Origin of the sequence: Polaribacter atrinae (assembly GCF_038023995.1) — a bacterium.
Classification (GTDB): domain Bacteria; phylum Bacteroidota; class Bacteroidia; order Flavobacteriales; family Flavobacteriaceae; genus Polaribacter; species Polaribacter atrinae.
Map to the genome: position 1 here is coordinate 1,621,962 of NZ_CP150660.1, position 461,373 is coordinate 2,083,334.

General features: G+C 30.2%; 403 protein-coding genes, 5 tRNA genes, 3 pseudogenes and 2 riboswitches (2 of these 413 running past the window's edge). Of the genes and pseudogenes, 171 read left to right on the forward strand and 240 right to left on the reverse strand.

Going from position 1 to position 461,373, the window contains the following annotated elements:
• Together WG945_RS07115 and WG945_RS07120 are read left to right on the forward strand one after the other, a co-directional pair.
• Positions 1-1,032 carry the 3' portion of a GH3 auxin-responsive promoter family protein gene (locus WG945_RS07115; RefSeq protein WP_068448700.1) on the forward strand. 486 nt of this gene lie to the left of the window's left edge, so 1,032 of the gene's 1,518 nt are visible here — the last part of the coding sequence; its start codon lies off the left edge, out of view; it ends in the stop codon at positions 1,030-1,032.
• A 79-nt stretch (positions 1,033-1,111) separates the two neighbouring features.
• Positions 1,112-3,520, forward strand: a complete 2,409-nt coding sequence (locus WG945_RS07120; protein ID WP_068448701.1) for a TonB-dependent receptor — start codon at positions 1,112-1,114, stop codon at positions 3,518-3,520.
• Positions 3,521-3,542: 22 nt separating this feature from the next.
• Here the strand turns inward: WG945_RS07120 and WG945_RS07125 are convergent, their stop codons facing one another.
• From WG945_RS07125 to WG945_RS07145, 5 genes are all read right to left on the reverse strand, one after another.
• Positions 3,543-4,520, reverse strand: coding sequence for a polyprenyl synthetase family protein (locus WG945_RS07125; RefSeq protein WP_068448702.1), 978 nt, complete (start codon positions 4,518-4,520; stop codon positions 3,543-3,545).
• A 79-nt stretch (positions 4,521-4,599) separates the two neighbouring features.
• Positions 4,600-5,637: a 23S rRNA (adenine(2503)-C(2))-methyltransferase RlmN gene (gene rlmN / locus WG945_RS07130; RefSeq protein ID WP_068448703.1), complete on the reverse strand. Its 1,038-nt coding sequence runs from the start codon at positions 5,635-5,637 to the stop codon at positions 4,600-4,602.
• A 220-nt stretch (positions 5,638-5,857) separates the two neighbouring features.
• Positions 5,858-6,907, reverse strand: coding sequence for a tRNA preQ1(34) S-adenosylmethionine ribosyltransferase-isomerase QueA (gene queA / locus WG945_RS07135; protein ID WP_068448704.1), 1,050 nt, complete (start codon positions 6,905-6,907; stop codon positions 5,858-5,860).
• A gap of 72 nt (positions 6,908-6,979) precedes the next feature.
• Positions 6,980-8,209, reverse strand: coding sequence for a 3-phosphoshikimate 1-carboxyvinyltransferase (locus WG945_RS07140; RefSeq protein ID WP_068448705.1), 1,230 nt, complete (start codon positions 8,207-8,209; stop codon positions 6,980-6,982).
• 109 nt (positions 8,210-8,318) lie between these two features.
• Positions 8,319-9,020, reverse strand: coding sequence for a crotonase/enoyl-CoA hydratase family protein (locus tag WG945_RS07145; RefSeq protein WP_068448706.1), 702 nt, complete (start codon positions 9,018-9,020; stop codon positions 8,319-8,321).
• 392 nt (positions 9,021-9,412) lie between these two features.
• Between WG945_RS07145 and WG945_RS07150 the strand changes: the two genes are divergently transcribed.
• Complete coding sequence (locus WG945_RS07150; RefSeq protein ID WP_068448980.1) at positions 9,413-10,714, forward strand: voltage-gated chloride channel family protein; 1,302 nt, start codon at positions 9,413-9,415, stop codon at positions 10,712-10,714.
• 30 nt (positions 10,715-10,744) lie between these two features.
• On the opposite strand, the gene WG945_RS07155 is transcribed toward WG945_RS07150, so the two are convergent.
• Both WG945_RS07155 and WG945_RS07160 read right to left on the reverse strand, forming a co-directional pair.
• A complete protein-coding gene (locus WG945_RS07155) occupies positions 10,745-11,707 on the reverse strand; it encodes a BT_3928 family protein (protein ID WP_068448707.1) in 963 nt (320 codons plus the stop codon).
• Positions 11,708-11,825: 118 nt separating this feature from the next.
• Positions 11,826-12,359, reverse strand: coding sequence for a DUF1599 domain-containing protein (locus WG945_RS07160; protein ID WP_068448708.1), 534 nt, complete (start codon positions 12,357-12,359; stop codon positions 11,826-11,828).
• An 89-nt stretch (positions 12,360-12,448) separates the two neighbouring features.
• Here WG945_RS07160 and WG945_RS07165 point away from each other — a divergent pair, with 89 nt between their 5' ends.
• From WG945_RS07165 to cdaA, 4 genes are all read left to right on the forward strand, one after another.
• Positions 12,449-13,030: a TIGR00730 family Rossman fold protein gene (locus WG945_RS07165; RefSeq protein ID WP_068448709.1), complete on the forward strand. Its 582-nt coding sequence runs from the start codon at positions 12,449-12,451 to the stop codon at positions 13,028-13,030.
• Between the two features lies 1 nt (position 13,031).
• Positions 13,032-13,853: a dihydropteroate synthase gene (folP, locus tag WG945_RS07170; RefSeq protein ID WP_068448710.1), complete on the forward strand. Its 822-nt coding sequence runs from the start codon at positions 13,032-13,034 to the stop codon at positions 13,851-13,853.
• A gap of 447 nt (positions 13,854-14,300) precedes the next feature.
• Positions 14,301-14,906, forward strand: a complete 606-nt coding sequence (locus WG945_RS07175; protein WP_068448711.1) for an ExbD/TolR family protein — start codon at positions 14,301-14,303, stop codon at positions 14,904-14,906.
• Between the two features lie 52 nt (positions 14,907-14,958).
• Positions 14,959-15,735, forward strand: coding sequence for a diadenylate cyclase CdaA (gene cdaA / locus WG945_RS07180; protein WP_068448712.1), 777 nt, complete (start codon positions 14,959-14,961; stop codon positions 15,733-15,735).
• A gap of 77 nt (positions 15,736-15,812) precedes the next feature.
• Here cdaA and WG945_RS07185 read toward each other — a convergent pair whose 3' ends face one another.
• From WG945_RS07185 to truA, 3 genes are read right to left on the reverse strand one after another with little or no spacing between them, the layout of a single operon-like run.
• Positions 15,813-16,241, reverse strand: coding sequence for a hypothetical protein (locus tag WG945_RS07185; protein WP_068448713.1), 429 nt, complete (start codon positions 16,239-16,241; stop codon positions 15,813-15,815).
• 51 nt (positions 16,242-16,292) lie between these two features.
• Positions 16,293-18,059, reverse strand: a complete 1,767-nt coding sequence (locus WG945_RS07190; RefSeq protein ID WP_068448714.1) for an ABC transporter ATP-binding protein — start codon at positions 18,057-18,059, stop codon at positions 16,293-16,295.
• Between the two features lie 3 nt (positions 18,060-18,062).
• Positions 18,063-18,788, reverse strand: a complete 726-nt coding sequence (gene truA / locus WG945_RS07195; protein WP_068448715.1) for a tRNA pseudouridine(38-40) synthase TruA — start codon at positions 18,786-18,788, stop codon at positions 18,063-18,065.
• Between the two features lie 100 nt (positions 18,789-18,888).
• Between truA and WG945_RS07200 the strand changes: the two genes are divergently transcribed.
• Complete coding sequence (locus WG945_RS07200) at positions 18,889-19,386, forward strand: metallophosphoesterase family protein (protein ID WP_068448716.1); 498 nt, start codon at positions 18,889-18,891, stop codon at positions 19,384-19,386.
• On the opposite strand, the gene WG945_RS07205 is transcribed toward WG945_RS07200, so the two are convergent.
• The 4 genes from WG945_RS07205 to WG945_RS07220 all read right to left on the reverse strand — a co-directional run bounded on the left by WG945_RS07205 (position 19,373) and on the right by WG945_RS07220 (position 23,447).
• Positions 19,373-21,094 (reverse strand): sensor histidine kinase, encoded by a 1,722-nt coding sequence (locus WG945_RS07205; protein WP_082864197.1) that lies wholly within the window; start codon positions 21,092-21,094, stop codon positions 19,373-19,375. The two genes, WG945_RS07200 and WG945_RS07205, sit on opposite strands and share 14 nt — an antisense overlap.
• Before the next feature lie 113 nt (positions 21,095-21,207).
• Positions 21,208-21,888, reverse strand: coding sequence for a hypothetical protein (locus WG945_RS07210; protein ID WP_068448717.1), 681 nt, complete (start codon positions 21,886-21,888; stop codon positions 21,208-21,210).
• 171 nt (positions 21,889-22,059) lie between these two features.
• Positions 22,060-22,725 carry a response regulator gene (locus WG945_RS07215; RefSeq protein ID WP_068448718.1) on the reverse strand — a complete coding sequence of 222 codons (666 nt, stop codon included), beginning with the start codon at positions 22,723-22,725 and terminating at the stop codon, positions 22,060-22,062.
• Between the two features lie 290 nt (positions 22,726-23,015).
• Positions 23,016-23,447 (reverse strand): DUF4293 domain-containing protein, encoded by a 432-nt coding sequence (locus WG945_RS07220; RefSeq protein WP_068448719.1) that lies wholly within the window; start codon positions 23,445-23,447, stop codon positions 23,016-23,018.
• 196 nt (positions 23,448-23,643) lie between these two features.
• On the opposite strand from WG945_RS07220, the gene rho reads away from it, so the two are divergent.
• Positions 23,644-25,353, forward strand: coding sequence for a transcription termination factor Rho (gene rho, locus WG945_RS07225; protein WP_068448720.1), 1,710 nt, complete (start codon positions 23,644-23,646; stop codon positions 25,351-25,353).
• Between the two features lie 341 nt (positions 25,354-25,694).
• Here the strand turns inward: rho and WG945_RS07230 are convergent, their stop codons facing one another.
• The 7 genes from WG945_RS07230 to WG945_RS07260 form a co-directional block, all read right to left on the reverse strand.
• Entirely contained in the window at positions 25,695-27,785 is a 2,091-nt protein-coding gene (locus WG945_RS07230; protein ID WP_068448721.1) for a peptidylprolyl isomerase, read from the reverse strand.
• A gap of 122 nt (positions 27,786-27,907) precedes the next feature.
• Complete coding sequence (locus WG945_RS07235) at positions 27,908-29,173, reverse strand: hemolysin family protein (RefSeq protein WP_082864180.1); 1,266 nt, start codon at positions 29,171-29,173, stop codon at positions 27,908-27,910.
• A gap of 15 nt (positions 29,174-29,188) precedes the next feature.
• Positions 29,189-29,386 carry a hypothetical protein gene (locus tag WG945_RS07240; RefSeq protein WP_068448723.1) on the reverse strand — a complete coding sequence of 66 codons (198 nt, stop codon included), beginning with the start codon at positions 29,384-29,386 and terminating at the stop codon, positions 29,189-29,191.
• 1 nt (position 29,387) lies between these two features.
• Positions 29,388-29,951 (reverse strand): LPS export ABC transporter periplasmic protein LptC, encoded by a 564-nt coding sequence (gene lptC, locus WG945_RS07245; RefSeq protein WP_082864181.1) that lies wholly within the window; start codon positions 29,949-29,951, stop codon positions 29,388-29,390.
• Positions 29,952-29,955: 4 nt separating this feature from the next.
• A complete protein-coding gene (locus WG945_RS07250) occupies positions 29,956-31,278 on the reverse strand; it encodes a tetratricopeptide repeat protein (protein WP_068448725.1) in 1,323 nt (440 codons plus the stop codon).
• A 15-nt stretch (positions 31,279-31,293) separates the two neighbouring features.
• Positions 31,294-32,586, reverse strand: a complete 1,293-nt coding sequence (locus WG945_RS07255) for a hypothetical protein (RefSeq protein WP_068448726.1) — start codon at positions 32,584-32,586, stop codon at positions 31,294-31,296.
• Positions 32,583-33,311, reverse strand: coding sequence for a type III pantothenate kinase (locus tag WG945_RS07260; protein ID WP_068448727.1), 729 nt, complete (start codon positions 33,309-33,311; stop codon positions 32,583-32,585). The genes WG945_RS07255 and WG945_RS07260 overlap by 4 nt, the downstream gene beginning before the upstream one ends.
• 99 nt (positions 33,312-33,410) lie before the next feature.
• Between WG945_RS07260 and WG945_RS07265 the strand changes: the two genes are divergently transcribed.
• A tRNA-Phe gene (locus WG945_RS07265) sits at positions 33,411-33,483 on the forward strand.
• A gap of 169 nt (positions 33,484-33,652) precedes the next feature.
• Here WG945_RS07265 and WG945_RS07270 read toward each other — a convergent pair.
• From WG945_RS07270 to pdxA, 10 genes are all read right to left on the reverse strand, one after another.
• Entirely contained in the window at positions 33,653-34,360 is a 708-nt protein-coding gene (locus WG945_RS07270; RefSeq protein ID WP_068448728.1) for a LytR/AlgR family response regulator transcription factor, read from the reverse strand.
• A gap of 23 nt (positions 34,361-34,383) precedes the next feature.
• Entirely contained in the window at positions 34,384-34,692 is a 309-nt protein-coding gene (locus WG945_RS07275) for an Hpt domain-containing protein (protein WP_068448729.1), read from the reverse strand.
• A 33-nt stretch (positions 34,693-34,725) separates the two neighbouring features.
• Positions 34,726-35,133, reverse strand: coding sequence for a response regulator (locus WG945_RS07280; protein WP_068448730.1), 408 nt, complete (start codon positions 35,131-35,133; stop codon positions 34,726-34,728).
• Positions 35,134-35,257: 124 nt separating this feature from the next.
• Positions 35,258-35,707 carry an Lrp/AsnC family transcriptional regulator gene (locus tag WG945_RS07285; protein ID WP_068448731.1) on the reverse strand — a complete coding sequence of 150 codons (450 nt, stop codon included), beginning with the start codon at positions 35,705-35,707 and terminating at the stop codon, positions 35,258-35,260.
• 90 nt (positions 35,708-35,797) lie between these two features.
• A complete protein-coding gene (accC, locus tag WG945_RS07290; protein WP_068448732.1) occupies positions 35,798-37,135 on the reverse strand; it encodes an acetyl-CoA carboxylase biotin carboxylase subunit in 1,338 nt (445 codons plus the stop codon).
• Positions 37,136-37,217: 82 nt separating this feature from the next.
• On the reverse strand, positions 37,218-37,691 hold the full coding sequence (gene accB, locus WG945_RS07295; RefSeq protein WP_068448733.1) for an acetyl-CoA carboxylase biotin carboxyl carrier protein: 474 nt from the start codon (positions 37,689-37,691) through the stop codon (positions 37,218-37,220).
• A gap of 25 nt (positions 37,692-37,716) precedes the next feature.
• The gene (locus WG945_RS07300) at positions 37,717-38,712 is read right to left on the reverse strand and encodes a beta-ketoacyl-ACP synthase III (RefSeq protein WP_068448734.1); all 996 of its coding nucleotides are present in this window, start codon (positions 38,710-38,712) and stop codon (positions 37,717-37,719) included.
• A gap of 154 nt (positions 38,713-38,866) precedes the next feature.
• A complete protein-coding gene (gene rpmF / locus WG945_RS07305; RefSeq protein WP_068448735.1) occupies positions 38,867-39,064 on the reverse strand; it encodes a 50S ribosomal protein L32 in 198 nt (65 codons plus the stop codon).
• Between the two features lies 1 nt (position 39,065).
• On the reverse strand, positions 39,066-39,602 hold the full coding sequence (locus WG945_RS07310; RefSeq protein ID WP_068448736.1) for a YceD family protein: 537 nt from the start codon (positions 39,600-39,602) through the stop codon (positions 39,066-39,068).
• 71 nt (positions 39,603-39,673) lie between these two features.
• Positions 39,674-40,708: a 4-hydroxythreonine-4-phosphate dehydrogenase PdxA gene (gene pdxA / locus WG945_RS07315; RefSeq protein ID WP_068448737.1), complete on the reverse strand. Its 1,035-nt coding sequence runs from the start codon at positions 40,706-40,708 to the stop codon at positions 39,674-39,676.
• Between the two features lie 59 nt (positions 40,709-40,767).
• Between pdxA and WG945_RS07320 the strand changes: the two genes are divergently transcribed.
• On the forward strand, positions 40,768-41,352 hold the full coding sequence (locus WG945_RS07320) for a riboflavin synthase (RefSeq protein ID WP_068448738.1): 585 nt from the start codon (positions 40,768-40,770) through the stop codon (positions 41,350-41,352).
• On the opposite strand, the gene WG945_RS07325 is transcribed toward WG945_RS07320, so the two are convergent.
• The 3 genes from WG945_RS07325 to WG945_RS07335 all read right to left on the reverse strand — a co-directional run bounded on the left by WG945_RS07325 (position 41,342) and on the right by WG945_RS07335 (position 43,544).
• Positions 41,342-41,524, reverse strand: coding sequence for a PID-CTERM protein-sorting domain-containing protein (locus WG945_RS07325; protein WP_068448739.1), 183 nt, complete (start codon positions 41,522-41,524; stop codon positions 41,342-41,344). The genes WG945_RS07320 and WG945_RS07325 overlap by 11 nt on opposite strands.
• A 911-nt stretch (positions 41,525-42,435) precedes the next feature.
• Positions 42,436-42,509 (reverse strand) — tRNA-Ile (locus WG945_RS07330).
• 63 nt (positions 42,510-42,572) lie between these two features.
• On the reverse strand, positions 42,573-43,544 hold the full coding sequence (locus WG945_RS07335; RefSeq protein WP_082864182.1) for a polyprenyl synthetase family protein: 972 nt from the start codon (positions 43,542-43,544) through the stop codon (positions 42,573-42,575).
• A gap of 128 nt (positions 43,545-43,672) precedes the next feature.
• Here WG945_RS07335 and WG945_RS07340 point away from each other — a divergent pair, with 128 nt between their 5' ends.
• The 5 genes from WG945_RS07340 (at position 43,673) to WG945_RS07360 (ending at position 50,884) form a co-directional block, all read left to right on the forward strand.
• Complete coding sequence (locus WG945_RS07340) at positions 43,673-44,272, forward strand: TetR/AcrR family transcriptional regulator (RefSeq protein ID WP_068448741.1); 600 nt, start codon at positions 43,673-43,675, stop codon at positions 44,270-44,272.
• Between the two features lie 6 nt (positions 44,273-44,278).
• A complete protein-coding gene (locus WG945_RS07345; RefSeq protein ID WP_068448742.1) occupies positions 44,279-45,610 on the forward strand; it encodes a TolC family protein in 1,332 nt (443 codons plus the stop codon).
• Positions 45,611-45,619: 9 nt separating this feature from the next.
• Positions 45,620-46,792: an efflux RND transporter periplasmic adaptor subunit gene (locus WG945_RS07350; RefSeq protein ID WP_068448743.1), complete on the forward strand. Its 1,173-nt coding sequence runs from the start codon at positions 45,620-45,622 to the stop codon at positions 46,790-46,792.
• A gap of 11 nt (positions 46,793-46,803) precedes the next feature.
• Entirely contained in the window at positions 46,804-50,337 is a 3,534-nt protein-coding gene (locus WG945_RS07355; RefSeq protein ID WP_068448744.1) for an efflux RND transporter permease subunit, read from the forward strand.
• A 73-nt stretch (positions 50,338-50,410) separates the two neighbouring features.
• Positions 50,411-50,884: a regulatory protein RecX gene (locus WG945_RS07360; protein WP_231874580.1), complete on the forward strand. Its 474-nt coding sequence runs from the start codon at positions 50,411-50,413 to the stop codon at positions 50,882-50,884.
• 119 nt (positions 50,885-51,003) lie between these two features.
• Here the strand turns inward: WG945_RS07360 and WG945_RS07365 are convergent, their stop codons facing one another.
• Together WG945_RS07365 and WG945_RS07370 are read right to left on the reverse strand one after the other, a co-directional pair.
• Positions 51,004-51,525 (reverse strand): nuclear transport factor 2 family protein, encoded by a 522-nt coding sequence (locus WG945_RS07365; protein ID WP_068448746.1) that lies wholly within the window; start codon positions 51,523-51,525, stop codon positions 51,004-51,006.
• Positions 51,526-52,176, reverse strand: a complete 651-nt coding sequence (locus tag WG945_RS07370; RefSeq protein WP_068448747.1) for a hypothetical protein — start codon at positions 52,174-52,176, stop codon at positions 51,526-51,528.
• A gap of 214 nt (positions 52,177-52,390) precedes the next feature.
• On the opposite strand from WG945_RS07370, the gene WG945_RS07375 reads away from it, so the two are divergent.
• Entirely contained in the window at positions 52,391-53,002 is a 612-nt protein-coding gene (locus WG945_RS07375; protein WP_068448748.1) for a thioredoxin family protein, read from the forward strand.
• 90 nt (positions 53,003-53,092) lie between these two features.
• Positions 53,093-53,575 carry an ABC transporter ATPase gene (locus WG945_RS07380; RefSeq protein WP_068448749.1) on the forward strand — a complete coding sequence of 161 codons (483 nt, stop codon included), beginning with the start codon at positions 53,093-53,095 and terminating at the stop codon, positions 53,573-53,575.
• Positions 53,576-53,749: 174 nt separating this feature from the next.
• Here the strand turns inward: WG945_RS07380 and WG945_RS07385 are convergent, their stop codons facing one another.
• Positions 53,750-54,136 (reverse strand): nucleoside triphosphate pyrophosphohydrolase family protein, encoded by a 387-nt coding sequence (locus tag WG945_RS07385; protein WP_068448750.1) that lies wholly within the window; start codon positions 54,134-54,136, stop codon positions 53,750-53,752.
• 212 nt (positions 54,137-54,348) lie between these two features.
• Between WG945_RS07385 and WG945_RS07390 the strand changes: the two genes are divergently transcribed.
• From WG945_RS07390 to WG945_RS07405, 4 genes are all read left to right on the forward strand, one after another.
• Positions 54,349-54,555: a hypothetical protein gene (locus tag WG945_RS07390; protein WP_068448751.1), complete on the forward strand. Its 207-nt coding sequence runs from the start codon at positions 54,349-54,351 to the stop codon at positions 54,553-54,555.
• Between the two features lie 170 nt (positions 54,556-54,725).
• Positions 54,726-54,923, forward strand: a complete 198-nt coding sequence (locus WG945_RS07395) for a hypothetical protein (RefSeq protein ID WP_068448752.1) — start codon at positions 54,726-54,728, stop codon at positions 54,921-54,923.
• Positions 54,924-55,293: 370 nt separating this feature from the next.
• Entirely contained in the window at positions 55,294-60,003 is a 4,710-nt protein-coding gene (locus WG945_RS07400) for a cadherin-like domain-containing protein (RefSeq protein WP_068448753.1), read from the forward strand.
• A complete protein-coding gene (locus tag WG945_RS07405) occupies positions 60,000-60,956 on the forward strand; it encodes a PorP/SprF family type IX secretion system membrane protein (RefSeq protein ID WP_068448754.1) in 957 nt (318 codons plus the stop codon). The genes WG945_RS07400 and WG945_RS07405 overlap by 4 nt, the downstream gene beginning before the upstream one ends.
• A gap of 151 nt (positions 60,957-61,107) precedes the next feature.
• Here the strand turns inward: WG945_RS07405 and WG945_RS07410 are convergent, their stop codons facing one another.
• Genes WG945_RS07410 through WG945_RS07420 form a run of 3 tightly spaced genes read right to left on the reverse strand, consistent with a single transcriptional unit; the run spans position 61,108 to position 64,492 of the window.
• A complete protein-coding gene (locus tag WG945_RS07410) occupies positions 61,108-63,135 on the reverse strand; it encodes a dipeptidyl-peptidase 3 family protein (RefSeq protein WP_068448755.1) in 2,028 nt (675 codons plus the stop codon).
• A 38-nt stretch (positions 63,136-63,173) separates the two neighbouring features.
• The gene (locus tag WG945_RS07415; RefSeq protein WP_068448756.1) at positions 63,174-63,935 is read right to left on the reverse strand and encodes a hypothetical protein; all 762 of its coding nucleotides are present in this window, start codon (positions 63,933-63,935) and stop codon (positions 63,174-63,176) included.
• Positions 63,932-64,492, reverse strand: coding sequence for a DNA-3-methyladenine glycosylase I (locus WG945_RS07420; RefSeq protein ID WP_068448757.1), 561 nt, complete (start codon positions 64,490-64,492; stop codon positions 63,932-63,934). The genes WG945_RS07415 and WG945_RS07420 overlap by 4 nt, the downstream gene beginning before the upstream one ends.
• 99 nt (positions 64,493-64,591) lie before the next feature.
• Here WG945_RS07420 and WG945_RS07425 point away from each other — a divergent pair, with 99 nt between their 5' ends.
• Positions 64,592-65,023 carry a DUF6146 family protein gene (locus WG945_RS07425; RefSeq protein WP_068448758.1) on the forward strand — a complete coding sequence of 144 codons (432 nt, stop codon included), beginning with the start codon at positions 64,592-64,594 and terminating at the stop codon, positions 65,021-65,023.
• On the opposite strand, the gene WG945_RS07430 is transcribed toward WG945_RS07425, so the two are convergent.
• Complete coding sequence (locus WG945_RS07430) at positions 65,016-65,510, reverse strand: dihydrofolate reductase (RefSeq protein ID WP_068448759.1); 495 nt, start codon at positions 65,508-65,510, stop codon at positions 65,016-65,018. The two genes, WG945_RS07425 and WG945_RS07430, sit on opposite strands and share 8 nt — an antisense overlap.
• A gap of 302 nt (positions 65,511-65,812) precedes the next feature.
• Between WG945_RS07430 and WG945_RS07435 the strand changes: the two genes are divergently transcribed.
• Entirely contained in the window at positions 65,813-66,109 is a 297-nt protein-coding gene (locus WG945_RS07435; RefSeq protein ID WP_068448760.1) for an isoamylase early set domain-containing protein, read from the forward strand.
• 82 nt (positions 66,110-66,191) lie between these two features.
• Here the strand turns inward: WG945_RS07435 and WG945_RS07440 are convergent, their stop codons facing one another.
• From WG945_RS07440 to WG945_RS07460, 5 genes are all read right to left on the reverse strand, one after another.
• Positions 66,192-67,016, reverse strand: a complete 825-nt coding sequence (locus WG945_RS07440; protein WP_068448761.1) for a thymidylate synthase — start codon at positions 67,014-67,016, stop codon at positions 66,192-66,194.
• 95 nt (positions 67,017-67,111) lie between these two features.
• Positions 67,112-68,557 carry a NupC/NupG family nucleoside CNT transporter gene (locus WG945_RS07445; RefSeq protein WP_068448762.1) on the reverse strand — a complete coding sequence of 482 codons (1,446 nt, stop codon included), beginning with the start codon at positions 68,555-68,557 and terminating at the stop codon, positions 67,112-67,114.
• A gap of 17 nt (positions 68,558-68,574) precedes the next feature.
• Positions 68,575-69,186 (reverse strand): bifunctional nuclease family protein, encoded by a 612-nt coding sequence (locus tag WG945_RS07450; RefSeq protein WP_068448763.1) that lies wholly within the window; start codon positions 69,184-69,186, stop codon positions 68,575-68,577.
• Between the two features lie 389 nt (positions 69,187-69,575).
• Positions 69,576-70,532, reverse strand: coding sequence for an electron transfer flavoprotein subunit alpha/FixB family protein (locus WG945_RS07455; protein ID WP_068448764.1), 957 nt, complete (start codon positions 70,530-70,532; stop codon positions 69,576-69,578).
• A 104-nt stretch (positions 70,533-70,636) separates the two neighbouring features.
• Positions 70,637-71,383 (reverse strand): electron transfer flavoprotein subunit beta/FixA family protein, encoded by a 747-nt coding sequence (locus WG945_RS07460; protein WP_068448765.1) that lies wholly within the window; start codon positions 71,381-71,383, stop codon positions 70,637-70,639.
• A 169-nt stretch (positions 71,384-71,552) separates the two neighbouring features.
• Between WG945_RS07460 and WG945_RS07465 the strand changes: the two genes are divergently transcribed.
• The 6 genes from WG945_RS07465 (at position 71,553) to WG945_RS07490 (ending at position 81,231) form a co-directional block, all read left to right on the forward strand.
• Positions 71,553-72,587, forward strand: a complete 1,035-nt coding sequence (locus WG945_RS07465) for an acyltransferase family protein (RefSeq protein WP_068448766.1) — start codon at positions 71,553-71,555, stop codon at positions 72,585-72,587.
• The gene (locus WG945_RS07470) at positions 72,574-74,079 is read left to right on the forward strand and encodes a phosphoethanolamine transferase (RefSeq protein WP_068448767.1); all 1,506 of its coding nucleotides are present in this window, start codon (positions 72,574-72,576) and stop codon (positions 74,077-74,079) included. Before WG945_RS07465 ends, WG945_RS07470 begins: the two co-directional genes overlap by 14 nt.
• A gap of 118 nt (positions 74,080-74,197) precedes the next feature.
• Positions 74,198-75,178: a pyruvate dehydrogenase complex E1 component subunit beta gene (locus WG945_RS07475; protein WP_068448768.1), complete on the forward strand. Its 981-nt coding sequence runs from the start codon at positions 74,198-74,200 to the stop codon at positions 75,176-75,178.
• 246 nt (positions 75,179-75,424) lie between these two features.
• Positions 75,425-77,935, forward strand: coding sequence for a DUF5686 family protein (locus WG945_RS07480; RefSeq protein ID WP_068448769.1), 2,511 nt, complete (start codon positions 75,425-75,427; stop codon positions 77,933-77,935).
• Positions 77,936-78,075: 140 nt separating this feature from the next.
• Complete coding sequence (locus WG945_RS07485) at positions 78,076-78,609, forward strand: inorganic diphosphatase (RefSeq protein ID WP_068448985.1); 534 nt, start codon at positions 78,076-78,078, stop codon at positions 78,607-78,609.
• A gap of 297 nt (positions 78,610-78,906) precedes the next feature.
• Positions 78,907-81,231: a sodium-translocating pyrophosphatase gene (locus WG945_RS07490; RefSeq protein WP_068448770.1), complete on the forward strand. Its 2,325-nt coding sequence runs from the start codon at positions 78,907-78,909 to the stop codon at positions 81,229-81,231.
• Positions 81,232-81,364: 133 nt separating this feature from the next.
• Here WG945_RS07490 and WG945_RS07495 read toward each other — a convergent pair whose 3' ends face one another.
• Positions 81,365-81,526, reverse strand: coding sequence for a DUF1328 domain-containing protein (locus WG945_RS07495; RefSeq protein WP_082864183.1), 162 nt, complete (start codon positions 81,524-81,526; stop codon positions 81,365-81,367).
• 311 nt (positions 81,527-81,837) lie between these two features.
• Here WG945_RS07495 and WG945_RS07500 point away from each other — a divergent pair, with 311 nt between their 5' ends.
• Positions 81,838-82,863 carry a helix-turn-helix domain-containing protein gene (locus tag WG945_RS07500; RefSeq protein WP_068448771.1) on the forward strand — a complete coding sequence of 342 codons (1,026 nt, stop codon included), beginning with the start codon at positions 81,838-81,840 and terminating at the stop codon, positions 82,861-82,863.
• A gap of 36 nt (positions 82,864-82,899) precedes the next feature.
• Here WG945_RS07500 and WG945_RS07505 read toward each other — a convergent pair whose 3' ends face one another.
• The 5 genes from WG945_RS07505 to WG945_RS07525 all read right to left on the reverse strand — a co-directional run bounded on the left by WG945_RS07505 (position 82,900) and on the right by WG945_RS07525 (position 86,047).
• Positions 82,900-83,100, reverse strand: coding sequence for a DUF6327 family protein (locus WG945_RS07505; protein ID WP_068448772.1), 201 nt, complete (start codon positions 83,098-83,100; stop codon positions 82,900-82,902).
• Between the two features lie 25 nt (positions 83,101-83,125).
• Complete coding sequence (locus tag WG945_RS07510; RefSeq protein ID WP_068448773.1) at positions 83,126-83,473, reverse strand: hypothetical protein; 348 nt, start codon at positions 83,471-83,473, stop codon at positions 83,126-83,128.
• Positions 83,474-83,476: 3 nt separating this feature from the next.
• Positions 83,477-83,809 carry a YtxH domain-containing protein gene (locus WG945_RS07515; RefSeq protein WP_068448774.1) on the reverse strand — a complete coding sequence of 111 codons (333 nt, stop codon included), beginning with the start codon at positions 83,807-83,809 and terminating at the stop codon, positions 83,477-83,479.
• A gap of 155 nt (positions 83,810-83,964) precedes the next feature.
• The gene (gene pckA, locus WG945_RS07520) at positions 83,965-85,575 is read right to left on the reverse strand and encodes a phosphoenolpyruvate carboxykinase (ATP) (RefSeq protein WP_068448775.1); all 1,611 of its coding nucleotides are present in this window, start codon (positions 85,573-85,575) and stop codon (positions 83,965-83,967) included.
• A gap of 85 nt (positions 85,576-85,660) precedes the next feature.
• Positions 85,661-86,047, reverse strand: a complete 387-nt coding sequence (locus WG945_RS07525) for a DUF423 domain-containing protein (RefSeq protein ID WP_068448776.1) — start codon at positions 86,045-86,047, stop codon at positions 85,661-85,663.
• A gap of 70 nt (positions 86,048-86,117) precedes the next feature.
• Between WG945_RS07525 and WG945_RS07530 the strand changes: the two genes are divergently transcribed.
• Positions 86,118-87,488, forward strand: coding sequence for a saccharopine dehydrogenase family protein (locus WG945_RS07530; protein ID WP_068448777.1), 1,371 nt, complete (start codon positions 86,118-86,120; stop codon positions 87,486-87,488).
• A 78-nt stretch (positions 87,489-87,566) separates the two neighbouring features.
• On the opposite strand, the gene WG945_RS07535 is transcribed toward WG945_RS07530, so the two are convergent.
• The 4 genes from WG945_RS07535 to WG945_RS07550 form a co-directional block, all read right to left on the reverse strand.
• Entirely contained in the window at positions 87,567-88,289 is a 723-nt protein-coding gene (locus WG945_RS07535) for a tRNA1(Val) (adenine(37)-N6)-methyltransferase (protein WP_068448778.1), read from the reverse strand.
• A gap of 124 nt (positions 88,290-88,413) precedes the next feature.
• Positions 88,414-88,500, reverse strand: a tRNA-Ser gene (locus WG945_RS07540).
• Positions 88,501-88,552: 52 nt separating this feature from the next.
• Positions 88,553-89,077 (reverse strand): ribosome maturation factor RimM, encoded by a 525-nt coding sequence (gene rimM / locus WG945_RS07545; protein WP_068448779.1) that lies wholly within the window; start codon positions 89,075-89,077, stop codon positions 88,553-88,555.
• Positions 89,078-89,096: 19 nt separating this feature from the next.
• Complete coding sequence (locus tag WG945_RS07550; RefSeq protein ID WP_068448780.1) at positions 89,097-89,633, reverse strand: 30S ribosomal protein S16; 537 nt, start codon at positions 89,631-89,633, stop codon at positions 89,097-89,099.
• A 391-nt stretch (positions 89,634-90,024) separates the two neighbouring features.
• Between WG945_RS07550 and WG945_RS07555 the strand changes: the two genes are divergently transcribed.
• Entirely contained in the window at positions 90,025-90,474 is a 450-nt protein-coding gene (locus WG945_RS07555; protein ID WP_068448781.1) for a ferritin-like domain-containing protein, read from the forward strand.
• A gap of 247 nt (positions 90,475-90,721) precedes the next feature.
• A complete protein-coding gene (locus WG945_RS07560; protein WP_068448782.1) occupies positions 90,722-91,345 on the forward strand; it encodes a Crp/Fnr family transcriptional regulator in 624 nt (207 codons plus the stop codon).
• Positions 91,346-91,483: 138 nt separating this feature from the next.
• Here WG945_RS07560 and WG945_RS07565 read toward each other — a convergent pair whose 3' ends face one another.
• The 3 genes from WG945_RS07565 to WG945_RS07575 all read right to left on the reverse strand — a co-directional run bounded on the left by WG945_RS07565 (position 91,484) and on the right by WG945_RS07575 (position 96,775).
• Positions 91,484-92,518, reverse strand: coding sequence for an alkaline phosphatase D family protein (locus WG945_RS07565; protein WP_068448783.1), 1,035 nt, complete (start codon positions 92,516-92,518; stop codon positions 91,484-91,486).
• A gap of 12 nt (positions 92,519-92,530) precedes the next feature.
• Positions 92,531-93,532, reverse strand: coding sequence for an endonuclease/exonuclease/phosphatase family protein (locus tag WG945_RS07570; protein WP_231874581.1), 1,002 nt, complete (start codon positions 93,530-93,532; stop codon positions 92,531-92,533).
• Between the two features lie 69 nt (positions 93,533-93,601).
• The gene (locus tag WG945_RS07575) at positions 93,602-96,775 is read right to left on the reverse strand and encodes a TonB-dependent receptor (RefSeq protein WP_068448784.1); all 3,174 of its coding nucleotides are present in this window, start codon (positions 96,773-96,775) and stop codon (positions 93,602-93,604) included.
• Positions 96,776-97,101: 326 nt separating this feature from the next.
• On the opposite strand from WG945_RS07575, the gene dnaE reads away from it, so the two are divergent.
• The 4 genes from dnaE to WG945_RS07595 all read left to right on the forward strand — a co-directional run bounded on the left by dnaE (position 97,102) and on the right by WG945_RS07595 (position 103,980).
• Positions 97,102-101,442: a DNA polymerase III subunit alpha gene (gene dnaE, locus WG945_RS07580; protein WP_068448785.1), complete on the forward strand. Its 4,341-nt coding sequence runs from the start codon at positions 97,102-97,104 to the stop codon at positions 101,440-101,442.
• Position 101,443: 1 nt separating this feature from the next.
• Positions 101,444-101,923 (forward strand): hypothetical protein, encoded by a 480-nt coding sequence (locus WG945_RS07585; protein WP_068448786.1) that lies wholly within the window; start codon positions 101,444-101,446, stop codon positions 101,921-101,923.
• A 93-nt stretch (positions 101,924-102,016) separates the two neighbouring features.
• The gene (locus tag WG945_RS07590; RefSeq protein ID WP_068448787.1) at positions 102,017-103,330 is read left to right on the forward strand and encodes a D-arabinono-1,4-lactone oxidase; all 1,314 of its coding nucleotides are present in this window, start codon (positions 102,017-102,019) and stop codon (positions 103,328-103,330) included.
• Positions 103,330-103,980 carry an HAD family hydrolase gene (locus tag WG945_RS07595; protein ID WP_068448789.1) on the forward strand — a complete coding sequence of 217 codons (651 nt, stop codon included), beginning with the start codon at positions 103,330-103,332 and terminating at the stop codon, positions 103,978-103,980. Before WG945_RS07590 ends, WG945_RS07595 begins: the two co-directional genes overlap by 1 nt.
• A gap of 185 nt (positions 103,981-104,165) precedes the next feature.
• Here the strand turns inward: WG945_RS07595 and gldA are convergent, their stop codons facing one another.
• The 4 genes from gldA to WG945_RS07615 form a co-directional block, all read right to left on the reverse strand.
• Complete coding sequence (gene gldA / locus WG945_RS07600) at positions 104,166-105,059, reverse strand: gliding motility-associated ABC transporter ATP-binding subunit GldA (RefSeq protein WP_068448791.1); 894 nt, start codon at positions 105,057-105,059, stop codon at positions 104,166-104,168.
• A gap of 47 nt (positions 105,060-105,106) precedes the next feature.
• Complete coding sequence (locus WG945_RS07605) at positions 105,107-105,877, reverse strand: hypothetical protein (RefSeq protein WP_068448793.1); 771 nt, start codon at positions 105,875-105,877, stop codon at positions 105,107-105,109.
• A gap of 75 nt (positions 105,878-105,952) precedes the next feature.
• Positions 105,953-108,703 carry a TonB-dependent receptor gene (locus tag WG945_RS07610; protein ID WP_068448796.1) on the reverse strand — a complete coding sequence of 917 codons (2,751 nt, stop codon included), beginning with the start codon at positions 108,701-108,703 and terminating at the stop codon, positions 105,953-105,955.
• 33 nt (positions 108,704-108,736) lie between these two features.
• Complete coding sequence (locus tag WG945_RS07615; RefSeq protein WP_068448798.1) at positions 108,737-109,591, reverse strand: GLPGLI family protein; 855 nt, start codon at positions 109,589-109,591, stop codon at positions 108,737-108,739.
• A 228-nt stretch (positions 109,592-109,819) separates the two neighbouring features.
• On the opposite strand from WG945_RS07615, the gene WG945_RS07620 reads away from it, so the two are divergent.
• Entirely contained in the window at positions 109,820-110,434 is a 615-nt protein-coding gene (locus WG945_RS07620; RefSeq protein ID WP_068448800.1) for a deoxynucleoside kinase, read from the forward strand.
• A 113-nt stretch (positions 110,435-110,547) separates the two neighbouring features.
• Here WG945_RS07620 and WG945_RS07625 read toward each other — a convergent pair whose 3' ends face one another.
• From WG945_RS07625 to WG945_RS07635, 3 genes are read right to left on the reverse strand one after another with little or no spacing between them, the layout of a single operon-like run.
• Positions 110,548-111,384, reverse strand: coding sequence for a mechanosensitive ion channel family protein (locus tag WG945_RS07625; protein WP_082864185.1), 837 nt, complete (start codon positions 111,382-111,384; stop codon positions 110,548-110,550).
• 5 nt (positions 111,385-111,389) lie between these two features.
• Entirely contained in the window at positions 111,390-111,578 is a 189-nt protein-coding gene (locus WG945_RS07630; RefSeq protein WP_068448805.1) for a hypothetical protein, read from the reverse strand.
• Between the two features lie 2 nt (positions 111,579-111,580).
• The gene (locus WG945_RS07635) at positions 111,581-112,150 is read right to left on the reverse strand and encodes an RNA polymerase sigma factor (RefSeq protein ID WP_082864186.1); all 570 of its coding nucleotides are present in this window, start codon (positions 112,148-112,150) and stop codon (positions 111,581-111,583) included.
• Between the two features lie 201 nt (positions 112,151-112,351).
• Here WG945_RS07635 and WG945_RS07640 point away from each other — a divergent pair, with 201 nt between their 5' ends.
• The 3 genes from WG945_RS07640 (at position 112,352) to WG945_RS07650 (ending at position 116,128) form a co-directional block, all read left to right on the forward strand.
• Positions 112,352-113,215, forward strand: a complete 864-nt coding sequence (locus WG945_RS07640; protein WP_015482077.1) for a sigma-70 family RNA polymerase sigma factor — start codon at positions 112,352-112,354, stop codon at positions 113,213-113,215.
• A gap of 879 nt (positions 113,216-114,094) precedes the next feature.
• Positions 114,095-114,751, forward strand: a complete 657-nt coding sequence (gene rpe, locus WG945_RS07645; RefSeq protein WP_068448809.1) for a ribulose-phosphate 3-epimerase — start codon at positions 114,095-114,097, stop codon at positions 114,749-114,751.
• Positions 114,752-116,128, forward strand: coding sequence for an exonuclease domain-containing protein (locus tag WG945_RS07650; RefSeq protein ID WP_068448811.1), 1,377 nt, complete (start codon positions 114,752-114,754; stop codon positions 116,126-116,128).
• Positions 116,129-116,177: 49 nt separating this feature from the next.
• Here WG945_RS07650 and WG945_RS07655 read toward each other — a convergent pair whose 3' ends face one another.
• Together WG945_RS07655 and WG945_RS07660 are read right to left on the reverse strand one after the other, a co-directional pair.
• Entirely contained in the window at positions 116,178-117,308 is a 1,131-nt protein-coding gene (locus WG945_RS07655) for a PepSY-associated TM helix domain-containing protein (RefSeq protein ID WP_082864187.1), read from the reverse strand.
• Positions 117,309-117,522: 214 nt separating this feature from the next.
• Positions 117,523-117,939, reverse strand: coding sequence for a CBS domain-containing protein (locus WG945_RS07660; protein WP_025562381.1), 417 nt, complete (start codon positions 117,937-117,939; stop codon positions 117,523-117,525).
• Between the two features lie 586 nt (positions 117,940-118,525).
• Here WG945_RS07660 and WG945_RS07665 point away from each other — a divergent pair.
• The gene (locus WG945_RS07665) at positions 118,526-124,282 is read left to right on the forward strand and encodes an Ig-like domain-containing protein (RefSeq protein WP_068448812.1); all 5,757 of its coding nucleotides are present in this window, start codon (positions 118,526-118,528) and stop codon (positions 124,280-124,282) included.
• A 100-nt stretch (positions 124,283-124,382) separates the two neighbouring features.
• On the opposite strand, the gene WG945_RS07670 is transcribed toward WG945_RS07665, so the two are convergent.
• From WG945_RS07670 to WG945_RS07685, 4 genes are all read right to left on the reverse strand, one after another.
• Positions 124,383-124,456, reverse strand: a tRNA-Arg gene (locus WG945_RS07670).
• 14 nt (positions 124,457-124,470) lie between these two features.
• Positions 124,471-124,920: a GatB/YqeY domain-containing protein gene (locus WG945_RS07675; protein WP_068448814.1), complete on the reverse strand. Its 450-nt coding sequence runs from the start codon at positions 124,918-124,920 to the stop codon at positions 124,471-124,473.
• Between the two features lie 21 nt (positions 124,921-124,941).
• Positions 124,942-125,391, reverse strand: a complete 450-nt coding sequence (locus tag WG945_RS07680; RefSeq protein ID WP_068448815.1) for a retropepsin-like aspartic protease — start codon at positions 125,389-125,391, stop codon at positions 124,942-124,944.
• A gap of 52 nt (positions 125,392-125,443) precedes the next feature.
• Positions 125,444-126,235 carry an alpha/beta hydrolase gene (locus WG945_RS07685; RefSeq protein ID WP_231874582.1) on the reverse strand — a complete coding sequence of 264 codons (792 nt, stop codon included), beginning with the start codon at positions 126,233-126,235 and terminating at the stop codon, positions 125,444-125,446.
• Between the two features lie 229 nt (positions 126,236-126,464).
• On the opposite strand from WG945_RS07685, the gene WG945_RS07690 reads away from it, so the two are divergent.
• Positions 126,465-126,644, forward strand: a complete 180-nt coding sequence (locus WG945_RS07690; protein ID WP_157603559.1) for a hypothetical protein — start codon at positions 126,465-126,467, stop codon at positions 126,642-126,644.
• 101 nt (positions 126,645-126,745) lie between these two features.
• Here WG945_RS07690 and nqrF read toward each other — a convergent pair whose 3' ends face one another.
• The 6 genes from nqrF to WG945_RS07720 all read right to left on the reverse strand — a co-directional run bounded on the left by nqrF (position 126,746) and on the right by WG945_RS07720 (position 132,820).
• The gene (gene nqrF, locus WG945_RS07695) at positions 126,746-128,056 is read right to left on the reverse strand and encodes an NADH:ubiquinone reductase (Na(+)-transporting) subunit F (RefSeq protein ID WP_068448818.1); all 1,311 of its coding nucleotides are present in this window, start codon (positions 128,054-128,056) and stop codon (positions 126,746-126,748) included.
• Between the two features lie 2 nt (positions 128,057-128,058).
• The gene (gene nqrE / locus WG945_RS07700; protein ID WP_082864188.1) at positions 128,059-128,784 is read right to left on the reverse strand and encodes an NADH:ubiquinone reductase (Na(+)-transporting) subunit E; all 726 of its coding nucleotides are present in this window, start codon (positions 128,782-128,784) and stop codon (positions 128,059-128,061) included.
• 82 nt (positions 128,785-128,866) lie between these two features.
• Positions 128,867-129,514: an NADH:ubiquinone reductase (Na(+)-transporting) subunit D gene (locus tag WG945_RS07705; RefSeq protein ID WP_068448822.1), complete on the reverse strand. Its 648-nt coding sequence runs from the start codon at positions 129,512-129,514 to the stop codon at positions 128,867-128,869.
• A 3-nt stretch (positions 129,515-129,517) separates the two neighbouring features.
• Positions 129,518-130,264 carry a Na(+)-translocating NADH-quinone reductase subunit C gene (locus WG945_RS07710; RefSeq protein WP_068448825.1) on the reverse strand — a complete coding sequence of 249 codons (747 nt, stop codon included), beginning with the start codon at positions 130,262-130,264 and terminating at the stop codon, positions 129,518-129,520.
• A gap of 2 nt (positions 130,265-130,266) precedes the next feature.
• On the reverse strand, positions 130,267-131,466 hold the full coding sequence (locus WG945_RS07715) for an NADH:ubiquinone reductase (Na(+)-transporting) subunit B (RefSeq protein WP_068448827.1): 1,200 nt from the start codon (positions 131,464-131,466) through the stop codon (positions 130,267-130,269).
• 4 nt (positions 131,467-131,470) lie between these two features.
• Positions 131,471-132,820 carry a Na(+)-translocating NADH-quinone reductase subunit A gene (locus WG945_RS07720; RefSeq protein WP_068448830.1) on the reverse strand — a complete coding sequence of 450 codons (1,350 nt, stop codon included), beginning with the start codon at positions 132,818-132,820 and terminating at the stop codon, positions 131,471-131,473.
• Positions 132,821-133,024: 204 nt separating this feature from the next.
• On the opposite strand from WG945_RS07720, the gene WG945_RS07725 reads away from it, so the two are divergent.
• Together WG945_RS07725 and WG945_RS07730 are read left to right on the forward strand one after the other, a co-directional pair.
• Positions 133,025-134,242 (forward strand): DUF5103 domain-containing protein, encoded by a 1,218-nt coding sequence (locus tag WG945_RS07725; protein ID WP_068448832.1) that lies wholly within the window; start codon positions 133,025-133,027, stop codon positions 134,240-134,242.
• Between the two features lie 98 nt (positions 134,243-134,340).
• A complete protein-coding gene (locus WG945_RS07730; RefSeq protein WP_082864189.1) occupies positions 134,341-136,770 on the forward strand; it encodes an ATP-binding protein in 2,430 nt (809 codons plus the stop codon).
• On the opposite strand, the gene WG945_RS07735 is transcribed toward WG945_RS07730, so the two are convergent.
• The 6 genes from WG945_RS07735 to WG945_RS07760 all read right to left on the reverse strand — a co-directional run bounded on the left by WG945_RS07735 (position 136,763) and on the right by WG945_RS07760 (position 140,199).
• Entirely contained in the window at positions 136,763-138,112 is a 1,350-nt protein-coding gene (locus WG945_RS07735; RefSeq protein WP_068448836.1) for a sigma-54-dependent transcriptional regulator, read from the reverse strand. The two genes, WG945_RS07730 and WG945_RS07735, sit on opposite strands and share 8 nt — an antisense overlap.
• Positions 138,113-138,234: 122 nt before the next feature.
• Entirely contained in the window at positions 138,235-138,597 is a 363-nt protein-coding gene (locus WG945_RS07740; protein ID WP_068448838.1) for a hypothetical protein, read from the reverse strand.
• A gap of 71 nt (positions 138,598-138,668) precedes the next feature.
• Complete coding sequence (locus tag WG945_RS07745; protein WP_068448840.1) at positions 138,669-138,995, reverse strand: hypothetical protein; 327 nt, start codon at positions 138,993-138,995, stop codon at positions 138,669-138,671.
• A gap of 71 nt (positions 138,996-139,066) precedes the next feature.
• Positions 139,067-139,396, reverse strand: a complete 330-nt coding sequence (locus WG945_RS07750) for a hypothetical protein (protein WP_068448842.1) — start codon at positions 139,394-139,396, stop codon at positions 139,067-139,069.
• A gap of 91 nt (positions 139,397-139,487) precedes the next feature.
• Positions 139,488-139,808 carry a hypothetical protein gene (locus tag WG945_RS07755; RefSeq protein WP_068448843.1) on the reverse strand — a complete coding sequence of 107 codons (321 nt, stop codon included), beginning with the start codon at positions 139,806-139,808 and terminating at the stop codon, positions 139,488-139,490.
• A gap of 55 nt (positions 139,809-139,863) precedes the next feature.
• The gene (locus tag WG945_RS07760; RefSeq protein WP_068448845.1) at positions 139,864-140,199 is read right to left on the reverse strand and encodes a hypothetical protein; all 336 of its coding nucleotides are present in this window, start codon (positions 140,197-140,199) and stop codon (positions 139,864-139,866) included.
• A gap of 381 nt (positions 140,200-140,580) precedes the next feature.
• On the opposite strand from WG945_RS07760, the gene apaG reads away from it, so the two are divergent.
• The 3 genes and pseudogenes from apaG (at position 140,581) to WG945_RS07770 (ending at position 142,045) form a co-directional block, all read left to right on the forward strand.
• A complete protein-coding gene (gene apaG / locus WG945_RS07765) occupies positions 140,581-140,967 on the forward strand; it encodes a Co2+/Mg2+ efflux protein ApaG (protein ID WP_068448847.1) in 387 nt (128 codons plus the stop codon).
• A 151-nt stretch (positions 140,968-141,118) separates the two neighbouring features.
• Positions 141,119-141,274: pseudogene (locus WG945_RS17740) on the forward strand (DUF3667 domain-containing protein); the annotation flags it as partial.
• A gap of 243 nt (positions 141,275-141,517) precedes the next feature.
• The gene (locus WG945_RS07770; protein ID WP_068448849.1) at positions 141,518-142,045 is read left to right on the forward strand and encodes a hypothetical protein; all 528 of its coding nucleotides are present in this window, start codon (positions 141,518-141,520) and stop codon (positions 142,043-142,045) included.
• Here WG945_RS07770 and WG945_RS07775 read toward each other — a convergent pair.
• Positions 142,023-142,727 (reverse strand): NRDE family protein, encoded by a 705-nt coding sequence (locus tag WG945_RS07775; protein ID WP_068448851.1) that lies wholly within the window; start codon positions 142,725-142,727, stop codon positions 142,023-142,025. The two genes, WG945_RS07770 and WG945_RS07775, sit on opposite strands and share 23 nt — an antisense overlap.
• A 154-nt stretch (positions 142,728-142,881) precedes the next feature.
• On the opposite strand from WG945_RS07775, the gene pruA reads away from it, so the two are divergent.
• Both pruA and WG945_RS07785 read left to right on the forward strand, forming a co-directional pair.
• Positions 142,882-144,507: an L-glutamate gamma-semialdehyde dehydrogenase gene (gene pruA / locus WG945_RS07780; RefSeq protein ID WP_068448854.1), complete on the forward strand. Its 1,626-nt coding sequence runs from the start codon at positions 142,882-142,884 to the stop codon at positions 144,505-144,507.
• Positions 144,508-144,593: 86 nt separating this feature from the next.
• Positions 144,594-144,983, forward strand: coding sequence for a DUF2306 domain-containing protein (locus tag WG945_RS07785; protein ID WP_068448857.1), 390 nt, complete (start codon positions 144,594-144,596; stop codon positions 144,981-144,983).
• A 58-nt stretch (positions 144,984-145,041) separates the two neighbouring features.
• Here the strand turns inward: WG945_RS07785 and WG945_RS07790 are convergent, their stop codons facing one another.
• On the reverse strand, positions 145,042-148,275 hold the full coding sequence (locus WG945_RS07790; protein ID WP_340867134.1) for a reprolysin-like metallopeptidase: 3,234 nt from the start codon (positions 148,273-148,275) through the stop codon (positions 145,042-145,044).
• Between the two features lie 142 nt (positions 148,276-148,417).
• On the opposite strand from WG945_RS07790, the gene lipB reads away from it, so the two are divergent.
• Positions 148,418-149,119 carry a lipoyl(octanoyl) transferase LipB gene (lipB, locus tag WG945_RS07795; RefSeq protein ID WP_068448861.1) on the forward strand — a complete coding sequence of 234 codons (702 nt, stop codon included), beginning with the start codon at positions 148,418-148,420 and terminating at the stop codon, positions 149,117-149,119.
• A gap of 77 nt (positions 149,120-149,196) precedes the next feature.
• On the opposite strand, the gene WG945_RS07800 is transcribed toward lipB, so the two are convergent.
• Both WG945_RS07800 and WG945_RS07805 read right to left on the reverse strand, forming a co-directional pair.
• Positions 149,197-150,249, reverse strand: a complete 1,053-nt coding sequence (locus tag WG945_RS07800) for a nucleoid-associated protein (RefSeq protein ID WP_068448863.1) — start codon at positions 150,247-150,249, stop codon at positions 149,197-149,199.
• A 173-nt stretch (positions 150,250-150,422) separates the two neighbouring features.
• Positions 150,423-151,022, reverse strand: a complete 600-nt coding sequence (locus WG945_RS07805) for a ribonuclease HII (protein ID WP_068448865.1) — start codon at positions 151,020-151,022, stop codon at positions 150,423-150,425.
• 175 nt (positions 151,023-151,197) lie between these two features.
• Between WG945_RS07805 and WG945_RS07810 the strand changes: the two genes are divergently transcribed.
• Together WG945_RS07810 and WG945_RS07815 are read left to right on the forward strand one after the other, a co-directional pair.
• The gene (locus WG945_RS07810; protein ID WP_068448867.1) at positions 151,198-153,168 is read left to right on the forward strand and encodes a putative porin; all 1,971 of its coding nucleotides are present in this window, start codon (positions 151,198-151,200) and stop codon (positions 153,166-153,168) included.
• Between the two features lie 95 nt (positions 153,169-153,263).
• Positions 153,264-153,524, forward strand: a complete 261-nt coding sequence (locus WG945_RS07815) for a hypothetical protein (protein WP_068448868.1) — start codon at positions 153,264-153,266, stop codon at positions 153,522-153,524.
• Here WG945_RS07815 and WG945_RS07820 read toward each other — a convergent pair.
• The 7 genes from WG945_RS07820 to rsgA form a co-directional block, all read right to left on the reverse strand.
• Positions 153,475-153,927: a GNAT family N-acetyltransferase gene (locus tag WG945_RS07820; RefSeq protein WP_068448871.1), complete on the reverse strand. Its 453-nt coding sequence runs from the start codon at positions 153,925-153,927 to the stop codon at positions 153,475-153,477. The genes WG945_RS07815 and WG945_RS07820 overlap by 50 nt on opposite strands.
• A gap of 1 nt (position 153,928) precedes the next feature.
• Positions 153,929-155,413, reverse strand: coding sequence for a Na+/H+ antiporter NhaC (gene nhaC / locus WG945_RS07825; RefSeq protein WP_068448874.1), 1,485 nt, complete (start codon positions 155,411-155,413; stop codon positions 153,929-153,931).
• A gap of 328 nt (positions 155,414-155,741) precedes the next feature.
• Positions 155,742-157,760 carry a transglutaminase domain-containing protein gene (locus tag WG945_RS07830; RefSeq protein WP_068448875.1) on the reverse strand — a complete coding sequence of 673 codons (2,019 nt, stop codon included), beginning with the start codon at positions 157,758-157,760 and terminating at the stop codon, positions 155,742-155,744.
• A gap of 5 nt (positions 157,761-157,765) precedes the next feature.
• Positions 157,766-159,679: a DUF3857 domain-containing protein gene (locus WG945_RS07835; RefSeq protein WP_068448876.1), complete on the reverse strand. Its 1,914-nt coding sequence runs from the start codon at positions 159,677-159,679 to the stop codon at positions 157,766-157,768.
• A 95-nt stretch (positions 159,680-159,774) separates the two neighbouring features.
• Complete coding sequence (locus WG945_RS07840) at positions 159,775-160,416, reverse strand: YceI family protein (protein WP_068448877.1); 642 nt, start codon at positions 160,414-160,416, stop codon at positions 159,775-159,777.
• A 135-nt stretch (positions 160,417-160,551) separates the two neighbouring features.
• On the reverse strand, positions 160,552-161,004 hold the full coding sequence (gene dtd, locus WG945_RS07845) for a D-aminoacyl-tRNA deacylase (protein WP_068448879.1): 453 nt from the start codon (positions 161,002-161,004) through the stop codon (positions 160,552-160,554).
• A 3-nt stretch (positions 161,005-161,007) separates the two neighbouring features.
• Positions 161,008-161,973, reverse strand: a complete 966-nt coding sequence (gene rsgA / locus WG945_RS07850; RefSeq protein WP_068448881.1) for a ribosome small subunit-dependent GTPase A — start codon at positions 161,971-161,973, stop codon at positions 161,008-161,010.
• Between the two features lie 149 nt (positions 161,974-162,122).
• Between rsgA and WG945_RS07855 the strand changes: the two genes are divergently transcribed.
• The gene (locus tag WG945_RS07855; RefSeq protein WP_068448883.1) at positions 162,123-162,764 is read left to right on the forward strand and encodes a hypothetical protein; all 642 of its coding nucleotides are present in this window, start codon (positions 162,123-162,125) and stop codon (positions 162,762-162,764) included.
• Positions 162,765-163,064: 300 nt separating this feature from the next.
• On the opposite strand, the gene WG945_RS07860 is transcribed toward WG945_RS07855, so the two are convergent.
• The 4 genes from WG945_RS07860 to WG945_RS07875 form a co-directional block, all read right to left on the reverse strand.
• Positions 163,065-164,147, reverse strand: coding sequence for a bifunctional 3-deoxy-7-phosphoheptulonate synthase/chorismate mutase type II (locus WG945_RS07860; RefSeq protein WP_068448885.1), 1,083 nt, complete (start codon positions 164,145-164,147; stop codon positions 163,065-163,067).
• A 21-nt stretch (positions 164,148-164,168) separates the two neighbouring features.
• Positions 164,169-165,020 (reverse strand): prephenate dehydrogenase, encoded by an 852-nt coding sequence (locus tag WG945_RS07865; protein WP_068448887.1) that lies wholly within the window; start codon positions 165,018-165,020, stop codon positions 164,169-164,171.
• 128 nt (positions 165,021-165,148) lie between these two features.
• Complete coding sequence (locus tag WG945_RS07870; RefSeq protein WP_068448889.1) at positions 165,149-166,297, reverse strand: pyridoxal phosphate-dependent aminotransferase; 1,149 nt, start codon at positions 166,295-166,297, stop codon at positions 165,149-165,151.
• Between the two features lie 38 nt (positions 166,298-166,335).
• A complete protein-coding gene (locus tag WG945_RS07875; RefSeq protein ID WP_068448891.1) occupies positions 166,336-167,160 on the reverse strand; it encodes a prephenate dehydratase in 825 nt (274 codons plus the stop codon).
• Between the two features lie 781 nt (positions 167,161-167,941).
• Between WG945_RS07875 and WG945_RS07880 the strand changes: the two genes are divergently transcribed.
• The gene (locus WG945_RS07880) at positions 167,942-174,796 is read left to right on the forward strand and encodes a T9SS type A sorting domain-containing protein (protein WP_068448892.1); all 6,855 of its coding nucleotides are present in this window, start codon (positions 167,942-167,944) and stop codon (positions 174,794-174,796) included.
• A gap of 343 nt (positions 174,797-175,139) precedes the next feature.
• Here the strand turns inward: WG945_RS07880 and WG945_RS07885 are convergent, their stop codons facing one another.
• The 3 genes from WG945_RS07885 to WG945_RS07895 form a co-directional block, all read right to left on the reverse strand.
• On the reverse strand, positions 175,140-175,367 hold the full coding sequence (locus WG945_RS07885; protein WP_068448894.1) for a helix-turn-helix transcriptional regulator: 228 nt from the start codon (positions 175,365-175,367) through the stop codon (positions 175,140-175,142).
• A 185-nt stretch (positions 175,368-175,552) separates the two neighbouring features.
• Positions 175,553-176,272: a hypothetical protein gene (locus WG945_RS07890; RefSeq protein WP_157603561.1), complete on the reverse strand. Its 720-nt coding sequence runs from the start codon at positions 176,270-176,272 to the stop codon at positions 175,553-175,555.
• A 14-nt stretch (positions 176,273-176,286) separates the two neighbouring features.
• Complete coding sequence (locus tag WG945_RS07895) at positions 176,287-176,721, reverse strand: hypothetical protein (protein ID WP_068448900.1); 435 nt, start codon at positions 176,719-176,721, stop codon at positions 176,287-176,289.
• A gap of 1,164 nt (positions 176,722-177,885) precedes the next feature.
• On the opposite strand from WG945_RS07895, the gene WG945_RS07900 reads away from it, so the two are divergent.
• The 6 genes from WG945_RS07900 (at position 177,886) to WG945_RS07920 (ending at position 183,719) form a co-directional block, all read left to right on the forward strand.
• Positions 177,886-178,653 (forward strand): WD40/YVTN/BNR-like repeat-containing protein, encoded by a 768-nt coding sequence (locus WG945_RS07900; RefSeq protein WP_068448902.1) that lies wholly within the window; start codon positions 177,886-177,888, stop codon positions 178,651-178,653.
• Positions 178,654-178,695: 42 nt separating this feature from the next.
• Complete coding sequence (locus tag WG945_RS07905; RefSeq protein ID WP_068448905.1) at positions 178,696-181,092, forward strand: WD40/YVTN/BNR-like repeat-containing protein; 2,397 nt, start codon at positions 178,696-178,698, stop codon at positions 181,090-181,092.
• Between the two features lie 165 nt (positions 181,093-181,257).
• A complete protein-coding gene (locus WG945_RS17745) occupies positions 181,258-181,473 on the forward strand; it encodes a T9SS type A sorting domain-containing protein (RefSeq protein WP_394364772.1) in 216 nt (71 codons plus the stop codon).
• Between the two features lie 18 nt (positions 181,474-181,491).
• Positions 181,492-181,656 (forward strand): hypothetical protein, encoded by a 165-nt coding sequence (locus tag WG945_RS07910; protein ID WP_197482063.1) that lies wholly within the window; start codon positions 181,492-181,494, stop codon positions 181,654-181,656.
• Positions 181,657-181,837: 181 nt separating this feature from the next.
• Positions 181,838-182,722, forward strand: a complete 885-nt coding sequence (locus tag WG945_RS07915) for a LysR family transcriptional regulator (RefSeq protein ID WP_068448907.1) — start codon at positions 181,838-181,840, stop codon at positions 182,720-182,722.
• Between the two features lie 76 nt (positions 182,723-182,798).
• Positions 182,799-183,719, forward strand: a complete 921-nt coding sequence (locus WG945_RS07920) for a YeiH family protein (protein WP_157603563.1) — start codon at positions 182,799-182,801, stop codon at positions 183,717-183,719.
• A 194-nt stretch (positions 183,720-183,913) separates the two neighbouring features.
• Here the strand turns inward: WG945_RS07920 and WG945_RS07925 are convergent, their stop codons facing one another.
• The 4 genes from WG945_RS07925 to WG945_RS07940 all read right to left on the reverse strand — a co-directional run bounded on the left by WG945_RS07925 (position 183,914) and on the right by WG945_RS07940 (position 189,799).
• Positions 183,914-185,032 carry a PKD-like domain-containing protein gene (locus tag WG945_RS07925; protein ID WP_068448910.1) on the reverse strand — a complete coding sequence of 373 codons (1,119 nt, stop codon included), beginning with the start codon at positions 185,030-185,032 and terminating at the stop codon, positions 183,914-183,916.
• A 38-nt stretch (positions 185,033-185,070) separates the two neighbouring features.
• On the reverse strand, positions 185,071-186,210 hold the full coding sequence (locus WG945_RS07930) for a YncE family protein (protein WP_068448911.1): 1,140 nt from the start codon (positions 186,208-186,210) through the stop codon (positions 185,071-185,073).
• Entirely contained in the window at positions 186,207-188,216 is a 2,010-nt protein-coding gene (locus WG945_RS07935) for a TonB-dependent receptor (RefSeq protein WP_068448915.1), read from the reverse strand. Before WG945_RS07935 ends, WG945_RS07930 begins: the two co-directional genes overlap by 4 nt.
• A gap of 100 nt (positions 188,217-188,316) precedes the next feature.
• A riboswitch (cobalamin riboswitch) is annotated at positions 188,317-188,503 on the reverse strand.
• A gap of 627 nt (positions 188,504-189,130) precedes the next feature.
• A complete protein-coding gene (locus tag WG945_RS07940) occupies positions 189,131-189,799 on the reverse strand; it encodes a response regulator (RefSeq protein ID WP_068448918.1) in 669 nt (222 codons plus the stop codon).
• A gap of 179 nt (positions 189,800-189,978) precedes the next feature.
• Positions 189,979-190,073, forward strand: a riboswitch (SAM-I-IV-variant riboswitch).
• 43 nt (positions 190,074-190,116) lie between these two features.
• Here WG945_RS07940 and WG945_RS07945 point away from each other — a divergent pair.
• From WG945_RS07945 to WG945_RS07965, 5 genes are all read left to right on the forward strand, one after another.
• Positions 190,117-190,830 carry a hypothetical protein gene (locus WG945_RS07945; protein ID WP_068448921.1) on the forward strand — a complete coding sequence of 238 codons (714 nt, stop codon included), beginning with the start codon at positions 190,117-190,119 and terminating at the stop codon, positions 190,828-190,830.
• A gap of 266 nt (positions 190,831-191,096) precedes the next feature.
• Entirely contained in the window at positions 191,097-191,837 is a 741-nt protein-coding gene (locus tag WG945_RS07950; protein ID WP_068448923.1) for a DUF6796 family protein, read from the forward strand.
• On the forward strand, positions 191,764-192,828 hold the full coding sequence (locus WG945_RS07955) for an FG-GAP repeat domain-containing protein (RefSeq protein WP_197482064.1): 1,065 nt from the start codon (positions 191,764-191,766) through the stop codon (positions 192,826-192,828). Before WG945_RS07950 ends, WG945_RS07955 begins: the two co-directional genes overlap by 74 nt.
• A gap of 18 nt (positions 192,829-192,846) precedes the next feature.
• A complete protein-coding gene (locus WG945_RS07960) occupies positions 192,847-193,410 on the forward strand; it encodes an ASPIC/UnbV domain-containing protein (RefSeq protein WP_197482065.1) in 564 nt (187 codons plus the stop codon).
• The gene (locus tag WG945_RS07965) at positions 193,410-193,793 is read left to right on the forward strand and encodes a hypothetical protein (protein WP_157603567.1); all 384 of its coding nucleotides are present in this window, start codon (positions 193,410-193,412) and stop codon (positions 193,791-193,793) included. Before WG945_RS07960 ends, WG945_RS07965 begins: the two co-directional genes overlap by 1 nt.
• Before the next feature lie 73 nt (positions 193,794-193,866).
• Here WG945_RS07965 and WG945_RS07970 read toward each other — a convergent pair whose 3' ends face one another.
• The 3 genes from WG945_RS07970 to WG945_RS07980 form a co-directional block, all read right to left on the reverse strand.
• A complete protein-coding gene (locus WG945_RS07970; RefSeq protein WP_068448925.1) occupies positions 193,867-194,355 on the reverse strand; it encodes a hypothetical protein in 489 nt (162 codons plus the stop codon).
• An 11-nt stretch (positions 194,356-194,366) separates the two neighbouring features.
• Positions 194,367-194,627, reverse strand: coding sequence for a hypothetical protein (locus WG945_RS07975; RefSeq protein ID WP_068448927.1), 261 nt, complete (start codon positions 194,625-194,627; stop codon positions 194,367-194,369).
• A gap of 94 nt (positions 194,628-194,721) precedes the next feature.
• Positions 194,722-195,198 carry an Hsp20/alpha crystallin family protein gene (locus WG945_RS07980; RefSeq protein ID WP_068448928.1) on the reverse strand — a complete coding sequence of 159 codons (477 nt, stop codon included), beginning with the start codon at positions 195,196-195,198 and terminating at the stop codon, positions 194,722-194,724.
• Between the two features lie 1,584 nt (positions 195,199-196,782).
• Between WG945_RS07980 and WG945_RS17750 the strand changes: the two genes are divergently transcribed.
• The 3 genes and pseudogenes from WG945_RS17750 (at position 196,783) to WG945_RS07990 (ending at position 197,747) form a co-directional block, all read left to right on the forward strand.
• Positions 196,783-196,965, forward strand: a complete 183-nt coding sequence (locus tag WG945_RS17750) for a DUF4172 domain-containing protein (protein ID WP_394364773.1) — start codon at positions 196,783-196,785, stop codon at positions 196,963-196,965.
• A 176-nt stretch (positions 196,966-197,141) separates the two neighbouring features.
• Positions 197,142-197,303: pseudogene (locus WG945_RS07985) on the forward strand (Fic family protein); the annotation flags it as partial.
• A 147-nt stretch (positions 197,304-197,450) separates the two neighbouring features.
• Positions 197,451-197,747, forward strand: a complete 297-nt coding sequence (locus tag WG945_RS07990; protein ID WP_082864193.1) for a hypothetical protein — start codon at positions 197,451-197,453, stop codon at positions 197,745-197,747.
• Positions 197,748-197,828: 81 nt separating this feature from the next.
• Here the strand turns inward: WG945_RS07990 and WG945_RS07995 are convergent, their stop codons facing one another.
• From WG945_RS07995 to hsdR, 19 genes are all read right to left on the reverse strand, one after another.
• The gene (locus tag WG945_RS07995; RefSeq protein ID WP_068448934.1) at positions 197,829-198,638 is read right to left on the reverse strand and encodes a hypothetical protein; all 810 of its coding nucleotides are present in this window, start codon (positions 198,636-198,638) and stop codon (positions 197,829-197,831) included.
• Positions 198,639-199,238: 600 nt separating this feature from the next.
• Complete coding sequence (locus WG945_RS08000) at positions 199,239-199,784, reverse strand: CHAP domain-containing protein (RefSeq protein ID WP_068448936.1); 546 nt, start codon at positions 199,782-199,784, stop codon at positions 199,239-199,241.
• Positions 199,785-199,795: 11 nt separating this feature from the next.
• A complete protein-coding gene (locus tag WG945_RS08005) occupies positions 199,796-200,707 on the reverse strand; it encodes an endonuclease/exonuclease/phosphatase family protein (protein ID WP_068448938.1) in 912 nt (303 codons plus the stop codon).
• Complete coding sequence (locus tag WG945_RS08010) at positions 200,707-201,240, reverse strand: retropepsin-like aspartic protease family protein (protein ID WP_068448939.1); 534 nt, start codon at positions 201,238-201,240, stop codon at positions 200,707-200,709. Before WG945_RS08010 ends, WG945_RS08005 begins: the two co-directional genes overlap by 1 nt.
• On the reverse strand, positions 201,241-201,921 hold the full coding sequence (locus tag WG945_RS08015; RefSeq protein ID WP_068448941.1) for a flagellar motor protein MotB: 681 nt from the start codon (positions 201,919-201,921) through the stop codon (positions 201,241-201,243).
• The gene (locus WG945_RS08020; protein ID WP_068448943.1) at positions 201,922-203,742 is read right to left on the reverse strand and encodes a hypothetical protein; all 1,821 of its coding nucleotides are present in this window, start codon (positions 203,740-203,742) and stop codon (positions 201,922-201,924) included.
• A complete protein-coding gene (locus WG945_RS08025) occupies positions 203,735-205,012 on the reverse strand; it encodes a hypothetical protein (protein ID WP_157603569.1) in 1,278 nt (425 codons plus the stop codon). Before WG945_RS08025 ends, WG945_RS08020 begins: the two co-directional genes overlap by 8 nt.
• 4 nt (positions 205,013-205,016) lie before the next feature.
• Positions 205,017-208,427 (reverse strand): hypothetical protein, encoded by a 3,411-nt coding sequence (locus WG945_RS08030; protein WP_068448946.1) that lies wholly within the window; start codon positions 208,425-208,427, stop codon positions 205,017-205,019.
• Positions 208,428-208,429: 2 nt separating this feature from the next.
• A complete protein-coding gene (locus tag WG945_RS08035; protein WP_068448948.1) occupies positions 208,430-209,950 on the reverse strand; it encodes a hypothetical protein in 1,521 nt (506 codons plus the stop codon).
• 23 nt (positions 209,951-209,973) lie between these two features.
• A complete protein-coding gene (locus WG945_RS08040) occupies positions 209,974-210,396 on the reverse strand; it encodes a hypothetical protein (RefSeq protein WP_068448949.1) in 423 nt (140 codons plus the stop codon).
• A gap of 3 nt (positions 210,397-210,399) precedes the next feature.
• Entirely contained in the window at positions 210,400-211,935 is a 1,536-nt protein-coding gene (locus WG945_RS08045) for a hypothetical protein (RefSeq protein ID WP_157603571.1), read from the reverse strand.
• A 530-nt stretch (positions 211,936-212,465) separates the two neighbouring features.
• Positions 212,466-213,707, reverse strand: a complete 1,242-nt coding sequence (locus WG945_RS08050; protein WP_068448952.1) for an McrC family protein — start codon at positions 213,705-213,707, stop codon at positions 212,466-212,468.
• Positions 213,708-216,158, reverse strand: coding sequence for an AAA family ATPase (locus WG945_RS08055; protein WP_068448954.1), 2,451 nt, complete (start codon positions 216,156-216,158; stop codon positions 213,708-213,710). It abuts the gene before it with no gap.
• Between the two features lie 90 nt (positions 216,159-216,248).
• Positions 216,249-216,623, reverse strand: a complete 375-nt coding sequence (locus WG945_RS08060) for a DUF6979 family protein (RefSeq protein WP_068448956.1) — start codon at positions 216,621-216,623, stop codon at positions 216,249-216,251.
• Entirely contained in the window at positions 216,620-218,173 is a 1,554-nt protein-coding gene (locus WG945_RS08065; protein WP_068448958.1) for a reverse transcriptase/maturase family protein, read from the reverse strand. The genes WG945_RS08060 and WG945_RS08065 overlap by 4 nt, the downstream gene beginning before the upstream one ends.
• A gap of 357 nt (positions 218,174-218,530) precedes the next feature.
• On the reverse strand, positions 218,531-218,794 hold the full coding sequence (locus WG945_RS08070; RefSeq protein ID WP_068448960.1) for a hypothetical protein: 264 nt from the start codon (positions 218,792-218,794) through the stop codon (positions 218,531-218,533).
• Between the two features lie 11 nt (positions 218,795-218,805).
• On the reverse strand, positions 218,806-220,020 hold the full coding sequence (locus WG945_RS08075; protein WP_068448962.1) for a restriction endonuclease subunit S: 1,215 nt from the start codon (positions 220,018-220,020) through the stop codon (positions 218,806-218,808).
• Complete coding sequence (locus WG945_RS08080; protein WP_068448964.1) at positions 220,013-221,557, reverse strand: HsdM family class I SAM-dependent methyltransferase; 1,545 nt, start codon at positions 221,555-221,557, stop codon at positions 220,013-220,015. Before WG945_RS08080 ends, WG945_RS08075 begins: the two co-directional genes overlap by 8 nt.
• Before the next feature lie 103 nt (positions 221,558-221,660).
• Positions 221,661-223,967: an EcoAI/FtnUII family type I restriction enzme subunit R gene (hsdR, locus tag WG945_RS08085; RefSeq protein ID WP_068448966.1), complete on the reverse strand. Its 2,307-nt coding sequence runs from the start codon at positions 223,965-223,967 to the stop codon at positions 221,661-221,663.
• 479 nt (positions 223,968-224,446) lie between these two features.
• Here hsdR and WG945_RS08090 point away from each other — a divergent pair, with 479 nt between their 5' ends.
• Entirely contained in the window at positions 224,447-225,643 is a 1,197-nt protein-coding gene (locus WG945_RS08090) for an IS256 family transposase (RefSeq protein WP_038527458.1), read from the forward strand.
• A gap of 106 nt (positions 225,644-225,749) precedes the next feature.
• Here the strand turns inward: WG945_RS08090 and WG945_RS08095 are convergent, their stop codons facing one another.
• The 3 genes from WG945_RS08095 to WG945_RS08105 all read right to left on the reverse strand — a co-directional run bounded on the left by WG945_RS08095 (position 225,750) and on the right by WG945_RS08105 (position 228,150).
• A complete protein-coding gene (locus WG945_RS08095; RefSeq protein ID WP_068446854.1) occupies positions 225,750-226,400 on the reverse strand; it encodes a hypothetical protein in 651 nt (216 codons plus the stop codon).
• Positions 226,401-228,026 carry a tyrosine-type recombinase/integrase gene (locus WG945_RS08100; RefSeq protein ID WP_068446856.1) on the reverse strand — a complete coding sequence of 542 codons (1,626 nt, stop codon included), beginning with the start codon at positions 228,024-228,026 and terminating at the stop codon, positions 226,401-226,403.
• 51 nt (positions 228,027-228,077) lie between these two features.
• Positions 228,078-228,150: transfer RNA gene (locus WG945_RS08105), tRNA-Met, on the reverse strand.
• Between the two features lie 180 nt (positions 228,151-228,330).
• Here WG945_RS08105 and era point away from each other — a divergent pair.
• The gene (era, locus tag WG945_RS08110; RefSeq protein ID WP_068446858.1) at positions 228,331-229,215 is read left to right on the forward strand and encodes a GTPase Era; all 885 of its coding nucleotides are present in this window, start codon (positions 228,331-228,333) and stop codon (positions 229,213-229,215) included.
• Positions 229,216-229,307: 92 nt separating this feature from the next.
• Here the strand turns inward: era and WG945_RS08115 are convergent, their stop codons facing one another.
• A complete protein-coding gene (locus WG945_RS08115; RefSeq protein ID WP_068446860.1) occupies positions 229,308-229,817 on the reverse strand; it encodes a hypothetical protein in 510 nt (169 codons plus the stop codon).
• A gap of 164 nt (positions 229,818-229,981) precedes the next feature.
• On the opposite strand from WG945_RS08115, the gene der reads away from it, so the two are divergent.
• Together der and WG945_RS08125 are read left to right on the forward strand one after the other, a co-directional pair.
• Complete coding sequence (der, locus tag WG945_RS08120; protein ID WP_068446863.1) at positions 229,982-231,292, forward strand: ribosome biogenesis GTPase Der; 1,311 nt, start codon at positions 229,982-229,984, stop codon at positions 231,290-231,292.
• 70 nt (positions 231,293-231,362) lie between these two features.
• Positions 231,363-233,750 (forward strand): hypothetical protein, encoded by a 2,388-nt coding sequence (locus tag WG945_RS08125; RefSeq protein ID WP_068446864.1) that lies wholly within the window; start codon positions 231,363-231,365, stop codon positions 233,748-233,750.
• On the opposite strand, the gene WG945_RS08130 is transcribed toward WG945_RS08125, so the two are convergent.
• The gene (locus WG945_RS08130) at positions 233,747-234,949 is read right to left on the reverse strand and encodes a Pycsar system effector family protein (RefSeq protein ID WP_068446866.1); all 1,203 of its coding nucleotides are present in this window, start codon (positions 234,947-234,949) and stop codon (positions 233,747-233,749) included. The genes WG945_RS08125 and WG945_RS08130 overlap by 4 nt on opposite strands.
• A 190-nt stretch (positions 234,950-235,139) precedes the next feature.
• Here WG945_RS08130 and msrB point away from each other — a divergent pair, with 190 nt between their 5' ends.
• From msrB to WG945_RS08200, 14 genes are all read left to right on the forward strand, one after another.
• Positions 235,140-235,586 (forward strand): peptide-methionine (R)-S-oxide reductase MsrB, encoded by a 447-nt coding sequence (gene msrB, locus WG945_RS08135; RefSeq protein ID WP_068446869.1) that lies wholly within the window; start codon positions 235,140-235,142, stop codon positions 235,584-235,586.
• A 108-nt stretch (positions 235,587-235,694) separates the two neighbouring features.
• Positions 235,695-236,231, forward strand: a complete 537-nt coding sequence (gene msrA, locus WG945_RS08140) for a peptide-methionine (S)-S-oxide reductase MsrA (RefSeq protein WP_068446871.1) — start codon at positions 235,695-235,697, stop codon at positions 236,229-236,231.
• A 1-nt stretch (position 236,232) separates the two neighbouring features.
• Positions 236,233-236,469: a glutaredoxin family protein gene (locus tag WG945_RS08145; protein ID WP_068446873.1), complete on the forward strand. Its 237-nt coding sequence runs from the start codon at positions 236,233-236,235 to the stop codon at positions 236,467-236,469.
• On the forward strand, positions 236,469-238,025 hold the full coding sequence (locus tag WG945_RS08150) for a protein adenylyltransferase SelO (protein ID WP_068446875.1): 1,557 nt from the start codon (positions 236,469-236,471) through the stop codon (positions 238,023-238,025). Before WG945_RS08145 ends, WG945_RS08150 begins: the two co-directional genes overlap by 1 nt.
• Positions 238,026-238,091: 66 nt before the next feature.
• The gene (locus WG945_RS08155; protein ID WP_068446877.1) at positions 238,092-239,036 is read left to right on the forward strand and encodes an aldo/keto reductase; all 945 of its coding nucleotides are present in this window, start codon (positions 238,092-238,094) and stop codon (positions 239,034-239,036) included.
• Positions 239,027-239,545: a peptide-methionine (S)-S-oxide reductase gene (locus tag WG945_RS08160; protein WP_068446880.1), complete on the forward strand. Its 519-nt coding sequence runs from the start codon at positions 239,027-239,029 to the stop codon at positions 239,543-239,545. The genes WG945_RS08155 and WG945_RS08160 overlap by 10 nt, the downstream gene beginning before the upstream one ends.
• A gap of 15 nt (positions 239,546-239,560) precedes the next feature.
• Complete coding sequence (locus WG945_RS08165) at positions 239,561-240,778, forward strand: bifunctional alpha/beta hydrolase/OsmC family protein (RefSeq protein ID WP_068446882.1); 1,218 nt, start codon at positions 239,561-239,563, stop codon at positions 240,776-240,778.
• Between the two features lie 16 nt (positions 240,779-240,794).
• Complete coding sequence (locus WG945_RS08170; protein ID WP_068446884.1) at positions 240,795-241,067, forward strand: hypothetical protein; 273 nt, start codon at positions 240,795-240,797, stop codon at positions 241,065-241,067.
• Positions 241,068-241,197: 130 nt separating this feature from the next.
• Positions 241,198-246,237, forward strand: coding sequence for a translocation/assembly module TamB domain-containing protein (locus WG945_RS08175; RefSeq protein WP_231874431.1), 5,040 nt, complete (start codon positions 241,198-241,200; stop codon positions 246,235-246,237).
• 7 nt (positions 246,238-246,244) lie between these two features.
• Positions 246,245-248,539, forward strand: a complete 2,295-nt coding sequence (locus tag WG945_RS08180) for a BamA/TamA family outer membrane protein (RefSeq protein ID WP_068446888.1) — start codon at positions 246,245-246,247, stop codon at positions 248,537-248,539.
• A gap of 105 nt (positions 248,540-248,644) precedes the next feature.
• Positions 248,645-249,664, forward strand: coding sequence for an XdhC family protein (locus tag WG945_RS08185; RefSeq protein WP_068446891.1), 1,020 nt, complete (start codon positions 248,645-248,647; stop codon positions 249,662-249,664).
• 4 nt (positions 249,665-249,668) lie between these two features.
• Entirely contained in the window at positions 249,669-250,268 is a 600-nt protein-coding gene (locus WG945_RS08190) for a nucleotidyltransferase family protein (RefSeq protein ID WP_068446893.1), read from the forward strand.
• Positions 250,269-250,282: 14 nt separating this feature from the next.
• Positions 250,283-253,966 (forward strand): metallophosphoesterase, encoded by a 3,684-nt coding sequence (locus WG945_RS08195; protein ID WP_068446895.1) that lies wholly within the window; start codon positions 250,283-250,285, stop codon positions 253,964-253,966.
• Positions 253,967-253,971: 5 nt separating this feature from the next.
• On the forward strand, positions 253,972-254,346 hold the full coding sequence (locus WG945_RS08200; RefSeq protein ID WP_068446897.1) for a DUF423 domain-containing protein: 375 nt from the start codon (positions 253,972-253,974) through the stop codon (positions 254,344-254,346).
• Between the two features lie 183 nt (positions 254,347-254,529).
• On the opposite strand, the gene WG945_RS08205 is transcribed toward WG945_RS08200, so the two are convergent.
• The 6 genes from WG945_RS08205 to WG945_RS08230 all read right to left on the reverse strand — a co-directional run bounded on the left by WG945_RS08205 (position 254,530) and on the right by WG945_RS08230 (position 258,893).
• Positions 254,530-255,375, reverse strand: a complete 846-nt coding sequence (locus WG945_RS08205) for a hypothetical protein (protein ID WP_068446898.1) — start codon at positions 255,373-255,375, stop codon at positions 254,530-254,532.
• A 114-nt stretch (positions 255,376-255,489) separates the two neighbouring features.
• Positions 255,490-256,335 carry a TPM domain-containing protein gene (locus tag WG945_RS08210; RefSeq protein ID WP_068446899.1) on the reverse strand — a complete coding sequence of 282 codons (846 nt, stop codon included), beginning with the start codon at positions 256,333-256,335 and terminating at the stop codon, positions 255,490-255,492.
• Positions 256,332-256,769, reverse strand: coding sequence for a TPM domain-containing protein (locus tag WG945_RS08215; protein ID WP_068446901.1), 438 nt, complete (start codon positions 256,767-256,769; stop codon positions 256,332-256,334). Before WG945_RS08215 ends, WG945_RS08210 begins: the two co-directional genes overlap by 4 nt.
• A 1-nt stretch (position 256,770) precedes the next feature.
• Positions 256,771-257,382, reverse strand: a complete 612-nt coding sequence (locus WG945_RS08220; RefSeq protein WP_068446903.1) for a LemA family protein — start codon at positions 257,380-257,382, stop codon at positions 256,771-256,773.
• Positions 257,383-257,501: 119 nt separating this feature from the next.
• A complete protein-coding gene (locus tag WG945_RS08225) occupies positions 257,502-257,831 on the reverse strand; it encodes a MerR family transcriptional regulator (RefSeq protein ID WP_068447189.1) in 330 nt (109 codons plus the stop codon).
• Positions 257,832-257,924: 93 nt separating this feature from the next.
• Positions 257,925-258,893 (reverse strand): M23 family metallopeptidase, encoded by a 969-nt coding sequence (locus WG945_RS08230; RefSeq protein WP_068446907.1) that lies wholly within the window; start codon positions 258,891-258,893, stop codon positions 257,925-257,927.
• A 148-nt stretch (positions 258,894-259,041) separates the two neighbouring features.
• Here WG945_RS08230 and alaS point away from each other — a divergent pair, with 148 nt between their 5' ends.
• From alaS to WG945_RS08270, 8 genes are all read left to right on the forward strand, one after another.
• Entirely contained in the window at positions 259,042-261,660 is a 2,619-nt protein-coding gene (gene alaS, locus WG945_RS08235; protein ID WP_068447192.1) for an alanine--tRNA ligase, read from the forward strand.
• Positions 261,661-261,754: 94 nt separating this feature from the next.
• Positions 261,755-262,705 (forward strand): GSCFA domain-containing protein, encoded by a 951-nt coding sequence (locus WG945_RS08240; RefSeq protein WP_068446909.1) that lies wholly within the window; start codon positions 261,755-261,757, stop codon positions 262,703-262,705.
• A gap of 74 nt (positions 262,706-262,779) precedes the next feature.
• Positions 262,780-263,832: a hypothetical protein gene (locus WG945_RS08245; protein WP_068446910.1), complete on the forward strand. Its 1,053-nt coding sequence runs from the start codon at positions 262,780-262,782 to the stop codon at positions 263,830-263,832.
• 336 nt (positions 263,833-264,168) lie between these two features.
• Positions 264,169-264,357, forward strand: a complete 189-nt coding sequence (locus WG945_RS08250; protein WP_068446911.1) for a hypothetical protein — start codon at positions 264,169-264,171, stop codon at positions 264,355-264,357.
• Between the two features lie 326 nt (positions 264,358-264,683).
• The gene (locus WG945_RS08255) at positions 264,684-264,920 is read left to right on the forward strand and encodes a hypothetical protein (protein WP_068446913.1); all 237 of its coding nucleotides are present in this window, start codon (positions 264,684-264,686) and stop codon (positions 264,918-264,920) included.
• Positions 264,921-264,925: 5 nt separating this feature from the next.
• Positions 264,926-266,905 (forward strand): tetratricopeptide repeat-containing sensor histidine kinase, encoded by a 1,980-nt coding sequence (locus tag WG945_RS08260; protein ID WP_068446915.1) that lies wholly within the window; start codon positions 264,926-264,928, stop codon positions 266,903-266,905.
• Between the two features lie 40 nt (positions 266,906-266,945).
• Positions 266,946-267,599: a response regulator gene (locus tag WG945_RS08265; protein ID WP_068446917.1), complete on the forward strand. Its 654-nt coding sequence runs from the start codon at positions 266,946-266,948 to the stop codon at positions 267,597-267,599.
• Positions 267,600-267,651: 52 nt separating this feature from the next.
• Complete coding sequence (locus WG945_RS08270; RefSeq protein ID WP_068446919.1) at positions 267,652-268,038, forward strand: hypothetical protein; 387 nt, start codon at positions 267,652-267,654, stop codon at positions 268,036-268,038.
• A 106-nt stretch (positions 268,039-268,144) separates the two neighbouring features.
• Here the strand turns inward: WG945_RS08270 and WG945_RS08275 are convergent, their stop codons facing one another.
• Positions 268,145-268,423, reverse strand: a complete 279-nt coding sequence (locus tag WG945_RS08275) for a rhodanese-like domain-containing protein (protein ID WP_068447195.1) — start codon at positions 268,421-268,423, stop codon at positions 268,145-268,147.
• Between the two features lie 52 nt (positions 268,424-268,475).
• Positions 268,476-270,221, reverse strand: coding sequence for an aromatic amino acid hydroxylase (locus WG945_RS08280; RefSeq protein WP_068446920.1), 1,746 nt, complete (start codon positions 270,219-270,221; stop codon positions 268,476-268,478).
• A 169-nt stretch (positions 270,222-270,390) separates the two neighbouring features.
• Between WG945_RS08280 and WG945_RS08285 the strand changes: the two genes are divergently transcribed.
• Positions 270,391-270,663, forward strand: coding sequence for a hypothetical protein (locus WG945_RS08285; RefSeq protein WP_068446921.1), 273 nt, complete (start codon positions 270,391-270,393; stop codon positions 270,661-270,663).
• A gap of 67 nt (positions 270,664-270,730) precedes the next feature.
• Here WG945_RS08285 and WG945_RS08290 read toward each other — a convergent pair whose 3' ends face one another.
• Positions 270,731-271,117 (reverse strand): ankyrin repeat domain-containing protein, encoded by a 387-nt coding sequence (locus WG945_RS08290; RefSeq protein ID WP_068446922.1) that lies wholly within the window; start codon positions 271,115-271,117, stop codon positions 270,731-270,733.
• 273 nt (positions 271,118-271,390) lie between these two features.
• Between WG945_RS08290 and gpmI the strand changes: the two genes are divergently transcribed.
• Genes gpmI through WG945_RS08320 form a run of 6 tightly spaced genes read left to right on the forward strand, consistent with a single transcriptional unit; the run spans position 271,391 to position 275,967 of the window.
• Positions 271,391-272,908 (forward strand): 2,3-bisphosphoglycerate-independent phosphoglycerate mutase, encoded by a 1,518-nt coding sequence (gene gpmI / locus WG945_RS08295; protein WP_068446925.1) that lies wholly within the window; start codon positions 271,391-271,393, stop codon positions 272,906-272,908.
• Positions 272,909-272,924: 16 nt separating this feature from the next.
• A complete protein-coding gene (locus WG945_RS08300) occupies positions 272,925-273,467 on the forward strand; it encodes a thioredoxin family protein (protein WP_068446926.1) in 543 nt (180 codons plus the stop codon).
• Positions 273,467-273,868, forward strand: a complete 402-nt coding sequence (locus WG945_RS08305) for a BT0820 family HAD-type phosphatase (RefSeq protein WP_068446928.1) — start codon at positions 273,467-273,469, stop codon at positions 273,866-273,868. Before WG945_RS08300 ends, WG945_RS08305 begins: the two co-directional genes overlap by 1 nt.
• Positions 273,869-273,926: 58 nt before the next feature.
• Positions 273,927-274,730, forward strand: coding sequence for a type I methionyl aminopeptidase (gene map / locus WG945_RS08310; RefSeq protein WP_068446930.1), 804 nt, complete (start codon positions 273,927-273,929; stop codon positions 274,728-274,730).
• A 60-nt stretch (positions 274,731-274,790) separates the two neighbouring features.
• Positions 274,791-275,168, forward strand: a complete 378-nt coding sequence (locus WG945_RS08315; protein WP_262501899.1) for a GxxExxY protein — start codon at positions 274,791-274,793, stop codon at positions 275,166-275,168.
• A gap of 28 nt (positions 275,169-275,196) precedes the next feature.
• Complete coding sequence (locus WG945_RS08320; RefSeq protein WP_068446933.1) at positions 275,197-275,967, forward strand: class I SAM-dependent methyltransferase; 771 nt, start codon at positions 275,197-275,199, stop codon at positions 275,965-275,967.
• On the opposite strand, the gene WG945_RS08325 is transcribed toward WG945_RS08320, so the two are convergent.
• Together WG945_RS08325 and WG945_RS08330 are read right to left on the reverse strand one after the other, a co-directional pair.
• A complete protein-coding gene (locus WG945_RS08325) occupies positions 275,964-277,283 on the reverse strand; it encodes a hypothetical protein (protein WP_068446935.1) in 1,320 nt (439 codons plus the stop codon). The two genes, WG945_RS08320 and WG945_RS08325, sit on opposite strands and share 4 nt — an antisense overlap.
• A gap of 69 nt (positions 277,284-277,352) precedes the next feature.
• A complete protein-coding gene (locus tag WG945_RS08330; RefSeq protein ID WP_068446937.1) occupies positions 277,353-278,345 on the reverse strand; it encodes an FAD:protein FMN transferase in 993 nt (330 codons plus the stop codon).
• Between the two features lie 115 nt (positions 278,346-278,460).
• Here WG945_RS08330 and WG945_RS08335 point away from each other — a divergent pair, with 115 nt between their 5' ends.
• From WG945_RS08335 to WG945_RS08345, 3 genes are all read left to right on the forward strand, one after another.
• The gene (locus tag WG945_RS08335) at positions 278,461-279,300 is read left to right on the forward strand and encodes an OmpA/MotB family protein (RefSeq protein WP_068446939.1); all 840 of its coding nucleotides are present in this window, start codon (positions 278,461-278,463) and stop codon (positions 279,298-279,300) included.
• A gap of 85 nt (positions 279,301-279,385) precedes the next feature.
• Complete coding sequence (locus WG945_RS08340) at positions 279,386-280,105, forward strand: 3-ketoacyl-ACP reductase (protein WP_068446940.1); 720 nt, start codon at positions 279,386-279,388, stop codon at positions 280,103-280,105.
• Positions 280,106-280,250: 145 nt separating this feature from the next.
• Positions 280,251-282,128 (forward strand): mucoidy inhibitor MuiA family protein, encoded by a 1,878-nt coding sequence (locus WG945_RS08345; protein ID WP_082864123.1) that lies wholly within the window; start codon positions 280,251-280,253, stop codon positions 282,126-282,128.
• 189 nt (positions 282,129-282,317) lie between these two features.
• On the opposite strand, the gene WG945_RS08350 is transcribed toward WG945_RS08345, so the two are convergent.
• From WG945_RS08350 to WG945_RS08365, 4 genes are all read right to left on the reverse strand, one after another.
• A complete protein-coding gene (locus WG945_RS08350) occupies positions 282,318-282,704 on the reverse strand; it encodes a hypothetical protein (protein ID WP_068446945.1) in 387 nt (128 codons plus the stop codon).
• Positions 282,704-283,147: a hypothetical protein gene (locus WG945_RS08355; protein ID WP_068446947.1), complete on the reverse strand. Its 444-nt coding sequence runs from the start codon at positions 283,145-283,147 to the stop codon at positions 282,704-282,706. The genes WG945_RS08350 and WG945_RS08355 overlap by 1 nt, the downstream gene beginning before the upstream one ends.
• Before the next feature lie 160 nt (positions 283,148-283,307).
• The gene (locus tag WG945_RS08360) at positions 283,308-283,670 is read right to left on the reverse strand and encodes a Na(+)-translocating NADH-quinone reductase subunit F (RefSeq protein WP_068446949.1); all 363 of its coding nucleotides are present in this window, start codon (positions 283,668-283,670) and stop codon (positions 283,308-283,310) included.
• Entirely contained in the window at positions 283,670-285,028 is a 1,359-nt protein-coding gene (locus WG945_RS08365) for a DEAD/DEAH box helicase (RefSeq protein ID WP_068446952.1), read from the reverse strand. The genes WG945_RS08360 and WG945_RS08365 overlap by 1 nt, the downstream gene beginning before the upstream one ends.
• A 100-nt stretch (positions 285,029-285,128) precedes the next feature.
• Between WG945_RS08365 and WG945_RS08370 the strand changes: the two genes are divergently transcribed.
• The 7 genes from WG945_RS08370 to WG945_RS08400 all read left to right on the forward strand — a co-directional run bounded on the left by WG945_RS08370 (position 285,129) and on the right by WG945_RS08400 (position 291,717).
• A complete protein-coding gene (locus tag WG945_RS08370) occupies positions 285,129-285,893 on the forward strand; it encodes a TatD family hydrolase (RefSeq protein ID WP_068446954.1) in 765 nt (254 codons plus the stop codon).
• The gene (locus WG945_RS08375; RefSeq protein ID WP_068446956.1) at positions 285,893-286,603 is read left to right on the forward strand and encodes a hypothetical protein; all 711 of its coding nucleotides are present in this window, start codon (positions 285,893-285,895) and stop codon (positions 286,601-286,603) included. The genes WG945_RS08370 and WG945_RS08375 overlap by 1 nt, the downstream gene beginning before the upstream one ends.
• Positions 286,600-287,094, forward strand: coding sequence for a methylated-DNA--[protein]-cysteine S-methyltransferase (locus WG945_RS08380; RefSeq protein ID WP_068446958.1), 495 nt, complete (start codon positions 286,600-286,602; stop codon positions 287,092-287,094). The genes WG945_RS08375 and WG945_RS08380 overlap by 4 nt, the downstream gene beginning before the upstream one ends.
• Positions 287,095-287,150: 56 nt before the next feature.
• On the forward strand, positions 287,151-290,528 hold the full coding sequence (locus tag WG945_RS08385; protein ID WP_068446960.1) for a hypothetical protein: 3,378 nt from the start codon (positions 287,151-287,153) through the stop codon (positions 290,526-290,528).
• 53 nt (positions 290,529-290,581) lie between these two features.
• On the forward strand, positions 290,582-290,740 hold the full coding sequence (locus WG945_RS08390) for a hypothetical protein (RefSeq protein ID WP_231874452.1): 159 nt from the start codon (positions 290,582-290,584) through the stop codon (positions 290,738-290,740).
• 144 nt (positions 290,741-290,884) lie between these two features.
• Positions 290,885-291,151, forward strand: coding sequence for a hypothetical protein (locus tag WG945_RS08395; RefSeq protein WP_340867166.1), 267 nt, complete (start codon positions 290,885-290,887; stop codon positions 291,149-291,151).
• A 62-nt stretch (positions 291,152-291,213) separates the two neighbouring features.
• Entirely contained in the window at positions 291,214-291,717 is a 504-nt protein-coding gene (locus WG945_RS08400) for a DUF3575 domain-containing protein (protein WP_068446962.1), read from the forward strand.
• A gap of 263 nt (positions 291,718-291,980) precedes the next feature.
• Here WG945_RS08400 and WG945_RS08405 read toward each other — a convergent pair whose 3' ends face one another.
• Positions 291,981-293,969: a hypothetical protein gene (locus WG945_RS08405; protein ID WP_068446963.1), complete on the reverse strand. Its 1,989-nt coding sequence runs from the start codon at positions 293,967-293,969 to the stop codon at positions 291,981-291,983.
• A 215-nt stretch (positions 293,970-294,184) separates the two neighbouring features.
• A complete protein-coding gene (locus WG945_RS08410) occupies positions 294,185-296,938 on the reverse strand; it encodes a TonB-dependent receptor (protein WP_068446965.1) in 2,754 nt (917 codons plus the stop codon).
• 337 nt (positions 296,939-297,275) lie between these two features.
• On the opposite strand from WG945_RS08410, the gene WG945_RS08415 reads away from it, so the two are divergent.
• Positions 297,276-298,484 (forward strand): porin, encoded by a 1,209-nt coding sequence (locus tag WG945_RS08415; RefSeq protein WP_068446967.1) that lies wholly within the window; start codon positions 297,276-297,278, stop codon positions 298,482-298,484.
• A gap of 77 nt (positions 298,485-298,561) precedes the next feature.
• Positions 298,562-300,817 (forward strand): inorganic phosphate transporter, encoded by a 2,256-nt coding sequence (locus WG945_RS08420; protein WP_068446969.1) that lies wholly within the window; start codon positions 298,562-298,564, stop codon positions 300,815-300,817.
• 467 nt (positions 300,818-301,284) lie between these two features.
• On the opposite strand, the gene WG945_RS08425 is transcribed toward WG945_RS08420, so the two are convergent.
• Positions 301,285-303,486, reverse strand: a complete 2,202-nt coding sequence (locus WG945_RS08425; protein WP_068446971.1) for a patatin-like phospholipase family protein — start codon at positions 303,484-303,486, stop codon at positions 301,285-301,287.
• On the reverse strand, positions 303,483-305,279 hold the full coding sequence (gene uvrC, locus WG945_RS08430; RefSeq protein ID WP_068446973.1) for an excinuclease ABC subunit UvrC: 1,797 nt from the start codon (positions 305,277-305,279) through the stop codon (positions 303,483-303,485). The genes WG945_RS08425 and uvrC overlap by 4 nt, the downstream gene beginning before the upstream one ends.
• 180 nt (positions 305,280-305,459) lie before the next feature.
• On the opposite strand from uvrC, the gene WG945_RS08435 reads away from it, so the two are divergent.
• From WG945_RS08435 to WG945_RS08455, 6 genes and pseudogenes are all read left to right on the forward strand, one after another.
• A complete protein-coding gene (locus WG945_RS08435) occupies positions 305,460-305,822 on the forward strand; it encodes a hypothetical protein (protein WP_068446974.1) in 363 nt (120 codons plus the stop codon).
• Positions 305,823-306,563: 741 nt separating this feature from the next.
• On the forward strand, positions 306,564-307,355 hold the full coding sequence (locus WG945_RS08440) for a sensor histidine kinase (protein WP_068446976.1): 792 nt from the start codon (positions 306,564-306,566) through the stop codon (positions 307,353-307,355).
• Between the two features lie 9 nt (positions 307,356-307,364).
• Positions 307,365-308,045: a response regulator transcription factor gene (locus WG945_RS08445; protein WP_068446978.1), complete on the forward strand. Its 681-nt coding sequence runs from the start codon at positions 307,365-307,367 to the stop codon at positions 308,043-308,045.
• A gap of 102 nt (positions 308,046-308,147) precedes the next feature.
• Positions 308,148-308,555, forward strand: a complete 408-nt coding sequence (locus WG945_RS08450) for a hypothetical protein (RefSeq protein WP_068446981.1) — start codon at positions 308,148-308,150, stop codon at positions 308,553-308,555.
• A gap of 146 nt (positions 308,556-308,701) precedes the next feature.
• Positions 308,702-308,854: pseudogene (locus tag WG945_RS17755) on the forward strand (T9SS type A sorting domain-containing protein); the annotation flags it as partial.
• A gap of 27 nt (positions 308,855-308,881) precedes the next feature.
• Positions 308,882-309,040 carry a hypothetical protein gene (locus WG945_RS08455; protein WP_197482018.1) on the forward strand — a complete coding sequence of 53 codons (159 nt, stop codon included), beginning with the start codon at positions 308,882-308,884 and terminating at the stop codon, positions 309,038-309,040.
• A 2-nt stretch (positions 309,041-309,042) separates the two neighbouring features.
• Here the strand turns inward: WG945_RS08455 and WG945_RS08460 are convergent, their stop codons facing one another.
• From WG945_RS08460 to WG945_RS08485, 6 genes are all read right to left on the reverse strand, one after another.
• Positions 309,043-309,642, reverse strand: a complete 600-nt coding sequence (locus WG945_RS08460) for a DUF4230 domain-containing protein (protein WP_068446982.1) — start codon at positions 309,640-309,642, stop codon at positions 309,043-309,045.
• Between the two features lie 31 nt (positions 309,643-309,673).
• On the reverse strand, positions 309,674-310,294 hold the full coding sequence (locus WG945_RS08465) for a lipoprotein signal peptidase (protein WP_068446984.1): 621 nt from the start codon (positions 310,292-310,294) through the stop codon (positions 309,674-309,676).
• A 43-nt stretch (positions 310,295-310,337) separates the two neighbouring features.
• Positions 310,338-310,916 (reverse strand): hypothetical protein, encoded by a 579-nt coding sequence (locus WG945_RS08470; RefSeq protein ID WP_157603496.1) that lies wholly within the window; start codon positions 310,914-310,916, stop codon positions 310,338-310,340.
• A 144-nt stretch (positions 310,917-311,060) separates the two neighbouring features.
• Positions 311,061-311,438: a TraR/DksA family transcriptional regulator gene (locus WG945_RS08475; protein WP_068446987.1), complete on the reverse strand. Its 378-nt coding sequence runs from the start codon at positions 311,436-311,438 to the stop codon at positions 311,061-311,063.
• Between the two features lie 5 nt (positions 311,439-311,443).
• Positions 311,444-314,851 carry an isoleucine--tRNA ligase gene (ileS, locus tag WG945_RS08480; RefSeq protein ID WP_068446989.1) on the reverse strand — a complete coding sequence of 1,136 codons (3,408 nt, stop codon included), beginning with the start codon at positions 314,849-314,851 and terminating at the stop codon, positions 311,444-311,446.
• Between the two features lie 171 nt (positions 314,852-315,022).
• Complete coding sequence (locus WG945_RS08485; RefSeq protein ID WP_068446991.1) at positions 315,023-315,787, reverse strand: TerB family tellurite resistance protein; 765 nt, start codon at positions 315,785-315,787, stop codon at positions 315,023-315,025.
• Positions 315,788-316,202: 415 nt separating this feature from the next.
• On the opposite strand from WG945_RS08485, the gene WG945_RS08490 reads away from it, so the two are divergent.
• The 3 genes from WG945_RS08490 to WG945_RS08500 all read left to right on the forward strand — a co-directional run bounded on the left by WG945_RS08490 (position 316,203) and on the right by WG945_RS08500 (position 317,590).
• Positions 316,203-316,613 carry a BrxA/BrxB family bacilliredoxin gene (locus tag WG945_RS08490; protein ID WP_068446992.1) on the forward strand — a complete coding sequence of 137 codons (411 nt, stop codon included), beginning with the start codon at positions 316,203-316,205 and terminating at the stop codon, positions 316,611-316,613.
• 76 nt (positions 316,614-316,689) lie between these two features.
• Positions 316,690-316,929 (forward strand): hypothetical protein, encoded by a 240-nt coding sequence (locus WG945_RS08495; protein WP_068446993.1) that lies wholly within the window; start codon positions 316,690-316,692, stop codon positions 316,927-316,929.
• A gap of 1 nt (position 316,930) precedes the next feature.
• The gene (locus WG945_RS08500; protein ID WP_068446994.1) at positions 316,931-317,590 is read left to right on the forward strand and encodes an HD domain-containing protein; all 660 of its coding nucleotides are present in this window, start codon (positions 316,931-316,933) and stop codon (positions 317,588-317,590) included.
• Positions 317,591-317,601: 11 nt separating this feature from the next.
• Here WG945_RS08500 and WG945_RS08505 read toward each other — a convergent pair whose 3' ends face one another.
• A complete protein-coding gene (locus tag WG945_RS08505) occupies positions 317,602-318,474 on the reverse strand; it encodes an AraC family transcriptional regulator (RefSeq protein ID WP_068446995.1) in 873 nt (290 codons plus the stop codon).
• A gap of 210 nt (positions 318,475-318,684) precedes the next feature.
• On the opposite strand from WG945_RS08505, the gene WG945_RS08510 reads away from it, so the two are divergent.
• The 10 genes from WG945_RS08510 to WG945_RS08555 all read left to right on the forward strand — a co-directional run bounded on the left by WG945_RS08510 (position 318,685) and on the right by WG945_RS08555 (position 332,049).
• Entirely contained in the window at positions 318,685-319,251 is a 567-nt protein-coding gene (locus WG945_RS08510; protein ID WP_231874456.1) for a hypothetical protein, read from the forward strand.
• A gap of 255 nt (positions 319,252-319,506) precedes the next feature.
• Positions 319,507-320,091 (forward strand): hypothetical protein, encoded by a 585-nt coding sequence (locus tag WG945_RS08515; protein ID WP_068446999.1) that lies wholly within the window; start codon positions 319,507-319,509, stop codon positions 320,089-320,091.
• A gap of 257 nt (positions 320,092-320,348) precedes the next feature.
• On the forward strand, positions 320,349-320,933 hold the full coding sequence (locus tag WG945_RS08520) for a hypothetical protein (protein WP_068447001.1): 585 nt from the start codon (positions 320,349-320,351) through the stop codon (positions 320,931-320,933).
• 275 nt (positions 320,934-321,208) lie between these two features.
• Positions 321,209-321,817, forward strand: coding sequence for an RNA polymerase sigma-70 factor (locus WG945_RS08525; RefSeq protein ID WP_068447003.1), 609 nt, complete (start codon positions 321,209-321,211; stop codon positions 321,815-321,817).
• 190 nt (positions 321,818-322,007) lie between these two features.
• Positions 322,008-323,120 carry a FecR family protein gene (locus WG945_RS08530; RefSeq protein WP_068447005.1) on the forward strand — a complete coding sequence of 371 codons (1,113 nt, stop codon included), beginning with the start codon at positions 322,008-322,010 and terminating at the stop codon, positions 323,118-323,120.
• A gap of 1 nt (position 323,121) precedes the next feature.
• Positions 323,122-326,463 carry a SusC/RagA family TonB-linked outer membrane protein gene (locus tag WG945_RS08535; RefSeq protein ID WP_068447007.1) on the forward strand — a complete coding sequence of 1,114 codons (3,342 nt, stop codon included), beginning with the start codon at positions 323,122-323,124 and terminating at the stop codon, positions 326,461-326,463.
• Positions 326,464-326,467: 4 nt separating this feature from the next.
• Positions 326,468-327,949, forward strand: a complete 1,482-nt coding sequence (locus WG945_RS08540; RefSeq protein WP_340867175.1) for a RagB/SusD family nutrient uptake outer membrane protein — start codon at positions 326,468-326,470, stop codon at positions 327,947-327,949.
• Complete coding sequence (locus tag WG945_RS08545; RefSeq protein ID WP_068447012.1) at positions 327,936-329,411, forward strand: hypothetical protein; 1,476 nt, start codon at positions 327,936-327,938, stop codon at positions 329,409-329,411. The genes WG945_RS08540 and WG945_RS08545 overlap by 14 nt, the downstream gene beginning before the upstream one ends.
• Before the next feature lie 5 nt (positions 329,412-329,416).
• Complete coding sequence (locus WG945_RS08550) at positions 329,417-330,562, forward strand: cytochrome-c peroxidase (RefSeq protein WP_068447014.1); 1,146 nt, start codon at positions 329,417-329,419, stop codon at positions 330,560-330,562.
• Between the two features lie 41 nt (positions 330,563-330,603).
• A complete protein-coding gene (locus WG945_RS08555) occupies positions 330,604-332,049 on the forward strand; it encodes a T9SS type A sorting domain-containing protein (RefSeq protein ID WP_068447015.1) in 1,446 nt (481 codons plus the stop codon).
• A gap of 92 nt (positions 332,050-332,141) precedes the next feature.
• Here the strand turns inward: WG945_RS08555 and WG945_RS08560 are convergent, their stop codons facing one another.
• The 13 genes from WG945_RS08560 to rplU form a co-directional block, all read right to left on the reverse strand.
• Entirely contained in the window at positions 332,142-332,915 is a 774-nt protein-coding gene (locus tag WG945_RS08560; RefSeq protein ID WP_068447017.1) for an enoyl-CoA hydratase/isomerase family protein, read from the reverse strand.
• A gap of 52 nt (positions 332,916-332,967) precedes the next feature.
• On the reverse strand, positions 332,968-334,377 hold the full coding sequence (locus WG945_RS08565) for a sensor histidine kinase (protein WP_068447019.1): 1,410 nt from the start codon (positions 334,375-334,377) through the stop codon (positions 332,968-332,970).
• A gap of 50 nt (positions 334,378-334,427) precedes the next feature.
• Complete coding sequence (locus WG945_RS08570; RefSeq protein WP_068447021.1) at positions 334,428-334,892, reverse strand: hypothetical protein; 465 nt, start codon at positions 334,890-334,892, stop codon at positions 334,428-334,430.
• A gap of 43 nt (positions 334,893-334,935) precedes the next feature.
• Positions 334,936-336,039 carry an NTP transferase domain-containing protein gene (locus tag WG945_RS08575; RefSeq protein WP_068447026.1) on the reverse strand — a complete coding sequence of 368 codons (1,104 nt, stop codon included), beginning with the start codon at positions 336,037-336,039 and terminating at the stop codon, positions 334,936-334,938.
• 81 nt (positions 336,040-336,120) lie between these two features.
• Positions 336,121-336,594: a cyclic pyranopterin monophosphate synthase MoaC gene (gene moaC / locus WG945_RS08580; protein ID WP_068447027.1), complete on the reverse strand. Its 474-nt coding sequence runs from the start codon at positions 336,592-336,594 to the stop codon at positions 336,121-336,123.
• Between the two features lie 26 nt (positions 336,595-336,620).
• On the reverse strand, positions 336,621-336,929 hold the full coding sequence (locus WG945_RS08585) for a four helix bundle protein (protein ID WP_068447029.1): 309 nt from the start codon (positions 336,927-336,929) through the stop codon (positions 336,621-336,623).
• A 95-nt stretch (positions 336,930-337,024) separates the two neighbouring features.
• Positions 337,025-338,212: a molybdopterin molybdotransferase MoeA gene (locus WG945_RS08590; RefSeq protein ID WP_068447032.1), complete on the reverse strand. Its 1,188-nt coding sequence runs from the start codon at positions 338,210-338,212 to the stop codon at positions 337,025-337,027.
• An 89-nt stretch (positions 338,213-338,301) separates the two neighbouring features.
• Positions 338,302-339,294: a GTP 3',8-cyclase MoaA gene (gene moaA, locus WG945_RS08595; RefSeq protein ID WP_082864125.1), complete on the reverse strand. Its 993-nt coding sequence runs from the start codon at positions 339,292-339,294 to the stop codon at positions 338,302-338,304.
• A complete protein-coding gene (locus tag WG945_RS08600; RefSeq protein WP_068447034.1) occupies positions 339,295-339,708 on the reverse strand; it encodes a YeeE/YedE thiosulfate transporter family protein in 414 nt (137 codons plus the stop codon).
• 91 nt (positions 339,709-339,799) lie between these two features.
• Complete coding sequence (locus WG945_RS08605; protein WP_068447200.1) at positions 339,800-340,357, reverse strand: YeeE/YedE family protein; 558 nt, start codon at positions 340,355-340,357, stop codon at positions 339,800-339,802.
• A 65-nt stretch (positions 340,358-340,422) separates the two neighbouring features.
• Positions 340,423-341,655, reverse strand: a complete 1,233-nt coding sequence (locus WG945_RS08610; RefSeq protein WP_068447035.1) for a 3-deoxy-D-manno-octulosonic acid transferase — start codon at positions 341,653-341,655, stop codon at positions 340,423-340,425.
• 94 nt (positions 341,656-341,749) lie between these two features.
• Complete coding sequence (rpmA, locus tag WG945_RS08615) at positions 341,750-342,010, reverse strand: 50S ribosomal protein L27 (protein ID WP_036824185.1); 261 nt, start codon at positions 342,008-342,010, stop codon at positions 341,750-341,752.
• A 40-nt stretch (positions 342,011-342,050) separates the two neighbouring features.
• On the reverse strand, positions 342,051-342,674 hold the full coding sequence (gene rplU / locus WG945_RS08620) for a 50S ribosomal protein L21 (protein ID WP_068447037.1): 624 nt from the start codon (positions 342,672-342,674) through the stop codon (positions 342,051-342,053).
• A 265-nt stretch (positions 342,675-342,939) separates the two neighbouring features.
• Between rplU and WG945_RS08625 the strand changes: the two genes are divergently transcribed.
• The 3 genes from WG945_RS08625 (at position 342,940) to WG945_RS08635 (ending at position 346,947) form a co-directional block, all read left to right on the forward strand.
• Positions 342,940-344,250, forward strand: coding sequence for a M16 family metallopeptidase (locus WG945_RS08625; protein ID WP_068447038.1), 1,311 nt, complete (start codon positions 342,940-342,942; stop codon positions 344,248-344,250).
• Positions 344,251-344,269: 19 nt separating this feature from the next.
• A complete protein-coding gene (locus WG945_RS08630) occupies positions 344,270-346,318 on the forward strand; it encodes a M16 family metallopeptidase (protein ID WP_068447039.1) in 2,049 nt (682 codons plus the stop codon).
• Between the two features lie 140 nt (positions 346,319-346,458).
• The gene (locus WG945_RS08635; RefSeq protein WP_068447042.1) at positions 346,459-346,947 is read left to right on the forward strand and encodes a cation transporter; all 489 of its coding nucleotides are present in this window, start codon (positions 346,459-346,461) and stop codon (positions 346,945-346,947) included.
• A 71-nt stretch (positions 346,948-347,018) separates the two neighbouring features.
• On the opposite strand, the gene WG945_RS08640 is transcribed toward WG945_RS08635, so the two are convergent.
• Positions 347,019-348,560: a glycine--tRNA ligase gene (locus tag WG945_RS08640; protein WP_068447044.1), complete on the reverse strand. Its 1,542-nt coding sequence runs from the start codon at positions 348,558-348,560 to the stop codon at positions 347,019-347,021.
• Between the two features lie 70 nt (positions 348,561-348,630).
• On the opposite strand from WG945_RS08640, the gene WG945_RS08645 reads away from it, so the two are divergent.
• The gene (locus tag WG945_RS08645) at positions 348,631-351,147 is read left to right on the forward strand and encodes a DUF2569 family protein (RefSeq protein WP_068447046.1); all 2,517 of its coding nucleotides are present in this window, start codon (positions 348,631-348,633) and stop codon (positions 351,145-351,147) included.
• A gap of 4 nt (positions 351,148-351,151) precedes the next feature.
• Here WG945_RS08645 and WG945_RS08650 read toward each other — a convergent pair whose 3' ends face one another.
• Complete coding sequence (locus WG945_RS08650) at positions 351,152-351,715, reverse strand: class I SAM-dependent methyltransferase (RefSeq protein WP_068447047.1); 564 nt, start codon at positions 351,713-351,715, stop codon at positions 351,152-351,154.
• A gap of 51 nt (positions 351,716-351,766) precedes the next feature.
• Here WG945_RS08650 and WG945_RS08655 point away from each other — a divergent pair, with 51 nt between their 5' ends.
• Entirely contained in the window at positions 351,767-352,453 is a 687-nt protein-coding gene (locus tag WG945_RS08655; RefSeq protein ID WP_068447050.1) for a ComF family protein, read from the forward strand.
• 56 nt (positions 352,454-352,509) lie between these two features.
• Positions 352,510-354,132 (forward strand): Ig-like domain-containing protein, encoded by a 1,623-nt coding sequence (locus WG945_RS08660; protein WP_068447052.1) that lies wholly within the window; start codon positions 352,510-352,512, stop codon positions 354,130-354,132.
• Positions 354,133-354,245: 113 nt separating this feature from the next.
• Here the strand turns inward: WG945_RS08660 and WG945_RS08665 are convergent, their stop codons facing one another.
• The 3 genes from WG945_RS08665 to WG945_RS08675 all read right to left on the reverse strand — a co-directional run bounded on the left by WG945_RS08665 (position 354,246) and on the right by WG945_RS08675 (position 356,524).
• Positions 354,246-355,394, reverse strand: a complete 1,149-nt coding sequence (locus WG945_RS08665) for a cystathionine gamma-synthase (protein WP_068447054.1) — start codon at positions 355,392-355,394, stop codon at positions 354,246-354,248.
• A 111-nt stretch (positions 355,395-355,505) separates the two neighbouring features.
• A complete protein-coding gene (locus tag WG945_RS08670) occupies positions 355,506-355,904 on the reverse strand; it encodes an NUDIX hydrolase (RefSeq protein ID WP_068447056.1) in 399 nt (132 codons plus the stop codon).
• 164 nt (positions 355,905-356,068) lie between these two features.
• On the reverse strand, positions 356,069-356,524 hold the full coding sequence (locus tag WG945_RS08675) for a DinB family protein (RefSeq protein WP_068447058.1): 456 nt from the start codon (positions 356,522-356,524) through the stop codon (positions 356,069-356,071).
• 41 nt (positions 356,525-356,565) lie between these two features.
• On the opposite strand from WG945_RS08675, the gene WG945_RS08680 reads away from it, so the two are divergent.
• The gene (locus WG945_RS08680; protein ID WP_068447059.1) at positions 356,566-356,913 is read left to right on the forward strand and encodes an arsenate reductase family protein; all 348 of its coding nucleotides are present in this window, start codon (positions 356,566-356,568) and stop codon (positions 356,911-356,913) included.
• 22 nt (positions 356,914-356,935) lie between these two features.
• Here WG945_RS08680 and WG945_RS08685 read toward each other — a convergent pair whose 3' ends face one another.
• The 3 genes from WG945_RS08685 to WG945_RS08695 all read right to left on the reverse strand — a co-directional run bounded on the left by WG945_RS08685 (position 356,936) and on the right by WG945_RS08695 (position 359,443).
• On the reverse strand, positions 356,936-357,412 hold the full coding sequence (locus WG945_RS08685) for a DUF4252 domain-containing protein (RefSeq protein WP_068447060.1): 477 nt from the start codon (positions 357,410-357,412) through the stop codon (positions 356,936-356,938).
• Between the two features lie 78 nt (positions 357,413-357,490).
• Entirely contained in the window at positions 357,491-358,480 is a 990-nt protein-coding gene (locus WG945_RS08690; RefSeq protein ID WP_068447062.1) for a glycosyltransferase family 4 protein, read from the reverse strand.
• Between the two features lie 93 nt (positions 358,481-358,573).
• Positions 358,574-359,443, reverse strand: coding sequence for a hypothetical protein (locus WG945_RS08695; protein WP_068447064.1), 870 nt, complete (start codon positions 359,441-359,443; stop codon positions 358,574-358,576).
• Positions 359,444-359,543: 100 nt separating this feature from the next.
• On the opposite strand from WG945_RS08695, the gene WG945_RS08700 reads away from it, so the two are divergent.
• Genes WG945_RS08700 through mscL form a run of 3 tightly spaced genes read left to right on the forward strand, consistent with a single transcriptional unit; the run spans position 359,544 to position 361,724 of the window.
• The gene (locus tag WG945_RS08700; protein ID WP_068447069.1) at positions 359,544-360,164 is read left to right on the forward strand and encodes a thymidine kinase; all 621 of its coding nucleotides are present in this window, start codon (positions 359,544-359,546) and stop codon (positions 360,162-360,164) included.
• Positions 360,165-361,265 (forward strand): alanine racemase, encoded by a 1,101-nt coding sequence (alr, locus tag WG945_RS08705; RefSeq protein ID WP_068447071.1) that lies wholly within the window; start codon positions 360,165-360,167, stop codon positions 361,263-361,265. It begins immediately after the preceding gene.
• A 48-nt stretch (positions 361,266-361,313) separates the two neighbouring features.
• A complete protein-coding gene (gene mscL, locus WG945_RS08710) occupies positions 361,314-361,724 on the forward strand; it encodes a large conductance mechanosensitive channel protein MscL (protein ID WP_068447074.1) in 411 nt (136 codons plus the stop codon).
• A gap of 73 nt (positions 361,725-361,797) precedes the next feature.
• Here the strand turns inward: mscL and truB are convergent, their stop codons facing one another.
• The 7 genes from truB to WG945_RS08745 form a co-directional block, all read right to left on the reverse strand.
• Positions 361,798-362,502, reverse strand: a complete 705-nt coding sequence (gene truB, locus WG945_RS08715; protein ID WP_068447076.1) for a tRNA pseudouridine(55) synthase TruB — start codon at positions 362,500-362,502, stop codon at positions 361,798-361,800.
• Between the two features lie 138 nt (positions 362,503-362,640).
• Positions 362,641-363,435, reverse strand: coding sequence for an undecaprenyl-diphosphate phosphatase (locus WG945_RS08720; protein ID WP_068447078.1), 795 nt, complete (start codon positions 363,433-363,435; stop codon positions 362,641-362,643).
• 2 nt (positions 363,436-363,437) lie between these two features.
• Complete coding sequence (locus tag WG945_RS08725) at positions 363,438-363,680, reverse strand: DUF3098 domain-containing protein (protein ID WP_068447080.1); 243 nt, start codon at positions 363,678-363,680, stop codon at positions 363,438-363,440.
• Between the two features lie 4 nt (positions 363,681-363,684).
• Positions 363,685-364,563: a cell division protein FtsX gene (locus WG945_RS08730; protein ID WP_068447082.1), complete on the reverse strand. Its 879-nt coding sequence runs from the start codon at positions 364,561-364,563 to the stop codon at positions 363,685-363,687.
• A gap of 74 nt (positions 364,564-364,637) precedes the next feature.
• A complete protein-coding gene (gene mce, locus WG945_RS08735; RefSeq protein ID WP_068447202.1) occupies positions 364,638-365,039 on the reverse strand; it encodes a methylmalonyl-CoA epimerase in 402 nt (133 codons plus the stop codon).
• A 53-nt stretch (positions 365,040-365,092) separates the two neighbouring features.
• Positions 365,093-366,517 carry a DUF5689 domain-containing protein gene (locus tag WG945_RS08740; protein ID WP_068447083.1) on the reverse strand — a complete coding sequence of 475 codons (1,425 nt, stop codon included), beginning with the start codon at positions 366,515-366,517 and terminating at the stop codon, positions 365,093-365,095.
• 22 nt (positions 366,518-366,539) lie between these two features.
• Positions 366,540-369,296, reverse strand: a complete 2,757-nt coding sequence (locus WG945_RS08745) for a carboxypeptidase-like regulatory domain-containing protein (RefSeq protein WP_068447204.1) — start codon at positions 369,294-369,296, stop codon at positions 366,540-366,542.
• Between the two features lie 133 nt (positions 369,297-369,429).
• On the opposite strand from WG945_RS08745, the gene WG945_RS08750 reads away from it, so the two are divergent.
• Positions 369,430-370,485 (forward strand): endonuclease/exonuclease/phosphatase family protein, encoded by a 1,056-nt coding sequence (locus tag WG945_RS08750; RefSeq protein ID WP_068447084.1) that lies wholly within the window; start codon positions 369,430-369,432, stop codon positions 370,483-370,485.
• A 486-nt stretch (positions 370,486-370,971) separates the two neighbouring features.
• Here the strand turns inward: WG945_RS08750 and WG945_RS08755 are convergent, their stop codons facing one another.
• From WG945_RS08755 to WG945_RS08780, 6 genes are all read right to left on the reverse strand, one after another.
• Positions 370,972-372,495: an Rne/Rng family ribonuclease gene (locus WG945_RS08755; RefSeq protein WP_068447086.1), complete on the reverse strand. Its 1,524-nt coding sequence runs from the start codon at positions 372,493-372,495 to the stop codon at positions 370,972-370,974.
• Positions 372,496-372,788: 293 nt separating this feature from the next.
• Positions 372,789-373,079, reverse strand: coding sequence for an HU family DNA-binding protein (locus WG945_RS08760; protein WP_036824254.1), 291 nt, complete (start codon positions 373,077-373,079; stop codon positions 372,789-372,791).
• Between the two features lie 170 nt (positions 373,080-373,249).
• The gene (locus WG945_RS08765; protein ID WP_082864126.1) at positions 373,250-374,473 is read right to left on the reverse strand and encodes a DUF4302 domain-containing protein; all 1,224 of its coding nucleotides are present in this window, start codon (positions 374,471-374,473) and stop codon (positions 373,250-373,252) included.
• 8 nt (positions 374,474-374,481) lie between these two features.
• Positions 374,482-375,357: a zinc-binding metallopeptidase gene (locus WG945_RS08770; protein WP_068447090.1), complete on the reverse strand. Its 876-nt coding sequence runs from the start codon at positions 375,355-375,357 to the stop codon at positions 374,482-374,484.
• Positions 375,358-375,384: 27 nt separating this feature from the next.
• On the reverse strand, positions 375,385-376,938 hold the full coding sequence (locus WG945_RS08775; RefSeq protein WP_068447092.1) for a RagB/SusD family nutrient uptake outer membrane protein: 1,554 nt from the start codon (positions 376,936-376,938) through the stop codon (positions 375,385-375,387).
• 19 nt (positions 376,939-376,957) lie between these two features.
• A complete protein-coding gene (locus WG945_RS08780; protein ID WP_068447093.1) occupies positions 376,958-380,278 on the reverse strand; it encodes a SusC/RagA family TonB-linked outer membrane protein in 3,321 nt (1,106 codons plus the stop codon).
• 150 nt (positions 380,279-380,428) lie between these two features.
• On the opposite strand from WG945_RS08780, the gene mutY reads away from it, so the two are divergent.
• The 7 genes from mutY (at position 380,429) to WG945_RS08815 (ending at position 388,968) form a co-directional block, all read left to right on the forward strand.
• Positions 380,429-381,472, forward strand: coding sequence for an A/G-specific adenine glycosylase (gene mutY, locus WG945_RS08785; RefSeq protein ID WP_068447095.1), 1,044 nt, complete (start codon positions 380,429-380,431; stop codon positions 381,470-381,472).
• Between the two features lie 174 nt (positions 381,473-381,646).
• Complete coding sequence (locus tag WG945_RS08790) at positions 381,647-382,090, forward strand: single-stranded DNA-binding protein (RefSeq protein WP_068447097.1); 444 nt, start codon at positions 381,647-381,649, stop codon at positions 382,088-382,090.
• Between the two features lie 19 nt (positions 382,091-382,109).
• Positions 382,110-383,438 carry a gliding motility-associated protein GldE gene (locus WG945_RS08795; RefSeq protein ID WP_068447099.1) on the forward strand — a complete coding sequence of 443 codons (1,329 nt, stop codon included), beginning with the start codon at positions 382,110-382,112 and terminating at the stop codon, positions 383,436-383,438.
• Positions 383,431-383,982, forward strand: a complete 552-nt coding sequence (gldD, locus tag WG945_RS08800; protein ID WP_068447101.1) for a gliding motility lipoprotein GldD — start codon at positions 383,431-383,433, stop codon at positions 383,980-383,982. Before WG945_RS08795 ends, gldD begins: the two co-directional genes overlap by 8 nt.
• A 39-nt stretch (positions 383,983-384,021) precedes the next feature.
• The gene (locus WG945_RS08805; protein WP_068447103.1) at positions 384,022-384,876 is read left to right on the forward strand and encodes a DMT family transporter; all 855 of its coding nucleotides are present in this window, start codon (positions 384,022-384,024) and stop codon (positions 384,874-384,876) included.
• A 303-nt stretch (positions 384,877-385,179) separates the two neighbouring features.
• On the forward strand, positions 385,180-387,597 hold the full coding sequence (locus tag WG945_RS08810) for a TonB-dependent receptor (RefSeq protein WP_068447105.1): 2,418 nt from the start codon (positions 385,180-385,182) through the stop codon (positions 387,595-387,597).
• 12 nt (positions 387,598-387,609) lie between these two features.
• Complete coding sequence (locus WG945_RS08815; protein WP_068447107.1) at positions 387,610-388,968, forward strand: hypothetical protein; 1,359 nt, start codon at positions 387,610-387,612, stop codon at positions 388,966-388,968.
• Between the two features lie 214 nt (positions 388,969-389,182).
• Here WG945_RS08815 and WG945_RS08820 read toward each other — a convergent pair whose 3' ends face one another.
• On the reverse strand, positions 389,183-390,250 hold the full coding sequence (locus tag WG945_RS08820) for a hypothetical protein (RefSeq protein ID WP_068447205.1): 1,068 nt from the start codon (positions 390,248-390,250) through the stop codon (positions 389,183-389,185).
• A gap of 20 nt (positions 390,251-390,270) precedes the next feature.
• Complete coding sequence (gene dprA, locus WG945_RS08825) at positions 390,271-391,371, reverse strand: DNA-processing protein DprA (protein WP_068447110.1); 1,101 nt, start codon at positions 391,369-391,371, stop codon at positions 390,271-390,273.
• A 96-nt stretch (positions 391,372-391,467) separates the two neighbouring features.
• Here dprA and WG945_RS08830 point away from each other — a divergent pair, with 96 nt between their 5' ends.
• The 3 genes from WG945_RS08830 (at position 391,468) to WG945_RS08840 (ending at position 393,476) form a co-directional block, all read left to right on the forward strand.
• Entirely contained in the window at positions 391,468-392,379 is a 912-nt protein-coding gene (locus tag WG945_RS08830; RefSeq protein WP_068447112.1) for an SPOR domain-containing protein, read from the forward strand.
• A 75-nt stretch (positions 392,380-392,454) separates the two neighbouring features.
• A complete protein-coding gene (locus tag WG945_RS08835) occupies positions 392,455-392,964 on the forward strand; it encodes an acyl-CoA thioesterase (RefSeq protein ID WP_068447114.1) in 510 nt (169 codons plus the stop codon).
• 11 nt (positions 392,965-392,975) lie between these two features.
• On the forward strand, positions 392,976-393,476 hold the full coding sequence (locus tag WG945_RS08840) for a mechanosensitive ion channel domain-containing protein (RefSeq protein WP_068447116.1): 501 nt from the start codon (positions 392,976-392,978) through the stop codon (positions 393,474-393,476).
• Positions 393,477-393,596: 120 nt separating this feature from the next.
• On the opposite strand, the gene WG945_RS08845 is transcribed toward WG945_RS08840, so the two are convergent.
• The 5 genes from WG945_RS08845 to WG945_RS08865 all read right to left on the reverse strand — a co-directional run bounded on the left by WG945_RS08845 (position 393,597) and on the right by WG945_RS08865 (position 398,301).
• Complete coding sequence (locus tag WG945_RS08845; protein WP_068447118.1) at positions 393,597-394,157, reverse strand: type 1 glutamine amidotransferase domain-containing protein; 561 nt, start codon at positions 394,155-394,157, stop codon at positions 393,597-393,599.
• Between the two features lie 120 nt (positions 394,158-394,277).
• Entirely contained in the window at positions 394,278-395,525 is a 1,248-nt protein-coding gene (locus WG945_RS08850; RefSeq protein ID WP_082864128.1) for a murein hydrolase activator EnvC family protein, read from the reverse strand.
• Positions 395,525-396,295, reverse strand: a complete 771-nt coding sequence (locus WG945_RS08855) for a DUF4292 domain-containing protein (protein ID WP_068447121.1) — start codon at positions 396,293-396,295, stop codon at positions 395,525-395,527. Before WG945_RS08855 ends, WG945_RS08850 begins: the two co-directional genes overlap by 1 nt.
• Before the next feature lie 2 nt (positions 396,296-396,297).
• The gene (locus WG945_RS08860) at positions 396,298-397,284 is read right to left on the reverse strand and encodes a tetratricopeptide repeat protein (RefSeq protein ID WP_068447122.1); all 987 of its coding nucleotides are present in this window, start codon (positions 397,282-397,284) and stop codon (positions 396,298-396,300) included.
• Positions 397,285-398,301: a sugar phosphate nucleotidyltransferase gene (locus WG945_RS08865; RefSeq protein WP_068447124.1), complete on the reverse strand. Its 1,017-nt coding sequence runs from the start codon at positions 398,299-398,301 to the stop codon at positions 397,285-397,287.
• A 236-nt stretch (positions 398,302-398,537) separates the two neighbouring features.
• Here WG945_RS08865 and WG945_RS08870 point away from each other — a divergent pair, with 236 nt between their 5' ends.
• Positions 398,538-400,409, forward strand: a complete 1,872-nt coding sequence (locus WG945_RS08870; RefSeq protein ID WP_068447212.1) for an ABC-F family ATP-binding cassette domain-containing protein — start codon at positions 398,538-398,540, stop codon at positions 400,407-400,409.
• Between the two features lie 55 nt (positions 400,410-400,464).
• Here the strand turns inward: WG945_RS08870 and WG945_RS08875 are convergent, their stop codons facing one another.
• Both WG945_RS08875 and WG945_RS08880 read right to left on the reverse strand, forming a co-directional pair.
• Entirely contained in the window at positions 400,465-401,181 is a 717-nt protein-coding gene (locus WG945_RS08875) for a 3'-5' exonuclease (protein WP_068447126.1), read from the reverse strand.
• 96 nt (positions 401,182-401,277) lie between these two features.
• Complete coding sequence (locus WG945_RS08880) at positions 401,278-402,075, reverse strand: T9SS type A sorting domain-containing protein (RefSeq protein WP_068447128.1); 798 nt, start codon at positions 402,073-402,075, stop codon at positions 401,278-401,280.
• A 240-nt stretch (positions 402,076-402,315) separates the two neighbouring features.
• On the opposite strand from WG945_RS08880, the gene WG945_RS08885 reads away from it, so the two are divergent.
• Complete coding sequence (locus WG945_RS08885) at positions 402,316-403,014, forward strand: response regulator transcription factor (protein ID WP_068447130.1); 699 nt, start codon at positions 402,316-402,318, stop codon at positions 403,012-403,014.
• A 10-nt stretch (positions 403,015-403,024) separates the two neighbouring features.
• Entirely contained in the window at positions 403,025-404,065 is a 1,041-nt protein-coding gene (locus WG945_RS08890; RefSeq protein WP_068447132.1) for a sensor histidine kinase, read from the forward strand.
• Here the strand turns inward: WG945_RS08890 and WG945_RS08895 are convergent.
• The 20 genes from WG945_RS08895 to rnpA all read right to left on the reverse strand — a co-directional run bounded on the left by WG945_RS08895 (position 404,039) and on the right by rnpA (position 425,639).
• Entirely contained in the window at positions 404,039-405,088 is a 1,050-nt protein-coding gene (locus WG945_RS08895; RefSeq protein WP_068447134.1) for a glycosyltransferase, read from the reverse strand. The genes WG945_RS08890 and WG945_RS08895 overlap by 27 nt on opposite strands.
• Positions 405,089-405,257: 169 nt before the next feature.
• Entirely contained in the window at positions 405,258-406,532 is a 1,275-nt protein-coding gene (purD, locus tag WG945_RS08900) for a phosphoribosylamine--glycine ligase (RefSeq protein WP_068447136.1), read from the reverse strand.
• Between the two features lie 110 nt (positions 406,533-406,642).
• The gene (locus WG945_RS08905) at positions 406,643-407,413 is read right to left on the reverse strand and encodes a glycosyltransferase (protein ID WP_068447137.1); all 771 of its coding nucleotides are present in this window, start codon (positions 407,411-407,413) and stop codon (positions 406,643-406,645) included.
• A 4-nt stretch (positions 407,414-407,417) separates the two neighbouring features.
• Positions 407,418-408,779 (reverse strand): exopolysaccharide biosynthesis polyprenyl glycosylphosphotransferase, encoded by a 1,362-nt coding sequence (locus WG945_RS08910; RefSeq protein ID WP_068447140.1) that lies wholly within the window; start codon positions 408,777-408,779, stop codon positions 407,418-407,420.
• The gene (locus WG945_RS08915) at positions 408,779-410,002 is read right to left on the reverse strand and encodes a WcaI family glycosyltransferase (RefSeq protein WP_197482019.1); all 1,224 of its coding nucleotides are present in this window, start codon (positions 410,000-410,002) and stop codon (positions 408,779-408,781) included. Before WG945_RS08915 ends, WG945_RS08910 begins: the two co-directional genes overlap by 1 nt.
• Entirely contained in the window at positions 409,995-410,558 is a 564-nt protein-coding gene (locus WG945_RS08920; protein ID WP_068447144.1) for a putative colanic acid biosynthesis acetyltransferase, read from the reverse strand. Before WG945_RS08920 ends, WG945_RS08915 begins: the two co-directional genes overlap by 8 nt.
• On the reverse strand, positions 410,525-411,499 hold the full coding sequence (locus WG945_RS08925; RefSeq protein WP_068447145.1) for an NAD-dependent epimerase/dehydratase family protein: 975 nt from the start codon (positions 411,497-411,499) through the stop codon (positions 410,525-410,527). The genes WG945_RS08920 and WG945_RS08925 overlap by 34 nt, the downstream gene beginning before the upstream one ends.
• Positions 411,500-411,504: 5 nt before the next feature.
• Positions 411,505-412,728 carry an O-antigen ligase family protein gene (locus tag WG945_RS08930; RefSeq protein WP_068447147.1) on the reverse strand — a complete coding sequence of 408 codons (1,224 nt, stop codon included), beginning with the start codon at positions 412,726-412,728 and terminating at the stop codon, positions 411,505-411,507.
• Positions 412,728-413,816, reverse strand: a complete 1,089-nt coding sequence (locus tag WG945_RS08935; protein WP_068447148.1) for a glycosyltransferase — start codon at positions 413,814-413,816, stop codon at positions 412,728-412,730. The genes WG945_RS08930 and WG945_RS08935 overlap by 1 nt, the downstream gene beginning before the upstream one ends.
• Positions 413,791-414,819: an O-antigen ligase family protein gene (locus WG945_RS08940; RefSeq protein ID WP_157603498.1), complete on the reverse strand. Its 1,029-nt coding sequence runs from the start codon at positions 414,817-414,819 to the stop codon at positions 413,791-413,793. Before WG945_RS08940 ends, WG945_RS08935 begins: the two co-directional genes overlap by 26 nt.
• A gap of 145 nt (positions 414,820-414,964) precedes the next feature.
• Entirely contained in the window at positions 414,965-415,729 is a 765-nt protein-coding gene (locus WG945_RS08945; protein WP_068447152.1) for a glycosyltransferase family 2 protein, read from the reverse strand.
• Positions 415,730-415,836: 107 nt separating this feature from the next.
• The gene (locus WG945_RS08950) at positions 415,837-416,976 is read right to left on the reverse strand and encodes a glycosyltransferase family 4 protein (protein WP_068447153.1); all 1,140 of its coding nucleotides are present in this window, start codon (positions 416,974-416,976) and stop codon (positions 415,837-415,839) included.
• Positions 416,977-417,094: 118 nt separating this feature from the next.
• Positions 417,095-418,414 (reverse strand): flippase, encoded by a 1,320-nt coding sequence (locus tag WG945_RS08955; RefSeq protein WP_068447155.1) that lies wholly within the window; start codon positions 418,412-418,414, stop codon positions 417,095-417,097.
• Entirely contained in the window at positions 418,415-418,984 is a 570-nt protein-coding gene (gene rfbC / locus WG945_RS08960; RefSeq protein WP_068447157.1) for a dTDP-4-dehydrorhamnose 3,5-epimerase, read from the reverse strand.
• A complete protein-coding gene (gene rfbA, locus WG945_RS08965) occupies positions 418,984-419,838 on the reverse strand; it encodes a glucose-1-phosphate thymidylyltransferase RfbA (protein ID WP_068447159.1) in 855 nt (284 codons plus the stop codon). Before rfbA ends, rfbC begins: the two co-directional genes overlap by 1 nt.
• A gap of 2 nt (positions 419,839-419,840) precedes the next feature.
• Positions 419,841-420,848, reverse strand: a complete 1,008-nt coding sequence (rfbB, locus tag WG945_RS08970) for a dTDP-glucose 4,6-dehydratase (RefSeq protein WP_068447161.1) — start codon at positions 420,846-420,848, stop codon at positions 419,841-419,843.
• Positions 420,849-420,851: 3 nt separating this feature from the next.
• Entirely contained in the window at positions 420,852-421,889 is a 1,038-nt protein-coding gene (locus tag WG945_RS08975) for a hypothetical protein (RefSeq protein ID WP_068447163.1), read from the reverse strand.
• 32 nt (positions 421,890-421,921) lie between these two features.
• Complete coding sequence (locus WG945_RS08980) at positions 421,922-423,601, reverse strand: DUF6909 family protein (protein ID WP_068447164.1); 1,680 nt, start codon at positions 423,599-423,601, stop codon at positions 421,922-421,924.
• A 27-nt stretch (positions 423,602-423,628) separates the two neighbouring features.
• Positions 423,629-425,260 (reverse strand): S41 family peptidase, encoded by a 1,632-nt coding sequence (locus WG945_RS08985; protein WP_068447165.1) that lies wholly within the window; start codon positions 425,258-425,260, stop codon positions 423,629-423,631.
• Positions 425,247-425,639 (reverse strand): ribonuclease P protein component, encoded by a 393-nt coding sequence (rnpA, locus tag WG945_RS08990; RefSeq protein WP_068447167.1) that lies wholly within the window; start codon positions 425,637-425,639, stop codon positions 425,247-425,249. The genes WG945_RS08985 and rnpA overlap by 14 nt, the downstream gene beginning before the upstream one ends.
• A gap of 196 nt (positions 425,640-425,835) precedes the next feature.
• On the opposite strand from rnpA, the gene WG945_RS08995 reads away from it, so the two are divergent.
• The 7 genes from WG945_RS08995 to WG945_RS09025 all read left to right on the forward strand — a co-directional run bounded on the left by WG945_RS08995 (position 425,836) and on the right by WG945_RS09025 (position 434,789).
• Complete coding sequence (locus WG945_RS08995; protein WP_068447169.1) at positions 425,836-427,014, forward strand: acyl-CoA dehydrogenase family protein; 1,179 nt, start codon at positions 425,836-425,838, stop codon at positions 427,012-427,014.
• A gap of 155 nt (positions 427,015-427,169) precedes the next feature.
• Positions 427,170-427,697: a hypothetical protein gene (locus tag WG945_RS09000; RefSeq protein WP_197482021.1), complete on the forward strand. Its 528-nt coding sequence runs from the start codon at positions 427,170-427,172 to the stop codon at positions 427,695-427,697.
• Between the two features lie 44 nt (positions 427,698-427,741).
• Positions 427,742-428,137 carry a hypothetical protein gene (locus tag WG945_RS09005; RefSeq protein WP_197482022.1) on the forward strand — a complete coding sequence of 132 codons (396 nt, stop codon included), beginning with the start codon at positions 427,742-427,744 and terminating at the stop codon, positions 428,135-428,137.
• A complete protein-coding gene (locus WG945_RS09010; protein ID WP_197482023.1) occupies positions 428,047-430,296 on the forward strand; it encodes a hypothetical protein in 2,250 nt (749 codons plus the stop codon). The genes WG945_RS09005 and WG945_RS09010 overlap by 91 nt, the downstream gene beginning before the upstream one ends.
• Positions 430,277-430,432, forward strand: a complete 156-nt coding sequence (locus WG945_RS09015; RefSeq protein ID WP_197482024.1) for a hypothetical protein — start codon at positions 430,277-430,279, stop codon at positions 430,430-430,432. Before WG945_RS09010 ends, WG945_RS09015 begins: the two co-directional genes overlap by 20 nt.
• Positions 430,433-431,047: 615 nt before the next feature.
• On the forward strand, positions 431,048-433,789 hold the full coding sequence (locus tag WG945_RS09020) for an outer membrane beta-barrel protein (RefSeq protein ID WP_068447171.1): 2,742 nt from the start codon (positions 431,048-431,050) through the stop codon (positions 433,787-433,789).
• A 106-nt stretch (positions 433,790-433,895) separates the two neighbouring features.
• Positions 433,896-434,789, forward strand: coding sequence for a YihY/virulence factor BrkB family protein (locus WG945_RS09025; RefSeq protein WP_068447173.1), 894 nt, complete (start codon positions 433,896-433,898; stop codon positions 434,787-434,789).
• A gap of 81 nt (positions 434,790-434,870) precedes the next feature.
• Here WG945_RS09025 and WG945_RS09030 read toward each other — a convergent pair whose 3' ends face one another.
• The 6 genes from WG945_RS09030 to WG945_RS09055 form a co-directional block, all read right to left on the reverse strand.
• Entirely contained in the window at positions 434,871-435,272 is a 402-nt protein-coding gene (locus WG945_RS09030; RefSeq protein WP_068447175.1) for a VOC family protein, read from the reverse strand.
• A gap of 162 nt (positions 435,273-435,434) precedes the next feature.
• Entirely contained in the window at positions 435,435-435,620 is a 186-nt protein-coding gene (locus WG945_RS09035) for a YgaP family membrane protein (protein WP_068447177.1), read from the reverse strand.
• Between the two features lie 19 nt (positions 435,621-435,639).
• Complete coding sequence (locus WG945_RS09040) at positions 435,640-435,945, reverse strand: hypothetical protein (protein WP_068447178.1); 306 nt, start codon at positions 435,943-435,945, stop codon at positions 435,640-435,642.
• 87 nt (positions 435,946-436,032) lie between these two features.
• Positions 436,033-439,227, reverse strand: a complete 3,195-nt coding sequence (locus tag WG945_RS09045) for an efflux RND transporter permease subunit (protein WP_068447180.1) — start codon at positions 439,225-439,227, stop codon at positions 436,033-436,035.
• A 228-nt stretch (positions 439,228-439,455) separates the two neighbouring features.
• Entirely contained in the window at positions 439,456-440,535 is a 1,080-nt protein-coding gene (locus tag WG945_RS09050; RefSeq protein ID WP_068447181.1) for an efflux RND transporter periplasmic adaptor subunit, read from the reverse strand.
• A gap of 50 nt (positions 440,536-440,585) precedes the next feature.
• Positions 440,586-441,896 (reverse strand): TolC family protein, encoded by a 1,311-nt coding sequence (locus WG945_RS09055; RefSeq protein ID WP_068447182.1) that lies wholly within the window; start codon positions 441,894-441,896, stop codon positions 440,586-440,588.
• 243 nt (positions 441,897-442,139) lie between these two features.
• Between WG945_RS09055 and WG945_RS09060 the strand changes: the two genes are divergently transcribed.
• Positions 442,140-443,537, forward strand: coding sequence for a nicotinate phosphoribosyltransferase (locus WG945_RS09060; RefSeq protein WP_068447184.1), 1,398 nt, complete (start codon positions 442,140-442,142; stop codon positions 443,535-443,537).
• 66 nt (positions 443,538-443,603) lie between these two features.
• Positions 443,604-444,209 (forward strand): bifunctional nicotinamidase/pyrazinamidase, encoded by a 606-nt coding sequence (gene pncA, locus WG945_RS09065; RefSeq protein WP_068447186.1) that lies wholly within the window; start codon positions 443,604-443,606, stop codon positions 444,207-444,209.
• A gap of 218 nt (positions 444,210-444,427) precedes the next feature.
• Here the strand turns inward: pncA and WG945_RS09070 are convergent, their stop codons facing one another.
• Positions 444,428-445,474, reverse strand: a complete 1,047-nt coding sequence (locus WG945_RS09070; protein ID WP_068447214.1) for an alpha/beta hydrolase — start codon at positions 445,472-445,474, stop codon at positions 444,428-444,430.
• Between the two features lie 71 nt (positions 445,475-445,545).
• Positions 445,546-447,912 carry a TonB-dependent receptor gene (locus WG945_RS09075; RefSeq protein WP_068447216.1) on the reverse strand — a complete coding sequence of 789 codons (2,367 nt, stop codon included), beginning with the start codon at positions 447,910-447,912 and terminating at the stop codon, positions 445,546-445,548.
• Positions 447,913-448,093: 181 nt separating this feature from the next.
• On the opposite strand from WG945_RS09075, the gene WG945_RS09080 reads away from it, so the two are divergent.
• A complete protein-coding gene (locus WG945_RS09080) occupies positions 448,094-449,092 on the forward strand; it encodes an AraC family transcriptional regulator (protein ID WP_068447219.1) in 999 nt (332 codons plus the stop codon).
• 58 nt (positions 449,093-449,150) lie between these two features.
• Here WG945_RS09080 and WG945_RS09085 read toward each other — a convergent pair whose 3' ends face one another.
• The 4 genes from WG945_RS09085 to WG945_RS09100 form a co-directional block, all read right to left on the reverse strand.
• Entirely contained in the window at positions 449,151-451,334 is a 2,184-nt protein-coding gene (locus WG945_RS09085; RefSeq protein ID WP_068447220.1) for an amino acid permease, read from the reverse strand.
• A 268-nt stretch (positions 451,335-451,602) separates the two neighbouring features.
• The gene (locus WG945_RS09090) at positions 451,603-451,899 is read right to left on the reverse strand and encodes a hypothetical protein (protein WP_068447222.1); all 297 of its coding nucleotides are present in this window, start codon (positions 451,897-451,899) and stop codon (positions 451,603-451,605) included.
• A gap of 102 nt (positions 451,900-452,001) precedes the next feature.
• Positions 452,002-453,075 (reverse strand): cytochrome d ubiquinol oxidase subunit II, encoded by a 1,074-nt coding sequence (gene cydB / locus WG945_RS09095; RefSeq protein ID WP_068447224.1) that lies wholly within the window; start codon positions 453,073-453,075, stop codon positions 452,002-452,004.
• A gap of 3 nt (positions 453,076-453,078) precedes the next feature.
• Positions 453,079-454,410, reverse strand: coding sequence for a cytochrome ubiquinol oxidase subunit I (locus tag WG945_RS09100; protein WP_068447226.1), 1,332 nt, complete (start codon positions 454,408-454,410; stop codon positions 453,079-453,081).
• Between the two features lie 279 nt (positions 454,411-454,689).
• On the opposite strand from WG945_RS09100, the gene WG945_RS09105 reads away from it, so the two are divergent.
• Positions 454,690-455,295: a TlpA family protein disulfide reductase gene (locus WG945_RS09105; protein WP_068447228.1), complete on the forward strand. Its 606-nt coding sequence runs from the start codon at positions 454,690-454,692 to the stop codon at positions 455,293-455,295.
• 41 nt (positions 455,296-455,336) lie between these two features.
• Here WG945_RS09105 and WG945_RS09110 read toward each other — a convergent pair whose 3' ends face one another.
• On the reverse strand, positions 455,337-455,918 hold the full coding sequence (locus WG945_RS09110; protein WP_068447230.1) for a methyltransferase domain-containing protein: 582 nt from the start codon (positions 455,916-455,918) through the stop codon (positions 455,337-455,339).
• A gap of 104 nt (positions 455,919-456,022) precedes the next feature.
• On the opposite strand from WG945_RS09110, the gene nadA reads away from it, so the two are divergent.
• Positions 456,023-457,018, forward strand: coding sequence for a quinolinate synthase NadA (nadA, locus tag WG945_RS09115; protein ID WP_068447232.1), 996 nt, complete (start codon positions 456,023-456,025; stop codon positions 457,016-457,018).
• A 9-nt stretch (positions 457,019-457,027) separates the two neighbouring features.
• Entirely contained in the window at positions 457,028-458,617 is a 1,590-nt protein-coding gene (gene nadB / locus WG945_RS09120; protein ID WP_068447234.1) for an L-aspartate oxidase, read from the forward strand.
• 51 nt (positions 458,618-458,668) lie between these two features.
• Here the strand turns inward: nadB and trxA are convergent, their stop codons facing one another.
• The 5 genes from trxA to WG945_RS09145 all read right to left on the reverse strand — a co-directional run.
• Complete coding sequence (gene trxA / locus WG945_RS09125; RefSeq protein ID WP_068447236.1) at positions 458,669-458,968, reverse strand: thioredoxin; 300 nt, start codon at positions 458,966-458,968, stop codon at positions 458,669-458,671.
• Positions 458,969-458,985: 17 nt separating this feature from the next.
• Positions 458,986-459,969, reverse strand: a complete 984-nt coding sequence (locus WG945_RS09130; protein WP_068447238.1) for a c-type heme family protein — start codon at positions 459,967-459,969, stop codon at positions 458,986-458,988.
• Positions 459,970-460,021: 52 nt separating this feature from the next.
• Entirely contained in the window at positions 460,022-460,654 is a 633-nt protein-coding gene (locus WG945_RS09135; protein WP_068447240.1) for a Crp/Fnr family transcriptional regulator, read from the reverse strand.
• A gap of 126 nt (positions 460,655-460,780) precedes the next feature.
• Positions 460,781-460,912, reverse strand: a complete 132-nt coding sequence (locus tag WG945_RS09140; RefSeq protein ID WP_262501901.1) for a hypothetical protein — start codon at positions 460,910-460,912, stop codon at positions 460,781-460,783.
• A 66-nt stretch (positions 460,913-460,978) separates the two neighbouring features.
• On the reverse strand, positions 460,979-461,373 hold the 3' portion of the coding sequence (locus tag WG945_RS09145; protein WP_068447242.1) for a TolC family protein. 925 nt of this gene lie beyond the right edge of the window; the window shows 395 of its 1,320 coding nt (coding positions 926-1,320); its start codon lies off the right edge, out of view; its stop codon occupies positions 460,979-460,981.

The following is a 461,373-nucleotide window of genomic DNA, read 5'->3' on the forward strand; positions in this document are numbered from 1 at the left end:
TCTTATTTTGGAGATTTATCTGCTATCATTATAGAAAACATGCCTTTTTGGGCCGATTTTAGCTCTGCTCCTAGCCAAGAAGTAGCTTTAATGAGCGATTGGGAAACAAAAATGGATGCCATTATTGATGAAACTATCGATGAAGATATTACAAGTTTAGCAGGTGTACCAAGTTGGATGTTGGTATTGCTTAATCGTATTTTAGAAAGAACCGGAAAAGAACATATTTTAGAAGTTTGGCCTAATTTAGAAGTCTATTTTCATGGAGGCGTAAACTTTAACCCTTATAGAGAACAGTACAAAAAAATTATTCCGAAACAGCGTTTTAAGTATTACGAAATTTACAATGCTTCAGAAGGTTTCTTTGCCATTCAGGATAGAAACAACTCTAAAGAATTATTATTGATGTTAGATTACGGAATTTTCTATGAATTTATTCCAATGAGTGAATACAAAGGCGAAAATTCTGAAACGATTACACTTGCTGATGTAAAAAAAGACATCGATTACGCTTTAATCATTACTACAAACGGTGGTTTATGGCGTTATTTAATTGGCGATACAATTCGTTTTACCTCATTAGAACCCTACAGAATTAAAATTACAGGGCGTACAAAACACTACATAAATGTCTTTGGAGAAGAACTGAACATCGAAAACGTAGAAGATGCTTTAAAGTTAGCTTGCGAAAAAACTGAAGCCACCATTTCTGATTATACGGTTGGTCCTATTTTTATGAAAGGCAAAGAAAAAGGTGGTCATGAGTGGATTTTAGAGTTTAGTAAAAAACCAGCATCCATGGGCTATTTTTCTGAAGTATTAGACAATGCTTTAAAATCTATTAACTCAGACTACGAAGCAAAACGCTATTTAAACATGACATTAATGGCCCCAAAAGTACACCAAGCAGAAGAAGGTTTATTCTACAAATGGCTGAAACAAAAGAACAAATTAGGCGGGCAACATAAAGTACCAAGACTATCTAATTCTAGAGATTTTGTAGAAGAATTATTAGTGTTAATGAAATCTTAAATTTATTATCATTTTAACGTTATTAGGCATGATTATTGATAAATATTCTTAGAGATTTATCAACATCAAAAAACTTGAAATGATTAAAAAAATTACTTTTATTTTTTTCCTTTTACTCTTAAACTACACTACTAGTGCTCAAGTTCTTACAGTACTTAACAAAGAAACCAAAGAGCCTTTAGAGCAAGTAACTATCTTTAACAAACTAACCAATAATTATGTTACTACAAACGGAGAAGGACAAGCAGATATTAGTGATTTTAAATATGCCGAAACATTAGAAGTTCGATTTCTTGGTTTTAAGACAAAAATTAAAAGTTACGAAGCTTTTAAACAAAACAACTTTTTAGTACACTTAACTCCTACTATTTTAAGAATAGATGAAATTGTTATTTCTGCTACAAAATGGAAACAAAAAACGTCTGATTTAGCAACTAAAGTTAGTGTTATATCGCCACAAGCGGTAGGTTTAATGAATACACAAACAGCTGCAGACTTACTTACCGTTTCTGGTAAAGTTTTTATGCAGAAAAGTCAACAAGGAGGCGGAAGCCCTCTAATTAGAGGATTTGCAACCAACAGATTACTATATACCATAGATGGAGTTAGAATGAATAATGCCATTTTTAGAGCCGGTAATATTCAGAATGTAATTTCTTTAGATCCTTTTACTATAGAAGAAACCGAGATTATTTTTGGTCCTGGTTCTGTAATTTACGGTAGCGATGCTATTGGCGCAGTAATGAGTTTTAAAACCTTATCTCCTAGTTTGTCTTTAGATGATGAAACATTAATTACTGGAAATGCTTTTACACGATTCTCTTCTGCAAATGAAGAAAAAACCTATCATGCAGATTTTAATTTAGGCTATAAAAAATGGGCGTTTGTTACCAGTTTAAGCTATAATGATTATGGTGATTTAAGAATGGGAAGTAATGGTCCAGAAGAATATTTAAGAAATGTTTATGTTGAAAGACAGAACAATGAAGATATTGTAATTACCAATAAAAATCCAAAAATTCAGACCCCATCTGGTTATACACAAACCAACTTAATGCAAAAAGTACGATTTAAGCCAAATGAAAAGTGGAACTTTGAATACGGTTTCCACTTATCAGAAACTTCTAGTTATGCTAGATATGATAGACATTTAAGAACCAAAGACGGAAATCCTCGTTATGGAGAATGGAGCTACGGGCCACAAAAATGGATGATGAATAATTTTGAAATCAACAAAAAAGGAAGCAATTCTTTTTATGATGACGTAACTTTAAGGTTGACATATCAAAAATTTGATGAAAGTAGAATTAGTAGAGATTTTAATGATAACGAAAGAGAGACAAGAACAGAACGAGTAGACGCCTATTCTACCAACTTAGATTTCTCTAAAAGCTTAAGTGGAAAAAGTAAATTATTTTACGGAACGGAATATGTTTTTAATGATGTAAACTCTAAAGGAGTAAACACAGATGTAGATACCAATATTTCTCAAACAGGACCAAGCAGATACCCAGATTCTAATTGGTCTTCTTTAGGTATTTATGTTTCTAACCAATATAATTATTCGAAAAAATGGGTTTTACAATCTGGTTTGCGTTATAACTTTTACAGCTTAAACGCTACTTTCGATACTACTTTTTACCCTTTTCCTTTTACTGAAGCAAATTTAAATGACGGAGCTTTAACAGGTAGTTTAGGTTTGGTTTTTAGGCCGGAAGAAGATTGGTTGTTAAGTACCAATTTCTCTACCGCTTTTCGCTCACCTAATGTAGATGATGTTGGTAAAATTTTCGATTCAGAACCTGGTTCAGTAGTAGTTCCTAATCCTGATTTAAAAGCAGAATATGCTTACAATACAGATATTTCTATAGCAAAAACTTTTGGTGATTACTTAAAAATTGAGGTCACTGGTTTTTATACTAATTTAAAAGACGCCATGGTAATAAGAGATTTTACCTTAAATGGTGAAACTGAAATTATGTATGACGGAGAATTGAGCAACGTACAAGCAGTTCAAAATGCAGCAAATGCTAATGTGTATGGTTTTCAAACAGGTTTTGAAGCAGAACTAGGAAGCGGAATTGGTTTTTCATCTACACTAAGTTATCAAAAAGGAGAAGAAGAGTTAGACAATGGAGATATAAGTCCTTCTAGACACGCTGCTCCTTGGTTTGGCTCTACACGTCTTACCTACAACGCAAGCAAATTAAAAGCACAACTATATGCAGATTATAGTGGTTCTGTTGCTTATGAAGACATGCCTGAAAGTGAAATAGCTAAAGATTATATCTATGCAATTGATGCAAATGGAAATCCATATTCGCCATCTTATATTACGCTAAACTTAAAAACATCTTATCGATTTACAGATAATTTATTAATTTCTACTGGATTAGAAAACATTACAGACAAACGTTATAGACCTTATAGTTCTGGAATTGCTTCTCCAGGTAGAAACTTTGTAATTTCTTTAAAAGCGAATATTTAAAATAATTTTAAAGTCTGTTAACCTATATTTTACGTTCTACAACGTAATCTATCATGGTTAATAAAGAGTCTTTATATGGTGATGTAGGGAAATCTTCTAATATAGCTAAAGCTTTGTTTTTGTAATCATTCATCTTGGTGGTTGTATATTCTATACCACCTTTTTCTTTTACAAAAGCAATTACCTCTTTAACTCGTTTTTTGTTTTTGTTGTGTTTTTTAACAGAATTAATCAACCAAGATTTCTCCTTTTTAGAACAGTTATTTAAGGTATAGATTAAAGGCAAGGTCATCTTTTGCTCTTTAATATCGATACCTGTTGGCTTTCCAATATTAGCTTCTGTATAATCAAACAAATCATCTTTAATTTGAAAAGCGATACCAATATACTCACCAAATTTTCGCATTTTTCTAACGCAATCTTGATTTGCACCAACAGAAGCAGCTCCAATACCACAACAAGCAGCAATTAATGTTGCTGTCTTTTTTCTAATGATATCAAAATACACCTCTTCTGTAATGTCTAATTTTCTAGCTTTTTCTATTTGAAGTAATTCTCCTTCACTCATTTCTCGAACTGCAATAGAAATTAGTTTTAGCAAATCGAAATCTTCATTATCTATGGATAATAATAATCCTTTTGATAATAAAAAATCACCAACCAAAACTGCAATCTTATTTTTCCAAAGTGCATTTACAGAGAAAAAACCACGTCTTCTATTACTTTCATCTACAACGTCATCATGAACCAAGGTAGCGGTATGAATCAATTCTACAACAGAAGCTCCTCGATACGTTCTTTCATCGAAACCACCATTAGAAACCATTTTTGCCACTAAGAAAACAAACATTGGTCGCATTTGTTTTCCTTTTCTACGAACAATATAATAGGTTATTCTGTTTAAAAGCGGAACTTTTGACAACATAGAATCTTTGAACTTTTCTTCAAAGAGTTCCATTTCATTTTTAATGGGAAGTTTAATAAGTTCTACTGGCTTCATTTGTACTAGACGAGTTTTTAAAAGTCAAAAATAGGGAAATTAACGAGATACTAACACAAGTTAAGTATTACAGTTTTCTTTAAGATTTATTTGCCAATTGCCCACAAGCAGCATCAATATCTTTACCTCTACTTCTTCTTACATTTACAGTAATATCATTCATTTCTAAGTTAGAAATATAATTATTTATAGCAGACGGACTCGCTTGTTGAAACTCTCCATCATCAATTGGGTTGTATTCTATTAGGTTGATTTTACAAGGCACTGCTTTACAAAATTCTACTAATGCTTTTATATCTTCTTTTCTATCATTAATACCTCCCCAAACAATATATTCATACGTAATTGCTCTTCCTGTTTTTTCATACCAATATTCTAAAGATTCTTTTAAATCTTTTAAAGGAAAATTGACGTTAAAAGGCATTATTGAAGTTCTAACTTCATCTATTGCAGAATGTAAAGAAACCGCTAAATTGAATTTAGCTTCTTCATCTGCCATCATTTTTATCATTTTTGGTACTCCAGATGTAGAAACAGTAATCCTCTTAGAAGACATACCTAAACCTTCTGGTGAGGTAATCATCTCTATAGATTTCATTACGTTTTTATAGTTCATTAATGGTTCTCCCATTCCCATAAAAACAATGTTTGTTAGTTTCTTATCATAATACAATCTACTTTGTTTGTCTATCACAACAACTTGATCGTAAATTTCATCTGGGTTTAGATTACGCATTCTTTTTAATCGTGCAGTTGCACAGAATTTACAATCTAAACTACACCCTACTTGACTAGAAACACAGGCTGTTGTTCTTTTATCTGTAGGTATTAAAACGGACTCTACGATTAAACCATCGTGTAATCTAATTCCGTTTTTTATAGTACCATCTTTACTTTTTTGCATAGAATCTACTTTGATATGATTAATCACAAAGTTAGCTTCTAACATTTCTCTAGTTTCTTTAGAAATGTTTGTCATTGCACCAAAAGTATGTAAAGACTTGCTCCAAAGCCATTCATATACTTGATTTCCTCTAAAGGCTTTATCACCATTTTCTACAAAAAAGTCGCGTAGTTGTTCTTTGGTTAAGGCTCTTATGTCTTTCTTTTTAGTCAAGTTTTCTAGTTTTTAAAAATAGAGTTGCAAAAATACGCATATAATTTTAGCTTATTGCTATGGTTTGCTAATTGGCTGCGTTAGTGATTGAAGTGGCATCCTTTTTTGTGTTTTTATTAACAAAAAAGATACAACGGAAAGCGCGACCTTTTTAGGTAACGCAAAAAAAAACTGACAATTAAAATAACTGTCAGTTTTAGTTTTTAAATTCTTGAAAGAATTATATAATTAACATAGCATCTCCGTAAGTAGAGAATTTATATCCTTCTTTTATAGCTTCTTTGTAGGCTTCCATTACAAAATCATAACCTCCAAAAGCGGCTGCTTGCATTAATAATGTAGATTTTGGCGTATGGAAATTAGTAATCATTGCTGTAGCAATACTAAAATCGTGAGGAGGAAAAATAAATTTATTTGTCCAACCTGTATAACCATTTAACTCACCTTTAGAAGAAACAGAAGATTCTATAGCTCTCATTACCGTAGTACCTACAGCACAAACTCTTCTTTTTTCTTTTTTAGCTTTATTGATTTTTTCTGCAGTTGCATCTGAAATATCAATCTGCTCAGAATCCATTTTATGCTTAGATAAATCTTCTACTTCTACCGGGCTAAATGTACCTAAACCAACATGTAATGTAGTTTCTGCAAATTCAATTCCTTTAATTTCTAAACGTTTCATTAAATGCTTAGAGAAATGCAAACCTGCAGTTGGTGCTGCAACAGCTCCTTCATGCTTTGCATAAATAGTTTGGTAACGCTCATCATCTAAAGGCTCTACATCTCTACCAATTGCTTTAGGTAATGGAGTTTGACCTAATTCTAATAATTTTGCTCTAAACTCTTCATAAGAACCATCAAACAAAAAACGTAAAGTTCTACCTCTAGAGGTTGTGTTGTCTATTACTTCTGCAACTAAACTATCATCGTCTCCAAAAAATAATTTGTTACCAATTCTAATCTTTCTTGCTGGATCTACTAAAACATCCCACAATCTGTTTTCAGAATTTAGTTCTCTTAATAAAAACACCTCTATTCTAGCACCCGTTTTTTCTTTATTACCATACATTCTTGCAGGAAAAACTTTGGTATTATTCAACATCATAACATCACCTTCATCAAAGTAATCTATAACATCTTTAAAAACCTTATGTTCTATGGTTTGTTCTTTCCTGTTTAATACCATTAAGCGAGATTCATCTCTATGTTCAGCAGGATACGTTGCTAACAATTCTTCTGGCAAATCAAATTCAAAGTGCGATAATTTCATATATATATTTGCTTATAACGAGCGCAAATATACGATATCGGAATAGGCGTTGTCAAGTGTTTGAGCGTTTATTTATAGTTTATCTATTTTAATACCAATTTGTTGCATGTCATCCCAAAATTTTTGGTACGATTTTGTAACCACCTCAGCATCTAAAATTTTAATAGGAACTCTTAGTGCCAAAGGAGCAAATGCCATTGCCATTCTATGATCGTTATACGTTTTTATAGAAATATTTGAATTTATGGTAGTAGAAGTTTCTAAATGTAAACTTTTGTCTGTTACAGAAATAATGGCTCCTAAATTGGTTAACTCGTCATTTAAAGCAACTAATCTGTCTGTTTCTTTAATTTTTAACGTGTGTAAACCACTTAAATTACAGGCAATATTTTCTGCAAAACAAGTTACGGCAATGGTCTGTGCAATATCTGGTGCGTTTTTTAAGTCGATTTCTAAAGTTTCTTTCTTCGTTTCTTTTACTTTTTTAAGGGTGATAAAATTCTCACCAAAAATAGTTTCTACTCCAAAATGTAGATAAATTTCAGCCAAACAAGAATCTCCTTGTAAGCTTTCTTTTTTATATGCTGATAATTGAATTTCTGATCCAATATCTGATAATGCAATAATTGAATAAAAATAACTAGCAGAAGACCAGTCTGATTCTACAACAACAAGTTGTTTTTCTATTGATTTTTTAGGATTCACTTTAATGAAGTTTCCTTCAAAATTAGTTTCAATCCCTAATTGATTCAGCAAACTCAACGTCATTTTTATATAAGGTACCGAAGTAATTTTGCCCAACAACTCTATTTCTAATCCGTTTTCTAGTTTTGATGCGATCAATAATAAAGAAGAAATGTACTGGCTACTTACGTTTCCGTTAATCTGAACTTTATCTGTTGTAATTTTAGAACCTTTAATTCTGATTGGCGGATACCCAACTTTGTCTTCATAAGAAATAGTTGCTCCTAAATCTTTTAAAGCATTCACTAAAATTTCAATAGGTCTATTTTGCATTCTATCAGAACCTGTTAAAACCACTTCTCTACCCTCTTTTACGGCAAAATATGACGTTAAAAAACGCATTGCTGTACCTGCATGACCAATATCTACCGTTTCTTTATCTGTAGAAAGGGCATGTTGCATGTGTACAGAATCGTCTGAATCTGATAAGTTTTCTATAGAAATTTCTGGAAATAAATTCTGAAGAATTAACAATCTATTCGATTCACTCTTAGAACCAGAGATAGTTATTTTCTCATTAATCTTTTTATTACCTACAACATTTAATAATATATCCATTTCCTAAAATTCTATAAATTAGTTTTTCACTAAGCGTCAAAGTTACCATTCAAAAGAAATATAACAAAGTTTATTTCCTTTAAATAAGTGTAAAAATTCACCGCTTTTATTAAGAATTAATAGAGATATCGCTGTTTAAATCCAATTCAATTGCATTTTCTAAATCTTGTAAATGTTGTTTTCTAACTTTTAACTTTGTTTGGGCGTGTGCTTTCTTATTCAGTTTTGCAAACATACCCGCTACTTTTATAGCTGTTGGCAATAAGTGAGTATCCGGAACAATCATATCTAAAAAACCTGCTTTTACCGCATCTTTAGGATTATAAATTTCAGCATTATTTACACTTCTATTTAAATAGACTTCAGACAATCTAGATTTTGCAATCGCAATTCCTGCATTGTGCATCGTCATACCAATCATTACTTCATTTAAACCAATTTTAAAATCGCCTTCTGTACCAATTCTATAATCTGCAGAAAGTAGTAAAAAAGCTCCTTTAGCAATGGCATGCCCAGAACACGCAATAATAATTGGTTGCGAAAAAGACAACATTTTTAAGGATAATTGAGATCCTTTTGTAACCAATTCTTTAGCTGCTTCCGGAGATTTTGTCATCACTTTTAAATCGAATCCTCCAGATAATATACCTTTTTGACCAGTAATAATTACCACTTTATTTTCTGCTGCTGCTTTGTCTAAGCTTGCATTTAAACCCGCCACAACTTCATGCGAAATTGCATTTGCTTTTCCATTATTAATCGTAATTAAAGCGTAATTTTCTTCTGATGTATATGTAACAAACTCGTTCATTCTATATCTATTTTTTATCGACTTACAATATAATTTAAAAATACAACACCAACAATTCATGGTACATAATTCATTTTATTTGGGCGTTCCCTTATAGGTCGGGCTTTGCGCTACAATCTTTTTAAATTTGTCATTGTTAATAAAGCTTTTGCTGCTTTATGGATCAATCTCTTTTAGATAAATAGATTGCTTCGTTCCTCGCAATGATGCATTTCTAAAAACATTTAAAAAGGATTTCCACTGCAATCCCTAACGCAACTTACCTGCCAACAAACCTAAATTGAGTACTTATTAGGTATTAATTGTTTATTTTTGCCAATGAAATCAAAACATATATGGTTTTGAATACCATAAAATCTAACAATTTCTTTTTTTAAGTGGAAGTAAACGCTATGAATACCATTAAAAAATTCTTTCTTTCATTTGAACAAAGCTTTTCTTTACTCTTTCTTTTAAAATGGACTTTTATCTGCTTACTTATTGGAGTGCTAACAGGTAGTACTTCCGCAGTTTTCTTATGGTCTTTAGAATGGGCAACAAATTATAGAGAAGCAAACCTTTGGATTGTTGCGTTGTTACCTATTGCAGGTTTGATTATTGGTTTGTCTTATCATTATTATGGAGAAAGTGTTGTAAAAGGAAATAATTTACTGTTAGAAGAATATCATACTCCTAAAAAAGTAATTCCTTTTAAAATGGCTCCTTTGGTCTTTTTAGGAACCATCCTTACGCATTTATTTGGAGGTTCTGCAGGACGTGAGGGAACAGCTGTACAAGTTGGTGGTGCTATAGCAGATCAGTTTACCAAAGTTTTTAAGTTGTCTGATGCTAATAGAAAAATTGTTTTAATTGCAGGTATCAGTGCAGGTTTTGCTTCTGTTTTTGGAACGCCTTTAGCGGGTGCTATTTTCGCATTAGAAGTAATGGTTATTGGTCGTATTAAATTTGATGCTATTTTACCGAGTTTTTTAGCCGCTATTTTTGCCAACTATTTTTGTGATGTTTGGCAAATTTCTCATCATACACATTATAGTATTTCTACAGTTGTTGCGTTAACACCAGCAACGGTTTTATGGGCTGTATTAGCTGGAATTATTTTTGGTTTGGCAAGTCTATTGTTTTCTAAATCTACTCACTTTTGGGGAAATACGTTTAAGAAACTTATTAAATACCCTCCACTTCGTCCTGTAATTGGTGGTATTATTTTAGCAATTACATGGTACTTAATTGGAACAACAAAATACATGGGACTTGGTGTACCAACTATTGTAGATGCTTTTAATATTGATTTAAATTCTTACGATTTTATCCTGAAATTATTATTCACCTCTTTTACTTTAGGCGCTGGTTTTAAAGGTGGAGAAGTAACGCCTTTATTCTTTATAGGCGCAACTTTAGGAAACGTTTTAATCTGGTTTATTCCTTTACCAATGCCTTTATTAGCAGGTATGGGCTTTGTGGCTGTTTTTGCAGGTGCTACAAACACGCCAATTGCTTGTACTATTATGGGTATTGAATTATTCGGAATTGAATCTGGAATTTTTATCGCCTTGGCGTGTATAACTTCTTACTTATTTTCTGGGCATTCTGGTATTTATTCTGCTCAAATTATTGGGAGTCCGAAACATGTATTTTATAACAACGAAAAAGGACTAACTCTTACCGACGTAGATAACAAACGTAGTAAAAATTAGTCCTTAAGAACTTTATATAAGGTAATTGAGTTACAATTCTAACTCATCTACATCTATCCAATTTTTCTTTTGTACAACAACTCCTTTATCTAAAATTACAACTCCAGGGTTTGCTCTAATTATTGTTTTTAAAGTAGTTTCATCACAGAATAGAAACTCGAAAGGCAAATTATACTTTTCTTGAGCTAAAATTAAATCATCAGAAAAAGAAGCAGAAACTCCATAAACCGTATACCCTTTTTCCTTTGCTTTTGTTGTGATGTCTTTAATTGCCGGAAATCCGTTTTTATCAACTTTACCTAAATTATAGATAATAACCAACATTACTTTTTCTTTCTTTAATAATTCTGGTGCTAAATCTGCTTGCGCATCTTCTAGCATAAAATCATGAACAGGAGGAATACTTCCGTCTTCTGGGTATTCCATTCCTTTAGGAATACTCTTACCAATTGCATACGCTCTAAAATCTATAATTGGCAAATGCGTTAATACATGCTGAACAATAAATAAGAAAACACCTAATGATAAAAAGGTAATGATCTTTGGAATCTTTCCTCCAAAAATTGGTTTAATTAAGTTGGTTTTTAACAACAAGATAATAATTAACCCAATTAAAATAACGTTTTTATAGAAAGTGCCCCAAGTAGATAATTTTACAGCATCTCCAAAACATCCACAATCGGTTACTTTATTATAATAAGCAGAGTACCAAGTTAAAAACAAGAAAACAAGTGTTAATAAAAACAGACTCCAAACTGTTAGTTTAGATTTGTAACCAATTAAAACCATAACTCCCAACAATATTTCTGCAACGATTAATAGAATTGAAAAAGGCAATGCATACGGAATTAAAAACTCCATATTTAAAACACCTTCAGAAAAATATTCTTCAAACTTATATTGCGATCCTATGGGATCTACTAATTTTACAAAACCCGAAAATATAAATAAGGCTCCTACTATAATTCTTGCTAACTGTACTAATATTTTCATCTATTATATTTTTAACTGTTCTTTAAAAATTTACCGATATAAACTTTCTATACTTGTAAAGTAATTACTTATGCCTTTTGATATATACACCCCTCAAAAGGTACTCTTTACTGTGATTCTACCCCAAATGAATCATTGCAAAAATGGCATAATTAATCATGTCTTGGTAATTGGCATCAATTCCTTCCGAAACCAATGTTTTTCCCTTATTATCTTCAATTTGTTTTACGCGTAATAATTTCTGCAAAATTAAATCTGTTAAACTAGAAACACGCATATCTCTCCATGCTTCACCGTAATCATGGTTTTTATTCATCATTAATTCTTTGGTGATTTTTGCATGTTTATCATACAAAATGGTTGCTTCTTCTGTGTTTAAATCTGGGTTTGCTACAACTCCATTTTCTAACTGAATTAACGCCATTATAGAATAATTGATAATGCCGATAAACTCAGACTTCTCTCCTTCATCAACTTTTCTAACTTCGTTTTCTTGTAATTGACGAATTCTTTGCGCCTTAATAAAAATTTGATCCGTTAAAGATGGTAGTCGTAAAATTCGCCACGAAGAACCATAATCACTCATTTTTTTTATAAATAAACTTCTGCATTCTTCAATTACAGCATCATATTGTTTAGATGTATCTTGCATTCTATCTTGTTAAAAAGTATTTGTTCAAAAATACTAAATCCTATAGGCTTTTCATTTATTTTTACAAAAGAATTTTAAAACTCATAAAATTGAAAAAAGTTGTTGTTTTTTGTGGATCAAGCTTAGGTTTTAACCCTATTTATAAAGAAGCTGCTATAGAATTAGGAAACTATTTTGCCAACAACCAAATCGGTTTGGTTTATGGTGGTGGTAAAATAGGAATGATGGGCACAATTGCCGATACAATTCTAGCTCATAACGGAGAAATTATTGGTGTAATTCCTCAATTATTAGAAAAAGAAGAAGTTGTACATGCTGGTGTAGAAGAAATGATTGTGTGCAAAACAATGAGCGAGCGTAAAGTAATTATGAGCCAATTAGTAGATGGTTATATTACGCTTCCGGGTGGTTTTGGAACCTTAGATGAATTGTTTGAAGCCTTAACTTTAAGTCAACTATATATAGAACAAAAACCAGTAGGTATTTTAAACGTAAATGGTTTTTTCGACACTGTTTTACTACAATTAGACAAAATGATTGAAGAAGGTTTCTTAAAACAGACCAATAGAGATATGCTAATTGTTGGTACTTCTGTAGAAGATTTAATGCAAAAAATGAACGCCTATAAAGCTCCAAAAATTACAGGTGTAATTAATAAAGTAGTGAGTTAGCATGACCATAAATTGTAAAGGTACTTTAGTAGATTTAGCATCACCAAAAGTGATGGGTATTTTAAATATTACACCAGATTCTTTCTTTGACGGTGGTAAATATAAAAATGAAACAGATATTCTTTCTCAGGTAGAAAAAATGCTTTTAGATGGTGCCACTTTTATAGATGTTGGTGCGTATTCTTCTAGACCTGGCGCAAAACATATTTCCGAAGAAGAAGAACTGCAAAGAATTGTACCTGTTATCAATTTATTGACACAAAATTTCCCTGAAATTATTATTTCTGTAGATACTTTTAGAAGTAGAATTGCACAAGAAACCATAAACGCAGGTGCAGCAATTGTAAACGATATTTCTGGCGGAAAAATGGATGACAAGATGTTTACAACTGTTGCCAATTTGCAAGTTCCTTATATTTTAATGCACATGTTAGGTACGCCACAAAACATGCAGAAAAACCCTGTTTATAAAGACGTAACCAAAGAAATTATTTCTTTTTTCGCTGCACAAATACACAAATTACATCAACTTAAATTAAATGACATTATTATAGATGTTGGTTTCGGGTTTGGAAAAACCAACGCTCATAATTTTGAAATCTTAAAGAATTTATCACTTTTTAAAAGTTTAGACACACCCATTTTAGCCGGAATTTCTCGTAAATCTATGTTGTACAAAACCTTAGATATTTCTGCCCAAGAAGCCCTAAACGCCACTACTTCTGCAAACACCATTGCGTTGTTAAATGGCGCAAATATTTTACGTGTTCATGATGTAAAAGAAGCTGTAGAAGCTGTAAAAATTGTAAATCAGATTCGTTAATCGTCATTGCGAGGAATAAAGAAATATTTCATTAAACTAGCACTTCATAATTTTTAGAAGCTGTTTCCTGCTTTCAACTATATCTTTTTTCTTCTGTCATTGCGAAGTTTACTTTTTTGTAAACTGTAGCAATCTCATTATTAATTAACAGATTGCTTCGTTCCTCGCAATGACGTAGTTTTAAAAAAAAGGATGCCATTTCAATCAGGGCTAAAACTTGTCAATTAACTTTAATACTGTCATTTTAAAATGAGCACTTTTTAGCGATTGAGAAATCTCAGATTGCTTTGGTTATTCTTCCTTCGCAATGATGAGCATATAAATATTTGGCATTCTTTTTGTTAAATAAATGTTAACGCCAAAAATCTACCTAACCAAACTTTAATAAATCAATTCGAAATAATTCGGATAGACAACCCATTTATTAACTTTTAAAAACTAGAAATTATGAGTAGAAAAGAATCTCCAGAAATTAACGCTGGCTCTATGGCAGACATTGCGTTTTTGTTATTAATCTTCTTCTTAGTAACCACCACAATGAGTGTTGATGCAGGAATATCAAGAAAAATTCCTCAGAAACAAGAAAACCCCACAGATATTGACATCAATGAAAGAAATATCTTAGAAGTAAACATCAACAAAAACAATGAACTTTTTGTAGACGGAAAAACAATTCAATTAAACGAATTAAAACAAATTGCCATCAATTTTATAGACAATGGAGGCGGATTAGACATTAACAAACAAAACTGTGATTGGCGTAATGGTAATAAAATATCCTCCTCATCAGACCATCCTACAAAAGCAATTATAGCTATAAAAACAGATCGCTTAACTACTTATGAAACCTATATTTCTACTTTAGATATTTTAAACTCAGCCTACACACATTTACGAAATAAACTAGCTGTAAAATTATATAACCAAAATTATGTGAGTTTGGTAGATGCTTATAAAAAATCGAATCACCGTGATAAAAGCATTCAAGAAAAAATAAAATTAATCAGAGAAAAATACCCATTATTATTATCAGACACAGAAAATGGTAATTGATATTGCGGTCATCAAATTTATTAGTAATTTAGCGTAAACTCAGTCAATTTTCATGTTCGATTTTATTGAATTTTCTTTACTAGATGCATTAGATATTTTATTAGTGGCAACACTACTCTATTACATTTACAAACTATTAAAAGGTACCGTTGCTATTAATATTGTAATTGGTATTGCCTTTATTTTCTTAATTTGGAAAATAACCCAAGCCTTAAAAATGGAAATGCTAAGTGGTATTTTAGGCTATTTACTTTCTGGTGGTGTTATTGCATTAATCATTGTTTTTCAGCAAGAAATACGAAAATTCTTATTAATGATTGGTACCACAAACTTTACCAATAAACGAAGTTTTTTAAAACAACTTAAATTTCTACATACAGAAATAGGTACAGAAAATGATACAGAAACAATTTTAGATGCATGTAAAAACATGGCTAAAACTAAGACAGGTGCTTTAATTGTTATTGAACGTACCAATGCTCTAGATTTTTTAATAAACACTGGAGACAGTATGAATGCTTTGGTAAATGTTGCAATTTTAGAAAGTGTATTTTATAAAAATAGTCCGTTACATGACGGTGCTTTAATTATTAGAGACAATTATATTGTTGCAACAAGAGTTATTTTACCTGTTTCCGACAGTACAAAAATTCCTTCTAGATTCGGATTAAGACATAGGGCTGCAATTGGCGTTTCTGAAAAAACAGATGCAGTTTGTTTGTTGGTATCTGAAGAAACTGGAGAAATTTCTTATATAAAAGACGGTGGGTTTGAGCTATATTCTGATTATACTGAACTCGATGAAAAGCTAAAAAAAGATTTAATGTAACTCATTAAATCTAAAAAAACACATAAAAAAAGGTTCTCAAATTGAGAACCTTTTTTTTATTAATACTAAATATGTTTCTAGTTAGCTGCAGCCATTTTTTCTTGAATAGCAGATAATACACTTTTATATTTTGCTAATTCACCTTCATCTAAAGTAGACGTTAATTCTTTTCCTTTTTTCAATAAAGAAGCACCTTTAGAAGCCATACCTGTAATTTTAACAAAATCTCCATTAGCTTCTATATAATTTTTAGCATATTGTGCATATCCTAATAAATTCTGCGTTACTTCCTCATTAGAAAAATTAGGAATTGTGACTCCTTCTATAGCTGAAGTTAATGATTCACTAACTTCTTCCTCGATTTCTTCTTCATCGATTAACTCTAACTCTTCTTTATTTACAGTTTCGGTTTCTACAACCACTTCTTTCACTTCTTTTGTTTCAGATTTACAAGAAGAAAATACTAATGCTCCTAATACGAAAATTGATACTACGATTTTTTTCATCTTTTTTATTTTTAATGTTAGTACCACAAATGTAAATCAAAAAAAAGGATTCTAAGATGCTTTTTGTATGCTAAACTGTTTATCATATAAGTTTTTATAATACCCTTTCTCTCTATCTAACAACTCGTTATGAGTACCCTCTTCTACAATTAAACCTTTATCCATAACAATAATTTTATCTGCTTGTTTAATCGTTGCTAATCGATGTGCAATTACAATAGAAGTCCTACCTTTTGTAATTGTTTCTGTTGCATATTGAATCATTTGTTCTGCATGAGAGTCTACAGAAGAAGTAGCTTCATCTAAAATTAAAATACTTGGTTTGCTTACATAAGCACGTAAAAAAGCAATTAATTGTCTCTGTCCAGAAGATAACATCGCACCACGTTCTTTTACATTATATTGATACCCTCCTGGAAGTGTCATAATAAAATCATGAATTCCTATTTGTTTAGCAGCTTTTTCTACCTCTTCTAAAGTAATTTTATCATTTTTTAATGTAATATTATTCAAAATGGAATCTGAAAACAAGAAAACATCTTGTAAAACTACAGCAACTTGGTTTCTTAAACTCTCTAATGTATAGTTATCAATAGAAACATCATCAACACAAATAGTACCAGTATCTATTTCATAAAAACGGTTTATTAAGTTGATAATCGTAGATTTTCCTGCTCCTGTTGCACCAACAATAGCAACTGTTTGCCCACTTTTTACATCCAAAGAAATTCCCTTTAAAACTTCTTCTCCTTTTATATAGCTAAATCTAACATCTTTCAGATTGATGTTTCCTTTTAATTTCCCTGCTGTTATGGTTCCGTTTTTAACAATACTACTGTGGGTATCTAAAACCTTAAAAACACGTTCCCCAGAAACAATTCCCATTTGTAATTGGTTAAACTTATCTGCAATTTGACGTAAAGGTCTAAATAACATTTGCGCCATTTGCACAAAGGCCATTACAGTTCCAGGCCCTGGTACCGTACCTCCAATAATTTGTTTACTCCCAAACCAAACAATTAAACCAATACCAATAGATGATAAAATTTCTGCAATAGGAAAGAAAATAGAAAAATACCAAATGGTTTTTACATACGCTTCTTTATGTTTATTATTGATATCGTTAAAGTTCTTATACTCTATCTTTTCTCTATTAAAGAGTTGTACAATCTTCATTCCTGTAACTCGCTCTTGTACAAATCCATTTAAATTTGCTACTTGATTTCTTACTTCTTGAAAAGTAGCTTTAATGGCTTTCTGAAAAACGCTTGTGGCATAAATTAAAATAGGTAAAACTGCTAAAGCGATTAAGGCTAGTTTCCAATTAAAATAAAACATTAACGCAGCTACTGCAAACATTTGCAAGACATCACTTACTATTGTAAAAACACCACTACTAAAAAAAGCGGCAATGGTTTCTATATCAGAAACGACTCTGGTAACCAATTTACCAACGGAGTTTTTATCAAAATAAGACATTTTAAACTGTAAAATGTGCCTAAATGTTTTTGCTCTAATATCTCTAATGATATGTTGACCAACCCAATTTGCAAAATAAATAAAAGTAAAACGTAGCAACACTTCTACAAGCACAACCACAAACATTAATATGATATTATTTATAAGGCCTTGAGCATCTTTTTCTGTGATATATTTATCTACCGTTTCTTTTATTAAATAAGGGTTTAGTAGTGCTACCAACGATAATAAAATAGTGGAAAAAACAGCAATAAAAAAGTTTAACTTATAGCGTTTTGCAAAAGACATTAGTCTTAAGAAGATTTGTAAATCAAATGCATTTCCTGTTTTACCTGCCAAAATTTAGTATTTTATATTTGTTAAAAACAATCCTTTTGCAGGAACTGACAATCCTGCGTTGCTTCTATTTTTACTCTCAATAATTTTTCTAAAATCTTCTTTTGATATTTTTCCGAGACCAACATCAACCAAAGTACCAACAATGGCTCTCACCATGTTTCTTAAAAAACGATTTGCTGTTATATAAAACACCAATTCTTTTCCGTTTTGTTTCCAAACAGCTTCTGTAATATCACAGTTATAAGTATAAACATCTGTCTTTACTTTAGAAAAAGTTTGAAAATCTGTATACTCTAACAATAATTTTGCAGCCTCATTCATTAAATCTATATTCAAATCTTGAGAATGTATTTGCCACGAAAAATCTAATAAAAAAGGATTTCTACCCAACCATACTTTATATTCATAACTTCTGCTAAGTGCCCCAAAACGCGCGTGTTGCTCATCATCAACCTCAAACACGTTATACACTACAATGTCCATAGGAAGCAGTGAGTTTAACTTGTGCGGAATATCTCCTTTTAATGTTTTATCTATATCAAAATGAGCAAACATTTGCGAAGCATGTACTCCGGTATCTGTTCTACCTGCTCCAACAACTTCAATTTTTTCTTGAAAAATTGTACTAACCGCTTTGTTTAATTTTTCTTGCACAGAGATTACATCTGGCTGAATTTGCCAACCATGATAATTTTTTCCGTTATAAGAAAGTTCTATAAAATACCTCAAGAAAGTCTGTTTTTGTAGCCATCAAAATTACGGAATTTATTTTGTTATGATTACATTTGAAGCCAATAGAGACGTTAAATTTTTCTAACTATTTCTTTTTATGAAGAAAATCTTATTATTATCTGATACTCATAGTTTTATTGATGCTCAAATCTTAAAGTTTGTAAAGCAAGCAGATGAAGTTTGGCACGCTGGAGATATTGGTAATTTAGAAGTTACCGACACTATAAAAAAATTAAAACCTTTACGAGCTGTTTTTGGTAATATTGATGGAGCTGATGCTAGATCTGAATTTCTTCTAGACAACAAATTTGAAGTTGAAAATGTTGCTGTTTGGATAACACACATTGGTGGTTACCCTAATAGATATGATCAAAGAATTCGTGAAGAAATAAAAGTAAACCCTCCAAAAATATTTATTTCTGGGCATTCTCATATTTTAAAAGTACAATATGATAAAAAACTAAACTTATTGCATTTAAACCCAGGTGCAGCAGGAAACCATGGTTTTCATAAAGTAAGAACCATGTTGCGTTTTTCCTTAGACAATGGAGAAATAAAAGATATGGAAATTATAGAACTTGCTAAACGAGGTTAACTTGTTTTTTTTCTAAAATAGGTAAAACAACTTTAATAACCGTACCACTTTTAGGAGCTGTATCTATATTGAATTCCCCTTGCATCATTTGTATTCTAGCATCTATTTGATTTAAACCAAGTCCTTCTTTATTTACTACCTTATTTTTATCAAATCCAACACCATCATCAGAAATTCTTAGATATAATTTACCATCGGCTTCATCTATCTTAATCATTGCCTTTTCTGCCTTACTATGCTTTAAAATATTATTCACAAATTCTTGAATAATATTATATACTTTTATTTCAAAATTTTGTTCGTACCTCCTTGTTTCTCCTATTCTTGTATCAATCTTAATTTGAGAGTTAGAATATTTTTCTGCTATTTCTTTTATAGCATATTTTAAACCAAATTTTAACAATACAGAAGAAACTAAGGTGTGAGATAAATCTCTTATACTTTGAGATGCTTCTTTTATAATTTTTTGTGTTTTGTCTATTTCTACAGGTGTTTCTCCTTTAAAAAGACCTCTTGTAGCTTGTAAGTGCAAATTTGCAGATGATAAAAGCGCACTTATACTGTCATGTAACGTTTCTGCTATTTGTTTTCTCTCTGATTCTTTACCATCTATTGTAGCATTTAAAATCCTTACCTGAGAATCTGATTTTATTTTTTCTAAATTCTGACTCTGAACTAACTGTGTTTGAGATAGTTTTAAACTTAAATTTTTCTGTCTAAGTTTATAAAAAATTAATGCAAACAATAAGGTAATAATTATAATTACGCTTCCTATACCAAGTAACCAGAATGTCCTTTGATTTTTTAGTCGTTTGTTTTCTTCTTCTTTTAAAACTAATTTTTTAACTGTATTAACATCGTATTCAGCATTAATTTTTTTTACAATTCCTCTAATTTCAGTATCTCTTAATTCATCTTTTATACCATAAGATATTTCTTGAAATTCATACGCTTTGTAATCTTTTAACTTGTACATAGCCCAAGATAAATTAGCATATAAACTAGCTTTAAATCTTACTGCTTTTGAACTATTATCATTCTTTATTAAGTCTAAACCTTCTAAATAGATTTCTTTAGCTAAGTTAAAATCTTCTTTAATTAAATAAATACTCGCTAGATTACCTAAAGCAGCAGCTTGATTTATTTTATTATTATTTAATTTATGAATTTTTATAGATTTATTGGCATATTTAGTAGCTAAATCATATAAAGAATCATTAATATAAAAAGCAGATAAATTACTATATGCTTTTGCTTTAGTATCTAAATAAATTTTATTTAGATCGTTAAAATCTAAAATTTTTTTATAATAATATAATGTACTGTCTCTATAATTTTTAATTTGCTCTTTGTCTTTTACATTACTCCTCTCTTTAAGTTTGTGATAGGAACTTCCTAAACGCAGATAATTTTGAATTAATAATAATTTTGATTCTAAATTTTCATCTTTATTATCTAATAATAGAGAATCATTTAACATATTATCTACATTAACTCTAAAATATTTTATACCATCATTAAAGCTTAGTGTTTCGTAAAAAATATTTCCTATTAAATAGTTTGTTTTGTAAAAAACACTTCTATTTTTATTCTTAGAACTATCTAATAAAGTAAATGCATTTTTTAATGCTACATCAAATTTTTTCTCTTTATATAATTTATCAACATTTTTAAAACTTTTTATTAAAACACTATCATTTAATTGCATACAAAAAGAAGCTGTATGAAATACAACTTCTTTTCTATTTGAAAGTGCTTTAAAAAAAATAAGCAAAAACAAAAACAAAAATATTCTACTTAAGATTTTCAATTTTTATTTATTTAATCTATGATTACTTCTGGTCTTCTCTCTTTGAAATATGTATAACCTGTTGATTTTGCAGAAGTATTATTTTCTATAATATGATTTACAAAATCAATTTTTAAAGTTTGACCTTCTAATTTTTCAAAAACCTTAGAAAAAACTGTTTCTTCAGATTTTCCTTCTTGTAAATGAACTTCGTAAATGCTTAATTCTTCATTAAAAATAAAATCTACTTTCACTTTATTTTTTACACTAAAGTTTAGTGTATAAGTTCCATTTTCATTGCCAGAGATACTATACTCAGCTAACATTTCTTCTTTGTTTGCTTTAGCAAATGAAGCGTCTTCATCTTTAATACTAATTTGAGGTTGTTTACTAGTATTGGTATCTACAAATCCTATTTTAAGTTGATTTCCGTCTATTACAAAATCTTGAGTAACCTTACTATTCAGTTTATTTTCTGATGAATATAAATAAATATAATTAGTATTTGTAGTTTCATCAACAACGTTTTCCGTTTTTACATTTCCATTTAAATTAAAATCTAAAGAATAAGCTCCATCAACGTCTCTTTTAATGGTATACGCTTTTAATAAATCTAAATTTTGTTCTTCTGGCAATACTGTTTCGTTGAATGAGCAAGAAGTAAAAATAAATGTTAACGACGCTAATACTGCAAATAAGTTAATTTTTTTCATAAGGGGAGTTTTTAATACTATATTTAATTCTATAAGGAAAACTATTCATATTTATAGTAAGCTAGAATGCATGCACCAATTAGTGTTCTTAGAGTTAACTATTAAACCTTTTAGGGGAACGATTTATAAATAAATCAAAGCTTAATAATTATTTTTTTAGGGGTGTAAGAACTAAACTATATTGTTTTTAACTGCATACATTGCCAAGCCTACTGCATTTTTTACATTTAATTTTTTTAACAAACTTTTTCTATACGTTTCTATGGTGTTTCTACTAAGATGCATTAAATCTGCCATCTCTAGCGTACTATACTCTTTTGTAATTAATTTTAAAACATCCAATTCTCTTTCCGTTAAACTCTCTAACAAATATTTGTCTGGCATTTCTCCTTTAGGAACCTTTTGACCAGATAAAGATTGTAATAAAATTTTCTGGATATCACTACTAAAATATTGCTCGCCATTTGCAACTGCTTTAATAGCGTTTACAATGTGCTCTCCAGCATTATTTTTAGAGATGTAACCATTACAACCTAAAGATAAAACTTCTTGAACAATCTTAAGATCATCATAACTAGATAAAATAATAACTTTTTGGTCTATTTTTCTTTTTCTAAAGTGTTTTAATACTTCAAAACCATCTAAAACTGGCATTGTAATATCTAATATTAACACATCTGCCGAATTTTCTTTTTGATCAAACCAATCAATTACCTCTTGTCCTGTTAAAGAGTAACCTTTAATTTCAATTTCTTTATCAGTATTTATTACAGCGATGATGCCTTCTATTAATATTTTATGATCATCGGCTACGTGAACGTATATCTTTTCTTTCATTATTATATTACAAATTTAGAGTACAATTAAGAGACTTACAATACCCATTTTCGGTGAAATTTCGACCTCACTGTTTTCAGTGAGACACCTCACTGAAAACAGTGAGAAGATTAACATATATATTTAATTTACAATATGTTAGTTGTTATTAATTTTAAACTATTTTAGTTAATAAAAATACAAATTAAATATTCAAATTAGTTTTAAACTCTAGAAAGTTATAGAAAACAAAAAACCGAGAAATAAATTCTCGGTTTTTTTTTCGCACTAAATATACTAATATGATAGGTTTATCGCAATCTATCTACAGATTTCACAAGATCTTCATCCTTTTTAATAGCTTTATTTGCCAAAACAATAAGCAAAATAACTAAAATTGGTAAGAACATCCCAATACCTTTCTCCGAAATCGAAACTTCTCCAGGTAAAGTTAGAGATACATAAATCAATAATCCTAATAAAAAAAGATTGATCAAAATTACTAAACGGCCTACAACAAATTGTAACTTTCTATTTTTAAATAAAAAAATAGTTGCAAAAGATACAATCGCCGAAAGCAAATATAACAAAGGAATTACTTTTAAAAGCATAGAATCTCTAAAAAATAAATCCAAAGCAAAAATCTCCTCTTTAATACTACTCCAAATGTCAAATACAAATATTAAACCGCCAGAAACTGCAGTTGCTAATAATAAATATATACTCTGTATTCTTTGAATCATATTAAAAAATAGAAATACAAAAGTAGAACTTTCTTTTTTAAAAAGAAAACCTAAAACTTAAAAATTTTGCATATATTTGTAATATAATAACCACCCATTAAATATTGTATAGTACTATATACAATACATAAACTCTAAAAAAATTATAATTAATCTTATCTAAATAAGGTTTACAATTTAACTTAACACATAAAGAATGTTCGAAATCTCAGAACTAAAAGCAAAAACACTTGCTGATTTACAGGTAATTGCAAAATCTATTGGTCTATCGAAGACGAGTCAACTTAAAAAATTAGATTTAGTGTATCAAATACTAGATACACAAGCTGCAAACCCTGTAGATACTTCATCTTCTCTTGTTTCTGAAGTAAAACAAAAAACAGAGAAACCTAAAAGAAAAAGAGTTTCTAAAACTACTGACACAGTAAAGACAACAACAGAAGCTAAAACTGAGCAGCTTACATTAGAAACACCTGAAGTAAAGGTAAAACAAGAAAAAACAGTTCAACGTAAACCTAACCCTAGGAAACCTGTACAGAAAGAAACTGTACAAAAAGAAGTTGAAACAGTAGTAGAAACTAAACCAAAAGTAACCAAAGAAAGAGTTGCTAAAAAAGTAGAAAAACAGGAACAAAAACCTGCAAATACTCAAAACAAACCACAACCAAATAAGCCACAACCAAAAAATAATCTTCCAAAGAAAAACCCTAACCAAACTAGAGACAAAAACAACTCTAACAGAAGTAATGGTAATAAATCTGGTAATCGTTATAAAGATCCAGATTTTGAATTTGATGGAATTATTGAAAGTGAAGGTGTATTAGAAATTATGCCTGATGGTTATGGTTTTTTACGTTCTTCTGACTATAACTACTTATCATCACCAGATGATATTTATGTTTCTCAATCTCAAATTAAATTATTTGGTTTAAAAACAGGAGATACTGTAAGAGGAAATGTTCGTCCGCCAAAAGAAGGTGAAAAATATTTTCCATTAATCAGAGTATCTAAAATAAACGGATTAAATCCTAACTTAGTTAGAGATCGTGTTTCTTTTGAACACTTAACTCCTTTATTTCCTCAAGAAAAATTCAATTTAGCAGAAAAAGGAAGCTCTTTATCTACAAGAATTATCGATTTGTTTTCTCCATTAGGAAAAGGACAACGTGGTATGATTGTAGCACAACCAAAAACTGGTAAAACCATGTTATTAAAAGACGTGGCAAATGCAATTGCAGCAAATCACCCAGAAGTTTATCAAATTGTTTTATTGATTGATGAGCGTCCGGAAGAAGTTACAGACATGAAACGTAATGTTCGTGGAGAAGTAGTAGCTTCTACTTTTGATGAACCTGCAGACAAACACGTTAAAGTGGCAAACATAGTTTTAGAAAAAGCAAAACGTTTGGTAGAATGTGGGCATGATGTTGTAATTCTTTTAGATTCAATTACGCGTTTGGCTAGAGCATATAATACTGTTGCACCTGCATCTGGTAAAATACTTTCTGGTGGTATCGATGCAAATGCATTACACAAACCAAAACGTTTCTTTGGAGCAGCTAGAAACATAGAAAATGGTGGTTCTTTAACCATTATTGCTACTGCACTTACAGAAACAGGTTCTAAAATGGACGAAGTAATCTTCGAAGAATTTAAAGGAACAGGTAACATGGAGCTTCAATTAGACAGAAATATTTCTAACAGAAGAATTTACCCAGCTATCGATTTAATTAAGTCTTCTACAAGAAGAGACGATTTATTATTAGATGCTAAAACGGTACAAAGAATGTGGGTTTTACGTAAGTATCTTGCAGATATGAACCCAATAGAAGCAATGGAATTTATCAATGATAAAATTAAGTTCTCTAAGAATAATGATGAGTTTTTAATCTCTATGAATGGTTAGAATTAACCTTTCTATTTAATTTAGACAAAACCTTTTTGAGCAATCAAGAAGGTTTTTTTTTATTAGAAGCTATTTCCTGCTTTCCACTATATCTTTTTATGCAGATTATAATCTATAAACCAAATCATAAAACTACTAAGCAATTTACAAGCTATAACCAACACTATTGAATTAAAGCATAACAAGGATGTCGCTGCAATCAGGGCTAAGCACACTTGTAATTAAACTACTCTTAACAGCAACATATACGCCTTATCTAGCTAAACTCGTTAACTAAATTTAGAGCATAAAAAATCCGTTCAAAAAATTGAACGGATTTTTTATTTTAAATAAACTTGATCTTAGTTACTAGTATATAAGTTAGATCTGTAATCTTCTACATCAGAAGCATTTTTAATTGCTTCATATATTGCAAAAGTTTTTGTTTTTCTAGACTCTGCAATACTTTTTCTTACAGCTTCGTAATTAGGTAAAGCAGTTGGTAACTCTTTATTAGTTACAGTAAAAGCATATACACCTCTATTACCCTCTATGTTTTTGTAAACTTTATTAATTTCTGCATTATACATTGCCCCTACTACTTTAGGCTCTGAACCAGCACCAGATAATGTAGGACTTTTTAAATTAATTCCGCTTGCATTTCTAACATTCGTATTGTTGTCTTTAGCAATATCAGCTAAAGTAGTTCCATTAAATTTATCTGCAATTAATTTTGCTTTCTTTTGGTTTACTAAAATAGGTTTAACACTACTTGTTGCTTTAGCAGCAGACATTAATCCTTTTTCTGTTTTAGCCGTTACAAAAGCAACTACATGACTACCTTCTAAATCAAAACGTTTAAAATCTCCTGCCTTAGTATCATTACTAAAAGCCCAAGAAATAATTTGTCTTTGATTACCTAAACCAGGTACATTCTCATCTAATACTTTTAAACCAATAGCAGGTTTAGTAACATAGTTATTTTCTTTTGCTACTTCAAAAAACTTATTGTCTTTTGATGATGCTAATGCAAATTGTTCTGATTTTTGAAAAACAGCATTTTCAGTACTTTCAGAAGCTATTATTTGTCTACTAAAAGTAGCTAATTTTAAAGCTGTTTGTTTATTCTTTTGACCATCAATCTTAATAACATGAAAACCAAATGGAGTTTCAACAACGCCAATATCTCCTTTATTACCTTCAAAAACAAAATCTCTAAATTTAGGTGTCATTCTACTATAAGTAAACCAATCTAAATCTCCTCCTTTTGCTCCAGAACCAAGATCAGAAGACATTGTTTTAGCTAAATCTTCAAATTTATTTTTGTTTCTTTTTACAACTGTTAAAATACTATCTGCTAAAACCTTAGCTTCATCTTGTGTTCTTGTTACATCTGCAGCAACTCTTTGAGCTCCTAAAAATGGAATTAAAATATGACTTGCTCTTGCAGAGTCTGGCATACTAGTAACATCTGTAATTTTAGATATTTTAAAATACCCTTGTTCTTTATAAGGACCAAAAACATCGCCTTTAGCTCCTTTAAAAATTTCTGAAGCTACAGTTGCATTAACCTCTCTTTGAAATTTAAAACTATCATCGATACTTGTATCAGAATCATTTTCACTTAAAAACTCTCTTTCATTAGAAGTGCTTTTAAAATCTTCTATTAATTCAGAAACGCTCGCTTTAATAGCATTTTCATCTTCAGTAGTTGCAGCAATATTAAATTGCACATAAGAAATATCTCTAGACTCTTCTACTTTAAAATCGTTCGAATTTGCTTTTACATAAGATTCTATTTCTCCTTTAGAAACAGTAACTAAACTATCTGAAATTGAAGTGTAAGGAACAAATACAAATTGAGAAGTTAATTTTGTATTATCTGCAAAATATTGAGACTCTCCTTCTTTTAAAGAAGCACTAAGACCTGCAGTTACTAAATTATTGTAAGTATTTCTTTCTCCATTATCTCTAATTTGAGTCATGTAGTTAGACCAAGCTCCCCACATTTCTGGATTATTTAATTTTGTGTCTGCTAAAAATTGTTTGAATTTTACTTCGTCAAAAAAGCCAACTTCATTTTGAAATTGAGGATTGTCTTTAACAGAAGGTGCATTAATTACTTCATTCCAAACATCTGCTTCACCAACAGTAATTCCTGCTTCTGATAATTGATTTTGATAGATTTTTTTTCTAACAATATTATCCCAAACATTTTTAGAGGCTTGCATTTCAGTAACTCCATTACCTACTTGTTGCTTATATGCTTCTAATTCTGCTGTAAACTCTTGTAAAGAGATAGATTCTCCATTTACTTCACCTACTTGATTTACCTTACTTGAGTTGAAAAAATCACCTAAAGTAGATGGATCTAATACAAAAGCAAAAAGTGCTAAACCAATTATAATGATTAAGAACATTGAACGTTCTCTAATTTTTGATAAAATTGCCATATGAGTTTATTTAATTTTCAGTTTGCGAATATACGATTTGGGTTTTAATATTGCAACCGATTTTATACTTATTAGTGGTAACTAAATTGGACTATAAATAGCTGCAAAAACAAAGACACCTTTTAAGCATCTTCATCAACTATTTTTAAGCGTACTTCTTCTATTTTAGCACTGCTCATTTTTAAGATTTTAATTTCAAAATCTTCAATATCAACTACTTCATTTTCCATTGGAATACTTTCTGTTTGCTCTATAATAAACCCTCCTAAAGTTTCATAAGCTTCAGATTTTGGTATATTTAAACTGTACTCTTCATTCAAGTAATCTACTTCTAATCTTGCCGAAAAATTAAATTCTGTTTCAGATATTCTCTTCTCTAAAAACTCTTGAGTATCGTGTTCATCCTCAATTTCACCAAATAACTCTTCTACAATATCCTCTACGGTTATCATACCAGAAGTACCACCATACTCATCAACAACAACAGCTACGCTTTTGCGCTTTTTCATTAAATTGTTTAAAATATTGTTTATCATCATAGACTCTGGCACAATCTCTACCGGTAACAAAATAGATTTAATAGTTTTTGGCTTCTTAAACAATTCGAAAGCATTTATATAACCTATAACATCATCTAAAGATGATTTATAAACCAATACCTTAGACAAACCAGAATCTATAAATATATTTTTTAAGTTAGCTACTTTTTCATGTAATTCAACAGCAACAATTTCGGTTCTAGGAACCATAACCTCTCTTGCTTTTACATTATGAAAATCGAGTGCGTTTTGAAAAATTTGTATTTCAGAATCTACTTCATCATCATTATTACCTGTTTCTAATTGTTCTGTAATATAATACCCTAATTCTTCTTTACTAAATTCTGTTTGCTGCTCTTCTGCATTTGTTTTAAAAAATACTCGCAGAAAAAAATCTGAAATGAAAGTGATAATTTCAGAAAAAAAGTGGAATAAAACATAAAAGAAATAAGCAGGTACAGCAAACAATTTTAAGACCTCATTTGCATAGATTCTAAAGATTGCTTTAGGCAAAAACTCTGCCGTAATTAATATTACTATCGTAGAAATAATTGTCTGTAAAAGAAGCGTTGTAAACTCGTTAAAACTGTTTACTGGAAGAATCCTAATTAAGAATCCACCCATATAATAACTGTAAATTACCAAAGAAATATTATTACCAACTAACATTGTAGTAATAAACTTTGATGATTTTTGAGTAATTTTATTAAGAATACTAGGTATAAAGCCTTCTCTTTTTTTCTCTAACTCTATATGCAACTTATTGGCAGAAACAAATGCAATTTCCATTCCCGAAAAAAAAGCGGAAAGAATTATAGAGATAAATATTATGATAATTTCAATTTCCATTAAGAAATTTATAATCTATTTTTGGTTATTTCTTTTTTCTACTTTTTTTCTAAAATGTCTTTTAAAGAAAAAGACTAAGGTAATAAAAATAGAAGCACCAAGAAACATGTAAGCTTTTTCTCTCTCTTCACCCCACCTAACAATTCCTTCTACCAAACATATTAAAGCGACTACTAAATAGCCATACTGAAAAATTTTCCAAACTGTATTCATTTTATTCTCTTTCTGATGTAACTAACCTTCCTGTTGTTTTCTTTGCTAAATGCTTACTTAAATCCTCTTTACACTCAAACCCAACACCATAAATAGTATCTTTTAAAGTGGTTAAAGTAAATGCTTTTTCTGAGAAAAAATATTTGGTATTTTGATCCCAAAATAATTGTTCTGTTTCTAATTTAGAATTCTCTTTAGGATTTACAACTACCACATTTCCTCTGATTTCAGAAATTTCAGTTTTAGAATATGATAATGCATAATTTCCTGTAATCGTTACAGAATCTATTCCGTCAAAATTTATAATTTTAATCCCTTCTGGGAATTCATTATAAGGGTGTTGTTTCCTATTACTAAAATCGTAAAGTAGAGGAGTTATTAGTTTTGATGTAATTCTACCAGAATCTTTATATACATGAAATGCATTTTTAGCAATACCGATTGGTAAGTTTTTAGACACCAAAAAATCTCTCACTTCTTTTGTGTTATTAGAGCAAGAAAAAAGCATTACTGTAACAAATAGTACAGCAATGCTTTTATATAATATTTTGTTTATGTTTTTCAAAAAATTAATTTGAAGGTACTCTTACTGTTTCTCCAATCCAACATTTTATAGTATAATTACTACCAGGAGTAACACCTGCAGTAAACACAACTTTAGAACTTGGTACATTACCTCTATAACTTCTAATATAAGAACTAGCACTAGCTGAAATACTTGGATCTACAGATGCAGCTCTTTGTGCTTGGTTTAATGCAGCAACATATACCATTCTTTTTTCAAACTCATTTTCACCACAATTATTTACACTAGATTGATATAATCTTGCAATAAATAAATAAGCTTTACCATAGTTAGGGTTAAATTTTAAAGCCTCTCTAGCCAAACTTCTAGCTCTACTTAACTGACCTCTAGATCTAGCTGATTCTGCAAACTTTAATTTATATTTTGCTTTCTTTAATGGATCTGTTTCTAAATCAAAAGATTTTTCTCTCATCTCATTTGCTCCTGCAGTATCTCCATTATCTTCTAAAACACTAGCCAAAAATGAATATGCTTCTGGTGATGGTGACGCTTCTGCATAAGCTCTTACTAATTTTTGATATAAAGGATCTTCTTGACAGTCTTTATTAAACATTCTAGAAACTGATCTTTTTAACCAAACAGCATTAGATTTATTTTCTTCAAAATCTCTATTGTATATTGGTATTAATCTTTTACAAGTTGCTATTTCAGAAATAATATTATCTAAACCACCTTCTACAGTACCTAATGCTCTAGAGTTTGTAGAATAAGCATGTATCAATCTTTTATTAGCTACAGAATCTTTAGAAAGTTCTTTAAGTTTAGCTGCATACCCTTCTAATTTAGAACTTACAGATTCTACAACATCATCATAAGTATCAAACACTTTTTGTGGGTTTGTATCTTTATTTCTATCAGTTACACCTTGAAAATAAATATATAAGTTTTTTACACCCATTTTAGTTGGATCAATAGTATATCCTTTTTCTAAAATTGAAAAAACAACATCATCAGAAGCTAATTCATTATCTAACAAATAAGTTGCATAATCACTATGTAATTTTGCTGGGTTATCGTTTGGAAAGTATTGTAATCTTTGCTCGTAAACTCTTTTAGCTAAAACAGGATCCTTTCTAACATCTTCTGCTAAAGTAGAACCTAACTTGTAAATGTTTACAGATAAATCTTGACAATTATCCATTAAATATATCCAATTAGTATATGCTTCTTCATACTTTTTAGATTGGAAATCTCCTTTAAAAAGATTATACTTAATAGTACATTCTCTTTTTGCATCGTCTTGCGCATTTGTTTTTGCTGATGCCAATAAAAACATTGCAGCTAGTAAAAACGTAATTTTCTTCATTTTGTTAGTTTTTTGTTAATCTATTTTTCTTTTCTGAAACCAATTAGTGTCTGTCAAAGATAAACTTAATCTAAAATTAAAATAATTTTCTTTAATTAAATTATTAGCAGTTGTTCCTCTTTTACCAAATTCAAATCCCATATTAACAGAGGATAATTGTTTCAATGGTAAACCTAAACCAAAAGATATGCCAAAGTCATCTACAGCCGTATAATTTGTGTATGGATCTGAGCCATCTACCAACAAACCGGTCTTTTCTAAACGAACACCCACTCTATAAGTCACTCTTTCCCAATAACTTGAGATTGAATTAATTTTAGGAATATAAAAACCTCCTAAAGAAATTCTATTTGACTCACCATAAGCATATGCACTGTTAGTTGTATTTAAAAACCCAGTGGTTTCAATTGCATCTTGTTTTTCGTATTCTAAACCTACATACCATTTATCATCTTTACCTAAACCTGCCCCTAAAGTTGTTTTTAAAGGTAATTTATAATTTCCGCTAATTTCAGATTGCGAAATGGTATCTCTACCAAATTCTCCTCCAGAATTATTTACGGAAAGAGAGTATAAATAATCATCTCCAGTAACTTTTAAATCATTACCCATTTTAAAAGTAGCCCCACCACTTATAATAAGGTTATTTTTAAGCGCTTTTTTATATTGCGCCCCTAGTGTAATAGAACCTCCTTTAACATTTGTAGTTTCTTTATACTTTGTTGCTAAAGAGACTCCAGCTCTTTGGTTTAAAATACTATTGTCTATGTTACCAAATTTATAATCTACTTCTATACCTAAAGACAATTCTTTATATACTTTTATACCAAAACTACTGTAGATTCTACTTACGCCTCCTTCTCCTGAAAAAAGAGTAATTTCTGAGACAGTCTCATTATCATCACCTAAAATAGAATTAGACAGTGAATACCCTACCGAAGACACCGGTTGTAAACCAAAAGACATACCCGCTTTATTACCTATAGGAAATGCCAATGCAAAATAACTTAAACTAGTAGAATTCGAAGATTGTTTTACACCTCCATTATCTAACGATAATTTATTATTTAACAAACCAAAAGAATAGGTTGTATACCTTAAGTTAGCATACGCTGCAGGGTTTGTAAAGTTTAAGTATTTATAGTGGCTATAAGCAACGCCAATACCACCCATTGCACTTTGTTCTACTGTAACAGGACTAAACTCATCTCCTATACCAAAAAAAGAATATGGTGATGAACTGGTTCTTTGAGCTGTTATAGCTGAAGAGGTTATTAGTATAAAAACTAATAATATGTTTCTAATCATTTGTCTATATTAAATATCAATATTCTATTTAATCCTTGAAGAAGAAAATTTTGATTCGCAAATATGCTACTTTTTAATTGCTTTGACAAGAAATTTGTGTCTCCTCCTGTTAAAACGACTGTTAAATCCATATATTTCTTTTGATATTGATTAATTACACCTTCTATTTCTTGAATCACTCCATTTATAACTCCAGAATTCATACTTTCTTTAGTGTCACGACCAATAAAACTGTTCACTTCTTCTTTATGTAGTAAAGGTAAATTTGCTGTAAATTGATGTAAGGATTCAAACCTCATTTTTATTCCTGGAGATATCGCTCCCCCTAAATATTCAGATTTACTATTCACAAAATCGAAAGTAATGCAACTGCCAGCATCAATAATTAAAGTATTTTTATTCGGAAACTGATTAACAGCTCCAACTACTAATGCAATTCTATCTACACCTAAAGTTGTTGGTGTTTTATACAAATTGATAAAAGGGACTTTAGAAGAGGCTGAAACCACTTGAAGATTCACTATTGATTTCAACTCTTCCATCATTTTATCTGACACAGAAGCAACATTCGATATAATTCCATTAGAAATTATATTTTTTTCTAAAATTTCTTTAATTTCTTTAATTATATTTTTTTTATCAAAAACATATAATCTAACGAGTTTATCCCCCTCAAAAACAGCAGACTTAACTCTTGTATTACCTATATCGATTGCTATATTCATTATTCAAATTTAGACAAATTTTAAAAAAAAATGCATTTTTTTTTATTTTTTGTTTGGAGAACTCAAAAAAGGTTGTATATTTGCCACCGCTAAGGCAATGGTACCTTAGCTCAGTTGGTAGAGCAAAGGACTGAAAATCCTTGTGTCCCTGGTTCGATTCCTGGAGGTACCACTTAAAAACCCTATAAACATTACGTTTTTAGGGTTTTCTGTTTTTAGTAAACCACATAAAAAAAGGTGTTATCTAAAATTTAGAAACACCTTAACCTTATAATTTTATTTTAAACCAACATTAAACTCTAGATTATTTAAGTAAAACGAAACTCGTTACTTAAAACATCTTAAAGCAAGTTTAACCTTCGCATTAATTCACTTTTATTAGATCTACTAATTGGAATAACACTTTTTTGAATAAGTACACTATTATCTTCAATGTCTACAATCTCAGAAACATTAATAATAAAAGACCTATGTATTCTAAGAAATAAAGAAGAAGGTAGCTTATCTTCTATTTTCTTAAGTGTCGAGTGTACAATATAGCTTTTACTATCTGTTTTAATACTAATATAATCACCCTTTGCTTCTACAAAACAAATATTCGGAATATCAATTTTAACAAGCCTTCTCTCTACACTTACATAAATAAAATCAGATCCTTCTTTTGAAGGGATTTTTACGTTGGTAGAAGTTTTAGCTTCTTTTAAACTTGATAATTTCTGTAAAGATTTATTAAACCTTGTTTTAGTAATAGGTTTTACAAGATAATCTAAGATACAATCATATTCAAATGCTTGTAAGGCAAAGTTTTTATCTGATGTGGTTAAAATTATTTTTGGCGGAGATTTTAACGTTTGAATAAAGTCAAAACCAGAAAACGCAGGCATGTGAATATCTAAAAATATTAAATCGACTTCATTTGAATTAAGGTACTTTATAGCCTCTATAGCAGAATCAAACTCCTCTAAAACAGTAATTTCATTAAAATCGGCACATAGCTTCTTAATAATTAGTCTTGCAGTTACATCATCATCTACTACTATACAATTCATACTCTTTTTAAAAATTATTAGACTTATAAATATACATGAATTTTGTTTAAAACATTTATAAAATCGCCATATAATTTAGTGTCATTATTTTTTAAATCTTGCTCAAACCTAGATGCCAACTCACATCCTTCTTTTAAACCTAACAAGCTAATTTTATGTTTTATCTTATGCACTCTATCCGCAGCTTGCAGATACTCTTTATTATTAAAATTTTCATTAAAAAGGAAACATTCTTCCGGAAATTCTTTTCTTAAAACAATTAAGATACTTTCTTCAAACTCTTTATCTCCTCCAGAAAGTTCTTTTATATAATTAAAATTTGGCTGCTCCATACCTGTAAATATTGTTTTATTAAAAATAAATTATTAATCAATAAGCTTATTTTCTTTCCAATAATTTAATACCGATTTTACTTTTTGAGAATACTTAGAGTATTGTACCGGTTTTGTAAAATAACCAGAGACTCCATAATCATAACACTTTTTTAATTCGGTATCGTCTTTAGAATTAGACATTATTATTATAGGAATATTTTTAAATTTGTCATTAGATTTTAAATTCCTTAAGAAATCAAGTCCATTCATTTCAGGCATGTGTAAATCTAAAATTATAATATTAAATGAATACTTTGCTTTATTTAGAATACTTAACGCCTCTTTTCCATTTATTGCTTCAACAATAATAGAAGTACAATTATTATCACAACAAACCTTTTTAAACTTCATTCTCTCTATCTCATCATCATCAACAAGTAGTATGGAAAGGGAGTTCATATTTTTTTTACATTTTTGTTTAAGATGATGTAAAAATGAAATATTAAAATTGAAAAAAAGTATTTGTTAGTTTATATGAAGTAAAAACTCGTTAAGTGGTAAAATTTTAATGTTTAATATAAATCTATATATGTATCTGTCTATCTATTTGTTGATTGAGAGAAATAAATGTTTCAAATTTAGAAACACCATTAATAATTTTGATCTTAGTATCTAGCAGCAACATTAAATCTTCGTTGTCTTTACACAAAACCTTAATAAAAATTGTAAAATTACCAGAAGTATAGTGGCACTCGACCACTTCTTTAATCTCTTTAATTCTTTTTATAATAGATGACAATACTGCAGTAGTTTCTAAAAACACACCTACAAAAGCAACTGTAGTATACCCCAAGGCTTTAGGGTTTATCTTCATTTGATAACTATCTATTAATTCAGATTTTTCTAATTTTCTTAATCTCTGATGAATTGCTGCTCCAGATATACCAACATCTCTAGCAATACTTAAAATAGGTATTCTTGCATCTTTTATTAAACTTCTTATAATTTTTTTATCAATACCGTCTATTTTCATTTTTATTTCTTAGACTATAAAGGTAAAAAAAATAGAGAACACAAATTGTATTCTCTATTTTAATATCAAATTTAAACTAAAGTTTTAAGCTTATTTCATTTCGAAATCTTCCATAAATTTAGTAGTATAGTTTCCTGCAACATAATCTGGATGATCCATTAATTGCCTATGGAAAGGAATAGTTGTTTTAACCCCCTCTATTACAAACTCATCTAATGCACGTTTCATTTTATTAATAGCCTCTTCTCTTGTTTGAGCAGTCGTTATTAATTTTGCAATCATAGAATCGTAATTTGGTGGAATCATATAACCAGCATACACATGCGTATCTACTCTTACACCATGACCTCCTGGAGAGTGAAAAGTTGCAATTTTACCTGGAGCTGGCCTAAAGTTGTTATACGGATCTTCAGCATTAATTCTACATTCTATAGAGTGCATTTGAGGAAAGTAATTTTTTCCAGAAATTGGCACTCCTGCAGCAACTAAAATTTGCTCTCTAATTAAATCGTAATTTACTACTTCTTCTGTAATAGGATGTTCTACCTGTATACGAGTATTCATTTCCATAAAGAAGAAGTTTCTATGTTTATCAACTAAAAACTCTACCGTTCCGGCACCTTCGTATTTTATAAACTCTGCTGCCTTAACAGCTGCAGTACCCATTTTCTTTCTTAAAGCATCTGTCATAAAAGGAGAAGGAGTTTCCTCTGTTAACTTTTGATGACGACGTTGTACAGAACAATCTCTTTCTGATAAATGACATGCTTTTCCGTAAGAATCTCCAACAATCTGAATTTCTATATGTCTTGGCTCTTCAATAAGCTTTTCCATATACATATCATCATTACCAAAGGCTGCTTTAGACTCATGTCTTGCAGAGTCCCAAGCGTCTTTTAAATCTTCTGGTTTCCAAACAGCACGCATCCCTTTACCTCCACCTCCTGCAGAAGCTTTTAACATAACTGGATAACCTGTTTCTAAAGCTGTTTTTTCACAATCTTCAAAGTCTTCAATAACACCTTCACTTCCAGGTACACAAGGTACACCGGCAGCAATCATGGTAGATTTTGCATTTGCCTTATCTCCCATTTGATCAATCATATCACCTGTTGCTCCAATAAATTTTATATTATGCTCTTCACATAATCTAGAAAACTTAGCATTTTCAGATAAAAAACCGTAACCAGGGTGAATAGCATCTGCATTTGTAATTTCTGCAGCTGCAATAATATTAGACATTTTTAAGTAAGATTCAGAACTTGGTGCTGGACCAATACAAACCGCTTCATCTGCAAATCTTACGTGCAAACTTTCTGCATCTGCAGTAGAATATACTGCAACAGTTTTAATGCCCATTTCTTTACAGGTTCTAATAACACGAAGTGCTATCTCTCCTCTATTGGCAATTAATATTTTTTTAAACATAATTTAAGAGTTATAAGTTATAAGTTATAAGATATGAGTTAGAAAGTCTAAAATCTAAACTCAAAAATCTAAACTCTTTCTATTACGACGGGTCTACTAAAAATAATGGCTGATCAAATTCAACAGGAGAAGAATCATCAACTAAAATTTTAACGATTTTACCTGAAACTTCAGATTCTATCTCATTAAATAATTTCATTGCTTCAATAACACAAACAGTATCACCTACAGAAATATCCGTTCCTACTTCTACAAAATTAGGTTTATCTGGTGATGGTTTTCTGTAAAAAGTTCCAATAATAGGAGACTTAACAGTAATATATTTAGAATCATCATTTCCAGCTTGTGGTGCTTCTTTAGCTGCAACTGGTTGCGCTGCAACAGGAGCAGCAACTTGAGGCATACCTGCCATTGGAGCTGCTTGTAAAATTGTTGTTTCTGTTTTACCAGAACCAGTTCTAATTGTAATCTTTACATCTTCCATTTCTAACTTTACCTCGCTAGCGCCAGATTTAGCTACAAATTTTATAAGATTTTGAATTTCTTTAATATCCATACTCATAATTGTTTAGTTGTTGTATTTATGAATTATACGCCCATTTTACGTAAGCTGCTCCCCATGTGAAACCGCCACCAAATGCCGCAAAAATTAAATTATCTCCTTTTTTTAATTGACTTTCATAATCAGCCAATAAAAGTGGTAAGGTTGCAGATGTAGTGTTACCATAATTATGAATATTTATCATCACTTTTTCTGGTGACACCCCTACTCTTTTAGCTGTTGCTTCAATAATTCTTTTATTAGCTTGATGTGCTGCCAACCATTGAATGTCTTTTTCTGTAAGATTATTTCTAGTTAACATTCTTTCTGCAACATCTGCCATACTTGAAACCGCATATTTAAAAACAGTTTTACCTTCTTGATATACAAAATGTTTATCTGCTGCTACAGTTTCTTTTGTTGTTGGCATTAAAGAACCACCAGCTTCTATTCTTAAAAAATCGCGTCCTATACCATCACTTCTTAAATACTCATCTTGTAGACCTAATCCTTCGTAATTAGGTTCAAACAATGCAGCTCCTGCTCCATCTCCAAAAATAATACAAGTAGCTCTATCTTTATAGTCTATTATAGAAGACATTTTATCTGCTCCTATTAATAATACTTTTTTATACCTACCAGACTCTATATAAGCAGCAGCAGTAGACATACCATATAAAAAACTAGAACATGCCGCTTGCAAATCATAACCAAAAGCATTTACTGCTCCTATTTCTGATGCCACATAAGCTGCTGTAGATGCTATAGGTAAATCTGGTGTTGCCGTACCAATGATAATCAGGTCAATTTCTTTTGGATCTACGTTTGACTTTTGTAATAATTCTTCCGCGGCTTTAATTGCCATATAGGAAGTACCTAAACCTTCTCCTTTTAAAATCCTTCTCTCTTTAATCCCTGTTCTACTGGTAATCCACTCATCATTTGTTTCTACCATGGTTTCTAACTCTTTATTTGTTAGAACATATTCAGGAACATACTTCCCTACTGCTGTAATTGCTGCAGTGATTTTTGTCATAATTTTAGTTGTTTTCCGTGTGGTTAGGAAAATCAAAAGTAGTGAAATTTATTTCACTTTTTAAAGTAAAAATTATCAAAAGAGGTAATTTCAACTTTAAAAACGCAAAAAAACCCTCATTTAATGAGGGTTTTTACAAAAACTTTTAATTCTTTTATGCTTCAATAGCTGACGCCGATTCTAATACTACTTGTCCTCTGTAATATAATTTACCTTCATGCCAGTGGGCTCTGTGGTATAAATGCGACTCTCCTGTTGTTGGATCTGTTGCTATTTGTTGAGAAGCTGCTTTATAATGCGTTCTCCTTTTGTCTCTTCTAGTTTTAGATATCTTTCTTTTAGGATGTGCCATTTTATGTCTTTTTTTCTGTTATTAAATTCTTTAATTTATCCCACCTTGGGTCTGTCTCTTCAACAGTTTTTACTTCTTTTATTTGTAATTCTTTTAACTTATCTAATGCTTCAGAATCCATTGTTCCATCTAAAACTTTAGGATGAACTCTTTTATTAGGAACCGATAATACTATAAGTTCGTATATATATTGTGCTACGTTAAATTCGTAAGCTTCGTGAGGTAATATTAATACCTCCTCATTATCATCATTAAACTCAGGTCCAAAATTTACCACCAAAGGTAAAACCGCTTGAACAACTTGATTATAAAATTCATTAGAAACATCACAAGGCACTTCTACATAACCATTAGCTGTAAAAGTTAACTCTAATAATGTACTCTTTTTTATAAACTCTAATTCTACTTTTATTGACGAACTTTCAAATTCATCAAAATTAAAAGATTCAAAGAACTTATTATCAATTTCATATTCATATAAATGAGTCCCTTCTTTTAATCCTACAAACTGTATGTTGAATTCCTTTAAGTCTTTCATTTCCAAATATCAATTGAGCGTGCAAAGATATAAAATTTTATTATTCTACACTCTTTTCTATTAAAAGTTTTTTATTTTACTAAAAGAGGACTTTTTGTAAGCTCTTTATATTCTTTTCTTGTTTGAAAAATTTGAATTCCACTAAACAAAGCTTCTTTAAAAGAAGATGCGTTTGCTAAGTTTTTTCCAGCTATATCAAAGCCTGTACCATGGTCTGGAGATGTTCTAACCTCACTTAAACCAGCCGTATAATTTACTCCACTACCAAAAGACAATGCTTTAAATGGCGCCAATCCTTGGTCATGATAAGTTGCTAAAACACCATCAAATTGCTTATATGTTTCTGATCCAAAGAAACCGTCTGCCGCATAAGGTCCAAAAACCAACTTACCAGATTCTTTTATTTCATCTATAGTAGGTTTTATAATTTCATCGTCTTCAACACCTATAACTCCATTATCTCCACAATGTGGATTTAACGATAAAACAGCAATTTTTGGTTTATTAATGCCAAAATCTTGCACCAAAGAAGCATACATTGTACCCACTTTTTCTTTAATCAATGCAGGAGTTATGGTCTCCGCTACTTTAGATATAGGAATATGACCAGTTATTAACCCTATCCTTAACACATCTGTCATTAAAATCATCAAACTTTTTCCTTCTAGCTTATCTTCTAAGTATTCTGTGTGCCCCGGAAAATTAAAGTTTTCAGATTGTATTGTTTCCTTATTAATTGGTGCAGTTAACAGCACATCTATCTTTTTCTCTTTTAAATGAACAGTCGCAGCTTCTAATGATTTTGCTGCATATTCTCCAGATTCTTTTGTTGCCTTTCCAAACTCAATAGAAACTTCATCTTTCCAAATATTTAATACATTAACCTTATTATGATTAACTTGTTCTATAGAAGTAATTCCATGAACAGGAGTATCAGACTGTAAAGTTTTTTTATGAAAAGTAACTACTTTTGTACTACCAAAAATAACTGGCGTACAAAAATCTAACATTCTTTTATCTTGAAAGGTTTTTAAAACTACTTCTAAACCTATTCCATTTAAATCTCCTATTGAAATACCAACTATAATTTTATCAGATTTATTCATAGTAACTCTTCTATTATTCCTATTTTTGAATACTACAAAAGTAACTAAATTTTATAAATATGTTTACCGGAATTATAGAAACACTTGGAACAATCACAAATATCACTAAAGAACAAGACAATATTCATTTAACTCTAAAGAGTAAATTTACTAATGGATTAAAAATAGATCAAAGTGTTGCACATAATGGTGTATGCTTAACTGTAGTAGATATTAATAAAGATGAATATACAGTTACAGCTATTAAAGAAACTTTAAGCAAAACAAATATTGGAAGTTTGTCTAAAAACGATTCTGTAAACCTAGAAAGAGGAATGAAATTAGGAGACAGACTAGATGGTCATTTAGTACAAGGACATGTAGATCAAACAGCAACCTGTATAGGTATTAAAAATGAAAACGGAAGTACTGTTTACACCTTTAACTATGACGCTTCTAATAAAAATATTACAATAGAAAAAGGATCAATTACTGTAAACGGAGTAAGCTTAACAGTAGTTAACTCTAAGAAGAATGAATTTAGTGTTGCTATAATACCTTATACAACAGAAAACACAACCTTTAAGTATTTAAAACTTAATGATTGCGTGAATTTAGAATTTGATGTTATTGGTAAATATGTTAGTAGACTAACTAATTCTTAACCTTTTTAACTCCGTAAATAATTCCTGAAATTACTAAAAAAAGTAAACCTCCATCTATAGGTAAACCAGGTGGCGGTGGTGGTGGTCCTGCAGGTGCCGGAACACTTTGCGCACTAATTACAAAAGTAAATGCTAGCATTATTATGAATGCAAAATATTTTTTATTTATCATTTTATATCCCCCCAGATTTAAAATTAATATCAATTATGCTTAATAGAAAACATACCACTTGTTAGATATTTCTTTTTTAATTAGAAGAAAAGAGCAATCTCACTTGATATTACATCAAAAACAAAGACACTTTTTTTCAACTCTTATAAAAACAATAAACTATTTTGAGTATCAGAATAGTATCTAACTGTTTTATGGTGCAAATATATATATACTTTTCTTAATTAATCACAACTTTTCTCTTAAGTTTTAAATATAATTTGATTCCTCTATCCTCAACCTTATCAAAGAATCAAGTAACATAATTATACCCCAAATTTCATCTTACATAATTAATCATGACACTAATTAGTAGACCTGAATACCTACCATTGTCTAGCATCCCTAACAGCATTCATTGTTTTCTTAAATTCACTATCGAATAAATAACTAAATTCGTGTTTGTTTACAGAAACACTAAATAGCAATTAGTCTGCGCACTCTACACTCTTACTTAAATTGTACTCAGATTTTATTTTTAAGCTCGAAAGTTGTAACGTTTATCAATTAAAAAAAATGAAAGGGAATAGTGTTATCAATCTAAACTAATAAATTTCTCTTTTCTATATTTCTTAGATATTTGAAATAAATCAGAAACAGTAATAGACCTATACTGTCTTCAGCATACCACTTTAATATGCTTTAGAATAAGAAAGAATCTTTTATTCTTTCTCCATAAAACGTCCTCTACTGGGTTACATCATTTATTTCTATATACTAAATATTCTTTATAGATTCTTCTGAAAACAATTTGATAACTTACATTAGTTTTAAATTTGTAATACAAAGGAATATATAATCAATGTGTAAACGACATGAAAAATTAAACAAAAAAAAACCTTTACATTTCTGTAAAGGCTTGTTATTACTAGTGGTCCCACTTGGGCTCGAACCAAGGACCCTCTGATTATGAGTCAGATGCTCTAACCAACTGAGCTATGGGACCAAATAATTGGCTGCAAATGTAATACTTTTTATTACATTATTAAATAAAATATTAGTTTTTTTTCTAAACCGTTCTATTCATTAACCAAAGTCCAAAATTCTTTAAACTTTCTTTGTTTTTTTCTGTAATATCCATTGAGTTTAAAGTCTCAAATGCCTTTTCTGTATAACTCTTAATTTGTTCTTTAATTAAAAAAGGAATGTTGTTTTGTTCAAAAATTTGAGTTACTTCTTTAATTTTTATTGAATTTTCTTTTAAATTTTGATTGTAAAAAACACTCAACTTATTCTTATCTTCCTCACAAGCAATATCTAATGATTTTAAATATAAAAAAGTCTTCTTATTTTCTATAATATCCCCTCCTATTTGTTTTCCAAAAGTTTTAGGGTCTCCAAAAGTATCTAAATAGTCATCTTGTAACTGAAAAGCTAAGCCTAAGTTTAAACCAAAGTCATATATTAAGTTTGCATTTTCTTCACTCGTTTCTACAACTATTGCTCCCATTTTTAATGCAGCTGCAACTAAAACAGAAGTTTTTAAACGAATCATATTAATATATTCATCAATAGTTACGTCATTTCTAGTTTCAAAATCTACATCTAATTGCTGTCCATCACAAACCTCTAAAGCAGTTTTACTAAACAATTTTGCTAATTTCTGAAAAACAATAGGTTCGTAATTCTCAAAATACTGATAAGCTAATATTAGCATAGCATCTCCAGAAAGAATACCTGTATTCAAATCCCATTTTTCATGAACGGTAACCTTACCTCTTCTAAGAGGAGCATCATCCATAATATCATCATGAATTAAGGTAAAATTATGAAAAACCTCAATAGCCAATGCTGCTGGCATTGCTTTTTCATATCCTCCAGAAAAGATATCTGCGGCCATTAGTGTTAAAATTGGGCGCATTCTTTTACCCCCTAATTTTAGGATATAATCTATTGGCTCATATAAATTTTTAGGTTCATTAACCCACTTTTTAGATTCTAAATAGTTGATAAAATCTTTCTGATAATGTAAAATCTCCAAATCCGTTATTTTTTTGTAAAAGTAACGTAAAGTAATTTTACTTTACAATTACAATGTTAAAAAATAAACAAAACTTTGGAAACTTTTTTTGTTTCTAAAGTTTCCATTCATACATTTGCACCCGAATTATGAGAGATAAAATATTAGAAAAATCGAATGAACTCTTCTTAAATCTAGGCTTTAAGAGTGTTACTATGGATGAAATTGCCAGTGCTTTAGGTGTCTCTAAGAAGACAATTTATAAGTATTATAAAAACAAAACGGAACTTGTAAACGGTGTTACGCTATCTATGTTTAACACAATCTGCCATGGCATTGACGGTATTTGCGAATTAAATTTGAATCCTATTGATGAATTATTTTCTATAAAAAGATTAGTAATGGAGAACTTAAAGGATGAAAAATCTTCACCACAATATCAACTACAAAAATATTATCCTAAGATTTATGCTTCTTTAAAACAAAAACAGTTTCATGTAATGCAAGATTGTGTTATCAACAATTTAAAAAAAGGAATTGAATCTGAATTATATAGAAACAACATAGACTTAGAATTCATTTCTAGAATATATTTTAATGGAATGATAGGTATTAAAGACAAAGACCTATTTCCTTTAAAAGATTATTCTATGAACTCGCTAATGACTTATTATCTAGAATATCATTTAAGAGGAATTTGTACAATAAAAGGAATACATCAATTAGAAAACCAATTAAAACTGAAATAAAACCACATGAAAAAAACAATTCTGGTATGCATAAGTACCTGTTTCTTCTTTATTGCAAATGCACAAGAAAAAACAATGACCTTATCATTAAAAGAAGCTATAAATTTTGCTATTGAAAATAGCTATAATACCAAAGCTTCTAAAAATGATATTAAATCTGCTAAAGAAAAAGTATGGGAAACAACCGCAACAGGTTTGCCTCAAATTAGTGCTGCAGTAGATTATCAAAACTGGATAAAACAACAAGTAAGTTTAATTGATATTGATGGAGACGGAACCGAAGACGAACTAGTTTTTGGAACCAAACAAAGTTTAAACGGCTTTATTACTTTAAATCAATTAATTTTTGACGGATCTTATTTAGTTGGATTGCAAGCCTCTAGAACCTATTTAAAAATATCTAAACAGGCAAACGAAAAAACAGAACTGTTAACTAGAGAAACTGTTATAAATGCATACGGAAATGTATTAGTAGCAGAAAATAGTATTAGCATTTTAGAAGGGAACATTAAAATTCTTGAAAAAAATTTAAGTGACGCTAAAAAAATCTATGAAAACGGATTTAATGAAGAAGAAGACGTAGAGCAACTAGAAATTACTTTAGGAAACTTAAAAAGTCAATTAAACAGTGTTAAACGAATGAAAGAAATAGCTTATAAAATGCTAAACCTTTCTTTAGGAGCACCAATTGAAACAGTGCTTACTCTAACAGATTCTTTAGATTCATTAACCGAAAGTAATATTAATTTAAGTTTAGTATCAGAAGATTTTAGTTTTTCTAATCATATCGATTTTAAAATTGCAGAAAATGATAGAGAATCAAAACGTTTACTAGTTAGACTAGAGCAAAGTAAAGCACTCCCTAGCTTATCTGCTTTTGTAAACTACGGATATTCTGGTTACTCAGACACTTTTACTTTCTTTAAAAATGATCAAAAATGGTTTGAGTCTTCTCTTTTAGGAGTAAGCTTAAACATTCCTATATTTAGTAGTTTAGGTAGAAGTTCTAAAACAAAACAAGCAAAAATCGCGTTAGAAACAGCTGATATTAGGTTAGAAGAAACCAAACAACGTTTAGAATTATTAGCAGAAAAAGCTAAAAGCGAATATCAATTAAGTATTGAAAACTACAGCACTGCTAAAAAGAATGTTGGTTTAGCAGAAAGAATAGAGAAAAAACAAAGAATTAAATTTTTTGAAGGAATCTCTACAAGTTTTGATTTATTACAGGCACAGAATCAACTTTACTCACAACAACAAACCTACATCCAATCTATGCTAGATGTAATTGCTAAAAAAGCAGCATTAGAAAACGCATTAAACACCCCAATTAAATAACAACCAGGCATGAAAAAAATATATTCATTATTAGCAATCGTACTTGTTTTAATCTCTTGCGGAGAGCAAAAACCAACATCAGTTGCAGCCATAATTTCTGTAGGAGACCTAAAGGAATTAACAGCAAAAAAGAAAGAAATTACAGAAAAATTAGAAGCTATAAATGCAGATTTAGAAGCTATAAACACTGCTATTTCAGAAAAAGATACACTTAAAAAATTTCCTTTAATCACCACTTTTACAGCAAAAGAGGTAATTTTTAAACATTACTTAGAAATTCAAGGAAATGTAAAAACGAAACAAAACATTCTAATTTACCCAGAAATGCCTGGAATTTTACAGAAGGTTTATGTTAAAGAAGGTCAAAAGGTAACTAAAGGACAACTATTAGCTACAATAGATGATGGAGGTTTAGGAAACCAAGTTGCACAGTTAGAAGCTACCACACAGTTAGCAAAAACAACTTATGAGCGTCAACAACGTTTGTGGGAACAAAAAATAGGGTCAGAAATACAGTTTTTACAAACAAAAACAAATTACGAATCTCAAAGAAACTCTCTAAAACAATTAAAAAGTCAACAAACTAAAGCATCTATTAGAGCTCCATTTTCTGGAGTTATAGATGACGTTATGAAAGAAGCTGGAACTGTAATTGCTCCTGGTCAAGGTTCTGAAGTTTTTAGAATTGTAAACTTAGACAATATGTATGTAGAAGCAGAAGTGCCAGAAAGATATATATCAAGTATTCAAAAAAACAAAGAAGTTCAAATAGAATTCCCTGTACTTGGTACAAGTGTAGAAAGTAAAGTAAGACAAGTGGGTAGTTTTATCAACCCAAATAATAGATCTTTTAAAATTGAAGTTCCTGTTGAAAATAAAAGTGGAAATGTAAAACCAAACTTAACAGCAAAACTTAAGGTTAATGACTACACAGATGTAAAAGCTATTTTAATTCCACAAAGTATTATATCTGAAAACGCAAATGGAGAACAATTTGTGTACACCATTAAAGATAAAAAATCAAACAACGAAGCAATTGCAGAAAGAGTTGTTATTAAAACAGGTAAAACACAAGGAAATTTTATTGAAGTTTTAGAAAACTTGCCTGCTGGAACAGAAATTATTGATGAAGGTGCTCGTAGTGTAAATAACGGACAAACAGTTAAAGTTATCAATAAATAAAAATAGTAACGATGACAAAACAAAAAAAACAAGTCGATAAGGAGTTTAAATTATCTGCTTGGGCAATTCATAATAAAACAACCATTTACGTACTAATGGCAGTTTTATTTTTCTACGGTATTTCTGCTTATTTAAGTATGGCTCGAGAGAATTTCCCTGAAGTTAAAGAAACGAAGATCTATATTAGTACTGCTTATCCCGGTAATACAGCAGAAGATATAGAAAAACTAATTACAGATCCTATAGAAGATAAGGTAAAGACAATTAGTAATGTGGTAGAAGTTACCTCAACCTCTCAAGAAGATTACTCTATGGTAATTGTTGAGTTTGATGAAAACATTACCGTAGAACTTGCCAAGCAAAAAGTTAAAGATGAACTTTCTACAGAAACATCAAGTGAAGATTGGCCAACTTTTAATGACGCTAAGGTAGAACCGAATGTTTTTAATTTAAGTATGTCTGAAGAAATAGCAATCTTAAATATTAATATTTCTGGAGACTACCCTATTCATAAATTAAAAGAATTTGCAGAATATTTACAAGATGATATTGAGGATTTAGCTGAAATTAAAAAAGCCGATATTAGAGGAGCTCAAGAAAAAGAAGTAGAAGTTGCTGTAGATATTTATAAAATGATGGCTGCAAAAGTTAGTTTTAACGACATAACTTCTGCAATTAGCAACGGAAACGTAACCATGTCTGCTGGTAACTTTATTACCTCTGGACAAAGAAGAACTGTAAGAATTATTGGTGAAATTGACAAACCAAATGATTTAGAAAATTTTGTAATAAAATCTGAATTCGACAATCCCATATATTTAAAAGACGTAGCAACCGTTTCTTTTAAAGACAAAGACAAAACAACATTCGCTAGAGAAAGAGGACAAGAGGTTGTAATGTTAGATGTTAAAAAACGTGCTGGAGAAAATATGGTTGCAGCTTCAGAGCAAATACAAGTAATTGTAAGCGATGCTATTGATAATTATTTCCCTCGTGATTTAAGTGTTACCATTACCAACGATCAATCTAACAAAACCATCGGTCAGGTAGACGATTTAGTAAACAACATTATTTTTGGGGTTATTTTAGTGGTAACTGTTTTAATGTTTTTCTTAGGATTTAAAAATGCCGTATTTGTTGGTTTTGCCATACCAATGTCTATGTTTATGTCTTTAATGATTTTAAACTTGTTAGGTTACACTATGAACACCATGATTCTTTTCGGATTAATTATGGGACTGGGAATGCTGGTAGATAACGGAATTGTCGTCGTCGAAAACGTATATCGTTTAATGGACGAAGAAGGCATGAATAGAATTGATGCCGCCAAAAAAGGAATTAGCGAAATTGCATTCCCTATTATCATTTCTACCGCAACAACCGTTGCCGCATTTATACCTTTAGGTCTTTGGCCTGGTGTAATGGGAGATTTTATGGTTTTATTACCAATTACGTTATCTACCGTTTTAGGTTCATCGTTATTAGTTGCAATATTCTTTAACTCTGTATTGGTTTCTCAATTTATGAGTGTAGAAGATGTAGACATGCCTATTAAAAAAATTGCAATCGTAACAGGTGTTATGACGGCAATAGGAATCTTAATTTTAATTGCAGGCGGAACTTACAGTGCCATTGGTGCATTAATGATTTTTGTAGCAGTAATGCTTTGGGTATATCGTTTATTCTTAAGAGGATGGGCTAATAGCTTTCAAACTAAAGTATTGCCTGTTTTAGAAAGATGGTACGAAAGTAGTTTGCGTTTTTCTTTAAGAGGTAAAACTCCTTACTTTTTAGTAATTGGTACCACTATTCTTTTATTTGCTTCATTTATTGCTTTTGGTTGGTCTTTAGGTACTCAAAGAACTAAGGTTGAATTTTTCCCTGACAATAAGCCAAATCAGATAATTGTTTATATAGAATACCCTGAAGGAACAGATATTCAAAAAACAAATGCAATTACCAAACAAATTGAAGAAAAGGTAGAAGGCGTTTTATATGCTGATGAGTATATGGATGGCGACTATAATTTTATGGTAGAAAGCTTAATTTCTCAAGTTGGTGAAGGTGCGGGAAACCCACAAACCGATGGTGGTTCTGCTGCAGAAATGCCTCACAAAGGAAAAGTAACCGCTTCTATGAGAGAATACAAGTATAGAAGAGGCTTAGATAGTGAGATAATGCGTCAGAAAGTACAAACTGCTTTAGTGGGTATTTATCCTGGAGTTTTAATTTCTGTTGAAAAAGATGCAAACGGACCACCAGCCGGATCTCCTATTAATATTGAAATTGAAGGTGATGATTATGCAGAATTAATTCATGTAGCGCAAAGAATGCGAGATTTTATCAATACAAAAAGTATTTCTGGTATTGATGAATTAAAGATTGATGTTAACAGAGACAAACCCGGGATGGAAGTGATCGTAGACCGTAAAAAAGCGGGAGAACTAGGCGTTTCTACAGGACAAGTTGGACAACAATTAAGAGCTTCTATTTTTGGAAACAAAGCAGGTGTTTACAAAGAAGATGGTGATGATTATGATATCTACGTTCGTTTTAATAAAGAAGATAGATACAATAAAAGTGCTATTTTTAATCAGAATATTATCTTTAGAGATATGGCTTCTGGAAAAATAAAAGAAATTCCGGTTTCTACTGTAGCAACACAATCTAACAATTCTGGTTTTAGCGCAATTAAGCACAAAGATGTTAGAAGAGTTGTTACTGTTTATTCTGCATTGTCTCCAGGAGAAACTGATGCTGGAGCTGTTGTTGGTAAAATTAGAGAAGAAATGAAAAACTTTAAAGATTTACCTAAAGGAATAAAAATTGATTATACCGGTCAATTAGAAGAACAAAACAAACAAATGTTATTTTTAGTTGGTGCATTCTTTACAGGATTAGCGTTAATTTTCTTTATTTTAATTTTCCAATTCAACTCGGTTTCTAAACCAGGAATTATCATGTTGGCAATTTTCTTAAGCTTTATTGGTGTTTTTGGAGGTATCGTTATTTCTGGTAGTTCTTTTGTAATTATGATGACCATGATGGGAATTATCTCATTAGCCGGAATTGTAGTAAACAATGGAGTTGTACTATTAGATTACGCACAATTGTTAATTGACAGAAAGAAAGGTGAATTAGAAATAGACCACGAAGATTATTTAGACAAACAAATGTTATTCGAAGCAATTGTAAATGCTGGTAGAGCACGTTTAAGACCTGTTTTATTAACTGCAATTACAACCATTTTAGGATTAATACCGCTAGCAATTGGCTTAAACATTAACTTCTTTAGTCTATTTACAGAATACAATCCGCATATTTACATGGGTGGAGATAACGTTGTTTTCTGGGGACCGTTAGCTTGGACCGTTATTTATGGTTTATTAATAGCAACCTTTTTAACGCTAATTGTGGTGCCTGTTTTATTCTACTTAGTTACATTATTTAAAATGTGGATTAGAACTAAAACAGCTTCTAAGGAAATGGTTCCTCAAGAAGTGTTTACAGCTGATAAAAGAATAGATGAAAAGAATCAATTCTAAATTTTAAACATATATTTTTATAAAAAAGAGATGAAATTCATATAATTTCATCTCTTTTTGTATTTTCGAACCAATGATAAAAAAGAAGTCTTTTACGGTTGATGAACTAAAACGCAAATTAGAAAACTATTGTGTTTATCAAGATAGATGTCACAAAGAGGTAGAACAAAAAATGCATGAATACAATCTAATTCCCGAAGCCAGAGAAATGATTTTATTAAGTTTAATGAAAGATAACTTTTTAAATGAAGAGCGCTTTGCTAAAAGTTTTGCACGTGGAAAATTTAGAATTAAATCTTGGGGAAAACAACGCATTGTAAGAGAATTAAAATTTAGAAACATATCTGCTTACAATATAAAAACAGCCTTAAAAGAAATTGACGAAAAAGAATATTTAACAACCATCTACACCATTACAGAAAATAGAAATGAAGTAATTTCTGAACCTGACATATATAAACGAAAGCAAAAATTAATTGGCTTTTTAATGAGAAAGGGTTTTGAAAATGAATTGATTTTTAAAGTGGTTACCGAAGTGGTTTCTTAACAATAATTAACACTTAAATAGCCAACAGCTTACAGATATGTTTAGCCCTGATTGAAACGGCATCCTTTTTGCTTTTTCTGCAAAAAGATATAGTGAAAAGCAGGAAATAGCTTCTAATACTATTTATTAAGTGTACTTAAAAAGAGAGAATCACTTTTTTTCTTTGCCAAAATAACGGCTTGTATATCATTATTTGGTATTTCTACAGACAAGACATAGTGTTTAATTTTCCAAACATTCTGCTTTTTCTCTAAGACCCCAGAACCTCTACAAGTCCCCATCCAAGTAGTTAACAACTCATCAAACCAAACAAAATCTTTAGCCTCATTTACATAAATATTTCTTTCTAAAGGTTTAAAAGACCATGCTTTTCCTTTATCAAAGTAAGGTTTACTAAAATCTGCAAATTGTGTTTTACTCCAGTTTTCTGTAGCATCTGTGCCAATAAAAACAGAAAGGCTGTCCATTTTACCAAAATAATCTTCGTAATTTGCTTCGGAAGCAGCTTTGTGCCAATCATCTAACAAAGTATTTACGTTCGCTTTTACAACTACCACTGTTGGAGAATACTCGACCTTTTTTTGAAGTGTACAGTTATAAAAAGAAATTAATACCAATAAGACTAAAAAATATTTTTTCATTTATAATTCTTTCTTTAAAAAACCTTGCTTTCCTGGTGAAGGATTAATGAGCTCTTCCTTTTTTATTGAATCTTCTTCTTGTCTTTTTAGCAGGATAGACTTTTTAGAAATACTATCCATTTGCGTAGAATCTATACCAATAAAATCGAATTTAAGATCTATTTCTTCTTCGAAACGTTTTTTAGCAAGTATGCTATTAATCTTAGAGTTTACCGTTGAAAAAGCTGCTATTGTTTTATCTACCTGATAATTAACTTCTTCTGAAGTTATTGCGGGTATAAAAGTTAAATCTGCCAAACGCAGCACCTCATTATGTAAAACGTTAATTCTTGTTTGAAAAGGAGGATTATCGAAAATTTCTGGTTTTACACTGTCTTTTAAACTTATTACTAAATCTCTTAATTCTAATGCATTACTCAAAGCCTCGTTAGGAGATACTTTTCCGAATTTCTTTATGAAGGAATTTACCATTTTTAATTCTTGCCAATCTTCTATTTCTTTTTCATAAATAGGTTTTACATCTTCAACAGAAATATGTTGTGCAGGAATACTTAGTTTTGGTGTTTCTTGAAGCGTACTAATAGTTTCTTGCTTTTTATTACCACAAGAAAATAAAATAACAGATAGAAGTAAATAAATAGTTTGTTTCACGATTTTATATAATAAGTGGTAAAAATAAGCATTTTAATAGCATCTCTTATTTATTTAAGGAAATTGTAACAAAAGTCTTTTTTTTGACCCTAAAATTAAAATGTAAGCTATCCGTTTTATTTCGTATACACTATTAATAAAAAACAAGAAGTTTGTAACAAAGGTTACATTTTTTTTTAATCATTAAAAATACCTTTGCATAAAATATTAGGAGATGAAAAAAATTATTGAAAAAAGTTTACAAGACACATTATCTTATAAAGAATATAGAGATTTAGTAAGTAGTTTATTAGCTGAAGGAAAAGCAACAGGAACTCAACAATCTGAAGATTTAACAAATTACAGCATGTTAAACGACAGAAGAATGAAGCGTTTAGATAAAACCATAAAAATTTCTGAATCAACCATTGCAAAAATGCAAGAAATTAGCGAACCACAAACTTGGTTGGTACTTACAGAAGGTTGGTGTGGAGACGCTGCTCAAAACCTTCCTGTAATACATAAAATTGCAGAAACGAATAGTCTTATTGATCTTAAATTGGTATTAAGAGATGATCATGAAGATTTAATGAACTTATTTTTAACAAATGGAGGTAAATCAATACCTAAATTAGTTGCTTTAGATAAAAACAATAATGTTATAAATACTTGGGGACCTAGACCTACTGAAGCTACAAAAATGGTTGCAGACTATAAAGCCAAACACGGTGTTATAGATGCACAGTTTAAAGAAGATTTACAAGTTTGGTATAACAAAAACAAAGGGCAAAATGTACAAGAAGATTTTATAAAACTTTTTACAAAGGCTTTTGCTACAGAACAATAAATAAAATAAAAAATAAATTTAAAACCGTAAATTAATAAATTGATTTACGGTTTTTCTTTTCTGTATATTTGCAGTGAAAATTATATATAAATGTTTGTAGATTATTCCACAATTACCGAAGAAGCAAAAGTTTGGGTATACCCTTCTAGTAGAAAGTTTTATCCAAATGAAATTGAAGGAATTGAAAATAAAGTAAAAGCTTTTCTAGAAAGCTGGAAATCTGATGATGAAAACTTTAAAGCTTCTTACAAACTCCTATACAATCGTTTTATTGTTTTTTTTGCTGAAGATAAAGATGCTACTTTAACAAACTCAGATATAGATGCTTCTGTTTCTTTTATCTTAGGACTACAACAAGAATATGAAGTAGAGTTATTAGATAAAATGAATGCTTGCTTTAAACAAGGAGAATACGTACAATACAAAGATTTAAAAGACTTTAAAAAACTACTTAAAAACAAAGCTGTTACAGCTAAAAGCATCATTTTTGATAATTTAATTACCACTAAAGTTGACTTTGACAACAATTGGGAAATTCCTCTTGAAGAAAGCTGGTATAATAGGTATTTGTAAGTAGCTACATTTTGCTATTTAATAGACTTTCGCAATACTTGTTCAAATAATTTTATAAAAAATCGTATCGAGAAGTAATTTAGAAACTACTCTTCTCGATACAAGTTTTGTTTTTTCTAGTTTAGAGAAAGCTCTAAAAGGAAGTCTTTTATAAAAAATACAACTAAAAACTATCTATTTTTCTAAAATAGCCCCAATATTTGGTTTAAAGTAATTAGGTCCCTTTAAAACCTTACCATCTTCTCTGTAAATTGGTTTACCATCTGCCCCTAATTTACTCATGTTGCTACGTTGAATTTCATTAAAAACTTCTTCGATTTTATCTTGCATACCATGTTCTATAATAGTTCCACATAAAATATACAACATATCTCCTAAAGCATCTGCAACCTCAACCAAATCATTATTTTCTGCAGCCTCTAAATACTCTTCATTTTCTTCTTTCATTAAATTAAAACGAAGTGTGTTTCTATCTTTACCAATACTTGCAATTGGTTTTTGATTCATATTTATTTTAAAAGCGGTATGAAATTGAGTTACTGCTGCTATTTTGTTTTTCATTATATATTCGTTTTTAATCGGTGTTGTTTTTTAATTTAGTTAATAATATTCAATTTAGAAGTTACACCAAAAACAATGGCGTTCTTCATTTAATTTGTAATTTTGCAATATAGAATTTTATTAATTTTAGTTAGACAATATATAGAAACTTTCTGACACAATAAAAAGCTTCTTGTTTATCATTAATCCACAATTTATAAAGAATACAAATTATGTTTTTAAATGCTTATTTTACAACAGGAAGAATTGTTTTTATGATCTTATTTTTCATTTCTTTTGTAGCTCTAATGATTTACAGCTACAGAAAAGACATAAAAAACCACGAACGCTACTACAAAGGTACTGGTAAAAAAGTACTTTTATATGGAGGGATCGTTATTGCTGTTTTTGTTGCTATTAGAATACTATGGGGACAATAACCTTACGTACAGTTAATTAAAAAACACTTCAATCAAAATAAAATGTTATTATTCATAAAAATTTTATAGTTTTGCAGAATTAAAGAATAAAAGTGTGCACTATTTAAAATAATTTACTGTACATTTATCAACATAATATTAAACATACATAATCATTTACCCCCCAAAGAATGATATCTACTAAAAAAAACAAATACAAGATACTTGTATTTGATAAACTCTTTTATCAGTTTGCTACAGCATCTTCTGTAGCTAAAAACGATAATTATCATACAACAAATACTTCATTCTTAGCGAATAATTTAAACGTATTCATTAATAACTTAAGCCCAAAAGAAAATTTTCAGATGGTTCCTAGTTTTTATTAGAGTCACCCTATTTGTTATAGACCACAAAAAACAAAACATAAGCATACATAATAAAAATATTAAAATCATTTAATCCCCCTAAGAATGATATCTACTAAAAAAGACAAAACCAATACATTTATATTATACGTAGTTTCCCTTGTACTACTATTTTTATTATTCTATTTCTTATTCAATAGGTTTGCTCTATCAGATCCTGAATCAAAAAAGGATAATGATTCTGCCCAAAACAATACTACTTTAAAGATTAACTCTTTAAACCTAGCCGCTAACACAACAGGTTTTAGTCGAAATTATTTCCTACTCAAAATCTAAAAATCATCTAACAATATTTAAACTTTTTTATTAAAATCATTTAATCCCCCTAAGAATGATACCCCCTAAATACAATACATATAAAATATTTATATTCTTTCTGCTTTTCTATCAATTTACCTCTGCACAAACAGCGCCAGTAGCATTAGATGATAGTTATACTACAACATCAAATACAGAACTAAGAATTGAAACGGCTGGTCTATTAAGTAATGATACCGATATAGATGATGATGAACTGAAAGTTACAGCATTTTCTATAGACGGAAATACATATACTGTAGGAGATACCGCTAATTTAGCTGATGGAGCAATTACTATAAATTCAAATGGTAGTTTTGTTTTTATTCCTACCATTAATTATAATGATATTACTCTTGTAGCTAATTATATAATTTCTGATGGTACTTATACCGCTTCTGCTAATCTGACTATTAAAGTAGAAAATCTGTATTCGCCAGAGGCTAAAGATGACAGTTACTCAACTGAAACAAACGCAACACTTAATGTGGATGCGCCAGGTATATTAAGCAATGACACAGATAAAGACGAAAGTTATCTATTAGTTACAGAGTTTAAAATAGATACCATTAGTTACAATGCAGGTGAAAAAGCTTTTTTTACTGAAGGATCTATTACCATAAATGAAGATGGTAGTTTTTCTTTTATACCTGCTGCTAATTATAATAACAAAATTCCTACAATTAACTATACCGTTTCAGACGGAGCTTTTACAAGTACCGCTAACTTAACGATAAAAATCATTAATTTATATCCGCCAGATGCAAAAGATGATTACGATACAGCAAACATAAACACAACTTTAAATGTTGATGCTCCTGGTGTTTTTATAAATGACAATGATCAAGATAATAACTCATTATCCATTATTAATTTTATTGTAAACGGAACAACTTACAATACAGATCAAAAAGCCATTTTTGCAGGAGGTAGCATCACTTTTAAACCAGATGGTAGCTACTCTTTTATTCCTACTAAAGACTATACAGGTAATATTCCTGTAATTAAGTATATTGTTTCTGATGGAACTTTTACAGATGCTGCAAACCTATTTTTAACTGTAGAACACATCACCGATTTACTAGAAATAACTTCTATAGCTAGTTGTAACCAAGGATACACAGTAAATGGAGTCTACAAAATTAAGTATAGTTTAACGCTTCAAAATAAAAGTACTGCTAGAGATTACCATGCAGAAAACCTTATAAAAAATATCGATTTAACAAATGATTTAAATAGTATTTATGGCAATGGATGTGTAGAACAAATAGAAGGTGTAACAGTGAATACTACTTCTGTTCAAGATTTTGTAAACAACCCATACCCTACCGAATTTGATACAGATGCAGTAAATAATGATTTTTTAAATGCTACATCAAATTCTCTTTTTAACCAAAATGCGATAGATAATTTTACCTTATACCCAAGACAATCTGTAAATATTGAATTTTGTGTAACAGTAAATCCTTTTTGTGGTGGTAGACCTAACCCTACTCCTTCTGGTTCAGGAATAGATTTTAATCATGTAGCAGAGGTAACCTCTACAATAGGTAACCATACTGCAAGTCTTTTACTTGAAGATTTTCATACTACAGAAGCTATTGTAGCAGGAGGCTTGTATGTACCAGAATCAAAACCTAGTGTTAACCCAGACGGTACTTTTGATTATACCAATAGAGTTATCTTAACAAATGAAGGAACTGCTACTGCCAATAATATTAACTACAATATGGGCTTAGGAGATTTCTTAAACAAGGGTGTTGTTTTTAAAGAGCTTAAAGTTACTCAGATTTCTGGTTCTCCAGTTGTCATTAACCCCGCTTATAACGGAAATACAAATACAAAATTATTAATGCCAAATAATTCTCTTGAACCTGGAGAAACTGTAATTTTAGAAATCTACTATTTAACAGAACCTTTCTCTTCCACTGGTATTAACAATTTTTATCAATTAGATCTTTCACAAACCCAAGGAGATTTAGACGGACTTGATGAGTCAACTTCATCTAACAACAAAAGATTCTCTTTTGTTAATTGGTCTGATGGTTTAGGGAATCATTTAGATAGGTATTACCCAACAAATTCATCTACAGCCCCAGTAACATCTGCAATGCAATGTAGTTGTGCGTCCTCTAATATGGTATTATTATTTGGCTCTAAAAACAATAATGACAAAGCAATTTCAGAGGTTAATAAAATTCCTAATGGTATTTTAGAACATGATGAAGTTACTTTTCAACTTACCATAAAAAACAATAGTAACATTGTACAGTTAGAGAACTTAAATTTACAAGACGACTTAAATAAAATTTGTTCTGGTAATATCGTTTCTGTTAGTACACCATTTATAGAAAACTCAACAGCAACAACAGATCCTGTATTAAACCCTAACTATAACGGAACTTCAGATATTAATTTTTTTAATGGTACTTCTGGCGTTTTAATGCAAGGAGAAACAATTACCGTTCAATTTACAGTTGTTTTTTATGAAGACTGTATTGGCACCAACACTTCTAGTTTTACTGCAACAGATCCATTAAATAACATTATTAGCTCATCTGGTTCTGTAGCTGTAAGTGCCACAACAGATTCTGATAATGATGGTATTTCAAATGCTGTTGATATTGATGACGATAATGATAGCATTCTAGATATTGATGAATACAACGGTTTAAATCCTTTAGATGATCATGACGGAGATTTCACTCCTAATTATAGAGATATAGATTTTGGAGTTGATGCCAATAATGATGGCATTGTAGATCTTTTTGATTTTGACAATGATGGTGTTGCTAATCACTTAGATTTAGATAGTGATAATGATGGTATTTTAGATATTGTAGAAGCAGGAAATGCATCAACAGATAGAACCCGTTCTGGTAGAACAAATAACAGTGTTGGTAACAACGGGTTTGATAATACTCTAGAAAACAATGATACAGACGGAACTTCAATTACATACACACTCCTGAATACGGATGCAACAGGTTTCCCAAACTTTATAGATATTGATGCAGACGGAGACGGTATTGTAGATAATATTGAAGGACAAACAACAGCAAATTATAAAGCTCCAAACGGTATTATTAATACTTTAGGTATAGACACGGCATACCCTAACGGAATTACACCAACAAACACAGATCGAGATGGTAGCCCTGATTATATAGATCTAAATTCTGATAATGACATTCGTGAGGATGCTATAGAAGGTTGGGATGTAGATAGTGATGGAGTTGCAGAAATTACACCACAAAATTTAGACAGCGATAACGATGGTTTAGATGATGCTTATGATACTAATAACAACTTATTAAACCCTACAAACGGTCAAGTTCCTACAGATTTCCCTAACGCAGATGATCCTGACACACAAGAAAGAGACTGGAGAGAAATTATAGCAATTGAAGTACTTATAGACAACGTTACTGTTGTAGAAGGAGAAGATTTAGAATTCACAATTTTGTTAGTTAAAAAGAATGATCACTCTACATTAATTCAAAGTGCATCACCAATTAATATTAGTTTTTCAACAGAAGACGGTACAGACACTACAGACAAATACAATGTAGCAATTGCCCCTTATGATTATAGTCAAGTTACATCAAAAAACTTAACGATCCTTCCATTTACAGATACAGAGACGTTTACGATTACTTCTTTAGATGATAACATTGATGAGTTAGATGAGTTATTCACTTTAAACGGAAGAGTAACCTCTAACAATACTATTAACACAGAGATAAGTGGTGTTGGTACTCTTTTAGATAATGAGGATGCACCTTCAATAAGTATGAACAATGCCATTAGTAATGAAGGTGAAGATTTAGAATACAAAGTTACTTTAAGCCACCCATCTTCACGACCAATTTACATAGACATACATACAACAGACGGAACTGCAATTAGTCCAGAAGATTACCAAAGTTTTTATAAATCTTTAACCATTAATGAAACAACAGATCCTAATAACGCAAATACAGAAAGCTCTTTTAATATTCCTACTTTTTTAGATAATATAAATGAACCAGATGAATTTATAAATGTTTTTGGTCTGGTTAATTCAGCTCATATTGGTGCACAAGATTTAACAAAAACGGGTACCATTTTAGACATGAACCCAGAACCAAAAGTTATAATAGATGATGTAACAGTGATTGAAGGAGGTACTTTAACTTTTACAATTTCACTAGTAAACCCAGATTCTGATGAACCAATGCAGAATTCTGTACCTATCAATTTTAACTTAGAAACGGTAAATGAAACAGCAAGTGATTTAGAAGACTATAATACAGTATATACAAGCACTTCAATATCTGCATATTCAACTTCTATAACTCAAGATGTACAAACCGTAGATGATACTATAAATGAAGACACAGAAACAATGCGACTAGAAGTTCAAATAACATCTACAGGTGTTTCTAACCTTTCATCAATAGTCTTTGGTATTGGAACTATAAAAGACAATGATTACCCAAACCTATTTTCGCCAAATGGCGATGGAAAAAGTGATCGTTTTGAAATCTCTGGAATAGAAGAGTTTCCTAACTTTAGAATAACAATAATTGACCGTTGGGGAGGTCAAATATTTAATTATGATAACAACGGTAATGACAATCCACTTTGGTGGGATGGTACGAACAATGGAAAACCTGTTACGGAAGGAATCTATTATTACTCTTTAGATTATAACGATGGTATTACTAAACCTAAGAAAAGCTTTATTCAATTAATAAGATGATCTATAAAAATCCCCTAAAAATTCTAAGAATAGAACATAGACCGCATTTTATCTGTGTCTTAATTATTCTTTTTATAAGCACACTTAACTACGCACAACAGACACCACATTATACACAATACATGTATAATATGCAGATAATAAACCCTGCATTTGTAGGCTCTAGAGCAGATTTAAGCATCTCTTTATTAGCTCGTCAACAATGGGCGGGTATAGAAGGAGCACCAGAAACCAAAACTTTTTCTATAAACGGAAGAACAGCAGCTGGCTTAGGTTTTGGAGTAACCGTAGTAAACGATAAATTAGGCCTAGCAAATAGTAATAACATAAATTTAGACGCTTCTTATACCCTACCTCTATCTCGCTATGAGAGATTATCTTTTGGTTTAAAAGGTGGAATTACTTTTTTTAATAATAATTATTCCGGAGGAGTAACACCTGACAATGAAATCTATGCTTCAACAGACGGAAGTTACCCTAATATTGGATTTGGAGGATTGTATTATACTGAAGAGTTTTTTATAGGATTATCTATTCCAAATATTTTAAAATCAAGTCAATTTAAAACCTTAGAAAACCTTGATGAAAACTTTGGAATAAGCAACCATAATTTCTTTTTAGCATCAGGATATATCTATGAGATGTCTGAAGAATTAAAATTTAAACCTTCAACAATTATAAAATACACCCCTAGTTTACCTATTTCTGTAGATCTAAATGCTAATTTTATTTATAAAGAAAAAGTAGAAGCAGGCTTATCTTATCGTTACAAAGAATCTTTTAGTGCATTGTTTGCTTTAGTTATCAATAAAAAATATAGAATTGGTTATTCTTATGATAATAGGTTGGCTAATTACGGAAACAACTTAAGCTCTCATGAAGTTATAATTAGTTTTGATTTAGATTTAAAAAGAAATACGCGCTGGTTGTTTCACAACCGTTGCTACTTTTAAAGCATTCCCTTTAATTTTAGACTGTTTATTGTATAACTACAAATAATAAAATCAGATCACAATTTGATATTCATAAAAAAACCGACTCTAAACAGAGTCGGTTTTTACATAAATTACTTTTAAAGATATTCCTTATCAGGAATAATGAATTTTAATTTTCCGTTCCTAAAAAATTATAATTCTTAGAATAAAATAACATTTGCTCTTCAAAATCTTTAGGATGCGTTACTCTCACATCTAATACTTGTCCATTTTCATCTAACTCTGGAACTAAAACAGGGTTTACAAAACCATTATATGGAGCAGATTTAAACTGTTCATTTCTTTGTAAAACCTCTGCATGAATTTGTTGATCTACTTTAACACCATAACCTTCAACCAAAGCTTTAGCAGACTCAAAATCACCTTCAGATTTTATACGTTGCGCCTCTTTTAATAAGCTACCAAATATTTCTCTTAATTTATCGTAATCATTTATATTGTAGTATGTTTTACCATCTCTAACAATCTTTTCTATTACATTGTCTTTTTTACCTTGCTCAAAAGCCCATGCAGAAACCCATTGTCTGTTTACCATATGATCTTCTTCAATATCATCTCCTAAATTAATTCTCACCAATTGTGTCATTAATCCATTTCTAATATAACCATCATAAGCAGCCATACCCAATTCTTTGTAATTATCAGTTAGCCCTAACTCTTCTAATTTAACGTCCATTAAATAATACAAACCAACCAAATCGGCACGTCCTTCCTCCATAGTAGAGGCATAATTTTGAAGCGTTTCTTTTGGCTGCCCAATCCCTTCATTGATTACACCAGAAGCATGCCCAACAACTTCATGTAAAGAAGTATGTAATTTATCTGCAATCTGACCGTATTTTTCTTCTAAACGAACTTCCTCTTCATCATTGGCAAATTCTTTTAAACGATCTGTTCCTCCTACATTATTATAAGCTCCAATAATGTTTCCTAAAGAAACCGATTTAGAACCATGTTGTTCACGAATCCAGTTATTATTAGGTAAATTTACCCCAATTGGAGTACTTGGAGAAGCGTCTCCAGCTTCCCCTGCAACATTTACCGTTTTATAAGAAACTCCAACCACATTCTTCTTTTTGTGAGAAGGATCTAAAGGAGCATTATCTTCAAACCATTGCGCATTATCAGACAAAACCTTCATTTTACGAGACATGTCAAAATCTTTAATTTGAACAATAGTTTCATAAGAACCTCTATACCCTTTTGGGTCATTATATACCTCTATAAAACCATTAATCCAGTCTATATTTCCTTCGGTAGAAGTTGCCCAAGCAACACAATACTCATCCCAAGTATCTAAACTACCTGTTTTGTAATACTCTATTAACAATGCTAAAGTATGTGCTTGTTTTTCGTTTTCTGCAACACCTCTTGCTTTTTCTAACCAACCAATAATATTATCTATTGCGGCACCATACATACCACCCGATTTCCAAACTTTTTCTACCAACTTACCGTTTTCTCTTACTAATTTAGAGTTTAAACCGGCTTCAATTGGTTGCTCTTTAGATCCTTTGTAAGCTGTTTTATAGAATTCAGCAACATCTTTGTCGGTAATATCTGGTCCATAAAAATTAATTGCTGATGACAAAATATTATCAACTCCAGATTTCTTATTTACTTTTTTATTATCAGCATCATTAAATAAAATTTCAATTATTTCTGATGACAATTCTGTATTAGAATTTTTTAATAAATCTTCTGTAAAATATTCTTTTGTAAATGCAGGTTTTAATTTATCATTAGAATAATGATGATGTATACCGTTAGAAAACCAAACTCTTTTTAAAAAGGTTTTAAACGATTTAAACTCGTCACTTTCCCTATCTCCTGTATAATTTTGGTTGATATTTTCTAAAGCTTTTCTAATACTTAAATTATAGCGATAGTTTTGATCCCACATTATATCTCTACCAGACAAACCTGCTTGTGTTAAATAATAAACAAGTTCTTTTTCTTTTAAAGTAAGTTCTTCAAAACCTGGTATTTTATAACGTAATACTTTAACATCTGCAAATTGCTCTACAGAATAGTTAAATTCTGTTTCTACTTTTACTGTTTCTTTTTTTGGCTCTGCAGTACAAGAAGCTAATATTACAGCTACTGAAAAACCAAAAATCATCTGTTTTATATTCATTTTATTAAATTTATAATTGATGTATAAAGGTACATATTTTAAGCGTGTTTACTTCGTATATTTTTAAGTCTACGCCAAGTTACCTTGTGTCTTTGAGTATAGATTACGAAGCAACCAATATCTAATAAAAAGTAAAACAAACTAATACCACTTGGTGGATTATTACTTGGTAAAAACTCAAAAACGTCAAACGCTATACTTGGCCATCTCCAACACCCAAAGGCAGTTCCACCAATTTCTAAAATTGCTACTAAAATATACATCGCATAGAAAAACAATCTATCCTTAGGCCTTTTCCAAAGTAAAAGAAAAACACCTATTGTCATTACAAAACCAAAAACATCTGAAAAAAATAATAAATAAACTGTAGCAAACAAAACAATAACAATTGAAAATAATTGTTCTACAGCTTTATGATATTTTCTTACAATTGGAGCTGTACTAAACTTAAAAACTCTACCATATAATGCTGCATGACCTATTGGCACATATAAAGGCACGTTTTCTAATCTATATGTATACATATGTAATACTCTAGAAAACAAATATTCACCACCAATTCCTAAAACTACAGCATATAACATTAATTCTTTTACTCGAGGAGTAGATCTAAAGTACATAGCAAAAAAACCTGCTAACATTAAGAGGTTTATTGTAATTTGTGAGTTGGTTACTTTTTCTGAGAAATACGTACTATCAAAAAATAAAACGAAAACAAAAAAGACAAATAAACCAATTTTTCTATTGAAAACAGAAATTATCTTTTTTAGATCTTCCTTTGGGATTTCAAAGAATTTCATTCTGATGGATGTTTAAAACAATCTGTAGTATGATCATTCACCATACCAACAGCTTGCATATATGCATACATTACCGTTGAACCCACAAATTTAAATCCTCTTTTTTTTAAATCTTTAGAAATCGTATCCGACAAAGTTGTTGTTGCCGGTACTTCTTCTCTTTTCTCGAACTTATTAATAATAGGTTTATTATTAACATAAGACCAAATAAATTTAGAAAAAGAACCAAACTCCTTTTGAATTTCTATAAATAATTGTGCATTTGTAATAGCACTCTTAATTTTCAGTTTATTTCTTATAATCCCTGAATCTTGTAGTAAAGAGTCATATTTACTTTCTGAATATGTTGCTATTTTTTTATAATCGAAATGATCAAAAGCTTCTCTAAAGTTTTCTCTTTTGTTTAAAATTGTAATCCAACTTAACCCCGCTTGAAAGGTTTCTAATATTAGAAATTCAAATAAAATACAATCATCATAAACGGGCGTTCCCCACTCTTCATCATGATATTTTTTATACAAATCACTATCCGTTACCCAAAAGCATCTTTGTTTCATTCATTTTTTATTAAGGTTGAAAATTAATGTTAAATCACTTAAAAACCAACCAATTTTAGAATATTTTTCGGAACTTTACTACAATTAAAACAACTGATTATGAAACTATTAAAACAACTTCTTATTCTTTTTTCTTTTGGATTGTTTCTTTATGCCTGTGGTTCATCACCAATAAAAAAGAATTCTACCACAGAAGAAAAACCGGTAGTTATTGCTAATGATAGTTTAGAGTATGAAGTAATTATAATAGACCCTGGTTTTAATTTCTTTTTAGCTTCCGTAGCAAAGCCAGAAGGTTTTTATTCTCAAAACTACCTAGAAGCTAGAAATAGGGTTTGGGTTTTAGAATGGAATAATAGAGCAAGAAATCCTATTCAATTCAACACCAATATCTACGAAAACATTGTTGATTACCAATCTACTATAGATTACGGTTACGACGTAAACTACAAGTTATTTAATTACTTTTTATTTGCTCAACAAAAGTATAAAATGAATTTAGGAGGAGGTTTTTCTGGTAGAATTAGATAGTTTTCTTAGTGTAACTTACAAAACTATAATTGTACTCATTTTTATCATCTGCGTCTAAATCTTCTCTTGATGTTTCTTCCCAAATAGTTAAATCTATCTCTGGAAAGAATACATCTGCGTCAAATTCTTGGTGTACTAAAGTAACATCCAATCGATCTGCCAAACTTTTTTGCATGGTTTCTTTATAAATTTGAGCACCTCCAATTATAAAGATATCGTCTTTATTTTCTACCATATCTATTGCTTCTTCAATACTATTTGCAATTAAACAACCATCCTTAAAATAACTTTTATTTCGGGTAATTATAATTGTTGTTCTATTAGGCAAAGGCTTACCAATAGATTCAAAAGTATTTCTACCCATTAAAATGTGATGCCCAGTAGTAACTTTTTTAAACCTCTTTAAATCTGCCGGTAAATGCCAAATTAAGTCATTATCCTTTCCTAAAGCATTATTCTTTGCAATTGCTGCTATAATTGTAATCATAGAATCCAAAAATTTTAACAAAATTAGAATATTTATACTAAGATTTGACGTTTTAAAGACACTTTAAATGAATTTCACCTAATTACGAATACGTTTTCGAGCTGAAAACACTGAAAATCAAGCAAAAAGAAATTTGCTTTTTTTTATATAAATAATAATTAAAATTCCCTTTAATTTGGAATTATCAATAATTTATATAATCATTTTACAAAACTGATAATTATTTTATATTCTTACAAAATAATGATGTTTATACCCAAGTAGTTACGTATTTTTACTTAAAATTTTTGAATAGAATAATTATGGCAATTAAAAAACAATTTTTAAAAAGCAAACCAGTTTGTAAAGTAACTTTTACGGTACCAGCTGAAGAGGCTAAAAAAGTAGTGGTAGTAGGAAGCTTTAATGAGTGGAATGAAAAAGCAGCTCCTTTAAAGAAATTGAAAAATGGATCTTTTAAAGGTACTTTAGATTTAGAAGCTGGAAAATCTTATGAGTTTAAATACTTAATAGATGGTACTTATACAAATGAACAAGAAGCGGATGGACTTGCATGGAATGACTTTGCAGGAGCAGAAAACAGTCTGTTAAATTTATAATAACAGCGTTATTGATATATAAAAAGAGCTTCCAATTAATTTTGAAAGCTCTTTTCTGTTTTATTATAAGGTAAGCTGTATTTTAGACAGCAACTTTTCCTTTAATATGTGGATGTGGATTGTAATCTATTAGCTCAAAATCTTCGAAAGTAAAATCTTCGATATCTGTTATTGTTGGGTTTATTTTCATTTTTGGTAACGGTCTAATTTCTCTAGACAATTGTAATTCTAATTGTTCTTTGTGGTTGTTATAAATATGAGCATCTCCAAAAGTATGAATAAAATCTCCTGCTTCATAACCACAAACTTGTGCAATCATCATGGTAAATAATGCATAAGAAGCAATATTAAAAGGAACACCTAAAAAGATATCTGCACTACGTTGATATAGCTGACAAGATATTTTACCATCGGCTACATAAAATTGAAAAAAAGCATGACAAGGAGGCAATGCTGCTTTTCCGTTAGCCACATTTTCTGAAAAAGACACAGAAGTATCTGGTAAAACAGAAGGATTCCAAGCAGAAACTAACATTCTTCTTGAATTAGGATTGTTTTTTAAAGTATCAATTACGTCTTTTAATTGATCTACCTCATCACTATTCCAATTTCGCCATTGATGACCATAAACAGGACCTAAATCTCCTTTTTCATCAGCCCAAGAATTCCAGATTTTAACTCCGTTTTCTTGTAAATAATTAATATTTGTATCACCTTTTATAAACCAAAGCAATTCATAAATAATAGATTTTAAATGTAGTTTCTTAGTTGTAACCATTGGGAAACCTTCACTTAAATCGAAACGCATTTGATACCCAAAAACACTTTTAGTTCCCGTACCAGTTCTATCTCCTTTTTCGTTTCCGTTCTCTAAAACGTGTTTTACTAAATCGTGATATTGTTTCATTTAGTTGTGTAATCGTTTTGTTGTTTAATCGTGTAATTATTTTGTTGAGGTACGTATAAATGTTTTAACAAATAAACAATTACACACTTACACTTTTATCCTATTATCATACCTGCAATTGTTGCAGACATTAAAGATGCAATAGTACCTCCTATTAAAGCTTTCATTCCAAACTCTGACAATACTTTACGTTGTCCTGGAGCTAAAGAACCAATACCTCCTATTTGTATTCCTATAGAAGCAAAGTTAGCAAAACCACATAACATATAAGTCGCCATAATTATAGACTTATTAAAAGTTAAGTGTGTAGCGCTTGTTGCATTTTTTAAATCTGCTAATTGTATATAACCAACAAACTCACTTGCGGCTAATTTAATACCCAATAACTGCCCCATTAACGCCATATCTTCTTGAGCAACACCAATAAGCCACATTAAAGGAGCAAATGTATATCCTAAAATAAACTCTAAAGAAAGACCATCATAAAGAGTGTTTTGTGCAATGATATCGTTTAGAGAAGTAATTCGCCATTCTAGACTTAGATATTCAATTGTAAAACCGTCAAAAGATGCAACAGCACCTAAAATACCATTTAACATAGCTATTATTGCTACAAAAACGAGAAGCATTGCTCCTACATTTACTGCTAAACGAAGCCCTTCTGTGGTTCCATTAGCAATAGCGTCTAATATATTAGCACCTATTTTTTCTTGAGAAACAGAAACGTCTGAATTCACTTCTTCTGTTTGTGGATATAATATTTTTGATATTACAATGGCACCCGGAGCCGCCATTACAGAAGCTGCTAATAAATGTTTAGCAAAAACTAATTCTAATTCTTTGTCTCCACCACCTAAAAAACCAATGTAAGCAGCCAATACAGCACCTGCAACAGTTGCCATACCACCAATCATTACCAATAGCATTTCTGACTTATTCATTTTTTCTAAATAAGCTTTTATTAAAAGTGGTGCTTCTGTTTGTCCTAAGAAGATATTACCCGCTACAGAAAGACTTTCCATACCAGAAATACCTAAAAACTTAGATAAAACAATAGCTAAAACTTTTACAACTTTTTGAATGATGCCTAAATAGAATAATAGAGATGTTAAGGCAGAAAAGAATATAATTGTTGGCAATACCTGAAAAGCAAATATGTAACCAAACTTATTCATATCGCCTACAATACCAGCAAATAAAAACTCACTACCTGCTTTTGTATAAGCTAATATTTCTATAAAAATACCTCCAACAAATTCGAAAATAGATTGAATAAATTCTACTTTTAAAACTCCAATAGCAATTATTAATTGTAAGAATAAACCAATACCTACTTTTTTCCAATCAATAGCTTTTTTGTTTGCACTAAACAAGAAAGCTATTATAATTAAAGAACACATACCTAAAACACCTCTCCATAAACTATGAAAAGAAAAACCTTGACTAGGTATAATTTCATTTATAACGGAAACCGTTTCTGAATTCTGAGAAAAAGCTGAAATTGATAACAAACAAAAAACAACAATAAATATTTTTTTCATAATGTAGATGTATACTATTAAGAGCGCTTACTTATTTCGTCTCTAATTTTTGCAGCCAACTCATAGTTTTCATCGGAAACTGCATTATTTAATTGATCGTGAAGCTCTTTTAAAGATACATCTGAAAAAGGTTCTTCATTTTGAACAACTAAGTCTTCTAATTCTAACGAGATTTCCTCTGATTCTGAAGTATCTTCGATACCAAATTCTTCTTCTATTTTTAGAAAAATACCTGCTTTTTCTAAAATATTTTCATAAGTATATATTGGTGCTTGAAAACGAACTGCAATGGCAATTGCGTCTGAAGTTCTTGCATCTATTATTTCTTCTACACCGTCTTTTTCACAAACTAAGCTAGAAAAAAATACTCCATCTACTAATTTATGGATAATTACCTCTTTTACTGTGATTGAAAAACGATCTGAAAATGTTTTAAAAAGATCATGTGTAAGTGGTCTTGGAGGTCTTATTTCTGTTTCTAAAGCAATAGCGATAGATTGTGCTTCGAAAGCTCCAATAATAATAGGTAAAGTCCTTGTACCTTCCATCTCACTCAAAACCAATGCATAAGCACCACTTTGAGTTTGACTGTAAGAAATACCTTTTATAGTTAATTGTATTAAACTCATAAATTTATTTACGTAAAACTAAAAAATATTTGCAAAATTATTTGAAGTCATTTTTACAAACTTTTTAGAGGGCACAATTTAATAAAAATAATAGCTCGAAGCTGATATTTATTAAAAAAGTGACATTTACCCTTGCGTGAAGGATTGTAGCAGTTGTTTGAGCTCTTTTTATTTTTCTTTTAAAAATAAAAAAGCGAGTGCGGAAAGCCTGACAAAATTATTTGGTTCTGGTAAATGTTTATAAAAAAAACTTATCAAAATTTTACTTCTGATAAGTTTCTAGTAATACATTTTAAATAATTTTGGCACGCCCAAAAAGAATAAATTCTTTATTTAGATTCCTATTTTAAAAGAATCTCTCAAGCAATGCTTTAATTCACCTTTTATAATTAGGATGCTTTAAAAGCTTTTAATTTTTCGATTAATTTTGGTACAACCTCAAAAGCATCACCAACAATACCATAATCTGCTGCTTTAAAAAACGGCGCTTCTGGATCTGTGTTTATAACTACTTTTACTTTTGATGCATTGATACCTGCTAAATGTTGTATTGCTCCAGAAATACCGATTGCAATATATAAATTAGACGCAACTGGTTTACCTGTTTGCCCAACGTGTTCTGAATGTGGACGCCATCCTAAATCTGAAACTGGTTTAGAACATGCAGTTGCAGCTCCTAAAACTTCTGCCAACTCTTCTACCATGCCCCAATTCTCTGGTCCTTTTAATCCTCTACCTGCAGAGACAACAATTTCTGCATCTGCAATAGTTACTTTACCAGTAATTCTTTCTATTTTTTCTGACTTTACAGCTGAATCTACAACAGTAGCATCAAAAGCCTCTGTGCTTCCTGCAACTACATTTTCATGAACTCCATAAGAGTTTTTAGCAACTCCTATAACTTTATGTTCTGTAGAAATTATAGTATTTGAAAATGCTTTGTTAGAAAATGTTTTTCTTTTTACTGTAAACGGACTTGTACTTGAAGGTACATCTACCACGTTAGAAACACAACCTGCGTCTAAGTTTACTGCAATTATTGGTGCTACATACAAACCATCTATACTAGAATCTACAACTATAACAGTTGCATTTTGCGCTTTAGCAACTTCTGTAACTACAGCTGCATATTGTTTTGCATTAAAAGTTTTTAAAGCATCATTAGAAACTGAAACTACTTTCTCTGCTCCGTATGTATATAACTCTGATGAATCGCTTGCATTTATTGTGAGTGCAACAACATTTGTACCTAATTGTTCTGCAACTTTTTTTCCATATGAAACTACTTCTAAAGCAGTTTTCTTAAATTTTCCTTCCGATGAATCGGCAAAAACTAAAACAGACATATTTTTTATATTTTTTTAAACGTGTAATTCTTAAATTCTTAAACTGTGTAATTGTTGAACTGAGAACGCTTAAATAATTAAACGTTTTAACAGTTACACCTTTTTTAAATTACTTTCGCTTCGTTATGTAATAAGCTAATTAGTTCGTCTACATTATCTGCATCTACTAATTTTACTGCTCCTTTTGGTGCTGGTTTTTCAAAAGACTGAACACTGGTTGATGCTTCTCCTCCTACAGGTTCTATAACTTGTAATGGTTTTTTACGAGCCATCATAATACCACGCATATTTGGTATGCGTAAATCTTTTTCTTCTACTACTCCTTTTTGACCTCCTATAACTAAAGGTAAACTAGTAGATAAAGTTTCATTACCTCCATCAATTTCTCTAGTTGCAGTAACAGCAGTTCCGTCTACTTCTATACCAACACAACCATTAATAAAATTAAAATCTGTTAAAGACGCTAACATACCAGGAACCATCTGTCCGTTATAGTCTGCAGATTCTTTTCCTGCTAATACTAAATCGTATCCGCCATTTTTAACAACTGCTGCTAATTCTTTTGCTACTTGTAACCCATCTGTAGGATTTACATTTACACGAATTGCATCATCTGCTCCAATAGCTAAAGCTTTACGTAAAGTTGGTTCTGTTTCTGCACCACCTACATTTACAATTGTTACTGTTGCTCCTTGTTTTTCTTTAAACCACATTGCTCTTGTTAAGCAAAATTCATCATAAGGATTAATTACAAACTGAACTCCATTTGTATCAAACTTTGTATCGCTATCTGTAAAATTAATTTTTGATGTGGTATCAGGAACGTGACTAATACAAACTAATATTTTCATAAATTATAATTTTATATTCTTTTCTTGTTGACGAAATTACGTCTTTTTTTTTAAATTTACTATGCATGCATAGTAAATTTTTTATTTATTTAACAATTATAGAAAAGGTATCAGTATTTATTTTTAATAATGTCTAAAAAAAATCTGTTCTTTACAATCTCATCTTTAATTGAAATTAAAAGAACCAATTATCAAAGTTATAAACGAAGCATTTTCTAATCGAAAAAGAATAGACTGGATTGACCAAGCAAAGGGATTTGGAATTATTTTAGTGGTCTATGGACATAATTTTCCTGTCATAGAAAATTATATTTATAGTTTCCATATGCCTTTATTTTTTATAATTGCTGGTATCTTTCATCCAAAGAAATCTAATTTTGATGTTGTAAAAAGAAGAGTCCGTCAAATCTTAGTTCCCTATTTCTTATGGAGTTTTATTCTCTTTCTATTTTGGTTTGTGATAGGTAGAAAATTTGGAGAATCTGCTTCTTTAGAATTATCGTCATTAAAAAATTTTCTAGGAATATTCTACGCTCAAGGTGACAAAGAATACATGAACTGGGGAATCCCTATGTGGTTTCTACCTTGTTTGTTCTTAACTTTTCTATTATTTTGGTTGATAAGGAAAATTGTTAAAAACACTGCAATTCGATTAATACTAATAATTACATGTGTAATTTTGGGATTTCTTATTCCTAAACTAACAGATGTTAGTTTTTTTTGGAGTTTAGATGTGGCGTTTGTTTCCTTACTATTTTATGCTTTTGGATACTATTCGAAAAAATACTGGGTATATACAGAAATCAAAAGAGAGTATTTATTTACTTTTTTATTATTAATTCTTCATATAATTTGCTCTATATATTTTCTTCAAAAAGTTGATATGTATAGATCTATTTATGGCAATGAGTTCTTTTTTATTTTTAACTCAATTATAGGTGTCCTCTTTTGGTGTCAACTTATAAAAAAGTTTAAGAACTTAAAAGCCTTAGCCTTTTTAGGAAAAAACACCATTCCGGTTTTAGCCATGCAAGTTAGATCTTTAACCTTTATTAAATTAATCTTATTTATTTTTATTGGCTCTAGTCTTTTTGACTTCAGCGAATTAGAAAAAATTATTTTAGTGGTTTTTCAACTCCTATTAATGTACCCAATTATCTTATTAATAAACAAACATTTACCTATATTAAATGGAAAAAATTAGCGCTTATAAAAAAGAAATTAAGTTTCATCTGATAACAAACCTTTTAATAGCTATTTTTATTACAATTGCATGTTATGTACATACTCCGTTGGGTAACATAAAAGCTACTTTAATATATACTCTTCATTTTTTACTGCTTCAGTTTTCTTTATTTGGCTTTATATATGTGTTTAGTTTATTTAAAAAAGTATTCATTATTCTTTTTCCAATATTATTTATGGCCTTGTCTTGTTTGTCATTTTGGGTATACACACAAGATATTAGCATAGATATTGGTATGATACAAGCCATTCTAGAAACTAATTTAGATATTGCTGTAGATGTATTTAGTTGGTTCTTTTTAGTATATCTAATTCTTGCTGCTATTGCTGTTTATCTTATTTTAAAAACTTTTATCAAACTTGAAAAAAACACTATTAAATCACCTTTATTTGTTTTATCAATAGTTGGTATCATTACTTTTTTTATGGTTGAAAACTATCGTTTTGGCGCTTTAAAAAGAAGGTTACCTTATTCCGCTGTTTTTAGTATAAAAGAGTATTTGTCCAAAACAGATTTGATTTTAAAGAACGTAAATAACAGTATTACAAGTACTCAAGATGATCTACATATTGTTTTTATTTTGGGAGAGTCTGTAAGAGCAGATCATCTTTCTTTAAATGGTTATACTAGAAAAACAACTCCTTTATTGGCTCAACAAAAAAACATCATCAGTTATAAAAACATCTTTACGCCTTTAACTTATACAGCTATTAGTGTTCCGCAAATTTTAACAGACAAATCTATTATAGATACAACAAACACAGCAACAAGCGTATACAGTGTCCTTAATAAGGCTGATTTTAAAACGGAATGGATTGGTAATCAATCTTTAGAAAAAAGTTACAAAGACATTGTAGACACCAATAAGAAAACACGTATAATAGATCAATTTCATTCGGTTTTAAGTTTTAAAAAAGAGAAAGATTTAGAGATCTTAAATAACGTTGATCTAACTGAAAGTTTTAAAGGAAACAAAATTACAACACTCCACATGATCGGTAGTCATTGGTATTACAACAGTAGGTTTGATAAAAACTTTGAACAATACAAGCCAATGGTATCTAGTAAATATGTGGGCTCTTCATCAAAAACAGCACTTATAAATTCTTACGATAATACCATTCTATATTTAGATTCTTTTTTAAATACGATTATTGAAGATTTAAAAAAATCTAGAAAAAAAACAATTTTAATATACCTATCTGACCACGGAGAAATTTTAGGTGAAGACGGCAAATGGTTTCATGCCCAAAAACATAAAGCATCAGAAAATCCAGCAATGTTGGTTTGGTATTCAGAAAATTTTAGAGAAAAGAATCAAGAAAAAACACAAAATCTAATAGAAAATAAAGACAAGTCTATTTCTACTGATTTCTTGTTTCATACCCTTCTAGATTTATCTAATATTAAAGGTTTTGATTACACAAAAAGTCTCAGCATTTTTGAATAAAAAATAAAATATTATAAATGAAATTAATTCGTATCATTATTTATTTATTTTTGACTTATTTTATTCTCATAAATGCTTACTTTTGCATTTGAAATTACTAATTTACAATTAATACTAGATGAAAACAGTTCAATTCAGAGAGGCGATTTGTGAAGCCATGAGTGAAGAAATGCGCAGAGATGAAAGCATTTATTTGATGGGTGAAGAAGTTGCAGAATATAATGGTGCCTACAAGGCATCTAAAGGTATGTTAGATGAGTTTGGTGCTAAACGTGTTATAGACACACCTATTGCTGAGCTTGGTTTTGCTGGGGTTGCAGTTGGTTCTGCAATGAATGGTCTTAGGCCAATTGTAGAGTATATGACTTTTAACTTCTCTTTGGTTGGTATTGATCAAATTATAAATAATGCTGCAAAAATTAGACAAATGTCTGGCGGACAGTTTAATTGCCCAATTGTATTTAGAGGACCTACAGGTTCTGCTGGTCAATTAGGTGCAACGCACTCACAAGCATTTGAAAACTGGTTTGCAAACACACCAGGTTTAAAGGTTATTGTACCTTCTAACCCTTATGATGCAAAAGGTTTATTAAAGGCTGCTATTAGAGATAACGATCCTGTTATTTTTATGGAATCTGAACAAATGTATGGTGATAAGATGGAAATTCCAGAAGGAGAATACATTATACCTATTGGAGTTGCAGACATTAAAAGAGCCGGAACAGATGTAACAATCGTTTCTTTCGGAAAAATTATTAAAGAAGCTTATAAAGCTGCTGATGAGTTAGCTAAAGAAAATATTTCTGTTGAAATTATTGATTTAAGAACAGTTCGTCCAATGGATCATGCTGCTATTTTAACATCAGTAAAAAAGACAAACAGATTAGTTATTTTAGAAGAATCTTGGCCATTTGCTAGTATCTCTACAGAAATCACTTATAGAGTACAAGAAGAAGCATTTGACTATTTAGATGCTCCTATTAAAAGAATTACTACTTCAGATACTCCTGCTCCTTATTCTCCTGTTTTATTTGAGAAATGGATACCAAATTATAACGATGTTATAAAAGCAGTAAAAGAAGTAATGTATAAAAAATAAAACAACTTCAATACAGTAAAAGAAAAGACTAATAAATACACTTTATTAGTCTTTTCTTATTTGGGTTATTTTAACCAAATAGCACTTCTACATTATTTAAAATCCGCTTATTTTCTACTTTTAAATAATTATATCAATCATAGCATTGTTATCTAGTAAGGACATAAATAATACACCGACTACGAAATAATTAATTGACTATTACGTTCTTTAATTCACAAAAAACAACAAGAATTATTCTTACTAATGAAAATCAAATTCGCTTTATTTTATACACTTTTATTTTCTATATCTTTATTAGCTCAAACAAAGGTAAAAGGAATTATTACAGACACAAACAACACACCTCTTCCCTATTGTAGTATACAATTTAATGGTTCTATAGAAGGAACTACTAGTGATGAAAATGGTGGTTTCTATATTGAATCTAAAGAAACCTGGAAAGAACTAGAAATTTCTTTTATTGGTTTTGAGACACAAATAGTACCTCTAGCACAAAGGGTTAGCTACAACTTAAAAATTGTACTTGAAGAAGAAACAGACGCTTTAGATGAAATTATAATAGCAACAGGAAAACAACCCAAAAAGAATAATCCTGCAATAGATATTCTTAGAAAAATTTGGGCTCAAAAACGTAAAAATGGTCTAAGTCATTTTAATCAATATGCATATAAGAAATATCAAAAAGTAGAATTTGATTTAAATACCATAGATGATAAATTAAAGGAGAAAAAGATATTTAAAGGATTAGAATTCGTTTTTAAAGATGTAGACACATCTAGCGTAACTGGAAAAACTTTCTTACCCGTTTTTTTAAACGAAAGTCTTGCTCAAGTATATGGAGATAATACTATAAACAAAGAAAAAGAAGTTTTAATTGCCAACCAAAACTCAGGTTTTAGCAAAGACCAACAACTAATCGATTATGTAGATGATTTATATGCTGAATATAATATTTATGATAATTATTTAAAGATCTTTGACAAAAGCTTTGTGAGTCCTTTGTCTAAAACAGGAATCAATAACTATAATTATGTTTTAGCAGACAGTTCTTTTATCGGTAAAAAATGGTGTTATAATATTATTTACTATCCTAGAAGACAAAATGAACTTACTTTTAAAGGTAATTTTTGGGTAAGTGACTCCACATATGCTGTTAAAGAAATTAACTTACAAGTAGTCAAAAATGCAAACATAAACTGGGTTAAAGATGTGTACATAGAGCAAGAGTTTGAATTGTTAAACGATTCTATTTTTGTCTTAAAAAGAGACTATCTATTATCTGATTTTGCACTTAGTAAAAAAGACAAATCGAGAGGAGTTTATGGTAAAAAAACAACAATTTATAAAGATTATGTTTTCAATAAACCTCTAGAAGATGAAAGTTTTTATGATAAAAAAGTTTTTAACCCAAGCAACGATTCCATATATAGTAAATCTAGAGATTTTTGGGATAAAAATCGATTAGAAGAACTCAATGAAAACGAAAAAGGAATTTATAAATTAATCGATACTTTAAAAACGGTTAAAAAATTTAAAAACATAAACAAAGCTGTTCAGACCATGTATTCTGGGTACTTTGAAATTGAATCATTAAATATAGATTATGGACCCATTTTTTCTACTTTTGGTTATAATGATGTAGAAGGATTGCGAGTAAGAGTTGGTGGTAGAACCTATAAATCTTCTAATGATTTATTTAGATTAGAAGCCTACACTGCTTATGGTTTAAAGGATAAAAATTTAAAATATGGTTTTCAAGCAAAATGGCTTCTAAACGAAAAAAATAGATTTATAATTACAGGTGGTAAAAAAAATGATATAGAACAAATTGGAGCAACCTTAACAGCAAATACAGATGTTTTAGGTAGAAGCGACGGCTCTTCATCATTAATTGGTACTGGTACAAATGATAAACTCACAAAAATTAATATTACTACGCTTACAGGAGAAATAGAACCAACGCCAAATTTAATACTAAAGCTTTCGGCAAATTACAAAACACTAGGTTCTGCTTCAGATAGTTTTAGTTTAGACTATAATGATGTTAACGCTTCAGACGGCATATCATCTAATATAAGACAATTAGAAACCGTATTTTCTATGGGCTATTATCCTAAAAGAAAAATGTCTGGTTTTGGAGTGCAAAGAGAGCCTGCAAACACTAATTACACTCAATACTTTATGCAAGTAACTAGAGGAACCAAAGATATTTTTAATAGTGATTTTAATTACACTAAGGCGCAAGTTTCTTTATTTAAATTATGGGAAATCGGTGGTCTAGGAAGGCTAAGAACTTCTTTAGAAATGGGACAAACGTTTGGCGAAGTTCCTTTAGGTCTGTTAAGTGTTGCCCCTGGAAATCAAACTTATTTTATATTTAACAATACCTTTAACCTATTAAATTTCTACGAATTTGTAACAGACAGATATGCTTCATTTCATTTAGAACATAATTTTAATGGTAGAATTTTTTCTAGAATTCCATTGTTAAAAAAGACAAAATTAAGAACTGTAATAGGTTTTAAAACGTTTTTAGGAGACATCTCTGACAAAAACATTGCACTAAATACAACTGGAAATAGTTTTCAAATCCCCTTAACAGCCCCATCTCAAGAACCATATTATGAATACAGTGTTGGAGTTGCTAATATTTTTAAGATATTACGAGTAGATTTTAACTTTAGAGGAAACTACTTTGATAATTCAGAAGCAAGGAAATTTGGGATCACTGCTGGTTTAAGATTTAATTTTTAAAATATAAAAGTAAAGACTTTTTTATTACTATTTTAAACCTAATCGAAAACCTTTGCGTAAATTTATGCCCTAAAATCTAAAATAAAATTTAATTTATAACTATTTTTGTCTAAATCCAAATAATGAAAGAACCGAAAGCAATGAGTAAAGAACCAAAAAGACAAGTAACTTTTGACGTACTTATAGAAATACCTAAAGGAAGTAGAAATAAATACGAATATGATTTTACATTACACAAAATTAGATTCGATAGAATGCTTTTTTCATCTATGATGTACCCTGGTGATTACGGGTTTATTCCAGAAACTTTAGCATTAGATGCAGATCCATTAGATGTATTAGTTTTAGGACACCAACCAACCTACCCAATGGTTGTTATGGAAGTTAGACCAATTGGAGTTTTCTACATGACTGACGAAAAAGGTCCTGATGAAAAAATAATTTGTGTTCCTGTTTCTGATCCTATTTGGAGTAACAAAGAAGATATTGCAGATTTAAATCCTCACAGATTAAAAGAAATTGAACACTTCTTTCAAGTTTATAAAGACTTAGAAAAGAAAAAAGTTGATACAGGTGGATGGGGAGACGCAGCAGCTGCAATTAAAATATACGATGAATGTGTGAAACGTTATGATGATAGCGAACATAAGAAAAAAAGAACGTTTACTATATAAGTAGATAGATAACATATTACAAAAGTAAAAAACACCTTAAATTTTAAGGTGTTTTTTTTTGTTTTCAATTTAAAACTTTAAACCTCTTATATCGATTATAATTATCAAAACAAACATAATAATATTAAAATTCAATTAGAATTATACATAAAGCTGACATAAGTCATAGTATATATAATATAAAATAAACGACAATTAAATATAGAATCTTTAATTTATCTGTGCTTTTTTTATTAATTTAATTTAACTATTTTTAACATAATTAAAAAAAAATATGAATTAAATTAACTAAATAACATGGAAATAATAGTAAATTTTTTACCACTATTTGGTGTGGTAGCATTAATCTTCGTTTTTCTAAAAAGTGGTTGGGTTTCCAAACAAGCAGTTGGTGACGAAAAAATGTCTCGAATAGCAAAAAACATTGCAGATGGTGCAATGGCTTTCTTAAAAGCAGAATACAAAGTTTTATCCATTTTTGTAATTGCTGTAGCAATCTTATTATTCTTTAAAGGGTCAAATGAAGTAGGTTCTAACGGAATGGTAGCTGTATCATTTATAATAGGAGCTATTTGTTCCGCTTTAGCTGGGTTCATTGGAATGAAAGTAGCAACCAAAGCAAATGTGAGAACAACACAAGCAGCAAAAACCTCACTAGGAAGAGCATTAGAAGTAGCTTTTGCTGGTGGAGCAGTAATGGGGCTAGGCGTTGTAGGTTTAGGTATTTTAGGCTTAAGTAGTTTATTTATGTTTTACCAAATGATGTGGCCTGGAGCAGAAAATTTAACATTAGTATTAAATGTATTATCTGGTTTTTCACTTGGTGCTTCGTCAATTGCATTATTTGCACGTGTTGGTGGTGGTATTTATACAAAAGCAGCAGATGTTGGTGCAGATTTAGTTGGTAAAGTAGAAGCTGGTATTCCAGAAGACCATCCTTTAAACCCTGCAACTATTGCAGATAACGTGGGTGATAACGTAGGTGATGTTGCTGGTATGGGGGCAGATTTATTTGAATCTTATGTAGGTTCTATTATTGGTACCATGGTATTAGGTGCTTTTATTATAACACCTAGTTTTGATGGTTTAGGTGCTGTGTACTTACCTTTAGTTTTGGGTGCTGTTGGAATCTTAATGTCTATTTTAGGTACTTTTTTTGTAAAAGTAAAGGATGGTGGAAATCCACAAACTGCTTTAAATATTGGTGAATTTGGTTCTGCAGCTTTAATGGTTGTAGCCTCTTATTTTATTATTAATGCTTTAATTCCACAATCTATAGAAGGTTTACCTTCTGGTGCAATGGGTGTATTTTGGGCAACAATAGCTGGTTTAGTTGCTGGTTTGGGTGTTGGTAAAATAACTGAATACTATACTGCAACTGGTAAAAAACCTGTAATGTCTATTGTAGAACAATCAAAAACAGGAGCAGCAACCAATATCATTGCTGGTTTAGGGGTTGGTATGATGTCTACCATGATTCCTATTCTTTTAATTGCGGCTGCAATTATCGTATCTCATTATTTTGCGGGCTTATATGGTATTGCAATTGCTGCCGTTGGTATGTTAGCCAATACAGGTATTCAATTAGCTGTTGATGCTTACGGACCAATTTGTGATAATGCAGGTGGAATTGCTGAAATGGCAGAATTACCACATGAAGTTAGAGAACGTACAGATAAACTAGATGCTGTTGGTAATACAACCGCTGCCGTTGGTAAAGGGTTTGCTATTGCTTCTGCAGCATTAACTGCTTTGGCTTTATTTGCTGCCTTTATGAAAACGGCTAACGTAATTGCTATTGATGTTTCTCAGCCTCAAATTATGGCCGGTTTACTCGTTGGAGGAATGTTACCTTTTGTATTCTCTGCATTATCTATGAATGCTGTGGGGAGAGCTGCAATGGCTATGATTGAAGAAGTTCGTCGTCAATTTAGAGATATTCCAAAATTAAAAGCAGCTTTAGGGGTTATGCGTAAGTATGATTCTGATATGTCAAAAGCATCGAAAGAAGATAGAGCTATTTTTGATGCTGCGGACGGGGTAGCAGATTACGGAAAATGTATCGATATTTCTACAAAAGCATCGATTAGAGAAATGGTATTACCAGGCCTATTAGCAATAGTAGTTCCTGTAGCTGTTGGTTTTATTGGCGGTGCAGAAATGTTAGGTGGTTTATTAGCAGGGGTTACAACTTGTGGTGTTTTAATGGCTATCTTTCAATCTAACGCAGGTGGAGCTTGGGATAATGCTAAGAAAACAATTGAAGAACAAGGCGAAAAAGGAACGGATGCTCACAAAGCAGCTGTTGTAGGAGATACTGTTGGAGATCCTTTTAAAGATACTTCTGGACCATCTTTAAACATTCTTTTAAAATTAATGTCTGTTGTAGCTTTAGTTATTGCTCCTAGTATTGCTTTAAATAGCTCTGCAATTTCTAATTACAATAACACTAAAAAAGAAGTGAAGGTTGAAATTACACAAGCTCCTGCAGAATTATCAAGCGCTACAATTACAACTTCTATAACTATTGATGAAACGAATATTCAAGACAGTAAAATAGAAGAAGAAACTAAAGAAACAGATAAAATAGCATCTATAGATCTTGTTAATAAACAAAAATAGTTTGCTGTTCAACAATAAGGTTTAAAACTTTAAATCAAAAAAAAAAAGCATCCTTCCGAAATTTTCGAAATGGATGCTTTTTACTTTTTACATGTCTTATATGACAAGATCTAATTGAAGTTAGATCTGAAAATTATATTTTTTTTCTTCCTGTAATTAAAGATATTAGGAAAAGAATAATAAAGATTACAAAAATAATTTTAGCTATTCCTGCTGCAGTTCCTGCAATTCCTCCAAATCCTAAAACTCCTGCTATTAATGCGATTATTATAAAAGTGATTGTCCAACGTAACATAATTCTTAATATTTTAAATGAACGTTTGTTTGTTTTAAAGATGCCAAACGATCTACATCTTATTAAATATTTTGTAATTAACTACCTACAATACAAAAGTATAGCAATACTAACATTATTCTGATTGCATATAATCTAAATTTTAACTCATTTAAATTTTATTCTTTAAATCAAGTTTTAACTAAAAATCAGCTTCTTAAAAATAAGTTTAATTTTTGATAAAAAAAGTTAAGATTTTTATCAAAAATTAAACTACTTTTAATTTTTATCTAGAACATCAAATAATTGTTCAATTAAAACGACTTACTACAATGATTGAGATTGAAATAATTGCTGATTGTGATAAAGATTTACTTGAGCAAATTGCTAAAAAAATAGGAGGTTCTGTTTCTAATAATTGGAGTGAAAGTATACTTACAATTAATAATGAGAACGCTATTGGAAATATTAGATTTATTCCTTTTGATTGGGGTGTAAACTTATTAGATTTTGATATTAAATTACACAAAGAATTTATTTTTAAAATCCAAGCTGTTCCAGAATTTAATCCTCTTCGATTTATTTACCCATCTCTTGGTTCTTTTAAACACCGATTTGGTATTGACAATAAAGAAAGTAAAATCGAACAATTTCAATCACTTATTTTTACAAATAAAACCGGAGGGTACAATTACATCCATTTACCTAAAAACGAAAAAGTAGAAATTAATCTTATTGAAATTGTTAGAAAGAAATTTTTAAAAAAGAGAACTACAAACGTATCTACTTTAAATGAAAAATTATATGAAGTTTTTGTAGACACAGATCATGATTATAGATTTGTAAATTACGGAACTCTTAATTTAAAAATGGCAGACATAATTACCCAAATAAAAAATGTAAAGGGTAAAGGAATGTTACGAATTCTTAAAATTGAAGCCAGAGTTTATGAAGTTTTATCATTGCATATACAACAACATAATAGACTTTTAGAAGGCATAGCCTTACCCACATCTCTTGCTAAAGATGAACTAAAAATAATTCGTAAACTCGGAAAGCAAATTGTAAAAAATCCTGCTAAAAACTATACTTTAGAAAACCTCTCTTTAAATTCTGGACTAACGCAAGCCAAATTACAAGATGGCTTTAAATTTCTATACAATAGAACCGTTACAGAATATATAAGACATATTCGTTTAGAAACTGCAAGAGACCTATTAAAGAGTACAGATTTAAATATATCTCAAATCGTTTACTCGATTGGCTTTAGCAGTAGAAGTTACTTTTCTAAAATTTTTAGAGAAAAGTACGGTATTACTCCAAACGGATTTAAAAAAAAACTATTAACAGTCGTATAAGTTTGTAAAAAAGTTAACCTCTTTTAACAGCAATACCTATTTAAATATTTTCTTTATAAACATTAAGGTTCCAAACTTACCAAAAGCAGTCACAACATTGCTTAATAGACTCATAGGCTTTAAACTTTCTTCAAAGTCACTTTTTACCATTTTGAGTTCTTCTAAAGCTATTTGTTTTTCAAGAGATAACTGCCTTAAATCTATTTCTATTTCTTCAAAACTTTTATATGTTTTCATAACGTGCTATTTTAAGTTTTATGGACTAATCAAAAAATATTTTAGATACCATAGTAATTACTTTTTTATCAAAATACTTTCTAAAAAGATAGAATAATAAAGATAAGATTAAGAAAAATAACCCCACAATTAAATACCCTAAAGCAACATTGTTAAGATATTCTCCTAGAGCAATTGCTGTAAAAAAGGCTAAAAAGACAAACCCTAATACTGCTAAACTTCCAATAATAAAAAGTTTAACAATCATGCTAAGAGACAAAGCAGTTACTTGAAAAGCTTTTAACTTTGTATGTTCAAAAGTTTTAGAAATAAACTGCTTACTCGCATCTGTTCCTTTATCTGCAGAACTTTTTAAATTATCCAATATGCTCATCAATTAGGCAGATTTTTGTAATTTCTTATTTTGCTCTTTCAATTCTTTCAATTTTTTTTCTAAAGTTGAAATTACATCTTCTGCTTTATGACTAACATTAGAAACTACATCTTCTAATTGTTCATCTAATGTTTCTTTTTTAGACGATACTGTTGATGCTACTTGCTCTGTTAAATCACTTGCAGTTTCTACTATTTTATCTCTAGCATGTAAAGCTTCTTCAGAAATTCTTTTTCTTGTTTTCACTCCTTTATCTGGGGCAAATAAAATACCTAAAGTTGCTCCTATAACTGTTCCTGCTAATAATCCTACTACTGTATTGCTACTATTGCTCATGTTTTTATTTATTTTAATGTTAAACTTAATATGTGTGTTTCACTTACACAAAGTTACTCTATTAATATAGCTAAGCTTAACTCAAAAAAAACTAATATTAACTCAAACAAAAAAACACTCCAAATTGGAGTGTTTTCACTAAAAAACAAAAACTACTAAAATGCGTGTCGTTGAGGTCCACCTCTTCGTATATCTTCACTTGCAGCCTCTTCAAATTGCGTAAAATTATTTCTAAAAGCATTAGACAATTTAAAAGCGGTCTTATAATATGCTTCATCATCGTTCCAAGTAGATCTCGGACTTAATAATTCTGTTGGCACTCCAGGACAACTTCTTGGTTGTGCAACTCCAAAAACAGAATGTATGTGATAATCTTCATATCTATAACTCCCTAAATCACCATTTAAAACAGCATTAATCATAGCTCGTGTATACTTTAAAGGCATTCTTCTACCAACTCCGTATTGTCCACCAGACCATCCAGTATTAATCAACCAAACATTTACACCAGCATCCTTCATTTTCTTACTTAGCATTTCTGCATATCTTGTAGGATGTAAAGGCATAAAAGGTGCACCAAAACAAGCAGAAAAACTTGGGGTTGGTTCTGTTACTCCTGCTTCTGTACCTGCAACTTTAGCTGTGTAACCTGAGATAAAGTGATAAGCAGCTTGGTTAGGTGTTAATTTAGAAATTGGAGGTAAAACACCAAAAGCATCTGCCGTTAAAAAGAAAATATTCTTCGGATTTTTACCTATGGATGGTGTTTGTATATTATCTATATGATGAATAGGATAACTAACACGAGTATTTTGAGTAATAGAAGTATCGGCAAAATCGATAGACCCATTAGCGTCCATAACTACATTTTCTAGGATTGCTCCTTTTTTAATAGCAGCAAAAATTTCTGGTTCTTGGTCTTTTGATAAATTGATTACCTTAGCATAACAGCCACCTTCAAAATTAAATACGGTATTTTCTGCTGTCCAACCATGCTCATCATCACCAATTAAACTTCTTTCTGGATCTGTAGATAAAGTAGTTTTACCGGTACCAGACAATCCAAAGAAAATAGCTGTATCACCATCTTTACCAACATTTGCAGAACAATGCATTGGTAATGTATTTTTAGATACAGGTAATATAAAGTTTAAAGCAGAAAAGATTCCTTTTTTAATTTCACCTGTATATCCAGTACCTCCTATTAATGCAATTTTTTTACTAAAGTTTAAAATAGCAAAATTATGCTGACGAGTTCCATCTACCTCGGGATCTGCCATAAAACCAGGAGCATTTATTACCGTCCATTCTGGAGAAAAAGTTGCTAATTCCTTTTCTGTAGGACGTAAAAACATATTATACGCAAACATATTACTCCAAGGAAACTCGTTTACAACTCTAATATTTAATTTATAATTTTCATCTGCACAAGCATAACTGTCTCTTACAAAAATTTCTTTTTCAGATAAATAATGAACCACTTTATCATATAAAGCGTCAAACTTATCAGATTCAAAAGGAATATTTATATCACTCCACCAGACCTCATCTTTGGTTACGTCATCTTTTACTATAAAACGATCTTTTGGAGAACGTCCTGTAAACTCACCTGTATTTACAGCAATTGCTCCCAAAGAAGAAACAACACCCTGCCCTTTTGCAACAGTTAAGTTATGTAGTTCTTCTGAGGTTAACTGATAACGAACTGTTGCATTCTTGATTCCTAGACTATTTAACGAAATCGATTTCGTACTTGTATCTACCATATCAATATATTTAATTTTTATAGATTAATTGAAGACAAAATTACACATTATTTTGAAACACCATCTATATTTACTTTAAAATTGACTATTTACTGTTATTTAATGATTTTTTTAAGAATATGATAATCATTAAAATCCATCCAATAATCAACGTTAATCCGCCTAAAGGTGTTACAAACCAAATAGATTTTGCGGTTATAGCTGTTAAATGAATTGCGTATATAGAACCTGAAAAAAGTACAGTTCCTAAGAAAAAAAGAGAACTAATCTTATTTTTTTGTGAAATAGAAAAACCATCATAAATATTAACAAATAGCAGAACAATTACGTGGTACATTTGATAACGTACGCCAGTTTCAAAACTAGACAATTCTGCAGCTGTTAAAATTTCTTTTAATGCGTGTGCCCCAAAAGCTCCTAAAATAATAGCTAACATTCCTAAAACACAAGTAATAATTAAATTTTTAAACATTTTTAATGGTTTTTGTTAAATTTTAAACAAAATAACTATCTTCGTAAGACTACAAAAATAAGACATATTCATGAAAAATATTCTAATTATTGGTGCAGGAAAATCGAGTTCTTTTCTTATAAAGTATTTATTAGAAAAATCCGATAAAGAAAACTTACGTATACTTATTGGTGACATTTCTACCGAAAATGCAGATAAAATTATCAATAAACATAAAAATGCCAAAAGTGTTGTTTTAGACATCTTTAACACTAAACAACGTCAAGAACTTATCAAGAAAACAGACCTTGTAATCTCTATGTTGCCTGCAAGGTTTCATATCGAAGTTGCTAAAGATTGTATTCTTTTTAGCAAGCACATGGTTACAGCTTCTTACATATCCGAAGAAATAAAAGCTTTAGATACTGCGGCAAAAGACAAAAACTTAGTGTTTATGAATGAGGTTGGGCTAGACCCAGGAATAGACCACATGAGCGCTATGCAAATACTTGATAAAATTAGAAACAAAGGTGCCAAAATATTATTATTTGAATCTTTTTGCGGAGGATTAGTGGCCCCTGAAAGTGACAATAACTTATGGAACTATAAATTTACATGGAACCCTAGAAACGTTGTTTTAGCAGGACAAGGAGGCGCTGCAATGTTTATACAAGAAGGCACATATAAATACATTCCGTATCATAAATTATTTAGAAGAACTGAGTTTTTAAACATCAGCGATAGCGGAAAATTTGAAGCATATGCAAATAGAGATTCTCTAAAATACAGAAGCGTCTATGGCTTAGATAATATACCAACAATGTACCGAGGAACTATTAGAAAAGTAGGTTTTTCTAGAGCTTGGAACATTTTTGTTCAATTAGGTATGACAGACGATTCTTATACAATTGAAGATTCTGAAAACATGAGTTATCGAGATTTTGTAAATTTATTTTTAGCCTATTCTCCGTCAGATTCTGTGGAATTAAAATTACGTTCTTACTTAAAAATAGATCAAGATGATGTAATGTGGGAAAAGCTAATAGAGTTAGATATTTTTAACCCGAAGAAACAAATTGGATTAAAAAATGCAACTCCTGCTCAAATGCTTCAAAAAATATTACAAGATTCTTGGACTTTACAAGAAGACGACAAAGACATGATTGTAATGCAACATCTTTTTGGTTATGAAATTGATGGAAAAAAACATCAAATAGAAAGTAGTTTAACCGTAATCGGAGAAAATCAAACCTATACAGCCATGGCTAAAACAGTAGGTTTACCAGTTGGTATTGCTGCTTTAAAAATATTAAAGGGTGAAATTAAAACTCCCGGAGTTCAATTACCAATTACCAAAGAAATATATGAGCCTATTTTAAAAGAGTTAGAAAATTACGGCATAAAATTTACAGAGAAACAGGTGCCTTATTTAGGGTACAATCCTAATCATGTATTTGGATAAAAAATTATCATTATGAGAGAGAATAACGAAGTAGTCTATTTATTTAGAGCTGCTTCGTTTCTCTCAATCAATAAAACATTACATTTTTAAATAAAAATCCTTAGTCAAGTTAATATACGCTTCCGTATATTGATGACGTTCAATTTCTATTATTAAACTCTCTTCTTGTAGTTCAGTTACTTCAAAAGAAAACTCCATTAAACATCTTTTTATTTCTGATGTTTCGTTTCCTTGAACTCTACAAATTCTATTTAAAAACAAATTATTTTCTTTCGCTAGTGCGATAAAACTTACTTCTTCCTTAAAAGGAATCACCACAGCAAATTTTCCGGTTTTTGATAATATTTTAGAAACTCGAACAATCAATTCATCAAAAGAGAGTGAAGACGTAAAACGTGCCTTATTTCTAGCCTTATCATCAGACTCAAACTCATCTGTATAAAATGGCGGGTTAGAAACTATTAAATCATAGCTTTCCTCCTCCTCGGCAATTTCATCTGCAAACTCACTAAAAGTAGCATGGTAACAATACAAACGATCTCCCCAATCAGATTCTTCAAAATTGGCAACTGTTTGTTCATACGCATTTTCATCAACCTCAACAGCATCTATTGTCATAGCATCCGATCGCTGTGCAATCATTAAGGCAATTACACCTGTACCAGCACCAATATCTAAAATGGTATCTGGATAATCAGCAACAGAACACCAAGCACCTAATAAAACACCATCTGTACCAACTTTCATGGCTGTTTTATCTTGATGGATGGTAAACTCTTTAAATTTAAATGGTTTCGACATTATATTTTCGCTCTATCACATCGAGTCAATTTGATTTTTTATCAAATTTGTTTCGAGATGTTGTTAATTAAAAAAAGTTCTATGCAATTAAACACAGAACTTTTAAAACTTTATTTTTTTTCAGTAGAGAGGAAGGGATTCGAACCCTCGGTACCGTTACCAGTACACTACCTTTCCAAGGTAGCGCCTTCGACCACTCGGCCACCTCTCTTTCTTTGTTATTGCCAATCTCGTTTTTATCGTGATATAGCAATTTCAATATCTTACAAATACAACTCAATCAACCCTTCTGGCGTATCAACTTGTATTGTTTTGTTTTCTCTATCTACTTTTTTAATAAAATCATCTACCATCGGAATAAAAATTTCCGTTCCTTCTCTGTCAATTTCAAAAAGGGGTTGTGCTGCTTTATCATTTATATGAACAATCTGCCCAACTTCTCCAAAATTAGCATCAACAACAGTAAAACCGATTACTTCATGATAGTAGAATTTGTCACCCGTTAATTCTGGCAACATTGTATTTGGTAAATAAACACCACATTTTAAAATAGAATCTGCTTCTTCATCAGAATAAACATCTTCAAACTGAACTCGTAACTGATTTCCTTTGTGTAGTGAACTTTTATCAATAAAAAATGGAACCAAGTTTGTGCCGAATTCGACATAAACTGATTCCATTTCTGTATACAACTCAGGCTCGTCGGTATCTAATTTGATAACAACTTCACCCTTAAAACTATATTTTGTAACGATTTTGCCTAAATAAAAACAATCTTCTTTACGCATCTTCGTATTAATTTATAATTTATTCTGCTGCTTTTGCTGCTGCATCATCAATAGTTTCTGGAGCCTCTTCAGCTTCAGCAACAACTTCTTCTGCTACTTCTTCAACAACTGGTTTAGCTGCTTCAATTCTTGCTTCATTAACTGCTTTTTCTGCTGCAAATGCTGCTGCTTTAGCATCAGATTCTGCTTTAGATAATCCAGCTTGTTTGTCAGAAATTTTAGCTTCTTTAGCTTCTACCCAAGCTGCAAATTTTGCATCTGCTTGCTCTTGTGTTAAAGCACCTTTTCTAACACCACCAAGTAAATGGTTTTTTAACATTGCACCTTTATAAGATAAAATGTTTTTTGCAGTATCAGTAGGTTGTGCACCATTTTGTAACCAAGTTACAGCTAAATCTACATCTAAATCAATAACTGCAGGGTTAACGTTTGGATTGTAAGTACCTATTTTTTCTAAGTATTTACCATCTCTTTTTGCACGAGCATCAGCGGCAACTACCCAATAGAATGGTTTCCCTTTTTTTCCGTGTCTTTGTAATCTAATCTTTACAGACATAATTTGTTAATTTTTTAAGGTTCTCGACCTTGATTATTAAAAATCTTACTATCTCGTAGTAAGTGGGCGCAAAAGTACAAAACCTTTTTTAAACTAAAACGCTAAATATCAATATTTTTTAGGGCGTTACCACAAGGGTCAAGCTTTCGCTACTCGCTTCCCGCAAAAAAATGCGAGAGAGCTTAAACAAACCGCTCTATCTCTAACGCAGATAACGTTAGTAATTAACCAAAACGATAAAAACCGAAGAAAGAAGCTTTTAAATCAAATGAGTTAAAATCAAAATCTTATGAACTAATAACAAAGCCTCTTCTTTTATAATTTTGTACCAGATGTGAAACAATACACATCTTAAAACAAGCTATTGGAATTTTAAAATGAAAATGACAACATGAAGTACACAGAAAAAATTTCGAACAAATTAAACGAATTATTAGAAAAAAATTATGATGCCGAAAAAGGGTATTTAAACGCTGCAGAAAATGTAGAGAGTCCAAAATTAAAAATCTTCTTTAAAAATAGAGCATCAGAAAGAAGTCAATTTGCAAAAGAACTTAGAACAGAAATTTTATCTCACGGACAAATACCAGAGGATGATGGTACTTTTAAAGGAACAGTGCACAGAAATTGGATGACACTAAAATCTTTATTTAGCGCAAATGATGAAGAGGCAATTTTAGAAGAAGCGCTTAGAGGTGAAAAAACAAGTTTAGACGAATATGCCGAAATTCTAGAAAAAGATGATGAATTTGCTCCATCAACTAGAAAAATGATAGAAATGCAACATCAGAAAATTCAATCTGCCATTAATTTGTTAATGGTAAAAGAAGAGTTAGCCTAATCATAAAATATAAGTAGACTTACATCTAATTATATTTCACAAAACACTTAAAAAAGTCAATCCTTAACAGGGTTGACTTTTTTTGTTGATCTTATTAAAGTCTAGAAACAATAAAAAACATCTTTAAACTTAACAAACAGTAAAACATCATAATTAAAAAAATGAGCTCAATTAAATTGTTAAATAATGATTGCTTAACATCAAACCTATTTCAATCAGCTACTTTTACTTATTAACCCCTTTCATTATGAAGAATACAATTCGACCTGTTAATAAAGATTTTGAAGAATTCGATCTTTTCTCACAGCTAAAGAGTTTAGGTATACAGTACGACAAAGAACATATTCTAGAAATAGATGTAAAAAAGAATGGATATATTTATTTACCACCAAATAAAGACAATTACATTTATGAAGTATTAACTGGAGCGGTAAAACTAGGTGGATATTCTGAGAATGGAGATAGTTATGTTTACGAAATTTTACCTTCTACGGAATTCTTTGGCAACTTAAAATATTTAAATGGACAGTTTCAAGAATATGCAAAAGCATTAGTAGATAGTAAAATTAGATTATACAATTTAGATTTTTTTAAAACAATTATAGTAACAAACCCAATCATTACAAATTGGTTTATTTCTTACCTTGTAAAAAGATGGTGCTCTGCAGAATTAAAGTTAAAAAATATTAAAGAAAAGCAAATTGAAGAAAGAATAACCGCTCTTCAAAAACAACTGAATGTAGAAATTATAGATACAAAAGGAACTCCTTATCTTCTTTTTAATGTATTATCTAAAAAAGATATGGGTGACCTTATTGGGGTCACCCGTCAAACTGTTGCTTCTATACTAGAAAAACAATTAGTCTTTTAAAATCCTAGAACATAAACCCCTTTCTTTAGCCTTAAAATTAAGTTTAAGTAACACAATATATTTCGTGTTCTACATAAAAAAAACAGTTATAAGAGTTCTAAGCAAAGAGCATATTACTTGTGAGACCTTTATAAATTATTATAAAGGATAAATTTGTACAATTTTTTGTTGTAACATGTCATCTCCACGCATTTCCATCACAACCTCTTTTTTATCAAAATTAATTTTTAACACCCCAAAACTTTTTGTAGAAACAACGCTACCTACTCTTGCCGGATTATATTCTTTAGTAAAGTTCTCACTTGCGTGTGTCATTCCACTAGATGTAAAATCAATTAAAGGGTAGCTTAAGCCATTTACTTTTTCTTTAGAAAACTCCGATATATGACGATCTCCAGACAATAAAATAACATTATTAGCTTTTGAAGATACAATTACATCAAGTAGTTTTTTACGTTCTAACGGAAAGTTTGCCCACTTTTCATAAGGATGTTTTTCTGCAATTACCTGTACACTACTTAAAATGATATTAAATTTTGCAGATGAATTAACCAACTCACTTTCTAACCAAGCCCATTGTTGTTCACCTAAAATAGTACGATTATCTTGAACACCATTTATACTCTTTTTGTTTATACTTGTTCTAAAATAACGAGTATCTAACAAAATAATTTTTACAGATCCTTTAGCTGTTTCTATAACTTCAGAATGATATACCCCTTCTCTTTTTCTTCTAGGAGAATTTTTATCAACTCCCAAAAAATTCAACAATAGTTCCTGACTTTTTTCTTTTTTAGGATATTCTATACCTGCATCATTGGCTCCAAAATCATGATCATCCCAAGTTCCCAAAACCTTCGTTTCTTTTAAAAGGTTTGCATATCCTTTTTGCTTTTTTTGAAGATTATAATCTGCTTCCATTTTATCCATATTCTCCGTGTCTGCATAAATAATATCTCCTCCCCACAACCATACATCTGGATTTAACCCAGCAATATCATCCCATAACAGATTTGTTTGATCAGGTTTATTACAAGAACCAAAAGCAAGTACAAAGTCTGCTGTTTTTCCTTTTGTTGACTGCTTTAAATAATCTTTATTTTCGCTTGATTTATAAGTTGTTTTACAAGACAAAACTGTAAAAACAACAAGTACTATAATATTTTTTTTCATGTATTCTATTTTTTATTTAATGATAAAAGTTGTGGTTACTGGTAAATGATCGCTAATTTCTCTCATTTTTTGTGGTGTAAAAAGTTGAGGTACTTCCGCAGAATTCTCTTTATATTCTTTGTACATATTGGTATTCATCAACATATAATCTAACCTACGTTTAGGATCATCAGAAGTATGTGTCATTACCGTTTCTGGCAATGGGTCTATAAACCTTTCTCTCTTACTTTTTTCATTTAGAAATAGATTAATTTCTTCACTACCTTGTACACTATTAAAGTCTCCAACCACTAAAATATTTTTGTTTTTGTCTTCTTTTAAAAATCGTTTAAATTGTTGTTTTAAAAAATTAATCTGCCCCTTTCTCATAGCAATGTTTCTTTCTCCTCTACCCGCTTTTAAATGGACGCCGGTAAGTAAAAAATTATAATCCGGATTAGGATACACCTCAACAGACCACATTCTAGTATTTAACGTGTTTTGTGTTTCTGGTGCTCCTTCATCATTTGTATATTCAAGAACTGGCGTCGTTACATTTCCATAACCATAAATAATGCCTAATGGAAATTTACTCATTACAACCACATTCATATACCAACCATGACTAGGTACATCTGCAAAGTATGTATACCCCATATTTTGCAAACGATTATTAGCAATACTTCTTAAAAATTTTGCACTTTCAAATTCTTGTAAAACAACAACATCTGCATCTATTTCCTTTAATGAGGCAACTAAATAAGCAACCTTATTTGCCATTAAAGAATCTGGTTTATTTTCTCTTTTTGAATCTATATACGGATCATCAAACGAATCTACAAAATGCTCTACATTCCAAGAAAGCACTTTAAAACTATCTTTTTTAGGATATTGATATCCAGAAGGTTTTACTTCTCCATGATGCTTGGCTATGTAATTTTCTTTAGAAAAAAAAGAGTCCTTTTCTATTAAATTTTTAGACCCAACGCATCCTGTTAAAATTAAAAATACGATACTATAAATACTATTTTTCATAAATTATAAATATAAAAGGGGTTCGATAGAGAAATACCAAATCCCATAAAAACAAAACAAACTATTATTTTAATTAAAGGAATATCTTACCCCAACTTGTAACCTCCAAGGTGTACCATTAATAGGCTCTGTTCCTGCACCCGTTTGCACATTATACTGATAACTACTTGTTGCTTGATCAAAACCATTGATATTCATAAAATCTCTATTTCCAAAATTATGACTACGCCCCCATTCTTTATTTAATAAATTCATAAAATTAAAAACATCTGCAGAAAGCTCTAAAGAATGTTTATCATTTGGTAAATTAAACTTTTTCTGAAGACGAAGGTCTACGGTTGCACTAAAAGGATTTTTCCCTCCATTTCTTTCTGCAAAACTACCAAAGCTTTCTTTTAAATACTCTTTAAATCCTTCTGATGTTTCTGGATCATTTAAAACCTCGTTATAACTATCTTTAATGTATTGTGGCGTATTTGCATCACTTGGATCAAAAATATATGCAATTTCATTACTCAAGTTAAAATCTCCATTTGCACTTCTTCCTCCTCCAGATTTTAGAGAATATCTTGTACCACCAGTACCTACAATTGTTGCTCCTAAGGTAAACCCTTTCCAAGTAGGGCTTGCTCCATTTACTACAATTTTAGTATCAAAATGGTTGTCTGAATACCCATAATTTAAATCTCTTGGATCTCCTGAAACAGGAAGAAATGTAGACGTATTTGCAACACAACAATTGTATGATGAGTTGTCTTTTGATTGATTTACCGTAAAACTTGCGTTTACATAACCATCTTCTCCTATTTTAGCAGAGCCTTCTACCACTAACGCTAAGTTATCTAAAACTCCATCAGAATTTAAAACCAATGTTCTACCTACTAAATCAGAAACTCTAGATTTTGTCCAATCTGCACGACCATTCTCTGCAATAGTATTTGCCGGCACAAAAACCTCTCTACCTTGTGGCGTTACAAAATAAGGTTCTGCAACTAAATTGGTTTCTTGATATACGTAGTTGTTTTTAGTGTGACTATAAACCGCATTAACCCCTAAACTATACCTATCTCCAAAAAAGTGCGTGTAATTTATATTTGCTTTATAGATGGTAGGTACTTCAAAATCTGGACTCACAGCATTTATTGTTGAAAACGGAGTAACTCCCGCTGGTACACCTGGTACAGTACTTGGATCATTTCTATAGCCAATAAAATCTGGAGTAGGAACATCGGTTCCAGTAACATCAATAGCACCTAATAAAGTTCCACTATTTTGAATGTTATTTACCTGTGCATAATAATGTGGTTGCGATGTAAATACACCACCACCAATTTTTAAAATATCAGTATCATTTCCTTTGATATTCCAAGTTAATTGAAATCTAGGTTGAATGTTATCAAAATCTTCTGGTTTTTCATCTGTACGAATTCCTAATTCTTGATATACCAAAGGATTAAACTCTGCTGCATCTACAAATGCAGTTGCATCATAACGTATACCACCCGCAAAGTTTAAATTAGGATTTATATCAAATTCTACCTGACCAAAGAAAGACAAATCTAAAACAGTTTGTTTTACTAAAGTAGACCCTTGCAAAGGAACTTCACGAGCATATCTGGATGGGTTTAAATTATCAAAATCATCTAAAGAATCAAAGAAAAAACGACCATTTTGCTCATTAGATAACTGAGTTTCTAAAGAAGTAATCAAATTATCTGTTCCTAAAGTAAAGTTAAATTTCCCAACATTAAGATAAGTTGTATTAGACAGCTGTATTTGATTTTCTAAATTCGTTTCTGGCGTATAGCGTTGCCCTCCTAATTGTATGCTTTTACTACTAGTATTACCATTAGGCAATACAGAGGCTACTTGTACAATGGCTCTGGGAATATTTTGTGATGGCAATTCTGAATTTGGGCTAAAAATACGTTCTGCACGTTGATATTGCACTTTAAACTCATTAGTTACGCTAGGTGAAAAATTAGAACGTAAAGAAAGAAACATACTATTTTCATGAGACACAAAATCTGAATAAGATTCGGCTACTTCTATATTAGAATTGTCACTAACACTAAAAGGGTTATCCCATTTATTATAAAGGTTTCTAAATGTTAGCCTATGCTTATCGTTAATTTGCCAATCTAATCTTAAAAACAAGTTATTTGCTTCAGTAACTCTATCAAACTGCCCTATTTGTTTTGAATTACTTAAGCCATATTTATCTCTACCAATTTGTAAAAAACGGTTTAAACTACTTTCTGAAATCCCCAAACGATTGGCATCATCATCATTTTGAATATTTGCAATAAACTGAGGATCTCCTGCATCTTGTCTTTCGTACACTAAGAAAAAATGTAATTTATCTTTAATTAAAGGTCCTCCAATACTTAACCCAGATTGAGAGTTATAAAAATCAGCATCTCTTTCTTGCCCTTGAATAGTATACTGACTTTGAAGGTTGTCTGCTCTGTGGTAAAAAAAAGCACTTCCTTCAAACTCATTGGTTCCAGATTTTGTAACAGAAGTAATAGAACCACCTCCTTGGCGCCCTTGTGTTACATCGTAATCATTTGTAGAAACCTCAAACTCTCTAATTGCTTCTTGAGAAATCGTATAAGGTCCTTTACCAACTTCACCTGCTGTAAGTGTATTTCTAAAGTTAACTCCATCTATAGTAACATTTGTAGACGTTCTTCTTTGTCCTCCTAAATTAAGACTTCCCGCTCCTTGTAACGGAGATAAACTTGTAAGTCTGGTAAAATTTCTTCCTTCGGATGGTAAATTTTTAATTTGTCCTGCTGCAATTTTTGTAGAAGCCCCCATTTGCTGAATCCGTTTTACAATACTATTCGAGGAGACAATAATTTCACCTAAAGAAGTTGCCGATTCTTGTAAAAGAAAATCAATAGTTATAACATCACTTAAATTTAAGGTAAATCCTTTACGAACCACATCTTGAAAACCAAGATATTTAGCTGTTACATTATAAGGACCTCCTAAAGGTAATTGCTGAATTTTATAACCTCCAGATTCATTTGTTGTAGTTCCTGAAGAGAATCCTGTTGAAATGTTTTTAACAATAATTGTAGCCCCCATTAAAGGCTCTCCGCTACTGTCTGTTATAATACCCCTTATAGAAGCATTGGTTGCTTGCCCAAAAGATTGATGAGTACTTAAAAAGAATAAACCAAAAGCAATCATCAAACAAATGGTTACACGAATTTTTACTACTGATAATTTCATAAGTTAAGTTAGTTTTAATATGTGCCAAAACTAAACTTGAAGACCCGGTTACTAATGTTAAATATTAACATTGATATAGATTTAATCTTAATTTAAACCTTTCTTAATATTCAAAATTGAATCAAAATGATTATCATTAGGCATAAGACTTTTAAAAACCTCATACCAAACAAAGGAAACAGCAACTAGCAATCTTATTACTTTTCCTTTAAATTGATTTTTAAATGTTGATAAAAGATATTGGTATTCCATTATTTTTAAATAACAAACCTTTAATTTTACCGTTCGTTTAAAACGAACAATCTCATTACAAAAAAAGCCCTTTTATGTACTTAATTTTTGATACTGAAACTACCGGTTTACCAAAAAGTTGGAATGCACCTATTACAGATACAGACAACTGGCCTAGATGTATACAAATTGCATGGCAATTGCATGATGAAATGGGTAATGTATTAGAACACAACGATTTTCTAATAAAACCAGACAACTTTAACATTCCTTACGATGCAGAAAGAATTCACGGAATTTCTACAGAATTAGCAGCAGAACAAGGTATTACCTTAGAAGAATGTTTAACAAAGTTTAATGATGTTTTAAATAAAACAAAATTTATTGTTGGTCAGAATTTAAATTTCGACCTTAATATTATGGGATGTGAGTTCCATAGATTAGGTGTAGAAAACAAAATGCTTTCGTTACCTGTTTTAGATACTTGTACAGAGAAAACGGCTACCATGTGTCAGATTCCTGGTGGTCGTGGAGGAAAATTTAAATTACCAACCTTAACAGAATTACACAATCATTTATTTGGTGTTGGTTTTGGTGAAGCGCATAATGCAACTGCCGATGTTGAGGCTACCACACGTTGTTTTTTAGAGTTAATTCGTTTAAGAGAATTTACCAAAGAACAATTAGATGTTGATGATGATTATTTTAAAAATTTCTCGGAAGCAAACCCAAAACCTATTCAGGTAATTGGTTTAAAACACATCAACCTAAAGAGAGAGAGTGATTTAATTCGCCAACGTTTAGAGAAGTTAAAAGGTACTTCAGAAACCAAATCTACATCAGATGGTTTAGCAGAATTAGAAAACGTACAATTTTCGCACTTACACAATCACACACAATACTCTGTTTTACAATCTACCATGCAATTGGGTAATATTGTAAACGCTGCGGCAAAAGACAATATGCCTGCGGTTGCTATGACAGATACTGCAAATATGATGGGCGCTTTTCACTTCGTAAACGCTGTTTTAAATCATAATAAAAACGCAGAAACTCCAATGAAACCAATTATTGGTTGTGAGTTTAATATTTGTGAAGATCATAAAAACAAATCGCAAAAAGACAACGGATATCAAGTTGTTTTATTAGCAAAAAATAAAAACGGGTATCACAATTTAGCAAAAATGTCTTCTGCTGCCTTTGTAGACGGTTTTTATTACGTACCAAGAATTGATAAAGAACTTGTAGAAAAATACAAAGAAGATATTATTGTTTTAACGGGTAATTTATATGGAGAAGTACCTAGTAAAATTTTAAATCTTGGAGAAAAACAAGCTGAAGATGCCCTAATTTGGTGGAAAGAACAATTTAAAGACGATTTATATATTGAGTTGATGCGTCATGATCAACAAGATGAAAAGATTGTAAATGAAACTTTATTAAAGTTTTCTAAAAAGCACGATGTTAAAATTGTTGCCACCAACAATACGTTTTACTTAGAACAGAAAGATGCTAATGCACATGATATTTTATTATGTGTAAAAGATGGCGAAAAACAATCTACACCTATTGGTAAAGGTCGTGGTTATAGATACGGATTGCCTAATGACCAGTATTATTTTAAGTCTACCGACGAAATGAAAAAGTTGTTTGCAGACATCCCAGAAGCCATTAGTAACATTCAAGAAATTGTAGACAAAGTAGAAATATTTACACTTGCAAGAGACGTTTTATTACCAGCCTTTAATATTGGTGATGAATTTAAAGACCCGGAAGACGAAAAAGATAACGGAAAACGTGGAGAGAATAACTTTCTAAAACACTTAACTTTTGAGGGGGCTAAAAAACGATACGGAGAAATTACAGAATCAATAAAAGAACGTTTAGATTTTGAACTAGAAGTTATTGAAAAAACAGGATATCCTGGGTATTTCTTAATTGTAGAAGATTTTATTAGGGCAGCCAGAAAAATGGATGTTGCCGTTGGTCCTGGACGTGGTTCTGCAGCAGGTTCTGTAGTTGCTTATTGTCTTTGGATTACAAATATCGACCCTATTAAATACGATTTACTTTTTGAGCGTTTCTTAAATCCAGAACGTGTATCGATGCCCGATATTGATATTGATTTTGATGATGAAGGGCGTGGTAGAGTAATGGATTATGTAATTGATAAATATGGAGCAAACCAAGTTGCACAGATTATTACATACGGAACCATGGCTGCAAAATCTTCTATTAGAGATACTGCCAGAGTTTTAGATTTACCTCTATTTGAAGCCGATAGAATTGCAAAATTAATTCCTGGAATTAAGTTAAAAAACATCTTTGGTGAAGATGCAAAAAGTAAAGGTAAAGTTGATGGTTTACGTGCAGAAGAAAAACAATTAGTAGAAGAACTTAAACAAATGTCTTACGGAAACGATTTGGTTTCCGAAACGATAAACAAAGCCACTATTTTAGAAGGTTCTGTTAGAAATACCGGTATTCATGCCTGTGGTGTAATTATTACACCTGGTGATATTACCAATTATGTACCGGTGGCTTTGGCAAAAGATTCCGATATGTATGTGACCCAATTTGATAACTCTGTTGTAGAAGATGCAGGTTTATTAAAAATGGATTTCTTGGGATTAAAAACGTTGACTTTAATTAAAGACACCGTTAAAATTGTAAAAGCAAGACACAATATTCTACTAGATCCAGAAACATTTCCTTTAGATGATGTAAAAACATACGAGCTTTTCCAGAAAGGAGAAACGGTAGGTATTTTTCAATATGAATCTCCAGGAATGCAAAAACACATGCGTTCTTTAAAACCGACAGTTTTTGCCGATTTAATTGCCATGAATGCCTTGTACAGACCTGGTCCTATGGAATACATTCCGTCTTTTATTAATAGAAAGCACGGTACAGAAGATATTGAGTATGATTTACCTGCCATGGAAGAATACTTGGCAGAAACCTACGGAATTACAGTCTATCAAGAGCAAGTAATGCTACTCTCGCAAAAGTTAGCAGACTTTACCAAAGGCGAAGCCGATGTTTTACGTAAAGCGATGGGTAAAAAGCAAATTGCGGTGCTAGATAAAATGAAACCAAAATTTGTAGAACAAGCAGCTGCAAAAGGTCACGATCCAGAAAAATTAGAAAAAATTTGGAAAGATTGGGAAGCCTTTGCAAGTTACGCTTTTAACAAATCTCACTCTACATGTTATGCATGGATCGCCTATCAAACAGCGTATTTAAAAGCACATTACCCTGCAGAATATATGGCTTCTGTACTTTCTAATAACATGAAAGATATTAAAGCTGTTTCGTTCTTTATGGAAGAATGTAAACGAATGGAATTGCAAGTTTTTGGTCCAGATTTAAATGAATCCTATTTAAAATTCTCTGTTAACCAAGAAGGTGCAGTTCGTTTTGGAATGGCAGCTGTAAAAGGTGTTGGTGCAGGAGCCGTTAGAGCCATCATTAAGGAAAGAGAAGAAAACGGACCTTACAATTCTATTTTTGACCTTGCCAAACGTGTAGATTTAAGATCTGCTAATAAAAAATCTTTTGATAGTTTAATTAAAGCAGGTGCCTTTGATTCTTTTACAGACACACATAGAGCGCAATATTTTGCCACAGATGAAAAAGGAATGACCTTTTTAGAGCGTGCCATGAAGTTTGGAAGTAAATATCAAGAAAACGAAAACTCTGCTCAGGTTTCTATGTTTGGAGAAGCTTCTACCGTTCAGTTTCCAGAACCAGATATTCCGCAGTGTGAAACTTGGGGAACGATGGAGCTATTACAACAAGAAAAAGAAGTAATTGGTATTTATATTTCTGCACATCCTTTAGATGATTTTAAAAACGAAATAAAATTTTGCAACGCTTCTTTAAAATACTTTAAAGCAGATTTAGCAAAATTTGTAAACATGAATTTAGCTTTTGCTGGTATTGTTACAGACGTACAACACCGAGTTTCTAAAGCGGGTAAAGGTTGGGCTATGTTTACGGTTGAAGATTATGGAGACAGTAATGAATTTAGAATTTTTGGGGAAGATTATCTAAGAATGCAACATTTTTTAGTTCCTAATCAGTTCTTATTTATTCGTACTACCGTGCAACCTGGTTGGACAAATAAAGAAACAGGCGTTGTTGGAGAACCAAGATTAAAGTTTTTAGAAATGAAATTGTTACATGATATTATGGATGAACTCTGTAAAAAGGTAACCATTCAACTTCCTTTAAATGAAATTAAAGAAGATTCTATTTTAAACTTAGAATCCATTTTAAAGAAAACACCTGGTAAACAAAATTTAAATTTCACTATTTGGGATGAGAAAGAAAAACTAGAAATTAGTTTACCAAGTAGAAATACAAAGGTTCACATAACCAATGAGTTATTAGCCAATCTAGACAAACAACAAATTACCTATAAATTAAACTAAAATGAATTCTATAACCATTGCAAGAATTATTCATGTACTCGCTGTTGTTTTGTGGATTGGAGGTGTAGCAATGGTTACCACTGTAATTATTCCTGCTGTAAAAAAAATGAAGTCTAAAAAAGACAAGCTAAGTACCTTTGAAAACATTGAAGGTAGATTTGCAATACAAGCAAAAATTACAACTTTAATTACTGCAATTTCTGGCTTTTATATGATGTATGAATTAAATGCTTGGGAACGTTATTTAGATTATCGTTTCTGGTGGATTCATGCAATGACAATTGTTTGGATTATTTTTATGTTAGTTTTATATGTTTTAGAACCTTTGGTTTTACACAAACTTTTCAAAAAATATGCAAATGAAAATCCTGAGAAAACATTTAACATTGTTCACAAAGCACATTGGGTATTATTAATTATTAGTTTAATTACAATTCTAGGAGCAGTTGCAGGAAGTCATGGTCTGTTTTTCATTACTTAAACCCTAAATTCATTCTTAATTATAGAATAAAACAAAAATAGGCATGATAAAAACATATTAATGCTTAATTTTGTTTAATCTTTTAAAAAATACATGAAACAAAATAAAAATGGTATCTGGACAAGTTGGAACGAGAACCTAACCTACAAATACGAATCTCTTTATAAAATTACCTCAGAACAAGAATTACAAGAAATTGTAAAAAAATCAGAAAAAATACGTGTTTTTGGTAATAAACAATCTTCTGCAGATATTGCTTCTGGAGCTGCAACCTTAATTGATATTAGAACTTATAACAAGATTCTTTCTTTTAATGATGCTGACCTTACAATTACGGTGCAATCTGGTGTAATCTTAGGAGATTTGTTAGAAGCTATAGAAGAAAAAGGCTGGTGTATCCCTTGCTTGCCAGACATTAACACCATTACAATTGGTGGTGCTTTAGCAACAGGAACACACGGAACTAGCGGAAAATTATTATCTGAATATATTAAAAGTTGTAAACTTATTTTAGCTGATGGATCTCTAAAAGAGGTTTCGGACAAAGATGAATTAATAGACGCAGTACGAGTTTCTCTAGGGGTTTTAGGAGTACTCTCTGAAATTACTTTTAAATGTGAACCGATTTATACTTTACACATAAAGGAAGGTCCTGAAGACGACAAAGTTTGGTTACCAAAAATTGAAAAACGTTTAAAAAAGCATGATTTTTTAAGAATTTTATGGCTTCCTCATACTGATAAAGGGTATGTAATAACCGGAGATAAAATTGCCCCAAATACAGAGATAAAAGAAGATTTAGGTCCTAAATACTTAAAACATAGAAGAACTGCTTCTAAAATATTATATAAATACACACACGTTTTTCCTTGGATAACAGCCATTGCCAACAAACTTTTATACAGAGGTTTTTTTAGTTCTACAAAAGAACACAAAGGCTCTTTATACCAAGCTACTGTTACAAAATCTAGAGGTTCTACTTTAGAATTAGCAGAATGGACTATTGGTTTAGATATATTTCCAACAGTATTTGAAGAACTAAAAACAGAAATTAATAAATGGAGTAACAAATCGTTTATTCACATTCCTATGGATATTCGTTTTGTATATAAAGACCAATCTTGGTTAAGCTACGCTTACAAAAAAGATACCGTTACAATGGGGTGTGTTTCTAGAAATGCTGCAACTGCAGACACCTATGAAGCTTTTAAAAGTATTGAAAAAATATTTATAAAACACGGAGGGAAACCGCATTGGGCAAAACGCTTTATCGCTAAAGATGCAGAACTTTCTAAAGTTTATGAAAAGTGGGACGATTTTAAATTGTTAAGGAAAAAACTTGACCCAACCAACAAGTTCTTAAACCCCTATTTAACAGAAATATTCAACGAAAAAACAACCAATTAATGTTATTACCTAAAGGATTTTTATTTGATTTTGATGGCGTAATTGTAGATAGTTTTGAAAGCCATTATTCTGCATGGACTTCTGCTTTTAAAGAATTATTTGATAAAGATATTACTTCGTTTCCTAAAACTCATGCAGGCAAATCTCCTATGATTATTGCAGAATACTTTTGTAGTGTTATTGGCGAAGAAAAACGCACGAAAGAGTTATTCCTTTTAAAGGATGAACACATAAAAACGCATTTTAAAGTTCCCACTTTATTACCTGGAGTTAGAGAGTTTACAAGTCTTTTATCCGAAGAAAAAATACCTTACGGAATTGCAAGTAACGCTACTAAACTGTTTTTAAAAAACAGCATCCATCATTTAAACTTAAACTTCCCTACGGTTTTTGGGGTACAAGATTATGTAAAACCAAAGCCTGCACCAGAAGCATATATCTTACTTGCCGAAACATTGGGTTTTAAAGAAAGTGATTTTAAAGATATTTGGGTTTTTGAAGATAGCTTAACAGGTACAAAAGCAGCAAAAGCAGCAGGAATGGTTGCTATTGGAATTACAACACAATATACCGCAGAAGAGCTAAAAGAAGCAGGAAGTGTTTTAGCTTTTCCTACCTTATTGGAAGCTTATCAGTATTTAATAAATTAATATTTTTAGAACTTTCAATACTTCACAAGAGTAACAATTTTTGAAAGTTCTACGTACAGTTTGTCGTTTCGACTAGAAAGAGGAGTCTCATAAAAACAATAAGTTTTGTATGATTATTGTTATGTGACTTCTCATGACTTCGAAGTGACAATTTTTATAGTTTATCGATATTTCCCTAAAAAAAACTAAGCAGTAACTTCTCTAAAGAGTGTTTCTAAGTTTTTATTCTGAGTATTAAGGCTAAGAATTTTTAAACCGTTTTCTTGGGCAAAATCAAATATTTTAGAACGCATATCTTCTTCACTTTCAAAAGTGATAAACCAAGTATTGTCGTAATTGTTTTTATAAGAAACTACGTTTTCTAATCTTTTTACAAACTGCTCTTCAATTTTATAATCAAAAGTAACTTCTATTACTTGTTGATTACCTTCTTTAAGTTCTGTTAGTTTTTTATCAATTAAAAGTTTTCCTTTTTTAATGATAATCACTCGATCGCAAACTGCTTCTACCTCTTGCATAATATGCGTAGAAAACAACACTGTTTTTTCTTTTCCTAATTCTTTAATCAACGCTCTAATTTCTACCAGTTGATTAGGATCTAAACCTGTAGTTGGTTCATCTAAGATCAATACTTTTGGGTTGTGTAAAATAGCAGCCGCTAAACCAACTCTTTGCTGATATCCTTTAGATAGTTGATTGATTTTTTTATGAGCTTCAGAGGTTAATCCTACTTTTTCGATACAGGCTTCTATTTGGCTTTTATCAACCTTAAAAATTGCCGCATGAAACTGTAAATATTCGCGCACAAACATATCTGCATACAATGGGTTATGCTCTGGTAAATAACCAATTATTTTTTGTACTTCTAGTGGATTTTGTAACACATCTATTTCATCCACAAAAACTTCACCTTCATTTTGTTTAATAAAACCAGTTAAAATTTTCATCATTGTAGATTTCCCAGCTCCATTAGGGCCTAAAAAACCAATTATTTGGCCTTTATCCGCAGAAAAAGAAACATTGTTTAGTGCTTTTTGCGTTTTATAAATTTTAGAAACTGAGGTTACTTTTATAGACATCTTACAAATGTAATTTGATTTAATTTAAAAACGAAAAGAATCATTTTTTAGTTTGTTACAGTACCTTTAATTTGTCTAATTTTTCTGACATTTTTCATACGAGACCAAGCTATTTTATGTCGTTTTTTATAAAACCATAAAGTTCCTAAATCTAGTAAAAAGTAAAAAAAACTAATTCCTGTTGGAGGATTATGACTTGGTAAAAAATCAAAAATTCCCCAAGCCGTAGTTGGCCACCACCAACATTGATAGGTTGTACCCACTATTTCTAAAAAAGCAACAGCTAAATACATGGTTAAATAAAACAGCCTTTCTCGAGGTTTCTTTATCAAGATTAAAAGTGTTCCTACAGTCATTACAAAACCAAAAACATCATTCCTAAAAATAAGAAATAAGGTAGCATATAGTATAATGATAACTGTTAATATTTTCTCTAATTTTTGATGATTTTTTTTAGTAAAAGTCGTTTTCATAAAAAACAAAACTCCTGCATATACCAAAGCATGCCCCATAGGGATGTAATGAGGCACGTTTTCTAATCTATAGGTATACATACCCATTGCTACAGAAAACAAATATTCTCCAAAAAAGCCTAATAAAACAGCATAAAACAACTGCTCTCTAATTCTTGGTGAAACTTTAAAACAGGTTACCGTAAAAACAATTACCATAATAATATTTGCCACCCATTGAGACTCTCCATAATTTTCGGTTACATAAACACTATCTATAAAAAGACCAATAAGTATGTAGAAAAAAAGGATGCCTAATGTTTTTATAAAGGCAGGAAAAAAGGTTTTGCTCGTTACTACACTCATTCGGCTAAAATAAAGAAAGAAAAGAAAAAGAGCTCAATAAATTGAGCTCTTTTTTAGTAAACAATGTTACTTATTTTATAGTTGATATTTTACTCTAAGGCTAATAAATCTTGGTAAAATAAAAGTTTCGTTTATTGTAAAAGCAATATTATTTGTATTTACAGATGCTCTAGAACCAGAAGCTAAAAGATTGCTTCCTACAATCTCATATTCCCATTTTGCATCTTTATTTTTTCTATACGCAAAAGAAGCGTCTAAGCTTTCAAAAGTATTTGCAACCACTCCATCTTGTTTTACTTCATTATAAGAAAAATCTGAACGAATGGTTAACGAGTTCCAAACATAGGCATCAAAACTAATAGAAGGTGCATTTGTAACTCCTTTTACAACTGCATCTCTAGAACTGTTATCTTGGTCTGATAAACTTAATCGATATCCTAAAGATACATTTGGTGCTTTGTTAAAGTTGGTACTTACACTTGCAGAGTAACTTTGAGAAAATAATTTATTAGTATTAAACTCATTATTTAAAGACTGAAATGTTTTACTGTAACCATAATTAGCGCCCAAAGATGTTTTAATTTTATTAAACGTTTTACCAACTCTTGCAGAACCTGTAAAACTTTCATTATCAAAAGGAGAGTTTAAGGAAGAACTTGTAGAAACTACAGAACCTGGTTCAAAAATTGTATTTGAGTTAATTTGATCTATTGTTTTCTTGTAATTAAGCCTAGCAAATACATTTGTGTAATTAAATAAATTAAAGCTAGAATAATTTAAGTTCACATTATGTAAATGGGCATTATCTAACTCATGATTACCATAATAAAAAGAATTATAGCTATTTGCAACAATACCTCTTGCTAGTTGGTTAACATCTGTAAAATTAACTTCTTGTTTGTAAGAAAATTGCAAAGACTCACTTTGTTTAAACTGTGCTATTATTGACAATTCTGGAAAGAATTTTTGAAATTGATCTTCAAAAATTGCTGTTTCGTATTGTGTATTTTGAACATCATAAGCGTGTACTGTAAAACCAGGAGTAAAAGTAAAAATTCCAGCTTTTAAACGATATCTTAATCCTGCATAAATATCAGAAAAACCATATTCTGTATCATTTGTAAACGATCTAGGGTCATCTTCAGGAATAGTTCCTGTTGGAGTAAACTCGCTTCCACCACCTAAAATTTGAAAAAACTTAGAATCAAAAGTTTGCTTACTTTGTATGGTACCAACTACAAAGTTTAAATTACTCTTATCATTTAAAATATTATAGTAATCTAACTTTACATCTAATTGATTCGATTTTACACGTCTATCTTGTTCTAAGTTATAAAAGAGATTACTTCTGTCTAAACCTAACTCTTCTGCAGTGTCATCAAATCCATCATTATTATCTAAATCATTATTTGAAGGATTATTTTCTAAAGAAGCTACATAAAAAGGGTCTTCATCTTGTAATAAATGTTTCGCTTCTAATGCAAATATATTTTTTTCGTTAGCTGTATAAAAATAACTAAAGTTCTGGTTAATGGTATAAGGTGTAGATTTTTCATCTTCTGTAATTATACCTAAAACATTAGATTCTACTCCATCTGTTCTAAACTCATTAGAAAAACGACCAATTACATCATAATTAAATTGCTTTCTAGCATTTTGTTTATAATTAGCACTTAGTTTCACCAAACCAGTATTACTTGTTTGGTCTGTTATACTCTCGGTATACTCATTTGGTGTAAGAGAATCTACATAATCTGTAGTTACATTATTTTGTTGCCCGTTGCTATTACTAGAAAATATTAAGAATCCGCTTAAATCTAGTTTTGTAGTTGGAGAATAACTAAAATTCATAGCCGTTAATTTGGTTTCTATTCTATTAGCATTTCTAGCATTTGCTGTTAGAAAACCAATACCTGCACTTGCCAAACTTAAGTTTGTTCCGTTAGATGGACTTTGGCTCCTAAAACCACCACTAAAACTTCTAATATCTCCTCTATCTAAAACAACTTCTCCCATATTATTAACATCCCCAATAACATTAATAGTATATTTTGGTGAGTAATAAAATAATTTTGGTTGTAATAAATACAACGTTTCATCTGGTGCATTTCCTGCTCCAGCAGTTATATCTCCAAACCAGAAATTCTTTTTCCCTTCTTTTAACTTAATATTTATGGCAACTCTATCTTGATTGTTTTGTACACCACTAAGTTGACTAACATCTGCATAATTTCTTAAAACTTCTATTTTATCTAATGCATTAGATGGTATGTTTTTAGTGGCTAATTTTGTATCGCCATCAAAGAAATCTTTACCATCGATCATTATTTTTTCTACAGTTTTGCCTTCTACCTCAATTTCACCATCATCATTTATTTCTACACCAGGCAATTTTTTTAGTACATCTTCTAATTTCCTTTCACTACCATTCTGAAAAGAATCTGCATTGTACACAATTGTATCTCCTTTTACGGTAACCGGCATTTTAGAAACAATATTTATACCGTCTAATGCATTGTCAAAAGCTAACATTACATTTGTAACAATATCTGCTGACTTGGTTTCTAATGTAAAATCTGCAGATTGCATACCTACATAACTTATTTTTAATAATACAGTAATGTTCTTTTCTACATTTAATTTATAGAAACCTTTTTCATCTGTAAATCCGTAAGACGCTATTTTATTAGTAACCTTATCTATAGCTAAAACATTTGCCATTTCTAGAGGTTCACCAATACTATCTTTAACAATACCTGTTAATTTTACTTGGGCATGCGCAACAACTGTAACCATAAAAATGGCTAAGAATATTATTTTCTTCATTAGTTAAAATTGAATTCTAATTATTTTATTTTTTTAAGAACGTCCGCCTCCACGATTACCACCTCTACCTCTATTTTGAAAGTTTTGTCTTAATTCTTCCATCTTTTTAGTTACAGTTTCTGAATACTTTTCTCTCGTTATTTTTTTCCCTTTTGATGGTGCTTCTATTGCCTCTTTTTCTGAAGGATTTAAAACAATTTCTGTACATAAAATAGTGGTAGTTCCTTCATTTATTTCTAAAATTAAACCAGGTAACCCCCAGTATTCTCCAGGACCACTACTTACAGGTATCTGTGGTGTATACCATGCAGTTACCAATACTTGTTTTACTTCTTTTACCTCATCTTTTTTATCTTCTGTGTCCTCTCCTCCTCTTGGTCTTCTAAAATTAGAAAAATCTAAAGGGTTTGCATCTTTAAGTAAAGTTGCTTTATAACATAGGTAGCTACCAATTTGTTTTGTTTCTGCACCTAACTCCCATTGTAACTGTTCCATATTATCAGAAACTAAAAACTTTTTACCAAAAAACTCGGTAGCTTCTAAGGCTACTTTATCTTTAGTATTTTTATATTTTGTTCCTCCACTAGAAAAACCTCCAAACCTCGGACCTCTTCCACCACCACCTGTTGTTGGTGCTTCTAACTTTGCATCTTCTTTATAAAGAGATGAGCTTTTATCAAAATTTAAAATAAAGGTTTTTTCTAATTGAGATTTCATTCTTTCTTGAAGCTGTTTTTTTCTTGCTTCAGAAAGTTGTTCTCCACCTCGTGCAAAGTTGTCTAAGTTTACAGAGGTTTTAGACATATAAATAGCCTTCCCTTGAAAATCTTGTTGTCCAAAAGTAATAATTGATACAAGTGTAAAAATGAATGTAAATAATGATTTCATGTGTTTTAGTTTGATTTTTATATAAAATAAATCGGATTACAATTACTATGACTAAAAAAAAACCTAAAAGTTTAATTGAAAATATTAAAAACCTTTATTTCTTAAAATTTTACACTTTTTTAAATGATGACTCCTATAAATTTTAGTTATAAATTAACTTGTTCCCCTTTTCTGTTTATTATTTTCCCTATTTTTGCCAATCTGTTTAATCATATTAGAATTTAATTTATGCACGTTGCAATTGCAGGAAATATTGGCGCAGGTAAAACCACGCTAACCAAATTATTAGCCAAACATTACAAATGGAAACCTCATTTTGAGTCTGTTGATGAAAATCCGTATTTAGACGATTTTTACACAGAAATGGAACGTTGGTCTTTTAATTTACAAGTCTATTTTTTAAATAGTCGTTTTCGTCAAATTTTAGAATTGAGAGAATCTGGTGAAAATATTATTCAGGATAGAACTATTTATGAAGATGCGCATATTTTTGCACCCAACTTACATGCTATGGGTTTAATGACTAATAGAGACTATGGTAACTATAGTTCTTTATTTGAATTGATGGAAAACTTAGTAACTCCACCAGACTTATTAATATACTTACGTGCAGATATTTCTACTTTGGTTGGGCAAATTCATAAACGAGGTAGAGATTATGAAAACACTATTAGCATCGATTATTTAAGTAGATTAAACGAGCGTTATGAAGCTTGGATATCTAAATATACCAAAGGAAAATTATTAATTATTGATGTTGATAATCTTGATTTTGTAGACAACCAAGAAGATTTAGGATACATTATAGATAGAATAGACGCTCAAATAAATGGGTTATTCTAGAAGTATCATTTTTGTTAAAAAATAAAAGAGACCGTTTTCACGGTCTCTTTCTTTTTGTGATAAATCACAGATGATAGATTGTCCCCCAACATTCTATCAAATCTTAAAAAAAATCAACTGATTACTTCAACTTGATTGTCAACTATATATTTTATTGGTAAGATTACCTTTCCTTCTTTTGTAATTAGTATTATACAAATATTATCGATTACATCAACAACACCTTCTATACCATTTACAATAACTTTATCTCCCGACTGTATGTTTTTTCTAGTATAATACCCAAATAATAATCTTTTTATAACATCTCTAGAACCTAACCCAAAAGCAATTGTAAAAGAGGCTAAAATTGCACCTAAAATTATAGATAGATTACTGGTAATTAAATCTGTATTTACACCTGCTTGATTTAATGCAGTAACAGTTACTATAATTGCTATTAAATAAAAAGCAATAGCACCAACCAAATTTCCGCCTGTTAATTCTAACGATTTAAACATAGAAAACAAGGCTTTCTTTACCATATTTGCTACATAAAGACCTATAGCAAAAATGATAAGTGCACTAATTAATTTTGGTAAGTAGGCTATTAAACTACTTAATTGTTCAGATATCATTCTTAAACCTAACAACTCAGAGCCAACTATTATAAAAAGTAGAATTAAAACCCACTTAATAGCAGTTATAATTATGCTTGTTGGTTGAATTTTTAATGAAGATTCTCCAAAAATTTCATCAACATGTAATTTTTGTAGTAAACTATCTATTTTAGTAAATCCTAAAGCTTTTTTTATAATATACAGTAGAAACTTTATCAATAACCATCCAATTAATAGAAATCCTATTCCTTTTAATAACTGAGGTAAAAAATCTGTAAAATTATTCCAAAGTGTTTGTAAAAAACTAAAATCCATGTCAGATTGTAGCATTAGTAGTAATTTATTTGTCATTGTTTTTAGTTTTTACGATTAGATTTATTAGTATCATTACTCAAAAAATCTCCAATTGTTTTGGGGTATTTTACTAAAAACAAATCAGCAATATCCAGAGTGAATTTAATCATCCCAATATCGCTTAAAACTTTTTCTTTAAGAACCTTTGGTACACTGTGATGGTGTATAATTCTTTTAAAAGGATTGCTCATAATTATAACTCTTCATACGTTCTTACAACTTTTTGTTTCGCTCTTTTAATTCTCATTTTAACAGCGCTTTCAGCAATATTTAGAAAATCTTTAATTTCTTTAATTGTCATATCATCTTGATATTTCATTAAAAGAATCATCTTTTCTGTTGGATCAATTAAAGATAGTGCTTTTGCCAATTTCTCTGATTTTAACTCAAATAGTGTTAAATCATCAATTTCTTGAGAAACATCATCTTCCTTTATATTATCTGTAACAACCGTAACTTTTTCTTTCTTCTTATAATCGTTTCTTTGCACATAATTTACACAGAAATTATACGTAAAAGAATACAACCAAGTAGAAAACTTAGAGTTTCCTTTAAAGGTTTTTAATTTTACAAATAACCTGATAAAAACGTCGTGTGTTAAATCTTCTGCTTCTTCCTTGTTTTTGGAAAAACCATAACATTTGTTATAAACAACTTTAGAAAATCTATCATATAAAATAGCAAACAATTGTGTATTATTTGTTTCTACTATTTTAAAGACTAAATCTTCGTCACTCAAAGCCTTAACATCTATCGTTTTCAATTCAGTTATTGTTTTGACACAAATAAACTCGAAAGGTCACAATTAAATTTAAAAAAAAGTTGATAGGTAATTTAGTATCGTTGAATGGTACGAAAACTACTTTAAAAAAAAAGTTGAATCTTTTTGTAACATTTTATTTAAATCTAACGTATAATAGAATGTAGCAATACATTAATCCTTTAAAAAGTTATAGAGAATTAGATGAGACAACTTAAAATTACCAAGCAGGTTACCAATAGAGAAACCGCATCGTTAGATAAATATTTACAAGAAATAGGTAAAGTAGATTTAATTACTGCTGATGAAGAAGTAGAATTGGCACAACTTATTAAAGCTGGAGACCAAAGAGCTTTAGAAAAATTAACGAAAGCAAATTTAAGGTTTGTTGTTTCTGTTGCAAAACAATATCAAAATCAAGGATTAACTTTACCCGATTTAATAAACGAAGGTAACTTAGGTTTAATAAAAGCGGCAAAACGTTTTGATGAAACTCGTGGTTTTAAATTTATATCTTATGCCGTTTGGTGGATTCGTCAATCTATCTTACAAGCCTTAGCAGAGCAATCTAGAATTGTACGTTTACCGTTAAATAAAATTGGTTCTATCAATAAAATTAACAAAATGTATGCTTTCTTAGAGCAAGAAAACGAAAGACCTCCAAGTCCAGAAGAAATTGCTAAGAAATTAGACATGACTGTTAATGACGTAAAAGAATCTATGAAAAATTCTGGTCGTCACGTATCTATGGATGCACCATTAATTGAAGGTGAAGATTCTAACTTATACGACGTTTTAAACTCTGGTGAGTCTCCAAACCCAGATAGAGTTTTATTACACGAATCTTTAAGAATAGAAATTAACAGAGCATTAGAAACGCTTACGCCAAGAGAAGCAGATGTTGTAAAATTATACTTTGGTTTAGGTGAGCACCAACCAATGACTTTAGAAGAAATTGGTGAAACTTTCGATTTAACTCGTGAGCGTGTTCGTCAAATTAAAGAAAAAGCAATTAGAAGATTAAAACACACTTCTAGATCTAAAATTTTAATGACTTACTTAGGTTAATCATTATCAAAAATATAAAACTAAAACTCTCGAATTCATTTTCGGGAGTTTTTTTATTTGAAGCTATTTCCCGCTTTCCGTTATATCTTTTTATAACTGTCATTGCGAATTTTATTTTTTTTTAAACTGTGGCAATCTCATATTAAACAACAGATTGCTTCGTACCTCGCAATGACGTCTTTTTTATAGAGCTAATAAAAAGGATACCACTTCAATCGGGGCTAAACTTGTTTATAAACAAACATCAAACTTTATACTGCTGACCTACTTTTAATTTTTTGTAGAAATTCAAATGGTAAGAAACGGAAAGCATCCAAAGATTACCCAATGCTGGTGCGAGCGTCTCGCTCGTACCGTTTAATAGTAAAAGATAAAATAATATGATCGCTGATTTTGGCACGAGCGAGACGCTCGCGCTAGCGGTATTTTATTACTCCGATAAACACCTACAAATCATCTATTAAAAAAACATATAACTTCATGTTATCGACCTACTTTTAATTTTTTGTAGAAATTCAAATTGTATGGAACGGCAAGCATCCAAAGAACGCAGTGGTCTGGATGCGATAGTGGAATACAATGTAGAATTCTAAAAAATTAAAATCAGTCTAGATTTTTGTTTCTTTTCATCAATGGAAAAGAAAAAGAGACAAAATAAACATACAGATTATTAAATTTAACACACAAAAGAATGCCGTTTAATAAGAACTAAACTTGTTCATATACTTTTCTTTTTAATACAAACGCTATATTTTCTATGTCACTATGTGGTCCAAATTTATACTAAATTATTCTTATATTTTTAAGAGATTGCTTCGTTCGTCGCAATGACAATTTAATTACCTTTGCAAAATTAAATCACAACACAACAACAAAACAATGAGTAATTTAATTGCACCTTCAATTTTAGCAGCAGATTTTGCTAACTTACAAAGAGACATCGAAATGGTAAACAATAGTGAAGCAGATTGGTTTCATATTGATATTATGGATGGAGTTTTTGTACCAAACATTTCTTTCGGAATGCCAGTTTTAAAAGCGATTACTAAACACGCTAAGAAAACAATTGATGTACATTTAATGATTGTAAATCCAGATCAGTACATTCAAACTTTTGCAGATTTAGGCGCAGATATTTTAACCGTACATTATGAAGCTTGTACACATTTACACAGAACAGTACAAGCAATAAAAGCTGCAGGAATGAAAGCCGGAGTTGCTTTAAATCCGCATACACCAATTGCAGTTTTAGAAGATATTATAGAAGATTTAGATGTAGTGTGTATTATGAGTGTAAACCCTGGTTTTGGCGGACAATCATTTATAGAAAACACCTATAAAAAAGTAAGTCAATTAAAACACTTAATAGATTTTACAGAATCTGAATGTCAGATAGAAATAGACGGAGGTGTTACTTCTTATAACGCAAATGCATTAATAGAAGCTGGAGCAAATGTTTTAGTAGCTGGTAGTTTTGTTTTTGGATCGGAAAATCCTACACAAACTATTGCCGACTTAAAAAAGACAATAGAATAATTGTTATATACAGTTGTAGACATAGAAACCACAGGAAATGGATATAAAGGTTCTAAAATAACCGAAATATCCATTTTTGTTTTTGATGGAAAAGTAATTGTAGATGAGTTTACTACTTTGGTAAATCCAGAACAAAATATCCCTGCATTTATTACCGACCTTACCGGTATAACAGATGCCATGGTAAGAAATGCGCCTAAGTTTTATCAAATTGCAAAAAAGGTAGCAGAAATAACCAAAGACACAATTTTTGTAGCCCATAATGTTAATTTCGATTACAATATTATTCTAGAAGAATTTAAAAATTTAGGATTCGATTTTGAACGACAAAAGCTCTGTACAGTTCGTTTGTCTAGAAAGATTATGCCCGATTTAAGTTCTTATAGTTTAGGGAATATTTGTACCATAGAAAACATCCCTATAAACGGAAGACATCGAGCAAAAGGAGATGCAGAAGCAACTACAGAATTGTTTAAGAGATTATTAGAAAGAGATGATAATTTTACTATTAATTCCTTTTTAAACCCTAAATCTAAACCAGCAACGGTACCACCGCTTTTAGATAAAAAAATAGTAGATAACTTACCCGAAACCGTTGGCGTTTATGAGTTTAAAAACTCCAATAATGAAATTATTTATATTGGTCAATCTAACAATATAAAGCAACGTGTAATCAGTCATTTTTCTGATAAAAAGAAAACAACACAAACTATGTGTTTAGAAATCGCAGCTATTTCTTTCACAGAAACGGGTAACGAATTACTGTCTTTATTATTAGAATCCGCAGAAATTAAACAAACTGCTCCTAAGTTTAACAAACCGCAAAAAGAGAAAAAAGAAACGTTTGGTTTGTTTATTTACGAAGATCAAAAAGGTATTATTCATTTAGGTCATAATCGGTTAAAAATGCTTCCTAATCCTATATTGAAATGTTCTTCTGTTGCTGAATGTAAAAATCATTTAGAAACCTTACAAAAGGAGTTTCAGTTATGTCAAAAATACTGCCACATAGAACCCAACACAACTAGTTGTACTCTTTATCCGTTAGAGGATTGCCAAGGTATTTGTTGCAATGAAGAGGCTGTTAATGATTACAACGTTCGTGTAAAAGAAGCTATTAAATCAGTTGGAATTAGCTCTGAAAGTTTCGTTATTAAAGAGAAAGGTAGAACTGAAAATGAAATTGGTTTTGCATTGATTTTAGAAGGAATTTACCAAGGTTTTGGTTATGTAGATTTTCAGCAATCAGCACAATTAGAAAACCCAGAAGATTATCAGTTTTTTGTAACACCTAAAAAAGACAGCAAAGATATTCAGCGTATTATAGCAGAATATTTAAAAAAACAAAACACTCAAAATATTGAAGTTACTTTATAAGCAGCCTTAATAAGTTGAGTGTTTCTTTCTATTTTAAAAAAGTAAATAATTATTTTACCTTTTTAGTTTTCTTCATTTTATTGATCCAAATAATAGTTCCTGTAACCGGTAAACTTGTCGCAATTAAACACACTAAAAAATAAATTATTTTAGAAAACAAACCATAAATATCTCCGGTATGAATCGGTTTAATTAACGATGCAAATTGTACATTTAACGGTTTGTCTTTAAAATAATCTGCCGCTAAAATTTCTCCTGACAATGCCACATACAACCTATCTGAAGTTACCGGAGAAAAGTTGGCTTCATTCGTTTTTCTAAAACTATAATAATTACTTTTTTTAGTAGGAAAAGTGACTGACAAATCTCCTTTATAAGCAAGCGTTTTATTGGCTATTTCAATTGCTTCATCTACTGAAATCACTTTATTTCCTGGATTCTTTTCCAAGTCAAATTTTGGACTCGAACGGTTAAAAATTTCAGCTCCTATTAAATTCCCTAAACCATCTTTATACCCTTCAAAAGACCAACACAAACCTGTAACTCCCATAATGATAAGAAATATACACGCGTAAAACCCTAAGGTATTATGTAAATCATGATTAATACGTTTCCAATTGGCCTTGGTTTTAATTTTAAAACCTTGTTTTATATTTCGCCATTTTAGTTTCTTAGGAAACCATAAAACAATGCCAGAAAGTGAAATAATTAAAAAGATAATGGTAGCAACCCCAACAATAGGTCTTCCTATTTTAATATCTAACAACAACCATCTATGTAATTTAAACATCGATAATAAAAATGCATCTGCACTTGTTTTTTTTACCGTTTGTATTTCACTAGAAAAAGGATTGACCAATACTTTAGATCCACGACGTTCTTTTAAATCTTTTTTTACATTAAAAACATATGGCTCCTCCTCGTCTGCAGCAATGGTTACTCCTGTTACAAAACCCATATCTGCTACTTTTAAAGCTGTTACTAAGCCACTTATTGTTTCCTTGTTTGGTGTTTTTTCAACTATAAAATCATCAGCAAAAAAATCTTTTATTTCATGCTCAAAAGTTAAAATTGTTCCGCTTAAACACACTAAAAATAAAATAATTCCACTAGCTAAACCCAACCATAAATGAATATCGTTCATTAGTTTTCTAAAAGAATAAGGAGCTGTTTTTTTCATGGTCAGTAATTATAGAAACATAACCAAAAGTTATGTAGGTAAATAAATTATTTTAAACAATTCTGCAAATATATAATCCATATTCAATTACTCAAAACTTATTTAGATTAAATATATATAATAAAAAAAACTATCAAAAAATAAAAATACATGGAACAAAAAAAGAGGCCTCTTTAAAAGCCTCTTTCTTACTAACTAACCAATATAAAAACCACTATAATTTGGCAACCAAATATTTTACTAAATCCCTAGTAGTTACAATACCTACTAGTTCAGAATCTTCAACTACTGGTAATGCATGAAATCCTTTTGTTGTTAACAATTCTGCTGCATCTTTAATAGATGTATAAGGCGGAATCGCTGTAATGCTTTTATCCATAACTTGTGCTATAGAAAAATTGTTGTTTATATAACTATCTACCGATGTTTGATCTTCATTTAAAACAGCAGAACTTACTGTTTGTATATCATAATAACTTAACATTCCTATGATTTCTTTATCACGAACTACCGGAATATGTTTTATTTTGTGTTCTATAAATAACTTTTCTGCAGTAACTAAATCATCCGTAACACATAATGTAACTAAATTTGTTGCCATTATTGTTGATATAGGCTCGTCTCTTCTCATAATTTAAGCTTTTTATTATACCTACAAATTTCTGCATAAAATCAAGTTTAAAAGATGATTTTTATCAGTTTTAACAAAAGTTAAGAAAACTTTTTTCTAAATAATAGTTCTTCCTCATTAAACAACTACCAATAATACACTCTAAACAGGTTATTTTATAAAACCATAAAAGGTTATTAAGACAGCTATTATTAATTTAAAGAAATTAAGTTTATGTTAAGGTTTTTAATACCTAAATTAATGTTTTAAACTATTTTCTCTATAATTATTAAAATAAAAATGACAACTATTTATTTCATAAATTACAATTCTGTATCCTCTTAAAAAATAAATACATAAAAACCACATACTGTTTAGTTGCCTAGTAAATAGCTTTTTTTAACATTTGTTAAAAATTTGTTAATAAAAACAACAAAATAATATCATATATTTAAAAGGAGCAGTTATTCAAAAAATTCTCTTTAAGAAGTGCACAAATTACTTTATATTAAATTAAAACTAAAGTGACCTTTTAAATATCTATGTGTCTAAAGGTTAGCACTTAGTTAATTTTAATTACTATTTTTACGCCTTAAAACTACTTAAAATGATTAAAAATCTAAAAAGATCGACACTATTTGGGGAAATAGCTCGTTTCAATTTAGTTCCCCCAACAAAAAAAGCAATTGCTTTAAAATTTAATAAGGTTTCGTATCTTATACTACCACTACTGTTTTTATTTGCCTTTCAGAATGCTTCTGGGCAAGATAGCTTCGAAAATTCTTTAGACGGCTGGGTAAATGTAAGTGGAGACGATTTTGACTGGACTAACCTGTCAGGTCCTACTGGAAGTAGCAATACAGGACCTAATTCTGCCCAAGACGGTAGTTACTATATGTATATAGAAACTAGTGGTTTTAATAGAGTGACAGGCGAAACGGCTTCGTTAGAAAAAGATTTTAGTCTGATAGGTAAAAAAAATGCCAAATTAACGTTTCAATATCACATGTATGGGTCAACCATTGGAACCCTAAATGTTTATGTAAATAATACAAACCTTTTCACAAAATCTGGAAATCAAGGAAATAATTGGCTTAGTAGTGGATCTATAGACCTAAGTGCTTATGATGGGCAAAATATTACAATTAGATTTGAAGGAATCAGAGGAACTAATTACAGAGGTGATATTGCTATAGATAACGTACTTGTTACTACAGATAATGACAATGATGGCGTCTCTGATGTTGACGATGAAGATGATGATAATGATGGTATTTTAGATATAGATGAAGGTTTATGTACATCCGTACAATCTGGAACATGGACATCTGTAAACGCTACAACTAGAACCTTTGATTTTGGAAATGGAATAATAGCAAGAGCTGTAACAACAGCTACAACTGCGTTTTCAAATGGAAATTTTAATAATCAGAATTTTTGGTCTGAGGATCTTGGTGGTGACGTTTCTTTACAGACTTCTTATAACTGGGGATCAACTTTAACCATAACTTTTGAAAATTCAGCAGGAAATGCGGTTACAGTAGACAATTTAAAACTTCATTTCGATAGAATAGGTGGAATTGTTAATACAGGTTCTGGTCAATACACAGGAAATTCAGCTTTAATTACCTTAAATGGAGGATTAACTTGGACTAAATTAACGAATGCAACAGATGATTTTCTTGTAACATCAAACACAGTAAAAGATTCTTCTTCAGGAAATGCTACAGCCTTTGAAGCTGAATCCAGCAAAGGTGTAAGTGACGGTACCGCTTCTGGCTCGCTCTCTATAAACGAGCCAACGAGTAGTATATCATTAGCTTTTCCACAAGATGGTACTACTGGTGCAGGAGATACCATTGAACTTATAATATCTGCGTGTAAAAATTTAGACACAGACGGAGATGGAACTCCAGATTATTTAGACTCAGATTCAGACGGAGACGGTTGTTCAGATGCAGATGAAGCTTATTTTAGTACTGTAACAGATGCAGATTCAAATAACAACGGAACATACGGTAATGGAACCCCAACAGTTGATACTGTTGGAAAAGTAGTTGGAGCTAGTTATACTACACCAGACGCGTATTACTTAGATGCAAGTGTAAACGCTTGTTATGATAACGACAAGGATGGTATACCAGACGATGTAGATTTAGATGATGATAATGATGGTATACCAGATACTGAAGAAAATATAGGATGTACAGGTAGTTTAAATTATGAATTTTATGATGCTATACCTCTCAATAATAGTGTAGACAACATCCCTACCACAGGAGCTGCAGGAGTAGGTACTGTTTCAGATTTTAATGTAGAGGCTTTACAGAATATTGTTACTCCAACTGATGATACCAACTATAGCATTAGGTATACAGGTTTTATTAATATACCCACGACAGATACTTACACTTTTTACTTAAACTCAGATGATGGATCTAAAGTATATATTGATGGAAATGAAGTTGTAGCTTATGATGGTCTGCATAGTGCAAATGGTCCAATCACAGGAAATCCCTTTGCACTAAATAAAGGTGCTCACACCATCGAAATTCTATTTTTTGAAAGGACAGGAGCACATTCTTTGAATGTCGAATACTCAAACACTACTTCACCATCAAGAATTCCAATCCCTTTTAACACTTTATCTTCTAATTGTGATAGTGATGGCGATGGGATCGCTAATTCTTTAGACTCAGACTCAGACAACGATGGTTGTCCGGATGCTTTAGAAGGAAGCGGAACTTATAGTCATACAGATATTGATACAGATCCAAGCAGCCCAACTTTTGGAATGCTTACTGCTGCTGTAGATACAGATAAAGAAAGTGATACTTACGGAATTCCAGGTGGAATAACACAAACTATAGGTACTTCTCAAAATGCAGATATTCAAAGTCCTGCATGTTATATAGCTCCTTATAACGATATCAATCAAACACCACAAGACACTCCTATTAACGGAGACTTGTTAACCAATGATGAAAATATAGCAAGTGTAACAAAAGTAAAAATAGGTACCACTGATTATACAGTTCCTCCAGAAGCAAGTGGAACTCCTGGTAGTGTAACTATTACAAATGTACCTGGTGTTGATAAAAATGGAAATGCTGTTGCAAATGCAGGTACCATTACTATAAAATCTGACGGAAACTACACTTTTGTACCTGCTGCAGGATTTACAGGAACTATTGATCCTGTTACTTACACAGGAACTGGTGATGATGGAGCTACAGACACCGCTTCTTTATCAATTGAAGTATTGCCAAACGTTCAACCGAATAGTAATCCGCCAACGGCGCAAAATGATGTAAATACAACAGAGTTAAACACAAATATAAATTCTAATGTAATTTCTAATGATAGTGATCCTGATGGAGATGCTTTAACCGTATCTTCTGCTGATGTAATTATTGGAACAGCAACAACAGTTGCTGGGGTTGATGAATATGGAAATGCTATTGCAAATGCAGGTACTCTTAACTTAACCAGCACTGGAACTTATGAATTTATTCCTGTGGATGGATTTACAGGGACAGTAAATGATATTACATACACCATTTCTGATGGTAATGGTGGTACCGATACTGCTACCCTTAGCTTAAATGTGATTCCTAATTATGGTAACAATACCTTTGCCAATGATGATGCTAATTCTGCTCCCCAAGGAACTACAATGAATGGTAATGTTGTTGCAAATGACTTTGACCCAGAAAATAATGATCAAACGGTTACGGATGCAACTGCAAATGGAACGTCTATTACAATTGGAACAAAAACAACGATTCCAAATGTTGGGGATTTAACATTAAACGCTGATGGATCTTATACTTTTGAACCATTATCTAATTTTGTAGGAACAGTTCCTGTTACGTACATAATTAATGATAACGGAACAACAACTGCTAGTGATCAAGCTACCTTGTATTTGACTTCTATTCCTGAAGTTCTTGAAGCAAACGCAATGATTACCCAAGTATATCATTTTGGTATAGAAAAATGGATTGAAATTACAAACATAGGTAGAACAGATATTCCTGCAAATACAATTAAAGTACAATTGTACAAAGATAAAGCAGGAGATCAAACAGGGATACAACCAGATGCTGATGGTGTAGTTAATACAATATTAGAAGTTGGTAAATCTGTTTTAATAAACAATAGAGCTGCAACCTCTATTAATAATCTAGGAACTGGCAACATACAAACAAATGCTCCTTTAACAGATTTAAATGATGCTAATGATATTATTACGCTTTCTACTGCTACCGGAATAAACTCTTGGGCAAATAGATATGATGTAGCTTCTAATATTGCAAATAAAACATCTGTTGTAAGGATAGATGAGGCATTAACAACTAATAAAAACTATACCGCTGATGAGTGGGTAGTATTTATTGATGATGCAATAACACCTTATCAACCAATTGGTGAAGCTAATATTTCAGGAACTAAAAGACACCCACAAGATCCATTAATTTCTGAAATATTAAATTCAGATACAGAAGCGAATACGCTGTTAGGTTTACATAGAATTAAAATTACAACTTCAACTGCTAGTAGTAATGTATATACGAATGGTTTTCCAGATAGATCTCGTTCTGTAGTAATTGATCAAGATTTTGAACATACTGGTAATAGATTAAGTGCAAGAAAACTTAAAGTAGAAACAGGTACTACATTAACAGTAACAGACCAATTGTTAGTAGTTACTAATGATATTACTTTAGATGGAGATATTCGTTTAGCAGGTACGTTAGCACAATTAGTACAAACACATACAGGTGCAAGTACAATTACAAGTACAATTGTAGGTACAATGGGTAATCTATTAGTAGACCAAAACTCAGAAATACCAAGTTTATACAGATATGGTTATATGAGTTCTCCTGTAAATTCAGGAACCAACATCTACACAATAGAAGATGTATTAAAAGATGGTACAGACCCAACAACCCCAAAAGATATTACTTTTGTTCCTGGGTATGATGGTTCTTTTGATGAAACAAATACACTTGCCATTTCATTAGCAGACTATTGGATATACACATATTCACCAGAATCTAATGGTAGAACTAATTGGGCACACCAATATAAAGACGGTGAAATAAATAGCGGAGATGGATTTATTTTTAAAGGACCTGGAAAATTACTAGGACAAAATTATACATTTGTTGGTACTCCTAATGATGGTGAATTCAATACCCATAATACTTTAGGTGCAGGAGAAGATTATCTAATAGGTAACCCTTTCCCTTCTGCTATGAATGCTAAAAAGTTTATAAATGACAACTTAAATGAGACTACAGGAACACTTTACTTCTGGGAACATAAAGAAAGTGCTATTGGTGAAGGACAAGGTATTGACGGACATATATTTGGTGGTTATATTGGTGGATATGCAACATTAAACCTAAGTGGTGGTGTTGCGGCAGACTTACCTGCAAATACTAGTAATGATAACAGCGGAACTTCTGGAGTAGACAGTGCCACTGATTATACAACACCTCTTCCATACATTGCAATCGGGCAAGGATTCTTTATTGAAGGAGATCTTGGCGGAACAATAGAATTTAATAACAGCCAAAGAGCTTATGTAACAGAAGGTACTGAATCTGTTTTCTTTAAAACAAGTGAACAAGCGAGTAAGTCTAAAACTACTTCTAATGCATTACCTTTTATTAAATTAGGTTTTGAATATTACAATGAAGATAATTTATTCTTACACCATCAAATAGGAATCTCTTTCCAAGCAACAAATTCTTTTGCTTTTAATAAAGGATACGACTCGGAAGCATATGAAACTGGTAAAACAGACATGTATTGGAAATTCCCTAATGATGATAAAAATTATGTAATTGCTGGGGTTCAAGAAATCTCGAACGAGTTAGAAGTTCCTTTAGAAGTAATTGTTGATTATTCTGGACAAGTGAATATAATGGTAGATGAAACTGAAAATGTAACTAGAGATATTTATATTACAGATAAACTTACCGGAACTTCTTATGATCTTACAAGTGATAAAATCACTTTAACTTTAGATAAAGGAAAATATACAGATCGTTTTGTACTTGCTTTTACTCCAAGTAGTACTTTAAACATAGAAAATGAAATATTAGATGCATACACCAATATTTATGCAGACAATGAAAACCACCAAATTGTAATTTCTAAAAACAATGAAGTAGAAATTAATAAGGTAGAGATGTTTGACATTCTAGGTAAAAAAGTAAGTATTTGGAATATTAAAGAACAAAAAGACACTCACCAATTAGAGATCAAAAAACAAATTCCAACTGGTGTGTATATTGTAAAAATGAATACCAATAAAGGTACAATAAACAAAAAGGTAGTTATTGAATAACACTTAAAATACACCTCAATACTAAAAATTGAGGTGTATCTTAAAATTAAAAAAGACCATAGTAAAAGATTTTTATTTCTTTTACTATGGTCTTTTTTTGTGACCGCGAAGGGATTCGAACCCCCAACCCTCAGAGCCGAAATCTGATATTCTATCCAGTTGAACTACGCAGCCTAGTAAAACTTAATTTACATTAAATTCTTTTTTACAAGAACAGAAATAACTTTACCATCTGCTTGTCCTGCTAATTCTTTAGAAACAACTCCCATAACTTTTCCCATATCTTTCATACCAGATGCTCCAAGTTTTTGAATAGCCGCAATAACAACTTCTTCTACTTTTTCTTCTGATAAAGCTTCTGGTAAAAACTGCTCTAAAACAGCTAATTCTGCTAACTCCGGATCAGCCAAATCTTGCCTTCCTTGTTCAATAAAAATAGCAGCACTATCTTTTCTTTGTTTAACTTGTTTCTGAATAATTTTAATTTCTTGCTCTTCTGTAATTTCTGCTTGAACACCTGTTTCTGTTTTCGCTAATAAAAATGCCGATTTAACAGCTCTTAAAGCCTGTAAAGCAACTGTGTCTTTTGCTTTCATTGCTTCTTTCATTTTATCCATTACTTGTTTTTGCAAACTCATTGTATTTTATTTTTAAATTAATTATTTCTTTGTTTTCTTTAAGTACAACACTTTTTTATGATAATCTATAAATGCTTTTCCCTTTTGTAAAACATCTGCACCTATAATACCATGTACTTCTTTTGCTTTATGCTGTGTTAAAGCTGTATTTACATGTGATAAATTGAACAACACTAAGTGGCATTTATTTGTTTTCCAATCTCCTATTTTTAAAGAATTATTATCAGACTGTAAAGTTTCCATATCTGTCGCTCCTGCCCCAGCCGCTTTGGTTTCACTTTCTTGAGCATCCAAATTAAAATGAGTTATCATATCTAATCCTACACATGAGTTAGAAGCACCTGTGTCTAATATAAATCGCCCTTTTACACCATTAATTGCTGCTTTTAATTCTAGGTGATTCGTTGCAATTTTCTTTAGTTTTATTTTAACGAATTTCTTCTTCTTTAAAATTTTATCAATACTACTCATTTTTTTATTCTTTGAAGTTATCAAAAATACGATTTAAAAGTTTTAAGAAGTACTATCGCTCTAAAATTTCTTTTAGACTCACTTTATAAGTCACAAATTCTTTAAGATTATGATGTGTTCCTCCGTCAATCTCTACATACCTATTTTTGGTTCCTATATTCAGCTTTAACAACTTTTTAGATTGCATATAAGAAGTGGTATTGTCTTTATTTCCATGAAAAAGTGTAATAAGACATGTTACATTAGAAACATCCTTATCAGTTCTAAAATGATACTTCAATAAAAAAGTAGGAGCAAATTTAAACTTGTAAGCAGCAGCTTTTTTAAAGTTAAAGAAAGGTGCTTCTAAAATTAATTCCTTAGGCTTATTTAGAGAAGCTATTTTGGTTGCAAAAGTACCACCTAAAGAAAAACCATACACCACAATATTCTCTTCTTTAAAATTCTTTTTTAAGTGATTGTAAACTACTAAACCATCATTATACATCGCTCCTTCATTATAATCACCTGTACTCTTTCCGTAATTCCGATAATCAAAAACCAAAACTTCATAATTGTATTCTAAAAAATGGGCAACTCTATCGCCCCATTTTGTTAGATTCCCTTTATTACCATGGCAAAATAAAACAACTCCTTTTGGATTTTGTAATTGAAAATGAAGTGCATTAATTACATTGTCTCCATCAGTTTTTAAAAAGAGTTCTTCAAACTTGTGTATAAAGTGATATTGATGATTCTGATCTAATTGATCTCCATTCAAAAAAATAAATTTTTCTTGAAAGAAAAAGGCACTCATAAAAAAAATAACTATGATTACAGTTAAAGAATAAAATATATAAATCATTTAAAAATTTGAAAAACAAAATTAATCATTTTTAAAGATTATAAATACAAATTACAACGATAACAAAAGTGACATAAAACAAAGACCAACAATTAAAGTAAATACCTGAAAAGAAATATGAAAATTAAAATGATTCAAAACATTATAAAATTAGATAACTATTTCTTAAAATATAGTGACTATAATTAAAAATTATATTTAACTTACTATGAATTCAAAAAACAAAAAAATGAAAAAATTATTATTTGTAGTTGTATGTTTAACATTATCGTTTAGTGCTTGTAGAGAAGATAAAAAAGAAGAAAAAAAGACAGAAGTAAAAACAGAAAATAATGTGAATATTGAAACTCCACAAGGAAGTGTAAAAACTGATGGGGACGGAAATGTTGATATTAAAATTAAAGAGTAAAACTTAAAGTAATGATCTATATTATTTAGAATATAACATTAAATATAAAAAAAAACCGATTCATTTCTGAATCGGTTTTTAATATTATAATTGATTGAAGTCTATCCTCCAAAGTCATCAAAACGAATATTCTCATCTGCAAGACCAAAATCTTCTCCCATTTTCTGAACAGCATTGTTCATTAAAGGTGGCCCACAGAAATACAATTCTAAATCTTCAGGAGCTTCATGGTGATTTAAGTAGTTTTCAATAACACAGTTGTGAATAAAACCTACAAAACCGTCTCCAGACTCATCATTAATATCTGTTTTCTTTTTCCAGTTATCTGCCTCTGTTGGATCAGACAAAGCAATATAGAATTTAAAGTTTGGAAAATCTTTTTCCAATGCTCTAAAGTGTTCGATATAGAATAATTCTGCTTTAGAACGACCTCCATACCAATAAGTAACTTTTCTACCAGTCTTTAATGTTCTGAATAAGTGATATAAGTGAGAACGCATTGGTGCCATACCTGCTCCACCACCTACATATAACATTTCTGCATCAGATTCATTAATAAAGAATTCTCCATAAGGTCCAGAAATAACACATTTATCACCTTTTTTAAGGTTAAAAATATATGAAGATGCAATACCTGGATTTACATCCATCCAGCCACCTTTAGCTCTATCAAAAGGAGGTGTTGCAATACGTACATTTAACATAATTTCTCTTCCCTCTGCTGGGTAAGAAGCCATAGAATATGCTCTTTCTATAGTTTCTGTATTTTTCATTACTAATGGTCTAAGTTTAAACTTATCCCACTCTGCTTCGAATTTATCTGGAGTATCATGCTCTTCTGGATGTGCTGTAATATCCATATCAGCATAGTTTATTTCACAAGCTGGAATTTCAATTTGAATATATCCACCTGCTTTATACCCCATATCTTCTGGAATTTCAACAACAAACTCCTTAATAAAAGTAGCTACGTTGTAATTTCTAACAACAACAGCATCAAATTTCTTAATCCCGAAGATTTCTTCTGGAATAGAAATATCCATGTCTTGTTTTACTTTTACCTGACAAGCTAAACGAATACCATGTTTTAATTCTTTACGGGTAAAGTGAGGTGTTTCTGTTGGTAAAGCTTCACCTCCACCAGAATTTACGTGACACTCACATTGAACGCAAGATCCCCCACCTCCACATGCAGATGGTAAAAATATTTTTTCGTTTCCTAAAGTTGTTAAAAGTGAACTACCAGAACCTACTTCAATTTTACGCTCACCATTAATAGTGATTGTTACCGGACCAGATGGCGATAGTTTTTGTTTTACAAATAATAATAATGCTACCAATACCAGTGTTAATACTAAAAAAGCTGCTACTGTTGCAATAATGGTTCCTGTTGTACCTGCTGCTAATATCATATCTACTCTTGGTTTGTATTTGTGTTTACAGCTACAATTTCTTTAGCTGATTTTACTTCTTCTTTCTTAATGCTAGCTTCTGTAGCTGGTTTTTCTTCTTCTTTATCGTCACCACCTGTTAACATTCCTCCAAAACTCATAAACCCAATAGCCATTAATCCTGTAATGATAAACGTAATTCCTAAACCTCTTAATGCAGGTGGAACGTTAGAGTATCTAATTTTTTCACGAATTGCAGCAATTGCTACAATTGCTAAAAACCATCCAATTCCAGAACCAACTCCGTAGGTTAAAGCTAAACCTAAGGTAGGAATCTCACGAGATTGCATAAATAAACTTCCACCTAAGATAGCACAGTTTACTGCAATTAACGGTAAGAAAATACCTAAAGAGTTGTATAATGAAGGTGAGAATTTTTCAACAATGATTTCTACCAACTGTACCATGGTTGCAATGGTTGCAATAAACATGATGAATGATAAGAAACTTAAGTCGTATTCTGCATACTCTGCACCCAACCATTTTAATGCACCTGGTTGTAAGATATATTGATCTAATAACCAGTTTAATGGTACAGTAACTGCTAATACAAAAATTACAGCAGCTCCTAAACCAACGGCAGTAGTTACTTTTTTAGATACTGCAAGGTAAGAACACATTCCTAAGAATACTGAAAATACCATGTTATCTATAAATATCGATTTGAAAAATAATTCTATATGTTCCATATTTTTAGTTTTCAGTTTGCAGTTTGCAGTTTTCAGAATCAGCATTTACTGCCAACTGAATACTGTTTTTACTGCCTACTTTTTAATTCTCTTCTATTAATGATTTGTTTTTACTACGCTGTATCCAAATAATAATACCAACTACAATTAATGCCATTGGAGGCATAATCATAAATCCATTATTTTCATAACCAAATGCATACAAACCTGTTTTAGTAATAGGATCTCCTAAAACTTTAAATCCTAATAAAGTACCAGAACCTAATAATTCTCTAAAGAAACCTACAATAACTAAAATTAAACCATAACCTGCAGCATTACCAATTCCATCTAAGAAAGATTTCCACGGTCCGTTTGCTAAAGCAAAAGCTTCAAAACGTCCCATAATAATACAGTTTGTAATAATTAAACCAACAAAAACAGAAAGTGTTTTACTTAGTTCATAAGCAAAAGCTTTTAAAACTAAATCTACAACAATTACTAAAGCAGCAACTACAACTAGTTGTACAATAATTCTAATTTTAGATGGTATAATGTTACGCATTAATGAAATAACTACGTTTCCTACAGCCAATACTGCCATTACTGAAAACGCCATAATTAAAGATGCTTTTAATTCTGCCGTAATAGCTAAAGCAGAACAAATACCTAATACTTGTATAGTAATAGGGTTATCATCTAATAAAGGATCTGTAATTAATGCTGCGTCTTTTTTTGATAAAAGTCCCATAAACTATTTTTTTAAAGTTTTAAAATAAGGAATGTAAAGCTTTAACTCATCTTTAATCATTGCAGACACTCCGTTACCTGTAATTGTTGCTCCAGCGATGGCATCTACTTCATTATCCGTTTTGTCTTCATTCATTGGATCATTATTTCCTTTCGCTACAGCAACTCCTTTAAAGTCTCCATTGCTAGAAAATAAGTGTTCTCCAATAAAATCATCCATAAAAAAACGTTGTTTTATGTTTGCTCCTAAACCAGCCGTTTCTCCTTTATGATCAAAATAAGCACCTTGTATAACCATGTTCTTATCTATAGAAACATAAGCCCAAATTGCATCCCAAAGTCCTTTTCCTCTAATTGGCGCAATATAAAAAGTCTCCCCATTTTTCTCACCAATAAACAAAGGTAAGCGACGTTCGTTTCCTTCTTTTGCGCTTGTTTGTTCTTTTTTAATATCAATTAAAAAAGCTTTTTCATCCTCAGTAACTTTATCACCTTGAATAACTATTTGCTTTTTAATATATTTTTTAAATTCTTCTTGAGCAATTTCTGTAGAAACAAAGTTTGCACTTGTTTCATCATTATCATTTACGCCCATAGCGTACAAGATATTTTGCTGTTTTTCTATACGTTGATTCGCTGTTATGGTTGGTCTTAAAGACGAAGCCGTAAAAGCTAACATAGTACCAACAACTAATACCATTGCTACGGCAAAAATCATTGTATATGAATTACTATCTGTTCTCTTACTCATAATTAGGCAGTTTTAACTTTAGTACGTTTTAATCTTTTCTTTACATTTCCTTGTACCACATAATGGTCTATTGTTGGAGCAAAAACATTCATTAATAAGATTGCTAAGAATACTCCTTCTGGATATGCTGGGTTAAATACACGAATCATAATTGACATAAAACCAATTAAGAAACCGTAAATCCATTTCCCTTTATTTGTTTGTGATGCCGTTACAGGATCTGTAGCCATATAAACAGCTCCAAATGCTAAACCACCAATCATTAAGTGTTCCCACCAAACAGTATTCATTAATCCGTAAAACGAACTAGATTCTGTAATAATATCTGCTGCTACTATTTGATTAAAAATTAATCCCATAACTGCTGCTCCTAAAAATGTAGAAACAATTATTCTCCAACTTCCAATCTTAGTAAAGATTAAGAAAGCTGCTCCTAAAAGGATTAATAATGTAGATGTTTCTCCAACAGAGCCAGGAATGAATCCCATGAACTTATCAAAATTAGAATAAATTACTTCACTATTTTGAGCATAACTTCCTAAAATAGTTTCACCAGAAATTGCATCTGCAGTTCCTGCTCTATTTACAGCATCATGTACCCAAACTTTATCTCCAGACATCCAAGTTGGATATGCAAAAAACAAGAAAGCTCTAATGGTTAAAGCAGGGTTTAAGATGTTCATTCCTGTACCACCAAAAACTTCTTTACCAATTACAACACCAAAAACGACTGCAACAGCTAACATCCATAACGGCGTATCAACTGGTACAATTAATGGTACTAACATACCTGTTACTAAGTATCCTTCTTCTACTTCATGACCTTTTATAATAGCAAAAATAAATTCTACTCCAAGACCAATTCCGTAAGAAACGATTACTAATGGTAATACTTTTATGATTCCAATCCAAAGGTTATCCAACGTAAAAAAGTTAGCTAATACATCTGCTCTTAAAGAACCATCTATAGCTGCGTAATGTTGAAAACCTGCATTAAACATTCCAAAAATCAAACAAGGAACTAAAGCCATAATTACCGTGTTCATGGTACGCTTTAAATCGTCTGCTGCTTTTATATGTGTTCCTCCGTGAGTAACATCATTTGGTAAATATAAAAAGGTATGGATTGCATTAAATGCAGGAGCCATTTTAGTTCCTTTATATTTCTCTTTTAAATTATGTAAATTTTGTTTTAAGCCCATAATCTTATCCTAATTCTTCTCTCATTAAATCTAAACCTTCACGTATTATTTTCTGGTGAGGTTGTTTAGATACACAAATAAATTCTGTTAGTGCAAAATCTTCTGGAGCTACTTCGTAACCTCCTAAAGCTTCCATTTCATCTAAATCTTTATACATACATGCTTTTAACAACTGCATTGGATAAATATCTAAAGGAAAAACATTTTCGTAAGATCCTGTTACAACAAATGCTCTATGCTCTCCGTTTGTGTTTGTATTTAAATCGTATTTTTTCTTTGGTGTTAACCAAGAGAAAGTTAACGCTCTAGAGGCAGATATCTTATTAAAAACTGGTTTATTCCAACCAAATAATTCATAATCATCTCCTTCCGGGATCGCTGTAATTTGGTTATCATAATACCCTAAGAATTCAGTTTCTTTTACTTGCTTTCCAGAAAGTACGTTTCCACTAATAATTCTTGTATTATCATTTACTAAATTTTTAGCGGTAATATCTGCAATAGTTGCTCCTGCAATTGCAGTTACATATTGAGGTTTGCTAAATTTAGAACCTGTTAAAGCAATTGTTCTAGTTGCATTAAACTTACCTGTTAAAAGTAATTCTCCAATAACAACTAAATCTTGTGGTGTAATTACCCAAACAACTTCTCCTTTATTAATAGGATCTATGTTTGCAATTTGAGTACTCACATTACCAGAAGGATGTGGACCAGAAACTTTATGCAACTCTACTCCTTTTATTTTAGATAAAGGCGAATTAGAATTTGCTCCTACAGAAACATGTACTTTACCTTCCGTAAGTTTAGAAACCGCTGTAATTGCTGCTTGCAATTCGGCTTCTTTACCTGCTAAAGTAAAATCTAAATCTGCTGCTAAAGGTGCACTTGCATACGCTGACACAAAAATTGCTTTTGGGGCTTGATTTGGATTTGCAACCACGTCATACGGACGTTGTTTTACAAATGGCCAACAACCAGAAGCAAATAGATGATTCTTCACCTCTTCTGCAGACATTTTAGCCGCATCTTTAGTACCGAAATCTTTATACTCTTGTGTTGAGTCTGCAGATATTTTAACTGCTAATACTTTTCTTCTTGCTCCACGTATTACCTCTTCTACCTTACCAGAAACAGGACTTGGAAATAAAATGCGTTCGTCACTTTTTGAATAAAAAAGTACTTCTCCTGCTTTTACTTCTGCTCCTTCTTTAGCAACAAGTTTAGGTGTAATTCCGTGAAAGTCTTCTGGCTTAACTGCATAAATGCTACTTAAAGAAACCTCTTTAGTAGTTTTATCTGCAGCGCCAACAAGCTTAATATCTAAGCCTTTTTTAATACGAATGTCTTTTGACATAGTAAATTGGAATTGTTAGTTATCTTAAAAAATCAAGCAAATTTAGGCTTTTTGCTATGTATGAATGAAACATTTTAACTTTTATCTTAAGCAAATGTCCTTATTTATAATAATTCTAAATAGAACTGTTAAATGAAAACGTTGTAAGTATAATTTTTGGCTTAAATGTTGATAATTAAAATAAATGAACACTATTTTTGTAATATGTATAAAAAGCTTTTAATTATTATCTTTATCCCATTTTGCTTAAATTCTTTTTCGCAAAATATAAAATCTATTCAGTTAAGACCGTTGCAAGAAAACAACTTTTCTGCCATTGTTCCTTTAGGTACTGTTTTAGAACTTTCGTTTGATGATTTAGATGCAGATAGCAAAGATTATCAATACAAAATAGAACACATGACGCATGATTGGAAACCTAGCAGAATGTCATCTAGCCAATACATTAATGGCTTTGACCAAAATACAATTATAGAGGTAACTAATTCCTTTAACACCCTACAAAGCTACTCTCATCATTCTGTAGAAATACCGAATGTGAACACAGTAATCACCAAAAGCGGAAACTACCTTTTATCTGTTTTAAATAATTATGATGAACTTGTATTTACAAGGCGTTTTGTTTTGTACGAAAATGCAACAACCGTTGGTGTATCTGTAGAAAGAAGCAGAAATACAAAAACATTAAATACACAACAAACGGTACAGTTTTCTATAAATCACCCAAATATTACAATCAACAATCCTAGTCAAGAAATAAATGTTGTAATCCTAAAAAATAATAATTGGAACGAAAAAATAACAGACTTACAGCCTACATTCTTTAAACCAAATCAATTATTATACACTTATACCAACAAAACAAATTTTTGGGGAGGAAATGAGTTCCTCTACTTCGACAATAAAATTATCCGAAATAATAGCTTAAATGTAGTTAAAGTAATTAAAGAAGATGTTTTTCATCATTATTTATATCCTTATACGTATAATGAATTTAGTGAATACAAATACAATCCAGACATTAACGGACAATTTGTTGTTAGAACTATTGAAGCAGATGATTCTAGAACGGAAGCTGATTATGCAATGATGCACTTTTCTATTTTGGCCGATGAACCCATTGCAAATAAAGACCTTTATGTTTACGGTGCTTTTAATGATTTTAATATTACCGAAGAAAATAGAATGCAGTATCATCCTGAAGAGAAATACTATACAGGCAGTATTCTATTAAAGCAAGGTTTTTATAATTATACTTTTGCAACTTTAAATGCTGACGGAAAAGTAAATACAAATGATATTCTAGGTTCACATTACGAAACCGAAAACGAATATACTGTAATTGTATACTACAAACCTTTTGGTAGTTTTTATGAACGTGTAATTGGCATTGGAACTGGTTTTTTCAATCAGAATAGATAAACAAAGTATTTATATTTTAACTTAAAAATGGTATCAGTTTTATATTTTTTACTTTTATTAAACTAAGACATACAGAAAACACGATTACCTACTCATTTATGCAATCATTAAAAAAGAAAATTACTTTTAAAGTTATAATAGGCTACATAATATTGGGCCTTTTAGCTACTGTTGCTGGTTTTTTAGTGCTTTCTGAATTAAAAACATTTACACAATTCCAAAAGCAAGATATCTCGGATAGAAACGTAATTGTTAAAACAGGAACCTTAATAGCCCACATATACAAAAATGAAAGTATTGCCAGAGCTGCGTTGCAATTAAATTCTCCTTCAAAATTTAATGAATATCTAGAAGAAAATAAAAAATTAGTATCAAAAATAGATTCGTTAAGTCTTATTGTTGCCAACAATTCTCAAGAATTTATTTTGGATAGTATTAAATTAATTATTGATAAAAAACTAAAGAATATTATCGATTTAAAAAATTTAAACACCAACTACGACTCTAATAAACCTATTAATGAAGCTATAAATAAATTAGGCTCTATAGATTCTCTTCTTTTAAAAATTACAATAAATGATTTTATCAAAAACCCTTTATATTTTGATAATGGAACGGGTTCTAAATTAGAAAATTTTGCACTAGCATTAAACCAATATGTACCAAAAGATTCTATCAATAATATTGAACAAAAACAAATAGACTCTTTAGTTTCTATTTCTAGAAAAATGCTAAAAGAGGCTCAGAGTAAAAACAACAGCCAACGTTTTTCTCTTAGAAAAAAACAAAACGAGCTTATAAATAATGATTTAACCATTTCTAGAAAATTACAAGAATTGTTAGAAAATCTTGAAAAAGATATCCTTTTCTATACTAGCAATATGGACAAACAACGAGAAGAAACGTTAAACCAAAGTAGAAAAATTATTCTATTAGCAGCAGGTATTAGTTTTATTATCATTATCATTTTTTCTATTATTATTCTAAGTGATTTCTGGAAAACCCAGCGCTACCGTATACAATTAGAAAAAGCGAACAGTACAACAAAATCTCTTTTAAAAAGTAGAGAACAGTTAATTTCTATGGTTAGTCATGATTTAAGAACTCCACTAAGCACTATTTCTGGTTTTAGTGAACTACTTCAAAAATCGACAGCAAACACAAAAGACAAAAACTACTTAGACCATATTAGAAGCGCATCAACTTATATGGGGCAATTAGTAGATGACCTTTTAGAATTCTCTAAACTAGAAAATGGACATATTGCTATTGAATCTATTCCTTTTAACTTAGAAAGTTATATTAAAGAAATTATTCTGAATTCAAAAAGTATCATTCAAGATAAACCTGTTCGTTTTGTCGTTAAACAAGACAACTCCATCAACAGTCTTATTATTAGTGATCCGTTTCGTATTAAACAAATTTTATATAATTTAGTTGTAAACGCTTGTAAATTCACAAACGAAGGAACAATTACTATTGCAAGCTCTATAAAACAACAGAACAATAAAAACACCTTAGAAATTTTAATTACGGATACCGGAATTGGCATTAGTAAAGACCAAAAAGCAACTATTTTTAAAGCTTTTAATCAGGCAGAAAATGCAAGCGACAATAATTTAAAAGGTTTTGGTTTGGGCTTAACCATTTCTAAAAAACTAGCAGAACTTTTAGGCGGAAAATTAACCTTAGATAGCAAACTGAATGTAGGTAGCACTTTTACTTTAAAAATACCCGTAAAATTATCTGACAAACCAATTACAAAAATTGAAGAAACTAAAAACACAACCACCTCTTTTAACCTAACTGCCGTTGTTGTGGAAGACGATGCATCTGTGCGTTTACTTTTAAATGCTTTTTTAAAACAATTTAATATTAAAGTATATACGTTTGAAAATGCACAAAACGCTATTAAAGCTATTGATGAAATTTCGTATGATTTTGTAATCACGGACATTCAACTTCCAAAAATGAATGGTATCCATTTTATGGAAATCCTTAAAAATCATAAACTTTACAAAAGTCAACCGATCATCGCTATGACAGGGCGTGCAAATATTTCTAGAGAAGAGTATTTAAAAATTGGCTTTGCAGAAGTATTGATAAAACCTTTCAACTCAAAACAGCTTCAAGATGTTTTACAACTCTTTTTTAAATCGAGCAGTGTACCTCTTAAATCTAAAATAGATAACAATAGAGAGGGCTTAAGTGTTGGTTTTAGTATCGAATCTTTAAAGTCTTTTTTAGGTAACGATATCACCACCATAAAAAACACCTTAAATATTTTTTTAGAAGACACAAAAAATAATAGCTTACTGTTAGAAAAAGCAAAAAAGGACGCTGACATTAAGACCATAAATGAAATAAGCCATAAAATGCTTAGTATGTTTAAGCAACTAGAAGTAAAAGCTGTAATACCTTATTTAGAGGTATTTGAAACTACTAAATCTATTGACAAAGCCAATTTTGCAGATTTTGAAAAACAATTAAATACCTTTATAATAATATTAGAAGACTACCTTAATTAAGGTCATACTCTTTCATTTTATTATAAAGTGTCTTTCTTGTAATATTTAATAATTTTGCAGCTTGAGTTTTATTATTTCCGGCTTCTTCTAGCGCGCTAATAATAAGTACTTTTTCGTTTTCTTTTGTAGAAAATTTATTTGATGAAATAGTGTTTTCTTTTACCTTCGTTAACTCACTAGGCAAAACATCTACATCTATAATTTCTGACTTTGTTAATAAAGTAGCTCTTTTTATAACATTAGACAGCTCTCTTAAATTACCTGGCCATTGATAATTCTGAAAAATAGTTAATACTTTTTTAGAAAAACCAATTACAGATTTATTCAATTGTTGGTTGGTCTTATTTAAAAAGAAATCTGCATACAAGATTAAATCATCTTTTCTGTCTTTTAAATTAGGTACTTTAATAGAAAACTCATTTAAACGATGGTACAAATCCTCCCTAAAATCACCTTTTTCAACTGCCAAAAGTAAATCTTCATTAGTTGCCGTTATTAAACGAATATCAACCTTAATTTCTTTACTACTTCCAACAGGCTTAATTCTTCTTTCTTGCAAAGCACGCAAAAGTTGTATTTGATTTTCATAAGTTAAATTACCTACTTCATCTAAAAAAAGAGTTCCTCCATTTGCAGATTCGAAATGCCCAACTTTATCTTCATTAGCCCCCGTAAAAGAACCTTTTTTATGTCCGAAAAACTCGCTCGAAGCGATTTCTCTAGGTATTGCACCGCAATCTACCGCAATAAATGGTTTGTTATGTCTAGGACTTTTTAAGTGAATTGTTTTTGCAACCACTTCTTTACCCGTACCACTTTCTCCAGTAATCAGCACAGACATATTAATGGGCGCAACCAAACAAATATATTCATCAAGTACTTTTGATGAACTACTAATTCCTTTTACAAAACCGCTATCAGTTTTGCTACTTTCTTTTTCTTCTTGCTCTTCTTTTTCTTGATGATTGTCAACATCACCAGCCTTTTCCTCTAAAGCATTGCTAATAACTTCTAAAACTTCGCTTGGGTTAAAAGGTTTGGATATATAATCAAAAGCACCTTGTTTCATTGCTTGTACAGCTGTAGAAACCTCTGCATAACTCGTCATTAAAACTACAGGAGTAGCGTGTTTACTTCCTTTTATTTGCTTTAATAAGGCAATCCCATCACCATCTGGAAGTCGTAAATCTGTAAAAACTAAATCGTAGTTTTTCTTTTCTAGCTGCTGCAAAGCATTTTTTATGTTATAACTAACCTCCACAACATACTTATGTCGCTTAAGAAACTGCTTCAACATTTCTGAAAATGCTACATCATCTTCTACTAATAAAATCTCCTTCATAAAGCTTATACATTTCTTACAAAAATATCAAGATAAATTGATTGTAATCAAAAAAAAGACATTTTAATTAAAAAATGTCTTTCTCTTTCAAAAATTGAGATTAAAGATCCTTAAGTCTTTAATTACTCCGCTTTTTCTTCACTAACGTCTCCTTCTTCTTTTGCTGTAATAATATCTGTACCTTTTAACCAGTTCCCATCCTTATCTATGTAAACTACCCCTTCAGCTCCATCTGCAGTAATTTCAATTTTATACTGCTCACTTGCATTTACATAAGCTTTAAGAACTGTAGCTGTAGAAAAGTCTTTTTGAATTGCCTTCGTTACTGCTTCTGGTAATTCCTTTATTGAAACCTCTTTAAAATCATCATTCGTTACTACAACAACAATTTCGTCTACATTGTTATTAGTTAAATTGTTTGCTGCAAATACTGATACTCCACTTGTTAAAAGTGCTACGGTTACTGTTAAAATTAATTTTCTCATGATATATGTTTTTATATTATTTATGGTTGACTATTTTAAAATCTGTAATTACACTACTTTGGTACCCTAACTTATTCTTTTACTATAACATCGGTTTCTTTTAACCAATTACCTTCTTTGTCTGCATACACTACACTTTCAGCTCCATCTAAAGTAAGTTCAAACTTATATTGCTCACTACCGTTTACATATGCCTTAATTGCTGTAGCTGTTCCAAAATCTTTTACAATTGCATTAGAAACCGCTACTGGTAATTCTTTTACGCTTATTTCTTTAAAATCATCATTGGTTACTACAACAGTAATTTCATCTACATTGTTATTTAAATTGTTTGCTGCAAAAACTGATACTCCACTTGTTAAAAGTGCTACGGTTACTGTTAAAATTAATTTTCTCATGATATCTATTTTTTATATTATTTATGGTTGACTATTTTAAAATCTGTAATCTCACTACCTTTTAGGCTAACTTATTCTGCTGTTACAACATCACCTTCTTCTATCCAATTCCCCTCTTTGTCTGCATAAACTACAGCATCAGTTTTATCAATAGTAAGATCAATTTTATATTGTTCACTACCATTTACATATAGTTTATTAACTGTAGCTGATGGAAAGTTTTTTATAATTGCATTAGAAACTGCTTCTGGTAATTCCTTTGCTGAAATTTCTTTAAAATCATCATTGGTTACTACAACAACAATTTCATCTACATTGTTATTAGTTAAATTGTTTGCTGCAAATACTGATACTCCACTTGTTAAAAGTGCTACGGTTACTGTTAAAATTAATTTTCTCATGATTGTATGTTTTTAATTATTAATTATTTTTTTGTGATTAAGTATTTTGAAATTTATAATTATAGACCCTCAACCTATAACTACATCACTTTTATGCTCTTATTTCCTTGTCCTTTAACCAATGCCCTTCTTTATCTGCAAAAACAACAAATTTTGTTTCATCATCTATAGTAAGTGCAATTTTATATTGCTTACTCTCATTTACATAAACTTTAGTAACAAAGGCAGCTATAAAGTCTTTTACAATAGCAGTTTTAACAGCTACCGGAACTTCTTTTAAAGTAATTTCTTTAAAATCTTTACGCATTACCTCAACATATTCGTTAGAATTAATATTGTTCTTCGCTAAAGCAGAACTTGAAATTCCACTTGTAAAGATTGCTACAGTTATAGTTAAAATTATTTCTCTCATAATTAAGGACTTAATTGGTATTTAAAAATTGAGTTAAAAGTTTTTTTATTTAAATCTATGCTCCTTGTTTAGCTGTAATATCTTCTTCTTTTAACCAATTACCTTCTTTATCTGCATAAACAATATTCTTAGTTTCATCAATAGTAAATTCAATTTTATATTGCTCACTTCCGTTCACATAAGCCTTCCCAATAATAGCCGTTGGATAATCTTTTAAAATTGCATTACTTACTCCTTCTGGTAAATCTTCTAGAGCAACCTCTTTAAAGTCTTCATTAATTGTCATCACAATTACTTCATCAGCATAATTGCTATTGTTGATGTTTGCTGCAGAAATTGAAACTCCACTTGATAAGATTGCTACTGCTACTGTAAAAATTAATTTTTTCATAATTTAAGTTTTTAAGGTTATTATTATTTCTGATTAGTATATAGAAATAAATATGCCATTAAGAGTTACCTCCTAACAAACACCAAAAAAACACTTATAATCAACGACTTAATAATTAACCCGTGTTTTACCACTATAATTAATCCGTGTAAAACATGTGTAATTAATAGTGTAAATGAGTAAACTTTACACGACACAAAAGAAAAGACCTCTCATATTAAAAGGCATGGTGTACCAAAAACTCTTATTTAGATGCAACTAGAATTCTTATAAGCTGTTTATTATAAAAACAATCATAGATTGACTGTAATTTTAAAGAAACCATAAATGAGATTAAAAATCATTTGTAATTTAAAATCAAAAAAACTACATTTACTATTGATGATAAACCAGATTACAAAAGGCATAAAAATTTCTGTTGACACAAAGTATAAAGGCACAAACTACAGAAACAACAGACTGCACCACATTTTTGGGTACATAATTACTATTGAAAATAAATCTACAGAAACAGTAAAACTAACAGATCGTTTTTGGACCATTTTTGATACGCTTAATAACACAGAAATTGTTAGCGGAGAAGGTGTTGTTGGGCAAACTCCAATTTTAAAACCAAACGACATGTATAAGTATGGTTCTGGTTGTTTCCTAGAATCCAACATAGGTGCTATGAAAGGTTTTTACACCATGATAAACCTAGAGACTTTTGAGCAATTTAAGGTAATAATACCAACTTTTCAACTAACAACCCAAGCAACATTAAACTAGCAACATTAAACTAGCAACATCTAAAAAGAATAGAATTATTATAAAAGATCCTGCATGTTTAAATTGTGGACATCCTTTTAGCGGACAAGAAAAATTTTGTCCAGATTGTGGGCAAGAGAATAAAGGAAATAGAATTACTTTTTACAGTTTTATTCACCAATTATTTAGTGGCTTATTCAGTTTTGACACCAAATTCTGGAAAACATTAATTCCGCTTTTAATAAAACCAGGAGAAGTTTCTAAAAATTACATTGCAGGGAAAAGGCAACGTTATTCCAATCCATTTCAATTCTACCTGACGGTTTCTGTTGTCTTCTTTTTAATTATTGGTATCACAGATAGTTATAACGATTTTAATAATTTTAGAAATGGAAAAAAACCGAACAATACAGATGTATTTACAGCTATACAATTAGACTTAAAGGAAGCTCAAGAAAAGGATGCTACCTCTAATTTTAAAGAAACAGACTCCTTATTAACTATTCTAAAAGATTCTATTTCTAAGACACCATTTCTTAAAGTTGCGGGTAAAGAAATAAAAATTGTTAAGATGTTAAAATTTCAAAAACAACATCCTAATATTTATGTAGATGATGCTTTAGACAGTTTAAAAATACATAAAAGTTTTTCAAACAAATTTTGGTATTCAAGGTCGCAATTAATCAATACTATTTTTACTGATAAAACAGTTTCTAAAAAATTAAGAAAGCAATTACTTTCATATTCCTCTATTGCGTTATTTATATTACTACCTTTATTTACACTCTTTTTACGCTTAATTTACATCCGAAGAAAATTTACTTATATAGAGCACTTAATATTTGTGTTCCATACTCAAACAGTATTTTTCTTACTACTTTCAATGTTCTATATTTTAAATATTTTTATAGAAACAGAGAGTTACGCAGGATTCTTTTTAATATTATTCTTGTTATATTTATTTTTAGCAATGAAAAATTTCTACGAACAAAGTTTTATAAAAACACTTTTAAAATACCTGTTTGCAAATGTTTTGTTTATGATTTTCACTTCACTAGGCATTGTTTTTATTTCATTTATTGCTTTTGCATTGTTTTAGCTTTATTTACAAAATCTAAATACTGCATTTTAACATCTAAATTCTTTTTAATTACCGAAGTAATACTTACCGTTTCTACAAATTCGCGTTTCATTTTAGGCGAAGTACCTAAAGTTCCTAAATTTTCATTTTGATGAAACTCTAATATTTTTTCTTGTTGAAACTCGTTGTTTTTTTGCAACCAACCCGCAAACCATTCTTTCCTCATTTCTTTCATTTCTTCTGTATACAAAGTAGATGAAGACCAAATTTTTGGTTCTTGAGGCAATTTATTAAAATGTTTTATTGTTCCATCCCAAACCAAATCATAGGTTTCTAATTCATTTTTCCAATCGACTAAAATTAAGGTAAAAGGTTCTATTTCCGTAAAATCAAAATTATTGATAAAAGAAACTCCATCATCAGCAGATAAAATATTTTTCACAATAATTCCCCTACTCATTTTGTAAGATTTCTTTCTTGTATGTATTTTAAAACCACCATTTAAAAGGCAAACTAATCGTTTTTTATCACTTAAACCAATCCAAGTTCCACCTGCTAATTCATCTTTTGGATACGTTAATGTAGTACCGTTCTCTATATATTTTTCTGGTGGAATTGTATTTCTTAGTGGAGTTTCATCTCTATTAGAAGTTAGAATAAAATTACCACCCTCTAAAGGCAGATAGGTTACAGTACACATATATCTTATAATTATTTATGATAAACTTTACGTTTAGACAATATATTTATATATTCCTTAACAAAGGACATCAAAATTCAGTTAAAATTATTGAAACAAAAATTGTAACTTTGAAACTCAAAATTAGTCGATTAAAATTTAAAAAACATACAAAATGGCAAGAGGATTTTTTAATGTTCCGAAAGCAGTAAACGAACCTGTAAAAGGGTACGCTCCGGGCTCTCCTGAAAAGGAAGAATTATTAGCTACATATAAAGCAATGTTTAACAGCAATATTGATGTGCCAATGCACATTAATGGTGAAGAAGTTAGAACAGGAAACACTAAAAATATTACACCTCCTCATGATCATAAACATGTAGTTGGGCAATATCACACAGCAGATAAATCGCACGTAGATGCTGCAATTTCTACTGCTTTAGCTGCAAGAGAGGCTTGGTCTAGCGTTAGTTGGATGGAAAGAGCTGCAATTTTCTTAAAGGCTGCAGAATTATTAGCAGGTCCTTATAGAGCAAGAATGAATGCTGCAACAATGATTGCACAATCTAAAAATGTGTACCAAGCAGAAATTGATGCTGCTTGTGAAATGATCGATTTCTTCCGTTTTAACGTAGAATATATGACGGATATCTTTAAAGATCAACCAACATCTTCTCCAGGAGTATGGAACAGAGTTGAGTACAGACCTTTAGAAGGATTTATATATGCAATTTCTCCTTTTAACTTTACATCTATTGCTGCAAACTTACCTGCATCAGCAGCTTTAATGGGAAATGTTGTTGTTTGGAAACCGTCTGATCATCAAGCATATTCTGCACAAGTAATTGTAGATTTATTTAAAGAAGCTGGTTTGCCAGATGGTGTTATAAACGTTGTTTACGGAGATCCTGTTATGATTTCTGATACTGTTTTAGCTTCTCCAGATTTCTCTGGATTACATTTTACAGGTTCTACTCATGTTTTTAAAGAATTATGGAAACAAATAGGTAACAACATTCATACCTATAAAACATATCCAAGAATTGTTGGAGAAACTGGTGGAAAAGACTTTATCTGGGTACACAACTCATCTAACCCTTTACAAGTTGCTACTGCAATGACAAGAGGTGCTTTTGAATACCAAGGTCAAAAATGTTCTGCAGCTTCACGTTCTTACATTCCTGCGTCACTTTGGCCAGAAATTAAACAACATTTAACAGCACAAGTTGGTGAGTTAAAAATGGGGTCTCCAGAAGACACTAATAACTTTATTAACGCTGTTATTCATGAAGGTTCTTTTGATAAAATAGCAAGTTATATTGATGCAGCTAAAGCTGATAAAGATGCAGAAATAATTATTGGTGGAAACCATGACAAATCTGTTGGATACTTTATTGAGCCAACTGTAATTGTTACTAAATCTCCTAAATACGCAACAATGCATACAGAGTTATTTGGACCTGTAATGACCGTTTACGTATATGAAGATGCTGAGTGGGAAGCTTCATTAAAATTAGTTGATGAAACATCTGAATATGCCTTAACAGGAGCTATCTTTTCTAGAGATAGATATATTGTTGAGCAAGCTTCTAAAGCATTAGAAAATGCTGCAGGAAACTTCTATATTAACGACAAACCATCAGGAGCAGTTGTTGGTCAGCAACCATTTGGAGGCGCAAGAGCTTCTGGAACAAATGATAAAGCTGGTTCTGCACAAAACTTATTACGTTGGACTTCTGTTAGATTGATAAAAGAAACATTGGTATCACCAACAGATTATAAATATCCTTTCTTAGGATAATAGTAAAGTTCGTTTTACAAAAAAAGCCTCATCAAATTTGATGAGGCTTTTTATTTCCCTTATTTTGGCAAAAACTTATCAAACCTATGGCATATCAATATTTAATGTACTCTCATTTGGTAACTGTTGTTCCTTGTATTTTTATTGGCGGGTATCTTTTAGCCGTAAGAAAAGGAACTCCTTTTCATAAACTATTAGGCAAAATCTATATGTCTTTAATGGTAATTACAGCAATTATTACATTGTTTATGCCTGCTTATGTAGGTGTTCAATTTTTGAATCATTTTGGTTATATACATCTATTTAGTATCCTAACATTGTACAGTGTTCCTACAGCTATAATTGCCATAAAAAAAGGACAAATAAAAAAACATAAACTAAAAATGATTTTCCTTTATTTTGGAGCAATCGTTATTGCCGGAGGCTTTACTTTAACTCCAGGTCGTTTTTTACACACTTTCTTTTTTGGTAATTAAGCATAAAAAAAACCACACTATTAAAACAATGTGGTTCATTTAAATTATTTACTAAGACTTACTTTATAAGAAGCTTTCTAGTTGTTTGTTTATCTCCGTTTATAACCCTCAACAAATACAAACCTGATTTGGCTTCCTCAAAAAGAACTCTTTCAGAAAAATTAGTTACGGTGTTATAATATGTTTTTTGATCAATTAACCTACCTCTAACATCATATAACTGCACTGAAACTTTATCCGTATTTACAACCTGTAAGTTAAGTGTAAATTCACCTTTTGTAGGGTTCGGAAACAAATTAAATCCTTCAAAAGCAACTCCATCAATAGAAGCTGTATTATCTACAATAACCGTATAATCTTCTGTTTCTCCCCACTCTGTTAAATGATCGGCATCACAAGCTCCCTCTCCATAACCATCATCATATTCTATAACAACTCTCATTCTTGTAGATCCAAACTTAGCATCTTCCGGAACTGTTATATTATAGGTTACAGTACTTGTATTTGTAGTATTGACATCTCCATCATCATCTAATTTTGTACCCAAATCATACCTCTCAGTTGTCTTATCAAATACATAATCTTGATTCCAATCGATAAAAACAAAACAATGATCTCGGTATCCTCCTGTATCAAATGTTACAGATATTAAATGCTCGTCACCTCTTTTAACATTTGTTTCATTAGCTGTAAAATCTTCATACCCATCATCAGCTGCATTTCCAGAATTATTATCTATTGTATTAAATGTTACATTTGTAATAAACTCTGTACCATTAATATCATCTGTAAAATCAGAAACACAATACGTAGGTTTTAATGTTTTAAAATTAAATACAGCAGAATCACTTCCTTCTCCACAAGTATTTTTTGCTTTTACCTTCCAGTAATAAGTAGTATTTGCATCAAGATCAGATAAATAAAGCTCATTTATAATTGTATTTTCAGAGGTTATTAAGTTTATAAAACCACTATCTGTTGCTACTAGCACATCATAATTACTTGCGTTTGTGTCAGCATTCCAACTTAACGTTGTACTCAAATCTACTTCAACAGCATCATTAGCAGGAGATGTTAATGTTAAAGCATCAAAACTAGAGGTTGTTACATTTAACTGAACATCAATGTTTTCTGAGATACTGGTAGAATTCCCTAGAATATTAATAGTGTAAGGCTGCACTATGCTTCCATTTAAACCTGTTACATTCATGGTTACATTTCCATCTGTACTTATGGTTGATGGACTAAAACTCACTGTTGCACTAGCTGGTTGCCCAGTAGCGGAAAGAGACACATTTTCTGAAAATCCGTTTACAAAATCAAAATTTAAAATATAACTTACAGATTGATTCCCAGTGTTACAAGCAGATTGAGTCCCACTTGTATTTGTCATAACAAATGTTGGAGTTGATGATTTTATTATAAAATTGGTTGCATTTACATTGTAAAAAATATTATCTGCCGCTTCTACCATAATTCTAGCAGACGTTGTTGGAGTATCCGGAATCTCTATATTTTCAGATCCATCATTAGGTGTATTTTCTTTTAAGATAATAGGAAACGTAACTCCACCATCTATAGACAATTTTATTGTTACATTTTGACAATTTATAGGAGCAACATCCGTAGTTCCTTTAGTCCAAGTTATGGTTTGTGTAGAACCAGAAAACCAAGAAACAGCTGCACTTGGCGCCGATACCGTAAAAGCAGCTGCATCTTCTACAGTGACTGTCATATTATCTCTTCCAGTACTTCCACCGCCCGCATGATTATCTCTAACAATAAAAGAAAAATTTAAATCTCTAGCCACAGATGGTAACACTTCCCAAGTGGAAGCGGTATTACCTGCAACCACAGTTGCTAATTCTGGCATATATCTTTCTGAAGTAGTTGCAGATGGTAATGATCTAAACATTGGTCCTCCAGAATTTGTTGCAACCGGAGGCATTGTTGCAGATTCATTATCTGTTTGCTCCCAATTATACGTTAAACTAGCAGTACCATCTGCATCTGTACCGATTCCTTTTAATAAAAAAGGGGTTGATTTTGGAATACTAAAATCCAATCCCGCATTTGCTATTGGAGCAGTATTATTGGTATCTGTTAAAACAGCACAATTAGCAAAAGATTCTATAAGGCTCCACATTTCTGTGATACTAACAGCATGAAAATAATCATCACTTTTAGATTGTACGTTGGGCGCACAAATACCAGCATATCCCATTATAGTAGAAGCACTTCCTGGTTCTACAGCTGTACTGCTATATCTATTACAACTGCTATTACTCTGTGTATGATTTGCACCAAATTGATGTCCCATTTCATGCGCAACATAATCTATATCATAAGCATCTCCAATTGGTTCACTTCTACCAGTTACACCTTTAGCTTTTTGACCTGTACTACAAACTACGCCACCTCCTGCTAAACCATCTCCTCCAACACTAAAAATATGTCCAATATCATAATTAGCATTTCCTATTTCAGTATCACAAATAGTCTGTACTTCATTAATCATTTTATCAGGGTCTCCATCTGTAATATTGTCTGTTGCTGCATCTAAAAAAACTAATTTATCATTATCTCCAACAATAGTCATTCTTACAGATAAGTCTCTTTCAAAAACACCATTAACCCTAGTCATAGTTGTGTTCATTGCAGAAAGTACTGCTGCTTTTTTTACTTCGTCTGTAGCAAGTGTAGATATGTTTTGATTTGTTAAGTGAAATTGTGCGTATTCTCCACTACAAACTAAAGCCAAACGAAAAGTTCTTAGTTTTCCATCATTTGCATTCTTAAAACTGCTTGTTTCTGTAACACTTCTACGTGCAACTTCATCTACATGACAGGTAAAACTATCATTATCTGCTTCTAAGTCACTTCTTTTGTAAACTATTAGAGATTTTTTATCCTTAGAATATGGATCTATATATAATGTTTTTTCTACACCAGAATACACCACTGCATGAAAACCATCTGTACCAATACTAATTTTTGCTACTGCCGTAGGATCATCTATTCCTTGTGCGGAATAAGATTTTATCATTGAATATTTTTCTGATAATTTAGTTTCAAAGTTTGAAGTCTCATTTATTACAAAATTTGAAAATCCCCCATTAGAATTTGGTAATTGTATTGTTTTCTGATCTGATTTTAAACTAGATTTTGACTTTAATGCCGTATTAAAATTATTTACATCTATAGAAACCAAGCTATATGCTTTAGGGAAATTTTTCTTAGAATATACCTGATCTTCTTGAATGGTAAAATTGTCTTTATCAATTTTCTTCAAAAAAGTCTGAGCATTTATTACCTGGACAGAAGAAAAAAAGGTTACAAAAATAAGTAACAGCAATAATCTTGTTTTCATAAATAGTAATTTATATAAAATCGTTATCAAATATAATGAAATAATTATCTTTGTAGTCGCAATGATGAATAGAAACATACTATTAAAAGACTTATCTGTAAAAGATTATAAGGAAACTTGGGAGTATCAAACTGAATTATTACAAGAAATTGTAGCTATTAAAATTGATAACCGAAGAAATGAAAACAACAATCCTACAAAAAATTACTTTTTATTTGTAGAGCACCCACACGTGTACACTTTAGGTAAAAGTGGAGATTTAAGTAATTTATTACTGAATGAAAGGCAGTTAGCAGAAAAAGAAGCAACTTTTTATAAAATAAATCGTGGTGGAGATATTACGTATCACGGACCTGGGCAAATTGTTGGTTACCCCATTTTAGATTTAGAAAACTTCTTTACAGACATACATAAATACTTACGTTTTTTAGAGGAAGCTATTATTTTAACCATTGCAGAATATGGTATAAAAGCAGAAAGAAGCCCTGGAGAAACCGGAGTTTGGCTAGATGTTGGAACACCATTTGCTCGTAAAATTTGTGCTATGGGTATTCGTTCTTCTCGTTGGGTAACGATGCATGGGTTTGCTTTAAATGCAAACGTAAATTTAGGGTATTTTGATAATATTATTCCTTGTGGAATTAAAGGGAAAGCAGTAACTTCTATGGAAGCTGAATTAAACAGAAAAGTAGATATAGAAGAAGTAAAAGCTAAAATTTTAAAGCATTTTAAAGTGCTTTTTGAAGTTGAAGAGTTTATAAAATAATTGGTCATTGCGAGTTTACGAAGCAATCTGTAAGTTTTAATTAACAGATTGCTTGGTAAACTAGCAATGAAAAACAATTATTTCTCTTCGTTGAAATATACTTTATAAAATTTCATTTTCTTTTCTTCATCATATCCTCTTTCTAAATATTCTGATGCCGCTTCTGGTGCATCTACATCTAATTTTATGTTGATGTTAGTGTCTAACTTAATTTCTGTTTTTAACTTGTTTTTCTCTTTCTTTAAAACAACTCCAGAAACGTCAAAATTATTTCTGATTAACACATCGTTTAGCTTTTCGAAGTGGTTTTTATACTCGTCAAACTTTTCTTTGTGTTTCTCATCTTCAAAAACCTCATCTTTAAAAGTAGCATAATCTACAGCTTCATTTTCTTTAAAATAATCTACTGTACTTGCTAAGAAGTTTCCTTTTTCGTGCATTCCTAATTCTGGCTGAATTACTTCTTCAGAAAACTCTTTACACATTTCTAAATAGTTCTGTGTATGAGAATTGTAATCGTCTGCTAATTTTACAGATAAAAAGTTTTTAACCCAATACTGTGCATCGTAATTGTTATTATCTACAGAAAAAACAACAGTACCTTCTTCATCAGATGTGTTTAAAACCAAACATCCTTTATCTATTCTTTTTGTAGAAATTCCTTTTTGAACAACAACATCAAAACTTTCATTATCATCTAAATAAGTTTGAAAGAAATCTACTTTATTTTCAATTTTAAAAATTCCAATTGCTTCTGTTAATACATCTTTGTATTCGATACCTTCTATATAAACAACAAGTACGTCTCCGGTTTTTATTTGGGCAGAATTAGATTGCTCAAATAAATGATTTACAATACTTTTAGAGTATTCTACAAAGCTTTCTTCATCACTAAAAATTTCTGAAGCAAACTTATTAACCTCGTTTAAACGTACATCTTCATGCTTTGTAAAACGATAGCTCTGTGTTAAGTTTCCGAATGGTTTTAATAAAAAACCTTTCATTAAGTCGTAACTTTCTTGATCGAAACGAATTAAGTCTTCAGAAAAAACATTTTGTCCGCTATTAAACTTATTGGCAACTTTATGTAAAATACATTTGGTAATTTCTGCTTTGGTTTTTCTAATCATTACTTAAAATTTTGGAGCGTAAAAATAGTCGAAGTTTTTAAATAAATAGAAAATAAATGAATGAGATTTTCTAAAAGCTTGAAAGAATTTTAGCCCTGATTGAAATGGCATCCTTTTTTCTTTTTCGGAAAAAAGATATAATGGAAAGCAGGAAATAGCTTCTGAAAAAAAAATTACAGTTCTAACTTTACCTGATCTGGCAGCAACTTAAAAGTTTTTCTATGGTATTTAGTGGCACCAAATTCTCTAATTCCGTTTCTATGTTCTTTTGTTGGATAGCCTTTATTTTTAGCCCAATTGTACATAGGGAATTCTAAGTGAATCTTTGCCATATACTCATCTCTATACGTTTTTGCAAGAACAGAAGCTGCGGCAATACTCAAATATTTTGCATCACCTTTTACAATAGTTTCATGCGGAATCTCTTTGTATTTTCTAAACTTATTTCCGTCTACAATAATGTATTCTGGCTGGGTTTTAAGCATTTCTATAGAACGGTGCATGCCCGTTATAGAAGCTTGCAAAACATTTATTTGATCTACTTCTTCTTGCCAAACAAAAGAAACCCCAAAAGCAATGGCATTTTCTTCTATAAAAGGACGTAATTCTTCTCGCTTTTTTTCTGATAATTGCTTAGAGTCATTTAAAAAAGGATGGGTAAAATCTTTTGGTAAAATTACGGCTGCAGCTACCACGGGACCACATAAACAACCTCTACCGGCTTCGTCTGTACCTGCTTCTAAAATAAAACCACTATAATTTGATGCTAACATTTTACAAAGAAAAGAAAACTTTTTCTTTTAGGTTCTTGTTTCTCTTGGAATGACACCTTTTTAAGGAAACAAGGAATAAAACACAAATAATATGCTTTAATTAACAGATTTCATGATAATTATTAACGATTGTTTTCGTTAAATTATTTTACATTTGCCGTTGCAGCAACAATCTATGAACAAATCGTTATTTTTTTTATCAATACTTGTTTTCTTTATTACAAGTACGCTATATTCTCAAACAGATTTTCAATTGGGAAGAGGTGGCACTGGTACTGGAAAAAGACCTGAATCTCAGAATGATTCAATTAGAAACTCTGGTGAGATTTCTGTAACTTTATCTGGAAAAACAAAGTATACAGACTACAAAATATTCTCTCACCAAAGAGACACTACCTATATAGATACCACTTTATCGATTCAGAAAGATTATAAGTTTAATTATTTACGAACAGATAATTTTGAGTTATTAGCTTTTCATAATCAAGGGCAAACTTTTACTAATTTAGGATATGATTTTAGCAATTTAAAGTTAATGCCAGATATTGGTTTTACAGCAAAACAGTTTAGCTATTTAGATATTGATGAAATAAAATATTACGAGGTACCTACACCAACTACAGAAATTACCTACAGAACAGGTTTACAACAAGGTCAGGTTTTAGACGCTATTTTTACTGTAAACTTTTCTCGTAGATTAAATGTGTCTCTTTCTTATAAAGGAATTCGTTCTTTGGGAGCTTATAGAAGATCTTTAGCGAGTCATGGAAATTTTAGAGGTGCTTTTCATTACAGAACAGAAGATAATCAATATGAAATCCGTGGACATTTAACGTCTCAAGATTTCTTTAATGAAGAAAGCGGTGGATTGCCAGAAGCTGAAATTGCTAAATTTGAAAGCAACGATTCTGACTATAGCACTAGATCTTATTTAGATGTAAATTTAGATGATGCAGAAAATGATTTTGAAGGTAGAAGGGTTTATTTAGAGCATAGTTATAAGCTCTTGGCTAATAAAGACACCGTCAATAAAAAAGATTTTAGCAACTTAAAAGTTGGACATATTTTTACAACAGAAACTAAAGAATATAGCTTTACGCAACCTACAATAACAACAACTTTTTTTGGTGAATCTAATGCTTCTGGAGCAAGTAATAATCAAGCTAAAAATACCATTACAAATAATGAAATGAACTTAGAATTTAATTCTAAATATGTACTTGGTAAATTTAAAGCCAAAGTAAATATTACGAATTATTCTTACGGATACGACTCTATTTTAAATTCTAATAGCGATATTTCTAAAATAAAATTAGAAGGAAATGCAGTTTCTGTAGGTGCAGATTGGAATGCTAAAATTAAAAACTTTCATTTAAACGCTACAGGTAATTTAGCTCCAGGGAGTGGTAGATTGTCTGGGAGTTTTCTACAAGGAGAAGCACTATATAAAAAAGATAGTCTTTTTGCTGTAAAAGGAAGTTTGTTAATTAGTTCTAAGTCGCCAAATTTTAACACCTTATTACATCAAAGTAAATATGATGACTACAACTGGTACAACGATTTTAACTCTGTAAACACAAGAGATTTAGGGTTTTCTTTAAGTTCTAAATGGTTAAATGGTTCTCTAAATTTTACCAATATTGACAACTACACGTATTTTGATGAAAATAACAAACCGCAACAGTTTGATGGTCAGATTACATATTTAAAAGTAAAAGCAAGTAAAGAGTTTAGGTATAAAAAGTTTGCTTTAGACAATACATTCATGTACCAAAATGTTAGCAGCGGAAGTTCTGTTTTTAGAGTCCCAGAAATGGTTACAAGAAACACTTTATACTACCAAGATTATTGGTTTAAAGGTAAACCAATGCTAGTAAATATTGGTGCCACTTTTAACTATTTTTCTAAGTATAAAATGAATGCTTATAACCCGTTATTAGCAGAGTTTACTTTACAAAACGAACAAGAAATAGGATTTCCTTCTATAGATGTGTTCTTTAATGCACAAGTGCGAAGAACGCGTTTGTTTCTTAAAATAGAGAATGTAACTTCTGGCTTTACAGAGAAAAACTACTACTCTGCACCGAATTACCCTTATAGAGATTTTGTAATTCGTTTTGGGTTGGTTTGGAACTGGTTTATTTAAACATCTACCAAGATCTTACACAAAAGAACTCGAGCAAAAATAAAATATCTCGATACAAATTTATTTTATATAGAATAAAAACTCGATGTAAGCAAATGGATATACAAAACCTACTTAAAGATAACTGGAAACTCTTTGTAATAGCAAGTTTAACTTTAGGACTAGCTCCTTTTAATCCGCCACATATTTTAGGTAAAATTGAATGGATTTTAGGTGGAAGTGCATTTTCTGAAACACATGCAATGCAAGCTAAAGATTGGTTTGATGTTTTGCTTCACGGAAGTCCGTGGTTGCTATTAATAATTTCTATTGTTTTAAATCTTTTTGCATTAAAGACAAAAAACGCCCCAAAATAGCACTCCCTATTTGTTCCTTTTCTACAAAACCTTGAGACTTATAAAAAGGAATAGCATTAGGATCTGCAACTAACTCTATTGTTTTTGCGTTAGAAACGGTTGCTTTTTCCAAGGCATGTATTAGTAGTTTTTTACCGATACCTTTTCTTATAAATTTAGGTAAAACAAATAACATTTCTAATTTAACAATTTCTTCTTTCGGATTGTTTAAAACATAGAAACCAACAGCAACGTCATCAACCATAAATTTATACACATTGCAAGTTTGTATGGTTTTAGAAGTTACGGTTAGATCTGCTCTCCAACCTTCTATCAAATCACTAGAATATCCCCAAAAAGCTTTCGATTTTAAAGCTATATGGGTGAGTTGTTCTGCTTCTAAAAAATCAGCGGGAACAATCATCTTATTTTTTAATTAATTGCTTTATTTTTATATTAAAAGCAGCAAAAATTAAAGTCATAATAGGACTTAACCAGTTAAAAATAGCAAAGAAAAAATATTCTGAAACACCTACTCCTAAAACTCCAGATTGATATGCTCCACAGGTATTCCATGGAATTAAAACAGAAGTTACCGTACCAGAATCTTCTAATGTTCTACTTAAATTTTCTGGAGCTAAGCCTTTATCTTCATACGCTTTTTTAAACATCTTTCCTGGTACAACAATGGCCAAATACTGGTCTGAAGCCGTTACGTTTAATGCCAAACAACTCGCAACAGTACTTGCAAACAAACCAAAAACAGAAGATGCCATACTTAATAAAGCTTTACTAATTCTTGCCAAAGCTCCAATTGCATCCATAATTCCACCAAAAACCATTGCACAAATTATCAGCCAAATAGTCCCCAACATTCCATTCATTCCTCCGGCAGAAAATAAATCATTTAATTCTACACTTGTAGTTTCTACAGCAGAATCTACAGTAATTGCATTCATGACTCCTTTATATGCTGAATTAAAAGTTAAAGAATCTGCGCCGGCAACACTCACAACAATATCTGGTTGTGCAATTACAGCAACAATACCTGCAAATAAAATACCCACTAATAAAGCTACTAAAGGTTCTGTTTTTTTGATGATTAAAAATATCACCGTTATTGGTACAATAAATAACCAAGGAGAAATATTAAAAGCAGCATCTATAGCCGCTAATTTATCTGAAACATCTGGTGTACCTGTTGTTTCTATAGAAAAACCAATAATTACAAAAACCAATAATGTAATTATAATTGTTGGCACTGTAGTTAACGCCATGTATTTAATATGGGTAAACAAATCTCCACCTGCCATTGTAGGTGCAAGATTTGTAGTATCTGATAAAGGTGACATTTTATCTCCAAAATAAGCACCAGACAATACTGCTCCTGCCGTCATACCTGCAGGAATACCTAATGTATTCCCAATACCCACCAAAGCAATACCAACGGTTGCAGAAGTAGTCCAAGAACTACCCGTTGCAATAGAAATAATGGCACAAATTATTACAGAAGCGGCTAAAAATATTGTTGGGTTTAAGATTTGTAATCCGTAATAAATCATAGAAGGAATGATACCACTTATTAACCAAGTTCCTGCCAAAGCACCAACCATTAACAAGATTAAAAGAGCACTAGAAGTAGATTTTATATTTTCAGAGACTTCTTCCATCATTTGTTTGTAAGAAACCTTATTCTTAAAACCTACAATGGCAGCTACCGCTGCTCCCATTAACAAAATAAATTGATTACTACCACTTAAAGCATCATCTCCATAAACAAAGAAAACATTGTAAAACAACATAGCAACCAATACAAAAACCGGTATTAGAGCCTCCCAAATATTAAGTTCTTGATTTTCTATAATATTTTCGTCTTCCAGGTTTGTTGGTCTAATATTTTGGCTCTCCATATGGTAAAAATTTCGTTTGGTAATGTTACGATTTTACTAAGTTTTACGCAAATTGAATTCAGTAACTTACATTTACCCTTATAGATTTGTGATCTCTATTTTTTTTAGTCTGTTTTTTTTAAGAAAATATATTATAAGAATGGTAAAAAACAATAACCTGTATTTTTATGAAATTCTAAAAAAAAGATGCAACCAAACTTCCACCAAAGCTATACAAGACAACTTTATAGACTCTTATAACATTTAAAAATAAAAACCCAAAACATGCGTTTTGGGTTTTTAAAATAAAGAAATTTCTCTAAAACAAGTCTAGAAGATTTTTTTTAAATTAAATTTTAATTAAAACAATTTTCTCTGATTGCTTTTCTACTAATTGACTATAAAAACCTTTTAATGCTGCATAATATTGAGGAGCAATTAGAGCATTGTTAAATTGTAAAACAGATAAGGTTCTTATTTTATTTCCTTGTTGTGTTACTTGAAATTTAAATACACCCAAACTATCTGGCAACCCAATAGCCAAGGGTTCTGGTAGCGTTTCTACTTTATACCCTTCTGGAACCTGAATAGAAACAGTATTACTCTCTTTCCATGGAGTTGCAAAATCTACAGGGAATTTTCTATCTTCTAATTTAAACGGATTTTGATGTTCTGATAAAAATAATAAAGGCTCAACATACAGTTTTCCGTTTACGTTTTCTACTAAATTATCACTACTAAACTGAAGAGTTCTAACAATAGGTTTGTCTAAGTATTCTTTATTTACAACCCTATACCCATCTATTTCAAATCCATATTTTTCTTCTAAACTTTCTTTTAACTCTTCTTCTTTTATATGGTTATAATTCTTTCTGTAATTTAAGGCATTTAGGTTATCATAATTTGTTCTAATTAATCCTTTTACAAGCATGTCTTCAGAAATTTTAACCATAACATTATGATCTTCTAATGCATGTTTAGAAGATGTTAACTGAATCCAAGAAGAAGTTCCATCCTTAGCAACCTTTCTACCTTTCCAATTTAACGCTCTCGTTGGTAAAATATTTGGTACACTAAATTCTTCTGAAGCATCCAATAAAACAGTCTCTCCACTTTGAAGCGCTACGGTAGCAATTACATAATTAAAACCCTCTATTGTAGGAAAAAAAGGAACACCATTTACCCTTGTACTTAATAATACAGGGTTTGCATCTAAACCTGCAGATCGCAACATAGAAGTTAGCATTAAATTGATATCTGCAATATTACCAACCCTTTCTTTAAACGCCTTTCTAACTCCATTATCTGTGTAAATACCATTATAGTTATTCCATTTTACTTGATTTTTTACAAATTGAAAAATAGCATCAATCTTTTCTGATTCTGTTTTTGTCGTTTTTAAAATTTCTTCTAAATCGTCTTTGTAATAGCTAGTTTTTTCTAATTCTGCACCAAAACTTTCCGATTTATAAATTTGCTCACTTACATCCTCCCAATTATTTGAATAGAATTTTAAGATAGAATTTGGAAACTTTGTAGAAGCTAATTCATATTTAACTCCTCCTCTATAATTTTTAACATCTGTTACATAAGGTTCGTTATTTTTTAAAGCTGGTATGTTTTCCGATTCATAAATATCAATATTGGTTTTAAGATTAACTTTAGAGGTAACCACTTGAGATGTTAAAGTTTCCCCCATACTTTTTTCTGACGTCCTTACTCTTTGAGACATTGTAATACTTCCGTTTTCTATACCTTCTTTAATATCTATAAAATAATATCCTTTCGTTTTTTTAGTAAAACTATAATACTCTGGTATTTCAATTTTATAATTTAATAATTTTACAGGAATATCAAATTGGTAATCTACGTCGTCAATAGAACGGTATGGAGAAATTATTTTATATTCTAAATCTAACACTGAACCAACTTTAACATTAGGAAACGTAATTTTTTTAATACTTCTATATCTAGATAATTTCTCATCAAAAATTGAAGATTTAGAAAGCTTTTCCTTTTTTACTTTACCAGATTCTAATGCAAAACTATACCCTTTAATAGAGGTTACCTTTTCATTATCTCCTTTTTCTGGTTTATAATAAGTGATCGATTTTGTAGCTTTATCAAAACCCGACTTATTATAAATTTTAATACGTTCATGAATTTCAGTGATTACTTGAAAACCTTTATCTTGAACATAGGTAAAATAAGTTCTTCTACTTTTATATAAATAAGCAGCATCTGCAGAAGCATCAGAAGGGTAAAACTCCTCTTTTAATTCTTCTTTAGACACTTTACCAAACTTGTAATCTTGAGCAACCAAAGAAATTTGACTTAATAATAGTAATACAATTGTAATTTTCTTCATTTCATTTATTTTGGGGTTATAGCAATTCTTAAATTTTCATATTTTGAAATACTTCTTCTAAAGTTTCGATAATTATTATAGTCTTCTTTAGCATAAACTCCAGCCTTAATTACCATTGTTTTATGATAGTTAAAAGTGGTATCATCTATTTTAGTAAAAGTAATTTTGTAGGTTCCAAATTTTGTAGAAATTACTTTTTCTGAAGGTAAAGTACTCAAAACATATCCTTCCGGAAGTGTAAATTTATATATTGTATCATCTTTATAACCTCTAGAAATTTTTAAGGGTAACTCTCTACTTCTATATCTTTTAGGTACAAAACTATTTTTGTTAAAAACATTTACCCTAAATAAATATTCTTGTTCATTTACAGAAGCATAGCTCTTAATAGTCATTTTTAAATCTTCTTTAAAAACGACTTCTTCTTTATCATTTAATAAATCTACTGCTGTAATTTCTAAGTTATTATTATACTCCCAAACGTTAGATTTATAATTCTTAACAAGTTCTTCTTCTGTAAGTTTTTCATAATATGATTTATCATCATATTGAATTCCTTTAGAAACTCTATGCAAATCAGCAGATAAATTTCCGTTTTTTTCTAATTGAATACTTGCCTTTATTTCTTGTAGATTTGTTTTATCTTTATAAGCTGGTGTACGTTTAACAACACCACCTTCTGGCGTCATTACCAACACATTTCTGTCATCTGTAAAGTCTCCTAAAAAACCAAACGGAATTGTCTGACTTGTACATTCTAGCCAAATATCATTACCATTATTTGGAATATTTAAAATAACATGATTTCCTTGCATTCCAAAAAAATCTTTTTCTACATCTCGCTTTTCTGCTCCTGCCCAAATTACTGCATAATGAGATTTAACTCCTACTGCATCCAATAATGTTTTGGTATAATTAGTTAGCCCTTTACAATCCCCATAACCAACTTTATCAACTTCATTTGCAGGTATTGGCATCCAACCACCTACACCTTCTTGCACGCTTATATAGCGCGTTTTATTTTGCATAAAAGCATATACTATTTTAGCTTTTTCAATTGGGTCTGTTATGCCTTCAACCAATTTTCTAACCTTTGTTTTTATAGCTTCAGAAAGTTCATCATTACCATTTTTTAAATAGTCATAACGCCACTTACCAAATTCGCTCCAATTAGTAGCTTCTCCTACTATTTTTTTTAAGGAAAATTGATTTATCCCAACCATTAAATAAGGCATAATATCTATAGACAGAGGCGCATTATTTTCATACTTAACCACTTTTTGATTGCTTATTGCATAGTTTACATTAAACTCACTAGAGGTATTTTCTATAGCATAAGAATTAAAGTTTTTTTCTTTTGTTCTAACCGTAAATTGCTTTGGGTTTAAAAGTTTGTAGCTGCTTTTCTCTATAGATAAAAAATAACTTTCTACAGGAAACCAACTAGGAATAAAACCTGTAGATGATGTTTTATATTCAGATTCAAAAACTACGGTATACGGATAAGAAACAGGTGTATGATCTATATACTTTACTCTAGAATCAGAGTACAAAGTACCTCCACTTACAGCACTAACGTCTAGAAAATCTCTTTCTTTATACTTTTTAATTTGTCGACCAAAAGCATCATAAATATTTGCAGAAAGTGCCGTAATCTTAGTATCATTATCATAGTGTGCAGACATGCTAACATATCTGTTTCCTAATTTATTTAATACCGTAATCACTTCTCTATTGTACACCGTCATTTCATCAACATCCTCTATAGTTATTTCTATAGAATTGTCTCTAATAACTGCATTTGCATCTTCTGTTAATGCACTGGGAATTAATAAGGTTGGGTAATTTTCTTTTTGACTAAAAGTAGTAGTTATTGAAAATAAGGAAATAAATAGCCAAAGGCAATTAAACTTTTTCATACAATTATAGGGATAGCAGTCCAAAGTTAAAAAAATAAAAAAGAAAAGAGGCTAAAAACAGATGTTTTTAGCCTCTAAAATTGAATTAATCTAATTTACGCTTTCGTTTTTACAACAAAAGAGAAAGTCATAATATCATCTATAAATTTATCTTTTAAACCTTCAAAGAATTTTTTAGAACCATATTTTACATTAAAATCTGATCTATCTACATTAAAAGATTCACTTGTAAATACTGTAACTCCATTTTCTGTAGAGATAGTTGCAGGTATTGTTATACTTTTTGTTACATCTTTAATTTGTAAATTTCCTGTAACTGCTAATTTTCCTTCCACCTCTTCTACATTAGTAATTACAAATTTCGAAATAGGATAAACATCTACTTCAAAAAAGTCTTCATTACTTAAATGTCCTACTAATTTTGCATTTCCTTCTTTATCTGCAGGAATATCTAAACATACAATAGTAGTCATGTCAATTACAAACTCACCATTAGTAAGTTTACCATTCTCTACCAATAAACCTCCACTTTTTAAAGCTACAGTACCATTGTGTGCTCCACCAGGTTTTGTTCCTTTCCAATTTAATACAGAAACAGTAGTATCAACATTATTTAATTCTGCAGCATTAACTTTAACTTCTACAGCCTCTTTAACTTCTACTTTTTCCTTTTTTTCTCCTTTACATGCAGTTAAAACTGATGCTACTAATACTAATGATAAGATTATTTTTTTCATTTTGTTTGATTTTAATTTAAATTAACTTTTTTTTATTTCCCATGGCAAATATATGTTATTTATGTTCCTTGGAAAATAATACACCTACTTTTTTCATAAAATTAACAGTTTCTCTATTTTTAAAGTATTTAGTATTTACTCTTTAGCTTTAGAATCGATAATAATTGTAACCGGACCATCATTTACCAAGGCGACTTTCATATCCGCTCCAAATTGACCAGTTTGTACTTTATTATCTATTTCTTTCTCTAATGTTTGTACAAAACACTCATACAATGGTATGGCAATATCAGGTTTGGCTGCCTTAATATAACTTGGTCGGTTTCCTTTTTTGGTTGCTGCGTATAATGTAAACTGACTTACAACAATTACTTCTCCTGTAATATCTATAAGTGATTTGTTCATCACACCGTTTTCATCATTAAAAATACGAAGATTAGCGGTTTTTCTAACCAAGTAATTAATATCTTCTTGATTATCATCTTCTACAATACCTAACAAGACTAAAAGTCCGTTTTTTATTTCTGCAACTTTATCATGATTAATAGTTACACTTGCTTCCGATACGCGCTGAATTACTATTTTCATGAATTATTCATTATCTTCTTCGTTCCAAACATCTGTTCTAAAATGTTCTTTGTCTTCATCTCCACTTAAAATTTGAAGATAACTTTTATAACGAGACCAAGAAACACGCTCTTCTTCTAAGGCTTCTTTTACAGCACATTGTGGTTCTTTGGTATGAATACAATTATTGAATTTACAGTCTTGTTTTAAGGCAAAAAACTCAGGAAAATAATCTCCCAATTCGTATTTATCAATATCTACAACACCAAAACCTTTAATTCCGGGTGTGTCTATAATTCTTGCATCGAAACTTAAATCGAACATTTCTGCAAAAGTAGTAGTGTGTTTCCCTTGATTGTGCTGGTCTGAAATTTCTTTAGTCTTTAAATTTAAAGAAGGTTCTATAGCGTTTACTAAAGTAGATTTACCAACACCAGAATGACCAACAAACATAGACGTTTTACCTGTCATGATTTCTTTTATCGTTTCTACATTTTTATTCTGGGTAGAAGAAACCTCAACACAACGATAACCAATGGCTTCGTAAATATCTTTTAAATATAAAATTTCTGCACGTTCTTCGAGCTCATAAGAATCTATTTTATTAAAAACTAAAACAGTATCTATTCTATACGCTCTTGTTGCTACTAAAAATCGATCTATAAATGTGGCAAATGTAGGCGGATTGTTAATAGTAATCAACAAGAAAACTTGGTCTATATTAGAAGCAATAATATGGGTCTGCTTAGAAAGATTTACAGATTTACGTACAATAAAATTGTCTCTATCTAATATCTTTTTAATGACACCTGTTTCTTCGTCATTCTTATTCTCTAAATCGAACACCACTTTATCACCAACCGCAATTGGGTTGGTACTTTTGATATCTTTTATTCTGAATTTCCCTTTGATTCTACATTTGTAAAATTCTCCGTTATCAGCTTTTACTTGATACCAACTACCTGTAGATTTATATACGATTCCTTTCATTACTACAAAGATGCTGAATTAAAATTGAATTAAGAAAAATAGTCACTAATTCAATAGTTATTTCATTAATCAAGTTAAAAAACAAATTAAATCTTAAAATAAATGTTAAAGTTACCCCTATATTCGTTTTTTTTAACCAAAACTTATTTATGAAAAAAATTATCTCCCTATTTGCACTTGTAATTTGTATAACAGCAACAAAAGCACAAACAAAATTATATGTACATGATGACGCAGACACGTATGTTGAAAACACCAAAACAATAGCGATTCTTCCTTTACATGTTCAAGTAAAATTAAGGCCAAAGCAATTGAAGGATTTTACTTCTGAACAAATTATTGAAATGGGTAAAAGTGAGGCTTTAGATATACAAAAAGCAATGTATTCTTGGTTCTTAACTAGAAAAAAAAGAGGAACTCTATTGGTTACGGTTCAAAATCCTACAAGAACGAATGCTTTATTAAAAAAGAAAGGAATAGATATTCATTCTTATGATGAATATTTACCAAGTGAATTAGGTGAAATTTTAGGTGTAGAAGCAATTATTTCTGGAACTTACGAAACTTCTAAACCAATGTCTAATGGAGCTGCAATTGGACTCGCTGTTTTAACAGGTGGAATGTTTGCAACCAATACCGCAACTATGAATATGGATTTCACAAGTACTATAGATGATGAATTAGTAGTTAATTATCATAAAAAAATTAAAGGATCTCTTGGTTCTGATGCTCAAGATTTAATTAATATTTTAATGAGAAAAGTATCTAGAAGAATTCCTTATACAAAATAATAAATAGTATTATATAATTATAAAAGACTACCAATTGGTAGTCTTTTTTTTGTTTACACTAGTTATTACTTAGTTTTATAATATTTTATAAAACTATATTTTTAGTAGTTTGCAATTCGCGTTAGGGATTGAGCAATTGTTTGAGCTCTTTTTTGTTTTTTTTACAAAAAAAGCGAGTGCCATTCGACTTCGCTCAAGGTAAACTCGAGCCTGACCAAGCTTTTTTGCTTGGTAACGCCCAAAAAAAATACCTTCAAATTATAAAACTTGAAGGTATTTAAATAAATATATGTTTAAAAATTATCCGTTGATAATTTTTTCTTGGTGAACGATAGATTCTTGGTGAATTGCCTTAAACATTTTTAAAACAAATTCTTCACTTAAACCTTTGCTACTACCTTCCATAACCATGTTTCCTAAAATCTCGTTCCAACGACGTGATTGTAAAACAGCTACGTTTTGATCTTTCTTTAATTGACCAATTTTATCGGCAACTTGCATTCTTTTACCTAATAAATCAATTAATTGATCATCTACCACATTAATCTGTGCTCTTAAGTTTTCTAAAGGCTCTCTGTAACTAACTGCAGTTTCAGTTTCTTTTTTAACTTTTAAGTCTACCATTATTTGCTTTAAAGCATCTGGTGTTACTTGTTGTGCAGCATCTGACCAAGCGTTTTCAGGGTCATAATGAGTTTCTATCATTAAACCATCAAAGTTTAAATCTAAAGCAGTTTGACAAACATCAAAAACCATATCTCTCTTTCCTGTAATATGAGATGGATCGTTGATTAATGGTAAATCTGGAAATTTATTTTGAAACTCAATAGCTAATTGCCATTCTGGTGTATTTCTATATTTAGATTTTTCATACGTTGAAAATCCTCTGTGAATTGCTCCTAAATTTTTAATTCCTGCTGTATATAATCTTTCGATACCACCTAACCATAAAGCTAAATCTGGATTTACTGGATTTTTAACCAATACAATTTTATCTGTACCTGCCAAAGCATCTGCAATTTCTTGCATGATAAAAGGTGATACTGTAGAACGTGCACCAATCCACAATAAATCTACATCGTGCTCTAAAGCTAACTTTACATGTGCTGCATTTGCAACCTCTGTACAGGTTTTCATACCTGTCTCTTCTTTTACTTTCTTTAACCAGTGTAAACCAATTTCTCCAACACCTTCAAACATTCCTGGTCTTGTTCTTGGTTTCCATATACCTGCTCTAAAATAGCTTACATCAGAATCTTTTAGTTCGTGTGCAATCTTTAAAACCTGTTCTTCGGTTTCTGCACTACAAGGCCCTGCTATTACTAGTGGATGATTTAATTTCATATCGTCCAACCATGTTCTTAATTCTTTAGTATTCTCCATTTTTCTACTTGTTGTGGCCTATTATTTTATGCCGTTTAAAATTTGTTTTATGTGATTTGTATTCTCCATTTCGTTAAAAATTTCAGAGAAATTATCTTTTTGCATCAACTCTTTAAACTGTTGTAAATTATTGATGTATTCTTCTAACGTTTCTATTACGTTTTCTTTGTTTTGTTTAAATATTGGTGTCCACATTGCTGGCGAACTTTTTGCCAAGCGAACTGTGGATGCAAAACCAGAACCTGCCATATCAAAAATATCGCGTTCATTTTTTGCTTTATCAATGACCGTTTTTCCTAACATAAATGAACTTATGTGAGATAAGTGCGAAACATACGCAATATGCTTGTCATGAGAAACCGGATCCATGTAACGAATACGCATTCCAATATCCATAAAAAGCTTTAATGCTTTTTCTTGAAGCTTAAAAGTTGTCTTCTCTACTTCGCAAATAATATTGGTTTTTCCAACGTATAAGCCGGATATAGCTGCTGTTGGCCCAGAATTTTCTGTTCCTGCAATTGGATGACATGCTAAAAAATTTCTTCTTTTTGGATGATGTTCAACAACTTTACAAATTGCTTCTTTTGTAGAACCTGCATCGATAACCAAACCATCTTCAGAAATTTTATCTAAAATTGTTGGTAATAATTTTACCGTAGCATCTACCGGAATTGAGACAATTACCAAGTCTGCATTTTCAATATCGTCTAAAGTTGCCTTCTTATCAATTAGATTTAATTCTAACGCCTTATTTAAGGTTTCGTCCTTTCTACTAATTCCGTGAATTACAACATCTGGATTGTTTTTTTTAATATCGATAGCAAAACTACCGCCTATTAAACCAATACCAATCATGTATATATTTTTCATTTTATTTTCTCTTTAAGTGAGATTCCTCTTCGTTCCTCATTCGGAATGACACTCTTTAATTTTTAATTAGATAAAGTCTCTTTTTAGTAACCAAACTAACTGCCAACTGCTACTGAAAAACTGCCAACTTATTTATCAAACCTACTAATTGCTTCTTTAATAATATCTGTTGTTACACATAACGAAAAACGGATATATCCCTCTCCTTGAGAACCAAAAATGGTTCCTGGTGTAATAAAAATATCATAATCGTATAAAACTGAATCTGTAACTTCTTCAGATTTTTTTCCTGCTAGTATTTTTGCCCAAACAAATAATCCTGTGGAGTTTTTATCATAAACAGCCTCTAATTTGTCTGCCAATTGCCAAATTAAATTTCTACGTTCTTCGTATATTTTATTTTGTGCTAAAAACCAATCGTCTGATAATTGTAATGCTTCTATGGCTCCTTTTTGAATTCCGTAAAACATACCAGAATCCATATTAGATTTTACTTTTAAGATCTCGTTGATGTAAGATTCTTTTCCGATTACCATTCCAACTCTCCAACCTGCCATATTAAAGGTCTTACTTAAAGAATTTAGTTCTAAAGCAATGTCTTTTGCACCTTCTACTTGTAAAATACTAATAGGATTATCGTTTAAAATAAAACTATACGGATTGTCGTTGATAATTAAAATATGATGCTTTTTACCAAAAGCAACTAATTTTTCAAATGTTTCTAAGGTTGCGTTTGTACCTGTTGGCATGTGCGGATAATTTACCCACATAATTTTTACATCTGTTAAATCTTGTGCTTCTAACTCGTCAAAATTTGGTTGCCAATTGTTAGCATCACTTAAATTATAAAAAAGAGGTTCTGCGCCTACCAATTTCGTTACAGAAGTATAGGTTGGATACCCAGGATTCGGAATTAACACTTTATCGCCTTCGTTTAAAAAAGCCATAGAAATATGCATAATTCCTTCTTTACTTCCCATTAAAGGCAATACTTCATTTTCTGGATTTGAATCTACAGAAAACTTGTTTTTATAAAAAGTAGCAATTGCATTTCTTAATTCTGGTAATCCTTGATAAGATTGATACTTGTGTGCGCTCGCATCTCCTAAACTACTCTGAATTGCTTCTAAAACAGTAGTTGGTGGTTGCAAATCTGGAGACCCAATTCCCATATTAATAATTGGTTTTCCTGCTGCTACTAAACCTCTAACTTCTCTTAATTTTTTAGAGAAATAGTATTCTTGAACTGTATCTAATCTTTTGGCTGGTTGTATCATTTTATTTTGTTTTAATTCTGAAACATGTTCAGAACTGGCTAAAGCCTGCCGTTTTTATAAACTCCTAAAATTTTAAATTCTTCTGCCATTATTTCTATAATAGCTTGTGCTTTTTCGTAATCTTTATATGCTTCAAAAGTTACATCCACAAAAAAGGAATATTTCCAAGGTGTTTCTATAACTGGTAAAGATTGTATTTTAGTTAAGTTCATTTTGCAATCACTCATTACATTTAAGATGGCTGCTAAACTTCCTCTTTTATGACTTAATTGAAATTTTAACGAAGCTTTATTTACTTCTTCATCAATTGCTGGCTTTTCTGTTTGTACAATTACAAAACGTGTAGAGTTGTCTTTTATGGTTTGAAGCTCATCTTCTATCACCTCTAAATCAAAAATTTCTGCTGCAATTCTTGGTGCAATTGCTGCAATACCTACTAAGTTTTCTTTAGATATTCTTTTAGCAACTTCTGCCGTATCTACATCTTCTACTAATTTAATATGAGGATACTTTTTAAAGAATTCTTTACATTGTAACAATGCCATTGGATGCGACCAAACTTCTTTTATATCTTCAATTCCCTGACCTTTTAAAGCCATTAAATGGTGATGAATATTCAAGTATTCTTCTCCTATAATATGAAGATTATTTTGATCTATTAAAGCATAATTAGGGATTATAGAACCCGCAATGGTGTTCTCTAAAGCCATAATACCCAAATCTGCGGTATTATCTAACAAACTATCTACCAAGACATCAAAAGACATACATTCTTTTAAATCTATAGATGTTCCGTAAAAGTCTCTTGCAACTTTATGGTGGTTTGAGCCTTCGGCTCCCTGTATGGCTATAATTTTATTCATTTATTACAAATAATGTCAAAAAAAAAGCCTCGAATGAAATTCGAGACTTTATATGATATGAATGTTACTTAAAAACATGATACAAAGTCTCCTCTCTTACTAAAAAAGTAAAAGTAAAAATAGAAACGAGTAAAATAGTTATTTAACATTTGTATTCTCTTTGTTTAATGGAACAAATCTAAAGATTAAATTGAGACCAACAAATTAAATAGCATTTTTTATAAAAAAAATGACAAATTATTAAAAACTACATAAAATACATCGTTACAATTATGAATTTCTTTAACTACAAAGAGATTAAAAACAATATTCTAAATTTTAAACGCCCTTTCTTCATTTTTTTTCGATTAGAACTGATATTTTGTCGCTGTAACCTTATTTAATTACCTCATATATAAGATAATTAGACTATTTACATAAATTTTATATAACAATTTAATTATACTACAGTTTATAAAAGCACTCTTAAAGTTACATGACACTCACTAATGTTAGGAACACATAATACAATTACATATAAATATCAATAGCTATTTCTGTACCTCTATTTACTAAAAAAAGAGCCTTATTATTGTTACATATTTTAAAAAATGACAAAGGTGTCCTCACTAATTAATAGATAAATATTATAAAATAATTCTTCCCTTTTATTTGTGCATTTGTCAACTTAATACTAATTTTGCTTCCCCTCAACTGCGCCCCTAAGCAGATTTCACAATATCCCCTACGTATTTTTTAAATTTTAACAACTCCCCCAAAGAACTATAAAATCAAAAAAACCATGAAAAATAATACTTTTCAGGTATGTGAATTTGGGGAAATTCAATACCTATTAAAAAACAAAGCATTACACCTAACTTTACTTACATTATTAGCATTTTCGAACTTTTTTACTACAAATGCTCAGGACACTAATGATAATATTTCTTTTTATAAAAAATTCTCAGGTGCTAACCTAACTTATAAACAAATAGGGAATAGCGAAATTAAATATAACACAGATCCAAATGACACTTCCTGTTCTAAAAACGACGGTGCAGCTACGAGCGCTAATTTAACATTACCTGAAGATGCTTTAATACAAGCTGTTTACATACAATGGTTTGCACTTGTAAAGCATAATCGAAAAAATATAGAAGAATACGCACCTTTATCAAACTCAATACCCATCACTTATCCTGACGGAACAACAGAAACCATTTATAGCGATAAAAGCTACAGAGAAAGTATTACATCTAACTCTACAACCCTTCGCCCAATATACGAAGGCCAATTAGCCGATATTACCGAACAGGTAAAAGCTAAAGGAGCAGGAACCTATAAAGCAGATATAATATTAAATAACGACTATAATGCCTTATTAAAAGCATGTGCCTATTCTCAAGAAAATGTAAGAGCTTGGCAAATGTTGGTAGTATATAAATCTCCTACAGATGAGAGCGGTATAAATCAAGTATATGTATATGATGGTTTAAAAAATTTTTTAAATCAAACTATAAAAGTGCCCGTAACTGACTATAAAGTATATAGTGGTGATACCGCTGGTAGTATTTCTGTTGGTTCATTACAAGGAGCAGCAAATCTAACGGGAGAATATATAAATGTTTCAGACAATTCGTTTTCTAATTTCCCTGCTGATTTTTCAAATTCTGGAGGTGTTTCTGACCCAGCACCTGGTGCAAACGGAACAAATAGAAGTGCTTATGGAGGTTGGGATATTGATGTTATGAACAGTAACTTCACACCAAACACTACTAACTTAAATTTATATGCAGGATCTAAAGGAGACCTTATATTAATAGACTTAATTGTTTTAAAAATACCAACTGGAGGTTTAGTTGTAACAAAAAAAACAACCACACCTAATGTTAATATTGGTGAAAACGGTACCTACGAAATAACTTTAACAAACGCGACTAATGTAGATTTAAAAGGTATAAAAGCCAAAGATATTCTACCCACAGGTTTCACCTATGTATCTGGAGCCAATGTTGTGTTAAACAATGCTAGACAAACTGCTACAACAAAACCACAAGTAGGAGATACTACACTAAATTGGGGTACTTTTGATATTGATGGTAAAGGAAGTGTAACCATTATCTTTGATATAGCAGTCCCTGAAAACCAAAATTTAGGAACCTATCAAAACGGAGTAACAGCTACTGTTACAAGTCCAAATGATACAGTTATTACAAATTATGATTCTGGAGACTCTACAAATGATGACATAACCGTAGGGAATCGTTGTGATGCAGCTTCTTCTGGTAACTTAGATACAGACGGAGATGGTATTAGTGACATTTGTGATTTAGATGACGACAACGATGGTATATTAGATGTTGATGAAGATACTTGTGATATCTATGGAACTCCTTTACTTAATGAAGATTTTGGAATAGGAAACAATATAAGTACTCCTTTATCTGGAGGAGCGTCTACAAATTATAACTATTTAGAATTAAAAAATCCACGTAGCAATAATACTAGTCGTGATTTACAGGATGACCTTTACGCAGTATTTAATAACATCCCTAACTCTGCAAGTTGGGCAGATGATAAATGGCAAACTGTAGGAGATCACACAAGTGGTAACTTAACACCTACAAATGACAATATGTTAATGGTAAATGCAGGTAAAACACTTGATGTTATTTATCAGAAAACAATATCAGGTATTACAGCCGGTGCACTTTTAGATGTATCTTTTTGGGTCTTAAATTTAGATGTTGATAATAACATTAATAATGATCCTCTTAGAGTTTTACCTAACATACAAATAGAACTTTGGCAAAACGGAGTACTTTTAGGTCCTCCTGTAAATACAGGAAACATTGTTAGAGAAGAAGCAGGCAGTAAAGATGCATGGAAATATTATGGTACAAAAGCACCTTTAACTACATTAAATAGCAGCAATATAACCGTTGTTATTAGAAACAACACGAAAGCAGAATATGGAAACGATTTAGCTATTGATGATATTCTAGTAAGACAATTATGTAATACAGATTCAGATGGAGATGGGATCCCTAATCGTTTAGATTTAGACTCAGATAACGATGGTATTCCAGATGTTATAGAAGCTGGTGGTAAAGACGACAACAATGATGGGATGGCAGATGGAGTAGTTGGTACAACACCATCAACTAACGGAATTCCACAAAGTGCAGGTACAGGTAATACACCAACATCTACAGACGGAGATGGCATACCAGATTATCTAGACATAGATGCAGACAATGATGGTATACCAGATAATATAGAAGTACAAACTTCTGCTAATTACATAAAACCTAGTGGAAAAGGAACCAATATGACAGATACCAATAAGAACGGTATAGATGATAATTATGAAATAAATGGTAACGTTTTTGTTCCAATTGATACCGACGGAGATGAAACACCAGATTACTTAGACACAGACTCAGACAATGATCAAATCTTAGATATTGAGGAAAATGGTCATCCTGCTAATGCAATTTTAGATGTAAATGCAGATGCTGATGGAGATGGTTTAAATGATCTTTTTGATAATAATTTAGACAATCCTAATACTGGTTTTACAGTAAATGACGGATTTTTAAGCCCAAACAATAAGGTAACCAACCTAACAAGCTTAGAAAACTCTTTTGGAGATGAAGACAATGATTTTAATCCAGGAAACGGAGACCTTAATTATAGAGATATCAAAGATAATGACAATGATGGTATTCCTGATGCTATTGACTTAGATGATGACAACGACGGTATTCCTGATCTTATTGAAAGCGGAAGTAATAACCCTGATGGAGATGAAGATGGAGACGGTATTCCAAACTACTTAGACACTACAGATAATGGTAATGCTGGCGACGGAAGTGCAACAAACTATACCGATTCTAACAATGATGGTATTCCTGATGTATATGATACAGATAAAGACGGTGTTCCAAATCACTTCGATTTAGACTCAGACAACGACGGAATTCCAGATATTGTAGAAGCAGGTGGCGAAGATACAGATGGTAATGGTAAAGTAGATGATATCAAAACAGATGACACCCTTAAAAATGATGCTAATAAAAACGGTTTAGACGATCGTTATGATGGCAGCGAAGGAGGAAATAACCTTACCAACACAGATACAGATGGAGATGGAATTCCAAACAGTCAAGATTTAGATTCAGACAACGACGGAATTACAGATGTTATTGAAGCAGGCGGATCAGATACAAATAGAGACGGAATTGCAGATAATTTTGTAGATACAGACAATGACGGATTTAACGACCTTGTAGATGGAGATGTTGGTCAAGATGGTAATTCAGAAAACACTGCAAATGCACTAATTCTTACAGGTGATGACGCTAATAATGATGGAACACCAGACTCATATCCAAATGGAGACGCAGATGGTGATGGTAAATTAAATCACTTAGATATTGATGCGGATAATGATGGAATTCCAGATAATATTGAAGCACAACCTTCTATTGGATATATAGCTCCTAGTAATCCTAACGGAGCAATGATTGATGTTAATAAAAATGGTGTAGATGATAATTATGAAGGAAGTGGTATTGGTTTTATTCCAGAAAACACAGACAGTGCCAATGATAATATTCCAGATTATTTAGACACCGATTCAGATAATGATGGGGTTCCTGACATTGCAGAAAACGGACATCCTGCTAATGCAATTCTAGATATTACCGCAGATACGGATGGAGATGGACTAAATGATCTTTTTGATGATAATAATGATCCAACAAACACTAGAATTACTGTAAATGATGGTTTAAACCCTAATAACAAAGTAACAAATACAGCTACTTTAGAGGCTAGTTTTGGTGATATAGATAACGATTTTAACCCCGGTACTGGAGATCTAGATTATAGAGACAAGCTAGAAGCTGCTAATGTTATGATTACGCAAGTATATCAGTTTGGTTCAGAAAGATGGATCGAAATTACAAACGTAGGTTCTGTAGATATACCTGCAGATAATATAAAAATACATTTATATAAAAATACATCTCTTAATGATCTAACAAATATAGAACCAGATGCTTCAGATAAAGTTAACTCTGTACTACAAGTTGGTAAATCGGTATTATTTAAAAATAGCGCAAATTCTATTATTACAAATTTAGGAAATGCAGATATTATACAAAATAATGACTTAACAGAGTTTGATGGAGCAGATGATATTATTGTACTTTCATCTGCAGATGGACTTTATGCATGGGCAAAAAGGTATGACCTTGTTGCTAACATTGCCAACAAAACTTCTTTTGTTAGAATAGACGAATCTTCTGCACCTAATAAAACGTACACAGAAGATGAATGGGTAGTGTTTGTAGACGATGCTATAAATTCATACCAATCTGGATACGGAACGGGAGACAACAGTACAAAAAGACATTCTCAAGATCCATTAATTTCAGAAATAAAAGATTCTAACACAGAAGCTAACACATTGTTAGGCTTACATAGAATTGAAGAAACCACTACAAATACGGATGATACTTGGGATAACGGTTATCCAGATAGATCTCGTTATGTTGTAATTGATAAAAATTACACACATACAGACACTAGATTAAGTGCTCGAAAACTAAACGTTGATGCAAGTGCAAAATTAACAGTAACAGATCAATTATTAGTAGTTACAAATGATATTGAATTAAACGGAGAAATTCGTTTATCAGGTTCGTTAGCACAATTAATACAAACACATAACAATACAAGTGCAGTTACTGGTAATGGACAATTATTTGTAGATCAAAACTCAGAAGTACCAAGTAAATACCGTTATAACTATATGAGTTCTCCGGTTACTACTTTAAATAAGGCAACCTATTCTTTAGAAACTGTTCTTAGAGATGGTACTGATTTATACAACCCTAAAACAATTAATTTTGTTTCTGGTTATGATGGTTCATATACAGGAACCAACATATCGTTAGCTGATTATTGGGTATATACCTATGCTCCTGCTAGCAACGGAAGAGCAAATTGGTCGCATAAATATAAAAACGGACTTATTGATAGAGGTGATGGTTATACTTTTAAAGGTCCTGGAAGAAACCAAAACTATACATTTGTAGGGACACCAAATGATGGTGAGTTTACAACAAAAAATATAACTGCCGGTCAATCGTATTTAATAGGGAACCCTTTCCCTTCTGCTTTAAATGCAAGAAAATTCTTGGATGACAATAACGATTTAATATCAACACTTTATTTTTGGCAACATGTAGCAGAAACAGAAGCATCTGGAACTGCTGGCCATAACTTTGGAGGATATATTGGTGGTTATGCTGCTCAAAACGTAAGTATGGCAACAGCAGTAAAAACAGGTGAAGTAGGTCCTGTTGACTACACGTTAGAAGCTAAACATGTGCCTGATGCAGATACAGATGGTTTTAAATTATCACTTCTAGATATTATAGGTACAGTCGTTTCTTTAAATGATAGAAATTTTATTAAATTTTCGAATATACCTAGAGGAGTAGAAACTTTAAAAATAAATTACGCATCATCCTTTACTAAAACTTTTAACATAAAAATTAATAACGTAGATAAAGGAGAGTTTACTTTTCCTTCTACTGGTCTATTTTACAGTAATATAACATTTAAATTATGCATACCTGCTGGTAGTGATATTACTTTTACAGGAACCAACGATAATGGATTTTTGCGTATGAATAATTTAACATTTCAAGATGATGATGGGCTTATTTCTTGCGTAGCGAACTCTGGTGGTAGTGAGTATGCTAATTTATATAAAACGCCAGAGCCTTATATTGCAATTGGCCAAGGGTTCTTTGTTGAGGGGATTAGCACTGGAGAAATTAAATTTAATAATAGTCAAAGAGAATATAAAACAGAAGGAGATGGTAAATCTATATTCTTAAAAAGCGATCAGAAAACAGCTCTAAAAGCAGTTAACAACAACCTATCTATATTAAAATTAGGAATGAGCTACTCTAATGATGAAGGAAGCAATTTACACCGTCAAATAGGAATTTCTTTTAATCAGGCAAATTCTTTTGAATATGAAAAAGGGTATGACTCTGAAATGTATGATGTGAATACTACAGATTTCTATTGGAAATTCCCGAACAATAACAGTAAATATGTAATTGCAGGAGTCCAAGAAATAACAAACGCACTAGAAGTACCTTTAGAACTTGTAGTAAATAAAAATAGTATTGTTCTTATTGGTATAGATGAAATAAATAACATCAACCAAAATGTATATATCAAAGACAAATTAACAGGTAAAACACAGAAAATAAATGATATTAATGCAGCATATCAATTAAAAGAAGGTACTTACACAGACAGATTTGTTTTGGCTTTTGAAGCAACAGAAGATACTGCGCTTAGTGTAGAAGAAGATCTACTTGCTAGACAAACCAATATTTATGCAGATAACAAAAACAACAAAATTGTAATTTCTAAAAATCAAGAAGTGTATATCAATAATGTTGAATTGTTTGATATTCTTGGTAAAAAAATAAGTCTTTGGACTATTAAAGAACAAAAAGAAACCTACCAATTAGAAATCAAAAAACAAATACCAACTGGTATTTACATTGTTAAAATGAACACAGATAAAGGAACAATAAATAAGAAAGTAGTAATTGAATAGCAAATACTCCATACCTCTAGTTCAAAAATGAGGTGTCGATTTAATAAAAAACTCTAAAGACAATAATCTTTAGAGTTTTTTTTTAGGAAATTTTTAATGGCAATATTAGTTCTATTACCCCCAACTATTAAAGTTCTTTTCTGAATAGTACTAGTACTCATTCCAAAAAGTCTTGGTTGTTTTTAGAATGCAAGCCAACCTCTACTATTATAAATCATCTACAGAATTATACGATGTAATAATATGTAATGTGATAATTAAAAGGACCTAATATATGATACCTACTTCAATACAGTTAGGTTCTATCAATAGAACAAATAATTGTAATTAGATGTTAATATTTTTATGAGGAAAAAGAGGTTGTATCCTTAAAGGTTTCTTTTAAATAATCTACCAATTTAAAATCTTCTTTTTTAATACCTAACTTATTTGTAATTCGATATCTTTTACTCTCTACAGATCTAACAGAGGTGTTTAAGAAAACACTAATCTCTTTCGTTTTAAAGCCCATAAATAGATAGTAACATATAATCACTTCAGAAGGATTTAACTCTGGGTGTTTTATAGACATTTGATTAAAAAACTCTGCATTAAGATTATTTATTAAATCTAAATGATCTTCGCCTTTTACTAAAAGAACAGAAGAACTATGATGAATATCTTTATGAAGGCTTTTAATTTTATTTCTTTAGTCATCTATATTTGTAATTGAAGAAATGTTTTTAATTTCCTTCTTTAAATCTACGATATAGTTTTCTAAGCTTTTAACTTTAATTTATCATGATTATTCTCAATTAGAGAATATTCTCTTCTCCGTTTAGAAAAATCTTTTAAAACTCTTTTTAGACTCTTATATTTTACAAAAACAAAAACAACACCTACTACTAAAAGAGTAACTAAAAATGCAATCCAATTTCTATTTAAAAAATTCTTCTTAGTTTCTACTTCTAGAATTTTAGAATTCTTTATAAATGATTCATTAATATTATAACTGGCATTTATGTTTTCATTAATTAAGTTTTGATTATGGTTTTTAAGGGAATCTATATAATTGTTCTTATTTTGTGTGTCCTTTAATTCTTCATAATATGCAATATAATTTTTAAACTGATTTTCCTTATCAAAATTATTCATGTAAAGACGCATATCATCTACCTTTTTTAAATAAAAAGCCGTAGAATCTAATTCCTTTCTAGTCAAAAACATCTTAGAAAAACTGATATTTAAAGAAACATCATGTATTTTATAAAGGTATTTTGTAATGGTAGTATCGTTCTCTAAAGTTTTAAAATCAGTATAATATTTTATTCTATTTGCATCATCATTTAGATCTACAAAATTAGTTACAAGCATAAATAAAGCATATAACTGATAAAAAGAATCCTCTTTTATTGACTTATAACAATCTAACTTAGAACGGATTAATTCGTTACTTTTTTTGTAATTCTTATTATACAACTCAATGTATGCTTTCATTTGCATTACATCTATCAAGCCATATTTATGATTGTATAGAATTTTTCTGCTTTTTTAAGATAATTTAAGGCAGAAGTATCCTTTTTAACAATATATAAATTATAGAATAACTCTATGCTAGCTGCACCAGCTAACTCATAATTCTTCTCTAATTCTGCATATTTTAGTCCAAGAATATTATAATGATAAACTTCGGCACTCCTATTTAAGTGACTACTTAAAACTGCTTTAAGATGATAATAATCTGCAAGTTTACCTTTAATATTTTTTTCTAAAGGATTAGGGATAGAATCTAGAAATTGCTCAGCTATTCTTGGGTAATTATCTATTCTATTGCTCGCAGAATCTATATATTTTAAATAAACACCACTAGATTCCTGAGCATAAAAATTTATGCTTAGAAAAAAGATTATCAGCTTAAAAATGCTGTTATTATTATTTTTAATCAAAATAAGCGGAGACTTTATAATTTGTTAGGATAATAAACAAAAATAGTAAAGTTTCATTAACAACCATAACGATTAATAACTTTAACCTAAAAAAGAAAGATAAGAAGTTCTATGACAATATTTTATAAAAGCACTATAAAACCAACACTAATTTTATTATTAATGTGCGTAGTTAGTGAGTAGTAGAAAACAAGAACTATTCTTTTAAACTTATTCATATTTGTACTTTTAATTAATTCTCTATTTTAAAAGCATGTTTGATTCTTTAATGAGACAAAAATATTTTTAGAAAATAATTTATGATTACAAATAAACGTTTAACTATTTTACCCAATAGTTGATCTAAAAATAGTTGATTCGATATACACCTACCAAAATGTAGAGCATATCAAAACTGAATTCATGAAGACATTATTTTAATAAATACAGAAATGTATGATGTAAATAAATATTGATGAGTTAGGTATTACCAATTTCTAATAAAGCAGAATTAACTCTATCTAATAAAATTTTACCAGTAGTAAGTAATTTTACAATTGTTGTAGCAGAAAGTAGTTGGGGGACTAGGTTTGGCTAATGTGTTCCTTCTAATCGAGGGGAAACACATTAACAATTACTACTACTGGTTTTTTCTAATTTAAGTGCTTTTAAATAAAAAATATCGCAATTATTAATATTGACAAGCACAACACACTTCAAGAAAAAAAGGAATATCTAACTTAAATACTCTCTAATTAAATAGCGACTAAAGAGCGTGATACCAAAGTGCGTAGCTTGTGCGTAGTTTTATTTATTGACCCCGAATGTTTTTAAATTAAAAAAATATGATATTTGTATTAACATATTTTTAACATTAAATAAAACATGAAAAATACATTACACAAAGTTTATTTTATTCTTTATTGGTTGCTTTCAAGTAAATGCACAAACTATAAATTATAAAAAAGAAGCTTCTAAAGAAAATAGTAACTTCTTTGAGATTGTAAAGAAAACTATTTAAATTTATTTGAAAACAACTCCAATACAAAAGCAAGATCTTCTTCTACAACAAAGCCTTGGGTACAAATTGGTCCAACTGCAATCGTAGAAAAAAATGGTAATTTTGATTATCCAGGTCCTGGTAGAGTAGATGTTGTAGCAATAGATCCTGCAAATTCTAATATTATGTACATTGGTACTCCTTCTGGTGGTTTGTGGAAAACTACAGATAAAGGTGCTACTTGGTCTCCAAAAACAGATCACTTAGCTGGTATGGGAGTTACTGATATTTTAATTGCCCCTACATCTACCACACCTACTAGCGCTACTACAACTGCTAATAATACGCTTTATATGGCAACGGGAGATAGAGACAGCAAACACGTTAGCTCTATAGGTTTATTTAAGTCTACAAATAGTGGAGAAACTTGGACTGTTTTACCTGATTTCAGTTTTTCATTAAGTCAAAATGAATACATTAGAGATATTAGTTTTTTACCAGGAACACCTACTACTCTTTTTGCATTAACAAATGACAGAATAAGAAAATCTACCGATAGTGGTGCTACATGGTACGATGCCGGATTTACACATGCAAATGGTTATAATGAAGAATTTCAAACAATTGTTTTTCAACCATCTAACACTAACATCGTTGTGGTTTCTGATGTCTGGGGAGGCTTATGGTATTCTAATGATGCTGGAGATAATTTTGTACAACATAGTGTATTTAAAGCTCCAGTGAATACTAACGGAGACTACCCTACACAAAACATATTAAGACTTACAGCTACACCTGCGGATAATCTTCATTTTTATGGAATAGATCAAAATGGTATGTTCAAAAAATTTAGTTTTTCTTTTGCTGATGATGCTTCAGATTTAGTTAAAAATATACATGTTACAGCAGATATTAATGGCACTCCTACTCCGTTTGATTCTCAAAGTGGATAAATACAATGTATTGCTGTTTCTCCTGCAGATTCAGATGACTTAATGGTGGGTGGTGTACAAGGATGGAAATCGATAGATAATGGAGATAGTTTTACTCCTGTTTTAAATGCATATTCTAATCCACTACCTGCTGGTCAAATTCATGTGCATGCAGATCATCACTTTTTATTATTTACAGATGACTCTCATATTATTAATGGAAATGATGCAGGACTTAGAATGGGCTCTTTTTCACCAACTTCAGATTTAGATGTCCCGGATATTTCTAGTGGTTTAATTATTACACAATCTTTTAATATTGCAATTACCCATGGTTTAAATGGCGATGATTATATGATGGCAAACCAAGATAATGATGGTTTTTCTAAAGTTTCACAGGGCGGAACACAAAAATGGGTTGCAGCTGTAGCCGGAGATGGAACAGGAACAGCTATAGACATTGACAACCCAAATATTAGATATTTAGGAGGAACAAGCGGACAATTAAACAGAACCGATGATGGTTACCAACTTCATTACGAAAATGCTACACAAGTATTACCTGAAGATAAAGATAATGCAGCTTTTATTTCTCCAATAGAACTACACCCTACTGTTGCTGCAACAGTTTATGTAGGCCATGGAGATGTTAAAAAATCTACTAACAGAGGTGGCACTTGGACAAGCTTAAACTCAGGATTAACAATGACAGAGTTTTTAGATGTTTCTCTTAACAACTCTAATGTTAGAATATTTGCTATTGGTGAAGTTGCTGAAACCTCTACACTTAAAAGAAGTATAGATGACGGTGCAACTTGGTCTACCATAGCAAGCCCTAGTGGCGCTAAGATTAATAGCGTATATGCAGTACCTAATACAAACACAGTATATGCAACAGTAAAAAGTTACAGTGCAGGAAATAAAGTGTATAAAAGTATAAATAACGGAGATACTTGGACAAATATTAGTGGCGACTTACCTAATATCATCATGTTTAAAGTTATTTTAGATCCAAATAAAACTAATGAAACTATTTATTTAGCTACAGAAATAGGTGTTTATTTTACCGACAATTCTACTACTAACTGGTCTAAACTAGCTACAGATTTACCAAATGTAAGAATTAGTGATATTAAGATAAGTCCAAATAACGGAAACATTTATGTAGGTACTTTTGGTAGAGGAATGTGGGTTTATAACGACCAAAAATACTTTGATAATACTATTCCTGCAAACGTATATTGGTCAGACACTTCTAGTTGGGAAGGTAAAACTTTACCAACAACTGCAGATGATGTTTTTATAAAAACATCCGAAGAGGTAACTTTAGATTCTAATGGTGCCGTTGCAAAATCTTTAGAAATTGCAGACGGTGGTTATTTAAATATTGAAAAAAATGCTGACTTAACAGTTGAAAATGATGTTGATTCTCATTCTACAAATAGCGGTATATACATATATTCTGATACAGCTAATAGTGGTGTATTAATTGCAAAAGGAAATAGCACAGGTAAAGTAACCTATGTTAGAGGTGGTTTATTAGCTTCTAAATGGAGTCTTGTTACACCACCCGTTACAGGACAAAAAGTAAAAGATTTTGCTTTATATGCTAATAATGATATCAGAAAGAATACAGATACTGGGGCAGATCCAAACAGATATGCAATTGCTAAATATAATGATGCAAATGCAACCAATGAAAAATGGGAATATTTTGATGTAAACATTGATGCAGATGTAGAGTTCGAAAAAGGTATTGGATATTCTATGTCTAAAGGAACAGATGGTGAAGTTACTTTTACAGGTACTATACAAACAAGTTCTTTAAATATAGATGCCACGCATAACAAATGGGTTGCAGTTGGTAATCCTTTTACAGCATATTACCCAGCAAATAAAGAAGCTACAGGAAACTTTATTTTAGAAAACACAACAAAACTTGCAGTTGATGCGCCAGCAGTATATGTTTGGGAAAATAGCCAAGAAAAATATGTTGCTTTTACAAATGATGCTTCTGCAGATTTAAAAGTATTGGCTCCAGGGCAAGGATTCTTTATAAAAATGAAACCATCTGGAACTGATGAAATAGTTACTTTTAACAATGCTTATTTAGGTACTAAAACATCATTAACAGGTAATCATACTTTTAGTAAAATTACTAAAACAACACCTTATATAAAACTATATATTGCAAAAGGAGCTATAAAAGTAAATACAGATATTATCTTTTCTGAAGATGCAACTACAGGTTTTGATGCTGGAAAAGATATTATCAATTTTAATTCATCGGCATTTGATTTAACAACTAAATTATTAGACAACTCTAGCGATAAAGATTATACAATTCAGTCTATACCAAATAACGATTACGAAAATCAAATAGTTCCTTTAAACCTTAAAGGAAAAGCGAATGAGGAAATTACTTTTTCTGCTTTAAATAGTAATTTACCAGAAGGATAAAAAATTTTCTTAGAAGATAAAGAGACTGGTAGTTCTTACGAGTTAAGTGATACAGAAAAATACACCTTAACATTAAGTAGTGATGCTAGTGGTTTTGGACGTTTTTATGTACACATCTCTTCGCAAGATTTAAGTGTAATTTCTAATGATGTATCAAAAATTCAGATTTTTAATCAGAATAATTTCTTACAAATAAAAGGAACAAACACCGGAACCTTAAAAATTGATTTATTTGATCTTAACGGTAAAGCTATATTAAAAGAAAACAAATCTTCAGAAAAATATAGCCCTCTAGATTTAAACGGCCTTTCTAAAGGAGTTTACTTAGTAAAAGTTACTACTGAAGGAAAATCAGTTTCTAAAAAAATAATTATAGACTAACCTCTTTATAACGAACACATGAATATTAAAGACAATAAAAAAATAGATAGAAAAGAAGCTTTAAAAGAAATAGGAAAGTATGGTAAGTATGCTGCTTTAACAGCCTTAGGGACCTATATGATCTTAAGCCCTCAAAAAGCACAAGCTACCTCTGCTCCAGAGAATCTTGGAAACGGATTTTAATAAATTTTTAAAAACTCGATACTATATTAGTATCGAGTTTTTTATTATTATAAATTCTACAAACAGTTTTTAAAATTATCAGTTTACAAACTATAGAATAATAAGATTACACGTACCTTTAGGCTATCAAAGAAATAATAGATTCATTTTACTGATAATTCTATTTTAGACTAAACTGCTGATGAAAACAAAACTTCTTATTTTTAAAACTGTTGCTAATTATTTAAGTTTTACAAAAGCTGCAGAACAATTATTTTTATCGCAGCCAGCAATTTCTAAATCTATTAGAAATTTAGAAGAAGCCTACAAAACCACCTTATTTTTAAGAAAAAGAAACTCCATAAAATTAACAAGTGAAGGAAAGGCTTTTTTAATTTACACCAATAAAATTTTAGAAATTTATGCAGAAATGGAAAATCAATTCTTGCATAAAAATGAAAATCATCCAGATTTAATCAACTTTGGTGTTAGTACTACTTTGGCAAATTATATTATGCCAAAAGTAATTGCAAAATTTAGAGTACAGTTTCCAAATACTAAATTTGAAATAACTGCTGGAAATTCTGACGATATTGAAGAACTCATCCTAAACCAAACACTAAACTTCGGAATTATAGAAGGTAAAAACACCAACCGAAAACTACAGTTTAGTAAGTTTATGAAAGATGAAATTGTGTTAGTTACAAATGCAAAAAACTACACCTTTAAAAAAGGTCTTATTAGTTTAGAAGTCTTACAAGAAGTTCCTTTTATTATGCGAGAACTAGGTTCTGGTACTAAAGAAATAGTTGTAGAACATTTAAACAAACACCACATTAAAAAACTGAACACCGTAGTAACATTAAATAGCACAGAAGCCATTAAAAATTATCTTTTAAATTCTGATAATTTTGCCTTTATTTCTATTCATGCTATTTCTGAAGAACTCACAAATAACAAGCTTAAAATAATTGACGTTAAGGACTTGTCTATTGAAAGGTGGTTTTATTTTGTATCTAGAACAGGGTATCAATCTAACTTAATGAGCTACTTTGAAAAATACACATTAAACAACTATAACTTTTAGTTATATTAAACAATAAATAAGTTTGCTTAATAGTTATTCTTAGTCCTTAGTTTTGTATCGATAAATGAATCTCGATATGAAAACCACAATTGCCAAAATCATTTTTTTCTTAATTATAATTATTGCGCTATTTAGCACAATGAATAGTCCAACGGCCTTATTACTTGGTTTTGTATTTGCTATCATCTTTAGAAGCCCATTTAAATCTAAAAGCTATAAAGCAATTCATATCCTTTTAAAAGTAGCAGTGGTGGGCTTGGGTTTTGGAATGCTAATTAAAGAAACATTAGCAACAAGTAAGCAAGCTTTTAGTCTTACCTTTTTCTCTATTTTCTTAACAGTAGGTTTAGGTTTAATACTTACAAAAACATTAAAATTAGATAAAAAATTAGGGCATTTAATTACCTCCGGAACTGCTATTTGTGGCGGAAGTGCCATTGCCGCTATTTCTCCAGTAATTAAAGCAAATAGCAAAACAATAAGTGTTGCTTTAGGTATTGTTTTCTTATTAAACTCTGTAGCCTTGTTTCTTTTCCCTACAATTGGACATTTTTTACATTTATCTCAAGAACAATTTGGGTTGTGGTGTGCTATTGCTATACATGACACTAGCTCTGTTGTGGGCACTGCCCTAAGTTATGGAGATGAAGCACTAAGAATTGCTACAACAGTAAAACTATCAAGAACACTTTGGATAATACCTTTGGCTATTTTATCTATGTTTATATTTAAAACAAAAGGAGAAAAAATTTCAATTCCTTATTTTATTCTACTTTTTATATTGGCTATTATTATAAATAGTTATCATTTAATTCCTACAGAAATTACTTCTGAAATTGTTTTTTATTCTAAAAGAGTCTTGGTCGTAACCTTATTTCTTGTAGGAACCACAATCTCTATAAAAGACTTAAAATCTACAGGAATAAAACCTATTGTACTTGCATTAAGCTTGTGGGGATTTATCTCAATTTTTTCATTAATATACATTACTTATTAAAAGTGACAATTTAAAAAAACTATTTATAAAGAATTAAATCTTATATAATTGAACTTACTAAAAACAAATACTCATAAGTATCTGAAATAATTCAACAAAAAAAAACCTCTTCTTAATGACTAAGAAGAGGTTTTTAGGTTTCTTTTAAAGAAAGAAATGAATGCTAACATTCCCCCTATTCTAAAACAAATTATTTAATTGTTTAACATATTTAAATCTGCAATACCTGTTACTTCTGTAGAAAGTTCTCCTAACCACCCCATATTTGCTAAGATTCCTGTTTGAACCTTAACAAAGTCAATTCCTGTTAGATTCACCGTATTTCCTTCGTTATCAACAGCGTCTGAAATATCTAATTTATCGCCTCCTGGAGTATTATCAGCATATCCATATTCAAAAGCATTACTTTTAATCCAGCTAGGGTTGCTCATGTCAATATTATTATCTGTCAAAAGAGTCCCTGTAATTGTATAAGAATCTTCTGTAATAAATTCTGGATAAAATTTTGTTGATATAACACCACTTTCCCCTTCACTATCTATCCAAGTTACAACATCTGAAGCTTCATTAGGTCTAGAGTAAGTTACACTATAGTTTTTTATGGTTCCTTCTAAAGCATCTGCACTTCCTTTAATTTCATACCAAGTATCATCTGCAATTCCATTTGCATTTTCATCTTGCATTACCCAAACAACACCAGGTTCTGCAAAACCAGAAAATGCATTTCCATACATCATTATATCAGCTGCATCTTCTGTATTTATAACTGTATGATCAAAAGTATAAGAAACAGTACCTCCCCATGCTCCTAAAGTAACCATTCCTTTTTTGCCTTCAAGAGTTTTAGCTCCTTCTAAAGTACCAATTGAACTATTAATTCTTTGACCAGGTGCAGGTAAATAATCTAGTAAAGTTGTTACATATAAATTACTTTCCTCTGTAATTGGACGAATTAATGCGTTTACTACAATAGTATACTCATTTCTAAATACACCTGCATTATTAGATGATTCATACGTTACGGTATAAGTTCCAGATTTTTCTGGAATAAAATCATAAGTAGCTGTAGAAGATGTAACGTTACCTTCTAAAGACCATTTTTCTGTGTATTCTGCATCATTCATTTTTGTTGCCGAAAAATTAATGGTTTCTCCCATTAACATCTCTATATTATTACTTTTTTCTGATAATTCAATTACAGGAGCTACACTAAAAAGGTCTATTTCTGAAGTACAAGACGATGCCATTATTACTAAAAAGCAAGAGATTAAGAAAATTACACGTGGTTTTAAAAGTTGACTAAATTTGTTCATAATTTTAATTTAAAAAGTTGGTTATTGAATGATAATTATTAATATTTAAATACTACTTTGTTAGGAATATCACCGGTCTCTACAGACCACTTTAAAACTCCTTCTGATGAAAAACAATACAATTTTCCTGGAGTAGCATAATCTTTAGCGTCTGTAATTAGAATGTCTTTTGTTTCTGGGTTTATCTCAATACCGTAAGGAACTTGTATTAAATCTTTACTATCTTCTGTTATAAAAGAATCTTGAAGTATAGTTTCTGTTTTAGTATCTAATAGATTATAAGAAACCGTCATTTCTCCTGTAAAAAAACTAAATTCTGTACTGTAGATATACATTATATCATCAGAAATAGTCATATTTCCTACCGCTAAATCAAACGAAGTTTTAACCTCATCTATTTCTGTATCAACAACAAAAAGTTTAGACGGTGTTTCATAATAATCTCCTCTAGAAGAAACATATAAATCTCCTTCACTATCCATTTGCATACGATGTAGATTGATACCTACTTCTATACGTTTTGTTTCTTCAAAACTAGCAATATCAATTACAGAAACAGTAGATTCATAATTTGGCGGACTATATCCTCCAGAATTGGCAACATAAATTTTATCATTATGCACCACCAATTCTTCGGGTTGTCTACCTACATTTACAGAACGAGTAACACTAAGGCTTGTAGTATCAATTTCCATGATTTTTCCGTTTACAGCATTCGGATCTCCAATAACACCTAAGTAAGTACTCAAATACGCTTTTCCTTTATAAAACTTTATATATCTACAATTATCAATATTTATTTGCTTAATTTTTTTACGGGTATTTGCATCTAAAACTTCTACTTTATTAGATGCATTTACAACCACATATAATTTAGAACCATAAATTCCCATATCATTTCCAACATCTCCCAAACCACCTACTTCTTCTGGGTTTTCCGTTCTAAAAACTTCTTTTTCATAAATTCCGGTCTCAAAATCCATATAATCTAAAGCAGCCTTATTCATAGACATATTGCCCGCATTCAGTAAATAAAACCCCTTTAATTCCGCAATAGGTTCTGTAGGAACTTCCGGATTTATTGGATCATCAAAATTCTCATTGCTGCTACATGAATTTAAAAAAAACACAACAGCTAAAGCTGATGCAATTTGTAAACTTAATTTTCTTTTGTTCATAATAAAAAATTTAAAGTGAAACGATAGGATCTCCCAGGCATCGGAAAGTTTTTTACTACCGCATATTGTTGATTAAATACATTATTTACTGCTACTAAAACTTTTAATTTTTTTCTATTGAATAAGAGTGTTTTTCCTAAACTTAAATCGTGTGTAAACCATGGTTCTAAATAATTAGAACTGATGTTTGCCTTTTGGCTGTATCTTTCTCCCGTATAAATAAAACTGTAATTAAATTCTATTTCTTGGTAATCTATCATTGCATTTACACTACCACTATGGCGCGGTATATACGGAATTTGATCTCCGTAATTACTGGCATTAGCAGTAACATCTATAGATTCTTGATACGTATAGCTTAAATTGGTATTGTACTTAAATTTTGTTCCTAAACTTCCACTTGCTTTTATACTTGTTTCTATTCCGGTGGTTTCTACTTTACCTAAATTTAGCATTGTCCATCTAAATAAATTAGCCCCAGGAACTGCTACAATTTTGTTGTCTATCCAAATTTTATACACATCTGCTTGAAGATCAAATGCTGTTTTTTTAAACTCTGTTTGATAAGAAAATCCAAGATTTACCTGAGCAGCATCTTCTGGATCTAAAAACGTATTTCCTATAAAAGTATAATACAAATCATTAAAAGTTGGCATTCTAAAAATCTCTTTATAAAAACTTCTTACCCTAAATTTATTAGAAGTAAAAGGTTGCCAATTCATCATAATTGTAGGTGAGTACTTCTGTAAATCTTCTGCCGCCTCATAATATAGCACCGTTTCATCTACAGTAGTACTTAACACACTTGCTTGTATGTGTATTTTATCAAAATTAAAATCGGCAGCTAAAGCTGATAAAAGCGTAATTCTTTTAGGGTAAGAAAATCGATACAAATTTGCATCCATCGTATTCTTTTGTAAGTCTGTTGCCAGAGATAATTTCCAAAAAGGAGAAACCTGAAACGTATTTACCATCGACAAATAATATTCTTCTTGGGTATATCTGTTGTCTAGTTCTCCGTCTACCTTTATAATTTCTGGGTCTACATATCGAGAATAATTATGCGCATATTTACCTCTTAACACAAAAAAATAAAAGTCGTTTACATGGTTTGTAAATGCTCCTTGCAGAAAATTATTTCGATCCCATAAACGTTGCGGACGCTTAAAACGATTGGCAACAATGGCTCCTGGCAATCCTCTCTCAGAATCGTAATGATATAATTTCACATTCCAATTATTCTTAATTCCGTTCGAACCATGCAAAGATGCTTCTGCCCTAAAAGATTCAATATCGGCATTATTTCGCGTTGCTATAGTATCATAACTTCCGTTGGTATATCTAAATTTATATTTTCCGTTAGCATTGAGATATTCTGTACTAACACGAGCACTTAAATGCTTATTAATTTTAAAATCTAAATTCACAGAAGGATTTACCAAGCCAAAAGAACCTGTTTTTAGGCTTACATTTGTATTGATACTTTTCCCTTCAGAAAACTGAGGCGTTTTTGTTTTTAGATAAATACTATTTGAAGAAGCATAAGATTTAGCAGATTGATTTAAATCTGAACGTTGCCCTTGATACAATGAAACAGCCTCCATATTTTGCAAAGAATATTTACCTAAATCTATTTGCCCATTTTGAGCATTACCTAGTTGAACACCATCATAAAAAACACCCGTATGTTGCGAGCCCATGCCTCTTACATTTATGGTTTTTATACCACCAATTCCGCCATAATCTTTTAACTGAACTCCGCTAAAAAAACGAATTGCATCAGCAACACTAGAATTACTTAAACGCGTTAAAGACTTACCTGTTAAAGACTGAACAGAAACAGGAGAAAAGTGCTTTTTTAACTTCTCTTTATTGGCTACTAAAAATATTTCTTTAAGCTGAACGGCGTTTGTTGAATCAATTTTTTGGGCATGTAAAGAACTCGAATTACAGCATCCAATAATTAAACAAATAGCCCCAAAAGAATGTAAAAAAGAAGTCCTCATACTTAAATTTTGTATACGAGGATAGAATAAGAGAAGTTCTACATATCTAAAATATTAGATAGGCAGATTCCTAATTCTAGCTTCAATCCTCGAAAGCTTAATGAATTATTTAAAAATGGCAGGTCTTCTGACTTACTCCATCCACCCGGTCTTCCCATTCTTTCGAAAAGTGACTATTCGGATTTCAATTTTAGAGCTTACAGCTGCGGGACAGTTCTAGGTTTACACTAGATTCCCATTTTAATATCAAGTTTTTAAACTTGATAACCATTCTTAGTTAAAAAATAAAGTACAAATCTATCTACTTTTCAGGAATAAACAACATGCTTTTATTGTTTATTTCTAAACAAAATCACTATTGATTAAAACCTAAAAAAAGCACAAATAATTTGAATAAAAATCAACAATAATGCTACTTTGTTGAAGTAAAAAAAATGAATAAATAAAAAGGCAGAACGCTCTCTTTTTACAAATAAAATACTAATAATAATCTATGATAAAAATCAATAGCCAAAAAATTAAAAAGCTGTGATAATATCACCTAAAAAAAAACAACTCCAAATAAAATAATTTAATGACGATAAACACTGTCCCCCAACAACATTAAAATACTCAAAAAAATATTATAAATGAAGTTGCAACAAATTTATTTACTAATGGTTTATTTAAAACCAGTGTACTTTTAGCTATTCATTTAATCAATAATTAGGTTTTAAAAGAAATTTAAAGTCTGTGATAAAAGTGTAACCAAGGTTTTTAAGAATAAAAAGCCTCACGGGTTTCCGTAAGGCTCTTAATTAGCACTCTTTCCTTTTCAATAGTTTCTTTCCCTAACTACTTTTCAAAGATATCCCAATAAAACATAGAGATATTACGGTTTTCCGTAATTAGCATCCTTTTTTTTTAAAATATTATTATATCAACCCAAAATCTTTAGAAATAGCCACTAAATGCGCAGGATTATTCGCATTAAAATGTTCCTTTAAAAACTTTAATCTTTTTTCTATAGCACTCATACTAGATGGTAAAATTCCTTTTTCTTTTAGGTTTTTACTAATTTCCTCTTGTAATAATCCTCTAGAAAGAAAAGCTATTAATGAAATATCAAAATCGGTAATCTCAACTACTTGCTTTGGATGAACGGTAGTATTTAATTCTGGTGAAATATAAAACTGATTTGAAGTAGAAATTGCATGCATGGCATTCTTTAATTCTTTTAATCCGTTTCTATTCTTCCAAACATATCCATCTACCCGTAATGTTTTGTATAAATGCTGAATTTTATAAGGTTTATCTTCAACGGAAAACACAACAATCTTTAAGCCTGAAAAATCATTCCTAATTTTTTCTATTAATTCTTCTCCAGATTTTAATTTCTGTGGTGTACCATCATTTTGAAAAGACAGATCAGAAATGATTAAATGGTAAGGAGTATTGTTTAAATAAGCACTTTTAACTTTAGCATACGCTTCATCACAATACGAAGCAAAATCTATTTGTTTTATTCCTATTTCTTCTAAAGCTATTTTAATTCCGCTATTAATAACATCTAAATCTTCTGCTACCAAAACTTTTTGAAACATTTTTATCATTTTAAAATAAAAGGTTACTTATATATTTATCATTAATTTAATATCAAATTTAATTTTTCATTTTATCGTTTTTATACGGGTTTCCATATTTAGAAAAAAACAACATCTATTAAAAAAATAATTAACCACACTTTTAAAAGTTGGCTGCTCTAAAAATATTTCTTAGTTTTGTAATGTATCAGGAACGCAAAAAATGCGTACCAACCGAGCACAACAGCCACGGTGGTTTAGAATACGGACAGTTCAGTCAAAATAAATGAACCTCCTTTTTTAATTTATTTCCCTGATACATAACTTTTAAATTATGTATGATGAAAACTGTTTTTACAACGCAAGAAGGCGTTAAAATGAATGCTGAACTAGACTTTGGGAGCACTACAACCATTAAAAATGAGTTTAATGTTCTTATGACTACCTATGAAACAATGTTTAATATTGAGCTTAATTATTTCTACAGAATTACAGATGATGGCTATATGCAACTAGCTTATTCTACTGACGATGCATTAGAAATTAAAGCCCAATACAAACTTCAATTTAGCACTAAAAAAGAAGATATTATTTATATTGTTCATCAATTAATTGAGGCAAATTACCTCTATGATGGATTCCCTACAATAAAAGACAGTCCTATTTTTACTCAACAAGAGTTTCAGCAAATTATTAATGATATAAAAAAATCAAGATCAACTGAAAAAGAAAAAGCCTCTCAAAAAATTACACCATTAATTTCATTATTAAAACAACACCAACTAAACCCAATTCCTACTGGTTTTAATAAAAATAGCTGGGTTGCAAATTGCCCTTCTAGAGGGAATCATTTTATACAAATTGTAACTTCTAACGACCAATGGGGCTGCGGATATTGTAAACGTAAAGGAGGAAAAGAAGCATTAGAAAAATGGTTACAGGAAATAAAATCTTTACAAGACCAAAAAAGATTGACCACCATGCTGAAAGAATTAGATAAAGGGAGTATTCAAACTAAAAGTACTTTAAAATGGTGGCTAAATAGGTATTGAATACTAGCATTCTTATGGATGTAAAAAATTAAATATTACAATAAGTTGCACTTTATAACACAAAAGCATCCTACATCACCACCTTCTTAAAATAATGTTAAAAATATTTTGTTAGTTACTCTCAACTTGAACGACAGATGTGTATATCAAAGAATTATTCGAATAAAAATTATACGAATACAATTGATATTCAACTTGTACGGAAGGAATAATTCTTAAATCACCACCGTAACAAGCAAGTTATAAAATTACATAAAGCAAAATAAATGCTATTAGATAAAAATAAAATATTTATAACAGGAATTCTTGGGATATTAGGAAGTGTTCTTGTTGGTGTTGGAGAGTTTCTTCTTCATTTTAGTCTACATATTATTGGTAATGCAGACAACTATCAGTTTTTTCAATTTGTACCAAAAAATAGTTTGATAAAAGGGCATTTTTTAGCAGTATTTGGTGTTCCTTTTTACTTTTTAGGCTATTATCATATTTATAAAATGTTAGAAAAAGGGAATAAAAAACTAGCTTCTATCGTTTTTGGATTAGGTATTTTAGCTTTTACTATTGGCGGTTTCTGGATTACTTCTAGAGCTTTTCTAGGAACAATTGTTCATCTTCAAAATGATATTGATACTAAAGTTTATCAAAAAATATTAGACAATTACACCTTAATTAGTGAATCTCTTGTTCAGATATTAAGAATAATCATTCTTTTACTTTCCGTATTTTTCAGTATTACAATACTAAAAGGAGGAACCTGTTATAAGAAATGGATGGCTATTTTTAACCCTATCGTTTTATTAATTTCTGTATCTACATTGTACTTTATTTCTCCACAAATAGGAAAATACATAGCACCAATAGCAATGAATGTTGTTCATTTTATAGTATTTAGTTTATCATTATATCAACTCAAAAAAACAACCCTTTATCAATATGAAAATAATAAAAAGAATTGCAGGAATTATATTAACACTAATAGTATTATTAGTAATTATTGTAGCTGTTAAATTTAGCACAGATAGAAATAACCCATACAACAATGCAATAGCAGACAATTTAATTCCTACATTCAAGGAAATTCCAATCGACTTTACACATCAATTTAACGGAACAGAATCATTACCTGTTACCGCATCTGTATTAATTGATATTGATAATGATGGTGTTGATGAATTATTTTTAGGAGGAGGATACAATCAGCAAGATGAAATTTTTAGTTACAAGGAAGGGAAATTTATTTCTATACCTGAAAACGTAGGGCTTCCAAAGAAAGAAAATAAGACAACTTTAAGTGGAGCTTCCACAGATTTTGACAACAATGGTTTTACCGACTTAATTCTTTCTAGAGAAGATGGCATTGTAATTTATTATAATAACAACGGAAAATTTACACCAAAGAAATTAGAATATGATTTGGCAGACAACGCAACACCATTAGGTTTAACTTTAGGTGATGTAAATAAGGATGGTTTTACCGATATTTTTGTTGCTAATTACATTAGAAAAAAACAAATGGTTGGGCAAAATAATTTTAGCAAAAATTATGGTCCTCAAAGTCTTTTACTAATCAATAATGGAGACAATACGTTTAAAAACACAACTATTGAAGCAGGTTTAGAATACATTCATAATACTTTTATGGGTATTTTGATTGATATTGATAACGACACTTGGCTCGATCTAATTATTGCTTATGATACAGGAGAAATTAGAACTTACAAAAACAAAGGTGATGGAACTTTTGAAATGAAAGAAAATCCATCAACCACTAAATATGCCTATCCAATGGGAATAGCTGTAGGTGATTATAATAATGATGGTTTAGTAGATTTTATGTTTTCAAATACAGGATCTAAAGTACCTAGTTTCGTGGCAAGCGGAAACATTGAAAACAAAGATCTTTTTAATCCTAATTGGATATTTTTTGAGAATAAAGGTAATTTCGTATTCGAAGATGTAGCAGAAATAACACAAACTAAAGATTTTGAATTTTCTTGAGGAGCTGTATTTGCAGATATGAACAATAACGGGTTACAAGATTTAATTGTAGCAGAAAACTATATTGATTTTCCACCACATAAAATATTTAAATTACCAAGTAGATTTTTAACCCAAAAAGAAGACCATACTTTTGTTGCTACTGAAGAAAAAAGTGGTGTTGTAAACCCTAATTATGCAATTACTCCTTTGGTAAGTGATTTTAATAAAGATGGTTATTTAGACCTTATTTGGGTAAACATAGGCACACCTGTTTTGGCTTTTATTAATGATGGAGGCGACAATAATTTTATTAAAGTAAAATTAGATGATAATGCTGAAAATTTAGGAGCTAAAATAGAAGTGATAACTTCTGGTGATAAAAAAATAACGGAAGATTTTATAGTTGGAGAAGGATTAACAAGTGATCAATCTGCAACTTTACATTTTGGTTTAGGCAAAGACTCTATAAAAAGTGTTATTGTTAAATATATTAGCGGAAAAGAATACACGTTTCAAACCCCTAAAATAAATACACTTTTAACAATTCCTAAAATTTCAGTTTCAGATACCATTCCTTCTGCTCAATTAATTCAAAAATAATGAAACTTAAAAAAGTATTACATATTATTTTAATACTGATTTTTGTTTTAAGTATTTTGGGAGCAAGTAGTTTAGTTTACGATGAATTTATAAACGAATCTATTTGCCCTAAAATATTTAATATACCTGCTTGTTATATTATAATGGGGTGTTTTATAATGCCTTTACTCCGACATCTTTTAAAATGGAATAACTACATCTATTTTATTGGAACAGGACTTGCTTTTTCTATTGCTTTGTATGGCACAACAACACAACTATTAGAAATTGTACAATGCCCAAAGACTTCTACAGGAATACCAATGTGCTTTATTTCACTATCCATTTTTACAAGTCTAATCTTCTTAAAAATAATGTTATTAAAAATTAAGAAACAGATTTAAGCTTTAGCCATATTTCAGGACTAGACACAGACCAGAGGGTAATTATGAACAAGAAAAAAAAGACGAAAACTATTTAGTTTTCGTCTTTAGGTTTGATAAATTCTGATTGGTATTTTTCTAAAAACTTCTTCTGTCTTGCAATCATTTGTTGGCTTAATTTATCAATGTCCATAAAGTCTTTTCCAAAATTACTTCCAAAAAAATCATCATTAAAGAAATGTTTACTAAAAAGTGAATCTTGAGAAAAAACAGCATCAAACCCTTGATTTTCAAATCCTGAATAATTTGAGAAAAATCGTGATTTAAAAGATTGCATCAAACTATCTTTATCAGACAATGAGAAATTATTAAACTTATCGTTAGAAGACCAAGAATAAATACTGTCATATCTAATTAAGTTTCCGTTTTGATCAAATTCTTTATCAACTTTCCAAGTGCCTTTAGGCTCTTCAACTATATCAGTTTTATTATCTTCTTTTTCAACTTTTTTAGTTTCATTTTCTTGTCCTTTACAACTAATACTTAACAAGCTAACCATAAATATTAAAATATACTTTTTCATCACTTTATATTTTACGTTAAACTTAATTCTGAGTTTATTGTATCTCTTTTTAACAAAACGCCTGTTTCTATCATTTTAATCAATTTGTTTTGATGGAATACTTTTGATTTTCTTTCTCCATTTTTATACCAAACACATTCCAAATAAGTGTCTTTATTAACCAAACCAAATATTGACTCTTTTTTGGGAACATATTTAATAACTTGCATTTTTGGGGAGATAAGTTTTCCTTTAACTGTTACCCATTCCCCAGATTTAAATTTTCTTGGCATAACATTATAATTTTAAAGAATTAAACTTATTAATAAGAGAATACTGAAAAAACAGCATCCTCTTAATATTTTACTCATAAATTTATTGAAACAATTATGAAATCTGAATGCTTCTGGCAGGCTTTTGTTTTGCCTCTTCTTTTTTTGGTAAAAGAATACTTAAAATACCATTTTCATAATTTGCATTAATCTTTTCATCGTTTACACTTTCTGGTAAATTAAAGGTTCTTTTAAACGAGGAATAACCAAACTCTCTGCGAGTATAATTTTCTTCCTTGTGTTCGTTTTCTTCCTTCGTTTCTGTAGAAATAGACAATACTTGATTATCGAGGTCAAGTTGAAAATCTGACTTTTTTAAACCTGGAACAGCCATTTCTACCACAAAAGCGTCGGCAGTTTCTTTAATGTTTACTTTTGGTAAAGTAATACCAGTATTGAAATTTGAAGTAAATACTGATGGTAGGTCTCTATTGATAAAGTCATCTAACCAATTAGACAAAGTTGGAAAGTTTTGATTTGAAATGCTGTTCGCTAAACTTCCATTTTTAGGAACAGTTGCTAAATTGTTCATAATTACAAAATTTTAAATTAAACATTATTTTTCAAATTTGAAATCTCAACGACTTCATTCTATTTTAAACAAATTAAATACCAAAATCGATTTATTGTCTCTTATAACAATTATTACATAATATCCTATATAAACATGACAAAAACATGAAATATTGTCATATTTACTCACAATAAAATGACATATTTACATTTGGTGTTTATAATAAAACTATAAATCAATTATGCGAAATAAAAGTTTTAAACAAGCACTATACTTCAAAGTAAAAAACAGAAATTTATAAGAAGTTAGAAGAAAAAGATACTCATTTATTACTTCTCATAAAGTTTATATCTTATAGTATTTTAAGACCTATTGAAAATTGAAGATTTTGGCATTCAGGATAGAAAACTATATATAAAGGCAAAAAACAAACCTGTACAAATAAAAATTATTTCGGATTTTTATTTAAAAGTTTATCTGATAAGGATCCAAAATCACATTTTTTTTTGGAAGATTTGAGAGCAGTGGAATGCGGAAGAAATCAATAATGGGAATGAGTTTTCAAAAAGATTCAAGGCTATTAAGGGCGCTCTAAAACTTGGAGAAGAATATATGGTGTCTAGTTTTAAGTATACTTTGTTGTGTATATGATTTATCTCTTTTTAGAACAGATTTTAAAAAGCCCAACCCTACTCTTATTTTAAACAAATCTATTTTTATTAATTATACTCACTTTCAATTCTAAAGTCAACTTAAAAGTTTCTAAAATAGTTATATGCTGGTCCTTCTCTATAGCATAAGGTTGTTGCCAAACTATTGATTTCTTACTACTCTTGTTGATTCTACTAAAAACAAAGGGGCATCAACTCACTATTGTCTTCATATAGATTAAAACCACATTCTAACAACTCTAACACAGCTTGCTTGAGTACTTTTAAAAATGTAAAGCGTTCTTTTTTCGTTTTTAACTTGTTTGCTCCTGCTTTAATATTAGGCTTCCTTTCTAATTTTACCGTTATAGGATTTATGAAAGAAAAATAAACATGCAAGGGGCTTATCAAGCGATGCCATTTCCTCTTTTAAAGTGGATATAAAACAACGCCTCCAATATAGATTTTTGGCTCAGAATAATTCAATTTCATAGGTAAAACGTTTACGGTACGTAAAAGTAAGAAACTTATAGACATAAAAAAAACGGTTCGTGTAACACGAACCGTTGATTTTATTGGCTTTAAACCTAGTAGCGGGAACTGGACTCGAACCAGTGACCTTCGGGTTATGAGTTCACGTAAATAACTGATTTACTGAATTTTAACCTTTTTATTATTTAAATCGTGTTCTAAAACGTGTTCAGTTTAGTTCAGATTATTATTGTATTAATTTCTAATCAAATATACACAATTTTAAAGACTTGAATTTTGGAAATATATAAACCAAAAATAAATAATGAGCTATAAAAATCATACATATAGCTCATGTCATATAAAAATTGGAATTAGTTATATAAGAATTAGCCTCATTTCACATAAGATAAAGAGAATCTAGAACATTTAGAAATACAATTTTCAAAAATATAGGACTCGTATTAGCTGCTATAAACATATACAAAGTGTTTCTAAAAATGATTTATTAGTAGAAATATTGAGTGAAGAAGCTATAAAAAATTCAGAAATTGAAGGGGAAATTTTAAACCGAGAAAGTGTGCAATCTTCTATTAAAAAAAAATTGATTTTGCTACGGATAAAAAAAAAATTGCACCCGCAGAATTTGGTATCTCTGAAATGATGGTAGACTTATATTACCACTTTAATAAAGATTTAAACCACAACCAACTTTTTAAATGCCATAAAATGCTTACCAACGGCAGAAGGGATTTAACAAATATAGGTAACTATTGACCCCATAAAGATCTTATGTAAGTTGTATCTAGAAGAATAGATTAACCTACTGTTCATTTTGAAGCTCCTCCTTCTATTGAAATACAAGCTGAAATGGAACAATTTATTAATTGGTTTAATGAAATACATCATTCAAATTATACAAGTATGTTACCACGTGCCAAAGCAAGTATTACACATCTTTATTTTGTTTGTATTCACCCTTTTGAAGATGGAAACGGATGAATTGGACGTGCATTAGCAGAAAAATTAATTGCAGTAAGCTCTAAACAGCCTACCATAATTTCTCTATCACATACCATAGAAGCACATAAAAAAATGTATTACAATTCAATTGAAACCAATAATACAACTTTAGAAATTACAGATTGATTGCAATACTTTAGCAAGACCATTATAGAAGTACAACAAAACACTTTAAAACGTGTAGATTTTATTGTAGAAAAAGCAAAGTTTTTTCTACAGTATTCTACCCAACTTAATAACAGGCAACAAAAAGTATTGCTGAGAGTATTTGAAGCAGGTTATACTGGTTTTATAGGTGGTTTAAGTTCTGAAAAGTATACTAAAATTGCTAAAACCTCCTCCTCTACTGCTACAACAAATTTAAAAGATCTAGTGGATAAAGGTATTTTAACAAAAAGGAACTTTAAAAAGTACTCGTTTTAAATTAATTTTGAAGGCAATTTAATTTTATTTCAGCAATACTTTTTTTTAAAAAAAAGTATTGCTGAAATTATAAATGATGGTTTATTGTAATATTTTTTTAAACTCACTTTTAAAGTAAGAAGCAATCTTATAAGGTACTTTTCTATATTCTTCCTCTGGTAATTGTATTCCTTCTGTTTCTTCTATCAAAGACCTTAATAAAGCATAATTATTATTTGTAAACTTTTTAAGTTCTTTTTTAAGAATACTTCTTTCGTTTTTAAATCTATTTTGAAGTTCCTCTATATTAGAAAAATTAAAAGATTCTTCATCATAGCTCAACATAAACGCGCTTACAATTTCTATATATTCTTTTAGGCTTATTTTTCCATTTTGCCCTCCACGATTCGCATATTTGTCTTCAAAAAAAACAGACAACCACTTATTAAATGTTCTTTGATCTTGGTAGCCCAATTCTTTTCTTGTTTTACTTAAACTTAGTTGTAATTTTTTCTCTAATAAAGGAATTATAGAAACCTTCATTCTACTTTCAGACAAGTTTAAAATGGATTCCATTTCTGGTGCAATAGATTGTAAAAATGCTAAACTTTTAGATAGTTCTTCTGCATCTACAGCACTCATGCTTCCTAAATTAGCTACATTATCAATTATATCAGTAATTGGAGTACTTGTAATATTCAAAAAAGGTCCAATAAATTTCGCTAAAATTGCAGGGTTTAATTCTTTCAAAAACTCATCTACAGGATTCTTTTTATACTCTTTAAAATATTTTTGAGCAGCTTCTTCAGACCCAAATTTTCGAATATAATAATTCTCAATTATTTTACAAGCGCTCTCTTCTGTTATATTAGGTACGATTTTATTTAAGTTGAAATAAGTATCTGATTTCATAGTATTAAAATTAAAGGTTTAAAAAAATTTGTTCTACTGAAATTATTTCAGGAGAACAACCTATTGATTATAATAATTATGATAATGGTGATGATAATGATAATGATAAATTGATAATAATAATAATAATAATAATAATGATGATGATGATGATGGTAATGGTAATGGTAAAATATTAAGTAAATATAGATAATCTCCTTTTATAAAACGAGCTCTATAATTTTAAATTATACTACTCTCTAGAGTGCCAATACTCTGCATTGTTCTCATTTAATTGATTAGAATGATTGTCTAAATCTGCTTGTGTTGGATCGTCTTTTCTGTTCATTAAGTTTTTCATAATTAAAGTGTTTAAATTAATACTACCGCAAAACTAATGTATAATTGCTTTCTCATTTTTAATTAGTACATGATGATGAAAAAAAAAACTCATTTAATCTTATTTTTTTTAATAATTGAATGCATTTGACACTTAGAATGAGATTAATCGTTCTTCTTTCCTCTTAAATTCTTGTCATAATGAATAATAATAAGTTAATTCATAATAAAAATTAGATTACTTCGACTATGATATTCTAATTATAAGACTTATTACTGTGCTTATTTTCTAAGCCAACCTAACAATAAATCATTCTCAATTTCCCATACTCCATTTTTGTGAATCAACTTAAAAGTTGCTCTAGACATTCTGCCTACATTTTGTTGAACAATTTCAATCTCACTGTCACTAACTTTAGATACAATTGCAACATGACCGTATTTATTAAATCTATGACCATCCATAATTACTAAATCATTTACTCTTGGCTGAGATTTACTTTTGTTAGAATATTGAGTAAGATTTCTTGCTGTATTTTTTTGCCCATCTTTTAACCCATGATTATAAAAGTCTTTTGCATGTCCAAAGGTGTTTGGCATTTTGTGACTTAAATGATCATAATAATACCTTTTTACAAACTCGACACATTGCCATTCTAGACCATAATTATATCCGTTCGTAGCCCTATGTCTAGTGTTTTTACCTTGATGTAAATAGACTGGAACATTATTAAAGGTATCTATAATTTCATTTCCTTTTTTATCATACGATCTATTACAATTTATAAAGCAAGCGCTTAATATCAATAATAAAAGAATCTTTTTCATAGTTAAGAAGTTTAATCAATAATACATTCTAAAAAAACAGGTAAATGATCAGATAACATTCTTGCATTTTTTAAATTATCACATGTTTTAACAAAATCTAAATGATCTGAATTAACAAATTTTACTTCTGCTGAAGTATAGTATATATTATCAATAGAATGGTTTAAATAAACACCATTCTTACAAGACATTTTTAAGGTAGTTTTTTTATTTTTAACAGCACTTTTAAAACCTAAACTATATAGATCATCCCACACCTTATGACGTTCGTTTAAATTAAAATCTCCAACAATAAAAATATTATTCGTATTTAACCTTTTTGGGTAATCTTTTAAAAATTTAATTTCTTCTTCTGGGTGATCATTATGTTTTCTTGAATGAAAGTTGACAACATAAAACGGAGTATTGCCTTTTTTAAGTTTAAACTTCCCAATAAATGGTTCTCTAAAACACTTATCTTCTAAGTCTTTATCTAAATATGCTTTTTCTAGTATGCTAACTTTTGAGGTTTTCCACAGAATAGCATATCGTTCTGACATGTATACTGATGGACTTTTTGTAGGGTTACTAATTTGATAATCCCATTTACTCCCCATTCTATTTAATTCGTCGACAATTTTAGCTACTGCTTGGGCTCCTGCAGGGTCTTTTGCAGCCACTTCTTGAATAGCAACTAAATCAAAATTCCTAAGAATTTCAGCAATTTCAATAATTTCTTCTGCATTCTTAGTTCTACCTAAATTTTGAATATTCCAGGTAAGTATTTTTATTGAGTTTTGGTCGCTTTTTTTTAATATTGTTTCTTGAGTGTTTAATGTAGCAGATTCTAAGTTTTTTAACTTACTATTTTTACTACTTATGGATTCACACGAGAATTGTAATAATAATGAAACGACAAAGAAATATTGTATTAACCTATGCATTATTCTAATGTAATTTCTCCTCTTTTATAATCAATTGATATTTTTCCAAATTGCTCAAAAGCAGACTGACCTAGCAGAAGTGGTGCGATTTCATTATGTACTACTGAAGCTTCAATGTTTCTTAAAATAATATTACCAATTTTAACTGTTTTCAAATTTATTATCGTTCCTTCAGAGATATCTCCATTAGCATCACTAAATTTCGCAGTTCCTTTAATGTCATCTTTGGTTAATGTTCCTTGTTTCATTAAAAAAGTTGCTTCTGTTTCAGAGATTGAAATTATACCAGCTCCTGTGTCAAATATGAAGTCCATTTTAGCTCCGTTTAGTTCAACAGGTACATAGTAAACTCCATTACGCTTTTCCATTTTAATAATGGTTTTACCTGTTGACCTTTCTCTTGTTGTTAGTTCTCTTTTTGAAGGTATGTTTTCCACTTTGTTATTTCTAAACTTTTGAGCAGATTTAGAACAGCCATTGCAACTGGTTAAAGCAAAAGACAATATTATATATGTTAATAATCTAAATTTCATTTATTTTGAGTATTCTATTTTTGGTATTATTTGTATAGAAAATCGTTTGTTGTTTTCTTCAATTTTATCACGACATAGACCATTAAATCCACTTCCACTAATTAAAATTTCTGAATTATATTTTCTTAAGTTAATATTATTAATGCTCCAAAGGTTATAAACAGCCAAAGCTCTTTCGTAGCTTTTTTTATAACCATACTCGTTATCACTACTAAATTTTTTATCCCAAGAATTTGCCATATTTCCTTCTATAATTATTAAATAAGAAAAATTGGCATTTGCAACATTCAAGTTTTTTAATAGTTCCTCTAATTTATTCCCAACCTTTATAGTAGAAGATTTGTATTTTTGTAAAATAGTTGATTTATTTGGTTCAAATATTTCTATACTATTTAATTCTTTTGAAATATATTTTTTGCAATCTTCCAAATAAATAAAGTCTCTATCATTTTGTAAAGGTTTAAATTGCTCATTTAATTGTAATATTTTATTTAATTTTTCGTTATCGGCTTCAATTTTTTCTTTTTCTTTTTCAAGTTCAACTAAGGCATCCTGAAGTTTCTTTTTCTCTTGATTAAGCATTACAGAAGTAAGAACATATAAAACTAGAACAACAAAAAAAAGACTTGTCATTAAGTCTGAAAAACTCATCCAAAAAAAATCTTTGTGTTTTTTACTCATTTATTTATTTTTTTTGGGAGTAAAAAAAAATTTTATCTTACTTGCAACACTCTTTTTTTTATTACTCTTTAATGGAGCTGCTTTATTTTTGTTATTTGATGTTGTTTTTGATTTTTCTACACTTGCTCTTAATGATTTAATTTCTATATTAACTAAATCTAATTGATTTTTTGAATTACTCTTTATCTCATTAATAGATTCGTGTAGTTTATCAAGCAAGTCGAGTTTTTCAAAATGTCTTTTGTATTGAGAAAAATTACTTTCCATTAGTTCCTCTTCTTTTTTTGAAACTTTCTTAAGACTTTCTATTTTTTCTGAAAAAGCATTTTTTAACAATTTTTCTTCAGTTAAAGTTCTTTCTTTAATAGCGTTTATATTTTCAGTATATGCTTTTATTACAGAGTCCTCTTCTGTTATGGTTAATTGTTTTATTGCATCAATTTTTTCTGTTGTATGCTCTCGGAGTTCAACTAACGATTTATTTAAAATATCATCTACTTTCTTCACAGAGTCAGTTAATAAATCTCCCCTTTCACTCAATACTTCATAATGGTCGTTTAAAAATTGAACCAACTTATTACTTTCTTCAATTCTAGAATCTAGTTTTTCAGCTAGTCCTTCAAAATTATTTGCTTTTTTTAATAATGTTTGAAAAGAATTTGATAGTCTAGTTGTACCATCTACAGTTGCGTTTAGAGAACTTAAATATTGATTAAATTTATGTAAATCTTCTGTTCCAGCTTTTAACTCCCTTAATACTTTTATATTTGCTTTTGCAAACTCAGTAATATCAATGTTTTCAAGACTTTGTAGAATGTTATCTTGTGCAATAACAGCATCATAGTTTTTATTTAATAAGCCTGTTAAACGATTAATATTAACGGTAAAATTATCATTAAATTTAACAAGGTTTGTATGTAACATAAATACACTTGATGAAACACTTTGATTTAGAATAGGAAGTAATTCTGTTTGGATGAACGTATAAAAATCATTTTTTGCTATTTCTACGTCTTTTCGAGCAGTTTTATAATAGGTAGAGTTTGATACAGTAAATAGCAAACCAATAAAACTTGCAGACATTGCAATAGACACACCGATTAGAAAGCCTTTGATTTCGAATTGGTCTCCATCACCAGAAATTAAAAAAAGATTTATAAGCCCGAAAATAATACCAAGCATTGTACCCATTAAACCTAGATATAATGGTGTTGTAATTCTTTGGCTTATATCTTCATCTTCTGTATCAATATTTCTTTCTGTAATGTCTTTAATTAGATTAAAATCTGTAGTAGCTCCTTTGTTTCGTAATAGATAAACGTTTATAGAGTGTAAAAGACCATCAAAAATTGTATTACTTGTTTCGTTTGGATTGATTAAACTTATTTCATTTACAAACGACTCTTGTTCATTAGAGTTTTCGTAATTAGCGTGATAATTATGGATTGCAATAGCTTCATCTATTATTTCTTCTTTTAGCGTTGCTTTGATGTTTTCAGAAAAATCAACTTTTATTTTATCCTTAATTTCAGTAATTGTTAAAGGCTCTAAGTTTTCATAAGTATATTCAAAATCATCAGATATTGATTTTATGTCTGTATTTTCTATTTCATATTTCGATAAATTATCTAAAACAACTTTTGGCTGAAAAACTTGTAAATCTTCAACAGGAATATTAAATAACTTTATTTTGAAGAAATCTTTGTTAGGAATTATCGATTTGAGAACATTTATTTTTTTAAACGTTTTTAGCGTTTGAAAAATTTGAATTAATATGATTAGGCCAACTAATAGAAATTCAATTATCGTAATATTATTCATAAGTTATTTGAGCTTTTTCTTTAACAATCCATTTATCATCTTGTTTTATTGCAATACCAGGCTTAATAGTAATGATTTTTTTTGCGTTTTGGTTAAGTGGTTCAGTTTCTTCACAAGCTGGATATAAAAATGAATCTGGTGCATTTAAAGCTCGTTTTGCTGAGTTTTCTGTATTAAAAAACTGAAACTCTGCTTGATTATTCTCTTTTAGAGTAAATTTATAGAATTTACCGTCTTTATCATCATTAACATCAAAAGCATTAAAAACTTTATCACTAACTGGTGTTTTAGCAAAAGCAAATTTTTGGGTCTCTTTTGGCTTTGGCTGTGAAATACTCTTTACTTGACTTGTTTTTTGCATACCTGAAACCGAACTATTGGTATTACTATTTTGAAGTCGTTCTATATCCAAATTTAACTTTGATATTTTATCGTAGATGTCTTTAATATCTCTTTCAGGACGAGAATTATTACTTTTATTACGATTATTGGATGGATTAAATTGAATTTTAGATTGTTCGTATTCGCTTTTACTTAAACGTCTGTCAATTCTTTCGTTTAACTTTTTATTACTTATATAATTGTAAATAAATAAAATAATAAATGCTAATAATATTAATGCGAAAAGTAACCAATTAGGAAAAAATGTACTTTTTAATTGATTAGTATCTTCTTTATTTATAATACTGTTAGAGTGATTAATTTCATTTGTTGTAATTGATTCTGCTGTATTAATTGTTTCATTGTCTTCAAAAGAAGTTTGTTCTTTGAGACTATTTAAGGTTTTATTTAATTCAGATTCTAAACTACTTTTAAGTTCTTTAACAGCCGAATATTTTAAGACTATTTTACTAAAATCATCATTATTATAAAAACCATTTAAAATATTATTTATAGCTTGTTGTTTATTTATGCCATCTAAGTTTACTTTCTTAGATTCTTTTACAGCACTTTCTAATTTGCCTGCGAAACCACTAAAATTGTTATTTGATAATAGAACTTTTAGTTTGTCATAAGTAATATGTTCTTCAATGTTACAATTTTCTAATTTTTGTTTGATTACGCTTTCAAAAGATTTTTTTTCTCTATTAAACTCATTCTGATTGTAATTTTCAGCTTTTCCATTAGATATATATTGATTTGTATATGCATAAGATATTTTGCAAGCACAATAATCAACAGCTATATCATATTCCTCTTTAGGACTTTGTGCATTTAAAGTCAAACTTGTAAAAAATAAGACTATTATTAAAGTAAAAAGTTTATGCATAATATTACTTATTTAGTTCTGTTACAATTTTGTAGCTTAATTTATTTAACGCACCAACTAAAGGGTAAAAGAATAAAGACTCTTCTAGTGCTATGTTTGTATTACCTTGTAAGGATTCAATTTTTCTTCTTAATCCTGTATCTAATAAGTTTAGAGTTTCTTCCTTCAGGATTGATTTGTAATTATCCAAATGGGCTGAATTTACACCAAAATATTTCTTGAAATTCATAGAATCATCAATAGCGAATAATAAGTCAATAAAGTTATCTACTTCTGATACTACAGATTTCGTTAAATCATCACTAATATTATTGTATTTAATAGGGTTTTCGTTAATTGTAGTTTTTTCTGTATTACCTATTAAAACAGATTTGATATCCTCAATGTCACCAATAGAATCCACATCTATTTCTAAGCCGCCTTTACAAGTTATTTCTTTTGGATTTTTTTCAATATTAATTTTTACTTTATGATTTTTATTTCCTTCAAAGACTTTATCAAAAATTAAACCTGTAAGCTTATTTAACTTGTCTAATTTATCACTTCCATTAGTTATTAAAATAGATTTTGAACCTGTTCCACTAAACAAAATATTTGTTGGTGCATCTATACCTTTTGCTTTCATTAAGTTAGCTATGTGGTATATTAAAGAAGAGTAAAAAACAATAAAAACAATTTTTAAATCATTATCATTTGAAAGCCAAGTGTTAAATAAAAGTGGTGCTTTTTTATTAATTACAGCTGTGTTTTTTTCTAGTGAAAAGAAAAAGGCAACTAAATCTTCGGACTTTTTCTTACTACTAATTTGGTCAAATGCACCTTTTAAATTTGTCAGTTTATTATCAACAATTAATTCATTGATTTTTTCCTGATACTTTACAATAAAACCATTATTGTTAGGCGAACCACCATAACCATCTCCAAAAATAGAATTAGCTGCAAAACGTGCAGAAGTTAAGGCGATAGGTTTCTCTTTTTGAAATATTACCACATCACTAGTACCACCACCAATGTCAATAGACACAACAGTATCTGTGCCTGCAATTACATTGCCGTGATTTTGATAATAATAATATGGTGCTATTGATTCTGATAACTTTGAAGTTTTACCTTCTTTAAAATATTTTGTAAAATAGGTATTCCAAATGCCTTCTAATTGGTCTATTTTGCCTGGGTCCATACTAGATGGATAAAACCAAATTAGTTCAGTTTTATTTATATCACCTTTATTGAATAATACTTTAGACCTTATTAAAAGTAATATTTTTTCGATGAATTTTTCAACTCTAATTTTATTTGGACTATTAGTATCTTCAAAATCTGACCATTTTAAATTTGTAGTTATTTCAGCATCAATATTGCTCTTATATTTTTCGTAATCAAAAGGAATATTTATATCTGCAAAGGCTTCTGGTGTCGATGAGAAATTTAGGCTTCTGCTTTCTCCCGAAACTGTACGAATAGGAAAGTTAAACTCAGAATTATTACTTATTATTTTAGGTAAAAATTCGTGTCTTAAAAAATTCTCCATTTCTACAACGTCAGTATCAGTGCTTGAACTATGCAAAGTTTCATACTGAATTTCATCTTTTGAAATAGTAAAAGGTAAAGATGATTTATCACCTTCAACTTTATATTCAATATGCGTATTTGTAGTACCAAAATCCACTGCAAACTTCATCTTTTTTGAGCCATAGTTTGCTTTTAATTTAGGTATTATTATTCCTAGATTATCATTATAGCCAACTTCAATATAATCAAACTGCTGCTCTAAAGAATAAAAGTCAGTCTGAATGATTCCATCTTTTTTTAACGTTCTTGAAGTTTTATCTACTTCTAATGAATCTTTAGTTATATTAGAATAAAACTTTAGAGATAATGAATTGTGACTATTTACAGCATCTACGCCTTGGTCTAAAGCCATTATTTTGTAAAATGAATCATATTCAATTTTAAGAAATGGATAAACAGCAAGCGAGATTTTATTGTCAATAATAACACCTTTATTATTTTCAACATCTTTATTGTCAGATTTTGCAGAACCATAATATCTTTCAAATGTAATATAATCTACATTTCTGTTTCCTTTAATTGGTATTCTAAGTTTAACATCGATTGAGCCAGAAAATACTTTTGCTTCAAACATAGGTTTCCCATTAGGTAATGGTTTTTGAAGGTCTTCTGTATCAAAATATTCAAAGAATTTTTTAGATAATGGTAACAGAAAACTTTTGTTATTATCACCACTTTCATTCTTAATATTACCATCAAAATATTTATCAGAGTTTAAAACGTAAGGAACTCTAATTATTTGTGGTTGTAAAAAATCACTTACGGTTAGATAAGGAAATTTATCTAGTTGTCCCGGCAGTGTTCTTTCATTAATTGGTTTTTCATCAAAATAAGGAACCACCCAACTGTTGTCCCATTTTACATTCCGATCTGTATAAATAAGAGATTCTGTAAAGTTGTTTTGTAAAACAAGTGGTTTATCCCTAGTTTTAGAAGATATAATTGTAAACTCACTTAAACTCTCAATGGTTGTTCTTCTATTTTCAATTTTCTTTTTCTTTAAAGGGACACCTAAAATTTCAATATTATTGTTTTCACCTATGTCTAGGGGTGAATAAGAACTATTTATTCTCCCTACTAAGTCATCAGTTTTTTCCTCTTCGATTTTGCAAAGATCTCCATATAAAGTATTATTGTAACCATCCAAACGAGTCAAACTCTTTTCTAAATAATCCGCTAAATCTCTCATTTTAGTTTTAAGCTCAGGATACCCATTCACTAATTTGTAAATGTATTTTTGAAATTCTATATCTCTCTTATAGAGGGGCTTTAAATCATTATCAAAAAATATATCATTACCATTTTCAATGTTTGCAAAGCTTAAATCATTAGCAGACGTAAAAAACAAAGTTGTTGGCGAAGTTCCTCCAACAATTTTGTTGTCATAAAATATAAAATACAATTTATTTAATGAATTAAAATTGTTTGAACTAGCATCTTGCTTTAAAAATAAATCTAATGTTTCTCCTAAGAGTTTGTGTTTAGGATTACTTGATGTCAAAAGATTGTTAAGGTCAGTGTTTTTATCCCAAGTTTTAATTTGTACTCTATCACCAAGTTTATCGAAATTGAAAAACATTTCAGCAACATCAAAACAGTCAGAAACTAATTTATGATAGATGGTGTTACCATCAAAATTATTTGAATCTGCAACATATTTGAAAGCTGACCTAACCAAATCTACTCTTGCAAAAGGGCTTGGAATAGAAGTAGGGTCGGTTGTTGAATAATCTCCATCAGGATTATTAATATCTTCAATTACAGTTGGACCATATGGCTCACCTCTGTCTTCCCAATCTTGTAAATCTCTGTCTTGAAATAGTCTATATACCTTAGTAGCCATAATTATAATAGTTTTTTGTTTACCAATGATTTAGTTGCTTGTGAAAATACTCCCATAAATCTTTTCGGTGGACTTGGCGCATCTCCTAATTTGTCAGAAGCTTTATTTAAGTGATTCACAAATAATTCATAATTGTTTTGTGCAAAAGGATTGAATTTGTTTTTTCGTTCTGGAATTCCAGTAACCAAAGTAAAAATACTCGTTGTATCTATTTTAAAATCAGTAATTTCGTTCTGCTCATTAGTAATTGGGTTTATTGCAAAAGGCGCAAATGATATTTGATTACGGAATACTTCGGCTAACCAAATTCTAAACTCTTTATTAAAGTCTGATAAGAAATTTTTATAAAAAGATTGTTGAATAAAATTTGTGTCGAATTTTGCTCCATCTTCTGAAACAAATGGATAGTTTTTATCAATTGCCCAAGTCATTTTATCTTTTAAAAATAAATTGAAATAGAAATATTCTGTTAAGTTGTTTATAATTGAATTTTTTGTGCCATCAAACAAATCATTAAAACTAAGTTGTCTAACAGCTTTAGTTCCAAATTCTTTATAAGTAGGGTTTGAAGCAATGCCATTTTTAGTTTCTAAATAAATATCTTCTGTATGTGCAAAATCAATTATTGATAAAGCAGATGCCAATTCTATAAAATGAGCATCATTTTTTTGATTTGTACCTCCTTCAATGTTTTCATAAGTATTTTCTGCTGAATCACCTATGTAGTATAAAGAATTTATAGAATTATTTCCAGAAATATTTCTAGCATAATAATGTAAAGCTGCTTTTGTTTTTGTTATAAAACCGTGACTGTCAATTTCAGAATTATCGTTTTGTTTTACTTTGAAATATGGTAAAACAGAAATTGCTCCGATTCTTGAATTTTTTAGATGTTCGTAATTTTTACCACCAACTTTACCTTTTCTTAAGTTTTTAAGGAGTAGAGGAAAACCTGCTGCACCAGTTCCACCAAATATTGAACTTACAACAAAAATTCTATCATTTGCTTCATAGCTATCTGCAAATGATTGAAACACCTCCGATTTTGTGAATTGGTTTAAAACAACACTACCAATATTTGGGTTTCCTTTAAAACCAACACCTAAATCGGCATCTAAATTCTTTTCTGAAAATAACAATTTCACTAAGTTTTTATTATTCGCATCTAGCGAATTAAAATCTATAAAATCCTTGAATCTATCATTTTGAATTCCATCTAATTCAAATCGAAAACCATCAAAAACTTTTGCTCCACCACCTTTTTCTGTAACAATATCACTTAATGTTGAGATTTTGTTTTTGAAAAAATTGTTTTGTTCGTAACCATCTACAGTTTTATGAACATTTTGGTAATCTCTAAGTAGTTTTATTGTTCTATTTAAATCCCCCCCAGCACTATCTGGATCAATTAGAATGGGAACAACATCAAAATTTGTTTTTACTCCTGACGCTAGAAGCATTGTTAACGTTTTAATTACTCTTGCACCAGTACCACCTATTCCGAATATATATAATTTTGCCATGCTTAATATTTTTATACTTTGTTTTAAAATTTACCGAAAAATAATTTAGGTGTTCCTTTGGCATTACTTCTCAACCATTTAAAGCAATAAGTCCAAACTATAAAGAACAAAGTTGATGTAATTGCAGTAATTAAACCGAATGTTATGTATTCAATGATTTCATATTCTATGCCTAAACCATAAAAAACATTTTGAGGAATAAAGCATCCTACTAAAAAGGCAATTAAAAAATTTATTAATAGCATTACTAACCAATGTTGCCAACGGGAGAAACTAGGTCTGTTTATTATAAAATAAAAGGTGAGTACAAGTATTAAACTTGTTAAAGTCGTAATTAGCCCAATAGAGACGTATAGATTTTCAGTAAACAAGTCATCAGAAAACACTCCTCTGTATGCAAGAGTTCCCCATTCAAAAACTCCCGAGAAAAATACATTTAAATCCATAATTTATTTTTTAATTTCTATATTTATATTGAAGTAAGATTCGTTTTTAGGGTCTTGAATAGTGTATGCTTCAAAAACACCTTGAACCAAGTAGAGTAGACCAAAAGTTTTATCTAGTTCATTTTCTACATCTCTATCGTCTATGCTATTACTTTCTTCAACCCAAGAGGGTATTTTGTTTGATAATTCTAACTTTAAATCTTGAAGTGTAAATTTACTTGAAGTAGCAACTGTTATTATATGTGTCGCAGTTGTTTTTTCGACTGTGAGAAAATCTCTTTTCTCAATTTTATTTCTGTCTACTTTTTCTATAGAATTTATAGAATAACCATCTGGCACAACATAGTTTTCTATATTCATTAAATATGATTTGTCTACAGGGATATTTTCTAAATCTACTGCAATTGAAAATTGAAGGTTACCGTTTTCGTATTCAATTTCATTTATGCTTTTTAAATATTTAGCTTTTCTGTCTGTTGGTTTAAAATTACCTATTTTATTGGTTTCTTTTAAAACTATGAAAAAAGGTTGGTTATTTTCTTGTGAATTTGATAAATAGTAACTGTTCTCAAAACCTTTTAACTGTTTAAGATTAATTTCTTCTTGAAAGGTTTTTATTAAATTATGTTTCCCAATAATCCAAAAATAATAGGGTCTTTCTTTTTTACTTAATCGAGTTTTACTATTATCCTTATCATAATAACATCCGTCAAACTTTGAATTCATTTTTAATACAATTGTTGAAAAATTAAATTCTTTAGATTTTTCAAGAAATGCACCTTTAGTTAAGCTTTTTTGAAATTCAAGAGCTCCCTCCGTGTCTTTTCCTTTATCTAGAGAATAAATGCAATCAGAAGTTAAAATTGATATTTCGTTTTGTTTGGTGCTGTCTAATATTATTTCTAATATTTCATTCAGTTTACTAACCGATCTATTTCCAACTTTATATGGGGCTTTACTAGGTTCTAAGGTTTCAACAAAATTATTTACCTCATCAACTTTTGAAGGGTGTATTTTTGTATTTATAAAGTTTATGTTTAAATTTTGATTGTTGTTTTTTTCTTTGTTGTATTTGTATTGTAGTTGTACAAGTAAATCGGATAATGCAGCTTCAAACTCTGTAGTCCCTTTAACGTAACCGTCCATACTACCAGAGTTTTCAATAAAAATACTAACTTTTGTGTTTTTATCTTCATTCTCAGAATCCTTATAAGGACTAAAAATTTTCGACTCTGTATTGTTTCGCCTTTTATTCGCAACTGATAAAATTAAATTAGTGAGTTCTTCTTGGTTTATTTCATTGTTTGAATTTATGATTTGAGGTAAATCAAGACTGTTTTCGTTTACATATTCAATAAATTCATTTCTTTCTTTTTCAGTAATTTCATTCCCACTTCGCAGAGCTATATTAATTTTTTTATTTAGTTCATCTATTGGTTCATTAGCACAAGAATTTAAAAACACTAAGCTTCCAAATAAAAACAGTGTGCAAAAAATCGATAATTTTGTTTGTTTCTGTTGAATAATAGTTTTTTTCATTCTGTTTTGATTGTTAGTTAGATTAATGCGCTTTATTTTTGAGCTTAAAACTTAAAATTTACTTTGTTTATTTTTACTGGTTGGACAATCGTTTCTATCTTAGTAGTATTTCTTTTACTGAAGGCCTATAAGATTTACAACAAACCATTACTAGAGTAAGTAATAAAAAGATTGATGTTTTAAACACTTTTTTTAGCATAGGATAATAGATTACACTTACAAAAAATTGTTTTGTAAACAATTAATTATAGTAATTTGATTAATTAAGTAATATGTAGAAGATGAAATAGCAATTTTCATTTAATCCTACCAAATATAACAAAATATCTAACTTTTAATATTAATAATCAAAATTAAATTAATAAAAACCAGTTTTATTACGGTTTCCCGTAATAATCAATAATAGTTCGTTAACCTTTTTTTAAAGTAATTTATTTACCATAATCTAAACGTAGTAAACATTTGTCAGCTTAACCTTAATCATTTACTTCATTAAAAGCTTTTTTAACACATAATAACTTAATTCTTAATCACAAAACCAACAATTCTAACACCTTCTCACCTAAAACCTCATCCAGTTCCCCATCCTCTAAAACAGAAACAAAACCCATTTTACACTGATGCTCTATTGCTGAATGATTTTTTTCTTGATCCAGGACATAATCATCTGTTAAGTACGATTTAAAACTATTTTCTCTAGTATCTCCTGGGTACAATAACAATGCTTTTTCTGCGTCCCAAAAACGACAATACGCATACATTTGACGTAAATCACTTACTGAAGCAGTATTATTTTTTGGTCTTTTCCATTTTGTGTCAATTATAAATGTTTGCGAACCTTTACGCAACACAACATCTGGTCTTAAACTATTGCCTCCCCAAAAGGATTTAGATTCTTGTCCTGACACTTCTATATCAGTACCTAAACAAGCCTTCTGTAACTGCTTTAAAACATAGGTTTCCCATAATTCATTCATATCAAATAATAGTGACAACATCTTTTCTTTTCCGCTTGATATATCTGGCGAATAATTTAAAATAATTAGTCTCGCTAACTCTAATGAATTCGCATATCCAACAGATTTTCTATTTAACAGAATTTCATTAAGTTGTTTTTCTGTAATAGGTTTTTGATCTACTTCTGGAAAATTTAACTGCACTCTGTTTGCTAAATCCTGTAATCTAGTTCCGTTTGTAAACTGAGTAACAATAATTAATGCTTTTTGTAATACTTGATGTAAAAAGTGATTACTATCGTACACTTGATGCGTAGTATAAAACCGTTCTTTATGGACTATATTTTCTCGAATATGTCCTGCAAATTGTAATTTACCTTTTAATGCTTTTGTATTTTGTGTCTGCTTTCTATAGTTTTTAATCAAACCTTTTCTAACCAAAATTTCTACTTCTAATAAGTACAATTCAAAATAAACTTCTAGTAAATTAAGATGCTGTCTTTTTACATGCGCTGCTCCTGTAGATGATGCTTTAAGCTTTCCGCATGCTTGTAACATTTTTAATAAAACACCTTTCCATTTAGTATCTGCATCATCTTTATCTGCTTTTGGGTGAATTTCAATAGTTAAACCATCTACCTGAATTACGCCAACATACTGATTAAATTTAATCCCTTTTGCAATAGATTCAAAATAATTACTATCGTGATATTCGTTCAGTTTTAATAGCGCATCTAAATGTACTTGCCTAAAACCTTCCTCACCAACGTATAAACGTTGGTGTTCAAAAACCGATATTGTCTTATTACTTATCAATTATTCCGCTTGCTTTTTTCCTAACAATGATAAAATTGCATCGATTACATTATCTTCATCTACTTTCTTTAAAAGGAATGAAGGTGCTTTAAAATCATTTGAATTTTCATAAGAAAAATCTGCAAAATTGATAGCATCATTTTTTTTCTTTTCTACAAACCCTTTTCCTAACACCAATCCTATTTTACCATAATCACCATAAAAATACTCTTGTAATAAAGGCACTATTTTAGTATTAAAAGCTTTGGCTAGTTTTTCTTCTGAATTTACTTTACAAAAGTACGAATGACCAATGGCATGATCTCTATCTATTAATAACTCTATACGCTCGTTTATCTTTTTTAAAACTTCAGATAGCTTAATATGATCTACTTCTTCATTTTCTATAACAGTATAATCTGGCATCATTTCTTTAAACTCAAAACGACGTCTTAATGCAGTGTCTAATGCTTCTACAGATCTATCTGCTGTATTCATGGTACCATAAATATCTAAGTTAGAAGGTACACTGAAATTTGTTTTAGAATACGGTAACTTAATACTTAACTCGTTTTTAGCGCCACTTCGTTTATCGGTTTCAATAAGCGTTATTAACTCACCAAAAATAGCAGAAACGTTTCCTCTATTTATTTCATCTATAAAAATAGCATATCTATTTTCAGGGTCATTTTTTGCTTTTGTACACAATTTTTTAAAAACACCATCTTCAATCTTATATCCTAAATCTTTAGTTTCTTCTTCTGTTTCAGGAAAAACAGGTTTGATTCCTTCTATAAAATCTTCATAAGCGAAAGATTGGTGAAATGTTACGAAATCGTAATTTTTTATAACTGTTTCATTATTGCTTTTAAAATTGTTAACCTCATCTATTATATCATATATTTCAGGAATTTGCTCTTTTGTTTCTTCCTCAAGTAACTGCCACATTTTATCATTATTCTTATCAAAAATTAACGGATTTTGACGTTGTTTATATGCTACATTTTCTGAAGAAGTTATCGTGTGCATTTGCAACGTTCCCCATATTGTAGCTCTCACATTTTTAGATTCTGATAAGGATGCTTTCGTTTTCACCCATCTATTCTCCAAAATCTCATTTACTTTTGACGTTCCATTTTCAATGAGTGCGATTGCTATTACTTGCCACCAAGTTAAATTCGTTATTTTATTTTCAAAAAACTTTTCTTTGGTAATAGCATTCTCTTTAAGCGTATATCCATCAAACAACTGATCTTTTAAATAAAAGGTTTTCCCTGTTCCTGGAGGTCCGTATAGAATTTGGTTTGTTGGTGGAGTATTATTTATTTCTATAACATTTCTACTTTCAACCTTATCTCCCTTCATAATCGCTAATAATTTGTCGTAATAACTTGTGTTTTCATTCCCTTTTTCTTTGTATTTTGTAATATTGGTTAAGGTTTTTAATGCGAGGTTAAAATCTAATTTCCAATTACCTTTTAAAATCCAATCTACATTTCTATAATTTTTATAAGATTCTCTCTCATCATCAAAAAAAAGTTCCGAAGTAACTTCGCCATAACCTATCAATTCGTTTAGTCCTTTTTTAACAATAATAATATCTCCTGGTTTCATTACTTTTAAAAAATCATAATTCGCAGCGGTATTATTAGTTTTTCCTGAAGTAGTATTCGCTAATTCTTGAAGTTTTATTTTAATGGATTTTTTAGTGGAATATGCATTTAAATCACCTAAACCATCCCAACCAAGTCCCATAATTCCCTTTTCGTAAAATTCTTCCCATTTACTAGCATTTTTACCTGGAGCATACATCCAATAATTTATAGGTTCAAATTTATTAAACATTTGATATAAAATGTCTTGAGCTACTAAAAGGTGATTTGAACCATCATAATACTCAGGAATAAAAGATTTTACTAATTCAATAAGTTCGGTATCATTTTCTATATATTCAGAAATTATTTGATGTATCAATTCTAAATAATGTGCATACCTTTCATTTACTTTCGCTTGTTCAATATTTAACAAATCGCACAATTCCTTATAATAAGCATACTTGTAAAAAGTATATTTTTCTGGATTGTAATAAGTTAAATAAACCGATATGGTTCTTTCGTCTTGATGATGAGAAAGAGTTTCTCCTAATCCTCTATAGATTTTTAAAGTTTCTTTATTAAACGATTTAACTCTAGTATTTAAATCAATAGATTCATTAAAGAGATTCTTAAAAAGTAAACGTATTTTTTCGGGTTCTTTAAGTAATAATTGTTTAATAACTGCTTTACTCATAGCATAAGGCAAATTATCGTAATTAATTTTCTTTACTTCATCTAAAAAATTGTCAGCATTTAAATTTGGAAGTCCTTTGTATTTTTTTAGTAATTCCCATTTATAACGTTCATCTTTTAAATGCGTTTTTTCAATTTCTCTTTTGTAATTATCTATAAGGGGTTGCAATTTATTCTTAGGCATCTCAATAATTTAAAAACTCAACTTGTTATAATTCTGTTTTCTGATAAATTATATATTTTATTCACTAATATTATTTGGATAACATATCATTTATTTTATTATTAATTCATTCTCCCAAAGTGCTAAAACAACATCCATTTGAGAGTTAGATCTTTTATCTCCTAAATTAAGTTCTGTCCAAAGTTCTTTTGGAGTATAGGTTTTATTATCTGCCCATTTTAATATTTCAATAGCTTGCAAAGCATATTCTTTATTCTTAACAGATCGTGTATATTCTCCTTTTGGAACTCCTTTAACTAAACCTGCTTCGCACAAACCTAGAAAAGTACCTTTTGGGCATCCTTTTTCTTGTGAACTTTTTGTCTCAAAAATCTCTTTTGCAGCTCTAGCGTAAATTTCTGTAATAGAATAAGAGCTTTTATAATTTTGTACAGCCTTTAAAGCTGTTTGACCATATTTATTCATGATATATTAACTTTGTTACTATTATTAACTTTGTTGTCATGAAATTTCATTAATTTATAAAATTGACTCCAAAATTTTCTACTTTGTTTTTTTATAACGTCTTTTTCTCCATTTAGTAACTTCATGGAGTCATTTGCCTTATTAATGTAGCTTAAATAATTACCCCAATAATATTTTTTAGTTTTAATATAAACTGTTTTATCTTCTTTTGAAGGATGATAAATTAGTTTTCGTTTTGCTCCTCTATGTGTAAAACGCTTATATAACCTCGATTTAAAGATACTTTTATCTGGGTTTTTACTATTTATAGATAAAGAAGAAGATTTTTTAAACGACCTTTTCATTGATCTATAAAATTTAGAAAAACCAGAATTTTTAATAAGGACTCTTTGCCCATCGTATGAAAAACCTAAATATTCAAGGCACTTATTATAATTATGTTTTTTTGATTTTTCATCTATTTCAAACCCTTTAAAAACACCATCTATTTCTTCGAACCGATAAACAGCAGTCTTTGAAGGGTGAATTTCTAATTTTGCTAAATTTTTAACTTTGTCACGAATAAACTTTATTATTTCGTCTTCATATTTTTGTTCACAAATTATAATTAGATCATCACTATATCTTTGGCAGTAACCTCCAATAGCATCTATCTTATCATAAACTTCTTGATCAAAATCTAGCATATAAATATTGGCTAATGTTGCACTAATAGGACTTCCTTGTGGAATACCTATTTTATTATTAGCAGAAATAACTAAATTTAAATTATTGGATAAAAACTCTTCTTTTGTACAATATGCAATAGCTTTTTTTTCTTTAAAATAGCTGTTAGATTTAATCTCAATTCTTTTAACCTCTTTATCATTAGAAGAGTTTGGGACACCTCTTTCTACCAACATTGTTCCGTTATAGCTATTATATAATTGATCACCTTCAACGTAATGTAAATTAGTTAAGGCTTTAAAAACATTATAATGATCATCTGGTAGAGAACTTTTATTTAATACTTTACACCATTGCTTTTTTAAAATCTTATGATCTAAATTATCAAAAAAGGCAGTAACGTCTGCTACGATTGCTGTAAGTTTTTTGTTCTTATTTCTTTTGATAAATTCAAATGTACTTTTTGCAAAATCAATATTACATTTATTTTTTTCTGAACCAATTTCGATAGGTATTTTACGATAAGCTACAATAGATTCATTAAAGTTTTTAGTTTCTATTAATTTTCGATACTGTTCACTAATTAAATAATTATAATACGAAAAGACCACGGAATCTATATGAGAAGCATAATATATATGCCTTACTTTAGGTTTATCTATAAATCGTTTACGCTCACCTGTTTTTTTATTTCGAATAAGATTGACTGTATCAGCTCTATACTTTCTTGAAACTATAGTTTTATGGATTAAAGGTAAAAAACTATGTTCCTTAATAGATTTTTTGCTTTCTACGTACTCTTTTACCCATTTGTAATCCTTTATAGTTAAAGGTTCACCTATGTGAGGGTATCGTTTTAATTTAAACCAATCTTCAGTTTCCATAATTTTAAAATAGGGCCAGATACTATTAGTAGCAGGTTTAGAATGTACATGCCTTTCGAAGCTTTCACTCTAAAGAGCTATTGCAACGCTACTCTTTTCAGGTATAGAAATTGTTATCTTTGTAATAACCTTCTTAAACATTATTAAAATGCCTAATAGATTAATTCGCAAATGCAACTTCAAGAAGTCAACAGTTCTTACACTGTTGTCAACCATATCCTCAATTATCACTTTACTGGGTGATTATTTGGATAATGGTATCTTCCTTCCAATCTAACGTATATCTTAGAAAGTAAAACTGAGTAAAACGTAACATTCCGACCTTCTGGCCCATTTTATTATTTTAATTATTCTTCTTTATTTTAATACCTCAAAAGGCCAAGTATAATGGCTATGTATAAATGGTTTACCTCCGTCTTTATTTGTGATGATAGCTTTAATTTTAAACTTTGTTCCAACATCAAATTTAGTTGACAGATCTTTAGAACATCTAACATGCATATCCTCTGTAAAAGGTTCTTGACCTGCAATTGGTTTTATATGTATTTCGCCATGTAAACCTGACGTATTTTTGGGCTTATAACTCTCTACTATTATATAGCTATACTCTTCCTTTTTCATTTTTACTAGTTTTACAACTCCCCCTTAAAAGCCTGATCTAACAAACTGCTCTTTAAGGCTTTTAAATGATTTAGTTTTTCGGTTTGGGTTTCTTCTAGTGCTATTAATCTTTCTTCTGCATGTTTAAATTTTTCAACAACTTTTTGCTGTTTTTTTAACGATGGAAGTGCCAATTTAATTTGTTTCAATCTGGTTAAGGCTAGCTTTGGCTGAGCAACTTGTTTCGTTGAATCTTCAACAAATCTTTTAAACTTATCACTTTTAGTATAATAATAAACAAATGCGTTATCAATTGTGGATTTATCTTTATAAACTAAACGCGCTGCATTTTCGGTTAAATTAGCACCATTTAATTGTTTTGGAATTATTCCAGTCTTGCCAATTGTACCTGCTATACTGATATACAAATCATCATTTGTTATGATATATCGTGATATCTGTTCGTGAATTTCTTTTGATATAAATTTTAACTTATCAATTTCAATAGTTCCGTTTTCAGAGAAATCTGTAACTCTTATATATGGATAATCTGTTTTAAACTCTAATAATTTTTGTCCTTTTGGCAAACGCTTTCCTCCTTTGACATCTGCTATTTCAGAAATACTAACAACTTTACTTGTTTCTTCTAACCTCCCAAACTCCTCATCCAAAACACTCCCCATCAAAGCCTGCGTATGCAAAATATTAGCCTCTAACAAACTAATAGCTTTATCTATTTTGGCAAACAAACCATCTAACTTAGCAACGATGCGTTGTTGTTCTGGTAATGGTGGAAGTGGAATTTTAAACTTTTTTAGACTTGCTGCAGAAAGGTTTGGTTGAGCTGTTCCATTATCATATTTTTTAATCAATTCAGAACATAAATGACTTTCTAAAAACAATTTTAAAAATCCTAAATTTACTTTATCACTTGGTCTTATAATAACTAATGATGATGCTATTCCTCCATCAATATCATCTTCAATTTCTGCAAACTTCCCTAAGGACCCCCTTAAACAAAAAAGAATATCACCCTTTCTAACCTTACCACTTCCTAATAAATCAAATCTTTCTTTTGAAATATAATTTAATGAACTTTTATTTATTTTATTGTCGGATATATTGCCAGCACTAAAAAAAGGTATTCCTATATCTATATAAGCACTTCGTGAAGGATAATTTTTCCCTCTATCTCCATTTTCGAAATCACAGATTTCAGAAAATGCTATTTCTATGAATTTACCCATCAATCAACTGTTCTATTTGGTTCATTAATGTATTTATTTCTCTATCGTTTTGCTTAATGGATTTTAGCAAATCTTTTGGTGTTTGGTGTATTACCTCAACTACTTTGTGTGGGTTTTTGGCACTAAGGTCATAGTCTTTTATATCTGTAACGTTAACAGTCCAATCGTTGCATAGAGATTCGTTTTCAGAAGAGACAGATTGCTTCGTTCCTCGCAATGACGGTTTTAATTTGGCATTGGTGTGGTTGCGCTCTTTTGGATTGTGAAATAAATGTACAAACTCTTTTATATGCTCGTAAGCAATAGGTTTGTTTTTGGTAAGCTTGTAAGGTGGTGTTACATCGTAATACCAAATGTTATTGGTTGCGCCTTTTCTATCAAAATATATAATATTGGTTTTTACACCACTATAGGGTAAAAACACACCTGCAGGCAAACTTACAATGGTATGCACATTATAGTTTTCTAACAAGGTTTGTTTTACTTTGGTAAACGCATTATTAGTTTGAAACAATACGCCTTCTGGCACTACAATAGCGGCTCTACCTTCTAGTTTTAGCATTTTCATAAAATGCTGCATAAACAGTATTTCTGTAGCGTTACTTTCTACAGGGAAGTTTTGTTGTATTTGTTTTTTCTCTTTTCCGCCAAAAGGTGGATTTGCTAAAATTACATTGTGTCTGTCTTTTTCTTGATAATCACGTATGTTTTGGGTAAGTGTATTGCCTTTGTACACATTTGGACTTTCTATACCGTGGAGAATCATATTCATCATCCCCATTACATACCCCAAACTGGTTTTTTCCATCCCAAAAAAGGTGTCGTTTTGTATGGTTTCCCAATCTTTAGCAGACAGTTTTTCTTTTTTATCACCATCCGTTAAAAAATCAAATGCTTCCACTAAAAAACCACCAGAACCAACTGCACCATCGTAAATTGTATCGCCTACTTTTATATCGGTGGTTTCTACCATTGCTTTAATAATGGCTCTTGGTGTGTAAAATTCACCAGAGTTACCACCATCGCTTCCCATACTTTTTAGTAGGTTTTCGTAGACTTGAGATAGCTCAAACAACTCATCACTGCTCTGAAAATCTAAAGCATCGATAATGTCTAAAACTTCACGCAACGTATGTCCGCTTGCAATACGATTATCTAGATATTCAAAAATAGCACCTATTTTATAGGTTAGCGTTTTTGGATCGTTAGTGGTGCTTTTAAAAGCTTTCAAATACGGAAACAACGTATTGTTTACAAAGTCTATTAAATCGTCTCCTGTTAAAGCACGTTTTACATCTAGTTTGCCATCGTCATCTTTAGGGCACGCCCATTGATGCCAGCGTAAATCTTTACGTAATACATAATTATAATCTGTACCTTCTAAAAAGGCTTCATCTGCTTTATTATCTTCGTAATCGTTTAAAAATTTAAGAAACAGAACCCAAGAAATTTGCTCTGTGTAGTGCATAGCACCAGAAATACCATCGTCTCTTCTTAAAATATCTGTAATTCTGTCTATGTTGTTTTGTATGCTCATTTATGTATTTTGTTGTCATTGCGAGGAACGAAGCAATCTGTTAATTGTTTTCGTTTCCTCTTATGAGCTTGCTTCGTGCCTCGCAATGACGTTTAATTTTTTATTATCCTGCTTTATAAATGTTCTCTTGTAATTTATAATACGCTCCTAAAAGTGTTTTCATATCACCAAAAGCAGTTTTAGCATCTTTAGGTGTGCCTAATTTTAGCTTTACTAAATCGCCTAGTTTGTCACGTTGTAATTCTTCAATTCCATATTCTTCGTAATGTTTTAAGATAAATTCTAAAAAATCACGAGCTTCGAGGTTTTTATAGACTTCAAAAAATTCAGGTTCGTCTTTTACAAACTTAACTCGTTGTTTACGCGTCATTAAATTAGAGTCAAATGAAATATGAGAAAGCACATCAAAAATATCGCATTCTGGTGTGGCAATCATGTTTCTTAGATCGTTTAATTGTTCGTTATCAAAACCTAAATCGCCTAATTTTATCAATAAATCTGCTCTTGTATCTGGGTTAGACCAAATTTCACGTAGATGTTTTTCATCTTTATAAACAGTTGGCAATTCACCTACTAATTTTTCTAAAAATTCTCGTTCTGTTAATGGCTTTCCATTTTCGTCTATATAACGAGTGTCTATGTCTGTTACTTTTAATTGACGACCATTACTTAAAGAAATGATTAGTTTTTCTTTACGTTCATAAGGTTCTCCTGGTTCGTTTACTTTTGGTTTACGTGGTGGTTTTGGTGTTGGCTCTCCACCTTCGCCTCCAGCAAGTTCTTCGGGTTCTCCATCCCATTCTGCATCATAAAATAAATTGGTTGCACCTACAAAATCGATAATTGTAAAAAAATCTTTACCATCAAACACACGAGTACCACGACCAATAATTTGCTTAAACTCGACCATAGAACCAATGGGAGCTGTAAGCACAATATTACGTACATTTCTAGCATCTACACCTGTAGTTAACATTTTAGAAGACGTTAATATTACAGGAATGTCTTTGTCATTATCCTGAAAAGCTTCGAGAAGTTCTCTACCATGTTTCCCTTCATCACTAGTAACACGCACACAGTAATTAATATCCGTAACGGTTTTATGTTTGTTTATATAATCTCTTAAATCTAATGCATGATCTTGATTGGCGCAAAACACAATGGTTTTATCCATTTTACCAATTTGTTGTAAAATGGTTTGTGCCACCAACTCAATTCGCTGTTTTACAGTTATACTATTGTTGAAGTCTTTAAGTTCGTAACGATCTTTTACAACTTCACCTTGAATAATTTTACTATCGTTGGTGTGAATGTATTCGTCTATATTAGTAGTAATTCGTTTTACTTTATATGGAGTTAGAAAACCATCTTGAATACCTTCTTTTAAAGAATATTCATAAATAGGTTTACCAAAATATTTATAAGTATCTATGTTATCGTCTCGTTTTGGTGTTGCTGTTAATCCTAAATGAATGGCTGGTTTAAAGTGATCTAGAATAGCTCGCCAAGAACCTTCTTCGTTGGCACTTCCTCGGTGACATTCATCTATCACAATTAAATCGAAAAAATCACTTGGGTATTCTTTATAAAAACCACCAATATTTTCTCGTTCTGCAATGGCTTGATAAATAGCAAAAAAGATATAGGCATTGGTTGGCACTACGCCATTTCGTTTTCTTACTTCTTCCCCATCAATTTTAATCACATCTTTTTCATAAGGATTAAAAGTATTGATGGCTTGGTCTGCCAAAACATTTCTATCTGCAAGAAACAAAACTCTTGGTCGTCTGTCGTTTCCGTCTAAATTCCATTTTGCCTGTAATAACTTATGTACTATTTGAAATGAAATAAAGGTTTTCCCTGTTCCTGTTGCTAAGGTTAACAAAATACGATCTTGCCCATCTGCAATACTTTCCATCACCTTGCTCACTGCAATCTCTTGGTAGTAACGTGGTCCAAAATTTCCAGTAAGTAAAAATGGAATATTATGTAGTTTCTCTTTTAAAGCATTTTTAGTTCCAAAAAGCCTATTATATAGTTCTTGAGGTGTTGGAAAATTATCAATATAACTCCCTTTGCCTGTACTTCTATCAAATTCATAGATTTGAGCACCGTTAGTTGCATAAACAAAGTTTATTTTTAATTTTTCGGCATACTCTAAAGCTTGCTGCAATCCTTTTGTAGGATGATCGGCTAGTTTTTTAGCTTCAACAATAGCTAAATTGGTATTGTTGAATTTTAAAAGATAATCAAGAAATAACCGTTTTCCTCTTTTATTACCTAGCAGTTTTCTACCATCTGTAAAGTAGTATTCTCTAACAATATGTATAGACTCCCAATGGCTATCAATCAATTTAGGATCAATAAAATTAGCCCTAGTATCAGATTCTGATAAGTTTTTATTATTCATTTTCAATAGATTCACTCATTGCAGCATCAATAAGACTTATTACTATAAGACATATATATGCAAAGAATTAAGTTTAGCATTTTTTTCGCAATTTTATACTAAAAAGATAAAAACTAAAGATATGTATTCTACTTAAATACCGCAATAAGAAACAAGCAAAATGACAAGAGAAAAACGTATCTCTTTTTGAAATTTAAAAATAGTTAAATGATTTAGGAAAATAGTACGGTTTCCCATAATTGAAATAAATCACTTACTCTAAATTCTTTTTAAAACACACCAAAAGTAAAGTCGAAATATGGAAAGTACCCAAATGATTTGGTGGTAAATTTTTAATTTTATCATAACGTTATAAATTAGAATCGATTATGCATTAATTATACGTAGGCAGTATCTCATAAACTGTGTAAGTTTTAAAATCTCAGGTTAAATATTAATCTGAGATTTTTTTATTCATTAATTTTAACTTTTACACACTTATGAAACCAGAAGATTTATTAAACGAAGACTTTTTAAAACAATTCAAGAATGCACCAGAGCTAACATCCTTTTTAGAACAGTTGCACAAACGTGGTATTGAGAAGTTACTAGAAGGGGAACTAGATGCCCATTTAGACTACGATAAGCACAAAAAAAGTAAAGCAGCCAACCTTCGAAATGGTTACACTAAAAAGAAATTAAAATCCGTTTTAGGAGAAACAGAGATTCAAGTTCCTCGAGACCGTGATAGTTCTTTTAATCCTTTAATTGTAAAGAAAAGAGAAAGTACAACAGAAGGCATCGAAAATATTATTATATCGCTTTATGCCAAAGGCATGAGTAACAGTGATATTGAAGAACAAATACGTGAGCTGTACGATTTTAATATTTCTACATCCACTATTTCAAGGATTACAGATAAGATTACAGAAGATGTTATTGCTTGGCGGAACAGGCCTTTGGAGGCCACTTACCTAATTGTTTGGATGGATGGCATCGTATTTAAAGTTAGGGAAAACTCTAAAGTCATAAACAAGACTATTTATATTGCAGTAGGCCTGAGAACAGATGGCAAAAAGGAAGTCCTAGGATTATGGTTAGGTAAAAATGAATCTTCAGCCTTTTGGATGAGTGTTTTAACCGATATTAAAGCTCGAGGAACTCAAGATATACTTATCACAGCTACCGATAATTTAAATGGATTTACGGATACTATTAAAACTATTTTTCCGAAATCAACGACTCAAATTTGTGTTGTGCATCAAATAAGAAATTCGTGTCGTTACGTGGTCTGGAAGGACAAAAAGGAATTTACTCGTGACATGAAGCAAATCTATACTGCTCCTACAAAAGAAGCTGCCAAAGCTGCTTTAAATGACTTCAAAACTAAATGGGATTCTAAATATTCTTACGCCATTAAAAGTTGGGAAAATAATTGGGATGAGCTTACAGTATTCTTTGATTTTCCTATTGAAATAAGAACCATAATCTACACCACAAATCTTATAGAAAACCTAAATGGAAAGATACGGAAATACACAAAAAACAAACTCTCGTTTCCAACCGATGAAGCAGTTATGAAATCCGTGTTTTTAGCTTTGAGAGAAAGCACTAAAAAATGGACCATGCCAATCAGAAATTGGGGAGTGATACTAAATCAATTTTTAGCTATATTTGAAAACAGGATTAAGTTATAAATAACCTAACCCTGAAATTTTGAACTTACACACTTTTTAGGATAGTGTCTATACGTACAATTAACGCATAATTGAGTCTATTCTATTTTTTAGAAGATGATTCCACCTACAAATCAACACCAAAAACTTTTTCCAATAAATAATTACGAGATTCCTCATCTGTAATTAAATATTTCTTTTTTGTAGATTCTTTTTCAATAGTATTGATTTCTTTTTTGATCGTCGAGAAATTATCAACAACAAAAGAACGGATATTCACTTCAATTTTTACCTCACCATTTTCATCTGGAAAAGTTTCTAAAAGGTCTTTTTGATGCTGGCCATATAAATCTGCCTGCATTTTAAAATAGGTAATGTATTTTTTATAAAATTCATTCGTTCCGTTTTCTACATCTTCAACCATCTCATCACACCAACACTTCATTCCAAGTAAATGGTTTCGATAGTTATTGTATAAAAAATTAAACTGAGCTTCCTTTAATGTTGCATAACAATCTACTAGATCAAAAAGATTCGCCCTTAACTCACCTCCTTTTTTCAACATCTCCATGGCATCATCTTGCACATCTACATAACTAACTTCCTCTATAGCTTTGGCAACAATTAACCGATCAAACAACCAATCAATATTTTTCTTTTGCTCATCATCAATTTCGTCTTCCACTAAACTCTTAGAAACGTAAAACAAAAGAGGGTAAGAAGCCCTATCTCTTAACTCGTTATAAATTTCGTGCTGTTTTGGTTGTTTTTCTGACATTTATTCAAATAATTTGGAGTAATCTTCTGGTAATTCCGCATCAATATCTCGTAAATACTTTTCTAACGAAACCATAGAAGTATGACCTGTAATTAACATCAAACTACTTTTCGCTTCAAAAGGAGTTGCTTTTTCTCTTAATTTTCGATACAATTTAGAAATAAACGTATGTCTAAAACTATAAACCCCATGATCTTCTGTTAAACCAAATTGTTCTTTTACAACACTTGTAAAGCGTTTAGAAAAATGATCTCTTCTATTAATTTCTTTCGCATCCCAAAAAGCACCAATTGCTTTGGGGGTAAATAAATAAGACTCTTTATCTAATTTTGATAAATCTGGCAATACTTCCCATAAAATATCAGGAATTATTTTTGTCTTTTTAGCACTCGTTTTTGCTTTATATTGAATTCTTCTTTCCTCAATATTGATATCCTTTATTTTTATTCTACAAACTTCTATAGGTCTAATAAAACAATAAGAAACAAACTTTATAAATAACAATAAATGAGGATCTTCTTTTTCTAAATATTTAAATATCTTTTTTTGCTCTTCTAAAGAATATGTTTTATGTCTTTTAGGTTTTGATGTTAAAATTGGTATGGATTGAATATAGTTTTCATCTACCAATTCATTGTCTTTTAATACCTGAAACAAACTTCCTAATTCTGTTCTATAATTATTTCTACTTCTTGCACTTGTTCTTAAAAGAATGGTATTTAAATATTCTATGATATCTTTTCTAGCAATACTTTTTATATTCTTTTTATCAGGGTAACTTGCCTCCATCCACGCAATAAACTTATTGCTCTTTCTTCTATAGTCACTAATCGTTCTTTCACTTACTTCCTTTTCTTTTAATTCTAATGCAAGATCAAAAGTTTTTGTAATAGAAATTCCATCATCTTCAACTTTTGCAATTGTTTTATTATCATCAGCAATCTTTTTATTTTGGATTGCAGCACGCTCTCCACCTTCTTTATTCTCAGCTATAGCTACATTTTCAACTAAATCTTCGTTATTTAAACCTGAAGCAATACTTTTCTCTTGCTTAGCAATACTTTTTGTTATTGGAGACAAATCAGCTTTTTGTTTTTCTGTCGATAGAACTTTTTCTCCATTAGCAATACTTTCTGTTACACTAACTTCATTTTCTCCTCCAAGAACAATTGTTTGTTCCTCTATAGCTTCTTTTATTGCTGACTTTATAGCATCATTTAAATAACTTGGAATTCCCTCTTCTTTTACAACTTGTTCTTTAACTTTTTTCTTCGGAGTTTCTTTTAGAAAAGGATCCTTCAATTTTTGATGTAAAAGAGTATTATCTACAAACGGATTAAATCCTTTCTTCAATAAAAAAAGTAAATTTTTTCTGTAAGAGGTTAAAATAGTTAACCGAGCTTCTTTGGTTTTGTAGTTGTTCGCCTTTCCATAAATATTACCCATACGTTTCATTTTTCCTGTTTCTGGATCTTTAAATGAAAAATACACATACCACCGTTTAGAGAGATCTCCATTTGCAGTATAAATTTTGGGTGCGGAAAACAGTGGTAAAACTTTCGAATCGTGTTCCAAATCGTGTTCAATTTTGGAAGTAAAGGTAATGAATTCGTAAATTGATTGCATAAAAAAACAGTTTAGCGAACTAAACTGTTGTTTTATACTGATTTAAAGTTGTAGCGGGAACTGGACTCGAACCAGTGACCTTCGGGTTATGAGCCCGACGAGCTACCTACTGCTCTATCCCGCGTTGTAATTCCGAAAATAACTTCTTAGCTTTTAACTTTCGATTCATAATTTCGATTCGTTATTTCCGACTGCAAATATACAACATAACTAAACAACTGACCAAACTTTTTTCGATTTTTTTTTAATTATTTTTTAATGCCCTAAATTCTAAACAAATATAAAAAGGAATTATCTTTGCACTATGACGCATAAAGCAGGTTTTGTAAATATTATAGGAAATCCTAACGTAGGTAAATCAACATTAATGAATGCATTAGTAGGTGAGAAATTGTCTATTATAACAGCTAAAGCACAGACTACGAGGCATAGAATCTTAGGAATTGTGAACGAAGACGACTATCAAATTGTGTTTTCTGATACTCCAGGGATTTTAAAACCTGCCTACGAGCTGCAATCTTCTATGATGGATTTTGTAAAATCTGCCTTCGAAGATGCAGATGTACTTATATATATGGTAGAAGTTGGTGAGAAGGAATTAAAAAATGAAGCTTTCTTTAAAAAAATCATCCATAGTGAGATTCCTGTTATTCTACTTTTAAATAAAATTGACAAGTCTTCTCAGGAAGAAGTTGAAGAAAAAATTGAATATTGGAAAAACAAAGTTCCCAATGCAGAAGTGTTTGTAATTTCTGCGTTAGAAAAATTTAATGTTCCTGCAGTTTTCGAAAAAATAAAAGAGTTATTACCAGAAGGTCCTGCTTTTTATCCGAAGGATCAATTAACAGACAAACCAGAACGCTTTTTTGTAAATGAAAAAATTAGAGAAAAAATTCTAATGCATTACAAAAAAGAAATTCCGTATTCTGTAGAAGTAGAAACAGAAGAATTTATAGAAGAAGAAAATATTGTGAGAATTCGTTCTATTATCATGGTAGAAAGAGAAACGCAAAAAGGTATTATTATTGGACATAAAGGATCTGCACTAAAACGTGTTGGTGCCGAAGCTAGAAAAGATTTAGAAAAGTTTTTTGAGAAAAAAGTTTTTATAGAGTTATATGTAAAGGTGAATAAAAACTGGCGTAGTGATAAAACGCAATTAAAGCGTTTTGGTTATAATCAAGGGTAATAAAAAACTTCTTTATATAATTTAAAAATTTCTATTTAAATCATCATTCCCGTTATTGCACTTAATTGTAGTAACGGGAATTTTAATTTACTCTATTTATCAATAATAGTAATTAAAAAATCATGTAATTCTTTCATTTGTTTTTTACCAGTCTCTTTACCTATACTTCCTAAAAAATACAGTAACAACCATATTAAAGGCAGCGCAACCAATATAGCGATAGGAAACACCAAGCTTTCCCCTAAACGATATTGAACATACGTAAAGACTCCAACTCCTAAAAATAATGTTGCTACAACAAAATGGACAAACATAAAAAGTGTCCAAACTTGTGGTTTTGGTCCAAATAATCCTTTTAAGGTTGATGTATTTTCTGCTGCGTCTACAACCTCGAAATGTAATTGAGGAGACCAAAAATGACTTTTTTTGACAGGAATATCAATAAAGATATGTTTATCTGCTACCCTACTCCTATATATACAAGCATCACTTTTTAGATATGTTGTAATTCTTTGAAGCAATTCATCCGAATTCTCTTTTAAATCAATAGAAAATCTAGGTCGTAAAAAAAAATCACTATTTCTTTCTTCTTGAACACTCATTAGTTTGATATTATTTTTTAAAAGTAATTAAAAATTACATTCTAATAACCACTCAACCAAAAAACACAAAAACTACCTTATATTTTTATACTATTTTAAAGACTTTTTTTTTAATATCAATCTTACAACCTTAAATTGTATCTTTGCAAAAATTTTCAATAGAGATGAACAGTATTGTTGCCATTGTAGGAAGACCAAATGTAGGAAAGTCAACGCTTTTTAATAGATTGGTACAAAGAAGAGAAGCCATTGTAGATTCTGTAAGCGGAGTTACAAGAGATAGACATTATGGAAAATCTGACTGGAATGGTAAAGAATTTTCAGTAATTGACACTGGTGGATACATTACCGGTTCTGACGATATTTTTGAAGGTGAAATTAGAAAACAAGTAAATCTTGCCATTGATGAAGCAGATTTAATTGTTTTTGTAGTAAACGTAGAAGACGGAATTACACCTATGGATGCGGAAGTTGCTAAACTTTTACGCAAGGTTAAAAAACCAATTTTTACGGTAGTAAACAAAGTTGATAACGCAATGCGTGAGCCTGATGCTATAGAGTTTTACAACCTAGGCTTAGGAGAATACTTTACAATTGCTTCTATTAACGGAAGTGGTACTGGAGAATTATTAGATGCGCTAGCAGAAAAAATGCCAGAACCAGAAGAAGTAAATTTAGAAGAAGAAGCATTGCCTAGATTTGCTGTTGTTGGAAGACCAAACGCAGGAAAATCATCATTTATAAACTCATTAATTGGGCAAGACAGAAATATTGTAACAGATATTGCTGGTACAACTAGAGATTCTATCGATACCAAGTACAATCGTTTTGGTTTCGATTTTAATTTAGTAGATACTGCTGGGATTCGTAAAAAATCTCGTGTAAAAGAAGATTTAGAATTTTATTCTGTAATGCGTGCAGTACGTACCATAGAATATTCAGACGTTATAGTTTTAGTTGTTGATGCAACTCGTGGTTTCGAAGGTCAAGATCAAAATATATTTTGGTTGGCAGAAAAGAACAGAAAAGGAGTTGTTATCTTAATCAACAAATGGGATTTAGTGGAGAAAGAAACCAATACCATGCGAGATTATGAAGCTATGGTTAGAAAACAAATTGAACCTTTTACAGATGTGCCAATTGTATTTATCTCTGCATTAACAAAACAACGTTTATTTAAAGCAATAGAAACAGCAGTAGAAGTTTTTCAAAAAAGAAAAACTAAAATACAAACAAGTAAGTTTAACGAAACAATGTTAGATATTATTAAAACCTCTCCACCACCAGCAATAAAAGGGAAGTTTGTAAAAATTAAATACTGTATGCAATTGCCTACGCAAACACCGCAATTTGTGTTTTTCTGTAATTTACCACAGTACGTTAGAGATTCTTACAGACGTTTTCTAGAAAACAAATTAAGAGATATCTACGATTTTTCTGGTGTACCAATCACTATTTATTTTAGACAGAAATAATACTATCTTGTAACTTTTGTTACTTTTATACGTCTAAGAGCATAGTATATTGTAATTCTATTTATAAGACATGAAAATTATTGAATCGAAATTAGTTGCTGAAACGGACTTACCATTACAACTAAACGTATCTTTTAACAAGATTTTTGACTTGTTTAAAAAGTATACGGATATAGAATATGCAAAACATCCGTACCATAGTTCTGCAAAAAAGATGGTGCAGTTAATTAATAAGCACCCAGAATTGAACAATGGTTTCTCTGATTATAGTTTATTAGAAAAATATAAAGAACAGATAGACTTATTATTAAACCCTTTATTTCCAGAACCTTTACTATTAAATGAAATAAAAGCAGCGAGCATACCTTTCTCTTTTACTTCTTTTAAATTTTCAAATCGTTTTGAAAATATATTAAAAAATGCAGGTGATAATTTCGAATTAAATGTTCGTAATTTCGAAGATGACAGTATGTACATTATGGCATGTACATTTATTTTAAGTTATGTTTATGGTTTTAACGTTGATGTAAAAAGACCTTTCTATTTTGATATTCCAGATGGTACAACTGGAACCATGAAATATTACAGAACCACTTTTAATGCTGATTTTTCTGATATTACAGCTACAAAAGACGCACCTATATTAACAGAAAAAGATTTTAAAGAATTACTTAATAACTTTGATAACATAGCCTTGTGGAAAGAAAAATTCCCTCCGAATAGCTATATTTTTAAAGGATTTGGACTTATTAGTTTGTTTGATGTTACTTCAGAAGAAATGTTGTCATCCATTAAAGCAAATCTATTAGAAGGCGGGAAAGATTTAATACCAAAGCTTCAGAGTAATTTAAGAGATTTTTACAGTATTAAAGATTTAAAATTAGGGTATTCTATTTTTGATAATATCAATACCAAAATTTGCGAAACACAGGTAAATAAATCCAATAGTTTAATTTTAAACCATGGAACAGAAATAAATTGTGATTCAACATATTTTTGCAATTCTATAATGCAAAAAGTTTTTAAAGATCATGAAACTTTTATTATTTCTGACGTTGCAGAATATGGATTAAAAACAAACAATAATCTTTTTTCTCAGAACCTTCAAAAAAACAATATTCAGAGTATTATACTAATTCCTATTAAGGCGACAGACAATGGAGATTTGGCTTTATTAGAAATTGCTTCACCAAGAGCGTATGATTTAAACTCTGTAAATATCAACAAGTTAAAAGATATTATTCCTGTTTTTGAAGTAGCAGTAAAAAGAACTTCAGAAGAGCATCAAAATATACTAGAAGCTACTATTCAAGAAAATTACACATCTATACACAGTTCTGTAAAGTGGCGTTTTTATGAGGCAGCAGAAAAATACCATGCAGCTCGTCAAAATAATAGTAACGCAAAATTAGACGAAATTGTATTTAATGAAGTCTATCCATTGTTTGGGCAAAGTGATATAAAAGGATCTTCAACCGCTAGAAACGAAGCTATTCAAGAAGATTTAACAACACAATTAACCCTAGCAATCACCGTATTAAAAGATGCTTGTAAAACAGAAAGACTCCCTATTTACAATGAGTTAATGTTTAGAGTTTCCTCTTACTTAATTGATGTAAAAAAAGGTTTAAATGCAGGTGATGAAATTAATATTTTAGACTTTTTAGGTAGAGAGATCTACCCTGTCTTTAATCATATCAATAATATTAGCACAGAACTTTCTAAAAAAGTAAGTGTGTATATGAACCGTTTAGATAAAGATTTAAATGTTGTTTACGAAAAAAGGAAAGAGTACGAGAATAGTGTAACCCTGTTAAATGATAAATTAGCACAATTCTTAGACAACAAACAGAAGCAAGCACAAGAAATGTTTCCTCATTATTTTGAGCGTTACAAAACAGATGGCGTAGAGTACAATATGTATATCGGACAAACGATTACAAAAAACAGAAAATTTGATAGCTTGTATTTATACAACCTACGTTTATGGCAGTTACAAACCACTTATGAAATGGAAAATCTTGCATTTTATGAGCGTAAAAACATGCAACATGATTTACAAGTTGCTTCTTTAATTCTAGTACATAGCAATGCAATGGCTATTAAATTTAGAATGGATGAAAAACAATTTGATGTAGACGGGGCTTACAACATTAGATACGAAATTATAAAAAAGAGAATTGACAAAGCAAATATAAAAGGAACAAATGAACGTTTAACAGTTCCTGGTAAAATTGCCATTGTATATTCTCAAGACAAAGATGCTATAGAGTACATTAAATATATTAACTATTTACAATCTAAAAATCAATTAGGAAAAATTGAATTCTTAGAATTAGAAGATCTACAAGGTGCCTCTGGATTAAAAGCATTGCGTGTAGAAGTTAAATATCAAGAAAATTTTGATGTGAATAAAACAATAACTTTTAATGATTTAATTAAAGAAATTGAAGCTTAAACAGCTATTTCTAAACTATAAAAAGAAATTGCAAACGCCAATACACTTACAATAATACCAATCATAAAAACGGTATACGTAATTCTTAATATTTTATATTTTCTATTTAAAACCAAGCCTAAGAAATACAGATCTTTGGTTAAAGAGCCATATAAATAATCTCTGTCTTGCATCATCTCCTGAATTCCCCATTCAAAATCTGGTAATTTCATTTGATGAAAATTCCCGAAAAATAATAAATTTACTTTTTTATTAGCAACATCTACCTTTGTAAATTTTCCTTCGGTAACATTTGGTCTTGTTGCTAAAATGGATAATATGATAGAAGCAACTGTAAAAACAACAAATATTACAGTAGGTATTATTAAGAAACTATTAGAAGGTTTGTCTAATTTTGGTATTAAATTAGACATTGCTAAAGAAACAATAATAGCATTTACAGAAAGTAAAATATTGGCTTTTGTATCTGCAATATTACTTAATGTCATGTGATTTTTTAAAGCAACCCTAAACATGGTTTCTACGCCTCTTTCTGGAACTTCACTTTTATTTTGTTTAATTTCTAGAGCTTCTTTTTTCTGCTTAAACTTTGCTAAATTTTCTTTTATTTTATGTTGATTCTTCAATAATTTAGAGATATTCTTATCTTTTCCTTTGCTCCAATTTTTTAAAGCATAAGCAGTATAATACTTATGACCTTTAGTTAAAAAATCTATATTAATCGCAATCCATTCTGTATCAGAAAACTTCTTATTCTCTGTACTTTCCCATTCTTTTCTCAATAATTCTAACTTATTTTCAAAGTTTTTACTTCCTAAATGTGCACAATCTGCATCCATTATAATCTGTTCTAAATCATCGTCAGATTCATACCCCATTTTAGTAGCTAAAATCAATTTAGAGATTACTGCGATCCTTTTTTCGTCTATATCCTTATCTTTTAAAAAATCTTTAAGAATTTTCACACTTTCTTCTTCATGATTCTTTGCATCTTTTATAAAACCCGTATCATGAAACAAGGCAGCAAGCTGTAAATTTTCTTTAGAAATCTTATCGATCTTTAAGTCTTCTGCAAGTTCCGCTGCATACGCAACAACATCTTGTGTATGTGTTATATTATGGTACACATAAGCAGTATCTAACTCCTCATTTAATAAATTAAAAACATGCTTTTCTGCCTCAATAATTAATGTGCTCATTGTAAAATTATTTTATAAATAAATAAGAAGAAACTATTATTCCGTTAACTACTTTATCAATATTGGTCGTAAATTTATCGTTTGCTTTCAACAGCTTACAAATTAACAATTATTTGTAAGGAAACAAGTGTTTTTACGTCTAAAAAACTCGATAGCATAATCATACTAATTTAATAAAAAGGAAACAAATATGCTTACTTGGAAAGAAATTATAAACTTTAGTGTAAAAGGAAATCCAATTCCAGACAGAAGAGTAGAAAAATCTGAAAAAGAATGGAGAGATCAATTAACTGCAGAACAATTTAGAATCACAAGACACAAGGGTACAGAAAGACCAAATTCTGGTGCTTTGTGTAGTATCTATGATGAAGGGCAATACAATTGTGTTTGTTGTAATACGCCATTATTTGACTCTACTATAAAGTTCGATTCTAGTTCTGGTTGGCCAAGCTTTACGCAACCTATTAAAGAAAACGCCATTAAATATCATAAAGATGTTTCTTTTGGTATGGTAAGAGTAGAAGTAATGTGCAATACTTGCGATGGTCATTTAGGACACGTTTTTCCTGACGGACCAGAACCAAGTGGTTTGCGTTATTGTATTAATTCTGAATCTATGATTTTAGAAACAAAATAAGATTCTTTAACCGCAAAGACTCAAAGATTTTTCGCAGAGTGCGCAAAGATTTTTTATGCTTTGAAATGGGTTAAAACCCACTGTTTCGAAATGATAAAGAAAATAAAAATGAATAAAAATTTACAAATCGCCACTTTAGGAGGTGGATGTTTTTGGTGTACAGAAGCTGTATTTCAAGAAGTAAGAGGTGTAGAAAAAGTTATTTCTGGTTATGCTGGCGGAAACGTACCTGGTGAACCAACCTACAGAGAAATTTGTTCTGGTTTAACGGGTCATGCAGAAGTGATTCAAATCACGTTTGATACAAGTGTAATTTCTTATGAAGATATTTTAGTCATTTTTATGACCACGCACGATCCTACAACTTTAAACCAGCAAGGAGCAGACAGAGGAACTCAATATCGTTCTGTAGTTTTTTATCACGATAATAATCAGCAACAGATTGCAATAGAAGTTTTGAAGCAAATTCAGGGTTATTATGATGATAAAATAGTAACTGAATTAAGTGCATTGCCTATTTTTTATAAAGCGACGCAAGAACATCAAGATTTTTACAAAAATAATAACGGACAAGGATACTGTACTTTTGTGATAGAGCCTAAATTATCGAAATTGAGACAATTGCATGCAGATAAATTAAAATAAGATGATTAAATTATTTGGCACAGAAAGATGTCATAAAACTCAATATTATAAAACATTTTTAGAAACGCGTAATTTAGATTACGCGTTTTTAGATATAGAAAAGTCTGTAGAAAATGCAGAGGAATTACGTAACTTGTATAAAAATAGAAAACTAAATTTTCCTACAATTACAATAAACACTAAAAAGTTAAGAAATCCTTCGGATAAAGACCTTCTTAAATGGATTGATACATTATGATGAACCTAAACATAAAAGACACTTTTACAGCAGAAAACCCTTCGGATGTTAATTTAGAAAACACAAGAAGACAAGTAGAAAATGCTGCTTTTTCTTATGCAGATCCAAAGAAAACAGCAAAACCAGAAGTGCTACATGTTTCACCAGAAATGGCTACTGAATTAGGTATTTCTGAGGAAGACACACAATCAGAATTCTTTAAAAATATTGTAACCGGAAACGAAATTTACCCAAATACAAAACCGTATGCCATGTGTTATGCAGGACATCAATTTGGAAATTGGGCAGGACAATTAGGCGACGGAAGAGCTATTAATTTGTTTGAAGTTGAACACCATACTAAAAACTGGAAAGTACAATTAAAAGGAGCTGGCGAAACTCCGTATTCTAGAACTGCAGATGGTTTGGCTGTTTTACGGTCGTCCGTTAGAGAATATTTATGTGCAGAAGCCATGTTTCATTTGGGCGTGCCAACCACAAGATCTTTGTCTTTAAGTTTGTCTGGTGATAATGTTTTAAGAGATGTTTTATACGATGGAAATCCGGCTTACGAAAAAGGTGCTATTGTTTCTAGAATTTCTCCTTCATTTCTACGTTTTGGTAGTTTCGAAATTTTTGCAGCTAGAAAAGACCTAAAAAACTTAAAAGGTTTGATGGATTATACCATTAAACATCATTTTGCACATTTAGGAAAACCATCCAAAGAAAATTACATCAACTTTTTTAAGGAAGTTTCAGAACGTACTTTAAAAATGATTATTCATTGGCAACGTGTTGGTTTTGTACACGGAGTAATGAATACAGATAACATGTCTATTCTTGGTTTAACCATAGATTTTGGGCCTTATGGTTGGTTAGAAGGGTTCGATTTTGGTTGGACACCGAATACAACCGACATTCAGCATAAACGCTATAGATACGGAAATCAACCAAATATTGGTTTGTGGAATTTGTATCAACTAGCCAATGCGTTGTATCCAATTATTGAAGAAGTAGACCCTTTAAATGCTATTTTAGAACAATATAAAATCGATTTTGAAATACAATCTTTACAGATGATGAAATCTAAATTAGGTTTATCTACTTCGGATGAAGACGATCTAAAATTGATTCAGAATTTAGAGGATACTTTACAATTAGTAGAAACAGATATGACGATCTTCTTTAGAAATTTAAGCAATTTTACAGGTGATAAATCGGGTTTAAAGTTGATAAAAGAAGCTTTTTACGACTTTGAAAACATTTCTGATGAAGTAATACATAATTGGGATTTGTGGTTCAAAAAATACGATGAAAGACTTCAAATAGAACGAATTTCATCCGAAGAAAGAAAAGAAAAAATGGATTTGGTTAATCCTAAATATGTGCTTAGAAACTATATGTCTCAAATGGCAATTGATGAAGCAGATAACGGAAATTACGCTTTAATTGATGAATTATTTCAACTCTTAAAAAATCCATATGCAGAACAAACAGAAAACGAAAAATGGTTTGCAAAAAGACCAGAATGGGCAAGAAATAAAGTAGGTTGCTCTATGTTGTCTTGTAGTTCATAAAACTATTTACAAATTAAGACCTCACAGGTTTTAAAAACCTGTGAGGTCTCTTAAAATAATACAAAAATGAAATTAGGATTAGGAACCGCAGCTTTAGGAAGACCTCAATACATTAATGTTAGAACAGAAGAATGTGATAATTCTGACTTAACGGAATTTAGAAACCAGAGTTTTGCTGTTTTAGAAGAAGCTTATCATTTAGGAATTCGTTATTTTGATACGGCTCCAGGTTACGGTTTAGCAGAAGAATTATTGTTAGAATGGGTACAAACCAAAGATGACAATTCTATTGAAGTTGCTACAAAATGGGGGTATACGTACACCGCAAATTTTGATGCAAACGCAACGGTTCACGAGGTAAAAGAGCATAGTTTGTCTAAATTAAATGAGCAGTGGAATTTCTCTAAACAACTCCTCCCCTATTTAAAAGTGTATCAAATTCATTCTGCAACTTTAGAAACTGGTGTTTTAGAGAATACCGAAGTTTTAGAACAATTGGCTTTCTTAAAAAAGGAATACAATCTAAAAATAGGATTAACCACAACAGGAACTAACCAAGTTGAAGTCATTAAAAAAGCTTTAAATGTTTTGGTTGATGGAGCGCCAGTTTTTGATTTATTTCAAGTAACCTATAATTTTTTAGATCAAAGTTTAATAGAAGTTTCAGCGGAATTAGTTCGTCAAAATAAATCGATTGTAATTAAAGAGGCTTTGGCAAATGGAAGAGTTTTTAAGAATGAAAACTACCCAAATTATACAAAAATGTACGCCACTTTAGAAAGTTTATCAAAAAAACACAACGTTGGTGTGGATGCTATTTCATTAAAATATTGCGCACAAACAATTCCGGAAAGCAACGTTTTAAGTGGTGCAAGTTCTACTAAACAGTTAAAACAGAATTTAGAAATGAATTCTTTTACCTTATCTGCTGATGATATAGAAACTTTAAATTCTTTAAAAGTTTCTCCAGATGCATACTGGACAGAAAGAAAACAATTACAATGGAATTAACCAAAATTGCTTTTGGTGGTAGTTGTCATTGGTGTACAGAAGCCGTTTTTCAAACTCTAATTGGAGTAGAAAAAGTGGAACAAGGTTGGGTTGCATCAACAGAAACAAATAATAGTTTTTCTGAGGCTGTTATTGTTCATTTTAATATCGAAAAGATCGATTTAAAAACGCTTATTGAAATCCATTTATTAACGCATAAAAGCACGAGCAACCATTCTATGAGAACAAAATATCGGTCTGCGATCTATTATTTTTCTCATCAACAAAAACAAGAAAGTTTAAAAATTATTGAAGAATTACAAGGAAGTTTCAGTGATAGCATTATTACTAAAACATTAGAATTTAAAAACTTTAAACCTTCTACCGAGGAATTTCAAAATTATTATCAATCGAATCCAAATAAGCCATTTTGTAAAAATTACATCAACCCAAAGTTGAACCTTTTAGTAAACCAATTCTCTAAAAACATAGACAAATGTAAAGTTCCTCACCTTATTTCGACTATTTAAAAAATCAAAAAAAGAATGAACACTGTAAGATTAGAAATTAAAAATAGGAAAGGCTTAAAATTACAAGCATATTTAGAATTACCTGCAAACCAGAAACCAAATCAATTTGCCATTTTTGCACATTGTTTTTCTTGCAACAGTAATTTTAATGCAGTAAAAAACATCAGTCGTTCTTTATCTAATCACGGTTTTGGCGTTTTACGTTTCGATTTTACAGGCTTAGGAAGAAGTGAAGGTGAATTTGCCGAAAGTCATTTTTCTGCCAACGTGGAAGATTTGTTAGATGTGAGTGCTTTTTTAGAAGAAAATTATAAAGCACCTTCTTTATTAGTGGGTCATTCTTTAGGCGGAGCAGCAGTTATTGTAGCTGCATCAAAACTAGAAAACATAAAAGCCGTGGCAACGGTTGGCTCACCAGCAACAGTGAGTCACGTAACACATTTATTTTCTCATGGAATGGAAGAAATTCCAGAAAAAGGTGACGTAGAAGTTAAAATCGGAGGTCGTCCTTTTAAGATAAATCAAGAATTTGTAAACAATTTTCATAAAACAGATTTACCAAAAATCATCAAAAATTTACGTAAGCCAATTCTGGTAATGCACGCTCCTTTTGATCAAGTAGTGGGTATAGAAAATGCGCATGAAATTTATCATAATGCCATGCATCCAAAGAGTTTTGTAAGTTTAGATGATGCAGATCATTTATTATCAAAATCATCAGATAGCATTTATGTGGGTAATATGATTGGTACTTGGGTAGAACGTTATTTTGAGCCAGAAGAAAACAGCATGATTTCTACAGATGGTGAACAGTTAGTTGGCCATTTAAACCTGTTAGAAGATAATTTCACAACATCTATTCAGACTAAAAAGCATTCTTTTATTGCTGATGAACCTGCAAATGTTGGTGGTGATGATTTTGGCCCTTCTCCGTATGATTTTTTAAGCGCAGGTTTAGCAGCTTGTACAGTAATGACTTTAAAAATGTATGCAGAACGTAAAAAATGGGATTTACAAGAAGTCTTTGTGTATATTACTTATTCTAAAGAACACAGCGACGATTTAAATATTGATGTAGAAAAACCAACTCGTTTTGATCATTTACAAAAGAAATTGAAGTTTGTAGGTAATTTAGATGATAAACAGAAACAACGTTTAAAAGAAATTGCAGCTAAATGTCCGGTTCATAAAACCTTACAAAGTGAAGTTATTATTGATACTGAATTAGTCTAACTTAAAACCATACATGATGAACCTCATAGAAAATATTAAAAATTACTTTGATTCTAAAGTAGAAGGAAACACTTCTACAAAAGCACCTGTAGGAATTTGCCCAAACTGTTGGGGAAAACAAGAATGGGAAGGTGAATTTTACAAACAAAATAAAGGAAATAAATTGGTTGGAAACGATCAAACGTATAATAGCTTTATCAATAAAATTGTAGAAAAAAATGTGAGTGGCATCACAATAAATGAAGATAATTATGAATGTGAAACTTGTAAAATAGGTTACAAAGAATAAGAGTCTGAAAAAAGTTTTGTTTAAAGCTCAAATCGTTAAATTTTAGCAAAAGAGTTAAAAAATTATGATATAAGGACAATTTGAATAGAAATAGCAAGTTACATTTGCACAACTAAAATTGTCAGTTACAGTGTCTAAAAAAATAAAGAATAAAAAATATCGATTCTTAAGGAGATTCTTACGAGTTTTTTTAGGGTTTATCATTCTTGTTGGTTTTTTAATACTCTTTATTAGAAGCCCTTGGGGACAAAGTATTATTGTTGATAAAGCAGTAAACTATGTTACCGATAAAACAAACACAAAAATCACTGTAGACAAGCTTTTTTTAACATTTAAAGGAGGCTTGCAATTAGAAGGTTTATATCTAGAAGATACCAAAGGAGATACTTTAGTTTATTCTAAATCTTTAGAAGCAAATCTACCTCTTTTGGCAATGATTAAAGGTGGTGGCGTTGGTGTAGACAATTTAGAATGGCATGGTCTACGTGCCAATATTATAAGAAAAGACAGTCTTTCTGGGTATAATTTTCAATTTTTAATAGATGCATTTGCATCAGAAGACTCCACTCCTGTTGTAGAAGAAACAGTTTCTGAACCTATAGATATTGTTCTTGGAAATCTTGATTTATCAGATATTAATGTTGTTTTTAAAGATGATGTATTAGGAATTGACAGTCATTTTAAAATTGGAAATCTAACTGCCAATATGGATAAAGTTGATTTGCAAAAAATGATTTTTAATGCTGATAAAATTACTCTTTCTAATTCAAATATTAGACTTATTCAAACACCTGTAATTTCAAATACGTCAACTACAGAAAGTATTTTACCCACTTTATCTGTAAATAAGCTTTCTCTTAAAAAGGTTGAAGCTTATTTTGAAAATCCGCAAGACAAATTAATTGCTGATGTACATATTGATGAATTTTACACAGAAATCCCTGAAATAAATTTATCTGAAAACCGCATTCATCTTACTACTGTTGAGTTTAAAAATTCTGATATTCTTTTAAAAACAGCTTCAACAAATACAACAAACATTAAAGAAGCATCTACCAACAAAGAGATCGCAATTAACTGGCCAGATTTTGATGTGCAAATAGATGCTATCAACTTAGATAACAACAAGATTCAGTATTTTGTAAATAACGCGAAAGTTGTCAAAAACAAGTTTAATCCGAATGCACTTGTTTTAGAAGAATTCACCTTAAAAGCTTCCGATATTTTCTTAAAAGACAAAAAATCAGGTTTGCAATTAAGTGCTTTTGATTTTTATGAAAAATCAGGATTTAGGTTAAGAAAACTGGTATTAAACACAGAAATAACAGATACAGAATTAAAAGTTTCTAATCTTAAAGTCTCATTAGGAAAAAGTATGATTGCTGGTTTTGCAAATGCTAATTATAAATCACTTTCTCAATTAATTTCATCACCAGAAAACACAAAAATTAACTTAGGTATTCCGTCTTTCTCACTCTTTTTAGAAGAACTTTTTACGTTTCAGCCCAGTTTAAAACAAAACGAATATGTAGCTAAGTTAAGTAAAGAAGAACTTTTCGGAAAAATAAATACTAATGGAGTTTTAGCTGATTTAAACATTACCAACACCAACATTAATTGGGGTGAACACACCAAAATATCTTTAGACGGAAACATTAAAAACAGCACAAATTTAGATAAACTACAACTGAACATTGCTAATTTTACGGCAAAGACAAAACGAAAAGATCTATTGCAAATTGTAGATGAAAAAGCATTAGGCATTCATTTACCAGAAGACATTTTAATAACGAGTAATGCAAAAGGAACTTTAAGTAACATTGTTACCAATACAAAAATAAAGACATCGCAAGGTATTGCAACAATTACAGGAAACTTTAAAAACAAGGCTAAAATTAGCTATAGTACCGATATCAAAATTGAAAACTACAATGTAGGTACTCTTTTAATGAATCCTAATTTCGGTGAATTAAGTGTCCAATTAAACTCCGAAGGAAGCGGTAAAGATCTCCAAGATTTAGACGCCACTTTAAAAACAACCATTTCTAAATTTCAATTAGAAAAGTATGAAATTAAAGACTTACAAATAGAAGGAAATTTTAAAAACAGGGTTGGTAAAATTACTTCCAATTATAAAGATAAAAATTTAAACTTAGATTTAATTGCCAATGTAAATTTAGACTCTATAAACACAAAAGCAACTGTAAATTTAAATCTAATTGGTGCAGATTTAGAAGCGCTTGGTTTAATGCAGCGAAAGGTAAAAACGGGTATGGAACTTTCTTTAGACTTTAAAGGAAACCAAAAAAAGTACACGGTAAATAGCAACATAAAAAATGGTGTAGCCATCTACAACAACAGAACATTTTTAGTAGGAGATTTTACTGTTAATGCTTTTGTAGATAAAGACACAACGGCTGTTTCTATCAAAAATAAAATGATTGATTTAAATTTAGAATCAAACACAGACCCACAAACATTTAGTACTGCCTTACAGCGTCATGTTGCCAGTTACTTTTATAGAGACGTTACTATTTCTGACAGCATAAAAAACCCAGTAAATTTAAAATTAAAAGCAAAAATTTCTCAAACACCACTTTTAAAAGATGTCTTTTTGGTAAATTTAAAAGATTTAGACACCATAAATATTGATGTTAATTTTAAAGAGAAAAAACAAAAACTGACGGCTAAAATTACAGCTCCTCACATTAATTTTAGTGATAACGAATTAGACAGTTTGTCTTTTTCTATGCTTACAGATAAAGAAGACTTCAATTTTAACTTAGGCTTTAAAGAAATTACCGCAGGACCTTTAAACGTGCCAAAAACAATTATTACAGGGATTCAACAAAACAACGAATTATCACTTAATTTTTTAGGTTTCTACAACGGTGAAAAATTAATGAATGTAAACACCAAAATCACTGGTAACAGCGATAAATTAACGTTTACTATAGACCAAGACAGTTTATTGTTGAATAGTAATAAATGGAAAATCCCTAAAACCAATGCTGTTGTATTTGAAGATAATAAACTCTCATTTTCCGACTTTAAAATTAGTAAAGGCAATCAATCTATAGAAATTACAGATAAAATTCCGCGTATTACAAAAGATCATATCGCTGTAAATTATAAAAACTTTCAAATCAATGAAGTTTTTAATTATTTAAGTCCAGAAAATGAAATTACCACAGGAATTTTAAATGGCGATTTTATTTTAGAACAACCTTTTGGAGATACAGGTATTATTGCCAATCTAGATATTAGTCAATTACAAGTATTAAAAACGGACTTTGGTAAATTAAGTTTAGATGCCAAATCTTTAGAAAACGGAAAGTATGATTTTAATGCTGCATTAAAAGAAGGTACTATAGATTTAGATCTAAAAGGAGATTATTTTGTAGATAATAATGATGCTAATTTAAATTTAGACCTACTAATTAACAACTTTAAAATGGAGGCTTTAAACACACTTTCATTCGGTGAAATTAAAGAAACCTCTGGTAGTCTTTCTGGAAATTTTAAAGTAACAGGAAAAACATCTGAACCCAAATATAAAGGGAGTTTACTTTTTACAAATGCCGCTTTTAAAGTTACCAAACTTAACTCGAAATTTAATTTACAAAACGAATCTTTAAATGTAGATAACAGTGGTTTAACATTATCTAATTTTACAGTTTTAGATGCCGAAAAAAATGCATTAGTTGTTTCTGGATCTATAAATACTAAGAGTTTTATAAACCCTACATTTAATTTAGACATTAAAGCGAATAAATTTAGAGTGCTAAATGCCACAAAGAAAATTAATGAATCTCTTTACGGAAAAGTTTCTTTTAATGTTGATGCAAAACTAACTGGAGATTTACAAGTCCCTAAATTAAGCGCAAAATTAGTGGTTGGTTCAGATACTGATGTTACTTATGTAATGCCTTCTAGTTACGCAAACATCGAGGAAAGAGATGGTGTGGTTGCTTTTGTAAATAGAGAAAACCCGGATGCTATTTTAACTCAAAAAGAAGAACAAACAGCAATAATTACAGGGTTTGACCTAAATGCAGTCTTAAAGATTGATAAGAAAGCTGCAGTAAAAGTTATTATCAACAAAGAAACTGGTGATAATTTTAAAATTTCTGGTGATGGTGATTTTATTTTATTAATGACACCAAATGGTCGTTTGACATTAACAGGAGCTTATGAAGTAGCTAGCGGACATTACGAACTTAACTTGTACAATGTTGTAGATAGAAAATTTGTTTTAGTTCCTGGAAGTAGAATTTCTTGGGCAGGAGATCCACTGGATGCTAAGTTAGACATCCGCACAAGCTATACCTTAAAAACATCTGCTTCTACCCTAATGGCTTCACAAACATCTGGTGAAGATTCATCAACCAAAAACAAATACAAACAAGTACTGCCTTTTAATGTCTATTTAAATATTGGAGGAGAATTGTTACAACCAAAAATATCTTTTAATTTAGACATGCCAGAAGACCAACAAGGTGCAATTAGCGGTCAGGTTTATGAACGTGTGCAGCAAGTGAATCAACAAGAAGATGAATTAAATAGGCAAGTTTTTTCTTTGTTAGTTTTAAATCGATTTTATCCAGATGCTGGAAGTGATGGTAGTTCTGGTGGTTTTGCAACCATTGCTAAAAACAATTTAAATGATGCCGTTTCTGGACAATTAAATTCTTTTTCTGATAAAATTCTAGGAAGTTCTGGCATAGAATTAGACTTTGGTTTAAATAGTTTTACAGATTACCAAGGTGATGCTCCAACCGATAGAACACAATTGGATGTTGCTGCTCAAAAAAAATTATTTAATGACCGTTTAACTGTTAGAGTTGGTAGCGAAGTAGACATACAAGGTAGCAGCTCTACGGAAGAAAAATCTCCATTAATTGGTAATGTTAGTTTAGAATATAAAATTACAGAAGATGGCAGATACCGTGTTAGAGGTTTTAGAAAAAGTGAATTTGAAAATGTTATTGACGGACAAACTATTGTAAGCGGAATTGCATTAATTTTCACCAAAGAATTTAATGAATTTCATCAACTTTGGGATTCTATTTTGAGTGCTAAAAAAGACAGTGAAACTAAAAAGAAAGAAGACGAACAAACAGCACCCAAAACAACAAATAATACTGAAAAATCAGAAAATAAAAAGTAACTGAATTTTGAAAAAAATCTATAAAAAACAACTCTTTTTAATAGCACTATTCGTTTTTATTTACGGTTGTGGCATCAAAAAACACATTCCAGAAGATAAGCGTTTGTACACCGGTGCTAGCATAGTAATTAAAGCAGACTCTACAGTAACAAAGATAAAAGAATTACAAGACGATTTAGTTACAGTATTAAGCCCAAAACCCAACACAAAGTTTTTAGGAATGCATCTTGGTTTGTATTATTACTATAAAAATCAGCAAGAAAAACCTAGTTTTTTAAGTAGATGGTTATATAAAAAAATCGGACAGAAACCGGTGTATCAATCTGATATAAATGTGATAGAAAATGAAAATATTCTAAGAAATAAATTAGAAAACTATGGTTTTTTCTACAGTACTATAGCCGCTAACTTTAAAGAAAAGAAGAAAGAAGCAGCAATTGTCTATAATTTAAAAGTTCCTGCTCCTTATAAAATGGCTTCTTACCAAATAGATAGCATGGTTTCACCAATTTATAACGAAATAAAAAGATTGACTACAACCGCCCCATTTCAAAAAAATATGCGCTTCGATTTGGGTAGTTTAAAATTAGAAAGATTACGGCTAGATGCAGCGTTAAAGAATAATGGCTATTATAATTTTAATCCAGATTTTTTACTTTTTGAAGCAGATACCAATCAGTATAAAAGCAATAGTAAAAAATTCGATTTATTTTTAAAATTGAAAGCAAACGTTCCTAAAAAATCGACCATTCCGTATCAAATTAAAACCATTAATATTTTCCCTAATTATAATTTAAATGATTCTACAAATGTTAGTAGTGTTCGTTTTCAGGACAAGAACTATTATCAAGATTCCGTTTATTTTAAACCAAAATATTTAGACGAATTTATCACTTTAAAAGAAGGTGAACGCTTTAACCCATCCACCTCAAAGAATACCGCTAGAAGACTTTCCTCTATCGGTGTTTATAAGTTTGTAAACATTCAATATAAAGAAACAAAAGATTCTATTACAGATACAATAGCTAGTTTAGAAGCCAATATTTTTTTATCACCATTAACAAAACGAGCACTACGAGCAGAATTACAAGCTGTTACAAAGTCTAATAATTTTGCAGGACCAGAATTGTCTTTAACTTACAGCAACAGAAACTTGTTTAAAGGAGGAGAAACGTTAAATATTAGCACAAATATTGGCTATGAAACACAAATTTCTAGTGGAAGTTCTGGTTTAAGTAGTTTAGAACTGGGCCTAAAAAGCGAACTTATTTTCCCTAGAATGATTACTCCATTTAAAATCAATAAAGATTATTTTGATTATTCTATTCCAAAAACAAAGACAAGTTTAAGCGCAACCTACTTAAATAGAAGTCAGTTGTATACACTTTTATCTGGTACCGGTATTTTTGGATATACTTGGAATGCAAATAAATACATAACGTATGAATTTAACCCGATTTCCATAAACTATACACGTTTATCTAATACAACAGACGAGTTTCAAGAAATATTAGATAATAACTCGTTTTTACAAAGCAGTTTTGATCAACAATTTATAAGCGGACTTACATTTTCTTTTACCTATAATGAAATGTTGAATGCAGCAAAAGAACATCAATTTTATTTGCAATCTACATTAGATGTGGCAGGTAATTCTATTAGTTTGTTTGATAAAAAAACAACAGAAACCAATACCTTTTTAGGGTTGGAATATGCACAATATGCAAAAGCAGATGTAGATGTAAGGTATCATTATAATTTTGGCTCTAAAAAAGAACAAACAATTGCTACCAGATTCTTTGCTGGTTATGGTTATGCTTACGGAAATTCTGATGTAATACCATTTGTAAAACAATATTATGCAGGTGGCCCTTATAGTGTAAGAGCTTTTAATATTAGATCTTTAGGACCCGGAACTTATAATGATGACGACACAGAAAGCACAAGTTCATTCTTTGATAAAACAGGAAATGTTCGTTTAGAGGCAAATTTAGAATACCGTTTTCCTATTTACTCTATTTTAAAAGGAGCCGTTTTTGCCGATGCTGGTAATGTTTGGAATACCGTTTCAAATTCAGATTTTAATGATGCGGATGGTAATGTTAGAGATAAATTTACGTCTAACTTTATAAATGAGTTAGGTATGGGCGCAGGTTTTGGTTTGCGTATAGATGTACAGGGTTTTGTAATCCGTTTTGATTTGGCAGCTCCTTTTCATGATCCTTCTTTAGAAGAAGGAAAACGTTGGGATTTTAGAGCAGATGAACCCGTTTTTAACTTTGCTATTGGCTATTCATTTTAAATTGATATTCATTTTTATCAATTTTAAAATGGCAAGTTTTTTTTAGTACCTTTTAAAAGAATCATCAAAAGTTTTATCTTTAAACCTAAATTTTAGTTTTTATTAATGAATCACGAACTTAAAGAAATTATAAATCAGGCAGTCATCAATCAACAAAAAGGATTGAAAAATGTATTGGCAACCGTGGTATATTTAGAAGGTTCTTCTTACAGAAAACCTGGGGTAAGAATGTTAATTTCAGAAGATTTAAGTTCTATTGGTGCCGTAAGTGGTGGTTGTGTAGAAAAAGAAATTAAACACAGAGCTAAAAGTGTTTTTGTTGATAACAAACCAAAAGTGATTACCTATGATGGAAGATACAAATTAGGTTGCGAAGGTATTTTGTACATTTTAATAGAACCGTTATCAATTACTAACAACTTTTTAACTCAGTTTTCTGAAGCAAACTCTAAGAGAGAAACCATACATATTGCAAGTTATTTTACCGATGAAAACGAAGCTTTCGGTAATTTTGGTTCTGTAATTACTTTTAACAATAAAAAACAATTTCAATTTTCAAAAGACTTTGATCCTAAAAATAAAAATGATGTTTCTATTTATTCTCAAATAGTACAACCTAGTTTTAGATTGATAATTATTGGAGGCGAACATGATGCGGTTAAACTCTGTAAAGTAGCTGCAACTTTAGGTTGGGAAATTGATGTAATTACCTGCGCAAAAGATAGTAAAAAATTAAAAGATTTCCCTGGAGCAAATTCTGTGAGTGGTAACTCTCCAGAAACTATTCAGTTTTCTAATATTGAAGAAAATACGGCTATAGTAATTATGAATCATAGTTACGTTCAAGATTTAAAATACACTATAAAATTGTCTAAATACACACCAAAATATATTGGTATTTTAGGAGCTCCTAACAGAAGAGAGCGTTTGTTTAATGAACTTTTTGAATTTGTACCAGATATTTCTGACGAATTTTTAGACACTATTTATACACCAGCAGGTTTACACATTGGTGCACAAACTCCAGAAGAAATTGCCGTTTCTATTGTTGCAGAAATACTTTCTGTAATTAGAAAAAAAGAGCCTTTTTCTTTAAGAAATCTAACAGGAAAAATTCATACATAAATTTATGAAAAACATTGCTATTTTAGTTTTAGCTGCTGGTAAATCATCTAGAATGAATAGCATAAAACAGTTAGAGAAAATCAATCATAAAACACTATTAGAAATCACTTTAGAGAAAATACAACGTGTTTACAATTCTACTATATTTTGTGTTTTAGGTGCAAATTCTGATAAAATTAAATCAGAAACAAAAACCAAAAACATTCAATTTATTGAGAATACCAATTTCGAAAACGGATTAAGTTCAAGTATTGTTGCTGGAATAAAGTATTTTAAAAAGAAGAACTATCATTTTGATGGAATTTTTATTTTATTAGCAGATCAACCCGCTATTGAAATTTCTTATTTAGAAGATATGCTTCATTTATTTGAACAAAATAAGGATATAATTATTGCATCTAATTATGGACAAAAACTAGGTGTTCCTGCAATATTCCCTAAAAAATATTTCTCTGATTTATTACTGATAAAAGGAGACAAAGGCGCAAAAGAATTCATCAATAAAAAGAAAAACGAAGTTCTTTTTTCTACAATACCAACAGACTTCTTAGACATAGATACCAAAGAAGAATTGCAACGATATAAAAACTCAATTTTAAAATAGTTATTTTAGCACTTATGAAACTACTCAGATACTCCATATTCTTTTTACTTTTCTTATTTACTTCTGCCTGCGCAACCATAGAAATGCAAATTGCAGAAGATCAATCTAATAAATCGGAAAAAGATCATTCTAAAATTGAACATAGTTTCTACCTTATTGGAGATGCAGGAAACTCAACATTAGAAGAAGATTCTCCTGCTTTAAAATATTTAAAAAAACATATTAAAAACGCGTCAGAAAAGTCAACTTTACTTTTTTTAGGAGACAATGTGTATGAAACCGGTATTCCAGAAAAATCATCTAAAAACTATCCTTTAGCCAAAAGAAGAATTGAAGCACAAACCAATGTTGCTAAAGAATTTAAAGGAAACTCTATTTTTATTCCTGGTAATCATGATTGGTATCATGGTTTAGATGGCCTAAAAAGAGAAGAAAAATTAGTTGAAAAAGCATTGGGAAAATCGGCTTTTTTACCGAATAATGGTTGTCCGTTAGAAAAAGTTAATATTTCTGATGACATTGTTTTAATTATTGTAGATACACATTGGTATTTAACAAATTGGGACAAGCACCCAACAATTAATGATGAATGTGAAATTAAAACAAGAGAAAAATTCTTTGATGAATTTGAAGGACTGATAAAAAAAGCAAGAGGAAAAACAACTATTGTAGCGTTACACCACCCAATGTTTACAAACGGTTCTCATGGCGGTAAATATTCTTTTAAGAGTCACATGAGCCCCTTACCTGTTTTAGGTTCTCTTAAAAATCTAATTAGAGAAACCTCTGGACTATCCAATACCGATATTCAAAATAAAAAATACAACGAACTTAGAAAACGTGTTATCACACTTTCTCAAGAAAATGATAAAACGATTTTTGTTTCTGGTCATGACCACAACTTACAATACATCGTAGCAGATAATTTACCTCAAATAATAAGTGGTTCTGGCTCTAAATCTATGGCGACAAAATTAACAGGAAACGCAAAATTCACATACGGAACACAAGGTTTTGCAAAGTTAGATGTTTATGAAGATGGATCTTCTAACGTTGCTTTTTACACTGTAAAAGATGATAAAATTGTGTATTCTACACAAGTTTTACCTGCCAATGAAAACAGTAACTTTGCACCGTTTTCTGACACTAAAATTACAGAAAAAAAAGCATCAATTTACACCAAAGAAGAAGTTGATAAAAGTGGTGTTTATCGTTTTTTATGGGGAGAACGTTACAGAAAATATTTCGGAACAGAAGTAATTGCACCAACTGTGCGTTTAGACACCCTTTTTGGCGGATTAAAACCTGTTAGAAAAGGTGGCGGACATCAATCTAAATCTTTAAGACTTGAAGATCCAAAAGGTAGAGAATATGTAATGCGCGCCCTCCGTAAAAATGCTGTTCAGTATTTACAGGCAGTCGCTTTTAAAGACCAATATATAGAAGGACAATTTAACAACACTGCTACAGAAGGATTGTTAAATGATGTTTTTACTGGCTCGCACCCGTACGCACCATTTACTATTGGTAAATTAGCTGATGCGGTTGGTGTTTATCATACAAACCCTGTTTTATATTACATTCCTAAACAAAATAGTTTAGGGAGTTTTAATGATGAATTTGGTGATGAACTATACATGATTGAAGAGAGAGCTGCTTCTGGACATGGAGACAAACAAAGCTTCGGTTTTTCTGATGAAATAATTAGTACAGATGATTTATTAAAAGAATTAAGTAAAAATGAGCATCATATTTTAGACGAAAAAGCATACATAAAAGCACGTTTGTTTGACATGTTAATTGGAGATTGGGACAGACACCAAGACCAATGGAGATGGGCTGTTTTTGAAGAAGGTGATCAAACTATTTACAGACCAGTACCAAGAGATAGAGACCAAGCTTTTGCTATTTTTGGTGATGGTTTTTTACTGAATTTCACAACAAGAATAATACCTGCATTACGTGCAATGCAATCTTATAAAGAAGATATTAGAAGCCCTAAATGGTTTAACTTATCTCCTTATCCTTTAGATATGGCTTTAATAACTACAGCTAATAAAGACGATTGGGATGCACAAGTAAAATTAATCACTACCAATCTTACAGATGGAGTTATAGAAGATGCTTTTACTAATTTCCCTGAGGAAGTTAGAGACAACACGGTATCCGAAATAAAAAGAAAATTACAGGGAAGAAGAAAGAATTTACAAAAAATTTCTGATGCTTATTTTCAACATCTAAATAAATTTCAAGCTATAAAAGGAACGCACAAAGATGATTGGTTTGATATTGAACGAACCTCTAATGGTAGCACAAAAATAACTGGATACCGAATTATAAAAGGTGAAAAAGGAACCATTTTTCATGAACGAACCTACAAGAAGTCTGAAACTAAAGAAATTTGGATTTATGGTTTAGATGATGATGATACTTTTGTTGTTAAAGGTGATTCTGATAAGTTTATAAAACTTAGAATTATTGGTGGTCAAAACAATGATATTTACAATATATTAAATGGAAAAAAAGTGAAAATCTATGATTTTAAATCAAAGAAAAATACTTTTTTAACCAACAAGGGTAGTAAAAAGTTAACGGATAATTACGAAACCAATGTCTACGATTACAAGAAACATAAAAACAATCAGTTTATCATATCTCCAACTATAGGTTTTAATGCTGATGATGGTGTAAAACTGGGGGTATCTAATGTATATACTTCTTTTGGTTTTGAGAGAAACCCGTTTACTTCTCAACACACCTTAAATGCTTCTTATTATTTTGCAACGAATGGTTTTGAACTTGATTATTCTAGCGAATTTGCAAACGTTTTAAAAAACTGGAACCTCGGAGTTAAAGCACGTTTTACAAGTCCTAATTTTGCAATGAATTATTTTGGTTTAGGGAATAGTTCTATAAACCTAAATGCTCCTCATGAAATTAAAGACGAAGAATACAACAGACTTAGAATAAAAGAATTGAGTGCTGGTACCTTTATACAGTGGAAAGGAGATTTGGATGGAACTATAAAAGTAGGTGTAAATTTTCAGAATTTTAAAGTAGAACAAACACCTAACAGGTTTATAAGTGATACTTTCGCATCAAATAATGCCATTTTTAACAATCAACAATTTATAAATACAGAAGCTGGTTATCAGTTTGAAAACGCAGATAATACTGCTTTTCCGACAATGGGCATGAAAACATCCTTAAAAGTGGGATATACTTCTAACCTTAAAAACAGTAACAATTTTGGATATTTAATTCCTGCTATTTCTTTTGACTATAAATTGGTTTCTAGCGGAAAACTAGTTTTAGCAACTAAATTAAAAGGGCATTATAATTTTGGAGATTCTTATGAGCTGTATCAAGCAGCAAGTATTGGCGGAAATGATGGTTTAAGAGCCTATAGAAATCAACGATTTACAGGTAAAAATTCAGTGTACCAATCTACAGACCTTCGTTTGCTTTTAAGCAAAATTAAAACAAGTATCGTACCTCTAAATATTGGTGTTTACGGTGGTTTTGATTATGGAACTGTTTGGGGACAACAAAACACAACGTTTAACAATACCAAGTTTAATACTTCTATGGGAGGTGGTGTTTTCTTTAATGCAGCAAATATGTTAGTAGCAAATGTAGCTGTATTTAATGGTGACGAGGGAGTAAGAGCAACCCTTAATTTAGGATTCAACTTTTAATAAATATGGATAAAATAGCATTAATTTCAGGAGCATTTTTTGGTTTAACAGCCGTAATTTTTGGTGCTTTTGGTGCACATCTTCTAAAGAAAAAATTGAATACCGAACAGCTTCAAAGTTTTGAAACTGGTGTTAAATACCAAATGTATCATGCCATTGTATTGCTTGTTTTAGGGTTTCAGTTAAACCATCAAACTACATTAGACAACTACATTATTTACCTTTTTATAATTGGCAGTATTTTATTTTCATTTTCTATTTATGGCTTGGTAATTTCATCTGCCAATAATAAAAAATTAAAATTTTTAGGTCCAATTACTCCTTTAGGTGGTTTGTGCTTCGTTTTGGGTTGGGGATTATTAATTTATAAGTTTATATAAAAACAGAGGCTCTCTTATGCTGTATACTATCCTTTCTGTTTAGAATATAATAGAAAGGATAGCGTTTTATATTAGAAAGATAATTTTTGTTCTTGTAACACAAATTGCACTAGTTCTCCATGTAAAATACGAACCTACTTCTTAGATCCATACAAAACATCGATAAATTAACTAAAAGTAATACTATATCTTTAACTCATAAAAATTACCGCCAACACCATCTGATTTTTCATCCGTAATTAGCAAAGTATTATTGTCTTTAAAAGTAATTCCTTCTTTTTGAGAATAAGAATTTAATGGAATTTTGGTTAATTTTCCTGATAAAAAATCATCGTTTTTATAATCCGTAAAAATTAAAACAGCAGCTGGAGACAATAATGCTACTTTGCTTCCATCATCAGAAATATCTGCAGAAGTAATCCAACATTCCTTGTCGTTACAATTATTAAATTCAGAAATAAATACTGCTTCATGTTTTCCTTCTTTAGCAGGAACCTTGTATAAAGAGGTTTTACCATACTTTCCTTCTACCCTACTTTTAGTAAACACATAAAATGAATTATTATAATAGAAAAAAGATTCTGCATCAAAAAATAGTTTTTTCTTTTTAGGTGGAAACTTCTTTTGTTCCGGATAAGAAAACTTAATTTTTTCTACTTTTATTTTTTTAGAACTTGTTAAATCACCGTGCTTTACTTTTAAAATAACAAGGTTTTCTCTTTTACTATCATTGTTTCCAAAATCACCAATGTAAAGATTACCTTCTTCGTCGGATGCAAGGTCTTCCCAATCGTGGTTTTTTTCTTTTATAGTAAGCTCTTCCACAATATTTCCGGTAGCAGAAACACCGTAAATTTTAGGTTTATTTCCACTATCGTTTTGCATCCAAATTAAATCTGAATTGGCAACTACTTCTGCTCCAGAAACCTCTTCTAAGTCTTTTGATAATTCTGATATAAGTTTTAAACTACCAAAATTCTGACAACTAACTAAAGACAGAAAACTAAAAATTACAGTTATTACTTTCATCAACAATACAATTTATTTTAATATTAAAACCCTTCAGTTTTTTTATTCTGAAGGGTTTATTATTTATTTTTTTATAATTCGATTTTCTTCCAACAAGAAAGATTAAAATGGAGTTTACCAGCCACCAGAAGCACCACCACCTCCAAAGCTACCTCCTCCGAAACCTCCACCAAAGCCGCCTCCGCCGCCAAAGCTTCCGCCTCCAGATGAGCTCCCAAATCCTCCGCCAAAACTTCCACTTCCTCTACCTGCGTTACTTAAAATAATGGTTTCTAAAATAGCACCAGCAACAGATCCACTTCTAAAACCTCTACCACCACTTCCGTTATTTTTATTTCCTCTAGAAATTAAAATGAAAATAATAATTACTATAATGATAAAAATGATAACTCCAGGATCAAACCCTTCTGCTTCTTTTTGTCTTGTACCTTGAAACTCTCCGTTTAAAGTTTTAAAAATATAATCAGATCCTTTGTCTAAACCGCTATAATAATCTCCTCTTTTAAACTCTGGTATAATAACTCTCTCAATAATTCTTTTAGCCTGAAAATCGGTTAAAAGGTGCTCTGTACCTTTACTTGCCTGAATTGCTATTTTTCTATCATTTAATGCCAATAACACTAAAACACCATTGTCTTTTTCGGCATCACCTATTCCCCATTTTTCTCCCCAATTAGCCGCTAAATAATTTATATTCTCACCTTCGGTTGATGCAATGATTGCCACTACAATTTGGGTAGAAGTTGTATCTGAATAGCGAACTAATTTACTTTCTAAACTATTTTTTTGACTTGGAGTTAATAAACTCGTATAATCATAAACACTAGTCTGAAATTTTGGAATTTCTGGTATTTTAAAACCTTGAGAAAAAAGACCTAATGTGCATAAAAATGCAAGTAAAGTAAGTGTCTTTTTACCGAGAACTAAAAACTGAAAACTGAAAACTTTTTTTAAATTCATCCTTTAGAAATCTCATTAGAAAGTTCATCTTCATCATCAATTTGCCAAGGAAAATGTGCTTGTAGCTCTTTTCCTGCTTTTAAGATTCCGTCTACAATTCCTTGTTTAAAGTCACCTTGCTTAAAATGATTTTGCATTATGTTTTTAGTGGTATCCCAAAAGTCTTTTGGAACTACTTTATTAATACCCTTATCACCATAAATAACAAATTTCTTGTCTTTTACAGCAACATAGATCAACACTGCATTATCATCTTTGGTGTTGTTCATTTTTAGCAGATGAAAAACTTCTAACGCTCGTTCATTATGATTCTTCTCTGTGGTAGCCTCAATATGCACTCGTATTTCGCCAGAAGTTTCTTTCTCTGCAATTCTAATAGCAGAAATAATTTCTTGTTCTTCTTCTGGAGACAGAAACGCTTCTACTTTAGACATATTACTGTTTTTTATTATTAAAATTAAAGTCTACATCTGGTGCATTTTCAGATCCAGCGTTTGCTTTATAACGGTCCATTTCATCAAAATTGAACATTCCTGCCAAAACAGAGTTCGGAAACACTTTAATGTGTTTGTTATAATTGTTTACACCTTCATTAAAACGATCTCTTGCAACATTAATTCTATTTTCAGTTCCTTCTAATTGACTTTGCAGTTCTAAAAAGTTTGCATTTGCTTTTAAATCAGGATAACGCTCTACAGACACTAATAATTTAGAAAGTGCTCCACTCATTCCCGCTTGTGCTTGTTGAAATTGCGCCATTTTTTCTGGTGTTAAATCTCCTGCATTTATATTTACAGAAGTTGCTTTAGCTCTTGCATTAATTACATCTGTTAAGGTTTCTTTTTCAAAATCTGCAGCTCCTTGTACCGTTTTTACCAAATTACCAATTAAATCATTTCTACGTTGGTAAGAGCTCTCTACATTAGACCAAGTTGTTTTTGCATCTTCTTGTAAAACAACAGCTTCGTTATTAAAGTTTTTACCCCAATTATAAAGTCCGAAAACAATAACTAAGATTACTATTACTGGAATTAACCATTTTTTCATAATTTCTAAATTTTAATTTTTGATTGATTTTTTGTACAACAAAACTACCTAATATTCTTGAGACTGTGAACAATATTAAGGACTATCCTACTAAGTTAGACATGCAAACAAACGAAATGTTACAATTGATTTTTAATTTTGATCAATTCTGCTTTCACACCTTCTAATCTAGTAATAATTTCGTGGTTATGCACTATTCCTTCTGGGTCTTTCTTAAGTTTTTGTTTAGCCCCCTCTAATGTAAATCCTCGTTCTTTTACAAGATTAAATATTAACTTAAAGTTTTTTATATCGTCTTGTGTAAACAAGCGATTTCCTTTCGCATTTTTTTTGGGTTTAATGATATCAAATTCTTTTTCCCAAAAACGAACTAGTGAAGTATTTACGTCAAACGCTTTGGCAACTTCACCTATTTTATAATATCTTTTTTCTGGTAAGTCTACATGCATTTTTTTTTGTGTAATTTTTAACTGTGTATACGTGTAATTGTTAAGTTGTGCATTCATTTTAAACATTTAAACGATTCTAAAATTACACAATTTTTAATCGTAAGACTGCCCTTCTTCTTCTGCAGCTTCTTGCATTGCTGCAAATTCTTCTGGCGTTAAATCTCCATAGTAAAAATTAATAGGATTTAAAGCAACGTCATTTTTATGAACTTCATAATGTAAATGCGAAGACACAGAACGACCAGTATTACCTACATAGCCAATTAAATCTCCACGTTTTACTTTATCTCCTCTTCTAGCTTTGATTTTACTCATGTGGGCATAAATAGTCTTATAACCATACCCATGATCTATATAAACGACATTACCAAAAGTAGCACTTCTTTCTGCTCTAATTACCTCTCCATTACCTGATGCAAAAATAGGAGTACCTATTGGTGCTGTAAAATCCATTCCTTTATGGAATTTTCTAATTTTTAATATTGGATGATATCTCCATTTATAACCAGATGCCATTCTTGTTAAATCTGCTAATTTAACTGGTAAAATTGCTGGTATGGAAGCCAACATTTTTTCCTTTTCTTTTGCTAAAGAAACAATTTCATCTAAAGATTTAGACTGTACTACCAATTGTTTAGAAAGTACATCTATGTCTTTGGTTACTTTTGTAATCATTGTAGAGTTATCAAACCCATCTAAATATTTATATCTATTTACCCCTCCAAAACCAGCTTTTCTTTGCTCATCTGATATAGGGTTTGCTTCAAAATAGGTTCTATAAATATTATTATCTCTTTCTTGTAATTGTGCTAAAACAGAAGAGCTTTCTTGCAATCTTTTAGAAAGCAACTCGTAATGCAATTTTAAATTTTCTAGTTCTCTTTTTTGAGCGCGCTCTCTTGGCGACATTATAAACTGGCTGAATACTATAAAACCAATAAATGCAGATAAAAACAAAGCTAAAATACCAAAAACTGTTTTCTTATAGTAATCGCCCTTTTTTACAGCAATTTTCCTATAAGAAAGTGTGTCTGCATCGTAATAATATTTTACTTTTGCCATAATACTAAATAGACTATTTTTGTACTTTTATATTGAGTTTTATTTTTAATAACTCACAAATTTACAAAATGTTTTACAATTGCTTTTTTTTTGCAATTATTTTAAAAATAAATTAACATAATCCAACTTGTTGGAAACTTCTTTTTTTATGAAATCTCAAGATATTCGCGCTACTTTTTTAAACTTTTTCCAAGAAAAAGCACACTTAATTGTTCCTTCTGCACCAATGGTAACTAAGGACGATCCAACTTTAATGTTTGTAAATGCTGGAATGGCTCCATTTAAAGAATATTTTCTAGGAAATGGAACTCCAAAAAGTAATAGAATTACAGATTCTCAAAAATGTTTGCGTGTTTCTGGTAAACACAACGATTTAGAAGAGGTTGGTTATGACACCTATCATCATACTTTATTCGAAATGCTAGGTAACTGGTCTTTTGGAGATTATTTTAGAGAAGAAGCAATTGCTTGGGCTTGGGAGTTATTAACCGAAGTGTACAAAATAGATAAAGACATCTTATATGTTACCGTTTTTGAAGGTTCTGATGATGATGACAATCTAAAAATGGATACAGATGCTTACGATATCTGGAAAAAATTGATTCCTGAAGACAGAATTTTAAAAGGAAATAAGAAAGATAACTTTTGGGAAATGGGAGAACAAGGACCTTGCGGACCGTGTTCTGAAATTCATGTAGATATTAGATCTGCAGAAGAAAAAGCAAAAGTACCTGGTAGCTCTTTAATTAATGAAGATCACCCACATGTGGTAGAAATTTGGAATTTAGTTTTTATGCAATTCAACAGAAAAGCAAACGGAACTTTAGAAGAATTACCAAACAAACATATTGATACCGGAATGGGATTTGAACGTTTGTGTATGGTTTTACAAAACGTACAATCTAATTACGACACGGATGTTTTTAAACCTATTATTCGTGAAATAAGCACAATTACAAATACAAAATATGGCACTAACGAGCAACAAGACATTGCAACTCGTGTAATTTCTGATCATGTTAGAGCCGTTGCTTTTTCTATTGCAGATGGGCAATTACCTAGTAATACAGGTGCTGGTTACGTAATTAGAAGAATTTTAAGACGTGCTGTGCGTTATGGATTTACCTTCTTAGACAAAAAAGAGCCGTTTATCTATAGATTGGTAGCTGTTTTAAGTGAAAAAATGGGAGAAGCTTTCCCTGAATTAAAATCACAAAAACAACTTATAGAAAATGTTATTAAGGAAGAAGAAACTTCTTTTTTAAGAACTTTAGACCAAGGTTTAGTTTTATTAGATGGCATTATAGCATCTTCTAATACTAAAGAAATTTCTGGTGAAAAAGTTTTTGAATTATATGATACTTTTGGCTTCCCTGTAGATTTAACTGCTTTAATTCTTTCTGAAAAAGGATATACTTTAGACGAAAAAGGATTTAAAGAACATTTACAAAAACAAAAAAATAGATCTAGAGCAGCAAGTGAAACTTCTACAGAAGATTGGACTGTTTTATTAGATGATGCTATTGAAGAATTTATTGGGTATGATTCTTTACAAGCAAACGTAAAACTAACAAGATACAGAAAAGTTACGTCTAAAAAAGACGGAGAAATGTTTCAACTTGTTTTTAATTTAACTCCTTTTTATCCTGAAGGAGGAGGACAAGTTGGTGATAAAGGGTATTTAAAAGATACACATGGAGATGTTGTATATATTTTAGATACCAAAAAAGAAAATAATGTAATAATTCATCTTACAAAAAACTTACCAAAGCACTTAAACGAAAGCTTTAAAGCGGTTGTAGATGAAAAACAACGTCATAGAACAGAATGTAACCATACTGCAACACACTTGTTACACCAAGCTTTAAGAGAAATTTTAGGTGTTCATGTGGAACAAAAAGGTTCTGCTGTACATTCTAAATATTTACGTTTCGATTTTTCTCATTTTTCAAAATTAACTGTTGAACAATTACGTGATGTAGAAAATTTTGTAAACTCAAGAATTTCTGGTAAACTTCCGTTAATAGAAAAAAGAAACATACCAATGCAAGAAGCAATTGACGATGGTGCAATGGCTTTATTTGGTGAAAAATATGGAGATACTGTTAGAGCAATAAAATTTGGTGAATCTATAGAATTGTGTGGTGGAACGCATGTAAAGAACACCAGTGATATTTGGCATTTTAAAATTAAATCTGAAGGTGCTGTAGCTTCAGGAATTAGAAGAATAGAAGCGATTACAAATGATGCTGTTAAAGACTTTTATTTTGAAAATAATAGAGATTTATTCGAAATAAAAGACTTACTAAACAACACCAAAGAACCTGTAAAAGCTGTACAAAAACTACAAGAAGAAAATGCAGCTTTACAAAAACAAATTGAGCAATTATTAAAAGATAAAGCTCAGAATTTATCTGGTGAGTTAAAAAATCAAATACAAGAAATTAATGGCGTTCAGTTTTTAGCTACTAAAGTAGATTTAGACCAAACCGGAATTAAAAATCTAGCTTTTTCTTTAGGTAAAGAACATAAAAACGCCTTCTTATTTTTTGCTTCTTCTGCATCAAAAGACAAAGCAATGTTAACGTGTTATATTTCTAAAGAATTAGCAAACGAACGTGGTTACGATGCAGGAAAAGTAGTTAGAGAATTAGGTAAACTAATACACGGTGGTGGTGGTGGACAAAATTTCTTTGCAACTGCTGGAGGAAAAAACCCAGGAGGAATACCTAAAGCTTTAGAGAAAGCAAAAGAGTATTTAGTGTAAGTTTTAAACCACATTATTTCAACTAAAAACACTGACTAAAAAAGGTTCAAAAAAAAATATTTTTCTTTGAACCTTTTTATTTTATATTTATCAAATGCAATTCCAGACTAAAATTCCGCTAAAAAAGCAAACAAGAAACTTTATAGATTATAATTCTAAAATACTATTATTAGGTTCTTGCTTTTCGGAAAACATTGGAAATAAATTATCTTATTATAAGTTTCAAACATATCAAAATCCATTCGGAATTCTTTTTCACCCCAAAGCAATTGAAAATAGCATTACAAATGCTATTAATGAAAAAGTATATACCGAAGAAGATTTAATTTTTCAAAACGAACGTTGGCATTGTTTTAATGCACATTCTAGTTTAAGTGCTCCTGATAAAAATGAACTTTTAAACAATCTAAATTCTGCAATTTTATCAACAAATAAAAACTTAAAAGAAGCCTCTCATCTTATCATTACTTTAGGAACTTCTTGGGTGTATCGATTTATAGAAACAGATACTATAGTTGCCAATTGCCATAAGGTTCCACAAAAAAAATTCTTAAAAGAATTACTAACTGTAGATGAAATTTCTGAAAGCTTAGAAGCCATTATTGTACTTTTAAAATCCATCAATAAAAACATACACATCCTTTTTACAGTTTCTCCTGTAAGACATCTAAAAGATGGATTTATAGAAAACACACAAAGTAAAGCACATTTAATTACCGCAATTCATACGGTTATAAGCAGCAGAGAAAACACATATTATTTCCCGAGTTATGAAATTATGATGGATGAATTAAGAGATTATCGTTTTTATGCAGAAGACATGATTCACCCTAATAAAACTGCAATTAATTATATTTGGGAACGTTTTAATGAAACTTGGTTTTCTGAAGGTTCAAAATTAACAATGCAAGAGATAGAAACGATACAAAAAGGCATTTTACACAGACCTTTTAATAAAAACTCAGCACAACATCAGCAATTTTTACAAAATTTAGCACTAAAAAAGAAAACGATTCAATCTAAATTCCCTTTTATAAGTTTCTAACAATACGGCATTTGCCGTATTGTTAGCATTTAATATTTTAAAGAAATTCGCAATCTAACTTTAAAATATTTAAAATGAAAACAAAAATTATAATTGGTGCTTTTTTATGCTTTATATTTCTAACTAAAACTAAAGCACAAGATTTAGGGGATTTTAATCCAACAAATGGAAAATACGGACTAAAGAAATTAAAGAAAAATTCAAAGAGAATTTATATTGCAAATTTTAATGTGAATCTACAAGTTTATAAAGACGCACAAGAAACCAAAGCCGGAGACAAAAACTACAGAAAAGGAATCGTTAAAGGAAGAGCAAAAGCAGTTGCAGCAGTTGGCTTAAATGGACTAGATGAAAAAATGGTTCAGAAAAAAGTAAATCAACTTTATAATGAATATTTAGAAGAACTTCAAAAAAATGGATTTGAAATAATTACTGTTGATGAAGCTGGAAAAACCGAAGCCTACGAAGGTTGGCAAAAAGCAACAGGACCTTCTTTAATGGAATCTAAAATACCTGGAGTAATACAGGTAATTCCTGATAACTATAGTTTTTATTACAAAGACCAAAGTAAAGTATCTAAAAAATTTGGTATCAACGCTAATATTTCTTCAGCAATCTCAAAAGATTTAAATGATGCTCTGGTAAGTGACGTACAACTTTATTTTTTATTTACAGAAGACGGTGCTAAAGATTGGATTAGTGGAAATGCTGCTAAAGTAAAAATTAAAGTAAACTACAGACTTATTAATTATACAACAATTACAAATATAAAAGAACACAAAAGCTTGCTCTCTATCGGGCAAAAAACTTCCGACCAAGTAAATACAAGTTCTATTTACACGCAAGGAAGAAATAAGATAGGAGGAAGTGCTATGAGTACTTACACAGGAAGTCTAAAAAAAGATGTAGAAATTAATGGTGTTATAGAAAAACAAAAAATTGTTGCCTATCAAAAACAAGATGAAGACAGAATTACTTCGTTCAAAAATTTTGCGCTTTCTGAAGATAGAATAAGTAAAAATGTTAACTTAATAGAAGTAGATAGTAATAAATTTACTGAAGGTTTTTATAATGCTGGAAAAAAATTTATTTTTTATCATTTAGGTGAATTATTAGAAAACTATTAAAGGATGAAAAAAATATACTACTGACTAATTCTCTTTTTAGGAAACTTTCATTTTCACTAAACCATTAACAAGTAAGGGTTTAGAGAACTAGTAGATAAGCTTGAGTTTAATAAATTCATTAAAAGCAATAAATACAACAAATGACGTATTGTAATCTACTCTAATACTTTCTAGTTTAACACAAGTAACAAACTTAAAAAACATGAAAAAATTTAAAAAACTTGGCTTACTATTATTTTTGTCATTGATCATTTCGTGTGGAGGAAGTAATGATGACATCCCAACCAGTGGAGAAGCTTTTTAACAGCAAAAGTTGATGGAGTAGATTTTGCTTCAATGGAAGTATCAGTTGCCGCTACCGTAACTTCCAATCTATTAATAGTCCAAGGCTCTAATGCTAAAGGAGATTATCTTAATCTAACCATTACTCATTATAATGAAATTGGAACTTACAAGACAGGAAATAGTATATCTAATATAAATAAAACCATGTATAGTTTTTTTGGACTTCTACTTTTAACATAGGAGATGGAACAATTGAAGTAAAAGAAGAAACAGCAACGCATATTAAAGGAACTTTTTCTTTTGTGGCGGAAAATGACAACTCCGGAAGTAAAACAATAACTGAAGGAAAATTTAGCGCACCATTACAATAACAAAAATGCTATGAAAAAGATAAAAATACGGCTATTGCCGTACTTTTATCTTTAAAAGAAATATCAAAATTTTAATGCTATAAAAATTAACTTCTTGTTCTTTACCAATAAATGCAAATAATTAAAACATAAAAAATATAGATGTTCACAGCCTTTCATTTAAATCCTTTACTTATAGGTATAATTTTTATACTAATGAATATTTTAATTATATCTGTAATTTTTACATTTCAAAAAACAAAAGAGGTAGAAGAAGAAAAAATTTCACTAATTAACCTTGAATTAGCATCGGAAAAAAAAATTGCTAACCAATTAAAAGGTATCCCTAAAAAAGTAGAAAGGTTAAACTACAGTACACAAAATAAGTTATTAAGAATTAAAGTTTCAGTTTTTAATCTTAACTTTACTTTTGATGAGCTCTTTAAAACATAAATAGAATGAGACATTTTAAAAAGTTATACTTTTTAACATTTGTTTTTGCAATTTGTCTTCTTAATACAAAAAATAGCTATAGTCAATCAAAAATAATTGACAGCTTAAAAACAATAGCAAAGAAGCAAAAAAAGAAAATTAAAGTTCAGACATATATTGAAATAGCAGAACACTTTACAGGCATAAACTTGGATTCTGCTAAATCTTATTCAGTAAAAGCACATAATCTATCTACTAAAATTGGAGATAAAGTCTTAACCATTATTACAACTCATCAATTAGGAAATTTTGCTAGAGAAAATTCTGAATACTCAAAAGCCTTAAAACATTTTGAAGAATCCTTAAAAATGAGCATCAAATTAAATGACTCAACACTAATTGCAAACTCATACTCAGGTATCGGTATCGTAAACAGTAGATTAGGCGATTTTAGAGGTGCTATTAAAAATTTTTATGAATCTATTCCCATTTATGAAAGACTAAAAGATACCACAAATATTGCAAGAGGTTACTTAAATCTTGCTGTAGACTTAAGAAAGGTAAAAGAGTTTGACAACTGTATTCTTTTTAATCTAAAAGCTCTAAAAATATTTGAAAAACAAAACGATTTACTAAATGTAGCTGCTATAAATAACAATTTAGCAGGTGTTTATAATGACAATAAAAATTATGAAAAAGCAATTAAAAAAGCAGAAGAAGCAAAAAAATATTTTTTTGAAAACAATTATATTAGATACACAGCTTACCCCATTACAAACATTGCCATTTCTTATGATAGCTTAAACAAACCACAAAAAGCTGAAACTAATTATCTAAAAGCAATAGAATTACATACAAAAAACAGAGAACCTTACGAATTAGCTTTTCTTCATAATGCATACAGTAATCTTAATTACAAGCAAAAAAAATACATTAAAGCAATTAATATTGGTAAAAAAGCACTAGAACATGCAAAAGAAATAAATGCTTTAGAATTTATTTCTTCTTCTAGTAAAACTTTAGCGAAAAGTTATGCTAAAATTAAAGACTTCCAAGAATCTAATAAATTCTTAATGCTGCATTTAAATTCTAAAGACAGTCTTTTCCAAAAAGAAAAAACAAAAGATATTGCTGAACTTCAATTACAATATGAAACATCCAAAAAAGAAATAGAAATTATACAACAAAAAGAACAATTACTAAAGCAAGAATTAATCATAAAAAACAGAGAATTATACACAATTATTTTAGGAGCTGCATTGTTAATTTTAGCCATTTTGTCTTTAGGATATTATCATCGATATCAATTTAAAAAGAAACAACTTCAAAAAGAAATAGATTTAAAAGACGCACTGTCAACTATAAAAATGCAAAACAGATTGCAAGAACAACGTCTAAGAATTTCTAGAGATTTACATGATAATATTGGCTCTCAACTTACTTTTATTATTTCATCTGTAGATAATTTAAAATACACTACTAAAGACGCAAACACTAAACTAAAAGAAAAATTAGTTGGTATTAGTACTTTTACATCAGAAACTATTCATCAATTAAGAGATACCATTTGGGCAATGAATAAAAATGAAATTACTAGCGATGATGTACACACTAGAATCTTATCTTTTGTTGAAAAAGCAAAAACCTCTACTGAAAACATTGAGTTTATTGTACATTATAATATTTATAAAAACACAATCTTTTCTTCACTTGAAGGCATGAATATTTTTAGAGTAATTCAAGAAGCAATTAATAATGCTTTAAAGTATGCTGAAGCATCAAAAATTGAAATTAAACTTTATAAAAAAAGGGGGAAGCTTATAGTTTCTATAATAGACAACGGAATAGGTTTCGATATAAAAAATGTAAATTTAGGAAACGGATTATCTAACATGGAAAAAAGAATGAGTGAAATTGAAGGGAAGGTTAACATAAATTCAGAAATAAAAAAAGGAACAGAAATTTTGGTTGAAGTTACTTTAAAGAATACGTCATACGACGTATGAAAATATACTTTAGAACTTATTAACTTAGTAGAAAATTGAAATGAACTTAAAAATTTGCATTGCAGAAGACAATTACTTTTTAGTAAAAGCTATCAAAGAAAAACTATCTTTTTTTGAAGATATTATTATAAAATTCCATGCTAATAACGGCGCAGAATTAATTGGTAAATTAGAAGAAAACCACAATATAGATGTTATTTTAATGGACATCCAAATGCCAGAAATGAATGGTATTAAAGCTACGGAAATAATAAAAAACAAATATCCTCATATTAAAATAATTATGCTAACCGTTTTAGATGATGATGATTGTATTTTTAATGCCATTAAAGCAGGTGCAAACGGATATTTATTAAAAGAAATTGACCCAGAAAAACTTTATAAAAGCATTATTGAAGTTACTGAAGGTGGCGCACCCATGACACCAAGTATTGCTTTAAAAACTTTAAAGTTGTTAAGAAACCCAAACGTTTTAAATTCTAAAACCCAACAAACTAAAGAAATAAAATTATCTAAAAGAGAAACAGAAATTTTAATACAATTAAGTAAAGGCTTAAACTACAATAATATTTCGGACAATCTAATTATATCTCCTTCTACAGTAAGGAAACATATAGAAAACATCTATAAAAAACTACACGTACATAGTAAACTAGAAGCTGTATTAAAAGCACAAAAACAAAATCTTATCTAAAATAAAGTAAATATTTTTGTATCTTTCTTGAGATAATTTTATCTCCTTAAATATGATTAAAAAAGTATTAATTGGTATCGGCTCAGGGCTTTTAATAGGCGTGTTTGTAACATCAATATTTATTGCCGATGAAATTAATATCATTGATTTAATTCTAACAAAAATCACTGCAACATCAATAATAACAGGTTTTTTTACGGGTATTTACGCACATCTATCTAAATCTAAACTAAAAGTTTTTCTTGTTGCAATATTTATAGGAATCATTATATTCTATCTAAAATACCTTTTTACAGGCCATAATTTTGATCCACTAACCATGGGAGCATTTGTTGGTGCAATCTTAGGCGGAATCTTTGCTTTTATAAGAAAAGCAACCCATTCAATAAACAGGTACAATAGGTTACAAAGGCACAAACAAAAAGGGTTTAAGAAATAAAAATTCAATTTTAAACAAAAAAATAGAATCCTAACTCGTAAGTTAAAATTCTATTTATTTAAAATATATCTAGAAAAAATTATCGAATTAATACGATAATTTATTTCTAAGAAACGTGCTCGTCTACGTTTTGCCAAGGACCTCCGTTAATAACATCGATACCATGATTGGTTAAAAACTGAGTTGCTTGTCCGCTTCTTGCTCCACTTCTACAAACTGCAATTACAGGTTTATTCCAAGCTTTAATTTTTTCAACTTCTAAAGGAATTACCGTTAAAACGATATGCTCTGCTCCTTCTGTATGCCCTTCATCCCACTCTTCTTTTGTTCTAACATCTAGAATTACAGCTCCTTTTTCTAAGTACTCTTTAATTTCTGCACTCATATCTTTTCTTTTAAACATGTCAAATAGACCCATGTTATTTTTTATTTTATTATTAAACTTGACACAAAATTAATCCATTTTCAATTAGCCTTGTGTAGCTTTTGTTACATTTTAAGGCTTCTAATCTTTCTAAAATGGTCTCTTTAATAGAATAATTATGCTGCAAAGCTAATTCATATAGTTCTAAAGACAATAACCAATCTCCTTGAAATTTACTTTTTAACTGATTAAAGATTTCTGTTATGTTTTTATTTGTTGAAGAATTTGACTCTCGTAATTCCTTAACCTTAGTATACAAACCATATAATTCTAGCTCTTTTTTTGTATAAGAAATCTTATGCGTTTTAGTTTTAGATACTTTTCCTAAACCTAAAAAAGAATCTACATCTGCAGGACCTGCATAGGAAGAAACTACTTCTTTACCAACTGCCATATCATAAATTCCCCATTCTGGTTGAAACAAAACTTCCTCTTTATAAGTAACCGTGCAATCATCAAAAGAAATAATTAAAATTTTACCTCTTAAATCCCTAGTCCCGGTAATCGCTTTTCCTTTTACAATAACGCCACTCTCAAATTCTAAAGTCATAAATTCACCTTCGTAAATTCCGTATGCTTTTAAATCTCTCGGACTCATATCTTCAATAGGCAAATTAATTCCTTTTAATTTACCTACAGGACTTCCAAAACCACCTGCGTGACTTGTAATTCCGTGTCCAATTAACTCTTTATCTCTATTTGCTAAAGCGGTTGCTCCTGTTGTTTGAAAATAAGCAACTTTATTATTTTTATACTGAATAACATTTGTAAAAACACCAGAAATCTGAATACCCGTTGTTAGTTCTATTGTCCCTAAGTTTTCTGAATCTATTAATTTTTGAATACTTTTTAATCCACCTGTTCTTATTGCCATTGTATTGGCAAACTCATCTAAAACCAAACTTAAATAAGCAAAATCTGGTGTTACAAATAATTGTGGTTGTGGTTTTGTAATATCAAAATTAACGCTTGCGGCATCAATAGAATAGGCTACTTTTTTTACCTCGTCTTTCATACACCAAGCACTTTCTCCAATAGATGAAAGCAAACCTGCACCGTATATTTTTGGATTATTTAAAGCGCCAATTAACCCATATTCTACCGTCCACCAATGTAAATTTCTAATTTGGGCCATTTCAGACAATTCGCCCATGTTATTTTGAAGAAATTCTACATTCTCTTGAGCAGCTTCTACTTCTTTTTCTGTTGAATTGGGATTTTCTTTTAAAATTGATAAAAGCCTGATTGCTTCATACATTTCATAATCTTTAGCAGAAGAAATTGCTTTGCTACCTATTTCTCCAAATCTTCTTAAATATTCTGCATATTCAGGATTAGAAATAATAGGTGCATGACCTGCTGCTTCATGAATAATATCTGGTGCTGGCGTATATTCTATATGGTTAATAGTTCGCATATCTGAAGCAATGACCAAAACATTATAGGCCTGAAATTCCATAAAAGCATTTGGCGGAATAAAGCCATCTACAGAAACTGCAGCCCAACCAATTTCTTTTAAAATTCTATTCATCCCTTCCATATAAGGAATGTTATCTACAGAAATACCCGTTTTTTCTAATCCAGTTATATAAGATTTATGCGCTACTTTACTCAAGTAATCTACATTCATTCTCATTACATAGCGCCAAACAGCTTGGTTTTGTGCCGTATATTCTTCATACGGCTGTTGTACCACAAACTTGTGTAAATGTTTGGGTAATTTTTTAGTGACTTCGTTTAATTCGAAATGGAGGCTCATTAAAAAAATATTGAATTATTCTTACAATAATACGCTTTAAAATAATGATTATTTATTCTAAGACTCAAAAAAAACTTTTTACACACACTAATCGTAAAGTAAGAATCTTTTTTAAGTGTAACATTTTACACTTATTTACTACTTATAATTAAATACTAAATTATTAATTATGGCAGGAGGAGGATTTATAGCACATATGATTGCAAGTCTAAATACTAATAAACGATCTCATATTTCTACTTTTGATAAAATCAAAAGCCATAAAAAAAGCGAAAAGAGTGAACTTCATTTTGATAAAAAAGCAAGCCCATCTCAATTAAAAAAAATCAAAGAAGAAATTATCAAAGAAAATGAAATTGCTTTTAAAAGAAAAGTAGCTATCCTAATGCTATTAATTATTGTTATTTTAATCGCTTTAAATCATATAGGATATTCTTTATAACAAAAAAAAACAGACTACCTTAAAAGATAGTCTGTTTGCTTTAGATTAATTAATTCAAATAATAATACTAAAGTGATTCTTTTATAACTTTAACGGCATCAAAAGCTTTAGATCTTTTTGCCATGTCTAAGGCAGTCATATTTTCTTTGGTAGATTTTACTCTTAATTTAGCGCCATTATCAATTAAAAGCTTTACAATTTCAGCTTTATTATACCTTGCAGCATACATTAAGGGTGTTAAACTACTAGATTTTTTGTTTATATTTTCTCCTCTTTCCATTAAAGCTTTTACAGCTTCATAATTTCCCATTCTTATCAACTTAAAAAAAGCACTAACATTATAATGCGTTTTAACCGTTACTGTTTTCTTAGGATTCAAAGTTTCTGGAGTCGTTGCATTTATAGATCCAAAGGTAAAAAGACAAAGTAATAATGGTAATATTAATTTTTTCATGACGGTAGGTTTTAAGTTAATTTTATAAATGTTTGTTCTATCTAATAGACTTAGATTTATTTAAATTGTTTCAATAAAAGCTTTCTATTAACAAGGTTTTAACAAAACACCTTTATTTTGATAAGAAAAAAACTGATCCACAATTAAATAAATCCACCTTCTGATCAACAGTCTTTTTACAAAGTTCATCTACGTTATCGGTTTCGTAAAAAATTGATAAAATCAATAGAAACGATAAAATATTTCTTAATTTTACTGTTCAATTTTAAGACAATGAACAAGAAAGTTATCCTAATGATTTTAGATGGTTGGGGAATTACACAAGACCCTAAAGTATCTGCTATTTACAATGCAAAAACACCTTTTATTAATGGTTTATATGGCAAATACCCAAATGCTCAGTTAAGGACAGATGGAGAACATGTTGGTTTGCCAGAAGGACAAATGGGAAATTCTGAAGTTGGACACATGAATTTAGGTGCTGGTAGAATTGTTTATCAAAACTTAGCTCGTATTAACAAAGCGGTAAGAGAAAAAACCTTAGGTAAAGAAAAAGTATTATTAGATACTTTTAAATATGCCAAAGACAATAAAAAGGATGTTCATTTATTAGGATTACTTTCTAATGGAGGAATACATGCACACATAGATCACCTAAAAGGATTGTTAGATGTTGCTAAAGAAAATGAAATAGGCAATGTGTATTTACACGCATTTACAGACGGTAGAGATTGTGACCCAAAATCTGGAACTTATTTTATTAACGACATTCAAGAATACATGAAAGAAAGTACAGGAGAATTAGCTTCTGTAACCGGACGTTATTATGCAATGGATAGAGATAATAGATGGGAACGTGTAAAGGAAGCGTATGATGGTCTTGTAAATGGTGTAGGTACTAAAACTACAGATGCTATTGCAGTGATGAATAAAAATTATGAAGACGGAATTACAGATGAGTTTCATAAATCTATCATAGTAACTAATGAAGATGGTTCTCCTAAAACACAAATTAAAGAAGGTGATGTTGTTTTATTCTTTAATTACAGAACAGATAGAGGAAGAGAATTAACAAACGCGTTATCTCAAAATGATTTTCCAGAATTTGGAATGAAAAAATTAGACCTTTATTATACAACCATTACCTTGTATGATGAAAGCTTTAAAGGGATAAACGTTATTTATAATACCGACAACATAAAAAACACTTTAGGTGAAGTTTTATCTAAAGCAGGTAAAAAACAAATTAGAATTGCAGAGACAGAAAAATATCCTCACGTAACATTTTTCTTTTCTGGAGGGCAAGAAGAACCGTTTGAAGGAGAATCTAGAATTTTAAGAAACTCACCAAAAGTAGCTACTTACGATTTAAAACCAGAAATGTCTGCGTACGAATTAAAAGACGCTTTGTGTGAAGATTTGAAAAAAGGAGAAGCAGATTTTGTTTGTTTAAACTTTGCAAACGGAGATATGGTTGGGCATACAGGAATGATGGATGCTGCTATTAAAGCATGTGAAGCTGTAGATATTTGTGCTAAAGAAGTTATAGAAACTGGTTTAGATAACGGATATTCTATTTTACTAATTGCAGATCACGGTAACTGTGAAACCATGATGAATCCTGATGGATCTCCTCATACCGCACATACTACAAACCCAGTTCCTTTTATCTTAATTGACAAAGAAATAAAATCGATAAATAGTGGTGTTTTAGGTGATATTGCTCCTACAATTTTAGATTTAATGGGCGTAGAACAACCTAAAGAAATGACACAACATTCTTTATTATAATTAAATAAAACAAAATATGAAAAAAGTCTTTTTATTGGCTTGTATAATGGCTTTTGCAGCTTGCAACGTCCAACAAAAAGTAACTGAAACAGAAAAAATATCTGCATATAAAAACAAAAATAGGGATTTAATTGGAGTGGCTAACAAGGAGTCATTTCAACAAATCCCTTATAGTACCTGGTTCAATAAAAAGTATGACACCTATACACCAGACTCATTAACAATTACTTCTCTTAAAAAAGAATTAAAGGGAATTGAAATTAAAGGTTTTATGGGTACTTGGTGTGGAGATAGCAAAAGAGAAACTCCACATTTTTACAAAATTTTAGAACAAACAGATTTTAATCTAAATAATTTAGAGCTTATTACTGTTAACATCAGTAAAAAAACTCCAGATAATTTACAAGAAGGTTTCAATATAAAAAGAGTACCAACTTTTATCTTTTATAGAGATGGAAAAGAAATTGGTAGATATGTAGAGTATGCGCGAGAATCTTTAGAGAAAGACATACTAAAAATTGTTTCTGGAAAGGAATATAAACATTCTTACGACAATTAATGATACCAACAAACCCACTAATTATTGCTGTAGATTTTGATGGTACCATTGTAGAAGATGCGTATCCTAAAATTGGTGAAGAAATAATTTTTGCTTTTGATACCTTAAAAAGATTACAATCTCAAGGTCATCGATTAATTCTTTGGACCTACAGACACGGAAAAAGATTAGATGAAGCAGTTGCTTTCTGCAAAGAAAATAATGTTGAATTTTATGCCGTAAACAAGAATTTCCCAGAAGAGGAATACGATGAAAAACACAGTCGTAAAATACATGCAGATTTATTTATAGACGACAGAAATGTTGGAGGCTTTTTAGGTTGGACAGAAATACACAAAGCCATTTTTAACTACGAGCCACCTAAAAAAAAGAAAAAAGGCTTTTTCTCTTTTTTCAAATAGACAAACCGTTATTTATTCTACCTAAATTATAGTAACTTTGCCATTCAATTTTTTTAACATGATTAAGATAAAAACAAGAGAAGAAATAGAATTGATGAGAGAGAGCGCCCTAATCGTTTCTAAAACATTAGGTATGCTTGCAAAAGAAGTAAAACCTGGTGTTTCTACTTTGTATTTAGATAAACTTGCCGAAGATTTTATTAGATCTGAAGGCGCTGTACCTGGTTTCTTAGGTTTATATGATTTTCCAAACTCACTTTGCATGAGTCCTAATAACCAAGTTGTACATGGTATTCCAAATAAAAACCCACTAGTAGAAGGCGATATTATTTCTATAGACTGTGGGGCATATAAAAATGGTTTTCACGGAGATCATGCCTATACATTTGCAGTTGGCGAAATTGCAGAAGAAACAAAAAAACTATTAGATGTAACAAGAGCTAGTTTATATGTTGGTATTCGTGAATTTAAAGCAGGTAATAGAGTTGGTGATGTAGGCTATGCAATTCAGAAATTTACAGAAGACCATGGTTACGGAGTTGTAAGAGAATTGGTAGGTCATGGTTTGGGTAGAGAAATGCACGAAGACCCAGAAATGCCAAACTACGGTAAAAGAGGAAGAGGAAAGAAATTTGTAGAAGGAATGGTGGTTGCCATAGAACCAATGACAAATTTAGGAACTCACAAAATTAGACAACACGCAGATGGTTGGACAATTACTACTTTAGATAACAAGCCTTCTGCTCATTTTGAACACGATATAGCTATTGTAAACGGTAAACCAGAATTACTTTCTACGTTTAAATATGTACATGACGCATTGGGTATTGTTACCGATGAAGAGGATGAATTTAGACAGTAAAAAAGACACTAATTTCACTAATTGTCACTAAAAAATAAACTTTAATTTCACCAATAATAATTGAAATCAGAACTACTACATAAACAAGAATCATATAATATTATTGGTTCTTGTATGGAAGTTCATAAAGAATTGGGGAAAGGTTTTAGTGAAATTATTTATGGTGATGCTTTAGAAATTGAATTTAAAAGACGAGGAATTTTATATCAAAGGGAAGTGAAATTTCAAATATTATATAAAGGAGAAAAACTGTCTCATTATTATTTTGCTGATTTTGTTATTGATAATAAAATAATACTTGAAATTAAAGCTATTGAATGTTTAACAAACAGCCATATAAAACAAACCCTAAATTATTTAGCTGCATCAAAAATAAAACTTGGCTTATTAGTTAATTTTGGTGAAGATAGTTTAACCTATAAAAGAGTAATTTTATAATTCTCATTTTGTGTAATCCGTGTAATTCGTGTCTATTTTTAAATCCATTCTTAACACCATCCCAAGACCTTGGTTAATAAAAGCTAGTTACCTAGTAAGGCCAATCATTGCTTTTTCTTTAAAAGGCGATAAATTTACAGATCCAATAGATGGTAAAAGTTTTCGTAAATTTTTACCATACGGATATGGTAAACAGCGAGAAAATGCACTTTCTCCTTCTACCCTATCTTTAGAGAGACATCGTTTAATGTGGTTATTTCTTAAAGATGAAACTTCTTTTTTTACATCAACAAAAAAACTAAAGACTTTACATATTGCTCCGGAACAATGTTTTTTAGATATTTTTAGAAAACAGAAAAACTTAGCATACACAACATCAGATTTAGAATCTCCTATTGCAGATGTTAAAGCAGATATTTGCGACTTGCCTTTTGATGACAACTCTTTTGATGTTATTTTCTGTAACCACGTATTAGAACACATTACAGACGACACAAAAGCAATGCAAGAGCTGTTTAGAGTAATGAAAAAAGGCGGATTTGGTATTTTTCAAATTCCGCAAGAATTATCAAGAGAAAAAACTTTTGAAGATAATACTATCACAGACCAAAAAGAACGTGCTAAGATCTTTGGGCAATATGATCACGTACGAGTTTACGGTAGAGATTATTTTGATAAATTACGTTCTATCGGTTTTAAGGTTGATGAAATTGATTACACACAAAAAATCGCTCCAGAAAAACTAGAACGATTTTGTTTAATGAAGGACGAAATTCTTCCTGTATGTTATAAAGATTAGTTCTTTTTATATTTTATTAAAAACTCACTTAATTTTTCTAATTCCTGATCACCAAGTACAATTACATTATTTCTTGTAATTTGGTATTTACCCATCGCTAATTTAACCACTTTAGAGACACCTAAATATTTTTTATAGGCATCTTTAGCAACACTTACTTCTGCTCCTTCTTGATTTATCCAAATAACCTTCCCTTTATTAATTGCCTGAAAGTTATCCTTATAATAAGCTCCTATATACTCAAATCCAGCATCTGCACTTATTATTTTTTTAGTCGTAGCACTTAAAAAAGAATGTACTTTGTAACTATTCTCAAAATACAATGAATATATTCCTCCTCCTAAATGACCTCCAAATTGATACCATTCTTTATTTATTTTAACCTCACCATCTTTGTTATATCTATCAATTACATCTTCCTTTTTTAAGGATTTTAATAACTCTAATTTATTGGTAATTTTAATTCGTTTTTTAACATTTAAGTCGTAAACCATTGGCTCAAAAGAATTATCTGGATACATAACCAATCGTCCGTTTCCTCTTGGTAACATTAGCTGACCATAATGTGTAGCTAAAGAATTAAACTTGTTAACACTTGGTAAAACAAATCCCTTTTTGTTATTTGTATTAAAACAATAAATTTTATTGGGTTGCTCTTTTTTATTTTTCAATAAAATAAAACCTTCAGAAGATATTGCATCTTTATAATCGGTCGCTTCTACTATAATTCTACCTCTATCGTCTATAACTCCAAAATTACCATCCTTTTTATAAAGTGCTAATTTATTGGTATTAAAACCATAAATACTATCTACTCTTATTGATAAGGATTCAGACTTTTTACTCCATAGACTTTTTAGTGAATCTATTTTTTTATATTCTTTTTCTTTTCTGATGCGATCTTCTTCCTCTTTCTTTAACTTCGTTTCTAACTCTTCTATAGTTTCCTGAATTAAAATAAGATTCTCTAAGTTTTTGATATATTCTTCGGTAGTATTATCTTGTTCTAAAACAAAGTATTTTCTGCTATAAGTTTCTGATTTTTTTAGAAATTCTATTTTCTCTTTATCATCAGTTTGGAGTTGATAGTTTTCATAATAAATTAAGGAAGCTAAAGTTACTATGTTTTTGTCTGAAATTGAATCGACAAACTTTAATCCTTTTTCAAATTGATCTAATGCTTCTTTGTAATTAGCATTGGTTTCTGCCGCTTCTTTTGCTCTCTTTAAATACACATTAGCAATATCTGCATTAGACTGAGCATTTGTGAGTGTAAAAGAGATGAAGCAAAAAAATGTTAGAAGCAATTTTATCATAGGAATACCAATTATTCTGAGTTATATATCTACAATGCAATATAATAAAAACACAGCGTAAAAGGTGAACTAGTTATAGGCATTTGTCTTATATTCTTCTAAATTTCCGTTTTCATTAATGAATAATAGAATAGCATCAATATTTTTATGAGCAGCTAAAAACTCTTTCGCTTTATCTAATCCCATAGCCATAAAAGCTGTTGCATACGCATCTGTATCGGCACAATCTAAACCAGCTATTACAGAAGCACTTAACAAATTACTTTCTATTGCATATCCTGTTTTAGGGTTTACGGTATGTACATACTTCTGCCCGTCTTCTGTAACTCTAAACTTTCTATAATTACCAGAAGTAGCCATGGATTTATTAGACAAGTCTATTTTTCTATACCCTTTTGCATTATCCTTTTTTATAGGATTTACTAATTTTATAACCCAAGGATGGTTTCCTTTTTTTACACCTTTCGTACGAATTTCTCCACCAATCTCAATTAAGTAATTCGCTATATTTTTACTATCTAAAAAACGGGCTACCACATCAATTCCAAACCCTTTTGCAATAGAATTAAAATCTAAATAAATTTGAGCATCTTGTTTTTTAATTTTACCATCAGCAATAATTACTTTATCTAAACCAACATACTGCATTTGTTGGGTTACTTGCTCGTCTGTTAAATTGATTCTTTCATTCTTAGGACCAAAACCCCAAGCGTTTACTAAATTTCCCACAGTTGGGTCGAAAAAACCATTGGTTTCTGTATAAATTCTTTTTGATTTCTTAAAAACTTCTAAAAACAAATCATCTACAACAACCGTAGAATCTCCTCTATTAATTCTAGAAATATCTGAACTAGGAATATAGGTTGATAATGATTTATTCATTAAAAAAAACAGACTGTCAAGTCCGGTTTGATAGTTCTCTGCCCCCTCTAAATAGACAATCTTATAAGTGGTACCAAAAACACGTCCTTCTAAGGTAAAATCCTTTGCTTTTTCTACTTTAGAACAAGAAATAAAAGCCAATAAAACCGCTATAACTATTACTTTATTTTTAAGAATCATAAAATTTAAAATCTTTTACAAACATAGAACATAAAGTTTTCATAAAATATCATTTATAGCACTTTTTGTAGTTACAATTTCATAAATTTGTTAACTTAATTAAATATCATTTCCAATGAAAAAAATATCAATCTTATTATTGACTGCAATCATAGTTAGTTCTTGTGTTTCTAAAAAGAAGTTTGTTTCTTTACAAGACGAACATGATCAAACGACAACAGAATTAGTAGATGTAAAGGCAACTTTGCAAAAGTGTTTAATTGAAAGCGAAAAAGATGTTGCTACACTTACAGAACAAATTAACTCTTTAAAAGAAGATAAAAAAGGTGCTTTAAAACAAGTTGAAAATTTAACTGTTTTAACACAATCTTCTTCAGATAATATTAAAAGCGTTATTACACAGTTAAGTGAAAAAGATAAATTTATAAACGGTATTAGAGCTGCAATGACTCAAAAAGATTCATTAAACCTTGCAATTAAATACCACTTAACTAAAAACTTAACTGACGGGATTCAAGATGAAGACATACAGGTTAATGTAGAAAAAACAGTAGTATTTATTTCTATTTCAGACAAGTTATTATTTAAAAGTGGTAGCTATAACGTAACAGACAAAGCATACACTGTTTTAGAAAAAATATCTAAAGTAATTAAAGACCAACCAGAAATGGAAGTTATGATTGAAGGTCATACAGATTCTACACCAATAAAGAGAACTGTTATTCAAGACAACTGGGATTTATCCGCTTTAAGAGCAACTTCTATAACAAGAATTTTACAATATAAATTTGGAGTAAAACCAGGAAGATTAATTGCAGCTGGTAGAAGCCAATATGTTCCTTTAGTAGACAATAATACTGCTGCTAATAAAGCAATAAACAGAAGAACAAAAATTATCATTATGCCTAAATTAGATCAATTCTTTGATTTGTTAGAGCAAGATGCTAATAAATAATCTTTATTGAATAAAAATTTAAAAACCATCTGAAATTCAGATGGTTTTTTGTTTAGAAAAATAGTCATACTTTAAAAATTAAAAAATGGAAAATTTAAAAAACAAAAAAGCAATTATTACAGGTGGCGGAAGAGGTTTAGGAAAAGCAACCGCAATAGCCTTTGCAAAAGAAGGAATTGATGTTGCCATAACTGGTAGAACTGAAGCCGTTTTAAAAGAAACAGTTGCAGAATTAGAAGCATTTGGCATTAAAGCGATTTACGAAATTTTTGATGTTGGTGTTTACGAAGAAGTTAAAACAGGAATCAAGAACATTGTAGACTCTTTAGGTTCTGTTGATATTTTGGTAAACAATGCAGGAATTGCTGCTTTTGGTACTTTAAACGATATGGAAGTTAGCAAATGGACTCAAATTATACAAACCAATGTTATGGGTATGTATCATGTAACAAAAGAAGTTTTACCTTATTTAATTGATAAAAATGAAGGTGATATTTTTAATGTTGCATCTACTGCAGGATTAAACGGAAATGCAACAACATCTGCATATTCTGCTTCTAAATTTGCTGTTATCGGTATGTCGGAATCTTTAATGAAAGAAGTACGTAAAAACAACATTAGAGTTTGTACGTTAACACCAAGTACTATTGCATCTGATATGTCTGTAGAATTAGGTATTGCAAACAAAGATTCTGAAGATTCTGTTTTACAACCAGAAGATTTTGCTGAGTTAATTGTTGCTGGATTAAAATTACCAAGAAGAGCCATGCTTAAAGGGGCTTCTTTATGGTCTACAAACCCATAATTAGACTTCTAATTATAGGAAACGTATTACAAATCTTTAAACAGCAAAAAACCACCTCTAATGAGGTGGTTTTTTATGTAAAATCAAATTTGAATTTGTTATAAAAATACGGTAACTTCGTTTAACTTCTTATTTAAACAATAAAATGGCTATAAATAAACTTCCACTACTAATTGCTCTTTGTTTCATTTTTTGCAATACTTACTCTCAAGAAATAATTGAAAAAAAAATATCAACGCATGTTAACGAGGTCACGGTATTTCTAGAGGGAGCTCAAATTACAAGAAAAAAGACGGTTGAAATAAAGCAAGGTAAAACTATTTTAAAATTCAATAATTTATCTCCTTTCATAGACGCTAAAAGTATTCAAGTAAAAGCTGAAGGAAACATCACTGTTTTAGGCGTTAATCATCAACAAAACTTTATAGAAAAACTAGATAAACAAAAGGAATTAGTTGATTTAGAAACCAAACTTAAAGAAGTTGACGATAAAATAATATTAGAACGCACTTATCTGCAAATCTTATCAGAAGAGTTAGCTTTTCTTAAAGAAAACAGAAATATAGGAGGTAAAAATCAAGAGGTAAGTGTTGCTAATTTAAAAGATGCATCCCTGTTTTTTGGTGCTAAACTAAAAGAACTTAAAATTAAAGAAATTGAAAGAAACAATACATTAAAAAATCTAAATACAGAAAGTAGAGATTTAACCAATCAAATAAATACAATATCAGGAAAAAAGGAATTTCCCAATGGAGAAATTTTAGTAAAAGTAGCAGCTAAAAATAACGCTACAGCAAATTTTGAATTATCGTATGTTGTTGAGAATGCAGGTTGGTTTCCTACTTATGATATAAGAGCAAAAAATGTTAACGAGCCAGTAGAACTAATTTACAAGGCAAGCATTAAGCAAGATACCAAGGTAAGTTGGGACAATGTAAAATTAAACTTATCATCTGCAAACCCAAATGTATCAGGTGTTGCACCAGAACTTAAAACCTATTTTTTAAATTACAACACGCGTCCACCAGTTTATAATAGAGCTAGTAATGAAGTTAGTGGACTTGTATTAGATCAAGATAATAATCCGCTACCAGGCGCTACGGTGTTAATAAAAGGAACCACAATAGGAACTTCTACAGATTTTGATGGCAAATACTCAATAACAATTCCTAATAATGAAAGCTCTTTGGTGTTTTCTTATTTAGGATATATCAGTCAGACCAAACCAATTCAAAGTGAAGTACTAAATATTATGCTTGAAGAAGATTCAACCTCACTAGATGAAGTAGTTGTAATTGGATACGGAACTACTCGTAAAAGAAAATCTGTAACAGAAGCTCTTCAAGGCACGGTAAGTGGAATTAATATTCGAGGCGCAAATAGTATACCTATTCCAACAGTTCAAACAGAAAACCAAACTACAGTAGATTTTGAAATAAAAACACCTTATACTATAAAATCAGATAACAAAAGTTATTCTGTAGATATTGACACCTATAATTTACCCGCATTCTATCAGTATTACTCTGTACCTAAAATTGATAAAGATGCATTCTTAATTGCTAACATTTCTAATTGGGAGCAGTACAATTTACTAGAAGGTGAAGCAAACATCTTTTTTGAAGGTACCTATATTGGTAAAACGTTGTTAGATGTTAGGTATGCTACCGATACTTTGCAAATATCTCTTGGTAGAGATAAAAATGTAAGTGTAAAAAGAGAAAAAGTAAATGAGTTTATCTCTAAGAACTTTATTGGAAGTAAAAAAGAAGAGTCTAGAGGATGGAATATTGATGTAAAAAATAATAAATCACAACAAATTAGTATGGTGATATATGATCAGATTCCGGTTTCTACCAATGAAGATATAAAAATTGAAGTTTCAGAAATTTCAGGAGCAAAAAGAAACAATCAATCAGGTGAAATAAAATGGGAATTTACAATTGCACCAAATGAAACTAAGAATTTTATTTTAAGGTACTTAGTTAAATACCCAAAAAATAAAACGATAATATTAGAGTAGAAACATACAATTTAACTGTTGTACAAATCCAAAAAAATAAATACTGAAGATTTTGATAAGTAAATGTAGCTGGTTTTAAAAACAACTAGATATCAATAAATTAGATCTGATTTAAAAAGTTATATATTACTCTCAATAATTTAATGTAACAAATCTAATTTAGAATCTATAATACTAAATATAGATTGTTTACGTAAAAACTATCTTATCATTAACGCATTCAATCTTAAAAACATCTTTAGATTTTATCGATCTTACAAGTGTAGCCATAAGTTCTTGTTGATGTGTATTAGAGATATTAGACTTACCCTGTGATCCTATTTTTGGGTGAACATGGCTTAAATATATTTTACCTTTTATTTCGAATAAATAATAATAAACTCTAAGAGCTTTCTTACCACCTATCCTTTTTTTCAATAATGGAATTGGAGGATTAACACCATTAATTATTGTTGCAGACAACGGGTTATTCTCAAGAAAAAATTTAATTATAAGTTTTTCGTAACTTTTATATTTTTTATCTTTTAATAAAGATTGTAATTCTACTTTAAAATCTTGAGTACAAAAAACATCCATTAAACCAGGTCATTAAGTTCCTTGTAAAGATTTTTCATTTCATCAGTATCTTTATGCTTAAAAAACGAATATGAAACATCATTAATAGTTTCTTCTAAATCTTCGACAACACCTAGGTTTTCTTGAATTACATTTGGAATCTTATCTCCAAAAGTTTCTTGCAACATATAGTAGTTCATTTTTAGAGTTTTTAAACTAGCACTACTAAGTTTAATAACGATATTAATAATTAAAAAATCGTTTTCTTTTATTTCACCTACCCAAGTTAACTTTTCTAATGATTCCGTTAGATTTTGGATACTCTTATTTATTTCCACAACAGAATCACTCAAGAAACTAACCTTGTCTAAGAAAGTGTTAATCTCCTCTGAACTAGTAGGTATCTTAATGTTATCGTTAGCACGAACTACATTATCAACACATTCTTGTACGGTTAAATTCATAATAACATGATGTTTTTAATACACAAAGATACGAAAAAATAATACCCAAAAGTTAATTTAACACATCTAGCGTAGTCGTTATATTTGGTCAATTCACTAATTGCAATTAATTTTTCTAATAACAGATAAAACTGCAGCTGACAACCTCAAACCACCCCTACTACAAGATCTTGATAAAATCATCAAAAGCTTCATAGTATGGTTGGTCTTTAAAAACAGGACTTTCAACACTTTCTGCGTTGGCAATTCCTACGCCAGCAAACCAAACTTTGGCGTTCTGTTTTTTGGCGTGATTTTTAAAAGTCTCCATCCAAATGGTATCATACTCATTCGGATTTTGAATATTATTGGATGCTTTTACCAATACAAAAATAGTAGGTTCTCCTTTTTTAAATAACACAAACTGGGGATGCCTTTTTAACTGACTGTTTATAGCCTGAAACTCATACCCCATTTTTGTAAGCTTCTTACCAACAATGTTCATTGCCAAATTATGCAATTCTTGTGCTGTTAAAATTTGCATTATTTTTTCTTTTTCTTGTTATGTTTGTTGTAATTTTTATCTCCTCTAGTTTTTGGTTTCTTATATTTTGCAGCAATTTCTCGCCTATAAGAACCACCTTGATTGGTTTTACTGTTTTTTTCACTCTTTTCATGAAATGCAGCTCCAGGAACATATTCTAAAGAAGTTCTATTTTTAGAAATCCCTTGATCTTCTTTCGGACGTTCATCTTCTGTTAATAACTTAGAAATTTCAACTTCTTCTGGTAAATCTAAAACCGGAATCTCATAATCCATTAAAGCCTCTATGCTTGCTTTTGTTTCTTGCTCTTTTGGTGTAGAAAAAAGTAACGTTTTTCCCGCTCGTTCTGCACGACCCGTTCTACCAATTCTGTGCATATAGTTTTCTGGAAACTCTGGCGTGTCAAAATTAATAACATGAGAAACATTATCAAAATCTAAACCACGCGCCATAACATCCGTAGCTAATAAAATTCTGTTTTTACCTTCATCAAACTGTTTTATAGAACGAATTCTATAATTCTGAGTTTTATTAGAGTGAATCACACACATTTCATCATTAAACTCTTCTTGCAAATGTTTAAATAACAAATCTGCAGTTCTTTTAAAACCAACAAAAATTAATACTTTATTATAGGTTTCTTTGTCTGCTAAAAGCTCATGTAACAAATTAACTTTGGTAAAAAAGTTAGGAACGTTATAAGAAGCTTGTTCAATATTATCTAACGGCGTTCCACTTACGGCCACAGATATTTTTTCTGGATTTTTAAAGAAATCGTAAATTAAGTCATCTACATCTTCTGTCATTGTTGCAGAAAACAATACGTTTTGTCTTCTTTCTGGTATCACATCAAAAATGTTCATCAACTGAAAACGGAAACCTAAGTCTAACATTACATCAACTTCATCAATAACCAATTTCTGAATTGATTTTAACTTTAAGGCATTACTCAATGCCAAATCATACAAACGACCAGGAGTTGCTACAATAATATCTTGACCTTGTAAAATAGCTTGTTTTTGGGTATTGATGTTTGCACCACCATACACACCTAAAACACGTGTATTAATATATTTAGATAATTGTCCTATCTGTTCTACTACCTGTAAAACCAACTCACGCGTTGGCACTAAAATCAATACTCTTGGGTGTTTTTGCGTAGAATATTTTAATTCTTGCAAAATAGGCATCATGTACGCAAAAGTTTTTCCTGTACCTGTTTGCGCAATTCCCACAACATCTTTCCCTGATCTTACAACAGAAAATGCTTGTTCTTGTATTGGTGTTGGGTTCACATAACCCAAATCATCAATAGCATATTGTAACTGATTAGAGATTCCTAAATCTTGAAAAGTCATTCTTAATATTTTTCTGCAAAGGTACGTTTTATAAAACGCTAAACAATAGCCCTTTTCACTAAGAATAATTTGTAGTTTTGCAACTGAAATTTTACCTTAAATGATTACAGATACACACACCCATTTATATTCTAGCCAGTTTAAAGAAGACCAACCTGCCATGATGCAACGAGCTAAAGACGCTGGTGTTACTCGGTTTTTTATTCCTGCTATAGATTCTACCTACACAGACGTTATGCTACAATTAGAAAAAGACTATCCAAAAGATGTTTTTTTAATGATGGGCTTACATCCTACTTCTGTAGGCGAAAACTATTTAGAAGAGTTGGCGCACGTTAAAGAATGGCTAGATAAAAAGAAGTTTTATGCCATAGGAGAGATTGGTATGGACTTATATTGGGATAAAACATTCTTAACACAACAGCAAGACGCTTTTAGAACGCAAATTCAGTGGGCAAAAGAGAAAAAAATGCCAATTAATATTCACTGTAGAAATGCTTTTGATGAAGTTTTTGAAGTTTTAGAATCTGAAAAAAGCGATGATTTAAGAGGAATATTTCACTGTTTTACAGGAACTTTAGAACAAGCAAAACAAGCTATTTCTTACAATATGAAATTAGGTATTGGTGGTGTTGCTACTTTTAAAAATGGTAAGATTGATAAATTTTTAAATGAAATTGATTTAAAACACATTGTTTTAGAAACAGACGCTCCATACTTAGCACCAACTCCTTACAGAGGTAAAAGAAATGAAAGTGCATATTTAACCAACGTTGTTGATAAATTGGTAGATATTTATGGGCTTTCTTTTGATGAAATTGCCGCAATTACCACTCAGAATTCTAAAGATGTTTTTGGAATTTAATGGTATTTGATACAATTACAACAGAAGAAAAATTCTTCAATTTCGAGCATCCTAAAACGTATACTTATTTAGGACTAACAATTGGAATGTTTGCTTTTGTAATTATTTCAATCAACAAAGTATATTTAGAATTCGATTTTATAGAAACTATTTTTTACCCAGTAGCTGTTATTTCTTTTATAACCTTTATTGCTTCTGTATTTTTTACAATGTTTTCTAAAGAAGATATTTTGATAAATTATACAGGCTACCTAAAAATAACTTCGGATGAATTTATTATTGATAAAGAAAAAATAAATTTTACGGATGTTATTTCTATTAAACTATCTGTTGATGATTATGAAGGGAGAGCAAAAAACACACATTCTAGCATTAGACCAATGTATAGCATAGGTGTTAACAATTTTGTAGAGATCGCTACGGATGATAAAAAAATAGAAAAACAAATTCAAATTTGTAGCTTAAGAGAAACGCATTTAATTTCTGACTTTTTATCTGCACAAATTGTAAAAAACAAGTTTACAAAAGCAAATCCGAAACAGTTAATTGCTATTTTTACTGATAAGTTTAAGAAAACAACAGCAGCAAGAAATTATATTGCAGAACAAATTAAGAACAAAAAGATAAAAACTGTTGAAGGTTTATTACTGATGAATTATTCCTCTGACGAAGAGGTAAAAGAACTAAGAAAAAAATACAACTTTAATTGAGTTTACAAACCACATATTACAAAACACCATTGGGAACCGCAAAAATTGTGGGTGATGAAAACGGAATTCAATCTGTTTCTGTTTTGGATGAAGACTTCTCTACTGCGCTCGAAGTGACAAATTCTGATATTCCTAAATGTTTGCAAGATTGTGTAACTCAATTAAATGACTATTTTGAAGGTAAAAGGGATCATTTCGACTTAAAATTAAATCCTCAAGGAACAGAATTTCAAAAGAAAGTATGGCAAGAATTATTAAATATTCCTTTTAATAAAACAAGAACTTATTTAGAACAAAGCAAAGCTTTGGGTGATGTAAAAGCCATAAGAGCAGTTGCCTCTGCAAATGGTAAAAACCCAATTTGGATAATTATTCCGTGTCATAGAGTTATTGGTTCTGATGGTTCTTTAACAGGATATGCAGGCGGAATTTGGCGTAAAAAATGGCTATTGGCGCACGAAAACCCAGTAAAACAACAATCTCTTTTCTAATTTTATTATTCAAACATTAAAAAACATATTTTTACGTTTAAATCGTATAGTTTTTTATGATTCAAAGAATTCTCTTCTTCTTTTTACTTTTTATTGGATTCTCTATCCAATCTCAAACGATATCTAAAGATTTTAGAGTTCAAAAATATTTAATTGAAAAAGACACCATTCAATTAGACTCTGTGGCTTTAAATCCGCAGAATTTTAAAGTCTTAAATGCTTTTTCAAAAGAAATTCCATTTTCTGAATACACAATCGATTTTAGTAATGCCATTTTAATTATCAACTCAAAAAAATATTCAGAAATTACGGTTGAATATTTTAGGCTCCCAGATTTTATCACTAAAATCTACACACCTTTTGATGAAAAATTTATCCAACCAAACGGCACAAATACTGGTAAATTATACAGTTTAACCACCAACAAAAAAGCGTCAGAAATAAAACTATTTGATGGTTTGCAAACCAAAGGTTTTATAACGAGAGGAATTACCTCTGGAAACAACCAAAATGCGGTTACAAACTCTGCTTTAGATTTAGAAATATCTGGTAAACTCTCTAAAGACGTAACTTTAAGAGCCAATATTTTTGACACGAATATTCCCATTCAAGAAAATGGATATTCACAAAACATCACCGATTTCGATCGTATTTTTATTGAAATGTTTACTGATAATTGGCGTGTAAGAGCTGGTGATATTTCACTTGAAAATACTACAAGTTACTTCTTGCCTTTTACCAAACAAGTTTCTGGTTTATTGGTAGAAGCCAAAATTAACGACCAACTTAAAGTAGCTGCATCTGGTGCAGTTGTTCGAGGGCAATTTAGTTCTTACAACACAATAGGTGTAGAAGGCAATCAAGGTCCGTATAAAATTTTAGGGACTAATAATGAAACTGCCATTTTAATTATTGAAGGAAGTGAAAAAGTTTTTATCAACGGAATTCTAATTAAACGAGGAGAAGAAAACGATTATACCATAGATTATAATCTTGGTGAAATAGAATTCAATACCACCTACCCGATTACCAATGATATGAGAATTCAAATTGATTTTCAATATTCAGAAAGAAATTATACGCGGTTTATAACCTATAATGAGGCTTCTTATGAAGGTGAAAAATTCAGCATTGCTGGTTATTTTTATTCCGAAAATGATGCTAAAAACCAACCAATTCAACAAGATTTAACTACAGAACAAAGGCAAATTTTAGAAAATGCTGGTAGCAACACCAATTTAATGGTTGCAGAAAGTGCGTATGAAGATGCTTTTAATGAAAATAAAATTCTGTACAAAAAGGTTTTAAACGGTAGTGAAGAAATTTTTGAATACTCTAACAATGCTACCGATGAATTATATACTGTAACTTTTTCTAATGTGGGTAGCAATTTAGGAGATTATATATTAGACGAAACCACTGCAATTGGAAATATCTTTTTGTTTGTTGGTACAAATCAAGGAAATTATAATCCGATTATTCGTTTAACTCCACCAACAAAATCTCAGTTATTTATTGTTCAATCTGCATATAATCCTTCTAAAAAAACCATTATTGATACAGAAGTTGCACTAAGTAATAATGATGCAAACCTGTTTTCTACTTTAGATGATGCAGAGAATAAAGCTTTGGCTACAAAAATAAATTGGCAACAAATTTTAATTGATAAAGAATGGCAATTACAAAGCACTATTAGTCATGAGTTTGTGCAAAATAACTTTAAAACAGCACAACGTTGGGAGTCTGTTGAGTTTAACAGAGATTGGAACATTCTATCCAATGATGCTACCAAAAGTTATTTTCAATCTGAATTTAGCCTGCAAAATAAAAAAACAGATTTTATCTTATATCGATACAACAACTTAACCTATAAAGACATTTTTTCTGGGAACAAACATGAGTTACAGTCTAAAATGAAATTAAAAAACACTTCATTTTATGTAAATGGTAGCTTTTTAAAAAACACCTCAACTACAGAAGATAACTCATTTTTTACTGCAAAAGCAAAAGTAGAGCACGACTTAAACAAAAAATGGTTGGGCGTGTTTATCAACTTAGAAACCAACAGCAGAAAAGATCTTACCTCACAAGAATTTATCAATACAAGTCATAAATTTAAAGAATATGAAGCTTATTTTGGAGTTGGAGATTCGACCAATGTGTTTGCTAAAATGGGGTTTAATTATAGAAATAACGACAGTATCAAATCGAACAATTTTACAGAAATCAACAATAGAAAAACATTTTACATCAACAGTAAAATTATACAAAATGAACAAACTGATTTAAGTGTTTTTGCCAATTACAGACTTACTGAAAACAAGTTTACAGACAATGAAAAATCATTAAACTCTAAGGTTGTTTTTAATCAAGAATTGTTTAATAACTTTATTAATTTAGGAACCGTTTATGAAACCTCATCTGGTAACGTTGCGAGACAGGAATATATTTATATAAAAACAGAACCTGGTTTGGGGTATTATACCTGGATTGATTATAACAGCGATGGTATAAAAGATTTTGATGAATTTGAAATTGCAGAATTTCAAGATCAAGCAGAATATTTGCGCTTACCAAAACCAAACTTACAATTTATTGCCACTCAACGTGCAAAATTCACACAATCTATAACTATAAGTCCAAAAGTTTGGACTGTTAAAAACGGATTTAAAAAAATACTCTCAAAATTATATAATCAGAGTTTTTTAAGTGTAGAAAATGAACAACAAAGAATCGGAAATTCATTTAATTTTAATCCTTTCGATTTTGATGAAAGCAAACTAATAGGTCTCAGTTTTAACATAAGAAACAGTTTGTATTTTAACAGAAATCTTCAAAAATATAGCACAACATATACCTATGGAAAAAACAGAAATAAACAACAATATTTTATAGGAAACCAAGAAAATAATATTGAATTGCATCAAGTAGATTTCGCCCATAAGTTTGCCGCTTTTTGGTTGTTAGAGTTGATGGGGAAAACCTCTACAAATGATTTAGAAACAGAAAATTTTAACAGTAGAAACTATACCATTGATGCCAATGAGTTTCAACCAAAAATTAGTTTTTTATACAATGACAACAATCGTTTAACTGCTTTTTATCACTTTAAAAAGAAAGAAAATCAACTAGCAGATTTTGAACAATTGAAACAACAAAAATTCGGAATTGAATATTTCTACATCAACAGTAAAAAGAATCAAATTTCTGCCAATGCAAATCTATTTTTAAATGATTTTACTGGAGATACCAACACACCTGTGGCCTACCAAATGTTAGAAGGATTGCAAGACGGAAAAAATTATACTTGGAATCTTTTATTCAATAGAAAGTTAAATGCATTTTTAAATCTAAATTTATCTTATTTAGGTAGAAAAAGTGAAAACACAAAAACCATTCACACCGGGAGTGTGCAGTTAAGAGCTATTTTTTAGAATCTCTAGTGGTTTTTTTAATACGTTTGTAATATCAACCAAAACAATTAATTATGAAAAAAATTACACTTTTACTTTTATTATTTATTACCACAATTTCTATTGCTCAAGAAAAAGAAGAGCAATACCCACAAGACATTGATAAAAAACAAGAAGTAAAACTAAATGCTCTTGGAATTCTAGCTTTTGAATGGTTAGATGTTTCTTATTAATATTTAATTAACGAAGAATCTTCTTTTGGTGTTGGGGCGTTAATTAACCTAAACAATGATAGAGACTTAGATGAATATAGAAAATTTTCTTTAACTCCTTTTTATAGAAGATACTTCTCTAACAAATTTGCTAGAGGTTTTTTTGTGGAAGGTTTTGGAATGTTACACTCTTATGAAAACAATAATTACGACTATTATGATTATTATGATATGTATGGCAATTATATAAACTCTAATAATGGTGATACCAAAACTGAATTTGCTGTTGGTATTTCTGTTGGAGGAAAATTTATTTCTAAAAAAGGATTTACTACAGAAATATATTTAGGTGTAGGCCGCAATTTAGGCGGAGATAACGACTCTTTAGAAGCTGTAGGTAGAGGAGGAATATCTTTAGGATATAGATTCTAAAATCAATCTTATTTATTAGCTTTGCAGCATATTAAAACAATCTATACAAAAAAACAAAAAACATGAAAAAATTAATTTTAGCTTTCGGACTTTTAGTTAGTTCTTTAAGCTACGCACAACAAGAAATTAAATTAGACATTGGTGATGCATTGGTTATAAAAAGTTTAGAGTTTTCTTATGAAAACTACATCTCTGAAAGTTCTTCTTTTGGTATTTCGGCTTTATTTAATTTAGCTAAACAAGATGCTAGTTTTAGATACAATGAAAACACCATGATTACACCATATTATCGTAATTACTTTTCTACAAATGAGCAATGGAACTTTTTTGGTGAAGCTTTTTTAGGAATCAATTCTGGAAAAGAAGAGTCTGATGAAGAAAATAACCCTGGCGTTTACGATAACAAATATACAGATGGTGCATTAGGTGTTGCTGTTGGTACAAAGTATATTACTGAAAGTGGTTTAACTATAGATGTACATGCTGGTATAGGAAGAAACTTATTTGGATCTGACTCACCTACTTTAGTACCTAGATTAGGTGTAAATATTGGTTGGAGATTCTAATACATTTCTTACTTTATAAAACAAAAAAACGCACTCTAAGGTGCGTTTTTTTTTGTTACCTGTACAACTACACTTCTCCTAATAACATCCTTTTAAACTTCTGTATGCATCCATATGAATATGCCCAAAAGCACTATTTATAAATGATTAGAAGATCGCTTTTGTTTACATTGTACCAAATGAAATAAAAAAATCTCTTGAAGCATTGCTTCAAGAGATTTTAAGAAATATATAATTAAGTAATTTGTAATTACCTAAGTTTATTATAAACCTGCATTAATCCAAGTCCAAGAAGTAACATCTACCTGAGTACCTTCATTATAAGCAGCTGTAGTAGTTGCAGCAGCACCTTCAATTATAACGTTCGCTAAAGAACCATCATCTTTCATATCTATGTTAGTATCATAACCTTCTAAATATAAGTTATTAATAGTACCACCAGAGTTAAGTTTGAACTGTAAAGCTGTTCCACCAACAGTAGAGATAGCAGTAATATTAGTAAATGTAGGATTTGCGTTAGCTTTATCACCTTCAAAAACAGTAGAAAAACCAGCAACAGAATGAGAAATATAAGCGTTTGTTACAGAACCAGACCAAGACTCTGTCCAATCTATAGAATCATCACTATTGTTTTCTAAGTATAAGTTAGATACAGAAACAGTACCACCAAAGAACTCAACACCATCATCATCTCCGTTAATTACAGAAACGTTTTCTACAGTAGTTCCAGATCCTACAGCGTAGAAAGAAACTCCATTGTATTGAGATTCAGAATTAATTTGAGCACCAGTACCTTTAATTACTAAATATTTAATAGAACCAGAGCTATCTGCATCATCAGATCCACCATAAATGAAACCACCTATTTCTGCTTCTGCACCTGCACCTGCACTAGTTGTAGCCTTACCACATAAAGTAAGACCTCCCCAATCTCCAGGTTCACCTGAAGCAGAAGACATAACTACTGGATTTGCTGCAGTACCTTGTATGTCTATTTCACCACCTTGTAAAACTGCGATATAAACTCCTGTTCCACCATCTCTTGCAGTAATTTTAGTTCCTGCTGGTATTGTTAATTTACCTCCGTCTTGTACAATGTAAGAAGAACTTAATGTATAAGCGATAGAAGCATCTAATGTTACATCACCAGTAACAGCTCCTTGTAATAAGTTAGATTCAAAAGAAACATCTGTATCTACCCAAGGGAAATCTGCTGCAGTAACTGTTGAAATTGCAGAAGTATTTAAAGCATAGAAATATCCGTCTGCTGCTTGATCTTCTGTTAATGCAACTGGAGTATAACCTTGTGAAAAAGTAACGTTAGAAACATCACCACCATCTTTCATGTCTAAATCTACATCATAACCAACTAAAGAAAGTCCTGTAATTGTACCTCCAGAAGTAGCTTTAAATTGTAAAGCAGTACCACCAACAGTCGATATTGCAGTAATATTATCAAAAGTAGGATTTCCGTTTGCTTTATCTCCTTCAAAAACAGTAGAAAAACCAGCTTCTGTATTAGAAATATAAGCATTTGAAATGTTACCAGACCATTCTTCTGTCCAGTCGATAGCATCATCTTGTACGTTTTCTACGTATAAATTAGTCACTGAGACAGCACCACCAAAAAACTCAACACCATCATCTGCACCATTAAGCACAGCAACGTTACTTACAGAAGTACCAGAACCTACAGAGTAAAAAGAAATTCCGTTATATTGAGATTCAGAGTTAATTTGAGCACCTGTACCAGTTATTTGTAAATAAGAAATAGCCCCAGAACTATCTGCATCATTAGATCCACCATAGATAAAACCACCTACTTCAGCTTCTGCATTTACACCTGCACTAGTAGTAGCGTAACCACAAATAGTTAAACCACCCCATCCGTTAGCTTCTCCTGAAGCTGTAGAAATTACAACTGGGCTAGATTGTGTACCGTTAATATTAATTGTTCCACCTTGTAAAACTGCAATATAAACATCTGTACCACCTTCTAAAGCTTCAATTTTAGTACCAGCTGGTATTGTAAAAGTATATCCTTCAGGTACAATAAAAGAAGAAGTTAATTTATAAGTAATACTGGCATCTAAAGTAACATCAGAATCTAATCTTCCTTTTAAAATCCCTACTTCTAAATTTTCTTGAACATCAGAATTAAGTAATGCTGGTTCGTCACTAGTACAACTTGCAAAAGTCATAGCAAATGCTAATGCTACAACACTTAAGTTATTAAAAATTGATCTTTTCATTTTTGTTTGTATTGTTTATTGTTTATTTTCATGCAAAGAAACTACTGAACCATTTAAATAACCTTAACTAAATATTAATAATATGTTAGATAAATACAGCTTTGTTAACTAATTGTTACCTCGTTTTAACAGCTAATAACAAATAGTTTTTAAAAAAGAAAAACCTAGAAGTAAACTTCTAGGTTTTTTAAAATTATTTTAAAAAAATTCTTTAATTAGAAAGCATATTTTACACCTAAAGTTAATTGAACTCCTTGTTTATAGTTAGAAACTGTTTCATTAGTTTCTATTTCTGTATTTACATTTCTTACGAACTGAGTTTGTTTGATCTCTGGGTTTAATAAGTTTCTACCAACCAACTTAACACTTAATCTATCTGTTAATTCTTTACTTAAAACTAAATCAAGAGAAACAAAACCTTTTTCTATAATTTCGTCATTATAAAGTGTAGCGCTATTGACAAAATCTTCTGGAGATCCCAAAGCAAAAACTTTATCTGAAGAATAATTACCTGTTAAAGTTGCAACAAATTCTTTTTCTTTATTACTACTATAACTTAAACTACCATTTGCAATAAGGTCTGAAGCTCCTTGTAAGTTTGATTCTGTTTTTCCTTTATATTGAAAAACATCATCTAAATCTTGGCTAAACCACATTTTAGTTAAGTTTGCATTAAAACCTAAAACAGTATCATCATCTTCATTTTTAATAAAACTTGTTCTAGCCTCTAACTCTAATCCTTTTACTGTTGCTTTCTCTCCTGTATTATAGAAAATAAAGTTACCAGAAGAACCTCTTGACTGTGCCAAGTTAATTGGGTTCTTTATATTTTTATAAAATCCTGTTACAGAGAAAACTTCTCCTCTACTAGGAAAAAACTCCCATTTTAAATCAACATTTACAACATCAGATTTTTCTAAATCTGGATTACCTTTAGAAACACGACCAGTTGGTGAAACATACTCAAAAGGAGATAATTCTTTAAATTCTGGTAAAGTTTGTGTAAGACTTGTTGCAAAACGTATATATTGGTTTTCTGCAACTTCATATTTTAAATTAAGACTTGGAAACAAGTTTTCGTAAGTTTTACTAGTATTACCTATTCTACCTACATAGTTCGCTACATCCCAAGAAACATTAATTTCATCTCTCTCGAAACGCAAACCTAAGTTTCCCGAAAACTTTTCATTTAAAGTAAAATTGAAATCTGCAAAAGCAGCTAAAACATTTAATTCTCCAGAGAAAAGATCTACTTCTCCTATTCTAAGGTTTAAACCATTATCAAAATTAGATTGCACAAAAGTTGAAGATAATTCATCTACAGAAGGTGCTTTATAATTTCTTGCTAAAACTCCTATTGCTTGTGATTTAAAATCTCTTTCTTTCCTTCTATAATTTACACCATAATTAAGAGCAAAAGGCTTATCTCCTTCTTCATTAAGGTTACCAAATTTCCAGTTATTTTTAACATAAGCATTGTACTCTACATCTTCAATTTTTTGAGTAGATTTTCTTTGCTGATAATCTCCTACGTGTGCAAATTGAATTTCTGATGAACTTGCCACATCTAAAATATTAACTTCGTTTCTAATTCTATTTGGTTCTTCTGCTAAAACAAAGTTATAACCACCAGCCCAAGTTAAAGTATTATTCTCGTTTAAATCATGCTTTCCTATTAACTGATTAATAACCATTGTGGTTTGTTTAAAGTTTTGATCTCTAACAAAAGCTCCATCTTCTTGTGGATCTTGATCATACACAAAACCTAAACCATTTCTTCCTTGTTCATATAAATTATTAGAACTCTTGTTCACAAATAAAGTATTAAACTTTAAACTGTTAGCATCATTCAACTTCAATTTAAGATTAACATAACCAGATGTGTTTGTTTTTGTTGTAAAACTTTCTACATCAGAAAACACGTTGTCCTCACGGTTTTGTCTAAAACTTTGAAACTCTCCTGAATAATAATCATAAGATTTAGAATGTGTAGCACTTACATAAAAAGACAAATCTTTACCAAAAATTTCAAATTTTTGAGCTGCAGATAAAGAGCCACTATAATTTATGGGTTGCGCAGATATCGTTTCTGTATCCCAACCTTGTCTAGATATTAAATCCTGTAAAGCATATTGCTTTTTATGAAACCCTAAGCTTACATCATTATTTGTTATTGTAGTTCTAAAATCTCCATCGTAATCTAATACATTTGTATTTGTTCCTCCGTTTACACCTATAGAATATCCTTTTTTAGAATAATCTTTAGTTACTACATCTACATTACCAGAAGCCTGATCTGCATAACCAGAAGTTGTATATGTTTTACTAATACCTACGTTTTGAATAACATCTGTAGAAAAAAGATTTAAGTTGATGTTTTTCTTTTCAACATCATCCGAAGGTACAGGTAAACCATTCATAGTAGTCGATAAATATCGATCCCCTAATCCTCTAATAAAAATATCTCCAGTTCCTTGACTTTTTGTAACTCCAGAAATTTTGGTTGTTGCTGTTGCCGCATCCGAAACTCCAATTTTAGATAAAGTTTGTGCTCCAATACTCTCTTTAATTACTGTCGCTTTTTTCTGTTCTAATAACAGTGCAGAAACAGACTCTCTAGACGCAGCAGACATAATTACCACCTCCTCTAAAGAAACACCCTCTTCTGCAGATAATATTTGATTTACCGTTAAAGTTTCTCCAGCAACAATAGTAATTGGTTTCTCAATTGTTTTGTATCCTAAAAAACTAAAAACAACAGTATGGGTTCCTGCTGGTACGTTTAAAGTATAATTTCCATCAAAATCGGTTGTAGTTCCAATTACAGTACCTTTAATAAGTACATTTGCAAACGGCAATGGTTCGTTGTTTGTTTCCCCATCAGACAATACACCTTTTAATGTACCTGTACTTTGCGCTAATAGTAATTGGCTAAAAGCTAAAAAAGTAATAAATAAAAATTTTTTCATTTTTTTCGTATAATTTACTGCTGCAAAAGTCTACCGCATTTGTAAACACTATGTTAGTTTTAAATTATGCTTGCGTCACAAAAACATTAACTAAACGTTAAGTAGAGAGAATTAGTTAACCTTTATTTAATTTTTAGAAAACATTAATTTTAATTTTTGCTTAGATATTTGAACCATTCTTTAGAGATAAAGATTCACATAAATTATATTAGTTTTTGTCGACTACAATTTATGAGCTACTGCCTTTTTATAAGGCAGTTTTTTTATTTTGTTAATACTGTATTAACATTAATTTAACATAATTAGCGGTTCTTTGCAGTGACAAAAACTAATAATCATGCAATTCGCTACACTACGTAAAGTAGTAGTTACCATTATTTTGTATACTTCTTTAAGTATGCAGGCACAAGAAACGAACGCCCCTAAATTTGGTAAAGGTCTTTTTAACCTAGTTGGTAAAGACAGTACTTTTACAATGAAAGTTGGGTTAAGGTTTCAAACTCTAGCCACCTCACAGTGGGATGTAAGCAATGGTCTTTCTAATCAAGAATCTTCTATGTTAATTAGAAGATCTCGTTTAAAGTTTGATGGTTTTGCTTATTCTCCAAAACTAAAATACAAAGTAGAATTAGGGCTATCAAATAGAGATCAATCTGGAGCATCAGAATATACAAGCAATGCTCCTAGATATATATTAGATGCAGTTTTAAAATGGAATTTCTCTGGAAACTTTGTTTTATGGTTTGGGCAAACAAAATTACCAGGTAATAGAGAACGTGTAATATCTTCTGCCAATCTACAAATGGTAGATCGTTCTTTGTTAAACAGTAATTTTCAAATAGACAGAGACATCGGTATTCAACTAAGGCATCACTTTAATCTTACAGATACTTTTATTGTTAAAGAAATTTTTTCTATTGCCCAAGGTGAAGGAAGAAATATTACTACGGGTAATATAGGTGGTTATCAATATACTACAAAAGTAGAGTTATTTCCCTTTGGAGATTTTGCTAGTAAAGGAGATTATGCAGGAAGTGATTTAAAATTTGAAAAAAAACCAAAGTTATCTTTAGCTATTGGATATGATTTTAACAATGATGCCTCTAAAACAAAAAGTAATCAAGGTTCTTATATGTTAAATGATACTGGGTTTTATGCTACAAACATTTCTACACTCTTTTTAGATGCGATGTATAAGCATAATGGATTTTCATTTATGGCAGAATATGCCAACAGAGATGCAAAAGATCCGTTCGCTAAAAATTCTGATGGAACTTTAACAGGAGATAAAGTAGAAGTTGGTAACGGATTAAATTTACAGTCTGGTTATATGCTTTCTAAAACCATAGAAGTTTCTGGTAGATATACAAATATCACTTTAGATAAAGATGTGATGGGTAAAGGAGCAGAAAATCAATACACTTTAGGTGTTTCTAAATACATCTCAGAACACAAACTAAAAGTACAAACAGACTTAAGCTATACAGACATTGGTTTTAATACAAATCAACTGTTATTTAGACTACAAGTAGATATCCATTTTTAGTTAAAATGATAACATAAACCTAACATAGACTTTCTTTTATGTCTATAAATTTGCACAACAAAAATTAAATAAAGAAAATGGGAGATCCATATATTTTAATGTTAGTAGCTCTAGCTGTTTTAGCTATAGTAGATTTAGTTATAGGCGTTAGTAATGACGCTGTTAACTTCTTAAATTCAGCCATAGGCTCAAAAGCAATATCCGTAAGAAATATTATGATAATTGCTAGTTTAGGGGTGTTTTTTGGAGCCGTTACCTCTAGTGGAATGATGGAAGTTGCACGTAAAGGAATTTTTAATCCTGACATGTTTATGTTCCAAGATATTATGTTCATTTTTATGGCCGTAATGATTACAGATATTTTATTGCTAGATATCTTTAATACACTCGGAATGCCTACTTCTACCACCGTTTCTATTGTATTTGAACTTTTAGGAGCTGCCGTTTGTATTTCTTTAATAAAGATATCGGCTAATGATTCTCAATCTATTTCAGATATTTGGAATTACATCAACCATGAAAAAGCTTTTGAAATTATCAATGGAATATTATTATCCGTTGTTGTAGCATTCTCTGTAGGAGCAATTGTACAATTTGTATCTAGGTTAATTTATACGTTCAACTTTAATAAAAGAGCAACTTATATTAGTGCTTTGTTTGGTGGATTTGCAATTACTGCAATTACCTACTTTATCATTATAAAAGGAATGAAAGGAACTCCTTGGTATGATGATATTGCACATTTAATTGAAGGAAACACTTTAGCTATTATTTTAGGAAGCTTTGTTATCTGGGCTATAATTTCTCAAGTATTAATTCAATTTTTTAAAGTAAATATTTTAAAACTGATTATTGGAGTTGGTACATTTTCTTTAGCAATGGCCTTTTCTGGAAATGATTTAGTAAACTTTGTTGGTGTACCAATTGCTGCATGGAACTCTTACCAATCTTGGAGTATCTCTGGTGTTGATGCCAATGCATTCTCTATGGGAATATTAGCAAAAAAAGTACCTTCTAACATTTGGTTATTATTAATAGCAGGTGCTATTATGGTGGTTACTTTATGGACTTCTAGTAAAGCACAAAATGTAATAAAAACAGGTATCGATTTATCTCGTCAGGGAGAAGGGCATGAAAAATTTCAGCCAAATCCTTTATCTAGAATTGTGGTAAGATTTGCAATGGGTCTTAACTTTGGACTTGGTAAAATCTTCCCTAAAAAGGCATTGAATTATGTAGATTCTAAATTTCAAAAGCCAGTAATAGAATTGCCAAAAGATAAAACGTATGAGTTACCTGCTTTCGATTTAGTAAGAGCTTCTGTTAACTTAATTGTTGCTGGTATCTTAATCTCTGTTGCAACTTCTATGAAATTGCCACTGTCTACTACCTATGTAACATTTATGGTTGCTATGGGTACTTCTTTAGCAGATAGAGCTTGGGGACGTGAAAGTGCAGTTTACAGAGTTGCCGGAGTAATAAATGTTGTTGGTGGTTGGTTCTTAACTGCAATTACGGCATTTTTAGCTTCTGCTTTAGTAGCGTACTTAATTAGTTGGGATATGGTTATGATTCCTATTCTATTAGCACTTGTTGCTTTCTTAATTGGAAGAAACAGCTTAATTCATAGAAGAAAATCTAAAGAAGTAAAAAAACAAGTATATATAGAAAGAGCAGAATTAATTACAATTAATGGTGTAATTGAAGAAAGTGCAGATCATATTTCTGAAGTAATAAACCGTGTAAATAAATTATATACCAATGTTGTAAATGATTTAGCAAACCACGATTTAAATAAATTACGTAAAACAGATAAACACGTTGCCAAACTTAATGATGAAATAGATGGATTAAAAGATGGCGTTTTCTATTTTATTAAATCTTTAGACGAAACTTCTGTAGAAGCAAGTAGGTTTTACATTATGGTTTTAGGATATTTACAAGACATAGCACAATCTATTAGTTATATTTCTAGAGCTAGCTATAAACATGTAAACAACAATCATAAAAATTTAAAGAAAGGTCAAATAAAAGATTTAAAAACGATTGATGTTGCCTTATCTGCTTTATTAACTAAAGAAGCAGCTATTTTCGAAAATAGAGAATTAGACAATTTAAACAGCCTATTAATAGAAAAGAATGAGTTGTTACAAAGCGTAAGATCTTCTATTGAAAAACAAGTTGCAAGAATTAGAACAGATGAAACGAGTCCTAAAAACACAACTTTATACTTTAGTGTATTGTTAGAAACAAAAGATTTAATTAAAGCTTTAATGAGCTTGTTAGAAACTTATGAAGAGTTTCACTTAAGCACAAAACAAGTAAAATTATAATCTATTTATAAGTAATAAAAAAAACCATGAAGCACTCTTCATGGTTTTTTTTTGTTCTATAAACCTTTAAAAGGTTATCCATACACAAGGATACAACAGCTACAAATAACAAATCATCTTATGTTATTGTTCTATTATAATTTTCCCTTTTCTTAAAGTTTTTAAACCTAAAGGAATTTTATCTTGTTTCTGTTATGGCAGTTTAAATTGAATGGCTATTTTCCGATTTTAGTGATAAATAATTCAAATTTTTGTTTCAATTGTATTATGGAATCTTCTAACTCAATCTTACTCTTAATTAAATCATTGTTTTTCCCTTTGTACTCTAAAGCTAAATAAAACAATGATTACAACTTCCGCATAATAGTACTCCTACAAATCCTTAACCCAGACTATCCTACTTTAAAAAAGTAGCTTGAAATAAAAGCGAATTAAAGAAGAAACGTAACGAATATTAGGTATTTCTTTTAAAACCAAAACCCTAAATTAAATAACCAGTATTGTTCTTTAGTCTCTGGAGACCAACTATATTTTATTTCTAAAGGACCAATAAGAGAATTATAACTATACCCAACAGCGTAACCAGATTTAACATCAGTAAAAAGGTCTATGTTTTTAAAAATATTCTCATCTAAACGTCCGTAATTGGCTATAAAGGTTGCATAATGTTTACTAGCAAAAGCATATCTTAAATTAAGCTCGGTCTTTACATAAGTATTATCTGAAAGTTCCCCAAATTCATAGCCGTAGAAAGGCACAAAAGTGTTAATATAATTTTGGTTGTATCCTCCCAAATAAAAATCAAAAACATCAGAATCCACATCGTTTAATGTAAAACCAGCTTCACTTGTTACCTGTAGCGTAAGTTTATCTAAAAAAGTAGTAGCAAAACCTAAAGTTCCTTTTGTTTGGGCAAATTGCGAGAAATCATCATTATGATCTGATGAAACCATGTACCACTTAAAGTTTAAGTCTGCAAAATATCCTTTTGTAGGAAAATAATTTTTATCATAAGTATCTAACTTTAAATAGCCAAAAGAATTAAAATAGTTACTATTATCAAAAACAGTAGCTTCATTAGTTTCAGAAGCAATTGTTTCTGTAGTTGCCTTTACATATTTATACTCTACACCTAAACCTAGAGCAAATCTTCTATTAAAAGTTGTTTGCAAAAAAAATTGATTGGTAATATCTGTATATTTTAAATTAATACTGCTAACAGAAGGAAACTGAGATATAATGGAATTAAATTTAGAGTTTGTTCTAAAATGATTGTACCTAGATCTAAAACCATAACTAACATAAAATCCATTATCTACAAAATAATCTAAGTTATACCTTAAATTATCTCCTAAAACAAGGTTCAAAGAAAGCATATCATTATTTAATAGAAAGTGTTTCTTATTATAATTTGCCAAAAGACCAGACTTATATAAATAATCATAATGAATACCTAATTTTAGATTAGCACTCCCACTTGATTCGTTTAAATTCAGTTTTAGGTTATACGTATCATCTTCCTTTTTTGTTAAATTATACGTTATTCGTTCGTAATTTTTTGTAGCAGATAAGAAGTGAATTCTTTTTGTAATTTCCTTTCTTGTTAAACTATCTCCTTTTTTTATCTTTATTTTACCTAAAACAAAAGCTCTTGTATAGATGTTACATCCAGACAAATTAATATCTGTAATCGAAAACTTTTCTTTATCAAAATTTAACTTTTTATGTTCTCTTTTATGTACTTGCTTTTCTGCTAATTCTTTAAAAACATTGCTAAATTTCTTTCCTTCTTTAATTCCTATTTCTAAAATATTTTGTTTGTCATCAAAACTAACCACATTATAATCATTAACAACAGGATGAATATAAACGTCTAATTTTTCTTTTTCCATGTCTGTAGTTTTATACATCTGATAACTAACTATCTGATTTAAAAGAGCTACAATAGAATTTAGATTCTCTTTTTCATATAAACTTCCTTCTACATCTACGCCTATTACAACATCAACTCCTTTAGACTTCATGACACTAATAGGGAAATTATTAGCTATTCCGCCATCTACCAATAATTTATCATCTACAACAACCGGGTTTAATAACGTAGGGAAAGAACCACTAGCTCTTAAAGCCATGGGTAAAGAGCCCTTTTCTAATAAAACGGCATTCCCATTTTCTACATCCGTAGCAATGCAAAAGAAAGGAATCGGTAGCTTCTTAAAATCTGAAATACCTTCTACAGAAGATAATAATTCTATTAAAAAATTTAATACATTCTGACCTTTAGAAACCGCTACTGGGAAACCTATTGCTCCTTTGTTAACTGGTAAAGTAATAAATGTTTTTTCACCAAACTCTTTCTCAAAAAAAGGTTTAGAATTTCTTGGCAACTGATCTTGTAAAAGTGTCATAAAATCGGTTTCTAAAACAATCTGCTCTATCTGGTCACCAGAATATCCTATTGAATATAAACCTCCAATAATTGCCCCCATACTGGTACCACCTATATAGTCTATTTGTAAACCAGCTTTGTCAATTTCTTTTAAAACCCCAATATGAGCAAAACCTTTTGCGCCTCCTCCACTTAGAACCAAACCTACTTTTGGTTGTTTTCCTTGACTATTTACAGCTATAGAAAGTAACACTAAAAATACTAATATTTGTTTTTTCATTTTTTCTTCGGTTGAAAATATTCATATACTTTTATAGCTCTTGCGTTTCCTATAACTTCTTTTAGTTCTTCTAAAGAAGCTTCTTTAACACGTTTTGCCGACTTAAATTTACGTAATAAAGTTGTAATAGTTTGCGCACCAACATCTGGTATTTGCTCTAGTTCAGATTTTATAGCACTTTTACTTCGTTTATTTCTATGAAACGTAATTCCGAATCTATGTGCCTCATTTCTTAGGTACTGCGTAATCTTTAACGTTTCAGATTTTTTATCTAAATATAAAGGTATTGGATCTCCTGGATAATAAATTTCTTCTAAACGTTTTGCAATACCTATAATGGCTATTTTGCCCCTTAAACCTAAACTTTCTAACGCTTTTAAACCAGATGATAATTGTCCTTTTCCACCATCCACAATAATTAATTGTGGCAAAGGTTGTTCTTCTTCTAACAAACGCTTGTACCTTCTGTAAACAACCTCTTCCATAGATGCAAAATCGTCTGGTCCATCAACGGTTTTAATATTGTAATGCCTGTAATCTTTTTTACTTGGTTTTCCGTCTTTAAAAACTACACAAGCAGCAACAGGATTTGTACCCTGAATGTTAGAGTTATCGAAACACTCTATATGACGTGGTTCTACATGCAAACGCAAATCCTTTTTCATTTGCGCCATAATTCTCTTTACATGCCTATCTGGATCTACAATTTGTACTTGCTTAAATTGTTCTTGTCTATAGTATTTTGCATTTCTTTCAGACAGTTCTACAATGCGCTTTTTATCGCCTAATTTAGGAATGGTTACTTTTACATTCTCTCCTAAATTCACTTTAAAAGGTACATAAATTTCTGGTGACTGAGAATCGAATCGCTGTCTAATTTCAACAATAAACAACTCTAATAATTCTTTATCAGATTCGTCTAATTTTTTCTTGATTTCTGTTGTATGAGACTGGATGATTGATCCATTAGAAATTTTTAAGAAATTAGCATATCCATGTGTTTCATCAGAAATAATAGAAAAAACATCTACATTATTTATAGACGGATTTATAATGGTACTTTTAGATTGATAATTGCCTAACAGATGTAATTTCTCTTTAATTTTTTGAGCCTCCTCAAACTCCATTTTCTCAGCAAAGTCCAACATCATTTTCTGAAACTTCTCTAAGCTTTCTTTAAAATTTCCTTTTATAATATTTCTAATTTCTGCTATAGAATTATTATAATGACTTTCTGTTTCTAAGCCTTCACAAGCACCTTTACAGTTTTTTAAATGATATTCTAAACAAACTTTATACTTTCCTTCATTTACATTCTGATGACTTAAATCGTACTTACACGTTCTTAGTGGATACAATTCTTTAATTAAGTCTAATAAAATACGAACCGTTTTTATAGAAGTATAAGGACCAAAATATTCAGAGCCATCTTTAATCACCCTACGCGTCATAAAAACTCTCGGAAAACGTTCTTTTTTAATGCAAAGCCAAGGATAAGACTTGTCATCCTTTAGTAAAACATTGTAACGTGGTTTGTATTTTTTAATCAGATTATTCTCTAATAATAAAGCATCTGTTTCTGTATTTACAACAATATGCTTTATACGAACAATCTTTTTAACTAAAACTCTAGTCTTGCCATTTTCGTGATTCTTATTAAAATAAGAAGCGACTCTTTTTTTTAAATTTTTAGCTTTACCTACATAAATAATAACATCTTCTTTATCAAAGTACTGATAAACTCCGGGTTCATTTGGTAAAGTTTTAATTTGTAGTTCTAAAGGTGTAGGCATAGAACGAAATTACACATTTTTAAACATCCAAAATATAAAAACAAGTGAAAAAATAGTTGTAAAAACAAGCTGAAAATTATTTTTAAAATCTAAAAGAGCATTTTAATAGGCACATTTTACGTATTTTTCTACATTTAAACAGAACCAAACCAATTCACTAACTACTTACACTTTTTAATCATGGCAAAAAAAAATACAATTTCTTTACAAACAGCTAAAAGATGGACCAAAAGATGGCGCAAAATGGAAGGTTCTTATAATGCACACCAAGATTGCAGAGCTTTTAACATTCCTATAGAAGATTTAAAAGGAGTAATTGCAGAAGGAGCGGTAACTGTAAGAGCGTACATAGGTGTACATAAACATAAAATTGAAGGAGAAACCGTTTTTGAAGAAAAATTAATTATTGTTGGTGTTAACGCAGAAGGTAAAGACATGATTTCTTCTAAAGATGGAGAGGTTTTAGACCCTGAGAGTGATTTTATTTATGACTTTACAACTCCTTGCCCAGACAAATGTGATTCTGAAAGCCCTTTAAATTAAGCAGCTTACTATGACTTTTGATGATTTTATTACAATTACTGGTTATTTATTTTTAGTTATAAATACCCTAGTATTTATTATTAGCTATAATAAAAAACACAAAGCACTAAAATACTTTATTATGTATTTATTGCTTTGTCTTTTTATTCAGTTTTCATCTAACATTTTAAATTCATTAAACAATCATAACCTCTTTTTAAGTCATTATTTTTTTGTGGGACAATTTGTTTTTTTAAGTCTATTCTTTTCATCTCTCGATGATTTTAAAAAATATAAGAGCGTAAATATTATTTTAACGTTTATAATAGCAGCCTCATTTTTTATATACCTCTATCGTTTCCCCGAAAATTTAGATAGGTGGAGTATTTTAGAAATTGCAATTACATCTATAGCATTGTTAGTATATAGTTTTACTTTTTTTCTAAAAAAAATAGAAAATGATAAAGACAGAAAATACATTTATTTTAACTCTGGTTTTTTTGTGTATACATTATGTAGCACACTCATCTTTACATTAGGAAATATAGGATCTAAAGAATTAAAATTTTATGTTTGGCAGTTCAATTCTATCTTGTATATTGTTTTTCAGATGATGATTTTTGTTGAGTGGTATAAGAACTTTAGAAAACCAAATCGCAAAGAACCTACTCTAGATAACTTTATTACAAAGTAAAAAAACGATAATTATAAAGGTAAAATTATTTTTATGTAACTTCGTTTTCTTTGATTTAAAAACCCCAAATGGAAAAACTCTTTATTCAAGAAAACCAAGTGATACTTATCGCCTTAACAGGGGTTATATTACTTCTTTTTATGGGAGTTACACTCTTACTATTTTTCTTTACCTCAAGAAAAAAAATAGTAGATAAAGAGCTAGAAAAAAAGAAATTAGAAGTATCACATCAAAAAGAAATTATACAATCTATCATTATAACTCAAGAAGAAGAGCGCAAACGTATTGCACAAGATTTACATGATGATATTAGCTCTAAACTTAATGTAATTAACCTAAATGCAAACCTTTTAAAAGACGGAGATTTGTCTCCAGAAGAATACATAGTAGTTAATAATGACATTTTAGAAGCAACTGATAAAACTTTAGAAAGTGCTCGTAAAATTGCACATAATTTACTACCACCAATTTTAGAAGAATTTGGGTTTAAAGACGCCGTAGAAGAACTTGCAGACTCTTTTAATAATAGTAGAAAAATTAATATATCATACAACATAAAATACAACAAGAAACATTTAAACCCACAAAACGAATTACACCTTTTTAGAATTAATCAAGAATTAATCAATAATTCTGTAAGACATGGTAAAGCAAAAAATAGCACTATAAATATATCTCATAAAGACGATAAACTTATTTTTAGTTATACAGATAATGGCATTGGTTTTAATTCTGCTAAAAACGAGAATAAAAAAGGACTTGGTATGAAAAATATAGAAAGTAGGGTTTCTTTATTGAATGGTCGATATAGTGTTGGAAGTGAAGTAGGAAAAGGATTCAATATTTTAATTGTAATATAACCCCCGATAATGAAAAAAATAAATATCATAATTGCCGATGATGAAGAACTTTTTAGAAAAGGTATCCGATTTTTATTAGAAAGAGAGAGTAACCTTAACATTACTTACGAAGCAGCAAACGGTAAAGAATTAATCAACTTTTTATCCTATACAGAACAATCTCCAGACATTATTTTAATGGATTTAAAAATGCCAGAAATAAATGGTGTAGAAGCTACTAAAATAATTCATAAAACACACCCAGACATTAAAATAATTGCATTAACTAGTTTTGATGGAAAATCTTTTATAACCAACATGATAGATGTTGGCGCATCTTCTTACCTACTAAAAAACACCAGTCCTAAAATGGTAATTCATACCATAAATGAAGTATATAATAAAGGATTTTATTATGATGAAAAAGTTTTAAAAATTATTCATGAAAACATTAATTCATCTAGTGGAAAACGTATCAAAATCGATTTAGACAAAAAGCTACTTTCTAAAAGAGAAATTGATGTTCTAGAGTTAATTTGCGATCAATGTACCACTGCAGAAATTGCAGAAAAACTCTTTATAAGCCCAAGAACAGTAGAAGGTCATAGAAATAATTTATTACTTAAAACACATTCTAAAAATGTTGCAGGATTGGTTATTTATGGTATTCAAAAAAAATTAATAGAAATTACACCAGATTTTAATATATAAAACTATTTTCTAAAAAACAGGTATTTATAAATTAGATAATCTATCTTTAAGAATAGTTGTTTTATCACAAGTTGGCAACAATATACCAATCACTCTCTGAAAATGGATTTTAAGAAAAAATTTAGTGAAATAGATATATTACCTAAAATGAATATAAACGCACCAACATTTGACTTACAAAGTTCGGAAGAAAAAACACAAATTGAAATTAGAGATTTAATGAATACGCAATTAAAAACTGCTGAATTACAATCTAAAACTTCTGACGTACAATATAAGGTTTCATTATTCCTAACCATTGCTGCAATTATTATAAGTTTAATACCATTAGCAAAAGATTTTATATTTGAAAAACCGAACTATAACGAATCCATAATTCGAATATCTGAAACGCAATCACAACAATCTGAAACCATATCAAATATGCACACTTATTTACTTGACCTTCAGAATAAAGTGCAAAGTTTAGAGAAAGAAAATGAATTACTGATTGAAAAGTTGAAAAAATAAATACTGTAGCCAACACCGTGTAGTAAAAATTGCTAAATTAGTGCTTTATCAAAGTTAGTTGCATTTTTGTAAATTCCTATTTTCCTGCGGAAAATAGCCGTTCACTTTAAACGCAACTTTGCCATAAACAACAACGTAGTGCTACCAATATGCTATACAACATGCTTGGTAAGCAAGTTGTCAAAACTCTTTTTACATCAAACGGAACTAAGGGTCTTGCTTTATCTGTATTAACAAAAGGTGTTTATCTGGTAAAAACTGAAAAAGGAAAGATGAACAAAAAAATAATTTTAGAATAATCCTATTAATTTTTTAAACAAAACATCATGAAAAAAGATATAGAAAAAATTAGCCGTAAAGAAGCAATTAAAAAAATAGGTAATTACGGTAAATATGCAGCTTTAACGGCTCTAGGAACCTACATGATCTTAAACCCACAAAAAGCACAAGCTTCTAGTCTTGAAAAACCTGGAAATAATTTTTAAGTTTAATCTTTAAAATTATTGAATATACCTGAATTCGTATTGTCTATAACCTCCCAATTATAAACGGCAGAAAGTTGATATATTTTAGACAGTTCTTCAAACAATCTTGTTTTTGATTTTTCCTTTAAATCAGTAACCTCAATAGTTTCTTTAATTTTTTCGATGCTTTTTTTGTTGATTTTATTCAACTCGTTTTTAGAAAAAGGATTAAACTGACTTTGTTGTAAATCGAAATATTTTATATCAGGAGAAATTACAACCTCTTCTTTCGGTATTTTATTGATGTAAATTTTCTTGCCTATAGAGTCTATTTGAATTTCTAATTTAGATAAATCATAACCAACCTCTACAGTTGCATTTACGGTTACAATGGCTTTTTTATCGAAAGAAAGATAATCGTAAAAATATTTTTTAGAATCAGAATAGTTGTAAACTTCAGAAAACGTTCCTTTAGAAACAACCAATTTACTCATGTTTTTAATTGAGGCTACAACTACTTGTATTTCTTCTTGTTTATGATTCTTCTCTTTTTTATCATACCAAAACTTGGCGATAAAAAAACCAAAAAGAAAAACAGCAAGGTATTTTAGAAAGCTATTCATATTCTTAAACTTTCTTTAAAGATATAAAAGATTATTCTTTTACAATAACTGGTTCATCTTTAGGAAAAGCTTGTTTGCTAAAGATAAATAATAAGGCAACCCCAACACTTATAAAAGCATCTGCAGGATTAAATATATATTGAAAGAAAGTAAACATTTCTCCACCAATAAAAGGAATCCAATCTGGTAAAACACCTTCCCATAAAGGAAAATAAAACATATCTACTACCCTACCATGAAATAATTCGCCATAAGGTTTGTCTGTAAATAGTGTTGCTACTTTATGGTTAGATCCATCAAAAATAACTCCGTAGAAAACAGAATCTATGATATTACCAACTGCACCAGAAAAAATTAAAGCAATCGCTATAATTACAGCATTGTGTACTTTCTTTTTAATGTTTTGTATTAACCAATAGATAATTCCGGATACAGCAACCAATCTAAACAATGTTAAAAAAAGTTTACCACCTTTACCACCAAACTCAAAACCCATTGCCATCCCATTGTTTTCTGTAAAATGGATTCTAAACCAATCGAAAACAACCACTTCTTCACCTAAAATAAAGTGTGTTTTTACATAAATTTTAATTACTTGATCTAAAATAATTGCGATAAGAATTATTAGAATAGCAAGACTCTTTTTTGACATTTGTATTGGATTTATACTCACAAAAATAACAATAATATTGGGTTTATTCGGCTGTTAAGAAAATATTAGCTTTTACCGAATTTACACGAACCTTTTTATAAAATTTTTCTATTCTTTTCTGATATGTTTTTTCAAACAAAATATCATTAATTTTTATTTTACCTTCTTTAGAAACAACATCAACATTTGCATTATTTACAACAGCGGATAGGTTTCCTGCGTACATCTTTACTTCTAAATTAGCGAAAATTGTACCTAATTTTAAAATTCCTTTTTCAATAAAAATATTTAAATCGCCTTTATAACTTTTAGCCTCAATATTTATTTCATCACCAAAAACAGTAATCTGTTTATTCCTTGGCACTTTAAGAACTACACTTGCTCTTTGCAATCTTTCTGTAATAAATTTTCTAAACATCTTACTTTCTGGCATACTGTCTGGTATTTCAAACTGAATCTTTAGCGTGTTAAATTCTTCTTTGTAAAGAATATGCTGTTTGGTTATATTTTCTGCAAATAAATAGACTTCTACAAAATTAGACTCAGAATTTTCTATCACAAAACTATCTAACCCATGTGTAGAAATTTCTAATGCTTTTAATGGAGTTTCAAACTTTTTCATCACTTTCTTTTGCGATAAAATGGGTGTAGAAATTAATAAAAGGAAAAAAACTATTTTCAATTGCATTTTAATAGACATTATATTAAAATTATAAAACAAAAAAAGCTTCCCTAAAGAAGCTTTTTAATTATGATCTAAAAAATATTATTGTTTGCGCTTAGCCTCAATACTTAAAGTTGCATGAGGTACTATTCTTAAACGTTCTTTCTGTATTAATTTACCCGTTACTCTACAAACACCATACGTCTTATTCTCTATACGTAACAAAGCATTTTTTAAGTCTCTAATAAACTTTTCTTGTCTTATAGCTAACTGAACATTGGCTTCTTTGTTCATCACCTCAGAGCCTTCATCAAAAGATTTAAATGAATGTGAAGTATCATTTGTACCGTTATCAGAATCATTTTTATAAGCCGCTTTTAACAACGCTAAATCTTCTTGTGCTCTAGTTATTTTTTTATCTATAATTGCTTTAAACTCTTGTAGGTCTTCCGCTGAATATTTTAGTTTTACGTCTGACATAAATCTTACATTTTTTCGATTAATATTCTACTTTTTATGGTATCAAATTCAATTTCTGTACCATTATTTAATTCATCTACAAAAACCAATTCCTTGGTTAATGTTTCACTCATTATGTAGTCTTTATTATCCGTGATAGATTTTTGTAAGTTCTCGAAATTTAAAACCGTTAATTTTATTCTATCTGTTACTTCTAAACCTGTGTCTTTACGTGCATTTTGGATTCTATTTACCAATTCTCTGGCAACTCCTTCTTTACGCAAATCTTCTGTTATTGTAACATCTAAAGCAACTGTTAACGACCCTTCATTTGCAACTAACCACCCTTCTATATCTTTAGATGATATCTCTACGTCTGAGAGTTCTAAAGTAATATTTTTTCCGTTAATTTCGAGAAGAATGTTTTTATCTTTCTCTATTTTGTTAATATCTTCTTGGTTAAACTTCTGCACTTCTGCAGCTATAAAACGCATGTCTTTACCAAACTTTGGGCCTAAAGTTTTAAAATTAGGCTTAATTTGTTTGATTAAGATATCTGAAGCATCATCTAAAATTTGGATCTCCTTAATATTTACTTCATTCTGAATTAAGTTTGCAACCGCTAAAATTTCTTCTTTTTGCTGCTCACTATCAACAGGAATCATGATTTTTTGTAATGGTTGACGTACTTTAATCTTTTCTTTTGCTCTAAGTGATAAAACTAAAGATGATATAATTTGTGCATTTTCCATTTTACGCTCTAAGCTTTTATCTACAAAACTTGCATCGTATATAGGAAAATCAGATAAATGAATACTTTCTGATGTTTCTTTACCCGTTACAGAGTTTAAATCTTGATACAATTTATCCATAAAGAATGGCGCAATTGGCGATGCTAATTTTGCAATCGTGTTCATACACGTATACAACGTTTGATATGCAGAAATTTTATCTGTTTGATAATCTCCTTTCCAAAAACGTCTTCTACTTAAACGTACATACCAGTTACTTAAATAATCTTGTGTAAAATCACTTATTGCTCTAGCAGCTCTTGTAGGCTCGTATTCTTCGTAGAATTTATCAACCTTAGCAATTAAAGTATGTAATTCTGATAAAACCCAACGGTCTATTTCTGGTCTTTTTTCTAAAGGAACATCTGCTTCTTCATAAGAAAAACCATCCAAATTTGTATATAAAGTAAAGAAAGAATAGGTATTATATAAAGTTCCGAAGAATTTACGTTTTACCTCTTCAATTCCGTCTAAATCGAATTTTAAATTGTCCCAAGGGTTTGCATTTGCAATCATGTACCAGCGTGTTGCATCTGCACCATACGTTGATAATGTTGTAAAAGGATCTGTTGCATTTCCTAGACGTTTAGACATTTTATGTCCGTTTTTATCTAAAACTAAACCATTAGAAACAACGTTTTTATACGCTACAGAATCAAAAACCATGGTTGCAATTGCGTGTAAAGTATAAAACCAACCACGTGTTTGATCTACTCCTTCTGCAATAAAATCTGCAGGGAAAGATTCGTTTCCATCAATTTTTTGTTTGTTCTCGAACGGATAATGCCATTGTGCATACGGCATAGAACCAGAATCGAACCAAACATCAATTAAATCGCTTTCACGCTTCATTGGTTGTCCACTTGCTGAAACTAATACAATTTCATCAACAATATTTTTATGTAAATCTATTTTCGCATAGTTTTCTTCTGAGTTGTTATCAACTTCAAAATCTTCGAAAATATCTTTTGCTAAAACACCAGCAGCTACAGCCTTTGCCATTTCTTCTTTTAATTCTTTAACAGAACCAATACAAATTTCTTCTTTACCATCTTCTGACCTCCAGATTGGTAATGGAATTCCCCAATAACGAGAACGAGATAAATTCCAATCATTTGCGTTTGCCAACCAGTTTCCAAAACGACCTGTACCTGTAGATTCAGGTTTCCAGTTAATGGTTTTGTTTAAACTGTGCATTCTATCTTTAACATCGGTTACTTTAATAAACCAAGAATCTAATGGATAATATAAGATTGGTTTATCTGTACGCCAACAGTTTGGATAACTGTGCTTGTATTTTTCTACTTTAAAAGCTTTATTTTCTGTTTTTAACTTAATAGCTAATTCAACATCAATAGATCTTTCTGGTGCTTCACCATCATTATAATATTCATTCTTTACATATTTACCTGCAAACTCACCCATTTCTGGCCTAAATTTTCCTTGTAAATTTACTAAAGGAACTAAATTATCATTTTCATCTTTTACCAACATTGGTGGTATTGGTGGCACTGCTTGTTTTGCAACCAATGCATCATCTGCCCCAAAAGTTGGTGCTGTATGTACAATTCCTGTTCCGTCTTCTGTGGTAACAAAATCTCCAGCAATTACTCTAAAAGCATCTTCTGGATTATCGTTTGGACGACAGTAATCTAAAACAGGTTCGTATTTAATATCAACTAAATCTTTACCAACAAACTCTTTTATAACGTGATAAGGTATTTTTTTATCACCAGCATTATAACTACTTAATTCTGCTGAAGTTTCTACTTCAACATTATTTTTACCTGCAAATTGTTTTCCAACTAATTTTTTAGCTAAAATTACTTTGATAGACTCAAATGTATATTGATTAAACGTTTCTACTAAAACATATTCAATTTTAGGTCCAACCGTTAATGCTGTATTACTTGGCAATGTCCAAGGTGTTGTAGTCCAAGCAATAAAATAAACAGTTCCTTCATTTTGTAAAAAGTCTGGTAATGTATTTTCTACTGCTTTAAATTGCGCAACAATAGTGGTGTCTGTTACATCTTGATATGTACCAGGTTGATTCAACTCATGAGAGCTTAAACCTGTACCCGCTTTTGGCGAATATGGCTGAATTGTATATCCTTTGTAAATTAATTCTTTGTTATAAATCTGTTTTAGCAACCACCAAACAGATTCCATATATTTAGGCTCATAAGTAATATATGGATCTTCCATATCTACCCAATACCCCATTTTATTGGTTAAATCATGCCAAACATCTGTATATTTCATTACGGCTTTTCTACAAGCTGCATTATAATCTTCTACAGAAATGGTTTTTCCAATATCTTCTTTGGTAATTCCTAATTCTTTTTCTACACCCAATTCAATTGGTAAACCATGTGTATCCCAACCAGCTTTACGCTTTACTTGGTATCCTTTCATGGTTTTATAACGTGGAAAAATATCTTTAATAGCTCTTGCTAAAACATGGTGAACTCCTGGAAGTCCATTTGCAGAAGGAGGTCCTTCAAAAAATACAAAAGGTTTTGCATTTTCTCTAGAAGATACACTCTTTTCGAAGATGTTATTTTCTTGCCAATAGTTAAGAATTTCTTCTGCTACTTTTGGTAAGTCAAGTCCTTTATACTCAGGAAATTTCGCTTTCATTTTCTGTCTTTTCTAATAAGAATGCGAAATTAAGGATTTTCTTCTAATTTTAGTCAGTTGAAAGTAGCAAAGTTTAAGGTAAAAAAACACCGAAACTACAAAGTGGCAAAATTAAAACCTTAGTTGGGTTTAACTTTGCCACTTTAAAACTTATAATGTTGTTAAACTATTTTACAAACCTCTCTCATTTTTAATTTTTTCATAGGCTGCTTGTATGCTCTGAAATTTTTCGTTTGCACCTTTTAAATGCTCTTCTCCTAAACCTTGTAATTTATCTGGATGGTATTTTTTTACCATTCTTCTATAACCACTTTTAACCTCTGCATCTGTAGCTGTTTTTTCTATTTCTAGAATTTTATAAGCATTTTCTGAAGAATCATAAAACATGGCTTTTATAGACTCAAAATCGTTTTGGTTGATATACAAATAACCAGCCATCTTTCTAATTTCTTCTACTTCTGACTCTGCTACATTTCCGTCTGCTTTTGCAATACCGAATAAAAAGTGTAACAATTGTAAACGAGATGCATGAGACATATTTTGTCTAATCTGTATACAAACTTGGCGTGCAGAAACTTCCTTTTTTATAATTCCGCTAAAAAGTTTAAAAGCATTATTCGCTCTTTCTTTACCATACATCCCTACAAATTGAGAACGTACAAAATCTAGTTCGCGTTGGTCTACTTTTCCGTCAGATTTTATAACGATGGAAGCTAAAACCAATAAACTCATTTCAAAATCTCCAGATTGTGTATCTGCAGCACTACTTCTACCTTTAGATTGTCTAGTTCTTTCGTAATCTATCTGTTCTTGTGTTAAGTCTTTTTCTGAAAAACCATCTACAAAACTACCTACTGCAAAACCAATGGCCGCACCTATTGGACCCCCAAAAGTAAATCCTAATCCTGCTCCTATCCATTTTGTAAAACTTCCCATTTTCTATTTTTTAAATAAGTGGCAAAGTTACAAAGTTTCAAAGAAACAATCATTTATAGTTATAAAAATTGGATTGTTAAGCTTTTAGAAAAATTACCCCTGCAACTTTGTTACTTATTTTTACTTTGCAACTTACTTGCATGAAGGATTGAAGTATTTGTTTGAGCTCTTTTTTGTTTTTCACAAAAAAAGCGAGTGCGGAAAGCCTGACGATTCTTTAGATAAAGTGAAGTGTAAACGAAACTTTGTTTAAAGAATGGGCATGCCCATAATAAACCAACCACAATAAACGAATGTGTTTTTAATCATTTTTAAAGGATATCAATTTTATTGATATTCCTATTGATACAACAATTTTTATAAAGTTGAATTTTCTTTAACTTATACCTATATTTGCATTTTAAAATTAGAAATTATGTATCCAGAAGAATTAGTAAAACCAATGCGCGATGAGTTAATTAACGCAGGTTTTGAAGCATTATATACAAGTGAAGACGTTGAAAAAGCAATGTCTAAAGAAGGAACAACTTTGGTAATGGTAAACTCTGTTTGTGGTTGTGCTGCAGGTACGGCAAGACCAGGTGCTATTGCGTCTTTAGGGGCAGATAAAACACCAACAAACTTAACTACTGTTTTTGCAGGTGTAGAAAAAGAATCTACCCAAAGAGCACGTGAGTTTATGATTCCTTTTCCTCCATCTTCTCCAGCAATTGCGTTGTTTAAAGATGGTAACTTGGTACACATGTTAGAACGTCACCACATTGAGGGTAGATCTGCGCAAATGATTGCACAGAATTTAGCACAGGCTTACGAAGAGTTTTGCTAGGCTTCTAAAAATATATTATATAAAAAAATCCACTTAATAATATAAGTGGATTTTTTTTTCAAGAACATTTCCTATTATGGCATCAGAATTTTCTACATACACCAAAGAAGAACTTATAAAGAAACTTAAAAAACAAAAGAATTTCTTTATTATTAAAATGTTCGTAATTCTTTTAATGGTGGTTTTTGCTGTTTTTTCTACCATCGAAAACGGCATTTCTTTTCATACTTTTTTACCTTTATTTTTTATTCCAATGTCAATTTTTATGTATTTTGATATTAGAAACATCAAGAAAGAACTCGCATTAAGAAAATAACATGAATACAGAAAGCATCATTAAAAACACGATTAATTTTGTAAAAGAAACTTTAAAAAATGCAGAAGGTGGACACGATTGGTTTCATATAGAGCGCGTCTATAAAAATGCTATTTTAATTTCTAAGGATGAACAAGTAGATGCTTTTGTGGTGAGCTTAGGTGCTTTATTACACGATATTGCAGATCCTAAATTTTATGATGGCAATGAAACTGTTGGCCCTAAAATAGCTACGGCATTTTTAGAAGAACAAAACGTATCTACAGAAGTTATAGAACATGTTATTAATATTATTAAACATATTTCTTATAAGAATTCTTTAGAAACCAGTGGTGAAAAATTTACATCTAAAGAATTAGAGGTTGTACAAGATGCAGACAGATTAGACGCTATTGGCGCTATAGGTATTGCACGTTGTTTTAATTACGGTGGTTTTAAAAACCGGACTTTATACGACCCAGAAATTCTGCCAAATTTAAAGATGACTAAAGAAGAGTATAAAAATTCTTCTGCACCAACTATTAATCATTTTTACGAAAAACTATTGCTATTAAAAGATAAAATGAATACTTCTTCTGGACAGCGAATTGCTGCAGATAGACATTTATATATGGAAGTCTTTTTAAAGCAATTTAACGATGAATGGAACGGCGTTAAGTAATCTTACAACGCTTAATTCTGAATTAAACTCATCATTTCACTTCTATATTTTGAAGCTGATTTACCTGTAAATTCTTTAAACAGTTTATTAAAGTGAGAAAAGTTGTTAAAACCACACTCAAAACAAATATCTGTAATACTTGTTTGACTTTCTGATAATAACTTAGTTGCATGCACAACTCTATATTCATTTACTAATTTAGTGAACGTTCTACCTGTTGTTTTCTTAAAAAACCTACAAAATGCAGGAACCGTCATACTTACAAGTCCAGAAATTTCATCTAAACTAATATGTTGGTTAAAATTCTCATTTATATGTTTAAAAATAACATCAATTTTACTGCTGTCTTGTGGTTGCGTCTCAAAAGCATAACCATCTGCATTTAACAAGGTATAATCGTCTGATTTAGAAAGTGTGTGTAGAATCTCTAACAAAACCAAAACTTGTTTAAAACCTTGTTTCTCAGATAATTTCTCAATTTTAGGACCTAATTTTTGTTTTGTTTTTACTCCAAACAGAATTCCTTTTTTAGCTTTTTCAAATAAAATACTAATTGGTTTCATTTCTGGAACTTCAAAAAACTCATTTCCTAAAAAGTCTGGTTTAAATTGTACCAATGTTTCAGAACCATTTGTAGTTAACCTATCTGTAAACCCGTTATGTGGCAAGTTAGAACCTATTAATAACAACTGACTATTATTAAAATAAGACAAATGATTACCAATGTGTCTTTTTCCCTTTCCTTTATTAACATAAACTAATTCGATTTCTGGATGAAAATGCCAAAATGCTTTTATTTGTTTTAAAAACTCGGTGTGTTTTTTTACAAGTATAGAACTTCCAAAATCTGGACTAATTTTCTCTAAAGTGGGCTTAACATTCATAAACAGGGGTATTTGAATGGCAAATTTACAACACTAAACTGTAAAAAGCTGTATAAAATTAACAAAATTATACACCATATTAACTTTAATTTCTTTTAACATAAAAATAACAGATAATTTAACACACAAACCTACCAATTTTGATGTTTTTAAAACAAAATTTCCACCATAAATTTGCAGTGTTATTAATCATATAAAATGACAAATAAAATGAAGAAAATTATATTGGTTGCCTTAATGTTCGGAACAATAATTAGTTACGCAAACGAAAACATAGACATTAAAGACGCAAAGAAAACTGTTAAAGTTGAATTTAGCAATGTAAAAAAAGGTCAGACTTTAAATATTAAAGACCATACTGGCTTAGTAGTTTATAATGACAAAATTGAAAATTCTGGAGATTATTCTAAAACATTTGATTTTTCTGCTTTAGAAGACGGAGTGTATTCTTTTGAGTTGATTAAAGATTTCGAAATTGTTATTAAACAATTTTACGTTGAGAATGGATTGGTTACTTTTTTAGACGATAATAATGAGAAAGTATTTAAACCTATCATAAGAAATGAAGGTCAATTATTATTTATATCTAAAATTAGTTTTAATAATGAACCTTTAAAAGTTACTCTTTATTATAACGATAAAGCGGTATTATCGGAAACGGTATCTGGTGATCAAATTTTAAAGAGAGTATATAAATTATCAGAAAAAGAAATTGGTAATTATAAAGTGATTGTTAATTCTGATGACAGAACGTATATCAAAGAATTTAAAATATAAAGATTTAGTTAATTGTTTCGTCAAATTACTGCTATAATTTGATGGTAAAAGCGAGTCCATTTGGACTCGCTTTTTATTTGAAAATACTTTTCATAGAATATAATATTACCATAAATGTATTCTATTTTAACTTAACAGTTAATTAACATTAATTAACAATGATAAAATAACATACAAATATAGCAATTATGATGTTTTTAGAACTTAACTACCATCGTACCTTTGTAGCGTTACTAACCTTTAAATAAGAAGATCATGAAAACAATAATTAAAACAATTTTAGTAGTAACATTAATGTTTGGAACATTAATTAGTTATGCAAACGACAACACGAAATCTAATAATTCAGTAGCTGTTAAAAAAGTTAAGGTTGAATTCAAAGATGTAAAGAAAGGAAATGCTTTAACTATTAAAAATGAAAACGGAATAACAATATATAAACAAGTACTACAAACTTCTGGAAACTATACTAAGAATTTCGATTTAACAAATTTAGAAAATGGTTCATATACCACTGAATTAGAAAAAGATTTTGAAATCATTGTTAAGAAACTTGAGGTAAAAGATGGTTTTGTTACTTTCTATAAAAATGAAAACGAAATAATTTTTAAGCCAGTAATTAGAACAGAAGGAAATTTAATTTTGATTTCTAAAATTGAATTTGATAACCAACCTTTAAATGTAACTTTATACTACAATAATAACATTATCTTTTCTGATAAAGTAGAAGGAGAAAAAGTTTTAAATAGAGTTTATAAATTATCTAAAACTGAAGAAGGAGCATACAAAGTTGTTATTAGTGCTGACCACAGAACTTACACAAAAGATTTTACAATATAAAAATTTAGTTAATTGTTAAGTTAAATTACAGCTATAATTTGATGATAAAAGCGAGTCCAAATGGACTCGCTTTTTTTTTGGAAATTTTTTTTTTTAAGAAAATAAAATTACCATAAATATATTCTATCTTAACTTAACAATTAATTAACACAAACCAATACTGGTAAAATAACACACAATCATGCCAATTATGATGTTTTTAGAACTTAACTTCCATCATACCTTTGCAGTGTTACTAACCTTTAAATAAGAAGATCATGAAAACAATAATTAAAACAATTTTAGTAGTAACATTAATGTTTGGAACATTAATTAGTTACGCAAACGACAACACAAAACCTACTAATACAGTAGCTGTTAAAAGAGTTAAAGTTGAGTACAAAGCCGTAAAGAAAGGCAATGCTTTAACTATAAAAAATGAATATGGAATAACAATATATAAACAAGTATTACAAAATTCTGGAAACTATGCTAAAACTTTCGATTTAACGAATTTAGAAGATGGTTTATACACAACAGAACTAGAAAAAGACTTCGAAATTATTGTTAAGAAACTTGAGGTAAAAGATGGTTTTGTTACTTTTTATAAGAATGAAAATGAAACAATCTTTAAACCAGTAATTAGAACAGAAGGTAATTTAGTTTTAATTTCTAAAATTGAATTTGATAACATTCCTTTAAACGTAACTCTATACTACAACAATAACATTATCTTTTCTGATAAAGTAAATGGAGAAAAAGTATTAAATAGAGTTTACAAATTGTCTGAAACTGAAAAAGGAGCCTATAAAGTGGTTGTTAATTCTGATAACAGAACTTACATAAAAGACTTTACAATATAAAAATTTAGTTAATTTTTTCGTTAAATTACAGCTATAATTTGATGATAAAAGCGAGTCCATTTGGACTCGCTTTTTTATTTTAATCGATTATTTATCAAAAAATAAGAAACCTTGACTACACTTTTAATTATATTCCAAAAAATGAAATTATTTTAACAAAAAATTTATTATAGAAATCCATACAGATTAATAGAAATATCCATTATTTTGGCAAAAATTATATTCTTGTCTCTTATCACCTATTTCAACGAAATTGATTAATTTCGGTATATCCCATGAAAGATTATAGTAAAACTGAAATACGGCATTTTAAAAATTTTCAACTTGGTAACGAGAAGGCCTTTGAGTATTTTTTTAATAAATACCATAGTCATATTTTCGGCTTTTGCATCCAATTTATTTACGACAAATCACAATCTTCAAGTATCACACAAGAAGCCTTTTTAAACTTGTGGCTTAATAGAGCAAAGATTGAGAAAGTAAATGGAATAGAATCTTTTTTGTACACCTTCGCTAAATCTAAGTGCCTTAATGCAATTAGACATCTTAAAGTAAAAGAACGTTTTAAAAGCAAAACTTTAAACGAAAAACAGCGTGCATTAGATCTTGATGTTTTAAATGCAATTAATTTTGACAACCTAACCTTAATGGAGTTGGAAAAATTGATTACTGATTCTATTAAAGATTTACCAGAGAAAACAAGAATTATTTTCTTAAAGAAACGATTTGAAAGCAAAAAAAACAAAGAAATTGCGGACGAATTAAATATTACTATAAAAACAGTAGAAGCTCATATGACCAAAGCTTTAAAAATTTTAAGAGTAAAATTATCCGATTATCTTCCAATTTTATTAGTTAGCATCATTCTTTCTAACCAACAATAACTATTATTTATTTTATAATTTTTTTGTAATTCATACTGTAAATTACAAAAAAACAGAATACTTTTGCCTTATTTTTAATTAGTCTAAATAATAACAATAATAAATCATAGGGTTATTTAAAAATGAAGTGTACTAACTTATATGCAACAAAAAACACCAAACACCAATATTAATTCAGCATTATATTAAAATGGTTTCGAAATTAATAACAAAATACCTAAACAACGAAGCTTCCGAAAAAGAAGTAGCCCTAATTTTTAAATGGATAGAAGCATCAAGTAGTAACAAAAAAGAATTTATTGCCTTAAAAAAAACATGGGCATTAACTTCTGTTTCAGAGCACACACCTAAAAAAGATTGGCAAGAAGTTCAAAAGAAAATTAGAAAAACAAAACCTTTGCAATATAAAAATTGGCTAAAATACGCTGCTGCAATCATCGTTTTTATAAGCATAGGAAAATTTTATTGGGATTCAAGCAATGTTAACAACAAGCAAATAGAAGAAAATAGTATTGTTTTGCTAACTGAAGACAAAGATAATAGCATTAAAATAAAATATGATCAGGAAAATATTTTAAGTTCTTCTGGCAAAGTTATCGCAGAACACAACAAAGACGAAATAATATATAAAAAAGCATCCACTACAAGCCCTACAATTTATCATACCCTAAATATTCCATTAGGAAAAACTTTTAAAGTAAAGCTATCAGACCGAACTACAGTTCACTTAAATTCTGGCACCACTTTTAAATACCCAAAACAATTTAGTACAGATGGAAATAGACTTGTTTATCTACAAGGTGAAGCGTTTTTTGAAGTTGAAAAAGATGCCAATAGACCATTTATAGTAAACATAGATGATGTAGACGTAAAAGTATTAGGAACAAAATTTAATGTAAGTGCTTATTCTAATACTACAAATTATAGCTGTGTTTTAGTTGAAGGTTCTGTAGATGTCTCTAATGCAAACTACAACTCATTATTAATACCTAATGAAAAAGCTAGTTGGAATTCTTTAAGTCAACAATTTAAAATAGAAAAGGTAGACACCAATTTATATACTTCATGGATTCATGGAGAATACATTTTAGAGGCCTCACATTTTAGCGAAATATCTAAAAAACTTGAGCGTGCATTTAATGTAAAAATAATTAATAATAACAAACTATTAGAGTCTCAAGAATTTAGCGGAACCATCAACTTTAAAACTTCAACAATAGAAAACATTTTAGACTTACTAAAATTCGATACCTATTTTGAGTACACTATTAAAGACAACCAAATAATAATTAGTAGCAATTAATATGAAGCATATTTTTACTCCCCATATAAAAAAACTAATTCTCTCCTTAGGAATTATACTATTTTATCAAAATGCCTTTGCGCAAACAAAACCAATTTCTATCAACATAAAAGAACAACCACTAAGTACTGTTCTAAAAACAATCGAAGATCAAACTTCTTATCGAGTTATTTATAATATCGCTAAAATAAACGTAAAACAAAAAGTTAGTTTAGTAGCAACAGACAACAGTTTAAAAGAAATTTTGTCGAAACTATTAAAAGAGACCACACTAACTTATGTAATTAAAGATAAGCAGATTTTACTTATTGAAAAACAAACTAAACCTCAAAAAGTAACAAGAATCATAAAAGGTATTGTGTATACAGCAGAAGACAATTTACCACTTCCAGGAGCTAGCATTTTAATTAAAGGTTCTAGAATTGGAGCAATCACAAATATGGATGGTCAATTTACTTATTTATTAAAGGGAAATGATATTGCCAACATTGTCTTAGAAGTTTCTTACTTAGGTATGAAAACAAAAACCGTAGTGGTAGCAGACCAATCTCAATTTACTTTTTATTTAGAAGAATCTAGAAATGCTTTAGAAGAGGTAATAATTACATCTTCATACGGAACAAAAAAACTACGAGAGGAAGTTGTTGGAAGTATAGAAACCTTAAATTCTAAAGACATTGCCATAGAACAGGCCTCTGAAAGTATTGATAAAATGGTAGACGGACAAATAGCAGGTGTTTATATAGAAAACACATCTGGTATTGGCGGCCCAGTAAGCATTAACATTAGAGGTCAAGGTAGTTTAACTCCTCTAAATGGTGCTATATACGGTACTTCTACACAACCACTTATTATTATTGATGGTGTTATTATGGCCGAAGAAATGGCGATAGACAATAACTTTTTTGACGCTAACGGAAGTTCTTCCGAAGATTTATCGAATCCTTTATCTCAAATTTCTCCAGAAAATATAGAAAGTTTTACCGTCTTAAAAGATGCCGCTGCAGTTAGTATTTATGGAGCGGATGCTGCCAATGGTGTTATTTTAATTACTACCAAGCAAGGAAAAAAAGGACCTGCAAAATTTGGTTTCTCATCACAATTAGGAGTTTCCTCTGCGATTAATCAAATTAAATACTTAAGTGGATCTCAATACAACGAACTGCGAAATGAGTATTTAAAAAATACAACATTAAGCTACACTCCTATAGCTTACAATGGTGTAGATACCGATTGGTTTAATTTACTAAATGGTACAGGAATTTATAATAAATACAATTTTAGCGTTTCTGGAGCTTCAGAATCCTTTTCATACCGCACAAGTTTATCTTTTAAAAAAATAGACGAACCTCAAAAAGGAAACACCAACAAACAACTAAATGCGAATATAAATTTAGGATATAAACATAAGAAATTCGACCTAAATTTAACACTAAGTCCTAGCTTCGTATCTAAAAAAGCGCCAAATATTTATTATAGCTATGCATTTGCGCCAAACCTATCTCCTTATAACGAGGACGGTTCTTATGCCAATGTTGGGGTTACAGGCTTAGGAAATCCATTAGCAGCCATTGACCAAAACAAAAACATTGCAAACACTTATAGTATTTTAGGAAGTCTACAAGCTAGCTATCATATCACAGAAGACTTAAATATTTCCTCTTTATTTGGTCTTTCTTACAGTGATAAAGAACAAGATCGTTATTTCTCGGGAGAAAATGAAAGTGGTCAAGTTAATGGTAGTTTTACACTAAATGGTACGTCGTATCCAATCTACGGCCGTCGTTTAATAAATAATAGGCACACCAATAAGTGGAACTGGCAAACACGCGCACTTTACAATAAACAAATAGACGAAAACAATACTTTCGACGGTATCTTTGGTATTGAACTTACAAAAGAAAATGTAGACTTTAATTATGCTTCCGGACGAGGATTTGTAAACCCAAACATTATAAACGAGGTTACCGATGCCCTTCAGGATGACAACCCATCCACAACCGAGAATGAATCTACAGGAAATCAAACTTACAGCTCAGATATTAGTAACAACTCTAAAGTATCTCTCTTTTCGCAACTTAATTACAATTACAAAAAACGCTATTTTATTCTAGCAAATTTTAGACGTGACCAAAGTTCTGTTTTTGGAGACGACACCAATGTGGCCTACACAGGAGGTGCCGGTGTAAGCTGGATTTTATCTAATGAAAATTTTTTAGAAACTAATAATTGGATCGATTTATTAAAACTAAAACTAAGTTACGGAACTACAGGAAACTCTAGAATAGGTTCTTATCGCTCTAAAGGCTTATATACCATTGCTGATAATGGTTATAATAACTTAGATATTGCTTATCCGTCTGCTGCTCCTAATGGTGAATTGAGTTGGGAAAAGAATAAAAAATTTAATGCGGGTTTAAACTTCAACTTTTTAAACACGGTAAGTTTAACACTTGAATATTATTACGACGATATTCAAGATCTTATTACAAGCAGAAACATCCCTACCGAGACCGGCTATAGTTCCATCCAAATTAACGCTGCGAGCATGTACAACAAAGGGCTAGAACTATCAACAAATTTTAAATGGTTTCAAAAAGAAAATTTTAAATGGACCACCTCGTTTAACATTTCTACATTACAAAGTAAAGTTACAGAACTAAAAGGTTTAGGAAGTAAGTTTTCAACTTCAGAAATTGCATTGGCACAAAAAGTAGGCTACAGTACTTCTACTATTTGGGGTATTAAATGGGCAGGTATCGATCCTGCTACGGGGCGTGACTTACTTAAAAAAGACGGAGAAATATACGATGCCGTAACTTATAATAGTTTGTTTACAAGTGCAGATTGGGTACCTATTGGAGATTATCAACCCGATGCCTACGGTGGTTTCAATAACACCTTCACCTTCAACAATAATATAAGCTTATCCATTCGAGGAAGCTTTCAAATAGGCGGTGATTATTTAGCAGAAGATGAGCTTATTGCTAAATACAACATCACATCAAATAGAAATCTATCTGTAAATGCGTACGATTATTGGAGAACTCCAGGAGATGTTGCTCTTAACCCAATTGTAACCAGCAATAACCCAACCATTTCTAACTATGATAAATACTTGTACGACGCTACGTCTTTAAGAATAAGTAACGTGAATTTAAACTATAGCTTTCCTAAAAATAGTCTAAGTTTTTTAGATGGCTTATCTGTATATACAGATGTTTCTAATGTCCTTTACTGGTACAAAGAAAAAAGTTTAAATGGCAGAAATGGTATTAGTGAATTTAGATTTACCTACCCACAAGCGAGAACAATTTCAATAGGAATAAATGCAAAATTTTAAGGTGATGATGACACAGAAAAAACAACTAAAACAACTTTCTAAATACTTCCTAGCAGTATTAATTGCAATCTTTTACAACTGCAGTGGTTTTTTAGAACAAGAACCAGGATCTCAAACCTCTATTACCGAATTACTTGACAGTACAGATGGAGTAATAACTGCCCTAAATGGTGCTTATCATGATTTAGAATCCAACGTGAGAGGCGAGCGCTATGCCACTTACGCCGATATGCAAGCTGGCAATATCACCTTTACACCAACAGAAACGGGTAATAATACGGGGCAAATTACAGTGCCTTTTAATATAGAAAACGTTTACAACTTTACAGATTTAGCAGATGACAGTAATTTAGACGGGTTTTATGATGACTGCTACGATATTATAAACCAAACAAATCTTATTCTAGAATATGTGGATGCACTAACAGATTCTAATGATAATATAAAAAATCAAATAAAGGCAGAGGCTTTAACCATTAGAGCCTATACACATTTTCTATTATCTCAAGTATACGCTCAAAACTATGGTTTTACCTCAGATGCTAGTCATTTAGGCATTGTTTATAACAAAACCTCTTTAACCAATGGCATCACCTACCCATCTAGAGCAACCTTAGCAGAAACCTATACTTTAATTATTGAAGATTTAACTGCTGCTATAAACAACTACTCCAACACTTTACTTTTAGATGGACCAACGTATTCTTATTTCAATAAAGTAAGTACTCAAGCTTTACTTGCCAGAGTCTACATATCTAAAAACGATTGGCAAAATGCTTACGATTTGGCAAATGAAGTGATTCTGAATTCAGGAAAAACACTAACACCTTCGGAAGACTATATTGCAGAATGGGAAAAACCAGATGTACCTATTTCTGAAGTATTATTAGAGTTTTCTATTCCGCGCGACAGTGGCGGTACAATAGGAGGCTCACTATCCAGCTCCTATGGTTATACCTCAACAACAGATTACGCAGATTATGTAGCTTCAGAAGATTTACGAAACCTTTTTGAACCTAATGATCTACGTGGACAGCTTTTTCTTGAAGCCAATTTACCAACCTTAATTAATGGAGAATTAGAAGACCGCCAATATTATTTTACTAAAAAATTTCAAGATAACCCAGGCTTTGTAGCTATCAGATTAAGTGAAATGTATTTAATAAGAGCCGAAGCCTCATTAGGACTTGAAAATCTAGAAGCTTGTAAAGACGACATTAATATATTACGAAACCGAGCAAATGCCACGCTACTTACAGAGACGACAGATTTACAAGGTATTCTTCTACAAGAACGCCGAAAAGAAATGTGCTTTGAAACTCAATACTTATTCGACTTAGCAAGATTTCAACAAAATATAATACGAGGTACAGACTGCGTATCGCAAACTTGTAACTTAAATTATCCTTCAGGAAAATATATACTTCCAATACCAAACAGTAACATTGAACTTAACTCTAATTTACAGCAAAATGACACATATTAAAACCATATTAGCCATAGCAACTGTTTTTGCGATACTGTTTTCATGCTCTAAAAATGATGACAATACAATTAATGACGTTCCTAGTTTTGTTCGGTTTAATTTTTTAACCAACAGCAATAATGAACCACTCAAATACCCGCAAGTAAGTAGCGCCATTATACCAAGTATTAATTATATAAACACAAGCATTAACACCTTAAAAGTGCCTGTAACCTTAACATCTTACACATTAGAAAATGAGGTAACCGTAAATTACAGCGTTACATCTTCCTCTAATGAAGATCTATTTACCATAAGTCCAGTAAACCAAGTTTCGTTTAAAAACAATCAATTAACCGATACTATTTATATTAACTTTAATAAACGATGGTTGGGTGCGGAAAGTATTGTTCTAAACCTAGAGTCGGTATCAGATCCTTCGATAAATATAGGGAACTTAAATTCAAATGAAACTAATTCGGAATTCACTGTTAATTTAGAACCTGTTACAACCACTTATACATTTATAGAAAACAGAATTGAAATTACCGGTGAAGCAGGTGAAGAAATTGACTTTACTGTTAATTTTCCTAACGGATATCTTCCTTCGGAAATAGAAGATTTAGATATTTTTAAATTTTTAAATGGTTTTAATTATAGTATTGAGCCCTTAGACATAGGAGAAAACAGTGCCACAATAAAGTACAGAGTTACCTTAAATGAATCTATAGAAAATGATGATGTGTTATACCAAACCATTATTACGCTTATCGATAACGAAAATTACACAACCAAAGGAAACAGTTCACTTCAAATTGTAAAACCTATTAAATCTGAACGTGATGTTACTATTAATACAGCTGCTAGCTTCTACAATTTATCAGATGTTTTTCACCGTACATATATAGAACATTGGAACGATTTTAATGAAGATGGAGAATGTGCTTGGCAATCTACTTTTGCCTTCACCTACCCTATAGTTGTAGCATCTACAAACCCGAATGCCGTACTTTATAGTGATAATGGCACTGCCGATCCGCTAGATGATATTTACCATCATGCCTTTCAAATAGGTTTCGATAGCCCAATTTCAACTACAACAGTAAACGCCTTCAACTTAAAAAGATACTTTAGTAACGAGAGTACAAGTAGAGCAAACTCTCCTGGTTTTAACGTAACTCCAGCCATAGAATTTTTTCCTAAAAACGGAACAAGTACAACTAATGGCTCCATTTTAATAATCCCCCAATTGTTAACAATCTCTGGTACAAATGGCAATAGCTATGCTTTTGCCATTTCTGGAGAAGGCACTTACCAAGAAGTTAGCCCTGGTATTTTTGAACTTAAATTTAAATTAAACCTGACCAACGAGGCCGTTTTTGGAGGCACCATTACTTCTGAATATCGCTTATATAATACAGCCGATTATACGGATCCTGAAGATTTAACTACTAACAATTGCATTACTGAATACACACTATAATAACCATGAGAAACAACCTTATTTTAACCCTATTTATTTGCATTATTATATGTTCTTGTAAAACAGAACATAAAGAAGAGTACACCAATATTGCTAACCTAAAAGCTATTTATTCCAATGGAGACAATACTAAATGGCCTACTCCAGATTTAGATAGTACCGTAGACAAAAAAGCTTTTAAAGATATTGGAGCTTTACCAAAGTTACAACATCCAGAATACAACCCTTTTAGTAAAGAGAAATCTAAACTCGGAAAAACACTCTTTTTCGATCCAAGATTATCCGTTAGCGGACAAATAGCCTGTGCTTCTTGCCATAATCCAGAATTAGCTTGGACCGATAATTCTACCCGTTCTTTTGGTCACGATCGCCAGACAGGAGCAAGAAACTCTATGACTATTTTAAATGCTGGTTTTGCACACAGTTTGTTTTGGGATGGTCGTGCTTCTAGCTTAGAAGATCAGGCTAGATTTCCTATTGGAGACCCTTTAGAGATGAATGAAAAACTGAATATCGCAGTAGATAAAATAGCAAAAATAGAAGGATACAAACCCTTATTTAAAGCCGCTTTTGGTAATGACACCATTTCATTAAAACGTATTCAGTATGCCATAGCAACCTTTGAACGCACCGTAAACAGCTACAAAACAAAATTCGATAAGTTTGTAGAAGGAGATTCTACCAAACTTAACAATCAAGAAGTTTTAGGCTTACACTTATTCCGCACAAAAGCAAGATGTATCAATTGCCATAACACCCCTTATTTTTCAGACAACCAATTTCACAACGACGGACAAACCTTGTTTGGCACCAAAGATGAAGATTTTGGACGTTATAATGTAACTAAAAATATGGCAGATATTGGTAAAATAAGAACACCTACTTTAAGAGAAATTGCCAGAACTGGTCCTTGGATGCATAACGGACATTTCCCAAGCTTATTGGATGTTGTTCAATTTTACAACCTTGGCAATCCTGCAGTTGTTCAAAAAAAATACTTAGGTAAAGGGCGCGACTCTTTAATACCAACAAACTCACCTATCTTAAAAAAATTAAATCTAGAAAAAAATGAAATTGAAGCCTTAATTGCCTTTATGGAAACCTTGTCTTCTAGCAGAGGTAGAACTTTAATACCTAACCTTCCTAAGTAATATTAATCAATTTTAAAAATCAATTTTAAACACTCACAATTATGAAAAAACAATTACTCTTATTTACCGCTCTTATTAGCGCAATTGCGTTAAACGCACAAATTACACTTGTAAAAGAAATTAATGACAACGGAACTTCTAGCTCTAGTCCTGCAAATCTTACTGTTTTAGATGGAAAAATATTTTTTTCTGCAGATGATTCTAACGGTTCTAACACTCCTAGTGGAGAAGATTTAGGAAAAGAAATTTGGGTTACCGACGGAACAACATCGGGTACTACATTTGTAAAAGATATTAAACTAGGTTCTTCTAGTTCAAATCCATTTGCTTTTTTTACTTTTAATAATAAATTTTATTTTAATGCCAATGATGGAAGTGCAGAGCTTTGGACATCAGACGGAACAGAAGCTGGTACAACAAAAGTAGATATTATGCCAACTATTACAGGAGAAGCACCTCAACGTTTTACAGAACTAAACGGAATGGCTTATTTTACTGTTGGAGGACAACCAGGTAGTACAAGTGCAGAAACAGCAAATAAATTAGTGCAATGGGATGGCGTAAATGATGCTGTACAAGTTGCAGATTTAGGAGATGGTTTCGAATCTGTTTTTGCTGAAATGATTGCTTATAAAGATGCGCTTTATATCTATATGAATTACAATACACAAGATGCTACTTATGGTAACGAACTTTATAAATACTCGCCAACGGCAGAAACTTTTACGCTTGTAAAAGATATAGATGCAGGAACTGGAGATTCTAGTATTAGTAATTTTACAATAGTTAATGATATTTTATATTTTGAAGCAGACAATGCTCTTTGGCTAACAGACGGTACAGAAACTGGTACCATACCTGTAGCAGCTGCTACAGACTTAGCAGGAATAGCAGATCTATTTGCATGGAATGATCAATTATTTTTTGCAGGTGATGATGGTACTAATGATGATCAACTTTATGTTTTAAATCCAACAACAAATACCATAAGTAACATTAGTAATATTTCTGGTAAAAACCATGATCCCTCTGATTATGCTGTTTATAATGGTTACTTATATTACAGCGGTGAAGATGCTACAAGTACCAACAAATATTTATTTAGAACTAACGGAACTACTATAGAACAATTAGACAATACTATTAAAGATATTGATGAAATTACTGTATTAAACGATATCTTATATTTTGAAGGTGATAATGGAACCTCGGGTAATGAACTTTACAGCTTAAATCCTGCCACGTTAGCTACAGAGAGTGTAACTGCAGAAATAATTAAAGTATTCCCTAACCCAGCATCAGAATATATTATGGTTCCACAAAGTCTTTTAAAATCATCATACGTAATTTATGATATTTCTGGTAAAAGTGTAGATGCAGGTACTATTTCTTCTGAAAAAATAGATTTAGATTTAAACAGTGGTTTATACATATTACAAGTACAAACAAACTTAAACACCATCTCTAAAAAAATAATGGTAAAATAAATCAATTTACAATTAACTAAAAAGCCTCATAATTTTAGAATTATGAGGCTTTTTTATTACAATTTTACATGTTTATTTTTAGCAACTAATCTCTAAAAATTAGGTTTTCTTTTATCTAAAAAAGCAGCAGTACCTTCTGTAAAATCTTCTGTACCAAAACACTCTCCAAACTCTTCTATTTCAACATTAAAACCATTAATACCTTCTTCAAAACCAGCATTAACAGCTCTAATTGCGGCAGAAATTGCATCCGAAGAATTTCTTATAACCTTACTTGCAATTTTTTCTGCCAAAGGTAATAACTCCTCTTGTGTAGTCACATAATTTACCAAACCATATTCTTTGGCCTCTTCGGCAGAAATCATACCTGCGGTCATAATCATTTCCATTGCCTTCCCTTTACCTACTAATTGCGGTAAACGTTGTGTACCTCCATAACCAGGTATTACACCTAAAGAAACTTCTGGTAAGCCCATTTTTGCATTATCTGATGCCAATCTAAAATGGCAAGACATTGCCAACTCTAAACCACCACCTAAAGCAAAACCATTTACGGCTGCAATTACAGGAGTAGATAAGTTTTCTACATAATCAAATAAAGTATCATGCCCTAGTTTAGACAAGCGAGTACCCTCATCTACAGAAAAATCTGCAAACTCAGAAATATCTGCCCCTGCAACAAAAGCTTTTTCTCCACTACCTGTTAAAATAATCGCTCTAATTTTTGTATCATCTTCTAATTCCTCAAAAGCTTCATTTAATTCTATAATAGTCACTTTATTAAGAGCATTTAATTTTTTGGGTCTGTTGATAGTTATTTGAGCTAAACTATCTTTTTTCTCAACTAAAATATTCTCGAATCTCATTATGTATAAATTTAATGGCCTATTTTTTTTTAAATAATAGACAATGATTATATTAACTTTTTGGCAATATAACAGTAAAAACAGTTCCAAGTCCTTCTGTAGAAGTAAAAGAAATAGATCCTTTATAAGCTTCTATAATATTTCTTATCATTCCTAAACCTAATCCCATTCCACTTGTTTTTGTAGTAAATTTAGGTTCAAAGATTAAATCTTTTAAATCTTCAGAAATACCTTTACCGTTATCAGAAACTGTAATTTTTATATTTAGATCTTCAGAAAAAACTTTTACCTCAATTAAAGGGTTTTCTTCTACATTTACTGCCTGAATTGCATTTTTAACTAAATTAGTAATCACTCTAATCAATTGAGTTTTGTCTAAATTAGCATATAATTCTTTCTCCTGAGGATAATATTTGATGTATTCTTCTGTAAAAATATCTAATGCAAACTTTACGACACTTATCAACTCAACTTGTTCTTTCTTTTGAGTAGGCATTTTGGCAAAATCAGAAAAAGCAGAAGCAATAGAACTCATTACATCTATCTGCTGAATTAAAGTTTGACAAAATTCTTTTAATTTATCTTTTGCCTTTTCATCTAAAGGATCAAACCTTCTTTCAAAACTCTGCACTGTTAAGCGCATTGGCGTTAACGGATTCTTTATTTCATGCGCTACTTGTTTTGCCATTTCTCTCCATGCTTGCTCTCGCTCACTCTTAGCCAACTTAGCAGCACTTTCTCCTAACTCATCAATCATGTGGTTGTATGCTTCAACCAAAATCTCTATTTCTGAGCTCGCTTTATCTAAAACAATTTTTTCATTCCGTTTATTTAAACGGGTTTGTTGCATTTTATCTGAAATGGTTTTTATAGACCTTGTAATGTAGCTAGATAAAAAATACGCTATTGCAATTGCAATTAAAAACATAAGGATATACACAACGCCCAACCTCAACATAAACTCTCTTAATTCATGCTCTATCTCAGAATTATCTTGTGTAAATTGCAACTCTATAATACCTATTCTTTTAAATTTAGGATCATGAATAAAGGAAAATGATGATTGATAAACAGTTCCATCATCTACACTTGTTTTTAAAATTTTGTGATTAGAATTTTGAGACAATTCTTTCAAAATATCCACCGGAAGTGGATTTTCATCTACCTTTTCAAAAGCACTTGCTGTAGAAGATTTTAGTAAGTTTCCCTGTAAATCGTAAAAAGATATATTTAATTTATTAATAGATGATATTTCGAAAATACGTTCTTGAAATATTTTAGCTAAATTCTCTGTATTTACCGGATAGGTCGTTTTATTTTTAAGTTCTAATTCTATAATTTCTTTTGTGGTAGCTTCTTTACGCTCAAAACGTTGAATATTGTAGTCTTTTGTTTGTTCATCATACTGATAAATAGTAACCACCAAGATTAATACTGATGCTAATAACACCAATAAAATCATTGATAAAAAGATACGTATTCTTAAAGATATTTTTTTGAAACTCCCCAAATCTAGTCTAATTTAATTCTCTTTGTTTTCATGGTTAACAGGTCGTCAAAGGCTCCGTCTTCATCCCAATCATATTTACTTGTACCTACAAACCCCTCTTTAGTTCTTTTAATTAGGTAGCTTACTTTCTTATCTCTACCACCATAGTTAAAAGATACTTTTAAAGAATCTCCTACCACATCCCACTCTCCAATAGCTTTAGATATTTGTTCTCCTTTTGTATTTTTAAACCAAGCAGAAAAAGTACCATCATTATTATATTGAGATTGTGCCACTAACTCTGGATTATCATCAAATTTATCTTCGTAAACCTGTAAAGAATCTGTTTTATTAACAGTATACATTTCTATTTTTAGATAAGTGGTCTCCCAACTATCTACCATAAATTCTTTTGTAGAAAGTTCTGGTTTACAACTCGCAAAAAGCATTCCAAAAAGGAGAATAAAAAAATAAGATTGTGTTTTCATAATAAAAGTGAGATTATAGATATTTAAACATACTAATTTACAACTAATTTAGCTCATTTTTAGCCTCATTAAACTCTTCTGGTGTATTTATATTTCTGATAAATTCATCATCAACTTCAACAATTTCTACATCAGAATTAATTAACATTTTACGCGGACAAGAATATCCTTGCGCTAAATATTGTAATAAAATAGCATATGCTTTTGGTTCGTAAATGGTAATTAAAGGTTCTGGAAAATCTTTATCTTTTCCTTTAATAGTTGTGGCCGCTTTACTAGGGTTTCTATGCTTTAACAACAATTGAACAATAACATCATTTACAAAAGGAACATCTGTTGCCAAAACAAACCAAGCTGCATTTGGGTCTTTCTGAAATGCAGAACAAATACCTCCAAACGGACCTAAGTTTAAAAACTTATCAGAAATCTCATCTTCTTTTGGTGATGAATTCTGAACAGAATAAAACGTTTCTAAATTGTTATTTTCTAACAATTCTTTAGCAACTTCTTTTTGAGGTTTTCCAAAATAATCTAGTTCAGATTTATCTTGTCCCATTCTTGTGCTTTTTCCTCCAACTAAAACCAACCCTTTTACGGGTGCAATTTTTTCTTGAATCAGATTATGAATGTGCTTTGCAATTTTATCAACCTCATCAATTGTATAACACGTTATATTTTTTATCTGCGGATATTTTTCTTCCAAAAAAGAAAAATATGCTGTGTCTTTTTTCAATTTCACAACAAACTGAATACGATCTAACTGTTCTAATCTTTTTAAAACCGAAGCTTCTTTTGCTTCATCTAAAACCAAAATTTGTTTTGCTCCTTGATAATGGTTTCCATTGATAAAAACATAATCGTACTGTGCAAATTGCAAGCGTTGTTCAAACTTATTTACATTTCCAGAAGTGGTAATCTGTAAATTTCCTTGATGATGAAAAGTATATTCTGACAACGTATTCTCGGCAACATATTTTGCGTGCGAAGCATCAAAATACGCCAACTTATAGTTGGATAATTTCTTAGAAACACTATGAACTAAATCTGAAATAATCCCACAATTTGTACCTAGAATAGAAATTTCATTTGGCGCAAAATTATCATTATCTCTTCTTTCTAAATTTGTATGTTTTTTGTGTTTTTTCATTTTATTCATTTTGTCATTGCGAACAAAGTGAAGCAATCTTTTATTAACAGATTACTTCGTCCTTCCTCCTCGTAATGACAATTAATTATTTATATCAGATTTCCCTCCAGTTTTCTTTAACAGCTTTACTTCCTTAATCACCATTTCTTGACTAATGCTTTTACACATATCATAAATAGTTAAACACGTAATATTTACACCTGTTAAAGCTTCCATTTCAACTCCGGTTTTCCCTGTAATCGTAACTTCACAAAAGACTTCTATATTTTCTGTATCTATAATATTGATATCAATATCTACCCCATTAATTAATAACGGATGACACATTGGTATTAATTCTGATGTTTTTTTAACTCCTTGTATCCCTGCAATAATTGCCGTCTGAAAAACAGGTCCTTTTTTGGTAATTAACTCATCATTTGTAAAATGAGCTATTACTTCTTTTCCTAAAAACATGGTTGCTTTTGCAATGGCAGTTCTTTTGGTAATTTTCTTATCAGAAACATTTACCATCTTAGGATTTCCTTTTTTATTTAAATGTGTAAAATTGCTCACAATTTTTAGTTTTAAATGTTGAATGATTAGCTTTTAGTTAGATTCTGTTGAGATGTTTTAACAATTGATGTTAATATTCGTATCAATTCATCAATATTTAAAATTAATGAATCAACACCAATACTCGTTATCTCACTTTCTTTTAATAATCGCAACCAATATTTAGTTTCCCTCGCTTCTTTTGATGAAATAGACATTTTTGCAGTAAAGTCTCTCTTACTTTGCCCTGCTAAAGCTTCTTCTATATTTGCACCAATTGATGTTCCACTTCTCAAAATTTGATTTGAAATTACAAATTCTCTTTCTTGTTGTAATTTTTTATATAAAGAAATTATTTTTAATGAAAATTCAAAGCTTTTTTTTTAACGATACTTTCTTTCATAACTATATTTTAAACTTAACACTCAAAACTAAACATTTAAAATTATAATTAGCGATAGCGAATTACTTTATAAACTTCTCCTTTTTTAAATTCAACTTTATCATTTGGTAACTGAATAAAAGCATCTGTTTTTACCAAGCTTGCTAAATCTCCAGAACCGTTTCCTGTAATTGGAGTTGCTATTAAATCTCCCAAAACTGAATTTAATTTTACTTGTAAAAAGTATGTTAAATTAGGTTTAAAAATAACATCGTCGGATAAAATTGCTGTTTCTTGTTCAACTTCTAAACCTACTGATTTATAATACCAAGGATAAAAATATGCCAAACAGTTTACAAAAGTAGAAATCGGGTTTCCAGGAAAACCAAAGACATTACATTCATCTGTTTTTCCATAAAAGAAAGGTTTCCCTGGTCGTTGTGTAATTTTATGAAACAGTTTCTCTACTCCTAATTCATCAAAAACTTCTGGTAAAAAATCATACTTCCCTTTACTTACCGCCCCACTAAAAAGCAATACATCATATTCTTGTAAATAGTTTTCGATTTTCGATTTTAAAACAGGTTTATCATCTGTAATATGTGCCGTTTCAGAAGGGATATTCAGTCTCTCTAACAAAGACACTAAAGTAAACACGTTACTTCTTCTAATCTGATGTGCTTGCGGAATTTCATCTACGCCAACCAATTCATCACCCGTAGAAACAATCATTACTTTTGGTTGTTTTGCAACTTTTACAAAAGATTTACCAACAGTTGCTAGCACGCCTATTTCTGCTGCATATATCTTGGTGTTTTCTTCAATTAATAAATCGCCAACTTTACCATCTTTCCCTTTTGCATGCACATTCTGAGCATCATTTATTACATCAACACTAATCGTTGCAATTCCATTTTTTATGGTAACATCTTCATACCTAATAACAATATTGGCATTGTTTGGTAAAACTGCCCCTGTCATTACTTCTATACAAGTCTCTGAATTATTTAACGAAATTTGCTCGCTTCCTGCAGCTTGAATCCCCTCAATTTTAAAAGCCCGTTGTCCATTTTTAAATGAAGTATAATCAATAGTGATTCCATCCATAGAAACTCTATTAAATGGCGGAAAATCTCTATCGGCAAGAATTTTTTCTTTTAGAATTCTACCTACAGATTTTATAAACGGAACCTCTTCAATTCCAAAATCTCGACTTGAATTTAAAACAGTTTCTAAAGCTTTTTCTACTGAAATCATTTGTATAAAATGTGTAATTGTTTATTTGTGTAATCGTGTAATTATTCAAGCGTTTTCCACAATTAAACAATTACAAGATTATACTTTTACTATCCTCCAATTGTACTCATACTTTCAGAAGCGCCACCATCTTTTCTATTTGCTTCTGCTATAAAACCATTTTCTGGCTTCTGTTTTACCAAACCTAAAAAAAGTTCTTTTAAATCGTCATTAGATGCGCCCTCTCTTATAAAATCTCTCAAATTAAAAACACCGGCATCAAACAAACAATTTTTAAAAGTTCCGGTAGATGTTATTCTAATTCTATTACAATCATTGCAAATAGTTCTTGTAAAAGCAGGTATAATTCCAAAAGTACCAACATGATTATCTATTTGGTAATTTCTAGAAGTTGATGATTTTTCAGACTGAATTTCATTTACATTAAACGCCGTTTTTACCTCATTTAAAATCTTATTAAAAGTCCAGTTTTCTTTCATTTCTCGTTGCCCTTTTCCATTAAAAGGCATTTCTTCAATAAAACGAACAGCAACATTTTTATCCTTTGTTAATCTTACAAAGTCTACAATTTCATCGGTATTAAAACCTGATTGCACTACTACATTTAACTTTAAATCTAAACTACTTTTCTCTAGTAATTCAAAGGTTTTATAAACTTCAGGAAAAACATCTCTTCTTGTAATTTTCGCAAACTTTTCTCGATCTAAACTATCAATACTTAAATTGATTTTTTTTACTTTTTCTAATTGTTCAATCTTAGAAATATGATGAGAAATTAACGCACCATTTGTAGTAATATTAATTTCATCTAATAAATCATTAAAAGACAACATCTCTAAAAACCCAACAAAATCTTTACGTACAAAAGGTTCTCCACCTGTTAAACGCACTTTATCAACACCCAATTCTGTTAACACTCTAATTAAGCGATACATTTCTTTAAAGGTTAATAACTCTTGTCTTGGTACAATATCTATTCCGTGAGCAGGCATACAATATTGGCATCGCAAGTTACAGCGATCTGTAACTGCTAATCGAACATATTCCATTTGACGACCAAAATTGTCTAGTAACTTGCTCATTTAGTTGGGTAGTTTTTTACTTAAAAGTCCATAAATAAACGCACCTAAAAGTGCACCTACTAATAAAATTAAAGCCGGAATTAATTTAAAGCCAAGAATTACAAAAATAGGTGCAGCACAAGCTCCAGATATCCCCCAACCTAAGCCAAAAAATGTTCCTCCTAAAATAGTGCTAACAAAACCTTTTTTCTTTGGTTTTGGAACGATTTTATTTCCGTTAATATCTTTTATTTTGCCACTTTTAAACAACTGCATAAAAACCATTGAAATTACAACGGCTCCTCCGATAATTCCAAACATATGAAAAGATTGAAACTTAAACATTTCGTAAAATCGATACCAAGAAATGGCTTCACTTTTACTCAATACAATGGCAAAAAAGATTCCTAATAGTAAGAATTTGATGTTTTTCATTTTGAATATATTTTAAATTTTCAATTAACTTCTCTACTGCGCTCGAAGAGAAAAATTGAACATAATTATTTTTTTTAATGCCAATTATAGGCTAAAATAACATTGGAATTATAAACCAGGTAGCAATCATTCCACCAATAAAAAAACCAATTACTGCTAACAAAGACGGTAATTCTAAATTACTTAAACCTGTAATTGCATGACCAGAAGTACAACCACCTGCATAACGCGTTCCAAAACCAACAAAGATTCCTGATACCAAAAGAATTAAAAATCCTTTGATTGACAAGAATGATTCTGCTCCAAAAATTTCGTCAGGAAAATATTGATTCCCAACATTCGAAAACCCTAATTCTGTAAGTTCTTTAACCGTTGTAGGATTCAAATCTACTGTTTGATTCGGAATTAAATACTTAGCAGAAATAACACCTCCAATAATTAACCCAACCACAAACATTAATGCAAAATCTCGGTCCTTCCAATCTTTCTTAAAATAGTCTGAAACTTTACCGGCTCCAGCCATTGTACAAAGCGTTTCAAAATTTGTAGAAGCACCAAAATTTCTACCAAAATAGAAATACAATAAAAGCGAAATTGCTATTAACGGTCCTCCAACATACCAAGCCCAAGGTTGTAATATAAAATCCATAATTTCTTTCATTTTTTCTCGATACGATTCTGATAAAAATCAAAATCAATCGAACTGATATTCATTTAAAGTGTATCCTCTAAATAATTCATAATTAATTTTGTAGCCTTAAGGTTATCTGCAATATATCTTTTATTGATAACTCCCGTTAACTTTCTAAAATTCTCATCTTCTTTTAGGTTGATGAAATTCGTTGTAAATTCTTCTTGGTTTTTAATAGAAATGCAACCTCCTATTTTAACCAAATCTACGGCTTCTTTAAATTTGTCGTATTTATCTCCAATCACTACAGGAATTCCGAAAGTTGCGGGTTCTAAAATATTATGTAAACCTGTTTTTAAACCTCCACCAACATACGCAAGATCTGCAGCTGCATATATTTTGGTTAAAATTCCAATTGTATCAATAATAAAAACGCTGTACTCTGATAAATTTTTATCAGCTTTAGCTGAATATAAAACAGTTTTTTTGTTGATAGATTTCTGCAGTTCTAAAATTGCTTCTTGTTTAATATTGTGAGGCGCAATAATAAACTTCTCATCTTCGGATGCATTATTATTGATGTAATTTACCAACAACGCTTCATCTTCTTGCCACGTACTGCCTGCCACAACAGTATATTTACCGTCTTTAAACTGGTTGATAAAATCTAGAGAGTTATCTTGTTCTAAAATCTTAGAAACTCTATCAAAACGAGTATCACCAGCAACAGTTACATTATTAAAATTAATTGAGCTTAGTAATTTTTTGGAGTTTTCATCCTGCACAAAAAAGTGATGGAAAGCTTTTAATGAATCTCTCATAAAACCACCATAACTTTTAAAGAAGAGTTGTTTTTCTCTTAAAATACCTGAAACTAAAATGGTAGGAATTTCTTTTCGTTTTAATTCGTTTAAAAGATTTGGCCAAAATTCATACTTTATAAAAACTGCCAATTTAGGATTTACAGTTTCAATAAACTTTTTGGCATTCGATTTTGAATCTAAAGGCAAATAACAAACCACATCTGCTAAGTTGTAATTCTTTCTAATTTCATAACCAGATGGAGAAAAGAAAGTAACTAAAATTTTATAGGTAGGATAATTAGCCTTTATTTCTTCTATAATAGGTCTTGCTTGCTCAAACTCCCCTAAAGAAGCTGCATGAAACCAAATAGTTTCAGAATTCTTTAATGCAGCTATTTTAGAAAAAGTTTCTTTTCTGCCAGCTACAAAAAGCTTTATTTTCTTACTGAACATTGCCACCAACGGCAATAAAACAGAGGCTTTAAAAACGAGTATATTGTATAAAAATTTCATTAATGTAAAAGTACAAATTCAACCTAAATTAGAAGCATAAAAAAACGCTCAAACAGAATTGTTTGAGCGTTTTAATTATAATAGTCTTAATTTCTTAAACTTCAAAAGGAGTTATAGAAACATAAGATCTGTTATCTTTTTTCTTACGGAATTCTACAACACCGTCAACCTTTGCATGTAAAGTATGATCTTTACCCATGTAAACGTTTTCTCCTGGATTGTGAGTTGTTCCTCTTTGACGAACAATAATGTTCCCTGCAATTGCAGCTTGTCCACCAAATATTTTTACACCTAGACGTTTCGATTCTGATTCTCTACCATTCTTCGAACTACCTACACCTTTTTTATGTGCCATGTTATTGAGTTTTTATAGGTTAAAGTTAAATTATTAGGAATTATTTTTCAATACCTCCGTCTAATCTATCTTGTAATTCTTTTAATTCATCCCACTTACCTTCTGCAGCTAAACCAGCTTGTTTAGGCCAAGTAGTTGTTACGATATGAGATAATCTAGAACTAGCTTCTGTTAAGATTTCACTCAATTTTGCTGGATCTGCTTTTGCTACTTTTGCAAAAGTATCTAATCCTGCACCTACTAAAGCTTCAGCAGCTTTAGGTCCAGCACCTTCAATTTTCTTTAAGTCGTCTGCTTTAGCAGATTTCTTTGGAGCAGCTTTAGTTGCCTTTGGAGCAGCTTTTTTACTACCTGAAGCAGCAATAGATTCGATAAGAATCTCGCTTAAAAATTGTCTGTGTCCGTTTTTCTTAATGTACCCTTTTCTTCTTTTCTTCTTGAAAACGATTACTTTATCACCTTTTAAGTGACTTAAAATTTGAGCTGTTACTGAAGCTCCTTCTATAGCTGGGGCGCCAATTGTTACATTACCTTTTTCATCAAGTAAAAGAACGTTATCAAAAGTAACTTTTGATCCTACTTCTCCTTGTAAACGGTGAACGTATACTTTTTGGTCTTTTGCAACTTTAAACTGCTGCCCTGCCATCTCTACGATTGCGTACATACTATTTGTTTTGCGTTTATTACTAATTAGTTTGCATAATTCTAATGAAAATGCGGGTGCAAATATACATCTTTTTTAATACGCTGCAATATCTTTTAATAAAAAATAATCACATCAAAATCAAGTAAATAAAACCTTATTCACTAAAAATTCTATAATTAAATTTTTATTTTTGGTAAATCTATAAAATGTTTGAATAAATACTGTAACATATTTAAGGTGCCAGCGTCAAACAAACATCAATTAATAACTTAAAAATTAATACATGAAGAAAAGTATTTTATCTCTTACTTCTGCTTTTTTAGTAGCATTTTCTTTAAACGCTCAAAAAGTAGAATTCGAAGAGTATGACTTAAATAACGGAATGCACGTTATTTTACACCAAGACACATCTGCTCCTGTAGTTACTACTGCAGTAATGTACCATGTTGGAGCAAAGGACGAACAACCAGACAGAACTGGTATGGCTCACTTTTTTGAACATTTATTATTTGAAGGCACAAAAAACATTGATAAAGGTGAGTGGTTTAAAATAGTTGCAGCAAACGGTGGAAAAAACAATGCAAACACTACCGATGATAGAACTTACTATTATGAAATATTTCCTTCTAACAATCTAGAATTAGGTTTATGGATGGAGTCTGAGCGTTTATTACATCCAATTATTGGTCAAGAAGGTGTAGACACTCAAAATGAAGTTGTAAAAGAAGAAAAAAGATTAAGAGTAGATAACCAACCTTATTCTCGTTTTTTAGAATATGTAAAAAAAGAAATCTTTAAAAAACACCCATATAAAGGAACAACAATTGGTGAAATGAAGCATTTAGACGATGCTACTTTAGAAGAATTTTTAGCATTTAATAAAAAGTTTTATGTACCAAACAACGCTACTTTAGTTGTTGCAGGTGATATTGACATTGCAAATGCAAAAAGTTTAATTGAAGCTTATTTTGGACCAATTCCTCGTGGAGCAGATATTGAAAGAACTATAATAGAAGAAGAGCCAATTACTGCACCAATAGCAGCAAAAGGTTACGATCCTAACATTCAAATTCCAGCGATTATGACAGCCTACAGAACTCCGTCTATGAAAACAAAAGATTCTAGAGTATTAGATATGATTTCTTCTTATTTAAGTACTGGAAAAAGTTCTGTATTATATAAAAAGTTAGTAGATACTAAAAAAATGGCACTACAAGCTGGCGCAATCAATTTAAGTCAAGAAGATTACGGAACATATATTATTTATGGTTTACCACAAGGTGAAACTAAATTAACAGACATTGTTACAGAAATTGATGAAGAAATTTTAAAGCTACAAACAGAGTTAATTTCAGAAAAAACATACCAAAAACTTCAAAATCAATTCGAAAATCAATTTGTAAATTCTAACTCTAGTGTAGAGGGAATTGCAAACTCTTTAGCACGATACAATGTATTATACGGAGATACAAATCTAATTAATACAGAAATTGAAATTTATCGTTCTATTACTCGTGAAGATATTAAGGAAGTAGCTAAAAAATATCTAAACCCAAACCAAAGAGTAACTTTAGAATATTTACCTAAAAAATAATTAACAAAAGACATATACAATGAAAAAACAGATAATATCACTTATCGCACTTATAGCAATGTCTTTTGCTACAACTGCACAAATAGATAGAAGCCAACAACCTAAACCAGGACCAGCACCAAAGGTTCAATTAGGTAAATCAGAAAAATTTACTTTATCAAATGGCTTACAAGTAATTATGGTAGAAAACCATAAATTACCTAGAGCATCTGCTAGTTTAACGATAGACAACAACCCTGTTGTAGAAGGAGACAAAGCAGGAGTTTCTAGCATAATGGGAAGTTTATTAGGAAGAGGAACAAAAAACATCACCAAAGATGAATTTAATGAGAAAGTAGATTTCTTAGGAGCTGGAGTTAATTTTTATAGTTCTGGTGCTTCTGCAAGGTCTTTAACAAAATATTTCCCAGAAGTATTGGCTTTAATGGCAGACGGAGTTAAAAATTCTCAATTTACACAAGAAGAATTCGATAAAGAAATTAAAATTACTTTAGACGGATTAAAATCTGATGAAAAGAACGTTACCAGTACTGCAAGAAGAGTAGAAAGTGCTTTATTGTATGGTAAAAATCATCCTTATGGAGAGTTTATTTCTAAAGAAACTTTAAACAATATCACTTTAGAAGATGTTAAAAACAACTACAATACTTATTACAAGCCAAACAATGCTTATTTAATTATTGTTGGAGACATCAACACAAAAGCGACTAAAAAATTAGTAAAAAGTTTATTCAAGAAATGGGAAAAAAGTGATATTCCAGAAGTTGCTTTCAAAAAACCAGAAAACGTTTCTAAAACAGAAATCAATTTTATCAATATGCCAAACGCAGTGCAATCAGAAGTTGTAATTGCTAACAATATCGATTTAAAATTAGGTGACAAAGATTATTATGCAGCTTTATTAGCTAGTAATATTCTTGGTGGTGGCGGAACTGCTCGTTTATTTATGAATTTACGTGAAGACAAAGGATATACTTATGGCTCTTACTCTAGCGTTAGACAAAGTAAAATTGCAGCAACTTTTAGAGCATCAGCTAGTGTACGTAATAGTGTTACAGACAGTTCTATAGTAGAAATTAAAAAAGAAATCGATAAAATTCGTACAGAAAAAGTTACTGAAGAAGAATTAAAAAATGCAAAAGCACAATATGTTGGTAACTTCGTTATGGATGTACAAAAACCAGCTACTGCTGCTAGTTTTGCTTTAAATATTGCACGTTATAATTTACCTACAGATTTTTACGAAAACTATTTATCTAATATAAATTCAGTAACTCTAGAAGATGTTCAAAATGCAGCTTTAAAATACTTTAAAAGTGATCAAGCTCGTATAATTGTTACAGGTAAAGCTATTGATGTATTAGATAACTTAGAAAAAACAGGGTATACCATTAACTACTTTGACAAAAATGGAGACCCTACAGAAAAACCAGAAATGACTATTGCAATTCCAGAAGGAGTTACTGCAAGTACTGTTGTAGATGCATATATTAATGCTATCGGAGGAGAAGATAAATTAACAGCAGTTAAATCTATTTCAATCACCTCTGCTGCAAAAGTACAAGGAATGGATATTTCTTTAGTAAGAAAAGCCGCTACACCTAATAAAAGTGTTGTTACTGTTTCTGGAATGGGACAAGTTTTACAAAAAATAGTTTTTGATGGTGAAACAGGATACCAAGAAGCACAAGGTAGAAAAAAGGAAATGACTGCAGAAGAAATTACCAAAGCAAAAGCTAAAAATGCAATTACAGAAGAATTAGCTTATAAAGACGGTGAACTTTTAAGAATAGAACCATTAGAAGGTACCAAGGCTTACGTTATTAAATATGATGATAAAGAAATATTTTTTGATGTAAAATCTGGATTAAAATTACAAGAAGTTCAAGTTGTAAAAACACCAGATGGAAAAGAAGTAAGAGTACCATCTACTTTTTCTAATTACAAAGAAGTAAAAGGTGTTAAATTTCCATTTTCAATGGGACAAAAAATGGGTCCAATGGATATAAAATTTGAAGTAACAGAAATTAAAATTAACGAAGGTGTTACCGACGAAGATTTTAAATAAGTTACTTTAAAAAAGTATAAAAGGTTGAAGGCTTCGGTTTTCAACCTTTTTTTATGTAAAATAAGTACAAAACTCGATAAATATTTAAAAGTCAACCCTTTTATTAATAAATTTGTAGCATAATTTTATAACTTACAATAATGAAAATTCAAAAAATATTATTTGCTATCGCAATTGCTTGTTTGGTAATAACAGGATGTAAAAGCGAAGCAAAAAAAGAAAAATTAGCAGTAAAAAAAGAAAATGTTTCTTTAGCCATTTCTGGTATGACCTGCGAAATTGGTTGTGCAAAAATTATTCAATCTAAATTATCTAAAAAAGAAGGTGTTATAGATGCCAAGGTTGTTTTTACAGATAGTATTGCAAACATTCAGTTTGATGCGAATACAACCTCTAAAGAAGACCTAGTTGCATTTGTTGGTGGTATTGCTGGCGGAGAACTTTACAAAGCTTCTATTGCTCCTGAAAAAGTAGCACATACTTGTACAGAAATCTGTAAAGATACTTGCCAAAATAAAACAACTACTTTAGAAACAGAAAAAGCATGTTGCTCTGTAAATGAAGACGGAACAACCTTTTGTAAAGAAGACTGTAAAATGGCTTGTTGCGCTGATAAAAAAGCGGCATAACATTTATATTTTAAAAGCAAAAAAAAGCTGAATCTCAAATGAGATTCAGCTTTTTTTGCTTTTAAAACTAATTACATTTTCTGTAACCAAGTTTTTACGTCTACTTCTGCTTTTATAATTTCTTTTAAATCTGCAATAGCAACTCTTTTCTGTTCCATTGTATCTCTATGTCTAATAGTAACACATTTATCTTCTAAAGTATCATGATCTACCGTAATACAAAACGGTGTTCCCGCTGCATCCTGACGTCTGTAACGTTTACCAACAGCATCTTTTTCATCGTAAAACACGTTGAAATCCCATTTTAAATCATCCATAATTTCACGAGCAACTTCTGGCAAACCATCCTTTTTAACTAAAGGAAAAATAGCCGCTTTAAAAGGTGCTAAAACTGCAGGTAATTTTAAAACTGTTCTTGTTGTTCCATTTTCTAACGCTTCCTCTTGTAACGAATTGGAAAAAACAGCTAAAAACATTCTATCTAAACCAATAGAAGTTTCTACAACATAAGGTGTGTAACTTTTATTTTCTTCATGATCAAAATACTGTAATTTCTTACCAGAAAATTTTTCATGTGCTTTTAAATCGAAATCTGTACGAGAATGAATTCCTTCTAACTCTTTAAATCCGAATGGGAAGTTAAACTCAATATCTGCTGCTGCATCTGCGTAATGTGCTAATTTATCATGATCATGAAAACGGTAGTTCTCTGCTCCCATTCCTAAAGATAAATGCCATTTTAAACGCGTTTCTTTCCAAGCATCATACCATTCTTTTTGAGTTCCTGGTTTTACAAAAAATTGCATTTCCATTTGTTCAAACTCACGCATTCTAAAAATAAACTGTCTTGCCACAATCTCGTTTCTAAATGCTTTACCCGTTTGCGCAATACCAAAAGGAATTTTCATTCTTCCAGTTTTTTGCACGTTTAAGAAATTTACAAAAATTCCTTGTGCAGTTTCTGGTCTTAAATATAAATCCATTGCAGTTTCTGCAGAAGCACCTAATTTAGTACCAAACATTAAATTAAACTGTTTTACATCCGTCCAATTTCTAGAACCTGTTAAAGGATCTGCAATTTCTAATTCTTCAATTAATAACTTTACATCGGCTAAATCTTCTTTTTCTAAAGAAGCACCCATTCTTGCTAAAATTGTATTTATTTTTTCTTGATAACCAAGAACACGTCCGTTGGTTGCAACAAATTCTTCTTTATTAAAAGCTTCACCAAAACGCTTTTCTGCTTTAGCAACTTCTTTATTTATTTTCCCTTCTATTTTAGCACAGTATTCTTCAATTAAAACATCGGCTCTGTAGCGTTTTTTAGAATCTTTATTATCAATTAAAGGATCGTTAAAAGCATCTACATGCCCAGAAGCTTTCCAAGTTGTAGGGTGCATTAAAATAGAAGCATCTATACCCACAATATTATCGTGCATTTGCACCATTGCTTTCCACCAATAATCTCTAATATTTTTCTTTAGCTCAACTCCGTTTTGAGCATAATCGTAAACCGCACTTAATCCATCATATATTTCAGAAGACTGAAAAACATAACCATATTCTTTAGCGTGCGATAATACTTTCTTAAATTGATCTTCTTGTTTTGCCATGCAGCAAAAATAAATTAATTATATTAATTTTTAATATATTAAAAATTACTTTTGTTAAAACTTTTATAACATGTTAAAAAACCTTTTTACGGTTGTTTTCTCTTTTTTATTTATCTCTTTAAATTTTGCTCAGATTAAAAAAATTACAACCCCTAATTGGGTTGAAATGCAAACGTATGCAAGCGAGCCAAAAATTGATTTTGATGAAGTAACACAAGGAACTTTAATTCTTTTATACGACCAACAAACAGAAGTAGATAAAGAAGAAAATTATTTTAAAGTTGTAACTAAAATAACCGAAAATGTTGGTATTCAAGAAGCATCGAGTATTAATGTTTCTTTTGACCCAAGTTATCAAAAACTTAGTTTCCATGAAATTAACATTGTTAGAAATGGCAAAATTATTAGCAAACTTAACACCTCAGAATTTCAAACAATAAGACAAGAGTTAGATGCAGAAAATTATATTTATGACGGTAGTCTTTCTGCAATAACACATATAAGCGATGTAAGAGTTGGAGATATTATTGAGTATAGTTTTACACGCAAAGGCTACAACCCTATTCATAAAGATTATTTTGCTGAGTATTATAATTTAAACAACTCTCATCCGATAGGTAAAATAAATGTAAAAATTACCTCCAAAAACAAACTTGAAGTAAAATCGATTAAAAACAAATTAAAGTTTGATGAAGCTTTTGATAACAATAAATACACTTATTCTTTATTAGAAGAAAATATTAACGCTACACATTTTGAAGACAACACACCTTTGTGGTATTTAGATGCAAACTTTATAGAAATAGGGAATTACAAATCTTGGGAGAATTTAATTGATTGGGGTACTCAACTCTTTAAAGTTAGAGATAACCTATCTAGTAGTTTGTTAAAAAAAATTAATGTAATTGATAAAGAAAATACCTCTAAAGGACAAAAAATAGCAGCGGCATTACAATTTGTACAAGATGAAGTGAGATATTTAGGATTAGAAAATGGTATTAGTGCCTACAAACCTTCTTCTCCAAACAAAGTTTTTAAGCAACGGTTTGGAGATTGCAAAGACAAAAGTCTCTTATTAGTAACAATACTTAATCGAATGAACATTGAGGCATATCCTGTTTTAGTGAGCACGTATCTAAAAAAAACAGTCACCAATTTATTGCCAAATCCTGCTCATTTTAATCATTGTGTTGTTAAAGTTATTGATGAAAATAAAGGGGAATATTGGTATGACCCAACAATTACAAATCAGGGTGGTACTTTTAATAAAGTTGTTTTTCCTGATTATAGATTTGGGTTAGTTCTTAAAAAAGGAAATAAAGACCTCGAAGAAATTTTTCCGTTTGCAGACAATACAATCGACATAACAGATCATTATATTTTAAGTGAAGTTGGCAAAGGCGCAACCTTAAAAATAACAAGTGTTTATAGTGAAGCCGAGGCAGATAATATTCGTTTTTATTTTAAAAACAATAGTATTATCAATATCCAAAAAGAATTTGAAAAATTTTATTCAGATTATCATGCTAACATTAAAAGTTTAGGCAAACCAGAATATACAGACAATCTTAAAACCAACACATTTACAATAAATGAAACTTATAAGATTGATAGTATTTGGGAACCTTCATATTTAGAAAACCATATAGGAATCGACTTTTCTCCGTATACAATAACAAATGTACTTTCAATGCCTTCTAAAATTGAAAGAAAAACACCTTTCGAGCTCTCTTACCCTATTACAAGAAGCCATACTATTAATGTAGAGTTGCCAGAAGCGTGGAACGTAAATGAAGATAATTTTAATATTAGTACTCCTAATATTTTTTACGATTTTGATGTGCTTTATAATAAATCTGAAAATTTATTAACCCTAAAACATCTTCTTAAAATACAAAAAGACTTTGTAAGTGTAGCCGAATTCCCTGGGTTTTACAATGACTTAAAAAAACTAGATAATGAATTAAATTACAACATTTCCTATAACAAAGGAGGCAATACAACCTCCACTGGTTCAGTATTAAAATACTTAGGTATTTTTATGTTTATCTGTTTTTTACTATTTTTCACTTGGTTAGCTTTTAAATTGTACCAATACAATATAACACCAAAGATTGAATCTTATTATGAAGAAAACAAACCTATTGGCGGTTGGTTAATTTTAATTGGAATTGGACTCTGTATCTCACCAATAAGAGTTTTTATGGATTTATTGTCTACAGAAATATATTTATCTGGAGATTGGTTAGTGTATTTTAGTAGTGAAGACTTTAGTATTTCTATAGGACTATTATTAATTATTGAAACGTTATTTAACGCAGCAGTTTTAGTGTTCTTACCGTTAATTATTGTTTTATTCCTAAAAAAGAGAAGCAGTTTTCCTAAAGTATATGCAACCTTTTTAATCGTTTATTTAGTCTTTATTTTAAGTGATTCTTTCTTAGCATCCGCCTTAACAGAGACTGATGGTTTAACAGGTCTTGAAGAAAAACAATTACTAAAAACCTTTATTTCTACAGGTATCATTGTTCCTTACTTACTACTCTCAGAAAGAGTAAAAGAAACCTTTTTAAAAAGCTATCAATAAAAATTTAACCTACTTTTTTACAGTGATAAACAAATGCTGGAGGGAAGTTTAAGGGTTCGAAACCTAAAGATATAGATTGATTAAACACATTTTTAAGTTTATTAAAATACGTTAAACTATACTGAAACTGAATGAAGGTGCCATTATTTTCTAGAACATGAAAAGATTTCTCTAAAATTTCATCTGTAACTTCCTCTGGAATTATAGTTAACGGCAAGCTAGAAATAATATGACAAGTTTTATTAAAGTTTAGTTTTTTTAATTCTTCTTCAATTTTTTCTGCAGAAGATTTGACAACAACTAGTTGTTTGTTTTTTATTTCTGATAGTTGTTTATAAAAATTATCATTAATTTCAAAACAGATTAAAGTGGCATTTGCAGGTAATTTTTCTAAAATAAGTTTGGTTATTGCACCATTTCCTGGACCAAACTCGACCAAAACTTCTACTTTAGAAAAATCTATTTTTCTTAACATTCTTTCCGCTAAAAATCGCGAACTAGGAGTTATGGTTCCTAATGTTTTTAGATTTTTAAACGACTCTTTTAAAAAATTTATCCTGTTAATCAAATCTTGTTCTTAAATTATATTATTATCTTTCTAAAAAAAGGCTTTGTAAAAATGCGAATTTTAAAAGACTTATTCAATCTTTTTTACCCAAAATTGTGTGCTAATTGCGATCATCAACTCACCATGAATGAAAAGGCAATATGTACATTTTGTAGGCACGACCTACCTTTAACTAATTTTACAAACTATTCTGACAACAAAATAACAAAGACTTTCTATGGAAGAATCTCCATAGAAAAAGCAAATTCTTTATTATTTTACAGAAAAGTAGGGATTACTAAAAAATTAATTCACGAATTAAAATACAAAGGAAACGAAGAAGTAGGTGTTTTTTTCGGTAATTGGCTAGGAGAAATCTTAGTAGATAATAATGAATTTTCAGATATTGATATTATTATTCCAGTACCCTTACATCCTAAAAAACGAAGAGAAAGAGGTTATAATCAGGTTACAAAATTTGGAATACGTTTAAGTAATCACTTAAAAAAACCATTTTTAGAAGATATTTTATTGAGAACTTCAACATCAAAAACCCAAACATTTAAAGCTCGTTTTGAGCGTTTTAACAATAATGATACAAAATTTCAGTTATCAGACTTAACAGCATTCAAAAACAAACACATTTTACTAATTGATGACGTCATTACAACTGGCGCAACCTTAGAAGCTTGTGCAAAAGAGCTACAAAAAACCGAAGGTGTAAAAATTAGTATTTTAACAATGGCATACACCGAGTAAAATTTATGATTTTTAAGTCAAAAATATATTGTTAATTTGTATAAAATTTACCTTTTGTGAAACACCTTTTTAGATTTATTTTTTTTAGCATTTCAATTGTAATTTTAAGTAACTGCGCAAGAACAGGAAACCCAGAAGGAGGTCCAAAAGACGAGGATGCACCTCTGTTTGTAACCTCTACCCCGCCTTACAAATCTATTCATTTTGATAAAGAAGAAATTAGATTAAACTTTAACGAGTTTATAAAACTAAAGGACTTAAACAAGCAACTTATAGTTTCCCCTCCTTTAAAGACTCCTTTATTGGTTACACCACAAAGTACGGCAAGTAAATTTTTAAACATCCAAATTCTTGACACTTTAACTGAAAACACCACCTATATTATAAACTTTGGTAATGCTATTGAAGATAATAATGAAGGAAATAAATTAGAAAGTTTTAAATATGTTTTTTCTACCGGAAAATATATAGATTCTCTTTCTACCTCTGGTAAAATTAAAGATGCTTACTTAGACGAAAGCCAAAAAAACATCAATATTTTATTGTATAAAATAGATAGTTCTTTTACCGATTCTATCGTTTTTAAAAAGAAACCTAATTACGTAACAAACTCTTTAGACACCTCTCTTTTTAACCTTACTAACTTAAAAGAAGGCAAGTATTTAATGATTGCATTAAAAGAAGCTGCTAGTGATTACCTTTTTAACCCTAGGGAAGATAAAATAGGTTTTTTTGCAGATACGATAACTTTACCTAGAGATAGTATTATAAAAAAACCAATTGTATTATTTAAAGAAACACAACCTTATTCATTTAAACGTGGTAAGGAAATTACAAGAGGTAAAATTGAATTTGGTTATGAAGGTGAAATAAAAGATCTAAAAGTTCAAATTATTTCTGATACTCCTAATGATTTTAAAAGCATCTCTAAGCTTGAAATAGGTAAAGACACTCTAAACTATTGGTATAAACCTTTTGAGGCTGATTCTTTAAACTTTATAGTTACAAACGATACGTTTATAGATACTGTTACTGTAAATCTTCGTAAGAAAAAGATGGATTCTTTAATTTTAAACTCTTCTGTAAGCGGAACACTGCACCTTAGAGATACCTTTTTTATAAAAGGTAATAATCCGCTTGTAAAAATTGATACCAGTAAAATTACATTGATAGATAAAGATACATTATCAGTTCCTTTTGTTAGTATTATCTCTGACTTAGAAAATAAAATAGCGTTTGTTTTTGATATAGAACCTAAACAAAAATATACTTTTAAAATGATGCCTGACGCTATTTCTGACATATTTGAACAAAAAAATGACACCTTAAACTTTAAGTTTACAACAAAAGAAATAGAAGATTACGGAAGAATTACTATGGATATTGTAAACGAAACTTCTACTCATTTAATTATTGAACTTTTAGAAGGAAAAAACAAAGACAAACTTGTAGAAAGACGCTTCATTACAGGTTCTGAACAAATAAGATATAATCTTTTAGAACCAAAAACATATTTTATTAGAGCCATTATTGATGAAAATAAAAACAATAAATGGGACACAGGTAATTACTTGCTAAAACAGCAACCAGAAAACATTATCTACTTTTCTGAGGAATTAAAATTACGTGCTAATTATTACTTAGATGGAAATATTTTTACAGTAAAAAAACCAGAATAATTTTTTACTATTATCTATAAAATACTATAATTAAAAAAGCTGTCTTAAAAGCCTTTTTTGTCAAGCTGAATGTATTTCAGCCTGACAATTTTATACTTTTAAAACAGCTTTTTTTATGCGCTTAATGCTTGCTTTAAATCGGCAAGTAAATCTTCGATGTCTTCGATACCTACACTTAATCTAACTAAAGAATCTGTAATACCTATTTTTAAACGTTCGTTTTCTGGCATTGATGCATGCGACATCGTTGCAGAATGATTGACCATACTTTCTACCCCACCTAAAGATTCTGCCAACGTAAAAAAATTAATGTTTTCTAAAAATTTAAATGTTGCCTCTTTGCTTTTATCTTTTAAACTAAAAGAAACTACGCCTCCAAAAGCCTTCATTTGTTTTTTAGCGATAGCATGGTTTGAGTGTCCCTCTAAACCAGGATAATAAACAACATCTACTGTTGATTGCTCTTTTAAGAAACGAGCCACTACCATTGCATTTTCGCAATGACGTTGCATTCTAATATGTAATGTTTTGATACCTCTTAAAGCTAGAAAAGAATCCATAGGACCTGCAATGGCACCTGCTGCAAACTGAATAAAGTGCAACTCTTCTGCTAATTTTGCATCCTTTACAATTAAAGCCCCCATTATTAGGTCTGAATGTCCGCCAATATATTTGGTAGCAGAATGCATCACAATGTCGGCTCCTAAATTTAAAGGCTGTTGTAAATATGGTGTTGCAAAAGTATTATCTACTGCTATTAAAATAGCGGAATTTTCTTCTTTTACTGCTTTAGAAATTGCTTGAATGTCTGCAATTTTCATTAACGGATTTGTTGGTGTTTCTAACCAAACTAATTTTGTTTTTTCTGTAATAGCTTTTGCTACATTTTCTACAGAATCCATATCTACATAAGTAAATTCTAGTCCGAATTTTTCGAATAACCTTGTAAACATTCTGTACGTTCCTCCATACAAATCGATTCCTGCAATAATTTCATCCCCAGGATTTAGTGTTCTTAACACACAATCTATGGCTGCCAAACCAGATGAAAATGCAAAACCATGCGTTCCATTTTCTATGGATGCTAAACTATTTTCTAACGCTGTTCTTGTTGGGTTAGCCCCTCTAGAATAATGATATTCTTGATCGGATCCAAGACTAGATTGTGCATACGTAGATGTTTGAAAAATAGGTGGCACAACTGCTCCTGTAGCCGCTTCTGGTTTTTGACCTCCGTGAATGGTTTTTGTATTGAATTTCATCTTTAAAGTTTTAATTCAGCTTTGGTATTTGGGTTAGTGTAAAATTAAAAATAGTCAACTTTATGAAAAGCAACAAAACACATATTAATTTATAATTATTATAATGCCATTTTATTTCAGCTCTCCTTTTGTTTTTAGAAAACCGAATATCTTTTTATCTACTTCAGAAATAATATTTAAATCTTTATAATTTAGCCATCTTATTTCTTCTATTTCATTTTTAGGACTTAAAACACCATTATATGCTGCCTTATAACAAGTCATTTTAACTAAAACACCTTCTTTAGCTCCGTCTGATTGTGCTTTAAAAGTCCCTACATATTTAATTGTATCGGTTTTAATTTGCACATCTAATTCTTCTAATATTTCTCTTACAAGAGTTTGTTGATCTGTTTCTTCTAATTCTCTTTTTCCTCCTGGAATATAATACTTAGATTTCCCTTTAGACCTTGTGCTTAATATTTGCCCATTTTTTGTTTCAATAAACGCTATTTTATCAACTTCTTTCATTTCTTGATCATTACTATAAAATGCATGTCAACTAAAAGTTAGCAAACAAGTTTAGCCCAGATTGAACCTTTCGACTTCGCTCAAGACAGGCTCTTTGTTTGAGCTTTTTTTTGTTTTTCACAAAAAAAGCGAGTAGTGAAAGCAGGAAATAGCTTCTAATAAACCTATAAAAATTTCTTGATAGATCTTATGATTCCGTAATGAATTCCTTCATGAAAATTGTTAAAAGAAATAGCAGCCTCTATAGAATTTAAAACAAAACCAGTACTTGTTGGGTACTCTGTATAATTCTCAAAAATACCAGCTTCGTAGTCTTCTTGCAAGGTGTCTGGCAAACCTAAAAGCAACTCTTTTACTTCTTCAAACTCCTCTTCTGTAAAGGTTTTGGTTGGTACAGTTCCTTTTTTATAATCTTCTATTAATTCTTCTGGACATAAACAGTTTAAACCTGCTAACTTGTAGTTTAAAAGCTGTTGTGTAACCACTAAATGTGCCACATTCCAAGCAATATTATTTTTAAAACCAGCTGGTGTAGTATGTAATTGCTCTAAAGTTAAGCCTTCTAATTCTTTTAAAACTAGTGTGCGAGATGTTCTTAAAAGATCGAATTGTATGTTCATTTTTTTGTGTAATTTTGGAGATGTAAATATAATCTATAAAAATGAAGAAAGTCTATTTTTTACAAACTTGTGATACTTGCCGTAGAATTTTAAAAGAGGTAAATACCGATGGTTTTGAGCGACAAGAAATTAAAGCAAACAACGTTACTGCAACGCAATTAGAAGAAATGTACGCGCTTTCTGGAAGCTATGAAGCACTTTTTAACAAACGTGCTAAGTTGTATAAAGCTATGGATTTAAAAAATCAGGTTTTGTCTGAAGCAGATTATAGACAGTTTCTTTTAGATGAGTATACGTTTTTAAAGCGTCCGGTTTTTATTGTTGATGAAGAAATTTTTATTGGAAATAGTAAAAAAGTAATTGAAGTATTAAAAGAGAAGATTGGTTAAACCTTCTCTTTTTTATTGGTTTTTAATTTGAAGAATACTTTACATCTGAAGAAGAAATCATTGCTGCTAATTCATCCGGAGTAATTTTTGTTTTTACGCCAAACAGCACCATTTTATCAGAATCGCTATTGGTTCTAATAATAATTTCTCTAATATACTTGCCTTCTTCTATAAAAAATAATTCGGCTTTACTTCCGTTTTCTTTTACTCTTGCCAATGTTTTTAGGTTGTTTTTTCTGCTGAACTTTCTAAAATCTTTTGAAAGATTGTTGTCTTGGTTGTCGAAAATCATTAATTTAAAATCACTTGATTTTCTAATAATGTTCATTAAATCATCATCCTCATCACTATCTAAAAAAGAACCAGCCAAAGAAGCCGATAAATTGATAGAAAACGTAGATTTCTCTTTATGTACGTTATAGAAATTTTGGAAAGTTGCATCTTGTGCAGAGATTGTTGTAATAAAAAATGTGAAAAAAATTATTGCTAAATGTTTCATGTTAGTAGGTTTTAAATTGAAGACGACTACCAACTATATTTGTTACAATTGTTCTTTTTACAACTTGTTTTAAAGATTTTAAACCGATGCTTTTTTATAGACTGCCATTAAGTTTTCTGCTTCTTTTTGCGCACTCCAATTTTTTAAAATTTCTTCTCGTGCTTCTTTTCCTAAAAGAGGAATTTCATTCTTTAAAGATTTAGATAAAAGTATTTCTAGCTCGGCAATATTACCTGCTTCACATAAATAACCGTTTTTATTAGTAGTTATTAAAGCCGAATGAACACCTACATTTTTAGTTGCAATTACAGAACATCCGCAAGACATAGCTTCTGCTGTTACCAAAGAAAAACCTTCGGAAAAACTAGGTACTACTGCAATTTTTGACGCCTGATAATAAGAAATAATATCTGTAGTTTCATCTACAAAATATACTTGATCTGTAATATTATGTTTTTTAGAAATCGTTTTTAATTCCTCTAAAAAAGCAGGCTTATCTACCTTGCCAACAATTACCAAAGCCCAATTTTTATGTTCTTTTAAAACTTTAGCAGCCTCTAATAAAACTACTTGTCCTTTTGCTTTACGGACTCTCCCAGCACATAAAATAATATTTTCTTGTTGAATGTTTTTTAGCGTAACATCCTTTTTCGGAGAAAATAGATCAACATGCACTCCATGACCTACAACGGTATTTTTAATTCCTAAATTTTTACTCATACTTTCTATGAGCGTTACCACTTTATCTGCTTTTTTTAATAATTTTAAAGTTAAACCAGACGGAGTCGTTTCTGCATGACGTGTTGCAATTAATTTGAATTTTGCACCTAAAAAACGAAAAAACAACATTCTCATTATTTCGTTATTTCTATGACAATGCACAACAACTTCTCGATCAGAAAAAAGAAGTTTTTTTAACTTTGATGTAGTAATTTTTTCCCCTTCAACATTATAACCATAAACAGAAGTCTCATATTCTTTATTAAAAAAAGGTAGCACATTTTCTATACTTCTAGTAACTCCGGTTCTTCGTTTATGAAAATGCGTATGTATTAAAATTGGTTTCAAGAGTTATTCTATTTTCTAGGATTAATAAAATATAAAGCAGTAAATAATTCTGTTATTTCATCAAATTATTTACTGCTTTAAATTTAAATAGTTTTATGCAAATTTACGCTCTACAATTTCTATAAAACGAGTCTCTAATTCTTGTTGAGAAGACCAGTCGTAATCTGGCTTAACCATTTTATTAATAAATTTTAAAGCTTCCTTTTCAGTTCCGTAAGTATTTAATTGAGAAACGACTCTATTAAAATCTTCTTGACTACCGTCAAATAAATTCTTAACAAAGGCAATTCTATCATTTAAACCTATTTGAATGTTGGCAGAAAACTTATCGTTTAATGATTTTGGTGCAGCAACAGGTATATCAAATAAAGTAGCCATTTGATCTACAGAAATAGTGTCTTGCAATTCTTCTTCTAAAGACAAAACTTTAGTCTCTTCAATCTTAACCTCTTCTTTTTCTTCTACCAGTTCTGGTTCTGCAAATATAATATCTTCTAATTCATCAAAAGGTTGTTCTATAATTTCTTCAACTACAACCTTCACTTCTTCTTTTACCTCTTCTTTTATTTCTTCTTTTATTTCTTCTTCCACTTCCTCAATTACAAGTTCTTCAACCAACTCTTCTTCAATTAGTTCTTCTACAGGTAAAATTACTTCCTCTTCTTCTATTTCATAAAGTGCTACTTCTTCTTCAATCTCTTCTTTAACCGATTCAATATCAATCGAAACAACTTCTTGTTCTTCTTTTAATTCTAGTCCTTTTTCTACATTTTCAATTAACTCCTCTTTTGTTACTTCTAAATTGGGTGTTGTGTTTATATATTCTTCTACAAAAGCTAATAAAGATAATTTTTCATAAATTTCTTTCGATTTTTCTTTTAAAGCAAACACATCATCTTTATTTTTTAATTGTAAAATGCTGTGCGCTAAACTCATTAAATCGGCTTCTAATTTTTTGTGCATAAGTTGTAAGTTGAAGTTATTTTTTCCTCGTAAATATTCATAAATTTGTTGAAATTCAAAGTAACATCAAATTTAATATTCTAACGCCTAAAATTACAAAATGTTTCTCGAAAATACAGTAAATCATTCAGAACAATTTGGCTGGATTGAAGTAGTTTGTGGCTCTATGTTCTCTGGTAAAACAGAAGAATTAATTAGAAGACTAAAACGCGCTCAATTTGCAAAACAACGCGTAGAAATTTTTAAACCTGCGGTTGATACACGCTACGATGAAGAAGAAGTAGTATCTCATAATGATAATAGAATTCGTTCTACACCAGTACCTGTTGCCTCTAACATTCGTTTATTAGCAACTGATGTTGATGTTGTAGGTATAGATGAAGCTCAGTTTTTTGATGATGAAATTGTTGCCGTTTGTAACGACCTTGCAAACCGAGGTGTTCGAGTAATTGTTGCAGGACTAGATATGGATTTTAAAGGAAACCCTTTTGGCCCAATGCCTGCTTTAATGGCAACGGCAGAATACGTAACAAAAGTACATGCTGTTTGCACACACACAGGAAACTTAGCGAATTACAGTTTTAGAAAAGCTAAAAATGATGATTTAGTACTTTTGGGTGAAACTCAAGAATATGAGCCTTTAAGCAGAGCTGCATATTACAAAGCACTACAAAAACAAAAAAAATTAGCACAAAAAGATGCTAATCCAACTAAGGAATAAATGAATAACCATGTTACAGTTTTAGAAATTGATGGAGATGCATTATTGCATAACCTGAACTATTTTAAAGAAAAATTACAACCAGAAACAAAGATTTTAGCGGTTGTAAAAGCTTTTGGTTATGGTAGTGATGCCATACAAATTGCTAAATTTTTAGAAGATAAAGTATCCTATTTTGCTGTAGCATTTGTTCATGAGGGAATTGCATTACGAGAAGCAGGTATAGAAAGTCCTATTTTAGTATTACATCCACATGCACAAAACCTACAATCTGTTGTAGATTATAGATTAGAGCCTAGTTTGTACAATTTTAAAATTTTTAATGCCTTTTTAAAATTGGCTGATGAAATACCTTTAATGAATTACCCAGTACATATAAAATTTAATACGGGTTTAAATAGATTAGGGTTTTGGCATACAGGTATTCCTAATATAATTGCCAGCTTAAAAGAAGCAACACATGTAAAAGTAGCCTCTTTATTTTCTCACTTAGCAGCAAGTGAAGATTTAGAAGAGCAAGAATTTACCATCAACCAAATTAACAACTTTGCTTATATAGCGCAACAGTTTTACAAACACTTAGGTTACGAACCTATGTTACATATTTTAAATACTTCTGGAGTTATAAACTACCCAAAAGCGCAGTTTGATATGGTTAGAATTGGTATTGGTTTGTATGGTTTTGGTAATGATGATAAAGAAACTGCTCAACTTAAAAATACACACAATTTAAAATCTCTTATTTCTCAAATTCATATTATAGAACCAGGAGAAACAGTTGGGTACAACAGAGCATATACTGCCAAAAGACAAAGTAAAACTGCAACAATACCTATAGGTCATGCAGATGGTTTATCTAGAAGATTAGGAAATAAAAAGGGCTATGTTCTTATCAATAATCAAAAAGCACCAATTATTGGTAACGTTTGTATGGATATGATTATGGTAGATATTACTAAAATTGACTGTTCAGAAGGTGATGAAGTAATTATCTTTAACAATCAAGAAATGATACAACATATTGCAGATGTTTCTGAGACAATACCTTACGAAACATTAACAGCTATCTCTCAACGTGTTAACAAAACGTTAAAGTCATGAAAATTTTTATTACTTTTGTAATCTAACGAATATTAAAAATAATAAAAAATGGGAATGCTTAAGGAGTTTAAAGACTTTGCAATGAAGGGAAACCTTATTGATATTGCAGTAGGTTTTGTAATGGGTGCAGCTTTTAAACAAGTTGTAACTTCTTTTACAGGAGGAATTGTTTCTCCACTGATTGGATTAATATTTAATGCAGATTTAAAAGATTTGAAATGGATTGCAAAAGAAGGCGTTGTAGATGATGCCGGAAAAGTTGTTGGAGAAGTAGCTGTTTTATACGGAGATTTCTTAACAAACGTTATCGATTTTATTATTGTTGCTTTTGTAATGTTTATGATTGTAAAAGGTATTAACGCAACTAAAAAGAAAGAAGAACCAGCTCCAGCAGCTCCTGCAGGACCTAGTCAAGAAGATTTATTAGCAGAAATTAGAGATTTATTAGCTAAAAAATAAACTTCTATATTTTTATACCAAACAAAAACCCAAGCATTAGCTTGGGTTTTTTATGTAATATTATTTTTAACTATTAAGATTTTATAACGTCTTCTTGTAAATTTTCAATAAATTGTTCTACAGAAACGCCATTTTCAACAGAAAAATCACCAATTTTGGTTCTTCTTAATACTGATAAATGCGCTCCAGAGTTTAAAGCCAACCCAAAATCATAAGCTAAAGACCTAATATAAGTACCCTTACTACAAACCACTCTAAACTCTACTTCTGGTAAATTTATTTTTGTAATTTCAAATTCTGTTGTACTTACAGTTCTTGCATTAATTTCTGTAGTTTCTCCTTTTCGAGCCAATTCATACAGACGTTTTCCATCCTTCTTTATTGCAGAAAAAATAGGTGGTTTTTGCTGAATATCACCAATAAACTGTTTGGTTGTTTCATGCAACAGATCTTCAGTAATATGTTCTGTAGCATACGTTTTATCAACCTCCGTTTCTAAATCGTAACTTGGAGTGGTTGCTCCTATTGTAAATGTACCTGTATATTCTTTTTCCTGCCCTTGATAGACATGTATCTCTTTAGTTTGCTTACCTGTACAAATAATTAATAAACCAGTAGCAAGAGGATCTAAAGTACCTGCATGACCTACTTTAATTTTCTTAATATTAAAACGTTGCCTAATTTCCCAACGAAGCTTGTTAACTACTTGAAAAGAGGTCCAATTTAAAGGTTTATCAATTAATAAAACTTGACCATTTTTAAAGTTTTCTTCTGTCATAAACACTACATTATTTCAAAGTGAATTCCTTAAAAAGTATTACAGGATTCATAATTATAAAGATCCTGCTTTTCAGCAGGAATAGTTGAATTATCAATTTTATAACCTTATTAGGTAATTTATAAAATTTGAGTTTTACTAATTTAAGAGCGAGTAACCAATTGCAACAAAACCAACAATAGCACAGTATAAAGAGAAATAAGATAACTTACTTTTTTTAACTAATGCAATCATCCATTTACAAGCCAATAAACCAGACAAGAAAGCAGCAACAAAACCTGCTGAAATTGGTATAATTTCAGATGAATGAAAACTAATATCTCCACCTAATAAATCTTTACCAATCTTACCAAAAATTAAAGGTACCACCATTAAAAAAGAAAAACGTGCAGCCCTTGTTCTATCTATACCTAGTAAAACAGAGGTAGAAATTGTTGCACCAGATCTAGAAATACCAGGTAACATAGCAATTGCTTGAGAAATACCTATAAGTACAGAGTTGGAAAAAGAAACTTCTTTATTGGTGTTTTTAGCTTTATCCGCTAACAATAAAAGTACTGCGGTTACCAACAGCATAACCCCTACTAATAAAATTTTTCCTCCAAAAAAAGATTCTAATTCTTTTTCGAAAAGTAAACCAACCATAACGGCTGGCAACATAGAGATAATTATTTTTAAAGAAAACTTGCTTTCATCATTCCATTTAAACTGAAACAGTCCTTTAAAAATTTCTGCTACTTCTTTTCTAAAAATAACCAAAGTACTTAATGCCGTAGCAAAATGTAATACTACTGTAAAAGTTAAACTCTCTTCGGGTATAGATGTATCTCCTAAAATTACCTTAGCTAGTTCTAAATGACCACTTGATGATACTGGTAAAAACTCTGTTAATCCTTGTATAATCCCTAAGATTATTGCCTCTAATATATCCATTTCTATTTTTTTGGATTTGCTAAAATAGCATAAATTTCAATTCCTAAACCTAAAATCACTAATGTTGGCGCTAAACGAATGCGTTGCCAATTGTAGATTTCTTCATTAAAAAACTCCGGATCGTCACTTCCTCCGCCAGCCATAAAAATAAAGCCTAAAGCAATAACCATGAGTCCGATAATCATGAAAGTATAATTTCTTTTACCAAATAAAAAAACTGGTTGTTCTGTATTTTCGTTTTTCATTGTATTAATAATAAAGTTCGTCTGTTTTTAAGTTTAAAAAACGTTGAGTTGCAAAGTAAGTACTGATCCAAGTAATTAAAAAGGCTGAAATTAAAACGCCTCCAACTAAATATCCAAGCGTAACATAATCTTTAACCAAATGTAAACTAGGTGCAAGCTGATCTACATAATAAATAAGAACACCTAATCCTGTAAGTGCTAAAAGTGCACCTATAATACCTAATTTAATACTTTGCCAAATAAAAGGTCTTCTTATAAACCCCTTTGTAGCACCAACCATTTGCATGGTTTTAATATTAAATCTTTTAGAATATATAGATAGTCTAATAGAACTATTAATTAATATCATTGCTATTAAACCAAAGAAACCACAAACAACCAATAGCCAAAAACTAATGCGTTTAATGTTTTTGGTTAATAAATTAATTAATGGTTTGTCGTAAGAAACATCAGACACAAATGCATTTTTAAGAAATCGATCTTCTAACTCTTGCATTTTTTCTGGTGTTACAAAATCTGCTTTTAAGTAGATATCAATTCCATTTTTTAACGGATTCTTACCTAAGAATTTCAGAAAATCTTCACCAATTTCTTCACTATAAATGGTTGCTGCTTTTTCTTTACTTGTATAAATAATTGTTCTTGTAAACTCTTCTTTTTGTAAAGACTCCTTAAAACTGTTTCTATTTTTAGTAGAAACATTATCTTTTAAGAACAAAGTTATCGCTACTTTTTCTTTTACTTTATTGGCGATAAAGGTAGATTTTAACAAAATCAAACCTAAAACACCGACCATAAAAAGCACTAAAGCTATACTTACTACTACTGACAAGTAAGAAGATAGCAGTCGTCGTTTTTGATAAGCATCAAATTTAGAAGACATATTATAGAATATTTTTTAAGCACGCAAGATAATAAATTAGAATGCAGTTACCGTAACTGTTAGCAGTATTTTAACTAATCTATTTCTTGGCACAACTCAATAAGAACTCCATTGGTAGATTTTGGGTGTAAAAAAGCTACTAATTTGTTATCTGCTCCTTTTTTAGGTTCCTTATTTAAAACAATAAAACCTTCTTCTTGAAGTCTTTTTATCTCTGCTTTAATATCTGAAACTGCAAAAGCAATATGATGAATTCCCTCGCCCTTCTTTTCTAGAAACTTAGCAATTGGACTATTAGGGTTTGTAGCTTCTAATAATTCTATTTTATTAGGACCTGATTGAAAAAAGGACGTTTTTACTCCTTCGGAAACCACTTCTTCTGTTTTATAGTGTGGTTTTCCAAATAAAGCAGCATACAATGCATTCGATTTCTCTAAATCTTTTACAGCAATACCAATGTGTTCAATTTTATCCATTTTGTAAAAATAAGAAAACATCTGAATGTTTTATACATCAAAAAATAGCTATATTATTCTTTTGCCTGTATTCTAACATTATCTAACTCATAAGTGCCATCAAAATTTACATTTCCATTACCTGTATATTTAAAAGCGATAAAAGCAGTACCCGAATAATTTGATAAATCTAGATACGTAGAATGTACCCAACTTTTATAATTCTCTCCGTTGGAAACTATTTTTGCAGGTAAAACAGCCCAAGTTGCAGTGTTTATATTGTTTTCATTTCCATCAAAATCTGTAGAGATTAAAGCTTGTAATGCACTACCATTTCCAAAACTATTAGAAGTTTCAAAAGATAAAAACTCTTGAGATGTATTGTCTAAATTAACACCAGCAGTAATTAACCAACTAATTGTGCTTTCATCTCCAGAGCTAATAGAATTAACCCTTGCCGCTTTACTTTGCGAATACGTATCTGTATAGGACCTCCACGATTTTGTACCTTCTTCTCTAAAATTAATCCAATCTAAAACATCAATATCACCAGATTCAGCATCAAAATTTTCTGCTAATAAAATTGTCGAATACTCTTCTATTGGTAATGGCGTGCATCTTTCATCATTCATGTAAACATCATCTGAATCATTAAGACTTAGCACTATGAGATCTCCTCCAAAATCTTTAGAAACTATCGCTTTTATAGTACCCGCTTTTTCTGGTAAAGTTTCGTTTGAAAAACGAGAAAAAGAACTTGTCTCTACCAATAACTCATCATACCCCAAACCTAAACAAGTTTGAATCTTACGTTGTGTATCAAAATCTTCTATAGGATCTACATAAGATTTCCCTGCTAATTTAGCATCAAAAAACACATTTTCTAAAGTGATGAAAGTTCCAATATGAGAAGCATTAATTCCTCCAAAAGAAATCAATTTTGGTACAATTTCTTCTGTAGTTTCTGTTCTATAAATATGATTGGGAATTTGATTTGATGTAACATTCTCTATTTCTGTAAGATCTGTAGCACTTATTTTTCCACCAATGGTAATATTACCATCTCCAGAGTTAGTTTCGCCAACATACAAACCTTTTAAACGGATGTAAATTTCTCTACCAATATTAAACTTATTATAACTATTACTTAAATTTAAGGCAACTTTTATACCTGCTGTTGGATTCTCTGGTGCGTCTTGCATGTAAAATTCTTTATAGAAATTGCCAGATTTATCAGAAGAAACAACATAACCTTTTACTACAATATCTGAAACAATTTCTAACGGATCACCACCAATTATGTAGAGTTCTTTTAGCTGTTTTATCGTTTTTAATTGAAGCGTGCCTGCAGAAATACTATCTAAAATCTTACTTACGGCTTCATTTTCTTCATTCCCTAAACTTTCTGGCACTGTAAAATCTGCATCTTCTACACAATTCATAAATGAGATACATACTATAAGCAACAATACTATTTTGATTACTTTATTCTTTTTCATCTTTATTTTTTTTTTAGTTTTCTTAAAAAGACACACTTACATTCATAAAATAAGTTGCACCTCTACCATACCAATACTTGTTTCCAAATACGGGTTTATCTAAAGACTTATCTTCTAATAATTGTCTGTAATTGGCATTTCTTCCTTGTTCAAAACCGCCAGATTTATACGTTTTATTTAATAAATTATTTACGGTTGCAAAAACACTGATGTAATAACCATTAATGAGAAAAGATTTTCCTCCAACCAGATTTACAACAGAATAATCATCGAATTTTTCTTGAATTAAAAGTTCTTTGGCTACCTCATTATCATACTCTAAAAAGGGCAATCCATCATCATCAGTATAAAAATTTCGAGATCTATTTAAAGGGGAAATATCTATAAATGTGTTGCTAAAAAAGTTAAGTGTTGCCCCACCCCACCAATACGACGGATCTCTATATTCAAACCCTACGGAATACGCATTTTGAGGTCCAGCAGCTAATTTGTAATTCTGAAGGTTTGTAGTACCAAAATCTTTAAATCCATTTACAAAACCTGCTGATAAAGATTCCGTATCTGCTTCTGTTGTTAAATATAAATTAGGATTATTATCATACGTAAATTGACCAATAGCAGCGGCTCCTTTTAAATTTAAGGTTGATGTAACCTGAGCCTCTAACCCTACTTCTAAACCCAAATGTTTTTTACTAATTCCGCTTAGAATTTCTTGTACAAAAGCGGTATTATCGCCTCCAACACCATCAGCAAAATAAAAAGAAATCTCTGTAGCATCTTTTATAGACGTATAATATGCGGTTACTTTAGAGGTAATAATCGGACTTCTAAAAACATAGCTGATATCCGTAGAAAGCGTTTTTTCACTTTGTAAATCTAAAACCACATTGTTATTTTCTCTAGAATTAGAAAAGGTGTTTCTGGTGGTAGGCGCAGTAGTTATATATGCAGCATTTATATCTATTAAATGACGGCCTGTAATTTTATAAGTTACTCCCGTTTTAAAACCATAATTCATGAATTTTTGTAGCTCCGACATTCCTAAAGAATTCTCAGAAAAACTTCCGTTTTTATACAAACCTTCTCGCTGATGTGTTGTACTAGAAACATTTAGAGCGGCATAGAAATCTGTTTTATTGTATCTGAATTGTGCTTGTGTAAAAGCAGCTATTATGGTTGTATTTAAATTGAAATTATACTTGAATACATCTCCTTTCCCAACTATTCTATTCGGATTTAAAAGATCGTTTTGTTTTTCTTCTTCCGTTGCACCAAAAGGATCAATATCTAAATATCCATCTCCTCCTAATACATCGATAACAGTTGCAAAATTATGAGAACGTAGTTGTTTGTATTCAACTTTTCCGTTAACAGAAATATGATTATTTACCTCTGTATTTAGAATGGAATTTATTGTAAATTGGTTGTCATCGTTTCTATCTTCATACAAAACATAGGCATTTTCTAAGCCTGAATCATTATTTGTTCTATTTGCATCAAAAATTTGATTCCAATTTATTTGTCCGTCATTTATAAAATTATTCTCTGCATCATAAGCACCTTCAAAATCATCATATCTTAAAAAATAACTTGGTAATTTTTGATAATAAGCAGCACTCGGGTTAGCACCTCCATTATAATCTATTCTACTATTACCAATTCTTCCAAATTGATATGCAACATTTGTGTTTATAGATGTTTTTTCGGAAAGATTCCAATAATGGTTTAACATTAAAATAGGTTCGCTGACTTCTTTAATTCTAGAATTTGTCTTATTTCCGTTTAAAAAACCCCAATAATCATTGTATTTTATACCTTTTAAATCATACACTTCTTGTGTATTAGGTGATGATTTACCTCTTCTATTTGGAGTGAAAATTCCTGTAAAATTAATACTGCTTTTGTCATTTAATTTTTTCTCGATGGATGCAAAAAAGGAATATGCATTGTAAGAAGTAGCATCATTAAAACCTTCGTTTCCAACCCTTCTACTACCTGAAAAAGTGAAAGCCCAGTTGTTTTTTAACATTCCGCTAGAATAGGTTGCCATCATTCTATGTTGATAACTTCTGTTTGAGGAAGAATAAGAAAAACGTAACCCAGGTCTTTGTTCAGAAGCTCTAGTATTCATATTTGTAGCTCCTAAAAGCCCTCCAAAAGTAACATCAGAAGGTGTTAAGCCATTTCTAAATTCTTGATTTCTCAACACATCATTCAATCCTCCCCAATTTCCCCACTGCGCTCTTCCATCATAGATTTTATTCATTTCTATGCCGTTAATGAGTACTTTTCCGTTCCCGGAATCCAGTCCTTTTATCTTAAAAAAAGACGAACTAAATTCATAAGCGGCAGTTCTAAGAAAAATATCTTTAGACGCTTGTAGTAATCCAGAAATATTATCTGCAGAACTAGCATCATCATTTAACTCATCATCTGTAAGTGTAATTAAACTTAAATCTTGGTTTTCTACAACCTCCTTGTACAAGAATATTTTTCCTAAATCTAAAGTTTCCCCAAAAAGTTCGATTGGGATGTTTTGAGTTTCATACCCAACCAATTTTAATTCTAAAATAGCTTTTCCATTTTGAAAATTCTTGAGTATAAAATTCCCTTTTAAGTCTGTAGTTTGACTTATAGCAGTGCTTTTTAAGGTGACTAAAACACCTTTAATCGGTTTCTTAGAATTGTTTTCTAAAACAATTCCCGTAACTATACTTTGTCCATTAACCTCAATAAAAGAAGCTAACAACAAGCAAGTTGCCATAACAATTTTTTTCATAAATAAGAGGTATTCTAAATTTTCTTTCGCACTTAAAGTTAGTAAAAAAAAACTATCTTCCCTATTTTTGAGTTTACTTACCCCGTAAAACAGCTTTAGTTTCTTACTTTTGTTGGATACTAAAAACACTAAAATGAGTAAAAAAATATTTTTTATTTTTATTTTTTCGCTAACAATTACGGTTTGTAATTCTCAGAAAAACGGAAAAAAATATAATATTAGAACCGTTGCTTTTTACAATTTAGAAAACTTATTTGACACAATTAATGATGTAAATAAGAATGACGAAGCAAGTCCGATAATGGAGTTAAAATCGAACAGATCTAAGGTTTATTGGGATAAAATTGAAAAACTAAGCAGTACGATTGCTCAAATTGGTGCAGACAAAACAAATACAAGTCCTGCTATTATTGGTGTTTCTGAAGTAGAAAATTTAAGTGTTTTAGAAGACTTAATACACTCTAAACACTTAATAAAAAATGATTACGGAATTATACATTACAATTCTCCTGATAAAAGAGGGATAGACGTTGCATTTTTATATCAGAAAAAATACTTTAACCCGATACATCACGAGGCATTTAATCCGAAAATATTTAAGGACAATTATCCCGTTTACACTAGAGATCAGTTATTAGTTTCTGGTTATTTAGATGATGAGTTGATACATATTATTGTAAATCATTGGCCTTCTAGAAGAGGTGGTGAAGCTGCAAGCAGACCTAATAGAGAAAAAGCTGCTTACCAGAATACTAAAATTATAGAACAAGTTAGAAAACAAGATACCAATGCTAAGATTTTAATTATGGGAGATTTTAATGATGACCCTAATAACTCTAGCTTTAAAAATGTTCTAAAAACTAAAAGCAGAAAAAAAGAGGTAACTGAAGGAGACTTATACAATCCTTATGAAGACATGTTTCGTAGAGGTTTTAACACCTTAAAATATAGAGATAAAATAAATTTATTTGATATGATTTTCTTTACGTCTCCGTTATTAGATAAAGGCGAAAAAGATTTTTCTACCTATAAAATGTTTAAAGCAATGATTTTTAACAAGCGCTTTTTAACAACAAAAAAGGGTAAATATAAAGGATATCCTTTTAGAAGTTTTTCTGGCGGAAATTACACCGGTGGTTATTCTGACCATTATCCTGTTTATTTGTATTTGATTAAAGAAGCGAAATAGTCTTAATAATTATACCGTTTTTCTTTGCGTTCAATTTGTCTTTTCAGATCTTTTAGTGAGAAATTTTATAAAGTTTGGTAATTGTTGTGGTATTACTGTTATGAGATTTCTCAATACTTCGAAATGACAATTGGGGTGGTTTATTTTGCGTTCAGTTTTATGAGATTTCTCTTAGTATCGAAATGAGAATTGTATTGGTTTACTGCTGCGTTATCATCGTTATGAGACTTTTTATTCCTTTTGAAGTTACTATATTTTTTTTTTAATAACTATTCTATCTATTTCTCTATACGCGTTAAGGATAGAGTAATTGTTTGAGCTCTTTTTTATTCTTTTTCTGAATAAAAAAAGCGAGTGCGAAAGCCTGACCCTTGTGGTAACGCCCAAAACAATTACAAAAACCTTATAAAACACAAAACCCCGCAACTTAAATGTTGCGGGGTTTTTTGATAAAAAATTATTGCCTTTATAATATAATACTTAAGACTATTTAGTTTTAAATTTATAATATAAGTATGTGTAAGCGTCACGAGGTATAATTGTAATCCACTTTTTGTGTTTTAAATACCATTTAAAACGTATAGAATTGACTCCTTTTGTTAGATAAGATGCAATAAAAGGGTGTACATTTAACTGTATTTTCCCTCCTTTAGAGGTTGACATAAATTTCTCTAAATCTGCTTCTATTTTGTCTAACAAAACAATAGGTGCTTCTACTTCTCCATTTTTGTTTGGGTTGGCTTCGGTAGTTTTTATACTTAACTCTGGTCTTACCCTTTGTCTTGTAATTTGTACCAATCCAAATTTACTTGGAGGTAATATTTTGTGCTTTGTTCTATCTAAAGCCATTTGATCTTTTAGATGCTGAAACAGTTTATTTCTGTTTTCTGCTTTGTGCATATCAATAAAATCTACAACTATAATTCCTCCCATATCACGCAGTTGTAACTGTCGTGCTATTTCGGTAGCTGAAATTAGATTTACTTCTAATGCAGTATCTTCTTGAGAACCAGCTTTATTAGAACGATTTCCGCTATTTACATCAATAACATGTAATGCTTCTGTGTGCTCTATAACTAAATAGGCACCTTTACTCATAGAAACTGTTTTTCCAAACGATGTTTTAATTTGCCTTTCTATTCCGTATTTTTCAAAAATAGGAGTTTCAGATCTGTGTAATTTTACAATTTTTTCCTTTTCAGGATAAATTTCTTGTAAATACTCTTTTATTTCTTCTTTCAAAGTTTCATCATTTGTTACAATACTAGTAAAAGAATCATTCATTACATCTCTTAAAATAGATGATGCTCTGTTTAACTCGCTTAAAATTTTTGTTGGTGTGTTTGTATTTGGTATACTTTTACACATTCTTACCCAACGTTCTAATGAGTTTTGCAAATCTTTATCTAGTTCTGCTACTTTTTTGCCTTCGGCAACAGTTCTTAAAATAACACCAAACCCTTTTGGTTTAATGCTTTTTGCTAATCTTTTTAAACGTTCTTTTTCTTTTGGGTCTGCTATTTTTTGAGAAACAGAAACTCGGTTAGAAAAAGGAACTAAAACCAAATATCTACCTGCTATAGACAACTCAGAACTTAATCGTGGTCCTTTTGTAGAAATTGGTTCTTTTACTATTTGTACTAACAGGTTTTGCCCTGTTTTTAGTACTTGGTTAATACTACCGTCTTTGTTAATGTCTTCCTCTTTTTGGAAGCTCTTTAAAGTGAATTCTTTATACTTACCTGTGCTTACTTTCTTAATGAACGAATTTAATGAGTTTACTTGCGCACCTAAATCATGATAATGTAAAAACCCATCTTTTGGGTATCCTACATTTACAAAGGCTGCATTTAAACCAGTTAAAACTTTTCCTATTTTGGCTAAAAATATATCGCCAACCGAGAATTTGTTATCACTAGTTTCATTATTTAATTCAATAAGTTTTCCATCTCTTAATAAGGCAAAATCAATATCAGATGAATTTGAACGAATTATTAATTCTGTTTTCATGCTGAAATGGTTTTAACTCTACACATAATTGTGCAGATGGGATTAATATTGTCAGGTATTTTGTAATACCGTGTGAGATTGTATAATCTCTTATGTCAATGAACTTTTTTGTTTTTCGCTTACAATAAACGAAAAAGTAAGCGGATGCTTACTTTTTCTTCTTGTGTCTATTTGCTCTTGCTCTTTTCTTTCTCTTGTGTGTAGAGATCTTAGCTCTTTTTCTTTTTTTACCGCTTGGCATAATGTTTAGAATTTTTAAACCCGTTAAGATTTAGATTAATATTGTGTGTTTGTTACTTTACTACTACTTTACTTTTCACTCCTTCAGTAAAAGTTTTTGCCGGTTTAAAGGCTGGAATATTGTGTGCTGGAATCTTAATTGTAGTATTCTTAGAAATATTTCTACCAGTCTTTTCTGCTCTTGTTTTGATAATAAAACTACCAAAACCTCTCAAATAAACGTTGTCGCCATTTTCTAATGCATCTTTCACTTCAGTCATGAATGCTTCTACAGTTGCTAATACATCTGTTTTTTCGATTCCTGATTTATCTGAAATTTTTGATACTATATCTGCTTTCGTCATGTCTCTATATTTACTATATTTTTATTAATTTACTTTCAAAAATGCGGATGCAAATATATGATAATTAATCAACTCTAAGCATTTTAAAGTAAAAAAAGTAAAAGTTATTAAGCGAAAAAAAATCTAAGATTAAAATCTTAGATTTTTTCGCTTATTTAGTATTTATACTATTATAATTTGATTACAAACCAAAAATCTGCATCAGCATTACTTACATACTTAACCTCTGTTGGGTTATCCTCAGAATTCAATTCTGTCGTATAAGGTGACCCACCTATGATTAAATCAAGTAAGGGTTCTAACTGAGTATAAAAAGTCCAGTTAAGACCTGGCTCTACTTTAGACATCGCTATTTGATTTGAACCTCCATAAACAGGAGAAAAAGATATAATATATTGTGCAGAATAATTACCTGAACGAAATAATATAGCTTGCTCTGTTAATCCACCGATAGTTGTATTTCCAATTAATATTTTTGTAGATAAAATCTCTCCCCAAGTAGCATAATTGACATTATAAACATCAACGAAAGAATTATAAAAACTTGTAGAAACATTATTAGCATCAGTAACATCTTCTATAAACCAATCTTGTGCCATATCTACAGGAAATGTAGCTAACTCAATTATTGTACTACCATCTAAAGAAACTAATTGATCTGCTTCTGTATCTAGAGTAAAATCACTAACTTCATTACCGTTAATAATGGTTGTTTCATAAAGTTTAATACCATTATCCGTATAAATAAAAGCTACATCTAAATCTTCTGACGGAAGAACAACATGTCTACCACTTAAACTAATAGGACTTACAGTACCATCTATATTTATAAAACCAGATGCAGCTGATAAATAATCATTAATCCCTGTAACTTTCGTTAAATATTCCTCTGGAGTTTCGGTAAGCTTTATCATTTTCATAATGTTTCCAAACTTTTTCCCTTTCATAGTAATAGTATCTTCTGTACTAGATAATAAGAAAAATTCGTAGTCACCTTCAAACCCATCAGCATTCGTTGAACTTGGATTAGCAAAGAAGTGCGTAAGCCAATTATATGTATTAAGAGTTAAAACAGGTCCTCCTGAAGCAATAACATTATACATATTAGATTGAGGATCATCAAAACCTAATTCCATTACTACATTTGCTGTTAAATCTTCATTAAACTTCATAACAAAATTATAACCTCCGTAAGATTGATCCACTCCAACATAGTATTCAACAACCCAACCGTTTTCTGAAGAAATTAACAATTCTTTGTACTCACTAATTGCATTTTGTATTCTCTCAGAGCTAGACTCTTCAAACACCATTTCTTCAGTATTATCAATACAAGAAGTTGCCATTACAATTAACAGCAAAAAAGCGAATGATTTTTTTATATATTTTTTCATGTGTCTTTTTAGTTTATATTATCTAAATCTTGTGAAGATAAATTAGCATATCTGTTTTGTATCTCGTCTCTCAACTCATCCATATCAATACCCCAGCTATTTTTTAAATATGCTTTAATTATTGCTATCTTTTGATTAATTAACGGACCTCCTACATCACCAGCTTGGTCAATTGTTGCTGCCCAATCAGCCTCCGTAGACAATACATAATGAGATATCAATTCAACAAAATCGTCACTAACCTGATTACTAGAATAATCACTAATAAAACCAGCTTCTAAAGACTCATTATCACCCCATGCAGTACTCCATTCATCACCAATATAACCTGCCCCTACAATTTGCGTAAAATCTGCTGAGAAAGGTATGTTTTGGTGTAAAACATGGCCGAACTCATGATGTATGGTATTAAAGTAATAGTTATTTAATTGCTCTGGACTCGTTTCATCTAATTCATTAACTCCATACAATGAAACCTTTAAACCTCCTTCTGCAGTTCCTAAAAGAATTGTTCCATTATCGTTGTACCCAAAAGAACCTACAAAAACTAACATTTTAGGAAATGTTTTCTCTAAAAAACCTGCTGGTGCAACTGCACTATAAGCATCTAAGCATAAGTATTTAATTAAATTTGCTAACTTAATTGATTTCTCATATTCTGCTGGTACTAAAGTATAATTAAAGTTAGATTCTATATCAGGTAATTTATATAATACTTCAATATTATATGGAGTTACAAATTCTCTCTTTAAAAACTTATCAAATTGATTTTCATATCCAAAATCTGTGCTAATAGAACTCTTATCTGGGTTTGGTATGTCATTCTCCTCACAACTACTAAAAGTAATTGCTAAAATGAATGCTAAATATTTTATTTTTTTCATGATTGTCATAATTATATAATTAATACTCTATCTAGGGTTAGGAGTTAAACCTGCAGAAATAACATCTTGAGGTAATTGAACTGCTTTTCTAGGATCATCTGCCGTAAGTACATCTACAACGATAGGCCCTGTTTCTGTGTATTGATATCTTGGTATAACCATACCATATCTTTTGTTATCAAACCATCTTAAACCATCGTGCATTGTAAGTATTCTTCTTAACTGAAGTGTATAATGCAACATGTTTTCTTGTGTACCTGCCTCTATTGTAAATTTAGGACTTAGCACCTTTTTCTGAGTAGCATTATCTTCTGTAGAATACGCCACACCATTGTAAAAAGTATTTACTTCTGCAATGTCTGTATCTGGACTAAATTGATTGTAATTTCTAGTAAATGTATTTAAATCTTCTAAAGCTGCACTGTAATCTTTTAACATTACGTTTGCTTCTGCTCTTACGATTAAAGTTTCATCACCAGTAAAAGGACTTTTAATTGTTTTACTGTACCCAATACCTGCAACAGGATCTGTGTACTCAAACAAATATGGCATTTTCATAAACAATGTTTTGTTTAAGTTTGCTGCATTGTACACAAAAGGTCTGTAATATGGGTATAAACCAGCATTACTCGCCCATGGCAAAGCAACACCAAGAGACTCTCTAGCAGAAAGCTGACTTGTGTGATTAAAACGAGAACCCGTATAATATGCCCCAAAATGCACTCCTGAAATAGAAGTATACGCTTGTGTTAACAAGTTACTTGTATCTTCATAAAAAGCAGTAGACGCAGGTAATTGACTTCTAACAACCAGACTTTGAGCCTCCCAGTTTCTTAATATACTAGTAGGGTTTGCCGTTAAAACTACAGTTGCATACTCTTTTGCTTTTGCCCAGTTTTCATAGTATAAATTAAACCTTGCTGCAAATGCATAAGATGCCTTTACATTAAAATGGTATTTAGGCACATCATAAATATCATCTCTAATAAGTGGTAAAGCTGCTTCTAGGTCTTCATTTATTTTTTCATACACATATGCAACAGTTCCTCTATCATATTGAGGGTTTAATGTTGTTTCTGCCGTTTCTAAATAAGGTATCCCTAAATCTGTATTACTTGTTTGTGTATTATAATGTTTACTAAACATATTTACCAACACAAAGTGTGCATAAGCTCTAGCTATTAAAGCCTCTCCTTTTTCTGCTGATAAAGAATTATCACCAAGAGCTTCAATACCTGCTAATGCTTGATTTGCGTTTGCAATAGCTCCATAACAACCTTCCCAAATAGAAGTAGGACTATCGTTATCTGTTTCCGTAATATCTTCCCAAAACACAATCTGCTCTGAAAACCTATCAGAATAAGGGTTCTCCGCCCCTATATCGTCTACATTATCAGAAGATAATTCTGCTACTAAACCATACGTATTTGATGGATATGCAGATACTAGTATCTTTCTAACCTTTTCAGCCGTATCTACTTCTGTTCTATTATCTGGGGTTTCATCTAAAAAATCATCACAAGACACCACAAAAAGAGAAAAAAGAAATATTACAAATAATATTTTTTTATTATTTTTCATTTTTTATATATTTTATATTTTATAAACCTAATTTTAATGTAAAAGTAAATTGCTTAGCCAATGGGCTTGCAACACCACCAGAGTTAAAAAATTCTGGATCTTGTCCGTTTAATTTATCATCTGAATACAGCAAAAATAAATTGGTTGCTTGTAATTTTATTGAGAAGCTATTAAGGCTTAATTTTTCTACAAGTTCACTAGGAAATTGATATGCTAAAGACACCTGCTTAAGTCTTATAAAATCTCCTTTTGCAATTCTTTCTGTAGAATAATTATAGGCATTATAAGCGGTTCTTAAATCATAAAAACCATAATCATTTTGTTGTCTTGTAGTAGCAATTACAGGTATATTTGTTGTGTTTTCATCTCCCGGTAACACCCATCTGTTTTCAAACTCTCTTGGCAATGCCGTAAGATCTGAATAAGAAGAACTAAATACAGGGTTTAACCTTACCACATTACCGAATGAAAATGTTGTAAATACATTAAACGTTAAATTTTTATATTTAAAAATATTTCCAAAACTACCAACATCTGTTGGATCTGTAGAACCAGAATATTCTAAGAAATCTAACTTATCTCTTTCTTGAAAGTAAATATCGCTAACAGATTCATTACCATCTTGATCTTGAAATGTAGGTATACCTTCTTCATTTAATCCTGCAAAAGGAATAGAAAAAATAGAATTTACAGAATAACCTTCTCTTGCAAAACCGTAACCTGTAACTAAATCAATTACTCTTTGTTGCGTATCTAACTTTGTTACTTTGTTACTTGTTTTAGAATACACAAAATCTGTTTGCCAAGAAAAATCTTCTGTTTTAATTGGTGTTGCAGAGATAGAAAATTCTAATCCATCAGATTTCATTTCAGCTACGTTACCATACTTTGTTACCTCTCCACCAATACCTTGTGTATTAATTCTACCAATTAAGTCAAAATTATCTCTAGTATACCAATCGAAACCAATATTTATACGATTCTCAAGAAAACCAGCATCCATACCAATATTAAATTCATGTTTTTTCTCATACGTTAATTCACTATTTTCTAAAGAGCTAACATACAAAGCACTTTCTTTAACACCAGAAGAAGGTCTCCAAGGATTAAAACTTCTAATATCTGCCAATGAGTTAGATACATAATCTGGACCTCTATCTGCTGTTAAACTATAAGAAGCTCTAAAAGTAAGTCTATCTAAGACACCTAAGTGTTCAAAGAAATCTTCTTCATGTACATTCCACGCACCAGACACATTCCATGTTGGCAACCATCTAGATGCAGTAGATTTCCCTAATTTATTAGACCCTTCATAACGCAATGTACCGTTAAGAGTGTAACGTCTTTTCCAAGAATAGGTTGCATTACCAAAAAATGCTAAATTTCTATATCTAGTATTACCTAAACCATAGTATAAATTATTTTCTTCAACTCCTTTTTTAAATAATTCATACCCATAAAAAGGTACTTCTCCTAAAGAGTATTGTAATCCCCAACCTGTAAAGTTCGATGTTTTTCTATCTGCAGAATTAAGCTCTGCTCCTGCGTAAAAGTTTACAGTATGATCTTCTTTAATAATATCTTTATAAGAAAAAGTAGATCTAAAATCATACCCTAACATACTATAATCTGTACGTCTGTAAATACCTCCTTCTGGCAACACACTAATTGGCACAGCATATTGATCATCTGGATCTGTATATAAAAACGGATTTGCATCTCTAATAATTTCATTACCCATTGCTCTAAATGCATTTGCTTGGTTAGAGAATTCTGTAGAATTATGTTCTAAAGATGTAGATTGATATTTTAAAGCTCCTAAAAAACTAACATTTGTTTTTTCGCTAAGTTTATATTTTAACTCTGCCTGAAACTTTAAGTCTACAACGTTAATATCAATATAATTTTCTTCTAATTCTTTAACGATATTAAAATCTGAATAATTTCTTGTATAAAACTTATCTGGATCTAAAGCTCTAGAAGAATTAAGCGCAAATGAATACGGGTTAATATCAAAATCTCTTTTTACAGTTCCTGTAACCACATCCGTATCTTGAGACAACGTTCCTGGTGCTTTCTGATTTCTAAAAGACGCAGTACTTATTGTATTAAATGATAATCTATCATTTACTTTAAATAAAGATTTATAATTTGCAGTATAACGATTTACATTACTAGACTTCGTCCACCCCGGATCTATTAATGCGCTAATAGAACCATAGTAAGTTGCTCTATCTGTACCAGAAGACATGTTAACAGAATGACTTTGCATTGCGTTTACATTAAATAACTCGTTAAACCAGTTTGTATTTCTTAATTCTGCTTGTCTTAAAAAACCTGCTTTAGCTTCTGGCGTATTTGCAAGCACAAAATTACCGTTGCTATCTAATTGGTTTAATGATTGGTACATTTCTCCATAAACACCACTTTCACTTGCATTTGCAACAGTACTATAATTTAACCATCCACCTGTACGCATTTCTTCGTAAACAGACATTTGTTCTTGAGAGTTCATAATGTTAAAATCATTATAAGAAGGTCTCATTCTAAAAGTAGTTTCAGTTGTATAGTTTATACTACTTACACCAGCCTTACCTTTTTTAGTTGTAATTACAATTACACCAGCCATTGCTCTTGCGCCATAAATAGAAGTAGCAGAACCATCTTTTAAGACCTCAAAAGACTCAATATCATCTGCATTTAAACCTGCAATAGAAGAACTAATTAATGTTGTAGCATCTCCAGAAGCTAAATCTCCAGAAGAGATATCAATAGCATCCTCTAAGATAATACCATCTACAACCCATAATGGTTTAGAATTACCATAAATAGAAGTAGCACCACGAATTCTAATTCTTGGTGCAGCACCAAAAGTACCAGAAACGTTTTGTACTGTTACACCAGCTGCCCTTCCTTCTAGTGCTCTACTAATTTCTGGAACACCATCTAACTTCACATCAGAAGCTTTAATTGATGTAGAAGCTCCCGTAAACAAACGTTTATCAGTTGTTGTAATACCAGTAATTACAACCTCATCTAAACTTTGAGAATCTTCTTCAAGTACCGCATTTACGATACTTCCAGTTCCAACCTTTTTCTCTAAGGTTTTCATTCCAAGATATCTAAACACTAAGATATCTCCTGTTTTTGCAGAAATAGAGAATTTACCATCAAAATCGGACTCTGTTCCTTTGTTTGTGCTTTTTACAAGAACCGAAACTCCCGGCAAAACACCTGTTTTATCAGAAATAGTTCCTGATACAATTTTACTCTGTGCAAAAGTGACCTGCACTACAAACACCCAAAAGAGCGTTAAAATAAAGTTAGTTTTTAATTTCATTTATAATTTGTTTGAATTAATTAGCGTAAACCTCTTAATTTTATGTTAACAAAACAAGATAAAAGCTAATTTTAACATTTACCCACTTTTACTAATAATTCACTAAAATTTAAAACGTTTGTTATATTATTGCAAACCTATTTCTAAGCAATGATTTTTTCTAATACATTAATTTACTGGTACTTACAAAACAATAGAGAATTGCCATGGCGCAAAACTAAAAACCCATATTTTATTTGGTTGTCAGAAATCATGTTACAACAAACAAGAGTTGCGCAAGGTTTGTCTTATTATCAAAAATTTACAACAGATTTTCCAACTGTTTTTAACCTCGCTAATGCGGATGAAAGTACCGTTTTAAAAATGTGGCAAGGTCTCGGTTATTATTCAAGAGCAAGAAACCTACATTTTTCTGCAAAACAAATTGCGAACGAACTTAATGGCGAATTCCCTTCTACATATAAAGAGATTATAAAATTAAAAGGAATTGGAGATTACACCGCCTCTGCAATTGCGTCTATTTGCTTTAACGAACCCACTGCAGTTTTAGATGGTAACGTTTACAGAGTGCTTTCTCGTTATTATGGTATAGACACACCTATTAACTCATCTGCAGGAATTAAAGAGTTTAAAACACTAGCACAGTCTTTAATTGACGAAACGCAACCTGGAACCTACAACCAAGCTATAATGGATTTTGGTGCACTGCACTGCAAACCTCAAAATCCACTTTGCGAAACTTGTCCTTTTTCTGATAGTTGTGTTGCCTTCGAAAAAAAGCTAACCAAAGAATTACCCGTTAAAGAGAAAAAAATAAAAGTTAGAAAAAGATATTTTAATTTTTTGGTGATAAAAACAGATAACGACACCACGATCTTATCGGAAAGAAAAGGAAAAGGAATCTGGCAAGGTCTCTACCAGTTTCCATTAATAGAAAGTAATAAAGTCATTAATAAGGATGAATTAATTTTATCAGAAGAATTTATCAATCTGTTCCCTTTAGAAACTACAATTTCACTTTTTAACCCAAAAGAGATTGTACATAAATTATCACATCAACATTTATATACCCAATTTTGGATTGTAGAAACAGCAAATTCTGCCGAAACAACTATAAAATGGAGTGAAATTGAAAAGTACCCAGTTCCTATTTTAATTGCAAATTTTTTAGAAGCTTTTCAAGCTGAAAAGTAATTGATATTTTTAGTACTTTTGGGGTACAGTTATTAATGAGATTAAGTTTGTCTACTCGAGCAGTACTAAAATTAAAATAATTCGTTATTTTTATTGAAAGTAGAAACGTAGTTTCATGAAAATTTAAAACCGATAGGTCTTGACTGTAAAAGACCTAACAACAAAAAAAAAGCTATGGCAGCAGGAACAATAAACAAAGTAATTTTAATTGGTAACCTAGGTGATGATATTAAAATGCACTATTTTGATGATCAAAACTGTGTTGGTAGATTTCCAATAGCAACTAGCGAAAGCTACACAAATAAACAAAGCGGAGAAAAAGTTACTTCTACCGATTGGCATAATATTGTTGTAAGAAACGGATTGGCTAAAGTTTGTGAAAAATACTTATCTAAAGGAGACAAAGTATATGTTGAAGGAAAATTAAAAAACCGACAATGGGAACAAGATGGAGTTAAACGTTATTCTACAGAAATTCATGTAAATGAAATGACCATGCTTTCTACTAAGAAAAACACAGATAGCTCAACCCCAATAGCTCCACAACAAGATCAAAAACCTTCTGCACCAGCACCAAAAACGGTAACTCCAGAAGAAGATGATGATTTACCATTTTAATTAATTTAACCTATAACAATTGGACCCAGATCCCGAAATATTATACTTATTATTTGCCTCAATAGATTTTGTAACTTCGTTTAACGCAATTTTTCTAATTGCCTTATTAGTAAGTTCCGCATTAGTTTCTGGAGCAGAAGTTGCTTTCTTTTCACTTTCACAAACCGATTTAAACGAACTTTCTAACAACGGAAAAGACCAAAATATAGTCGTTAGCTTATTAGAAAGACCTAGAAAATTATTAGCTACAATTTTAATAACCAACAATTTTATAAATATTTTAATTGTATTATTATTTGCTTCATTGGCAGAAACCCTTTTTGGCGGTTTTGACTTTAAACTAGAAATCTTTTCATTTTTAATTCCTACTCGATTTTTATTAGAAATTGTTCTTGTAACCTTTTTAATACTTTTATTCGGAGAAGTTTTACCAAAGGTTTACGCCTCTAGAAATGCACTTAGCTTTTCTAAAACAATGTCTAAGTTTATACACGTTATAAACATATTTCTAACACCTTTTAGTTTACCCTTAATTACGTTAACAAAGTGGATTGAAAAAAAATTAGGAAGCAAAAACTCTAATTTTTCAGTAGAAACACTATCACAAGCACTAGAACTAACTTCTGAAGGAGCAACTACAAAGGATGAGCAAAAAATTTTGGAAGGAATTGTAAATTTCGGAAATACAGAAACGGTACAAATTATGGTACCTCGTATAGATATATTTGCGCTTTCCGACACAGAATCTTACGAAGAAGTTTTAGCTAAAATTTTAAAAAATGGCTATTCTAGAAATCCTGTTTATAAAGATAACATAGATAATATTATTGGTGTTTTATACGCAAAAGACTTATTAGCACATTTAAATAAAACCACCTTTAAGTGGCAAGAATTACTAAGAGAAACTTTTTTTGTGCCAGAAAACAAAAAGTTAGATGATTTATTAGCAGATTTTAGAGAAAAGAAAAACCATTTAGCAATTGTTGTTGATGAGTATGGAGGAACAAGCGGTTTATTAACACTAGAAGATGTAATAGAAGAGATTGTTGGCGATATAAATGATGAATTTGATGATGAAGATTTGCACTATTCTAAAATAGACGCTAACAATTATATTTTTGAAGGTAAGACAAGTATTAAAGATTTCTGCAAGGTTTTAGATGATGAGGATGAAGATATATTTGAAGAAGAAAAAGGAGAAAGCGAAACCTTAGCTGGTTTTATTTTAGAGGTTTCTGGTAAATTCCCTAAAAAAGGAGAGAAAATAAACTTTAAGAATTATACGTTTACCATAGAAGCGTTAGATCAAAAACGTATAAAACAAGTTAAAGCTACACGAAATGCGTAATATTTTTCTATTAATTTTTGCAATTATTTTTCTATCCTGTAAAGATGATGTACTACCAAAACCAAAAGGATATTTAAGTTTAACATACCCTACAAAAGCTTATAAAAAATTAGATTTAGAAAGACCTTATTCTTTTGATGTTTTAGAAAACACAAAAGTTTATGATGACCCTAACAATTGGCTTACCATAAAATACCCTAAATTAAAGGCATCTATAGATATTACTTACAGACCTGTAGAAAACAATATTAAAGAACTACTAGCAGAAGCAGAAAAACTAGTTTTTAAACACACCATAAAGGCAGAACAAATCATTCCAAAAGACTTTGTAAATCCAAAAAAAAGAGTTTTTGGTAGCATCTATGAAATAACTGGTAATGCAGCCTCTCAAATTCAATTCCATTTAACAGACAGTACAAATAACTTTATTAAAGGATCTTTGTATTTTTACACAAAACCAAACTACGATTCCATTTTACCAGCTGTAAATTATATTAAAAAGGACATTTTACACTTAGTAGAAACTTTAGAATGGAAAAAGTAAATCTTTAAGCTCTTTTATTAAATCTCCTAGAAAATATAGATGAAAAATACACATGCAAAAAATTTATCCTTCTTAATTTTAGCAACACTTTTTATAAGTACCTCTGGTGTTTTAGGTAAATATATTGCTTTACCTGCAGAAGTAATTATTCTATGTAGAGCTAGTTTTGCTGCCGTTTTAGTTTATATTTTCTGTAGAATCCAAAAAATAGATTTAAAAATAAAATTTAAAAAAGATTATTTTTCTTTTGCAGTGAATGGTTTTTTCTTGGGAGCTCATTGGGTTACCTATTTTTATGCCTTAAAACTTTCTAACGTTGCTTTAGGTATGTTATCTTTATACACTTTCCCTGTAATGGCTGCACTTTTAGAACCGTTTTTCTCCAAACAAAAACTAAATAAAGTACATGTTTTTTTAGGAGTCCTTGTATTAATTGGTGTGTATATTTTAGTACCAGATTTCTCCATAGAAAACGATGAAGTAAAAGGTATCTTATTAGGTATTTTATCTGCACTTTGTTACGCTTTAAGAAATTTAACTACCAAAAAACACGTAACAAACTATAATGGGAGTACAATTATGTTGTACCAATTAATTATTGTGACTATTTTATTAATCCCCGTTTTATTTTTTAGTGATATCTCTAACTTTCAAAGTCAATTGCCTTTATTATTATTGGTTGCCTTATTAACCACAGCTATTGGCCACACAATGATGATTCACTCCTTAAAACACTTCTCTGTTGCAACTGCAAGTATAATAAGTAGTGTACAACCTATTTTTGGTATTATAATCGCCTATTTTTTTGTACACGAAATCCCTAGTATTAATACCATCATTGGCGGAAGCTTAATTTTATTAACAGTGGTTATTGAAAGCATAAGAAGTAAATAATAAAGTTACGAAGCCTCTTATTACAACACATCAAATTACTCCATCCTTCTATAGTTACCTCCTCTAAAAAAGAAATAAAATCCTTTTTTAGAGGGGAATTACCCCTACACAACAGCAAGTCCAAAATCTCGCTATATAGAATCATTAAAAATAACATGCCATTTTTTAATTATTAACATTATTAACGTCTAAAAATTAACACATCTATCTTAAAAGTAGCTTAAAAAAAATAATTCATTAAAACAGTTAAGTTTATTTAGACTGATTACAAATAGACTTATATTTGTCAAAAAAATAAAACGAATGCCATCTTTTTTTAAAACATTAATACTGCTACTTATATCTTATACTACTTTTGGTCAAGAAGGAGATTTTTATGGAAAGGTAAAAACGGATGACAATGAACTTGCTATAGATGTTTTTGTAGTTATAAAAGGAGATCACTTTTACAAAGAAACTGTTACAGATTTTAATGGAGAATTCTATATAAAATCGGTTCCTTATGGAACTCATAACATCCAATTCCATTCTTTAAATTCAAAACCTAAAACCATTACAGTACAACTTAATTCTAAAAAGAAGGAAGTAAATGTATTCTTAGAAAGCATAAAAAATCAATTAGACGAGGTTCGTATCACAACAAAAACAGAAGAAACTAAAAAAGAAACAAAAGGTTTTGCTGTAAATGTTATAAAAACTGCAGAGGCAAGTCTTAGAAATATTCAAACAAACGAATTATTAAACGCTACTGCTGGCGTAAAAATCCGTCAAAATGGTGGTTTAGGTTCAGATGTTAGTTATAGTTTAAACGGATTATCAGGTAACGCTGTTAGAATTTTCATAGACGGAATTCCTAGTTCTATGTATGGTTCTTCATACAATTTAAACAGCATTCCTCCATCAATGATTAAAAATATTGAGGTTTATAAAGGAGTAGTTCCTGGGCACTTATCAGACGATGCTTTGGGTGGAGCTATTAATATTGTGCTACATAATGACGCAAGAACAAATCTAAATGCATCTATTTCTTACGGATCATTTAACACAATACAAGCTAATGTTAATGGACTATATCGTTATAAAGAATCTGGGTTTACTGTAAAATCTGCTATTTTTCATAATTATTCTGATAATGATTACAAAGTATCTGGAAGAAGTGTTGTAGATACAGGTTTAGGAGGTGTGCAAACACCAATTACAGCAAGAAGGTTTAATGATGCTTACAAATCTACAGGCGGAATGTTTCAAGCTGGTTATACCGATGTAAAATGGGCAGATCAATTTTTAGTTGGTTTTAATGCATCTAAAGATTACAAAGAAGTGCAACATGGTGCGTTTATGACTATTATACCATACAAAGACAGGTTCTTAGAATCGGATGCCTTATTAGCAAATATGATTTATAAAAAGAAAAATCTTTTTGTAAAAGGACTAGATGTAAACATAAACGGATTGTATGGTGAAAGAAACCGTGCTGTTAACGACACGCTTGCTGCTGCTTATAGCTGGACAGGAGAAAGAGCTATCGATTTTAGAGGTAATGAATACGATTATACTTGGGGCTCTCAACAAGAAGGAGGTCCTACTTTAGCTAAAATTAAAAGAAAAGTAGCTTCTATTAGATCGGGTATCTCTTATACAATTAATGACCAACATACAGTTTTAGCAAACCATGTCTACAGTGGAGTTGACAGAGAAGATAGCGATGTTTTAGTTTCTGTTTTAGAAAACACTTTTAAAGGTACTAGAAATATTGATAAAAATATTTATTCTTTAACTTATGAATTTACAGCGCTTCAAAATCGATTAAGAACTAGTGTCTTCGGAAAACATTATCAACAAAAAACAACAAGTGTTGATCCTAAAATTATAACAGATTCAAACGGAACAAAAACTATCGTTGATGAAGTTATAAGTAGTAATAATGAGAAGGATGGATACGGATTTGCAGCTTCGTATGCTATTTCTCCAAAAGTTACATTATTAGCTTCTGCAGAAAAAGCCGTTCGCTTACCAGATGAAACAGAAGTATTTGGTAATGATGGAGATAATGTAGTAGCAAACCCAACAATTAAACCAGAACAATCTAACAACTATAACTTAGGTTTTAGATTTGGAACATTTAACATAAAAAATCACGACTTTACGATTTCTACAAATGTATTTACAAGAAATATAAAAGACAGAATTGGCCTACCTATTGAAACCTCTTTTAATATTGATAATGAATTAATCGTTTATGTAAATCAAGGGAGCGGAACTTCTAAAGGGATAGATGCTCAATTAAACTACACATATAACCGAAATTTCGGATTCAACTTTAATGTATCTCGTTTCGATTTAAAGATTATAAATACGGGTACAGAAATAGACGTACCAAACACACCTTTTTTTACAATGAACGGTAGTTTACGTTATTCTTTTAAAGATTTAATTCAAAAAGAGTCTAGATTAAACCTATTCTACTCTATGTACTTTACAGATGAGTTCTCATACTTAGTACCACAAGGATCTAATACTGTTGGTAATAACTTTTTTGATGTACCTAAACAATTTGCTCAAGATTTAGGTATTAGCTACTCATTTCCAAACAAGAAACTTGTTGCTAGTTTTGATATTAAAAACATATTTGACAAACCTGTATATGACAATTTATCTGTACAAAAACCAGGAAGAGCTTTTTACATAAAACTTAATTACACAATCAATAAATTTAACTAAATAAAATTAATAATGAAACGATTTATTTTAAACCACAAAGCATTAGCCTTTATATTATCATTAGGTTTATTTACCGCATGTAGCGAGGATGTAAATGATGACCCAATTGTTACTCCAGAACCAGATGCAACAAGATGGATTACCATTGCAGGCGCTAAAATGGGAGATGCACCAGGAGACGGAAATGGAGGAACTTTAATTTACTCTGTATCTAGTGAAGATGCTAAAGACCCAACTGTATCTATTGATCCTTTTGAAAATGGATTTATAGCACCTTCTAACAGAACCGCTAGATTACAAGCTTCTGAAGATGGAAAGACAATTTTTAACATTAGCTACGCAGGAGACACTGGTGGTAACTATACAAAATATACTGTAGAAGGAGGACAAAACTTTATACCTACAGGTACTGAGGTAAGTATTGCTCCTTATGTAGGAACTGCACCAAGATGGATAAAATTATTTGATGGAGACAAAACAGGATCTGCAGTATACGTATCTACAGAACACCAAGTTGATGATAACGGAACACCAGATGATGCAACAGACGATGTTTATACACATACAGAAGCTAAAATAGGTGTAGTTACTTTAGATTTAGAAAACTCTTTAATAAAAGAGTTTGAAGAGCATATTGTGCCTTTAAGCGCAGCAGAAGAAGCTGCTGGTTATTATTTCTCTAGAATTGATATGCCTACTTTAAACGCAGCAGGAGATAAATTATATATCGGTACACGTTTAAGCAAAGTAGATCCTTCTACTGTAGAAAGAGAGAGCGATTATGAAATTTTAGGATCTAAAACAATTATTTTAGATTACCCTTCTTTATTAAACCCAACAGTAATTACTTCTACTGTAGGACATGGTAATACAAACGGATACCGTAGCATTAACGCTTTTGAGTATAACGGAAGTGTTTACCAAGCAAACCAAAGTGATCCAGAAGGTTCTCATATTTTAAAAATTGGAGCTGATAACGAATATGATAATTCTTATGACTTTAATTTAGACGATGCTTTAGGTATAGAAGGTGCTTACGTTCTTGCTTGGAGACCAGCTGCAAACGGAAAAGCGGTATTAGCTTATAGACATGATGGTTCTGCAGACGGTTTAGCAGGAGCTCAAGGATTTTTTGCTCTAGTTGATTTAAATGCTAAAACAGCTGTAAAAATTGATGCTATTCCTTATGATCCAGATTTTTACTTATTCCAATACCAAGGTTTTGCTGTTGACGGAAATGAAATCTATTTAACGCAAGCGCCTGTAGGACAAAATGGAAACATTTATGTTATTAACACTGATACTGGTGCAGTTACTAAAGGTGCTGAATTAGTAAACGCAACAGGAAGCCACTTTATTGGAGCTTGGTAATATATTACTAAAACAATACAAGTTAAAAAGCGTCGTAAAAATATTTTTACGACGCTTTTTTATTTTACAAACCTTCTTTTTATGTTGATGCCTGAAACTGTTTTAAGTAAAAACGCTAACAAACAAGTTTAGCCCTGATTGAACGGTCTGTTTGAGCTCTTTTTTATTCCTTTTTAGGATAAAAAAAGCGAGTAGTGAAAGCAGGAAACAGCTTCTAAAACAGCTCTTTATTACTAATATCTAAATAATTACGTTTTACAAAAGATAAAATAGTATCTAAAACTTCTCCCATATTAGTACACTCTTTAAACTTTACATCTCCCACATATTTCATTAATTGATTTTTTAATAACGCTACGTTTTTAGGATAAGAAATAGTATCATTTTTCATACAGTTAATAAGAAATTCCGTTCTTCTTGGTGCAGTAATCATCCGTTTTGCCATAAAAGAGCGCTCTTCTATTTTGTATTGTTCAATAGAGCTATTTTCTAATTTCTTACTCACCATTTCCACCATTTTGAAGTTCTCCTTCATAAATTGTAGGTTGTAAACTTTTAAATTCCCTTCAAAAGATTGTTGATCGAAATCTATGGCTCTAATTTTATAAATGATGCTAAAAAAATCGTGTGTTGGCGTAACTACATAATTGTAAGAACGCATATCACCCAACAAACGTACTAAACATCGTTCTTTAAACTTCACAAACTCTTTTGCTATTTGCGATTTTTCTGATTCTGTACATTTTGGCAAGAAGTTCTTGATAAAATCATCTCCAGGAATCCCTACAATATGTTCTTCTATTAGCGTGTCTTTATGCACCAAAAAATTGATGTTGTGAGGAGATAATATATGTTCTAACTCCAAACCATAGACACGAGAAGCGTCTGCTTTTTTTACATAGAAATACGTAAAATTATCGTTTAAAATATTTCTTACTTTTATTCTAAACGGTTTAGAATTACCAAACGTACAGTAATCTATAGCGTCTACATTTAAAAATGGTAAGGTTGCATCACTTCCATCAGAAAGCAACATCATGTATATTTTTTTTAAGCTATTGTCTATCTCTATTCGGTCCCATTCAGAATAATAAGTACGTATCCAAAGTGTGTCTTCATCATTATTATCATACACAGTTACAGAGCCTTGAAAACGCAATAAATCATCATAAAAAATTGGAATTTTCACATTCCTTTTGTATTTTTTCAAATAATCACTCAACATATCATTGATAGGAAATGTTGGTTTTTTCTTAGACATTAATTTTCTTTCTACCTTCATAGTTTCAAAAATAAGCATTATTAAGTAAGTTCGAACATCTTTCCTGGCAAAGGTTTTGTAACACCTTTTAATTCCATTTGCAATAAAATAGATGATAACTGATAAATTGGAATATTACATTCTAAAGAAATAACGTCTAATAATTGTTGTCCTTTATCATGTAATAAATCATGAATTTTCTGCTCGTTCTCGTTTAATTCTACAAATAATTGTTTTTGAATTGTTTTCGCCTTTTCTTGAACATCCCAATTGAGCATTTTTACAATATCCGTGGCAGAACTTAGCAAATACGCCCTGTTATTTTTAATTAGATTATTACACCCTCGGCTATACAAATCTGTAGTTCTACCAGGAACAGCAAACACATCTTTATTATAAGAGTTGGCAATATCTGCTGTAACTAAAGAACCTCCTTTAGAGGCAGATTCTATAATAATTGTTGCCTTAGAAATACCTGCAACAATTCTATTCCGTTTTAAAAAGTTTTCTCTTAAAGGATCTTCTTCACTCCAAAACTCAGTTAAAAAACCACCATTTTCATTTACTTGATTGATATATTTTTTATGAACCTTCGGATAAATTTGCTCAAAACCATGTGCTAAAACAGCAATGGTTTGCAAGTTGTATTCTATAGCTGCTTTATGTGCACAAATATCTACACCATATGCAAAACCACTTACAATTATAGGGTTATAGGTAGCAATTTCTTTTATCAATTGATTGCAAAAATCGCGTCCATAAGAGCTAATATTTCGTGTACCAACAATAGAAATAATTCTAGGATTAGAAAAGTCTAATTTTCCGTCTTTGAACAATAATATTGGGCTATCAATACAATGTTGAAGGTTTTTAGGATAATCATCATCTAAAAAATAAGAATAAGAAATATTATTATCTTGAATATATTTTAACTCCTGTTGGGCCAATTTAATATTTTTTGCATCAAACAAATGCTTTAAAACATGACTGCCTATTCCATTAATTTTTGATAGTATAGCTGTCTTTTCTTTAAACACTTGCTCTACATCTCCCACATTTACAATGAGTTTTTTGGCCAAAATATCGCCAATTGCTTTGCACCTTTGTAATCTTAAGACCGCTAATAATTTTTCTTCTTTCAATTTGATAACAATTTGAATACCAATATATAAAATATTTGTTGATAAAATTGTTAAGAAATTGTTTTACAAAACGCCTTAATTTCTATATTTGTTACAATGAATTTAGCTACATACATAAACGATTTACTGTACAGATACGATTGCGTAATTGTACCTGATTTTGGAGGATTTGTAACCAATAGAATTGGTGCAAAAGCCAATAATTTTACACATACTTTTACTCCACCTACTAAGCAGGTTACTTTTAATAGTTTGTTAAAACACAATGATGGTTTATTAGCTAACTATATTGCTTCTGCAGAAAACATTTCTTTTGAAAAAGCATCTACTGCTATTTCATTATCTGTTATTAAATGGCAAAATGAATTACAATCTAGAACGGTACAAATTGATCGTTTAGGTGTTTTGACTTTAAATGAAGAAAAACAAATTATTTTTGAACCGAATACTGCTGTTAACTACTTAACGGAATCTTTTGGTTTAGACACTGTAACATCTTCTGCTATTTCTAGGTTTAAGGAAGAAGTAAAACCTTTAAACCCTACTCCTACAAAAGCAACGCACAAAGGGATACCTACATTTATAAAATATGCCGCTACTGCAGCAATTTTACTAACTTTAGGTTTTGCTGGCTATAATGGTTATGAAAATAATCTACAAAAAGAAAACTTAGCGAATCAAGAAAAAGCTATTCAGAAAAAAATACAATCTGCTACTTTTGTAATCTCTAATCCTTTACCAACTATTGATTTAAAGGTTGTTAAAGAAGTAGCGAAGCCATTTCATATTGTTGCCGGAGCTTTTCAATTTGCAGAAAATGCAGAAAAGAGAGTAGAAGAATTAAAAGCAAAAGGATTTGATGCTAAGATAATTGGCGTTAACAAATGGGGACTTACGCAGGTTACTTTTAACAGTTACGCTAGCCGAAATGAAGCTACTAACAACCTTTATAGAATTCAGAAAACAGTATCTAAAGATGCCTGGTTACTTGTTGAAAAGATAGATTAATTCTACTTTTCTTTAACAATTTTAAAGCTCTTTTTTTAATAAGCGATTACTATCTTTGCAAAAAAACATTTTTTGATGGAAGTAAAAACGCCGAAAGAATCTTTAACAATACTTACCGATTTAGTTTTACCTGGTGAAACCAATTATTTAGATAACCTTTTTGGAGGCGAATTACTTGCCAGAATGGACAGAGCTTGCAGTATTGCTGCTAGAAGACACTCTAGAAGAATTGTGGTTACAGCATCTGTAAACCATGTTGCCTTTAGCAAAGCAATTCCTGTTGGTAGTGTAGTTACTATAGAAGCAAAGGTTTCTAGAGCATTTAACTCTTCTATGGAAACCTATGTAGATGTTTGGACAGAAGACAGACAATCTGGGTCTAGAACAAAAGTAAACGAAGGTATTTATACTTTTGTTGCCGTAGATGAAACAGGAAAACCTGTTGCTATTCCTCAAATTAGACCAGAAACAGATCTAGAATTAACACGCTTTGAAGGGGCCTTAAGACGTAAAGAATTAAGTTTAGTTTTAGCAGGAAAGCTAAAACCTGGAGACGCAACTGCCTTAAAAGCAGTATTTAGTTAAATATTATCATTATGGAATTTTACAATTATAAAATTATATCATCAATAGCAATACTTATTGCTGCTTTTTTAATTCGCTTTGTAATTACGAATTCTCTAAAGAAAATTCAACTAAAATTTGGGTTTCAAAAAGCTAGAATTATTTTAACGAATAAAATAATTTCTGTGCTTATTTACATTACTATAATTGTATTTGTATCTTTTATTTGGGGTGTAGACGAGAAACAATTACTTGTTTATGTTTCTTCTTTTTTAACCATTTTAGGAATTGCCTTTTTTGCACAATGGTCTATACTTTCTAATATTACCGCAGGCTTAATTTTATTTATAAATTACCCTGTAAAAATTGGAGATACCATTACTATTTTAGAAAAAGACAATAATATTACAGGAGAAATTAGAGATATTGGCGCTTTTTTTATCACTTTAAGAACACCAGAAAAAGAATTGATAACAATCCCTAATGCTGTTATTCTTCAGAAAAACATTAAATATTCTCCTCAACCAGAGTAGATTTTATTTAATCTTTCTAGTAAATATTCTTGTTTAGATTAAAATAATTAAATATTATAAAAAAAAGAAGCGCAAATCTAAATTTGCGCTTCTTTTTTTATTTATAGTAATAAGATAAAATTAAGCCATTTGGCCTTTGTGTTTACCTTCATATACTTCTTCCACTAACTTAGCATTAAATGCAGGTAAATCATCAGGATATCTACTTGTAACTAGTCCTTTATCTACAACTACCTCTTCATCAATCCAATTTGCACCAGCATTTATAAGATCTGTTTTAATTGAGCTATATGAAGTTATATTTCTCCCTTTTAATACATCTGCTTCCGCTAATAACCAAGGTCCATGGCAAATAGCACCAACAGGTTTATGATGCTCAAAGAAGGATTTTACAAAACCAACTGCGTCTTTATTATTACGTAATAAGTCTGGATTTATAACTCCACCAGGCAACATCAATGCATTATAGTTTTCTTGAGATACGTCCTTTAAAGTTTTATCTACTTTATACGTTTTTCCCCAATTACCTTCATTCCATGATTTTATTTCTCCAGATTCTAAAGACACAATGTGCACATCTGCACCAGCGGCTTCTAAAGCTTTCTTAGGTTCTCTTAATTCACTTTCCTCAAATCCATTAGTTGCTAATATTGCAACGGTTTTTCTTTTTAAGTTTTCCATTTTAATAAAATTTTAATTAATATAAAAAATTTGTAAATTCTTGTACAAACTTAATTATACACCAGCGTTCTTATGTGTGGTATCAAATTCTATTTTAACGCAAATACTATTTTAAGTAGTTTATCTTCTTAAAATCCAAGAAGAAGGGTTTAAACGCGTTGTATTTTTAAACAAGACAAAGATTAACTTCGTTTTTTTAGAAACTTTATCCGTAAAAACCTGACCAATTTTTTGCCCTGTTACAACAACATCTCCTTTATGAACAGTAACATTTTCTAAGTTATTATAGGATGAGATATAATTACCATGCTGGATTAAAATATTTTTTCTTCCCTCTGCACTTACCAAAACATTTAGTACCCTTCCGTTAAAAATAGCTTGAGCACTTATCCCCTCTTTGGTAACAATATGTAAACCTGTACCATTAACGGTAATTCCTGGAAATGATGGGTGTGGTTGAGTACCAAACTTTCTAACTACAATACCTTCACTTACAGGCCAAGGTAATTTCCCTTTATTTAATTCAAATTTTGCAGCCAAAGCCTTGGCTTCTGGACTTAAAATAAACTCATTTTTCTTAACAGCAATTGGTTTTTTACTTGGCTCATCCTTTAGTTTTGCTCTTGCAATTCTATTTGCTCGCTCAATTTCTTCACGAATCTTTCTATCAATTTGTACGGTAACTCTTTTCTCTTCTTTAACTTTACTTTGAAGCTCTTTTTTGTAACTACTTTCTTTTTTCTTGATAGTAGCTAATAATTTTTCTTGATTCTTTTTATCCTCTTCAATTTCCTTTTTTTGTTCATTCTCAGACACTATTAACTTGTCTTTTAAGGCTTTTTGAACCAATAAAGAATCATTTACAGCTTTAACTTCATTTGTCTGACCAACAATTTCTTCTCCTTGTTTTTTTCTGTAAGCAGTATACTGTTTCATATACTCTAACCTTTTATAAGCTTGCTGAAAATTCTCTGAAGAAAGTAAAAACATCATTCTACTTTGTTGAGATTTGCTTTTGTAAGATTTAAAAATCATATCGGCATAATCTGCTTTTAAATCTGCTAACTTCTTCTTTAATTTTTTTAATTCTGTTTCATTTACACGAATCTCTTTTGATAAAATTCTTGCTTCTGAGTTAATTATAGAAATTAATTTAGCTCTTACACTAATTTTTCTATTTAAATCATTTAAGTCCTCTAACGCATTATCTACTTTCTTTTTTTCTTTAAAAAGCAACGAGTTTACTTGCTTAATTTCATAATTAAGTTGCTTACGTTGCTCTTCTAGTTCTTTTCTTGTTTGTCCAAAAACAGAAAAAACACTTAGAAAGAAAATAAAAACGGGTATATAAAATTTTCTACTTTTCACTATAATTTAATTTGCTTGTAACCTTTAGGAATTGAAAAAGAAGTATCTATATCTTTATTAAACTCTACAGATCTCACTGTAAAATCTATATCTGTAAATTTACCTGGTTGTTTTGCTTTAATGTTAATTTCTGATGGAAAAATAGCGTCATCAACCACATTATAAGAAGGATAAAAAACATCTAAACGTTGATTTTTTACTGTATTAATAATAGATTGTTTGTCTAATTTAAAGTGTGAAGGATTTACTGAAAAGAAGATATCGAATAGACTTGCCTGAATTTCTGGTGATAAAACATACGAGTTATCTATGATGCTTATATTTTGCTTTTGATCTTTTACATTTGTTAAAGACTGTCCTAAAAATAAATTTTGAAGTTGGTTAAAATTAATATCTGTACCTAACAACTTTTTTAGCATTGTAAAATCTCCTTCAAAATATTTTCTTTCTAAAGACGAGTAATAACGGACAGAAGTTGGTGTAATCTTCGCTTTAAAAAGGGTAATAAACTTAGTCCCTTTCAGCCAAATCACGGCATCTTTTTCCATTTTTAAACTAACAGAAATACTTTGGTTAATCTTACCATTATTAATATTTGCCTTCAGCTTTGCATCTACTGTTTTTTTATCAAAATTAGCAGCAACATGCTTTCTCGCAACTTTTTTAGCAGACATCTCTTCAGCAATAACATTTGCATCAATCATACTTTTTTTTGCTTTACAAGAAGTAAATACAATTGCAAATACTATAAAATATTTTAAAAATCTCATTCTTAATTTTTTATTTTTTTTGATTTCTCAATAAAGTTTTTTTCCTCTTTAAAATTACCTAAACCATTATAAGAAACTGCCATTTCTTTATAAAAATCTGCTTCCATTTCATCTTCAATTACAAAATCGATACCATTCTGTAAACTTACTAACGCATTTTTATACTTTTTCTGATAATTTAAAGCCTTTCCTTTCATTAAGTATACAAAAGGTTGTGCTGGAAAAAGCAAAACCCCTTCTTCTGAATACTTTAAAAGTACTTCTGGCTGCTGTTTAGACTTCTTTAAAATTTGTTCTAAAACAGCATAAGATTTATTCGCTTTAAATTGCTCTTCAAGAGAACCGGTTTCCACAGTTGCAATTGCTTCTTCAGCAACAATTATTTCATTCTTGTTTTCTAAATTACTTTTCAATCTTTTAAAAGAGGCAGAAAGTCCATTATTCTGCTCCATAAGATTCATTAATGCAACTGCTTTATCCTCTTCTTTATTGTTTAAATATAATTTAACCAATAATTCTTGTTCACTTAAATCAAATGCTACAAGTTTCTCTTGGACAATAATTGCTTCAGAAAAATTCTTATCCTTTATATCAATTTTAACCAAATGCTTAAGCATCCAAACATTATTTGGCTCTTTATTAAGAGCTCTTTGAATGTATTCTTTGGCTAATAAAATCTTATTTAATAAATAATAATTTTTAGAAAACTCAAAATAAACAGCCACATTATCTGTTATAATCTGATTACTGCTTTCTAAGTTTTCAATTGCTTTTTGATAATTACCTATTGCTTTTTCTGACAAAGCTTTAAAAAAAAATTGCTGAAAATTCAACTCCTTTTCTTCTGTTAAATCTTTAGCAATTGGTATACTGTCTTGTGAAAAAGCATTCAGTGAAAAAAGTACAAAGAAAAAAGAAAAGAGAAATAATTTATCTAAACAAATCCTTCTCTTCTCTCTTAATTCTTTTATCTTAATTCTTTTTATCATTTATGTTAATTCTGTATAGTCACCAATACTTACAGAGGTATATTTACCATTGTATTTTGCATGATTACCAATCATAGCATTGTCTAATTCTGCATTAGAAATTTCTACATTAGATTGAATTAAAGAATTAACAATCGTAGAATTTTCTACCACACTATTTGCTCCAATAGAAACATAAGGTCCTATTTTTGTGTTTTTAAGCACAACGTTTTCACCAATAAAACAAGGTTGAATAATTTCTGAATTTTCTAAAACTATATCTTTAGCTACTAAATTATTACCAGCTTCATGCTCAAAACCTAAAACTTGTTTATTGGTATCTACTGTTGGGTCTTTTTTACCACAATCCATCCAAGCATCTACCGTTCCAGGAATAAATTTTGCGCCTTGTAATTTTAAAGATTCTAAAACATTTGTAAGCTGATATTCATTATTTTCTTTTAAATCGTTATCAATTAAATATTGAATTTCTTCTAATAATTTATCTCCACTTTTAAAATAATAAATTCCGATAATTGCTAAATCAGAAACAAAATCTTTTGGTTTCTCTATAAAATCAGTAATAATTCCGTCTTGTAATTTTACAACACCAAAAGCACTTGGATTTGCTACTTTACTTACCCAAATTGCTCCATCAGCATTTACATCTAAAGTAAAATCTGCTTTAAATAAAGTATCTGCATACGCTACAACACAAGGTCCACTTAAAGATTCTTTTGCCATATAAATTGCATGCGCAGTTCCTAAAGCTTCTTCTTGCACATAAACAGATCCTTTAGCACCTAGTTCTGCAGCAATTTTTAATAATTGTTCTTCTGTATCTGTAGGAAACCCTTTGGCGGTTGTTCCTATAACAAATGCAATTTCATCAATTTTTTCATCAATAACAGAAGCAATATCTTCTACTAAACGTTGTACAATTGGTTTTCCTGCAATTACTGTTAAAGGTTTAGGTACCGTTAATGTATGTGGTCTTAAGCGAGACCCAATTCCGGCCATTGGAACTATAATTTTCATATTTTAATTTTTTCAATAATATGACCGCAATATAGCACTAATTCAGAGATCCTAAAAATTAGATTTTAAGGAAAAAGGAGTCTTTTAAGTCATTGAAAACCAATTTAATTTACCATAAAAAAAGCCTCAATTAACTTAAAAATAATAAAGAAATGAATCTAAAAAATTAAATGCCATCAAAAACGCAACTTAACGCTTGGGTTTTTTGTTTCTTTGCAAAAAATAAATTTATTTCTGTGAATTATTTATCTGTTGAAAATATCTCTAAGTCTTATGGAGAACGTATTTTATTCGAAGACATCTCTTTTGGAATTAGTAAAGACCAAAAAGTTGCTTTTGTAGCTAAAAACGGTAGTGGTAAAACATCTATCCTAAATATTATTGCTGGCTTAGACGTACCAGATTCTGGGCAAGTAGTTAGTAGAAAAGGAATTACGATTGCTTACTTAGCTCAAAAAGATGATATTGATCCAGAACTAACCATAGAAGAAACCATTTTTGCAACCGACAATAAAATTCTTTCTATAGTTAATCAATACGAAAAAGCTTTATTAAACCTAGACGATACAGATGCTTACCAAACTGCTTTTGAGCAAATGGAACACTACAATGCTTGGGATTTTGAAACACAATACAGACAAATTTTATCTAAATTAAAATTAGACGATTTAACTTTAAAAGTAGGTGCACTTTCTGGGGGACAAAGAAAACGGCTGTCTTTAGCCATTGTTTTAATTAATAAACCCGATCTATTAATTTTAGATGAGCCTACAAATCATTTAGATTTAGAAATGATAGAATGGTTAGAGGCTTTCTTTGCAAAAGAAAAGATTACTTTATTTATGGTTACACACGACCGTTATTTCTTAGAGCGTGTTTGTAACGAAATTTTAGAGTTAGATGAAGGTAAAATCTATAAATACAAAGGAAATTATTCTTACTATTTACAAAATAAAGAAGAACGTTTAGCACTAGAAGCAACCAATTTAGGAAAGGCTAAAAGTTTATTTAAAAAAGAATTAGAATGGATGCGAAAGCAACCAAAGGCAAGAACTACCAAATCTAAGTCTAGAACAGATGACTTTTATCAAATTAAAGAAAAAGCGCATCAACGTAGAAAAGACCATCAAGTTCAGTTAGAAATTAATATGGAACGTTTAGGAAGTAAAATTCTTGAACTTCATAAAGTATCTAAATCATTTGGTGAAAAAAAGATTTTAGACAATTTCGATTATGTTTTTAAACGTGGAGAACGTGTTGGTATTATTGGTAAAAACGGAACCGGAAAATCTTCTTTTTTAAATATTATCACAGAAACTGCACCAGTAGATTCTGGTAAAGTTATTTTGGGTGAAACTGTAAAGTATGGTTATTATACACAAGCAGGAATTGAGATTAAAGAAGGACAAAAAGTAATTGAAGTTGTTAAAGAATTTGGAGAATTTATCCCTTTAACAAAAGGACGAAAAATTTCTGCATCGCAATTATTAGAACGTTTTTTGTTTGATAAAAAGAAACAATACGATTTTGTTGAAAAACTATCTGGGGGCGAACAAAAGCGTTTATATCTGTGTGCTGTTTTAATTCAGAATCCTAATTTTTTAATTTTAGATGAGCCAACAAACGATTTAGATGTTGTTACACTAAATGTACTTGAAAACTTCTTATTAGATTATCCAGGAAACCTTTTGGTTGTATCTCACGACCGTTATTTTATGGATAAAATTGTAGACGCACTATTTGTTTTTAGAGGCGAAGGTGTTGTAGAGAATTTCCCAGGAAACTACTCAGATTTTAGAGCTTATGATGATGGTTCTGCATTAACAGAATCTACTGAAAAACCTGTAGAAAAAAAGGAAGAGAAAAAGACTGAAAAAAAATCGTCTAAAAACACTTTAACTTTTGATGAAAAAAGAGAGTTTGGTGCTTTAGAAGGTGATATTGAAAGACTTCAAAAAAGAAAAGTAACCATAGAAAATCAATTTTTAAACGTAGAAATTGCTGCCGATGATATTGCTAAAAAATCTGAAGAACTACAAGAAACAATAACCAATTTAGAGCAAAAAGAAGAACGCTGGTTAGAACTTTCTATGAAATTAGAAGACTAAATACCTTACATTTTTCCCTGCAAGGTTCTAAAACTTTGCAGGGAAAATTGGAAAATTATACACTTACAATATCATCTGCTTTTAGCAAGTCTTGGTTGTTAAAACGTAATAAAATTTGCGCAACTGCAATGGTATCCTTTTCACAATAGGTTACAATTCTCTGTATATCTTTTTCTTGATAATAGACCTTAGCTACTTCACTTCCATCAATATCATCCTTAGGAGAAGGAATGCCTAAAATAGCCGTTAAGAGTTTTAGTGAAGTATAATGTTTATAATCTCCAAATTTCCATAATTCTAAAGTATCTAAATGCGGAACTTCCCATGGCTTTTTACCAAACAGATTTAATTTACTCGGTAATTCTATTTGATGCACAATCATTCTTCTGGCAATAAAAGGAAAATCGAATTCCTTACCATTGTGTGCACATAAAACATTAGTTTTCTTATTAAAATGTAGATTTAACAACTCTTTAAACTCACTTAAAAGTTGATGTTCATCATCACCATAAAAAGATGTTAAGCGCAATTGTTTTTTCTCTTCAACATCTACAAAGTACCCAACAGAAATACAAACAATCTTACCAAATTCTGCCCAAATACCAGCTCTTTCGTAAAACCTTTCTGCAGAAACATCTTCCTTACGTTGGTATTGGGTTTTCTTATTGTAAAGTTCTTGTGTTTCTTCCGCTAGTTGTCCCCAATTTTCATATTCCGGAACCGTTTCAATATCCAAAAAAAGGACATCATTTAATTTTACAGGTAAATTCATAGCAATACATTTTTCTTTTTCATCAAGAAAGATAGTAAAAATAAAAAAGCTCCGAAATAAATTCGGAGCTTTATATAGTAAAAACGTATTTAGAGATTATCTAATCACTAATTTTTTAGTAGATGTTTTGCCAGCTTCTGTAACTTTTAAAATATAGATTCCAGAATTGATTGTAGAAACATCTAAATTTTTCTTTAAACCAGAAAAAGAAGTTGAAAATACTCTTTTACCAATAACACTAAAAAGAGATACTTCTTTAGTGTCTGAACTATTACTAGAAATTGTGAAGTTTTTATCTGTAATAGGGTTTGGATACGTTGAAAAACCTTCTATTGAATTATTCTTTACAGAAGCAGTAGCGTTTTTTACAAATGATAAATCATCAAAATAAGTTGATGAGTTAGAGTAAGATCTTACTTCAAAATAAAAAGCATCTACACCTTCCGGAGCAGTAACAGTAACCTCATGTTTAGTCCAAACACCACCGTTATTATCTAAATAACCATTCTCTGGTCCTCTTAAAACATCTGTAGATGCTTCATCTGTATGATAAACAGTAGATGAACCATTTTTCCAAGTAGACCAAATTCTAGCATCAGAATCATCACCAGCGGTAACTTTATACCAAAAACTAATTGTATAGCTTTCTCCAGAAGTAACACCTGTAATTGTTTGTCCTAAATCTTTTGTACCAGAACCTCCATCTCTAAAAGCAGAAAAAGAACCAGAATACGCCTCTGCAGATTTTGTTATACTTTCCGCTTTTGTCCAACTTGTTGGCGAAGTATCATCATCCCAATTTTCAAAACCTCCATTTAATAGCATTTCTTGTCCAAAAGAAACTCCCGTTAAACAAAGTGTAAGTAATAAAGTAAAAATGTAATTTTTTTTCATGTGTAAATTATTTTAGATTAGTACAGGTAAAAATATAAATAATTAATTTAATGCTGATTTACAACAAGTTAACTTAACGTTAAGTTCAAAAAAACAACAACAAACTGATTCTTAATCAACTAAACATTCTTATGTTACTTTAACGTTAATAGATTACATTGAGATTAAATGATTGTTAAGGAGCTGCCTTAATAATATTATTATTACTACTTTTGATATTCAATAGTTTTAAATCTATTTATGAACAAGAGTGATATTAAAATTTTATTGGTTGATGATGAGCCAGATATTATAGAAATTGTAGGTTATAATTTAAAAAACGAAGGCTATCAGATCTTTACTGCAACGAATGGAATAGAAGCTGTAAAAGCTGCTAAAAAGAATATTCCTCATCTAATTTTATTAGATATAATGATGCCAGAAATGGATGGTATAGAAGCTTGCGAAAAAATTAGAAAAGTAAAAGCATTAGAAAATGTTATTATTTCTTTCTTAACAGCAAGAGGCGAAGACTACTCTCAATTGGCTGGTTTTGAAGCAGGTGCAGACGATTACATTACAAAACCTATTAAACCTAAAGTTTTAATAAGTAAAGTAAAATCTCTTTTAAGAAGACTAAAAACCCAAAAAGATAGCGAAGAAACCTTTAAAATAGGAGACATTGTTATCGATAGAGATGAATATGTAGTGTATAAAGCCGGTAATAGAATATCTCTTCCTAGAAAAGAATTCGAATTATTTTCTTTATTAACATCTAAACCAGGTAAAGTTTTTAAAAGAGAAGTAATTTTAGACACCGTTTGGGGAAATGAAGTTGTTGTTGGAGGTAGAACGATTGATGTACATATTAGAAAACTGCGTGAAAAAATTGGTGACGACCACTTTAAAACCGTAAAAGGCGTTGGCTATAAATTTGTTTTAGAAGGCGCAGAGCATTAAAATTGCCTTAATGAAAATTAAAAAAACCTACTCTTACGCACTTTGGTCTGCCGTATATTTAACACTGCTTACAGTTGTTATTGCAACGTTATCGTATTATTTTTTTTCTAAACAAATTGGCATAAGTACTGTCCTTTTCTTTATTATAGTTCTTTTTGTGATTTCATTTTTTATCATTCAATATAGAACCGAACACTTTATTTACAGACGTCTTAAAAAAATATATGAAGATGTTTCTATTTTAGATGTTAATGATCTAAGAAGAGATTCTGTAACTACAGATATTGAAAAACTTTCTAAAAGAATGCAAAAGTTTGTAGAAGGTAAAAGACTAGAAATAAAAAGCTTAACAGAAAGAGATTCCTTTAGAAGAGACTTTTTAGGAAATGTTGCACACGAACTAAAAACACCTTTATTTACTGTACAAGGCTATATTTTAACCCTGATTGAAGGAGCTGTAAATGACAAGGAGATTAGAACAAAATATCTTGAGAGAGCCAATAAAGGCGTAGAAAGGCTGGTTGCTGTTATTAAAGATTTAGATATGATTGCCAAATTAGAAAATGATGGCACGAAACTAGATAAAGAAGTTTTTAATATTTTAGAACTTGTACAAAATGTGTTTGACATGTTTGAAATGAGAGCTAAAAAAAGAAACATCACATTAAAGTTTGATAGAATTTATGAATTTCCTGTTTTTGTAAATGGAGATGCAAAAAAAATTGAACAAGTACTAATAAACCTAATTGTAAATTCAATTAAGTACGGGAAACCAAACGGGAACACAATAGTTGCTGTAGAAAGTTATAACGAAGGTAAATTTATTATTAAAACAATAGACAACGGAGAAGGAATTAAACCCCAACATCTTTCTAGACTTTTTGAAAGATTCTACAGGGTAGACCAAAGTAGATCTAGAGAACAAGGTGGTTCTGGTTTAGGTTTATCTATTGTAAAACATATTATCGAAGCCCATAACGAAACCATTCTTTTAAAAAGTACTTACGGAGAAGGTTCTGAATTTTCATTTACGCTCGAAAAGCCTAAATAATTTAAAATCCACTTTTGTTTCATTTGTTTTTAAACCCTTATAATCTTTAATTGTAGTAATTTTTTCTTCTACAAAATCTTCTATTTTAGAAAACGGAGCATACTTTTTTTCGTCTAAATATGCTGCTAGATATTCTTGCTCTGGTTGATTTTGAGTAGGAATAAAAAATACTTTTTTACCCAAAACAGCCACATCCATTATAGAAGAATAACCAGATCTACAGATTACAACTTTACTAGAATTGATTAATTTTTGAAGTTCTTCTGAAAGTAAATAATTGTAAAAAGTAGTATTCTCTGAAATCCACTTTTTTTGAACTGCCTCAACTTTACCTAAAACAAAAACAATGCTTCTAGAATCGTTTTTAAAGGCTATTTTCAATTTATTTTCTAAAAAGGTTCTATTGGGTTCTGGACCAGAAAGAATGATTAAAATGTCTGTATTTTCAACTAAATCTTCCTTTTTAAACCGACTTAAGACTCCAATAAATTTTGTGTTTAGCTTTTTTTTGGTTGATGATAATTTTCCTGAAAATTCTGAGTTCTCATTGTCAGGTATCCAACATTCATCAAACTTCTGTATTATTTTTTGATGAACAAAACTTGTTATAAACGTTGTATTACCAGATAATACATTTATTTGATGTGTAATATAAACAGAGGGTACCAAGCTGCTTCTAACACTAATTCTATTGTCTGAAATAACACCAACAACGTCTTTGTTTCTTAAAATAAAGTTATTGATGATTCTTTTTTCTTCTCTAACAGATTTTATAATTTTAGGAAGTTGCAAAAGTAATCCCAACTTTAAACTCCTTTGATAAGAAATGGTATAAGTTGGGATTTCTAAATATTCTAAACTAGGAAATTCTTTTCTTAAAAAAGTGAAAGCATTTCCGTCTGATGCAATGATTGGTGTAAAATTATTTTCTAATAAAGCCTTAATAATAGGCACACAACGTGAAGCGTGACCTAAACCCCAATTAAGTGGTGCAATTATTATTTTCTTTGAGGTAGCAGTCATTTTTTATTTCAATTTAAAGCTACCATTTTTTTTAAATAATTACAAAAAAACCGAGTTTGATTATTGATTTTAAATAAGTGCGTTAAGGATTGAAATGGCATCCTTTTTTTCTTTTTCAGAAAAAAAGATACAATGGAAAGCCTGTTAAAACGCCCAAATAAAAATACAGCTATACCAAATCGAAACCAATATCTTTTCTGTAATTTATTTTATCGAAATGGATTTTATCAATACTTCTGTAACTCTTTTCTAAAGCCTCTTCAATAGTGTCTCCAAAAGAAGTTACGGCCATCACTCTACCTCCACTTGTAACCACTTTACCGTCTTTAAGGGTAGTTCCTGCATGAAAAACAATAGACTCATCTACAGATTCGAAACCTGTAATTTCTTTGTTTTTTTCATACGCCTCTGGATATCCACCTGATACTAACATAACCGTTGTTGCCGTTTTATCGGTTACAGAAAATGATTTTTCATTTAAGTTTTGATGTGCAACCCCCTCGAACAACTCAAATAAATCTGAATTGATTCTTGGTAGTACAACTTCTGTTTCTGGATCTCCCATTCTAACATTATACTCTACCACAAAAGGGTTTCCGTTATCATTCATTAACCCAATAAAGATAAAACCTCTATAATCAATTCCGTCTTTTTGTAGACCAGCAATTGTTGGTTTTACCACTAATTCTTCTACTTTATTTAAAAAAGCTTCATCTGCAAAAGGTACTGGAGAGATTGCTCCCATTCCACCTGTATTTAAACCAGCATCTCCTTCGCCAATTCTTTTATAATCTTTTGCTGATGGTAACATTTTATAATTTTTTCCATCTGTTAAAACAAAAACAGATAATTCTATTCCTTTTAAAAATTCTTCTATAACAACAGTTGCAGAAGCTTCTCCGAATTTTAGATTAGAAACCATTTCTTCTAACTCTGACTTTGCTTCTTCTAAAGAATTTAAAATTAAAACTCCTTTACCAGCTGCTAAACCATCTGCTTTTAATACAAAAGGTGGCGCTAGTGTTTCTAAGAAAGCAAAACCATCTTGTAAATTTTCTTTAGTAAATGATGCATAACGTGCTGTTGGAACGCCGTGTTTTTGCATGAATTGCTTAGAAAAATCTTTAGACCCTTCTAACAATGCTCCGTCTTTTTTAGGACCAATTACAGGAATATTTTTTAACTCATCATCTGCTAAAAAGAAATCATGAACCCCCTCTACTAAAGGTGCTTCTGGACCTACAACTACCATTTTAATCTCCTTTTCTAAAACAATTTCTTTAATAGCTTTAAAATCTGTAGGATTGATATTGATGTTTTTAGCTATTTTATCTGTCCCTGCATTACCTGGAGCAACAAAAAGTTGATTGATTTTTTTACTTTCTAATAATTTTATTGCAAAAGCGTGTTCTCTACCTCCAGAACCTAAAATAAGTACATTCATTGTTTGTTGTGTTGTTGTTACCGCAAATATATTTTAAAAAAATTGGATTGCCCTTTGATTAGAAAGACATTTTAAAGGAAAACGAAATTCTATTGACAATCTTTACACTGCTAAAATCCCCATTTAAAGAAATATTTAATTGCAGATGAAGTATGACGTAAAAATAGTTTTGCACTTTTAGAAGAACCTTGTTTTAAAACATGTACAATTTCTTCTTGTGGAAAATATAATTTTTTCTTTCCTAATGAATCAATTTTTTTACAGATGTCTACATCTTCCATGTATAAAAAGTAGCGCTCATCAAAGCCATTTAATTTTACAAAATATTCTGCTCTGTATAATTGGAAACACCCTGTAATATATTCTGCAAAGAAAGGTTCTTTTAAATCTCTTTCTCTATACTCTCCTTTTAATATAACTGCTTTAAACATTGGTTTTAAAACGGCAAACCTTCTAGCAATTAATTCTGAAATTGATGGATACCTCCTACATGAATATTGGTGTTTTCCGTTTGGAAACAATACCTTTGGAGCAATCATTGCAATCTCTTTATTCCTTTCTAACTCTTTAATTAAATTAGAAATAACACCTAATTTAAAAGAAACATCTGGATTTAAAATTAAATGAAATTTAGAGGTTTGTTTTAATATATCTAGTATTTTATTATGAGCAGAACCAAACCCAATGTTTTTACCAACAGCAATGTATTCAATATCTTTTTGATTAAAAATACCCTTAAAGCACATTTGAGGTGTATTATCTATTAAATAAAGCTTCTTTTTTAACGGAATACTTAAAAAACAATCTACTGTTTTTGTAAGCTCCTCTAAATTTTCATTATAAAGAACAATAGATGCTGTTATGTCTAATTTCTCTTTCATTTATTTAGTATGCTTTATCCTGTCCTTTAAATACATTAAAAATAGTTAAAAAAACTATTTTTAAATCTAAAATAAAGGACCAATTTTCTATATAAAAAATATCTAAACGTACTCTGTTTTCTATATCAGATTTCTTTTTTACTTCTCCTCTATAACCAGAAACTTGTGCTAGACCTGTTATACCGGGCTTTACAGAGTTTCTAATTATATAATTCTCTATTTCTTTTAAATATTTCTCTGTTTGAATATTCATATGTGGTCTTGGTCCAACAACACTCATATCTCCCATAAGGACATTAAAAAACTGTGGTAATTCATCTAAACTTGTTTTCCTTAAAAAAGCACCCATTTTAGTTATTCTAGAATCATTTTTAGTAGCATGAATTTTATGAGCATTCACATTAGATTTCATCGACCTAATTTTATAACAATAGAATTTTTTACCATCTGCTCCGTCTCTAATTTGTTTAAAGAAAAATGCTCCTTTAGAATCTATTTTAACTAAAAACCATAAAATGGGTAATAACCAAGAAAGTAAAAATATACATACTAAAACAGAAAAAACAAAATCGAAAATTCTTTTTAAGATGTGCGTTTCTATTTTTTCGAATGGTAATTCTTTTGGTTTTAAAATTGGTATTGTACCAAAATATTCTAAGGTAAAATTTTTACTATAAATAGCCTTATTTTCTGGTATTAACCTTATTTCTATATTATTGTTATTTGCAAAATTTCTAATTTCTTTAAATTGATGTGGTGAAATAGAATTTACTTCATAATAAATCTCATCTACACTATTATTTAGTGCATAAACCAAACCTTCTTTTATAGTACCCAAATAATCCTTAACATTTGTTGTCTTATCTGAAAATAAACCTCTAAAACGGTATCCTAATTCTTGCTTATTTTTAAACAAAGAAACAACTCTCTGAGCAGATTTTGTATTACCAAAAACTATTATATTTCTGTAATTACCACCAAAAAATCTATATTTTTTTAATAAATAAAAAGATAAAATCTTAAAAAAAGTTATAATTAAAACAAAAGTTATAATTGTTTTAAATTGCTCACTTATAATCTCTCCCTCTTTAAATAACGTAAAATATGATAGAAAAGCTAAGATAAAAACAAAGAAATGAGTAAGCATTATACCTAGCAATTTAGAGATATGGGTATATCTATAGATTTTATAAAACTTAGTATAATAAGATATTAAAAACCATGAAAAAACAGTGTAACAAAAAAAATGTAAGTTTAAATATTCTGTATGAGAAAAATAATAAACAGCTAAAAATATTATTATTAAATCTACTAATGTTAATAACGGCCTTATTAGAAAGGAGTATTTTTTTATTCTATTTCTCATTATAATTCCAAAAATACTTTTTCAAACTTTTGTAAAACTTTTTCAAAAGAATAATTTAATCTAACATAATCCCTCGCATTTTCACTATATGATTTTGGTAAATTGGTGTTAGACTTATAAAATTTTACAAACTCTATTACTTTTTTCAACTCGCTAGAATCAAAATACTCGCCTCCTTTTGATTGATTGATAATTGTTGCAACTTCAGATTTTAAATTACCTGTAATTAATGATGGTTTGCTACTAGCCATCATAGCTAAAATTTTTGAAGGCATTACAGTATCAATAACATCATTCTTTTGAAAGAGGATATGCATATCTGCACTACATAATAAGTTTGATAATTCATTATAAGCAACAGGTTTATGGAATGAGATATTCTTAGAATCCTTTAATTTATCAACTAACCAATCTCTTTTGCTTCCGCTACCCACAACCACTATCTCTACATCATTTAACGCTTCTAACTCGTTAGCAAAGTTTATAAAAAAATCCCAATCTTGTTTTTCTCCAATATTCCCAGAATACAATATTTTAAATTTCGTAGACTCTAAATAGCGATGTTTTGTTGATGTAATTGGGTTTATAAAGTTTAAATCTACCCAATTAGGTAAAAGGATTTTTTTCTTATCTTTTTTAACCTTTGTACTTAATTTTAATAGCATAGAAGTACTAATTGTACTTACTATTTCTGCCTTGTTTAGTAATTTCCTTTCAATCCAAAATAACATTTTAAATAAAACAGATTCCTTTTGCTTATTATGCAAAATATTAGAATCTGTAACAGCATCAAACTCAAAATCTTGAATATGAACCCAAAGTTTAGCTCCTCTTAATTTTGATAAAATTTTACCCAAAAAAACCGAACCAATAAACGGAACAATACATAAAACTACATCTGTTTTTTTTACTTTAAAAATATTAATGAATGTACCAAAAGAAAAATCTAAAAGATGTAATATCCTTTTTATAAAAGTAGGGTTTTCAGGCACAAACTGTTTGTATCTAAAAACATTAATTCCATTAAAATTCTCCTTATAAAAAGTTTTTTTTGATTGGTACTCCGAACTAATTTTCCATGCAGGATAATACGGAAAACCTGTAATTATATTAACCTCTATTCCTTTATCATTATAATAATTAGCGAGTTGAGAAGTATACAAACCAATGGCTGTATCTTCTGGATAATAATTAATACCTATGATAGTTATACTTTTATTCAATTCTTTTTTTAATTGGCTTTGCCGGATTACCATAACATATAAATCCTTCTGGCATATTATTATAAACACTGCTTCTAGCTCCTACAACACTTCCTTTACCTACGGTAACTCCAGGAGCTATATATACATCATTTGTGATCCAGCATTCATCTTTAATAATTATTTTTTTTGACATAATTGTAAATTCTTCCGTAGTATAATCATGTAAACCGGTATTAAAATAAACACCATGAGCTATTGCTACATGAGTACCAATACTAATTTCATCTAAACTATAAAAGACAGTTTCTTCTCCTATCCAACTATAATCTCCTATAGAAACCTTCCAAGGGTATGTAAATTTAGCTGTAGATCTAATTAAAACACCTTTACCAATTTTAGCGCCAAATAATCGTAGAAGAAACCTTCTCCAACCATAAAAAAACTGTGGAGACATTGCAAAAAAAGTATTTTCAACGATCCACCAAAGTTGTACAATAACTTTTGATTTACCTCTAAAGCCCTTTGAAACTTTAAATTTTTTTAAATCTTGATACTCTCTTTTTTCATTAACCATTTATAAGTAATATTTGTACCTTGTTCTAAGGTAAACGGTAATTCCTTAACAACATTCTCTACATCTAATGTATTATATGACATTTGAGTGGTAAGATTATTAAGTCTAAATGTTGTTAAAGGAGGATTTTTAACTCCTAAATATTTTGACAAGTCACCAAGAACCGAAAATGTTTTCAGAATAAAATAAGGTATTTGCTTCACTTTTGTCTTGTGAAAGCAATTAGAAATCATATCAGCCCATACTTTAACTTCCAATTCTTTAAAGTCAGACAAATAAACTGTTTTTTTATTTAAAGTCTCGTCTTTTAAGAGAGCATTTAAAATATATACGCAATTTAAAACAAATCCAAATTTCTTATAAATTTTCTCTCCTTGTGGATGAAAATACAATTTTCTCTCTATAACATCAAAAAAGTTTTTATAAGGAACACCAAACCAGGGTCCCCATAAAGATGTGGGTCTAACAATAATCCAATTGGCATTTTCTATTGTAGCATCTCTAACTATTTTTTCTCCTATAATTTTACTTTCACCATAAATGGTTGATGGTTTATAATCAAATTCATCTTTTGGTTCATAGCCAATTTCACAAACCAATCTACTTGAAGCAAAAATGATCTTTTTTATAGAGGGTGTATTGTTGGTTGCTGAAATAACATTTTCAACTCCCTTTATATTTGCACTATAATCTTCTAAATTTCTACCATCTAAATCTGTTCTTGCAGCCATGTGCAAAACAAAGTCTGGTTTAAAGCTGGTAAACACTTTATTTAAAGAACTACTGTCTAAAATATCAACTTCTTTCCAGTAAGAAATCTGATTAATATTTCTAGGAACTACAATATCTATATTTAAAACTTCATAATCATTTTTATAGAATTCAATAATATTTGTACCTATAAAACCTGACCCTCCAGTTACTAAAATTCTTTTTTTCATTAAATCTAATTCCTTAGCATTTTCTTATTTGGTAAAAATAATGATATAAAATAGATAAACAATATAATTCCATAATGTCTAGAAAAAAAATTCTCTGTTAAATTTATAATTAATATTTGTACAATAAATACAAGGATAAATTTGGGGTAATTTACTTTTCGAAATAAATAATATAAATAATATAAAAACAATAATAAAAAGACCCAACCTCCATATAAAATTAAATTAAAATAATAATTATGAGTATTATACGTAGATATTTTATAAAAATCGCTTTTAAAACTATTTTGATAACAGTTATTTAATTCTTCTTGTAATGACTTACCATAACCTAACAATGGTAGTTCTTCTAATAAGTTTAAAGAACATTTAATAATAGCAACTCTAATATTAATAGAGTTATGATAATTACCAACTAGAGGTCTATTTATTTCTGTTCTAATTTCATTAAATCTTTCCTTAACAAGGCCATTAAATGCTAAAATAAAGAACGCCCCAACAATTAAAAAAACAGATATAAATTTTAATAACAACTTCTTTTTAAAACTCTTAAAAGATATAATTAGATAAATAATAAATGTTAGTACCAATAAAATTATATTAATTTTTGATACAAAAACAAAGATAAAAAAAGACGTAAAAATAATATTGAGTAAATTAAAGATTAAAGAAAATCTAACCGTTTTTTTGAGTCCTAAAAAAAGTGATATTGTTAAGCTAGTAAGTAAAAAAGCAGAAAAATATGTTTGATGAATTGCTACAGAAGTATTTTCTAGAACATAGGTTCTAAACAATGGTATATTATAATTATTAATTGCAAAAATTTGCTGAATTTTATTCTCCTTAAGAAATACAATCAAATAAATAATAGTTTGTAAAACAACACTTCCCTGAAAAATAAGCAAAGAACGATCTCTAACTTTATTATCTATATAACTTGGCTTATATAAGAAAATAATAGGAAAAATTAGAAAAGGAAGGTGAAGTAATATCTTTGTTAGACTAAGATCTAATGTAAATATTTCATGAAATAAAAACATCCAAAAAACAAAAGTCAGTGCAATTATTTTACTATCAAAAGTGATTTTTTTTTTAGTCTTTATAAAATCATAAACAGCAAATATTGAGCAAAATATAATAAAAATAGAGTTTATATTTGCTTTCATCAATGGAAAAGCAGCAAGAGACAAATATAGAATTATTGTTAATTTAGTAACTACCCTTTCCATTATAAAACACTTTTATATAATTTTTTCCAGTCTTCTATTCTGTTTTTCCAAGTATATTTTTCTAACACAAAATTATATAATTTTTCACCTTGTTCTATTTGTTTTTCTTTAGACCACTTTAAGACCTCTTCTAAACTAGATATTAGTTCTTTTTGATTTGGATTAATTAAAAAACCACCATTTTCTTTCCAAAGTTTATTTAAACCCGTTTGATAGGTTGTTATTACAGGCGTTTTTAAAATTGCAGCTTCTAAATTAACCATACCTATAACTTCTGAGTGTGAAGGTGCCGCTAACACAAATGCATTCTTAATTAATTTATGTTTAGCTTCTGCTTCTACAAAACCTAAGAACTCTATATTATTAGAATCAATATTAGAACTCTCAATTATTTTTTCTAAATTATTTTTATAAACATTAAACTCTCCTGCAATTTTTAACTTTACATTTTTAGGGTTAATTTTTATAAAGGATTTAATCAATAAATCAATTCCTTTTTTCTCATCTAATCTCCCTATATAAAGTATATATTTTTCTTTTTTATCAATTAAATTTAAATCTTCTTTTTGTTCTTTTATTAAATTAGGAATCTCTTCTATATTTCCATTTATAAAAAGTTTTTTAAGGTTTTTGGTTTCTTCACCTGTAATTGAATGAACAACTGTAGCCTTAGAAAAATACTTTTTTGTAAAAAAATTAAAATAAAATTTCTTTTTAAACTTACCTTGTTCCCACAACCAAGGCTCAAACATACCATGTGCAGTAATAATAAATGGAATATTATTTTTAATAGCATATTTAGCTGCTATAAATTGTGGAAACATCCACGTTCCATGAATATGAATACAATCAATTTTCTTCTCACTACAAATTTCATGTATTTTCACCTTCCATTCTTTAGAATACAACCAAGGTTTTTTATCAGAATTAACTACATATGCACTTTTATCTTCCTTTTCTTTACGTGACGTTAAAATAAATGAAGTATAGTTTTCATTAGATAATTCTTCCGTTAAGTTTTTAACCACAGTTCTTATACCTCCACTAGAAAATGAATAGTTTTCAACTATGTGTAATATTTTTATCATTAAAGTCTTTTATAAAAATTAGAACAAAAAAATAAAATTCTGGAGGAAAATAATGCCCTTCTCTAAATAATTTAATTATTAAATAAAAAAAGATTCCTTGCTCATAAACCTTACTTTCCTTTTTAAATAAGTTATAACTTCTGTAAAAAAAATAACTTATCATAAGAAGACCAAAGATACCTAAATCTGCCAACATTCTTAAGAAAAGAGAGTTCGCATCTTGTTGATTTATTTTAGATAGATTTTGTTTAATTAAGTAATCTGGAGGAGATAACTCTGGGTACACCTTTTCATACTCATATTTATAAGAACCTAAGCCTGTTCCCAAAGGATAATTAAAAAAAATATTTTTTGAAACAAACACATTACTTAACAAAGCATAAGAACTTAGATTGATGTGTTTTTTAAATTCTCCAGTATTTGTAGCAACTAAAGATTCTTGAGTTTGCTTTAGTCTTCTAACGAATATATTTCCGTTATTCTCATCTGAATAAACATCCCATTGAGTATAAATATAATAAGAACTTGCTCCTAATATAACAAATACTAGAAATGAATATTTTAAAAAATATTTTATTTTTAAAAGAGGCAAAAATAGTATTAACACTAAGCCAATATAACCAATTGAAGATTTTGAGAGTAAAATTGTGATTAAAATAATTATAAATTTAAAATATGATTTTTTCATTAAGGTTACATAAACAGCGGGAAGCATTATTGCTGCATAATGTGCCGGTTCTGACAGAATACCATTTAGCCTTTGTGGAGTAAATAAATTAATATTTAAATAAAACATTGGTATTGCTAATACAGCAATATAAAAAGCAGTATTAACATACGTTTTAAACAGCCGTTTTGTATTATACTCTCTAATAAAATTATAATAATAAAAACTACTAAGAACCACCCCTATTAACTGTGCAAATAATGAACCAATGGGATTTCTTAAAACAACATACATGATAATACCATGTATAAGCAAAAAACTATATACAATTATCATATTTTTATTTGCAACCAATTTAGTTTTAAATAAAAACACTCCTAAATTAACAAACAAAATTATATAGAAAAGCTTCCAATCAATAATATAATGAAAGGCAAAATTCTCAGAAAATAAAGCAAAAACGCTACTAAAAATAAGGTATTTATCTAATAATTTCACATCTTATTTTTTTAAAATAATACTTAAATAATGCTATATTGTAATCTAAAAAGCATAATATAACACCAATTCCTGCAGTTTTATTTTTAGCTTTAAAAGTTTCTTTAAATGCCAAAGAAATATGATTATTACTAACACCTCCATCTGCCATTTTTGCTGTAACCTTTTCTATTTTAATCGATTTTAAATTGTCTTTTGCTCTTAATAACATCTCATAATCACCCGCTATTCTATAAGATTCATTAAAAAATCCGTATTTAGAAAAATAGTTTTTATTATGAAAAGCACCAACATGTGCAATATTCATGTATCTCTTAAATTTAGACCAAGACCAACTCCCATTTATTTTGTTTATGATATTTTCTTCGTTATCAATAACATCTACATTAGAATAAACAAGATCTACATTATCATTTGCCGCTAAAATAACCTTTAAATAAGCTTCTAACGCATCTTCTGTGTAACAATCATCCGAACCTAAAAAAGAAACCCAGTTGCCCTTAGCTAATTTTACACCTTTATTAAACGCATTATATATACCACTGTCTTTTTCTGAAATCCAAGTATATTGTATATTTCTCTTTTTAAACACAGCTTCATATGATTTAATAATTTCTATCGTAGCATCTTTAGAATCGCCGTCTATTAAAATGTATTCGAAGTGACTTATTGATTGGTTTAAAACAGATTCTATTGTTTTTCTGACTGTTTTTTCAGAATTAAAAGTTACAGTTATAATTGATAACATATGAATGAATTTGATTCTATTTCTTATTAACCAACGATAATAAGACTAAATAAATTTCGGTTATTGTTCAGGAGGGTTTAAAAGAAATCTTATTTCAGTTTGTCTCTTTAAACAACTACCACTTCTTTATATACTTTATATATATTATCTGTATTTAATTTTGACGAGAAGTTTTTTATTGCATGTTCAAAAGCTGTTTCTCCTATCAATTTTAAATCCTTTCTATTTTCGTTAATTTTATAGATAATTTCTGCTAACTGCTCAGTATCACCTAGATCATATATGTATCCTAAATTTGTAGCAGTAATAATCTCTTTATTAGCTCCATTTTTATTTGCTATAACAGGAATTTTATTCATCATATACTCTACCGTTACCCTACCAAAAGCTTCTCTATTAGAAGAAACTATTCCTAAATCCATCATTTTTAAAAAATTATCAACATGAGCAATATAGCCTTTAAAAACAACATTTTCATTAAGACCTTCTTTTTCTACATACTCTTTTAAAACCTCTACATATGTATCTAACCCATCCCCAACAATATACAGCACAAAATTTGATTGCTTCTTTTGATTTTTAAGATATGATAATGCTTTTATAACTTCTATTTGGTTCTTATTTTCAGATATAGCACCCAATACACATATTTTTAAAGGATCTGTAAAATTATATATTTTTTCAAAATTATTTTTTATTTTAATACCATTATATATTACTTTTATTTTTTCAGGATTAATATAATTAGAGTAATACTCTTTTAAATCTTTTGAAACTGTAATAATTACTGATGCATTTAAATTAAAATAATTTCCTGCATTTTCAATTCCTGTTTCGTATTTTAAATTAAAATCATCTTTCCCATATTCCCTTATATGCCAAACATGAGGAATTTTCATCCTATTTGATAAATACCCTCCTAAATTAGTAGCGCTAGAATTGGTGTGAATTAAATCAAAATTATAATTGTATTTTCTTAAGAAACCCAAAACTTTTTTAAATAAAAATTTATTAATTATTATTTTAGTTTTGGCTTTAATAAATGTGTTCGAATTTAACCAGTTATAATATCTAAAAACATAATAATCAATATTATTTTCTTCTAACTTAGAAGAAAAAGTACCCTTTTCAGGTACAATTACAGTCGGACTAATATTATAATCAGTTTTTAAATCTATTAAAAGTTGTAATAATGATTTATTGGCTCCATATAAAAAAGAATAATGAGTAATAAATAAAATTTTCATTTTGTCTTATTAGAATTGAATATTTGAACGAACTCATTTAAAAGGCTTTTTCTTTAAAAAAGGAGAATTTAAAATAAGGTAATTCTGTTTTAATTTTGATAAATAAGGTTACTATTTATCAATTTATAAATAATATAGATTTTAATTTTAATTTAAAATTAATTCTTAATTCTTTAAAAAACAAATCATAGAATAAACCTACAAAAGCATAAGATATTAAGGTTGATAATGCTGCTCCTGTAAGACCAAATTTATGAATCAAAATAATATTTAAAATAATGTTTAAAATTGCACCTAAAATATTTCTATAAAATGAATGCATATAAAAACCTTCAGCGACAAGCCATTTAGAGCTAATAGTTGTGAAAAAGAAAAATATATTTGACCATATGTAAATACTTAATATTTTATAAGATTGAAGATAACTATTACCATATAATTTTTCTATAATCCATTCTCCAAAAAAAGTAATAAACAAAGAAAGAAATACCGCTAACCAAAACAGTAAGCTATATAAATTGGTAATTCTTTTATAATATATTTTTTTATCTTTTGTTTTATAAAATAAAATTGCGGGAAAAAAAGAAACTGCAATAATGTTTGGTATAAAATACCAAACCTCACTTAGACTTATTGAAACAGCGTATAAACCTGCATCTTTAGCCCCTAAAATATCTTTTACCATTATTTGATCTATTTTAGTATAAACTATGTACATCATGCCACTTAAAAAAAGGGGCCAACTCTTTTTAAGAAGACTTAAAACATAATTTTTATCAAAATCAAAAATAGAAACCTTTATTTTACTTTTATTAAAATATAGAAATGTAAATAAATGAGTAATAAAAAATTCTAAAACAATAACTATTGCAAAATACGCAACAGTTGCATTTAATTCTATTAATACAATCTTTAAAATACAAGAAATTGAAACCGCAATGATTCTAGAATAGACTACAAATTTAGATTTAACTTGACTTTGAAAGTAAAAATCAAAAACTTCTAAACTTTGGAGAATCAGAAATGAAGAAAATATTAAAATTAAAAATCTAATTTCTAAAAAATCTTTATTTAAAAAAACAAATAAAATTAAAATTAGAAATGAAACTAAACCGAAAAAGAGCTTCATTAGAAAAGCAGTACCTAAAATTTTTCCGATTTCAACATTATTCTTCGCATTTACAAACTCTTTTACAGCAATATCATTTAAACCTATCATACCAATAGGTAAAAACAAAGCAACTAAACTATTGCTATAAGCTAAAAGACCAAATGTTTCTGGCCCTAAATATCTAGCAACCCATGCACCTACAAAAATAGCAGAAAAGAAACCTAAAATCTTACTCATGAAAAGCCACAGAGTATTATTAAGATACTTTACAAAATTTACATTATTTCTAATCTGTATCAGTTTATTTTTTAATGAATTAAATATCATTTACAGATTTTCACTTGTTTTTGAGATATCATTAAAGCTTAAAAAATCTTTTAACATTCTATCTTTATCAGATAATACAATTTCATCCTCCTTTAACTTCCAATCAATATTTAAGTCCTTATCATCAAATAAAACACCATCTTCTGAATCAAGGTTATAATAATTATCACATTTATAAGAAACAATCGTATCATCTTCTAAAACAGAAAAACCATGCAAAAAACCTCTTGGAACAAATAATTGCTTATTATTATCTGCAGACAATTCTACAGAAAAAACTTCTCCAAAAGTTTCAGAATCTTTTCTAGCATCTACAGCAACATCTAAAATTTTACCTTTTACAACTCGTACTAATTTTGCTTGTGCAAATTCTCCTCTTTGTAAATGTAACCCTCTTACAACACCATATTGAGAGGTAGATTGATTTCCTAGAACAAAATCTCCTGTAAACCCAGTTTTTTCTTGGAATTCTTTTTTATTATATTCTAATAAAAAACAACCTCTATTATCTTTAAAAAAAAGAGGTTCTATAACATAACATCCTTTTAAACTTGTTTCTGTAACTTTCATTATATTTTTAATAAATTATTAGAATAACCGCTTTTTAACAAAGGTTTTGTTATTTCTATCATTTGTTCTTTTGATATAAAACCGGCTCTGTAAGCAGCTTCTTCTATAGAACCAACTTTTAAACCTTGTCTTTCTTCAATTACTTGTACAAACTGACCTGCTTGGATTAAAGAATCAAAAGTACCTGTATCTAACCAAGCGGTTCCCCTATCTAAAATTTCTACAGATAGTTTTCCTCGTTTTAAGTACATGTTATTCACTTCTGTTATTTCTAATTCGCCCCTTTTACTTGGTTTTATATTTTTAGCAATTTCTACAACATCATTATCATAAAAATAAATACCAGGAACTGCATAATTAGACTTTGGCTCTTCTGGCTTTTCTTCGATTGAAATTGCTTTTTGGTTATCATCAAAATCCACCACCCCATAACGTTCTGGGTCATTTACATGATATGCATAGACAATACCTCCATTAGGGTTGTTGTTTGCTTTTAACAAGTTAGATAATCCTGATCCATAAAAAATATTATCTCCTAAAATTAAGGCTACTTTTTCTTTACCAATAAATTTTTCGCCTATAATAAAAGCTTCTGCCAAACCATTTGGCTCTGCCTGAACTTCATACTCAAAACTACAACCAATTTGATTTCCATTTCCTAAAAGCTTTTTAAACAAAGGCAAATCTTGTGGTGTAGAAATAATTAAAATTTCTCTTATTCCTGCAGAAATTAACGTTGAAAGAGGATAGTAAATCATTGGTTTATCATACACTGGCATTAACTGTTTACTAACCGCCAATGTTAGTGGGTGTAATCTGGTACCAGAACCTCCTGCTAAAACTATTCCTTTCATATCTAACTATATTTTTCTAAATACCACTGAATGGTTTTTCTAATACCAGTTTCAAAATTCTCTTGAGCTTTCCAGTTTAATTTACCTTCTATTTTTGATGCATCAATAGCATATCTAAAATCATGACCCGCTCTATCTTCTACAAAACTGATTTGTTCTTTGTACGATATTTCTTTTGGTTTTTCTTCGTCTAAAATTTCACAAATAGCATTTGCTATATATAAATTATTTCGTTCGTTTTTACCACCAACATTGTACGTTTCTCCTAATTTCCCTTCTTTAAAAGCAAGTTCTATTCCTGTACAATGGTCTAATACAAATAACCAATCTCTTATATTTTTTCCATCACCATAAATGGGAATATTTTCTCCGGAAATTGCTTTTCTAATTATGGTTGGTATTAATTTTTCATCATGTTGCTTCGGACCATAATTGTTAGAACAATTGGTAGTTACAACATTCATCCCAAACGTATGAAAATAACTTCTTACCATAAAGTCTGATGATGCTTTAGAAGCACTATAAGGGCTATTTGGTGCATAAGGGGTTTCTTCTGTAAAGAATCCTGTTTCTCCCAAACTACCATAAACCTCATCTGTAGAAACATGTAAAAATCTTGAATTTTCAAAACCTTCTGTAAATACATTCGGACTTTCCATCCAATGTTTTTTTGCAACATCTAACAGATTAAAAGTTCCAAAAACGTTTGTTCTAACAAATGCATCAGGATTTTTAATAGAATTATCTACATGAGATTCTGCTGCAAAATGAATAACACCTATAAATTGATGTTCTTTAAAAAGATTTTCTACCAGTTCTCTATCACAAATATCACCTTTTACAAAAGTATACCTTTCATTATCTGCCACCTCAGATAAGTTAGAAAGATCACCTGCATAGGTAAGTAAATCTAAATTTACAACTTTGTAGTTTTTATATTTATTTAAAAAGTAAGGTATAAAATTAGAGCCTATAAACCCAGCTCCACCTGTTATAAGAATTGCCTGCATTTTCTATTTTTTATAGTTATTTAAAAACGTATTTAACTGTTTTATCAATAAAAACAAAACCATAAGACATGCACCTAAAACACACAATAAAAAGGCATAATTTTGGGTAACTCCACTTATTTTATAACCTACCGCCTGAAAATTAGAAATCACATTTATAACCTCGTATTTTTCAGATTTGTCATCAACAACTCTCTTTAACTCTGCATTAATTTTTCTATTCGTTTCAAAAAGTTCTAATTCTTTAGTTCTACTCTTAACACCTCCTAGATCTATATTTGTTCCGTTACTTTGTTTTTTTGCCTCTTCAACCATAACCTGCATGTACACTCTTCTTAAAGAATCTACCTGACCTAAATTTTGGCGTAATAAAGAATCTGTTCTATTTAAGTTCTCATTACTTAACTCTTTTAAGCGATTAAAGTATTTGTTCTTAACAACAGAAGAAATAATAACCTCATCTAAATTATTAAAAACATCATTTCTTGCTGAAACTACATGTATTTTATGAGTTTTATAATCATAGTTTGAGAATGCCGTTTTAAACTGTTCATATTTATAACTCTTTACAGTAGTGGTATCTACATCTAAAATAAATTGATTATAAGAATCAATAATATCATTTTCAGTTTCAATAGAAGTGATGGTGAATTTCTTAAAACTTGCAGCTGCCTCTTCATCTAAATTAAATATTTTAGCTAAATCGGCAGCCTTTTTTTGTTTTACAAGATCATTGTAATAATTAATATTATTATATAGTTGTCTTGTACTTTCAAAATTTGGTTTTACGATTAAATCAGAAGCATAAAGGTTTTCCTTTTTCACCTCCAAAAAGACACCTGTAACAGCTCCTATTACTGCTGCAATTGCAATCTTAATAAAATGTTGTTTAAAGAAGATTAAAATTGTGATTAAAAAATTAAAAATACTTTTAAAAATACTTCCAATAAAATTAAAAAACTTAGAAAAACCTTTACCTAAAAGTACAAATAAAGAACCTAAATCTATTTCTTCTTCGTTATTTTTTTGATTTGTTGACATTCTTTTTGTAATAAAATTTTAGCCTTAGGCTATTAAAAAATTTGTTCTAATATTTTTTGTGTAATCGCATATGTTGGTGTAACCCCAGTCATTCCTAAACCTCCAGAAGCTAGTGTTGCTCCTGTTTCTAACGGATTATCCGATGCATAATAGGCATATCTTACTTTAACGTTTTTAGATATATTCCCTCTAATTTTAGAGGCAGATTGTATTGCTTTCTGATAATGAGCACCTTCCATCTCTAAACCAATAACATTCCAAGTAGAGTCATGGAAAAACTGTAACAAGTCTTTGTTTTGTAATGAAGTTCCTAAAACAGAAATCATAGAACCATCAAAAACTTCTACGCCAAAACCTTCTAAATCTTCTTTAGACAACTCATTTTTAAACGGATAATTATCTGCAGTACCTTCAAAAATATGTGCAGTAGGAATCATTATATCTCCTTTACCACCTTCTAAAATACCTGCTTTCCCCATTATAGAAACAGATTTTACATCTAAATGATTCTTTTTCTTACTATTCTTATATGGTTTTAATAGCTCATCCATCGTTTCGTAAGCTTGTTCACCAAAAGCATAATCCATTACAATTATAACGGGCTTTTTATTCACAGAATTTACTTTATCATACGGAGAATCTTCAAAATTAATTTTTTCTGTATCTATTACTTGAACGTTAATATTTGTACCAGAAGTATCTTTAATATAGATCAATCCATTTTCTGATGCATATTCTTTAACCGCTTTTTGCAAAGGCTTACTATCAGAATTACTTAATAGCTGATACAGCCCAAAACCTTCATATTCTTCGGCTTCTTTTGGTAGCGCACCTTTGGCATAAATAGAATTTAATACACTGTGCATGTTGGCACTAATAATATGAATTGGTCTTTTTAGCAGACTATTTTCTTTTAGTACTTTTTTAATATTATTTGCCCAAATATCACCATAAATGTGATGTCCAATTTCTTCAATTAAAACAGAGCTAAAAGTAACTTTTCTCTTCTTATTATCTAAAACTTCGTTAATAGCTAATTTACCTAACCAATAAATTAAATGAAAAAAACGATCTTTTTTCTCTGATGTTTCAAATGCTTTATGAATACTTACAACTTCTTCAAAAGTTCTTCCTAAAATATTACTTAAATGAGCAGTAGCAACCTCTCTTTCTTGGTCTGTAATTTTTTTATTATAGATAACAATATCTTCTAAATATTTCCATTCTCTAATAAAATCGGTCCCTTCGTTTATAGTTACTCTTTTTTGAATTTTATGAGATTCTATAAATAAAAAAGTCAAATGGGTAAGAATATCATAAATTTCAGAACGACCACGTGTAATTTCTATATTCATTTGGTCTTTATCTATCCTATAACAATTCCTTCTTCTTTTAGGCGGAATTATGCTTTCGAAATGAGAACTACTATAGCCTTCATCTGCAGTTAAATTTATAAACTGGCATTCTTCAATTCCTCTCGGAAGCCTTTCTATTACATATATTAACCCATTTAACTCAATTCTTTCTTCTGCAATTGATCCATAAATTTCTGGTCTCAATAAAAGCAAAGATTTACGTAAAGTCTCTCCAGAAATACCCATTGGTTTGTAAAAACCTCTACTAAATAAATGGCGCATAGAAATATATAATTTCTCTATAGCATTTGTAGATTCATGAGCCCTTGTTCTATCTGTTTTATTTATTTTTGTCATTTTCAATTTTAATTTTCAAAGATAAAATTATTTAGTGGATAAAATTTGCTTATATTTTTGTTCGTCATTCAGCAAATTAACGGCTTCCTTTATCACCAAATCATTCTTTATTTTATGGTTATAAACTCCTTCATCAAAATAATATCTATTTAGTATTTCTTCTTGAAGCACTATTTTTAGGATATCTTTATTCTTGGTTATTTTATCAATCTTATCCTGGAATAACTTTTCTTCAATTCTCTCATATTCATTAGAAATATTATTGACGGTTATTGATTTATAAGCTTCTTTAAACAAAGCTTCTTGCCTAGTAACAAAAGTGGTATCTGACTTTAAATAATTGGTGAATTTATTAAAATCTGCATCTTTAAACTCAAAATTAATAGCACTTTCTATGGATGGATGCTGATAATAATAATTTACAGAAAAATTAAAAATAGCTTTAGAGTTTAATACCATCTCCGTTGCTTCCGTTTTTTCTGATGTTTTAATCACTACATCTGGCAAAACGCCACCACCATCATAGACTTTTCTTCCGTTTGCTGTTTTAAACTCATTGATACCCGCATCAGAAAACTTAGGAACTTTTCCATTCTCATCTCTATTCGCGTAATCTAATTCTTGAATACATCGACCACTTGGCGTATAATATTTAGAGATTGTTAGTTTTAACTGCGTACCGTAGGTCAATTTTCTATAACGCTGCACCAAACCTTTACCAAAAGAACGTTGCCCCATAATTACCGCTCTATCATAATCTTGCAAAGAACCACTTACAATTTCTGATGCCGAAGCAGAGCGCCCGTTTACTAAAACAACAAGAGGTATTTCTAAATCTAAAGGATTGTTTGTGCTTTTATAAATATTACTCCATTTTTTAATTTTTGCTTTAGTAGAAACAATTACCTTACCCTTTGGCAAGAAGAAATTAGAGATATTTATAGATTCTAATAATGAGCCTCCAGGATTATCTCTTAAATCGAAAACTAGTTTTTTCATTCCTACTTTCTGCAACTTTCTATAAGCTTTCTTTACTTCGGATGAAGCTTTTTCATTAAATCGTGTTAATACAATATAACCCGTTTCTTCATCTATCATTTCAGAAAAAGGCACCGGATTTACAACTACTTTATCTCTCGTTATTTCTTTCTGAAGACTTTCTCCTTGTCTTTCTATTACTGCAGAAAAAGTACTATTTGGCGTTCCTTTTATCAACATAGAAAGTTGTTCACTTTCCATATCTTTTACAGATTGACCATCAATAGCAACAATAATATCTCCAGATTTCAAACCTGCTTTATCCGCAGAATATCCCTTAAAAATTTCTTTAATCTGAATTCCTTGTTTTAAATAATAAACAGAAACTCCAATACCTCCATATTCCCCTTCTCTTACTATTTTTGCATTTTCTACATCTTGTTCGTTGTAAAAATTGGTGTATGGATCTAAATCTTTAAGCGTGTTTTTAATAGCCTTATCCGTTAATTCTGCAGGATTAATTTCATCTACATAATACATATTTAGCTCTTTAAATAACGTATTGTAAATTTCTATTTGTTTTGCAACCTCAAAAAATTTCGATTTAAATGCAAACGATAAAAAAATTGTTCCTACTAAAAGAACAAGAATTGTATTTTTCGAAAACTTAAACCTCATCATTTTTCTTATTATTTACTTCACTAACAAACCGAGTTAGTAATTTTTCCATTTTTAAGAACATCTCCTCATAAGTACATTCTTCTTTCCCAAGATACGAAATCATAAAAACATAAGGTTGCTCTATATTATTGTAAACAATTTCTTTTTGCAAACGATAAGATTCTCGCATTAATCTCTTAATTCTATTTCTATCTACAGCTAGTTTAAAATTACGTTTCGGAACAGAAACTCCTACTTGTGCAGGGTATTTTGAAGTATGATCTGTTTGTAAAAAGATCATTCTAAGAGGATACGCTTTCACAGAGTTTCTCTCTACATAAAGTTTTTCTATGAGCTTTTTACTCTTTAAACGCTCTTCTTTTCCTAAGGTATGCTTCATGCATACAAACTTAATCGAAATCATCTACTTTTTATAGATTTTGTATCTTTAACTTTCATATTTGTTGCTTTTTTTAAGTTTCATTTTCATTGAATACAAATATCAATATTAAACAATAATCAATATATTTGTTTAAAAACACACATATTGTTCAAAAAATAAGATTAAATTCGAATCCACTTTTAGATATAAACTTATGAAACAAGATCTTTATCAAGCGCCAGATTATTATAATCTAGATGATTTATTAACGGAAGAACATAAATTAATAAGAGATGCAGCTCGAAAATGGGTAAAACGAGATGTTTCGCCTATTATAGAAGAATATGCTCAAAAAGCAAAATTTCCTACTCAAATTATTAGTGGTTTGGCAGAAATTGGTGCTTTTGGTCCTTATATTCCAGAGGAATATGGTGGAGCAGGTTTAGATCAAATTTCTTACGGATTGATTATGCAAGAAATAGAACGTGGAGATTCTGGCGTTCGCTCCACTGCTTCTGTACAATCTTCATTAGTCATGTATCCTATTTTTAAATATGGAAATGAAGCACAACGTAAAAAATACCTACCAAAATTAGCTTCTGGTGAATGGATGGGATGTTTTGGATTAACAGAACCCAATCACGGCTCTAATCCTTCAGGGATGGAAACGAAATTTAAAGACATGGGAGATCATTATCTTTTAAATGGGGCAAAAATGTGGATTTCTAATGCGCCTTTTGCACAGATAGCTGTTGTTTGGGCAAAAAATGAAGAAGGTAGAATTCATGGTTTAATTGTAGAACGCGGAATGGAAGGCTTTACAACACCTACAACGCATAACAAATGGTCTTTACGTGCTTCTGCAACCGGAGAACTTATTTTTGACAATGTAAAAGTGCCTAAAGAAAACTTATTACCAAATAAATCTGGATTAGGAGCACCTTTAGGTTGCTTAGATTCTGCAAGATTCGGAATTGCTTGGGGCGCAATTGGCGCTGCAATGGATTGTTATGACACCGCTTTACGTTACTGTAAAGAGCGTGAACAATTTGGCAAGCCTATTGGTCAGTTTCAGTTACAACAAAAAAAATTGGCTGAAATGATTACAGAAATCACCAAAGCACAATTATTAGCTTGGAGACTCGGTACTTTAAAAAATGAAGGCAAAGCAACTTCTGCTCAGATTTCTATGGCAAAACGAAATAATGTAGATATGGCAATTACAATTGCTAGAGAAGCAAGACAAATGTTAGGCGGAATGGGAATTACTGGTGAGTATTCTATTATGCGCCACATGATGAACTTAGAAAGTGTAATTACCTATGAAGGGACGCATGACATTCACCTATTAATTACAGGTTTAGACGTAACCGGTTTAAGTGCTTTTAAATAGTGTTTTTCCGCATTTAGTTAAACGTTTAACAAATGTTGAAATTCACACAAAAAATGATAAAACGATTTATTTTCAACAAGCGTTAAAAGCTAAGTATTTAACAACTTAGCTATGAAATTTTTATGGTATTTTTATAGGAGTCTAAAAATACCATCATGCAAGAAACAAGAAACGATATTATTCAGTTTATCAACTTACAATTAGCTTCATTAGGGCAACCTACTTTTAAAGACAAACCAGAAAATTCTATTCAATTTTTAGACCCTAAATTTGAAGAATTAACCTGCAGTCTTATTAAAAGTATTCAGCAGAGATCAAGATTATTATCTAATCATCTTTCTCCCGTAGATACAAGAATACAAGATTTTATTTATGATTATTTAAAAGATGTATCTATTAATAAATCTATTGTAATACCAAACAATACCCTAGTTTTATCAAAAAAAGGACAAGCAAGAGAAATTAGTTTGCCTCCGGATGGCGATTCATTTAAAAGCGATTTAGTTACTACAAGTAGAATAAAACAAGGTATCTTAAACAACCCTTTAAACGATAAAAGAACCACAAAAGGTACTTTTCATATTGTTGAAGGCAGCTTGCCTGTAACTTTAGATAAAAAAGAAGTACCCAAAGAAACTTTTGCACATTTATTACATTCCGCTTTAATCCTTCGGGTGATTTAAAAACACTTCCGTTTACTTCTAGTCAAGAAAACCAAGCCAAAGTAATGGTTTCATCTCTTTTAAGACCTGTAGTTTGTCCAGAAGTTAAAGGAGTAATTTCAGAAAAATCATTAGAAGTTCGCTTTTTTGTTCCAGGAAACTTAGTCAGTAATTTAGATTTTGTAGAGTCTATTTTCGGCAATGCCGGAGACCACAACTTAGCACAAAATGATGCTGCTTTAGATACAGAACATTGGACTGGGCACACCGGTTGTATTGTTTTAGCTCCTCAATTAAAAGAGTTAAAAAAGAAAGATGTTGGTTTACCTCATTTTGATGATGCTACAGAACGTCAAAGAAGAGAAGGAATGTGCTGGAAAGAGAGGATAATGAACTTTATAATGAAGGTGGCGCATTTAAAGTTACGTGTAGAGATGATAGAGGTGTTGTTGTTACTTTAATTGCGGACAACTACTACGGATACTCTAAAAAAGAAATTAGTTATTCTGCCAACCTTTTTGGTTTGGTAGAAGAAGAGCATGCTGGTGGTGCAATTGCATTTGCTAGAAGAGTTATGGGCGACACTGTAGATGGCAAAGTTCAGTCAGAATTTTATAACTCTAAACATACTTTTGAAGGCGTAAAACAACTTTTAGGAGACACTATAGACGTAAAGCCAGAAAACTATGCTGTTGATAAAAAGTATCCTAACATTGTTTACATTCCAGAGTTTGCATACATAAACACCAATAGTATTACTTGGATGCATAATAGTAAAGAGCAAAAATTAACCTTGTCTCCTTACAAAACATACATTCATCCTACTGGAAGTAAATTAAAATTAGAAAAACATAAGTCAATCGATTTATGGAGAATTATAGAAACATTTGCAGAAGGTGTTTTTTGCCATAAACCATGTACCGTTTCTGGCGGAGGTAAGTCTGAGATTTCTAAACCTATGCAAAATGCCATTACGTACAGTACTTTTAACATCCATAATATAGAAGAAGACTTTAAAAAAGCAGATGAAATTATAGAGTATGTATATTCTAATCGTTGGAAAATTAAAGATCCTAACAGACCAATATCTAGATCTTTTTTAAGTGAAAAAAGAACCTTAAGTTCTGCTGTTAAATTATTAATTCCTTCCAAGCATAATTCTGATGAATTTAACCAGTTTTTAGAAGAAATCCCAGTACATATTCGTTCTTTGGTACTGTTTGTAAAAAGGTTATACAGACAAGCACATGGAACTTTAAATTGGAAAGACTATATGTCTGTTGAAATTATCAACGGAAAAAAAGGAACCAGCTTATTATACAACAACACACCCGTTGTAGGTAGTTATGTTCGTATTGGTTTTAATGAACAAGGAAACTGGATGTTAAACAAACTACGTTCAGATTTTTCTCCTTCAGAAAAAGTACAAACAGAAGATGACATTACAGCTTCTATTACCATACCCAGAAATCAATTAAAAAACTTAAACCCAGAGTTTAAAAATAAGAGTTTAAAATTATTAACCAATTGTGAGGCCCATCTTTTTCAAAGACCAGATGAAGCAGTAGTGAGAGGTTATGATAAAGCTGCTGAATTAGATTTGGTAACAAACGGACGCTTTTTAACCAACTACGAATTACTAAAAAAAGAAGATGCCATTGCTTTATATGAAGACACCATCAACTTTGATAAATACACGCAACCTGTTAAAGATTTTATTGAAAGTATTGTAAAAAGTGATAAAAAAGAAGCCTTTTTTGCAGTGCCTTCGCATACCAGAATTGTAAACGGAGAACCTACCAAAAATCCTCGTTATTTAGAGCCTTGTAAAAATGTTGTAGAAACAGAAGCTACTTATTTGGCAGATCTTGGTGTTCGTTTGGTAAGAAAAATTAATTTAGAAGAACCGGTACATCATGTTGTAAATACCATTTTAACTGGTAGAAGAAATAATCCTGTAGATAAAGCTGCAGGAATAAGACCTTTGGCTGTTTACAACCCAATTCATTACCAAGAAGCACCAGAATTATTTATGGACTTTATCTGTAGTTTAACAGGTAAATCTCCATCCACCACAGGTGCTGGTACTGAAGGCGCTTTAACAAAAGCACCTTTTAACATGCTTACTCCAACTACCGATTTAAACAATGCGTTGTTATCTCATATTTTAACAGAATCTAACGGGTTTAGCACAGCGGCAGGTTACGTAGGTGCAGAGAACAAAATAGATCATGACGTAAGTTTACTAATCCCTGAAATTTGGGCTAGATTAGAACCAAAAGATAGAGATCCTAAAGAATTGATAGAAAATGGTTCATTAGAAAAAATTAATGATTTTGAATACGAAGGAGAAACTATTCTTGCTAGTAGATTAGGCTATAGAATTACAAAAACGTTCTCTTATAGATGTTTAAATAGAATTTTTGATGAACCTACAGCTGTTTTTAGCGAAAGAATGTTAAAACCAGAATTACAAGGTTTAGAAGATTATGTAGACGGAATTAAAAATATTGTAGAAACACAACAAAAAGTTGCTTTAAACTATTTTGAAGATGGTAGTATTGCTGCTGCAATTCCGCCTTTAAAAGTGCTATTACATTATGGCGTATGGAAGTTATAAAGGAAAAGACATTAGTGATCCTGCATTACGTGAGTTATTTAGTAGAGATTATGCTGTTAATAGCGATTGGTACAAAGAAAGATTAGCACTAAAACAGCAGAAAGATATTACATTCTACAAAAATAAAATATTCTGAAGACTTTATTGCAAATCCGTATAATACTTCTATCGCTTCTGAAATGGATATTAATAACCGTTTAGAAAACTTAAGAGTACAATATAAACATGTTAATTCTAACGAATACCTAGAAAGTTTGATAGGTACAATTGGTACTGACCCTTTATATAGAAAAGGGTAATAAATGGTTTAAGCTAAGAAGCTTTTAGCAAAATATTAGGGCATCGCTTACAGTTGATGCCCTTTTTTTTATACTTATTGCAACAGCTACTTTTTGGTTTTATGCAATTAGAAGAACAAACACTATCACAAACGGATGTATTTAACATAGAAACTACAGGCTTACTTTCAGTATAAAAAACAATCATAATTAAATAATTATTCGGCAAATATAACCTTTATTTAGAATAAATAAGAATAACAAAATAAAAAATTATCATAATAACCTGCATACCTCAGTATAATATAGGTATTTATGATGTTTACCAGTAGATTTGATCAAAAAAGTAAAAATTTACCTCTTCACAAATCCTAAAGTTATGTTAAAAGCAACTAATTATTAATTCTTTAATTAAACCTTTGCTTAGAAATTTAGTTTCACTAATTAACAACTCATTTAATCAACCAACAATAATGAAGAAAGTTCTTTTACTAACTTGCCTAATTTTTACCTGTATTACGTATTCACAAACTAAAAAATTTACAATTACCGGAACCATTAAATCCTTAGATGACAATGAATTATTAGAATCTGCAACAGTACATGCAGAACGATTAAAAGACAGTAGTATAATTGCTTATACAATTTCAAACTCTAAAGGATTCTTTAATGTTGAAGGAAATACAGCAGATACCAAAATAAAATTAGTAGTGTCATATATTGGTTATAAACCTTACACTAAAATAATAAGTGCAAAAAATCAAAACGTTGGTCAATTAATTTTAGAGCCTGCTAACGTATTAGATGCAGTTGTTATTAGATCTACTGCTCCCATCACTATTAAAAAAGATACGGTAGAGTTTAATGTAAAGTCTTTTAAAACTAAAAAGGACGCAAATGTAGAAGATTTACTAAAAAAACTACCGGGTGTAGAAGTAGATGATGAAGGAGGAATTACTGTAAACGGAAAATCAGTAAATAAAATACTTGTAAATGGTAAACCATTCTTCGGGAATGACCCAACAATTACAACCAGAAATCTTACCAAAGATATTATAGAAAAAATACAAATTTCAGATACAAAAACAAATGCACAGGCATTTGCTGGTGAAGATTCTGATGGAGAAAATAAAACAATAAATCTTACTATTAAAAAAGAAAATAATAAAGGATATTTTGGTAAAACTGCTGCAGGAATTGGTACAGACGGAAGATATGAATATGCAGGTATGGCAACTCGTTTTAAAGGAAGTGAACGAATTGGTCTTTTAGCAGGTGGGAACAATGTAAATTCTCCTGGTTTTAGCTTTGGAAACCAACGTTTACAATTTGGAGGAAATAACAGAAGTTTTGGAGGTGGACAAGGTATTGTTACTTCTAACAATTATGGACTAAATTACATAAATGCTTTTGGAAAAATGTTTGAGATTTCTAGTGATTACTTCTATAAAACAAGTGATTCTGACAATAAAAGTACCCTAAACAGAGAAACATTTTTAGCAGATGGTACAAGCTTTTCTACCAACTCTTACAACACTTCTTTTAACGAAAGTGATAGCCATGAGGCAAGTATAGATTTTGAAATTGAAATTGACAGTACTTTTAGAATTGATATTGAATCTGATTTTAATGCAGATCTAAATAAAAACACTTATACAAGTATTTCAGAGAGCTTTAATAATAGTAATACACTTACCAATGATTCTAACTCAACTTCTATAGCAGATTCAAATATTAAAAAGTTTGATAATGAGATAAACTTAACCAAAATGTTTGGTAGTAGAGGTGCCTTTTTAAGAGTAGAGTTGACAGCAAATATAGATAAATCTGAAACAGAAGACTTGGTACAGTCTCAAACTAAAATTTATGGAGACAATCCTAATGAAATAGTTAGAGATCAATATTCTGATGGAAATACAGATAAAACAGAAATTGGTAGTGAGATTACGTATCGTTTTCCAATACTATCAAAACTTTTATATTTTGATGTTAGCTATCAATACGCTAACACCAATACGGTAAAAAAGAGAAGTACGTTTAATTTTGATGATAATACAAACGATTACACAGATTTCAGTAATTTATTAAGTACAGATTTCGAGTATCAAGATAACGTTAAAAAACCTCGTGCAAAGCTATCTTTCAGAAACGAGAAATGGTCTACTTCTGCAGACATAGCTTACTTAAATAGAACTTTAAAAAATACCGATTTTCTAAGACCAGAAACCAATTTAGAAAGAGAATTTAACAATCTAGAATATGGTTTAAATTTAAGGTATAGAAAAGATAGAACAACTAGTTATAGACTTAGGTATAATTTTAGAAACGGTACACCATCATTATCTCAATTACAACCATTTAGAGACGAGTCTAACCCTTTAAATATTATAACGGGTAACCCAGAATTAGACCCAACTAAAACACATAGTATTCGTTTTGGTGTTTCTAATTTTAATTGGCAAGATAGAACTGGTTTTTGGGCTTTTGGTAATGCTACTATAACAAATGATAGAGTGGTTGCAAATACAATAATAGAACCAAATACACTTATTAGAGAAACTTCTTACGCAAACGTAGATGGCTTTTATAGCATACAAGGAGGTGGTAGTTATAGTATCACAAAAAAATGGGAAGATTTTGGTAGTTTAAAATCAGAATTAACAGTTTTTGGAAATCATAATAAAAATATTAACTTTAATAATGGAGTACAGTATTCTAGTAAAGCAACCTCAATTTCACCAAGAATTGGTTTTGATTTTATGTGGGATGATGTGTTTGAGATTAGACCTTCTTACTCAGTTTCTTTTAATAAAAACACCTATGATATAGACAGTTTTAGTGACAAAAATTTTACAAGTCATGATGTTTTAATAAGCACCTCTACCTTTCTACCTAAAAAATTAGAATGGAGAAATGATGCTAAGTTTAATTACAACCCAAATATTGCAGATGGATTTCAAAAAAGTGCTTGGTTCTGGAATACCACTTTACGTTATTCAATTTTAAAAGACCAAGGAGCAGTTGGAATAAAGATATATGATATTTTAAATCAAAATAGCAATGCAAGAAGGGTTGCTACAGAAGATTACATTCAAGATTCTTCTAGTACCGTACTAAAACAATATGCCATGTTAACTTTTACTTGGAAATTTAATAGTTTAGGTGGAGAAGGCAAAAAATTTGAACCTAGAAATAGACCAAGATATAGAGGATAGATTCTAATTTTTATCAACCAAAAAGGTTCGCAATAACTATGACACTAAAAATACACATTGAAAAATAAATATGTAAGTTCTTTTTCAATGTGTATTTTTGCTTTGTATGACAAATAAAAAAGATAAAATTAAATTCAGACTAACACATTTACCCGAATTATTAATAACAAGTGCAAAATCTTGGTTTAATGATGATCCTTTTAATAAAGCTGCAATTATTGCTTATTATGCAATACTATCTTTACCTGCGCTTATCATAATTATTTTTAACCTAGTTGGCTCTATTTGGGGGAAAGAAATTGTAGAAGGACAAATTTTAAATGAAATATCTAACGCAATTGGTGCCGAAACAGCAAACACCATAAAACAAATGATGGTGAATGATGGTGGTGAAAAAACATCTTTTTTTACAACAATCATTGGTATTGCAACCTTAATATATGGTTCTACTGGAGTCTTTTTTCAAATACAAAATATTCTAGATAGCATTTGGAATGCAAAACCTAGATTTAAAAATGGTGTTTTAGAAACTGTATTTGTAAGATTAAAAAGTTTTGGCTTTATCTTAATTATTGTTTTCTTACTACTAATTAGTCTCGTCTTAACTTCTCTTTTAAGCACTTTTGGCGAAAATTTAAAAAATATTTTTTCTAATGATTTAGTGAATTCTATTTTTACTTTGGATGTTTTTATTTCCTTAGCTTCTATTTATTTTGTTTTTGCAGCAATGTTTAAGATTTTACCAAATGCAAATGTACCATGGAGAGCTGTTAGAATTGGTGCTTTGTTAACCTCTATTCTATTTGTTGTTGGTAAATATTTACTTGCAATTTACTTTAGCGAACTAGAACCAGGTTCTACTTATGGTGCCGCTGGTTCTATAATTTTAATAATGCTATGGGTTTCTTACACCAGTTTAATTTTATTTTACGGAGCACATTTTACAAGAGCGTATTCAAAAAAATATCTTCTAGAACAACCTAAAAAGATTGTAGAATAATAATCTACAATCTTTAATTTCAAATAATTTAGTCTACAAAAAAAAGCTATCTAAAATAATTTCTAGATAGCTTTCTGTTTTTTAAGCTTTATAATTTAACATCCAATCGATGTTGTATTTATCAGTACATCTACCATAAATAGCGTTCCAAGAGGTTTCTTGTAATGGTGTGTGTACAATACCAGAGCTACTTAATTGATCAAAAACTTCTTTTAGCTCTTTTTCTGAATCAAAATCAACTGCTAAATGAATATTGCTTCCACTTGTTAGAGGTGTATCTGGAGAAGCATCATACATCATGATATGAAAGTTTTTAGATTTTATCTCTAAATGTTGAATTTTTTCTAAATAATGATCCGGAATATCAATTTTTGATTCTTTGTAAGTTGTTTTTTCTATAATTTTTCCTCCAAAAATTGAAGTATAAAAGTTTGCTGCTTGTTGACAATTTCCGTCAAATGATAAATATGGTCTAATTCTCATAATTTTTTGGTTTTATTATTATACTAACCAAAATTAACATTGTTATAAGTCCTATTTTAACTCTTATAATTTAAAAAATGACTGATATGGTGTATAAACATCTTAGATCCATTTTTCGCATTTACTTTTATTATTTAGAAGTAAAATCCCCCTATAACAGGTCTATTTTTTAACACCTAATTTTATCAAAATAACTTCTAACAAACACCATTTTGTAAATGCAGACTGAATTAAATTCACGCCAATAAATACACCAAACCACAACCAATTTATATTTACATAGTAGGTTAAAAAAATAGTTAACAACACCATAAACCCTACAATAACTCTAAAATATTTATTTAACATTTTTACTCTTTTTTTAAGTTTATATAAATCTTTCTATTGGTAAAACAATCGCTTTTAAAGGATTGTTTGTCTTTAATTCTTTATTAAATTCTTCCATTAGTTTAAATAAATCATCAATCTTTTCTTTTTCTGTAAAAGAGAAAAACATTCTAGATTCATTGCCACTTTTTTCACCAGAAAACCAACTAGAAGCCATTAATAATTCAGGTGAATTTTTATACCCATCAATATCAGAACTACTAAAATTTTTAATATTTGCTTTTTTGAAGATTTTTAAAACTTCTTTTTGAAATTCTTCAACGGCTGTAACTAATACTAATTTCATAATTTTTTATTTTTATGTCCGTTCTAGCGCAATTGAGAACTGTTTATAATTCTATACAAAGGTCTCCACTGCGCTAGACCAGACATATTATTTATAATTTTTCTTCTCTATCATATAATACACCAACGGCACAACCAACAACGTTAATACTGTAGAAACAATAGTTCCTCCCATTAATGAGATTGCTAATCCTTGAAAAATTGGATCAAACAGAATTACAAAGGCTCCAATAACTACCGTACCTGCAGTTAATAAAATTGGGGTTGTACGCACTGCTCCTGCTTCTATACAAGCTTGTTTTAAAGGAATACCTTCCGCTGTTCTTAAATTGATAAAATCAATAAGTAACACCGAGTTTCGTACCATAATTCCTGCCAAAGCAATCATGCCAATAAATGAGGTAGCTGTAAAAAATGCTCCCATAACCCAGTGTCCTAAAATAATTCCTATTAATGATAAGGGTACTGCAACCATCATTACAATTGGGGCTTTAAAGTTTTGAAACCAGCCAACAATTAAAATATAAATTAAAATTAATGCTCCTAAAAAAGCAATTCCTAAATCTCTAAAAACCTCTAAGGTAATTTGCCATTCTCCATCCCATTTTACAGTATAATTGTCTTCAAAATCTGGCTGACCTAAATACATTTCGTTTAATTGGTATCCTTTTGGCAACGAAATTTCTTTTAACTTTTCTTCCATCCCTAGAATAGCATACGCCGGACTTTCTAATTCCCCTGCCATATCTGCTAAAACATAAACAACTCTTTTTTGATTCTTTCTATAAATGCTTTTTGCAGCTATCGTTTCTGTAATTGTCACTAAATCTGCAATAGGAATTAAATTACCTTGTTTCGATTTTACTTTTAATTGAGAAATATCAGAAATCGTAGACTTTTCTTTTTCATCTAAAGTCAATACCAAACCAACTTGATTCACCGCATCTTCATCATATAAATTTGTAATTGCACGGTTAGATAAAGCCAGATTCATTGTATATGCAATTTGCTGTGGTGCAACTCCATATAACATTGCTTTTTCTTTATTAATTTCAAACTGATATTCTGTTTGATCATCTTCTACCATCCAATCGATATCCACCACATCGGCAGTATTTTTTAAGATATTTTGAACGCTATTGGCAATCTTAATCTGCTCATTATAATCTGGCCCGTAAACCTCTGCAACTATTGTAGATAATACTGGTGGTCCTGGTGGTACTTCTACCAACTTTACATTCGCATTATACTTTACTCCAATTTTCTGAATATCTGCACGCATTAATTTTGCAATTCCATGACTTTGAATACTTCGCTCGCCTTTATCAATTAAATTCACTTGAATATCTGCCATATTAGATCCACCACGTAAATCGTAATGACGTACCAAACCGTTAAAAGTAATGGGTGCAGAAGTACCCACGTAATTCTGATAATTTACCACTTCTGGTCGGGTAGCTAAATATTGAGAAATTTCTTGCGCTACAACCCCGGTTCTTTCTAGCGTTGTACCTTCTGGCATATCAATTACCACTTGAAACTCATTTTTGTTATCAAAAGGCAACATTTTTACCGCAACAGAATTGGTAAAAAACAACACCATTGTTGCCATTAACACTAAAAATGTTCCTCCTAAAAACACCCAACGTTTTGTTTTACTTTCTAATAATGGACCTTCAAACTTGTTGTAAATCCTATAAATTAAAGTTTCTTCTAAGGATTTCTCCAATTTTTCTGGTTGTCCTTTTTTATCTTTTTCTCTCAAGAAAATCAACCCTAAATAAGGTGTAACTGTTAAGGCAACAAACAAAGACAAAATCATTGCAATAGATGCTCCTATTGGCATTGGTGCCATATAAGGCCCCATTAATCCTGACACAAAAGCCATTGGTAAAACCGACGCAATTACAGTAAATGTTGCCAAAATTGTGGGGTTTCCAACTTCATTAATTGCATACAAAGCAGCTTGTTTAAAAGGCAAGCGTTTCATTTTAAAATGTCGATGCATATTTTCTGCAATAATAATGGAGTCATCCACCACAATACCCGTTACAAAAACCAAAGCGAATAATGTAATTCTATTTAAGGTATAATCCATTAAATAGTAGCTCAACAACGTTAATGCAAATGTAATTGGAACGGACAAAAACACCACCAATCCACCACGCCAACCCATTGCCAACATTACAACTAATGTTACTGCAATGATAGATCCCATAAGGTGTAACAACAATTCCGATACTTTATCAGAAGCTGTTTCTCCATAATTTCTGGTAATTTCTACGTGTACATCATCCGGAATTAAAGTTGCACGTAAATGGTCTACTTTATCAATAATAACTTCAGATATTTTCATTGCATCTGCACCTTTTCGTTTCGCAACAGAAATAGTTACAGCTGGATAATCTGATTTATATTCCGAAGATTTTACACTTCCTTTCCCAAAACCTAAACTCACATAATTTTGTGGAACTTCTGGTCCGTCAATAATATTTGCAATTTGCTTTAAATAAATAGGCTGATTTTGTTGCACACCAACCACCAAATTTTCTACATCTGTAACAGTTTCTAAAAATTTACCAGTATTTATTAAAAATTCTGTGTCATTTTTATCAAAACTACCAGCACTTAATTGGCTATTATTTGCCTTAATCATTTCAGAGACCGACAAGAAATCCAATCCGCTTGCAGCTAATTTGTCTTTATCTAAAACCACACGCAATTGACGCTCTCTACCTCCAATTTTATGGGTAATAGCAACATCGTTTACCTTTTTAATTTCAGACTCTAACTCCTGCGCCATCTGACTTAATTGAAAATCGTCATAATGCTCACTCCACAGCGTTAAGCCCAACATTGGCACATCATCAATAGCACGCGTTTTCACCAACGGAAACGTAACACCTGCAGGCATTTGGTCCATGTGTTTGTTAATTTCATTGTATAATTTTACAAAAGAACGCTCAATATCTTCACCTACATAAAACTGTACAATAACCATACCTTGCTCCTTCATAGACGTAGAATACACATATTCTACACCTTTAATATTCGAAATTAATTGCTCTAATGGCTTAATCACACGCGACTCTACTTCTGTAGGACTTGCTCCAGGATATCCAACAAAAATATCTGCCATTGGCACGTCTATTTGTGGCTCTTCTTCACGCGGAATCAAGTACGAACTATACACACCAATTACCATAAATACAATCATTAACAATACTGTTAATTTAGATTGCATAAAGACTTTGGCAATTTTTCCTGCGATACCTTCTTTCATAATTATTATTTTTATTACAACCTCAAAGGAGGTGATTTTTATTTTTTGGGCGTTTTAACAGGCTATACACTGTATCTTTTTTACTTGTCCTTACTAAGTACATTTTTTATTTGCTGTGGCAATCTCTTAATCGATTGGGAGATTACCACGTCGTTGCACTCCTCGTAATGACAGCTTATTTATTAAGTAAAAAAGGATGTCGTTTCTATCCTTAACGCAACTTATTAGTTATTGAATTGTAATTTTTGCACCATTAAACAGTTTTCCTTCACCAGAAACAATGTATGCTTCGTCTGCATTTAAACCAGATAATACTTCTACTTGATCTCCAAAAGTTCTACCTAAACGCAACCAACGTAATAATGCGGTATTGCTTTGGCTTACGGTATAGACACCAGATAATTGCCCATTAGTTACAATAGCATCTTTAGGTATTAAAACCATAGATGAGGTTGGTTTTCGCTCTACAGGAAATTGAACCGTTGTAAACATGCCTGATAAAATATTCACGTCCGTTTTCTCTAAATCTATTTTTACTAAATATTGTCCTCCAGAATTTTTGGCAGATGTACTTACTTCAGTAACTTTTCCTTTTACCGTTTTGTTCATTGACTTTACAATCACATCAACAGAAGCTCCTTTTTTAATTTCAGAAATTTCTGTTTCCGGAACCATTGCCATCACTTCAAAATTTCCAGGTGTTTCTATACTAATCAATGGAACACCAGGATTTGCCATATTACCAGCTTCTACATTTTTACTAGTTACTGTTCCGCTAAAAGGCGCTGTAATATTACTATAAGCAAATTGTGCGTTAATCTCATTTTTCATTTGTTTGGCCGATTCTAATTGTGCTTTTGCCATTTTAAAATTAGCAGTCATATCATCCATTTCTTTTTGAGACGCACAAGCATTTGCAAACAAATTTTTGAATCTATTATAATCCTTTTGTGCATTATTAAAACCAACAGTCGCTTGAGTAATTCCTGCGTTTACTTGTGCTCTTTTAGCTTGTAAGTCACTATTGTTTATAGACACTAATATTTGTCCTTTACGTACTTTATCTCCAACATTAACGTGTACTTTATCTACATAGCCCATCATTCTAGTACTTAAATCAGCACTATTTGATGCTTGAATTTTTCCGCTTACAGATAAAAACGGACTATTTCCACTAGCTACAACCTGACTTACTTTCACAGCAATTGCGGGTGTAGTATCGGTTACTGTTTTTTTGTCTTCGCTTGTACAACTTGTTAAAAACAGTAATACTGAGGTAAAAGTGAATAGGTATAAGTATTTTTTCATTTTATTAATTTTAAAGTCTCGAATGCACGAGTATTTGTCTTGATTCTATTTTACTCTTTCGTTAAAAATTTTAAATAAGCTTGTGAATAATTGTATTCAAATATGGTCTGATAATATTCTAATTGCTTTTGTGCGTATTTTGTTTCGGCAATTAATAAATCGGATGTTTTTTCTAAACCTTCTTTAAATCTGTTAGTTCTAATTCTTAAAGATTCTTCTGATTGTTCTAGTGCTAAAGAGGTTAGTTTTAATTTATTTTCAGCATCTAAAAAAGCACGTTTTGCTTTATTTAATTCTAAATTATTTTTAGAAACATATTGATTGTATTCTAATTTAGATTGTTCAAATTCAGCTTTACTCTTTTGTACTTTTCCAAAACGTTTAGAACCCTGAAAAATATCCCAACTTAATTGTGCTCCAAATAAATAGCCATTTGCACCAGCTCTAAAAACCTTATTGTCATGCAATTCATAACTTGCAAAAGCATTTAACCTAGGCAAAAAAGCCATTTTATCCGCTTTATTCATAGCTTCATAAGCCTTTGTTGCCAATTGCATCGCTTTAATATCTGAGCGGTTTTCTGAAATTATTTTATCATCAGTTCTAAAATTTGAAACGGATAATTCATCTGTTGGCGTATAAACAACATACATGTCATCATTCATTAAAAAAGATAAATAATTAGATGCGTTTTGCACATTACTTTGCGCCATTTGCAATTGGTTCTGAACTTCGGTTACTCTAACCTCAACATTCAACACATCTGCCCGTTGTAAATAGCCTTGTTTAAAGCTATTGTCTGCTAATTTTTTATTTGCATTTGCAGCTTCTAATGCTTTTTCTAAAACCGTAACTGCCTTATAAGCTAATTGTAATTGCATATAGGCTTTGTCTACCTCAAACACTAAATAATCTTGTGTTCGTTCTGTTTTTAAAGACATCGCTTCCATTTTAGACTTGGCTGCTTTGCGCTGGTACATACCATCAAAATTGATTAATGGTTGTTTAATTTCGAATTTTGTAGCGTAGTTTTCTATTTGTGAAGGATCGTTTAACACAGCTGGATTAAAATCGTTTTGCGTTAAAATTTCCTGATTTAATTTAGAACCAAAAGCCATTAATGGGTTTGTAGTTGCTATTGCAGTATGACTTGCTGTAATATTTGGTAAAAACACAGCATTAGTCTGTCTATAATCTGCTTTGGCTGCATTAAATTCTTGCTCAGAAATTTTAATAGTAGTATTCTCTTCAGAGACTTTCTGTAAAACTTCTGTTTTTGAAATTGGTTTTAATTTCTGTGCTTGAAAAGGTAAACCACCTAAAAACAAGAGAAATAAAAATATATTTATTGTGTTTTTCATTTATTCTTTAATTATCTGGCACAAAAATACATTAGACAATTTCTCTAGTAAGTAACATAAGTTACCTAGAAAAGAATAATTGTAGGTTTGGAGGGGGAAATTTATTTTAATCTTTTATGTTTTGACATAATAAACTGAATTCTAAAATAAAAAAAGAAACTATTTGATGTTATGATAATGTTTAAAATAAATGAATAAATTATTTATTTTTAAATACCTTCACAATTCTAAAACTAAAATGGCATGAATATTACAGCATCTTATACAGACCTTTATCAACTTACTATGGCAGAAGTCTATTTTAAGACAAAACCAGATGGACACGCTGTCTTTGATTATTATTACCGTCACAACCCTTTTAATGGTGGTTATTCTATTTTTGCAGGATTAGAAGATGTACTAGATATTTTAGAAACTTTTAAATTCTCAGCTTCCGATATTGCATATTTAAAACAACATGGTTTTCAGGATGATTTTTTAGAATACTTGACGAATTTTAGTTTTAAAGGAACTATTTTTTCAAGTAAAGAAGGAGATGTTGTTTTTCCTAATCGCCCGATTTTACAGGTAGAAGCTAATATTATTGAAGCACAGATTATAGAAACTTTTCTACTAAACATTCTTAATTTTCAGACTTTAATAGCAACCAAAGCAAGTAGAATTAGATATAGTGCAAAAGAAGAAGTTTTATTAGATATGGGCTTACGTCGTGCCCATGCTACTGGAGGATATTATGCATCTAGAGCCGCTATAATTGGTGGTTTTGATAGCACAAGTAATGTGGCTGCTGCTAAAGATTATAATATTCCGTCTACAGGTACAATGGCGCACTCATTCATACAAAGTTATAAAGATGAAATACAAGCATTTAGAGATTTTGCAAGCATACGACCAAAAGGATGTGTTCTTTTAATAGATACCTACAACACTTTAAAAAGTGGCTTACCAAAAGCAATTACGGTCGCCAAAGAAATGGAAGCTAGAGGAGAAAAACTACTTGGAGTTCGTTTAGACAGTGGAGATTTGGCATATTTATCTAAAAAAACGAGAGCAATTTTAGACAAATCCGGTTTAGATTATGTAAAAATTGTAGCCTCTAATCAATTGGATGAATATGTTATAAAAAGTCTTAAAGAGCAAGAAGCACCTATTGATATTTTTGGTGTTGGAACCAATTTAGTTACAGGAAATCCGGATGCTGCCATGGATGGTGTTTATAAATTATCAGAATACAATAAAGAACCAAGAATTAAGCTTTCTGAAAACATCATAAAAGTATCATTACCATACAAAAAACAAGTTTTTAGAATGTTAGATGATAAAGGTATGTTTTATGGTACAGACGCTGTAGTATTATATACAGAAGGAGAAGTAAATAAAATAGAACACCCTTTTGACAGTACAAAAAGTTTAGATTTAGAAGGTTTTAAACAAGAACCTCTACTTGAAAAAGTTATGGAAAATGGAAAAAAAATAGTCCCTTCTAGATCTGTTTCTGAAGTTGCTAAATATTCTCAATCTCGTTTAGCACAACTTCCAAATGAATACAAGCGTTTTCAAAATCCGCATATTTACAAAATAGGATTGAGTTTAAAACTAAAACAAGAACGCGATAAATTAGTTAATGAACATAAATTCTAAACTAAACCCTCTTAAGTTTATCATTTTTAGCATTATTATATCTAAATTTTAAATAAAAAACGATTTATGAAAACACTTCTTATAATAGATGTACAAAACGATTTTATGCCAGATGGAGCGCTTCCTGTTCCTAATGGAGATAAAATAGTTTCAATTATTAATGAGATACAGCATAAATTTGATTTGGTAATTGCTACGCAAGATTGGCATCCGGAGGACCATATCAGTTTTGCTTCCAACCATAAGGGAGCATCTCCTTTTGATGAAATTGAAATTAATGGAATTTCGCAAACCTTATGGCCAAATCACTGTGTACAAGGCACTAAAGGAGCGGAATTACATCCTAAGCTAAACACATTACAATGTGAAACTATTTTTAGAAAAGGTACAGATAAGGAGATTGATAGCTATAGTGCCTTTTATGATAATGGACACCTAAAATCTACAGGATTAGCTGGATATTTAAAAGAAAAAGGGACTACCGAACTTTTTATATGTGGATTAGCTGCTGATATTTGTGTTTACTATTCCATCCGAGATGCTGTTAAAGAGGGTTTTAATTGCTTTTTTATTGAAGACGCTTCCGAAGCACTAGATAAAAAAAGTTTTAAGAAAATTAAAGAAGATATGATTGATATGGGAGTCAAAATAATTTCTTCAAAATTGATATAACACCTTTTCTTAAAGAAATCACATTCTTTAAATCTACATTTTAACACCTATTTTAAAAGTAATTAAAGTCAAGAATAAATGATATTACACATTATTTTTTCTGATTTTTTTCCATCAAATAATAAAACCTGTAATTGGTAAAAAGCAATTACAGGTTTTATTATTTGGTAGTATATAAAAATGAAGTACATTTTAGTAATACTTAAAGTATTAGAAGGTTAATCTAATTTCTCTTTTAAATAAACATTATCTGGATCTTGTTTTTGATGGATTGTATTTAAAATAACTGCATTCTCTTTTTCTTTTAATTTTATTGCTAAATCTACGACTCTATCTATATAAGCTCCTTGAGGTTGTAGATTAAAACCAATGTTTTTAGATAGCAAATTATATTGTGTTTCTAATATTGAAGGATTTTTCACAAGCTCTTTTACATTTATTTTAAAACCTTTAAATATCGTTCTTAATCCATCAATTAATGATGGCAACACAACACTTCCGTGATCTTCATCATTATAAAATTTAACGTGATAGTTTAAATTTTTAGGTGCTGTAACCTTCATTAATTCAAGTGCTTTCCTTTTAGCTTCAAAATGAGCAAAATGCTGTTTGCTAGGTTCTTTTTGATTTCCTTTAGAGTTTGCATTTGCAAAAAACAGAGAGCTTCCTTTAAAATCTATTGTTTCTAAATTACTTTCTAGTTTTTTTACAAGTACATTATCATCCCACCATAAACTTGGATCTATAATTAAATAAGCATTAAATTCCGAAGGATTTTTTAATAAAGTATTAAACGCAAACAAGCCTCCAAATGAATGCCCTATAAGAATTTTATAATCTAATGTTCTATAGGTCTTATTAACTTTAGTAATTAATTCTTCTGTAATAAAAGACTCAAACTTTTTAGAGCCTCCATTTTCATAAGATAAACTCGTAACTTTTGTAGGCGTTAATTCTCTTGATCTATTAGTGTTTTTTACTCCCACAACAATACATTCTGGCATTAGCGGATAATATCCGTCTGATAACTTTTGAACGATACCTGTGGTAACATTAAAAAATTTTTCGCCATCTAAAAGATAAATAACAGGGTATTTTTGATTGGCAAAATTCTTATTTGAATAATTTTCTGGTAAAGACACCAGGTATTCTCTTTCTTCATCTAATATTTTAGATTGTATGGTTTTTACTTCTCCTATCTCAATTTTTTGAGCTTGAGATAAAAAAGAAATCAAACAAAAAGCATAAACAATTATATTTTTCATAATTATGATATTTTAAAAAAGAAAAGAGAACGCACAAACAACAACGCTCTCTTTTCAACATTTAATAAAAATTAAAACAAACTATACGTAAGACCTACTCTAAAGTTAAAAGGCTTTTGAGGTATTCCGTAACCATTGTAATATTCTTTATCAAAAATATTATCTGCCTTAACACTTACTTTGTAGTTGTCTTTTTTGTAAAATACAGTAGCATCTACCGTTGTATAAGCTTCTGAACCAAAATTATTGGTTGTACTGTTATAAATTTCGCTCATATGGTTAGCTCCTACTCCAAAGCCTAAACCTTTTGCACTTCCTTTTAAAGCTTGGTAACTTAACCAAAAGTCCCAAACTGTTTCTGGTGTATAACTTAAACTGTTTCCTAAAACAGCTTGGTTACTAAAACTTACTTTTTCTAAAGTAGCATTGTTTTTAGTATACCCTGCAACAATATTTAAACCTGGTAATGGATTTGCAATTAAATCTATCTCGAAACCTTTACTTAATGTTTCTCCGGTTTGAGAGCTAATTCCGTTTTCATCAACAATAATATCATTATCGATATTAATATTATAGTAGCTAATTGTACTTAATAATTTACCGTTAAAGAAGTCTAATTTTGTACCAATTTCAAATTGTTTTGCTCTTTCTGGATCCCAAGAAATAATTTCTCCATTTCCGTTATCTGAAGGCGCATTATTGTTTAATCCATCCATATAATTTACAAATACCGATGCTTTATCATCAAACGGATTATAAGCGACACCCAATTTGGTACTTAATGCATTTTGATTGTATCCGTTAGTTCCTTCTACTCCATTAGATATTGTGTTACTAGACATAAAACGATCGAAACGTAAACCACCTGTAAGCGTTAATTGTTTGTTTATGGTTATAGCATCAAAAGCGTAGAAACCTAAGGTTTGAAATTTGGTAATTGTTTTATTTTTTGTTTCATCAGCTAAATTTGCTTCAAATTGATCGTTTGTAAGACCTGTAATTACAGGGTTTGTAGTATCTACGGCATCAATTGCATTCCAAACTCCGGTACGCTGTGTGTCATCTAAATTATTTAAATAACTAATACCTGCAACAAATTTATTATCAACTTTACTACCTTCTACAACATTTAAAAAGTCTTGTTGAATGTGTGTATTTTGAGTTTCTCTTGGGTCTAATTGTAAGTAAAACCTATTAACAGTTGTTACATCTCCCATTACTACTCTTAAATAATTGGCATCTGTAAATGAACTTGCTTTTGTAAAGTTTGTTTTTGATGTCCAAGTATCAGATAATTTATAATTCATGTTTATTTGAGACACTAAAGAAGAAAAATAACCAGCCATTTCATTTGTACCATAATTGGTATTAAAGTCCCAGTTTAAATCATCCCAAGAATTTACAGTATCAGAAATTAAGGCACCAGATACACCTCTTGCAAAGTTTAAATTACGTTTACTTTGGTTGTATTCTAGATTTGCTTTAATTGTTAATTTGTCTGACAACTCAAAAGTTAAAGAAGGCGCCAACATAAACTCTTTTATAATTCCTTGATCTTGAAAACTAGCTTCATTATTATAAGCTCCATTAAACCTAAAGAAAACACCTTCTTCTTTGTTTAAAACGGTGTTATAATCTATGGTTGCTCTATTTAAATCGTAACTTCCTGTGATGTAACCTAAATCTAATTTTTCACCATTATAAGCTTGTTTTGTTACTTTATTTACAACACCACCAAAGTTGGCAATATTATTAACATTAGCTCCATAAAATAAAGAAGCAGGCCCTTTTATCAGTTCTATTCTTTCTATATTTTGAGGATCAATTGGTGCCTTTACCCAAGCAATTCCGCCATTTCTTAAATGTACGTCAGATCTAAAACCTCTTAAGAACACACTTACATTACCGTCATTAGACTGTACATAACCTCCACCAGTAATACTTTTAAAAGCAGAAGCTAAATCTGTATTTACTTGTTCTTTTAATAACGCATTTGTTACTACTGAATAGGATTGTGGATTATTACTGTTTTTTAACGGAACCTTTGCTACATATTCAGACTCCTTATGTGCAAATTGATTTAAACGTTCTGCAATAATTACAACTTCATTTAATTGCTCTTGATTTTCATCTAATTGTATATCGTTTATCTTAGTTTCTAAAGAGTTTACTTGAATATTTATCGTTTTTTGTTGCATTCCTATTAATGAAAACTCTAAAGTATAATCTCCGTAAGGAATATTTTTTAAAGAATATTTTCCATCAAAATCTGTAGTGGTACCAAATTTGGTCGACTTAATAATTACATTTATAAAAGATGCAGGGTTACCATCTGATGTTATTACTTTACCTGAAACTCTACCTGTGCTTTGTTGAGCATAACTTGAGCTTATTAAAAACAACGCAATAATTGTTTTTAGAATTCTTGATACTTGCATAATATTAATTTATTTTTTGTTTTTTAAAACTTAAAATGCATCTTAATTTTTGAAATAAAACTAGATACACTGTTCTTATTTAGACTAATTATTAATAATGTTTTATTTTTACGCAAATTTAGATAAGTAAAAATCTATCATTATAACGCAAAAGGTTTTTTAATCAACGAGAAAAGAAGAAATGAAAACAACACTAAAAAGTGCCATTTTTGATAAAAACATATTAGTAAAATCATTTCAAAAAAATTTTAAAACGCCTAATTACACAGAAGAAACAACTGAGATAAATAACAATAGTCTAAAAGGAACACAAACAGAAATTTGTATTAATGGTTTAAGAATTATAATAAGAGATCTTAAGACAGAAAATTATAATATAGATGTACAGCATGATTTTCCTTTATTTAAATTACAATTTGAAATAGAAGGTTATAGCCATTATGTACCCTTAAATTCATCGCAAACAGAAATTTTTATTCCAGATGCACATTATAACTTATTTTACTTACCAGAAGTTAATGGCAATCTAAATTATAAAACAAAAAGTAGAAAAACCTTAGAAATACTTTTTACAGAACAATATCTGAAGGATATTATTGGCTCCAATTTTAAACAAATACTACACAAATTAGGTGCAGCCATCTCTAATAAAACCCCATTTTTAATGTGGAAAAAGAGCAAGCCAATATCCATAGAATTAAAAAAACATATTAATCAAATTATAAATTGTAAGTATCCTGATGATTTAAAAAAAGCATATTTAGAAGCAAAAATAAACGAATTGTTGATACAGTTATTAGCTAAAACCAATGAAGAAAATTATGAAAAAGAAAATAGCCTTTTACCTATAGAAGATTATAATAATATTCTAAAAATAAGTGAATACATACATATAAATCTAGAAAAATCTTTAACAATTACTGAATTAGCTGCAACAATAGGAGTAAATACATCTAAACTTAAACATGATTTTAAAGTAATATATGCTACAACAATTTTTAAGTATATAACTAAAAATAGAATGGAAAAGGCAAAAGAATTAATACTAGAAAAAAATTGTAATATAACAGAAGCGGCATATAAAGTTGGCTACAAACATTCACAACACTTTACGGTTGCATTTAAAAAGATTTATGGCTATTTACCTAGCAAATTAACAGATTTAAACACCTTTAAATAAGAGGGATACAAGAACTTGAATTACTTTAAAAAACATATTAAAAATATGCCTAAAAAAACTATTCATCCTCTACAAAATCTAAATCTAACACATTAAAATTATTGGCTGCTTTTACTAATAAAGTAGAGCCAATAGTTTCGAACAAATCATTTGTTTTAAGAATAAATTGAGCTTGTTTTTCTATTTTATAATTAGGTATTCCAACAACAGTTAAATCGGTAGATTTAGAATATTTTTTTATCAGATCGTAAAAAGGAATTTGATCTATAACATTCTCTACAATTACAATTTGTACTAACACCCTAAGATCTTCTACCAGTTTAGATATTTTTGCATGTATAATTTCAGGCCCCACATTATTATTATCTACAAATAAAACACGTATAGAAGTTTGATTCCATTTTGGAGCAGCAATAATGAAACGCGCAATATTTAGCATCATTTCTGCATTTTTACTATCAGTTTCTCTCCACCATAAATCGATTGTTTTATACCTACCAAATTTAGATTTTCTATCAAAATCTAGATACAATAAATTATAATCTAAATAGAGTAGTGTTTCCGTCATTTCTGCATATTCAGATGAATCTTCGAGACCTTTTGGCCACCCCATCATAATCGTATTGGGCTCTACACCAGAAAAACCAAAAGTAGTTGCTATGTTGGTAATTCCTTTATATAAATTATTAACCTTTATCTGTCGAGCAAAAATACCCAAGTCATTATACATATCTTCTCTAACAACTTGTTCTCTCTTTTTTAGAGGAACTTTACTCTCTTTATCTACAATCAGTTTAAAGTTAGTAACCACACCTGTTTTACCAGAAACAGCTTTACTTAATTCTAATAAATATCGTTGATGTTCACTGCTACCGCTAAAAAGAATAATGTTTGGGTTCCAATTAGTCTCAATATCGTGTTTTGTATCAATCCTCATCAATCCTTTATTCACCACATTTTCCCAAACGCTTTTCCAGATATCTGTAGAATTTATTTTCACTTCCTTTCGCCTCAGCATAAAATACAAACCACTAATTACCGCCAAAGCAGCAATCATTGCAATCATGTCTAATTTAAACATCACTCCAAAACAAGCCACAAACCCTACCAACCCAATCCATCTTTTAATTTTAAAGGTGGGTTGAAAATCTGGATTAGCCCAACTTTCTAGAAAATAAGATAGGTTAATAAAACCATAAGCAGTTAAATAAAACATAGAAACTACACGCGCAATAACATCTAATTCACCAATTAAAATTCCGGCTTCTGCTATTAAAAATACCAGTAATAAAGCATTTACAGGCTCATTATTTTCACCCCTTCCCTTTGCAAAAAAACGAGGTGTTACTTTATCTACAGACATGGCTTGTAAAATTCTTGGGCCGCCTAAAATTCCACCTAAAGCGGATGATAATGTTGCGCCCCAAACTCCAGCAATTACGGCAGGAGCAAAAAAGGCTATTTTCATTAAAATATTATAATCCGATTTTAAGACTTCAGAATCTATTGTATATGCTATAAAAACAGCCAATACCAAATACACAATTAAACCAACACCAATAGCGAGTAACGTACCTTTTGGAATAGAATTTTTAGGATCTTTTAAATCTCCGCTCATTGCTATTCCTGCAGTAAAACCAGTAACTGCGGGGAAAAATATAGCAAAAACAACCTCTAAAGGAACCGATCCTTCAGTAGAAAACATAGATACCGTTTGTGGTGTAAAATTATGTGACCCAAAAAAGATGGAAACAATTGACAATACAATAGCTGCTAAAATAAAATATTGCGATTTTAAGGCTACAGATGTACTTATTAAAGCCAAAGCAGTAAGTAAAACTAAGGCAATGGTTCCAGTGATTCTAAAATCATTTATCTCCATACCAAAGCCTAAATAGCTATTAAAACTTTCTGCAAAACCTATTAAATATAATGCGATAGAAAAAGCAGTACCAACATACAAAGCAATACCAATAGAACCACCAATTGGCACTCCCATACTTCTAGAAAGGACATAGTAAATTCCGCCTGCTCCTATTTTTTTATCAGTTGCAACAGAAGACACACTTAGCCCCGTTGAAATAGAAATTACATGTGCAATTATAATAATTAGAATAGCACCTAATAAACCAGCGTTTCCAACTACCCAACCGAGACGCATATACATAATTACTCCTAAAATTGTGAGTATTGACGGTGTAAAAACACCTGCAAATGTGCCGAATTTTTTAGTTTTTGACATTCCTTAAACCCTGTTTATTAAAATAAAGTAATCTGAATATGACTTTTTGAATTCATCAATTTTCTCTACTGCAAGATATTAATAATTACTCAGCCTAAAAGCTAAGTTAAAATGGCAATACCTCAACAAGATACTTCATTTGCTTGTTTTAAAACACACACTTTTAAAGCTTCTAAAACCTTACTTTCTCTTTTTTTAGTTAACCAAATGGTTCATAATTTTCAAAAAAATATAAATGAAATATGCTTAACTTTTTTTAAACAAACAATTACTTATTTAACTTACTTTTTATCGACTTAATAGCTACCAATCCTAATATTCCTCCTAAAAGAGAAACCATACAATTGATACTAAAAAGTATCCCATGAAACATTCCATTTTCCATGACAGATTGCGGATTAAAGCCTAATCGTCCAAATGATTTAATAAAAAAAACACTTCCAAAAACGCCAGCAATGGTATTCCCTACAATTCCAAAAGAATACTTTTTATAAATAATACCCATACTAATCGCTCCGATTATTCCTATTAAAATACTAAGCAAAGAAATTAATGTTTCTGTCATGGTATATTATTTAAATCTAGGAGTGTCTAAGAAACAAATCCCAACCATTTTTTTAAAGATTTATCCGAAGAAAATATTCCTGGTGCTGTCATACAAATAGAACTAATGCCCATAATCCATTTTATCTACTTTACCACCCTTTAATCTTTTTTGAATAATTGAATAAACTACTATTAAGATAATACCAATAATCCCCCAAATAAACGCCACAGACAAACCGTATTCTGGTGCGGCAGTATTGTATATAGTAAGTGGTTCATGAACATCATTAACAGAAGGTAAAATAACGGGAAACAAAGAAGCCAAAGAAGAGGTAATTCCTCCTAAAATTAATAAAGTTGATAACCAAAAAGCATGAACATCTTTTTTAATTTTTTTGATAAAGAACAAGCCAATTAATCCTGTAAAATACAGAATAGGAAATACAATTAAATAAGGTTTATCAACAAAATTATTTAAAGAATCTGGATTCACTATTTGCCAAACAAATAAAGAAAATACAGTAAGTATAGCCAAGGCAATATTCAACTTAAAAATAACACCTTTCAATTTTAAATTGATAGATGAATTGGTTTTTAAAATTACCCAATTAGCACCATGTATTGCCAAAGTAACCACAGAAATAAAACCGATAATGATAGTAAACCAATCGATTATACCTGGCGTTTCGCTTATCGGACTAAAACTGCTATCCCATAATGGCAAAAAAAAATAATGTCCTTCATAAACAGAAATACCATTTTCTACACCTCCTAGATTTACACCTCTTACAATATTACCTAAAGCAATACCAAAAAACAAGGCTAACAACAAACTAGAAACTCCAAAGGAAACATCCCAAATGTCTTTCCACATTTGATATTTAAATTGACCTCTGAACTCTAACCCCATAGCTCTAAAAATAATCAACCACAAAACGATGATTAAGGGTAAGTAGAACCCACTAAAAACGGATGCGTAAAAAGTAGGAAAAGCCATAAACAGCATTCCACCCGCAGCCACTAACCAAACCTCATTAGAATCCCAAAATAAACCTGCAGATTTTGTAATTACTTCTTTGTCATTTTCCTTTTTAGCAAAAAACAAATGAATGATTCCTGTTCCAAAATCATATCCGTCTAAAACAAAAAAGATGCCTAAAACAGTTGCTATTATAATGTACCAAAATATTTCCATAGTTTAATGTTTTTGAAGTTTAGGACCTTCGTTGATTGTTTTACCAACTAAAACTAAAAATAATAGTCCTAGTAACATATACAAAGCCACAAAACCCAATAAAGTAAATAAGGTATTACCAGATGATACTGTCGGAGAAACACCATCGCTTGTTTTTAACAGACCATACACTAAATACGGTTGTCTACCAAGTTCTGCCGTATACCAACCTGTAATATTTGCGATGTATGGAAACGGAACTAAAAACATAATAAACCAAAGTAATGGCTTAAAGGTATACAACTTTTTTCGCCATAGAAAGAAAAGCGCCAAAGCCATAATACCAATAAATATGGTACCTAAACCAACCATAATATGGTAGGAATAGTAAAGAGCCGGAATATTATCTGGCAATTCTTCTTCTTTAAACTGGTCCATTCCAGGAATTTGTTTATTCCAATCTTGATGGGTTAAAAAACTTAAAATATTCGGAACTGCAATTTTATTATCTAATTTTTTTTCTACCATATTGGGCTGTCCAATCAACACAATTTCTGCTCCAGCTTCTTCTGTTTCAAAAATCCCTTCCATGGCAGCAAAAGCCGCTGGCTGATATTTTGCAACGTTTTTAGCATTCCAGTCTCCTGTAGGGAAAGCCACTAAAAGGCTAGAAATTAATCCGAAAACCACACCTGTTTTTAAAAATAACTTCCCGTATTCTACTTGTTTTTTTCTTAAAATATAAAAAGCACCAATACTTGCTACCACAAAAGATGAGGTTACCACAGATGCCATTTGATTGTGTAAAAAAGCAGGTAACAACCATGGGTTGGTAAAAAGAGCAGAGAAATTTTCTAACACAAATTTTCCATTCTCTAAAATTTCGTAACCAACTGGGTGTTGCATCCAAGCATTGGTAGCTAAAATAAACCAACCACTTGCCCAAGAACCCAAAAACACTAAGAAACCTGTTAAGAAATGTAATTTCTGTCCCATTAGTTTTTCACCAAAAATAAAGAGTGCTAAAAAGGAAGATTCTAAAAAGAATGAAAACAGGCCTTCCATAGCTAAAGTTTGACCAATAATTCCGCCTGTAAGCTCAGAAAATTTTGCCCAATTGGTACCAAATTGAAACTCCATTGGAATTCCCGTTATAACACCCATTGTAAAATTAATTGCAAAAATCTTCATCAAAAATTTTGCAGCATTATTGTACTTTTCATTATTATTTCTTAGATATTTCCATTTATAATAAACGATCAGCAATGAGAGCCCCATTGTTAATTGCGGAAATATGTAGTGAAAGGTGATAGTAAATGCAAATTGCAACCTATCATAAAAGATCATGTCTTCCATATTAAAAATACTTGTTATATTTATTAAGATCTACAAAAATATACATTGCCATACGTTCCCTATGTAACATAAGTAGCTAAACCCATATTTTCCATTGGTAAATTTAAGAAAACAAGAACACATAGAGGCCTCTAATATTTAATATTACTTTAACATGATTGGCTACAAGAGATACGTCTGTTAGGCCTTATTTTATTTATGTTTGTACGCCTTGTAAAGGTAAAATATTCAGTATAAATTATAGCGAGAAAGAAATAAGTTTTATTAAAAATCACTAAAATGAAAAAAAATAAAAACACAAAGAAAACGTGGATCCAGAACGGAGTTTTTGTATTAATACTTATTACACTTTACGCTACAGGTTTGCATACAGAAGTAATTGGTTTTGCACAACGAGGCGTATTAGCTACTGGCATAATGAACCCTGATGTAAAGGAAATCACAAACAAAAAAAACTCTAAAACTATTTCTGAATACACAAAGGCAGATTTAAATATAAAGTTGATAGATAGCGATGGTAAAATTGTTTCTTTAGCAGACTTAAAAGATACAGTAATATTTCTAAATTATTGGGCAACCTGGTGTCCTCCTTGTATTGCAGAAATGCCTAGTATCAGTAAATTACATAAAGAAATGGGGAAAGATGTTGCTTTTATCCTCTTGTCTTTCGATAAAGATTTTGAAACTGCAAAGGCTTTTAATAAACGAAAAGATTATAATTTACCAATTTATACGCTTGCTACTAATTTGCCTGCAATGTTACAATCATCTGCTTTACCAACAACTTATATCATTGATCGTGACGGAAATATTGTATTAACACATGAGGGAATGGCCAATTACAACACAGATGAATTTAGAGTGTTTTTAGAAAATCTAAAATAAATTCAAATTCCAAAAAACACACTTTTTAGATTATTGTTTCATTACTTCTTTACAAACTTCACAAACAATTCCATTTTTTGTCTGTTCGGATAAGAATTATAACATGCTGTAAAAATATCCAGATTAAAATAGGGATCGAAGTAGTTAATATACTCTTCTTTATTCCCACCAAAAGGTGGATGGTGCTCATTTAGTTTTGCATCGAAAAGTAATCCTACTAATTTCCCTTTCTCACCTAACAAATGGTTCATTTTTAACGCATACTTTTCTCTTAAATCAGGATGTATTGCACAGAAAAAAGTTTGTTCAATAATCAAATCAAAAGTTTGATCTAACTCAAAAAAATCACCTAATATTAATTGTGATTCCGGAAATCCTGCAACCCTATTTTTAATATTTACCAAAGCACTTTTAGCTAAATCTATTACATAAACATTGGTAAAACCGTTGTTAAAAAGATATTCTGCTTCGTAAGAATTTCCACCACCTGGAATTAAAATTTTTAAGTCTTTATTTGTTAATTGATCAAAATATGTTTTTAAAGGAGGAGAAACAGCTCCTAAATCCCAACCAATTTTGTTTGTTTGATACTTATTTTCCCAAAAACTTTCAGATAAGTTCATTTTTTAGTTTATTATAACCATAATTTAACAGAATGATGACAATCATTTTCCTACCAACAAAATAGAGTTTATATTTGCAACGTAGTTAATAATAAACACTTTTTATGGAAACTTTAGTTAGTGCAAAAAAAAACCTCAACAAAAAAGGATTTTTAGATATTGAAACTCCTAATATTGATTATGTTAAGGAAATTTTGAAACTAAAAAAGGAGAAGAATGCAGTTCTTTTAGCGCATTATTATCAAATAGATGAAATTCAAGAAATTGCAGATTTTGTTGGTGATAGTTTGGCTTTAGCACAACAAGCTGCTAAAACAGATGCAGACATCATTGTTTTTGCAGGAGTTCATTTTATGGCAGAAACTGCAAAAATATTAAATCCTACTAAAAAAGTTTTATTACCAGACTTACTAGCAGGTTGTTCTTTGGCAGATTCTTGTCCGCCAGAACAATTTTCAGAATTTAAAAAGAAGCATCCAGATCATTTAGTTGTTACGTATATAAATTGCTCTGCAGAAATAAAAGCTTTAAGCGATTACGTTTGTACGTCTTCTAATGCTAGAAAAATTATTGATTCTATTCCGCAAGATCAACCTATTATTTTTGCTCCAGATAGAAATTTAGGAGATTATTTAAATAAAGAAACAGGACGAGAAATGTTGCTTTGGGATGGAGCTTGTATGGTTCATGAAGCTTTTTCTATGGAAAAACTGATAGATTTATACAAAGAACACCCAGATGCAGAATTAATTGCGCATCCAGAATCTGAAGCACACATGCTTAAAGTTGCCAAATATATCGGTTCTACTTCTGGTCTTTTAAATCATGTAAAAAACAGCGATAAAAAGAAATTTATTGTTGCTACAGAAGCCGGAATTTTGTTTCAGATGCTACAAGAAAACCCTGATAAGATAATTATTCCTGCTCCAGCAAAAGAAGACAACACATGTGCTTGCAGTGAATGTGCTTACATGAAAATGAATACTTTAAAGAAATTATACTTGTGTTTAAAACACGAATTACCAAATATAGAAGTGGAAGCAGAATTATGTAAAAAAGCAATAATTCCTATTAATAGAATGCTTGAGCTTTCTAAATAACGCCTTAAAATGTTACCTGATAAAAAAATAATTTCCACTGATTTTTTAGTGATTGGTTCTGGAATTTCTGGATTAACTTTTGCCTTAAAAACAGCTACTAAGTTTAAAGAAGCAAAAATTACAATTGTTACAAAAGACGAACAGAGTGAGTCTAACACAAAGTATGCACAAGGTGGTATTGCAACCGTTTACAACAAAACAGTAGATACTTTTGAGCAACATATAAATGATACTTTAGTTGCTGGTGATGGCTTGTGTGATGAAGAAGTAGTAAGAATGGTTGTAGAAAATGCACCAAACAGACTGCAAGAGTTGATAAATTGGGGAACCGAATTTGATGAAAATGAAAATGGAAACTATGATTTAGGTCGTGAAGGCGGACATTCTCAAAACAGAATATTACATCATACTGATATTACGGGAGCAGAGATAGAACGTGCTTTATTGGCACAAGTAAATGCATTACCTAATATAGAATTTCTTACCTATCATTACGCGATAGATTTAATTACAGAACATCAAACTAAAAAGACAAAAACAAAACGAAATGGCAAAATTTCTTGTTATGGAGCTTATGTTTTAGATGAAAAAAATGCGAGAGTAAAAACTTTTGTTAGCAAATTTACACTTTTAGCTTCTGGTGGAAATGGTCAAGTATATGAAACCACCACAAACCCAACGGTTGCAACTGGAGATGGAATAGGAATTGCTTACCGTGCAAAAGCAGAAATCTCTGAAATGGAATTTATTCAGTTTCATCCAACGGCGTTGTACAACCCTGGGGAATATCCTGCCTTTTTAATTTCTGAAGCTGTACGAGGATTTGGTGCAAAACTAAGAGATTACAATGGTGATTTCTTTATGCATAAATATGATGAAAGAGAAGAATTAGCCTCTAGAGACATTGTTGCTAGAGCCATTGATAATGAGCTAAAAAAGAGTGGAAAACCTCATGTATATTTAGATTGTACGAATCTAGATATGGTGAAATTTAAAGAACATTTTCCTAATATTACAGAAAAATGTGCTTCATTAAATATTGATGTAACTAAAGATTATATTCCAGTTGTACCTGCTTCTCATTATATCTGTGGCGGTGTAAATGTGAATAAAAAAGCAAAAACTTCTATCAAGAAATTATATGCTTGTGGCGAGGTTACCAGAACTGGCTTGCATGGTGGAAATAGATTGGCTTCTAATTCTTTATTAGAAGGCTTGGTATATGCTCACAATGCATTTTTAAATGTTTCTAAAAAATATAATAAAGCCAAAGCGCCAAAAGATATTCCTGTTTGGAATGATAGCGGTGTTATTAAAAACATGGAGAAAATATTAATTGCGCATGATAGAAATGAAGTAAAAACTATTATGACAAATTATGTAGGTATTGTGCGCTCTAACGAGCGTTTGTTACGAGCAGAAAAGCGTTTAAAAGTACTTTACGAAGACAACAAGCGCCTCTATGACTATTCTGAACTTTCTATAGATTTATGTGAATTAAGAAACTTAATTACAACAGCTTACCTTATTACACAATTTTCTAAAAAGAGAACCGAAAATTGTGGTGGTTTTTATAGCTTAGATTGTATTTCTAAATAAAAAACACCTAAAATTAATTAGGTGTTTAATGAGCAATACTATTATGAATAATTAATTACTACCGTTATTTATAATAGTAATTAACTCGTTTTTTGATACCACACCAGATTGTCTCCAAACTTGTTTACCAGACTTATATAACATTAAGGTTGGTACACCTCTTACTTGGTATTTTGCTGCTAAAGATTGGTTTTTATCAACATCTATTTTAACAATAGAAACTGCATCACCTAAAGCGTCTTTTACTTCTTTTAAAATTGGACTCATTGTTTTACAAGGTCCACACCATTCTGCAAAAAAGTCTACTAAAACAGCTTTATCTTGATTTATTATTTCTGTAAAATTACTCATGCCTAAGAATTTTATAATTATTTATGAAAGGTAATACTCCAAATTCCTCTTACTTGATTTTCTGTATAGCCAACTGCTAAGTCATCTGGATATAACTTATCTATTTCTGCTAAAGTAGTGTTTTTAATATCCGAAGTTGGTGTACCGTGACATTGCAAACACATACTATTTGTTTTAATTGGGTAATAAAACTTTACATTTTCTGCAGATTCAACAACAATGGGCTCTGACTCTTTATTTAACTGTACCTCTTTTTTAAAAACAGCAATATATCCTTTCTCTAAAATATTAGCTGTATTATTTACATTTCTAGGTTTGTCTGATACTCTTTTTATAGTTGCTTTATACATTATAGACATACTATCTGTTAAAGGATCTGCTTTTATATTGCAAAATTTCAATGCCTCTAGTGTTCCTTTTTTTTGAATTGTACCCATTAAGTTTTTACCCAAAACACTTTTAGTAGCTAATGCATACTTCAATCCTTTTTCACTGTACGATAGTTTTTTTAAATTAATACCTTGTTGTTGTCTTTGCATTCGTTTTCCATTACCACCTCCATTTCCAAATTGTTGATTGTAATGTTCTTCGAACCATGTTGGTTTTTCAATTTCAGACACAAACATATAATCTGCAATTTGTTGGATGGTTTCTTTTGGAAAAGCCTGTTTTGGCATCAGTCCAAAACGCTCTACAGCACCATACATAATAGCATTTTCTCTGGTTGGGTTTTCAATCCAATTTTGCATCGATGCTATAAATGCAGCTTTTGTAGTATTTTCCATTAAATACCGTTTTTTAATAGCAATCATTGGTGGTGCAATTCGGTTATCTTCTGGAGTTGTAGCATTATGACAAACATAACAATTGGTTTCCATTAACTTTTTACCAATATGTTCTTGTGTTTCTGAAACTGATTTTTTAGAATAAGTAGGAGACTTTTTAGCATCTTTACATCCAAACATAAAAGACACTGCTATAAATAAAGTTAAAAGTTTCATCTCTTTTTATTACAAAAATAGGATGTCTTTTATTATTATTCAGTAACTAATGTTACAGTTCTAAAACTTTAATACTATTTCTAAAAAGTTGAATTTTACGCTCGTTTTCTAATTTTTTAAGCAACCTAGAAATAACAACTCTAGAGGTATGTAAATCTTCGGATATTTGTTTGTGAGTAACATGCAAAAGATCATTGTGAGTAACCATCGCCTTGTCTTTTAAATATTTAAAAAGACGTTCATCCATTTTTAAAAAAGCAATAGTATCTAAAGCTTCTAAAAGCTCATCCATTCTATTATGATAGGTTTGTAAAATATAGGCCTGCCAGGTTTTATACTTCCCTAACCATTCTGCCATTTTTTCTTTTGGCAACATAATCAATTCAACATCTGTTTCTGCAACTGCTCTAATCTTACTTTTTGTTTGTCCCATACAACAAGAAAGTGTCATGGCACAAGTATCTCCTTTTTCTAAATAATATAAAACAATCTCATCTCCTTTTTCGTCTTCTCTAAGAATTTTAATAGCCCCAGAAATTAATAAAGGCATCGATTTAATATAATCACCAACTTCTATAATTGTAGTATCTTCTTTAAATACTTTAGAAACACCTAATTTTTCAATTTCTGAGATTAAATCTTCCTCGAATAGATACCCAAAATTAATTTCTAACTTACTTGTCATTACAGCTTATTTTATCATCTATAAAAATAGTGAAACGAATTTTAAAAATAAAGAGTATTGTAATTTATTGTAACTATAAAAGCCCAAGATAAACTCGGGCCTTTATACATATTAGGGGAGGGAAAATTACTTTGCTTTTTTATCTGTACTCATTAAGAGGTAAACGGCTACAACTAAACCAACAACAACTACGGCAAAAACGCCTATCATAATGGTACCATTTACCCAAGATACTTGTGGTATATTTAAAAAATTCATGCTCATATAATTTTTAATTCAAAAATAAAACAAGAGATCATTATAAAATATGACCAAAATCAGTTTTTAAAAATTCACGTTTAAAATATCTCCACTTAATTGTAAGAGCTGTAATTCTATCAATTTTGCATCAAACTTTGCATTGTTATATGCTGTTTTAGAATTGATAAGATTAATCTGCGCCTGTCTAAACTCTATAGAAGTTATCTGCCCCAATTTATAACGCTCTGTACTTCTATCAAAATTATTCTGTGTAGTTAAAACGTTCTGCTCTTGCGCTTTTAAAATAAATAATTGGTTTTGATAATTCTCCCAAGTATTTTTTAAACTATTGTCTATAGTTACTTTTTGTTGTTCTAATAATATTTGCTGATTTTCTAAAGCAATTTTAGCATTTGCAACATTGGTTTTTGTGCTTCCACCATCAAACAAATTCCAAGACAAACTTAAACCTGCATTTA

What these genes read in the sequence shown, in the direction of transcription:
- WG945_RS07120 (WP_068448701.1), top strand. Translation starts at nt 1,112, where the DNA reads ATGATTAAAAAAATTACTTTTATTTTTTTCCTTTTACTCTTAAACTAC.
- WG945_RS07125 (WP_068448702.1), bottom strand. Translation starts at nt 4,520, where the DNA reads ATGAAGCCAGTAGAACTTATTAAACTTCCCATTAAAAATGAAATGGAA.
- queA (WP_068448704.1), bottom strand. Translation starts at nt 6,907, where the DNA reads ATGAAATTATCGCACTTTGAATTTGATTTGCCAGAAGAATTGTTAGCA.
- WG945_RS07140 (WP_068448705.1), bottom strand. Translation starts at nt 8,209, where the DNA reads ATGGATATATTATTAAATGTTGTAGGTAATAAAAAGATTAATGAGAAA.
- WG945_RS07145 (WP_068448706.1), bottom strand. Translation starts at nt 9,020, where the DNA reads ATGAACGAGTTTGTTACATATACATCAGAAGAAAATTACGCTTTAATT.
- WG945_RS07150 (WP_068448980.1), top strand. Translation starts at nt 9,413, where the DNA reads ATGAATACCATTAAAAAATTCTTTCTTTCATTTGAACAAAGCTTTTCT.
- WG945_RS07155 (WP_068448707.1), bottom strand. Translation starts at nt 11,707, where the DNA reads ATGAAAATATTAGTACAGTTAGCAAGAATTATAGTAGGAGCCTTATTT.
- WG945_RS07160 (WP_068448708.1), bottom strand. Translation starts at nt 12,359, where the DNA reads ATGCAAGATACATCTAAACAATATGATGCTGTAATTGAAGAATGCAGA.
- folP (WP_068448710.1), top strand. Translation starts at nt 13,032, where the DNA reads ATGACCATAAATTGTAAAGGTACTTTAGTAGATTTAGCATCACCAAAA.
- WG945_RS07175 (WP_068448711.1), top strand. Translation starts at nt 14,301, where the DNA reads ATGAGTAGAAAAGAATCTCCAGAAATTAACGCTGGCTCTATGGCAGAC.
- cdaA (WP_068448712.1), top strand. Translation starts at nt 14,959, where the DNA reads ATGTTCGATTTTATTGAATTTTCTTTACTAGATGCATTAGATATTTTA.
- WG945_RS07185 (WP_068448713.1), bottom strand. Translation starts at nt 16,241, where the DNA reads ATGAAAAAAATCGTAGTATCAATTTTCGTATTAGGAGCATTAGTATTT.
- WG945_RS07200 (WP_068448716.1), top strand. Translation starts at nt 18,889, where the DNA reads ATGAAGAAAATCTTATTATTATCTGATACTCATAGTTTTATTGATGCT.
- WG945_RS07205 (WP_082864197.1), bottom strand. Translation starts at nt 21,094, where the DNA reads ATGCAATTAAATGATAGTGTTTTAATAAAAAGTTTTAAAAATGTTGAT.
- WG945_RS07210 (WP_068448717.1), bottom strand. Translation starts at nt 21,888, where the DNA reads ATGAAAAAAATTAACTTATTTGCAGTATTAGCGTCGTTAACATTTATT.
- WG945_RS07215 (WP_068448718.1), bottom strand. Translation starts at nt 22,725, where the DNA reads ATGAAAGAAAAGATATACGTTCACGTAGCCGATGATCATAAAATATTA.
- WG945_RS07220 (WP_068448719.1), bottom strand. Translation starts at nt 23,447, where the DNA reads ATGATTCAAAGAATACAGAGTATATATTTATTATTAGCAACTGCAGTT.
- rho (WP_068448720.1), top strand. Translation starts at nt 23,644, where the DNA reads ATGTTCGAAATCTCAGAACTAAAAGCAAAAACACTTGCTGATTTACAG.
- WG945_RS07230 (WP_068448721.1), bottom strand. Translation starts at nt 27,785, where the DNA reads ATGGCAATTTTATCAAAAATTAGAGAACGTTCAATGTTCTTAATCATT.
- WG945_RS07235 (WP_082864180.1), bottom strand. Translation starts at nt 29,173, where the DNA reads ATGGAAATTGAAATTATCATAATATTTATCTCTATAATTCTTTCCGCT.
- WG945_RS07240 (WP_068448723.1), bottom strand. Translation starts at nt 29,386, where the DNA reads ATGAATACAGTTTGGAAAATTTTTCAGTATGGCTATTTAGTAGTCGCT.
- WG945_RS07250 (WP_068448725.1), bottom strand. Translation starts at nt 31,278, where the DNA reads ATGAAGAAAATTACGTTTTTACTAGCTGCAATGTTTTTATTGGCATCA.
- WG945_RS07255 (WP_068448726.1), bottom strand. Translation starts at nt 32,586, where the DNA reads ATGATTAGAAACATATTATTAGTTTTTATACTAATAACCTCTTCAGCT.
- WG945_RS07260 (WP_068448727.1), bottom strand. Translation starts at nt 33,311, where the DNA reads ATGAATATAGCAATCGATATAGGTAATACAAGAGTTAAGTCTGCTGTT.
- WG945_RS07270 (WP_068448728.1), bottom strand. Translation starts at nt 34,360, where the DNA reads ATGAATTGTATAGTAGTAGATGATGATGTAACTGCAAGACTAATTATT.
- WG945_RS07275 (WP_068448729.1), bottom strand. Translation starts at nt 34,692, where the DNA reads ATGGAGCAGCCAAATTTTAATTATATAAAAGAACTTTCTGGAGGAGAT.
- WG945_RS07280 (WP_068448730.1), bottom strand. Translation starts at nt 35,133, where the DNA reads ATGAACTCCCTTTCCATACTACTTGTTGATGATGATGAGATAGAGAGA.
- WG945_RS07285 (WP_068448731.1), bottom strand. Translation starts at nt 35,707, where the DNA reads ATGAAAATAGACGGTATTGATAAAAAAATTATAAGAAGTTTAATAAAA.
- accC (WP_068448732.1), bottom strand. Translation starts at nt 37,135, where the DNA reads ATGTTTAAAAAAATATTAATTGCCAATAGAGGAGAGATAGCACTTCGT.
- accB (WP_068448733.1), bottom strand. Translation starts at nt 37,691, where the DNA reads ATGGATATTAAAGAAATTCAAAATCTTATAAAATTTGTAGCTAAATCT.
- WG945_RS07300 (WP_068448734.1), bottom strand. Translation starts at nt 38,712, where the DNA reads ATGACAAAAATCACTGCAGCAATTACAGCAGTAGGGAAGTATGTTCCT.
- rpmF (WP_068448735.1), bottom strand. Translation starts at nt 39,064, where the DNA reads ATGGCACATCCTAAAAGAAAGATATCTAAAACTAGAAGAGACAAAAGG.
- WG945_RS07310 (WP_068448736.1), bottom strand. Translation starts at nt 39,602, where the DNA reads ATGAAAGACTTAAAGGAATTCAACATACAGTTTGTAGGATTAAAAGAA.
- pdxA (WP_068448737.1), bottom strand. Translation starts at nt 40,708, where the DNA reads ATGAATAAATCTGATAAAATTATAGTTGGTATTTCAATAGGAGATTTA.
- WG945_RS07320 (WP_068448738.1), top strand. Translation starts at nt 40,768, where the DNA reads ATGTTTACCGGAATTATAGAAACACTTGGAACAATCACAAATATCACT.
- WG945_RS07325 (WP_068448739.1), bottom strand. Translation starts at nt 41,524, where the DNA reads ATGATAAATAAAAAATATTTTGCATTCATAATAATGCTAGCATTTACT.
- WG945_RS07340 (WP_068448741.1), top strand. Translation starts at nt 43,673, where the DNA reads ATGAGAGATAAAATATTAGAAAAATCGAATGAACTCTTCTTAAATCTA.
- WG945_RS07345 (WP_068448742.1), top strand. Translation starts at nt 44,279, where the DNA reads ATGAAAAAAACAATTCTGGTATGCATAAGTACCTGTTTCTTCTTTATT.
- WG945_RS07350 (WP_068448743.1), top strand. Translation starts at nt 45,620, where the DNA reads ATGAAAAAAATATATTCATTATTAGCAATCGTACTTGTTTTAATCTCT.
- WG945_RS07355 (WP_068448744.1), top strand. Translation starts at nt 46,804, where the DNA reads ATGACAAAACAAAAAAAACAAGTCGATAAGGAGTTTAAATTATCTGCT.
- WG945_RS07360 (WP_231874580.1), top strand. Translation starts at nt 50,411, where the DNA reads ATGATAAAAAAGAAGTCTTTTACGGTTGATGAACTAAAACGCAAATTA.
- WG945_RS07365 (WP_068448746.1), bottom strand. Translation starts at nt 51,525, where the DNA reads ATGAAAAAATATTTTTTAGTCTTATTGGTATTAATTTCTTTTTATAAC.
- WG945_RS07375 (WP_068448748.1), top strand. Translation starts at nt 52,391, where the DNA reads ATGAAAAAAATTATTGAAAAAAGTTTACAAGACACATTATCTTATAAA.
- WG945_RS07380 (WP_068448749.1), top strand. Translation starts at nt 53,093, where the DNA reads ATGTTTGTAGATTATTCCACAATTACCGAAGAAGCAAAAGTTTGGGTA.
- WG945_RS07385 (WP_068448750.1), bottom strand. Translation starts at nt 54,136, where the DNA reads ATGAAAAACAAAATAGCAGCAGTAACTCAATTTCATACCGCTTTTAAA.
- WG945_RS07390 (WP_068448751.1), top strand. Translation starts at nt 54,349, where the DNA reads ATGTTTTTAAATGCTTATTTTACAACAGGAAGAATTGTTTTTATGATC.
- WG945_RS07395 (WP_068448752.1), top strand. Translation starts at nt 54,726, where the DNA reads ATGATATCTACTAAAAAAAACAAATACAAGATACTTGTATTTGATAAA.
- WG945_RS07400 (WP_068448753.1), top strand. Translation starts at nt 55,294, where the DNA reads ATGATACCCCCTAAATACAATACATATAAAATATTTATATTCTTTCTG.
- WG945_RS07405 (WP_068448754.1), top strand. Translation starts at nt 60,000, where the DNA reads ATGATCTATAAAAATCCCCTAAAAATTCTAAGAATAGAACATAGACCG.
- WG945_RS07410 (WP_068448755.1), bottom strand. Translation starts at nt 63,135, where the DNA reads ATGAATATAAAACAGATGATTTTTGGTTTTTCAGTAGCTGTAATATTA.
- WG945_RS07415 (WP_068448756.1), bottom strand. Translation starts at nt 63,935, where the DNA reads ATGAAATTCTTTGAAATCCCAAAGGAAGATCTAAAAAAGATAATTTCT.
- WG945_RS07420 (WP_068448757.1), bottom strand. Translation starts at nt 64,492, where the DNA reads ATGAAACAAAGATGCTTTTGGGTAACGGATAGTGATTTGTATAAAAAA.
- WG945_RS07425 (WP_068448758.1), top strand. Translation starts at nt 64,592, where the DNA reads ATGAAACTATTAAAACAACTTCTTATTCTTTTTTCTTTTGGATTGTTT.
- WG945_RS07430 (WP_068448759.1), bottom strand. Translation starts at nt 65,510, where the DNA reads ATGATTACAATTATAGCAGCAATTGCAAAGAATAATGCTTTAGGAAAG.
- WG945_RS07435 (WP_068448760.1), top strand. Translation starts at nt 65,813, where the DNA reads ATGGCAATTAAAAAACAATTTTTAAAAAGCAAACCAGTTTGTAAAGTA.
- WG945_RS07440 (WP_068448761.1), bottom strand. Translation starts at nt 67,016, where the DNA reads ATGAAACAATATCACGATTTAGTAAAACACGTTTTAGAGAACGGAAAC.
- WG945_RS07445 (WP_068448762.1), bottom strand. Translation starts at nt 68,557, where the DNA reads ATGAAAAAAATATTTATTGTTGTTTTTTGTTTGTTATCAATTTCAGCT.
- WG945_RS07450 (WP_068448763.1), bottom strand. Translation starts at nt 69,186, where the DNA reads ATGAGTTTAATACAATTAACTATAAAAGGTATTTCTTACAGTCAAACT.
- WG945_RS07455 (WP_068448764.1), bottom strand. Translation starts at nt 70,532, where the DNA reads ATGTCTGTTTTAGTTTTTGCCGATTCATCGGAAGGAAAATTTAAGAAA.
- WG945_RS07460 (WP_068448765.1), bottom strand. Translation starts at nt 71,383, where the DNA reads ATGAAAATATTAGTTTGTATTAGTCACGTTCCTGATACCACATCAAAA.
- WG945_RS07470 (WP_068448767.1), top strand. Translation starts at nt 72,574, where the DNA reads ATGGAAAAAATTAGCGCTTATAAAAAAGAAATTAAGTTTCATCTGATA.
- WG945_RS07475 (WP_068448768.1), top strand. Translation starts at nt 74,198, where the DNA reads ATGAAAACAGTTCAATTCAGAGAGGCGATTTGTGAAGCCATGAGTGAA.
- WG945_RS07480 (WP_068448769.1), top strand. Translation starts at nt 75,425, where the DNA reads ATGAAAATCAAATTCGCTTTATTTTATACACTTTTATTTTCTATATCT.
- WG945_RS07485 (WP_068448985.1), top strand. Translation starts at nt 78,076, where the DNA reads ATGAGTAAAGAACCAAAAAGACAAGTAACTTTTGACGTACTTATAGAA.
- WG945_RS07490 (WP_068448770.1), top strand. Translation starts at nt 78,907, where the DNA reads ATGGAAATAATAGTAAATTTTTTACCACTATTTGGTGTGGTAGCATTA.
- WG945_RS07495 (WP_082864183.1), bottom strand. Translation starts at nt 81,526, where the DNA reads ATGTTACGTTGGACAATCACTTTTATAATAATCGCATTAATAGCAGGA.
- WG945_RS07500 (WP_068448771.1), top strand. Translation starts at nt 81,838, where the DNA reads ATGATTGAGATTGAAATAATTGCTGATTGTGATAAAGATTTACTTGAG.
- WG945_RS07505 (WP_068448772.1), bottom strand. Translation starts at nt 83,100, where the DNA reads ATGAAAACATATAAAAGTTTTGAAGAAATAGAAATAGATTTAAGGCAG.
- WG945_RS07510 (WP_068448773.1), bottom strand. Translation starts at nt 83,473, where the DNA reads ATGAGCATATTGGATAATTTAAAAAGTTCTGCAGATAAAGGAACAGAT.
- WG945_RS07515 (WP_068448774.1), bottom strand. Translation starts at nt 83,809, where the DNA reads ATGAGCAATAGTAGCAATACAGTAGTAGGATTATTAGCAGGAACAGTT.
- pckA (WP_068448775.1), bottom strand. Translation starts at nt 85,575, where the DNA reads ATGGTAGATACAAGTACGAAATCGATTTCGTTAAATAGTCTAGGAATC.
- WG945_RS07525 (WP_068448776.1), bottom strand. Translation starts at nt 86,047, where the DNA reads ATGTTTAAAAATTTAATTATTACTTGTGTTTTAGGAATGTTAGCTATT.
- WG945_RS07530 (WP_068448777.1), top strand. Translation starts at nt 86,118, where the DNA reads ATGAAAAATATTCTAATTATTGGTGCAGGAAAATCGAGTTCTTTTCTT.
- WG945_RS07535 (WP_068448778.1), bottom strand. Translation starts at nt 88,289, where the DNA reads ATGTCGAAACCATTTAAATTTAAAGAGTTTACCATCCATCAAGATAAA.
- rimM (WP_068448779.1), bottom strand. Translation starts at nt 89,077, where the DNA reads ATGCGTAAAGAAGATTGTTTTTATTTAGGCAAAATCGTTACAAAATAT.
- WG945_RS07550 (WP_068448780.1), bottom strand. Translation starts at nt 89,633, where the DNA reads ATGTCTGTAAAGATTAGATTACAAAGACACGGAAAAAAAGGGAAACCA.
- WG945_RS07555 (WP_068448781.1), top strand. Translation starts at nt 90,025, where the DNA reads ATGAAGTACACAGAAAAAATTTCGAACAAATTAAACGAATTATTAGAA.
- WG945_RS07560 (WP_068448782.1), top strand. Translation starts at nt 90,722, where the DNA reads ATGAAGAATACAATTCGACCTGTTAATAAAGATTTTGAAGAATTCGAT.
- WG945_RS07565 (WP_068448783.1), bottom strand. Translation starts at nt 92,518, where the DNA reads ATGAAAAAAAATATTATAGTACTTGTTGTTTTTACAGTTTTGTCTTGT.
- WG945_RS07570 (WP_231874581.1), bottom strand. Translation starts at nt 93,532, where the DNA reads ATGAAAAATAGTATTTATAGTATCGTATTTTTAATTTTAACAGGATGC.
- WG945_RS07575 (WP_068448784.1), bottom strand. Translation starts at nt 96,775, where the DNA reads ATGAAATTATCAGTAGTAAAAATTCGTGTAACCATTTGTTTGATGATT.
- dnaE (WP_068448785.1), top strand. Translation starts at nt 97,102, where the DNA reads ATGTACTTAATTTTTGATACTGAAACTACCGGTTTACCAAAAAGTTGG.
- WG945_RS07585 (WP_068448786.1), top strand. Translation starts at nt 101,444, where the DNA reads ATGAATTCTATAACCATTGCAAGAATTATTCATGTACTCGCTGTTGTT.
- WG945_RS07590 (WP_068448787.1), top strand. Translation starts at nt 102,017, where the DNA reads ATGAAACAAAATAAAAATGGTATCTGGACAAGTTGGAACGAGAACCTA.
- WG945_RS07595 (WP_068448789.1), top strand. Translation starts at nt 103,330, where the DNA reads ATGTTATTACCTAAAGGATTTTTATTTGATTTTGATGGCGTAATTGTA.
- gldA (WP_068448791.1), bottom strand. Translation starts at nt 105,059, where the DNA reads ATGTCTATAAAAGTAACCTCAGTTTCTAAAATTTATAAAACGCAAAAA.
- WG945_RS07605 (WP_068448793.1), bottom strand. Translation starts at nt 105,877, where the DNA reads ATGAGTGTAGTAACGAGCAAAACCTTTTTTCCTGCCTTTATAAAAACA.
- WG945_RS07610 (WP_068448796.1), bottom strand. Translation starts at nt 108,703, where the DNA reads ATGAAGAAAATAATATTCTTAGCCATTTTTATGGTTACAGTTGTTGCG.
- WG945_RS07615 (WP_068448798.1), bottom strand. Translation starts at nt 109,591, where the DNA reads ATGAAATCATTATTTACATTCATTTTTACACTTGTATCAATTATTACT.
- WG945_RS07620 (WP_068448800.1), top strand. Translation starts at nt 109,820, where the DNA reads ATGCACGTTGCAATTGCAGGAAATATTGGCGCAGGTAAAACCACGCTA.
- WG945_RS07625 (WP_082864185.1), bottom strand. Translation starts at nt 111,384, where the DNA reads ATGACAAATAAATTACTACTAATGCTACAATCTGACATGGATTTTAGT.
- WG945_RS07630 (WP_068448805.1), bottom strand. Translation starts at nt 111,578, where the DNA reads ATGAGCAATCCTTTTAAAAGAATTATACACCATCACAGTGTACCAAAG.
- WG945_RS07640 (WP_015482077.1), top strand. Translation starts at nt 112,352, where the DNA reads ATGAGACAACTTAAAATTACCAAGCAGGTTACCAATAGAGAAACCGCA.
- rpe (WP_068448809.1), top strand. Translation starts at nt 114,095, where the DNA reads ATGAGTAATTTAATTGCACCTTCAATTTTAGCAGCAGATTTTGCTAAC.
- WG945_RS07655 (WP_082864187.1), bottom strand. Translation starts at nt 117,308, where the DNA reads ATGAAAAAAACAGCTCCTTATTCTTTTAGAAAACTAATGAACGATATT.
- WG945_RS07660 (WP_025562381.1), bottom strand. Translation starts at nt 117,939, where the DNA reads ATGAGAAGAGACGAGCCTATATCAACAATAATGGCAACAAATTTAGTT.
- WG945_RS07665 (WP_068448812.1), top strand. Translation starts at nt 118,526, where the DNA reads ATGATTAAAAATCTAAAAAGATCGACACTATTTGGGGAAATAGCTCGT.
- WG945_RS07675 (WP_068448814.1), bottom strand. Translation starts at nt 124,920, where the DNA reads ATGAGTTTGCAAAAACAAGTAATGGATAAAATGAAAGAAGCAATGAAA.
- WG945_RS07680 (WP_068448815.1), bottom strand. Translation starts at nt 125,391, where the DNA reads ATGAGTAGTATTGATAAAATTTTAAAGAAGAAGAAATTCGTTAAAATA.
- WG945_RS07685 (WP_231874582.1), bottom strand. Translation starts at nt 126,235, where the DNA reads ATGATTTATATATTTTATTCTTTAACTGTAATCATAGTTATTTTTTTT.
- WG945_RS07690 (WP_157603559.1), top strand. Translation starts at nt 126,465, where the DNA reads ATGAAAAAATTATTATTTGTAGTTGTATGTTTAACATTATCGTTTAGT.
- nqrF (WP_068448818.1), bottom strand. Translation starts at nt 128,056, where the DNA reads ATGATATTAGCAGCAGGTACAACAGGAACCATTATTGCAACAGTAGCA.
- nqrE (WP_082864188.1), bottom strand. Translation starts at nt 128,784, where the DNA reads ATGGAACATATAGAATTATTTTTCAAATCGATATTTATAGATAACATG.
- WG945_RS07705 (WP_068448822.1), bottom strand. Translation starts at nt 129,514, where the DNA reads ATGGGACTTTTATCAAAAAAAGACGCAGCATTAATTACAGATCCTTTA.
- WG945_RS07710 (WP_068448825.1), bottom strand. Translation starts at nt 130,264, where the DNA reads ATGAGTAAGAGAACAGATAGTAATTCATATACAATGATTTTTGCCGTA.
- WG945_RS07715 (WP_068448827.1), bottom strand. Translation starts at nt 131,466, where the DNA reads ATGGGCTTAAAACAAAATTTACATAATTTAAAAGAGAAATATAAAGGA.
- WG945_RS07720 (WP_068448830.1), bottom strand. Translation starts at nt 132,820, where the DNA reads ATGTCAAAAGACATTCGTATTAAAAAAGGCTTAGATATTAAGCTTGTT.
- WG945_RS07725 (WP_068448832.1), top strand. Translation starts at nt 133,025, where the DNA reads ATGTATAAAAAGCTTTTAATTATTATCTTTATCCCATTTTGCTTAAAT.
- WG945_RS07730 (WP_082864189.1), top strand. Translation starts at nt 134,341, where the DNA reads ATGCAATCATTAAAAAAGAAAATTACTTTTAAAGTTATAATAGGCTAC.
- WG945_RS07735 (WP_068448836.1), bottom strand. Translation starts at nt 138,112, where the DNA reads ATGAAGGAGATTTTATTAGTAGAAGATGATGTAGCATTTTCAGAAATG.
- WG945_RS07740 (WP_068448838.1), bottom strand. Translation starts at nt 138,597, where the DNA reads ATGAGAAAATTAATTTTAACAGTAACCGTAGCACTTTTAACAAGTGGA.
- WG945_RS07745 (WP_068448840.1), bottom strand. Translation starts at nt 138,995, where the DNA reads ATGAGAAAATTAATTTTAACAGTAACCGTAGCACTTTTAACAAGTGGA.
- WG945_RS07750 (WP_068448842.1), bottom strand. Translation starts at nt 139,396, where the DNA reads ATGAGAAAATTAATTTTAACAGTAACCGTAGCACTTTTAACAAGTGGA.
- WG945_RS07755 (WP_068448843.1), bottom strand. Translation starts at nt 139,808, where the DNA reads ATGAGAGAAATAATTTTAACTATAACTGTAGCAATCTTTACAAGTGGA.
- WG945_RS07760 (WP_068448845.1), bottom strand. Translation starts at nt 140,199, where the DNA reads ATGAAAAAATTAATTTTTACAGTAGCAGTAGCAATCTTATCAAGTGGA.
- apaG (WP_068448847.1), top strand. Translation starts at nt 140,581, where the DNA reads ATGATAAACCAGATTACAAAAGGCATAAAAATTTCTGTTGACACAAAG.
- WG945_RS07770 (WP_068448849.1), top strand. Translation starts at nt 141,518, where the DNA reads ATGTTAAAATTTCAAAAACAACATCCTAATATTTATGTAGATGATGCT.
- WG945_RS07775 (WP_068448851.1), bottom strand. Translation starts at nt 142,727, where the DNA reads ATGTGTACTGTAACCTATCTGCCTTTAGAGGGTGGTAATTTTATTCTA.
- pruA (WP_068448854.1), top strand. Translation starts at nt 142,882, where the DNA reads ATGGCAAGAGGATTTTTTAATGTTCCGAAAGCAGTAAACGAACCTGTA.
- WG945_RS07785 (WP_068448857.1), top strand. Translation starts at nt 144,594, where the DNA reads ATGGCATATCAATATTTAATGTACTCTCATTTGGTAACTGTTGTTCCT.
- lipB (WP_068448861.1), top strand. Translation starts at nt 148,418, where the DNA reads ATGAATAGAAACATACTATTAAAAGACTTATCTGTAAAAGATTATAAG.
- WG945_RS07800 (WP_068448863.1), bottom strand. Translation starts at nt 150,249, where the DNA reads ATGATTAGAAAAACCAAAGCAGAAATTACCAAATGTATTTTACATAAA.
- WG945_RS07805 (WP_068448865.1), bottom strand. Translation starts at nt 151,022, where the DNA reads ATGTTAGCATCAAATTATAGTGGTTTTATTTTAGAAGCAGGTACAGAC.
- WG945_RS07810 (WP_068448867.1), top strand. Translation starts at nt 151,198, where the DNA reads ATGAACAAATCGTTATTTTTTTTATCAATACTTGTTTTCTTTATTACA.
- WG945_RS07815 (WP_068448868.1), top strand. Translation starts at nt 153,264, where the DNA reads ATGGATATACAAAACCTACTTAAAGATAACTGGAAACTCTTTGTAATA.
- WG945_RS07820 (WP_068448871.1), bottom strand. Translation starts at nt 153,927, where the DNA reads ATGATTGTTCCCGCTGATTTTTTAGAAGCAGAACAACTCACCCATATA.
- nhaC (WP_068448874.1), bottom strand. Translation starts at nt 155,413, where the DNA reads ATGGAGAGCCAAAATATTAGACCAACAAACCTGGAAGACGAAAATATT.
- WG945_RS07830 (WP_068448875.1), bottom strand. Translation starts at nt 157,760, where the DNA reads ATGAAGAAAATTACAATTGTATTACTATTATTAAGTCAAATTTCTTTG.
- WG945_RS07835 (WP_068448876.1), bottom strand. Translation starts at nt 159,679, where the DNA reads ATGAAAAAGTTTAATTGCCTTTGGCTATTTATTTCCTTATTTTCAATA.
- WG945_RS07840 (WP_068448877.1), bottom strand. Translation starts at nt 160,416, where the DNA reads ATGAAAAAAATAATCTTATCATTAGTATTAGTAGCATCAGTTTTAACT.
- dtd (WP_068448879.1), bottom strand. Translation starts at nt 161,004, where the DNA reads ATGAAAATAGTAATTCAGCGCGTATCGGAAGCAAGTGTAACTATTAAT.
- rsgA (WP_068448881.1), bottom strand. Translation starts at nt 161,973, where the DNA reads ATGAAAGGAATCGTATATAAATCTACAGGTAGTTGGTATCAAGTAAAA.
- WG945_RS07855 (WP_068448883.1), top strand. Translation starts at nt 162,123, where the DNA reads ATGAAAAAAATTATCTCCCTATTTGCACTTGTAATTTGTATAACAGCA.
- WG945_RS07860 (WP_068448885.1), bottom strand. Translation starts at nt 164,147, where the DNA reads ATGGAGAATACTAAAGAATTAAGAACATGGTTGGACGATATGAAATTA.
- WG945_RS07865 (WP_068448887.1), bottom strand. Translation starts at nt 165,020, where the DNA reads ATGAAAAATATATACATGATTGGTATTGGTTTAATAGGCGGTAGTTTT.
- WG945_RS07870 (WP_068448889.1), bottom strand. Translation starts at nt 166,297, where the DNA reads ATGATACAACCAGCCAAAAGATTAGATACAGTTCAAGAATACTATTTC.
- WG945_RS07875 (WP_068448891.1), bottom strand. Translation starts at nt 167,160, where the DNA reads ATGAATAAAATTATAGCCATACAGGGAGCCGAAGGCTCAAACCACCAT.
- WG945_RS07880 (WP_068448892.1), top strand. Translation starts at nt 167,942, where the DNA reads ATGAAAAATAATACTTTTCAGGTATGTGAATTTGGGGAAATTCAATAC.
- WG945_RS07885 (WP_068448894.1), bottom strand. Translation starts at nt 175,367, where the DNA reads ATGTCTATAAAACACCCAGAGTTAAATCCTTCTGAAGTGATTATATGT.
- WG945_RS07890 (WP_157603561.1), bottom strand. Translation starts at nt 176,272, where the DNA reads ATGAAAGCATACATTGAGTTGTATAATAAGAATTACAAAAAAAGTAAC.
- WG945_RS07900 (WP_068448902.1), top strand. Translation starts at nt 177,886, where the DNA reads ATGTACATTGGTACTCCTTCTGGTGGTTTGTGGAAAACTACAGATAAA.
- WG945_RS07905 (WP_068448905.1), top strand. Translation starts at nt 178,696, where the DNA reads ATGGTGGGTGGTGTACAAGGATGGAAATCGATAGATAATGGAGATAGT.
- WG945_RS07910 (WP_197482063.1), top strand. Translation starts at nt 181,492, where the DNA reads ATGAATATTAAAGACAATAAAAAAATAGATAGAAAAGAAGCTTTAAAA.
- WG945_RS07915 (WP_068448907.1), top strand. Translation starts at nt 181,838, where the DNA reads ATGAAAACAAAACTTCTTATTTTTAAAACTGTTGCTAATTATTTAAGT.
- WG945_RS07920 (WP_157603563.1), top strand. Translation starts at nt 182,799, where the DNA reads ATGAAAACCACAATTGCCAAAATCATTTTTTTCTTAATTATAATTATT.
- WG945_RS07925 (WP_068448910.1), bottom strand. Translation starts at nt 185,032, where the DNA reads ATGAACAAATTTAGTCAACTTTTAAAACCACGTGTAATTTTCTTAATC.
- WG945_RS07930 (WP_068448911.1), bottom strand. Translation starts at nt 186,210, where the DNA reads ATGAACAAAAGAAAATTAAGTTTACAAATTGCATCAGCTTTAGCTGTT.
- WG945_RS07935 (WP_068448915.1), bottom strand. Translation starts at nt 188,216, where the DNA reads ATGAGGACTTCTTTTTTACATTCTTTTGGGGCTATTTGTTTAATTATT.
- WG945_RS07940 (WP_068448918.1), bottom strand. Translation starts at nt 189,799, where the DNA reads ATGTTTCAAAAAGTTTTGGTAGCAGAAGATTTAGATGTTATTAATAGC.
- WG945_RS07945 (WP_068448921.1), top strand. Translation starts at nt 190,117, where the DNA reads ATGATGAAAACTGTTTTTACAACGCAAGAAGGCGTTAAAATGAATGCT.
- WG945_RS07950 (WP_068448923.1), top strand. Translation starts at nt 191,097, where the DNA reads ATGCTATTAGATAAAAATAAAATATTTATAACAGGAATTCTTGGGATA.
- WG945_RS07955 (WP_197482064.1), top strand. Translation starts at nt 191,764, where the DNA reads ATGAAAATAATAAAAAGAATTGCAGGAATTATATTAACACTAATAGTA.
- WG945_RS07960 (WP_197482065.1), top strand. Translation starts at nt 192,847, where the DNA reads ATGAACAATAACGGGTTACAAGATTTAATTGTAGCAGAAAACTATATT.
- WG945_RS07965 (WP_157603567.1), top strand. Translation starts at nt 193,410, where the DNA reads ATGAAACTTAAAAAAGTATTACATATTATTTTAATACTGATTTTTGTT.
- WG945_RS07970 (WP_068448925.1), bottom strand. Translation starts at nt 194,355, where the DNA reads ATGAAAAAGTATATTTTAATATTTATGGTTAGCTTGTTAAGTATTAGT.
- WG945_RS07975 (WP_068448927.1), bottom strand. Translation starts at nt 194,627, where the DNA reads ATGCCAAGAAAATTTAAATCTGGGGAATGGGTAACAGTTAAAGGAAAA.
- WG945_RS07980 (WP_068448928.1), bottom strand. Translation starts at nt 195,198, where the DNA reads ATGAACAATTTAGCAACTGTTCCTAAAAATGGAAGTTTAGCGAACAGC.
- WG945_RS07995 (WP_068448934.1), bottom strand. Translation starts at nt 198,638, where the DNA reads ATGAAATCAGATACTTATTTCAACTTAAATAAAATCGTACCTAATATA.
- WG945_RS08000 (WP_068448936.1), bottom strand. Translation starts at nt 199,784, where the DNA reads ATGAAAAAGATTCTTTTATTATTGATATTAAGCGCTTGCTTTATAAAT.
- WG945_RS08005 (WP_068448938.1), bottom strand. Translation starts at nt 200,707, where the DNA reads ATGCATAGGTTAATACAATATTTCTTTGTCGTTTCATTATTATTACAA.
- WG945_RS08010 (WP_068448939.1), bottom strand. Translation starts at nt 201,240, where the DNA reads ATGAAATTTAGATTATTAACATATATAATATTGTCTTTTGCTTTAACC.
- WG945_RS08015 (WP_068448941.1), bottom strand. Translation starts at nt 201,921, where the DNA reads ATGAGTAAAAAACACAAAGATTTTTTTTGGATGAGTTTTTCAGACTTA.
- WG945_RS08020 (WP_068448943.1), bottom strand. Translation starts at nt 203,742, where the DNA reads ATGAATAATATTACGATAATTGAATTTCTATTAGTTGGCCTAATCATA.
- WG945_RS08025 (WP_157603569.1), bottom strand. Translation starts at nt 205,012, where the DNA reads ATGCATAAACTTTTTACTTTAATAATAGTCTTATTTTTTACAAGTTTG.
- WG945_RS08030 (WP_068448946.1), bottom strand. Translation starts at nt 208,427, where the DNA reads ATGGCTACTAAGGTATATAGACTATTTCAAGACAGAGATTTACAAGAT.
- WG945_RS08035 (WP_068448948.1), bottom strand. Translation starts at nt 209,950, where the DNA reads ATGGCAAAATTATATATATTCGGAATAGGTGGTACTGGTGCAAGAGTA.
- WG945_RS08040 (WP_068448949.1), bottom strand. Translation starts at nt 210,396, where the DNA reads ATGGATTTAAATGTATTTTTCTCGGGAGTTTTTGAATGGGGAACTCTT.
- WG945_RS08045 (WP_157603571.1), bottom strand. Translation starts at nt 211,935, where the DNA reads ATGAAAAAAACTATTATTCAACAGAAACAAACAAAATTATCGATTTTT.
- WG945_RS08055 (WP_068448954.1), bottom strand. Translation starts at nt 216,158, where the DNA reads ATGCCTAAGAATAAATTGCAACCCCTTATAGATAATTACAAAAGAGAA.
- WG945_RS08060 (WP_068448956.1), bottom strand. Translation starts at nt 216,623, where the DNA reads ATGAATAAATATGGTCAAACAGCTTTAAAGGCTGTACAAAATTATAAA.
- WG945_RS08065 (WP_068448958.1), bottom strand. Translation starts at nt 218,173, where the DNA reads ATGGAAACTGAAGATTGGTTTAAATTAAAACGATACCCTCACATAGGT.
- WG945_RS08070 (WP_068448960.1), bottom strand. Translation starts at nt 218,794, where the DNA reads ATGAAAAAGGAAGAGTATAGCTATATAATAGTAGAGAGTTATAAGCCC.
- WG945_RS08075 (WP_068448962.1), bottom strand. Translation starts at nt 220,020, where the DNA reads ATGGGTAAATTCATAGAAATAGCATTTTCTGAAATCTGTGATTTCGAA.
- WG945_RS08080 (WP_068448964.1), bottom strand. Translation starts at nt 221,557, where the DNA reads ATGAGCATACAAAACAACATAGACAGAATTACAGATATTTTAAGAAGA.
- hsdR (WP_068448966.1), bottom strand. Translation starts at nt 223,967, where the DNA reads ATGAATAATAAAAACTTATCAGAATCTGATACTAGGGCTAATTTTATT.
- WG945_RS08090 (WP_038527458.1), top strand. Translation starts at nt 224,447, where the DNA reads ATGAAACCAGAAGATTTATTAAACGAAGACTTTTTAAAACAATTCAAG.
- WG945_RS08095 (WP_068446854.1), bottom strand. Translation starts at nt 226,400, where the DNA reads ATGTCAGAAAAACAACCAAAACAGCACGAAATTTATAACGAGTTAAGA.
- WG945_RS08100 (WP_068446856.1), bottom strand. Translation starts at nt 228,026, where the DNA reads ATGCAATCAATTTACGAATTCATTACCTTTACTTCCAAAATTGAACAC.
- era (WP_068446858.1), top strand. Translation starts at nt 228,331, where the DNA reads ATGACGCATAAAGCAGGTTTTGTAAATATTATAGGAAATCCTAACGTA.
- WG945_RS08115 (WP_068446860.1), bottom strand. Translation starts at nt 229,817, where the DNA reads ATGAGTGTTCAAGAAGAAAGAAATAGTGATTTTTTTTTACGACCTAGA.
- der (WP_068446863.1), top strand. Translation starts at nt 229,982, where the DNA reads ATGAACAGTATTGTTGCCATTGTAGGAAGACCAAATGTAGGAAAGTCA.
- WG945_RS08125 (WP_068446864.1), top strand. Translation starts at nt 231,363, where the DNA reads ATGAAAATTATTGAATCGAAATTAGTTGCTGAAACGGACTTACCATTA.
- WG945_RS08130 (WP_068446866.1), bottom strand. Translation starts at nt 234,949, where the DNA reads ATGAGCACATTAATTATTGAGGCAGAAAAGCATGTTTTTAATTTATTA.
- msrB (WP_068446869.1), top strand. Translation starts at nt 235,140, where the DNA reads ATGCTTACTTGGAAAGAAATTATAAACTTTAGTGTAAAAGGAAATCCA.
- msrA (WP_068446871.1), top strand. Translation starts at nt 235,695, where the DNA reads ATGAATAAAAATTTACAAATCGCCACTTTAGGAGGTGGATGTTTTTGG.
- WG945_RS08145 (WP_068446873.1), top strand. Translation starts at nt 236,233, where the DNA reads ATGATTAAATTATTTGGCACAGAAAGATGTCATAAAACTCAATATTAT.
- WG945_RS08150 (WP_068446875.1), top strand. Translation starts at nt 236,469, where the DNA reads ATGAACCTAAACATAAAAGACACTTTTACAGCAGAAAACCCTTCGGAT.
- WG945_RS08155 (WP_068446877.1), top strand. Translation starts at nt 238,092, where the DNA reads ATGAAATTAGGATTAGGAACCGCAGCTTTAGGAAGACCTCAATACATT.
- WG945_RS08160 (WP_068446880.1), top strand. Translation starts at nt 239,027, where the DNA reads ATGGAATTAACCAAAATTGCTTTTGGTGGTAGTTGTCATTGGTGTACA.
- WG945_RS08165 (WP_068446882.1), top strand. Translation starts at nt 239,561, where the DNA reads ATGAACACTGTAAGATTAGAAATTAAAAATAGGAAAGGCTTAAAATTA.
- WG945_RS08170 (WP_068446884.1), top strand. Translation starts at nt 240,795, where the DNA reads ATGAACCTCATAGAAAATATTAAAAATTACTTTGATTCTAAAGTAGAA.
- WG945_RS08185 (WP_068446891.1), top strand. Translation starts at nt 248,645, where the DNA reads ATGAATCACGAACTTAAAGAAATTATAAATCAGGCAGTCATCAATCAA.
- WG945_RS08190 (WP_068446893.1), top strand. Translation starts at nt 249,669, where the DNA reads ATGAAAAACATTGCTATTTTAGTTTTAGCTGCTGGTAAATCATCTAGA.
- WG945_RS08195 (WP_068446895.1), top strand. Translation starts at nt 250,283, where the DNA reads ATGAAACTACTCAGATACTCCATATTCTTTTTACTTTTCTTATTTACT.
- WG945_RS08200 (WP_068446897.1), top strand. Translation starts at nt 253,972, where the DNA reads ATGGATAAAATAGCATTAATTTCAGGAGCATTTTTTGGTTTAACAGCC.
- WG945_RS08205 (WP_068446898.1), bottom strand. Translation starts at nt 255,375, where the DNA reads ATGAAAGTAATAACTGTAATTTTTAGTTTTCTGTCTTTAGTTAGTTGT.
- WG945_RS08210 (WP_068446899.1), bottom strand. Translation starts at nt 256,335, where the DNA reads ATGAATTTAAAAAAAGTTTTCAGTTTTCAGTTTTTAGTTCTCGGTAAA.
- WG945_RS08215 (WP_068446901.1), bottom strand. Translation starts at nt 256,769, where the DNA reads ATGTCTAAAGTAGAAGCGTTTCTGTCTCCAGAAGAAGAACAAGAAATT.
- WG945_RS08220 (WP_068446903.1), bottom strand. Translation starts at nt 257,382, where the DNA reads ATGAAAAAATGGTTAATTCCAGTAATAGTAATCTTAGTTATTGTTTTC.
- WG945_RS08225 (WP_068447189.1), bottom strand. Translation starts at nt 257,831, where the DNA reads ATGCATGTAGACTTACCAGAAAAAAGATATTATAAAATAGGTGAAGTT.
- WG945_RS08230 (WP_068446907.1), bottom strand. Translation starts at nt 258,893, where the DNA reads ATGGCAAAAGTAAAATATTATTACGATGCAGACACACTTTCTTATAGG.
- alaS (WP_068447192.1), top strand. Translation starts at nt 259,042, where the DNA reads ATGAAATCTCAAGATATTCGCGCTACTTTTTTAAACTTTTTCCAAGAA.
- WG945_RS08240 (WP_068446909.1), top strand. Translation starts at nt 261,755, where the DNA reads ATGCAATTCCAGACTAAAATTCCGCTAAAAAAGCAAACAAGAAACTTT.
- WG945_RS08245 (WP_068446910.1), top strand. Translation starts at nt 262,780, where the DNA reads ATGAAAACAAAAATTATAATTGGTGCTTTTTTATGCTTTATATTTCTA.
- WG945_RS08250 (WP_068446911.1), top strand. Translation starts at nt 264,169, where the DNA reads ATGGAAGTATCAGTTGCCGCTACCGTAACTTCCAATCTATTAATAGTC.
- WG945_RS08255 (WP_068446913.1), top strand. Translation starts at nt 264,684, where the DNA reads ATGAATATTTTAATTATATCTGTAATTTTTACATTTCAAAAAACAAAA.
- WG945_RS08260 (WP_068446915.1), top strand. Translation starts at nt 264,926, where the DNA reads ATGAGACATTTTAAAAAGTTATACTTTTTAACATTTGTTTTTGCAATT.
- WG945_RS08265 (WP_068446917.1), top strand. Translation starts at nt 266,946, where the DNA reads ATGAACTTAAAAATTTGCATTGCAGAAGACAATTACTTTTTAGTAAAA.
- WG945_RS08270 (WP_068446919.1), top strand. Translation starts at nt 267,652, where the DNA reads ATGATTAAAAAAGTATTAATTGGTATCGGCTCAGGGCTTTTAATAGGC.
- WG945_RS08275 (WP_068447195.1), bottom strand. Translation starts at nt 268,423, where the DNA reads ATGAGTGCAGAAATTAAAGAGTACTTAGAAAAAGGAGCTGTAATTCTA.
- WG945_RS08280 (WP_068446920.1), bottom strand. Translation starts at nt 270,221, where the DNA reads ATGAGCCTCCATTTCGAATTAAACGAAGTCACTAAAAAATTACCCAAA.
- WG945_RS08285 (WP_068446921.1), top strand. Translation starts at nt 270,391, where the DNA reads ATGGCAGGAGGAGGATTTATAGCACATATGATTGCAAGTCTAAATACT.
- WG945_RS08290 (WP_068446922.1), bottom strand. Translation starts at nt 271,117, where the DNA reads ATGAAAAAATTAATATTACCATTATTACTTTGTCTTTTTACCTTTGGA.
- gpmI (WP_068446925.1), top strand. Translation starts at nt 271,391, where the DNA reads ATGAACAAGAAAGTTATCCTAATGATTTTAGATGGTTGGGGAATTACA.
- WG945_RS08300 (WP_068446926.1), top strand. Translation starts at nt 272,925, where the DNA reads ATGAAAAAAGTCTTTTTATTGGCTTGTATAATGGCTTTTGCAGCTTGC.
- WG945_RS08305 (WP_068446928.1), top strand. Translation starts at nt 273,467, where the DNA reads ATGATACCAACAAACCCACTAATTATTGCTGTAGATTTTGATGGTACC.
- map (WP_068446930.1), top strand. Translation starts at nt 273,927, where the DNA reads ATGATTAAGATAAAAACAAGAGAAGAAATAGAATTGATGAGAGAGAGC.
- WG945_RS08325 (WP_068446935.1), bottom strand. Translation starts at nt 277,283, where the DNA reads ATGATAAAATTGCTTCTAACATTTTTTTGCTTCATCTCTTTTACACTC.
- WG945_RS08330 (WP_068446937.1), bottom strand. Translation starts at nt 278,345, where the DNA reads ATGATTCTTAAAAATAAAGTAATAGTTATAGCGGTTTTATTGGCTTTT.
- WG945_RS08335 (WP_068446939.1), top strand. Translation starts at nt 278,461, where the DNA reads ATGAAAAAAATATCAATCTTATTATTGACTGCAATCATAGTTAGTTCT.
- WG945_RS08340 (WP_068446940.1), top strand. Translation starts at nt 279,386, where the DNA reads ATGGAAAATTTAAAAAACAAAAAAGCAATTATTACAGGTGGCGGAAGA.
- WG945_RS08345 (WP_082864123.1), top strand. Translation starts at nt 280,251, where the DNA reads ATGGCTATAAATAAACTTCCACTACTAATTGCTCTTTGTTTCATTTTT.
- WG945_RS08350 (WP_068446945.1), bottom strand. Translation starts at nt 282,704, where the DNA reads ATGGATGTTTTTTGTACTCAAGATTTTAAAGTAGAATTACAATCTTTA.
- WG945_RS08355 (WP_068446947.1), bottom strand. Translation starts at nt 283,147, where the DNA reads ATGAATTTAACCGTACAAGAATGTGTTGATAATGTAGTTCGTGCTAAC.
- WG945_RS08360 (WP_068446949.1), bottom strand. Translation starts at nt 283,670, where the DNA reads ATGCAAATTTTAACAGCACAAGAATTGCATAATTTGGCAATGAACATT.
- WG945_RS08365 (WP_068446952.1), bottom strand. Translation starts at nt 285,028, where the DNA reads ATGACTTTTCAAGATTTAGGAATCTCTAATCAGTTACAATATGCTATT.
- WG945_RS08370 (WP_068446954.1), top strand. Translation starts at nt 285,129, where the DNA reads ATGATTACAGATACACACACCCATTTATATTCTAGCCAGTTTAAAGAA.
- WG945_RS08375 (WP_068446956.1), top strand. Translation starts at nt 285,893, where the DNA reads ATGGTATTTGATACAATTACAACAGAAGAAAAATTCTTCAATTTCGAG.
- WG945_RS08385 (WP_068446960.1), top strand. Translation starts at nt 287,151, where the DNA reads ATGATTCAAAGAATTCTCTTCTTCTTTTTACTTTTTATTGGATTCTCT.
- WG945_RS08390 (WP_231874452.1), top strand. Translation starts at nt 290,582, where the DNA reads ATGAAAAAAATTACACTTTTACTTTTATTATTTATTACCACAATTTCT.
- WG945_RS08400 (WP_068446962.1), top strand. Translation starts at nt 291,214, where the DNA reads ATGAAAAAATTAATTTTAGCTTTCGGACTTTTAGTTAGTTCTTTAAGC.
- WG945_RS08405 (WP_068446963.1), bottom strand. Translation starts at nt 293,969, where the DNA reads ATGAAAAGATCAATTTTTAATAACTTAAGTGTTGTAGCATTAGCATTT.
- WG945_RS08410 (WP_068446965.1), bottom strand. Translation starts at nt 296,938, where the DNA reads ATGAAAAAATTTTTATTTATTACTTTTTTAGCTTTTAGCCAATTACTA.
- WG945_RS08415 (WP_068446967.1), top strand. Translation starts at nt 297,276, where the DNA reads ATGCAATTCGCTACACTACGTAAAGTAGTAGTTACCATTATTTTGTAT.
- WG945_RS08420 (WP_068446969.1), top strand. Translation starts at nt 298,562, where the DNA reads ATGGGAGATCCATATATTTTAATGTTAGTAGCTCTAGCTGTTTTAGCT.
- WG945_RS08425 (WP_068446971.1), bottom strand. Translation starts at nt 303,486, where the DNA reads ATGAAAAAACAAATATTAGTATTTTTAGTGTTACTTTCTATAGCTGTA.
- uvrC (WP_068446973.1), bottom strand. Translation starts at nt 305,279, where the DNA reads ATGCCTACACCTTTAGAACTACAAATTAAAACTTTACCAAATGAACCC.
- WG945_RS08435 (WP_068446974.1), top strand. Translation starts at nt 305,460, where the DNA reads ATGGCAAAAAAAAATACAATTTCTTTACAAACAGCTAAAAGATGGACC.
- WG945_RS08440 (WP_068446976.1), top strand. Translation starts at nt 306,564, where the DNA reads ATGGAAAAACTCTTTATTCAAGAAAACCAAGTGATACTTATCGCCTTA.
- WG945_RS08445 (WP_068446978.1), top strand. Translation starts at nt 307,365, where the DNA reads ATGAAAAAAATAAATATCATAATTGCCGATGATGAAGAACTTTTTAGA.
- WG945_RS08450 (WP_068446981.1), top strand. Translation starts at nt 308,148, where the DNA reads ATGGATTTTAAGAAAAAATTTAGTGAAATAGATATATTACCTAAAATG.
- WG945_RS08455 (WP_197482018.1), top strand. Translation starts at nt 308,882, where the DNA reads ATGAAAAAAGATATAGAAAAAATTAGCCGTAAAGAAGCAATTAAAAAA.
- WG945_RS08460 (WP_068446982.1), bottom strand. Translation starts at nt 309,642, where the DNA reads ATGAATAGCTTTCTAAAATACCTTGCTGTTTTTCTTTTTGGTTTTTTT.
- WG945_RS08465 (WP_068446984.1), bottom strand. Translation starts at nt 310,294, where the DNA reads ATGTCAAAAAAGAGTCTTGCTATTCTAATAATTCTTATCGCAATTATT.
- WG945_RS08470 (WP_157603496.1), bottom strand. Translation starts at nt 310,916, where the DNA reads ATGAAAAAGTTTGAAACTCCATTAAAAGCATTAGAAATTTCTACACAT.
- WG945_RS08475 (WP_068446987.1), bottom strand. Translation starts at nt 311,438, where the DNA reads ATGTCAGACGTAAAACTAAAATATTCAGCGGAAGACCTACAAGAGTTT.
- ileS (WP_068446989.1), bottom strand. Translation starts at nt 314,851, where the DNA reads ATGAAAGCGAAATTTCCTGAGTATAAAGGACTTGACTTACCAAAAGTA.
- WG945_RS08485 (WP_068446991.1), bottom strand. Translation starts at nt 315,787, where the DNA reads ATGGGAAGTTTTACAAAATGGATAGGAGCAGGATTAGGATTTACTTTT.
- WG945_RS08490 (WP_068446992.1), top strand. Translation starts at nt 316,203, where the DNA reads ATGTATCCAGAAGAATTAGTAAAACCAATGCGCGATGAGTTAATTAAC.
- WG945_RS08495 (WP_068446993.1), top strand. Translation starts at nt 316,690, where the DNA reads ATGGCATCAGAATTTTCTACATACACCAAAGAAGAACTTATAAAGAAA.
- WG945_RS08500 (WP_068446994.1), top strand. Translation starts at nt 316,931, where the DNA reads ATGAATACAGAAAGCATCATTAAAAACACGATTAATTTTGTAAAAGAA.
- WG945_RS08505 (WP_068446995.1), bottom strand. Translation starts at nt 318,474, where the DNA reads ATGAATGTTAAGCCCACTTTAGAGAAAATTAGTCCAGATTTTGGAAGT.
- WG945_RS08510 (WP_231874456.1), top strand. Translation starts at nt 318,685, where the DNA reads ATGAAGAAAATTATATTGGTTGCCTTAATGTTCGGAACAATAATTAGT.
- WG945_RS08515 (WP_068446999.1), top strand. Translation starts at nt 319,507, where the DNA reads ATGAAAACAATAATTAAAACAATTTTAGTAGTAACATTAATGTTTGGA.
- WG945_RS08520 (WP_068447001.1), top strand. Translation starts at nt 320,349, where the DNA reads ATGAAAACAATAATTAAAACAATTTTAGTAGTAACATTAATGTTTGGA.
- WG945_RS08525 (WP_068447003.1), top strand. Translation starts at nt 321,209, where the DNA reads ATGAAAGATTATAGTAAAACTGAAATACGGCATTTTAAAAATTTTCAA.
- WG945_RS08530 (WP_068447005.1), top strand. Translation starts at nt 322,008, where the DNA reads ATGGTTTCGAAATTAATAACAAAATACCTAAACAACGAAGCTTCCGAA.
- WG945_RS08535 (WP_068447007.1), top strand. Translation starts at nt 323,122, where the DNA reads ATGAAGCATATTTTTACTCCCCATATAAAAAAACTAATTCTCTCCTTA.
- WG945_RS08540 (WP_340867175.1), top strand. Translation starts at nt 326,468, where the DNA reads ATGATGACACAGAAAAAACAACTAAAACAACTTTCTAAATACTTCCTA.
- WG945_RS08545 (WP_068447012.1), top strand. Translation starts at nt 327,936, where the DNA reads ATGACACATATTAAAACCATATTAGCCATAGCAACTGTTTTTGCGATA.
- WG945_RS08550 (WP_068447014.1), top strand. Translation starts at nt 329,417, where the DNA reads ATGAGAAACAACCTTATTTTAACCCTATTTATTTGCATTATTATATGT.
- WG945_RS08555 (WP_068447015.1), top strand. Translation starts at nt 330,604, where the DNA reads ATGAAAAAACAATTACTCTTATTTACCGCTCTTATTAGCGCAATTGCG.
- WG945_RS08560 (WP_068447017.1), bottom strand. Translation starts at nt 332,915, where the DNA reads ATGAGATTCGAGAATATTTTAGTTGAGAAAAAAGATAGTTTAGCTCAA.
- WG945_RS08565 (WP_068447019.1), bottom strand. Translation starts at nt 334,377, where the DNA reads ATGATTTTATTGGTGTTATTAGCATCAGTATTAATCTTGGTGGTTACT.
- WG945_RS08570 (WP_068447021.1), bottom strand. Translation starts at nt 334,892, where the DNA reads ATGAAAACACAATCTTATTTTTTTATTCTCCTTTTTGGAATGCTTTTT.
- WG945_RS08575 (WP_068447026.1), bottom strand. Translation starts at nt 336,039, where the DNA reads ATGAAAAAACACAAAAAACATACAAATTTAGAAAGAAGAGATAATGAT.
- WG945_RS08590 (WP_068447032.1), bottom strand. Translation starts at nt 338,212, where the DNA reads ATGATTTCAGTAGAAAAAGCTTTAGAAACTGTTTTAAATTCAAGTCGA.
- moaA (WP_082864125.1), bottom strand. Translation starts at nt 339,294, where the DNA reads ATGAGCAAGTTACTAGACAATTTTGGTCGTCAAATGGAATATGTTCGA.
- WG945_RS08600 (WP_068447034.1), bottom strand. Translation starts at nt 339,708, where the DNA reads ATGAAAAACATCAAATTCTTACTATTAGGAATCTTTTTTGCCATTGTA.
- WG945_RS08605 (WP_068447200.1), bottom strand. Translation starts at nt 340,357, where the DNA reads ATGGATTTTATATTACAACCTTGGGCTTGGTATGTTGGAGGACCGTTA.
- WG945_RS08610 (WP_068447035.1), bottom strand. Translation starts at nt 341,655, where the DNA reads ATGAAATTTTTATACAATATACTCGTTTTTAAAGCCTCTGTTTTATTG.
- rpmA (WP_036824185.1), bottom strand. Translation starts at nt 342,010, where the DNA reads ATGGCACATAAAAAAGGTGTAGGTAGTTCGAAGAATGGTAGAGAATCA.
- rplU (WP_068447037.1), bottom strand. Translation starts at nt 342,674, where the DNA reads ATGTACGCAATCGTAGAGATGGCAGGGCAGCAGTTTAAAGTTGCAAAA.
- WG945_RS08625 (WP_068447038.1), top strand. Translation starts at nt 342,940, where the DNA reads ATGAAGAAAAGTATTTTATCTCTTACTTCTGCTTTTTTAGTAGCATTT.
- WG945_RS08630 (WP_068447039.1), top strand. Translation starts at nt 344,270, where the DNA reads ATGAAAAAACAGATAATATCACTTATCGCACTTATAGCAATGTCTTTT.
- WG945_RS08635 (WP_068447042.1), top strand. Translation starts at nt 346,459, where the DNA reads ATGAAAATTCAAAAAATATTATTTGCTATCGCAATTGCTTGTTTGGTA.
- WG945_RS08640 (WP_068447044.1), bottom strand. Translation starts at nt 348,560, where the DNA reads ATGGCAAAACAAGAAGATCAATTTAAGAAAGTATTATCGCACGCTAAA.
- WG945_RS08645 (WP_068447046.1), top strand. Translation starts at nt 348,631, where the DNA reads ATGTTAAAAAACCTTTTTACGGTTGTTTTCTCTTTTTTATTTATCTCT.
- WG945_RS08655 (WP_068447050.1), top strand. Translation starts at nt 351,767, where the DNA reads ATGCGAATTTTAAAAGACTTATTCAATCTTTTTTACCCAAAATTGTGT.
- WG945_RS08665 (WP_068447054.1), bottom strand. Translation starts at nt 355,394, where the DNA reads ATGAAATTCAATACAAAAACCATTCACGGAGGTCAAAAACCAGAAGCG.
- WG945_RS08670 (WP_068447056.1), bottom strand. Translation starts at nt 355,904, where the DNA reads ATGAAAGAAGTTGATAAAATAGCGTTTATTGAAACAAAAAATGGGCAA.
- WG945_RS08675 (WP_068447058.1), bottom strand. Translation starts at nt 356,524, where the DNA reads ATGAACATACAATTCGATCTTTTAAGAACATCTCGCACACTAGTTTTA.
- WG945_RS08680 (WP_068447059.1), top strand. Translation starts at nt 356,566, where the DNA reads ATGAAGAAAGTCTATTTTTTACAAACTTGTGATACTTGCCGTAGAATT.
- WG945_RS08685 (WP_068447060.1), bottom strand. Translation starts at nt 357,412, where the DNA reads ATGAAACATTTAGCAATAATTTTTTTCACATTTTTTATTACAACAATC.
- WG945_RS08695 (WP_068447064.1), bottom strand. Translation starts at nt 359,443, where the DNA reads ATGCACAAAAAATTAGAAGCCGATTTAATGAGTTTAGCGCACAGCATT.
- WG945_RS08700 (WP_068447069.1), top strand. Translation starts at nt 359,544, where the DNA reads ATGTTTCTCGAAAATACAGTAAATCATTCAGAACAATTTGGCTGGATT.
- alr (WP_068447071.1), top strand. Translation starts at nt 360,165, where the DNA reads ATGAATAACCATGTTACAGTTTTAGAAATTGATGGAGATGCATTATTG.
- mscL (WP_068447074.1), top strand. Translation starts at nt 361,314, where the DNA reads ATGGGAATGCTTAAGGAGTTTAAAGACTTTGCAATGAAGGGAAACCTT.
- truB (WP_068447076.1), bottom strand. Translation starts at nt 362,502, where the DNA reads ATGACAGAAGAAAACTTTAAAAATGGTCAAGTTTTATTAATTGATAAA.
- WG945_RS08720 (WP_068447078.1), bottom strand. Translation starts at nt 363,435, where the DNA reads ATGGATATATTAGAGGCAATAATCTTAGGGATTATACAAGGATTAACA.
- WG945_RS08725 (WP_068447080.1), bottom strand. Translation starts at nt 363,680, where the DNA reads ATGAAAAACGAAAATACAGAACAACCAGTTTTTTTATTTGGTAAAAGA.
- WG945_RS08730 (WP_068447082.1), bottom strand. Translation starts at nt 364,563, where the DNA reads ATGTCTTCTAAATTTGATGCTTATCAAAAACGACGACTGCTATCTTCT.
- mce (WP_068447202.1), bottom strand. Translation starts at nt 365,039, where the DNA reads ATGGATAAAATTGAACACATTGGTATTGCTGTAAAAGATTTAGAGAAA.
- WG945_RS08740 (WP_068447083.1), bottom strand. Translation starts at nt 366,517, where the DNA reads ATGAAAAAGAATAAAGTAATCAAAATAGTATTGTTGCTTATAGTATGT.
- WG945_RS08745 (WP_068447204.1), bottom strand. Translation starts at nt 369,296, where the DNA reads ATGAAAAAAATTGTTATGGCAACTTGCTTGTTGTTAGCTTCTTTTATT.
- WG945_RS08750 (WP_068447084.1), top strand. Translation starts at nt 369,430, where the DNA reads ATGAGTAAAAAAATATTTTTTATTTTTATTTTTTCGCTAACAATTACG.
- WG945_RS08755 (WP_068447086.1), bottom strand. Translation starts at nt 372,495, where the DNA reads ATGAAAACAGAATTAATAATTCGTTCAAATTCATCTGATATTGATTTT.
- WG945_RS08760 (WP_036824254.1), bottom strand. Translation starts at nt 373,079, where the DNA reads ATGACGAAAGCAGATATAGTATCAAAAATTTCAGATAAATCAGGAATC.
- WG945_RS08765 (WP_082864126.1), bottom strand. Translation starts at nt 374,473, where the DNA reads ATGAAAAAATATATAAAAAAATCATTCGCTTTTTTGCTGTTAATTGTA.
- WG945_RS08770 (WP_068447090.1), bottom strand. Translation starts at nt 375,357, where the DNA reads ATGAAAAAAATAAAATATTTAGCATTCATTTTAGCAATTACTTTTAGT.
- WG945_RS08775 (WP_068447092.1), bottom strand. Translation starts at nt 376,938, where the DNA reads ATGAAAAATAATAAAAAAATATTATTTGTAATATTTCTTTTTTCTCTT.
- WG945_RS08780 (WP_068447093.1), bottom strand. Translation starts at nt 380,278, where the DNA reads ATGAAATTAAAAACTAACTTTATTTTAACGCTCTTTTGGGTGTTTGTA.
- mutY (WP_068447095.1), top strand. Translation starts at nt 380,429, where the DNA reads ATGATTTTTTCTAATACATTAATTTACTGGTACTTACAAAACAATAGA.
- WG945_RS08790 (WP_068447097.1), top strand. Translation starts at nt 381,647, where the DNA reads ATGGCAGCAGGAACAATAAACAAAGTAATTTTAATTGGTAACCTAGGT.
- gldD (WP_068447101.1), top strand. Translation starts at nt 383,431, where the DNA reads ATGCGTAATATTTTTCTATTAATTTTTGCAATTATTTTTCTATCCTGT.
- WG945_RS08805 (WP_068447103.1), top strand. Translation starts at nt 384,022, where the DNA reads ATGAAAAATACACATGCAAAAAATTTATCCTTCTTAATTTTAGCAACA.
- WG945_RS08810 (WP_068447105.1), top strand. Translation starts at nt 385,180, where the DNA reads ATGCCATCTTTTTTTAAAACATTAATACTGCTACTTATATCTTATACT.
- WG945_RS08815 (WP_068447107.1), top strand. Translation starts at nt 387,610, where the DNA reads ATGAAACGATTTATTTTAAACCACAAAGCATTAGCCTTTATATTATCA.
- WG945_RS08820 (WP_068447205.1), bottom strand. Translation starts at nt 390,250, where the DNA reads ATGAAGGTAGAAAGAAAATTAATGTCTAAGAAAAAACCAACATTTCCT.
- WG945_RS08830 (WP_068447112.1), top strand. Translation starts at nt 391,468, where the DNA reads ATGAATTTAGCTACATACATAAACGATTTACTGTACAGATACGATTGC.
- WG945_RS08835 (WP_068447114.1), top strand. Translation starts at nt 392,455, where the DNA reads ATGGAAGTAAAAACGCCGAAAGAATCTTTAACAATACTTACCGATTTA.
- WG945_RS08840 (WP_068447116.1), top strand. Translation starts at nt 392,976, where the DNA reads ATGGAATTTTACAATTATAAAATTATATCATCAATAGCAATACTTATT.
- WG945_RS08845 (WP_068447118.1), bottom strand. Translation starts at nt 394,157, where the DNA reads ATGGAAAACTTAAAAAGAAAAACCGTTGCAATATTAGCAACTAATGGA.
- WG945_RS08855 (WP_068447121.1), bottom strand. Translation starts at nt 396,295, where the DNA reads ATGAGATTTTTAAAATATTTTATAGTATTTGCAATTGTATTTACTTCT.
- WG945_RS08860 (WP_068447122.1), bottom strand. Translation starts at nt 397,284, where the DNA reads ATGATAAAAAGAATTAAGATAAAAGAATTAAGAGAGAAGAGAAGGATT.
- WG945_RS08865 (WP_068447124.1), bottom strand. Translation starts at nt 398,301, where the DNA reads ATGAAAATTATAGTTCCAATGGCCGGAATTGGGTCTCGCTTAAGACCA.
- WG945_RS08875 (WP_068447126.1), bottom strand. Translation starts at nt 401,181, where the DNA reads ATGAATTTACCTGTAAAATTAAATGATGTCCTTTTTTTGGATATTGAA.
- WG945_RS08880 (WP_068447128.1), bottom strand. Translation starts at nt 402,075, where the DNA reads ATGAAAAAAAATTACATTTTTACTTTATTACTTACACTTTGTTTAACG.
- WG945_RS08885 (WP_068447130.1), top strand. Translation starts at nt 402,316, where the DNA reads ATGAACAAGAGTGATATTAAAATTTTATTGGTTGATGATGAGCCAGAT.
- WG945_RS08890 (WP_068447132.1), top strand. Translation starts at nt 403,025, where the DNA reads ATGAAAATTAAAAAAACCTACTCTTACGCACTTTGGTCTGCCGTATAT.
- WG945_RS08895 (WP_068447134.1), bottom strand. Translation starts at nt 405,088, where the DNA reads ATGACTGCTACCTCAAAGAAAATAATAATTGCACCACTTAATTGGGGT.
- purD (WP_068447136.1), bottom strand. Translation starts at nt 406,532, where the DNA reads ATGAATGTACTTATTTTAGGTTCTGGAGGTAGAGAACACGCTTTTGCA.
- WG945_RS08905 (WP_068447137.1), bottom strand. Translation starts at nt 407,413, where the DNA reads ATGAAAGAGAAATTAGACATAACAGCATCTATTGTTCTTTATAATGAA.
- WG945_RS08910 (WP_068447140.1), bottom strand. Translation starts at nt 408,779, where the DNA reads ATGAGAAATAGAATAAAAAAATACTCCTTTCTAATAAGGCCGTTATTA.
- WG945_RS08920 (WP_068447144.1), bottom strand. Translation starts at nt 410,558, where the DNA reads ATGGTTAATGAAAAAAGAGAGTATCAAGATTTAAAAAAATTTAAAGTT.
- WG945_RS08925 (WP_068447145.1), bottom strand. Translation starts at nt 411,499, where the DNA reads ATGAAAAAAAGAATTTTAGTAACTGGAGGGTCAGGTTTTATAGGTACA.
- WG945_RS08930 (WP_068447147.1), bottom strand. Translation starts at nt 412,728, where the DNA reads ATGGAAAGGGTAGTTACTAAATTAACAATAATTCTATATTTGTCTCTT.
- WG945_RS08935 (WP_068447148.1), bottom strand. Translation starts at nt 413,816, where the DNA reads ATGATAAAAATATTACACATAGTTGAAAACTATTCATTTTCTAGTGGA.
- WG945_RS08940 (WP_157603498.1), bottom strand. Translation starts at nt 414,819, where the DNA reads ATGATAATTGTATATAGTTTTTTGCTTATACATGGTATTATCATGTAT.
- WG945_RS08945 (WP_068447152.1), bottom strand. Translation starts at nt 415,729, where the DNA reads ATGTTATCAATTATAACTGTAACTTTTAATTCTGAAAAAACAGTCAGA.
- WG945_RS08950 (WP_068447153.1), bottom strand. Translation starts at nt 416,976, where the DNA reads ATGAAAATTTTATTTATTACTCATTATTCTTTTTTATATGGAGCCAAT.
- WG945_RS08955 (WP_068447155.1), bottom strand. Translation starts at nt 418,414, where the DNA reads ATGATATTTAATTCATTAAAAAATAAACTGATACAGATTAGAAATAAT.
- rfbC (WP_068447157.1), bottom strand. Translation starts at nt 418,984, where the DNA reads ATGAAAGTTACAGAAACAAGTTTAAAAGGATGTTATGTTATAGAACCT.
- rfbA (WP_068447159.1), bottom strand. Translation starts at nt 419,838, where the DNA reads ATGAAAGGAATAGTTTTAGCAGGAGGTTCTGGTACCAGATTACACCCA.
- rfbB (WP_068447161.1), bottom strand. Translation starts at nt 420,848, where the DNA reads ATGCAGGCAATTCTTATAACAGGTGGAGCTGGGTTTATAGGCTCTAAT.
- WG945_RS08975 (WP_068447163.1), bottom strand. Translation starts at nt 421,889, where the DNA reads ATGTCAACAAATCAAAAAAATAACGAAGAAGAAATAGATTTAGGTTCT.
- WG945_RS08980 (WP_068447164.1), bottom strand. Translation starts at nt 423,601, where the DNA reads ATGACAAAAATAAATAAAACAGATAGAACAAGGGCTCATGAATCTACA.
- WG945_RS08985 (WP_068447165.1), bottom strand. Translation starts at nt 425,260, where the DNA reads ATGATGAGGTTTAAGTTTTCGAAAAATACAATTCTTGTTCTTTTAGTA.
- rnpA (WP_068447167.1), bottom strand. Translation starts at nt 425,639, where the DNA reads ATGAAGCATACCTTAGGAAAAGAAGAGCGTTTAAAGAGTAAAAAGCTC.
- WG945_RS08995 (WP_068447169.1), top strand. Translation starts at nt 425,836, where the DNA reads ATGAAACAAGATCTTTATCAAGCGCCAGATTATTATAATCTAGATGAT.
- WG945_RS09000 (WP_197482021.1), top strand. Translation starts at nt 427,170, where the DNA reads ATGCAAGAAACAAGAAACGATATTATTCAGTTTATCAACTTACAATTA.
- WG945_RS09005 (WP_197482022.1), top strand. Translation starts at nt 427,742, where the DNA reads ATGGTTTCATCTCTTTTAAGACCTGTAGTTTGTCCAGAAGTTAAAGGA.
- WG945_RS09015 (WP_197482024.1), top strand. Translation starts at nt 430,277, where the DNA reads ATGGCGTATGGAAGTTATAAAGGAAAAGACATTAGTGATCCTGCATTA.
- WG945_RS09020 (WP_068447171.1), top strand. Translation starts at nt 431,048, where the DNA reads ATGAAGAAAGTTCTTTTACTAACTTGCCTAATTTTTACCTGTATTACG.
- WG945_RS09025 (WP_068447173.1), top strand. Translation starts at nt 433,896, where the DNA reads ATGACAAATAAAAAAGATAAAATTAAATTCAGACTAACACATTTACCC.
- WG945_RS09030 (WP_068447175.1), bottom strand. Translation starts at nt 435,272, where the DNA reads ATGAGAATTAGACCATATTTATCATTTGACGGAAATTGTCAACAAGCA.
- WG945_RS09035 (WP_068447177.1), bottom strand. Translation starts at nt 435,620, where the DNA reads ATGTTAAATAAATATTTTAGAGTTATTGTAGGGTTTATGGTGTTGTTA.
- WG945_RS09040 (WP_068447178.1), bottom strand. Translation starts at nt 435,945, where the DNA reads ATGAAATTAGTATTAGTTACAGCCGTTGAAGAATTTCAAAAAGAAGTT.
- WG945_RS09045 (WP_068447180.1), bottom strand. Translation starts at nt 439,227, where the DNA reads ATGAAAGAAGGTATCGCAGGAAAAATTGCCAAAGTCTTTATGCAATCT.
- WG945_RS09050 (WP_068447181.1), bottom strand. Translation starts at nt 440,535, where the DNA reads ATGAAAAAATACTTATACCTATTCACTTTTACCTCAGTATTACTGTTT.
- WG945_RS09055 (WP_068447182.1), bottom strand. Translation starts at nt 441,896, where the DNA reads ATGAAAAACACAATAAATATATTTTTATTTCTCTTGTTTTTAGGTGGT.
- WG945_RS09060 (WP_068447184.1), top strand. Translation starts at nt 442,140, where the DNA reads ATGAATATTACAGCATCTTATACAGACCTTTATCAACTTACTATGGCA.
- pncA (WP_068447186.1), top strand. Translation starts at nt 443,604, where the DNA reads ATGAAAACACTTCTTATAATAGATGTACAAAACGATTTTATGCCAGAT.
- WG945_RS09070 (WP_068447214.1), bottom strand. Translation starts at nt 445,474, where the DNA reads ATGAAAAATATAATTGTTTATGCTTTTTGTTTGATTTCTTTTTTATCT.
- WG945_RS09075 (WP_068447216.1), bottom strand. Translation starts at nt 447,912, where the DNA reads ATGCAAGTATCAAGAATTCTAAAAACAATTATTGCGTTGTTTTTAATA.
- WG945_RS09080 (WP_068447219.1), top strand. Translation starts at nt 448,094, where the DNA reads ATGAAAACAACACTAAAAAGTGCCATTTTTGATAAAAACATATTAGTA.
- WG945_RS09085 (WP_068447220.1), bottom strand. Translation starts at nt 451,334, where the DNA reads ATGTCAAAAACTAAAAAATTCGGCACATTTGCAGGTGTTTTTACACCG.
- WG945_RS09090 (WP_068447222.1), bottom strand. Translation starts at nt 451,899, where the DNA reads ATGACAGAAACATTAATTTCTTTGCTTAGTATTTTAATAGGAATAATC.
- cydB (WP_068447224.1), bottom strand. Translation starts at nt 453,075, where the DNA reads ATGGAAATATTTTGGTACATTATAATAGCAACTGTTTTAGGCATCTTT.
- WG945_RS09100 (WP_068447226.1), bottom strand. Translation starts at nt 454,410, where the DNA reads ATGGAAGACATGATCTTTTATGATAGGTTGCAATTTGCATTTACTATC.
- WG945_RS09105 (WP_068447228.1), top strand. Translation starts at nt 454,690, where the DNA reads ATGAAAAAAAATAAAAACACAAAGAAAACGTGGATCCAGAACGGAGTT.
- WG945_RS09110 (WP_068447230.1), bottom strand. Translation starts at nt 455,918, where the DNA reads ATGAACTTATCTGAAAGTTTTTGGGAAAATAAGTATCAAACAAACAAA.
- nadA (WP_068447232.1), top strand. Translation starts at nt 456,023, where the DNA reads ATGGAAACTTTAGTTAGTGCAAAAAAAAACCTCAACAAAAAAGGATTT.
- nadB (WP_068447234.1), top strand. Translation starts at nt 457,028, where the DNA reads ATGTTACCTGATAAAAAAATAATTTCCACTGATTTTTTAGTGATTGGT.
- trxA (WP_068447236.1), bottom strand. Translation starts at nt 458,968, where the DNA reads ATGAGTAATTTTACAGAAATAATAAATCAAGATAAAGCTGTTTTAGTA.
- WG945_RS09130 (WP_068447238.1), bottom strand. Translation starts at nt 459,969, where the DNA reads ATGAAACTTTTAACTTTATTTATAGCAGTGTCTTTTATGTTTGGATGT.
- WG945_RS09135 (WP_068447240.1), bottom strand. Translation starts at nt 460,654, where the DNA reads ATGACAAGTAAGTTAGAAATTAATTTTGGGTATCTATTCGAGGAAGAT.
- WG945_RS09140 (WP_262501901.1), bottom strand. Translation starts at nt 460,912, where the DNA reads ATGAATTTTTTAAATATACCACAAGTATCTTGGGTAAATGGTACCATT.